383 protein-coding genes, 5 tRNA genes, 4 rRNA genes and 2 pseudogenes (2 of these 394 running past the window's edge) are annotated in these 461,373 nt (G+C 60.2%); 226 read left to right on the top strand and 168 right to left on the bottom strand.

Going from position 1 to position 461,373, the window contains the following annotated elements:
* The 4 genes in view from yidC to rpmH are tightly spaced (at most 13 nt apart) and all read right to left on the bottom strand, a layout consistent with a single transcriptional unit that may run on beyond the window.
* A protein-coding gene (gene yidC, locus MJP36_RS02210) for a membrane protein insertase YidC (RefSeq protein ID WP_060756565.1) crosses the window boundary here: on the bottom strand, nt 1-1,481 show its 5' portion. 202 nt of this gene lie to the left of the window's left edge; 1,481 of the gene's 1,683 nt are visible here — the first part of the coding sequence; the start codon lies at nt 1,479-1,481; the stop codon falls past the left edge of the window.
* 2 nt (nt 1,482-1,483) lie between these two features.
* Nucleotides 1,484-1,729 (bottom strand): membrane protein insertion efficiency factor YidD, encoded by a 246-nt coding sequence (yidD, locus tag MJP36_RS02205; RefSeq protein WP_003213574.1) that lies wholly within the window; start codon nt 1,727-1,729, stop codon nt 1,484-1,486.
* Complete coding sequence (gene rnpA, locus MJP36_RS02200; protein WP_020302575.1) at nt 1,722-2,129, bottom strand: ribonuclease P protein component; 408 nt, start codon at nt 2,127-2,129, stop codon at nt 1,722-1,724. Before rnpA ends, yidD begins: the two co-directional genes overlap by 8 nt.
* 13 nt (nt 2,130-2,142) lie before the next feature.
* The gene (gene rpmH / locus MJP36_RS02195) at nt 2,143-2,277 is read right to left on the bottom strand and encodes a 50S ribosomal protein L34 (protein WP_003213577.1); all 135 of its coding nucleotides are present in this window, start codon (nt 2,275-2,277) and stop codon (nt 2,143-2,145) included.
* 586 nt (nt 2,278-2,863) lie between these two features.
* Between rpmH and dnaA the strand changes: the two genes are divergently transcribed.
* Genes dnaA through gyrB form a run of 4 tightly spaced genes read left to right on the top strand, consistent with a single transcriptional unit; the run spans nt 2,864 to nt 9,063 of the window.
* Nucleotides 2,864-4,375 carry a chromosomal replication initiator protein DnaA gene (gene dnaA, locus MJP36_RS02190; RefSeq protein WP_060756563.1) on the top strand — a complete coding sequence of 504 codons (1,512 nt, stop codon included), beginning with the start codon at nt 2,864-2,866 and terminating at the stop codon, nt 4,373-4,375.
* Nucleotides 4,376-4,413: 38 nt separating this feature from the next.
* Nucleotides 4,414-5,517, top strand: a complete 1,104-nt coding sequence (gene dnaN / locus MJP36_RS02185) for a DNA polymerase III subunit beta (RefSeq protein WP_060756562.1) — start codon at nt 4,414-4,416, stop codon at nt 5,515-5,517.
* 20 nt (nt 5,518-5,537) lie between these two features.
* Nucleotides 5,538-6,641, top strand: coding sequence for a DNA replication/repair protein RecF (recF, locus tag MJP36_RS02180; RefSeq protein ID WP_060756561.1), 1,104 nt, complete (start codon nt 5,538-5,540; stop codon nt 6,639-6,641).
* A gap of 4 nt (nt 6,642-6,645) precedes the next feature.
* Nucleotides 6,646-9,063, top strand: coding sequence for a DNA topoisomerase (ATP-hydrolyzing) subunit B (gyrB, locus tag MJP36_RS02175; protein ID WP_060756560.1), 2,418 nt, complete (start codon nt 6,646-6,648; stop codon nt 9,061-9,063).
* A gap of 102 nt (nt 9,064-9,165) precedes the next feature.
* Here the strand turns inward: gyrB and MJP36_RS02170 are convergent, their stop codons facing one another.
* Entirely contained in the window at nt 9,166-9,888 is a 723-nt protein-coding gene (locus tag MJP36_RS02170) for a response regulator transcription factor (RefSeq protein ID WP_060756559.1), read from the bottom strand.
* A gap of 281 nt (nt 9,889-10,169) precedes the next feature.
* On the opposite strand from MJP36_RS02170, the gene MJP36_RS02165 reads away from it, so the two are divergent.
* The gene (locus tag MJP36_RS02165) at nt 10,170-11,132 is read left to right on the top strand and encodes a FecR family protein (protein ID WP_161548525.1); all 963 of its coding nucleotides are present in this window, start codon (nt 10,170-10,172) and stop codon (nt 11,130-11,132) included.
* Nucleotides 11,133-11,135: 3 nt separating this feature from the next.
* Nucleotides 11,136-13,415 carry a CHASE2 domain-containing protein gene (locus MJP36_RS02160; RefSeq protein WP_244384766.1) on the top strand — a complete coding sequence of 760 codons (2,280 nt, stop codon included), beginning with the start codon at nt 11,136-11,138 and terminating at the stop codon, nt 13,413-13,415.
* A 179-nt stretch (nt 13,416-13,594) separates the two neighbouring features.
* Here MJP36_RS02160 and MJP36_RS02155 read toward each other — a convergent pair whose 3' ends face one another.
* The 4 genes from MJP36_RS02155 to glyQ form a co-directional block, all read right to left on the bottom strand.
* Complete coding sequence (locus MJP36_RS02155) at nt 13,595-14,365, bottom strand: lysophospholipid acyltransferase family protein (protein WP_060756556.1); 771 nt, start codon at nt 14,363-14,365, stop codon at nt 13,595-13,597.
* A gap of 82 nt (nt 14,366-14,447) precedes the next feature.
* Nucleotides 14,448-14,984, bottom strand: coding sequence for a D-glycero-beta-D-manno-heptose 1,7-bisphosphate 7-phosphatase (gene gmhB, locus MJP36_RS02150; RefSeq protein ID WP_161548523.1), 537 nt, complete (start codon nt 14,982-14,984; stop codon nt 14,448-14,450).
* Between the two features lie 2 nt (nt 14,985-14,986).
* Nucleotides 14,987-17,041, bottom strand: a complete 2,055-nt coding sequence (gene glyS / locus MJP36_RS02145; RefSeq protein ID WP_104995083.1) for a glycine--tRNA ligase subunit beta — start codon at nt 17,039-17,041, stop codon at nt 14,987-14,989.
* On the bottom strand, nt 17,038-17,991 hold the full coding sequence (glyQ, locus tag MJP36_RS02140) for a glycine--tRNA ligase subunit alpha (RefSeq protein WP_003187265.1): 954 nt from the start codon (nt 17,989-17,991) through the stop codon (nt 17,038-17,040). The genes glyS and glyQ overlap by 4 nt, the downstream gene beginning before the upstream one ends.
* An 81-nt stretch (nt 17,992-18,072) precedes the next feature.
* On the opposite strand from glyQ, the gene MJP36_RS02135 reads away from it, so the two are divergent.
* Entirely contained in the window at nt 18,073-18,630 is a 558-nt protein-coding gene (locus MJP36_RS02135; RefSeq protein ID WP_161548522.1) for a DNA-3-methyladenine glycosylase I, read from the top strand.
* 40 nt (nt 18,631-18,670) lie between these two features.
* Nucleotides 18,671-19,558 (top strand): lysophospholipid acyltransferase, encoded by an 888-nt coding sequence (locus MJP36_RS02130; protein WP_060756553.1) that lies wholly within the window; start codon nt 18,671-18,673, stop codon nt 19,556-19,558.
* Nucleotides 19,559-19,691: 133 nt separating this feature from the next.
* Here the strand turns inward: MJP36_RS02130 and MJP36_RS02125 are convergent, their stop codons facing one another.
* The 5 genes from MJP36_RS02125 to def form a co-directional block, all read right to left on the bottom strand.
* Entirely contained in the window at nt 19,692-20,003 is a 312-nt protein-coding gene (locus MJP36_RS02125; RefSeq protein ID WP_104995085.1) for a hypothetical protein, read from the bottom strand.
* Between the two features lie 20 nt (nt 20,004-20,023).
* Nucleotides 20,024-21,397: a Trk system potassium transporter TrkA gene (gene trkA, locus MJP36_RS02120; RefSeq protein ID WP_060756551.1), complete on the bottom strand. Its 1,374-nt coding sequence runs from the start codon at nt 21,395-21,397 to the stop codon at nt 20,024-20,026.
* 22 nt (nt 21,398-21,419) lie between these two features.
* Complete coding sequence (gene rsmB, locus MJP36_RS02115) at nt 21,420-22,730, bottom strand: 16S rRNA (cytosine(967)-C(5))-methyltransferase RsmB (RefSeq protein WP_244384764.1); 1,311 nt, start codon at nt 22,728-22,730, stop codon at nt 21,420-21,422.
* Entirely contained in the window at nt 22,727-23,680 is a 954-nt protein-coding gene (gene fmt, locus MJP36_RS02110) for a methionyl-tRNA formyltransferase (RefSeq protein ID WP_244384763.1), read from the bottom strand. The genes rsmB and fmt overlap by 4 nt, the downstream gene beginning before the upstream one ends.
* A gap of 69 nt (nt 23,681-23,749) precedes the next feature.
* Nucleotides 23,750-24,256, bottom strand: a complete 507-nt coding sequence (def, locus tag MJP36_RS02105) for a peptide deformylase (protein WP_016970668.1) — start codon at nt 24,254-24,256, stop codon at nt 23,750-23,752.
* A 135-nt stretch (nt 24,257-24,391) separates the two neighbouring features.
* On the opposite strand from def, the gene MJP36_RS02100 reads away from it, so the two are divergent.
* The 3 genes from MJP36_RS02100 to tsaC all read left to right on the top strand — a co-directional run bounded on the left by MJP36_RS02100 (nt 24,392) and on the right by tsaC (nt 26,938).
* Nucleotides 24,392-25,168 (top strand): peptidoglycan-binding protein, encoded by a 777-nt coding sequence (locus MJP36_RS02100; protein ID WP_244384762.1) that lies wholly within the window; start codon nt 24,392-24,394, stop codon nt 25,166-25,168.
* A 63-nt stretch (nt 25,169-25,231) separates the two neighbouring features.
* Nucleotides 25,232-26,326 (top strand): DNA-processing protein DprA, encoded by a 1,095-nt coding sequence (gene dprA / locus MJP36_RS02095; RefSeq protein ID WP_104995089.1) that lies wholly within the window; start codon nt 25,232-25,234, stop codon nt 26,324-26,326.
* Nucleotides 26,327-26,380: 54 nt separating this feature from the next.
* Nucleotides 26,381-26,938, top strand: a complete 558-nt coding sequence (gene tsaC, locus MJP36_RS02090) for an L-threonylcarbamoyladenylate synthase type 1 TsaC (protein WP_060756546.1) — start codon at nt 26,381-26,383, stop codon at nt 26,936-26,938.
* Nucleotides 26,939-27,069: 131 nt separating this feature from the next.
* Here tsaC and MJP36_RS02085 read toward each other — a convergent pair whose 3' ends face one another.
* Nucleotides 27,070-28,047 carry a quinone oxidoreductase family protein gene (locus MJP36_RS02085; RefSeq protein WP_060756545.1) on the bottom strand — a complete coding sequence of 326 codons (978 nt, stop codon included), beginning with the start codon at nt 28,045-28,047 and terminating at the stop codon, nt 27,070-27,072.
* Nucleotides 28,048-28,207: 160 nt separating this feature from the next.
* On the opposite strand from MJP36_RS02085, the gene hemF reads away from it, so the two are divergent.
* Both hemF and aroE read left to right on the top strand, forming a co-directional pair.
* Nucleotides 28,208-29,140, top strand: a complete 933-nt coding sequence (hemF, locus tag MJP36_RS02080) for an oxygen-dependent coproporphyrinogen oxidase (protein ID WP_060756544.1) — start codon at nt 28,208-28,210, stop codon at nt 29,138-29,140.
* The gene (gene aroE, locus MJP36_RS02075) at nt 29,140-29,958 is read left to right on the top strand and encodes a shikimate dehydrogenase (RefSeq protein WP_104995090.1); all 819 of its coding nucleotides are present in this window, start codon (nt 29,140-29,142) and stop codon (nt 29,956-29,958) included. Before hemF ends, aroE begins: the two co-directional genes overlap by 1 nt.
* A 128-nt stretch (nt 29,959-30,086) precedes the next feature.
* Here the strand turns inward: aroE and MJP36_RS02070 are convergent, their stop codons facing one another.
* From MJP36_RS02070 to betC, 3 genes are all read right to left on the bottom strand, one after another.
* Nucleotides 30,087-31,655: a SulP family inorganic anion transporter gene (locus MJP36_RS02070; protein ID WP_104995091.1), complete on the bottom strand. Its 1,569-nt coding sequence runs from the start codon at nt 31,653-31,655 to the stop codon at nt 30,087-30,089.
* Between the two features lie 112 nt (nt 31,656-31,767).
* Nucleotides 31,768-32,682, bottom strand: coding sequence for a choline ABC transporter substrate-binding protein (gene choX, locus MJP36_RS02065; RefSeq protein WP_060756541.1), 915 nt, complete (start codon nt 32,680-32,682; stop codon nt 31,768-31,770).
* 18 nt (nt 32,683-32,700) lie between these two features.
* Complete coding sequence (gene betC / locus MJP36_RS02060) at nt 32,701-34,215, bottom strand: choline-sulfatase (protein ID WP_244384761.1); 1,515 nt, start codon at nt 34,213-34,215, stop codon at nt 32,701-32,703.
* A 103-nt stretch (nt 34,216-34,318) separates the two neighbouring features.
* Here betC and MJP36_RS02055 point away from each other — a divergent pair, with 103 nt between their 5' ends.
* The 6 genes from MJP36_RS02055 to MJP36_RS02030 all read left to right on the top strand — a co-directional run bounded on the left by MJP36_RS02055 (nt 34,319) and on the right by MJP36_RS02030 (nt 40,046).
* Entirely contained in the window at nt 34,319-35,269 is a 951-nt protein-coding gene (locus MJP36_RS02055) for a choline sulfate utilization transcriptional regulator (RefSeq protein ID WP_060756539.1), read from the top strand.
* Between the two features lie 30 nt (nt 35,270-35,299).
* Nucleotides 35,300-35,626 (top strand): DOPA 4,5-dioxygenase family protein, encoded by a 327-nt coding sequence (locus MJP36_RS02050; protein ID WP_060756682.1) that lies wholly within the window; start codon nt 35,300-35,302, stop codon nt 35,624-35,626.
* A 174-nt stretch (nt 35,627-35,800) separates the two neighbouring features.
* Nucleotides 35,801-36,760 (top strand): 2-dehydro-3-deoxygalactonokinase, encoded by a 960-nt coding sequence (locus MJP36_RS02045; protein WP_244384757.1) that lies wholly within the window; start codon nt 35,801-35,803, stop codon nt 36,758-36,760.
* Nucleotide 36,761: 1 nt separating this feature from the next.
* Complete coding sequence (locus MJP36_RS02040; protein WP_060756537.1) at nt 36,762-37,382, top strand: 2-dehydro-3-deoxy-6-phosphogalactonate aldolase; 621 nt, start codon at nt 36,762-36,764, stop codon at nt 37,380-37,382.
* 48 nt (nt 37,383-37,430) lie between these two features.
* Nucleotides 37,431-38,579 (top strand): galactonate dehydratase, encoded by a 1,149-nt coding sequence (gene dgoD, locus MJP36_RS02035; RefSeq protein ID WP_244384754.1) that lies wholly within the window; start codon nt 37,431-37,433, stop codon nt 38,577-38,579.
* A 162-nt stretch (nt 38,580-38,741) separates the two neighbouring features.
* Nucleotides 38,742-40,046: an MFS transporter gene (locus tag MJP36_RS02030; RefSeq protein WP_161548512.1), complete on the top strand. Its 1,305-nt coding sequence runs from the start codon at nt 38,742-38,744 to the stop codon at nt 40,044-40,046.
* Between the two features lie 40 nt (nt 40,047-40,086).
* Here MJP36_RS02030 and MJP36_RS02025 read toward each other — a convergent pair whose 3' ends face one another.
* The 3 genes from MJP36_RS02025 to trpB form a co-directional block, all read right to left on the bottom strand.
* On the bottom strand, nt 40,087-41,745 hold the full coding sequence (locus MJP36_RS02025; RefSeq protein WP_161548511.1) for a BBE domain-containing protein: 1,659 nt from the start codon (nt 41,743-41,745) through the stop codon (nt 40,087-40,089).
* 339 nt (nt 41,746-42,084) lie between these two features.
* Nucleotides 42,085-42,894 carry a tryptophan synthase subunit alpha gene (trpA, locus tag MJP36_RS02020; protein ID WP_244384751.1) on the bottom strand — a complete coding sequence of 270 codons (810 nt, stop codon included), beginning with the start codon at nt 42,892-42,894 and terminating at the stop codon, nt 42,085-42,087.
* Nucleotides 42,894-44,135, bottom strand: a complete 1,242-nt coding sequence (trpB, locus tag MJP36_RS02015; protein ID WP_060756532.1) for a tryptophan synthase subunit beta — start codon at nt 44,133-44,135, stop codon at nt 42,894-42,896. The genes trpA and trpB overlap by 1 nt, the downstream gene beginning before the upstream one ends.
* Before the next feature lie 109 nt (nt 44,136-44,244).
* On the opposite strand from trpB, the gene MJP36_RS02010 reads away from it, so the two are divergent.
* Entirely contained in the window at nt 44,245-45,141 is an 897-nt protein-coding gene (locus MJP36_RS02010; protein ID WP_205344262.1) for a LysR family transcriptional regulator, read from the top strand.
* 8 nt (nt 45,142-45,149) lie between these two features.
* Here MJP36_RS02010 and MJP36_RS02005 read toward each other — a convergent pair whose 3' ends face one another.
* Nucleotides 45,150-45,476, bottom strand: coding sequence for an ElaB/YgaM/YqjD family protein (locus MJP36_RS02005; RefSeq protein WP_003233664.1), 327 nt, complete (start codon nt 45,474-45,476; stop codon nt 45,150-45,152).
* A gap of 154 nt (nt 45,477-45,630) precedes the next feature.
* Between MJP36_RS02005 and MJP36_RS02000 the strand changes: the two genes are divergently transcribed.
* Entirely contained in the window at nt 45,631-45,846 is a 216-nt protein-coding gene (locus MJP36_RS02000; protein ID WP_005783406.1) for a dodecin, read from the top strand.
* Between the two features lie 115 nt (nt 45,847-45,961).
* A complete protein-coding gene (locus MJP36_RS01995; protein WP_060756530.1) occupies nt 45,962-46,186 on the top strand; it encodes a DUF1161 domain-containing protein in 225 nt (74 codons plus the stop codon).
* Nucleotides 46,187-46,245: 59 nt separating this feature from the next.
* Here the strand turns inward: MJP36_RS01995 and MJP36_RS01990 are convergent, their stop codons facing one another.
* Nucleotides 46,246-47,247, bottom strand: coding sequence for an LLM class flavin-dependent oxidoreductase (locus MJP36_RS01990; protein ID WP_021491416.1), 1,002 nt, complete (start codon nt 47,245-47,247; stop codon nt 46,246-46,248).
* A 215-nt stretch (nt 47,248-47,462) separates the two neighbouring features.
* Between MJP36_RS01990 and MJP36_RS01985 the strand changes: the two genes are divergently transcribed.
* Nucleotides 47,463-47,894 (top strand): OsmC family protein, encoded by a 432-nt coding sequence (locus tag MJP36_RS01985; protein ID WP_060756528.1) that lies wholly within the window; start codon nt 47,463-47,465, stop codon nt 47,892-47,894.
* Between the two features lie 153 nt (nt 47,895-48,047).
* A complete protein-coding gene (locus MJP36_RS01980; protein WP_090367751.1) occupies nt 48,048-48,287 on the top strand; it encodes a DUF1161 domain-containing protein in 240 nt (79 codons plus the stop codon).
* Here MJP36_RS01980 and MJP36_RS01975 read toward each other — a convergent pair whose 3' ends face one another.
* Nucleotides 48,288-48,710 (bottom strand): PA0061/PA0062 family lipoprotein, encoded by a 423-nt coding sequence (locus MJP36_RS01975; protein WP_060756526.1) that lies wholly within the window; start codon nt 48,708-48,710, stop codon nt 48,288-48,290.
* Nucleotides 48,711-48,836: 126 nt separating this feature from the next.
* Between MJP36_RS01975 and MJP36_RS01970 the strand changes: the two genes are divergently transcribed.
* Entirely contained in the window at nt 48,837-49,880 is a 1,044-nt protein-coding gene (locus MJP36_RS01970) for an aminopeptidase (protein WP_244384746.1), read from the top strand.
* 100 nt (nt 49,881-49,980) lie between these two features.
* Here MJP36_RS01970 and MJP36_RS01965 read toward each other — a convergent pair whose 3' ends face one another.
* Together MJP36_RS01965 and MJP36_RS01960 are read right to left on the bottom strand one after the other, a co-directional pair.
* The gene (locus MJP36_RS01965) at nt 49,981-50,640 is read right to left on the bottom strand and encodes an HAD family hydrolase (protein WP_104995100.1); all 660 of its coding nucleotides are present in this window, start codon (nt 50,638-50,640) and stop codon (nt 49,981-49,983) included.
* A complete protein-coding gene (locus tag MJP36_RS01960) occupies nt 50,637-51,179 on the bottom strand; it encodes a gamma carbonic anhydrase family protein (protein WP_060756523.1) in 543 nt (180 codons plus the stop codon). The genes MJP36_RS01965 and MJP36_RS01960 overlap by 4 nt, the downstream gene beginning before the upstream one ends.
* A 101-nt stretch (nt 51,180-51,280) precedes the next feature.
* On the opposite strand from MJP36_RS01960, the gene prlC reads away from it, so the two are divergent.
* Together prlC and MJP36_RS01950 are read left to right on the top strand one after the other, a co-directional pair.
* Nucleotides 51,281-53,332 (top strand): oligopeptidase A, encoded by a 2,052-nt coding sequence (gene prlC, locus MJP36_RS01955; RefSeq protein WP_090367743.1) that lies wholly within the window; start codon nt 51,281-51,283, stop codon nt 53,330-53,332.
* Nucleotides 53,329-53,601: a YheV family putative zinc ribbon protein gene (locus tag MJP36_RS01950; protein WP_060756521.1), complete on the top strand. Its 273-nt coding sequence runs from the start codon at nt 53,329-53,331 to the stop codon at nt 53,599-53,601. The genes prlC and MJP36_RS01950 overlap by 4 nt, the downstream gene beginning before the upstream one ends.
* Nucleotides 53,602-53,832: 231 nt before the next feature.
* On the opposite strand, the gene MJP36_RS01945 is transcribed toward MJP36_RS01950, so the two are convergent.
* A complete protein-coding gene (locus MJP36_RS01945; RefSeq protein WP_198761112.1) occupies nt 53,833-54,489 on the bottom strand; it encodes a dual specificity protein phosphatase family protein in 657 nt (218 codons plus the stop codon).
* A gap of 266 nt (nt 54,490-54,755) precedes the next feature.
* Here MJP36_RS01945 and MJP36_RS01940 point away from each other — a divergent pair, with 266 nt between their 5' ends.
* From MJP36_RS01940 to MJP36_RS01915, 6 genes are all read left to right on the top strand, one after another.
* Nucleotides 54,756-55,508 (top strand): gluconate 2-dehydrogenase subunit 3 family protein, encoded by a 753-nt coding sequence (locus MJP36_RS01940; protein ID WP_198761113.1) that lies wholly within the window; start codon nt 54,756-54,758, stop codon nt 55,506-55,508.
* A 2-nt stretch (nt 55,509-55,510) separates the two neighbouring features.
* Nucleotides 55,511-57,295: a GMC family oxidoreductase gene (locus MJP36_RS01935; RefSeq protein ID WP_060756518.1), complete on the top strand. Its 1,785-nt coding sequence runs from the start codon at nt 55,511-55,513 to the stop codon at nt 57,293-57,295.
* A gap of 12 nt (nt 57,296-57,307) precedes the next feature.
* Nucleotides 57,308-58,618: a cytochrome c gene (locus MJP36_RS01930; protein ID WP_244384745.1), complete on the top strand. Its 1,311-nt coding sequence runs from the start codon at nt 57,308-57,310 to the stop codon at nt 58,616-58,618.
* 80 nt (nt 58,619-58,698) lie between these two features.
* Nucleotides 58,699-59,757, top strand: a complete 1,059-nt coding sequence (locus MJP36_RS01925; RefSeq protein ID WP_244384744.1) for a PA0069 family radical SAM protein — start codon at nt 58,699-58,701, stop codon at nt 59,755-59,757.
* 216 nt (nt 59,758-59,973) lie between these two features.
* Nucleotides 59,974-60,705 carry a carbonic anhydrase gene (locus MJP36_RS01920; RefSeq protein ID WP_060756515.1) on the top strand — a complete coding sequence of 244 codons (732 nt, stop codon included), beginning with the start codon at nt 59,974-59,976 and terminating at the stop codon, nt 60,703-60,705.
* Between the two features lie 85 nt (nt 60,706-60,790).
* Nucleotides 60,791-62,338 (top strand): SulP family inorganic anion transporter, encoded by a 1,548-nt coding sequence (locus tag MJP36_RS01915; protein WP_104995105.1) that lies wholly within the window; start codon nt 60,791-60,793, stop codon nt 62,336-62,338.
* 65 nt (nt 62,339-62,403) lie between these two features.
* Here the strand turns inward: MJP36_RS01915 and MJP36_RS01910 are convergent, their stop codons facing one another.
* A complete protein-coding gene (locus tag MJP36_RS01910) occupies nt 62,404-63,051 on the bottom strand; it encodes a hypothetical protein (RefSeq protein ID WP_205344253.1) in 648 nt (215 codons plus the stop codon).
* 369 nt (nt 63,052-63,420) lie between these two features.
* On the opposite strand from MJP36_RS01910, the gene coxB reads away from it, so the two are divergent.
* The 4 genes from coxB to MJP36_RS01890 all read left to right on the top strand — a co-directional run bounded on the left by coxB (nt 63,421) and on the right by MJP36_RS01890 (nt 67,731).
* The gene (coxB, locus tag MJP36_RS01905; RefSeq protein WP_060756512.1) at nt 63,421-64,548 is read left to right on the top strand and encodes a cytochrome c oxidase subunit II; all 1,128 of its coding nucleotides are present in this window, start codon (nt 63,421-63,423) and stop codon (nt 64,546-64,548) included.
* Nucleotides 64,549-64,606: 58 nt separating this feature from the next.
* The gene (ctaD, locus tag MJP36_RS01900) at nt 64,607-66,190 is read left to right on the top strand and encodes a cytochrome c oxidase subunit I (protein ID WP_060756511.1); all 1,584 of its coding nucleotides are present in this window, start codon (nt 64,607-64,609) and stop codon (nt 66,188-66,190) included.
* A gap of 66 nt (nt 66,191-66,256) precedes the next feature.
* Nucleotides 66,257-66,808, top strand: a complete 552-nt coding sequence (locus MJP36_RS01895) for a cytochrome c oxidase assembly protein (RefSeq protein ID WP_090367731.1) — start codon at nt 66,257-66,259, stop codon at nt 66,806-66,808.
* A gap of 35 nt (nt 66,809-66,843) precedes the next feature.
* Nucleotides 66,844-67,731 carry a cytochrome c oxidase subunit 3 gene (locus MJP36_RS01890; protein WP_060756509.1) on the top strand — a complete coding sequence of 296 codons (888 nt, stop codon included), beginning with the start codon at nt 66,844-66,846 and terminating at the stop codon, nt 67,729-67,731.
* A gap of 6 nt (nt 67,732-67,737) precedes the next feature.
* On the opposite strand, the gene MJP36_RS01885 is transcribed toward MJP36_RS01890, so the two are convergent.
* Nucleotides 67,738-67,941 (bottom strand): twin transmembrane helix small protein, encoded by a 204-nt coding sequence (locus MJP36_RS01885; RefSeq protein ID WP_060756508.1) that lies wholly within the window; start codon nt 67,939-67,941, stop codon nt 67,738-67,740.
* A 33-nt stretch (nt 67,942-67,974) separates the two neighbouring features.
* Between MJP36_RS01885 and MJP36_RS01880 the strand changes: the two genes are divergently transcribed.
* The 5 genes from MJP36_RS01880 to MJP36_RS01860 are packed head-to-tail and all read left to right on the top strand — an operon-like array spanning nt 67,975 to nt 71,898.
* A complete protein-coding gene (locus tag MJP36_RS01880) occupies nt 67,975-68,739 on the top strand; it encodes an SURF1 family protein (RefSeq protein WP_244384743.1) in 765 nt (254 codons plus the stop codon).
* The gene (locus tag MJP36_RS01875; protein WP_060756506.1) at nt 68,705-69,289 is read left to right on the top strand and encodes a hypothetical protein; all 585 of its coding nucleotides are present in this window, start codon (nt 68,705-68,707) and stop codon (nt 69,287-69,289) included. Before MJP36_RS01880 ends, MJP36_RS01875 begins: the two co-directional genes overlap by 35 nt.
* Nucleotides 69,290-69,299: 10 nt before the next feature.
* Nucleotides 69,300-70,379, top strand: coding sequence for a COX15/CtaA family protein (locus MJP36_RS01870; RefSeq protein WP_198761118.1), 1,080 nt, complete (start codon nt 69,300-69,302; stop codon nt 70,377-70,379).
* The gene (cyoE, locus tag MJP36_RS01865) at nt 70,367-71,266 is read left to right on the top strand and encodes a heme o synthase (RefSeq protein ID WP_090367725.1); all 900 of its coding nucleotides are present in this window, start codon (nt 70,367-70,369) and stop codon (nt 71,264-71,266) included. The genes MJP36_RS01870 and cyoE overlap by 13 nt, the downstream gene beginning before the upstream one ends.
* On the top strand, nt 71,263-71,898 hold the full coding sequence (locus MJP36_RS01860; protein WP_090367723.1) for an SCO family protein: 636 nt from the start codon (nt 71,263-71,265) through the stop codon (nt 71,896-71,898). The genes cyoE and MJP36_RS01860 overlap by 4 nt, the downstream gene beginning before the upstream one ends.
* Before the next feature lie 65 nt (nt 71,899-71,963).
* Here the strand turns inward: MJP36_RS01860 and MJP36_RS01855 are convergent, their stop codons facing one another.
* The 3 genes from MJP36_RS01855 to MJP36_RS01845 are packed head-to-tail and all read right to left on the bottom strand — an operon-like array spanning nt 71,964 to nt 74,468.
* Nucleotides 71,964-72,737 (bottom strand): MetQ/NlpA family ABC transporter substrate-binding protein, encoded by a 774-nt coding sequence (locus MJP36_RS01855; RefSeq protein ID WP_090367721.1) that lies wholly within the window; start codon nt 72,735-72,737, stop codon nt 71,964-71,966.
* 49 nt (nt 72,738-72,786) lie between these two features.
* Nucleotides 72,787-73,461, bottom strand: a complete 675-nt coding sequence (locus MJP36_RS01850; protein WP_060756501.1) for a methionine ABC transporter permease — start codon at nt 73,459-73,461, stop codon at nt 72,787-72,789.
* Entirely contained in the window at nt 73,461-74,468 is a 1,008-nt protein-coding gene (locus tag MJP36_RS01845) for a methionine ABC transporter ATP-binding protein (RefSeq protein ID WP_161548500.1), read from the bottom strand. The genes MJP36_RS01850 and MJP36_RS01845 overlap by 1 nt, the downstream gene beginning before the upstream one ends.
* A 265-nt stretch (nt 74,469-74,733) precedes the next feature.
* Between MJP36_RS01845 and katE the strand changes: the two genes are divergently transcribed.
* Complete coding sequence (katE, locus tag MJP36_RS01840; RefSeq protein WP_104995109.1) at nt 74,734-76,875, top strand: catalase HPII; 2,142 nt, start codon at nt 74,734-74,736, stop codon at nt 76,873-76,875.
* Between the two features lie 90 nt (nt 76,876-76,965).
* Here the strand turns inward: katE and MJP36_RS01835 are convergent, their stop codons facing one another.
* From MJP36_RS01835 to MJP36_RS01820, 4 genes are read right to left on the bottom strand one after another with little or no spacing between them, the layout of a single operon-like run.
* On the bottom strand, nt 76,966-77,685 hold the full coding sequence (locus MJP36_RS01835) for a PA5502 family lipoprotein (RefSeq protein WP_161548499.1): 720 nt from the start codon (nt 77,683-77,685) through the stop codon (nt 76,966-76,968).
* Between the two features lie 37 nt (nt 77,686-77,722).
* The gene (gene znuB, locus MJP36_RS01830; protein ID WP_060756497.1) at nt 77,723-78,511 is read right to left on the bottom strand and encodes a zinc ABC transporter permease subunit ZnuB; all 789 of its coding nucleotides are present in this window, start codon (nt 78,509-78,511) and stop codon (nt 77,723-77,725) included.
* A complete protein-coding gene (znuC, locus tag MJP36_RS01825) occupies nt 78,504-79,289 on the bottom strand; it encodes a zinc ABC transporter ATP-binding protein ZnuC (protein ID WP_104995110.1) in 786 nt (261 codons plus the stop codon). Before znuC ends, znuB begins: the two co-directional genes overlap by 8 nt.
* Complete coding sequence (locus tag MJP36_RS01820) at nt 79,289-79,771, bottom strand: Fur family transcriptional regulator (protein ID WP_060756495.1); 483 nt, start codon at nt 79,769-79,771, stop codon at nt 79,289-79,291. The genes znuC and MJP36_RS01820 overlap by 1 nt, the downstream gene beginning before the upstream one ends.
* 58 nt (nt 79,772-79,829) lie before the next feature.
* On the opposite strand from MJP36_RS01820, the gene MJP36_RS01815 reads away from it, so the two are divergent.
* Entirely contained in the window at nt 79,830-80,759 is a 930-nt protein-coding gene (locus MJP36_RS01815; RefSeq protein ID WP_104995111.1) for a zinc ABC transporter substrate-binding protein ZnuA, read from the top strand.
* A gap of 55 nt (nt 80,760-80,814) precedes the next feature.
* Here the strand turns inward: MJP36_RS01815 and MJP36_RS01810 are convergent, their stop codons facing one another.
* Nucleotides 80,815-81,768 (bottom strand): homoserine kinase, encoded by a 954-nt coding sequence (locus MJP36_RS01810; RefSeq protein WP_104995112.1) that lies wholly within the window; start codon nt 81,766-81,768, stop codon nt 80,815-80,817.
* Between the two features lie 56 nt (nt 81,769-81,824).
* Nucleotides 81,825-82,115, bottom strand: coding sequence for a DUF2782 domain-containing protein (locus MJP36_RS01805; RefSeq protein ID WP_060756492.1), 291 nt, complete (start codon nt 82,113-82,115; stop codon nt 81,825-81,827).
* A 74-nt stretch (nt 82,116-82,189) separates the two neighbouring features.
* Between MJP36_RS01805 and polA the strand changes: the two genes are divergently transcribed.
* Nucleotides 82,190-84,973 carry a DNA polymerase I gene (polA, locus tag MJP36_RS01800; protein WP_104995113.1) on the top strand — a complete coding sequence of 928 codons (2,784 nt, stop codon included), beginning with the start codon at nt 82,190-82,192 and terminating at the stop codon, nt 84,971-84,973.
* 269 nt (nt 84,974-85,242) lie between these two features.
* On the opposite strand, the gene yihA is transcribed toward polA, so the two are convergent.
* A complete protein-coding gene (gene yihA / locus MJP36_RS01795) occupies nt 85,243-85,884 on the bottom strand; it encodes a ribosome biogenesis GTP-binding protein YihA/YsxC (RefSeq protein ID WP_104995114.1) in 642 nt (213 codons plus the stop codon).
* Between the two features lie 192 nt (nt 85,885-86,076).
* Between yihA and MJP36_RS01790 the strand changes: the two genes are divergently transcribed.
* The 6 genes from MJP36_RS01790 to MJP36_RS01765 all read left to right on the top strand — a co-directional run bounded on the left by MJP36_RS01790 (nt 86,077) and on the right by MJP36_RS01765 (nt 91,644).
* Nucleotides 86,077-86,379: a c-type cytochrome gene (locus MJP36_RS01790; RefSeq protein WP_104995115.1), complete on the top strand. Its 303-nt coding sequence runs from the start codon at nt 86,077-86,079 to the stop codon at nt 86,377-86,379.
* 33 nt (nt 86,380-86,412) lie between these two features.
* Nucleotides 86,413-87,039, top strand: a complete 627-nt coding sequence (locus MJP36_RS01785) for a c-type cytochrome (protein WP_104995116.1) — start codon at nt 86,413-86,415, stop codon at nt 87,037-87,039.
* Between the two features lie 169 nt (nt 87,040-87,208).
* A complete protein-coding gene (dsbA, locus tag MJP36_RS01780; RefSeq protein WP_060756488.1) occupies nt 87,209-87,844 on the top strand; it encodes a thiol:disulfide interchange protein DsbA in 636 nt (211 codons plus the stop codon).
* A gap of 11 nt (nt 87,845-87,855) precedes the next feature.
* Nucleotides 87,856-88,734, top strand: a complete 879-nt coding sequence (locus MJP36_RS01775; RefSeq protein ID WP_090367703.1) for an endonuclease/exonuclease/phosphatase family protein — start codon at nt 87,856-87,858, stop codon at nt 88,732-88,734.
* On the top strand, nt 88,731-90,779 hold the full coding sequence (locus MJP36_RS01770) for a GGDEF domain-containing protein (RefSeq protein ID WP_161548495.1): 2,049 nt from the start codon (nt 88,731-88,733) through the stop codon (nt 90,777-90,779). Before MJP36_RS01775 ends, MJP36_RS01770 begins: the two co-directional genes overlap by 4 nt.
* 88 nt (nt 90,780-90,867) lie before the next feature.
* Nucleotides 90,868-91,644 (top strand): N-acetylmuramoyl-L-alanine amidase, encoded by a 777-nt coding sequence (locus MJP36_RS01765; protein ID WP_161548494.1) that lies wholly within the window; start codon nt 90,868-90,870, stop codon nt 91,642-91,644.
* A gap of 23 nt (nt 91,645-91,667) precedes the next feature.
* Here MJP36_RS01765 and MJP36_RS01760 read toward each other — a convergent pair whose 3' ends face one another.
* Both MJP36_RS01760 and algB read right to left on the bottom strand, forming a co-directional pair.
* Entirely contained in the window at nt 91,668-93,455 is a 1,788-nt protein-coding gene (locus tag MJP36_RS01760; protein WP_060756484.1) for an ATP-binding protein, read from the bottom strand.
* Between the two features lie 10 nt (nt 93,456-93,465).
* The gene (gene algB, locus MJP36_RS01755; RefSeq protein WP_060756483.1) at nt 93,466-94,812 is read right to left on the bottom strand and encodes a sigma-54-dependent response regulator transcription factor AlgB; all 1,347 of its coding nucleotides are present in this window, start codon (nt 94,810-94,812) and stop codon (nt 93,466-93,468) included.
* 390 nt (nt 94,813-95,202) lie between these two features.
* Between algB and MJP36_RS01750 the strand changes: the two genes are divergently transcribed.
* The 5 genes from MJP36_RS01750 (at nt 95,203) to MJP36_RS01730 (ending at nt 99,609) form a co-directional block, all read left to right on the top strand.
* The gene (locus MJP36_RS01750; protein WP_060756482.1) at nt 95,203-95,493 is read left to right on the top strand and encodes a hypothetical protein; all 291 of its coding nucleotides are present in this window, start codon (nt 95,203-95,205) and stop codon (nt 95,491-95,493) included.
* 78 nt (nt 95,494-95,571) lie between these two features.
* Nucleotides 95,572-95,736 carry a DUF1328 domain-containing protein gene (locus MJP36_RS01745; RefSeq protein WP_003170804.1) on the top strand — a complete coding sequence of 55 codons (165 nt, stop codon included), beginning with the start codon at nt 95,572-95,574 and terminating at the stop codon, nt 95,734-95,736.
* Between the two features lie 2 nt (nt 95,737-95,738).
* On the top strand, nt 95,739-96,206 hold the full coding sequence (locus MJP36_RS01740) for an inhibitor of vertebrate lysozyme family protein (protein ID WP_244384741.1): 468 nt from the start codon (nt 95,739-95,741) through the stop codon (nt 96,204-96,206).
* 746 nt (nt 96,207-96,952) lie between these two features.
* The gene (gene gltP, locus MJP36_RS01735; protein ID WP_161548492.1) at nt 96,953-98,284 is read left to right on the top strand and encodes a glutamate/aspartate:proton symporter GltP; all 1,332 of its coding nucleotides are present in this window, start codon (nt 96,953-96,955) and stop codon (nt 98,282-98,284) included.
* A gap of 95 nt (nt 98,285-98,379) precedes the next feature.
* A complete protein-coding gene (locus MJP36_RS01730) occupies nt 98,380-99,609 on the top strand; it encodes a nucleoside recognition domain-containing protein (RefSeq protein ID WP_244384740.1) in 1,230 nt (409 codons plus the stop codon).
* A 93-nt stretch (nt 99,610-99,702) separates the two neighbouring features.
* Here the strand turns inward: MJP36_RS01730 and MJP36_RS01725 are convergent, their stop codons facing one another.
* From MJP36_RS01725 to MJP36_RS01635, 19 genes are all read right to left on the bottom strand, one after another.
* Entirely contained in the window at nt 99,703-100,314 is a 612-nt protein-coding gene (locus MJP36_RS01725) for an ABC-type transport auxiliary lipoprotein family protein (protein ID WP_244384739.1), read from the bottom strand.
* Nucleotides 100,311-101,249 carry an MlaD family protein gene (locus MJP36_RS01720; RefSeq protein WP_060756477.1) on the bottom strand — a complete coding sequence of 313 codons (939 nt, stop codon included), beginning with the start codon at nt 101,247-101,249 and terminating at the stop codon, nt 100,311-100,313. Before MJP36_RS01720 ends, MJP36_RS01725 begins: the two co-directional genes overlap by 4 nt.
* 1 nt (nt 101,250) lies before the next feature.
* A complete protein-coding gene (locus MJP36_RS01715; protein ID WP_060756476.1) occupies nt 101,251-102,054 on the bottom strand; it encodes an ABC transporter ATP-binding protein in 804 nt (267 codons plus the stop codon).
* Nucleotides 102,051-103,199 carry an MlaE family ABC transporter permease gene (locus tag MJP36_RS01710; RefSeq protein ID WP_060756475.1) on the bottom strand — a complete coding sequence of 383 codons (1,149 nt, stop codon included), beginning with the start codon at nt 103,197-103,199 and terminating at the stop codon, nt 102,051-102,053. Before MJP36_RS01710 ends, MJP36_RS01715 begins: the two co-directional genes overlap by 4 nt.
* 54 nt (nt 103,200-103,253) lie before the next feature.
* Nucleotides 103,254-104,285 carry a DUF5924 family protein gene (locus MJP36_RS01705; RefSeq protein ID WP_060756474.1) on the bottom strand — a complete coding sequence of 344 codons (1,032 nt, stop codon included), beginning with the start codon at nt 104,283-104,285 and terminating at the stop codon, nt 103,254-103,256.
* 68 nt (nt 104,286-104,353) lie between these two features.
* A complete protein-coding gene (locus MJP36_RS01700) occupies nt 104,354-105,739 on the bottom strand; it encodes a M16 family metallopeptidase (protein ID WP_244384738.1) in 1,386 nt (461 codons plus the stop codon).
* Between the two features lie 58 nt (nt 105,740-105,797).
* Nucleotides 105,798-107,456, bottom strand: coding sequence for a Na/Pi cotransporter family protein (locus tag MJP36_RS01695; RefSeq protein ID WP_060756472.1), 1,659 nt, complete (start codon nt 107,454-107,456; stop codon nt 105,798-105,800).
* A gap of 211 nt (nt 107,457-107,667) precedes the next feature.
* A complete protein-coding gene (locus tag MJP36_RS01690; RefSeq protein ID WP_060756471.1) occupies nt 107,668-108,435 on the bottom strand; it encodes a TerC family protein in 768 nt (255 codons plus the stop codon).
* A gap of 64 nt (nt 108,436-108,499) precedes the next feature.
* A complete protein-coding gene (locus tag MJP36_RS01685; protein WP_060756470.1) occupies nt 108,500-109,807 on the bottom strand; it encodes a CitMHS family transporter in 1,308 nt (435 codons plus the stop codon).
* Between the two features lie 289 nt (nt 109,808-110,096).
* Nucleotides 110,097-112,058, bottom strand: coding sequence for a DUF7844 domain-containing protein (locus MJP36_RS01680; protein WP_060756469.1), 1,962 nt, complete (start codon nt 112,056-112,058; stop codon nt 110,097-110,099).
* The gene (locus MJP36_RS01675) at nt 112,055-112,375 is read right to left on the bottom strand and encodes a DUF2388 domain-containing protein (protein WP_060756468.1); all 321 of its coding nucleotides are present in this window, start codon (nt 112,373-112,375) and stop codon (nt 112,055-112,057) included. Before MJP36_RS01675 ends, MJP36_RS01680 begins: the two co-directional genes overlap by 4 nt.
* Nucleotides 112,376-112,401: 26 nt before the next feature.
* The gene (locus MJP36_RS01670; protein ID WP_081087082.1) at nt 112,402-112,710 is read right to left on the bottom strand and encodes a DUF2388 domain-containing protein; all 309 of its coding nucleotides are present in this window, start codon (nt 112,708-112,710) and stop codon (nt 112,402-112,404) included.
* Nucleotides 112,711-112,815: 105 nt separating this feature from the next.
* Complete coding sequence (locus MJP36_RS01665) at nt 112,816-113,136, bottom strand: DUF2388 domain-containing protein (protein WP_060756467.1); 321 nt, start codon at nt 113,134-113,136, stop codon at nt 112,816-112,818.
* Between the two features lie 329 nt (nt 113,137-113,465).
* Nucleotides 113,466-113,681, bottom strand: a complete 216-nt coding sequence (locus MJP36_RS01660) for a DUF1127 domain-containing protein (RefSeq protein ID WP_003170833.1) — start codon at nt 113,679-113,681, stop codon at nt 113,466-113,468.
* Between the two features lie 318 nt (nt 113,682-113,999).
* The gene (locus tag MJP36_RS01655; protein WP_060756466.1) at nt 114,000-115,493 is read right to left on the bottom strand and encodes an acetyl-CoA hydrolase/transferase family protein; all 1,494 of its coding nucleotides are present in this window, start codon (nt 115,491-115,493) and stop codon (nt 114,000-114,002) included.
* 180 nt (nt 115,494-115,673) lie between these two features.
* Complete coding sequence (locus MJP36_RS01650; RefSeq protein WP_060756465.1) at nt 115,674-117,110, bottom strand: NAD(P)(+) transhydrogenase (Re/Si-specific) subunit beta; 1,437 nt, start codon at nt 117,108-117,110, stop codon at nt 115,674-115,676.
* Nucleotides 117,110-117,430, bottom strand: a complete 321-nt coding sequence (locus MJP36_RS01645; protein ID WP_025854291.1) for an NAD(P) transhydrogenase subunit alpha part 2 — start codon at nt 117,428-117,430, stop codon at nt 117,110-117,112. Before MJP36_RS01645 ends, MJP36_RS01650 begins: the two co-directional genes overlap by 1 nt.
* 15 nt (nt 117,431-117,445) lie before the next feature.
* Nucleotides 117,446-118,567: a Re/Si-specific NAD(P)(+) transhydrogenase subunit alpha gene (locus MJP36_RS01640; protein WP_244384737.1), complete on the bottom strand. Its 1,122-nt coding sequence runs from the start codon at nt 118,565-118,567 to the stop codon at nt 117,446-117,448.
* A 453-nt stretch (nt 118,568-119,020) separates the two neighbouring features.
* Nucleotides 119,021-119,920, bottom strand: coding sequence for a LysR family transcriptional regulator (locus tag MJP36_RS01635; protein ID WP_244384732.1), 900 nt, complete (start codon nt 119,918-119,920; stop codon nt 119,021-119,023).
* 157 nt (nt 119,921-120,077) lie between these two features.
* Between MJP36_RS01635 and MJP36_RS01630 the strand changes: the two genes are divergently transcribed.
* From MJP36_RS01630 to MJP36_RS01590, 9 genes are all read left to right on the top strand, one after another.
* Complete coding sequence (locus MJP36_RS01630) at nt 120,078-121,259, top strand: acyl-CoA dehydrogenase (protein ID WP_090367687.1); 1,182 nt, start codon at nt 120,078-120,080, stop codon at nt 121,257-121,259.
* A 12-nt stretch (nt 121,260-121,271) separates the two neighbouring features.
* Nucleotides 121,272-122,492 (top strand): CaiB/BaiF CoA transferase family protein, encoded by a 1,221-nt coding sequence (locus MJP36_RS01625; protein ID WP_090367684.1) that lies wholly within the window; start codon nt 121,272-121,274, stop codon nt 122,490-122,492.
* A 624-nt stretch (nt 122,493-123,116) separates the two neighbouring features.
* Nucleotides 123,117-124,653: ribosomal RNA gene (locus tag MJP36_RS01620) — 16S ribosomal RNA — on the top strand.
* Nucleotides 124,654-124,735: 82 nt separating this feature from the next.
* Nucleotides 124,736-124,812 (top strand) — tRNA-Ile (locus MJP36_RS01615).
* 30 nt (nt 124,813-124,842) lie between these two features.
* A tRNA-Ala gene (locus tag MJP36_RS01610) sits at nt 124,843-124,918 on the top strand.
* Between the two features lie 246 nt (nt 124,919-125,164).
* Nucleotides 125,165-128,056: ribosomal RNA gene (locus MJP36_RS01605) — 23S ribosomal RNA — on the top strand.
* A 151-nt stretch (nt 128,057-128,207) separates the two neighbouring features.
* Nucleotides 128,208-128,323, top strand: a 5S ribosomal RNA gene (gene rrf, locus MJP36_RS01600).
* A gap of 108 nt (nt 128,324-128,431) precedes the next feature.
* Nucleotides 128,432-128,547: ribosomal RNA gene (rrf, locus tag MJP36_RS01595) — 5S ribosomal RNA — on the top strand.
* The 16S, 23S and 5S rRNA genes sit together here with 2 tRNA genes alongside, the layout of an rRNA operon.
* A 328-nt stretch (nt 128,548-128,875) precedes the next feature.
* On the top strand, nt 128,876-130,756 hold the full coding sequence (locus tag MJP36_RS01590; RefSeq protein WP_060756948.1) for a methyl-accepting chemotaxis protein: 1,881 nt from the start codon (nt 128,876-128,878) through the stop codon (nt 130,754-130,756).
* A 38-nt stretch (nt 130,757-130,794) separates the two neighbouring features.
* Here MJP36_RS01590 and MJP36_RS01585 read toward each other — a convergent pair whose 3' ends face one another.
* From MJP36_RS01585 to MJP36_RS01565, 5 genes are all read right to left on the bottom strand, one after another.
* Entirely contained in the window at nt 130,795-131,253 is a 459-nt protein-coding gene (locus MJP36_RS01585; RefSeq protein WP_161550380.1) for an SRPBCC family protein, read from the bottom strand.
* Between the two features lie 19 nt (nt 131,254-131,272).
* Nucleotides 131,273-134,653 carry an amino acid adenylation domain-containing protein gene (locus tag MJP36_RS01580; RefSeq protein ID WP_244384731.1) on the bottom strand — a complete coding sequence of 1,127 codons (3,381 nt, stop codon included), beginning with the start codon at nt 134,651-134,653 and terminating at the stop codon, nt 131,273-131,275.
* A complete protein-coding gene (locus MJP36_RS01575) occupies nt 134,650-135,597 on the bottom strand; it encodes a diiron oxygenase (RefSeq protein WP_244384730.1) in 948 nt (315 codons plus the stop codon). The genes MJP36_RS01580 and MJP36_RS01575 overlap by 4 nt, the downstream gene beginning before the upstream one ends.
* Nucleotides 135,594-136,352, bottom strand: coding sequence for a DUF3050 domain-containing protein (locus MJP36_RS01570; RefSeq protein ID WP_090367678.1), 759 nt, complete (start codon nt 136,350-136,352; stop codon nt 135,594-135,596). The genes MJP36_RS01575 and MJP36_RS01570 overlap by 4 nt, the downstream gene beginning before the upstream one ends.
* A gap of 373 nt (nt 136,353-136,725) precedes the next feature.
* The gene (locus MJP36_RS01565) at nt 136,726-137,436 is read right to left on the bottom strand and encodes a GntR family transcriptional regulator (protein ID WP_060756943.1); all 711 of its coding nucleotides are present in this window, start codon (nt 137,434-137,436) and stop codon (nt 136,726-136,728) included.
* 319 nt (nt 137,437-137,755) lie between these two features.
* Between MJP36_RS01565 and lapG the strand changes: the two genes are divergently transcribed.
* Together lapG and lapD are read left to right on the top strand one after the other, a co-directional pair.
* Entirely contained in the window at nt 137,756-138,379 is a 624-nt protein-coding gene (gene lapG / locus MJP36_RS01560) for a cysteine protease LapG (protein WP_425226357.1), read from the top strand.
* A gap of 13 nt (nt 138,380-138,392) precedes the next feature.
* On the top strand, nt 138,393-140,339 hold the full coding sequence (gene lapD, locus MJP36_RS01555; RefSeq protein ID WP_244384728.1) for a cyclic di-GMP receptor LapD: 1,947 nt from the start codon (nt 138,393-138,395) through the stop codon (nt 140,337-140,339).
* Between the two features lie 167 nt (nt 140,340-140,506).
* Here lapD and MJP36_RS01550 read toward each other — a convergent pair whose 3' ends face one another.
* Together MJP36_RS01550 and MJP36_RS01545 are read right to left on the bottom strand one after the other, a co-directional pair.
* Nucleotides 140,507-140,845: a hypothetical protein gene (locus MJP36_RS01550; RefSeq protein WP_060756940.1), complete on the bottom strand. Its 339-nt coding sequence runs from the start codon at nt 140,843-140,845 to the stop codon at nt 140,507-140,509.
* Nucleotides 140,846-140,984: 139 nt separating this feature from the next.
* The gene (locus MJP36_RS01545; protein WP_244384726.1) at nt 140,985-158,018 is read right to left on the bottom strand and encodes a LapA family giant adhesin; all 17,034 of its coding nucleotides are present in this window, start codon (nt 158,016-158,018) and stop codon (nt 140,985-140,987) included.
* A gap of 338 nt (nt 158,019-158,356) precedes the next feature.
* Here MJP36_RS01545 and MJP36_RS01540 point away from each other — a divergent pair, with 338 nt between their 5' ends.
* From MJP36_RS01540 to MJP36_RS01480, 13 genes are all read left to right on the top strand, one after another.
* Nucleotides 158,357-159,715 (top strand): TolC family outer membrane protein, encoded by a 1,359-nt coding sequence (locus tag MJP36_RS01540; RefSeq protein ID WP_060755470.1) that lies wholly within the window; start codon nt 158,357-158,359, stop codon nt 159,713-159,715.
* A gap of 41 nt (nt 159,716-159,756) precedes the next feature.
* Nucleotides 159,757-161,913 carry a type I secretion system permease/ATPase gene (locus MJP36_RS01535; protein WP_244384722.1) on the top strand — a complete coding sequence of 719 codons (2,157 nt, stop codon included), beginning with the start codon at nt 159,757-159,759 and terminating at the stop codon, nt 161,911-161,913.
* Entirely contained in the window at nt 161,903-163,267 is a 1,365-nt protein-coding gene (locus MJP36_RS01530; protein WP_060755471.1) for an HlyD family type I secretion periplasmic adaptor subunit, read from the top strand. The genes MJP36_RS01535 and MJP36_RS01530 overlap by 11 nt, the downstream gene beginning before the upstream one ends.
* Nucleotides 163,268-163,492: 225 nt before the next feature.
* Nucleotides 163,493-164,386: a TauD/TfdA dioxygenase family protein gene (locus tag MJP36_RS01525; RefSeq protein ID WP_060755472.1), complete on the top strand. Its 894-nt coding sequence runs from the start codon at nt 163,493-163,495 to the stop codon at nt 164,384-164,386.
* 26 nt (nt 164,387-164,412) lie between these two features.
* Nucleotides 164,413-165,264, top strand: coding sequence for an ABC transporter ATP-binding protein (locus tag MJP36_RS01520; RefSeq protein ID WP_104995133.1), 852 nt, complete (start codon nt 164,413-164,415; stop codon nt 165,262-165,264).
* Nucleotides 165,265-165,276: 12 nt separating this feature from the next.
* A complete protein-coding gene (locus tag MJP36_RS01515) occupies nt 165,277-166,128 on the top strand; it encodes an ABC transporter permease (protein ID WP_104995134.1) in 852 nt (283 codons plus the stop codon).
* 51 nt (nt 166,129-166,179) lie between these two features.
* On the top strand, nt 166,180-167,100 hold the full coding sequence (locus MJP36_RS01510; protein ID WP_060755475.1) for a LysR family transcriptional regulator: 921 nt from the start codon (nt 166,180-166,182) through the stop codon (nt 167,098-167,100).
* Nucleotides 167,101-167,332: 232 nt separating this feature from the next.
* Nucleotides 167,333-168,868, top strand: a complete 1,536-nt coding sequence (locus tag MJP36_RS01505) for an MFS transporter (protein WP_244384720.1) — start codon at nt 167,333-167,335, stop codon at nt 168,866-168,868.
* Nucleotides 168,869-168,883: 15 nt separating this feature from the next.
* Nucleotides 168,884-169,942: an HlyD family secretion protein gene (locus tag MJP36_RS01500; RefSeq protein WP_161547545.1), complete on the top strand. Its 1,059-nt coding sequence runs from the start codon at nt 168,884-168,886 to the stop codon at nt 169,940-169,942.
* Nucleotides 169,939-171,384, top strand: a complete 1,446-nt coding sequence (locus MJP36_RS01495) for an efflux transporter outer membrane subunit (RefSeq protein ID WP_104995136.1) — start codon at nt 169,939-169,941, stop codon at nt 171,382-171,384. The genes MJP36_RS01500 and MJP36_RS01495 overlap by 4 nt, the downstream gene beginning before the upstream one ends.
* A gap of 73 nt (nt 171,385-171,457) precedes the next feature.
* On the top strand, nt 171,458-171,967 hold the full coding sequence (locus tag MJP36_RS01490; protein ID WP_161547548.1) for a sigma-70 family RNA polymerase sigma factor: 510 nt from the start codon (nt 171,458-171,460) through the stop codon (nt 171,965-171,967).
* Nucleotides 171,964-172,914, top strand: coding sequence for a FecR domain-containing protein (locus tag MJP36_RS01485; RefSeq protein ID WP_244384718.1), 951 nt, complete (start codon nt 171,964-171,966; stop codon nt 172,912-172,914). The genes MJP36_RS01490 and MJP36_RS01485 overlap by 4 nt, the downstream gene beginning before the upstream one ends.
* A 92-nt stretch (nt 172,915-173,006) precedes the next feature.
* Nucleotides 173,007-175,457 carry a TonB-dependent siderophore receptor gene (locus MJP36_RS01480; protein ID WP_244384717.1) on the top strand — a complete coding sequence of 817 codons (2,451 nt, stop codon included), beginning with the start codon at nt 173,007-173,009 and terminating at the stop codon, nt 175,455-175,457.
* A 7-nt stretch (nt 175,458-175,464) separates the two neighbouring features.
* On the opposite strand, the gene MJP36_RS01475 is transcribed toward MJP36_RS01480, so the two are convergent.
* From MJP36_RS01475 to MJP36_RS01455, 5 genes are all read right to left on the bottom strand, one after another.
* Entirely contained in the window at nt 175,465-176,124 is a 660-nt protein-coding gene (locus tag MJP36_RS01475; protein ID WP_244384715.1) for a protein phosphatase 2C domain-containing protein, read from the bottom strand.
* An 8-nt stretch (nt 176,125-176,132) separates the two neighbouring features.
* Complete coding sequence (locus tag MJP36_RS01470; protein ID WP_425226330.1) at nt 176,133-176,807, bottom strand: hypothetical protein; 675 nt, start codon at nt 176,805-176,807, stop codon at nt 176,133-176,135.
* Nucleotides 176,808-176,833: 26 nt separating this feature from the next.
* Nucleotides 176,834-177,559: a hypothetical protein gene (locus MJP36_RS01465; RefSeq protein ID WP_090367663.1), complete on the bottom strand. Its 726-nt coding sequence runs from the start codon at nt 177,557-177,559 to the stop codon at nt 176,834-176,836.
* 82 nt (nt 177,560-177,641) lie between these two features.
* The gene (locus tag MJP36_RS01460; RefSeq protein ID WP_244384714.1) at nt 177,642-178,343 is read right to left on the bottom strand and encodes a DUF3142 domain-containing protein; all 702 of its coding nucleotides are present in this window, start codon (nt 178,341-178,343) and stop codon (nt 177,642-177,644) included.
* The gene (locus MJP36_RS01455) at nt 178,340-180,496 is read right to left on the bottom strand and encodes a PA5441 family protein (RefSeq protein WP_244384713.1); all 2,157 of its coding nucleotides are present in this window, start codon (nt 180,494-180,496) and stop codon (nt 178,340-178,342) included. Before MJP36_RS01455 ends, MJP36_RS01460 begins: the two co-directional genes overlap by 4 nt.
* A gap of 163 nt (nt 180,497-180,659) precedes the next feature.
* Between MJP36_RS01455 and MJP36_RS01450 the strand changes: the two genes are divergently transcribed.
* The 4 genes and pseudogenes from MJP36_RS01450 (at nt 180,660) to MJP36_RS01435 (ending at nt 185,372) form a co-directional block, all read left to right on the top strand.
* On the top strand, nt 180,660-181,430 hold the full coding sequence (locus tag MJP36_RS01450; RefSeq protein WP_104995139.1) for an efflux RND transporter periplasmic adaptor subunit: 771 nt from the start codon (nt 180,660-180,662) through the stop codon (nt 181,428-181,430).
* Nucleotides 181,427-182,746 (top strand): efflux RND transporter periplasmic adaptor subunit, encoded by a 1,320-nt coding sequence (locus tag MJP36_RS01445; RefSeq protein WP_244384711.1) that lies wholly within the window; start codon nt 181,427-181,429, stop codon nt 182,744-182,746. The genes MJP36_RS01450 and MJP36_RS01445 overlap by 4 nt, the downstream gene beginning before the upstream one ends.
* Nucleotides 182,746-184,843, top strand: a pseudogene (locus tag MJP36_RS01440) (site-2 protease family protein). Before MJP36_RS01445 ends, MJP36_RS01440 begins: the two are co-directional and overlap by 1 nt.
* A 13-nt stretch (nt 184,844-184,856) precedes the next feature.
* Nucleotides 184,857-185,372, top strand: coding sequence for a GNAT family N-acetyltransferase (locus MJP36_RS01435; RefSeq protein WP_060755487.1), 516 nt, complete (start codon nt 184,857-184,859; stop codon nt 185,370-185,372).
* Here MJP36_RS01435 and MJP36_RS01430 read toward each other — a convergent pair.
* Together MJP36_RS01430 and MJP36_RS01425 are read right to left on the bottom strand one after the other, a co-directional pair.
* A complete protein-coding gene (locus tag MJP36_RS01430; RefSeq protein ID WP_244384709.1) occupies nt 185,348-185,656 on the bottom strand; it encodes a hypothetical protein in 309 nt (102 codons plus the stop codon). The two genes, MJP36_RS01435 and MJP36_RS01430, sit on opposite strands and share 25 nt — an antisense overlap.
* 51 nt (nt 185,657-185,707) lie before the next feature.
* The gene (locus MJP36_RS01425; protein ID WP_161547572.1) at nt 185,708-186,295 is read right to left on the bottom strand and encodes a phage tail protein; all 588 of its coding nucleotides are present in this window, start codon (nt 186,293-186,295) and stop codon (nt 185,708-185,710) included.
* Nucleotides 186,296-186,496: 201 nt separating this feature from the next.
* Here MJP36_RS01425 and MJP36_RS01420 point away from each other — a divergent pair, with 201 nt between their 5' ends.
* The 30 genes from MJP36_RS01420 to MJP36_RS01280 all read left to right on the top strand — a co-directional run bounded on the left by MJP36_RS01420 (nt 186,497) and on the right by MJP36_RS01280 (nt 233,380).
* Nucleotides 186,497-188,110: a glycosyltransferase family 39 protein gene (locus MJP36_RS01420; RefSeq protein WP_244384708.1), complete on the top strand. Its 1,614-nt coding sequence runs from the start codon at nt 186,497-186,499 to the stop codon at nt 188,108-188,110.
* 86 nt (nt 188,111-188,196) lie between these two features.
* Nucleotides 188,197-189,060 (top strand): sulfotransferase family protein, encoded by an 864-nt coding sequence (locus MJP36_RS01415; protein WP_104995143.1) that lies wholly within the window; start codon nt 188,197-188,199, stop codon nt 189,058-189,060.
* 50 nt (nt 189,061-189,110) lie between these two features.
* On the top strand, nt 189,111-197,000 hold the full coding sequence (locus MJP36_RS01410; RefSeq protein WP_425226329.1) for an Ig-like domain-containing protein: 7,890 nt from the start codon (nt 189,111-189,113) through the stop codon (nt 196,998-197,000).
* A gap of 41 nt (nt 197,001-197,041) precedes the next feature.
* Nucleotides 197,042-198,556, top strand: a complete 1,515-nt coding sequence (locus tag MJP36_RS01405) for a TolC family protein (protein WP_244384707.1) — start codon at nt 197,042-197,044, stop codon at nt 198,554-198,556.
* Nucleotides 198,540-199,151 carry an adenylyl-sulfate kinase gene (cysC, locus tag MJP36_RS01400; RefSeq protein ID WP_161547579.1) on the top strand — a complete coding sequence of 204 codons (612 nt, stop codon included), beginning with the start codon at nt 198,540-198,542 and terminating at the stop codon, nt 199,149-199,151. Before MJP36_RS01405 ends, cysC begins: the two co-directional genes overlap by 17 nt.
* Nucleotides 199,152-199,160: 9 nt before the next feature.
* Nucleotides 199,161-199,415, top strand: a complete 255-nt coding sequence (locus tag MJP36_RS01395; RefSeq protein ID WP_161547582.1) for a DUF2789 domain-containing protein — start codon at nt 199,161-199,163, stop codon at nt 199,413-199,415.
* A gap of 256 nt (nt 199,416-199,671) precedes the next feature.
* Complete coding sequence (locus MJP36_RS01390) at nt 199,672-200,082, top strand: MarR family winged helix-turn-helix transcriptional regulator (RefSeq protein WP_060755495.1); 411 nt, start codon at nt 199,672-199,674, stop codon at nt 200,080-200,082.
* Nucleotides 200,079-202,157 carry an FUSC family protein gene (locus MJP36_RS01385; protein ID WP_090367637.1) on the top strand — a complete coding sequence of 693 codons (2,079 nt, stop codon included), beginning with the start codon at nt 200,079-200,081 and terminating at the stop codon, nt 202,155-202,157. The genes MJP36_RS01390 and MJP36_RS01385 overlap by 4 nt, the downstream gene beginning before the upstream one ends.
* The gene (locus MJP36_RS01380) at nt 202,154-202,363 is read left to right on the top strand and encodes a DUF1656 domain-containing protein (RefSeq protein WP_060755497.1); all 210 of its coding nucleotides are present in this window, start codon (nt 202,154-202,156) and stop codon (nt 202,361-202,363) included. Before MJP36_RS01385 ends, MJP36_RS01380 begins: the two co-directional genes overlap by 4 nt.
* Entirely contained in the window at nt 202,360-203,250 is an 891-nt protein-coding gene (locus MJP36_RS01375) for an efflux RND transporter periplasmic adaptor subunit (RefSeq protein WP_060755498.1), read from the top strand. The genes MJP36_RS01380 and MJP36_RS01375 overlap by 4 nt, the downstream gene beginning before the upstream one ends.
* Nucleotides 203,247-204,689, top strand: a complete 1,443-nt coding sequence (locus tag MJP36_RS01370; protein WP_244384704.1) for an efflux transporter outer membrane subunit — start codon at nt 203,247-203,249, stop codon at nt 204,687-204,689. Before MJP36_RS01375 ends, MJP36_RS01370 begins: the two co-directional genes overlap by 4 nt.
* Nucleotides 204,690-204,784: 95 nt before the next feature.
* Nucleotides 204,785-205,417 (top strand): hypothetical protein, encoded by a 633-nt coding sequence (locus MJP36_RS01365; RefSeq protein WP_060755500.1) that lies wholly within the window; start codon nt 204,785-204,787, stop codon nt 205,415-205,417.
* 148 nt (nt 205,418-205,565) lie between these two features.
* Nucleotides 205,566-207,062 carry a YdgA family protein gene (locus MJP36_RS01360; RefSeq protein ID WP_161547590.1) on the top strand — a complete coding sequence of 499 codons (1,497 nt, stop codon included), beginning with the start codon at nt 205,566-205,568 and terminating at the stop codon, nt 207,060-207,062.
* Between the two features lie 286 nt (nt 207,063-207,348).
* Nucleotides 207,349-209,829 carry a poly-beta-1,6 N-acetyl-D-glucosamine export porin PgaA gene (gene pgaA, locus MJP36_RS01355; RefSeq protein WP_244384702.1) on the top strand — a complete coding sequence of 827 codons (2,481 nt, stop codon included), beginning with the start codon at nt 207,349-207,351 and terminating at the stop codon, nt 209,827-209,829.
* A gap of 12 nt (nt 209,830-209,841) precedes the next feature.
* On the top strand, nt 209,842-211,839 hold the full coding sequence (gene pgaB / locus MJP36_RS01350) for a poly-beta-1,6-N-acetyl-D-glucosamine N-deacetylase PgaB (RefSeq protein WP_244384701.1): 1,998 nt from the start codon (nt 209,842-209,844) through the stop codon (nt 211,837-211,839).
* 2 nt (nt 211,840-211,841) lie between these two features.
* On the top strand, nt 211,842-213,182 hold the full coding sequence (gene pgaC / locus MJP36_RS01345) for a poly-beta-1,6-N-acetyl-D-glucosamine synthase (protein ID WP_104995151.1): 1,341 nt from the start codon (nt 211,842-211,844) through the stop codon (nt 213,180-213,182).
* A gap of 2 nt (nt 213,183-213,184) precedes the next feature.
* Nucleotides 213,185-213,673 (top strand): poly-beta-1,6-N-acetyl-D-glucosamine biosynthesis protein PgaD, encoded by a 489-nt coding sequence (gene pgaD, locus MJP36_RS01340; RefSeq protein WP_244384700.1) that lies wholly within the window; start codon nt 213,185-213,187, stop codon nt 213,671-213,673.
* Between the two features lie 440 nt (nt 213,674-214,113).
* A complete protein-coding gene (locus MJP36_RS01335; protein ID WP_244384699.1) occupies nt 214,114-215,835 on the top strand; it encodes a ShlB/FhaC/HecB family hemolysin secretion/activation protein in 1,722 nt (573 codons plus the stop codon).
* A gap of 30 nt (nt 215,836-215,865) precedes the next feature.
* Nucleotides 215,866-226,758, top strand: coding sequence for a two-partner secretion domain-containing protein (locus tag MJP36_RS01330; protein ID WP_244384698.1), 10,893 nt, complete (start codon nt 215,866-215,868; stop codon nt 226,756-226,758).
* On the top strand, nt 226,758-227,111 hold the full coding sequence (gene imm2 / locus MJP36_RS01325) for an Imm2 family immunity protein (protein WP_244384697.1): 354 nt from the start codon (nt 226,758-226,760) through the stop codon (nt 227,109-227,111). Before MJP36_RS01330 ends, imm2 begins: the two co-directional genes overlap by 1 nt.
* A gap of 237 nt (nt 227,112-227,348) precedes the next feature.
* Nucleotides 227,349-227,438: a hypothetical protein gene (locus MJP36_RS28005; RefSeq protein ID WP_425226356.1), complete on the top strand. Its 90-nt coding sequence runs from the start codon at nt 227,349-227,351 to the stop codon at nt 227,436-227,438.
* 2 nt (nt 227,439-227,440) lie between these two features.
* Nucleotides 227,441-227,815: a hypothetical protein gene (locus tag MJP36_RS01320; protein WP_244384695.1), complete on the top strand. Its 375-nt coding sequence runs from the start codon at nt 227,441-227,443 to the stop codon at nt 227,813-227,815.
* 396 nt (nt 227,816-228,211) lie between these two features.
* Complete coding sequence (locus tag MJP36_RS01315; RefSeq protein WP_244385670.1) at nt 228,212-228,505, top strand: transposase; 294 nt, start codon at nt 228,212-228,214, stop codon at nt 228,503-228,505.
* 314 nt (nt 228,506-228,819) lie between these two features.
* Nucleotides 228,820-229,431: a hypothetical protein gene (locus tag MJP36_RS01310; protein ID WP_060755511.1), complete on the top strand. Its 612-nt coding sequence runs from the start codon at nt 228,820-228,822 to the stop codon at nt 229,429-229,431.
* A 203-nt stretch (nt 229,432-229,634) separates the two neighbouring features.
* Nucleotides 229,635-230,333 carry a transposase gene (locus MJP36_RS01305; protein WP_244384693.1) on the top strand — a complete coding sequence of 233 codons (699 nt, stop codon included), beginning with the start codon at nt 229,635-229,637 and terminating at the stop codon, nt 230,331-230,333.
* A gap of 26 nt (nt 230,334-230,359) precedes the next feature.
* Complete coding sequence (locus MJP36_RS01300) at nt 230,360-230,854, top strand: hypothetical protein (RefSeq protein WP_244384691.1); 495 nt, start codon at nt 230,360-230,362, stop codon at nt 230,852-230,854.
* A gap of 317 nt (nt 230,855-231,171) precedes the next feature.
* Nucleotides 231,172-231,642, top strand: coding sequence for a transposase (locus MJP36_RS01295; protein WP_244385669.1), 471 nt, complete (start codon nt 231,172-231,174; stop codon nt 231,640-231,642).
* 132 nt (nt 231,643-231,774) lie between these two features.
* Nucleotides 231,775-232,137 carry a hypothetical protein gene (locus MJP36_RS01290; protein ID WP_244384689.1) on the top strand — a complete coding sequence of 121 codons (363 nt, stop codon included), beginning with the start codon at nt 231,775-231,777 and terminating at the stop codon, nt 232,135-232,137.
* Nucleotides 232,138-232,355: 218 nt separating this feature from the next.
* Nucleotides 232,356-232,799, top strand: a complete 444-nt coding sequence (locus tag MJP36_RS01285) for a hypothetical protein (RefSeq protein WP_244384687.1) — start codon at nt 232,356-232,358, stop codon at nt 232,797-232,799.
* Nucleotides 232,796-233,380, top strand: a complete 585-nt coding sequence (locus MJP36_RS01280; protein WP_161547602.1) for a hypothetical protein — start codon at nt 232,796-232,798, stop codon at nt 233,378-233,380. Before MJP36_RS01285 ends, MJP36_RS01280 begins: the two co-directional genes overlap by 4 nt.
* Before the next feature lie 57 nt (nt 233,381-233,437).
* On the opposite strand, the gene MJP36_RS01275 is transcribed toward MJP36_RS01280, so the two are convergent.
* The gene (locus tag MJP36_RS01275; protein ID WP_244385668.1) at nt 233,438-234,631 is read right to left on the bottom strand and encodes an IS4 family transposase; all 1,194 of its coding nucleotides are present in this window, start codon (nt 234,629-234,631) and stop codon (nt 233,438-233,440) included.
* Nucleotides 234,632-234,959: 328 nt separating this feature from the next.
* Here MJP36_RS01275 and MJP36_RS01270 point away from each other — a divergent pair, with 328 nt between their 5' ends.
* Entirely contained in the window at nt 234,960-235,358 is a 399-nt protein-coding gene (locus tag MJP36_RS01270) for a hypothetical protein (RefSeq protein ID WP_244384685.1), read from the top strand.
* A gap of 119 nt (nt 235,359-235,477) precedes the next feature.
* On the top strand, nt 235,478-236,044 hold the full coding sequence (locus MJP36_RS01265; protein ID WP_244384683.1) for a hypothetical protein: 567 nt from the start codon (nt 235,478-235,480) through the stop codon (nt 236,042-236,044).
* Between the two features lie 369 nt (nt 236,045-236,413).
* Here MJP36_RS01265 and MJP36_RS01260 read toward each other — a convergent pair whose 3' ends face one another.
* Nucleotides 236,414-236,668 carry a hypothetical protein gene (locus MJP36_RS01260; protein ID WP_244385667.1) on the bottom strand — a complete coding sequence of 85 codons (255 nt, stop codon included), beginning with the start codon at nt 236,666-236,668 and terminating at the stop codon, nt 236,414-236,416.
* A 669-nt stretch (nt 236,669-237,337) separates the two neighbouring features.
* On the opposite strand from MJP36_RS01260, the gene MJP36_RS01255 reads away from it, so the two are divergent.
* Nucleotides 237,338-239,908: an autotransporter family protein gene (locus tag MJP36_RS01255; protein WP_244384681.1), complete on the top strand. Its 2,571-nt coding sequence runs from the start codon at nt 237,338-237,340 to the stop codon at nt 239,906-239,908.
* A 136-nt stretch (nt 239,909-240,044) separates the two neighbouring features.
* Here MJP36_RS01255 and MJP36_RS01250 read toward each other — a convergent pair whose 3' ends face one another.
* Nucleotides 240,045-240,632, bottom strand: coding sequence for a hypothetical protein (locus tag MJP36_RS01250; RefSeq protein ID WP_104995159.1), 588 nt, complete (start codon nt 240,630-240,632; stop codon nt 240,045-240,047).
* 15 nt (nt 240,633-240,647) lie between these two features.
* Nucleotides 240,648-241,259 carry a hypothetical protein gene (locus tag MJP36_RS01245; protein WP_060755517.1) on the bottom strand — a complete coding sequence of 204 codons (612 nt, stop codon included), beginning with the start codon at nt 241,257-241,259 and terminating at the stop codon, nt 240,648-240,650.
* A gap of 296 nt (nt 241,260-241,555) precedes the next feature.
* Between MJP36_RS01245 and MJP36_RS01240 the strand changes: the two genes are divergently transcribed.
* The 8 genes from MJP36_RS01240 to MJP36_RS01205 all read left to right on the top strand — a co-directional run bounded on the left by MJP36_RS01240 (nt 241,556) and on the right by MJP36_RS01205 (nt 248,927).
* Nucleotides 241,556-243,196: a vWA domain-containing protein gene (locus MJP36_RS01240; RefSeq protein ID WP_244384680.1), complete on the top strand. Its 1,641-nt coding sequence runs from the start codon at nt 241,556-241,558 to the stop codon at nt 243,194-243,196.
* 241 nt (nt 243,197-243,437) lie between these two features.
* Entirely contained in the window at nt 243,438-244,010 is a 573-nt protein-coding gene (locus MJP36_RS01235) for an RNA polymerase sigma factor (protein ID WP_244384678.1), read from the top strand.
* Entirely contained in the window at nt 244,007-244,573 is a 567-nt protein-coding gene (locus MJP36_RS01230; protein WP_161547622.1) for a hypothetical protein, read from the top strand. Before MJP36_RS01235 ends, MJP36_RS01230 begins: the two co-directional genes overlap by 4 nt.
* Nucleotides 244,574-244,917: 344 nt before the next feature.
* Nucleotides 244,918-246,171, top strand: coding sequence for a diaminobutyrate--2-oxoglutarate transaminase (gene ectB / locus MJP36_RS01225; protein WP_205344226.1), 1,254 nt, complete (start codon nt 244,918-244,920; stop codon nt 246,169-246,171).
* Complete coding sequence (locus tag MJP36_RS01220) at nt 246,168-246,635, top strand: GNAT family N-acetyltransferase (protein WP_104995163.1); 468 nt, start codon at nt 246,168-246,170, stop codon at nt 246,633-246,635. Before ectB ends, MJP36_RS01220 begins: the two co-directional genes overlap by 4 nt.
* 9 nt (nt 246,636-246,644) lie before the next feature.
* Entirely contained in the window at nt 246,645-247,949 is a 1,305-nt protein-coding gene (locus MJP36_RS01215; protein WP_244384677.1) for a SidA/IucD/PvdA family monooxygenase, read from the top strand.
* Nucleotides 247,950-248,000: 51 nt separating this feature from the next.
* Nucleotides 248,001-248,624 carry a LysE family translocator gene (locus tag MJP36_RS01210; protein ID WP_060755521.1) on the top strand — a complete coding sequence of 208 codons (624 nt, stop codon included), beginning with the start codon at nt 248,001-248,003 and terminating at the stop codon, nt 248,622-248,624.
* Nucleotides 248,625-248,633: 9 nt separating this feature from the next.
* Nucleotides 248,634-248,927, top strand: coding sequence for a hypothetical protein (locus MJP36_RS01205; protein WP_244384675.1), 294 nt, complete (start codon nt 248,634-248,636; stop codon nt 248,925-248,927).
* 53 nt (nt 248,928-248,980) lie between these two features.
* On the opposite strand, the gene MJP36_RS01200 is transcribed toward MJP36_RS01205, so the two are convergent.
* Nucleotides 248,981-249,057, bottom strand: a tRNA-Arg gene (locus MJP36_RS01200).
* 208 nt (nt 249,058-249,265) lie between these two features.
* Here MJP36_RS01200 and MJP36_RS01195 point away from each other — a divergent pair.
* The 10 genes from MJP36_RS01195 (at nt 249,266) to gabT (ending at nt 256,566) form a co-directional block, all read left to right on the top strand.
* Nucleotides 249,266-249,982, top strand: coding sequence for a Crp/Fnr family transcriptional regulator (locus MJP36_RS01195; RefSeq protein WP_244384674.1), 717 nt, complete (start codon nt 249,266-249,268; stop codon nt 249,980-249,982).
* Between the two features lie 87 nt (nt 249,983-250,069).
* The gene (locus MJP36_RS01190; RefSeq protein ID WP_060755523.1) at nt 250,070-250,612 is read left to right on the top strand and encodes an RNA polymerase sigma factor; all 543 of its coding nucleotides are present in this window, start codon (nt 250,070-250,072) and stop codon (nt 250,610-250,612) included.
* A gap of 95 nt (nt 250,613-250,707) precedes the next feature.
* Complete coding sequence (locus MJP36_RS01185; RefSeq protein ID WP_003187543.1) at nt 250,708-250,935, top strand: RebB family R body protein; 228 nt, start codon at nt 250,708-250,710, stop codon at nt 250,933-250,935.
* Between the two features lie 18 nt (nt 250,936-250,953).
* Complete coding sequence (locus tag MJP36_RS01180; protein ID WP_244384672.1) at nt 250,954-251,526, top strand: hypothetical protein; 573 nt, start codon at nt 250,954-250,956, stop codon at nt 251,524-251,526.
* An 82-nt stretch (nt 251,527-251,608) separates the two neighbouring features.
* Entirely contained in the window at nt 251,609-252,235 is a 627-nt protein-coding gene (locus MJP36_RS01175) for a hypothetical protein (protein WP_244384671.1), read from the top strand.
* A 40-nt stretch (nt 252,236-252,275) separates the two neighbouring features.
* Complete coding sequence (locus MJP36_RS01170; protein ID WP_090367598.1) at nt 252,276-252,608, top strand: hypothetical protein; 333 nt, start codon at nt 252,276-252,278, stop codon at nt 252,606-252,608.
* An 82-nt stretch (nt 252,609-252,690) separates the two neighbouring features.
* Nucleotides 252,691-253,005 (top strand): RebB family R body protein, encoded by a 315-nt coding sequence (locus MJP36_RS01165; RefSeq protein ID WP_060755527.1) that lies wholly within the window; start codon nt 252,691-252,693, stop codon nt 253,003-253,005.
* A gap of 50 nt (nt 253,006-253,055) precedes the next feature.
* Nucleotides 253,056-253,370, top strand: a complete 315-nt coding sequence (locus tag MJP36_RS01160; RefSeq protein ID WP_090367596.1) for a RebB family R body protein — start codon at nt 253,056-253,058, stop codon at nt 253,368-253,370.
* Between the two features lie 296 nt (nt 253,371-253,666).
* Nucleotides 253,667-255,109: an NADP-dependent succinate-semialdehyde dehydrogenase gene (gabD, locus tag MJP36_RS01155; protein WP_244384669.1), complete on the top strand. Its 1,443-nt coding sequence runs from the start codon at nt 253,667-253,669 to the stop codon at nt 255,107-255,109.
* Nucleotides 255,110-255,288: 179 nt separating this feature from the next.
* Nucleotides 255,289-256,566 carry a 4-aminobutyrate--2-oxoglutarate transaminase gene (gene gabT, locus MJP36_RS01150; RefSeq protein WP_090367592.1) on the top strand — a complete coding sequence of 426 codons (1,278 nt, stop codon included), beginning with the start codon at nt 255,289-255,291 and terminating at the stop codon, nt 256,564-256,566.
* A gap of 333 nt (nt 256,567-256,899) precedes the next feature.
* On the opposite strand, the gene MJP36_RS01145 is transcribed toward gabT, so the two are convergent.
* Nucleotides 256,900-257,901 (bottom strand): sensor domain-containing diguanylate cyclase, encoded by a 1,002-nt coding sequence (locus MJP36_RS01145; RefSeq protein ID WP_090367590.1) that lies wholly within the window; start codon nt 257,899-257,901, stop codon nt 256,900-256,902.
* Between the two features lie 313 nt (nt 257,902-258,214).
* Nucleotides 258,215-259,399, bottom strand: a complete 1,185-nt coding sequence (gene desA, locus MJP36_RS01140; RefSeq protein WP_060755532.1) for a delta-9 fatty acid desaturase DesA — start codon at nt 259,397-259,399, stop codon at nt 258,215-258,217.
* Nucleotides 259,400-259,565: 166 nt separating this feature from the next.
* On the opposite strand from desA, the gene dibA reads away from it, so the two are divergent.
* The 6 genes from dibA (at nt 259,566) to MJP36_RS01110 (ending at nt 265,915) form a co-directional block, all read left to right on the top strand.
* Entirely contained in the window at nt 259,566-261,479 is a 1,914-nt protein-coding gene (dibA, locus tag MJP36_RS01135) for a phosphodiesterase DibA (protein ID WP_244384667.1), read from the top strand.
* A 299-nt stretch (nt 261,480-261,778) separates the two neighbouring features.
* Entirely contained in the window at nt 261,779-261,961 is a 183-nt protein-coding gene (oscA, locus tag MJP36_RS01130; protein WP_060755534.1) for a sulfur starvation response protein OscA, read from the top strand.
* Between the two features lie 66 nt (nt 261,962-262,027).
* The gene (locus MJP36_RS01125; protein ID WP_060755535.1) at nt 262,028-263,038 is read left to right on the top strand and encodes a sulfate ABC transporter substrate-binding protein; all 1,011 of its coding nucleotides are present in this window, start codon (nt 262,028-262,030) and stop codon (nt 263,036-263,038) included.
* 188 nt (nt 263,039-263,226) lie between these two features.
* Nucleotides 263,227-264,045 (top strand): sulfate ABC transporter permease subunit CysT, encoded by an 819-nt coding sequence (gene cysT, locus MJP36_RS01120; RefSeq protein ID WP_104995186.1) that lies wholly within the window; start codon nt 263,227-263,229, stop codon nt 264,043-264,045.
* A 13-nt stretch (nt 264,046-264,058) separates the two neighbouring features.
* Entirely contained in the window at nt 264,059-264,931 is an 873-nt protein-coding gene (cysW, locus tag MJP36_RS01115) for a sulfate ABC transporter permease subunit CysW (protein ID WP_060755537.1), read from the top strand.
* Nucleotides 264,932-264,934: 3 nt separating this feature from the next.
* The gene (locus MJP36_RS01110; protein WP_244384666.1) at nt 264,935-265,915 is read left to right on the top strand and encodes a sulfate/molybdate ABC transporter ATP-binding protein; all 981 of its coding nucleotides are present in this window, start codon (nt 264,935-264,937) and stop codon (nt 265,913-265,915) included.
* A 153-nt stretch (nt 265,916-266,068) separates the two neighbouring features.
* On the opposite strand, the gene MJP36_RS01105 is transcribed toward MJP36_RS01110, so the two are convergent.
* Nucleotides 266,069-266,596, bottom strand: coding sequence for an Mpo1 family 2-hydroxy fatty acid dioxygenase (locus tag MJP36_RS01105; RefSeq protein WP_244384664.1), 528 nt, complete (start codon nt 266,594-266,596; stop codon nt 266,069-266,071).
* 83 nt (nt 266,597-266,679) lie between these two features.
* Here MJP36_RS01105 and MJP36_RS01100 point away from each other — a divergent pair, with 83 nt between their 5' ends.
* Nucleotides 266,680-267,366 carry a Crp/Fnr family transcriptional regulator gene (locus MJP36_RS01100; protein ID WP_244384663.1) on the top strand — a complete coding sequence of 229 codons (687 nt, stop codon included), beginning with the start codon at nt 266,680-266,682 and terminating at the stop codon, nt 267,364-267,366.
* A gap of 8 nt (nt 267,367-267,374) precedes the next feature.
* Here MJP36_RS01100 and uraH read toward each other — a convergent pair whose 3' ends face one another.
* The 3 genes from uraH to MJP36_RS01085 all read right to left on the bottom strand — a co-directional run bounded on the left by uraH (nt 267,375) and on the right by MJP36_RS01085 (nt 269,401).
* On the bottom strand, nt 267,375-267,785 hold the full coding sequence (uraH, locus tag MJP36_RS01095; protein ID WP_090367577.1) for a hydroxyisourate hydrolase: 411 nt from the start codon (nt 267,783-267,785) through the stop codon (nt 267,375-267,377).
* Nucleotides 267,786-267,810: 25 nt separating this feature from the next.
* Complete coding sequence (locus tag MJP36_RS01090; protein ID WP_104995189.1) at nt 267,811-268,284, bottom strand: GlcG/HbpS family heme-binding protein; 474 nt, start codon at nt 268,282-268,284, stop codon at nt 267,811-267,813.
* A gap of 112 nt (nt 268,285-268,396) precedes the next feature.
* Nucleotides 268,397-269,401 carry an AraC family transcriptional regulator gene (locus MJP36_RS01085; protein ID WP_104995190.1) on the bottom strand — a complete coding sequence of 335 codons (1,005 nt, stop codon included), beginning with the start codon at nt 269,399-269,401 and terminating at the stop codon, nt 268,397-268,399.
* Nucleotides 269,402-269,502: 101 nt separating this feature from the next.
* Here MJP36_RS01085 and MJP36_RS01080 point away from each other — a divergent pair, with 101 nt between their 5' ends.
* Complete coding sequence (locus tag MJP36_RS01080) at nt 269,503-270,573, top strand: fatty acid desaturase (RefSeq protein WP_104995191.1); 1,071 nt, start codon at nt 269,503-269,505, stop codon at nt 270,571-270,573.
* On the opposite strand, the gene MJP36_RS01075 is transcribed toward MJP36_RS01080, so the two are convergent.
* Both MJP36_RS01075 and MJP36_RS01070 read right to left on the bottom strand, forming a co-directional pair.
* Nucleotides 270,560-271,375, bottom strand: coding sequence for an ABC transporter ATP-binding protein (locus MJP36_RS01075; protein ID WP_104995192.1), 816 nt, complete (start codon nt 271,373-271,375; stop codon nt 270,560-270,562). The two genes, MJP36_RS01080 and MJP36_RS01075, sit on opposite strands and share 14 nt — an antisense overlap.
* Nucleotides 271,372-272,982, bottom strand: coding sequence for an ABC transporter permease (locus MJP36_RS01070; protein ID WP_104995193.1), 1,611 nt, complete (start codon nt 272,980-272,982; stop codon nt 271,372-271,374). Before MJP36_RS01070 ends, MJP36_RS01075 begins: the two co-directional genes overlap by 4 nt.
* Nucleotides 272,983-273,269: 287 nt before the next feature.
* On the opposite strand from MJP36_RS01070, the gene MJP36_RS01065 reads away from it, so the two are divergent.
* Nucleotides 273,270-274,271, top strand: a complete 1,002-nt coding sequence (locus MJP36_RS01065) for an ABC transporter substrate-binding protein (RefSeq protein ID WP_060755547.1) — start codon at nt 273,270-273,272, stop codon at nt 274,269-274,271.
* A 103-nt stretch (nt 274,272-274,374) separates the two neighbouring features.
* Here the strand turns inward: MJP36_RS01065 and MJP36_RS01060 are convergent, their stop codons facing one another.
* Nucleotides 274,375-275,295 (bottom strand): LysR family transcriptional regulator, encoded by a 921-nt coding sequence (locus tag MJP36_RS01060; protein ID WP_244384662.1) that lies wholly within the window; start codon nt 275,293-275,295, stop codon nt 274,375-274,377.
* A gap of 152 nt (nt 275,296-275,447) precedes the next feature.
* On the opposite strand from MJP36_RS01060, the gene MJP36_RS01055 reads away from it, so the two are divergent.
* Nucleotides 275,448-276,353, top strand: a complete 906-nt coding sequence (locus MJP36_RS01055) for a TauD/TfdA dioxygenase family protein (RefSeq protein WP_161547644.1) — start codon at nt 275,448-275,450, stop codon at nt 276,351-276,353.
* Nucleotides 276,354-276,423: 70 nt separating this feature from the next.
* Here the strand turns inward: MJP36_RS01055 and MJP36_RS01050 are convergent, their stop codons facing one another.
* The 14 genes from MJP36_RS01050 to MJP36_RS00985 form a co-directional block, all read right to left on the bottom strand.
* Complete coding sequence (locus MJP36_RS01050; protein WP_161547646.1) at nt 276,424-278,031, bottom strand: alkaline phosphatase family protein; 1,608 nt, start codon at nt 278,029-278,031, stop codon at nt 276,424-276,426.
* A 271-nt stretch (nt 278,032-278,302) separates the two neighbouring features.
* On the bottom strand, nt 278,303-279,574 hold the full coding sequence (locus MJP36_RS01045; RefSeq protein WP_244384661.1) for a condensation domain-containing protein: 1,272 nt from the start codon (nt 279,572-279,574) through the stop codon (nt 278,303-278,305).
* Nucleotides 279,575-279,583: 9 nt separating this feature from the next.
* Complete coding sequence (locus MJP36_RS01040; RefSeq protein WP_244384660.1) at nt 279,584-281,017, bottom strand: MFS transporter; 1,434 nt, start codon at nt 281,015-281,017, stop codon at nt 279,584-279,586.
* A 74-nt stretch (nt 281,018-281,091) separates the two neighbouring features.
* Nucleotides 281,092-281,676: an aminodeoxychorismate/anthranilate synthase component II gene (locus tag MJP36_RS01035; RefSeq protein WP_104995198.1), complete on the bottom strand. Its 585-nt coding sequence runs from the start codon at nt 281,674-281,676 to the stop codon at nt 281,092-281,094.
* Entirely contained in the window at nt 281,673-283,076 is a 1,404-nt protein-coding gene (locus tag MJP36_RS01030; RefSeq protein ID WP_161547648.1) for an anthranilate synthase component I family protein, read from the bottom strand. Before MJP36_RS01030 ends, MJP36_RS01035 begins: the two co-directional genes overlap by 4 nt.
* The gene (locus tag MJP36_RS01025) at nt 283,073-284,398 is read right to left on the bottom strand and encodes a phenylacetate--CoA ligase family protein (protein WP_161547649.1); all 1,326 of its coding nucleotides are present in this window, start codon (nt 284,396-284,398) and stop codon (nt 283,073-283,075) included. The genes MJP36_RS01030 and MJP36_RS01025 overlap by 4 nt, the downstream gene beginning before the upstream one ends.
* Nucleotides 284,395-289,893, bottom strand: a complete 5,499-nt coding sequence (locus tag MJP36_RS01020; protein ID WP_244384659.1) for a non-ribosomal peptide synthetase — start codon at nt 289,891-289,893, stop codon at nt 284,395-284,397. Before MJP36_RS01020 ends, MJP36_RS01025 begins: the two co-directional genes overlap by 4 nt.
* A gap of 33 nt (nt 289,894-289,926) precedes the next feature.
* On the bottom strand, nt 289,927-291,045 hold the full coding sequence (locus tag MJP36_RS01015) for a DNA glycosylase AlkZ-like family protein (RefSeq protein WP_244384658.1): 1,119 nt from the start codon (nt 291,043-291,045) through the stop codon (nt 289,927-289,929).
* Nucleotides 291,046-291,077: 32 nt separating this feature from the next.
* On the bottom strand, nt 291,078-291,812 hold the full coding sequence (locus tag MJP36_RS01010) for a flavodoxin family protein (RefSeq protein ID WP_104995203.1): 735 nt from the start codon (nt 291,810-291,812) through the stop codon (nt 291,078-291,080).
* Nucleotides 291,813-291,903: 91 nt separating this feature from the next.
* The gene (locus MJP36_RS01005) at nt 291,904-293,259 is read right to left on the bottom strand and encodes a serine hydroxymethyltransferase (RefSeq protein WP_244384656.1); all 1,356 of its coding nucleotides are present in this window, start codon (nt 293,257-293,259) and stop codon (nt 291,904-291,906) included.
* Entirely contained in the window at nt 293,256-294,257 is a 1,002-nt protein-coding gene (locus MJP36_RS01000; RefSeq protein ID WP_161547651.1) for a phosphopantetheine-binding protein, read from the bottom strand. The genes MJP36_RS01005 and MJP36_RS01000 overlap by 4 nt, the downstream gene beginning before the upstream one ends.
* On the bottom strand, nt 294,250-295,371 hold the full coding sequence (locus MJP36_RS00995; protein ID WP_244384655.1) for a hypothetical protein: 1,122 nt from the start codon (nt 295,369-295,371) through the stop codon (nt 294,250-294,252). Before MJP36_RS00995 ends, MJP36_RS01000 begins: the two co-directional genes overlap by 8 nt.
* Before the next feature lie 686 nt (nt 295,372-296,057).
* Entirely contained in the window at nt 296,058-296,627 is a 570-nt protein-coding gene (locus MJP36_RS00990) for a DJ-1/PfpI family protein (RefSeq protein WP_104995207.1), read from the bottom strand.
* A 416-nt stretch (nt 296,628-297,043) separates the two neighbouring features.
* Nucleotides 297,044-297,988: a LysR family transcriptional regulator gene (locus MJP36_RS00985; protein WP_244384654.1), complete on the bottom strand. Its 945-nt coding sequence runs from the start codon at nt 297,986-297,988 to the stop codon at nt 297,044-297,046.
* Between the two features lie 154 nt (nt 297,989-298,142).
* Between MJP36_RS00985 and MJP36_RS00980 the strand changes: the two genes are divergently transcribed.
* Entirely contained in the window at nt 298,143-300,458 is a 2,316-nt protein-coding gene (locus MJP36_RS00980) for a TonB-dependent receptor (protein WP_244384653.1), read from the top strand.
* Here the strand turns inward: MJP36_RS00980 and MJP36_RS00975 are convergent.
* Entirely contained in the window at nt 300,429-301,616 is a 1,188-nt protein-coding gene (locus tag MJP36_RS00975; protein ID WP_161547655.1) for a CynX/NimT family MFS transporter, read from the bottom strand. The two genes, MJP36_RS00980 and MJP36_RS00975, sit on opposite strands and share 30 nt — an antisense overlap.
* 108 nt (nt 301,617-301,724) lie before the next feature.
* On the opposite strand from MJP36_RS00975, the gene MJP36_RS00970 reads away from it, so the two are divergent.
* From MJP36_RS00970 to MJP36_RS00920, 11 genes are all read left to right on the top strand, one after another.
* A complete protein-coding gene (locus MJP36_RS00970) occupies nt 301,725-302,576 on the top strand; it encodes a LysR family transcriptional regulator (RefSeq protein ID WP_090367555.1) in 852 nt (283 codons plus the stop codon).
* Between the two features lie 240 nt (nt 302,577-302,816).
* Nucleotides 302,817-303,638 (top strand): energy transducer TonB, encoded by an 822-nt coding sequence (locus MJP36_RS00965; RefSeq protein WP_198760754.1) that lies wholly within the window; start codon nt 302,817-302,819, stop codon nt 303,636-303,638.
* Nucleotides 303,639-303,689: 51 nt separating this feature from the next.
* Nucleotides 303,690-304,412, top strand: coding sequence for a MotA/TolQ/ExbB proton channel family protein (locus tag MJP36_RS00960; RefSeq protein ID WP_090372279.1), 723 nt, complete (start codon nt 303,690-303,692; stop codon nt 304,410-304,412).
* Between the two features lies 1 nt (nt 304,413).
* Nucleotides 304,414-304,815, top strand: a complete 402-nt coding sequence (locus MJP36_RS00955) for an ExbD/TolR family protein (RefSeq protein WP_060755558.1) — start codon at nt 304,414-304,416, stop codon at nt 304,813-304,815.
* Nucleotides 304,816-305,128: 313 nt separating this feature from the next.
* Nucleotides 305,129-305,710, top strand: a complete 582-nt coding sequence (locus MJP36_RS00950; protein ID WP_060755559.1) for an alpha/beta hydrolase — start codon at nt 305,129-305,131, stop codon at nt 305,708-305,710.
* 50 nt (nt 305,711-305,760) lie between these two features.
* Nucleotides 305,761-306,684: a sigma 54-interacting transcriptional regulator gene (locus MJP36_RS00945; protein WP_060755560.1), complete on the top strand. Its 924-nt coding sequence runs from the start codon at nt 305,761-305,763 to the stop codon at nt 306,682-306,684.
* Between the two features lie 126 nt (nt 306,685-306,810).
* A complete protein-coding gene (locus tag MJP36_RS00940) occupies nt 306,811-307,593 on the top strand; it encodes a MetQ/NlpA family ABC transporter substrate-binding protein (RefSeq protein ID WP_060755561.1) in 783 nt (260 codons plus the stop codon).
* A gap of 519 nt (nt 307,594-308,112) precedes the next feature.
* Complete coding sequence (locus MJP36_RS00935; protein ID WP_161547657.1) at nt 308,113-308,778, top strand: amino acid ABC transporter permease; 666 nt, start codon at nt 308,113-308,115, stop codon at nt 308,776-308,778.
* Nucleotides 308,759-309,418 (top strand): amino acid ABC transporter permease, encoded by a 660-nt coding sequence (locus tag MJP36_RS00930; protein ID WP_060755563.1) that lies wholly within the window; start codon nt 308,759-308,761, stop codon nt 309,416-309,418. The genes MJP36_RS00935 and MJP36_RS00930 overlap by 20 nt, the downstream gene beginning before the upstream one ends.
* Entirely contained in the window at nt 309,415-310,191 is a 777-nt protein-coding gene (locus tag MJP36_RS00925) for an amino acid ABC transporter ATP-binding protein (protein ID WP_060755564.1), read from the top strand. Before MJP36_RS00930 ends, MJP36_RS00925 begins: the two co-directional genes overlap by 4 nt.
* Nucleotides 310,188-311,042: a transporter substrate-binding domain-containing protein gene (locus tag MJP36_RS00920; protein ID WP_244384652.1), complete on the top strand. Its 855-nt coding sequence runs from the start codon at nt 310,188-310,190 to the stop codon at nt 311,040-311,042. The genes MJP36_RS00925 and MJP36_RS00920 overlap by 4 nt, the downstream gene beginning before the upstream one ends.
* Before the next feature lie 187 nt (nt 311,043-311,229).
* Here the strand turns inward: MJP36_RS00920 and MJP36_RS00915 are convergent, their stop codons facing one another.
* Nucleotides 311,230-312,390 (bottom strand): AAA family ATPase, encoded by a 1,161-nt coding sequence (locus MJP36_RS00915; protein WP_244384651.1) that lies wholly within the window; start codon nt 312,388-312,390, stop codon nt 311,230-311,232.
* Between the two features lie 121 nt (nt 312,391-312,511).
* On the opposite strand from MJP36_RS00915, the gene MJP36_RS00910 reads away from it, so the two are divergent.
* The 4 genes from MJP36_RS00910 to MJP36_RS00895 are packed head-to-tail and all read left to right on the top strand — an operon-like array spanning nt 312,512 to nt 319,909.
* Complete coding sequence (locus MJP36_RS00910) at nt 312,512-313,594, top strand: efflux RND transporter periplasmic adaptor subunit (RefSeq protein ID WP_244384650.1); 1,083 nt, start codon at nt 312,512-312,514, stop codon at nt 313,592-313,594.
* The gene (locus tag MJP36_RS00905) at nt 313,591-314,661 is read left to right on the top strand and encodes an efflux RND transporter periplasmic adaptor subunit (protein ID WP_244384649.1); all 1,071 of its coding nucleotides are present in this window, start codon (nt 313,591-313,593) and stop codon (nt 314,659-314,661) included. The genes MJP36_RS00910 and MJP36_RS00905 overlap by 4 nt, the downstream gene beginning before the upstream one ends.
* Nucleotides 314,658-317,711, top strand: a complete 3,054-nt coding sequence (locus tag MJP36_RS00900) for an efflux RND transporter permease subunit (protein WP_244384647.1) — start codon at nt 314,658-314,660, stop codon at nt 317,709-317,711. Before MJP36_RS00905 ends, MJP36_RS00900 begins: the two co-directional genes overlap by 4 nt.
* Before the next feature lie 2 nt (nt 317,712-317,713).
* Complete coding sequence (locus MJP36_RS00895; RefSeq protein WP_244384646.1) at nt 317,714-319,909, top strand: glycoside hydrolase; 2,196 nt, start codon at nt 317,714-317,716, stop codon at nt 319,907-319,909.
* A gap of 100 nt (nt 319,910-320,009) precedes the next feature.
* Here MJP36_RS00895 and MJP36_RS00890 read toward each other — a convergent pair whose 3' ends face one another.
* The 12 genes from MJP36_RS00890 to MJP36_RS00835 all read right to left on the bottom strand — a co-directional run bounded on the left by MJP36_RS00890 (nt 320,010) and on the right by MJP36_RS00835 (nt 332,081).
* Nucleotides 320,010-320,636: a class I SAM-dependent methyltransferase gene (locus MJP36_RS00890; protein WP_244384645.1), complete on the bottom strand. Its 627-nt coding sequence runs from the start codon at nt 320,634-320,636 to the stop codon at nt 320,010-320,012.
* 39 nt (nt 320,637-320,675) lie between these two features.
* Nucleotides 320,676-321,320, bottom strand: a complete 645-nt coding sequence (locus MJP36_RS00885; RefSeq protein ID WP_056858169.1) for a methionine ABC transporter permease — start codon at nt 321,318-321,320, stop codon at nt 320,676-320,678.
* A complete protein-coding gene (locus MJP36_RS00880; protein WP_244384644.1) occupies nt 321,310-322,425 on the bottom strand; it encodes a methionine ABC transporter ATP-binding protein in 1,116 nt (371 codons plus the stop codon). Before MJP36_RS00880 ends, MJP36_RS00885 begins: the two co-directional genes overlap by 11 nt.
* Before the next feature lie 2 nt (nt 322,426-322,427).
* The gene (locus MJP36_RS00875; protein ID WP_090367531.1) at nt 322,428-323,237 is read right to left on the bottom strand and encodes a MetQ/NlpA family ABC transporter substrate-binding protein; all 810 of its coding nucleotides are present in this window, start codon (nt 323,235-323,237) and stop codon (nt 322,428-322,430) included.
* Nucleotides 323,238-323,381: 144 nt separating this feature from the next.
* Nucleotides 323,382-324,749 carry an LLM class flavin-dependent oxidoreductase gene (locus MJP36_RS00870; RefSeq protein ID WP_244384643.1) on the bottom strand — a complete coding sequence of 456 codons (1,368 nt, stop codon included), beginning with the start codon at nt 324,747-324,749 and terminating at the stop codon, nt 323,382-323,384.
* Entirely contained in the window at nt 324,749-325,942 is a 1,194-nt protein-coding gene (locus MJP36_RS00865; protein WP_244384642.1) for an SfnB family sulfur acquisition oxidoreductase, read from the bottom strand. The genes MJP36_RS00870 and MJP36_RS00865 overlap by 1 nt, the downstream gene beginning before the upstream one ends.
* 41 nt (nt 325,943-325,983) lie before the next feature.
* On the bottom strand, nt 325,984-327,225 hold the full coding sequence (locus MJP36_RS00860; RefSeq protein WP_090367525.1) for an SfnB family sulfur acquisition oxidoreductase: 1,242 nt from the start codon (nt 327,223-327,225) through the stop codon (nt 325,984-325,986).
* A gap of 187 nt (nt 327,226-327,412) precedes the next feature.
* The gene (locus MJP36_RS00855; protein WP_244384641.1) at nt 327,413-328,198 is read right to left on the bottom strand and encodes a hypothetical protein; all 786 of its coding nucleotides are present in this window, start codon (nt 328,196-328,198) and stop codon (nt 327,413-327,415) included.
* A 386-nt stretch (nt 328,199-328,584) separates the two neighbouring features.
* On the bottom strand, nt 328,585-329,331 hold the full coding sequence (tcyN, locus tag MJP36_RS00850) for an L-cystine ABC transporter ATP-binding protein TcyN (protein WP_244384640.1): 747 nt from the start codon (nt 329,329-329,331) through the stop codon (nt 328,585-328,587).
* 3 nt (nt 329,332-329,334) lie between these two features.
* Complete coding sequence (tcyL, locus tag MJP36_RS00845) at nt 329,335-330,000, bottom strand: cystine ABC transporter permease (protein WP_060754680.1); 666 nt, start codon at nt 329,998-330,000, stop codon at nt 329,335-329,337.
* Nucleotides 330,000-330,794 carry a cystine ABC transporter substrate-binding protein gene (gene tcyJ, locus MJP36_RS00840; RefSeq protein ID WP_104995227.1) on the bottom strand — a complete coding sequence of 265 codons (795 nt, stop codon included), beginning with the start codon at nt 330,792-330,794 and terminating at the stop codon, nt 330,000-330,002. Before tcyJ ends, tcyL begins: the two co-directional genes overlap by 1 nt.
* Before the next feature lie 291 nt (nt 330,795-331,085).
* Entirely contained in the window at nt 331,086-332,081 is a 996-nt protein-coding gene (locus MJP36_RS00835; RefSeq protein ID WP_090367515.1) for a D-cysteine desulfhydrase, read from the bottom strand.
* Nucleotides 332,082-332,247: 166 nt separating this feature from the next.
* On the opposite strand from MJP36_RS00835, the gene epsC reads away from it, so the two are divergent.
* The 4 genes from epsC to mgrA all read left to right on the top strand — a co-directional run bounded on the left by epsC (nt 332,248) and on the right by mgrA (nt 338,215).
* Nucleotides 332,248-333,174 (top strand): serine O-acetyltransferase EpsC, encoded by a 927-nt coding sequence (gene epsC / locus MJP36_RS00830; RefSeq protein WP_060754677.1) that lies wholly within the window; start codon nt 332,248-332,250, stop codon nt 333,172-333,174.
* Between the two features lie 415 nt (nt 333,175-333,589).
* Nucleotides 333,590-335,551, top strand: a complete 1,962-nt coding sequence (gene betT, locus MJP36_RS00825; protein WP_162843546.1) for a choline transporter BetT — start codon at nt 333,590-333,592, stop codon at nt 335,549-335,551.
* Nucleotides 335,552-335,740: 189 nt separating this feature from the next.
* Nucleotides 335,741-337,069 carry an OprD family outer membrane porin gene (locus MJP36_RS00820; RefSeq protein WP_081087016.1) on the top strand — a complete coding sequence of 443 codons (1,329 nt, stop codon included), beginning with the start codon at nt 335,741-335,743 and terminating at the stop codon, nt 337,067-337,069.
* Between the two features lie 108 nt (nt 337,070-337,177).
* Nucleotides 337,178-338,215, top strand: a complete 1,038-nt coding sequence (gene mgrA / locus MJP36_RS00815) for an L-glyceraldehyde 3-phosphate reductase (protein ID WP_090367510.1) — start codon at nt 337,178-337,180, stop codon at nt 338,213-338,215.
* Nucleotides 338,216-338,342: 127 nt separating this feature from the next.
* Here the strand turns inward: mgrA and tauD are convergent, their stop codons facing one another.
* The 7 genes from tauD to MJP36_RS00780 all read right to left on the bottom strand — a co-directional run bounded on the left by tauD (nt 338,343) and on the right by MJP36_RS00780 (nt 346,567).
* The gene (gene tauD, locus MJP36_RS00810) at nt 338,343-339,191 is read right to left on the bottom strand and encodes a taurine dioxygenase (protein ID WP_090367509.1); all 849 of its coding nucleotides are present in this window, start codon (nt 339,189-339,191) and stop codon (nt 338,343-338,345) included.
* Between the two features lie 3 nt (nt 339,192-339,194).
* Nucleotides 339,195-340,034 carry a taurine ABC transporter permease TauC gene (gene tauC, locus MJP36_RS00805; protein WP_244384639.1) on the bottom strand — a complete coding sequence of 280 codons (840 nt, stop codon included), beginning with the start codon at nt 340,032-340,034 and terminating at the stop codon, nt 339,195-339,197.
* Complete coding sequence (gene tauB, locus MJP36_RS00800) at nt 340,031-340,810, bottom strand: taurine ABC transporter ATP-binding subunit (RefSeq protein WP_060754671.1); 780 nt, start codon at nt 340,808-340,810, stop codon at nt 340,031-340,033. Before tauB ends, tauC begins: the two co-directional genes overlap by 4 nt.
* Nucleotides 340,811-340,826: 16 nt before the next feature.
* A complete protein-coding gene (gene tauA, locus MJP36_RS00795; RefSeq protein ID WP_090367505.1) occupies nt 340,827-341,804 on the bottom strand; it encodes a taurine ABC transporter substrate-binding protein in 978 nt (325 codons plus the stop codon).
* Between the two features lie 257 nt (nt 341,805-342,061).
* Complete coding sequence (gene gshA / locus MJP36_RS00790; protein ID WP_090367503.1) at nt 342,062-343,645, bottom strand: glutamate--cysteine ligase; 1,584 nt, start codon at nt 343,643-343,645, stop codon at nt 342,062-342,064.
* A 214-nt stretch (nt 343,646-343,859) separates the two neighbouring features.
* On the bottom strand, nt 343,860-344,243 hold the full coding sequence (locus MJP36_RS00785) for a PaaI family thioesterase (protein WP_060754668.1): 384 nt from the start codon (nt 344,241-344,243) through the stop codon (nt 343,860-343,862).
* Entirely contained in the window at nt 344,243-346,567 is a 2,325-nt protein-coding gene (locus tag MJP36_RS00780) for a Tex family protein (RefSeq protein WP_244384638.1), read from the bottom strand. Before MJP36_RS00780 ends, MJP36_RS00785 begins: the two co-directional genes overlap by 1 nt.
* A 356-nt stretch (nt 346,568-346,923) precedes the next feature.
* Here MJP36_RS00780 and ompR point away from each other — a divergent pair, with 356 nt between their 5' ends.
* Nucleotides 346,924-347,664: an osmolarity response regulator transcription factor OmpR gene (ompR, locus tag MJP36_RS00775; RefSeq protein WP_090367501.1), complete on the top strand. Its 741-nt coding sequence runs from the start codon at nt 346,924-346,926 to the stop codon at nt 347,662-347,664.
* A gap of 117 nt (nt 347,665-347,781) precedes the next feature.
* Nucleotides 347,782-349,095, top strand: a complete 1,314-nt coding sequence (locus MJP36_RS00770) for an ATP-binding protein (RefSeq protein WP_060754665.1) — start codon at nt 347,782-347,784, stop codon at nt 349,093-349,095.
* Between the two features lie 81 nt (nt 349,096-349,176).
* Here the strand turns inward: MJP36_RS00770 and rimK are convergent, their stop codons facing one another.
* The 3 genes from rimK to rimA are packed head-to-tail and all read right to left on the bottom strand — an operon-like array spanning nt 349,177 to nt 351,354.
* Nucleotides 349,177-350,082, bottom strand: a complete 906-nt coding sequence (gene rimK, locus MJP36_RS00765; protein ID WP_010214091.1) for a 30S ribosomal protein S6--L-glutamate ligase — start codon at nt 350,080-350,082, stop codon at nt 349,177-349,179.
* Complete coding sequence (rimB, locus tag MJP36_RS00760) at nt 350,079-350,561, bottom strand: retropepsin-like aspartic endopeptidase RimB (RefSeq protein ID WP_005783815.1); 483 nt, start codon at nt 350,559-350,561, stop codon at nt 350,079-350,081. The genes rimK and rimB overlap by 4 nt, the downstream gene beginning before the upstream one ends.
* Before the next feature lie 13 nt (nt 350,562-350,574).
* Nucleotides 350,575-351,354, bottom strand: coding sequence for a S6 modification regulatory phosphodiesterase RimA (rimA, locus tag MJP36_RS00755; protein ID WP_161547667.1), 780 nt, complete (start codon nt 351,352-351,354; stop codon nt 350,575-350,577).
* 116 nt (nt 351,355-351,470) lie between these two features.
* Between rimA and MJP36_RS00750 the strand changes: the two genes are divergently transcribed.
* The 3 genes from MJP36_RS00750 to MJP36_RS00740 all read left to right on the top strand — a co-directional run bounded on the left by MJP36_RS00750 (nt 351,471) and on the right by MJP36_RS00740 (nt 354,609).
* Entirely contained in the window at nt 351,471-351,878 is a 408-nt protein-coding gene (locus MJP36_RS00750) for an RNA-binding S4 domain-containing protein (RefSeq protein ID WP_244384636.1), read from the top strand.
* Nucleotides 351,879-351,985: 107 nt separating this feature from the next.
* Nucleotides 351,986-352,888, top strand: coding sequence for an Hsp33 family molecular chaperone HslO (gene hslO / locus MJP36_RS00745; protein ID WP_060754662.1), 903 nt, complete (start codon nt 351,986-351,988; stop codon nt 352,886-352,888).
* Nucleotides 352,889-353,067: 179 nt separating this feature from the next.
* Nucleotides 353,068-354,609, top strand: a complete 1,542-nt coding sequence (locus tag MJP36_RS00740; protein ID WP_060754661.1) for a phosphoenolpyruvate carboxykinase — start codon at nt 353,068-353,070, stop codon at nt 354,607-354,609.
* A gap of 103 nt (nt 354,610-354,712) precedes the next feature.
* Here the strand turns inward: MJP36_RS00740 and MJP36_RS00735 are convergent, their stop codons facing one another.
* Entirely contained in the window at nt 354,713-355,570 is an 858-nt protein-coding gene (locus tag MJP36_RS00735) for a DMT family transporter (protein WP_244384634.1), read from the bottom strand.
* Between the two features lie 16 nt (nt 355,571-355,586).
* Nucleotides 355,587-355,943 carry a DUF1493 family protein gene (locus MJP36_RS00730; RefSeq protein WP_104995235.1) on the bottom strand — a complete coding sequence of 119 codons (357 nt, stop codon included), beginning with the start codon at nt 355,941-355,943 and terminating at the stop codon, nt 355,587-355,589.
* 579 nt (nt 355,944-356,522) lie between these two features.
* Between MJP36_RS00730 and MJP36_RS00725 the strand changes: the two genes are divergently transcribed.
* The 3 genes from MJP36_RS00725 (at nt 356,523) to MJP36_RS00715 (ending at nt 360,315) form a co-directional block, all read left to right on the top strand.
* On the top strand, nt 356,523-357,698 hold the full coding sequence (locus MJP36_RS00725; RefSeq protein WP_060754658.1) for a tetratricopeptide repeat protein: 1,176 nt from the start codon (nt 356,523-356,525) through the stop codon (nt 357,696-357,698).
* A gap of 225 nt (nt 357,699-357,923) precedes the next feature.
* Nucleotides 357,924-359,861: a RecQ family ATP-dependent DNA helicase gene (locus MJP36_RS00720; protein WP_244384632.1), complete on the top strand. Its 1,938-nt coding sequence runs from the start codon at nt 357,924-357,926 to the stop codon at nt 359,859-359,861.
* Nucleotides 359,862-359,883: 22 nt separating this feature from the next.
* Entirely contained in the window at nt 359,884-360,315 is a 432-nt protein-coding gene (locus MJP36_RS00715; RefSeq protein WP_104995237.1) for an acyl-CoA thioesterase, read from the top strand.
* A 40-nt stretch (nt 360,316-360,355) separates the two neighbouring features.
* Here the strand turns inward: MJP36_RS00715 and MJP36_RS00710 are convergent, their stop codons facing one another.
* Nucleotides 360,356-360,838, bottom strand: coding sequence for a glycine zipper domain-containing protein (locus MJP36_RS00710; protein ID WP_060754655.1), 483 nt, complete (start codon nt 360,836-360,838; stop codon nt 360,356-360,358).
* A gap of 200 nt (nt 360,839-361,038) precedes the next feature.
* Nucleotides 361,039-363,387: an FdhF/YdeP family oxidoreductase gene (locus MJP36_RS00705; RefSeq protein WP_244384631.1), complete on the bottom strand. Its 2,349-nt coding sequence runs from the start codon at nt 363,385-363,387 to the stop codon at nt 361,039-361,041.
* A gap of 230 nt (nt 363,388-363,617) precedes the next feature.
* Here MJP36_RS00705 and lysM point away from each other — a divergent pair, with 230 nt between their 5' ends.
* Nucleotides 363,618-364,058: a peptidoglycan-binding protein LysM gene (gene lysM, locus MJP36_RS00700; protein ID WP_060754653.1), complete on the top strand. Its 441-nt coding sequence runs from the start codon at nt 363,618-363,620 to the stop codon at nt 364,056-364,058.
* Nucleotides 364,059-364,105: 47 nt separating this feature from the next.
* Here lysM and yrfG read toward each other — a convergent pair whose 3' ends face one another.
* Complete coding sequence (gene yrfG, locus MJP36_RS00695; protein ID WP_060754652.1) at nt 364,106-364,768, bottom strand: GMP/IMP nucleotidase; 663 nt, start codon at nt 364,766-364,768, stop codon at nt 364,106-364,108.
* 87 nt (nt 364,769-364,855) lie between these two features.
* Between yrfG and nudE the strand changes: the two genes are divergently transcribed.
* Nucleotides 364,856-365,422, top strand: coding sequence for an ADP compounds hydrolase NudE (nudE, locus tag MJP36_RS00690; RefSeq protein WP_060754651.1), 567 nt, complete (start codon nt 364,856-364,858; stop codon nt 365,420-365,422).
* Entirely contained in the window at nt 365,419-366,255 is an 837-nt protein-coding gene (gene cysQ, locus MJP36_RS00685) for a 3'(2'),5'-bisphosphate nucleotidase CysQ (RefSeq protein WP_060754650.1), read from the top strand. Before nudE ends, cysQ begins: the two co-directional genes overlap by 4 nt.
* Before the next feature lie 124 nt (nt 366,256-366,379).
* On the opposite strand, the gene MJP36_RS00680 is transcribed toward cysQ, so the two are convergent.
* Genes MJP36_RS00680 through rfbB form a run of 7 tightly spaced genes read right to left on the bottom strand, consistent with a single transcriptional unit; the run spans nt 366,380 to nt 373,454 of the window.
* The gene (locus MJP36_RS00680; RefSeq protein ID WP_244384629.1) at nt 366,380-366,835 is read right to left on the bottom strand and encodes a YiiD C-terminal domain-containing protein; all 456 of its coding nucleotides are present in this window, start codon (nt 366,833-366,835) and stop codon (nt 366,380-366,382) included.
* Nucleotides 366,836-366,858: 23 nt separating this feature from the next.
* A complete protein-coding gene (locus MJP36_RS00675) occupies nt 366,859-368,235 on the bottom strand; it encodes a sigma-54-dependent transcriptional regulator (RefSeq protein WP_090367471.1) in 1,377 nt (458 codons plus the stop codon).
* A complete protein-coding gene (locus MJP36_RS00670; protein ID WP_104995242.1) occupies nt 368,232-370,040 on the bottom strand; it encodes a sensor histidine kinase in 1,809 nt (602 codons plus the stop codon). The genes MJP36_RS00675 and MJP36_RS00670 overlap by 4 nt, the downstream gene beginning before the upstream one ends.
* 36 nt (nt 370,041-370,076) lie before the next feature.
* Nucleotides 370,077-370,958, bottom strand: coding sequence for a dTDP-4-dehydrorhamnose reductase (gene rfbD, locus MJP36_RS00665; protein WP_244384627.1), 882 nt, complete (start codon nt 370,956-370,958; stop codon nt 370,077-370,079).
* Complete coding sequence (gene rfbC / locus MJP36_RS00660) at nt 370,955-371,500, bottom strand: dTDP-4-dehydrorhamnose 3,5-epimerase (protein ID WP_090367467.1); 546 nt, start codon at nt 371,498-371,500, stop codon at nt 370,955-370,957. The genes rfbD and rfbC overlap by 4 nt, the downstream gene beginning before the upstream one ends.
* Nucleotides 371,497-372,375, bottom strand: coding sequence for a glucose-1-phosphate thymidylyltransferase RfbA (gene rfbA / locus MJP36_RS00655; RefSeq protein WP_161547672.1), 879 nt, complete (start codon nt 372,373-372,375; stop codon nt 371,497-371,499). Before rfbA ends, rfbC begins: the two co-directional genes overlap by 4 nt.
* Nucleotides 372,372-373,454: a dTDP-glucose 4,6-dehydratase gene (gene rfbB / locus MJP36_RS00650; protein WP_090367463.1), complete on the bottom strand. Its 1,083-nt coding sequence runs from the start codon at nt 373,452-373,454 to the stop codon at nt 372,372-372,374. The genes rfbA and rfbB overlap by 4 nt, the downstream gene beginning before the upstream one ends.
* 151 nt (nt 373,455-373,605) lie before the next feature.
* Between rfbB and MJP36_RS00645 the strand changes: the two genes are divergently transcribed.
* From MJP36_RS00645 to MJP36_RS00630, 4 genes are all read left to right on the top strand, one after another.
* Nucleotides 373,606-376,515 carry an aminotransferase gene (locus MJP36_RS00645; protein WP_244384626.1) on the top strand — a complete coding sequence of 970 codons (2,910 nt, stop codon included), beginning with the start codon at nt 373,606-373,608 and terminating at the stop codon, nt 376,513-376,515.
* A 121-nt stretch (nt 376,516-376,636) separates the two neighbouring features.
* Nucleotides 376,637-377,743 (top strand): agmatine deiminase, encoded by a 1,107-nt coding sequence (gene aguA, locus MJP36_RS00640; RefSeq protein WP_161547674.1) that lies wholly within the window; start codon nt 376,637-376,639, stop codon nt 377,741-377,743.
* A 235-nt stretch (nt 377,744-377,978) separates the two neighbouring features.
* Nucleotides 377,979-378,191, top strand: a complete 213-nt coding sequence (locus MJP36_RS00635; RefSeq protein WP_244384624.1) for a hypothetical protein — start codon at nt 377,979-377,981, stop codon at nt 378,189-378,191.
* Nucleotides 378,192-378,493: 302 nt separating this feature from the next.
* Nucleotides 378,494-379,780: an OprD family porin gene (locus tag MJP36_RS00630; protein WP_104995247.1), complete on the top strand. Its 1,287-nt coding sequence runs from the start codon at nt 378,494-378,496 to the stop codon at nt 379,778-379,780.
* A gap of 73 nt (nt 379,781-379,853) precedes the next feature.
* On the opposite strand, the gene MJP36_RS00625 is transcribed toward MJP36_RS00630, so the two are convergent.
* Nucleotides 379,854-380,750, bottom strand: coding sequence for an AraC family transcriptional regulator (locus MJP36_RS00625; protein ID WP_060754638.1), 897 nt, complete (start codon nt 380,748-380,750; stop codon nt 379,854-379,856).
* A gap of 121 nt (nt 380,751-380,871) precedes the next feature.
* On the opposite strand from MJP36_RS00625, the gene MJP36_RS00620 reads away from it, so the two are divergent.
* Nucleotides 380,872-381,357, top strand: coding sequence for a hypothetical protein (locus MJP36_RS00620; protein WP_205344100.1), 486 nt, complete (start codon nt 380,872-380,874; stop codon nt 381,355-381,357).
* 164 nt (nt 381,358-381,521) lie between these two features.
* Nucleotides 381,522-382,490 (top strand): LysR family transcriptional regulator, encoded by a 969-nt coding sequence (locus tag MJP36_RS00615; RefSeq protein ID WP_244384623.1) that lies wholly within the window; start codon nt 381,522-381,524, stop codon nt 382,488-382,490.
* Between the two features lie 20 nt (nt 382,491-382,510).
* On the opposite strand, the gene MJP36_RS00610 is transcribed toward MJP36_RS00615, so the two are convergent.
* A complete protein-coding gene (locus MJP36_RS00610) occupies nt 382,511-382,972 on the bottom strand; it encodes a RidA family protein (protein WP_104995250.1) in 462 nt (153 codons plus the stop codon).
* 262 nt (nt 382,973-383,234) lie between these two features.
* On the opposite strand from MJP36_RS00610, the gene MJP36_RS00605 reads away from it, so the two are divergent.
* The 3 genes from MJP36_RS00605 (at nt 383,235) to MJP36_RS00595 (ending at nt 384,949) form a co-directional block, all read left to right on the top strand.
* Complete coding sequence (locus MJP36_RS00605) at nt 383,235-383,921, top strand: hydrolase (RefSeq protein WP_090367446.1); 687 nt, start codon at nt 383,235-383,237, stop codon at nt 383,919-383,921.
* Between the two features lie 165 nt (nt 383,922-384,086).
* A complete protein-coding gene (locus MJP36_RS00600) occupies nt 384,087-384,488 on the top strand; it encodes a helix-turn-helix domain-containing protein (protein ID WP_104996195.1) in 402 nt (133 codons plus the stop codon).
* A gap of 41 nt (nt 384,489-384,529) precedes the next feature.
* Complete coding sequence (locus tag MJP36_RS00595; protein ID WP_104995251.1) at nt 384,530-384,949, top strand: organic hydroperoxide resistance protein; 420 nt, start codon at nt 384,530-384,532, stop codon at nt 384,947-384,949.
* A gap of 77 nt (nt 384,950-385,026) precedes the next feature.
* On the opposite strand, the gene MJP36_RS00590 is transcribed toward MJP36_RS00595, so the two are convergent.
* The 4 genes from MJP36_RS00590 to MJP36_RS00575 form a co-directional block, all read right to left on the bottom strand.
* The gene (locus tag MJP36_RS00590; protein ID WP_161547680.1) at nt 385,027-385,935 is read right to left on the bottom strand and encodes a LysR family transcriptional regulator; all 909 of its coding nucleotides are present in this window, start codon (nt 385,933-385,935) and stop codon (nt 385,027-385,029) included.
* A gap of 152 nt (nt 385,936-386,087) precedes the next feature.
* Nucleotides 386,088-386,861, bottom strand: coding sequence for an SDR family oxidoreductase (locus MJP36_RS00585; RefSeq protein WP_244384621.1), 774 nt, complete (start codon nt 386,859-386,861; stop codon nt 386,088-386,090).
* Nucleotides 386,862-387,087: 226 nt separating this feature from the next.
* Nucleotides 387,088-387,163, bottom strand: a tRNA-Thr gene (locus MJP36_RS00580).
* A 138-nt stretch (nt 387,164-387,301) separates the two neighbouring features.
* Nucleotides 387,302-387,535, bottom strand: coding sequence for a DUF2790 domain-containing protein (locus tag MJP36_RS00575; protein WP_104995262.1), 234 nt, complete (start codon nt 387,533-387,535; stop codon nt 387,302-387,304).
* Nucleotides 387,536-387,881: 346 nt separating this feature from the next.
* Here MJP36_RS00575 and bcsQ point away from each other — a divergent pair, with 346 nt between their 5' ends.
* Entirely contained in the window at nt 387,882-388,787 is a 906-nt protein-coding gene (gene bcsQ / locus MJP36_RS00570; RefSeq protein ID WP_244384619.1) for a cellulose biosynthesis protein BcsQ, read from the top strand.
* Between the two features lie 240 nt (nt 388,788-389,027).
* Here the strand turns inward: bcsQ and MJP36_RS00565 are convergent, their stop codons facing one another.
* The 5 genes from MJP36_RS00565 to MJP36_RS00545 form a co-directional block, all read right to left on the bottom strand.
* On the bottom strand, nt 389,028-390,215 hold the full coding sequence (locus MJP36_RS00565; RefSeq protein ID WP_244384618.1) for a methyltransferase: 1,188 nt from the start codon (nt 390,213-390,215) through the stop codon (nt 389,028-389,030).
* Nucleotides 390,196-390,885 carry an ABC transporter permease gene (locus MJP36_RS00560; RefSeq protein ID WP_060754698.1) on the bottom strand — a complete coding sequence of 230 codons (690 nt, stop codon included), beginning with the start codon at nt 390,883-390,885 and terminating at the stop codon, nt 390,196-390,198. The genes MJP36_RS00565 and MJP36_RS00560 overlap by 20 nt, the downstream gene beginning before the upstream one ends.
* A 38-nt stretch (nt 390,886-390,923) precedes the next feature.
* On the bottom strand, nt 390,924-391,619 hold the full coding sequence (locus tag MJP36_RS00555; RefSeq protein ID WP_053253867.1) for an ABC transporter permease: 696 nt from the start codon (nt 391,617-391,619) through the stop codon (nt 390,924-390,926).
* Nucleotides 391,620-391,691: 72 nt separating this feature from the next.
* A complete protein-coding gene (locus tag MJP36_RS00550; RefSeq protein WP_060754625.1) occupies nt 391,692-392,444 on the bottom strand; it encodes an ABC transporter substrate-binding protein in 753 nt (250 codons plus the stop codon).
* 13 nt (nt 392,445-392,457) lie between these two features.
* Nucleotides 392,458-393,231, bottom strand: coding sequence for an ABC transporter ATP-binding protein (locus tag MJP36_RS00545; RefSeq protein WP_010213906.1), 774 nt, complete (start codon nt 393,229-393,231; stop codon nt 392,458-392,460).
* Between the two features lie 556 nt (nt 393,232-393,787).
* Here MJP36_RS00545 and gabP point away from each other — a divergent pair.
* On the top strand, nt 393,788-395,179 hold the full coding sequence (gabP, locus tag MJP36_RS00540) for a GABA permease (protein WP_060754624.1): 1,392 nt from the start codon (nt 393,788-393,790) through the stop codon (nt 395,177-395,179).
* Between the two features lie 119 nt (nt 395,180-395,298).
* On the opposite strand, the gene MJP36_RS00535 is transcribed toward gabP, so the two are convergent.
* Both MJP36_RS00535 and MJP36_RS00530 read right to left on the bottom strand, forming a co-directional pair.
* Nucleotides 395,299-395,712: a hypothetical protein gene (locus tag MJP36_RS00535; protein WP_090367384.1), complete on the bottom strand. Its 414-nt coding sequence runs from the start codon at nt 395,710-395,712 to the stop codon at nt 395,299-395,301.
* A gap of 70 nt (nt 395,713-395,782) precedes the next feature.
* The gene (locus tag MJP36_RS00530) at nt 395,783-396,703 is read right to left on the bottom strand and encodes an alpha/beta hydrolase family protein (protein WP_425226328.1); all 921 of its coding nucleotides are present in this window, start codon (nt 396,701-396,703) and stop codon (nt 395,783-395,785) included.
* Between the two features lie 173 nt (nt 396,704-396,876).
* Between MJP36_RS00530 and MJP36_RS00525 the strand changes: the two genes are divergently transcribed.
* On the top strand, nt 396,877-397,842 hold the full coding sequence (locus MJP36_RS00525) for an arsenic resistance protein (RefSeq protein WP_244384616.1): 966 nt from the start codon (nt 396,877-396,879) through the stop codon (nt 397,840-397,842).
* 86 nt (nt 397,843-397,928) lie between these two features.
* Entirely contained in the window at nt 397,929-399,536 is a 1,608-nt protein-coding gene (locus tag MJP36_RS00520) for an ArnT family glycosyltransferase (protein ID WP_244384614.1), read from the top strand.
* 19 nt (nt 399,537-399,555) lie between these two features.
* On the opposite strand, the gene MJP36_RS00515 is transcribed toward MJP36_RS00520, so the two are convergent.
* The 5 genes from MJP36_RS00515 to MJP36_RS00495 all read right to left on the bottom strand — a co-directional run bounded on the left by MJP36_RS00515 (nt 399,556) and on the right by MJP36_RS00495 (nt 404,131).
* Nucleotides 399,556-400,230, bottom strand: coding sequence for a hypothetical protein (locus MJP36_RS00515; protein WP_244384612.1), 675 nt, complete (start codon nt 400,228-400,230; stop codon nt 399,556-399,558).
* A 172-nt stretch (nt 400,231-400,402) separates the two neighbouring features.
* Nucleotides 400,403-400,478, bottom strand: a tRNA-Phe gene (locus MJP36_RS00510).
* A 103-nt stretch (nt 400,479-400,581) separates the two neighbouring features.
* On the bottom strand, nt 400,582-400,854 hold the full coding sequence (locus tag MJP36_RS00505; protein WP_060754618.1) for an oxidative damage protection protein: 273 nt from the start codon (nt 400,852-400,854) through the stop codon (nt 400,582-400,584).
* Nucleotides 400,851-401,918: an A/G-specific adenine glycosylase gene (gene mutY / locus MJP36_RS00500; protein WP_060754617.1), complete on the bottom strand. Its 1,068-nt coding sequence runs from the start codon at nt 401,916-401,918 to the stop codon at nt 400,851-400,853. The genes MJP36_RS00505 and mutY overlap by 4 nt, the downstream gene beginning before the upstream one ends.
* The gene (locus MJP36_RS00495) at nt 401,915-404,131 is read right to left on the bottom strand and encodes an AsmA family protein (protein WP_244384610.1); all 2,217 of its coding nucleotides are present in this window, start codon (nt 404,129-404,131) and stop codon (nt 401,915-401,917) included. Before MJP36_RS00495 ends, mutY begins: the two co-directional genes overlap by 4 nt.
* 327 nt (nt 404,132-404,458) lie before the next feature.
* On the opposite strand from MJP36_RS00495, the gene MJP36_RS00490 reads away from it, so the two are divergent.
* The 7 genes from MJP36_RS00490 to MJP36_RS00460 all read left to right on the top strand — a co-directional run bounded on the left by MJP36_RS00490 (nt 404,459) and on the right by MJP36_RS00460 (nt 410,263).
* On the top strand, nt 404,459-406,120 hold the full coding sequence (locus MJP36_RS00490) for an OFA family MFS transporter (protein WP_060754615.1): 1,662 nt from the start codon (nt 404,459-404,461) through the stop codon (nt 406,118-406,120).
* Between the two features lie 274 nt (nt 406,121-406,394).
* Complete coding sequence (hisB, locus tag MJP36_RS00485; RefSeq protein ID WP_017849940.1) at nt 406,395-406,988, top strand: imidazoleglycerol-phosphate dehydratase HisB; 594 nt, start codon at nt 406,395-406,397, stop codon at nt 406,986-406,988.
* Nucleotides 406,988-407,626, top strand: coding sequence for an imidazole glycerol phosphate synthase subunit HisH (gene hisH, locus MJP36_RS00480; protein WP_244384608.1), 639 nt, complete (start codon nt 406,988-406,990; stop codon nt 407,624-407,626). The genes hisB and hisH overlap by 1 nt, the downstream gene beginning before the upstream one ends.
* A complete protein-coding gene (locus tag MJP36_RS00475) occupies nt 407,627-407,884 on the top strand; it encodes a DUF2164 domain-containing protein (RefSeq protein ID WP_060754613.1) in 258 nt (85 codons plus the stop codon).
* Nucleotides 407,885-407,923: 39 nt separating this feature from the next.
* Nucleotides 407,924-408,661, top strand: coding sequence for a 1-(5-phosphoribosyl)-5-[(5-phosphoribosylamino)methylideneamino]imidazole-4-carboxamide isomerase (gene hisA / locus MJP36_RS00470; RefSeq protein WP_008435688.1), 738 nt, complete (start codon nt 407,924-407,926; stop codon nt 408,659-408,661).
* 9 nt (nt 408,662-408,670) lie between these two features.
* Complete coding sequence (hisF, locus tag MJP36_RS00465; protein WP_244384606.1) at nt 408,671-409,441, top strand: imidazole glycerol phosphate synthase subunit HisF; 771 nt, start codon at nt 408,671-408,673, stop codon at nt 409,439-409,441.
* 66 nt (nt 409,442-409,507) lie between these two features.
* Nucleotides 409,508-410,263: a substrate-binding periplasmic protein gene (locus MJP36_RS00460; protein WP_104995272.1), complete on the top strand. Its 756-nt coding sequence runs from the start codon at nt 409,508-409,510 to the stop codon at nt 410,261-410,263.
* On the opposite strand, the gene MJP36_RS00455 is transcribed toward MJP36_RS00460, so the two are convergent.
* From MJP36_RS00455 to gpmI, 5 genes are all read right to left on the bottom strand, one after another.
* A complete protein-coding gene (locus tag MJP36_RS00455; RefSeq protein ID WP_244384605.1) occupies nt 410,216-411,547 on the bottom strand; it encodes a Vps62-related protein in 1,332 nt (443 codons plus the stop codon). The genes MJP36_RS00460 and MJP36_RS00455 overlap by 48 nt on opposite strands.
* Nucleotides 411,548-411,611: 64 nt before the next feature.
* On the bottom strand, nt 411,612-412,397 hold the full coding sequence (locus MJP36_RS00450) for a divergent polysaccharide deacetylase family protein (protein ID WP_244384603.1): 786 nt from the start codon (nt 412,395-412,397) through the stop codon (nt 411,612-411,614).
* A gap of 1 nt (nt 412,398) precedes the next feature.
* Nucleotides 412,399-413,718 carry a S41 family peptidase gene (locus MJP36_RS00445; protein ID WP_244384602.1) on the bottom strand — a complete coding sequence of 440 codons (1,320 nt, stop codon included), beginning with the start codon at nt 413,716-413,718 and terminating at the stop codon, nt 412,399-412,401.
* 31 nt (nt 413,719-413,749) lie between these two features.
* Nucleotides 413,750-415,045, bottom strand: a complete 1,296-nt coding sequence (locus MJP36_RS00440; protein WP_090367365.1) for a murein hydrolase activator EnvC family protein — start codon at nt 415,043-415,045, stop codon at nt 413,750-413,752.
* 442 nt (nt 415,046-415,487) lie between these two features.
* On the bottom strand, nt 415,488-417,014 hold the full coding sequence (gpmI, locus tag MJP36_RS00435) for a 2,3-bisphosphoglycerate-independent phosphoglycerate mutase (protein WP_060754606.1): 1,527 nt from the start codon (nt 417,012-417,014) through the stop codon (nt 415,488-415,490).
* A 150-nt stretch (nt 417,015-417,164) separates the two neighbouring features.
* On the opposite strand from gpmI, the gene MJP36_RS00430 reads away from it, so the two are divergent.
* Genes MJP36_RS00430 through secB form a run of 3 tightly spaced genes read left to right on the top strand, consistent with a single transcriptional unit; the run spans nt 417,165 to nt 418,355 of the window.
* Complete coding sequence (locus tag MJP36_RS00430) at nt 417,165-417,578, top strand: rhodanese-like domain-containing protein (protein WP_060754605.1); 414 nt, start codon at nt 417,165-417,167, stop codon at nt 417,576-417,578.
* A 1-nt stretch (nt 417,579) separates the two neighbouring features.
* Nucleotides 417,580-417,834, top strand: coding sequence for a glutaredoxin 3 (grxC, locus tag MJP36_RS00425; protein ID WP_060754604.1), 255 nt, complete (start codon nt 417,580-417,582; stop codon nt 417,832-417,834).
* Nucleotides 417,835-417,875: 41 nt separating this feature from the next.
* Nucleotides 417,876-418,355 (top strand): protein-export chaperone SecB, encoded by a 480-nt coding sequence (gene secB / locus MJP36_RS00420; RefSeq protein ID WP_090367361.1) that lies wholly within the window; start codon nt 417,876-417,878, stop codon nt 418,353-418,355.
* Between the two features lie 127 nt (nt 418,356-418,482).
* Here the strand turns inward: secB and MJP36_RS00415 are convergent, their stop codons facing one another.
* Nucleotides 418,483-418,938, bottom strand: coding sequence for a tRNA (cytidine(34)-2'-O)-methyltransferase (locus MJP36_RS00415; protein WP_003171120.1), 456 nt, complete (start codon nt 418,936-418,938; stop codon nt 418,483-418,485).
* On the opposite strand from MJP36_RS00415, the gene MJP36_RS00410 reads away from it, so the two are divergent.
* Nucleotides 418,937-419,377, top strand: coding sequence for a hypothetical protein (locus tag MJP36_RS00410; protein WP_090367358.1), 441 nt, complete (start codon nt 418,937-418,939; stop codon nt 419,375-419,377). The genes MJP36_RS00415 and MJP36_RS00410 overlap by 2 nt on opposite strands.
* A 460-nt stretch (nt 419,378-419,837) precedes the next feature.
* On the opposite strand, the gene ntrC is transcribed toward MJP36_RS00410, so the two are convergent.
* From ntrC to glnA, 4 genes are all read right to left on the bottom strand, one after another.
* Entirely contained in the window at nt 419,838-421,274 is a 1,437-nt protein-coding gene (ntrC, locus tag MJP36_RS00405) for a nitrogen regulation protein NR(I) (RefSeq protein ID WP_060754601.1), read from the bottom strand.
* A complete protein-coding gene (gene glnL / locus MJP36_RS00400) occupies nt 421,271-422,356 on the bottom strand; it encodes a nitrogen regulation protein NR(II) (protein ID WP_060754600.1) in 1,086 nt (361 codons plus the stop codon). The genes ntrC and glnL overlap by 4 nt, the downstream gene beginning before the upstream one ends.
* 261 nt (nt 422,357-422,617) lie before the next feature.
* Complete coding sequence (locus MJP36_RS00395; protein WP_244384600.1) at nt 422,618-423,154, bottom strand: chorismate mutase; 537 nt, start codon at nt 423,152-423,154, stop codon at nt 422,618-422,620.
* 179 nt (nt 423,155-423,333) lie between these two features.
* Nucleotides 423,334-424,740, bottom strand: a complete 1,407-nt coding sequence (gene glnA / locus MJP36_RS00390) for a glutamate--ammonia ligase (protein ID WP_060754598.1) — start codon at nt 424,738-424,740, stop codon at nt 423,334-423,336.
* A 333-nt stretch (nt 424,741-425,073) separates the two neighbouring features.
* Here glnA and thiI point away from each other — a divergent pair, with 333 nt between their 5' ends.
* Together thiI and typA are read left to right on the top strand one after the other, a co-directional pair.
* Complete coding sequence (gene thiI / locus MJP36_RS00385; protein WP_060754597.1) at nt 425,074-426,528, top strand: tRNA uracil 4-sulfurtransferase ThiI; 1,455 nt, start codon at nt 425,074-425,076, stop codon at nt 426,526-426,528.
* A 139-nt stretch (nt 426,529-426,667) separates the two neighbouring features.
* Nucleotides 426,668-428,488 carry a translational GTPase TypA gene (gene typA / locus MJP36_RS00380; RefSeq protein ID WP_060754596.1) on the top strand — a complete coding sequence of 607 codons (1,821 nt, stop codon included), beginning with the start codon at nt 426,668-426,670 and terminating at the stop codon, nt 428,486-428,488.
* 181 nt (nt 428,489-428,669) lie between these two features.
* Here typA and MJP36_RS00375 read toward each other — a convergent pair whose 3' ends face one another.
* Entirely contained in the window at nt 428,670-429,104 is a 435-nt protein-coding gene (locus MJP36_RS00375; RefSeq protein WP_003237464.1) for a YkgJ family cysteine cluster protein, read from the bottom strand.
* Nucleotides 429,105-429,330: 226 nt separating this feature from the next.
* Here MJP36_RS00375 and MJP36_RS00370 point away from each other — a divergent pair, with 226 nt between their 5' ends.
* The 6 genes from MJP36_RS00370 to MJP36_RS00345 all read left to right on the top strand — a co-directional run bounded on the left by MJP36_RS00370 (nt 429,331) and on the right by MJP36_RS00345 (nt 438,953).
* On the top strand, nt 429,331-431,781 hold the full coding sequence (locus tag MJP36_RS00370) for a glycogen/starch/alpha-glucan phosphorylase (RefSeq protein WP_244384599.1): 2,451 nt from the start codon (nt 429,331-429,333) through the stop codon (nt 431,779-431,781).
* A gap of 166 nt (nt 431,782-431,947) precedes the next feature.
* The gene (locus tag MJP36_RS00365) at nt 431,948-435,466 is read left to right on the top strand and encodes a DUF2339 domain-containing protein (RefSeq protein ID WP_244384596.1); all 3,519 of its coding nucleotides are present in this window, start codon (nt 431,948-431,950) and stop codon (nt 435,464-435,466) included.
* Nucleotides 435,466-436,815 (top strand): DUF3999 domain-containing protein, encoded by a 1,350-nt coding sequence (locus MJP36_RS00360; RefSeq protein ID WP_060754593.1) that lies wholly within the window; start codon nt 435,466-435,468, stop codon nt 436,813-436,815. Before MJP36_RS00365 ends, MJP36_RS00360 begins: the two co-directional genes overlap by 1 nt.
* 96 nt (nt 436,816-436,911) lie before the next feature.
* The gene (locus MJP36_RS00355; RefSeq protein WP_060754592.1) at nt 436,912-437,922 is read left to right on the top strand and encodes a class 1 fructose-bisphosphatase; all 1,011 of its coding nucleotides are present in this window, start codon (nt 436,912-436,914) and stop codon (nt 437,920-437,922) included.
* Nucleotides 437,923-438,098: 176 nt separating this feature from the next.
* On the top strand, nt 438,099-438,353 hold the full coding sequence (locus MJP36_RS00350; protein ID WP_060754591.1) for a hypothetical protein: 255 nt from the start codon (nt 438,099-438,101) through the stop codon (nt 438,351-438,353).
* A 30-nt stretch (nt 438,354-438,383) separates the two neighbouring features.
* The gene (locus MJP36_RS00345) at nt 438,384-438,953 is read left to right on the top strand and encodes a lipocalin family protein (protein WP_060754590.1); all 570 of its coding nucleotides are present in this window, start codon (nt 438,384-438,386) and stop codon (nt 438,951-438,953) included.
* Between the two features lie 131 nt (nt 438,954-439,084).
* Here MJP36_RS00345 and MJP36_RS00340 read toward each other — a convergent pair whose 3' ends face one another.
* The gene (locus tag MJP36_RS00340) at nt 439,085-440,449 is read right to left on the bottom strand and encodes a formimidoylglutamate deiminase (protein WP_244384594.1); all 1,365 of its coding nucleotides are present in this window, start codon (nt 440,447-440,449) and stop codon (nt 439,085-439,087) included.
* A gap of 147 nt (nt 440,450-440,596) precedes the next feature.
* Between MJP36_RS00340 and hutC the strand changes: the two genes are divergently transcribed.
* From hutC to mdoH, 18 genes and pseudogenes are all read left to right on the top strand, one after another.
* The gene (gene hutC / locus MJP36_RS00335) at nt 440,597-441,307 is read left to right on the top strand and encodes a histidine utilization repressor (protein WP_235594029.1); all 711 of its coding nucleotides are present in this window, start codon (nt 440,597-440,599) and stop codon (nt 441,305-441,307) included.
* Nucleotides 441,304-441,864 carry a HutD/Ves family protein gene (locus MJP36_RS00330; RefSeq protein ID WP_244384591.1) on the top strand — a complete coding sequence of 187 codons (561 nt, stop codon included), beginning with the start codon at nt 441,304-441,306 and terminating at the stop codon, nt 441,862-441,864. The genes hutC and MJP36_RS00330 overlap by 4 nt, the downstream gene beginning before the upstream one ends.
* A gap of 400 nt (nt 441,865-442,264) precedes the next feature.
* The gene (gene hutU / locus MJP36_RS00325) at nt 442,265-443,950 is read left to right on the top strand and encodes a urocanate hydratase (protein WP_235594026.1); all 1,686 of its coding nucleotides are present in this window, start codon (nt 442,265-442,267) and stop codon (nt 443,948-443,950) included.
* A 53-nt stretch (nt 443,951-444,003) separates the two neighbouring features.
* Nucleotides 444,004-445,464 carry a purine-cytosine permease family protein gene (locus tag MJP36_RS00320; RefSeq protein WP_161547699.1) on the top strand — a complete coding sequence of 487 codons (1,461 nt, stop codon included), beginning with the start codon at nt 444,004-444,006 and terminating at the stop codon, nt 445,462-445,464.
* A gap of 69 nt (nt 445,465-445,533) precedes the next feature.
* Entirely contained in the window at nt 445,534-446,499 is a 966-nt protein-coding gene (locus MJP36_RS00315) for an ABC transporter substrate-binding protein (RefSeq protein WP_244384589.1), read from the top strand.
* A gap of 72 nt (nt 446,500-446,571) precedes the next feature.
* The gene (locus MJP36_RS00310) at nt 446,572-447,423 is read left to right on the top strand and encodes an ABC transporter permease (RefSeq protein WP_060754583.1); all 852 of its coding nucleotides are present in this window, start codon (nt 446,572-446,574) and stop codon (nt 447,421-447,423) included.
* On the top strand, nt 447,420-448,244 hold the full coding sequence (locus MJP36_RS00305) for a quaternary amine ABC transporter ATP-binding protein (RefSeq protein ID WP_244384587.1): 825 nt from the start codon (nt 447,420-447,422) through the stop codon (nt 448,242-448,244). Before MJP36_RS00310 ends, MJP36_RS00305 begins: the two co-directional genes overlap by 4 nt.
* A 130-nt stretch (nt 448,245-448,374) precedes the next feature.
* Nucleotides 448,375-449,883, top strand: coding sequence for an HAL/PAL/TAL family ammonia-lyase (locus MJP36_RS00300; protein WP_244384586.1), 1,509 nt, complete (start codon nt 448,375-448,377; stop codon nt 449,881-449,883).
* Between the two features lie 39 nt (nt 449,884-449,922).
* Nucleotides 449,923-451,461: a histidine ammonia-lyase gene (gene hutH / locus MJP36_RS00295; protein ID WP_244384585.1), complete on the top strand. Its 1,539-nt coding sequence runs from the start codon at nt 449,923-449,925 to the stop codon at nt 451,459-451,461.
* A 184-nt stretch (nt 451,462-451,645) separates the two neighbouring features.
* Entirely contained in the window at nt 451,646-453,055 is a 1,410-nt protein-coding gene (locus tag MJP36_RS00290) for an amino acid permease (RefSeq protein WP_244384580.1), read from the top strand.
* 15 nt (nt 453,056-453,070) lie between these two features.
* A complete protein-coding gene (gene hutI / locus MJP36_RS00285) occupies nt 453,071-454,276 on the top strand; it encodes an imidazolonepropionase (protein WP_244384578.1) in 1,206 nt (401 codons plus the stop codon).
* Nucleotides 454,277-454,287: 11 nt separating this feature from the next.
* Complete coding sequence (hutG, locus tag MJP36_RS00280) at nt 454,288-455,088, top strand: N-formylglutamate deformylase (protein WP_104995288.1); 801 nt, start codon at nt 454,288-454,290, stop codon at nt 455,086-455,088.
* A gap of 178 nt (nt 455,089-455,266) precedes the next feature.
* Nucleotides 455,267-456,202 carry a choline ABC transporter substrate-binding protein gene (locus tag MJP36_RS00275; RefSeq protein ID WP_090367333.1) on the top strand — a complete coding sequence of 312 codons (936 nt, stop codon included), beginning with the start codon at nt 455,267-455,269 and terminating at the stop codon, nt 456,200-456,202.
* Nucleotides 456,203-456,275: 73 nt separating this feature from the next.
* Entirely contained in the window at nt 456,276-457,205 is a 930-nt protein-coding gene (locus tag MJP36_RS00270; RefSeq protein ID WP_244384577.1) for an alpha/beta hydrolase, read from the top strand.
* Between the two features lie 103 nt (nt 457,206-457,308).
* Nucleotides 457,309-458,280 carry a prolyl aminopeptidase gene (gene pip / locus MJP36_RS00265; RefSeq protein WP_090367329.1) on the top strand — a complete coding sequence of 324 codons (972 nt, stop codon included), beginning with the start codon at nt 457,309-457,311 and terminating at the stop codon, nt 458,278-458,280.
* Complete coding sequence (dtd, locus tag MJP36_RS00260; RefSeq protein ID WP_060754575.1) at nt 458,277-458,714, top strand: D-aminoacyl-tRNA deacylase; 438 nt, start codon at nt 458,277-458,279, stop codon at nt 458,712-458,714. The genes pip and dtd overlap by 4 nt, the downstream gene beginning before the upstream one ends.
* Before the next feature lie 267 nt (nt 458,715-458,981).
* Nucleotides 458,982-460,727 (top strand): glucan biosynthesis protein G, encoded by a 1,746-nt coding sequence (locus MJP36_RS00255; protein WP_090372265.1) that lies wholly within the window; start codon nt 458,982-458,984, stop codon nt 460,725-460,727.
* Nucleotides 460,720-461,373, top strand: a pseudogene (mdoH, locus tag MJP36_RS00250) (glucans biosynthesis glucosyltransferase MdoH); it runs 1,955 nt beyond the window's last position. Before MJP36_RS00255 ends, mdoH begins: the two are co-directional and overlap by 8 nt.

Raw genomic sequence — 461,373 nt, 5'->3', positions numbered from 1 at the left:
ATGAACATGGTCGCGCCCATGATGATCGGCAGGATAAAGAACGGGTCTTTGATCGACAGGTCAGTTATCCACAGCATGAACGGAGCCTGGCGCATTTCCACGCTTTCCAGGAGAACCCAGTACAGCGACAGGAACACCGGCATCTGTACCAGAATCGGCAAGCATCCACCCAACGGGTTGATCTTCTCTTTCTTGTACAGCTCCATCATGGCCTGCGACATTTTCTGCCGGTCATCACCATGCTGTTCTTTCAACGCGGCCAGTTTCGGCGCCACGGCACGCATGCGCGCCATCGACTTGTAGCTGGCGGCCGACAGAGGGAAGAAAAGCCCTTTGATCAGCATGGTCAGGAAGATGATCGACCAGCCCCAGTTACCGACGATGCTGTGGATATGTTGCAGCAGCCAGAAGATCGGCTGGGCAATGAACCACAGGAAGCCGTAATCCACAGTCAGTTCCAGACCTGGGGACAACTCTTTCAACACTGCCTGGCTTTTTGGGCCGGCATACAGAGTAGCGCTGGTTTCAGCCTTGGCACCTGGCGCGACGGTCAACGACGGGCCAGTGAAACCGATGATGTAGTTGCCTTGGCTGTCTTTGCGGGTTTGAACCAGGTTGGCTTCACCCTTGTTCGGGATCCATGCGGTCACGAAGTAGTGTTGCAACCACGCAACCCAACCGCCTTGGACGGTTTCTTTCAGAGCGCCCTTGTCGATATCTTTCATCGACACTTTTTTGTACGGCTCGCTACTTGTCCACAGGGCGGCGCCCAGGTAAGTCGCGGTGCCGGTGGCGGTGCTGGAAGAAGGATCGGCGCTGTTGTCACGCTTGAGCTGGGCAAACAGGTTGCCGTTCCAGGGTTTGTCGCTTTCGTTGTCGATCAGGTAAGTGACCTTCAAGTCGTACAAACCGCGGGTGAAGCTGAAACGCTTGATGTAATTGACGCCGTCGAGGCTGAACTTCAGGTCGACGTTCAACTGGTTCTGGCCATCAGCCAGTTGATAATTCTTTTGTTCGGTCGAATAAACCGGACGACCGGTAGCACGTGCATCCGGGCCGTTGGGGCCAGTCAGGCCACTTTGTGCCAGATAAATACGCTCGCCACCGTTATCGAACAGTTGGAACGGAACATCCGGGTGGTCTTGACGACGTGGATACAGCGGCAGTTTCAACTGCGCGATGTCACCGCCTTGTGGATCGATAGCCAGGTCGAGCACATCCGTTTTTACGTGGATGAGGTCTTTATTGGTGACCACCGGCGTTTCTACAGGGGTGCTGGTATCGGCATTCGCGCTGGGTACATCGGCACTGGCGGAAGCATTGTTACCCAGCGGGGTGTCCGGAATAGCCGGCGCAGCCTGATTGGTAGCAACATTCTGAGTCGGCAGGGCAGCTTGACCATAGTCCTGGTTCCACTTAAGAACCATAACGTAGGACACGATTGCCAGGGCGACGATCAGGATCGTGCGTTTAATATCCATGATTACTCGGCCATCGAAGAAGAACGGGAGGTAGGGATAGGCGGAACCGGGTCATAACCACCGGGATTCCACGGATGACAGCGACCTAAACGACGAAAGGTCAGCCAGCCACCGCGCAGAAGACCATGATTTTCTATGGCCTCTAACGCGTAGCAGGAACAACTGGGGTAGAAACGACAGTGGTTGGCCATCAGAGGACTAATGGCATAGCGATAAAACTGGATCGGAACGAGGGCCAGTTTACGCATCAAGGCTGTCTACCCCTACAGTTTCGGTGCTGACTGCTGGTGCTGGCTTGTGGGTACGCGCCAAACGTTTCCAGAGCTTGCCGAAATGCTGAATCAATTCGGGGTTTTCTACGTCCCCCAAGCCTTTACGCGCGACGATAACAATATCCCAACCAACCAGAGTGTCCTGGTGGAGGCGAAACGATTCGCGCATCAGACGCTTGAGGCGATTGCGCTCAACGGAGAGCTTTACGCTCTTCTTGCCGATCACCAACCCGAGACGGGGGTGATCCAGATCGTTGTTACGCGCAAGGAGCAGGAGATTTTTCCCCGGAACCTTGCCGGTGGGGGAGTCAAAGACTGCCTTGAAATGCCGGGGAGTTAGCAGACGCTTTTCCCGACTGAAGTCCTGACTCACCACCAGTGCCGGATTATCAAACTGCCAGACGCGCGCGACCTTTGGCGCGACGACGCGACAGGACGGCACGACCGTTCTTGGTGGCCATGCGGGCACGGAAGCCGTGGGTACGGGCGCGTTTGATGGTGCTGGGTTGGAAAGTACGTTTCATGGCGTTGTTACCTGGTTCGTCCACAACGGGCCGGAATGGCCCCCGTTTTAAGAGACCGGCGATTCTAGAGAAAGCAAGCCTCTAGGTCAATTTCCAACCAGCTTTTCCTTTAATTAGATCTCTATAAAGGCAAAGCGCCCTTTTCTGCCTTCTCGCTTTCATGTCGAGTGTCATAGATATAAAAATAGAGAAGGAAGTTATTTAAAGCTTTTCTGTAAAGCTTATAAAAGCTAGGCAGCCCTTCATCTGTGGATAACTACCTTTAGGCCTTATTTCACGGGCTGTACAGAGAATGACAACACGGGGGAGAAACGGTGCTCTGCCTGTGCTGCGCTATCGGATAAGCTGTGGGTGGAACAGCTAGTTATCCACAGGCCAGTTACCCACAGACTTTCACCCCCACTTTTGCAACGAGCTCAGGCAGGTTTATCCACAGAGCTTATGCACAGACCATTGGTCGCCTTTTTTGCGGTTAACGCATTGATTTTGGGTGCCCTGTGGGCAACCTACATGTGGATAAGTGAGCGGCCGACCGCTACAATGGCGGCTGTTTTTGCCTCACCGGCTTTCAACTTAGGGGATATCCGTGTCAGTGGAACTTTGGCAGCAGTGCGTGGAGCTATTGCGCGATGAGCTGCCTGCCCAGCAATTCAACACCTGGATCCGTCCGCTACAGGTCGAAGCCGAAGGCGACGAGTTGCGTGTCTACGCGCCGAATCGTTTTGTTCTCGACTGGGTCAATGAGAAGTACCTGAGCCGCGTTCTCGAATTGCTCGACGAACATGGCAACGGCCTTGCACCTGCGCTTTCCTTATTAATAGGCAGCAAACGCAGCTCGGCACCGCGCGCGGCGCCGAACGCACCGTTGGCCGCTGCCGCGTCGCAGGCCCAGGTTGCACCGGTTGTTGCTACGCCAAGCCCGACGCCGGCGCCGGCCAAATCGTCCGCGCAAAAAGATGTTTCGGAAAATGAAGAGCCGTCTCGCGACAGCTTCGACCCAATGGCCGGTGCGAGTTCGCAGCAGGCCCCGGTCCGCGCCGAACAGCGCACCGTGCAGGTCGAAGGTGCGCTCAAGCACACCAGTTACCTGAACCGTACCTTTACCTTTGAGAATTTCGTCGAAGGTAAATCCAACCAACTGGCTCGTGCAGCGGCCTGGCAGGTCGCCGATAACCCCAAGCATGGTTACAACCCACTCTTCCTTTATGGTGGCGTTGGTTTGGGTAAGACTCACTTGATGCACGCTGTGGGTAACCACCTATTAAAGAAGAACCCGAACGCCAAGGTCGTGTACCTGCATTCGGAGCGTTTCGTGGCTGACATGGTCAAGGCCCTGCAGCTCAATGCAATCAACGAGTTCAAGCGTTTCTACCGTTCGGTGGATGCCTTGCTGATCGATGACATTCAATTCTTCGCGCGCAAAGAACGTTCTCAGGAAGAGTTTTTCCATACCTTCAATGCCCTGCTCGAAGGCGGCCAGCAGGTCATCTTGACCAGTGACCGTTATCCGAAGGAAATCGAGGGCCTCGAAGAACGCCTGAAGTCCCGCTTCGGCTGGGGCCTGACCGTTGCGGTCGAGCCGCCGGAGCTGGAAACCCGGGTAGCGATCCTGATGAAAAAGGCCGACCAGGCCAAGGTCGAACTGCCGCACGATGCTGCATTCTTCATTGCACAGCGCATCCGCTCCAACGTGCGTGAGCTGGAAGGTGCGCTCAAGCGGGTTATCGCACACTCGCATTTCATGGGGCGCGATATCACCATCGAGCTGATTCGCGAATCCCTCAAAGACTTGTTGGCACTGCAAGACAAGCTGGTGAGTGTGGATAACATCCAGCGCACTGTTGCCGAGTACTACAAGATCAAGATTTCCGACCTGCTGTCCAAGCGCCGCTCGCGCTCGGTGGCTCGTCCCCGTCAGGTTGCCATGGCCCTCTCCAAGGAGCTGACCAACCACAGCCTGCCGGAAATCGGTGATGTATTTGGCGGTCGTGACCACACCACGGTCTTGCACGCGTGCCGCAAAATCAACGAACTTAAGGAATCCGACGCGGATATTCGCGAGGACTACAAGAACCTGCTGCGTACACTGACAACGTGATGACACCAGCGCAGCTTATTAAGGCAAGGGACTAGACCATGCATTTCACCATTCAACGCGAAGCCCTGTTGAAACCCCTGCAACTGGTCGCGGGCGTCGTCGAGCGCCGACAGACCTTGCCGGTGCTTTCCAACGTATTGCTGGTAGTCGAAGGCCAGCAATTGTCCCTGACCGGTACCGACCTTGAAGTCGAGCTGGTCGGTCGTGTGCAGTTGGAAGAGCCCGCCGAGCCTGGCGAGATCACGGTGCCGGCGCGCAAGCTGATGGATATCTGCAAGAGCCTGCCGAACGACGCCCTGATCGACATCAAGGTGGATGAGGGCAAGTTGGTCGTCAAGGCCGGCCGCAGCCGCTTCACCCTGTCTACTTTGCCGGCCAATGATTTCCCGACTGTAGAAGAGGGTCCTGGCTCGCTGACGTGCAGCCTGGAACAGAGCAAGCTGCGTCGGTTGATCGAGCGTACCAGCTTCGCCATGGCGCAGCAGGACGTGCGTTACTACCTCAACGGCATGTTGTTGGAAGTGTCGGAAGGCATCATCCGTGCTGTCGCCACGGACGGGCACCGCTTGGCAATGTGCTCGATGAAGGCCGACATCGGCCAGCCGGATCGTCACCAGGTGATCGTCCCGCGTAAAGGTATCCTTGAACTGGCACGCCTGCTGACTGAGCCCGATGGTAACGTCAGCATTGTCCTGGGTCAGCACCACATTCGCGCAACCACCGGCGAGTTCACCTTCACTTCCAAGCTGGTTGACGGCAAATTCCCGGATTACGAGCGCGTACTGCCCAAAGGTGGTGACAAGCTGGTACTCGGCGATCGTCAGGCGTTGCGTGAAGCCTTCAGCCGTACTGCGATCCTGTCCAACGAAAAGTACCGTGGTATCCGTCTGCAACTGGCTAACGGTCAGCTGAAGATCCAGGCCAACAACCCGGAGCAGGAAGAAGCGGAAGAAGAAGTGGGCGTCGACTACAACGGCGGCTCGCTGGAGATCGGCTTCAACGTGAGCTACCTGCTGGACGTATTGGGTGTAATGACTACCGAACAGGTTCGCCTGATTCTGTCGGACTCCAACAGCAGCGCCCTGGTGCAAGAATCCGATAACGACGACTCGGCTTACGTTGTCATGCCGATGCGTCTGTAATTATGCTCAGCAGAAGCTAGATGTCCCTCAGTCGCGTCTCGGTCACCGCGGTGCGCAATCTGCACCCGGTGACCTTCTCCCCTTCCCCCCGCATCAACATCCTCCACGGCGCCAATGGCAGTGGCAAAACCAGCGTGCTGGAAGCCATTCATTTGCTGGGGCTCGCCCGTTCGTTTCGCAGTGCTCGGCTGTTACCCGTCATCCAGTACGAACAGTTGGCGTGCACGGTATTTGGTCAGGTTGAGCTGGCTGAAGGTGGACATAGCAGTCTGGGGATATCTCGGGATCGCAGTGGGGAGTTTCAAATTCGCATTGATGGGCAAAACGCTCGTAGTGCGGCGCAACTTGCAGAAATTCTGCCGTTGCAGTTGATCAACCCTGATAGCTTTCGCTTGCTGGAAGGCGCACCCAAAATACGCAGGCAATTCCTCGATTGGGGTGTGTTCCACGTGGAACCACGATTCATGGCCACTTGGCAGCGCCTGCAGAAGGCCCTGCGGCAGCGGAACTCGTGGCTGCGGCATGGTACACTTGACGCCGCTTCACAAGCGGCCTGGGACCGGGAACTGTGCCTGGCCAGCGACGAAATAGATGAATACCGCCGTGCTTATATCAAAGCCTTGAAACCAGTCTTTGAGCAGACCTTAAGAGAACTGTTGGATCTCGAAGGGCTGACGCTGAGCTACTACCGTGGCTGGGACAAAGAGCGTGAACTGAGTGCAGTGCTCGCCACGTCCCTGCAACGGGATCAGCAAATTGGCCATACACAGGCTGGCCCGCAACGTGCTGATTTGCGTCTCAGATTGGGCGCACACAACGCTGCGGATATCTTGTCGCGCGGCCAGCAGAAGTTGGTGGTGTGTGCTTTACGTATCGCCCAGGGTCACTTGGTTAGCCAGGCCCGGCGCGGTCAGTGTATTTATCTGGTGGATGACCTGCCGTCTGAACTCGATGAGCAGCACCGCCGTTCGCTATGCCGCTTGTTGGAAGACTTACGCTGCCAGGTGTTCATCACCTGTGTAGACCATGAATTATTGAGGGAAGGCTGGCAGACGGAAACGCCAGTCGCTTTGTTCCACGTGGAACAGGGCCGTATCACCCAGACCCACGACCATCGGGAGTGAAGGCATGAGCGAAGAAAACACGTACGACTCGACCAGCATCAAAGTGCTGAAAGGTTTGGATGCCGTACGCAAACGTCCCGGTATGTACATCGGCGACACCGATGATGGTAGCGGTCTGCACCACATGGTGTTCGAGGTGGTCGACAACTCCATCGACGAAGCGCTGGCCGGTCACTGCGACGACATCAGCATCATCATCCACCCGGATGAATCCATCACTGTGCGCGACAATGGTCGCGGCATTCCGGTTGATGTGCATAAAGAAGAGGGCGTTTCGGCGGCCGAGGTCATCATGACCGTGCTCCACGCTGGCGGTAAGTTCGACGATAACTCCTATAAAGTGTCTGGCGGCTTGCACGGCGTAGGTGTTTCGGTAGTAAACGCCCTCTCGGAAGAGCTGGTGTTGACCGTTCGCCGCAGCGGCAAAATCTGGGAGCAAACCTACGTGCATGGCGTGCCTCAGGCACCCATGGCGATCGTGGGTGACAGTGAAACCACCGGTACCCAGATTCACTTCAAGGCTTCCAGCGAGACGTTCAAGAATATCCACTTCAGCTGGGATATCCTCGCCAAGCGTATTCGTGAGCTGTCCTTCCTTAACTCCGGTGTGGGTATCGTCCTCAAGGACGAGCGCAGCGGCAAGGAAGAACTGTTCAAGTACGAAGGTGGCCTGCGTGCGTTCGTTGAATACCTGAACACCAACAAGACTGCGGTCAACCAGGTGTTCCACTTCAATATCCAGCGTGAAGACGGCATCGGCGTGGAAATCGCCCTGCAGTGGAACGACAGCTTCAACGAGAACCTGTTGTGCTTCACCAACAACATTCCACAGCGCGATGGCGGTACTCACCTGGTGGGTTTCCGTTCCGCACTGACGCGTAACCTGAACACCTATATCGAAGCCGAGGGCCTGGCGAAGAAGCACAAAGTCGCCACCACCGGTGACGATGCGCGTGAAGGCTTGACCGCGATCATCTCGGTAAAAGTACCGGACCCCAAGTTCAGCTCCCAGACCAAAGACAAGCTGGTGTCTTCCGAAGTGAAGACCGCAGTGGAACAGGAGATGGGCAAGTACTTCTCCGACTTCCTGCTGGAAAACCCGAACGAAGCCAAGCTGGTAGTCGGCAAGATGATCGACGCCGCACGTGCCCGTGAAGCAGCACGTAAAGCCCGTGAGATGACCCGCCGCAAAGGCGCGCTGGATATTGCCGGCTTGCCAGGCAAGCTCGCGGACTGCCAGGAGAAGGACCCTGCCCTCTCCGAACTGTACCTGGTGGAAGGTGACTCTGCTGGCGGCTCCGCCAAGCAGGGTCGTAACCGTCGTACCCAGGCCATCCTGCCGCTGAAGGGCAAGATCCTCAACGTCGAGAAAGCCCGTTTCGACAAGATGATTTCCTCCCAGGAAGTCGGCACCTTGATCACGGCACTGGGCTGCGGCATCGGTCGTGACGAGTACAACATCGACAAGCTGCGCTACCACAACATCATCATCATGACCGATGCTGACGTCGACGGTTCGCACATCCGTACCCTGCTGCTGACCTTCTTCTTCCGTCAGTTGCCGGAGCTGATCGAGCGTGGCTACATCTACATCGCCCAGCCGCCGTTGTACAAAGTGAAAAAGGGCAAGCAAGAGCAATACATCAAAGACGACGACGCCATGGAAGAGTACATGACGCAGTCGGCCCTGGAAGATGCAAGCCTGCACTTGAACGACGAGGCGCCGGGTATCTCCGGTGAGGCACTGGAGCGTCTGGTTAACGACTTCCGCATGGTGATGAAGACCCTCAAGCGTCTGTCGCGCCTGTACCCTCAGGAACTGACCGAGCACTTCATCTACCTGCCGGCGGTCAGCCTGGAGCAGTTGGGTGATCACGCGGCCATGCAGGAATGGTTGGCTCAATACGAAGTGCGCTTGCGTACCGTCGAGAAATCCGGCCTGGTCTACAAAGCCAGCCTGCGTGAAGATCGTGAACGTGGCGTGTGGTTGCCCGAGGTCGAACTGATCTCCCACGGCCTATCCAACTACGTCACCTTCAACCGCGACTTCTTCGGCAGCAATGACTACAAGACCGTGGTTACCCTCGGCGCTCAACTGAGCACTCTGTTGGACGAAGGCGCTTACATCCAGCGTGGCGAACGCAAGAAGCCCGTCAAGGAATTCAAGGAAGCCCTCGACTGGCTGATGGCTGAAAGCACCAAGCGTCATACCATCCAGCGATACAAAGGTCTGGGTGAGATGAACCCGGATCAGCTGTGGGAAACCACCATGGACCCAAGCCAGCGTCGCATGCTGCGCGTGACCATCGAAGACGCCATTGGCGCAGACCAGATCTTCAACACCCTCATGGGTGATGCGGTCGAGCCTCGCCGTGACTTCATCGAGAGCAATGCCTTGGCGGTGTCCAACTTGGACTTCTGATCAAGCCTACGCGCTAAAGCAAAAGGCCAACGCTATGCGTTGGCCTTTTTTATTGCTGCGGGGATGTATTTTTAAAATGCTCCACGTGGAACATAGCCGGTCTTAGTCCGACGTGGTCGTCGCCACACTTTCCAACCGATACCCATACCCATAGATTGTCAGCAACTGCCAGCCTCGATCCGCCGTCAGCCCCAGCTTGTTACGCAAACGATAGATATGCGTATCCAGCGGGCGGGAGGACACCATTTCCTCATGGGTCCAGAACCGTTCATACAGGTACTCGCGAGACAGCGGCCGCGCCAGGTTGGCGAACAAGCAACTGGCCAATCGATACTCCCTCTCGGTCAGATTGATCGGTTTACCCGCACGGGTAACGGTCAACTCGGCATCGTCAAAGGTCAGGTCATTGAAACTTTGCAGCTCGCTGGTGGCGGGCTTTTGCAAACCATGACGGCGTAGCACCGCACTGACCCGTGCTTTGAGCTCATTGGGGCGGAAGGGTTTGCTGACGTAGTCATCGGCCCCGCTGTTGAGTGCCGTGACGATGTCGCTCTCTGCGTCCCGGCTGGTCAGCATGATGACCGCAGGGGGGACCTCCATGTGTTCTCGGGTCCAGCGCAACAGGGCGATGCCGCTGATATCAGGCAGTTGCCAATCGAGTATCAGCAGATCGAAGGTTTCCCGGCGTAACTGGCGCAAAAGGTCTTCACCGCGCTCAAAGAAATGCAGGGACCACGGCTGTTCCGCAGTGCTGGGGATCTGTCGCAGTGTCTGTTCAACCCGGCGTAGTTCGGCAGGCTCGTCATCCAGTATTGCGACACGCATGGGTGGGTCCTTTCAACTAAAATAGCGGCCGTCGATGGCCTGTTCGACAGCGATTTCGTACAGAGCAAATACCTGGTGTTGAATCTGAATAATTTTGGCCAGACGCAACACCCTGTGGATCAATCGGTACGCTGATAGCAAAGAGCCGTTAACTCATTGAAAATTTTCAGTACCAATGTGGGAAAGATACCGGCTCCTGCTCCTGAGGAAAAGGATCAGCCGACGCATGTGTAACGTGCGTAAAACCTGCGCGTTTTTGTGAGACGCACTATGGAAGCCCCATGTCGATAAGCACCCTGAGTTTTTCTCCCCGCAGCGGGTACGGGACACTCCCCTCGTTCCTGGTCATGGCCATGGTCGCCCTGCCTGTTTGTGCGTCGCCTCGTGCCGCCTACATCGATGATCATTTTGTCTGTCGTGCCCAGCCGCTGCCGGCGGTTGTCCTGCATTTGACAGGGGACGCCTGGAAGCTGGACAGCCAGGGCAAGGCGCACCCTCTGCAAGAAGGCATGACCATCGATGAGCAAGAAGGCGTCAGAACCTCGGAATCGGCGTTCACCAGCCTGTTGTTCGGCGACGGTTCGAGAGTGGTGCTGCCTTCCCATTCGCAGGTGCATTTGCGCTCGGTGCAACCGCTGTCGATTCCCCAAGTCGTTCTTGAACAAGGCCAGGCTGAAGCCTATGTGATCAAGCGGGACAGCGCCTCTGATCGGTTCCAGATCGTGACTCCCGTGGGAGTGCTGGGGGTACGCGGTACGCACTTTCGAGTACGCGATGAAGGTGAGCAATCGGTATTGGAGGTGCTCAACGGTCAGGTCGCGGTCAACCGTGATGTGAAAACAAAGCGGGTCACCGGTCCTGTCGACGGCGAAGTGAAGGTGGATGCGCGTCAGGGACTGTTGTTCACCAGACAGGGTGAACTCAAGCCGGTGGAGCTTCTGCCGGCGCCGGTGTTGGTTGGCCAGGACGGCCAGAAAGGCGACGCGCCGGTGTGGCATTTGTACCTGCGACCATTACCGGGGGCGCAGCGTTATCGCGCGCAAGTTGCCACGGATAGCGCCTTCCTGAACATCAAGCAGCAAAACTTTTCCAGCGAGCCGAAAATGAGCTTCACTGGGCTCAAAGCGTCGTTCTATCACGTGCGTTTGTCGGCCTACGATGAGCACGGCCTGGAGGGAGAAACCGGGGTTTATGACATCTTCTACTACCCACCCGCCACCCAGGCGCAGGCATCCGGTGGCTGACCGATGATGCTCTGGCGCAAGGCCGAGAAACGCCAGCCTACCCATGCCCAGCGTTTATTCCACGGCCTGGTTCGGGAATGGTTGTGGATAGGTCTGCTGCTATTGCCGATCACCGCCTACCTGTCCCTCAGCCCGGGGCTGGCGCTGAACAACCCGCTGTACGACAGCCTTCGCCGCCTGGCCCCTCTGCCGGTGGACCCGCGCATCTTGTTGGTGACGATTGATGATCAGAGCGTCAAAGCGCTGGGCCGATGGCCCTGGCCGCGCAGCCTGCACGCCGACCTGATCGACCGCCTGAGTGACGCACAACCGGCGGCGATCCTGTTCGATGTGATCTTCAGCGAGCCAGGTGTACCCGCCAATGATCGACGCCTGGCGGATGCGATTTGCAACGCAGGTAACGTGGTATTGCCGTTATTGCGTGAAGGCGCCGCCACCTATAGCGAGCCGGACCCGCAACTCTTGCCCCTGCTCAAATGCGCCAAGGGGCTTGGGCATATCAACGTTGAAGCGGATAGCGATGGCGTGGTTCGTAGCCTCTACCTGCGCGAAGGCCCGCCCGGTGCTACCACACCGCAATTGGCGTGGCTGGCCTACACATTAAGCGGCCAACCGTCTGAGATGCCTGGCGAGCCGATGGCGCAAACCAGCGCGCAGTGGCATCGGGACTACGCTATACGCATCCCGTTCATCGCGGCCCATACCCATTTTCCGAGTGTCTCCTACGCCAGCCTGTTACGCGGTGAAGTCGCCCCTGAGCGGCTGCGCAATCGCCTGATCCTGGTGGGGGCCACCGCCTCTGGAATGGGCGATCGTTTTGTCACCCCGCTGTCGTCGATTGCGGGCACCACGGCAGGTGTGGAGATCCAGGCCAACGTTCTCAACGGCTTGCTGCAAGAGCGCAGCATTGTCGAGCTGCCTGGTTGGCTCGCCGCGTTGATCGCGACGTCGCTGGTGGCCGTGTTACTGGGCCTGCTGCTGTATCGGCCCCGGTACGCCTTGTGGATGACGCTGGGGTGCATGGCTGGCGCTCTGCTGGGGGCTTGGCTGCTGCTGCGCATGGGGCACTGGTGGCCGCCGGCGGCGTGTTTGATCGGTTTGCTGCTCAGCTACCTGATCTGGAACTGGCGTCGTCTGAGCGTGATCCTCGCTTATTTCGGCTGGGAACTGGCGCGCCTGGATCACGAACCCAAGGTTCTCCCCGAACGTCGTCGCGCCCCTGCAAGCAAAGGGGATATGTTACAGGCGCGGATCTTTGCCTTGGAACAGGCGGTCAGCCGCACACGTGATACGCGCCGTTTCATGGCCGATGGTCTGGAGTGCCTGCCGGTGGCAACGCTGATTACCGATCCACAAGGCACCATACTGCTGGCCAATCGCATCGCCCGTGAGGTGTTCGGTAGCGATCTGGTCAGCGCCAATCTGATCGAACAGCTCGCTGATTTGGGTTATCCACCGCTGCACAACGGCGTTCGCCCTGCCCTCTCGGCGTTGGAGCTTGTTGAATTCCGTGACATCCACCAACGCAGCTTGCGCATGGAACTCGCACCCTTGCTGCCGGCTGAAGGCGATATCGCCCTCGGCTGGCTGCTGAGCCTGACCGACCTGAGCAAGGAGCGCGAGGCCCAGCAACACCGCGAGACGATGTTGCGCTTTTTGTCCCACGACCTGCGTGCGCCGCATTCGGCAATATTGGCCCTGCTGGATGTGCACAACAGCGAGTCACCGGTGTTTGCTCAAATCGAACAACAAGTGAAGCGGGCTTTGAGCCTCACGGAATCCTTTGTGCAATTGGCCAAGGCCGAAGCCGACGGCTATCAGTTCCAGCCCACGCTGTTCGCCATGCTGGTGATGGACGCCTTTGACCAGGTGGCGTTGCTCGCCCAGCTCAAGGGCATCCACCTCGTCCACGACCTGGATGAAGCCGATGAGGCCATGGTGTCGGCAGATCAATCACTGCTCACTCGAGCGCTGTTTAATGTGCTGGAGAACGCCATCAAGTACTCGCCGTCCGGCACCACCGTCAGGTTGAGCCACAGCAGTGGGCAAGGTGTTCTGGAGTGCCGCATCAGCGATCAGGGGCCGGGTATTGCGCCTGAAGACTTACCCGAGCTGTTCAACCAGTACCGGCGCTTTGATTCGGCCCAGGGCAGCGAAGGGTTGGGGTTGGGCCTGACCATGGTCAAAGCCGTGATCGAGCGTCATGGTGGTCGTATCCGGTGTGAGAGCGAGTTGGAAAAAGGCTCTACCTTCATCCTTTCTCTGCCACTCTTGGATGAATAAAAACGTACTTTTACGTTGTGCATAAAAAACCGGTCACAAGGACCGGTTTTTTTGGCTGAAAAAACTTATGCACGTTTTTCGAGATTTTATAAGATCAAGAAATATGTAATAAAATCAGTTCGTTAGGTTTGAAAATCACCAATTCGCCAACAAACCGTACACAGGTTATCCACAGAAGCTCACACCGCCGGTGTTTCGACCACAACCGGCTCCGGAGGCAGCGAACCCATGGCTCGCTGTTGTGCCTCGTTCCACGCGGCAGCGCGATCATTCAGCGCAGCAATGGCACGCGGTCCTTCACCTTCGGCGTACATCGGCTCACCAATCACCACGGTGATGGTGCCCTCGCGTTTTGCCCAACCCGTCTTTGGCCAGAACTTGCCGGCGTTGTGGGCGATTGGCAAAACCGGCAGGTTCGCGTTGACCGCCAGCGCGGTACCACCTCGTGAGAATTTGCCTACGGTGCCGTAGGGCACCCGAGTGCCTTCTGGGAAGATCAACACCCAGACGCCGTCCTTGAGCAATTCGTCGCCTTTTTTGGCCACGTGCTTGAGCGCCGCCTTGGGGTTGTCACGGTCAATGGCGATGGGCCGCAGCATGGCCATGGCCCAGCCGAAGAACGGCACGTACAGTAACTCACGCTTGAGCACCTGGCTCAATGGCGAGAAGTAGGCCGACAGGAAGAACGTCTCCCACGTGCTCTGGTGGTTCGACAGAATCACGCAGGGCTGGTCCGGGACGTTTTCAGCGCCCTTGACCTCGAAACGGATGTTGAGGAATACCCGGGTCAGCCACAACGCGCAGCGGCACCAATAGACGTTGATAAAGCGATAACGCGCCTTGAACGGCAAAAAAGGCGCAATAAAAAAGCTCAGGGTGCACCAGAGAAACGAACTGGTGCCCAGCAGCAGGTAAAAGAAAAAGGTTCTGATGGCCTGCAAGATCGACATGGCGGCATTTACCGTTGCGGGACACGGCCCGCCTGTTAAAAGCGCACTCCCGAACAGTCCTTGGCCAGGAAGTCGAGGGCGGCTAGTTGTTGATAAGTTCTGCGGCAACCGCCGCCAGATCGTCAAAAATCAAAGTGCCTACCGGCAGGTTTTTCGCCTGGGTCTTTTCGCCTTTCCCGGTCTTAACCAAAACTGGCTGAGAGTCGACGGCTTTGGCCGCCTCCAGGTCACCGAGGCTGTCCCCGACGAACCATAGCCCAGCCAAGGGCACCTTGTAATGTTCTGCAATGGTTTTCAACATGCCAGGCTTGGGTTTGCGGCAATCGCAGCCCTCGTCCGGCCCGTGGGGGCAGTACACCACCAGCCCCACCTCACCCCCCTGTTCGGCGACCAACGTGCGCAAGCGCGCATGCATGGCGTCCAGGGTCGCGATGTCGTAGTAGCCACGGGCAATGCCGGACTGGTTGGTGGCGATGGCCACCGTCCAGCCGGCTTTGCTCAACTGCGCGATGGCCTCGATCGAGCCGGGCAGTGGAACCCACTCCTCCACCGACTTGATGTAAGCGTCGGAGTCGTAGTTGATCACCCCGTCCCGATCGAGAATCAGCAGTTTCAACATAGTCAGCTCAGTGTGGAAATATCAGCGATGCCGATGAACAAGCCGCGCAGGCGCGCCAGCATGGCGTAGCGGTTTTTCCGCACGCCGGCCTCTTCGGCATTGACCATCACCGCTTCGAAGAACGCATCCACCGGCTCACGCAAGCTCGCCAGGCGCGCCAACGCTTCGGCGTAGTTACGCTCGGCGATCAGCGGCTTCACCGCGTTCTCCGCCTTGGCGATGGCCGAGTTCAGCGAGAACTCCTTGGCATCGGCAAACAGGCCCGGGTCGACTTCGGCGTTGCCCAAGCCTTCGGCCTTGCTCAGCAGGTTCGATACGCGCTTGTTCACGGCGGCCAGGGCATCGGCCTCCGGCAGCTTGCGGAACGCCTGTACGGCTTGCACGCGTTGGTCGAAGTCCAGCGCCGAACCCGGTTGCAGGGCACGTACCGACAGGTAGACGGAAACATCCACGCCTTCGTCTTCGTAACGCGCACGCAGGCGGTCGAACACAAACTCCAGCACTTGCTCGGCCAGGCCGGCTTGCTTGACCTTGGCACCGAACTGGCCGACCGCGAACACCACGGCCTGGGTCAGGTCGAGGTCCAGCTTCTTGTCGATCAGGATACGCAGCACGCCCAGGGCCGCACGGCGCAGGGCATACGGGTCTTTGCTGCCGGTGGGCAACATGCCGATACCGAAGATACCGACGAGGGTGTCCAGCTTGTCGGCGATGGCCACAGCTGCACCGGTCAGGGTGCTTGGCAGCTCGGCACCGGCACCGCGCGGCATGTACTGCTCGTTCAGTGCCAGGGCCACATCCTCCGGCTCGCCGTCGTTGAGGGCGTAGTAGTAACCGGCGACGCCTTGCATCTCGGGGAACTCGCCAACCATCTCGGTGGCCAGGTCGCACTTGGACAGCAGGCCCGCACGCGCAGCCCGTGCAGCATCACCGCCGATGCGTGGCGCAATGTAGGCGGCCAGCTTGGAAACGCGTACGGCCTTGTCGTAGACACTGCCGAGTTTTTCCTGGAACACCACGTTCTGCAGGCGCAGGTTGAAGTCTTCGAGCTTCTGCTTCTTGTCTTGCTTGAAGAAGAACTCGGCGTCGGTCAGGCGCGGGCGAACGACTTTTTCGTTACCGGCGATGATCTGCTGCGGGTCCTTGCTCTCGATGTTGGCCACGGTGATGAAGCGCGGCAGCAACTTGCCGTCCACGTCCAGCAGGCAGAAGTACTTCTGGTTGTCCTGCATGGTGGTGATCAGCGCTTCTTGCGGCACCTCGAGGAAACGTTCCTCGAACGAGCACACCAGCGGCACCGGCCATTCAACCAGGGCGGTCACTTCATCGAGCAGGCTTGGCGGCACGATGGCGGTGCCTTCCTGCAGGCGAGCCAGCTCTTCGGTGCGTTTGCTGATCAGCTCGCGACGCTCGTTGGCATCGGCCAGCACGTAGGCGGCACGCAGGTCGTTGAGGTAGTTGGCCGGCGACGTAATGCGCACGGCTTCTGGATGGTGGAAGCGGTGACCACGGGAGTCGCGGCCCGCTTTCTGGGCGAGGATGGTGCAGTCGATGACCTGGTCACCGAGCAGCATGACCAGCCACTGGGTCGGGCGTACGAATTCTTCTTTGCGCGCACCCCAGCGCATGCGCTTGGGGATCGGCAGGTCGTTCAGCGAATCTTCGACGATGGTCGGCAGCAGGCTTGCGGTCGGCTTGCCGGTGATGACTTGGCTGAAGCGCAGTTTCGGGCCGCTCTGGTCGATATCGCTCAGCTCCACGCCACACTTCTTGGCAAAACCAAGGGCGGCCTGGGTCGGGTTGCCTTCGGCGTCGAAAGCGGCCTGGCGCGGTGGGCCGTCAAGGTTGATGCTGCGGTCCGGCTGCTGGGTTTCCAGGGCGGTCAGCAACACGGCCAGGCGGCGTGGCGCGGCGTAGACTTTCTTCGCTTCGAACTTCAGGCCGGCGGTTTGCAGGCCTTTTTCGATACCGGCCAGGAAGGCGTCGGCCAGGGTATTGAGTGCCTTGGGTGGCAGCTCTTCGGTGCCCAGTTCAACCAGGAAATCTTGAGCACTCATTGTGCAGCCTCCAGCTTAGCCAACACTTCATCACGCAAATCCGGGGTTGCCATCGGGAAGCCCAGCTTGGCGCGTGCCAGCAGGTAGGCTTGGGCGACGGAACGCGCCAGGGTGCGGACACGCAGGATGTATTGCTGACGCGCGGTTACCGAGATGGCACGGCGGGCGTCGAGCAGGTTGAAGGTATGGGAGGCCTTCAACACCATTTCATAGCTTGGCAACGGCAGCGGCTGGTCGAGTTCGATCAGGCGCTTGGCTTCGCTTTCATAGAAGTCGAACAGTTCGAACAGCTTGTCGACGTTGGCGTGTTCGAAGTTGTAGGTGGACTGCTCCACCTCGTTCTGATGGAACACATCGCCGTAGGTCACTTTGCCGAACGGGCCGTCTGCCCACACCAGGTCGTAGACCGAGTCCACGCCCTGCAGGTACATGGCCAGGCGCTCAAGGCCGTAGGTGATTTCGCCGGTCACCGGGTAGCACTCGATGCCGCCCGCTTGCTGGAAGTAGGTGAACTGCGTCACTTCCATGCCGTTGAGCCACACTTCCCAGCCCAGGCCCCAGGCGCCCAGGGTCGGCGACTCCCAGTTGTCTTCGACGAAACGGATATCGTGGACCAGAGGGTCCAGGCCGACATGTTTCAACGAGCCCAGGTACAGCTCCTGGAAATTGTCCGGGTTCGGCTTCAAGACCACCTGGAACTGGTAGTAGTGCTGCAGGCGGTTGGGGTTTTCGCCGTAGCGGCCGTCAGTCGGGCGACGACTGGGCTGCACATAAGCGGCGTTCCAGGTTTCCGGGCCGATGGCCCGCAGGAATGTGGCGGTGTGGAAAGTGCCGGCGCCTACTTCCATATCGTAGGGCTGAAGTACCACACAACCTTGCTCGGCCCAGTATTGCTGGAGGGCGAGGATCAAGTCTTGGAAGGTACGCACGGCTGGCGTAGGCTGGCTCACGAAATTCACCTGTTACTTGGGCTGCGATTTAAAGAGCGGGAGTATACCCGATTCGGCCCTGCTACCACCCCCTGGAGCCTTATGCCACGCTGCTTTTGGTGTTCTGAAGATCCGCTGTACATGGCATATCACGATCAGGAGTGGGGAACGCCGCTGCGCGATGCGCAGGGTTTGTTCGAGTTGCTTTTGCTCGAAGGGTTCCAGGCGGGCCTGTCCTGGATCACTGTTTTACGCAAACGCGAGCATTATCGGAAGGTGTTGTTCGGTTTCGATGCGCAACGATTGGCGAAACTGACCGATGCTGAAATAGAAGCCTTGATGCTCGATCCGGGTATCGTGCGCAATCGCTTGAAGCTCAACGCCACCCGGCGCAATGCCGCTGCCTGGCTGGCCCTGGAAGACCCGGTGGGGTGGCTCTGGTCCTTCGTTGGCGGCGTGCCCAAGGTCAATCACTTCAAGGACCGCAGCGAAGTCCCGGCAATTACCCCCGAGGCCGAAGCCATGAGCAAGGCCCTGAAAAAGGCCGGGTTCACCTTCGTCGGGCCGACCATCTGCTATGCGTTCATGCAGGCCAGCGGCATGGTCATGGACCATACCCAGGACTGTGACCGTTACGCGCAGTTGGCCAACGCCGGTTAGAATGCCCGCTTTGCGCACCACACACGATCAGGAGTGACCTGTGGAAAAGTTTAAAGGCGCCTTGCTGGTAGGCGCTCTCCGGTTGTTTGCCCTGCTGCCTTGGCGCGCCGTTCAAGCCGTCGGCACGGCGATTGGCTGGATCATGTGGAAAACCCCCAACCGCTCTCGCGACACGGTGCGGATCAACCTCTCCAAGTGCTTCCCGGACATGGACCCGGCCGCTCGCGAGCGGCTGGTCGGCCAGAGCCTGATGGATATCGGCAAGTCCCTGACCGAAAGCGCCTGTGCCTGGATCTGGCCGGCCCAGCGCTCCATCGACCTGGTGCGCGAAGTCGAAGGCCTGGAAGTGCTGCACCAAGCCCTGGCGTCGGGCAAAGGCGTGGTGGGCATCACCAGCCACCTGGGCAACTGGGAAGTGCTCAATCACTTCTATTGCAACCAATGCAAACCGATCATTTTCTACCGCCCGCCGAAGCTCAAGGCGGTGGATGAACTCCTGCAAAAACAGCGGGTGCAACTGGGTAACCGTGTGGCGGCGTCGACCAAGGAAGGCATTCTCAGCGTGATCAAGGAAGTGCGCAAAGGCGGTCAGGTCGGCATCCCCGCCGACCCGGAGCCGGCCGAATCGGCAGGGATCTTCGTGCCGTTCTTCGCCACCCAGGCGCTGACCAGCAAGTTTGTGCCGAACATGCTCGCAGGCCACAAAGCCGTAGGTGTCTTCCTGCATGCGCTGCGGCTGCCGGATGGTTCAGGCTACAAAGTGATCCTGGAAGCGGCGCCGGAAGACATGTACAGCACCGACACCGCCACGTCCTGCGCGGCCATGAGCAAGGTGGTGGAGCGTTACGTCGGCGCGTACCCGAGCCAGTACATGTGGAGCATGAAGCGCTTCAAGAAGCGCCCGCCGGGCGAGGCGCGGTGGTACTAGGCCCCACTGGCTCAATACTCAGACAAAACCCAATGTGGGAGAGGGCTTGCTCCCGATAGCGGTGGTTCAGCTAAGGAATTCTTGGCTGACACACTGCTATCGGGAGCAAGCCCCCTCCCACATTTCATTCCGGTCAGGGCTGACGGTCGAGTTTCTTCAGGAACACCGTCATCTCTTTCTCGGCCTGCTTGTCGCCATGGGTCTGGGCCGCTTCGATCCCTTTCTCCCACGCCAGCCGCGCCGCAGCGATATCACCCAATCCCGCCTGCGCCTTGCCCAGCAACTTCCACGCCGCCGAATACTTCGGGTCAAACTCGACGCACTTGCGTAAATGTTCGGCTGCCTTGGCGTTGTCCTTCAGGTCCAGGTAACCCTTGCCCAAGCCAAAGCGCAGCAGGGAATTATCGACACCCTTGGCGAGCATTTTCTCCAGGGATTCGAGCATGCCGGTGTACTCCTTTTGCGTCAGAAGAAGCTCAGCCCCACGTGGAACAACTTCTCCACATCGCGGATATGCTTTTTATCCACCAGGAACAAAATCACATGGTCGCCCGTGGCGATCACCGTGTCGTCATGGGCGATGATCACTTCTTCATCACGAATGATCGCGCCGATGGTGGTGCCCGGCGGCAGGCCGATATCGCGGATGGCCTTGCCGATCACCTTGCTCGATTTCGCATCACCGTGGGCGATCGCCTCGATGGCCTCTGCCGCGCCCCGGCGCAGGGAGTGCACGCTGACGATATCGCCACGGCGCACGTGGGCGAGCAAGGTGCCAATGGTGGCCAGCTGCGGGCTGATGGCGATGTCTATATCGCCCCCTTGAATCAGGTCGACATAGGCCGGGTTGTTGATGATGGTCATCACCTTCTTCGCGCCCAGTCGCTTGGCCAGCAGGGAAGACATGATGTTGGCTTCGTCATCGTTGGTCAGGGCCAGGAAGATATCCGCGTCGGCAATGTTTTCTTCCATCAGCAGGTCGCGGTCCGAGGCACTGCCTTGCAGCACCACGGTACTGTCGAGCGTGTCGGACAAATACCGGCAACGTGTCGGGCTCATCTCGATGATCTTCACTTGGTAGCGGCTTTCAATCGCCTCCGCCAAGCGTTCGCCAATCTGCCCACCCCCTGCGATCACGATGCGTTTGTAGCTCTCGTCGAGCCGGCGCATTTCGCTCATCACTGCGCGAATATTCGCCTTGGCTGCGATGAAAAATACCTCGTCGTCAGCCTCGATCACCGTATCGCCCTGGGGCAGGATCGGCCGGTCGCGTCGGAAAATAGCCGCTACGCGGGTTTCCACATTCGGCATGTGTTCGCGCAACTGGCGCAGTTGCTGGCCGACCAGCGGGCCACCGTAGTAAGCCTTCACCGCCACCAATTGTGCCTTGCCTTCGGCGAAGTCGATCACCTGCAAGGCGCCGGGTATCTCGATCAGGCGCTTGATGTAGTGGGTGACCACCTGTTCCGGGCTGATCAGCACGTCCACCGGAATCGCGTCGTTGTCGAACAGCCCCGCACGGGTCAGGTAGGCCGCTTCACGCACGCGGGCGATCTTGGTCGGGGTGTGGAACAGGGTGTGGGCGACTTGGCAGGCAACCATGTTGGTTTCGTCACTGTTGGTCACGGCCACCAGCATATCGGCATCGTCGGCGCCGGCCTGGCGCAGTACCGTCGGGAATGACGCGCGGCCTTGCACAGTGCGGATGTCCAGGCGGTCGCCGAGGTTGCGCAGGCGTTCGCTGTCGGTGTCGACCACCGTGATGTCGTTGGCTTCGCTGGCCAAATGTTCGGCCAGCGTACCGCCAACCTGCCCTGCCCCAAGGATGATGATTTTCATCCGGTCACTCCCTTAAAACCATTCAGCCGCGTGCGGCGGCGATTTTGATCAGTTTGGCGTAGTAGAAGCCATCGTGGCCGCCTTCCTGTGCGAGCAGTTGGCGGCCGTGGGGCTGCTTGATCCCGGCGGCCGTGGCGAGGTCCAGTTCGCGCGCGCCGCTGGTGCGGGCGAGGAAGGCCTGGATCACCTCGGTGTTCTCGGTGGGCAAGGTAGAGCAGGTGGCGTAGAGCAGGATGCCGCCGACTTCCAGGGTCGGCCACAAGGCGTCGAGCAGTTCGCCTTGCAGCACAGCCAGGGCCTCGATGTCGTCGGGCTGGCGGGTCAGCTTGATGTCCGGATGACGGCGGATGACGCCGGTGGCAGAACACGGCGCGTCCAGCAGGATACGTTGGAAAGGTTTGCCGTCCCACCAACTGGCGGTGTCGCGGCCGTCGGCAGCGATCAGGTCGGCGTTGAGGCCCAGGCGTGCGAGGTTTTCACGCACACGTACCAGGCGCTTGGCTTCCAGGTCGACCGCGATCACACCCGCCAGGTCCTTTTCGACTTCCAGGATGTGGCAGGTCTTGCCGCCCGGTGCGCAGCAAGCGTCGAGCACGCGTTGGCCGGGGGCCAGGTCGAGCAGGTCGGCGGCCAGTTGTGCGGCTTCGTCCTGCACGCTGATCCAGCCTTCGGCAAAGCCCGGCAGGCTGCGTACGTCGGTGGCGGCTTCCAGCACGATACCGTCGACGCTGTACACGCACGGTGTGGCGTTGATGCCGGCCGTGGTCAGCAATTGCAGGTAGGCATCACGGCTGTAATGACGGCGGTTGACCCGCAGGATCATCGGCGGGTGCGCATTGTTGGCGGCGCAAATGGCTTCCCATTGCTGCGGCCAGAAGGCTTTCAGGGCTTTTTGCAGCCAGCGGGGGTGAGCGGTGCGCACCACCGGGTCGTGCTCCAGCTCGGCCAGCAGCGCTTCGCTCTCGCGCTGGGCGCGGCGCAGCACGGCGTTGAGCAGGGCCTTGGCCCAGGGCTTTTTCAGCTTGTCGGCGCAACCGACGGTTTCACCGATGGCGGCATGGGCCGGCACGCGGGTGTAGAGCAACTGATAGAGGCCGACCAGCAGCAGCGCTTCCACATCCGCATCGGCGGCCTTGAACGGCTTTTGAAGCAGCTTGGCCGCCAGTGCCGACAAGCGCGGCTGCCAGCGGGCGGTGCCAAATGCCAGGTCTTGGGTGAAACCGCGATCGCGGTCCTCAACCTTGTCCAGCTGAGTGGGCAGCGAACTGTTCAACGAAGCCTTGCCGTTGAGAACGGCGGCGAGGGCCTTGGCGGCGGCCAGACGCGGGTTCATTGGGCGACCGTCCCGAGAACCGTGCCGAGGGCAAATTTCTCACGACGGCTGTTGAACAAGTCGCTGAAATTCAGTGCTTTGCCGCCAGGCAATTGCAGACGGGTCAGGCACAGCGCCTGTTCACCGCAGGCCACCACCAGGCCGTCTTTGCTGGCCCCGATGATTTCGCCGGGAGCGCCTTTGCCATCGGCCAAGGTCGCGGCCAGTACTTTCAAGGCCTCGCCGTTGAGCGTGCTGTGGCAGATCGGCCACGGGTTGAAGGCGCGCACCAGGCGCTCCAGTTCCACGGCCGGGCGGCTCCAGTCGATACGCGCTTCGTCTTTATTCAGTTTGTGGGCGTAGGTGGCCAGGCTGTCATCCTGTACGTCGCCTGGCAGTGTGCCAGTTGCGAGGCCGGCGATAGCCTGGATCACCGCCGGCGGGCCCAGCTCGGCGAGCCGGTCGTGCAGGCTGCCGCCAGTGTCTTCGCCCGTGATCGGGGTGGTGACCTTGAGCAGCATCGGGCCGGTATCCAGGCCCGCCTCCATGCGCATCACGGTCACCCCGCTTTCGCGATCACCCGCCTCAACCGCCCGCTGGATGGGGGCTGCGCCGCGCCAGCGTGGCAGCAACGAGGCGTGACTGTTGATGCAACCCAGGCGGGGGATGTCCAGCACCACTTGTGGAAGGATCAAGCCATAGGCCACGACCACCAACAGGTCCGGCTGCAGTGCGGCCAGCTCGGCCTGAGCCTCGGCATTACGCAGGCTGGGTGGTTGCAGCACAGGGATGTTGTGTTCCAGCGCCAACTGCTTGACCGGGCTTGGCATCAGTTTTTGCCCGCGCCCGGCCGGACGATCCGGCTGGGTATACACCGCGACGATGTCATAAGGGCTGGCAAGCAGCGCCTTGAGGTGTTCGGCTGCGAATTCGGGAGTGCCGGCAAAAACAATGCGCAGTGGCTCGGTCATGGGAGTTCTCGGTTAAAAGCAGTCACAAAAGAAAAAGGCTTGCCGCAGCAAGCCTTTGGAAGACGGGCATCAAGCTTGCTGGCGATGCTTTTTTTCCAGCTTCTTCTTGATTCGGTCGCGCTTGAGCGTGGACAGGTAATCGACAAACAGCTTGCCGTTGAGGTGGTCGCACTCATGCTGGATGCATACCGCCAGCAGGCCATCGGCGATCAACTCGTAGGGCTTGCCATCACGGTCCAGGGCCTTGATCTTCACGCGTAGCGGGCGTTCGACGTTTTCGTAGAACTCCGGTACCGACAGGCAACCTTCCTGGTATTCGCCCATCTCTTCGGTCAGCGGTTCGAACTCGGGGTTGATGAACACCCGGGGTTCGCTGCGATCTTCCGACAGGTCCATGACCACGACGCGCTGATGCACGTTGACCTGGGTGGCGGCGAGGCCGATGCCCGGGGCTTCATACATTGTTTCAAACATGTCATCGACCAACTGACGAACCTTGTCGTCCACTACGGCCACCGGTTTGGCGATCGTGCGCAGGCGCGAGTCGGGGAATTCGAGGATGTTCAAAATAGCCATAAGCGTAATTGCTGCACATGTGAGGTAGAGGCAAATCGGCGTTGGGATGGACCCAGACAGCCGGTGTGAAACGCTCAAAAGCCGCACAGGCCATGGCATTTCACGCGAACGCACATAATAAAGGAGATTGACCCCATGAGGAAATCGCTACTCGTCTTGCTGCTGTGGGCCCCGTTCGCCACGGCCCTGCTGCCCCAGCCTGTACAGCGCCTGGATCAACCGACGCAACAGGCTATCCAGCGCTTCTTATTGCATCACCGCATTCTCGATACGCCCCAGGATCTGGACCGGGCGCCCTACATTGTTGCGGCTGAGGCGGGGCGGGTGTTGGGCGCCCATGGCGAGCGGGTGCATGCCCGCGGTGCTCTCGACCCGTCCCAGGCCAGCTATGGGATTTTCCGGCGCGGCAAAACCTACACCGACCCGCTCACTCAGGAACTGCTGGGCATCAATGCCGACGACATCGGCACCGCACGTTTTGTGACGGCCGGTGATCTCACTACCCTGGCCGTGCAGCGCGTGACCCAGGAAGTCCGCCCAGGCGACCGTCTGCTACGCGCTGAGCACCCCGTCGCGCCGGCAAGGCTGGAAGCTGGGGTATCCGCGCCTTTTATCGAAGGGCAAATCATTGATATCCCCAAGGGCGTCACTCAGATTGGCGTGCTGGACGCCGTCACCCTGAATAAAGGCCGGCGCGACGGCATGGTCGAAGGCCAATTGCTCACGGTGATCAAGAGCGGTTCCACTGTCCGCGACATCCTCACCGGCGCCCCGACGCCACTTCCTGACGAGCGTGCTGGCACCCTGCTGGTGTTTCGTACCTTTGAAAAACTCAGTTACGGCCTGGTACTGAGTGCCTCGCGCTCACTGGCGGTGATGGACCGTTTCGTGACGGCCAATTCAACGCAATAAATAGCCTGCTAAATAAGTTACCAACAGAGTTATCCACAGCTTGTTCCGGTCAAGGATGATCAGATGTATCCGATAAACAGTGATGAAATTTCGCCTGCCGAACTGGAAGCCCGACTACGCTTGCACAGGCTGCCGGAACTGGGCCCCAAGCGTTTTCGCATTTTGATCGAAGCGTTCGGCGGCGCTTCAAAGGCCATCAGCGCCCCCGCCAGTGCCTGGCGTTCCCTCGGGTTGCCGGCCATCAGTGCCGAGGCTCGACGCAGCCCTGAAATCCGTGATGGCGCGAGTGCTGCCTTGGCCTGGCTAGCCCGCCCGGCCCAGCATTTACTGATGTGGGACCAGCCTGAGTATCCCGCGCTACTCGCCCAGATCGACGATGCCCCCCCGTTGCTGTTCGTTGCCGGTGACCCTGCAATCCTGGAAAAACCCCAGTTGGCGATGGTCGGCAGCCGTCGCGCTTCCCGTCCCGGCATGGACACGGCCGCCGCGTTTTCGCGCAGCCTGGCGAGTGCGGGCTTTGTTATCACCAGCGGCTTGGCGCTGGGCATAGACGGCGCGGCGCATCAGGCGGCATTGGAGGTGGGTGGCCAGACCATCGGCGTGCTGGGCACGGGCCTGGAAAATTTTTATCCACAGCGCCATCGAAAGCTCGCGGCGGCAATGATTGACCAAGGCAGTGCCGTAATTTCCGAGTTTCCGCTGGATGCGGCGCCGCAAGCGGGTAATTTTCCCCGGCGCAACCGGATCATCAGCGGCTTGTCGCTGGGCGTGTTGGTGGTTGAAGCCAGCATGGCCAGCGGCTCGCTCATTACCGCACGGCTGGCGGCCGAGCAAGGACGCGAGGTGTATGCGATCCCCGGCTCGATTCATCATCCGGGTGCCAAGGGGTGTCACCAGTTGATCCGCGATGGTGCGGTGTTGGTCGAAACCATCGAGCACATTCTGGAAGGTTTGCGCGGTTGGCAGGCCCTGTCCCGTCCTGCCCCCATGCCGGTCACCCATCCGCTGGTGGCGTTGCTGCATGCCGCGCCTCATACCAGCGAAGGCTTGGCGATTGCCAGCGGGCGGCCGTTATCCCAAGTGCTGGCGACGCTGACGGAGTTGGAGCTCGAAGGCCAAGTGATCTGCGAGAGTGGCCGCTGGCTCGCGCGCCCCTAGGTTTTGTAACGAAGATCGGTAAACTGCGCAGAGCTTTAGTCCGGAGAGTGAACAATGGTCAACAGGTGGCGTGTGCTGGAAGCCGCACGAGAAATTCGTGCAGGCGCGGTGATTGCCTATCCGACCGAGGCGGTCTGGGGCCTGGGCTGCGACCCGTGGAATGAAGAAGCGGTGGACCGGCTGCTGGCGATCAAGAACCGCTCGGTGGATAAGGGCTTGATCCTGGTGGCGGACAATATTCGCCAGTTCGATTTTCTCTTTGAAGATTTCCCGGATACCTGGATCGAACGCATGGCCAGTACCTGGCCGGGGCCGAATACCTGGCTGGTGCCCCACCAGGGCTTGCTGCCTGAATGGGTGACCGGTGTGCATGACACGGTGGCGGTACGGGTGAGTGACCATCCGCTGGTGCGGGATTTGTGCTCGCTGGTGGGGCCGTTGATTTCCACATCGGCCAACCCTCAGGGGCGCCCGGCGGCGCGCACGCGGCTGCGTGTAGAGCAATATTTCCGTGGCCAACTGGACGTGGTGCTGGGTGGCGCCCTGGGTGGGCGCAAGAACCCGAGCCTGATTCGTGATTTGGCGACGGGTGAGGTGGTGCGGCCGTCCTGAGGCCGAGGTGTGACCATCGCGAGCAAGCCCGCTCCCACATTTTGATCGGATTCCAACTGAAGGAACGCGGTCAAGTGTGGGAGCGGGCTTGCTCGCGATAAGGCCCTCACAACCTCTACAGCTCTATCGTCTTACGGCAACAGAATGGTCGACCCCGTCGTGCGCCGTCCCGACAACTCCGTTTGCGCTTTCGCCGCCTCAGCCAGCGAATAGCGCTGGTTGATATCAATGCGGACCTTGCCGCTCTTGATCATCGAGAACAAATCATCGGCCATTGCCTGCAGGTTCTCCGGGTTGTTGGCATAGGTCGCCAGTGTCGGACGGGTCACATACAGCGAACCCTTGGCCGCCAGGATCCCCAGGTTCACCCCATCGACCGCGCCCGACGCGTTACCGAAGCTCACCACCAACCCACGCGGTGCCACGCTGTCCAGTGAGGTCAGCCAGGTATCCTTGCCCACACCGTCGTATACCACCGGTACTTTCTTGCCGTCGGTCAATTCCAATACGCGCTGTGCGACGTTTTCCTTGCTGTAGTCGATGGTTTCCCAGGCGCCGAGGGATTTGGCCAGGGCGGCTTTTTCCGGCGAGCTCACGGTACCGATCAGCTTGACGCCCAGGGCTTTGGCCCATTGGCAGGCCAGGGAGCCCACGCCCCCGGCCGCGGCGTGGAACAGAATGGTTTCGCCGCCTTTGAGTTCATAGGTCTGGCGCAGCAGGTATTGCACGGTCAGGCCCTTGAGCATGGCACCGGCAGCCTGTTCAAAGCTGATCTCGTCCGGCAGGTGCACCAGGTTGGCCGCGGGCAACACATGCAGTTGGCTGTAGGCGCCCAATGGGCCGCTGCCATACGCCACACGGTCGCCGACCTTGAATTGAGAGACTTCACTGCCGACCGCGTCGACCACCCCGGCACCCTCGGCGCCCAGCCCCGACGGCAAGGCTGGCGGCGCATACAGGCCGCTGCGGAAATAGGTGTCGATGAAGTTCAGGCCGATGGCCTCATTACGCACGCGAACCTGTTGCGGGCCCGGCTCTGCGGGCGTGTAGTCGACATATTCAAGTACTTCGGGACCGCCATGGGCGCTGAACTGGATACGTTTGGCCATCTGCACTTCTCCTTGAGATCGAATCGCGTGGCCTGCTATCGGACTCCTAAGCTTGATCTTCGTCAACTGCGACGCGCGTGGGTGCGGTGTTATCCTGTGCGCCCATTTGCCGCCGACGCCCGATGGCCTCGCGTAGCTTTGCCCGATTCAAGGTGATGCCATGACTACTCGCACTGAGGCTGTTAAAGCCTACCTGCTCGACCTGCAAGACCGCATTTGCAGCGCCCTGGAAACCTTCGAGACGGACACTCGCTTTATCGAAGACGCCTGGACCCGGCCTGCCGGCGGTGGCGGTCGCACCCGTGTGATTGCAGACGGTTCGGTCATTGAAAAAGGCGGCGTTAACTTTTCCCACGTGTTTGGCAGCGGCCTCCCACCCTCTGCCAGTGCCCATCGCCCTGAGTTGGCCGGGCGCGGCTTTGAGGCGTTGGGGGTGTCGCTGGTGATCCATCCGCACAACCCGCATGTGCCGACGTCCCACGCCAATGTGCGCTTTTTCATTGCCGAAAAAGACGGTGAAGAGCCGGTATGGTGGTTCGGTGGCGGCTTCGACCTGACGCCCTACTATGGCAACGAAGAAGACTGCATCCACTGGCATCGTGTGGCCGAGCAGGCCTGTGCGCCGTTCGGCCCGCAGGTGTACTCGCGCTACAAAGCCTGGTGCGACACCTATTTTCATATCAAGCATCGCAACGAACCGCGCGGTATCGGCGGGCTGTTCTTCGATGACTTGAACGAATGGGACTTCGACACCTGCTTCGCCTTCATCCGCGCTATCGGCGATGCCTACATCGATGCCTACCTGCCGATCGTACAGCGCCGCAAAGCCATGCCCTACACCGAGCAACAGCGCGAATTCCAGGAGTTCCGTCGCGGCCGCTACGTGGAATTCAACCTCGTCTACGACCGTGGCACCTTGTTCGGCCTGCAGTCGGGTGGGCGTACCGAGTCGATCCTGATGTCGCTGCCGCCGCAAGTGCGCTGGAGCTATGACTGGAAAGCCGAAGCCGGCAGCGAAGAAGCGCGACTCACCGACTACTTCCTGCAAGACCGCGACTGGCTTGGCCTGATTGCGCCCAAGGCGGCTGTCTGATGGATCGGTATGTCGTATTCGGTAACCCCATCGGCCACAGTAAATCGCCGTTGATCCACCGTATGTTTGCCGAGCAGACCGGCGAGCAACTGGATTACAACACCTTGCTCGCACCGCTGGAGGATTTCTCCGGCTGTGCCCGTGAGTTCTTTGTGCAAGGACGGGGTGCCAACGTCACTGTGCCGTTCAAGGAAGAAGCCTACCGTCTGGCCGATACCTTGACCGAGCGCGCCCAACGCGCCGGTGCTGTGAACACCTTGAGCAAGTTGGCCGACGGCACCCTGCTGGGCGACAACACCGACGGCGCGGGTTTGGTGCGCGACCTGACGGTAAACGCCGGGTTGATGCTCAAAGGCGCGCGCATCCTGCTGCTGGGCGCCGGCGGTGCAGTCCGCGGGGCATTGGAACCGTTGCTGGCGGAACAACCGGCCTCGTTGATCATCGCCAACCGTACGGTCGAAAAGGCCGAATTGCTCGCGGAGCTGTTCGACGATCTCGGCCCGGTATCCGCCAGCGGTTTCGACTGGCTGCGTGAGCCGGTAGACCTGATCATCAATGCCACGTCCGCCAGCCTGTCAGGCGATGTACCGCCGATTGCCGGCAGCCTGATCGAACCCGGCAAGACCTTTTGCTACGACATGATGTACGCCAAGGAGCCGACCGCGTTCTGTCGCTGGGCCGCTGAACAAGGTGCAGCCGTGGCGATGGATGGCCTGGGCATGCTGGTGGAGCAGGCGGCGGAAGCGTTCTTCCTGTGGCGCGGTGTGCGCCCGGCTTCGGCACCGGTGCTGGCTGAACTACGCCGCCAACTCATCTAGCTCCAATCTGATGTGGGCATCGCTACTGTGGGAGGGGGCTTGCTCCCGATTGCAGTGTGTCAGCCAAGAATTACTTAGCTGAATCACCGCTATCGGGAGCAAGCCCCCTCCCACATGTTTGACTGCGTTCAGTCTTCGAACTGGAGGGGGCAGTTGTCGGCTCCTTCCAGTTTCTTCAACTCCTCCACCACCTGCGGCCGGGCCCGGCGCAAGGTCAAGCTGCGTCCCAAGCCCCGCAATCGCCGTGCCTCCTGGTGCAGCATCTCCACGCCGGAATAGTCGATAAAGTTGATCTGCTGCGCCTCGATGACCACCCGCTGGCCATGCAGACTTTGCAGACGTACTTGCAGGTAATGGCTGGCGCCGAAGAAGATCGAGCCGCCTACCCGCAGCACATCTTCGTCGCCGTCACGCCACTGCTGGACGCGCGGTTGCGAGGTGCGCTTGAGGTAGAAAAACAGCGAGGCCAGCACCCCGGCATAAATCGCCGTTTGCAGCTCCAGCAGCAAGGTGGCGACGCAGGTCAGGCTCATCACCACAAACTCGGCCCGGCTCACCCGGAACAACGCACGAATGCCGCGATGGTCCACCAGGCCCCAGCAAATCAACAGAATGCTCGCGGCCATGCTCGGAATGGGGATGTGGGCGATCAATGCGGCGCCGAACAACGCGAACAGCGCCACCCACAGCGCGGAAAACACCCCCGCCAACGGCGAGCACGCGCCGGCTTCATAGCTGAGCCCGGAGCGGGTAAAGGAACCGGCTGACAAGTAGCCCGAGAAAAATCCGCCGACAATGTTGGATAAACCCTGCGCGCGGACTTCCTGGTTGGCGTCGAGCAATTGCTGTGAACGAGCCGACAAAGAGCGGGCTATCGACAGGCTGGTCACCAGCCCCAGCATCCCCACCGCCACTGCACTGGGCAGCAGGCGCAGCAGCAGATCGAGGTCCATCGGTAGCGGGCTGAATGGCGGCAGCTTACCGACAAACGAACTGACCCGCGCGACATGCCCGAACATCGCCGGCCACAGCCAGGCGACCAGGCTGCCGAGGGCCAGGGCGATCAACAGCGTTGGCCAGCGTGGCACCCAGTATTTGAGCAACGCGCCCACCAACAAGGTGCCCAGCCCGAGGGCCAGTGACGCCTGGTCCCACTCGCCGCCATGGTCGATCAGCGCCAGCAGGCTATTGATTGCCGTGGCCTGGCTCGGCAAATCCAGGCCCAGCAGATTGGGCAACTGGCCCAGGGCAATCACCACGGCGGCACCCAGGGTGAAACCCAGTACCACCGAGTGAGAGACGAAATTCACCAGCGCGCCGAAGCGCAGCATGCCCAGCAGCCACTGGAAAACGCCGGCCAGGAATGTCAGCAGGAGGATCAAGGTGATGTAGTCCTGCGATCCGGGTATCGCCAAGGGGCTGATGCTGGCGTACAGCACGATGGAAATCGCCGCCGTAGGGCCGCAGATCAGGTGCCAGGAGGAGCCCCAGAGACAGGCGATCAGTACCGGGATGATTGCCGCGTACAGGCCGTATTCGGGCGGGAGACCGGCGATCAGTGCGTAGGCAATCGACTGTGGCAGGGCGAGGATTGCGCCGCTGAGGCCAACGACTGCATCTCGACCCATGCTGGCGCGGGTTTGGCGCGGGAGCCAGGCGAGAAAGGGAAAAAGTGTGTGGCGATTGGGCCGGGGCATGAAAGGCTCGGTCTGTAGGTTTGGCGCAGAATATCAGCAGACATCGATCCCGGTGGGAGGGAGCAAGTCGAATCGTCGCACCGCCCCTCCCACACTTGGATCGTGTTGGATGTCAGAGCCTGGCTTTGACAGCCGGCAGGGCCTCCTGGCCATCCGTGGTCTTCACCCCGTCGAGCCACTTGTCCAACACCGCGGGATTCGCCTTGATCCACGCCTTCGCCGCATCGGCATTGCTGACCTTGTTGTTGGCGACCTCGGCCATGATGCTGTTCTCCATCTCCTGGGTGAAACTCAGGTTGGTCAGCAGCTTCCCGACATTCGGGCAGGCCTGTGCGTAACCCTTGCGGGTCAAGGTATACACGCTGCCGGTGTCACCAAAATACTTCTCGCCGCCCTTGAGGTAGTGCATTTTCAATTGCACATTCATCGGGTGCGGCGTCCAGCCAAGGAAGGTGACGAATTTCTGTTTTTTGACCGAGCGTGACACCTCGGCGAGCATCGCCTGTTCGCTGGACTCGATCAGCTTCCATTGGCCCAGATCAAAGTCGTTCTTCTTGATGATCTCCTGCAACGAGATATTCGCCGGCGCGCCGGAGCCGATGCCGTAGATCTTCTTGTCGAACTTGTCGGCAAACTTGTTCAGGTCGTTGAAGTCATGCACGCCGGCGTCCCACACGTAGTCCGGTACCGCGAGGGTGAACTCGGTGCCGTCGAGGTTTTTCGCCAGTTGCACCACATCGCCATTGGCCACGAACTTGTCATAGAAGCCCTGTTGTGCCGGCATCCAGTTGCCCAGGAACACATCCACCTGGCCATCCTTGAGCCCGCCAAACGTGATCGGCACCGCCAGGGTGTCGACCTTGGGTTTGTAGCCCATGCCTGTCAGTAGAAAACCGGTGATGGCATTGGTGGCGGCGATATCGCTCCAGCCGGGATCAGCCATTTTCACCGTTTCACAACTGGCGTCTGCGTACACATTGGCGCTGGCGAGCGCCAGGATACCCAGTACTACCGTTAGCTTTTGCATGGCCTTCCCTCTGTGTCTTTATTGGTTTTGGCAGGGTTGTGGATAACGTGCCTTGCGCTCCAGGTCGTCGAGGTCGATATGGTTGCGCATGTATTGCTGACTGGCGTCTACCAGTGGCTGGTGATCCCAGCTCTTCAGCTTGCCCTGGGTCAGGGCTTCAAACACCAGGCGACGGCGGCGTTGGCTGGCGAGCACCTGTTGGTGGATCGCCGGGATGTCCCATTTGGCTCGCGCCTCGCTCAAGAACGCCTCGAACCGTGAGCGGTGCTCCGGCGACTGGCTGAGGTTCTCCCGCTCGTGCGGGTCGTTGTGCACATCGAACAGTAGACAAGGGTCGTCTTCGCTGTAGATGAATTTGTAGGCGCCACGGCGGATCATCATCAGCGGGCTGATGGTGCCTTCGGCCATGTACTCGCCGAACACTTCGTCGTGCCCGCCCTGCCCTTGCAAATGCGGCACCAGCGAGCGGCCGTCCAGCGGCAGGCGTGGGTCCAGCTCGCCGCCGGCCAGCGCCACCAGGGTCGGCAGCAGGTCGGCGGTGGACACGGCGTGGGCCACGCGGCCGGCGGCGAATTGCCCCGGTGCCCAGACCAGCAGCGGTACGCGGGCGGCCATTTCAAACCAATGCATTTTGTACCAGAGGCCGCGCTCGCCGAGCATGTCGCCGTGGTCGCCGGAGAAGATGATGATCGTATCCTCGGCCAGGCCGGTGTCTTCCAGGGTCTGCAAGAGCTTGCCGACATTGCTGTCGATATAGCTGCAAGCACCGAAATAAGCACGCCGCGCATCGCGGATCTTATCCACAGGCAGCGGCTTGTCCCACAGGTCATAGACCTTGAGCAGGCGCTGGGAGTGCGGGTCGAGATCGGCCTGGGGCGGGGTCGTCGGCAAAGGGATCTGGCTATCGTCGTACAGCTCCCAGAACGGCTTGGGAATGGTGTACGGGTCGTGCGGGTGAGTCATCGAAACCGTCAGGCAGAACGGCTGATCGCCGTCCTCACGGATATGGTCGTACAGATATTGCTGGGCTTTGAACACCACCTCTTCGTCGAAGTCGAGCTGGTTGGTGCGCACACACGGACCGGCTTGCAGTACCGAGGACATGTTGTGGTACCAGCTGGGGCGCACGTCCGGCTCATCCCAGTTCACCGCCCAGCCGTAGTCGGCGGGGTAGATGTCGCTGGTCAGGCGCTCTTCGTAGCCATGCAATTGGTCGGGGCCACAGAAATGCATCTTGCCCGACAGCGCGGTGCGGTAGCCGAGGCGGCGCAGGTAGTGGGCATACGTCGGTACATCGGCGGGGAAATCCGCAGCGTTATCGTAGGCGCCGATCTTGCTCGGCAGTTGGCCGCTGACCAAGGTGAAGCGCGACGGTGCACACAGCGGGCTGTTGCAATAGGCGGCGTCGAACACCACGCCCTGTGCGGCAAGGCGGCTCAGGTTCGGCAGCTTGATCGGGGACGGTGCGTAGAACGGCAACAGTGGCGCGGCCATTTGATCGGCCATGATGAAAAGAATGTTCTTGCGCTTCATGGGGCTTCGGCATTCCATAGGCGGTGTTTATGCGAATGAGCATGCAGCCCATGAAAAATTGGGTAAAGCCCATGAAATACAATGTCTAGGATAAGTACAGCTAATGTATGAAGCCCTCGGTGATCTATCCCTCGACCTGTTGCGCGTGTTCGAAGCGGCGGCGCGACATCGCAGCTTCACGGCGGCCGCCATGGAGTTGGGCACCACTCAACCGGCCATCAGCCAGCAGATCAAGCGGCTCGAAGAACAGCTGTCGATTCGCCTGTTTGATCGCATCTACCGTGGCATCGAATTGACCGACGCGGGTGCCCTGCTGTTCGAGCATGCCCAGGGTGGCTTGCAGGCCATCAACCAAGGCCTGAGCGCGATCACCCAGCAGGGCCAGCATGAAGTGCTGCAAGTGGCCACCGACTTCGCTTTCGCCGCTTACTGGTTGATGCCGCGCCTGCACCGTTTCCACCAGGCCAACCCGCAGGTCGATGTCAGCCTGGTCACCAGCGAACGTAACCACGCCACCTTGCGCAGTGATATCGATGTGGCGGTGTTGTTCGGCGACGGGCGTTTCAAGCAGGGCGACAGCTTGTGGCTGTTCAACGAAGAAGTGTTCCCGGTGTGTAGCCCGCAGTGGCTCAAGGAGCAGACCACAGCGCTGACCCTGGCGAATTTGCAGGATTTTCCCCTGCTGCACCTGCGTCAGGAGAACAACAGCCAGTGGTTCGACTGGAGCGGTGTGTTTCGCGAGTTAGGGATCACCACGGCACCCACGCCCGGCCAGTTGCGTTTCGACAACTACACACTGCTGATCCAGGCGGCGATTGCCGGTCAGGGTGTAGCCATCGGCTGGCGCCACCTGGTGGATAACCTGTTGCAGCAGAACTGGCTGTGCCGGCCGATCAGCGACACGGTGATCTCGCGTTTCGGTTATTACGTCGTGCAGCCCCAGCGCAAACGCCGGGGACAGTTGATCGAGCGCTTTGTCGATTGGCTGCTGGCGGAGCAGGCCAGCAGCGCGCAGTCCCTGACCGGGCTGGCCCTGCCGTCGATTGCGGTCTAGGATCGGCGCACAGTGGACGCGGATTTCATCATGCAACGTATCAAGGGCTATCACGCCCATATTTACTTCGACGCCAGTACGATCGAGCAGGCGCGCACCCTGTGCGAAGACGCGGCCAAGCTGTTCCCGTTACGCATGGGTCGAGTGCACGAACGGCCGGTGGGCCCGCACCCGGACTGGAGCTGCCAATTGGCTTTCGAGCCGGAGTACATCGGTGTGGTGCTGCCGTGGTTGGCCCTGCACCGCGAGGGTCTGGTGGTGTTCCTGCACCCCGAAACCGGCGATGACCTGAAGGATCACACCGACTATGCGATCTGGATGGGGGCGATGCGCGAACTGGACTTGTCGGCTTTTTAACTTCCCCTATCAGATAACGTCTTGTTCCACTCCCCGCAAAAAGGGCAAACGGAGTAGGATTTATCTCGTCTCGTCTCACTATATGGGATTGATATTTATATATTGAGATATGCGCAAGCATAGGTTTATATTCGCCCATCAGCTTTTTTCATCACCACTCATTCAGGTGAAGCGATGCAGGCGCAATTGATCGCGCTCGATTGGGGCACCAGTTCCCTTCGTGCTTATAAACTCGGCCCCGCAGGCGTGGTGCTGGAGCAGCGCTCGCTGGCGTGGGGCATCATGCATTTGCCCAGCGAGCCCCGGGATATCGCGGGTGTGTACTGCCGTGATGGTTTTGAATTGGCATTCGATGCGGCGTGTGGTGACTGGCTCGATGCCCGGCCCGACCTGCCCGTGATCGCTTGCGGCATGGTCGGCAGCGCCCAGGGCTGGAGCGAGGCGGCCTATCGCAATACGCCAGTGGACGTCGCCAGCCTCGGCAATGCTCTGCATCGGGTACGCAGCTTGCGTGGAATCGACGTGCATATCGTCCCCGGCGTGATTGAGCAGGTCGGTCTGCCCAATGTGATGCGTGGCGAAGAAACCCAGGTACTGGGCGTGCTGCAGGGTCTAGGCGCCGACGTATTGATCGGCTTGCCCGGTAGCCATTCCAAATGGGTCGAGGTGGTCGAGGGGCGTATCACCCACTTCGACACCTTCATGACCGGCGAGCTGTTCGCGGTGTTGAGCAAACACAGCCTGCTTGGGCGTACCCAGCAAATATCCGAATACTTCCAGGCCGACGCTTTTGATCGGGGCGTGCAGGTGGCGCTCTCCAAAGATGGCCAACGCGGTGTGCTGTCGACGTTGTTCAGTGCGCGCACGCTCGGGCTGACCGGCGAATTGTCGCCTGAACAACAGCCTGACTACCTGTCCGGCTTGCTCATCGGTCATGAACTGGCCGGCCTGCCGGTCGGCGCGAAACACCAACCCATCATCCTGGTCGGCGCCGCCGCCCTCTGCGCCCGCTACCAACGCGCCCTCGCCCTGTGCGGCTTCGACCACGTCAGCCTGGCGCAGGAAGCCACCGAGCGTGGCCTGTGGCAACTGGCGGTGGCCGCCGGGCTCACTCAACCTGCATTGGAGACCTGACATGCTCAAGCAAGCGCTCGCCCGCAACGGTTTGATCGCAATCCTGCGTGGCGTACGACCGGACGAAGCCCTGGCGATGGGCCAGGTGCTGTACCAGGCGGGGTTTCGTGTCATCGAAGTGCCGCTGAATTCGCCCGACCCCTACACCAGCATCCGCACGCTGCGCGATGGCCTGCCTGCCGATTGCCTGATCGGCGCGGGCACGGTGTTGACCCCGGAGCAGGTCGAGCAAGTGAAAGCCGCCGGTGGCCAGGTCATCGTGATGCCCCACAGCGATGCCAAGGTCTTGCGCGCAGCGAAAGCGGCGGGCCTGTTCCTGTCGCCCGGTGTGGCCACGCCGACCGAAGCATTTGCCGCCCTGGCCGAAGGCGCCGACGTGTTGAAGCTGTTCCCGGCCGAGCAAATGGGCCCGTCGGTGATCAAGGCGTGGCTGGCGGTCTTGCCGGCGGGCACGTTGCTGCTGCCGGTGGGCGGCATTACCCCGGACAACATGCAGGTGTTCATCGATGCCGGCGCCAAAGGGTTCGGCCTGGGTTCCGGGTTGTTCAAGCCAGGTATGACGGTGGATCAGGTCGCGAGCCGCGCCCAGGCGTATGTCGCCGCCTGGAACAGCCTGAGCTGACTTCAAGTTCCGCGCCCACGGGCGCTGCATCTATAAGAGAGATAACAGATGAAAATCACCAAACTGACGACCTTCATCGTTCCGCCGCGCTGGTGCTTCCTCAAGATCGAAACCGACCAGGGCGTGACCGGCTGGGGCGAGCCTGTGGTTGAAGGCCGCGCCCATACCGTGGCGGCGGCCGTCGAAGAACTGTCCGACTACCTGATCGGCAAAGACCCGCGCAATATCGAAGACATCTGGACCGTGCTCTATCGCGGCGGTTTCTACCGTGGCGGCGCGGTGCACATGAGTGCCCTGGCCGGTATCGACCAGGCGTTGTGGGACATCAAGGGCAAGGCCCTCGGCGTGTCCGTCAGCGACCTGCTTGGTGGCCAGGTGCGCGACAAGATCCGCGTGTATTCATGGATCGGCGGCGACCGCCCGGCCGATACCGCCCGTGCCGCCAAAGAGGCGGTTGCGCGTGGCTTTACCGCAGTAAAAATGAACGGCACCGAGGAGTTGCAGTTCGTCGACAGCTTCGAAAAAGTCGACCTGGCCTTGGCCAACGTTGCCGCTGTGCGGGATGCGGTCGGCCCTAACGTGGGCATTGGCGTCGACTTCCATGGCCGCGTGCACAAGCCCATGGCCAAGGTGCTGATGAAGGAACTCGACCCGTACAAACTGATGTTTATCGAAGAGCCGGTGCTCAGTGAAAACTACGAAGCGCTCAAGGAACTGGCACCGCTGACCAGCACCCCGATCGCGCTGGGCGAGCGCCTGTTCTCGCGCTGGGACTTCAAGCGTGTGCTCAGCGAAGGCTATGTCGACATCATCCAGCCGGATGCGTCCCACGCCGGAGGCATCACCGAAACCCGCAAGATCGCCAACATGGCCGAAGCCTACGACGTGGCCCTTGCCCTGCACTGCCCGCTGGGCCCGATTGCCCTGGCGGCGTGCCTGCAACTGGACGCTGCGTGCTACAACGCGTTTATCCAGGAGCAAAGCCTGGGCATTCACTACAACGAGAGCAATGACCTGCTCGACTACGTGCGCGACCCGGGCGTGTTCGACTATGACCAGGGCTTCGTGAAGATCCCCAACGGGCCAGGCCTGGGTATCGAGATCAACGAGGAATATGTGGTCGAACGCGCGGCTATCGGCCATCGCTGGCGCAATCCGATCTGGCGCCATGCCGACGGCAGCTTTGCCGAGTGGTGACTTCCAGCTAAATGTGGGTGGGGGCTTGCTCCCGATGGCGGTGAGTCAGTCAGCACATCTGAATCTGATGCGCCGCCATCGGGAGCAAGCCCCCTCCCACAGTTGATTCGGTTTCTTCAGGCCGTCAGGCCAGACCTCAACAAACATAAAAAGAGGCACCCCATGCACCCTGAATCCTTTACTGGACAGGCTTCTTTAGTCACGCCCAGCAGAAAGCGTTTCTTCATCATGCTGTTGTTGTTCATCACCGTGGTGATCAACTACCTCGACCGCAGCAACCTGTCGATTGCCGCCCCGGCGCTGACCAGTGAGCTGGGTATCGACCCGGTGCATGTCGGGCTGATCTTCTCCGCCTTCGGCTGGACCTACGCCGCCATGCAGATTCCCGGCGGTTGGCTGGTGGACCGGGTGCCGCCGCGAATTCTGTATACGGCTGCGTTGCTGTTGTGGTCCATCGCCACTGTCATGCTGGGCTTTGCCGCAAGCTTCATCGCGCTGTTCGTGCTGCGCATGGCGGTGGGTGCGCTGGAAGCGCCGGCTTATCCGATCAACAGCCGTGTGGTCACGACCTGGTTTCCCGAGCGTGAGCGGGCGACCGCCATTGGCGTCTACACCTCCGGGCAATTTGTCGGGCTGGCGTTTCTCACGCCGATACTGGCCTGGCTGCAACACGCCTTCGGCTGGCACATGGTGTTTGTCGTCACGGGGGGCGTGGGCATTCTCTGGGCGGTGATCTGGTATGCGGTGTACCGCGAGCCGAAGGATTTCAAAGGCGCCAATGCGGCTGAAATCGCGTTGATCCGTGAGGGCGGCGGCCTGGTGGACATGCAGGCGAAAACCGTCAAGGCGCCGTTCAGTTGGGCCGACCTGGGCATCGTGCTGAGCAAGCGCAAACTCTGGGGGATCTACCTGGGGCAGTTCTGCCTGAACTCGACGCTGTGGTTCTTCCTGACCTGGTTCCCGACCTACCTGGTGAAATATCGCGGCATGGACTTCATCAAGTCCGGTCTGCTGGCGTCGTTGCCCTTCCTCGCGGCCTTCGTCGGCGTACTGTGCTCCGGGATTTTTTCCGACTGGCTGATTCGCCGGGGCGCGTCAGTGGGTTTTGCGCGCAAGTTGCCGATCATTGGCGGGCTGTTGATTTCCACGGCGATCATCGGGGCCAACTATGTCGACTCCACCGCGTGGGTCATCGCCTTCCTGGCGGTGGCGTTCTTCGGCAATGGCCTGGCGTCGATCACCTGGTCGCTGGTCTCGACCCTGGCACCGGCGCGCCTGCTGGGCTTGACCGGCGGGGTGTTCAACTTCATCGGCAACCTGTCGGCGATCGCCACGCCGATCGTGATTGGCTTCCTGGCCAGTGGTGACTCATTTGCGCCGGCGATTACCTACATTGCGGTGCTGGCATTGCTTGGGGCGCTTTCTTATGTGTTGCTGGTGGGTAAGGTTGAGCGGATCGAGTTGTAGGACAGGGCGACCTTGAGGTCGCCCTTTGCGGTGGAATGAGTTACGGCACCGACATCTCGTTACGAAATACATTCAGCGGGTCCCAGCGCTGTTTGGTGCGTCGCAGGCGGCTTTCAATAATGAGGTCGGGAAAGAAAATCTTGTACCACTGGGGGTTCCTGGCATGGGTCGGATCACCGCCAAGGTGCGTCATGTCGAGGTCGGGGTAGTTGATGTAGCAACCTTCGAACTCGGCATTCACCGGCACCCCCTGATCATTGGCGAAAGCCTTGAAAAACAGCCCCTGGATCCAGCGTGCGTGTGCCTGGTCCGAAGCCTGGCCGGCATCGCGCCAATAACATTGCGGTTGCCACTTCAAGTAGGAAGAGCGCTGTGCTGCTGAGGTTTCCCGGCGTACTGCCGGGTCCGGTTGATTGATGCGACCACCAAAGGACTGGATCTGGATCAGGCTTTGGGTCAAGTGGTTATCGGGGTCATCCAGCGTCAGCGTGTCCCAGATAGCCTGCAGTACCTGAGGGGTGAATACGCCCTTTTGGTAGGCTGACTTGTAGCGCCCCCGCTGGTTATCCCCCGAACCATTCAAGGTTTGCTGGCATGCCAGCCAATCCAGGCGCTGCGCGACTGCCCGGGCGGCTGCCAGTGAGTTGATGACACGCCCGGTAGCGCCGCCCCGAGGCAGATGGGTCACATGAAAGGGAACCAGGGATTCGGTTGCAGGCAAGCCAATGGCAGCCAGCATTTTGCTGACAAAATCGTCGAAGGGAGCGCGGTCGTTCAGCTCCCCATTTTTGTCCACATAGTGAATGCCCAAGGTCACATTGCCGGTGTGCCGGTGGCGCATCTCGAGTTTGGTCGCCAGGCCCCAGGTGTCGGTGTTGCCTTGATTGTTGGTGAACCAGGATTGGTAGGCCGTCAACAGGCTGTCGAGTGCGGCTTTGGTCAGCACCGACCAATCCCATTCCAGTACCAGCCACAGCACCTCTTTGGGGGCGTCCGGCAATGCCTTGAAGTAATAGCTGGTGATGATGCCGAATTGCCCGCCCCCCGCCCCACAGCAGGCGGCGAACAGGCTGAGCTCGTCGGGGTCGGTGCTGTCGCGGGATACATGCACCGGCACCAGCCCGCTGCCGAGGGAATTGGCGACCAGCATGTCGACGCCGTGCAGCCAGTCGCACACCAGGCCATTCTTGCGCGACAACAAGCCGTAACCGCCTCCGCAAATATGCCCGCCCAGCCCGACCGAGTAACACGAGCCGCCAGGCAAGGTCTTGTTGGCCAGCTTGTAGAGCGCGACGTAGACGTCCCAGTTCTGGCTACCGGCGTCCAGGCGAACGCTGTAGCGCTCAGGCTGGGTCGGTATTAACGCGGAACCGATTTGGCCGTTGGCATCGTAGATCACTTGGTTCATCGGGCTGATGTCCAGAATAGACAGCATTTCATCGGGGCTGTCAGGCATCTTGTTGGCGACGAAACCTTCGTAGCAATGGCCGCCGCTGCGCACGGTGATGCGCCCGTTGGGTTGGGCCAGGGCTTGAGCAGCGGCGTCGATGATGCCTTGCGGGCTATGGCAGATGTAGATGCGGTCGGCCCCATTGGGCGAGGACTGGCCCTGAACGTTGCCCAACGGCCAGCGCAGGTTGAAACCTTTCTGCAGCGTGGAATGGCGGCGGTCTGAAGCGGTGATGAGATCAAATGCCATGATGTACTCCTGGGAGCCAAGACTGACTTCTGATGCGGCTAACTTAACGACCAGGAGGGCAAGTAATACATGGCTTGCGAGGCGGTTAGACGGCAATAGGCATGAAGTGCGTTGAGGGGGTAACGGAATGTCACCCTCTCAAGCCTAGCTGAAGAACTCAGGCCAGCGGGTCGTCGACGATGCCCGTGCCCCATCGCGATCAGCACCCCCTCGGCTGCGAAACTGAGTCCTGCACGAATAAAAAAGGGATTTCGAACGCGGTTCGAAATCCCTTGGTCTTGTCACCTGAGGTACTGATCCGCTGGTTTGATCCATGCGTATCCTACCGCCACAGAGTCTTTACTGACGGGCGTTACGCACACCTTCCGACAGCGCCGCGCACAGGCTCAAAACGCCATCGATTGCTTGCTGATCATTCTTGGCCGTGGCGATGTGATCGATCAGGGCCGAACCCACTACCACACCGTCCGCCAGGCGTGCGATGGCCGCTGCCTGCTCCGGCGTGCGGATACCGAAGCCGATGCTGATCGGCAGTTCGGTATGCCGACGCAGGCGGGTCACGGCCTCTTCGACGTGCTCCAGGGTGGCGGCACCGGCACCGGTCACGCCGGCCACCGATACGTAATAAACGAAACCGGAGCTGCCATTAAGTACGGTTGGCAGGCGCGCATCATCGGTGGTGGGTGTGGTCAGGCGGATAAAGTCGATACCGGCCGACTGGGCCGGGTCGCACAGCTCAGCGTTATGCTCAGGCGGCATGTCGACCACGATCAGGCCATCAACCCCGGCTGCCTTGGCGTCGGCGATGAACTGCGGCACACCGTACTTGTGGATCGGGTTGAAGTAGCCCATCAACACCAGCGGCGTATCGTGATTGTCTTTGCGGAATTCACGAACCATCTGCAGGGTTTTCGCCAGGTTCTGCTTGGCGGTCAGGGCGCGGATGTTGGCCAGTTGAATAGCCGGGCCGTCGGCCATCGGGTCGGTGAAGGGCATGCCCAGCTCGATCACGTCGGCACCGGCGGCAGGCAAGCCTTTGAGGATCGCCAGCGAAGTGTCATAGCCCGGGTCACCGGCGGTGACGAAAGTGACCAGGGCGGCGCGGTTCTGTTCTTTCAGTTGCGCGAAGCGGCTTTGCAGGCGGCTCATCAGTGTTTCTCCTGCTTGGACTGCTCTTGTTGAGAGTGTTCCATGTGGAACATCACGGTTTGCATGTCTTTATCGCCACGGCCTGAAAGGTTGACCACCATCAAGTGATCCTTCGGCAGGGTCGGCGCGCGTTTGAACACTTCAGCCAAGGCGTGGGCGCTTTCCAGGGCAGGAATAATCCCTTCCAGGCGGCAGCACTTGTGGAACGCATCCAAGGCTTCATCGTCGGTGACCGAGGTGTATTGCACGCGGCCGATATCGTGCAACCACGCGTGTTCAGGGCCGATACCGGGGTAGTCGAGGCCGGCGGAAATCGAGTGGGCGTCGATGATCTGACCGTCGTCGTCCTGCAGCAGGAAGGTACGGTTGCCGTGCAGCACGCCCGGTACGCCGCCGTTGAGGCTGGCGGCATGCTTGCCGGTTTCGATGCCGTGCCCGGCCGCTTCAACGCCGATGATTTGCACGCTCTTGTCGTCCAGGAACGGATGGAACAGGCCCATGGCATTGGAGCCACCGCCGATGCACGCCACCAGGCTGTCCGGCAGACGGCCTTCCTGGGCTTGCAACTGGTCGCGGGTTTCCTTGCCGATCACGGCCTGGAAATCGCGCACCATCGCGGGGTAAGGGTGTGGGCCGGCCACGGTGCCGATCAGGTAGAAGGTGCTGTCGACGTTGGTCACCCAGTCACGCAGGGCTTCGTTCATCGCGTCCTTGAGGGTGCCGGTGCCGGCGACCACCGGGATCACTTCGGCACCCAATAGCTTCATGCGGAACACGTTGGCCTGCTGGCGCTCGATGTCGGTGGTGCCCATGTAGATCACGCATTGCAGGCCGAAACGCGCGGCCACGGTGGCAGTGGCCACGCCGTGCATGCCTGCGCCGGTCTCGGCAATGATGCGTTTTTTGCCCATGCGTCGTGCCAGCAGGATCTGGCCGATGCAGTTGTTGATCTTGTGTGCGCCGGTGTGGTTCAGCTCTTCGCGCTTGAGGTAGATCTTGGCGCCGCCGCAGAACTCGGTCAGGCGCTCGGCGAAATACAGCGGGCTTGGACGCCCGACGTAGTCGCGTTGGAAGTAGGCCAGTTCTTCATTGAACGCCGGATCGATCTTGGCCGCTTCGTATTCACGGGCCAGGTCGAGGATCAACGGCATCAGGGTTTCAGCGACATAACGGCCGCCGAACGCGCCGAACAGGCCGTTGGCGTCTGGGCCGTTGCGTAGATCGGTCTGGGACTGAGTCATGGGACGCTCCAGGAAAAAATGGGTGTAGAAACAATGAGGGCCACTCTACCCCTCACACGCTACGCTGAAAACCGATAAGATCGCCGCAACCTGTCAGGAAAACTCACAGATGAGCCGAGACCTCCCGCCCCTTAACGCCCTGCGTGCTTTTGAAGCCACAGCCCGCCTCAATAGCGTCAGCTTGGCTGCCGAGCAGCTGCACGTCACGCATGGCGCGGTCAGCCGACAGCTTAAAGTGCTGGAGGAACACTTGGGTGTCAGTCTTTTCAGCAAAGAAGGCCGAGGCCTTAAACTCACAGATGCGGGCATCCGGCTGCGAGATGCCAGTGCCGAGGCCTTCGAGCGCTTGCGGGATGTGTGCGCGGAACTCACCCAAAGCGGCGCGGATGCACCCTTTGTGCTCGGTTTGTCGGGGAGTTTGCTGGCGCGCTGGTTTATCCCGCGTCTGGGCCGTTTGAATGCCGACCTGCCGGATTTGCGTCTGCACCTGTCGGCGGGTGAAGGCGACCTTGACCCGCGCCGGCCAGGCTTGGATGCGCTGCTGGTCTTCGCCGAACCGCCGTGGCCGGCGGATATGCAAGTGTACGAGTTGGCCAGCGAGCGTATCGGGCCGGTCATGAGCCCGCGTTTCGCCGGTTTCGAACAATTGCGGGAGGCTGCGCCGCAAGCCTTGTGCGGCCAGGCGCTGTTGCACACCACTTCACGCCCGCAAGCCTGGCCCAGTTGGGCGCGGCACCACGGCATCGATCCCGGCGCTTTGAAACACGGCCAGGGTTTCGAGCATTTGTATTATTTGCTGGAGGCGGCGGTAGCCGGGCTTGGGGTAGCGATTGCGCCACAGCCGTTGGTGGCAGAGGACCTGCGTGCGGGGCGCCTGGTGGCGCCGTGGGGTTTCAGTGAAACCCCGGCGCACCTGGCGTTGTGGCTACCCAAGCGCGCCGCGGACGGGCGCGCTCGGCAGCTGGCGCAGTGGCTCAAGGCTGAGCTGTTGCGCGAGCCGGTATAGCCATTTAATCAGTCACCGCGTTTGCACAGCAGGTAAGCGGCCAGCAGGCCCAGTGCGCCAACGGCGACACCGGCGGTGGTCCAGGGGTGCTCTTGTGCGTAGTCCCGGGTAGCAACACCGGTTTCACGCAGTTTTACTTTGCTTTCTTCGTAGGCGTCGCTGATCAGGTGACGAGAGTGCTTGAGGGCATTCTCGGCATTGCTTTTCAGGGCCTTCAGGGTTTTGCGTGACTCATCGGATGCATCATCCTTGAGGCTCTCAAGGGATTTGAGCAGGCTGGAAATCTCCGCTTCCATGCTTTCCAGCGAGGCTTTGCGTAGAGAAGTGTTGGCCATTTGGACTCTCCTGAAGTGATTGAGTGACGTGTGTAGATACCGACTGCGGCGGTTTGAGAAAGTGCAGTAAATCTGAACTTTTACCTACGAGCAGTCGCCAGAAGCATTACCAACATTGACTGCTACGCTGACTAAAGCCCTCAGGAGAAACGCCATGTCTGATCATCACACCTACAAGAAAGTCGAACTGGTCGGCTCCTCGACCACCAGCATCGAAGACGCCATCAACAACGCCCTGGCCGAGGCCAACAAGAGCATCAAGCATCTGGAATGGTTTGAAGTGACTGAAACCCGTGGTCACATCAAGGACGGCAAGGCCGCGCACTTCCAGGTCACGCTCAAGGTGGGGTTCCGAATTGCCAGTAGTTGATCTCGCCGGTTGAACTTGCTGACTGGCCGATTGCCATAACCTGCGCTACAACCTTAGGGTGCCGATGCAACGTGCGTCGGCACGCTCTTTTCGATCAGCGCAAGGAAAGTAACGGATGAAGAAGTTTCTGTTAGCGGTAAGTTTGTTGAGCATTGCCGGCACAGCAATGGCAGCTGGCAAGCCTTGTGAAGAGCTGAAAAGCGAACTCGCGGCCAAGCTCGATGCGAAAGGCGTTCAGCATTACTCGCTGGATGTGGTCGCTAAAGGCGCTGCCGCCGATGGCAAAGTGATCGGCAGCTGCGAAGCCGGCACCAAGGAAATTGTCTACAAGCGCGGTTGATTCCGTGTTCCAGACATAAAAAACCGACGCGAGTGCGTCGGTTTTTTTTCGCCTGGGCTTCAGCCTTTCATCAACTGCGCCAATAGCTCGTAGGAATGAATGCGATCAGCGTGTTCGTACAGGTCGCACGTAAAGATCAGCTCATCGGCGCCGGTCTGCTCGATCAACACTTCCAGTTTGGCGCGGATTTTCGCCGGGCTGCCCACCATCGCCAGGCCGAGGAAGCTGCCAACCGCGTCCTTCTCATGCGGCAGCCACAGGCCATCCATGGTTTTCACCGGTGGGCGCTGCACCAGGCTCTGCCCGCGCATCAGTGCGAGGATGCGCTGGTACACCGAGGTGGCCAGGTAATCGGCCTGTTCGTCGGTATCGGCCGCTACCAGCGGAATGCCGAGCATCACGTAGGGCTTATCCAACACGGCTGAAGGCTTGAAGTGATTGCGGTAGACGCGAATAGCCTCATGCATCAGGCGCGGAGCGAAGTGCGAGGCGAAGGCGTAGGGCAACCCCCGCTCTCCCGCCAGCTGCGCGCTGAACAGGCTCGAGCCGAGCAGCCACACCGGTACGTTGGTGCCCGTGCCCGGCACAGCGATTACCCGTTGGTCAGGCGTGCGTGGGCCGAGGTAGGCCATCAGTTCGGCCACGTCTTCCGGGAAATCGTCGGCGCTGCCGGAACGCTCCCGACGCAGGGCGCGGGCGGTCATCTGGTCGGAACCGGGGGCGCGGCCCAGGCCCAGGTCGATACGGCCGGGGTAGAGGCTTTCCAGGGTGCCGAACTGTTCGGCAATCACCAGCGGTGCGTGGTTGGGCAGCATCACGCCGCCGGAACCGACACGGATGGTAGAGGTGCCACCGGCCAGGTAGCCCAACAGGACTGAGGTGGCCGAGCTGGCGATGCCATCCATGTTGTGGTGCTCAGCCACCCAGAAACGGTTGTAGCCGAATTTTTCTACGTGCTGGGCCAGGTCCAGGGAATTGCGCAATGACTGGGCCGGACTGCCATTGGCCCGTACAGGTACGAGGTCGAGGGTCGAGAACTTCACGTCGGACAGCGATTTCATAAGCCAGCTTCTCCATTGGGTGCGCAGGCTTAAATAGACGAACCAAAACCTGCCGCTTCTGTGCATGTTCATGCAATGAGGGCATATACCCGAGATTCAATAGGTGATCATAAATTTCCTACTGGCGCACTAGGTTTTTCCGACAAAGTGAACTTTGCAAAAGCTTCTATCCTCAGAACCCTACTGACGCAAAACCACCGTTCGAGGAGATAGCTATGAGTATCAAGAAAAAAGCATCGGCTCATTGGGAAGGCGATCTGAAGACAGGCCTGGGGTCCATCTCGACCGAAACCGGCGTGTTGCGCGAAGCGCCCTACGGCTTCAAGGCACGTTTCGAGGGCGGCAAAGGCACCAACCCTGAAGAGTTGATTGGCGCTGCCCACGCCGGCTGTTTCTCCATGGCGTTCTCCATGATTCTTGGTGATGCAGGTCTCAAGGCTGACAGCATCGACACCCAGGCGGAGGTCACCCTGGACCAAGTGGACGGTGGTTTTGCGATTACCGCCGTGCATTTGATTTTGAAAGCCAAGATCCCGGGCGCGAGCCAGGCGCAGTTCGATGAGCTGAGCAAAAAGGCCAAGGAAGGCTGCCCGGTATCCAAGGTGCTGAATGCGAAAATCAGCCTGGATGCCACGCTCGTCAACTGACTCAGCCCATCCAATGTGGAAGGGGCCAAGCCGCACCGCCCCTTCCACACTTTGTTCTGCGTTAAATCAGAACTCGTGTTTCCCGGATGCGGTCGTATAGGCTATGCAGCCTCGAGCGCACACCCGTGCGCAGGCATTCAGGGAGCTTCACACATGAAACGTTTTGCCTTGGCGATCATTTGCGGTGCGTTGGCTACTTCGGTTGTGGCCGCGCCAAAAGATTGTGAAGAGCTCAGGAAAGAGATCGAGGTGAAGATCCAGGCCAAGGCGATTCCGTCCTACACCTTGGAAATCATCACCGCCGAAGAAGCCGAGAAGCATGACATCGCCATGATTGTCGGTTCCTGTGAAAACGGCACCAAGCGCATCATCTACCAAAAGAACAACGACTGATCACAGGCAGTTGACGCTGCGCTCTTCAGCCAGCAATTGGCGGGCGGCGTTATACAAACGGATATTCGGCGTGTAGGCCAATGAGCGCCCCTCCAGGCGATAGCGTTGGCCAGCCTCGAAATGATCGTACTGCAGGGTAATGAAGCAGGTACGGTCAGTCATCTGCCCCAGGCCACCGAAGCTGCCGCCCGTGGGCACCTCAAAATCAAATCGCACCATCAGCTCATGGCTGCCGGGTGGCACCTGGAAGAAGCGTCCGTCGTTGAGGTTCTTGCCGTCCAGGCGCTGGGCCATGACCAGTTTGGCGCCCGGCGTCGGCGTGGCGAAATCAATCCAGGCCTGATGCGGGTCGACCGGGGGAATCGGGGTTGAGGCGCAAGCGCTGAGAAACAAGGCAGTGGTGCAAAACAAAAGCTGGCGCATGGCGGGCACTCAGGCGGTGGGAAAGATACAAGCAGGCTCGCCACCAGTATAAACATGCCACGCCATGGAAAAATGCCGCGCAGGCAGGCTAGTCTGGCGGGCAATTTACCCAGGAGTCATTGGGGCATGGTCAGGCGTTTTCTTCCAGGGTTGCTGGTGGTGCTGCTCAGCGGCTGCTCCAGTGTGAGCTATTACAGCCAATTGGCCAGCGGCCAGTGGCAACTATTGCGGGCCAGGGAGCCGGTTTCCGAGGTCATCGCAGATCCGTCTCGCCCACAGGTATTGCGCGATCACCTCAAGCAAGCGCAGAAGGCGCGGGCCTTTGCCAGCGAACACTTGCACCTGCCTGACAACCGGAGTTACCGGCTGTATGCCGACATTGGTCGGCCTTATGTAGTCTGGAACGTCTTCGCCACGCCGGAATTTTCTCTCTCGCCCGAGACCCACTGCTTTCCCATCGCCGGCTGCGTGGCTTATCGCGGTTACTACAACCAAAGCGCGGCGCGAGGTGAAGCGGCGTTGTTGCGCCAGCGTGGCATGGATGTGTCGATTGGCGGCGTAGAAGCCTATTCGACCCTGGGTTGGTTCGATGACCCGATCATGAGCTCCATGATGAACTGGGGTGATGAGCGCCTGGCGACGCTGATCTTCCATGAGCTGGCGCACCAGCGCTTTTATGTGAAGGACGACACTGAGTTCAATGAGTCCTACGCCAACTTCGTGGAGCAGGAAGGCACCCGTCAATGGCGTGCGGCACGCGGTCTGGCGCCGGTGGGTGATGCGGCGTTGTTGCAACGCGATCAATTTATCCGGCTGATCCTCGACACCCGCAAACGCCTGGAAAAACTCTACTCCCAGCCATTGGCCGCGGACGTGATGCGCCAGGCCAAGGCCGCGGAATTCGAGCGCTTGCGCAGTGAGTACCGGTGGATGCGCGACAGCCAGTGGGGGGGCGATAAGCGGTATGACGGGTGGATCAACCAGCCGATGAACAACGCGCGGCTATTGCCGTTCGGGCTGTATGACCAGTGGGTGCCTGCGTTTGCCGCGTTGTTCAGGCAGCAAGGTGGGGATTGGGTGAAGTTCTTTGCGGAGGTGGAAAAGCTGGGCGGGCTGCCAATGGCGCAGCGCAAGGCTGCGTTGAAGCAGTTGGAAGGTGCTGGCCTCTAGGGTCCTATCGGGAGCAAGTCCCCTCCCACATTTTGACCGTGGACGCCGGGCAATTGTGGGAGGGGCGGTGCGACGATTCGACTTGCTCCCGATAGCGCCCTCAAGGGCGCTGCATGAACGCCTGATGCATCTGATCCAGGGTTTCAAAATGCCAAGTCGGCTTCTCGGCATTCAGCTCTTCAAAACTGCCAAACCCATACCCTACCGCCGCCGAATCCAACCCATTGCTTCGTGCTCCGATCAGGTCATGTTTGCGATCCCCAATCATCAAGGTGGTGGCCGGGTCCAGCTGCTCTTCGTGCATCAAGTGCGCGATCAGCTCGACCTTGTTGGTGCGCGTACCATCCAGCTCGCTGCCGTAGATCACCTTGAAGTGCCTGGCAAAGTCGAAATGCCGCGCGATCTCGCGGGCAAATACCCACGGCTTGGAGGTCGCCACATATAGCTGGCGGCCTTGGTCGTTCAGCGCTTCAAGCAAGGGCATCACGCCGTCGAACACGCGGTTCTCATAGAGCCCGGTGACCTTGAAGCGCTCGCGGTAGAAGTTCACCGCTTCCCACGCCTTGGCTTCATCGAAACCGTAGTACTGCATGAACGCTTGCAGCAGCGGCGGGCCGATGAAGTGTTCCAGCTTGGTCAGGTCCGGCTCATCAATGCCGAGCTTGCCGAGGGCGTACTGGATCGAGCGGGTGATGCCCTCGCGCGGGTCGGTGAGGGTGCCATCCAGGTCGAACAGTACGGTGGGGTAATGCAAGGTCATTGATCGAATCCTTCGGCCAGGTGCAGGTCTTTGAGCTTCACGTAGTTCGCGGCGCTGTAGGTGAAAAAGGCGCGCTCCTTGTCAGTCAGTGCGCGAACCTGTTTAACCGGGCTGCCCACGTACAGAAAGCCGCTGTCGAGTTTCTTGCCCGGCGGCACCAGGCTGCCGGCACCAATGATCACGTCATCTTCGACCACGGCACCGTCCATGACGATGCTGCCCATGCCGATCAACACCCGGCTGCCTACGCTGCAGCCGTGCAGCATGACTTTATGGGCGACCGTCACGTCATCGCCGATCAGCAGTGGAAAACCGTCCGGGTTGAAGGGGCCGGCATGGGTGATGTGCAACACGCAGCCGTCCTGCACGCTGGTGCGCGCACCGATGCGGATACGGTGCATGTCGCCGCGAATCACGGTCAATGGCCATACCGAGCTGTCGGCGCCAATTTCGACATCGCCGATCACCACCGCCGAAACATCGACAAACGCCCCGGCGCCCAGGGTTGGCGTGTGGTTCTGATAGCTGCGAAGGGTCACGATAGCCTCTCTCTCTTTTGCTGATAGCTGCGGTGGGCATTGATTGTAATTAAGATGGCCCCATCTTTGTCTTATCCGTTTCCTCAGCCAAGGTGCCAACCGTGAGCGCGAACAACCCACTTCTGCAGTCCTACGACCTGCCGCCGTTCTCGGCGATCCGTGCCGAGCACGTCCAGCCGGCCATCGAACAGATCCTCGCCGACAACCGTGTCGCCATCGAAGGCATCCTGCAAAGCCAGGGTAAAAATCCGACATGGGCCGGGCTGGTCCTGGCGATGGACGAACTGAACGACCGCCTGGGCGCTGCCTGGAGCCCGGTCAGCCACCTCAACGCCGTGTGCAACAGCGCCGAACTGCGCGAAGCCTATGAGGCATGTCTGCCCGCGTTGAGCGCCTACTCCACTGAAATGGGCCAGAACCGCGCACTGTTCCAGGCTTTCGAAGCCTTGGCCAACAGCCCGGAAGCGGCCGGCTTCGATGTGGCGCAAAAAACTATCCTGGAACATGCCCTGCGTGACTTCCGCCTGTCGGGTATCGATTTGCCGCCTGAGCAGCAAAAACGTTACGCCGAAGTGCAGAGCAAGCTGTCGGAGCTGGGCAGCAAATTTTCCAACCAGTTGCTGGACGCCACCCAGGCCTGGACCAAGCATGTGACCGATGAGGCCCGCCTGGCTGGCCTGACCGACTCGGCCAAGGCGCAAATGGCCGCTGCCGCCCAGGCCAAGGGGCTCGACGGTTGGCTGATCACCCTGGAGTTCCCGAGTTACTACGCGGTGATGACCTACGCCCAGGACCGCGCCCTGCGCGAAGAAGTCTACGCGGCCTATTGCACCCGTGCGTCGGACCAAGGCCCGAATGCCGGTCAGAACGATAACGGGCCGGTGATGGAACAGATCCTCGACCTGCGTCAGGAGCTTGCTCAACTGCTGGGCTACGCCTCTTTCTCGGAACTGAGCCTGGCCACCAAGATGGCCGAGTCCAGTGACCAGGTGCTGAGTTTCTTGCGTGACCTGGCCAAGCGCAGCAAGCCGTTTGCCGCCCAGGACCTGCAACAGCTCAAGGCTTACGCTGCCGAACAAGGCTGCGCCGACCTGCAAAGCTGGGACAGCGGTTTCTACGGTGAAAAACTTCGTGAGCAGCGCTACAGCGTGTCCCAGGAGGCCCTGCGCGCCTACTTCCCGATCGACAAAGTGTTGAGCGGGTTGTTCGCCATTGTGCAGCGTCTGTACGGCATCGAGATCGCCGAGCAAAAAGGTTTCGATACTTGGCATCCGGACGTGCGTCTGTTTGAAATCAAGGAAAACGGCCAGCATGTCGGCCGTTTCTTCTTCGACCTGTACGCCCGCGCCAACAAGCGTGGCGGTGCCTGGATGGACGGCGCCCGCGACCGCCGCCGCACGATCGATGGCGTGCTGCAAAGCCCGGTGGCTAACCTGGTGTGCAACTTCACCCCGGCCGACAGCGGCAAGCCTGCGCTGCTGACCCACGACGAAGTGACCACCTTGTTCCACGAGTTCGGCCACGGCCTGCACCACCTGCTGACCCGCGTTGAACACGCCGGCGTGTCCGGCATCAACGGCGTGGCTTGGGACGCGGTGGAGTTGCCGAGCCAGTTCATGGAGAACTGGTGCTGGGAGCCGGAAGGCCTGGCGTTGATCTCCGGTCACTATGAAACCGGTGAGCCGCTGCCGCAGGACTTGCTGGAGAAAATGCTCGCGGCGAAGAACTTCCAGTCGGGCCTGATGATGGTGCGCCAGTTGGAATTCTCGCTGTTTGACTTCGAACTGCACGCCACCCACGGCGATGGCCGCACGGTCGCGCAGGTGCTCGAGGGCGTGCGTGATGAGGTTTCGGTGATGCGCCCGCCGGCCTACAACCGCTTCCCCAACAGCTTCGCGCATATCTTCGCGGGCGGTTACGCGGCGGGTTATTACAGCTACAAGTGGGCCGAAGTGCTGTCGGCGGATGCCTTCTCCAAATTTGAAGAAGACGGCGTGCTCAATCCCGAGACTGGCCGTGCCTTCCGTGAGGCGATCCTGGCCCGTGGCGGTTCCCAGGAACCGATGGTGCTGTTCGTCGATTTCCGCGGACGCGTGCCGTCGATTGACGCACTCTTGCGCCACAGCGGCCTGAGTGAGGACGCGGCAGCATGAGTGAAGGGCCTGTGATTACCAAAAAGCAATTTATCGCCGGGGCGGTCTGCCCGGCGTGCAGCGAGCCGGACAAGTTGAAAATGTGGACCGAGGACAGCGTGCCACATCGTGAATGCGTGGCCTGCGGCTATACCGATACGCTCAATGATCAAGGGCTGTCGGTGCCCAGGGAGTTGGGCACGCGGGTCAATACATCGGCGTTGAAAGCGCCTGACCCGAAGGTGCAGGCGGTGCAGTTTTTTCCTAATCCGAAGCTGAAAAAAGACTAAAAAAAGCGGGGCACCCAGTGCCTGATGCCTCTCAGTTAAGGATTAACGCGGTCCCTGTGGGAGGGGGCTTGCTCCCGATAGGCCGCGCAGCGGTCTCAAAAATGGGCCTGCTACGCAGTCCATCGGGAGCAAGCCCCCTCCCACAATTTATCCATCGCCCGCTTTATCGCTTAACTGAGAGGCATCAGGCACTGGATGCCCCGCTTTTTGTTGCGACTCAATGGCGTGTAGTCAGAGCTTTTTCTCGTCGCTTTGCGAAGTGGTAATCCAGCTTTTCATCGAGCACAGGGCGAAGGCGCTGGTGCTGCAATCACCATTGGCCAAGGCGGTGCGCAACTTGTCGATATCGGCTTTCATCATGTAGCGAACGCCGTCCTTGAAGCCATTGCTGGTGCCGAAGCCGCCCAGGGTCATTTCGTTCAGCGCATCTTCCTTGCTCCACCCCTGCACGACCACGCGATACATCGCTGCCATCAGGCCGGTGCGGTCAGAGCCGTGTTTGCAGTGCATCAACACCGGGCCGTTGGCTTGGGCCTGCTGAATGGCGCGCAGCGCCGCGAGCACGTCGGTGTCGTCGACATGGTTGGTGCGATAGGTCAGTTGAACCTGTTTGATATCCGTCGATTTCAGCCAGCTGGCGTCCGATTCCGGCAGGAAGTTGATGACCGTGCCAATCTTGAGTTTTTCCAGCACAGGCACTGCACTGCTGTCCGGCAACGCGCTGCGATAGAGCGTGGGCGTCATCTGGTGCAGGTTGAATTGGTCGCCCACGGGCTGGGCCCATTCCGGCGAGCGCGTCGACGGGGCGTCCTCGGCTTGAGCGTGAACGCTTGCGAACAGTGCCATGAACACCAGGCCGAAGGCGGGCAGCAATCGAATCTTGAACATGCGCTTTGTAACCGAATAGGGAAATGGCTAATGGGCCATAGATTCGCCTACAGGCGGTCAACAGGGCGTGAGGTCCTCGTCAAAGAATTGTGAACAGTCGGTACTGATCTGTTGTTTTTTTGCAGCTCAGTTGACTATTCCAAATCCTTAGGCTGCTATCATTTGTAACTATTGGTTGCCAGGATGTGTCATGCCTGGGAATCCATGCCTTCACGCTGCTCCCAGAAGTGGCGGACAAACCCGTGACCCCATGATGAGGTGCCCCCATGTCTGATCAAGATCAAGACAACCCGCGGCGCGACTTTTTGCGCAAATCCTTGACCTTGATCCCGGTGGTCACGGTTGCCAGCACTAGCCTTGGCGGTTCAATGCTGATGGCCACGCCGGAGCCTGCCCAGGCCGCACCGGCCAAGGCGCCTGCGAGCGATAAAGCCTACGAGCCGAGTTATTTCACCGCTGAAGAATGGGCGTTTATCAACGCTGCCGTCGCCCGACTGATTCCCGCCGATGCCCAGGGCCCTGGCGCATTGGAAGCGGGAGCCCCGGAATATATCGACCGTCAGATGAACACGCCTTACGCCAGTGGCGCGCTGTGGTTCATGCAAGGCCCGTTCAATGCCGATGCAGCTCCCGAGATGGGCTGGCAGAGCAAATTGGTGCCCAAGGAGATCTATCGCCTGGGTATCGCCGCGACGGATGCATGGTCGAAAGCGTTCAACGGTAAAGTTTTTGCTGCGCAAGACAGCGCTACCCAGGATGACATGTTGCGTCGTCTTGAGGCGGGCGGCAGTGAAGTGAGTGCACATTTTGAAGCGGTGCCGGCGAAGATGTTCTTCAACCTGCTGCTGCAAAACACCAAGGAAGGCTTCTTTTGCGACCCGATCCACGGGGGCAACAAAGGCATGGTCGGCTGGACCATGATCGGCTTCCCCGGCGCCCGCGCCGATTTCATGGATTGGGTGGAACGCAACGAGCAATACCCCTTCCCGGCTGTTTCCATCCGCGGCGAGAGGGCATAAACGTGGCGACCATCATGAAGAAAGTGGATGCGGTGATCGTAGGCTTTGGCTGGACCGGCGCGATCATGGCCAAGGAGCTGACGGAGGCCGGCCTCAACGTGGTAGCGCTGGAGCGCGGCCCGATGCAGGACACTTACCCGGATGGCAACTATCCCCAGGTCATCGACGAACTGACCTACAGCGTGCGTAAAAAACTCTTTCAGGACATCTCCAAGGAGACGGTGACCATTCGCCACAGTGTGAATGATGTAGCCCTGCCTAACCGTCAGCTGGGTGCGTTCCTGCCGGGTAATGGCGTAGGTGGCGCGGGTTTGCACTGGTCGGGGGTGCATTTTCGCGTCGACCCGATCGAGCTGCGCATGCGCAGCCACTATGAAGAGCGCTACGGTAAGAACTTCATTCCCAAAGACATGACCATCCAGGACTTCGGCGTCAGCTATGAAGAACTGGAGCCGTTTTTCGACTACGCGGAAAAAGTCTTCGGCACCTCCGGCCAGGCCTGGACCGTCAAAGGCCAGTTGGTGGGTGAAGGCCGTGGCGGCAACCCGTATGCGCCGGACCGCTCCAACCCGTTCCCGTTGGAGGCGCAAAAAAATACCGTTTCCGCTCAGCTGTTTCAGAAAGCCGCTACCGAGGTCGGTTACAAGCCTTACAACCTGCCATCGGCCAATACGTCGGGGCCGTACACCAACCCCTACGGCGCGCAGATGGGGCCGTGCAACTTCTGCGGTTTCTGCAGCGGTTACGTGTGCTACATGTACTCCAAGGCCTCGCCGAACGTAAACATTCTGCCGGCTCTGCGCCAAGTGCCGAATTTCGAGCTGCGGCCCAATTCCCACGTGCTCAAGGTCAACCTCGACAGCACCGGGAAAAAAGCCACCGGCGTGAGCTACATCGACGCTCAAGGCCGGGAGTGCGAGCAGCCGGCGGATCTGGTGATCCTCGGTGCCTTCCAGTTCCATAACGTGCGCTTGATGCTGCTGTCGGGCATCGGCAAACCCTACGACCCGATTACCAATGAGGGCGTGGTGGGCAGGAACTTCGCCTACCAGAACATGGGCACCATCAAAGCCTTCTTCGACAAGGACACTCATACAAACAACTTCATCGGTGCGGGCGGCAATGGCGTGGCCATCGATGACTTCAACGCGGACAACTTCGACCATGGGCCACACGGCTTTGTGGGCGGCTCGCCGATGTGGGTCAACCAGGCGGGTAGCCGGCCGATTGCCGGTACCTCCAACCCACCGGGCACCCCGGCCTGGGGCAGTGCCTGGAAACGCGCCACTGCGGATTACTACACCCACCAGGTATCGATGGATGCCCACGGCGCTCATCAATCCTACCGGGGCAACTACCTGGACCTGGACCCGGTGTACCGCGATGCGTACGGCCAACCGCTGCTGCGGATGACGTTCGACTGGCAGGAAAACGACATCAAGATGAACCGATTCATGATCGAGAAGATGGGCAAGGTCGCCGAAGCGATGAACCCCAAAGCCATTGCCGTACTCGGTAAAAAGGTCGGGGAGCACTTCAACACGGCGTCCTACCAGACCACCCACCTCAACGGCGGCGCGATCATGGGCACCAACCCGAAGACCAGTGCGTTGAATCGCTATCTGCAGAGTTGGGATGTACACAACGTGTTTGTCCCGGGCGCTTCCGCATTCCCACAAGGCTTGGGCTACAACCCTACCGGCCTGGTGGCGGCGTTGACCTATTGGTCGGCGCGGGCGATCCGCGAGCAGTACCTGAAAAACCCCGGCCCGCTGGTACAGGCATAAGGAGCGATGAGCATGAAAGCATTCGTTATCGCCTCTCTGGCGGCCTCACTGGGTTTATTCAGCAGTTGCTCGGTCAGTGCGGCTGAAACCGATTTGATCAAACAGGGCGAATACCTGGCCCGCGCCGGCGACTGCGTGGCCTGTCACACCGCCAAGGGGGGCAAGCCCTTTGCCGGTGGCCTACCGATGGAAACCCCGATCGGCGTGATCTATTCCACCAACATCACGCCGGACAAGACGGGCCTGGGCGACTACAGCTTCGACGACTTCGACAAGGCCGTGCGCCATGGCGTCGCCAAGAACGGTAGTACGCTTTACCCGGCGATGCCCTACCCGTCTTATGCACGTGTCAGCGACAGCGACATGCATGCGTTGTACGCGTATTTCATGAAGGGTGTCGAGCCGGTCGCCCAAGTGAACAAGGACAGCGAGATTCCCTGGCCCTTGAGCATGCGCTGGCCCTTGGCGGCGTGGCGCTGGATGTTTGCCCCGGCTGTACAGGCGCAACCGGCCCAGGCTGCGGCCGACCCGGTGATCAGCCGTGGCGCTTACCTGGTAGAAGGCCTTGGCCATTGCGGCGCTTGCCATACAGCGCGTGCCTTGACCATGCAGGAAAAAGCCCTGAGTGCCACTGAAGGCAACGCGTTCCTGTCCGGCAGTGCGCCACTGGAAGGCTGGATCGCGAAAAGCCTGCGTGGCGACCACAAGGACGGCCTTGGCAGTTGGAGCGAAGCGCAGCTGGTGCAATTCCTCAAGACCGGCCGCAGTGATCGCAGTGCCGTGTTTGGTGGCATGAGCGACGTTGTAGTCCACAGCATGCAGTACATGTCGGAAGATGACCTGACGGCGATGGCCCGTTACCTCAAGAGCCTGCCGGCGGTCGATCCGCAGGATCTGCCGCACCAGTACGACAAACAGGTGGCTGAGGCATTGTGGAAAGGTGATGACAGCAAGCCGGGCGCGTCGGTCTACATCGACAATTGCGCGGCCTGCCATCGCACGGACGGCCATGGTTATACGCGGGTGTTCCCGGCGTTGGCGGGTAACCCGGTACTGCAGACGACGGATGCCACGTCGTTGATCAACATCGTGTTGAATGGCGGTACCTTGCCGGCGACCCACACCGCACCGTCGACCTTCACCATGCCCGCTTTCGCCTGGCGTCTGTCGGACCAGGAAGTGGCGGATGTGGTCAGTTTCGTTCGCGGCAGCTGGGGTAACAAGGGGGCCCCCGTGAAGGCCAGCGATGTGGCCGACCTGCGCAAGAGTGATATGCGCACGACCTCCGGCGATGACCTTGGGCAAGTGACGAACAAGCACTGATCCGCACTGGCCGCCAAACGGGACTGGTCAGAAACCTTGCGCCTCGATACTGTATATAAAAACAGTATCGAGGCGTTTTCATGTCTACTGCGCTGCCGCCCCGTGGCCGGGGCACGGCCACCAACCTGCACAACCGCTTTGCGCCTACCGTCAGCGTGGCCGAGGACGACGGCTGGTTTCAGGAGGTCCCGCCGACCCAAGGCACCGAAGTGCGTATCGAAACGGCCAAGTCCATCATCACCCGCAACAACTCGCCGGATTTGCCGTTTGATCGTTCGATCAACCCCTATCGCGGCTGCGAGCATGGCTGTATCTACTGCTATGCACGGCCCAGTCATGCCTATTGGGACATGTCGCCAGGGCTGGATTTCGAAACCCGGCTGATCGCCAAGACCAATGCCGCCGATGTGCTGGAGCAACAGTTGTCCAAGCCCGGCTATGTCTGCGCGCCGATCAACCTTGGGTCCAACACCGACCCGTACCAGCCTGTCGAACGTGAGTACAAGATCACCCGGCAAACTCTCGAAGTACTCCTGCGCTACCGGCACCCGGTGACGATCATCACCAAAGGCTCGCTGATATTGCGCGACCTTGACCTGCTGGCCGAGCTGGCCCGCCAGCGCCTGGTGGCGGTGATGATCAGCCTCACCAGCCTGGACGACGAACTCAAGCGCATCCTGGAGCCGCGTACGGCGGCGCCCAAGGCGCGGTTGCGGGCGATTCGGGTGATGCGTGAGGCGGGCATCCCGGTTGGGGTGCTGTGTTCGCCGATGATTCCCATGATCAACGACAGCGAACTCGAAAGCCTGCTCACTGAAGCTCACGCGGCCGGCGCGCAAAGCGCGGCGTACATGATGCTGCGCCTGCCGCTGGAAGTGGCGCCGCTGTTCGAAGAGTGGCTGGCGTCGCATTACCCGCAGCGTGCGGCCCATGTGATGAGCCTGGTGCGCCAGGTGCGGGGTGGCGAGGTGTACGACAGCCGTTTCGGCGTGCGCATGCGCGGCGAAGGCCCGTTTGCCGATTTGCTGGCGCAGCGCTTCAGCAAGGCGATCAAGCGGCTGGGGCTGAACCGTCGGGAAGGCTTCAACCTGGACTGCACAGCGTTCTGCCCACCGGGCAGACAAATGGCATTGCTGTAAACTGCCTAGGAATGTCGCACTGTTTATGTAGGAATAATCGCGTTTTGATATCACTGAAACCCGCGATCTAGAGCGGTTCATTCAGTTTGAGTTAAGTTTCGATGGTTACCTTGTTCCGCGAGTGACTGATAAGTCTGCGTCGCCGCTGTAGGAATTTTACTGGCTGGCGTCGATCTGACCTGAATACTCCCCCTGCATTAATCAAGAGGATGAATCATGAGTGACAAGGATAAACAGCCGTTGGCTGCGTCGGCTTCAGCCCCTCAGGTGGCGGAATCCGCCGATGCAGCGCTAAAGCATATCGTTGACGGCTTTTTGCATTTCCATCACGACGTCTTCCCGCAGCAGGAAGAGCTTTTCAAGAAACTCGCCACGGCCCAGAGCCCACGAGCGATGTTCATTACCTGCGCCGACTCGCGCATCGTGCCCGAACTGATCACCCAGAGCTCCCCTGGCGACCTGTTCGTGACCCGTAACGTCGGCAACGTAGTGCCGCCCTACGGCCAGATGAACGGGGGTGTTTCCACCGCGATCGAGTACGCGGTACTCGCCCTGGGTGTGCAGCACATCATCGTGTGTGGGCATTCCGATTGCGGCGCCATGCGTGCGGTACTCAACCCGCACACGCTGGAAAAGATGCCGACGGTCAAAGCCTGGTTGCGTCATGCCGAGGTCGCCAAGACCATGGTCCATGACAACTGCGACTGCGCCACTGAAGGCGAGAGCATGAAGTTGGTGACCGAAGAAAACGTCATCGCCCAACTGCAACATTTGCGCACCCACCCGTCCGTGGCTTCGCGCATGGCCAATGGTCACTTGTTCATCCATGGCTGGATCTACAACATCGAGACCAGCGAAATCCGGGCCTACGATGCGGAAACAGCGGCATTTCGACCGTTGAACGGCACCGAGCCGATTCCTTCCGCGACGCCTAAAGCGCGCTTCTAAAACACTTCCCTGCCGGGTAGAGCGGTGGCTGCCATGGATGCAGCCAGGCTTTGCCGCGCCCGGCGAATGCCTCGGGAGAGTCATCATGCGTGCTGCTCAATTGAAAGCTGTACTGCCACGGGAGCTGCTGGCTTCCGTGGTTGTGTTTCTGGTTGCCCTGCCCCTGTGCATGGGCATTGCGATCGCTTCCGGCATGCCGCCGGCCAAGGGTCTGATCACCGGGATCATCGGTGGCCTGGTGGTGGGTTGGTTGGCGGGATCGCCATTGCAGGTCAGTGGCCCGGCGGCGGGGTTGGCGGTGTTGGTGTTTGAACTGGTACGCCAGCACGGCATGTTGATGTTGGGGCCGATCTTGCTGCTGGCGGGGTTTCTGCAACTGGTGGCGGGTCGCTTGCGCCTGGGTTGCTGGTTCCGCGTGACGGCGCCGGCAGTGGTGTACGGCATGTTGGCGGGGATCGGCGTACTGATCGTGCTGTCGCAGATTCACGTGATGCTCGACGGCGCGCCCCAGCCCTCGGGGCTGGCGAACCTGGCGGGCTTTCCGGCTGCGCTGGGCGAGGCGATGCCGACCCTTGGCGGTGGCCTTGGTTGGCAGGCCGGCCTGCTCGGCTTGTCGACGATGTTGGTGATGTATGGGTGGGATAAATTGCGCCCGCAAAGCCTGCGTTTCGTTCCCGGCGCCCTATTGGGTGTGGGGCTGACGACCGTTGTCAGCCTGGTGCTGGCCTTGCAGGTCAAGCGCGTGCAAGTGCCGGAAAACCTTGCCGATGCCATCGACTGGCTGCGTCCCAGCGATCTGCTGAACCTGGCCGATCCACAGTTGTTGATCGCCGCGTTTGCTGTGGCGTTTATTGCCAGCGCAGAGACCTTGCTCTCTGCAGCGGCGGTCGATCGGATGCACAGCGGCCAGCGCTCCGATTTCGATAAGGAGTTGTCGGCTCAAGGCGTGGGCAACATGCTGTGTGGCCTGGTCGGCGCGTTGCCGATGACGGGTGTGATCGTACGCAGTTCGGCCAACGTGCAAGCCGGCGCCACCACCCGCATGTCGGCCATGTTCCACGGTTTGTGGCTGTTGGCTTTCGTCTTGCTGCTGTCGAGCGTACTGCAAAGTATTCCGGTGGCGAGTCTGGCGGGTGTGTTGGTGTATACCGGGATCAAACTGGTGGACATCAAGGCGTTCAAGGCGCTGGGACGCTATGGGCGCATGCCGATGTTCACCTATGCCGCGACGGCGTTGGCGATCATCTTCACCGATCTGCTGACGGGCGTGCTGGTGGGCTTCGGGCTCACGTTGGTGAAGCTGGCGTTCAAGGCGTCACGCTTGAAGGTGAGCCTGATCGACCTGCCGCAAGAGGGCGAGATGGAGTTGCGCCTGACGGGTGCGGCGACCTTCTTGAAGGTGCCGGTACTGACCCAGGTGCTGTCGACAGTGCCGGCGGGGACTACCGTGCATGTGCCGCTGAACAACCTGAGTTATATCGACCATTCCTGCCTGGAGTTGCTGGAGGAATGGGGCCGGGCGAATGCGGCCAAGGGGTCGACGCTGGTGATCGAGGCGCGTGGGTTGAAACGACGTTTGGAAGGTAGGGTGCGTACCACCGTGGGGATCGGGTCGGCGCCTTCTACTACCTGATTCAGCCGGAAACTGTGCGAGGGGGCCAGCCCCCTCCCACACTTGATCTTTGCAGGCCGGAAAATTCAGGCAGGCTGATCCAGCGACAACTCCACCCCCAGCTGCCGCGACAGGCACGGCCAGCGTTTCCACGCCGCTTCCGTATCCGGGCTTTTGAGTGTCTCGCGATAGGCCTCTACCGACTCCAGCGCAAAGTTCTCTTCGTTGAGCATTTCATCCACCGCCAGATGCACCGCCTCATCCAGCTGATTGGCGAATTGCTCGCCGATCAATTGGTGAGCAATCAAATTGGCCACGGTGGTATCGGTTGGAATCAGCGGTTGGCCGAAGTGCTTGATATACAGATCGTTGACCTCTTCCACCAGGCGATGGGCCAGGTAGGCTTCGTCCAGCAGGCCGTCGAGGCCCTCGTGCCCTGCCAGTATTGCAGGGGGCTGCAGGAAGAAGTGCTCGGCGATCTTCAGCACCGGCTTGATCTGGCTTTCAATGCCGGCTTCGCGGGCCACGTCATTGGCGGCTTCCAGCAAATCGGGAACGAGGTCGATGTAGGCGGTCACGAAGCGAGTCATGACAATGTTGCGATCACCGTCAGCCAGGGCGATGGCCGAATGCAGGTGCGGCAATTGTTTTTCCAGCTGCTGGGCAAGCTGGCCCGTAGTGGCTTCGTGTTGATGGGCACGGGAAATCTGCTCGCGCAATGCGGCGGTGTTCATGAAAACTCCAGTGAAACAGGCGTAGGAAAAGGGAGAGGATAAGGTAGCTCGTTTATACGAGCACCTAAGATGCATTTGTCATAATTATTTCATGGTTATGCACAGCGGTTATATCGAATTGCCATCTCGCGTCGGATAAACGTTTGCGCCCCCTGTTTTATTAGCTCCGCCCGTCGATTTTTGTTGATTTGCCCCTACACATTGCGGGGTTGCAGGTGCTGTCTATACTCGGGTTTGTACGCAATTAGCTGATGACGCCCAACTGCATGAAGCAGGCAAGGCTTGGCGGTTGTAAGCAGTATGGAAGCCGCTCCCTTCGCCGCAGGTGCAAACCGGCGGGATAACAAGAAACATAAAGGGGAACCCGCAATGACGCGACATCCACATGTTTGGATGGGCCTCCTGTTGTGGTCGGTATTCGGCCAGGCGCACGCCGCCTGGACAACGAATATGGCGCCAGGGGCGACTGAAGTCAGTCACGCTGTGTTCGACCTGCACATGACCATTTTCTGGATCTGTGTGGTGATCGGCATCGTTGTGTTTGGCGCGATGTTCTGGTCGATGATCCTGCACCGTCGCTCTACCGGCCAGGTGGCGGCGAAGTTCCACGAGAGTACGACCGTGGAGATTCTCTGGACCGTGGTGCCCTTTCTGATCCTGGTGGCCATGGCCATTCCGGCGACCAAGACCCTGATCAACATCTATGACAGCAGTGAGTCGGATATCGATATCCAGGTCACCGGCTATCAGTGGAAGTGGCACTACAAATACCTGGGCCAGGATGTGGAGTTCTTCAGCAACCTGGCCACGCCCGCCGAGCAGATTCATAACCAGGCCACCAAGGGCGAGCATTACCTGTTGGAAGTCGATCAACCGCTGGTGCTGCCAGTGGGGGCCAAGGTGCGCTTTCTGGTGACGGCTGCCGACGTGATCCACTCCTGGTGGGTGCCGGCCTTTGCGGTCAAGCGCGATGCCATCCCCGGCTTCGTCAACGAGGCCTGGACCCGTATCGAGAAGCCCGGCATCTACCGTGGCCAGTGCGCCGAGCTGTGCGGTAAGGACCACGGTTTCATGCCGATCGTGGTCGATGTCAAATCCAAGGCCGACTACGACACCTGGCTTGGCGAACGCAAAGCAGAAGCGGCCAAACTGCAGGAGCTGACCTCCAAAGAGTGGACGCTCGACGAACTGGTGGCCCGTGGCGACAAGATCTACCACACCACCTGCGTAGCCTGTCACCAGGCCGAAGGCCAGGGCTTGCCGCCGATGTTCCCGGCACTCAAAGGCTCGCCGATCGCCACCGGGCCGAAGGAAGACCACCTGCACCGCGTCTACTTCGGCAAGCCCGGTACCGCCATGGCTGCGTTTGGCAAGCAGCTGTCGGAAGTGGATATCGCCGCCGTGGTGACCTACGAACGCAACGCCTGGGGCAATAACAAAGGCGACATGGTCACGCCCAAAGATGTGCTGGCTCTGAAACAGGCGCAAAGCCAATGACTGCCCTCACTGCGTATGCCTTGAACCCATCCGCCCACTCGCGTGCAGGAGAACGGCCATGAGCACTGTGATCGACCATGGTCATACCGACCATGCCCACGGCCCCGCCAAGGGTCTGATGCGCTGGGTGCTGACCACCAACCACAAAGACATCGGCACCCTGTACCTGTGGTTCGCCTTCACCATGTTCCTGCTTGGCGGCTCGTTCGCCATGGTGATCCGTGCCGAGTTATTCCAGCCGGGCCTGCAGATTGTGCAGCCGGCGTTCTTCAATCAAATGACCACCATGCATGGCTTGATCATGGTGTTCGGCGCGGTGATGCCGGCCTTCGTCGGCCTGGCCAACTGGATGATCCCGCTGATGATCGGCGCGCCGGACATGGCCTTGCCGCGCATGAACAACTTCAGCTTCTGGTTGCTGCCGGCGGCGTTCCTGCTGCTGGTCTCGACCCTGTTCACCCCGGGCGGCGGGCCGAACTTCGGCTGGACCTTCTACGCCCCGCTCTCCACCACCTACGCGCCGGAAAGCGTGACGTTCTTTATTTTCGCCATCCACCTGATGGGCGTCAGTTCGATCATGGGCGCGATCAACGTGGTCGCCACCATCCTCAACCTGCGCGCGCCGGGCATGACGCTGATGAAGATGCCGCTGTTCGTGTGGACCTGGCTGATCACCGCGTTCCTGTTGATCGCGGTGATGCCGGTACTGGCCGGTTGCGTGACCATGATGCTGATGGACATCCACTTCGGTACCAGCTTCTTCAGCGCGGCCGGTGGTGGTGACCCGGTGTTGTTCCAGCATGTGTTCTGGTTCTTCGGCCACCCCGAGGTGTACATCATGATCCTGCCGGCCTTTGGCGCCGTCAGCTCGATCATCCCGACCTTCTCGCGCAAGCCGCTGTTCGGCTACACCTCGATGGTGTACGCCACGGCGAGCATTGCGTTCCTGTCATTCATCGTGTGGGCACACCACATGTTCGTGGTCGGCATTCCGTTGGTGGGCGAGTTGTTCTTCATGTACGCCACGCTGCTGATCGCCGTGCCGACGGGGGTGAAGGTGTTCAACTGGGTCAGCACCATGTGGCAAGGCTCGCTGACCTTCGAGACGCCGATGCTGTTCGCCGTGGCCTTCGTGATTCTATTCACCATCGGCGGTTTCTCCGGGCTGATGCTGGCAATCGCTCCGGCGGATTTCCAGTACCACGACACCTACTTTGTGGTGGCCCACTTCCATTACGTACTGGTGCCTGGGGCGATCTTCGGCATCTTCGCCTCGGCCTACTACTGGCTGCCGAAATGGACCGGCCACATGTATGACGAAACCCTGGGCAAGCTGCACTTCTGGCTGTCCTTCGTGGGCATGAACATGGCGTTTTTCCCGATGCACTTCGTCGGGCTGGCCGGCATGCCGCGCCGGGTGCCGGACTACAACCTGCAGTTCGCCGATTTCAACATGGTGTCGTCCATCGGTGCATTCATGTTCGGCGCCACGCAGATCTTCTTCCTGTTCATCGTGATCAAGTGCATCCGCGGCGGCCCCCCTGCGCCGGCCAAGCCGTGGGAAGGCGCCGAGGGCCTGGAGTGGAGTATCCCCTCACCCGCGCCGTACCACACCTTCACCACGCCGCCGGAGGTCAAATGAACCCCCTTCTGTATGGCGAACCGGCTCCCTGTGGGAGCAAGCCCCCTGCCACATTGGGTGTGCACCATGCTTGAGTCCATACCAATCAAGCGCCTCGTCACGCGACTGCTGATCCTGGTGGTGGCGATGTTCGCTTTCGGCTTCGCCCTGGTGCCGATTTACGACGTGATGTGCAAGGCGTTCGGCATCAACGGCAAGACCGCCGGGCAGTACGAGGGCGAGCAGGTGGTCGATCCGACGCGCCAAGTGCGCGTGCAGTTCTTGTCCACCAACGCGATCGATATGGTCTGGGAGTTTCACTCCAAGGCTGACGAGGTGGTGGTCAACCCTGGAGCGGTCACCGAGATGCTGTTCGTGGCCTACAACCCCACCGACAAAGCCATGACGGCCCAGGCGGTGCCGAGCATTTCGCCGGCCGAAGCGGCGATGTATTTCCATAAGACCGAATGCTTTTGCTTTACCCAGCAGGTGCTCCAGCCAGGTGAGCGTATCGAGATGCCGGTGCGCTTCATCGTCGACCGGGCGATGCCCAAGGATGTAAAGCATCTGACCCTGGCGTACACGCTGTTTGACATCACTGCGCGCCAGCCGCCGGTGGCCGTCCGCAGCGGCGGCTAGCTACTGTTTGCCCCCTCAATCAGGAGAGCGAATACATGTCGTCTCATGATACGTACTACGTACCAGCGCAAAGCAAATGGCCCATAATTGCCACGTTTGGCATGTTGACCACGGTGTACGGCCTGGGCGTGTGGTTCAACGACCTGAAGGCGGCGCGCCCGGAATCCCACGGGCCGTGGATCTTTTTCGTCGGTGGCCTGCTGCTGGCCTACATGCTGTTCGGCTGGTTCGGCGCGGTGATCAAGGAAAGTCGCGCCGGTTTGTACAGCCCGCAGATGGACCGTTCGTTTCGCTGGGGTATGACCTGGTTCATCTTCTCCGAGGTGATGTTCTTCATCGCGTTCTTCGGTGCGCTGTTTTATGTACGGCACATGTCCGGGCCATGGCTGGGCGGTGAAGGTCATAAAGGCATCGCGCACATGCTGTGGCCGAATTTCGAATTCACCTGGCCGCTGCTCAACAACCCGGACCCGAAACTCTTCCCGCCGCCGGAAGGCACCATCAGTCCGTGGGGCTTGCCGCTGGTGAACACGATCTTGCTGGTCAGCTCCAGCGTGACCATCACCATTGCCCATCACGCGTTGCGTAAAGGTCATCGTGGTGCGCTGAAATTGTGGCTGGCGCTCACCGTGCTACTGGGTTGGGCGTTCCTGGGCTTCCAGGCCGAGGAGTACATGCATGCCTATAAGGAGCTGGGCCTGACCCTGGGTTCGGGGGTGTATGGAGCAACTTTCTTCATGCTCACAGGCTTTCATGGCGCTCACGTGACCATCGGCACGCTGATTCTGTTTGTGATGCTGATGCGCATCTTGCGTGGGCATTTCAATGCCGAGCATCAGTTCGGCTTCGAGGCGGCCAGTTGGTATTGGCATTTCGTGGATGTGGTGTGGATCGGCCTGTTTTTCTTCGTTTATGTGCTGTGAGGCGCCTTACCACGGCGCATGAGAAACCAGCTGGCCGCTGAAAAAGCCCCAGGCGATCAAGCCCACGGTGATTGCGGCCAAGACGACACGCACGGTCAGGGCGGTGACGAGGCGGTTGGAGTGGCCTTCGTCCTTGACCAGAAAGAACAAGCCACTAAATAGGCTCACGACAGTCGCTATCAGCATCAGGGCAATGGCGGCTTTGAGCATGGTCTGGCTCCAGGGCGTTTATAGGGAGGGGCGATGAAAACCAGTATAGCCAGTGCCATCGCGCGCTTTCGCCCCGGTATCGCTCCCACGTTGGTGGTGCTGGTGTTGCTGCCGTTGATGGTGGGCCTGGGGTTCTGGCAGTTGGCTCGCGGCCATGAAAAACAGCTGCTGGTGGACCGGTATGCCGAGCGGCGTGTGGCCGACCCGATCAGCGGCGCGCAACTCGGTGACATGGCCGATCCCGCCTTCCACCGCGTGCGCTTGCGTGGTCAGTTCGACGGCGAACATAGCGTGCTGCTCGACAACCGCATGCGTGACGGCCGTGCGGGGGTGGAACTGCTGCAGCCGTTTCACGACCAGGCCAGCGGCCTGTGGTTGCTGCTCAATCGTGGTTGGCTGCCCTGGCCGGACCGACGCACGCCGCCGGTCTTCACCACACCTGAACCCCCTGTGAATCTGGACGCCTGGGTGTACGTCGCCCCTGGCGAAACCTTCCAGTTGCAGGCCGACCCGGCAACCCGGCGATGGCCGCGCCTGCTCACCGCCCTGCACCCCGCCGCGTTGTGGGCCGAGTTGGGCCGTAGCGGGTTCGCCTACGAGCTGCGCGCCGAGCCCGGCCCTGGTACGTACGACACCACCTGGGCGGTGGTCGCCATGGGCCCGGAAAAACACTTGGGATACGCCGTGCAGTGGTTCGCCATGGCACTGGCGTTGCTGGCGCTTTACCTCTACCTCGGATGGCACAACAAGAAGGAGAAGTCCCATGGGAGCGGCCATGAATCCACCCAGCATGTCTGAGGCCCCTGCCCGGCGCAAAGGCCGCTGGCAGCTGATGTTGATCCTGATGATGGTCATCGGGCCAATGGTGCTGGCCACCTTCATGTACAAGTTGCAGTTCTGGGTGCCGGACAGTCGCAGCTACCACGGTGAAATGATCGGCAACGGCCAGACCCGCGCCGACATCGGCGTGCAGGCGGATGAAGAGCGCTGGCAACTGCTGGTCACCGCGCCCGCCCCCTGCGCCGACGATTGCCGGCAACTGGTGTACCTGGCACGCCAGCTGCAAATCAGCCTGGGCCGCGATGCTTCCCGGGCCAGTCACGCACTGGCCAGTGCCCAGCCGGTGAGCGCTGAGTACGAGGCCAGGCTCAAGGCCGAGTACCCGCAACTGCAGCGCTATGCGCTGGACCTGTCGACCTTCACCAAAGACGCTGCCGCACCGGGTGAGGCGCAACTGTGGATCGTCGATCCTCACGGCAACCTGGTGTTGCGCTACGACGCCAAGGTCAAGGGCAAGGACCTGCTCAACGACCTGCGCCTGCTGCTGAAACTGTCGAACATCGGATAAGGGCATCGTCATGGCCAAACCTGGATTTCGCCTCGCGTTGTTTGCCACCTTGCTGGCGCTGCTGGTCGTGCTGTTGGGTGCCTACACCCGCCTGACCCACGCCGGCCTGGGTTGCCCGGACTGGCCCGGTTGCTACGGCTTTATCAGCGTGCCCAAGACCGAAGCCCAGTTGGCCCATGCCGAGCTGCATTTTCCCGACACGCCGGTGGAGGCGGACAAAGGCTGGGCCGAAATGACTCATCGCTACTTTGCCGGCACCTTGGGCGTGCTGATCGTGCTGCTGGCGGCGCGTTCGTGGAGCCATCGGCGTGACCCCGGCCAGCCGGTAAAATTGCCGCTGTTCTTGCTGACGGTGGTGTTCGCCCAAGCGGCATTCGGTATGTGGACAGTGACATTGAAGCTGTGGCCGCAGGTGGTCACCGGCCATCTGCTGGGCGGCTTTGCGACCCTGAGCCTGCTGTTCCTGCTGACTCTGCGCTTGTCCGGCGTGTTGCCCGCGTTGATCGTGCCCAAGCGCCTGCAATATTGGGCAACGGCAGGGTTGGTGCTGGTGATAGGGCAGATCGCGCTGGGCGGCTGGGTCAGTTCCAACTATGCGGCGGTGGCCTGTATCGACCTGCCGACGTGCCACGGCCAGTGGTGGCCGGCGGCGGACTTTGCCAATGGTTTTCACCTGACCCAGCACATCGGCCCCAACTACCTGGGCGGGCAGCTCGATAGCGATGCGCGCACGGCCATCCACCTGACCCACCGTATCGGCGCGGTTATCGTCGCGGTGGTGTTATTCGGCCTGGCCTGGCAGTTGCGCGCCGTGGGTATGACCCGGCTGGCGGGCTTGCTGCTGATCGCCCTGGCGGCGCAAATCGGCCTGGGCCTGAGCAATGTGTATTTCCATCTGCCGTTGCCGGTGGCCGTCGCGCATAACGCAGGGGGCGCGGCGTTGTTGCTGACGCTGGTGCTGGTCAATTACCACGCGCGTACCAGCCTGGTCCAGGTGCGCAATCAGTTGCCGTTCGGTTGGCGCTTCATTGCGCGCAAACAGGTGTCGGGCCTCATTACGCTCAAGGGAGAAATGCCATGGCGGCCTTGATCGGCGCACGTCACGATCAGGCGATCTGGCGTGATTACCTGGAACTGACCAAGCCTAAGGTAGTGGTGCTGATGCTCATCACGTCTCTGGTGGGCATGTTCCTCGCCACCCGGGCGGGCGTGCCATGGACGGTGCTGGTGTTCGGTAACCTGGGCATTGCCCTGTGTGCCGGTGGCGCGGCGGCGGTCAACCATGTGGTGGATCGACGGATCGATGCGGTGATGGCGCGCACCCACAAAAGGCCATTAGCCGAGGGGCGGGTCTCTCCAGTGGCCGCGTTGGCCTTTGCATTGTTTCTGGCGGTTGCGGGCCTGGTTCTGTTGCTGGTGTTTACCAACCCACTGGCGGCGTGGCTGACATTGGCCTCGTTGCTCGGTTACGCGGTGATCTACACCGGTTTTCTCAAGCGTGCGACCCCGCAAAACATTGTTATCGGCGGCCTGGCCGGTGCAGCTCCGCCGCTGCTGGGCTGGGTTGCCGTCACCGGGCACGTCAGCGCCGAACCGCTGTTGCTGGTGTTGATTATCTTCGCCTGGACCCCGCCACACTTCTGGGCCCTGGCCATTCACCGCAAGGAGGAATACGCCAAGGCCGATATCCCGATGCTGCCGGTTACCCACGGCGAGCATTACACCAAGGTGCATATCTTGCTCTATACCTTTGCCTTGCTGGCGGTGAGCTTGATGCCGTATGTGATTCACATGAGCGGCCTGCTGTACCTGGCCTGTGCGCTGGTATTGGGTGGGCGCTTTCTGCAATGGGCCTGGGTGCTGTACCGTGGCAGCAAGCCGCACGCGGCGATCAGCACCTTCAAGTACTCTATCGGGTACCTGTTTTTGCTGTTTATCGCCCTGCTCGTAGACCACTACTTACTGTTGAACCTATGACCCGAACTCAAAAAACCGTGTTTATCCTGGTGGCCATCGTCGCGTTGATCATGGGCCTGACCGTCAATAAAGTGCTTTCGGGCAAGGGTCAGGGTGATCCTACCGCGCTGATCGACGCCGGCATCATCTTGCTGCCCCAGAGTCGCCAGTTGCCGCCGGTGACCATGACCAATCAGGACGGCCAGCCCGTGCTGGTCAACGAATTGAAAGGCAAGTGGAGCCTGCTGTTCTTCGGCTACACCTTCTGCCCGGACATCTGCCCGACGACGCTTGCGCAGCTGCGTCAGATCAAGAGCGAACTGCCCAAGGAGGCGCTGGACAAGCTGCAGGTGATCCTGGTCAGTGTCGACCCGAACCGCGATACGCCGACCCAGCTCAAACAGTACCTGGGCTATTTCGACCCGCAGTTCCAAGGCCTGACCGGCGCGAATGTCGAGGAGGTGCAGAAGGTCTCGAATGCCGTGAGCATTCCGTTCATTCCGGCTGATACCAGCAAGCCGAACTACACCGTCGACCACAGCGGCAACCTGGCGCTGATCGGGCCGGATGGAACGCAGCGTGGGTTTATTCGCGCGCCGTTGAACAACCAGAAGCTGGTGGCGCAGTTGCCGGTTTTGCTACAGCGCAAATGAAGCGGGACGCAGAGCGTCCCGGGCTGCTTTCCCACGCGGAGCGTGGGAACGATCACTAGGTTGGATCAGAACGCCGGCAGAATCGCGCCCTTGTACTTCTCCAGAATGAACGCTTTCACTTCAGGCGTGTGCAGGGCTGCCACCAGCTTCTTCACCGCATCCGAGTCCTTGTTGTCTTCACGGGTCACCAGGATGTTCACGTAAGGCGAGTCGTTGCCTTCGATCACCAGCGCATCCTTGGAAGGGTCCAGCTTGGCTTCCAGGGCGTAGTTGGTGTTGATCAGCGCCAGGTCGACCTGGGTCAGCACGCGCGGCAAGGTGGCGGCTTCCAGTTCGCGGAATTTCAGGTGCTTGGGGTTGGCGGTGATGTCCTTGATGGTCGACAGGATGTTGGCCGGGTCCTTCAGGGTGATCAGGTTGTGCTTGGCCAGCAGCAACAGTGCGCGGCCGCCGTTGGTGGCGTCGTTCGGGATTACCACGTTGGCACCGTCCGGCAGGTCTTCCAGCTTTTTGTACTTGCTGGAGTACGCGCCCAGGGGTTCCAGGTGCACCGCGCCGACGCTCACCAGGTGAGTGCCCTTGGCCTTGTTGAACTCGTCCAGGTACGGCTGGTGCTGGAAGAAGTTGGCATCCAGGCGCTTTTCAGCCACTTGTACGTTCGGCTGTACATAGTCGGTGAAGACCTTGACGTTCAGGTCCACGCCTTCCTTGGCCAGGGCCGGCTTCACGAATTCGAGGATCTCTGCGTGTGGCACCGGCGATGCGGCGACCGTGAGGGTCTCGGCAGCATGGGCGGAAAACGCGGCAACGGCGGCGAAAGCAACCAGTAGTTTTTTCATCCAGCAAGCTCCTTGTTCGGGCATGTGCCGGCAGGGCCGGCAATGGCCGTTATTTTCGAGAAAAGTGCACCACCAGCTTGTCGCCGACGGTTTGCAGAATTTGCACCAGGATCAACAGCAGCACCACGGTGACCACCATCACATCGGTCTGGAAACGCTGGTAGCCGAAGCGGATCGCCAGGTCACCCAAACCACCGGCGCCGACCACACCGGCCATGGCGGTGTAGGAAACCAGTGTAATTGCTGTCACCGTAATCGCCGCGAAAATGCCGGGGCGTGCTTCGGGCAGCAACGCGTTGGTGATGATCTGGCGTGTGCTGGCGCCCATGGATTGGGTGGCTTCGATGATGCCGCGGTCCACTTCACGCAAGGCGGTTTCCACCAGGCGTGCGAAGAACGGCGTAGCACCTACCACCAGTGGCGGAATCGCGCCGGCCACACCCAGCGAAGTGCCGGTGATCAGGACCGTGAACGGGATCATCACGATCAGCAGGATGATGAACGGCAACGAGCGTAGGATGTTCACGATCAGCGACAGCAACGCGTACAGGCCCTTCTGTTCAAACAGTTGGCGCGGGCTGCACAGGAACAGCAGCACGCCCAGCGGCAGGCCGAGCAGTACGGTGAAGAACAGCGAGCCGAAGAGCATGGTCATGGTGTCGCCGGTGGCGAGCCAGATTTCGGACCAGTCGATATTGGCGAAGAAACTCAACAGGACTTCCATTAGCGCAGAACCTCCATGTGGACGTCTGCCGCAGTAAAGCGGGCGAAAGCGGCTTCCATGTCCCCGCCGGTAACGGCGAGGGTCAGTTGGCCATAGGGAATATCTTTGATGCGGTCGATACGACCGGCCAGGATGCTGTAGTCCACACCGGTTTCACGAGCGACGGTGCCCAGCAGCGGCGCGTAGGTCGCTTCGCCCTGGAACGTCAGGCGAATGATTCGACCCGGTACATGGGCAAAGTCATCCCGTTGCTCGCTTTCATCGATCTGATCGGCTTCCTGCACGAAACGCTTGGTGGTCGGGTGCTGAGGGTGCAGGAACACTTCGGCGACCGAGCCTTGCTCGACGATCACACCGGCGTCCATCACGGCTACTTGGTCGCAAACGCGGCGGATCACGTCCATTTCATGGGTGATCAGCACGATGGTCAGCTTCAGCTCGCGGTTGATCTCGGCCAGCAGTTGCAGCACCGAAGCGGTGGTCTGTGGGTCGAGGGCACTGGTGGCTTCGTCGCACAGCAGGATTTTCGGTTTGGTCGCCAAGGCACGGGCGATGCCGACGCGTTGCTTCTGGCCGCCGGACAACTGCGCCGGGTACTTCCTGGCGTGGTCCGACAGGCCGACGCGGGCGAGCAGTTCGGCCACGCGCAGGTCGATGTCCTTGCGTGACAATTCGCCGGCCAGGGTCAGCGGCAGCGCCACGTTGTCGGCGACGGTCTTGGAGGCCAGCAGGTTGAAGTGTTGGAAGATCATCCCGACTTGCTGGCGGAAACGACGCAGGCCGTTGGCATCCAGGGCGGTGACTTCTTCACCGTCGACAGTAATTTGGCCGCCGCTGGGTTGCTCCAGGCGGTTGATCAGGCGCAGCAGTGTGCTTTTACCCGCCCCGGAGTGGCCAATCAGGCCGAATACCTGGCCGTTTTCGACGCGCAGGCTGGTGGGGTGCAGGGCGGGGATTTCCTTACCGGCGACGCGGTAGGTTTTATGGACGTTATGAAACTCGATCACGTAGCGAACCTTGTGGGGCGCATGGAAAAGGGAGCAGCGGTTAGCCGGGCGCGCATTTTAGCCTGTCCGTATAGCGTTTCTTAGCATTTATTTCGCATTCAACCAGCGATTTGGCAATAACGCGATCAAAGGTCATAAAAAAGGAACGGTGCATAAAGGGATCAGTCACTACTTAGGCAATTCGAAATCCCCAGGTGCCGTGCCTGGGGGTTGTTCTAGAAGAGCCGGGGATCGCTCTGGCCACTTAAGAAGGAGTTTTTGCCCGATGAGTACTAAAAAGCCAGTCACCCCGCCAAAGAGTGAGCTTGCGGGGACCGACACCCTGGACCGTGGCAATACCAACGCCAAGCTGCAAGCGCTGGAGGAGTTTCGCTCCGATGCTACCGGCCAGGCCCTGCGCACCAACCAGGGTGTGAAGATTGCCGACAACCAGAACACCCTGAAAGTTGGCGCCCGTGGCCCCTCGTTGCTGGAAGACTTCATCATGCGTGAAAAGATCACGCATTTTGACCATGAACGCATCCCGGAGCGCATCGTGCATGCCCGGGGTACCGCGGCCCATGGTTATTTCCAGACTTATGAGAACCACTCGGCGCTGAGCAAGGCCGGGTTTTTGCGCAATCCTGAGCATAAAACCCCGGTATTTGTGCGCTTCTCCACTGTGCAAGGCCCTCGGGGTTCGGGCGACACCGTGCGCGATGTGCGCGGCTTCGCCGTGAAGTTCTTTACCGACGAAGGCAACTTCGATTTGGTTGGCAACAACATGCCGGTATTTTTCATACAGGACGCCATCAAGTTTCCTGACTTCGTACACGCGGTGAAGCCTGAGCCGCACAACGAGATTCCTACCGGTGGCTCGGCTCACGATACATTCTGGGATTTCGTTTCGCTGCAGCCGGAGTCGGCGCACATGGTGCTGTGGGCCATGTCCGACCGCGCCATCCCGAAAAGCCTACGCGCCATGCAGGGGTTTGGCGTTCATACTTTCCGCATGATCAACACCGAAGGTCAATCGAGCTTTGTGAAGTTCCACTGGCACCCGAAAGTCGGCACCTGCTCGCTGGTGTGGGACGAGGCGCAAAAGCTTGCCGGTAAAGATACCGATTACCACCGTCGCGACCTGTGGGAAGCGATTGAGAGTGGCGACTACCCGGAATGGGAATTGGGCGTGCAGATCGTAGCCGAAGAGGACGAGCACAAGTTTGACTTCGACCTGCTCGACCCGACCAAGATCATCCCCGAAGAACTGGTGCCGGTGACACCGCTGGGCAAGATGGTGCTCAACCGCAACCCGGACAACTTCTTTGCCGAAGTCGAGCAGGTCGCCTTTTGCCCAGGCCATATCGTGCCGGGTATCGACTTCACCAATGATCCGTTGCTGCAAGGCCGTCTGTTTTCTTACACGGATACTCAGATCAGCCGACTCGGTGGCCCGAACTTTCACGAATTGCCGATCAATCGTCCGGTCGTGCCTTTCCATAACGGCCAGCGCGATGCCCAACACCGTACGGTGATCGACAAGGGGCGTGCCGCATACGAACCGAATTCGATTGACGGAGGTTGGCCGAAAGAAACGCCTCCGGCTGCCGAGAATGGTGGTTTCGAAAGCTATTACGAGCGCGTCGACGCCAACAAGGTACGTGAGCGCAGCGAGTCGTTTGGTGACCACTTCTCGCAAGCCACGCTGTTTTTCAACAGCATGAGCCATCACGAGAAAGAGCACATCATCGCGGCCTACAGCTTCGAGTTGGGCAAGGTGGAGCGCGAGTTTATCCGCGCTCGCCAGGTGAATGAGATCCTGGCCAATATCGACCTGGAACTGGCCAAGCGCGTTGCACAGAACCTGGGCTTGCCGGCGCCGACCAAAGGTACGGTGCCGCCACGTAAGGCGTCGTTGAAAGTGTCGCCGGCCTTGAGCCAGGTGAACCTGCTGTCGGGCGATATCAAGACGCGCAAAGTCGCGATTCTGGCGGCTAACGGTGTGGATGGTGCGGCGATTGCGGCGTTGAAGGCAGCGCTGGAAGCCGAAGGTGCGCACGCCAAGTTGCTGGGGCCGACTTCAGCACCGGTGAAGACCGCTGATGGTAAGAGCCTGGCGGTAGACGCGTCGATGGAAGGCATGCCGTCCATTGCGTTTGATGCGGTGTTTGTACCGGGCGGTAAGGAGTCGATCAAGGCGCTGAGCGGGGATGGCGTGGCGTTGCACTACCTGTTGGAAGCGTACAAGCACCTGAAGGCGATTGCCGTTGCCGGTGATGCCAAGCCCTTGCTGGAGCTGCTCAAGCTTGAGGTGGATGCGGGGTTGATCGTGGGAGCGGATGCAAAAGCATTCAAGGCGTTTTTTGCCGCGATTGCCCAGCATCGGGTGTGGGAGCGTGAACCGAAGGCCAAGGCTATTCCGGCTTAAGTGATCGCAGAACGCTATCGGGAGCAAGCCCCCTCCCACACTTGAATGATGAAGTTTTCAAGTGTGGGAGGGGGCTTGCTCCCGATGCTTTTACTGGGTTTTGCGCGGAATCAGCACAACCTGCGCCGGGATCCTTTTCAGAATCTGCCGGTGGATCTTCAGGTCATATCCCGAATCAATTCGCTTCACCCGTTTGCTCAGCAAGGTGGACAGCCATGGGTAGTCCTGGGTGCGCGGCACTTGAATGCTCACGTCGCACTGGTAATTCACCACGTCGGTGGCAATCGCATCCAGTTGATGGCGAAGTTCTTCTATGTCGGTGAGGTTCAGCGCCACGGTCGTGCTTTCGGCTGCCGGGTCGATGACTTTGGCGACAGGCTTGGTTTCGGCGGCTTTCAACGCCGCTTCGGCTTTATCCAGCTCGGCTTTGCGGGCGTGGCTGATGGCGTTGTTGACGCCGCCGGTCAGCGCGGGCGCCTTGGGCATCAATGCGCGTGCACGGCTCAGCGCCGTGGCGGCGGCGTTGACGTCACCCTTTTGCAAGACGATCTGGCTGCGTTGCAGGTAGGCTTCGGCCAGCTGGCGTTGGTAAGTTTCCAGGGCCGGATCGTCAGGCGACTGGGCCTGCAATGCGGCGAGTTGATCTTCAGCGGTGGCCAGCTCGCTGCTGGCCAGGTTTTGCTCCAGTTGCGCGATGGCCACGGCACGCGCATCCGGGGCTGCGGGAGCGGCCGGCGGTGTGCTTTGGCAGGCGCCCAGCAGCAGGGAAAATGCGGCAAGGAGCAGATAACGGGCGTTGAACGGCTTCATTCCTGCGACTCTCTAATTGCGCAAAAAGCGAGCAAGTCTACACCCCTCGACGGGGCAGGACAAAACTCAGCAGAAACAGGGCGGCCGCCGTTACCACAATCGACGGTCCTGCGGGCGTGTCCTTGAACCAGGACAGCGCCAGGCCCCCGCACACTGCCAGCATCCCCAGCAGGCTGGCGCCGATGGCCATCTGCTCGGGGGAGCGGGCATGGCGCTGGGCGGCTGCGGCGGGAATGATCAGCAGCGACGTGATCAACAATACGCCGACTATCTTCATCGCAACAGCAATCACCACCGCGATCAACAGCATCAGGGCCATGCGCAGGGCCGGCACCGGCAAACCTTCCACCGTGGCCAGTTCTTCATGCACTGTGATCGCCAGCAACGGGCGCCACAGGGTTACCAGCAAAACCAGTACGACGGCGCTGCCGCCGAGTATCCAGGCAAGGTCGCCGGGGCTGATCGCCAGCAGATCGCCAAACAGGTAGGCCATCAGGTCGATGCGTACTTCGTGCATGAAGCTCAGTACCACCAGGCCCAGGGATAGGGTGCTTGGAGCCAGGATGCCCAGTAGCGTGTCGGAGGCCAGTGGCTGGCGTTGTTGCAGCGTCACCAGCAGGACCGCCAGCAGCAGGCAGCCCACGGTGACGGCGAGGGTCGGACTCACATCCAGCAAAAAGCCCAAGGCGACGCCCAGCAGGGCGGCGTGGGACAAGGTGTCGCCGAAATAGGCCATGCGCCGCCAGACCACGAACGAGCCCAATGGGCCCGCCACCAATGCCAAAGCCAAGCCTGCCAGCAGGGCGTAGAGCAGAAAATCAGCCATGCTTGCAGCTATCTCCATGAACGTGGGTATGAGGTTTGGCCGGATCAGTCACGACGGCGCCATGCAAATCATGGGCATGATCGTGATGGTGGTGGTAGATCGCCAGGCTCTGCGCGTTCTTGCCGAACAACTCGACGAAGGCCGGGTCGCCGCTGACCTGCTCCGGGTGGCCGGAGCAGCACACATGGCGGTTGAGGCACACCACTTGGTCGGTGGTGCTCATCACCAGGTGCAGGTCGTGGGAGACCATCAGCACGCCGCAGCCATGGCGGTCGCGCAGGCGGGTGATCAGGCTGTACAGCTCGGCCTGGCCTGCGACGTCGACGCCTTGTACAGGTTCGTCCAGTACCAGCAGTTCGGGCTCGCGCAACAGGGCGCGGGCCAGCAAGACGCGCTGCATTTCGCCGCCGGAGATGCTTTGCACCGGGCTGTCGATGACCTGCTCGGCGCCGACCTCCTTGAGCGCGGCCAGCGCGCGGGTACGGTCGACACCGGGCACCAGGCGCAGAAAGCGCAGTACCGACAGGGGCAGCGTCGGATCGACGTGCAGCTTCTGCGGCATGTAGCCGACACGCAGCTTGGGTTTGCGCCATACACGGCCGCTGTCGGGCTTGAGCAAACCGAGCACGGCACGCACCAGGGTGGTCTTGCCCGCGCCATTGGGGCCGATCAGCGTGACGATCTGCCCGGGCTCGACGCTCAGCGCGATGTTATCCAGTACGTTTTGCCCGGCGAACGTGACCGCGACCTGTTCCAGGCGGATTAACGCGTTGCTCATCAAGCCCCCTGGCAACCCGAGCAGAGCCCGACCACTTCGACCGTTTGCCCTTCAACCTTGAAGCCGACGTCGGCGGAGCTCTGGATGATGGCGTCGCTGATGCTTTTCTGTTCAAGCTCGATGGCGGCGTGGCACTCCCGGCAGATCAGGAACTGGCCTTGATGCGCGTGCTCCGGATGGCTGCAGCCGACAAAGGCGTTGAGGGAGGCGATGCGATGCACCAAGCCGTTTTCCAGCAGGAAGTCCAGCGCGCGGTATACGGTCGGCGGCGCGGCGCGGCGGCCGTCCTGCTCGCTGAGCACGCCAAGAATGTCGTAGGCGCCCAGCGGCTTGTGGCTTTGCCACACCAGTTCCAGCACCCGACGGCGCAATGCGGTCAGGCGCAGGCCCTTCTGCGTACACAGGGTGTCGGCTTCCGACAGCGCGGTATGCACGCAGTGGGAGTGGTCGTGGGGACGGCTGGCAAGCGGTGTTTTAGGCATGAGCGGCGACAGACATTTGATAGAGACGTTATTATGTTACCCGTTCCTACGCCATCGAGTGGTCATCGTGTTCCGACTTTTTCCCGTTTTTGTCGTATTTGTCACCAGTTTGTTCGTTACCGCAGCCGCTCAGGCTGAGGTCAAGGTGTTGACCAGCATCAAGCCGTTGCAGTTGATTGCCGCCGCCGTGCAGGATGGCGTGGCGATCCCGGAGGTCTTGTTGCCGCCTGGCGCGTCGCCGCATAACTATGCCTTGCGCCCATCCGACGTACGGCGCGTGCAGTCGGTGGACCTGCTGTATTGGATCGGCCCGGACATGGAGAGCTTCCTGCCGCGTGTGCTCAAGGGGCGTAGCCTGCCGACCGTCGCGGTACAGGATCTTCCAGGCATGAAGCTGCGTCGTTTCGCCGAAGATAGCCACTCCCACGCTGACGAAGCCGACGAACATGACCACGATCATCGCCCGGGCAGCCTGGATGCGCACCTGTGGCTATCGACGGTCAACGCGCGCGTGATCGCGGCACGCATGGCTGCTGATCTCAGCGCTGCCGACCCGGTCAATGCCGCGCGTTATCAGAGTAACGTTAAGGCTTTCGATGAGCGTCTGGATGCGTTGGACGCACGGTTGAAGGCTCGCCTGGCGACCATCGGCGACAAACCCTACTTCGTGTTCCATGAAGCTTTTGATTACTTCGAAGACGCCTATGGGCTCAAGCACACCGGTGTGTTCAGCGTGGCTGCCGAAGTACAGCCGGGTGCCCAGCACGTCGCGGCGATGCGCACGCGCCTGCAGGAAGTGGGCAAGACATGTGTGTTCAGTGAACCGCCATTGCGTCCGCGTTTGGCTGAGACGCTGGTGGCCGGCCTGCCGGTGAAGTTGGCGGAGTTGGATGCATTGGGCGGCTACACACCGGCCACGGCTCAAGGGTACGAGCAGGTGCTGGAGAAGCTGGGCAACGATTTGGCCGGGTGCCTGGAGTCGCTCTGACGGTTAACGCATGTGGGAGCTGGCTTGCTCCCACATTTTTGACCGAGTGGGTCCTTTAAAGGGCGAACGGCAGTTGGATCGTGACCTGCTGGCGCTGCGCCAAACGGTGCTCGAACTCGGCGGGGTCGTGAATCAGCACATCCTGCCCGGCAAACGACTCAGCGGCGATCAGCCGTGACAGCCAGAACCGCACACAAGCCACCCGTAACATCGTCGGCCACAATTCGGCCTCCTTCGCAGTGAACGGCCGCAGGCTCGCGTAGGCGCCCAGCAGTGCGCGGGCACGCGGCCCATCAATCACGCCTTGCGCATCCGAGCACCAGTCATTCAGGGCGATCGCCACGTCGTACAGCATCGGGCCGGAGCAGGCGTTGTAGAAGTCGATCAATCCTGTGAGATGCGTGCCTTCAAACATCGCATTGTCGCGGAACAGGTCGGCATGCACGTTGGCGCGTGGCAAGGCCAGGATCTCGGCCTTGTGGGCGTCGATCTCGGTCAATGCCGCTTGCAATAAACGTTGCTGCGCTTCGTTCAAGTGCGAAATCAGCTGTGCCCCTTCACTGAGCATCCACTCCAGCCCGCGATCGGTCTTGCGTTCCAGCACCTTCTCGCCTTGGGTGGCCAGGTGCAGGTGGCCCAGCAAGTCACCGACCTGGGCGCAATGCTGGGCGTTGGCGTCCTTGATGTGCTTGCCGGCCAGGCGCGGTTGCAGCAGCGCCGGTTTGCCGGCCAGCGTGCGCAGGGCGACGCCGTCGGTGGTGCGCAGCGCATAGGGCACTGGCAGGTCAGCGTCGTGGAGCACGTCGAGCAACTCGATGAAGAACGGCATCTCCGCGACGGGGCCGCGCTCAACCAGGGTCAGGACGAATTCGCCCTGTTCCAGGCTGATAAAGAAATTGGTGTTTTCGCTGCCAGCGGCAATCCCCTGGAAATCAAGCAGGCGGCCGAGCCCATAAGGGGCGAGAAAGGTTTCCAGCTCGGGCCGAGCCAGGGGGGTAAACACAGACATGGTTAAAACTGCCAGTACGGGCGCCGCGATGTGCGGCGCCAATTGAAGTTAAGAAATCATTTCCATTCGAAGATCTTCCATGACGGGATCAGCATATCCGGCTGGTCAGAGCGGATGAAGTTCGCGTCGGTTCCGTCCGCGCGCACCAGGAAATACGGTGGGGCACCCTTTACAGTGACCTTGATTGCGTACAGGAAACCGTTTTGGCGGTACTCCTGGATGGTTCTGTCGCCTTCCGTGCGAATGGTAACTTCCGGATCGCCCGAAGGGGCGCTGTCTGCCGCCATGGCAGCCATCGGAGCGAGTGCAATCAAGCCAGTGAGGAGCAGGCGATTGAATGTACGCATGATAACCTTGTCCCTTTGTCGTCATTGGTCCGGCTATTCTAGCGCCTGACCCGCCGAAAAGGTTGATCCTGCTCATGAGCCAAGCCCCCCTCGTCCTGGTGGACGGTTCTTCTTATCTGTATCGCGCGTTCCACGCGCTGCCACCGCTCACCACTTCCAAAGGCCTGCCGACCGGTGCGGTCAAGGGCGTGTTGAACATGCTCAAAAGCCTGCGCAAGCAGTACCCGGACAGCCCTTTCGCCGTGGTGTTTGACGCCAAGGGTGGGACTTTTCGCGATGACATGTACGCCGAATACAAGGCCAATCGCCCGAGCATGCCCGATGACATGCGCCTGCAGATCGAGCCGCTGCACCAGAGCGTGATTGCCCTGGGCTTCCCGCTGTTGTGCGTCGAAGGCGTCGAGGCCGATGACGTGATCGGCACCCTGGCCCGCAGCAGCGCAGCGGCCAACCGACCGGTGGTGATTTCCACCGGTGACAAAGACATGGCGCAGTTGGTCGATGGGCACATTACCTTGGTCAATACCATGACCGGTAGTTCGATGGACATCGAAGGCGTAAAGGAGAAATTTGGCGTCGCTCCGGAGCAGATCATCGACTATCTGGCTTTGATGGGGGATTCGTCTGACAACATTCCGGGCGTTCCGGGTATTGGTCCGAAGACCGCTTCAGGCTTGCTGGTGGGCGTGAATGGCGGGATCAAAGAGCTGTATGAGCAGTTGGATATCGTGCCGACCCTGCCGATCCGTGGGGCCAAGACCCTGCCGGCCAAGTTGGAAGAGCATAAGGAGATGGCGTTCCTTTCTTACCAACTGGCGACGATCAAGTGTGATGTGCCGCTGCACGTCGGCCTGGAAGACCTGCACCTGATCGAACCCGATCGTGAAAAGCTGCTGGAGCTGTACACGCTGCTGGAGTTCAAGAGCTGGTTCGACGAGATCCAGCGTGATGCCAAGCGCGTGGAACTCAACACGGCGCCCGTTGCTGAAGCCGTTGTGGAGGCGGTGGTGGTTGCGCCTGTCGAGGCGCGTTACACCACAATCCTTGACCAGGCGACCTTCGATGTCTGGCTGAAGAAGCTCAATGACGCGAAGTTGTTCGCGTTCGATACCGAAACCACTGGCATCGACGCCCAGCAGGCGCAGCTGGTCGGGGTTTCATTCGCGGTGCAGCCCCATGAAGCCGCGTACATTCCGTTGACGCATTCCTACATCGGCGCGCCGCCGCAGCTGGATCGCGACAGCGTGTTGCTCGCGTTGAAACCATTGCTGGAGGATCCGACCAAGCTCAAGGTCGGCCAGCACGCCAAGTTCGACATGAACATCCTGGCCAACTGCGCCATCGGTGGCGACCCGGCGCAGGGCATTACTGTGCGTGGTATCGCCTTCGACACCATGCTCGAATCCTATGTGCTCAACTCCACGGCAACCCGGCACGACATGGACAGCCTGGCCAAGAAGTACCTGGACTACGACACCGTCAGTTTCCAGGACATCGCCGGCAAGGGCGCCAAACAGCTGACATTCGACCAGATCCCGCTTGAGCAAGCCGGTCCCTACGCGGCGGAAGATGCCGATGTGACCTTGCGTCTGCATCAGGCGCTGCATGCGAAACTGGCGGCCATTCCAAGCCTGGCCGGCGTACTGACCGACATCGAGATTCCACTGGTGCCGGTGTTGGCGCGGATCGAGCGTCAGGGAGCCTTGGTGGATAAGGATCTGCTGGGCGTTCAGAGCATCGAGCTGGGCAACAAGATGGTCGAGCTGGAGCGTCAGGCGTTCGAGATCGCCGGTGAGGCGTTCAACCTGGGCTCGCCCAAGCAGCTAGGGGCGATTCTCTACGAGAAACTGGGCCTGCCGGTATTGAAGAAGACCGGCAAAGGCCAGGCGTCGACGGCTGAAGAAGTACTGGCCAAGCTGGCCGAAGATGACTTCCTGTTGCCCAAGGTGCTGATGCAGTACCGCAGCATGAGCAAGCTCAAAAGCACCTATACCGACCGGCTGCCGGAGCAGATCAACCCACGCACCGGGCGCATTCACACGTCTTATCACCAGGCGGTGGCGGCAACCGGGCGTTTGTCTTCCAGCGATCCGAACCTGCAGAACATACCGGTGCGCACCGCCGAAGGGCGGCGGATTCGCCAGGCATTTGTCGCGCCCAAGGGCTACAAACTGCTTGCGGCGGATTATTCCCAGATCGAATTGCGGATCATGGCGCACCTGTCCAGGGACGAGGGCCTGATGAACGCCTTCCGTAACAACCTGGACGTGCATACGGCGACGGCCGCCGAGGTGTTCAAGGTCGAGTTGGCCGAGGTCACGTCCGACCAGCGTCGCAGTGCCAAGGCGATCAACTTTGGCCTGATCTACGGGATGGGGGCGCAGAAGCTCGGCAAGGATATCGGGGTCGATACCAAGACCGCCAAGGCCTATATCGATGTGTACTTCGCACGTTACCCGGGCGTTCGCGAATATATGGAGCGCACCCGCGCCCAGGCTGCCGACCAGGGCTATGTAGAAACCTTCTTCGGGCGTCGGCTGTATTTGCCCGACATCAACTCCAATAAACCCCAGGACCGCGCAGCCGCCGAGCGCACGGCGATCAACGCGCCGATGCAAGGCACCGCGGCGGACATCATCAAGAAAGCCATGGTACGGGTGGATGACTGGCTGACGGAGTCGGGTCTGGATGCCAAGGTTATCCTCCAGGTGCACGACGAACTGGTGCTTGAGGTGCGTGAAGACCTGGTGGCGCAAGTCAGCGAAAAGATCCGCGAACACATGAGTGCGGCGGCGCAATTGGATGTGCCGTTGGTGGTGGATGTGGGAGTGGGCGATAACTGGGACGAGGCGCACTGATTTGGCGGCTCTGCCATCACCAACCGTGATGGCAGGGCGCTTTAGATCAGAAATCGATACGGGTTATTTCCAATAGTTTTTTGAATCTGCCGGAACTTAACCCGTGAACTGCCACTCAGAGTTACTGAATGGGTGGTGAAGCCCTTCAATGCTCCTATGTTGTGTTAAGTGTTGGCAGATATCTGGACCCCGCCCTAGCGGTCCGGAACTTGAACCCCGAACTTCCCCTCCCCATACGAAGTCCGGGGTTTTTTTTGCCCGCAGAAAAGCTATTCCGCGATTTCAGTGCCCTTGTCCGCCAATTCCATCCAGCCGGCCAGCACGGTGTAAGCCTCTTCCAGGCCCATGCGCTTGGGTGCCGAGAACAGTTGGATGGTGATCGCATCACCCCAACCTTTGCGGATTTCCGATTGGACCTTGAGCAGCGTGTTCTTGGCTGCGCCGTAGGTCAGCTTGTCGGCCTTGGTCAGCAGGATATGCATCGGCATGCCGCTGGCGACGGCCCAGTCGAGCATCAACAAGTCGAAGTCGGTCATTGGATGACGGATGTCCATCATCAGGATCAGGCCCTTCAAACTCTCGCGGCCACCCAGGTAAGCCTCCAGGTGACGCTGCCAGTGCAGCTTCAACGGGATAGGTACTTTTGCGTAACCGTAGCCCGGCAGGTCGACCAGACGCCGATCATCGTCTAGCTTGAAGAAATTGAGCAGCTGCGTGCGGCCCGGGGTTTTCGAGGTGCGCGCCAGGCTGGCATGGGTCAGGGTGTTCAGTGCGCTGGATTTACCGGCGTTGGAGCGACCGGCAAAGGCGACTTCAAAACCTTCGTCATCGGGGCATTGGTCAACTTTGGCGGCGCTGAGCATGAACGTGGACTGTTGGCACAGACCGAGGATGGGATTCTTGAGTTGCATGAGATTTCCGATGTGGGCGGTGCCGAGAAAGGGTGCGGCAAGCGGTGTCGTTTCCGTTTCAGTAGCGCCAGTATATAATGCCGCAGATTTTGTGTGTGCTTTGTCCCAGCGAAGGATGAAGTTCACGGGAGCGAAAGACCTTCATTGCGCATTAGAACGCAAAACGCTCTCAAACCCTGAAAAGGTCGATGTATGACCCTCAGGTTGCTCGCTTTTGGTGTCCTGATTCCGCTTTATGGCGCTCAGGCTACACAGGAACCGGAAGCGGTGTACAACCGAGTTTGCGTGGCTTGCCATGCCGGCCAACTGCCCAACGCCCCTGAACGGGGTGATCAGGCAGCGTGGGCGCCCAGACTGGCGCAGGGCATGGATACGCTGGTGCAACACGTAACCCAGGGTTTCAAGGCAATGCCGCCGCGTGGTTTGTGCATGGACTGCAGTACTGAGGATTACCAGGCCGTCATTGAATTGATGGCGAGTAAACCCGGTAGATAACTCTTAAACCCTTAGCCGTAGTTGGATTAGCTGATGAACAAACTGATCGTGAGTCTGCTGTTGACCTTGGGCATCACCGGTGTTGCCCATGCTGCAGGCGACGCTACAGCGGGCCAGGCGAAAGCCGCCGTGTGTGGTGCTTGCCATGGACCGGATGGCAACAGCCCGGCGCCGAACTTCCCCAAACTGGCCGGCCAGGGTGAGCGTTACCTGACCAAGCAGATGCACGACATCAAGGATGGCAAGCGCACGGTGCTGGAAATGACCGGCTTGCTGACCAACCTCAGTGATCAGGACCTGGCAGATATCGCGGCGTATTTTGCCAGCCAGAAAGGCAGTGTGGGAGCTGCCGATCCGAAATTGGTCGAAAAAGGCCAGGCATTGTTCCAAGGTGGCAAGCTCGCTGAAGACCAGCCTATTGGTGGCATGCCCGCCTGCAAGGCGTGCCACATCCCGGACGGCGGTGGTCTCGCCGCTGCAGGCTTCCCTCATCTGAGTGGCCAGCACGCCCAATACACCGCCAAGCAATTGAAGGACTTCCGCGAGAAAGTTCGTTATATCGATGGCGATGCGGGTAACAAAATGATGGGCGACATTGCTGCCAAGCTTTCGGATAAAGATATCGAAGCAGTATCCAGCTACATCCAAGGGCTGCACTGACAGGGCGGGCGACGTTAACGCTCGATTAATCCATCGATGCAAGCATAAAAAGGGTGGCTTAGGCCGCCCTTTTTTGTGGCCGCTGCCGTTACACTAACGAAATCATGTCCGCGTAGACCTGTCATAACAAAGGTCGCGTGAGGCGACTTTATTTGTCCAGGAGTAAAGCATGCGTAATCTGATCCTCAGCGCCGCTCTCGTTACCGCCAGCCTCTTCGGCATGACGGCACAAGCTGCCGATGTGCCGCTTGAAGCCGGTAAAACCTATGTTGAATTGCCTAACCCTGTACCGGTTTCGGTGCCTGGCAAGATCGAGGTCGTGGAGCTGTTCTGGTACGGCTGCCCGCATTGCTATGCTTTTGAGCCAACCATCAATCCATGGGTTGAAAAACTCCCGTCCGACGTGAACTTCAAGCGCATCCCGGCCATGTTCGGCGGCCCATGGGATGCCCACGGCCAATTGTTCCTGACCCTGGAAGCCATGGGTGTTGAGCACAAGGTCCATAACGCCGTATTCGACGCGATCCAGAAACAAGGCAAGCGCCTGACCAAGCCGGAAGAAATGGCCGACTTCGTCGCCACCCAGGGTGTCGACAAGGACAAGTTCCTCGCCACCTTCAACTCTTTCGCTATCCAGGGCCAGATCAAGCAGGCCAAGGAACTCGCGCAGAAGTATGGCGTGCAAGGCGTACCGACCATGATCGTCAACGGTAAGTACCGTTTCGACCTCGGCACTGCCGGTGGTCCGGAAGCTGTTCTCAACGTTGCAGACCAATTGATCGCCAAAGAGCGCGCCGCCAAGTAAGGGGGCTCACCATGCGCCGCCGGGGTACCGAACGTGTCGTAGGCCTGCATGAGCCGCGGGTCAACGAGCATCATCTGGAGTCCACAGGCTTGCCGGCTGACAGTCGCTTGCGCCTGCTCAGCTTCAATATTCAGGTGGGCATCAGTACCGAGAAGTACCGCCACTACCTTACCCGTGGCTGGCAGCATCTGCTGCCGCATAACGGGCGGGCCGGCAACCTGCAAAAAATCGGCAACCTGCTCAACGACTTCGATCTGGTCGCGTTGCAGGAAGTCGATGGCGGCAGCATTCGCTCCGGCTACATCAATCAGGTGGAGCACCTGGCTCAGTTGGGGGCCTTCCCCTACTGGTATCAGCAACTCAATCGCAACCTCGGGCGCCTGGCACAGCACAGTAATGGTGTGCTCAGCCGCCTGAAGCCAACTGCCATCGAAGACCATCCATTGCCAGGCCCCAAAGGGCGTGGGGCGATTCTGGTGCGCTTCGGCGAAGGCCCCGAAGCCCTGGTGGTGGTGATGATGCACCTGGCGCTCGGAGGGCGTACGCGCAACCTCCAGCTTGCCTACGTGCGTGAGCTGATTGGCAACTACAAGCATCAGGTGCTGATGGGTGACATGAACACCCATGCCAATGACCTGTTGCAGAATTCCCCGTTGCGTGACCTTGGGTTACTGGCGCCGCAAGTCGAAGCCACGTTCCCCAGTTGGCGCCCGCAACGCTGTCTGGATCATATCCTGCTGAGCCCGACCCTCACGCTCGAAAGTGTGCAGGTTTTGGCGCAGCCCATTTCCGACCACCTGCCGGTCGCGGTCGAGATTCGTCTGCCGGGTTCGCTCACGGCAGATGCATTGCCCGCGTTGAGCCCAGGCACCAGCGGACCCCTTGCATGAGCGACGACGCCCAGCGCTGGAAAGAGAAATACCTCAAGAGCATCGAGCAACAAGACAAGCTCGAACGCCGCTGGGCTGCCCGCCTCGACCTGCTGCGCCGGGGGCTGGTACGCAGCACGCTGGCCGCTGAAGGAACGGACCGCGCAGTCGATCAATGCATGAAGGAAATGCGCGACATCGTGCGCAGCGACGACATGGATGCCGCCCTCGCCGCCTTGCTGCCGCGTCTGGAAAAAGCCGTGCTGGATTCGGAACAGCGCCGCGAAACCCGGGTTGACCAGATCAGCACTGCGCTCACGGCACTGGTCGCGCAGTTGCAGAAGTTACCGCTGCCCCGTGAAGTGGCCCGCCCGCTGAAAGCCTTCGCCAAGCAACTCGATGGTCGTGTCGGGCAGGCGCGGGAGATACCGTTGCTCCTGAGTGAGCTCAGTAGCCTGCAAGGGCAGGCACTGGACAACCTGGAGCCGGACAGCGAAAGCCCCCGTTCAGGGCCGGGTCTGCTGCAGCGCCTGTTCGGCAGTAAAGATGCTGCAACCGAAGCCGGCGAACCGGTTCCTACAGCTACGCCGCAGCCGGTGGCGCCAAAGTCTGCGCCCGAGCCTCAGGAGCCGGCGCAGTCCGAGGTGCTGGCCGAAGCGTTGCGGGCATTCGAGCCAGCGCCATCAGCGCCGACGGCGTCGCCGCCTGAACCCGTTGTGCCCGTTGCGCAGGCCCAGGTCGCCAGCGAAACGTTTGTCTTCGAAGCCCCTGCGCAGTCGGTGGCCGCTGCCCCACCTGTCGAAGCCCCTGACGTTGAGGAGCCGGAGCCAACTCTTGAGGCGCCGGCATCCGAGAGTGCGCTCGCCGCTTTTATCGAAGCGCCCGAGGTGCAGGTCGACAGAGTGGAGGCGACGACCATCGGCAGCCTGTCGCTCCCGCCTGTGCTGGACAGCGCCGAACCCGACCCTGATGCGTTGCAAGCGGACGGCGTCTACGCCCTGCCCGACTCGCCCGAGCCGTCCTACAGCTCGGTCGCCAAACATATCGAAAGCACTTTGCTCGGCTTGCTGGAAGACCTCGACCTGCCCGAACGCCACCGGCCCCAGGCCGAGGCCATGCGCGAGCGTCTGGCCAATGGTTTGAACTGGTACGAGCTGCTGCCGATCCTGGATGACCTGGCGGTGTTGATGCTGGCGATCACCGACAGCGGCCAGCATGAGTTCGAGGCTTATCTCAAGCAGCTCAACGAGCGTCTCGAAGCGTTTCAAGGCCATTTGCAGGTTGCCAGTGACGGCCACGCCGATAGCCGTTCGGCCGCGCGCGAATTGGATACGCAGATTCGTGAACAGGTCGATGGCTTGCAAAGCAGCGTACAGGAAGCGTCCGACCTGAACAGTCTCAAGCAGGTGCTGGAAAGCCATCTTGAAGGTTTGCTCGGCACCATGGATGAGCATCAGCAGCAGCGCGACCAGCGTGAACAGGAAGTGGCGGCGCGTTTGAAGGGCTTGGCTGAGCGGGTTGCGAGCATGGAGCAGGAAGCTCAAGGCTATCGCGAACACCTGGAGGTGCAGCGTCAGAAAGCCTTGATTGACCCGCTCACCGGCCTGCCTAACCGCGCTGCCTGGAGTGAGCGCCTGGACCAGGAGGTCAATGCCTGGCACCAGCGCGGCAACAGCTTGTCGCTGGCGATACTGGACCTGGACCATTTCAAGCGCATCAACGACGGTTATGGGCACTTGGCCGGCGACAAAGTCTTGAAGATCATCGCCAACGTGCTGAGCAAGCGCCTGCGGCCAAGCGATTTTATTGCGCGTTTTGGTGGCGAGGAGTTTGTGTTGCTGATGCCCGACTCATTGCTGGCCGATGCCTTGGCCGTGGGTGAGGTGCTGCGTGCGGCGATTGAAGCGTGTCCGTTCCACTTCAAAGGCGAGCCGGTGACGATCACGGTGTCCATGGGCGTGGCGCAGTTTCTGCCGGGTGAGCGTAGTGATCTGGCGCTCAAGCGTGCCGACGAGGCGTTGTACCGAGCCAAGGCGGCAGGACGTAACAAGGTGCTGGCAGCTTAAAAGATGTTCCATTTTGTGATTTGACCGCCGCGCTACCCTTCATACGTTACACTGTTGCATTATCGTCTTCAGTGTAACGTGATCTGCCATGAAATCCCTGTACATCGCTTTTGTGTTTCTTCTACTCGCCGGCTGTGCAAGCGGCCCCCGTCTCGATACCAGCCACCCTTCGGCGAACCACGACAACCGCATACAGTTCGTCATCGTCCATTACACCTCCGCCAACCTTGAGCGTTCCTTGGCCCTGTTGACCCACGGCCAGGTCAGCAGCCATTACCTGATTGGTAACGATGCCTCGGGCACTATCTACAAGTTGGTGGATGAGAGCCAGCGGGCCTGGCATGCAGGCGAGAGCGAGTGGTTGGGGCGCACCTGGCTCAACTCCAGTTCCATCGGTATCGAAATCGTCAACCCGGGGTATCGCGATACCCCGACGGGCCGCGTCTGGTACCCGTACTCCGAGGCGCAGGTACAGTCACTCATCGTGCTGTTGAAAGACATCAGCAAGCGCAACGGAATTGACCCTAAGCACATCATCGGTCACAGCGATATCGCGCCGCTGCGCAAGCTTGATCCAGGCCCACTGTTTCCGTGGAAGCGGTTGGCGGCTGAAGGGTTGGGAGCCTGGCCGGACGCGCAGGCAGTGGCTCGTTTCCAGGCGCAGTATGTAGCGCAGTTGCCGAGCGTGGCCTGGTTCCAGGAAGAGCTGGCGCGCCTGGGCTACCAGACGCCTCAAACCGGCGAGCTGGATGTCGCCACGCGTCATGTAATAGCGGCTTTCCAGATGCATTTCAGGCCATCGCTGTTTGACGGCACGCCGGATGCCGAAAGTGCTGCGATCCTGAGCGCGTTGAACCATCGCTAATCGCCAGGCGGGTAAATGCTCGCTTACAAGGGCAGTGCCATGTAGAACTGCGTGCCCTGCCCTGGCCGTGAGTACACACCCATTCGGCCCCCGTGCAATTGCACGATCTCCTTGCACAGCGCCAGCCCGAGGCCGGCGCCGCCTTTCTTGCGGCCCACTTGTACGAAAGGTTCGAAGATGCGTCCCTGTTGGCCGTACGCAATACCTTCGCCGTTATCCTCCACGCTGATAATCACTCGTTCGCCATGGCGACGGGCCTGCAGGCGAATCTGCCCGCCTTCGGCGGTATGACGCAGGGCATTGGCCAGCAAATTGTCGAGCACGCGCTCCAGTTGGGCCTGGTCAGCGTGCAGTCGCGGCAAATCGGCTTGGGCTTCCACCAGCAACTCGATGTGTTGTGCATTCGCCGGTTCCGCAAACCGCGCTTGGGCGTGCTCCAGCAAGTCTGTGATATCGCACGGCGCCAGAGTGAGTTTCTGCAGGCCATTCTGGTAACGCGAAAAATTCAGCAAGTCGTTGATCAACTGCATCAGGCGCTGCATTTCTTCGTTGACCGTATCCAGCAAGTCCGCTTCCCGGGACTCTGCGGGAAACTTTGCCCGCTCACGAAACAAGCCGAAGGCCATATGCATGCCGGTCACCGGCGTGCGTAACTCATGGGAGGCGCGCAGGACAAACTCGCTGCGCACCCGCTCAAAGGCGCGCTGCTCCGTAACGTCGTGCAGCACCATCACCGCTCCGAGAATATGCCCCTGGGTATGGCTCACCGGGGTCAGGCTGTAGGTCAGCAGGCGCAACTCGCCTTCGACTTCCACCTCCAGATCTTCCGGTGCTCGCTCCAGATTGCCGCCGCGCAACACCAGTTGCAGTTGTTCATCCATTTCCGGGCGTGCGAGAGCCTCGCCCAGGCCCTGGCCGAGGCGTTCCTCGTCCCATCCCAGCTGGCGCTGTGCCACGGGGTTGAGGTGTTCCAGGCAGCCTTGGCGGTCAATCATCAGCAGGCCGTCATCAATACTGTCGAGCACCGCTTGCAGGCGTTGCTGGCCGGCCAGCAGCTCGTCGACATTGGTCGCCTGATGCTGGCGCAATGCTTCGGCCATGATGCCGAAGCGGCGCGTCAGCTGGTTCATCTCTGCTGCCGAGGAGATGGGCAGGGTGACTTCAAAGTCGCCCTGCCCGATCCTGTCGGCGGCTTTAGCCAGCGCTTCGATGGGCCCGCCGAAGCGTCGAGCGATGCCATGTGCCGTGATGAAACCGATGATCAACACCGCAAGCCCGACCAGTCCGAGCAGGCCGGAGATCACCAGCGCGCGTTCGCGGGACTCGTGTTCACTGTTGCTGATGTTTTCCAGAGCCTGCTTATGATCGACAATCAGGCCGTTGCGCAACACGTTGAAGGCTTCGGTGAGTTGTTCTCTGCTGCCGGGCGGCGGCGATGGCTGCTGGGATTTGTCAAACGCTTCCAGCAGGTTCTGGTAGTCGATGCGCGCCTGGCTGAAGCCATTGCCGCGACCGTTTTGCTGTTCATGGGCGATGCCCTGGTCCAGCAGTTCGAAATAGTGTTGCTTGGAGGCTTGCAACGCCTGCGTGTCAGGCGGCTTTTCCAGCATCATGATCAACTGGTCGCCCAGGCTCTGGCGCAGCTTGAGCCCCAGTTCCAGGTTGATGAAGCTGCTGCGGATCAATGACTCCTGGGTCTTGGCCATTTGCATAACGCTGACCAGGCCCAGGATCAACCCCAGCAGGGCGACGCTGATCAGCGCTGAGATACTCAGGAACAACCGAGTACGCAGTTTCATCGCAAGCTTCATAGGGTGTGGTTCACAGGTTGTACTGTTTGCGTTTGCGGTACAGGGTCGACGCGTCGATGCCCAGCGTGCGTGCCGCCTGGTCCAGGGTGTCGCTGGTGGCGAGCACAGCGCCGATATGCGCTTTCTCCAGCTCGTCCAGGCTCAGCGCCGCGCCGATGCGTGGCGCATTGTTGGTCGGCTGTTCAGCCATGCCGAGATGGCTGATCTCGACCTTCTCTTGAGGGCAGATGATGCTGGCCCGCTCCACCACGTTGCGCAGCTCACGGATATTGCCCGGCCAGCGATAGTTGAGCAGCGCTTCGCGTGCCTGATCACTGAACCCTCGGGCGGGCCGTGCGTACTCCTTCACGAACCGCGCCAGGAAACGGTCGGCCAGGGTCAGGATGTCTTCACTGCGTTCGCGCAGCGGCGGCAGGTGCAGGGTGATGACGTTGAGGCGGTAGAGCAAGTCTTCCCGGAAGCGGCCGTCGCGCACCATGTCTTCCAGGTTCAAGTTGGTGGCTGCGAGGATGCGCACATCGGCCCGTCGGGTCACCGGGTCGCCGACACGCTCGTACTCTTTGTCCTGGATAAAGCGCAGTAACTTGGGTTGCAACGTGAGTGGAAAGTCGCCGATCTCGTCGAGAAAAAGCGTACCGCCATCGGCCTGGTTGACCCGGCCCAATGTGCTCTCGCTGGCGCCGGTAAACGCACCGCGGCTGTGGCCGAACAGCTCGCTCTCCATCAACTCCGCTGTCAACGAAGGGCAATTGATGGTGACGCAGGATTTTTTCGCGCGCTTGCTCCAACCATGAATGGCGCGGGCCAATTCACCTTTACCGGTACCGGACTCGCCCAGGATCAGGATATTGGCGTCGGTACCCGCCACTTGGCGTGCGGTTTCCAGCACCACCATCATGGACGGGCTGTGGGAGTCGAGGCCGTCCTTGGGTTGGCGCACTTCGCCTTCCAGCGCCTCCAGGCGTGCCGACAATTGGCGCACTTCCAACTGCTTGGCCGTGGCCAAGCGCAATTGGTCAGGACTGCATGGCTTGACCAGATAATCGGCGGCACCGGCCTGGATGGCGTCCACGGCGGTATCCACGGCCGAATGCGCGGTGACGATCACCACACGCATCCACGGTGCCTGGATGCGCATCTGGGCCAGTACATCCAGACCGTTGTCTTCGCCCAGACGCAGGTCGAGGAAACACAGGTCGAACACTTGGCGTTGCATCAAGGCATCGGCTTGGGCGGCGCTGTTGGCTGTGGCTACGGTGTAGCCCTCGTCTTCCAGGCAGTATCTGAACGTGCGCAGGATTGCGGATTCGTCATCCACTAAAAGAATGCGGCCTTGAAGTTCCTTGGCTGATTCCATCTGTCCCGCGCTCCTTAACTATGAATGATGGTGGTTAGTCCCGGAATAATCGGGCAAGTTGCATGGTTCATTCTGATTCATAAAAAGCATCTTCGTGCAGCTATCTGCGCGCCTTCCTACAAACCCGCTGATTAGTGGCGTATTCATGCCTTCGTGCCACTTCGGCAACTCGATGAAGGCTTTCGATCCCTTTACCCGACCATTGGCTATCGTGCAATTCGCACGGCCCTGGGCAGGGCATCGTGCAGGATGCTGGGCGGCGCCTTCAAAGCAAAGTCGTAACATTCTGATTTTATTGAGTTTTTTTGTTTAAAAAAACTGGCATGCACTCTGCAATAACTCTCCCAACAGTGTCATGAACGAATAATCAGAATGCGGGAGAAATACAGCATGACTCGTCAACACCTCAGCCAACTGCGTATTTCGTCCCTGCGTTTGCAGCAAGGTCTTTTTGCCAGCCTGGCGCTGATGGTCACGTTGATTGTCGGGCAGCAAATGCAGGCTTGGCAGCAGAGTCATCAGCAGCAAGTCCCTCAGTTTGAACGTCCGATCATGACCCAGACCCATTTCTCTTCTCTTGAGAGCCGTTCTCTTGGCAACGTGACGGCTCCGCAATTGAGAGTGGTCGATCAGGATTCCACCCTGGGCGAACTGCCCGTCCAAGAACGTTGGGTGTTCTAGGCAAGAAAAGGTCGTTCTGGTTGAGCGGCTGCACGGTAATACCCCTGTTACCCCTATAGAAGCGTAAGGAGAATCACCATGTTGAGTTGGGCTATCACATTTCTGATCATCGCCATTGTGGCTGCCGTCTTGGGCTTCGGTGGTATCGCGGGCACCGCTACGGGTATCGCCAAGATCCTGTTCGTGGTTTTCCTGGTGATGTTCATCGCTTCGTTCTTCTTTGGTCGTCGCGGCCGAGGCTGACTATGACCACTTCGTCCTTTAAAACCTTGGCTGCCGTCCTGCTTCTGGGCGGCAGTAGCTGGGCAATGGCCGCCAATGACGGCCAATCCCGGGCCAACGAGTTGCTGAGTTCCGGTTCGCAGTTTCGTGAGACCTGGCAAGGCGTGGTGAAGAAAGAAGAGCGCCTGCCGGAATGGGTCATGAACCTGTCGGGCTCGGCCGAGCAGATGAATGCCGTCGAAGAGGATGGCGACAAGTACTTGGTGGGGCCGCTCTGCGAGACGGCAGACACCTGTCGCAGCAAACGTCTGATCGTCGCGTTCAGTTATGACAAGAAGCACGCCTACGCCATGTTGGTACAGGTACCGGCCGGGTTGCCGGCGGACAAGTCGCCGACACGCCACGCGGACTACCGTTTCCTTGGCAAGCCGGACGAAGGCATGCAAAAGCTGCTGATGGAGCAGCTCAAGAAAGATCCGAATTGGTACTAGGTTGCGTCTGACGTTTGCAGCGTCTACGAAACCTTCATCCATAGAAAGAAGCCACTGCGCTTCTTTCTGTCTGCATCGCTCGCCAAGGGCGATGCATGACCAGGGGGCCGGGTTGCTCTGATCGATCGAGATCGGCGTGACCTACGGGCACAGGGAGTGCCTGCGCGAGGGCCGGGTCAGGCGAAAAGCTGCGACGCAAGTTCACAAGTGTTTTTTTGCTTGCTGAACTTGCGGCGAGCTTATGACTCTCATCATCCGCCTCGCATGCCGCTCTTCGCATACCGCGCATAGCAACTATTTTCTCTTTCGCTGCTGACTAACCATTACTGGGTATGTCGGCGTGACCATCTATCGAGAAATTTTTTGCCGCACCATAGGACACTTCTGGCGCCAGGTCATGGATTTTCCGGGCAATTGCGCCACCGCCTGAAAGTCGTCCAGCATCTCTGAGCGAGCCGGGTTTGGCAGGTTCACGGCATATTTGCCAGACAATATGTCGCATTTGAACTGACCATTCGGACAGTTATTATCAAAAAAACTCATGCCGATTCGGCATAGGGTAGGCGTTTACGGCATTAGACGTCGCTCCCTTGCATCGGAATAGTTGCGCCTTTTTTCGCCTGCCAGTAAGCCATTTCGGCCACGCTGCGGTGACCTTCCATGGAGGCCGATGCTCACACTTTTTCGCTTTCGAGCGTTCCAGCTGGCGCATTCGCCTTAAGTCCACTTGAAGTAAGGGTAATGACATGAAGAAGGCAAAGCTAAGCCTCGCCTGGCAGATCCTCATCGGTTTGGTGCTGGGGATCGCAATCGGTGCAGTGCTCAACCATTTCAGTGCTGAAAAAGCCTGGTGGATCAGCAATGTGTTGCAGCCAGCGGGCGATATCTTTATCCGCCTGATCAAGATGATCGTGATCCCGATTGTGATTTCCTCTCTGATCGTCGGCATTGCCGGGGTCGGTGACGCGAAAAAGCTCGGCCGGATTGGTGTCAAAACCATCCTTTACTTCGAAATCGTCACCACCATTGCCATCGTGGTCGGCCTGCTGTTGGCCAACCTGTTCCACCCGGGCGCGGGTATCGACATGAGCACCCTGGGCACTGTCGATATCTCCAAGTACACCGCCACGGCTGCTGAAGTGCAGCATGAGCATGCGTTCATCGAGACCATTCTCAACCTGATTCCATCGAACATCTTTGCCGCCGTAGCCCGTGGCGAAATGCTGCCGATCATTTTCTTCTCGGTGCTGTTCGGCCTGGGCTTGTCGAGCCTCAAGCCTGAGCTGCGCGAGCCGCTGGTGACAATGTTCCAGGGCGTGTCCGAGAGCATGTTCAAAGTCACCCACATGATCATGAAGTACGCCCCGATCGGCGTCTTTGCACTGATCGCGGTGACGGTCGCCAACTTCGGCTTCGCTTCCTTGCTGCCGCTGGCCAAGCTGGTGATTCTGGTCTACGTCGCCATCCTGTTCTTCGCCTTTGCGGTGCTGGGCCTGATCGCTCGTCTGTTTGGCTTCTCGATCCTCAAGCTGATCCGCATCTTCAAGGATGAGCTGGTACTGGCCTACTCCACTGCCAGTTCCGAGACCGTGCTGCCACGCGTGATCGAAAAGATGGAAGCCTACGGCGCGCCGAAAGCGATCTGCAGCTTTGTGGTGCCGACCGGCTACTCGTTCAACCTCGACGGTTCGACGCTGTACCAGAGCATCGCGGCGATCTTTATCGCCCAGCTGTACGGCATCGACCTGTCGGTCGGCCAGCAACTGATGCTGGTGCTGACCCTGATGGTCACCTCCAAAGGTATCGCCGGCGTGCCGGGTGTGTCCTTCGTCGTGCTGTTGGCCACCCTGGGCAGTGTGGGTATTCCGCTGGAAGGCCTGGCGTTCATCGCCGGTGTCGACCGCATCATGGACATGGCGCGTACCGCACTCAACGTCATTGGCAACGCCTTGGCCGTATTGGTCATCTCCCGTTGGGAAGGCATGTACGACGACGCCAAGGGTGAGCGCTACTGGAACTCCCTGCCGCACTGGCGCAGCAAGACAGCCTCGGTGGTCGGCGAGACCAGCCGTAGCTGATAGCAATGTGATCTGAACCAACCCCGGGAAATCCGGGGTTTGTCGTTTCTGTCAGCCCCGCTATCATTCGCCCCATCTTTCGGGGGATTCATCTGATGCTCAATGGCCTGTGGCTTGGCTTCTTTGTCGTGGCAATGGTGTCGGCACTGGCGCAATGGCTGGTCGGCGGTAACGCCGGGATTTTCGCGGCGATGGTGGAAAGCATTTTCGCCATGGCCAAACTGTCGGTGGAAGTGATGGTGCTGTTGTTCGGCACCTTGACGCTGTGGCTGGGTTTTTTGCGCATCGCTGAAAAAGCCGGCATCGTCGACTGGCTGGCCAAGGCCCTCGGCCCGCTGTTTCGGCGCCTGATGCCCGAGGTGCCCGCCGGCCATCCGGCCATTGGCTTGATCACCCTGAACTTCGCCGCCAACGGCCTGGGCCTGGACAACGCCGCCACGCCGATTGGCCTCAAGGCGATGAAGGCACTGCAGGAACTCAACCCCCTCCCCAACACCGCAAGTAACGCGCAGATCCTGTTCCTGGTGCTCAACGCTTCGTCGCTGACGCTGCTGCCGGTGACCATCTTCATGTACCGCGCCCAGCAAGGCGCCGCCGACCCGACGCTGGTGTTCCTGCCGATCCTGCTGGCCACCAGCGCCTCGACCCTCGTCGGCCTGCTGTCGGTGGCGATCATGCAGCGCTTGCGCCTGTGGGACCCGGTGGTGCTGGCTTACCTGATTCCCGGCGCCTTGGTGTTGGGTGGTTTCATGGCGTTGCTGGCGACCTTGTCTGCCACGGCGTTGGCAAGCTTGTCTTCGATCCTCGGCAACCTGACGCTGTTTGGCCTGATCATGCTGTTCCTGGTAATCGGTGCGTTGCGCAAGGTCAAGGTGTACGAAGCGTTTGTCGAGGGCGCCAAGGAAGGCTTCGACGTGGCCAAGAACCTGCTGCCGTACCTGGTGGCGATGCTTTGCGCCGTGGGTGTGCTGCGCGCCTCCGGAGCGTTGGACTTCGGCCTGGAAGGCATTCGTCATGTGGTGGCCTGGACGGGCATGGACACGCGCTTTGTCGACGCGTTGCCGACCGCAATGGTCAAGCCGTTTTCCGGCAGCGCGGCGCGGGCGCTGTTGATCGAGACCATGCAGACCAAGGGTGTGGACAGCTTCCCGGCGCTGGTGGCGGCGACGATCCAGGGCAGTACGGAAACCACCTTTTATGTGTTGGCGGTGTACTTCGGCTCGGTGGGCATCCAGCGAGCCAGGCATGCGGTGGGGTGTGCGTTGCTGGCGGAGTTTGCCGGTGTGGCGGCGGCTATTGCGGTGTGCTACTGGTTCTTTGGCTGAGGCTGAGATAGCTATCGGGAGCAAGCCCCCTCCCACAGTTTGAATGTATTCACAGATCAAAATGTGGGAGGGGGCTTGCTCCCGATGAGGCCCTCAGCGTTTCGCCGCAGCGTTGCCCTGCGCAACCACCCAATCCACCACCTGCCTGTTCAACTGGTCTCCCGCCAGCCCGAATGCGGCAACCACCGCAGGCACCTTGGTATCACTTACCGGCTGGTGCACCTCAAATCGCCGGCTGGCGATGATCCGCTGATCACTGCCGCGCACCAGCCGCGCATCCAGGCGGATCACCACTTCCACCGCCCCGCCCCGGTATTCGCTCTGAAACGCCTGCAACTGCCCGCCCAGCTCATAGTCGGCTTGCAAGTTGGTCTCATCGGTACTCAGCAGCGTCACCCGTCCATCACGTTGGAAGCCGTCCATGAACCGATTGCGCAGCAAGACGGGCGATGGGTCGCTCCAGCGTGAGTTGGCATAGCTGCTGATCAGGTTGCCATCAGGCACCACGGCAATGCGTGGGCTGTCGAGAAATTCGCTGGTTTGCGGCTTGGCGATACGCAGCGACCAACTGACCGGTGCGCCTTGGGTCGCTGTCTGGGTCGAGGCCAGACGGTACACGTCCGAAGGGTCGGCCTTGGGCAGGATCGAGCACGCGCCGACCAGCACCAGTGCCAGAGGGGCGATCATTTGGTAAGCACGCTTCATGGCGTGAACTCCTTGTTCTTGTCGCTGCCCAGCAAGTAGCCACTGGGGTTGGCTTCCAGGCGACGGGAGATGGCGCGCAGCGAACCCAGGGTTTCGCGCAGTTCACGCACCGCCGGTGCCAGTTCGTTGAGGCCCTGCATGCCGCTGTTCACCGAGTCCTTGTTGTCGGTCAGCAAGGTGTTGAGGGTCGCGGTGCTTTGTTCGAGGGATTTCATCGCCTGCTCAGCGCTGCCGAAAGCTTGCTTGCCTTGCTCATTGAGCAGCCCGTTGGCGCTACGCATCAGCGTGGTGGTTTGCTCCAGCGCGGCGCCGGCCTGCTTGCTCACCTGCAGCAACTGCTGCATCACCACTTTGATATCGCCGCGCTGGTCGGCGATGGCACCGGTGGTTTGCTGCAAGTTGTCCAGGGTTTTGCTCAAACGCTCGACGTTCTCGCCGGAGAAGACGCGATTAGCGTTGTGCAGCAACAGGTTGACGCTGGTCATCAGGTCGTTGCTGTTGTTCAGCAGGCGCGCGATGGGCGACGGTGAGGCGATGATTTCCGGCAGGTTACCGTCCTTGCCCTTGAGTACCGGGCTTTGCGGTGTACCGCCGCTGAGCTGGATGATCGAGGTGCCGGTGATACCGGTCAGGGCCAGTTTGGCCTGGGTGTCTTCCTTGATCGGCGTCTGCCCGGCCAGGCGGATGCGGGCGAGGACGCGGCGGGGGTCTTTGGGGTCCAGGCGCAGGCTGGTGACATCCCCTACCTTGATCCCGCTGTACTGCACCGAGCTGCCTTGGGACAGGCCGCTGACCGCCTCGTTGAACACGACCTCGTAATCCTGGAAGGCGCTGTCGACGCTGGACTTGGCCAGCCACAGGCCAAATAGCATCGCGCCGACCACCACGATTACGCTGAACAGACCGATCATCACATGATGGGCTCGGGTTTCCATGTCATACCTCGTTGAGCGATTGAGCGGCATCCAACGCCGCGCGGCCACGGGGGCCGTGGAAATATTCGTGAATCCAGGCGTCGTCCGTTTCCGAGACGATATCGATGGCGTCCGCCACCAGCACTTTTTTCTGAGCCAGCACCGCGACGCGGTCGGTGATGGTGTATAGCGTGTCGAGGTCGTGGGTGACCAGGAACACGCTCAAGCCCAGGGCATCGCGCAGGGTCAGGATCAACTGGTCGAATTGCGCCGCGCCGATCGGATCGAGGCCGGCGGTGGGTTCATCGAGAAACAGGATGTCCGGGTCCAGCGCCAGCGCTCGGGCCAGGGCTGCGCGCTTGATCATGCCGCCGGACAGCGACGCCGGGTACTTGTCGGCCGCCGACAGCGGCAGCCCGGCCAGCGCCAGTTTGACCGCCGCCAGATGCTCGGCGTCGGCGCGGCTGAGGCCGGCGTGTTCGATCAATGGCAGGGCGACATTTTCGGTGACGGTCAGCGAAGAAAACAGCGCGCCCTTCTGGAACAGCACGCCAAAGCGCCGTTCCACCAGCGAGCGTTCATGTTCCGACAGGTTCGGCAGGTTCTTGCCGAACACGCGCACCTCGCCTTCGTTGGGCCGGCGCAGGCCGACGATGCTGCGCAACAGCACCGACTTACCGCTGCCGGAGCCACCGACCACCGCAAGGATCTCGCCTTTATACAGATCCAGGTCGAGGTTCTCGTGCACGCTCTGGCTGCCGAAGCGGTTGCACAGCCCGCGTACTTCAATGACCGCCTCAGTGGGCGCACGGTGTAGACGACTCACCAGCCCATCTCCATGAAGAACATCGCCGCGACCGCATCCAGCACGATCACTACAAAAATCGATTGCACCACGCTGGAGGTGGTGTGGGCGCCGACCGACTCGGCGCTGCCACTGACCTTGAAGCCTTCCAGGCAACCGATGGCGGCGATCAGGAAGGCGAAGATCGGTGCCTTCACCATGCCCACCAGAAAGTGCTGCACACCGATGTCCGATTGCAGCAGCGAGAGAAACATCGCCGGCGAGATATCCAGCGCCACCGCACACACGACGCCGCCACCGATGATCCCCGAGAGCATCGCCAGAAAGGTCAGCATCGGCAGCGCCACCAAGAGCGCCAACACACGAGGCAGGACCAGCAGTTCCATCGGGTCCAGGCCCAGGGTGCGGATGGCGTCGATTTCTTCGTTGGCCTTCATCGAGCCGATTTGCGCGGTGAAGGCGCTGGCGGTGCGGCCGGCGATCAGGATCGCGGTGAGCAGTACGCCGAATTCGCGCAGAAATGAGAAGGCTACCAGGTCCACGGTAAATATCGTCGCGCCGAAACTTTTGAGCACCGTGGCCCCAAGGAACGCCACCACGGCACCCACCAGAAACGTCAGCAGGGCCACAATGGGCGCGGCGTCGAGGCCGGTTTGTTCGATATGCGCCACCATGGGCGTCAGGCGCCAGCGTTTGGGGCGCAAAATGCCACGGGCGAAGGTTTCGAGGATCAGGCCGATAAAACCCAGCAGTTTCATCGCGTCCTGCCACACCGTGTCTACCGCTCGGCCGATGCGGGCCAGCAGTTGAATGCCGGTGGCTTCTTCGGGTTCCTTGAGCGGCACGCAGAAATCATTCAACGAGTGGTAGACGGTCTTGAGCAAGGCGCGGTCGGCGGCGGACAGGCTGCAATCGGCTCGCTCGGCGGAGTGCTCGATACGGTCCGGGCCCAGCAGTTCCACCAGCAGCGATGCGCCGGCGGTATCCAAAGTGCCGAGGCCATTGAGGTCGATGTGGGCACCGGCGTCGTATTGGCCGTCGAGCGTGTTCGACAGCTTTTTCAGGTGGGCGTAGTGGGCAAGCGTCCAGTCCCCCGTAATCCTGAGTAACGGCGGAGTGGTGGACGTATCGAGGTGGGCTGCGCCGGCCGTCGTACTGGTGGTCATAAGCTCCGAGCTTGTCTGGTTATCCACAATTGCTACGTAATAGCACGATCCGCCCTACTTCGGGTTGTCCGTTTGTGCGGTGTCAGTGACTTTGAAGCGCAACACGCCGATGACTTGCCCGTCTTCGGTCAGCACGCGCACTTGCCAGCGGCCCACCGAATCCGCCGGGAAGTTCTGCTTATGGGTCCAGGCGCGATAGCCTTCCTTGCGCCCGCCGTGGATATCCAGGGCAATGCGATCAACCTCTTTGCCATTGAATTTCCACACATGATAGATCCGCTCATCCAAGCCGCGCGGCGCGTTGATCGCGGTATAGGCGTATAGCCCGTCGCTGCGCAGTTGGGCGGCGTTGACCTCCTTGAGGTCATCGCCGGGCGTGCGATCTTGCAGTTGGGTGCTGATAGCCACCTCGGTCATCCACAACGTGGCCGGCGGCACCCAGGTGCGCAGGAACCAGCCGGCGCAACCAATGGCCGCCGTCACCCCCAGCAGCATCGCCCAGCCTTTGACGCTGCGCAGCGGCAGGCTTGCGGCCAGGCTTGGGATCGACAGTGCCATGGCCACGCCCAGGGCCAATTTGTAACTTTCGGCGGTGGTCAGGTGCAGGATGATTGGCAGCGCAGTGAGCAGCGCGGCGAACAGGGTCAAGGTGTGCAGTGCGAGGAACAGCGAGCGCTTGGGCGCCAGCCACTTGTAGTACAGCGGGTCGGTGATCGACACCAGTGCCGCTGCGCCGAGTAAACCGGTGAAGATCGATTGGCCGCTGTTCCATGTGGTGGTGACAAAGAAAAACGGCAACACAAAAAACAGACTCTCCTGATGGATCATCTGGGTGGCGTAGCGCAACAGGGGCTCGGGGATTTCCCGGTTGAAGACTTTGGCAAACAGTTGGGTAAAGCTGTTCTCCAGCATCAGCCACAGCCAGCTCACTAGCATGATCACCGCGATCCAACTGGCCATGCCTTGCTGGCGATCCACCAGAATGAAGCTGCACACGCCCGAGATAAAACCGCCGAGTGCGATCACCCCGGGGTAGCGCTTGATCAGCTCCAGGATTCGCTGGATAAGGGGCGGCAGGTTTGGCATGGGCGGTTCACAGTCGGAGTAGGAAAAATCGCCGGACAGAATAACGTCTTAGCCTGGTGTGCGGTGCTTCATTGCGTGATCCGTTTGCGATAAAGCCTGAGGCCAATCAATAGCATGGCGATCAGTCCCAGCACGCCGGCACCGATCCACGTCAGGGCGTCATAGCTCAATAGCGGCTTTTCGATGCGCCAATAGCCCGGCTGGTTGAAGACTTGGCGCATGGCCTGGTTGGTTTGCTCAAGGTTAACCGCCTTGATGCGTTTGACCGGGTCGCTGAAGTGTCCGTCGGCGTAGTCGCCCGATGCGCGCCAGTAATAGTCGGCCAACTCGCTGTTGCCCTGCACGGCCCAGGCTTGGCGCGCGATGGCGGCTTGTTGCAGGCGGCTGAAAGTGGCCGGGTCGAGGCCGTCCTTGAGCAATTGCGTCTTGAGGTCTTGCAGTACCTGTTCCGCTTCGCCGAGGTCGCCCCGTTCAAGGTCGGCATTCAGGCTCAGGAAACCTACGCCGCCGAGCACTTCGCGCTCACTCCAGGGGCCGTAGGACAAACCGTGCTTGAGGCGCAGTTGGCGGTACAACGCCCAGTCGAGGTAGTCCTTGAGCAGGTCGTAGGTTTCATCGTGCTGGTCGTCCAGCACCGGTTCCGGGAACAGCCAGTGCAACTTGGCGCCGTTACCGAGCCAGCCGTGGATCAAGTCACGGTGGCTGGCGGCGGCGTGCTGGATCTCCGGCAGCGGCCGATGCTCGCTCGGCTCCACCGGCTCAAGTTGACCATAGGTGCGTTCCAGATAAGCCGGCAGTACCTTGTCGAGCTCGCCGACGACGATCAGTGTCATGTTGTTGGGGGCATACCAATTTTTGCGCAGCGCCTCCAACTGATTGCGGGTCAGGTGGTTGACCTGAGCCCGTTCGGCGCATTTGAGTCCCAGTTCGACAGCCAGTTGATTGCTGGCGCTGTGGCCCAGGTCCTGGCGGTCGAGCAAGCGTTGCAGGTGCGAGTAATGGCCTCCGTCTTCGCGTTCGACCACTTGCTTGGCCGCATTGATGTGCGCGTCGGTGAGTTCGGTGCGGGTAATGATGGCCAGCAGCAGGTCCAGCACCTTGCGCTGGTTTTGTGCCGGCGCCTCGATCACAAAGGTGGTGTCGGCGTTGCTGGTATAGGCATTCCATTCGCCGCCCAAGGCTTGCATACGGTCTTCGAGGTCACCCTCGCCTGCGCCGTCGATGCCGCTGAAGAGCACATGTTCGAGCAGGTGCGGCAGTTCTTTGTCCTCACAACCGAAGTCATCCAGGCCGACACCGACCACCAGGCGGATGGCCACGTGCCCGCGCTCGGTGCCCGGCTTGAGCAGCAGTTGCAGGCCGTTGGGCAAGGTGTAGCCCTCGACGTGCAGGCGGTCAAAGGCAAAGGTATATGCCGAACCCATGAGCAGGCAGGCGAATAACAGGCGACGCATAACAAACTTCCCGGCGGGTGAGGTCCACTGTTAACTGACTTCACGCGCCATCGTACGTTCAGGGCGAATGGGTGATGTCGGCAATATCTTCAGTGGAGAGCGCACCGGTGTCAGAGGTTTCCAGCACCACATAAGCGCTGCTGCAAAACAGCGAGTTAAGGCGCTTCATGTCGGCAATCAGTTCCAGGTGCAGGGAACTGGTCTCCAGGCTTTGTACGATCTTGCGTTGCAGGCGGCTGACATGGGCGTGAGCCAAGCGCCGTTCCTGGGCACGAAAGCGGCGCTTCTCGCGCAGCAATTGCCGGGCACTTTCCGGGTCGGCGCTGAGGAATACCGACAGCCCCAGGCGCAGGTTGGCGATCAACTGGCCGTGCAGGCCAGTGAGTTCTTCCAGGCCCACTTCGGAAAACTGCCGGCGCTGGGAGGTTTTCTGCTGCTGGACTTTGCGCAGCATGCGTTCGATCAGGTCGCCGGCCAGTTTCAAGTTGATCGACAACTCGATGATCTCGGCCCAGCGGCGGCTGTCGTGTTCACTGAGGTCTTCGCGGGGCATTTGCGCGAGGTACAGCTTGATTGCGCTGTAGAGCGCCTCGACGTCATCGCTGAGGCTGCGCATTTCCTGGGTGATGGCGGTCTGTTTGCCGCGCAGCACTTCTTGCATGGCGGTGAGCATGTTGTCGATCAGGTCGCCCAGGCGCAGGGTTTCGCGGGCGGCGTTGGCCAGGGCCAGGCTGGGTGTATCCAGGGCGGCCGGGTCCAGATGGCGCGGCTTGGCTTTGCCATTGGTCTCCGGTTGTTCCGGCAGCAGCCAGGCGCAGAGACGGGCCATCGGGCCGATGCTGGGCAGCAGGATCAAGCAGCGGCTGACGTTGTAGAGCAGATGGAAGGTGATGACCATGCCCTGGGTGCTGAAGTCCAAACCGTCCATCCAGCGTACGAGGGGGTCGAGTATCGGAATGATCAGCAACAAGCCGATCAGTTTGTACAACAGGCTGCCCAGGGCCACCTGGCGTCCGGCGGCGTTCTGCATGTTGGTGCTGAGGAAGGCCAGCACGCCGCTGCCGATGTTGGCACCGATCACCAGGCCGATGGCCACGTGCAGGCCGATCACCCCGGCACCGGCCAGGGTCGCGGTCAGCAGCACAGCGGCCAGGCTGGAGTAGGAAATCATCGCGAACAGGGCGCCGACCAGGGCATCGAGCAAGATATCGCCGGTCAGCGAGGCAAAGATGACTTTGACGCCCTGGGCATGGGTAATCGGCCCGGCGGCTTCGACAATCAATTGCAGCGCCAGAATGATCAGGCCCAGGCCGATGCCGACACGGCCCATCTGCCCTGCCCGCGTCTGTTTGCGCGACAGGAAGAAAATCACCCCGAGAAAAATCAACAGCGGCGAAAGCCAGGACAAATCGAACGTCAGCACCCGCGCCATCAACGCTGTACCGACGTCGGCGCCGAGCATGGTTGCCAGGGCGGGCATCAACCCCATCAAGCCCTGGCCGACAAACGAAGTCACCAGCATGGCCGTGGCGTTACTGCTCTGCACCATGGCCGTCACCAGGATCCCGGCGACAAACGCCAACCAGCGTTTGGACATGTTCTGCCCGATGACTTGGCGCAAGTTGGAACCGTAGACCCGCAAGATGCCGGTACGGACGATGTGCGTGCCCCAGATCAGCAGGGTCACGGCGGAAAGCAGATTGAGCAAGGTCAGCATGCTCGGCCCCCCGTATAGGTGCGCTCCAAAAAGAGCGAAGGAAAGTTGCCGCGTGCCGTTCTACGTCTTGTAGTTAAGCTGTAGTTGGCGAATGGGCTCTGCGCCAGCATCGCATAGCTAAAGTGAGGTTTGAAATAAAACTGTCATGAAATCGACTTTTCGTGGATGAAAAAAAGAGGCTTAAAAAGCCTCTTTTTTTGTCTGGCTCGGGTTATTGACCCGGAATGTCCTTGCGCAGTTTCACCGGCTCCTGCTGTTTCTTCTTTTTCGCAATGGCGGTGCGCATCTTGATGTTGATCGCTTCCACCGCGAGCGAGAACGCCATGGCGAAGTAGACGTAGCCTTTTGGCACGTGCACGTCGAAGGATTCGGCGATCAGCACCGTACCCACCACCAGCAGGAACGACAGCGCCAGCATTTTCAGCGACGGGTGCTTGTCGATGAATTCGCTGATGGTGCCGGCGGCCATCATCATCACCAGTACGGCGACGATGATCGCGGCCACCATGACCGGCACATGGGACACCATGCCGACGGCGGTGATCACCGAGTCCAGGGAGAACACGATGTCGATGATCGCGATCTGGATAATGGTGTAGATGAACTTGCCACCGGCACCCTTGGGCTCGTCGTGAGTTTCGTCTTCGCCTTCGAGCGCGTGGTACATCTCCTGGGAGCTTTTCCACAACAGGAACAAGCCACCGAAGAACAGGATCAGGTCGCGCCCGGAAATGCCTTGGCCAAACACCACGAACAGATCGGCGGTGAGTTGCATCACCCAGGTGATCGACAGCAGCAACAGAATTCGCGTGACCATGGCCAGGGCCAGGCCGAAGATCCGGGTGCGGGCCTGCATATGCTTGGGCATGCGGCTGACCAGGATCGAAATCATGATGATGTTATCGATACCCAGGACGATCTCGAGGGCCGTCAGGGTGAAGAAGGCAATCCAGATTTCCGGATTGGTCAGCCATTCCATGTGTATTCCTTTGAGCGAGTGTTAAACCGCGCGGCTGTCGCGCCGCGCGGTGGGGTTGTTACGGTTATAGAGTGCTGAACAGCGGAAAAATCCCCATCAGCAACGCGGCGAACATTATGCACAGGCACACCAGCACTGCCCACTTGAGGGTGAAGCGCTGGTGATCGCCAAACTCGATGCCGGCCAGGGCCACCAGCAGGTAGGTCGAGGGTACCAACGGGCTCAGCAAGTGCACGGGCTGGCCAACGATGGAGGCGCGGGCCATTTCCACGGCGGTGATGCCGTAGTGGCTGGCGGCTTCGGCGAGTACTGGCAGTACGCCGTAGTAGAACGCATCGTTGGACATGAAGAAGGTGAACGGCATGCTCACCAAAGCGGTGATCACCGCCAGGTAAGGGCCCAGCGCATCCGGGATGACCGCCAGCAGGCTCTTGGACATGGCGTCGACCATGCCGGTGCCTGACAGGATGCCGGTGAAGATACCGGCGGCGAAGATCAGCCCGACGACCGCCAGCACACTCCCTGCGTGGGCCGCGACGCGGTCCTTCTGCTGTTGCAGGCACGGGTAGTTGACGATCATGGCGATACTGAACGCCACCATGAACAGCACCGGCAGCGGCAGCAGGCCTGCAATCAGGGTGCACATCAGGGCGAAGGTCAGCGCGCCGTTGAACCAGATCAACTTTGGACGGCGGGCGTCCGGGTATTGCGAGACGCTGATCTCGCTGTGGTCGATCTCGTCGCCCTGCAGGTGCAGCTCACCCAAGCGGGCACGCTCACGCTTGCCGTACAGGTAGGCAATCACCAGGATGGCAACCACACCAGCGGCCATGGCCGGGATCATCGGCACGAAGATGTCCGAGGGGTCCACATGCAGTGCACTGGCGGCGCGTGCGGTCGGGCCGCCCCAAGGCGTCATGTTCATCACGCCACCGGCGAGGATGATCAAGCCGGCCATGATTCGCGGGCTCATGCCGATGCGCTGGTACAACGGCAGCATGGCGGCCACGCAAATCATGTAAGTGGTGGCGCCGTCACCATCGAGGGACACCACCAGGGCCAGGACGGCGGTGCCGACCGAGACTTTCAGTGGGTCGCCCTTGACCATCTTGAGGATCTTGCGCACGGCCGGGTCGAACAGGCCGGAGTCGATCATCAGGGCAAAATAGAGAATGGCGAACATCAGCATCACGCCGGTCGGCGCAAGCTTGGTGATGCCCGCGAGCATCATCGGGCCTATCTCCGGTGCAAAGCCACCAAACAAGGCGAACAGGATCGGTACGATGATCAAGGCGATCAGCGCGGACAGGCGCTTGGTCATGATCAGGAACATGAACGTAATGACCATGGCAAAGCCAAGGAAAGTCAGCATAGGGAAACTCCAGGCGTAGCGCGTCTAGGGAATGGCGAACCGGGTGGGGTCAGCGCAGAACGAAAAGCACGAGGCGTACGGGGGGAGTAGGGCTGAACAGGCGGGTACGGACGGACATCGGGAATCACCATTGTTGTTGTTAACAGTCGGTCTGTTGCCGACAGTGGGGCGATCCTAGACTTGAAACCTTTCAACCAGCTTTCGCTGAGTAAACAGGTGGTGGTGGACAGATGCGCGGTCTATGAATTTATGTAGATCCCACATTTGGACGGTGTTTGGCAGTGATTTTTCAGGGCAGTTCGAGACCGCCGGCGGCCTTGTGCAGTTGGCGCAGATGCTCGCCCATTTGCTTGAGGTTGGCTTCGCAGGCGGCAATCTCGTCGGCACGGGAAGGGTCCAGCAGCGCCCTGACCTCTTTATCCAGATCGCCGGTCAACGACTGCAATTGCTTCTGGCGCTCGGCGCTTTCCGATTCCAGGCGTTTGGACTCCGACGGTTGCGGCAGGCCGTAGCCACCGCTGCCCAGCAGTTCAGCCGGACGGCTGAGGAAGCCACTGTTGGCGAGGATTTGCTGCAGGGTGTTGTTGGCTTGTTCCATGCCACCGTTTTTCAGCTCGCGGGCGTTGAGGTAGCGTTGCTTGACTTCGTCCTGGGCCAGCATCAGTTGTCTGCGATAGCTGGCTTGTTCCAGCAGTAGCAGGGCGGCGCTGGTGCGTAAGTCGGCCTGGCTGAACCACTGTCGTCGCTCGGCCGCACTCAGGGACAGCCAATCTTCAACCTGGGTCTGCTGGATTGGCAGGCGTTTGCGCAGCACATCAAACATTGCCTGATAGCGTTCGCGGAACGAGTCGAAGTGATAGCCCAGGCGCAATGCCTCGCGTTTGTCGTCAAGTACGCTGGTATCGGCCAGGCCGCGGGCGCTGAGTACTTCCAGCAAGCCGTTGGGGGTGATGTTATCCAGGCCGGTCAGTTGTGGATTGGCGCTGCCGCTGCGCAACAGTTTCAGACTTTCCACCGCGCAGTTGTTGGAGATGAAGAAGTAGTTGCCGTCGTAGCTCCAGTGCATTTCGGCGGCGTGCTCGACGGTGTCGGTGATCTCCTGGCGGTTGAGCTTCAGTGGCACCGAGGCCAGGCCGCGCAGTTCCGTCTTGGTGTACTCATCGATCACCTGGGCCAGCGGCAGTACGAACAATCGCGACGGGTATTTGCCGACCAGGCCATCCCAGCTCGACAGTTGCACGTCACCCACGAAAGCGCGGTACGACAGCACCAGGTGCTGGTCGAGGTCCAGGCGACAGTCCGGGCCGCGCGGGCGGCCCGGTGCGCAGATTACCAGGCGCAACATGCTGTGGCCCCAGCGGCTCACTAGGTTCTGGTTGGCTTCGGCCAGCAGGTAGTCGATTTCGTAGACGCGCTCGGGGTCGACCTGACCCAGCGGCGTCTTGGCAAAGTCGTTGCCGGCATTCAGGAACGCGTAGGTCTTGGCGCAGGTGTCCTGCTCAGGTGGTGCCCAGCCGAAGTGTTCCTTGTAGTAGCGAAACAGCGCAGGGCGGCGGCAGGCGTAGCTGGGGTCGAGGAGAAAATACTCCATGTTGACCGCTACGAACTCCAGTGGGCTGGTGGTTTCGTAGAGATCCGGGCTGCGCGCAACTTGATGGTTGTGTTGCTCGCGCTCACCGCGACGGCCGACGTATTGCGGCCAGCCGGCTAGGTCGAGCAGGCGGGGGTCGTCGCTGAGGGTAAAGCGGCGGTCATTCTGACCCCGGCATTGATCGGGCAGGCCGATCAGGCCGGTGATGTTGTTCTGGCGGCTGCAGCGATTGATCAGAGCGCGGTCGTCTTTGGACCATAGGCGTGCACGATCGTAGATATGGGTCAGTTCATGCAGCACAGTGGCGAGCATTTCCCGGCGCACGGTGCCGTGGGGGCGATTGGTTTTCTGGGTGGCGGCGCTGCCATCGGTCAGGCTGGCGAGCAGGTTCCGGTTGAGGTCCAACTCGGACACCAGAGAAGCCTGGCCGTAGGCGTTTTCCGGCATCTTGTCGGTCCAGCCGACATCGATGCGCCGGTCCAACTGCTCGATAAAGCGCGGCGGCAAGGAGCGCATCGCTTCATCGAGCAATGCCTGGCTGGCCTGCTGTTCGGCCGGGCTCAAACCCTCGGTTATGAGCCTCAGTTGCAGGCTGGCCTGGGCGGTACCTGCACACAGCAGCACAGCCCAGGCCAGTAGCCAGGCGGCGACGCGCCTCACAGTGCGAGGATGGCTTCAGCGAGAGTCTGGTCACTGGCATCGCGGGCTTCAGGTACGCGAGTTCGCAAGGTGTCGAAAGCAGCTTCCAGTTGGGCGCCGCGGATCTCGCCATTGGAGGCGACGAAACTGGCTGCGTCATCGTGGGCTTCACGCACGATTTTGGAATCGCGGATGGAGGTGGTGGTGTCCGAAGTGAAATCAATCGTGCGGGCCGAAGCACGTACGATGATGTTACTGGTGGCTTTCAGGGTTTGCGCGTGGGCGACATCGGCCAACAACAGCAGGCCGAGAGCGGCGGCGATCAGCGGGCTACGCATGGACTAACTCCAGAATACAAAGATGACTATTGGACGAGAATTGCTTGCGCCAGTTCAAGGTCGCTGGCGTTAAGTTTTGGCTGGGTACGGCGCAGGTAATCCAGTGCGGATTCCAGTCGGGCGCCCCGCCATTGGCCGTCTGTGGCTATATACGCGGCAGCGTCATCCCGGGCGGCCAGTATTCTTTTTCTGTCAAAGGGCGCTGATGTCACCTTGCTGGTGGCATAGGCACTGATGACGGTGCTCTGGGTGGACACATCAAAGGCTGATGCCAGTGGTGACCAGCAGGCGCAAATCAATACAGGAACAAACAACAGGCGGTATGAAAATGCCATGGGTCTCGACAACTGAAAGCGAGCGCCAAGGCTAGCGCAATGCCCGGGCGAGAGCCAGCGGCGATGCGTCCGGGAGCGGCGGCGCTCCCGGAATTTCATCTGCGATCAGATTGCCAGGATTGCCTGGGCCAACTGCGCATCAGTCGCGGTATTCAACTGTGGCGCTTGTTGGCGGATGTGAGCCAGGGCGCTTTCCAGTTTCACGCCACGGATGGCGCCTTCGCTGGCGACGAAGCTGGCGGCGTCGTCACGGGCGGCTTGTACCACCTTGTGGTCACGCAAGGAGGAGGTTGCATCGGAGCTGGCATCGGAAGTGGCTTTGAGCGCACCGACGATCGAGTCAGTGGTCACGATGAGGCTGCTCGCGTTGGCGTTGGCAGTGATGGCCAACAGGGCAGCAGCACTCAGCAGGCGGAGACGGGACATGGGTTAACTCCTGTAGATAGACAAATAATGCGGCGCAGAGCGGCCACTGTGAAACGGACATGGGTGCTATTGGGCATCAGACGTCTGTTCTACAAAGTTCGCCACGTGGTGGTGGATATTAAGCCGTCATCTGTCCGTTCGGAAGCCTGCAATTTAATTGTACTGGTGTTTTTTGGAATTTATAAAACTGTACTAGTCCACGTAAACCAGGCCGCTGATTCGGCGCCCATAAACAGCAAAGCCCGCCTCCGGTTTCCCGGGGCGGGCTTTGCTTTGACAAATCAGGGTGCTGGCGGTGGACCCGGCGGGTCAGGGCCAGCGGGCGCCAATTAGCGCCAGAACGGCTTGCTCAGCTCTTCGTAGCGTTGAGCTTCGCTGATACCGGCGTCAGCCAGCAGACGCGAATCCAGACGAGCCAGTTGGTGGCGGCTGGAGATGCGGCGCTGCCACAACATCAGGTTGGCGAGAACGCGCAAAGGCAGGGAAGCCTGGGAGTTTACAGCTTTTTCTTCGAAGAACAGTTCGGAACTGAGTGTACGTTCCATGATGACATCCTTCCGCTTGTGGCGGGATTAGGTAGTGGTTTAACTGATGCCAATGATCCTCCTCTCGCGCAAGACTCTCTAGATACAGTTCACCTGTATTGTGAGAGGCCAGTTAACTGTTTATAGGTGCTGTACTGTACGGAAATAGGGCAACTGTACCTGTCTGCACTGAAACAGTGCGAAATAGGCATTTTCGGTGAGGGGAGTAGGATAATTTGGTAGGAAAAGACCGGTACAGCAGTACAGTTTTTTACGGATGTGTGGTTTGACCTGCCGAGCTGATGAAACTGTGTTTGCATCAGCCCGGATCTGTACCAATCAAGCCTTGAGCATATGCCCGGTTTCTTCCAGGTTGATGTGCCAACTCAGTGCTTCGCGCAGGATGTGTGGAGTATGCCCACCGATTGCACAGGCCGCGTCGAAGTAGCGGTTGAGCGCATCGCGGTAGGCCGGGTGCACGCAGTTGTCGATGATCACGCGGGCCCGTTCCCGCGGCGCGAGGCCGCGCAGGTCGGCCAGGCCGACTTCGGTTACCAGGATGTCGACATCATGTTCGGTGTGGTCCACATGGCTGACCATCGGTACCACGCTGGAAATCGCGCCGCCCTTGGCTATCGACTTGGTCACAAAGATCGCCAGGTGTGCGTTGCGGGCGAAATCCCCGGAGCCGCCGATGCCGTTCATCATCCGCGTACCGCAGACGTGGGTGGAGTTGACGTTGCCGTAGATGTCGAACTCCAGCGCGGTATTGATACCGATAATGCCCAGGCGGCGCACCACTTCCGGATGGTTGGAGATCTCCTGCGGGCGCAGTACCAGCTTGTCTTTATAGTGTTCCAGGTTGCCGAATACATCGGCATTGCGCCGTTCCGACAGCGTGATCGAGCTGCCGGATGCAAAACTCAGCTTGCCGGCGTCGATCAGGTCGAACGTCGAATCCTGCAACACTTCCGAGTACATGGTCAGTTCTTCGAACGGCGATTCGATCAGGCCGCACATCACTGCGTTGGCGATATTGCCGATACCGGCCTGCAGCGGACCCAGTTTGTTGGTCATGCGCCCAGCGTCCACTTCTTGCTTGAGGAAGTTGATCAGGTGATTGGCGATGCCCTGCGTGTCGCTGTCGGGCGGCGTCACGGTTGAGGCTGAGTCGGCCTGGTTGGTGATCACAATGGCGACGATTTTTTCCGGTGGGATCGGAATTGCAGTGCTGCCGATGCGGTCGTCGACTTTGACCAGCGGAATCGGTGTGCGCGTCGGCCGGTAAGTCGGGATATAGATGTCGTGCAGCCCTTCCAGATTCGGGTTGTGCGCCAGGTTGATCTCGACGATGACCTGCTTGGCGAATATCGCAAAGCTGGCCGAGTTGCCCACGGAGGTGGTCGGTACGATGTGCCCTTGTTCGGTAATCGCCACGGCTTCGATCACCGCGATGTCCGGCAACTTGAGTTGGTTGTTGCGCAGTTGCTCGACCGTTTCCGACAAATGCTGGTCGATAAACATCACTTCGCCGGCGTTAATCGCCTTGCGTAGGGTGCTGTCGACCTGGAATGGCATGCGACGGGACAGCACGCCGGCTTCGGTCAGCTGTTTGTCCAGGTCGTTGCCCAGGCTGGCGCCGGTCATCAGGGTGATTTTCAGTGGAGAGGTCTTGGCGCGTTCCGCCAGTGCATGCGGAACGGCCTTGGCTTCACCGGCACGGGTGAAGCCGCTCATGCCGACGGTCATGCCGTCCTCGATCAGTGCGGCGGCGTCGGCCGGGCTCATGACCTTATTCAACAGCGAAGGCAAGCGGATACGATCACGGTACATGAATGGTTATCTCAGGCTACGGAAGCAAGGTGCGCAGTTTAGTGATTTCAAAAAAATTCGGCCCGCTACCATGGTCGAATGCCGGGCAGCGATTTAGAGCCTTTGGTCGGGTTTCATCAGGTCAATAAAAAACCCCAGCCTACCGGAGGCCAGGGTTTTGGGTATTGCGCTGGCGCAGTGTTATTCGACGGCCTTGACCATATCTTCGATGACCTTCTTGGCGTCGCCGAAGACCATCATGGTCTTGTCCAGGTAGAACAACTCGTTATCCAGGCCGGCGTAACCGCTGGCCATCGAACGTTTGTTGACGATGATCGTCTTGGCCTTGAACGCTTCGAGGATCGGCATGCCGGCGATCGGTGAGTTCGGGTCGTTCTTGGCGGCTGGGTTGACCACGTCGTTGGCGCCCAACACCAGCACCACATCGGCCTGGCCGAATTCAGAGTTGATGTCTTCCATCTCGAACACTTGGTCGTAAGGCACTTCGGCCTCGGCGAGCAGCACGTTCATGTGCCCTGGCATCCGACCGGCCACCGGGTGGATCGCGTACTTCACGGTGACACCGTGGTGGGTCAGCTTCTCGGTCAGCTCCTTGAGCGCGTGTTGCGCCCGAGCCACCGCGAGGCCATAGCCCGGCACGATGATCACGGTGTCGGCGTTGGTCAGCAGGAACGTCGCGTCGTCGGCCGAGCCCGACTTCACTGGGCGCGCTTCCTTGGAACCGGTCGCCGCGCCGGCGTCCGAGGTATTGCCGAAACCACCCAGCAATACATTAAAGAAGGAGCGGTTCATTGCCTTGCACATGATGTACGACAGGATCGCGCCGCTGGAGCCTACCAGGGAGCCGGCGATGATCAGCATCGAGTTGTTCAGCGAGAAGCCGATACCCGCCGCTGCCCAGCCGGAGTAGCTGTTGAGCATCGATACGACGACGGGCATGTCGGCGCCGCCAATCGGGATGATGATCAGCACGCCGAGCACGAAGGCCAGGGCCAGCATCAGCGCGAACGCTGTGAGGTTGCCCGTGAACATGAACGCCAGGCCCAGGCCCAATGTTGCGAGGCCGAGCACCAGGTTCAGCTTGTGCTGGCCGCCGAACTGTACGGGTGCGCCCTGGAACAGGCGGAACTTGTACTTGCCCGACAGTTTGCCGAACGCGATCACTGAGCCTGAGAAGGTAATCGCACCGATGGCGGCACCGAGGAACAGCTCCAGGCGGTTGCCGGCAGGGATCGAGTCGCCCAGGTGTTTGACGATACCCAGGGATTGCGGCTCGACCACGGCGGCAATCGCGATGAACACGGCTGCCAGGCCGATCATGCTGTGCATGAAGGCTACCAGCTCCGGCATCTTGGTCATTTCTACGCGCTTGGCCATGATCGAGCCGGCCGTGCCGCCGATCAGCAGGCCGACAATCACGTAGCCGATACCGGCGGTGGCCAGCTCCGCGCCGAGCTTATAGATGAGGCCTACGGTGGTGAGTACAGCCAGCGCCATGCCGAGCATGCCGAACAGGTTGCCACGTCGCGAGGTGGTGGGGTGCGACAGGCCTTTGAGGGCCTGGATGAAGCAGATCGACGCGATCAGGTAGAGCGTCGTTACCAGGTTCATACTCATTACTTCTGCACCTCTTCTTTAACTTTGGGCGCTTTCTTCTTGAACATCTCCAGCATCCTGCGAGTGACCAGGAAGCCGCCGAATACGTTGACCGCCGCCAGGGCGACAGCCAGGGTGCCCATGGTCTTGCCCAGTGGCGTCACGGTGAGTGCCGCGGCCAGCATGGCGCCGACGATGACAATTGCGGAAATAGCGTTGGTCACGGCCATCAATGGCGTGTGCAGTGCGGGGGTAACGTTCCAGACCACGTGATAACCGACATAAATGGCCAGCACAAAGATGATCAGGTTGTAGATACCGGGGGAGATAAGCTCTTCCATCGTCTGAATCCCTGCTTAGGCGTTTTTGCGGATGACTTGGCCGTCGCGGCACATCAGGCACGCGGCGACGATGTCGTCTTCGAGGTTGATTTCAAACTGCCCTTCCTTGGTGAAGACCAGCTTCAGGAAGTCCAGCAGGTTGCGCGCATACAAGGCAGACGCGTCCGCGGCGACGGCACCGGCCAGGTTGGTTGGGCCGCAAATGATGACGCCGTTTTCCACCACTACCTGGTCAGCCACGGTCAGCGGGCAGTTGCCGCCTTGGGCGGCCGCGAGGTCGATGACCACTGACCCCGGCTTCATTTGTGCAACCGTTTCCGCGCTCAGCAGAGTCGGTGCCTTACGGCCTGGAATCAACGCGGTGGTGATGATGATGTCAGCCTGCTTGGCGCGTTCGCGCACCGCCAGGGCCTGGCGCTGCATCCAGCTGCTCGGCATCGGGCGTGCGTAACCACCGACACCGACGGCGCATTCGCGCTCTTCATCGGTTTCGTACGGAACGTCGACGAACTTGGCGCCGAGGGATTCGATCTGCTCTTTGACGGCCGGGCGCACGTCGGAAGCTTCGATCACTGCACCCAGACGTTTCGCTGTCGCGATAGCCTGGAGACCGGCAACCCCGGCACCCAGGATCAGTACACGGGCAGCCTTAACGGTGCCTGCGGCGGTCATCAGCATCGGCATGAAGCGTGGGTAGTGGTGAGCGGCGAGCAACACGGCTTTATAGCCGGCAATGTTGGCCTGGGAGGACAGCACATCCAGGCTCTGGGCCCGCGACGTGCGTGGAGCGGCTTCGAGTGCGAATGCAGTGATGCCGTGCTCGGCCAGCTTGGCGATGGTTTCGTTGCTGAACGGATTGAGCATGCCCACCAATACGGTACCGCTTTTGATCAGCGCCAGTTCGCTGTCGCTGGGGGCAACCACCTTGAGAATCAGCTCGGCACCCAATGCATCGTTGGCACTGCCAATGGTTGCGCCTGCCGTTTCATAGGCACTGTCGACGATGCTGGCTTTGACGCCCGCTCCGCTTTGCACAGTGACCTTATGGCCCTGGCCGATCAGCTTCTTGATGGTTTCCGGGGTGGCAGCCACCCGCGTTTCACCGGTCTGGGTTTCGAGAGGAACACCAATGTGCACGTCAAATCTCCTGCATGATCTTTTTGCTTTTGATCTTTTTGTAAAAAGGCCAGTGCACCGCGAGTGGCGCATCTGGGGCGGCCGATCAGCACGATCCCGCTGAAATGACAGCGGGGCGCGGCATTTTGCAGGCGAACTTTACGGCCTTCAAGAGATTATGACGGGTGACGAAAAATTAACTACAAGTCACCCTGTGACTGATTGTCGCAATGCACTGGAATAACCTCTTTAAATACAGGTGTTTAAAGGTATTAAGATGTTTTTTTGGTTTTTTTGCATCGTTGCTGTGAATGGTCGCGTATTGGCCGTTTTAAGTCGCTACAGGCCATGTAGATTGTGGCTTTTGGCCTCATTTTTTATCAATCAGTACAGTCTGCTTAAATGCGACATATACGTATATCTGTAGGATTAAAATTTATTTGACTACACGGTCAATAATCCGGGATTTCCCCTTTAAATGCTTGGGATGTAGCGTTGTGATTGATCGATCAGCCAATCCCTGAATGCGTGCAATGACGCTGATTCGACTTTTCGCTCGGGAATCATCAGGTGGTAAGCCTTCGAGCTGCTCAGTGCCTTGGCGTTGGCAATCACCAACTGCCTCTCATCCAGCTCGCGTTGGATGAGAAAGGGTGGAATCAGGGCGATGCCCATGTCATGCATGGCTGCCTGGGACAACATCGAGAATAGCTCGTAACGGGGGCCTGTCATGTCGCGGGGTATGTTCAAGTGTTGCGCGTTGAACCATTGGCGCCAGGCATAGGGTCGAGTGGTTTGCTGCAGCAGCGGCAGTTCTGCGATCTGCTGGGGGCTGAAGTGAGTGTGGGTACCCAGTAAGCGCGGGCTGCACACGGGAACCGGGTTTTCACCCATCAGTCGATGGGATTCGGTGCCGGACCAGTCGGCATCGCCAAAGTAGATTGCGGCATCGAACTCGGTGTCGGCAAACAGAAAGGGGCGCGTGCGATTGGTCAGGTTGACCGTGACTTCCGGGTGCTGGCGTTGAAAATCCTTGAGCCGTGGGATCAGCCATTGAGTGCCGAAAGTAGGGACTACGGCCAGTTCGATGACATTAGTGCCCTGCTGCCCCATGACCGACAAGGTGTCGCGTTCCACGGCATCCAATTGCATGGCGACGCGACGGCTATAGGACAGCCCTGCTTCCGTCAGCTTTACCCCGCGCCGCGAGCGCCGAAACAGCTCGACACTTAAAAACTCTTCAAGACTGGCGATCTGTCGACAGATGGCGCCCTGGGTAATGGAAAGCTCATGCGCCGCCTTGGTAAAGCTCTCGTGGCGGGCCGCCGCTTCGAAACTGACGAGGGCGGTGGTACTGGGGATTTTTCTGCGCATGTACGGTGTACTCACTTATAAAACGCGTGTGTGTGGTTCTTGGCGTTTTCGAAGTGAGAAATTAGCACAACCCTATGAGGAAACCTCGTTTGCCCTCTGCGTTTGCTCGGCCTAGGCTCCATCCACGACTTCTGATTCTTTGCGCGAGGACTTATTCATGGCTGGCAAGGCAAGCTTCAACTGGATCGATCCGCTGTTGTTGGATCAACAGCTCACCGAAGAAGAGCGCATGGTGCGTGACAGCGCTGAGCAATTTGCCCAGGACAAGCTGGCGCCGCGTGTCCTCGAAGCTTTCCGCCATGAAAAAACCGACCCTGCGATCTTCCGTGAAATGGGGGAAACCGGCCTGCTGGGGGCGATGATTCCCGAGCAGTACGGTGGCAGTGGTTTGAACTACGTCAGCTATGGGCTGATTGCGCGTGAAGTAGAGCGCGTAGATTCCGGCTATCGTTCGATGATGAGTGTGCAGTCATCACTGGTCATGGTGCCGATCAATGAATTTGGTACTGAGGCGCAGAAGCAGAAGTACCTGCCGAAATTGGCCTCTGGCGAATGGATTGGCTGTTTTGGCCTGACCGAACCCAATCATGGGTCTGACCCGGGCGCAATGATTACCCGCGCGCGCAAGGTGGAGGGTGGCTACAGTCTGACGGGCGCCAAAATGTGGATCACCAATAGCCCCATCGCCGATGTGTTTGTGGTGTGGGGCAAGGACGATGCCGGTGATATCCGTGGTTTTGTCTTGGAGAAAGGCTGGAAAGGTCTGAGCGCTCCGGCGATTCATGGCAAGGTTGGGTTGCGTGCTTCCATCACTGGCGAGATCGTCATGGATAACGTGTTTGTGCCGCAAGAGAATATCTTCCCGGATGTGCGAGGTTTGAAAGGGCCGTTCACCTGCCTCAACTCTGCGCGTTACGGTATTTCCTGGGGGGCGTTGGGTGCAGCTGAATTTTGCTGGCATACCGCCCGTCAATACACCCTCGATCGTCAGCAGTTCGGCCGTCCTTTGGCGGCGACCCAACTGATCCAGAAGAAGCTGGCCGACATGCAAACCGAGATCACTCTCGCCCTGCAAGGCTGCCTGCGTCTGGGGCGCATGAAGGATGAGGGTACGGCCGCGGTTGAGATTACCTCGATCATGAAGCGCAACTCGTGTGGCAAGTCCCTGGATATCGCGCGTATGGCGCGGGACATGCTGGGGGGTAACGGTATCTCCGATGAGTTCGGCGTCGCGCGTCACTTGGTCAACCTGGAGGTGGTGAATACCTACGAAGGTACTCATGACGTGCATGCCCTGATCCTGGGGCGTGCACAAACCGGTCTTCAGGCCTTCTATTAATAGGAGCACGGCATGGGCGCGCTTTCGCACCTGAGGGTGCTGGATTTATCGCGAGTATTGGCGGGGCCATGGTCCGGGCAGATTCTCGCGGACCTTGGGGCGGAAGTCATCAAGGTCGAGCGGCCAGGTGTGGGCGACGATACGCGAGCATGGGGTCCGCCGTTCCTCAAGGACGCTGATGGCGAGAGCACCAGCGAGGCGGCGTATTATCTGTCGGCGAATCGTAACAAGGAGTCGGTGACCATCGATTTCACGCGGCCAGAGGGGCAGAAACTGGTACGCGACCTGGCGGCCAAGTCCGACATCCTGATCGAGAACTTCAAGGTGGGTGGGCTGGCAGCCTATGGGCTGGATTATGAGTCGCTCAAGGAGCTCAATCCGGAGCTGATCTATTGCTCGATAACGGGCTTCGGCCAGACGGGGCCTTATGCGACGCGTCCCGGTTACGACTTTATGATTCAGGGGCTGGGCGGACTCATGAGTCTGACCGGTCGACCCGAGGGTGATGATGGGGCTGGGCCGGTGAAGGTTGGCGTGGCGTTGACCGACATCCTGACGGGGCTTTACTCGACCGTGGCGATCCTCGCCGCGCTGGCTCATCGGGATCATGATGGTGGTGGCCAGCATATCGATATGGCTCTGTTGGATGTGCAGGTGGCATGTCTGGCTAACCAAGCCATGAATTACCTGACGACGGGAGTGCCGCCAAAGCGTCTTGGTAATGCGCATCCGAATATCGTGCCCTATCAGGATTTCCCCACGGCTGATGGTGACTTCATATTGACGGTGGGTAACGACGGTCAATTTCGTAAGTTCGCTGAAGTGGCCGGCCGGCCGATGTGGGCAGATGACCCGCGCTTTGCAACCAATAAGGCGCGAGTGGCCAACCGTGCAGAGCTGATTCCGTTGATTCGCCAGGCTACGGTCTTCAAGACGACGGCTGAGTGGGTGTCACAGTTGGAGCAAGTGGGCGTGCCGTGTGGGCCGATCAATGATTTGGCGCAGGTGTTCGCCGACCCTCAGGTCAGGGCGCGTGGCTTGGCGATGACGCTACCCCATGGCTTGGCGGGGGTGGTACCTCAGGTTGCCAGCCCGATCAGGTTGTCCAAGACTCCAGTGGAGTATCGGAGTGCGCCTCCTCTATTAGGTGAGCATACCGTCAAGGTGCTGCAAGACGTTCTGGGATTGATGCCGGCCAGTGTCGCTGCTTTAAGAGAGGCAGGAGTAATCTGAAAGCGGTCTTCTATATAGAAGGCGCTGGAGCGGCCTGGTTGTTTTTTGAACAAAGGCAACTGTTTGATAGGAAAGAAGAATTAATGGTTGACGGCGAATTATATCTGTCTATAATTCGCCCCACTTCCGGCGCAGTCGAAACTGAAAACTCCTTGGTAAACAAGAAGTTACGAAGATTCAGGCAGCGAATAGCTTCAGTTCATCGAAGCCCAGAAGGAGTTGATAGGGCGGTGTTGTTTGGCTCTATCAACGGTTCGATCTTCTCGGTCGAAAGCGGAGAAAAAGAGGTGTTGACAGCAGCGTGTAACGCTGTAGAATTCGCCTCCCGCTAACGAGAGATCGGAAGCGCAAGTGGTTGAAGTTGTTGAAGAAATCTTCGAAAGCTTCTGAAAATAATCACTTGACAGCAAATGAGGCTGCTGTAGAATGCGCGCCTCGGTTGAGACGAAAGACTTAACCAACCGCTCTTTAACAACTGAATCAAGCAATTCGTGTGGGTGCTTGTGGAGTCAGACTGATAGTCAACAAGATTATCAGCATCACAAGTTACTCCGCGAGAAATCAAAGATGTAACCAACGATTGCTGAGCCAAGTTTAGGGTTTCTTAAAAACCCAAAGATGTTTGAACTGAAGAGTTTGATCATGGCTCAGATTGAACGCTGGCGGCAGGCCTAACACATGCAAGTCGAGCGGTAGAGAGAAGCTTGCTTCTCTTGAGAGCGGCGGACGGGTGAGTAATGCCTAGGAATCTGCCTGGTAGTGGGGGATAACGTTCGGAAACGGACGCTAATACCGCATACGTCCTACGGGAGAAAGCAGGGGACCTTCGGGCCTTGCGCTATCAGATGAGCCTAGGTCGGATTAGCTAGTTGGTGAGGTAATGGCTCACCAAGGCGACGATCCGTAACTGGTCTGAGAGGATGATCAGTCACACTGGAACTGAGACACGGTCCAGACTCCTACGGGAGGCAGCAGTGGGGAATATTGGACAATGGGCGAAAGCCTGATCCAGCCATGCCGCGTGTGTGAAGAAGGTCTTCGGATTGTAAAGCACTTTAAGTTGGGAGGAAGGGCAGTTGCCTAATACGTAACTGTTTTGACGTTACCGACAGAATAAGCACCGGCTAACTCTGTGCCAGCAGCCGCGGTAATACAGAGGGTGCAAGCGTTAATCGGAATTACTGGGCGTAAAGCGCGCGTAGGTGGTTTGTTAAGTTGGATGTGAAATCCCCGGGCTCAACCTGGGAACTGCATTCAAAACTGACTGACTAGAGTATGGTAGAGGGTGGTGGAATTTCCTGTGTAGCGGTGAAATGCGTAGATATAGGAAGGAACACCAGTGGCGAAGGCGACCACCTGGACTGATACTGACACTGAGGTGCGAAAGCGTGGGGAGCAAACAGGATTAGATACCCTGGTAGTCCACGCCGTAAACGATGTCAACTAGCCGTTGGAAGCCTTGAGCTTTTAGTGGCGCAGCTAACGCATTAAGTTGACCGCCTGGGGAGTACGGCCGCAAGGTTAAAACTCAAATGAATTGACGGGGGCCCGCACAAGCGGTGGAGCATGTGGTTTAATTCGAAGCAACGCGAAGAACCTTACCAGGCCTTGACATCCAATGAACTTTCCAGAGATGGATTGGTGCCTTCGGGAACATTGAGACAGGTGCTGCATGGCTGTCGTCAGCTCGTGTCGTGAGATGTTGGGTTAAGTCCCGTAACGAGCGCAACCCTTGTCCTTAGTTACCAGCACGTTATGGTGGGCACTCTAAGGAGACTGCCGGTGACAAACCGGAGGAAGGTGGGGATGACGTCAAGTCATCATGGCCCTTACGGCCTGGGCTACACACGTGCTACAATGGTCGGTACAAAGGGTTGCCAAGCCGCGAGGTGGAGCTAATCCCATAAAACCGATCGTAGTCCGGATCGCAGTCTGCAACTCGACTGCGTGAAGTCGGAATCGCTAGTAATCGCGAATCAGAATGTCGCGGTGAATACGTTCCCGGGCCTTGTACACACCGCCCGTCACACCATGGGAGTGGGTTGCACCAGAAGTAGCTAGTCTAACCTTCGGGAGGACGGTTACCACGGTGTGATTCATGACTGGGGTGAAGTCGTAACAAGGTAGCCGTAGGGGAACCTGCGGCTGGATCACCTCCTTAATCGACGACATCAGCTGCTTCATAAGCTCCCACACGAATTGCTTGATTCATTGAAGAAGACGATAAGAAGCAGCCCGAAATTGGGTCTGTAGCTCAGTTGGTTAGAGCGCACCCCTGATAAGGGTGAGGTCGGCAGTTCGAATCTGCCCAGACCCACCAATTTTGTGTGGGAAACGCCTGTAGAAATACGGGGCCATAGCTCAGCTGGGAGAGCGCCTGCCTTGCACGCAGGAGGTCAACGGTTCGATCCCGTTTGGCTCCACCACTACTGCTTCTGACGTTTAAAGCTTAGAAATGAGCATTCCATCGACGTGATGGTGAATGTTGATTTCTAGTCTTTGATTAGATCGTTCTTTAAAAATTTGGGTATGTGATAGAAAGATAGACTGAACGTTACTTTCACTGGTAACGGATCAGGCTAAGGTAAAATTTGTGAGTTCTCTTAGTTGAGAAATTCGAATTTTCGGCGAATGTCGTCTTCACAGTATAACCAGATTGCTTGGGGTTATATGGTCAAGTGAAGAAGCGCATACGGTGGATGCCTTGGCAGTCAGAGGCGATGAAAGACGTGGTAGCCTGCGAAAAGCTTCGGGGAGTCGGCAAACAGACTTTGATCCGGAGATGTCTGAATGGGGGAACCCAGCCATCATAAGATGGTTATCTTGTACTGAATACATAGGTGCAAGAAGCGAACCAGGGGAACTGAAACATCTAAGTACCCTGAGGAAAAGAAATCAACCGAGATTCCCTTAGTAGTGGCGAGCGAACGGGGACTAGCCCTTAAGTGGCTTTGAGATTAGCGGAACGCTCTGGAAAGTGCGGCCATAGTGGGTGATAGCCCTGTACGCGAAAATCTCTTAGTCATGAAATCGAGTAGGACGGAGCACGAGAAACTTTGTCTGAATATGGGGGGACCATCCTCCAAGGCTAAATACTACTGACTGACCGATAGTGAACTAGTACCGTGAGGGAAAGGCGAAAAGAACCCCGGAGAGGGGAGTGAAATAGATCCTGAAACCGTATGCGTACAAGCAGTGGGAGCAGACTTTGTTCTGTGACTGCGTACCTTTTGTATAATGGGTCAGCGACTTATTTTCAGTGGCGAGCTTAACCGAATAGGGGAGGCGTAGCGAAAGCGAGTCTTAATAGGGCGTCTAGTCGCTGGGAATAGACCCGAAACCGGGCGATCTATCCATGGGCAGGTTGAAGGTTGGGTAACACTAACTGGAGGACCGAACCGACTACCGTTGAAAAGTTAGCGGATGACCTGTGGATCGGAGTGAAAGGCTAATCAAGCTCGGAGATAGCTGGTTCTCCTCGAAAGCTATTTAGGTAGCGCCTCATGTATCACTGTAGGGGGTAGAGCACTGTTTCGGCTAGGGGGTCATCCCGACTTACCAAACCGATGCAAACTCCGAATACCTACAAGTGCCGAGCATGGGAGACACACGGCGGGTGCTAACGTCCGTCGTGAAAAGGGAAACAACCCAGACCGTCAGCTAAGGTCCCAAAGTTATGGTTAAGTGGGAAACGATGTGGGAAGGCTTAGACAGCTAGGAGGTTGGCTTAGAAGCAGCCACCCTTTAAAGAAAGCGTAATAGCTCACTAGTCGAGTCGGCCTGCGCGGAAGATGTAACGGGGCTCAAACCATACACCGAAGCTACGGGTATCACGTAAGTGATGCGGTAGAGGAGCGTTCTGTAAGCCTGTGAAGGTGAGTTGAGAAGCTTGCTGGAGGTATCAGAAGTGCGAATGCTGACATGAGTAACGACAATGGGTGTGAAAAACACCCACGCCGAAAGACCAAGGTTTCCTGCGCAACGTTAATCGACGCAGGGTTAGTCGGTCCCTAAGGCGAGGCTGAAAAGCGTAGTCGATGGAAAACAGGTTAATATTCCTGTACTTCTGGTTATTGCGATGGAGGGACGGAGAAGGCTAGGCCAGCTTGGCGTTGGTTGTCCAAGTTTAAGGTGGTAGGCTGGAATCTTAGGTAAATCCGGGATTCTAAGGCCGAGAGCTGATGACGAGTCATCTTTTAGATGACGAAGTGGTTGATGCCATGCTTCCAAGAAAAGCTTCTAAGCTTCAGGTAACCAGGAACCGTACCCCAAACCGACACAGGTGGTTGGGTAGAGAATACCAAGGCGCTTGAGAGAACTCGGGTGAAGGAACTAGGCAAAATGGCACCGTAACTTCGGGAGAAGGTGCGCCGGTGAGGGTGAAGGACTTGCTCCGTAAGCCCATGCCGGTCGAAGATACCAGGCCGCTGCGACTGTTTATTAAAAACACAGCACTCTGCAAACACGAAAGTGGACGTATAGGGTGTGACGCCTGCCCGGTGCCGGAAGGTTAATTGATGGGGTTAGCTAACGCGAAGCTCTTGATCGAAGCCCCGGTAAACGGCGGCCGTAACTATAACGGTCCTAAGGTAGCGAAATTCCTTGTCGGGTAAGTTCCGACCTGCACGAATGGCGTAACGATGGCGGCGCTGTCTCCACCCGAGACTCAGTGAAATTGAAATCGCTGTGAAGATGCAGTGTATCCGCGGCTAGACGGAAAGACCCCGTGAACCTTTACTATAGCTTTGCACTGGACTTTGAATTTGCTTGTGTAGGATAGGTGGGAGGCTTTGAAGCGTGGACGCCAGTCTGCGTGGAGCCATCCTTGAAATACCACCCTGGCAACTTTGAGGTTCTAACTCAGGTCCGTTATCCGGATCGAGGACAGTGTATGGTGGGTAGTTTGACTGGGGCGGTCTCCTCCTAAAGAGTAACGGAGGAGTACGAAGGTGCGCTCAGACCGGTCGGAAATCGGTCGTAGAGTATAAAGGCAAAAGCGCGCTTGACTGCGAGACAGACACGTCGAGCAGGTACGAAAGTAGGTCTTAGTGATCCGGTGGTTCTGTATGGAAGGGCCATCGCTCAACGGATAAAAGGTACTCCGGGGATAACAGGCTGATACCGCCCAAGAGTTCATATCGACGGCGGTGTTTGGCACCTCGATGTCGGCTCATCACATCCTGGGGCTGAAGCCGGTCCCAAGGGTATGGCTGTTCGCCATTTAAAGTGGTACGCGAGCTGGGTTTAGAACGTCGTGAGACAGTTCGGTCCCTATCTGCCGTGGACGTTTGAGATTTGAGAGGGGCTGCTCCTAGTACGAGAGGACCGGAGTGGACGAACCTCTGGTGTTCCGGTTGTCACGCCAGTGGCATTGCCGGGTAGCTATGTTCGGAATAGATAACCGCTGAAAGCATCTAAGCGGGAAACTAGCCTCAAGATGAGATCTCACTGGAACCTTGAGTTCCCTGAAGGGCCGTCGAAGACTACGACGTTGATAGGTTGGGTGTGTAAGCGCTGTGAGGCGTTGAGCTAACCAATACTAATTGCCCGTGAGGCTTGACCATATAACACCCAAGCAATTTGAGTCGAAAGGCCAGATTGCGGTGTGTGAAGACGCTATGAACCGAAAGTTCGACGCTCACAAGACACCGACTTCTATTACATACCCAATTTGCTGAAGCGAAGCCGACTGGCTGCGACTCAGTACCCGAATTTCTTGACGACCATAGAGCATTGGAACCACCTGATCCCATCCCGAACTCAGCAGTGAAACGATGCATCGCCGATGGTAGTGTGGGGTTTCCCCATGTGAGAGTAGGTCATCGTCAAGATTAAATTCCGAAACCCCATTTGCGAAAGCAGATGGGGTTTTGTTTTATGTAGAAGCACATGAAATTCACCGGCACGTTGCAAATGCAACGGACTGGTATACAGAATTTCTTGACGACCATAGAGCATTGGAACCACCTGATCCCATCCCGAACTCAGCAGTGAAACGATGCATCGCCGATGGTAGTGTGGGGTTTCCCCATGTGAGAGTAGGTCATCGTCAAGATTAAATTCCGAAACCCCTGTCTGCCAATGCAGACAGGGGTTTTGTCGTTTAAGGGGGTATGCTGCCCCAGCATCAAACCCAGCCCTGGGCCCCTACGCGCGTTGCCAGCACTTGCGCTGCGGCAATGGACGACAGAACTACCGCCTGTCTCTTTCCTACGCTCAAACAGGACACCTCTCACAATATTTCTAAGATTTATCGATTCTTGGCCGAAAGCCTGATGAGCCATGCGTGCACTGAAATAGAGCGGCCCAAGAGTCCGCCTATCCCTTACATGGAATGTTCCACTCGGCACGCTCATCCCCCTTTGGCAAAAGAAGTCGATGAAATGAATCTTAAGTTCAGTCATAAAATTCTGTTGGCCGCGTCAGGCGTCGTGGTTTTGGCCTTCGCATTATTCACGCTCTACAACGACTACCTGCAGCGCAGTACCATCAAGCAAAATTTGGCATCGTCCATTCAGCAGTCCGGTGAACTCACCGCCAGCAGCGTGCAGAACTGGCTCAGTGGGCGCATTTTGGTACTCGAAAACCTGACGCAAAACATTGCCCATCAAGGCAGCGGTGCCGACCTTCCTGGGTTGGTCGATCAGCCAGCGTTCACATCGAATTTCCAGTTCACTTATGTGGGTCAAACCAACGGCGTGTTCACCCAGCGCCCCGACGCGAAGATGCCTGACGGCTATGACCCGCGTCAGCGCCCTTGGTACAAGCAAGCAGTAGTGGCCGACAAACCCATGCTTACTCCTCCTTATATGGCGGCTGTGGGTGGGCAGATCGTGACGATCGCCATGCCAGTGAAAAAGAACGGCGAGTTGCTCGGCGTTGTTGGCGGTGACTTGAGCCTGCAAACCCTGGTGAAGATCATCAACTCGGTCGACTTCGGCGGTATCGGTCATGCGTTCCTGGTGAGTGGCGACGGCCAGGTCATCGTCAGCCCTGACCAGGACCAGGTGATGAAAAACCTGAAGGATATCTACCCTGGCACCAACCTGCGTATCGAGAAAGCCAACCAGGACGTAGTCCTCAATGGTCAGGATCGCATCCTCTCGTTCACCCCCATCAGCGGTTTGCCAGGCGCAGACTGGTACATTGGTCTGTCGATCGACAAAGACAAAGCCTACGCGCCACTAGGCAAGTTCCGCACCTCGGCATTGATTGCGATGTTGGTCGCTGTGATAGCTATCGCAGTGCTTCTGAGTCTGTTGATTCAGGTATTGCTGCGTCCGTTGACGACCATGGGCGTTGCTATGCAAGACATTGCTCAGGGGGAAGGCGACTTGACCCGCCGTCTCGACGTGACCAGCAAAGACGAATTCGGTGAAGTGGGTAGCGCGTTCAACCAGTTCGTTGAGCGTATCCACGCTTCCATTTCCGAAGTGTCGTCGGCAACGCGTCAGGTGCATGATCTGTCCCAACGCGTGATGGCCTCATCCAATGCGTCGATCATCGGTTCCGATGAGCAGAGTGCACGTACCAATAGCGTGGCTGCGGCGATCAACGAACTGGGCGCCGCCACCCAGGAAATCGCACGTAACGCTGCTGATGCTTCGCAGCACGCCAGTGGCGCCAGCGAACAGGCTGACGATGGTCGCAAGGTCGTTGAGCAAACTATCCAGGCAATGTCGGAGTTGTCGCAGAAGATCAGTTTGTCCTGCACTCAGATCGAAACCCTGAACGCCAGCACCGACAACATCGGTCACATTCTTGATGTGATCAAAGGCATTTCCCAGCAAACCAACTTGTTGGCCCTTAACGCAGCGATCGAAGCCGCTCGTGCGGGTGAAGCCGGGCGTGGGTTTGCCGTGGTGGCGGATGAGGTGCGTAACCTGGCGCATCGTACGCAAGAGTCGGCGGAAGAGATCCACAAAATGATCACTTCCCTGCAAGTGGGCTCGCGTGAAGCCGTGACCACTATGAATGCCAGCCAGGCCTCCAGCGAGGAGAGCGTTGAAGTCGCCAATCAGGCGGGTGAACGGTTGGTCAGCGTGACCCAGCGGATCGTAGAAATCGACGGTATGAACCAATCGGTGGCTGCCGCCACCGAGGAGCAAACCGCTGTGGTTGAAACCCTCAATGTCGACATCAACCAGATCAATCTGCTTAACCAGCAGGGTGTGGCCAACCTCAACGAAACGCTGAGGGACTGCGATGCCCTGTCCCAACAGGCAAGCCGATTGAAGCAATTGGTCGATAGCTTCAAGATCTAACCGTGCTGCACCGGAGCGAGACCACTCGCTCCGAGTGCTCAGCTAAGCATTCGGCGCACATTACGCAGTGCGCTGTCCGCGAACGCCTGCACAAACGCTTCGAACTCTACTTGCGTTGAAGCCAATGGCTCACCCACAAGCGTCCAGGTGGCCCTGGAGCTGCTTGCGCCAAGTGCTTGCACACTCATCGCCGCCCAGAATTGGGCCAAGCCCAAGGTGTTGTAGAGGGTGGTCCACGTCATCGACATGGCGGCTTCGTCTCGACTGTTGAGTTGCTCCACGACGCAATGCCCATTGTCGAAAAATTTCGTGCGCAATGCACCCACGCCTGCGCCGGTCATCTCAATGCGCGACAGGCCTGGAACGAAGGCATCAAAGCCTGCGAAGTTGCCCACCAACGCCCACAGGCGAGTTGCCTCGCAAGGGACAACGATGGAGGCCAGGATCGGTGTGCCGTTAGGGTTACGGATTAACGTATCGGGTTGTAGCGGTTTCATGAAGATGTCCTGAAGCAATTCAGAGAAAGCCGGTGGTCCTGAGGTAGTCGCAACCCTTACGTAGCAATGCCGGGTCTTTTGGCGGGTAATGTGTACCCATCTTCTCCACCCCCCAGCGTGCGTTGTCATAACAGATCATCGACGTGTCACCGATATCCTCACCCAGCACGCCCAGATAGAAACCCAACACACCAAACAACGCATTATCACGGCTTACTGCGCGCAGTGACCGTTGCCACTGTTCAATGCTTACCCGTTGGAAAATGTGCCCAGCCTGGCTGAACGCATCGAGATACTGATCCCAGCTCAAGGGTTGTGGGTTGTGCAGGTTGAAAACATTTCGCCCAGCGCAAAAACATGAACCGTGGAACGCTATGAAGCGGGCCAGGAAATCTACGGGCATCAGATCGAAATTCACATCCAGCTGTGGCGCCAGCCCCAATTGCAGGGACCCCTTGAGCATCAACATCAACCGATTTTTCTGCGGCTGGCAAACGCCACTTTGACTGTTGAAACTGATGTTCCCCGGTCGCAGGATATTCACCCAGGCGCCTTGCGCGACGGCACGTCCCAGCAAGCGTTCAGCGACCCACTTGGACAGGTTGTAGCCATTTTTCATATAGAGCGGCAACGTACTCGCGGCACCGGTTTCTAGAACGTGCCTATGGGCGTCGATACTGCTGCAGGCGGACAGTGTCGAAATGAAATTGAATACCTTCTTGCAATAGGTTTCGCAAAGGCGCAGGCACTCAAAGATCGGCTCGACGTTGTCCTTGGCGAGTAAGGCGTAATCCATTACGTGATTGACCTGGGCGGCGTTGTGCACCAACACACCGTAACTGCGCGCGAGGTGCTCATACACGTCGCAGGCAAGGCCCAGGCGAGGCAAGCGCATGTCAGCGGGGTACACCCGCACGCGGCTCAGGTCCAGATGTTGTTCCAGGCGATAGGCTCGTAACGCCTCGCTGAACCGAGCCGCCGCGCAATCGCCAGGCAGCTCCCGGATCAGGCACGCCACTTCCTGTGCTCCGCCATCCAGCAGCGCTTGGACAATATGGACCCCGACAAAGCTGTTGGCCCCTGTGACAATGACCTTGCGCGGGTCACCTGCACAGTTTCCATGCAGCATCTCGACCCCCAGCCCCCTTGTCGCATCTTTCTCCATCAGGCTTGAGGGTGTCTGGGGCAGTGCGCAGCCCTCCATCAGCGCTGCAAGCGTACGGATCGTGGGTGTTTCGAAGAAACGGCTCAAGGAAGGGCAGCGGCCAAACCGTTCGCGCAGACGCAACAAGAGGTTCGACAGCAGAATGGAGTGACCGCCCCGGTTGAAAAAGCTGTCGTCGATAGACAACTCGTGCACAGCCAACCCGAGTAACTCCGCCCACAGTTCCATCAACTGCGCTTGAAGAGGGGTTTGTGCCGTGTAATGAGTCACCTCACGAGCGGCAGGAGGCGACAGTGCTCGTAACGCCTGGCGATCAATCTTGCCATTGCTTGAGCGGGGCATGCTTGGCAACTCGCTCCAGCTCACGGGTTGCATGTATTCAGGCAGCCACTGTCGCGCGTGTTCCTTGAGGCTTGCCAGTGTGGCGCCGGGCTCCGGCTGAGCGGCAAAACCGATGATCCTTTGCATTGGAGTGGTCACCACGGCCACCTGGCGGAACAGGCGACTGTTGCGCAGGCACTGCTCGATCTCCTGGGGTTCGACTCGAAAGCCACGGATCTTGATCTGGTCATCCCGGCGACCGCACAGCTCGATTCCGGTTTGCGTCCACTTGGCCAGATCGCCGCTGCGGTAAGTCGCCAGCAACTGTCCGTCCGGCAAGGTCAGCGTAACAAAAGGGCTGTCGGCCTGCGATGCTGCGTTCACGTAGCCCAGGCTCACGCCGGGGCCGGCGATATACAGTTCGCCGACCACCTGATCCTCCACCGGACGCAGGTGCTCGTCGAGGATCATCACTTGGCTGTTGGCAATGGGACGGCCGATGTTGCGATGGCTGTCACCCAGCTGGAATGTCCGGTGGGTCGTCAGTACCGTGGCTTCAGTGGGGCCGTAGAGGTTGTGCAACTGGCACTGGCCCGCCAGTCGCTCGATCACGTAAGGCTCGCAGAAGTCGCCACCGGTGAGCACATGGGTAAGGCCCAATGGTTGGTCCAGCGGTAGGATGCTAAGCAATGCTGGCGGTAGAAACCCATGGGTGACGCGCTGCTGACGAATCAACTCGACCAGTTGCAGAGGATCCAGCCGTTGTTCTGCGGCAGGCACAATCAACTCGGCGCCAGCCATCAGGGCCGGGAATATGTCGATCAGCGACGAATCGAAACTCAACGGCGAAAACTGCAGCACACGACTCTGCTGATCCATCATCACGCAGGCACCGAGCCAGGCGGTGAAGTGCGCCAGGTTGTGTTGGCTGAGCAATACGCCCTTGGGTTGACCCGTGCTGCCCGAGGTAAACAACGCCATGCAAGGCGCGTCTACACAAGGCCGATAATGCATCAGCGGCTGCGTGCAATCGCTGTGGCGCGGGTCGATCCTGCTGACATCCAGTGTATCGAAATGCTCCCTTAGAGGGTGCCGGCCGTCTTCCAACAGCATGCAGGCTCCGATGCTTTCCAGCATGCTGTGTTGGCGCTGCACCGGGTGATCGGGTGACAGGGGTAAATACACTGCGCCGCACCCCAGCACCGCGAGAACGCTGGCGTAGAGTTCGACGGACTTTTCCAGGCACACGCCGATTACCTGGGGTGTCTCACGGCTTCCCAGCAGGGGTACCAATTGCTGCTGTATCGCCAAGGCGTATGCGTGAAGTTGGTGATAAGTCAGCACCTGCCCCGCGATATTCAGCGCAGGCCGATGGGCGTAGGCCTGAAGGCTCGCCTGCAACCGTTCGATCATGGGGACTTGGGCTGCCTGTAACAGTGCCGGTTGCGCGCTACGATTGAAACGGTGCAAAAACGCCAATGCTTCCAGCCCTTGCAAACCGTGTTCGGGCCATTCGTTAACCGTGACCGGTGCGCAGAAATAATCGGGGTCTCTCGAGAAATCGCTGACCAGCACGGCGACCCATTCCACCAGTGCGTTCGTTGCCTCTTGGCGCAGCCTCTGGCCGTTACCGCTTGGCTGCGCGCAAACGTCATGCACGGCCAGCAGGCACCGCTCACGGTTGTAACAGCGAAACTGGAGTGCAGGCAGCCCGTGTGCACCGATCGGGCCGATGCCCACGCGCAGGCTCAGCCGGGGTGTGTCGGCAAATACACTCGGCAGCGGTTGGCTACCGTCCTCGATCACCAGATCGACCGCCTCCACCCCGGCTGCGTGCCCGTACTGTTCCATCATCTGCCTGATGGCCCCGAGGGCCTCGCTTGTGGCGCCCCATCCAATCGTCAAGCACCTCATGCCAACCTCCCCGGCTGGGCCAGGTAGTCATTTAAAGCCTGGGCGACACTGGGGGTTTGCAGCACACCGCTGTGATGTAGAAAACTCATGATGTTGCCCACCAGCGGATGCCGGCGAGTAATAGGAAAGTCCATCGCGCCGATCTCATGGCGCAGTGTCACGCGGATGTCGAGATCGATATCCAAATGCTCGATCAGGTGCAGATCGAAGTCCTTCTGCAGCTCATTGGTCAGGTAATGCGCCAGGAAAACCGGCAGGATTTCAGCAATGCTGTCACGGTCCTCCGGGCTTGCCCCCTGCCAGTAGAGACGTACCAACTGCGTCCAGAATTGCGCGTGGCGCCCCTCGTCAGCCAAGTGATCAGCCATCAAGCCACGGATGGACCGCTTGACGCTGTCGTCCTTGGAGAACGCCGCTACGTCCTGCGTCACCGTATTTTCGGCAATGGCCACGGCAATCAACTCCACGGCATCGTGCAAGTGCGCCGGAGCGCCCGCCTGCGCTGCCGGCAGGGCGCGGCTCAGCTCGATTTGCCGGGGGAGTTCGAGAGGCTCAATACCCGTCATGTGCACGGCTTGCTGCAGGAAGTCCAGTGCGACCAGTGCGTGGTAATCCTCATCGATCACGACGGTCATCGCGTCGATGCGACAGGCCGCCGGGAAAGGCAGCGAGAAGCCGTTTTTGGCAATGCTGCGGGCGGTCTTGTCGACGATCTCGGTTTCGAAGATCACCACATTATTGACGAATTGGTAAAAGCTTTGCGCCAGTACGAAGTCGCGCCATTGCGGGCAATGGTCAAGAAAGGTCTCGCTGAGTACCAGCGGTTGGCGGCATAGGGGGTAGATTAATTTTTCGTCTTTCTCCAGCAGGCGTCGGGGGCGAATGCGGATGGTTGCACGACGTTCCCAGTCTTCGGCAAACGAGCGGTAGCCAATGGTATTCATGGGTGCGCCTCTCGCATCGAGGCCTGCACGTCGTTCCAAAACAGGATGCGGCTTTCCATGGCGCTGATTGCAGTGCTGTCGGCCTGTTTCTGGCGCGTCGGGTCTGCGCCGATCAGGCGCTGGAGCAACTGATGGGCTGCCGGGCCATGCGCGTGGCTGTCCATCTCGATATGGCGGTTGAGGTAGTGATGGAAGGTAGGTGCCTCACGCTCAATGAATCCGTGGCTGCGCGAGATGCGTTCGAACATCGACGGAATGACGCTTTCGCGGCCGTGCAGGAAGGCTGCCGCCACACAATGGCTGGGTGCGTTCCAGGCGATCTGCAACGTGCAGTCAACGAAGCGAGCAACGCCAAGGGGCGCGCTGACGGCTTGCAAGGCTGCGTTTGCCTCCACTTCCTGAAGCTGCAGGTCAATGAAGCGTGTGATCGCAAGTGTGCTGGCGCCCACTTCTGCCATTGCATCCAGGTACAGCTCGAAGTGACTGCTGTAGCCGCGAGTTGGATGCTCGTCCGACTCCTCGGCCAACACGATTTCATTGATCAGGCGGGCCGCGTGTGGGTCGGAGGGTGGGAACCAGGGGATCCCGGTGCAGGTCAGGTCCTGCTGCAAGCGTTTGGTCAGTGTCATGAAGTCCCAAACGGCAAATACGTGGTGCTCCATAAAGATTTGTAACTTACGGAGTGAAGTTATTTCTATAAATAGCGGGTGGCTGCACAACTGCAGTCTTTTTTGTTCAAGTAGATGTTGGTGCATGGTTGACGCCTGTATTGCGAATGCTCTGAGCAGTGATAAGGATTTTTTAATTATTAAATAGGCGGGTGACGCCAAGTCGGGGCCGCGGGCGCAGCTCCACCGTGATAACGGTGTGGGTGGCCAATTGAGAGGCTGGGGCTGTTGGGCGAAGATAATAAGCTGAATAAACGTTTGGGTGAGCTTATAAATGTATTAGATGTTTTTTCGAAAAATAACAGTGGGCGGAAATTGTCTTTTTAAAAGTGGGAAGTTTCTTTGTTGACGGTCGGTTTAATTGAGCGTGTTCAATTTTTTATAACTGATTAGCGCGGGACACTTCCAGATAGAAGTTGCCCCGCTTAATAAACAGTCAGGGAGGGGGAGCGGGAAGGGCTTACAGGGACCTTTTATTGTCGCTGGTGTCGAGACCATTGAGGTAATTGGCGATCACTTCCATCCCGCGCATCAGGTGATTGCGTAGCGTAAGGATGCTCTCGTCGATTTTTTTCTGTGCCACCAGGCTCAGCAGTTCCCGGTGATCTTCCTGGGACGTCGGGCCCAGGCCCATCGCCTCGAGGTTGAAGCGCAGGAACCGCTCCTCCTCGTTCAGCCCATGTTCGACCAACTTGAGTAGCCGCTGGTTAGGTGCCTTGCCATACAAGGCCATGTGGAACAGGCGATTGAGGCGTCCGATCTCGGTGTAGTCTTTTTCGCGCTCCAGAGCATTGATGCAAGATTCGGCCTCTTCAATGTCGGCGTCGGTGAGCAAGGGGATCGACAAGCGCAACGCTTCGGACTCCAGCAACATGCGCAAGCCATAGGTCTCAGCCGAATTGTCCTCGATCAAGGGGGCTACCACGGCGCCTTTGTGGGTCACCACATGCAGCAAGGACTGTGCCTCCAGTTGGCGCAGGGCTTCTCGCACGGGCATGCGGCTGACACCGAACAGGCTGGCCAGTTCTTGCTGGCGCATAGCCGTGCCACAGGGCAGACGCCCATCGAGAATGGCGTTTCGTAATGTTTCTTCAATAACGGAGCGGGCAAGATGGGCGGGAATAGGCTCGCTGATTTTGATGCTGCTTAAAGGGTTCGGCTTCTGCGTCACGGTTACGCTATCCTCCTTTCTTGAATAGAGTGTGTTTAATTGGATCCAATGCACACTAAAGATGGGTTGCACGCTTGTCAAACAACCAAAGTTTCCGTTTGTAAGGGCTTACAGGAAGTACTTTGTGCATCCCACAAATTGCGGTTATAAATTTGGCCGGCTCATGAATGATTGCACTGTGCCATTGTTTTTTCCGGGTCAAAGCTTCACCATCCCTTGAAATTCCGTCTTTCTTCACGGACTGAACGCCTTGGCGGTAAGTTTTATTTCTTCTCGAATCCTCAGCTGGCTGTTTTCAGCGTTATTGTTGGCCGGCTTGATGCTCGGCGGGCTGCATGCCGATTGGGATTTCTCCCAGATCAGTCGCAAAGCCACCGCCTTGTACGGACCGTTGGGGAAGGGGCAGCAACGTATCGACGAGTGGCAGCGGCTGCTCGCGACGCAGAAACAAGTCAGTGAACAAGAGCAGCTCAAGGTCGTCAACCTGTTCTTCAACCAGCACATGACCTACACGGAAGACATCGATCTGTGGCATGTGGAAGACTATTGGGAGACGCCTGTCGAAGCCTTGTGGAAGGGTGCCGGTGATTGCGAAGACTACGCTATCGCCAAGTATTTCAGCCTGCGCCACCTGGGGGTTTCCAGCGACAAATTGCGCATTACTTACGTCAAGGCCTTGCGTCAGAATCGCGCTCACATGGTCCTGACCTACTATCCGACCCCCGACGCTATCCCGTTGGTGCTCGACAGCCTGATGGACGAGATCCTCCCGGCCACCCGCCGTACCGACCTGCTTCCGGTGTACTCATTCAACGCCGAGGGGCTGTACTTGCCGGGTGCCAAGGGCAACAAGAAAGTCGGCGATACCAAACGCTTGTCGCGCTGGCAGGATGTGTTGAGAAAAATGCGTGCGGAAGGCTTCCCAGCCGAGCCTGCCAACTAGGAGTAACTGATCGGTGTCTTTGTTCAAACAACTGTTGATCGCAATCTGTCTGTTCCTCGTAGTCGCCTTCAGCGGCAGCTTCATGGTCAGCCTGGAGAGCTCGCGCACGCAATACGTCAACCAGTTGCGCTCCCACGCACAGGATGCGGCGACGGCATTGGCGCTGTCGCTGACGCCCAATATCGACGATCCGGCGATGGTGGAGCTGCTGGTCAGTTCGATCTTCGACAGCGGTTATTACGCGAGCATCCGCGTGGTGGACCTGGCAACCGACAAGACTATCGTCGAGCGTAGCGGCATTCCCGACAACAATGGCGTGCCCGACTGGTTCGTCAAGTTGATCGGCCTGGAACCGGCCGGGGGGGATGCGTTGGTCAATCGTGGTTGGGAGCAGGCGGCGCGGGTGGAGGTGATCAGCCACCCGATGTTCGCTCTGGCCAAACTCTGGCAGAGCGCCCTGGGCAGTCTCGGTTGGCTGCTGCTGTGCGGCGCGGTCAGTGCGGTGCTCGGCGCACTGTTGCTACGGCGACAATTGAAACCTTTGGACTACATGGTCAAGCAGTCCCATGCCATCGCCCGCCGCGAATTCCTCAGCCTGCCTGAGCTGCCCCGCACGCCGGAACTGCGGCGCGTGGTACAGGCCATGAACCAGATGGTAGAAAAGCTCAAGGCGCTGTTCCAGGAGCAGGCCGAACGCAGCGAAAAATTGCGCACCGAATCCTATCAGGACAACCTCACCGGCCTGGCCAATCGTCGCTACTTCGAGATGCAGCTCAACGCTCGTGTCAGCAACCCGGAAGACACCAGCACCGGCTATCTGCTGCTGTTGCGGGTCAAGGACCTGGCCGGTCTCAACCAGCGTCTGGGTGGCCAGCGCACTGACCAGTTGCTGCAAGCGGTCGGTCAGCAACTGCTGCGCCAGTGCGAGCCGTACCCGGAAACCCACAACCTCGTCACGCGTATTCGCGGTGGTGAGTTCGCCGTGCTGGCGCCGGGGCTGATGCGTGAAGAGGCGCTGCAGTTGGCGCAGAACCTCGAAAGCACCTTACACAGCCTGCAGGCCACCGGCGCCAGCGATGTGACGCCGGTCGCTTATATGGGCCTGGCACCGTTCAACCATGGCGACGCCCCCCAGGCGCTGCTGACCTTGGCTGACCAGGCCCTGGCGCAAGCTGAGGGGCAGGGCGATAGCAGTTGGGTATGCCTTGACCATAGCGCCGCCGCCAGTGTCGGTGACGATCACCATGCCTGGCACAGGTTGCTGGACCAGGCACTGACGCAGCAGCGCTTCGAGTTGTATTTCCAGCCGGTGGTGGCCAGCCAGGACCCGCAATTGGTGCTGCACTATAAAGTCCTGTCACGCCTGCAGGATGAAGACGGCCATACGATACCCGCCGGGCGTTTCCTGCCGTGGCTTGAACGCTTCGGCTGGACGTCCCGCCTGGACCGCCTGATGCTCGAACAAGTGCTCAAACAGATGGCCGGCCACACCCATAGCCTGGCGCTGAACCTCTCGGCCGCGACCTTGCAGGACGCCCAGGCGCTGAATCGGATTGTTGAATTGCTACGCCAGCACAGCAACCTGGGCCCGCGCCTGACCCTGGAGATCGGCGAGGAACAACTGCCGGAGCAGGCCCTGCTCGAGCAATTGACCCATCGCCTGCGCGAGGTGGGCTTTTCCCTGAGCCTGCAGCGTTTTGGCGGGCGCTTCAGCATGATCGGCAACTTGGCGCGCCTGGGCCTGGCGTACCTGAAGATCGACGGCAGCTACATCCGTGCCATCGACCAGGAGAGCGACAAGCGCCTGTTTATCGAGGCGATCCAGCGTGCGGCCCACAGCATCGACTTGCCGTTGATTGCCGAGCGCGTCGAGACCGAGGGCGAGCTGAAGGTGATTCGCGAGATGGGGATCTTCGGCGTGCAGGGGCAGTTATTTGGCGAGCCTGCGCCCTGGAAATAATCACAACGCGACTGTGGAGGCGGCTTTCTGTGGCGAGGGAGCTTGCTCCCGCCGGGCTGCGAAGCGGCCCCCAAAAAGCCGGGAGCGCTACGCACTCCAGCGGGAGCAAGCTCCCTCGCCACTGCAAGCCCACGCTCACATTTTCGATCGGGTTCGACTTTGAGAAGTCAGATCAGCCCAGTCTCTTCATCATTGATCAAGTGGCTGAGCCCACCCAATGATTCCCGCGCGTGGGTACGGTCGATCAGTTTTGCCTGGGCAGCGGGTGGCAGGTCCGTCACGCTGATAATGCCTTTGCTGGTCAGCACCTGGATCAAGTCGTCGAGCACCCGGATCATCTCCAGGTCACTCTGCTTGAGTTGCGCCAGGCTGGTTTCCACCACTTCGTTGGCGTACCAGGCCTGGATCTCATGGTGATCGGCCGGCAGGGTTTCGGTCGACTCGGCAAAGGCGGCGGCCTCCACGCGGCTTAGCGCGCCCTGGGCATCACGTTGCACATAAAACATAAGAACCCCTCGAAAATGAGCCACACGCCGTCGCCAGCATCGGCCAACAGTGTGTTGATAGGCACAAGTATGCGATGCAATCGCCCGGCAGGGCCAGCAACGAAATCGGCCGCCGGTGAGGGCGGCCGATATCCGAGGCTTAGGCGGTGTGGTCGATCTTGATGGTCGGGTCGGCACCACTGATCAGCGAGTTGATGCTGGTGTGGGACCAATCGTTGCCTTCCAGCTTGATCGTCACATCGGCATTGGCCAGGCCGCCGGCGGCGTTGAGCTTGCCTTCACTGCTCACTTGCAGCGTCGACACACCGTCCACCGTGGTGATCTTCAAGTAGTTGTCGATGGTGCTGTCCGTTTCACCCTTCAACAGGTCCCGCAGATCAATGCGGTCGCCTTCCGACGCCTTGAAGTCCTTGATCACATCGTTACCGACGTCACCGGCTTTCCACACGAAGGTGTCGGCACCTGAGCCACCGATCAGGATGTCATTGCCCGGCCCGCCGATCAGCGTGTCGTTACCGGTGCCGCCCAACAGGATGTCATTGCCTTTGCCGCCGTCCAGGTAGTCATTACCGCCCTGGCCGAACAGGATGTCATCGCCTGCGCCGCCCAGCAGCGTGTCGTTGCCGTCTTTGGCGCCGGACACATCGAAGTCGGCGTAGTGTTCGGTCACGTACTGGTGCACGTTCGAAGGGGTCACGGCCGTTACGGCTACACCGGTTTTCTGCGCCACAAAGGCTTGCAGCGCGTTGTAGCCCTCACCGGTAACGCCGCTGAAGCTCACCAGGTCGCCGAAGATAATATCGTTGCCGTCGCCGCCGTTCACGGTGTCGTTGCCAGGCAGCGTGGCCTCGGTGTGACCGAGGATGGCATTGGCCAGGTCCTTCGGATCGATGTTGCTTTGCGGCTTGCCATCGCTGTCGTACGGCTTGAGGTCATTGAGGCTGACATCGCCGTTGATACCGATCGCTTCCACCTGCGACAGCCCACCCAGCAGCGCAAACGCGCTCTTGGCGTTGCTCAACGTCGCCGAATCGGTGCTGTTGCCTGTACCGTTCAGGTTGGACAACTCGTAGGTGCCGTCACCTTGGGCGTGAAGGGTGCCCAGATTGTTGGCGACCCACCAGAAGCCGTTCCAGGTTTGCAATTGAGCCGTACCCGAGGTGTCGATGCTGAAGTAGTGGGTGTTATCCAAGTACTTGCTGAACGTTGTCCCCAGTGTGTAGTTGGACGTCGTCACCAGATCGTCGAGTTTGGTGTTGTAAATCGTCGGGTTGGTCTGCTCGCCGCTCTGGTAGTACGTCGGCTGGCCATCGGTGATGAAGTAGGTCAGGTTGGTGGCGCCGGTGTTGCTGGTCGCCAGGCCGCTCTGGAAGAAGTTCGCCGTGGTCTTGAACACGTCCTCATAGTTGGTACCGCCACCCGACGTCATCGAGTCCAGTACTCCCTTGAGCACGTTCAGCGCGTTCGGATCGTTGAGGTTGATCGCGACCGACTTGTTCACTTGGGTATCGAAGTCTGCCAGGAAGATATTCACCGTGCCCGAGGTGTTGGCGCCCAGGCTGTTTTTGAGCGAGTTGAACACCGAGGTCAGCGAGTCTTTCGCCGCGCTGATCGAAGCCGGGGTCATGCTGCCTGAACTGTCCACCATGAACGCGATGTTGTAGTTCTTGCCCTGCACCACGTTCAGGCCGCCGATGTCGGAAACCATAATATCGTTGCCATCGGTGCCGGTGAGCGAGTCGCTGCCCGAGGTGCCGGTGGCGGCGCTATAGGTCGCCGGGTACACGGTGACCGGCAATTGCGCGGTGGTGGTCGCAGAACCGCCGAGGCTTTCGGTGGAGGTCGAGGTAACCGCCAGGTTGAACTGGCCGCTGTAGTAGGTCGGTGGCTTAATCGACAGGGAGCTCAGGTCCCAACCGGTCACGTTGACTTCGCCCACAGCCTTGGTCGCGGTGAAAGTATGCCCGGATGCATCGGTGAGCACGGAGCCGGCCGGTATGCCACTGATCTTCACGCTGAGGGTTTCCGAGCCGTCGGTGTCGGTCAGTGCGGTGGTGACCTTGGACAGCTTGACGGTACCGTTTTCCAGACCTTCGTTGAGCTTGTAGCCCACGTAGTAACCGTCGCCGTTGCTGCCATGCAGGTCGGAGACGGTCACGCCGGCGTTGGTCAGGTCGGTGATGCCGGTGTACAGCGGCACGCCGCTGGTGCTCAGGTCTTGAACCGGGCCGCCATTGACCGACAGGTTGACGTCGTAGCTGCCAGGGCCGGACTGGTTGGCGTGATAGATCTCGAGGCTGTAATAACCACTCACTGTCGGTGTGATCGAGCCGCTGAACTTGCCGCTGTTGTTGCCCCACTGAGCGCTGGCCACGTCTTTGCCGCCGACGTTGATCACCAGGCTGTCATCGCCGGTACCGCTGAAGGTGTAGGTCTTGCCGGCTTCCATGTACATCAGGCCGGAGATCTTCGAGCCGCTGCCTGCTGTGACATTGGTGGTGGATTCGACGTTGGTCACCAACCCGCTGCTGTTTGGCGTGCCGGCGTTATCAATGGCGTTTTTCAGGTCGGCCGGTGCTGCGCCGTTCCCGTTGGTGCCGAGACCCGAAACGCTGTTCCAGCTTTGCTTGAGCAAGCCGATCGAATTGACGTTGTTGTCGGCCACATTCAGGGTCGGAGCATCGGCCACCGGGGTGATGTCGACTTTCATCGTGGCGCTGTTGCCCAGGTCCTTGCCGTCGGTAGGCTGGAACTTGAACTGCGCGTAATCCGCCTGCCTGTTACCAACGCCGGTGCCACCATAACCGTCGGCGCCGGACTCGTTGGCGTTCGGCATAAAGCGCAACTGGCCGCCGTCGATCTGGGCTTTGGTGAAGGTCTGGCCTGCGGTCACGCTAGTCCAGGTCGTGCCATCCGCCGCCAGGTATTGCAGCTTGCCGGCCACCGGCAGGTCGGTGATTTTCACGCCGAGGCTGCTTTGTGGCGAGTCCACATCGGTCACGCCGAAGTTGGCCCAGGTCAGCGCCAGTGGCGTGTCTTCGGTGCCGGTCACGGCACTGCCGGTCGCCACCGGTGGATCGTTGACCGCCACCACGTTGACGGTGGTGGTCGCCACGTTGGAGTAGTTGCCGCCATCGGTCACGGTCACGGTAATGGTCCGTGGCGTGGTGCTCGGGTCGTGGCTGCTGTTGGTGAACGTAATGTTCTGGATACGCTGCATGTAGTCAGCCAGCGTGGCGCTGCCCGACAACGTCAGGGTGATGGTGCCCGTCTGGTTGTTGGTGCTGACGGTAATGCCATTCACGCTGTTGCCCAGGTTCAGTGCATCACCGGCCTGTGCGTTGGTCAAGGTGACGGTCGCGCCGGTCAGCAGGGTGCTGTCCGGGTCGGTGATCTTGATATCCGTGTCGGCAATCGACACACCCGGCCCGGCGGTACCTTCGGTGAAGGTCGTCTTGTAGTCGGCACCGGTTGCGCCGCTGGAGTTGTTGGCATCCAGGTCGATGACCGGCGGCGCATCGTTGTCGATGATGTTGGTGCTGACGCTGCCTTTGTCGACCACCAGGTTCTCGAAGTTGCCACCCGTGGTTTTGTCGATGGTGATGACGATCTGCTCGGTCGGCTCGGTGATCTTGTCATCGATGGTACGGATATCAAACGGCACGCTGCTGGAGCCGGCAGGGATCTTCACGGTGTACACGCCGTTGAAGTCCGAGCCGTCGGTGGCGGTGCCGCTGTATTTGAGCGTCACGGTCACATCGGTTTGCGCCGGGTTGCTCAGGGTCAGGGTGTAGTGCGCGGTTGCGCCTTCGGTCACCGATGTGTCGCCAGTGATGCTGATGGTGGTGTTGTTGACCACGTCGGTGACTTTGGTGACTACGGTGCTGCCGTCGACGATCAGGTGCTCGTACTTGTCACCGCCGCTGACCACGCCGGTGATCTTGTTGCTGACATCGTTGGCGCCCACGTACGCATCGTTAGGCGCGGTGGCGGTAGTGACGCCGCTGGACTTGCCGTTACCGATAGTGATGGTCGAACCGTTATCCAGCTTCACCACCAGGTCGGAACCGACGTTGTTGACTGCCACACCGTTCTTGTCGACCAGCGACGCGGTGTAGATGATCTGTCCGCCTTCGCTGGTAGACCCCGTGGCCTTGAGCGACACGGTCACATCATCGATCGTGTCGTTGATGGTAGTGGTTGCGCCGCCCGGTGTGATGCTCACACCTTCGAAGTTACCGCCAGTGGTGCCAGTGATCTTGACGGTCTGGGTGCTTTTGTCGATGAACACGTCATCGCTTGGCGCCGGGACGGTCACCGTACCGACAGTTGCACCTTGCTTGATGCTGATGCTCGAACCGTTATCGAGCTGGATCACCATGTCGCTGCCGGCCTTGTTGCTCAAGGTGGCGGTGTAGGTGATCTGGCCGCCTTCGTTGACTGCGCTTGGCGCGGTCAGCGTGACGGTGGTGAGATCGGTTGTACCGGGAGTGTCGGTAACGGTGGTATTTACCGGCGTAGTGCCCGGTACCAGGTTCTCGAAGTGCTCGCCGCCGGTGACGCCTTTGATGGCGGTGGTGACGGTCTGGTCGCCTTTGTAGACGTCGTTCGGCGCCACGGTGGTGACGGTGCCGCTGGATTGGTTCACACCGATGGTGATGGTTTTACCGTTATCCAGGGTGACGGTCAGTGGGTTGGTGATGTTAGTTACCGGCGCGCCGTTTTTATCCACAAGACTGGCGGTGTAGACGATGTTGCCGCCTTCACCGATGGTGTTGGTGGCGGTCAGGACCACATCGACTTTGTCGATGGTGTCGTTGATGGTCGTTGTCGCGCCGTTACCTGCAACTTCCAGTTTCTCGAAGTTGCCGCCGGTGGCGTCGGTGATCTTGACGGTCTGGGTGCTCTTATCGATGAACACGTCATCGCTAGGTGCAGGAACGGTCACGGTGCCGACGGTATCGCCAGCCTTGATGGTAATGGTGGAACCGTTGTCGAGTTTCAGGGTGACGTCAGTACCTGCTTTGTTAGAAAGCGTGGCGGTGTACGTAATCTGACCACCTTCATTAACTGCGCTTGGCGCGGTCAGGGTCACGGTGGTGGTGTCAGCAGTGCCCGGAGTATCGGTAACGGTGGTATTTACCGGCGTAGTGCCCGGTACCAGGTTCTCGAAGTGCTCGCCGCCGGTCACCGTTTTGATCGCGGTGGTGACGGTCTGGTCGCCTTTGTAGACGTCGTTTGGAGCGACTACCGAAACAGAACCGCTCGACTGGTTCACACCGATGGTGATGGTTTTACCGTTATCCAGAGTGACCGTCAGGGGGCTAGCGATGTTGGTTACTGCTGCGCCGTTTTTATCCACAAGGCTGGCGGTGTAAACGATGTTGCCGCCTTCGCCCACAGTGTTGGTCGCGGTCAGGACCACATCGACCTTGTCGATGGTGTCGTTGATGGTGGTAGTTGCACCGTTACCTGCAACTTCCAGCTTCTCGAAGTTGCCGCCGGTAGCGTCGGTGATCTTGACGGTCTGGGTGCTCTTATCAATGAACACGTCATCGCTCGGCGCCGGGACGGTCACAGTACCGACGGTGTCACCGGCCTTGATGGTGATGGTCGACCCGTTATCCAGCTTCAGCGTGACATCGGTGCCGGCCTTGTTGCTCAAGGTCGCGGTGTACGTAATCTGACCGCCTTCATTAACTGCGCTTGGCGCGGTCAGGGTCACGGTGGTGGTGTCAGCAGTGCCCGGAGTATCGGTAACGGTGGTATTTACCGGCGTAGTGCCCGGTACCAGGTTCTCGAAATGCTCGCCGCCGGTGACGCCTTTGATGGCGGTGGTGACGGTCTGGTCGCCTTTGTAGACGTCGTTCGGCGCCACGGTGGTGACGGTGCCGCTGGATTGGTTCACACCGATGGTGATGGTTTTACCGTTATCCAGGGTGACGGTCAGCGGGTTGGTGATGTTGGTTACCGGCGCGCCGTTTTTATCCACAAGGCTGGCGGTGTAGACGATGTTGCCGCCTTCACCGACGGTGTTGGTGGCCGTCAGTACCACATCGACTTTGTCGATGGTGTCGTTGATCGTGGTGGTCGCGCCGTTGCCTGCAACTTCCAGTTTCTCGAAGTTGCCGCCGGTAGCGTCGGTGATCTTGACGGTCTGCGTGCTCTTGTCGATGAACACGTCATCGCTCGGCGCTGGAACGGTCACAGTGCCGACGGTATCGCCAGCCTTGATGGTGATGGTGGAACCGTTGTCGAGTTTCAGCGTGACGTCAGTACCCGCTTTGTTAGAAAGCGTGGCGGTGTACGTAATCTGACCACCTTCATTAACTGCGCTTGGCGCGGTCAGGGTCACGGTGGTGGTGTCCGCAGTGCCCGGAGTATCGGTAACGGTGGTGTTCACCGGCGTAGTGCCCGGTACCAGGTTCTCGAAGTGCTCGCCGCCGGTGACGCCTTTGATGGCGGTGGTGACGGTCTGGTCGCCTTTGTAAACGTCGTTCGGAGCGACTACCGAGACGGAACCGCTGGATTGGTTCACACCAATGGTGATGGTCTGGCCGTTATCCAACGTCACGGTCAGTGGGTTGGTGATGTTGGTCACCGCATTACCCGACTTGTCGACCAGCGAAGCGGTGTAAACGATATTGCCGCCTTCACCGACGGTGTTGGTGGCCGTCAGGACCACATCGACCTTGTCGATGGTGTCATTGATGGTCGTTGTCGCACCGTTACCTGCAACCTCCAGCTTCTCGAAGTTGCCGCCGGTAGCGTCGGTGATCTTGACGGTCTGCGTGCTCTTGTCGATGAACACGTCATCGCTTGGTGCAGGAACGGTCACAGTACCGACGGTGTCACCAGCCTTGATGGTAATGCTCGAGCCGTTGTCGAGTTTCAGGGTGACGTCGGTGCCGGCCTTATTGCTCAAGGTCGCGGTGTAAGTGATCTGACCACCTTCGTTAACTGCGCTTGGCGCGGTCAGGGTCACGGTGGTGGTGTCAGCAGTGCCCGGAGTATCGGTAACGGTGGTGTTCACCGGCGTAGTGCCCGGTACCAGGTTCTCGAAGTGTTCGCCGCCGGTGACGCCTTTGATGGCGGTGGTGACGGTTTGATCGCCTTTATAGACGTCGTTTGGAGCGACTACAGAAACAGACCCGCTCGACTGGTTCACACCGATGGTGATGGTTTTACCGTTATCCAAAGTGACCGTCAGGGGGCTAGTGATGTTGGTTACTGCTGCGCCGTTTTTATCCACAAGGCTGGCGGTGTAAACAATGTTGCCGCCTTCGCCAACGGTGTTGGTGGCCGTCAGTACAACATCGACCTTGTCGATGGTGTCGTTGATGGTAGTAGTTGCCCCGTTACCGGCAACTTCCAGCTTCTCGAAGTTGCCGCCCGTGGCGTCAGTGATCTTGACGGTCTGGGTGCTCTTGTCGATGAACACGTCATCGCTCGGCGCTGGGACGGTCACAGTACCGACGGTATCGCCAGCCTTGATGGTAATGGTGGAACCGTTGTCGAGTTTCAGTGTGACGTCGGTGCCGGCCTTGTTGCTCAAGGTCGCGGTGTACGTAATCTGACCACCTTCGTTGACCGCGCTTGGCGCGGTCAGCGTCACGGTAGTGGTGTCCGCAGTGCTCGGAGTATCGGTAACGGTGGTATTTACCGGCGTAGTGCCCGGTACCAGGTTCTCGAAGTGTTCGCCGCCGGTGACGCCTTTGATGGCGGTGGTGACGGTTTGATCGCCTTTATAGACGTCGTTTGGAGCGACTACAGAAACAGACCCGCTCGACTGGTTCACACCGATGGTGATGGTTTTACCGTTATCCAAAGTGACCGTCAGGGGGCTAGTGATGTTGGTTACTGCTGCGCCGTTTTTATCCACAAGGCTGGCGGTGTAAACAATGTTGCCGCCTTCGCCAACGGTGTTGGTGGCCGTCAGTACAACATCGACCTTGTCGATGGTGTCGTTGATGGTAGTAGTTGCCCCGTTACCGGCAACTTCCAGCTTCTCGAAGTTGCCGCCCGTGGCGTCAGTGATCTTGACGGTCTGGGTGCTCTTGTCGATGAACACGTCATCGCTCGGCGCTGGGACGGTCACAGTACCGACGGTATCGCCAGCCTTGATGGTAATGGTGGAACCGTTGTCGAGTTTCAGTGTGACGTCGGTGCCGGCCTTGTTGCTCAAGGTCGCGGTGTACGTAATCTGACCACCTTCGTTGACCGCGCTTGGCGCGGTCAGCGTCACGGTAGTGGTGTCCGCAGTGCTCGGAGTATCGGTAACGGTGGTATTTACCGGCGTAGTGCCCGGTACCAGGTTCTCGAAGTGTTCGCCGCCGGTGACGCCTTTGATGGCGGTGGTGACGGTTTGATCGCCTTTATAGACGTCGTTTGGAGCGACTACAGAAACAGACCCGCTCGACTGGTTTACACCGATGGTGATGGTTTGGCCGTTATCCAGGGTGACCGTTAACGGGTTGGTGATGTTAGTCACCGCATTACCCGACTTATCGACCAGCGAAGCGGTGTAAACGATGTTGCCGCCCTCACCAACAGTGTTGGTCGCGGTCAGGACCACATCGACCTTGTCGATGGTGTCGTTGATGATCGTTGTCGCGCCGTTGCCTGCAACTTCCAGCTTCTCGAAGTTGCCGCCGGTAGCGTCGGTGATCTTGACGGTCTGGGTGCTCTTATCAATGAACACGTCATCGCTCGGCGCCGGGACGGTCACAGTACCGACGGTATCGCCAGCCTTGATGGTAATAGTCGAACCGTTATCCAATTTCAGCGTGACGTCGGTGCCGGCCTTATTGCTCAAGGTCGCGGTGTAAGTGATCTGACCGCCTTCGTTAACTGCGCTTGGCGCAGTCAGGGTCACGGTGGTGGTATCTGCAGTGCCCGGTGTGTCCGTTACGGTCGTAGTGACTTTATCGGTACCTGGCACCAGATTTTCGAAATGCTCGCCTCCGCTCACAGTTTTGATCGCGGTAGTGATGGTCTGGTCGCCGTTGTAAACATCGTTCGGCGCCACGGTGGTGACGGTGCCGCTGGACTGGTTCACACCAATGGTGATGGTCTGGCCGTTATCCAACGTCACGGTCAGTGGATTGGTGATGTTGGTCACCGCATTACCCGACTTGTCGACCAGCGAAGCGGTGTAAACGATGTTGCCGCCTTCGCCCACAGTGTTAGTAGCGGTCAGTACGACATCGACTTTGTCGATGGTGTCGTTGATGGTGGTGGTCGCGCCGTTGCCTGCAACTTCCAGCTTCTCGAAGTTACCGCCGGTAGCGTCGGTAATCTTGACGGTCTGCGTGCTCTTGTCGATGAACACGTCATCGCTTGGTGCTGGGACGGTCACAGTGCCGACGGTATCGCCAGCCTTGATAGTGATGGTGGAACCGTTGTCGAGTTTCAGGGTGACGTCAGTACCCGCTTTGTTAGAAAGCGTGGCGGTGTACGTAATCTGACCACCTTCGTTAACTGCGCTTGGCGCAGTCAGGGTCACGGTGGTGGTGTCAGCAGTGCCCGGAGTATCGGTAACGGTGGTGTTCACCGGCGTAGTGCCCGGCACCAAGTTCTCGAAGTGCTCGCCGCCGGTCACCGTTTTGATCGCGGCAGTGACAGTCTGGTCGCCGTTGTAAACGTCGTTCGGCGCTACAGTGGTGACGGTGCCGCTGGACTGGTTCACACCGATGGTGATGGTCTGGCCATTGTCCAAAGTCACGGTCAGTGGATTGGTGATGTTGGTTACCGGCGCGCCGTTTTTATCCACAAGACTGGCGGTGTAGACGATGTTGCCGCCTTCACCAACGGTGTTGGTCGCGGTCAGGACCACATCGACCTTGTCGATGGTGTCGTTGATGATCGTTGTCGCGCCGTTGCCTGCAACTTCCAATTTCTCGAAGTTGCCGCCGGTAGCGTCGGTGATCTTGACGGTCTGCGTGCTCTTGTCGATGAACACGTCATCGCTAGGTGCAGGAACGGTCACGGTGCCGACGGTATCGCCAGCCTTGATGGTGATGGTGGAACCGTTGTCGAGTTTCAGGGTGACGTCAGTGCCCGCTTTATTGGAAAGCGTGGCGGTGTAGGTGATCTGACCACCTTCGTTAACTGCGCTTGGCGCGGTCAGGGTCACGGTGGTGGTGTCAGCAGTGCCCGGAGTATCGGTAACGGTGGTGTTTACCGGCGTAGTGCCTGGTACCAGGTTCTCGAAGTGCTCGCCGCCGGTAACGTCTTTGATGGCGGTGGTGACGGTTTGATCGCCTTTATAGACGTCGTTTGGAGCGACTACAGAAACAGACCCGCTCGACTGGTTTACACCAATGGTGATGGTTTGGCCGTTATCCAAGGTGACTGTCAGCGGGTTGGTGATGTTGGTTACTGCTGCGCCGTTTTTATCCACAAGGCTGGCGGTGTAAACGATGTTGCCGCCCTCACCAACAGTGTTGGTCGCGGTCAGGACCACATCGACCTTGTCGATGGTGTCGTTGATGATCGTTGTCGCGCCGTTGCCTGCAACTTCCAATTTCTCGAAGTTGCCGCCGGTAGCGTCGGTGATCTTGACGGTCTGCGTGCTCTTGTCGATGAACACGTCATCGCTAGGTGCAGGAACGGTCACGGTACCGACGGTATCGCCAGCCTTGATAGTGATGGTGGAACCGTTGTCGAGTTTCAGTGTGACGTCGGTGCCGGCCTTATTGCTCAAGGTCGCGGTGTAAGTGATCTGACCGCCTTCGTTAACTGCGCTTGGCGCAGTCAGGGTCACGGTGGTGGTATCTGCAGTGCCCGGTGTGTCCGTTACGGTCGTAGTGACTTTATCGGTACCTGGCACCAGATTTTCGAAATGCTCGCCTCCGCTCACAGTTTTGATCGCGGTAGTGATGGTCTGGTCGCCGTTGTAAACATCGTTCGGCGCCACGGTGGTGACGCTGCCGCTCGACTGATTCACACCGATGGTGATGGTCTGGCCGTTATCCAGGGTGACGGTCAGCGGGTTGGTGATGTTGATCACCGCATTACCCGACTTGTCGACCAGCGAAGCGGTGTAAACGATATTGCCGCCTTCACCCACAGTGTTGGTCGCGGTCAGGACCACATCGACTTTGTCGATGGTGTCGTTGATGGTGGTAGTTGCACCGTTACCTGCAACTTCCAGCTTTTCAAAGTTGCCGCCCGTGGCGTCAGTGATCTTGACGGTCTGGGTGCTCTTATCGATGAACACGTCATCGCTTGGCGCAGGGACGGTCACGGTGCCGACGGTGTCGCCGGCCTTGATGGTAATGGTCGAACCGTTATCCAACTTCAGGGTGACGTCAGTACCCGCTTTGTTAGAAAGCGTGGCGGTATATGTAATCTGACCACCTTCGTTAACTGCGCTTGGCGCGGTCAGGGTCACGGTGGTGGTGTCAGCAGTGCCCGGAGTATCGGTAACGGTGGTGTTCACTGGCGTAGTGCCCGGCACCAAGTTCTCGAAGTGCTCGCCGCCGGTCACCGTTTTGATCGCGGCAGTGACAGTCTGGTCGCCGTTGTAAACGTCGTTCGGCGCTACAGTGGTGACGGTGCCGCTGGACTGGTTCACACCGATGGTGATGGTCTGGCCATTGTCCAAAGTCACGGTCAGTGGATTGGTGATGTTGGTTACCGGCGCGCCGTTTTTATCCACAAGACTGGCGGTGTAGACGATGTTGCCGCCTTCACCAACGGTGTTGGTGGCCGTCAGGACCACATCGACCTTGTCGATGGTGTCGTTGATCGTGGTAGTTGCACCGTTACCTGCAACTTCCAGCTTCTCGAAGTTGCCGCCGGTAGCGTCGGTGATCTTGACGGTCTGCGTGCTCTTGTCGATGAACACGTCATCGCTTGGTGCTGGGACGGTCACCGTACCGACAGTTGCACCTTGCTTGATGCTGATGCTCGAACCGTTATCGAGCTGGATCACCATGTCGCTGCCGGCCTTGTTGCTCAAGGTGGCGGTGTAGGTGATCTGGCCGCCTTCGTTGACTGCGCTTGGCGCGGTCAGCGTGACGGTGGTGAGATCGGTTGTACCGGGAGTGTCGGTAACGGTGGTATTTACCGGCGTAGTGCCCGGTACCAGGTTCTCGAAGTGCTCGCCGCCGGTGACGCCTTTGATGGCGGTGGTGACGGTCTGGTCGCCTTTGTAGACGTCGTTCGGCGCCACGGTGGTGACGGTGCCGCTGGACTGGTTCACACCGATGGTGATGGTTTTACCGTTATCCAGGGTGACGGTCAGTGGGTTGGTGATGTTAGTTACCGGCGCGCCGTTTTTATCCACAAGACTGGCGGTGTAGACGATGTTGCCGCCTTCACCGATGGTGTTGGTGGCCGTCAGGACCACATCGACTTTGTCGATGGTGTCGTTGATGGTCGTTGTCGCGCCGTTACCTGCGACTTCCAGCTTCTCGAAGTTGCCGCCGGTAGCGTCGGTGATCTTGACGGTCTGCGTGCTCTTGTCGATGAACACGTCATCGCTCGGTGCCGGGACGGTCACGGTGCCGACGGTGTCACCGGCCTTGATGGTGATGGTGGAACCGTTGTCGAGTTTCAGGGTGACGTCAGTACCTGCTTTGTTAGAAAGCGTGGCGGTGTACGTAATCTGACCACCTTCATTAACTGCGCTTGGCGCGGTCAGGGTCACGGTGGTGGTGTCAGCAGTGCCCGGAGTATCGGTAACGGTGGTATTTACCGGCGTAGTGCCCGGTACCAAGTTCTCGAAGTGCTCGCCGCCGGTCACCGTTTTGATCGCGGTGGTGACGGTCTGGTCGCCTTTGTAGACGTCGTTTGGAGCGACTACCGAAACAGAACCGCTCGACTGGTTCACACCGATGGTGATGGTTTTACCGTTATCCAGAGTGACCGTCAGGGGGCTAGCGATGTTGGTTACTGCTGCGCCGTTTTTATCCACAAGGCTGGCGGTGTAAACGATGTTGCCGCCTTCGCCCACAGTGTTGGTCGCGGTCAGGACCACATCGACCTTGTCGATGGTGTCGTTGATGATCGTTGTCGCGCCGTTGCCTGCAACTTCCAGCTTCTCGAAGTTGCCGCCGGTAGCGTCGGTGATCTTGACGGTCTGGGTGCTCTTATCAATGAACACGTCATCGCTCGGCGCCGGGACGGTCACAGTACCGACGGTGTCACCGGCCTTGATGGTGATGGTCGACCCGTTATCCAGCTTCAGCGTGACATCGGTGCCGGCCTTGTTGCTCAAGGTCGCGGTGTACGTAATCTGACCGCCTTCATTAACTGCGCTTGGCGCGGTCAGGGTCACGGTGGTGGTGTCCGCAGTGCTCGGAGTATCGGTAACGGTGGTATTTACCGGCGTGGTGCCCGGCACCAGGTTCTCGAAGTGCTCGCCGCCGGTTACCGTTTTGATCGCGGTGGTAACGGTTTGGTCGCCGTTGTAAACATCATTAGGCGCCACGGTAGTGACGCTACCGCTCGACTGATTCACACCGATGGTGATGGTCTGGCCATTGTCCAAAGTCACGGTCAGTGGATTGGTGATGTTGGTCACCGCATTACCCGACTTGTCGACCAGCGAAGCGGTGTAAACGATGTTGCCGCCTTCGCCCACAGTGTTGGTGGCGGTCAGGACCACATCGACCTTGTCGATGGTGTCGTTGATCGTGGTGGTTGCACCGTTACCTGCAACCTCCAGCTTCTCGAAGTTGCCGCCGGTAGCGTCGGTGATCTTGACGGTCTGCGTGCTCTTGTCGATGAACACGTCATCGCTTGGCGCAGGAACGGTCACAGTACCGACGGTGTCACCAGCCTTGATGGTAATGCTCGAGCCGTTGTCGAGTTTCAGGGTGACGTCGGTGCCGGCCTTATTGCTCAAGGTCGCGGTGTAAGTGATCTGACCACCTTCGTTAACTGCGCTTGGCGCAGTCAGCGTGACGGTGGTGGTGTCCGCAGTGCTCGGAGTATCGGTAACGGTGGTATTTACCGGCGTGGTGCCCGGCACCAGGTTCTCGAAGTGCTCGCCGCCGGTTACCGTTTTGATCGCGGTGGTAACGGTTTGGTCGCCGTTGTAAACATCATTAGGCGCCACGGTAGTGACGCTACCGCTCGACTGATTCACACCGATGGTGATGGTCTGGCCATTGTCCAAAGTCACGGTCAGTGGATTGGTGATGTTGGTCACCGCATTACCCGACTTGTCGACCAGCGAAGCGGTGTAAACGATGTTGCCGCCTTCGCCCACAGTGTTGGTGGCGGTCAGGACCACATCGACCTTGTCGATGGTGTCGTTGATCGTGGTGGTTGCACCGTTACCTGCAACCTCCAGCTTCTCGAAGTTGCCGCCGGTAGCGTCGGTGATCTTGACGGTCTGGGTGCTCTTATCAATGAACACGTCATCGCTAGGCGCAGGAACGGTCACAGTGCCGACGGTATCGCCAGCCTTGATGGTAATGGTCGAACCGTTATCCAACTTCAGCGTGACATCAGTGCCCGCTTTATTTGAAAGCGTCGCGGTGTAGGTAATCTGTCCGCCTTCGTTTGCCTCAGTCGGCGCGGTCAGCGTCACGGTCGTAGTGTCGATCGAGTCCGTAATCGTGGTGACCGCCGGGGCCGTATTCGGCACCAGGCTCTCGAAATTGCCGCCGGTCGCCCCGGTAATGGTGGTGCTGACGGTGCTGCCATTGACGTAGACATCATTCGGCGGGGTGTCGACAACTACGCTGCCAACGGACTCGCCCGCCTTGATGGTAATCACCGAGCCATTGCTCAAAGTGACAGTCACCGGCGTCTGCGCCGGGTTGGTCAAGGTGGCGGTGTAGGTGATCTGGCCGCCTTCGACAACCGTTCCGGTAGCGGTCAGTGAAACGTTGGTGGTGTCGACCGAATCAACAATCGTGGTAACGGCCGGAGTCGTGCTCGGTACCAGGTTTTCAAAGTTGCCGCCGGTGGCGCCGGTAATAGTAGTGCTGACGGTAGAGCCGTTGTTGTAGACGTCGTTGGCCGGGGTATCGACAACCACAGTGCCAGTGGACTCGCCCGCTTTGATAGTAATCACCGAGCCATTGCTCAGAGTGACAGTCACTGGCGTTTGTGCTGGGTTGGTCAGCGTAGCGGTGTAGGTAATCTGACCGCCTTCGGTTACGGTTTGGGCCGCTGTCAGCGAAACAGTGGTGGTGTCGACCGAATCAACAATCGTGGTAACGGCCGGAGTCGTGCTCGGTACCAGGTTTTCAAAGTTGCCGCCGGTGGCGCCGGTAATAGTAGTGCTGACGGTAGAGCCGTTGTTGTAGACGTCGTTGGCCGGGGTATCGACAACCACAGTGCCAGTGGACTCGCCCGCTTTGATAGTAATCACCGAGCCATTGCTCAGAGTGACAGTCACTGGCGTTTGTGCTGGGTTGGTCAGCGTAGCGGTGTAGGTAATCTGACCGCCTTCGGTTACGGTTTGGGCCGCTGTCAGCGAAACAGTGGTGGTGTCGACCGAATCAACAATCGTGGTAACGGCCGGAGTCGTGCTCGGCACCAGGTTTTCGAAGTTGCCGCCGGTCGCGCCAGTAATGGTAGTGCTGACGGTAGAACCGTTGTTGTAGACGTCGTTAGCCGGGGTATCGACAACCACAGTGCCAGTGGACTCGCCCGCTTTGATAGTAATCACCGAGCCATTGCTCAAAGTGACAGTCACTGGTGTTTGTGCCGGATTGGTCAACGTGGCGGTGTAAGTGATCTGGCCGCCTTCGGTCACGGTCGAGCCAGCCGTCAGGGCAACGGTGGTGGTGTCGACGGAGTCAGTAATCGTGGTAATGGCCGGAGTCGTGCTCGGCACCAGATTCTCAAAGTTGCCGCCAGTCGCGCCGGTAATAGTAGTGCTGACGGTAGAACCGTTGTTGTAGACGTCGTTAGCCGGGGTATCGACAACCACAGTGCCAGTAGACTCGCCCGCCTTGATGGTAATCACCGAGCCATTGCTCAAAGTGACAGTCACTGGTGTTTGTGCCGGATTGGTCAACGTGGCGGTGTAAGTGATCTGGCCGCCTTCGGTCACGGTCGAGCCGGCCGTCAGGGCGACGGTGGTGGTGTCAACGGAGTCAACAATCGTGGTGACGGCCGGAGTCGTGCTCGGCACCAGGTTTTCAAAGTTGCCGCCGGTCGCGCCAGTAATAGTAGTGCTGACGGTAGAACCGTTGTTGTAGACGTCGTTAGCCGGGGTATCCACGACCACAGTGCCAGTGGACTCGCCCGCCTTGATGGTAATCACCGAGCCGTTGCTCAAAGTGACAGTCACTGGCGTCTGTGCTGGGTTGGTCAACGTGGCGGTGTAGGTGATCTGGCCGCCTTCAGTGACCGTCGAGCCTGCCGTCAGGGCGATGGTGGTGGTGTCGATGGTGTCGGTGACCTGGGTCACTGCCGGCGTGGTATCGATGTTCAGCACCAGGTTGTTGCCGCCGGTGGTACCGGTGACGTTGACGCTGATTTGGCTTGGGTCGATGTACGGGCTGTCGTTCGGGGCCAGGGGCACGTTGACGGTGCCGGTCAGTTGGCCCGACGGGATGGTGATCACTGCACCGTTGGACAACGTGATGTTGAGGTTGCCGATCGGTGCCTGGGTCACGGTGGCGGTGTAGGTCAGTACGCCACCGGCTTCGGTAATGGTCGACGTGGCGCCCAATGTCAGCGTGGCGGTTTGCAGAGTCAGGCCACCGTTATTACCGCCAGGCTGGGCGCCGACGTTCTGGGTCAGTGCCGCGTTGGCCTGGCCCAGGCCCGCGGTCGGGAAGCCGATAGTCGGGTCAACGCGGCCGGCGGTCGCGTCCAGCACGACGAAGCTGTGGCCACCGCCTGCGGCGCCATTACCGGCAGCGGCTGGGCCTGCGGCAGCGGCTTCCAGGTCGGTGGTCGGGTCCGCGCCCGCGACAATGGCTTGTTGCAGCTCGGCAACCGACGGCGCCGCGTTCTCGGCGGCAGCTGCCAGATCGACGGTGGAGTCCGGCAGGTCGGCGCTCCATTGGGTTTCCCGGCCCAGGTCCAGCGTGCGGCCGTCGGCCAGTTCCAGGCTCACAGCGCCCGACATGCCGGTGTCGACCTGGTCGCCCGCAAACAGGCGGTCACCTTCTACTAATACACGCCGCGTTCCTTCCGGAGAAATAACGAAAACTTGACCAACAATGCTTTTGACGATGGCAACAACACTGCTCATTAAAATTTTCTCCGGCGATCCGTTTCTGATGATTTCCATGTGGCCGCTCGAGGGGGAGGGCCAAACAGGAGGGGCGTAGTCTGTAAAGATGGTTTCGTCAAATATTTGGCTAGATTTATTCGCGATCTAGTTTATGCCAAACTATTGACCTTATGACCGCCATCCTAAACAATTGGCCCCGTAATGTCACATTGATATTTATGCGGCGAACCGTCCTACATGTGTGAAGCAGTTCCGCTTTTTGAACTTTCCGACGTACGGTCATTACGGTAGCCATTATCCGACGCAGCGGCCTGAATCGCTGTGATTTGAGACAAGAAGTCCTGGGGAATTTTTTAATGCGTCTGCACCTGTTCAAGGCAATACCGTTCGTTCTCGCCGCCAGTTTCGTACAAGCCCAGACACTGCCCCAAGCCATGCAGCAGGCCTTGGACGTGCACCCGGAAATTCAAGCCGGTGTGAACAGCCGTATCGCCGCTGATTACCAGCTGCGTGCAGCCCAAGGTGGATATCTGCCTCGGGTCGACCTGAACGCCGGTTACGGCCGCGAAGGCACCGATAACTCCACTACTCGCGCCGCCAATGGCCCCAACGGCAACCACTGGGACACCCTCAACCGCGGCGAGTCCAGCCTGCGCCTGCAACAGATGATCTTTGACGGCTTCGCCACTTCCAGCGAAGTCGGTCGCCAGCAAGCCAACGTCAACTCCCGCGCCTACTCCTTGCTCGGTACCTCCGAGCGCACCGGCCTGACCGTTGCCCAGGTGTACCTGGATGTACTGACCCGTCGTGAGTTCGTGCGCCTGGCCGAAGAAAACCTGCGCAACCACGAACGCATCTACGATCAGATCAAACTGCGTACCCAGCGCGGCGTCGGCAACGGCGCCGACCAGGACCAGGCCGAAGCGCGTCTGGCCCAGGCCCGCAACAACCTGATCACCGAGCAGACCAACCTGGCCGACTCCGAGGTCAACTACCTCAGTGCCGTTGGCCAGATGCCCGACCAACTGGAGCGTCCGGCACCGTTCATGGCCATGCTGCCGGCAGACCTGAATGAGGCACGCCGCCAGATGCTCGACAACAGCCCGGTGCTGCGTTCGGCCGAGTCGGATATCTCCGCCGCCGAGAAGCAGTACGAAGCCGCCAAGTCCACCTTCTACCCGCGCTTTGACGCCGAACTTGGCACCAACGCCGACAACAACGTCTCGGGTGACGCCAGCCACAACAACGGTTGGGAAGCCATGGTGCGCATGCGCTTCAACCTGTTTGCCGGCGGCAGCAACAAGGCTGACCTGCAATCCAAGTCGTACCAGGCCAACCAGGCCCTGGATATCCGCAACAACGCCCTGCGCCAGCTCAACGAAGAACTGGGCCTGGCCTGGAACGCCCTGAACAACGCCAACGCGCAGCTGCCCGTGGCCCAGCAGTACGTTGACCACAGCACCCGGGTGCGTACCTCTTATCAGCAGCAGTTTAGCCTCGGCCAACGAACCCTGCTCGATTTGCTCGACAGTGAGAACGAATTATTCACCGCTTCCCGTCGTCTGGAAGAGATCAAGAACATTCAGTTATTTACTCAGTATCGAATCAAGGCGACCATGGGCGAATTGCTCAAGAGCCAGGGAGTGGTCCCACCGATGGCCTCCGTCGTGCAGACCGACGTGAAGCCTAACGTCCAACTGCCTGGGATGAATTGAGCCGTCCCCATAGCCCCATCTGTTAGTCGAGAGTGCACCGCGTGGAATCCGAAGTCAGTCGAGTTCATCTCAACCATGATCCACGCACGCTGCACGACGACCCGTTACTCGACGGGTTGCTTGCGCTCTGCGCCCTGCACCAGAAACCGGCCAGCGCGGCCATGCTCACCACCGGCCTGCCGCTGCCTTCGCAGCGGTTGAGTGCCGAGTTGCTGCCCCGTGCAGCCGCGCGGGCGGGCCTGCAGGGGCGGTTGCTGCAACGCAAGCTGGAACAGATCCCAACGATTGCCCTGCCGGCGTTGCTGCTGCTCAAAGAGGGGCGCAGTGCCGTGCTGGTGGGCTGGCAAGGCGAAGACGAAGCCCGCATCCTGCTCAGCGAAAGCGACGGCGGTGAAGTCATCATCAAGCGCGAGTTACTGGCCGGCGACTATGCCGGCAAGGTTTTCTTCGCCCAACCGCAGCACAAATTCGACGTCAACCACGGCACCCTGATTCCTCGGGCGCGTTCGTGGTTCCGTGACACGCTGATGCGTTCGCGCTGGCTCTACACCGACGCCATTGCCGCCAGCTTCCTGATCAACATCATCGCGATGGCCGCGCCGCTGTTCGTGATGAACGTGTACGACCGTGTGGTGCCGAACCAGGCCACGGCCACTCTTTGGGTGCTGGCAGTGGGCATCTGCGGTGCCTATCTGTTCGACCTGATCCTCAAAAGCCTGCGCAGCCTGTGCCTGGACCTGGCCGGCAAAAAGACCGACCTGATTATCTCGGCCACGCTGTTCGAGCGCATTGTCGGCATGTCCATGAAGTACCGCCCGGCACGGGTCGGCAGCTTCGCGCAGAACATCCACGAGTTTCAGAGCCTGCGCGATTTCCTCGCTTCGCTGACCCTCACCAGCCTGATCGACCTGCCCTTCACCCTGCTGATTTTTCTGGTCATCGCGATTCTCGGCGGGCACCTGGTGTGGATTCCGGTGCTGGCGTTCCCGATTGCCCTGGGCATCGGCTATGCCCTGCAGAAACCACTCGTTGCGACCATGGAGCGCACTATGGCCCTGGCCGCCGAGCGTCAGTCGAGCCTGATCGAAACCCTCGCCGGGCTGGACGCAGTCAAGGTCAATAACGCCGAGAGCGAGCGCCAGTACGGTTGGGAACAGACCATCGGCACCTTGAGCCGCCTTGAACTGCGGGTGAAGTTGCTGTCGGGCCTGTCGATGAACATGACCCTGCTGATCCAGCAACTGGCCGGCGTGATCATGATCGTGTTCGGTGTGTACCAGATCATCGAAGGTAACCTGAGCATGGGTGGCCTGATCGCCTGCTACATGCTCAGCGGCCGCGCCTTGAGCCCGTTGGCTTCGCTGTCGGGCCTGCTGACCCGTTACCAGCAAGCCAAGGTCACCATGATGTCCACCGACCAGATGATGGAGCTGCCCCAGGAGCGCAATTTCGAAGAGCGCCCCATGAGCCGCCGCACCCTGCAAGGCGCCATCGAATGCCGGGGACTTAATTTCACTTACCCGAATCAACAGAACGCCGCGCTGAAAAACATCAACCTGGTGATCAAGCCCGGCGAGAAAATCGGCATCATCGGCCGCAGCGGCTCGGGCAAAAGCTCCCTGGCCAAACTGATCGTCGGCCTTTATCAGCCGGACTCCGGTGCCTTGCTGGTGGATGGCGTGGATGTGCGCCAGATCGACGTCAGCGAACTGCGCCACAACATCGGCTACGTGGCCCAGGACATCCAACTGCTCGCCGGTACGCTGCGCGACAACCTGGTGTGCGGTGCACGCTATGTCGAAGACGAAATGGTCCTGCAGGCCGCCGAACTGGCCGGCGTGCATGAGTTCGCCCGCCTGCATCCGCAGGGTTATGAGCTGCAAGTCGGCGAGCGCGGGCAAAACCTTTCCGGCGGCCAGCGCCAGAACGTTGCCCTGGCCCGTGCACTGTTGCTCAATCCGCCCATCCTGCTGCTGGACGAACCCACCAGCGCCATGGACAACACCGGTGAAGAGCGCCTGAAACAGCGCCTGCAAGCCGTGGTGCAAAACAAGACCATCGTGCTGGTCACTCACCGTGCCTCACTGCTCTCGCTGGTGGACCGCCTGCTGGTGGTCGACCGTGGGCAGATCCTCGCAGACGGCCCGAAAGCCGTGGTCATGGAAGCGTTGAAAAAGGGGCAGATCAGTGTTGCTTAACTCCATCAAAAGCGCGGTTGGCCGCTATTTCAAAGGTTCCGATTCGCTGCAGGGTCAGCCCCTGCCCGAAGTCAACAAAGCACTGGTCGAAGATGCGCCGCGGGTTATCCGCCTGACCATCTGGGCGATCATCGCGTTCTTCATCTTTCTGGTGACGTGGGCAGGCTTCTCCAGCATCGACGAAGTCACCCGTGGCGACGGCAAGGCAATCCCCTCGTCCAAGTTGCAGAAAATCCAGAACCTGGAAGGCGGTATCGTCTCCGAGTTGTACGTCAAGGAAGGCCAGGTGGTGGAAGCCGGCGCGCCGTTGATTCGCCTCGATGACACGCGTTTTGTTTCCAATGCCGGTGAAACCGAAGCCCTGCGCCTGGCCATGCAACTGCGCGTCGAGCGCCTGAGTGCCCAGGTGGATGACCGCCCGCTGAACATCCCCGACGATGTGCTCAAGGCCGCGCCCAACCAGGCTGCCAGTGAGCGCTCGTTGTATGACAGCCGCCGCCAGCAGTTGAAGGACGAAGTCGGCGGCTTGCAGGAACAACTGGTGCAACGCCAGCAGGAACTGCGTGAATTCACCTCCAAACAAAGCCAGTACCGCAGCCAGTTGTCCCTGCAACGCCAGGAAATCAACATGTCCGAACCGCTGGTGGCCCAGGGTGCGGTGTCGCCGGTGGAAGTGCTGCGCCTCAAGCGTGCCGAGATGGAAACCCGCGGCCAGTTGGACGCCACTACCCTGGCGATCCCCCGGGCCGAGTCGGCGATCAAGGAAGTACAACGCAAGATCGACGAAACCCGTGGCAAGTTCCGCAGCGAAGCGCTGACCCAACTCAACGAAGCCCGCACCGAACTGAACAAGGCCGAGTCCACCGGCCGCGCCCTGGAAGACCGGGTCAGCCGCACCCTGGTCACCTCGCCCGTGCGCGGGATCGTCAAGCAATTGCTGGTCAACACCGTCGGCGGCGTGATCCAGCCGGGCAGCGACATGGTAGAGATCGTGCCGCTGAACGACACGCTGCTGGTGGAAGCCAAGATCCGCCCGCAAGACATCGCCTTCCTGCACCCGGGGCAGGAAGCGATCGTCAAATTCACCGCCTATGACTACACCATCTACGGTGGCCTGAAAGCCAAGCTTGAGCGAATCGGTGCCGACACCATCACCGATGAAGACAAGAAAACCACCTACTACATGATCACCCTGCGCACCGACCGCAGCCACTTGGGAACCGATGAGAAGCCGTTGCTGATCATCCCGGGCATGGTCGCGTCGGTGGACATCATCACCGGCAAGAAGAGCATCCTGAGCTACCTGCTCAAGCCGATCATCAAGGCGCGGGCCGAGGCGTTGCACGAGCGTTGACTTGTAGCGCCTGAAGGAGCCTCATCGGGAGCAAGCCCCCTCCCACACTCAACCGCATTCCTATGCTGGAACTCGGTCAAGTGTGGGAGGGGGCTTGCTCCCGATAGGGCCATTAGCCTCCCCACACAACCCCGCACCTAATGCATATAGATATTCTTTAATGGTATTTAATCGCCAGTTCTTATATCTATAAAGTCACTCCCCAGTCCGACCGGGAGTGCCCACATGTCCGCCACCTCTACTGTTCCAACAGCGACCTCAACCGCCCAGCTCTTCGAGATCCGCCCACTCCCTGGCAGCGTCGGCGCCGAGATCATCGGCCTGGACTTGTCGCGCCCGGTCAACGACCAGGACTTCGCCCGCATCCACCGCGCACACCTAGACCACCATGTCGTCGTGTTCCGTGACCAACGCATCACCCCCGAACAACAGATCGCCTTCAGCCGCCGTTTCGGTGTGCTGCAGATCCATGTGCTCAAACAGTTCCTGCTGGCCAATCACCCGGAAATCCTGATCGTCTCCAACATCATCGAAAACGGCCAGTCCATCGGCCTGGGCGATGCGGGTAAGTTCTGGCATTCGGATCTGTCGTACAAGGAACTGCCTAGCCTGGGTTCGATGCTGCACGCCCAGGAGTTGCCGTCCGAAGGCGGCGACACGCTGTTTGCCGACATGCACAAAGCCTGGGACCAACTGCCTGAACATTTGCGCAAAGCGGTGGAGGGCCGCAGCGCCGCTCACTCATACACGGCGCGTTACAGCGAGACCAAATTCGAGGGCAACTGGCGCCCGACCCTGACCCCCGAGCAACTCGCTCAGGTCGCCGAAGTAGTGCACCCCATTGTGCGCACCCACCCGGAAACCGGGCGCAAGGCGTTATTTGTCAGCGAAGGCTTCACCACGCGCATTGTCGACCTGCCGGAAGACGAAAGCCGCGATCTGCTGGCCCAGTTGTACGCCCACAGCGTGCTGCCGCAAAACATCTACCGTCACCAGTGGCAGCCCCACGACATGGTGTTCTGGGACAACCGCTCGTTGATTCACCTCGCCGCCGGCTGCCCGAGCCACCTGCGGCGCAAGCTGTTTCGCACCACTATCCAGGGCGATGCGCCGTTCTGAATCCCATTCCCGGCAAGAGAGATGAAATGAACGCGCCCCTGCAAGGCCACGCGGCCAGCACTCTGAATACGGCTCAACCGTTGTTGGCGGTGGACAACGTCAGCCTCGAATACCGCACGCCCGAGCGTGTGGTGCGTGCCACTCACCAAGTCAGTTTCGAGATTGATCCGGCCGACCGCTACGTGTTGCTCGGCCCATCGGGCTGCGGCAAATCCACGTTGCTCAAGTCCATCGCCGGGTTTATCAAACCTTGTGAAGGCGAGATCCGCCTGCTGGGGCAAAAAGTCGAACAACCAGGCCCGGACCGTATCGTGGTGTTCCAGGAGTTCGACCAACTGCCGCCCTGGAAAACCGTCAAGCAGAACGTGATGTTCCCCTTGCTGGCGTCTAAAACCCTGAAGCGTCGCGACGCCGAAGAACGGGCGCTGCACTACCTCGACAAAGTCGGCCTCAGTGCGTTCGCCGAGGCTTATCCGCACACCCTGTCCGGTGGTATGAAAGCCCGCGTGGCCATTGCTCGCGCCTTGGCCATGCAGCCGAAAATCCTGCTGATGGACGAACCCTTTGCCGCCCTCGATGCCCTGACCCGCCGCAAGATGCAGGAAGAGCTGCTGCGGCTGTGGGAAGAAGTGCGCTTCACCCTGCTGTTCGTAACGCACTCCATCGAAGAAGCCTTGGTGGTGGGCAATCGCATTCTGTTGCTGTCGCCCCACCCCGGGCGGGTGCGTGCTGAAGTCCACAGCCATCAATACGACCTGCACAGCCTTGGCGGTGTGGAATTCCAGGCATCGGCGCAGCGCATCCATCGCCTGCTGTTCGACGAAGCGCCTGAAGCCGAGCGCGAGTTGGGTTTCGCCGATATCCGCATCGCTTACTGAAAGGGGCTGCCCATGCGTCAGGAATTTGAAATCAACCTCGAACCGCTGCTCAGCGTTCCCGTGGAGCGCGAGCTGCCGTTGCGTCAACGCCTGTGGCAACAAGGCTGGCTGCGCAAAGGCTTGATCCTGGTCGTGCTGGCGATCCTCTGGGAAGCTGTCGCGCGTTATCAAAACAACGACCTGTTACTGCCCAGCGTTCTGCAAACGACTCAGGCGCTGTTCGATGGCCTGCTCAGCGGCGAACTGCTGACTAAGGTCAGCATCTCGCTGGCGGTGTTGATCAAGGGATACCTGATCGGCATCGTACTGGCGTTTGCCCTGACCACGCTGGCGGTGTCGACCCAGCTGGGTCGCGACCTGCTGAGCACGCTGACCTCGATGTTCAACCCGCTGCCGGCGATTGCGTTGTTGCCGTTGGCGCTGCTGTGGTTCGGCCTGGGGCAGAACAGCTTGATTTTCGTGCTGGTGCATTCGGTGTTGTGGGCCTTGGCGCTGAACACCTACTCCGGTTTTCTCGGTGTTTCCGAAACCCTGCGCATGGCTGGACGCAACTATGGGCTCAAGGGCATGCGCTTCGTGCTGTTCATCCTGATCCCGGCGGCGCTGCCTTCGATCCTGGCCGGCCTGAAGATTGGCTGGGCATTTGCCTGGCGCACCCTGATCGCCGCCGAGCTGGTGTTCGGCGCCACCAGCGGAAAGGGCGGGTTGGGGTGGTACATCTTCCAGAACCGCAATGAGCTGTACACCGACAAGGTGTTTGCAGGGTTGGCCGTGGTGATCTTGATCGGCCTGTTGGTGGAAAACCTGGTGTTCAACACCTTCGAGCGGCTTACGGTGAAGCGTTGGGGCATGCAGCGCTCCTGACCCTGCTAGGATTGCACCCCATTCACTCCCCACTGATCACGAGTGCTTGGCATGCAACTACCGGATATGAACCTGCTGGTCGCCCTCGACGCCTTGCTCGACGAGGGCAGCGTAGTGGGTGCCGCTCGCAGGATGAACCTCAGCCCCGCGGCCATGAGCCGTACCCTGACACGTATTCGCGAGGCCGTGGGCGACCCGATTCTGGTGCGCGCCGGACGTGGCCTGGTGCCGACGCCCAAGGCTATTGAGCTGCAAGGCCAGGTGCGCAACGTGGTGGAGCAGGCGGCGCTGCTATTCCGCTCGGCGGATCAAGTGGATTTGAGCACCTTGCGCCGCCGTTTCAGCGTGCGTGCCAATGACTTCTTTATCGGCGTGTATGGCGGTCGGCTGTTCGACACCATGGAACGCATGGCGCCGTTGTGCGAGCTGTGCTTTGTGCCCGAGGGCGACACCGACGACGAAGCGCTACGCGAGGGGCGGCTGGATCTGCGCGTGAGCAACACCATGCCCGCCAGTCCTGAGGTGAAAGTGCAGAACCTGTTCTCCACCACCTTCATCGGCCTGGCGCGGGAAGGTCACCCGCTGTTTGACGAAGAGATCACCGCTGCGCGCTTTGCCAGCTATTCCCACATCAGTATTTCGCGGCGCGGCATCTCCCGTGGCCCGATTGATACGGCGCTGAATGCGCAGGGCCTGGAACGCCGCGTATCGATGATCGCCCCAGGTTTTCATGGGGCCATGTTCATGTTGCCCGATTCTGACCTGATCCTGCCGGTGCCGAAGGAAGCGCTCTACAGCGCCAATCGCTTGAACCTGCCGTTGCGGGCTTTCCCGCTGCCGATCTCCCTGCCGACCTTGGTCTTGGCTCAATCCTGGCACCCTCGCTTCGACAAAGACCCGGCCCACAAATGGCTGCGCGAGACCATGCGCGCGAGTTGCCATGCCACGTGGCTGGAGGCCCAGCCGACCTGATTCCTGAGGCGGGAGGGATAAAACAGTGGCAGGGGGCTCCTGTGGGAGGGGGCTTGCTCCCGATAGGCCGCGCAGCGGCCTCAAAATGGGACTGCTACGCAGTCCATCGGGAGCAAGCCCCCTCTCACATGGATTGCGTCTGACGCACTTATAACCTTCCAACAAGTAACTTTTTGTCATGGATTTGCCTGATTAGACTGCTCCGGTATTTCTAATGCCGAGCTGCCTGTTCATGACTTCCCTCGCTGCCCCCGCTCTCCAGGCCGCAGCCAAACCGACCGCGCTTACGCCACCGGCGTTCGGCCCGCGCATCATCATCGGCCTGGTCGGCGTGCTGCTGGCGGTACTCGTATCTGGTCTCAACGAGATGGTCACCAAGGTTGCCCTCGCCGACATCCGGGGTGCGCTGTACCTCGGCTTTGACGAAGGCACCTGGCTGGTCGCCGCCTACACCGCGACCTCTGTGGCGGCGATGGCCTTTGCGCCTTGGTGCTCGGTGACGTTTTCCCTGCGCCGCTTCACGCTGTGTGCGATCGGTTTGTTTACGGTGCTTGGCATCCTGTGCCCGTTCGCGCCGAACTACGAAAGCCTGCTGGTGCTGCGCACGGTTCAAGGCCTGGCGGGTGGCGCGCTGCCGCCGATGTTGATGACCGTGGCGCTGCGCTTCCTGCCGGCCAACGTCAAGCTGTACGGCTTGGCCGGGTATGCGCTTACCGCTACCTTCGGCCCGAGCCTGGGTACGCCACTGGCGGCGTTGTGGACCGAATACGTCGGCTGGCAATGGGCGTTCTGGCAGATAGTCGCACCGTGCCTGTTGGCCATGGCCGCGGTGGCCTACGGCTTGCCGCAAGATCCGCTACGTCTGGAGCGCTTCAAACAGTTCAACTGGCGCGGCTTGCTGCTGGGGTTCCCGGCGATCTGCATGCTGGTGATCGGCCTGTTGCAGGGCAATCGCCTGGACTGGTTCGAGTCGGGCCTGATCACCTTCCTGTTGAGTGGCGGCAGTCTGTTGCTGGTGCTGTTCATGCTCAATGAATGGTCGCACCCGGTACCGTTTTTCAAGTTGCAGATGCTCGGCCTGCGCAACTTGGCGTTTGCCCTGATCGTGTTGGCTGGCGTGCTGGTGGTGCTGACGTCGGTGATCATTATCCCGTCGAGTTTTCTCGCCCAGGTCCAGGGTTATCGCCCACTGCAAACCGCGCCGGTGATGCTGCTGATGGCACTGCCGCAGTTGATCGCGCTGCCGTTGGTGGCGGCGCTGTGCAACCTGCGCGGGGTCGATTGCCGGTGGGTGCTGGGGATCGGTTTGAGCCTGTTGGTGCTGTGTTGCGTCGGCAGTTCGCACCTGACCTCGGCCTGGGTTCGTGACGATTTCTATGGCTGGTACCTGTTGCAAATCTTCGGTCAGCCGATGGCGGTGCTGCCGCTATTGATGCTTTCCACCGGCAGCATCCAGCCGATGGACGGGCCGTACGCTTCGGCCTGGTTCAACACCATCAAGGGGCTCGCCGCCGTGGTCGCCACCGCCGTGCTGGATACCTTGACCACACAGCGCCTGCATTTTCACTCGACCCTGTTGGTGGACCGCCTGGGCAACTCGCCCCTGGCCGACGGCGACTCACCGGGCCTGGCCCGGCGCCTGCACGAACAGGCCGTGGTGCTCACGTCTTCAGATCTCTACTACGTCATGGCCGCGGTCGCGGTGGCGTTGATCCTGCTGATTTTCTGGATGCCCACGCGGATCTTTCCGCCTCGCGCACCGACCTAGCCCAAAGGACTTCTCATGAAACGCAAAGACAAAATAGCCGTCTCCGTTATTGCGGTGTTCGCCGTGGGTGTGCTGGTTTACCTGGCCGTGCCGCAGCTTCTGGCCAACAAGCGCCAGACCACCAACGACGCTTTCGTCGCCGCCGACTTCACTTTGGTTGCGCCGCGCGTGGCGGGCTTCATCAAGGAAGTGCTGGTGGAAGACAACCAGCGCGTCAAAGCCGGCCAACTGTTGGCGCTGATCGACGACCGCGATTTTCGCGCCGCCGCCCAAGCGGCTGATGCGGATACCTTGGTGGCCCAGGCCCAATTGAAAAATGCCAACGCGACCCTGGAGCGCCAAAGCTCGGTGATCGCCCAGGCCCAGGCTACGGTGGCGGCTGATCGCGCCGAAATGGCCTTCGCCGAACACGAGTTGAATCGCTACAACCACCTTGCTGGTGTCGGCGCAGGCACGGTGCAGAACGCCCAGCAAGCCAAGACCCGCATCGATCAAGCCACCGCGCGTCTGGCCAAAGCCACGGCGGTGTTGGCGGCCGAGCGCAAGCAGGTGGAGATTCTCACCGCTCAGCGTGATGCCGCCGAAGGTGGACTCAAGCGTGCCCAGGCCGCGCTGGAAATGGCCAGTTACCAGCTGTCCTACACCCGCATCGTTGCGCCGGTGGATGGCATGGTCGGCGAGCGTGCGGTACGGGTGGGCGCTTATGTGACGCCGGGCAGCAAGATCCTGGCGGTGGTGCCGTTGGCCGAGGCCTATGTAGTGGCCAATTTCCAGGAGACGCAACTGTCGCATATGCAGGCTGGCCAGGCGGTGCAGGTCAGCGTCGACAGCCTCGACGGCGAGTTGCTCAAGGGGCATCTGGAAAGCCTTGCGCCCGCCACCGGAGTGACCTTTGCCTCGATCAAACCGGATAACGCCACGGGTAATTTCACCAAGGTGGTACAGCGGATTCCGGTAAAGATTGTCCTCGAACCCAACCAGCCGCTGACCGAGCGCCTGCGCGTCGGTATGTCGGTGGAAGCCAGCGTCGACACGCACGCAGTCGCGCAGCCGCGTGAGGTGGCCCAGCAATGAGACAGATGGCCTGGCTTACCTTGAGCCTTATCAGCCTGAGCGCGTGTACCGTTGGCCCGGATTTCCAACGGCCCCAAGGTCCACACGTCACGCAATGGAGCCAACCCCAGGGGCGTCAGGCCGCCAGCCGTGCAGTGACCGACCCGTTGCAGGAGCGCTGGTGGGACGTATTCCACGACGCACAACTGTCGGCGCTGACCCGGCGTGCGCTCACCGACAATCTTGACCTGAAACTGGCCAGCAGCCGTCTGCAACAAAGCCGCGCCGTGCGCCAGGTGACCACCGCTGAGCGTTATCCCAACCTCGTTGCAGCGGGCGGCTATCAGCGCAAACGCAACAGCGGCAAAGGCTTGAGTGACCCGTCCGGCGAGAACGGTCGCGCAGCGTTCAACCAGTGGGATGCGGGCTTCTCCGCCGCTTGGGAGCTGGACTTCTGGGGCCGGGTCAAACGCGAAACCGAAGCTGCCGACGCTACGCTGCAAGTCGCTGAAGACGACCGCCGCGCTGTGCTGCTTTCGGTGCTTGCCGAGACCGCTCAGGACTACATCCAACTGCGTGGCGTACAGAACACCCGCGCCGTCACCGAGCAAAACCTCGACGTCGCTCGCCACAGCCTCAAGCTCTCGCAATTGCGCCTGGCCGATGGTGTGGCCACGGATCTGGATGTCGCCGAAGCCGCTGCCCAGGTAGCGGCCATCGAAGCGCGCCTGCCGGAGTTGCAGCAACGCCAGGACCAGCTGATCAACGCCCTGAGCCTGCTGATGGGCGAGCCGCCACAGGCGCTGCATGCGCAATTGTCAAAGGACGCCGCTGTGCCACAAACCCAGCGGCAGGTCGCTATAGGCCTGCCGTCGGAACTCGCGGAGCGTCGCCCCGATATTCGTCAGGCCGAGGCCCGTTTGCATGCAGCCACCGCCAACATCGGTGTGGCCAAGGGCGACTTCTATCCGCGTATCACCCTGTCCGGCAGTCTCGGTTCGCAGGCCATGCAACTCGCCGATTTCGGCTCCTGGGGCTCTCGCGCGTTTGCCTTCGGTCCGCAGTTGAGCTTGCCGCTGTTCAATGGCGGGCGCCTGCAAGGCATGTTGAATTTGCGCGAAGCCCAGCAGCAGGAAGCGGCGCTGGCGTATCAGCAAACCGTGCTGCGGGCCTGGCACGAAATCGACGACCAGTTGACTCGCTACAACGCCAGCCAACTGCGGCGCGACAGCCTTGCCGAAGCCGTGCGCCAGAACCAGATCGCACTGACCACGGCACAGCAGCAGTACGTTGAAGGCGTGGTGGATTTCGTCAACGTGCTCACCGTGCAAAGCGCTTTGTTGGCGACGCAGGAGCAATGGGTGGAAAGCTCCACCGGCGTGTCGCTGGCGATGGTTGGCTTGTACAAAGCCTTGGGCGGTGGTTGGGAATCGGTGTACCCGCTGCAAACCGCGAAGCGCTGAATCACAAAGAGTTTTGTCAGTCGCGAAATAAGGTGTAATGATAATTGCTCTCAATAGTGTATCTGAGCTTTTCATGGACACCGCGACTGACGGCCAGCACCCGCTTCACCTCCTGTACCGCGATCATCATGGTTGGTTGCAAGGCTGGCTGCGCAAGCGCCTGGGCGACCGCGAGCACGCCGCCGACGTGGCCCAGGACACCTTCCTGCGCCTGCTGGTGTCCGGACGTTTCCCCGGTGACAAGGAGAGCCGCAGTTACCTGGCGCAGATTGCGCGCAACCTGGTGATCGATCAATGGCGGCGCCTGCGCATCGAGCGTGCCTACCTGGAAAGCATTGCGCACCTGCCTGAACCGGAGTCGCCGTCGCTGGAAACTCGCGCGCTGATCCTCGAAACCCTGCTGCAGATCGACGCCATGCTCGACCGCATGCCCGACAATGTGCGCCGGGCGTTCTTGCTGTCGCAATTCGAAGGCTTGAGCTACGCCCAGATTGCTGAGCGCCTGGGGGTTACCGTCAGCTCGGTGCAGAAGTACATGACCCGTGCCATCGTCGCCTGTTACCACGTGGCCTACGCCGAATGAAGCGCGACGCGCCCATCGCCCCAGCCATTGTCGAGCAAGCCAGCGAGTGGCTGATGTTGCAATGGGGCGGTGACCTGCAGGGTGAACGGCGCGAGGCGTTTGCCCGATGGCAGGCGGCTGACCCGGAACATCGCCGCGCCTGGCAACGTTTGCAGCAACTGCAGCACACCCTTGGCGCAGTGCCGGCCGAGAGCGCCCGCGCCGTACTGCGCGACACCCCGGACACCCAGCGCCGTGCGGCCCTCAAGCTGCTCGGCCTGCTGCTGGTCGCCGGCGGCAGCGGCTATCTGGTGCAGCGCAGCGAACCCTGGCAAGCGGCTTTCGCCGAGCACCGCACCACCACGGGCGAGATCCGCCGCGTGATCCTCAGCGACGGCACGCGGGTCGACCTCAACAGCGACAGTGCGTTTGACCTGCGCTTCAGCGACAGCGAGCGGCGCCTGCGTCTGATTCGTGGCGAGGTCCTGCTGACCAGCGGTCACGACCCGCTGCGCCCGCTGATCGTGCAAACCCCGGCCGGTGATGTGCAAGCGTTGGGCACGCGTTTTTCCGTGCGCGAATTGCCCGATGGCAGCCGTGTCGATCTCTATGAAGGCCGCGTGCGCGTCAGCCCTTGGAAGGGTGCGGCGGTGCAGATGAATGCCGGTGACAGCCTGTGGTTCAACGAGCGCGAAAGCTCGGCCTTGCCTGCGGTGAATGCTAACGCCAGCAGTTGGACCGAGCATCGTCTGATCGCCGAACGCCAGCCGCTGGGTGAGTTTGTCGCGCAGTTGAGTCGCTATCGGCCGGGCGTGTTGCGTTGTGATCCGAACGTTGCCGATTTGCGGCTGACCGGTGTGTTTCCGCTGCGTAATACCAACGCAATCCTGGCAGCCTTGGAGCGTTCGTTGCCGGTGCGAGTGCAGACGGTGACGCGCTTCTGGGTGACCATCAAGGCCAGGGTCTGAAAATATTCTGGTCAGCGCTTGTCGGTTTGCGCGCCTCGCTCGGGATAGCTCTTGAAAGCCAATCAAGAAGCGTTCTCACGGGGAGTCCAGCCATGCCGCACCACCCAATCCAACCCTTGGCCCGCGCCCTGCGCCGCAGCCTGTTCGTCAGCCTGCTGGCCACGGTGCCCCTGGCGCCAACCCTGGTTCAGGCCCAAGAGGGCAGCGAAGCCCGGCATGCCTATAACATTCCGGCGGGGAGTCTTGATCAGGCGCTTAATCGCTTCGCCAGCGTTTCGGGGATCTTGCTGTCGGTGGACGCTTCGCTCACTCAAGGCAGGCGTAGCGCGGGCCTGCAAGGCCAGTACGCGGTTGCGGATGGGTTGGGGCAATTGTTGGCGGGCAGTGGGTTGGTCGCGGTGCAGTCCCAAGGCAGTTGGTCATTGCAGGCGATTGCCGAAGGCGGCGCGGTGCAGTTGGGCGCTACGCAAATCAGCGGCGAAGCGCAGGAAAGCGCGTGGGGGCGGGTGGACGGCATCGTGGCCACGCGCAGCGCCTCCGGCAGCAAGACGGATTCGGCGCTGGTGGAAATTCCTCAGACCATCAACGTGATCAGCGCCGCCGAAATCAAGGCGCGTGGCTCACAGAGCGTCACCCAGGCATTGCTCTACACCCCGGGCATGAGTGCCGGCGGCTTTGCAGACCGGGTCAAGTTATTCGACGAACCCACTTCCCGCGGTTTTGCTCCCGTGCCGTTGTACCTGGATGGGTTGCACTTGCCCTACGGTGGCGGCAGTACCGGTGGCGCGTTGCAGATCGAGCCCTATGGGTTGGAGCGTATCGAAGTGCTCAAAGGCCCGGCCTCGGTGCTGTATGGGCAGAGCCAGCCCGGTGGCATCGTCAACATGGTCAGCAAGCGGCCCAGCGAAACGCCGATTCATCAGGTCGTGCTGGAGGCCGGCACGTACGCGCATAAAAGCGCCGCCATCGACCTGAGTGGCCCGCTGGATGAGCAAGGGCAATTCCTCTACCGCCTGACCGGGCTGGCCAATGACGGGCAGGACGAAATCAACTACGTCAAGAACAGACGCCAGTTCATCGCGCCCAGCTTCACCTGGCGCCCCAACGACGACACCCACTTGACCCTGTTTGCTCAATACCAGAAAGACAAAGGTGTGCCCGAAGCCCAAGGCTTGCCCGCGTCCGGCACGTTGTGGGCCAACCCCAACGGCAAGATCAAGCGCGACCTGTTTCTTGGCGAACCCGGCGTGAACCAATACAACCGCGAGCAGTACGTGCTGGGTTACGAGATCTCCCATCGTCTCAACGACACCTGGACCCTCAAGCAAAATGCACGTTATGCCGAGGTGGACGACCGCTATACCGCGCCACTGCACGGCTACGCCTTCGTTCCTAACCCGGTGACCGGTGTGCAGGACCAACGCTATCTGCAACGTTTTGGCGTGGACTGGGCGCAAAACAACAAAGTGTATGGCGTGGACAGCATCGCCCAGGCTGAATTCGACACCGGTGTGTTGGCTCACACCGCTATCGTTGGCCTGGATTACTACCATTCCAACTCGCTATTCCACGGCCTGTATGACCGCAACCCACCGGTCATCGATTTGTTCAAGCCGGTCTATGGCCAGCGCCTGAATTTCGGCCAGCCTTACCGCTGGGATCGCTCCATCACCCAGACCGGCCTGTACGCGCAGGACCAGATCAAGCTGGATAAATGGACGCTGGTGCTGGGCGGGCGCTATGACTGGGCCAATGTGGTGAACAAGGAACCGCTGGCCGATACCCGCTTCGCCAGCAAGGACCAGGCGTTCACTGGTCGTGCCGGGTTGGTGTACCTGTTCGATAACGGCCTGGCGCCCTTCATCAGCTACTCGCAATCCTTCCTGCCACTGGCCGGCACCGACGCCACCGGCAAGCCGTTCGAGCCCTCGACGGGCAACCAATATGAAGTCGGCATGAAATACCAGCCGCCAGGGCAGAAGAGTTTTGTGCAGGTTTCGGTATATCAACTGGATCAGAAAAACGTACTGACCACCAACCCTGTGGACACCACCTTTAGCACCCAAAGCGGTGCCATGCGCTCACGGGGTGTGGAGCTGGAAGCCAAGGCCGCCCTCAGCGACGCCTGGGAAGTCATTGCGTCGGCTGCGCGCAACGACATCAAGTACACCAAGGACAACGACGGCCGCCAAGGTCGCCATCCTGCCGGCATCTCGCCGCTCACTGCGTCGATGTGGGTCAACTACAGCGTACTGGGCAACACACCCTTGGCCGGCCTCGGCGCGGGCTTGGGCGTACGTTATGCGCGCCAGAGCCTGGGCGATTACTACGAAGGTGCCTTCAGCGTACCCTCATACAGTGTCTACGACGCCAGCCTGAGCTACGACTTGGGTCAGTCACCGCTGCAACTCAAAGGCGTGAAACTGGCGATGAACGTGCAGAACCTCACCAACAAGACCTACGTGTCGCAGTGCACCGGTGACCTGGATTGCTATTACGGTGAAGGGCGCACGGTGGTGTCGAGCCTGACCTACGACTGGTAGACGTGTGCTAGGTCCGCAATAACATAAAGGTGGCGTCATCTTCGGTTGAGTGCCCATCAAGGGTCTGCTCAGCTATAGCCTTGATCTGGTTTTCGACTGACAGCTCTGCCCAGAACCCATCGGTTGCCAGTATCCATGTTGTGTCTTTGATGATTTGCAGGATTTGAATGTGAGGCTCATGCGCACGACGGTGGCTCATGCAGTTGAGCAGGGTTTTGCGCGCGGGGTTGCTGGCGATGGCTGAGTGGCTCAAATCACCTCTCCAGTTGGGACCACAGTGGGGAGCATTGAGCCAGTTCACCCGCTGATCGTCGTCCAAGTAGCCTATGCAGCAGTCCCCTGCGTGAATGGAAACGGCCGTTTGCCCCACTACCAGTAGCGTCAGGTAACTGGTGGAGGCAAATGGAAAGTCTGCGGAAAGGTTTGAATGCACGTCGTCGAGTAAGGTAAGTGCCAACCGCATTGCCTTGTCAGGACATGATGCGATGGAGGGCGCTGCACGGGTAAAGGACTCAAGAAGGTAGCGGGTCAGTGTTCTCGCCAATTCGCCACTGTTCGGCTTAGAGGAGCCATCGGCGATCACGTAGAGATAAGCGTCCGAGTTCTGTGCTGAGCCGCTGACATCGCAGTTTTCGGCTCTGTCAGCACCTTGACGGCTGAGGCTCAAGTACCGGATCAAGTAGGCACTCCGAATCCAACCAGGGTCGTTAATCGTTCGAGAAGCAACGCCTCTCGATCAGAGTCCTGAGCGGTGCTTTGGATCACGTCCTGAAATGCGGGTAACTTCAGAAACGCCTCAAACTGCTCGCTTACAAAACGGCGCAGTTCGATCGGTGCTTGCGCCACTTCTTGAATGAGTTCTTCCCGACCGTCCAGTAACGCGACGATGTCTTCAATATCATTGGACATCAGCATGTCACCCCGACCTCGTCCTTGATATGCCTGTAGTTTTGCGGCGAGAAACCACGGAGCGGCAAATGTCTTGATGAGTGTTCCGCTGGGGAGTTTGTAGTCGACGGCATTTTCTAATCCGCCGACAAACCAGCTATTGGAAAAGCCCAGTACCTTTTCATCCGTTGGCATGAAGTCGACCTTCAGATGACCTAGTCTCAGGCGGCAGGTGACGGAGTCCTGGCCGGTATTTTTGAAGCCTCGGGGTTTCAAATTTCCTTCCAGGCGATACCAGTCGGCGGTGCCAGTCAGATGAATGACTAGGTCAACATCATCCGTGCCGCGAATCGACTCTAAGGTGTATTCGTCAGTGATAAGCAAGATGGTTGTACATCCACCGACAAACGCTACATGCTCGCGTAGGTCACTGCCCAGCGCATCGGCGACTTCTTCAAGCATTTGCAACATCATTTCCCGGTTCGATGTCACAAGATCCACTCCCGTAGCATGGCGTCAGCGATTTTGGTTTCACGAGGACCACCGATGCGAATGGCGTCCACTAGTGCAAGGAAGTGATAGAGCAATTCATCTTTTTTGACTGCTACCGGTACGGTTTTGAATAAAGGCAGCACTTGCTGCCCTTTCCTCTTCCCGTTGGCGTCGGGCCAGACGGGGATGAGATCACCACCACTCATGACCTTGCCTGCCATTATTGGGGCGGCAAATGCGGTTGGAATGCCGCGTACGATAGGACCTGGCTTGGCGGGAAATACGTAGCGAATTGCATATTTTACGAAGTCCAGTAGAGCGGTGTTTCTGACGGTTGGTTTTCCACTCGATAAGTCGGTGAAGATAAGACCAATCTCCCGGCAGCGATTAAGCGAGTTGGATACTTCGCTCTTGCTCAGTGCGAGGGAAGCCGACAAGGCCCTGACGGAATAGCTTTCAAGGTTGGGTGGAGTGGTGGCGTCTTCGCTGTCCTCCCATCCTTCCCATTTCTCTACAGGTGAAAGTTCGATTTTCTCACTATTTCCTGTAAGGCGCAGATTGAGAACGTGATCCAAGTAGTCTGGGGATGCCTCCGGTGCAAGCAGCATCGCTTCCTCAAAGTCGCGTTTGAGCGTGAACTCTCGCTTCTTGACTCTCTCGCCTCTGGCCTGCAGGTCCAGACTGATCAGCTTGAAGAGTATTACAATGTCTTGACTTTTCATTCATGCTCGCATTCCAGTGTCCACCGTCCATGGACTGTGGACAAAAACTTTCATGTCTACGGCACCCATGTCAAGAAATTTGTCAATTCTGCAAAAACACCACATACCCTCGAAACCACTCATTCCCTTGCAAATACCCCGGTGCTTCCCATTCCCCGCCTTGAATCAGCCCCACCTTGAACGGCAATCCCAATCGATTCATCCGGGGTAAGTACGCCGCGTAATCCGGGATGCTATGGCGGCCCTGATAGGTCTGCACCACCACCTCATCCACCACGCCCTTGAGCTGGGCGATGGCCGCCGGGTCGGCGTTGCTGCTCCAGTCCATCAGGCCGGTGATGCTCAGGCGCAGGTCGGCGGGCAGGCGTTGGCGCAGATTGCGCAGGAAGGCTGCGTATTCATGCAGGTATTGGGTGCGGGCGTCGAAGTCGATCTGGATCCCGACCACCGGGTTGCCGGCGTCGCGCCAGCGTTGCACCTGGCCGAACACTTGGGTGTAGATCTGCTCCGGCCAATGCAAGGTGTGGGCACGGTACACCACCCAGACCTCGCCTTGGGTGAGGCGCGGTACGCTGATGCCCTGGGCGATCAATTGCACGCCGCGCCGTGGCGCGCGGCGGGTGGAGTTGATCTGGCCCTGCAGGATGTACAGGGTTTTGGCCTGCTTGAGCACCGGCTGCGGCGTGACGCCGCTCCATAGCCAGAAGGCGTCGTAGTCGCCGGCGTCAACAGCGCCAAAGGCCGGGCTTGCCAACAGCAGCAAGCCGAGCCACAGGTGCTTCACCAGTAGTACTGCAGAGACTTGCCCCACTCGGTGTCGGCAAAGCTGGTTTTGAGCTGGCGGAACCACGCCTTGCGCACGGCCGGTTCAACTTCATTGCCACCGCAGCTGTTATAGCCTGACGGCGCATAGCAGTTGATGGCGCGGAACAGGGCATAGGCCTTGTCGTTCTTCGGAGCCTTGGCGTTGGCGATGACGAGTTTGTAGCCGTCGAGCCGCGAGAAGGTTTCACCCTTGAAGTCCGACGCCGTACTGCCCAGGCTGCCGGCGGCACGGGCTTGTTCCAGCGGCATGCCGTCCAGGCCGTTACGCAGGATGAACTCGCCGAAGCAATTCAGGCCCTGCGGGTTTTTCGCGTCGTTTTGCAAGGTTGCTGCGGTTTGCGCGATGCTCGGGCACGCATAGCCGGATTCGGCTTTGTCCCCGTTCCACTGGAACATTTTCAGGCTCTGGCCTGAGGTATAGACGTAGCCCAGGCTGGTGCCCAGCTTGTCTTCGGGCGCCGGGGCCGGCAGTTGTTTGAAGTCGGCGGCGAAGTCGGCGAACTGGCTGTGCAACAGGTCTTTATAAAGCAGCACGAATTGCGCGGTGTTGCGCTCCACGGGGTCACTGGCCTTGGCCAGTTGTTGGCGCAGCAGGTCCGGCCCGGCCACGTTGCGCAGCAGGATGTAACGCACTTGCTGGGCGCTGATCGGCGAGTCGGCGGCAAACACCTTGGCCAATTGGCCGCTGCGTTCGTAGTTCATGGCCAGGGCCAATTCCAGCTGGTCACGTTGCAGTGGCAGCTTGGCCAGCGGGAGCAATTGCAGCCACAGCGACTCGGCGGCTTTCCAGTCTTTTTTCTCCTCCAGGGCCAATGCGCGCAAGGTCTGTTGGCTGAAGGCGAAATAATCCAGGCTCGACGGCACTTCCTTGGGTAACAGCTTCAAGGCGTTGTCGGGCTGATGCTCGACGTACAGCGCGTAGGCCGCCTGTACGTAGTCGAACTGAGCCGGCTCATTGGCAAACACGCCTTTCTGCCCGTCGAGCTCTTCGCGAGTCAGTTCCGGCGGGGTATGGGCGCGCATCGCCATCAGGTCGGTGACCAACTGAATCATGGGGTTTTGCACGGTGCTGCGATTGACCATCAACAGTTTGAGGTCGGCTTCTTCCACCAGTTCTTCCAGCGACGCGTTGCGCTGTGTATCCGTCGCCTGGGTCAGTTGCCACGCATAGGCCTCGGCCAGTTTGTCGGTATCATCCGCCAGCCAGTACACCCGGCGCAGCAGGCCACGGGCCGAGGTGGCGTAAGCGCCCTGTGGATAAATTTTCAGGTAACCGAGGAAGCCCTCTTCGGCGTTGCTCAGGGCCGACTTGTCCACACGTTCGAGCTTCGGCATGCCGTATTCGTCGAAGGCCTCGGCCTGTGCCTGGTTCAGCGAGGTGCGGGCGGTCATGTACAGCGCGGTTTCTTTCAGCCAGGGCAAGGTGCTGCTGCTGGCAGCGGCAAAACCGCGTTCGGCGTCGCTGAAGCGCCCGCTGTAGAAGTCGGCGGCTGCTTGCAGATAGGTACGCAGCAGTTGGCCTTCGGGCGACTGAATCTGTTGCGGCTCCACGACCTGGCCATTCCAATCGCAGGTGGCGAGCAACTGCACACGGGCTTTGACCAGCACGTCGCGCTCGGCCGCCGGCATGTCGGCCTTGACGACTTGGCCGATAAACGCCGCGGCGCTGTCGTCATCATTGCTGCGGCAACGGCTGCCTTCACCGCTGAGGAAGGCTTGGCCGGCGGCCTTGCTATCGCCGCGCTGGATGCCCAATGGCGCGAGCAGTTCGTCAAGCCCGGGGGCCGAGGAGTCGTCTGCTTCTGCGGGCGGGGTGTCATTGGACGTCAGGCGATACACCGGGAACGGCACCGGACCGAAGCCTTGCTCCAGGTCGGTGTCATTCAGTGCGTTGGGTGTCAGGGGCATCGCCTGTTTATCTGCCAGTAACAGGCGCAGGTTGACCCGGCTGTCATTGCCCGGGCTCAGGAAGGGCAGGTTGCTGCAGCCTTCAAGGCTGTCGCGTGATACCCGCCAGTCGGGGTAGCACGAATCATCGCCGCTGGCCTGGGCTTGGAAGGAAAGGCCGGCGAGCAACGCCAGACCCAGAGGAGGCAGAAAACCGATGCGCATGACGTGTCCTTTGATCCTGAGTCCTTGGAGGGTCGCAATCATAACGTACGCCTGCGAAGACGTCGGTAGCGCCCTACAATAAATTCAGATTTATCCGTTTTCGGTAGTGGCAATTTGATTTGCCTGCCCTAGACTGCCGACATCATCAGGGAGTAGTTACCGCATGGAGCCGTTACGTAGTTGGGTGTTTGGAGTTTCATGTCTGATGGGCCTGACGCAACTGGCCATGGCGGACGACCCGTTGTTGGATCACCCCCCTGCGGCGGCGACCGGCGCCGACGAGGCGCGTGGCGTGTTGCGTGCCCGCGACCAGGCGATGCTGGCCAGCGAGCTGTCGGGGCGGATCGTCGAGTTGCCCTTCAGCGAGGGCGAATCGTTCAAGAAGGGCGACACTCTGGCACGCTTCGACTGCTCGGCCTACCAGGCCCAGCTCAATGCCGCCCAGGCCGCCAGCCGTGGCGCCGGTGAGGAGCTTGCCCACAACAAACAACTGGCGGCACTCAACTCCGTCGGGCGTTTTGAAGTGGCCCGCGCCGAAGCCAAACTCACCGAGACCCAGGCTCAAACCCAGGTTTATCAAGTACAGGTCAAACGCTGCAGCGTGCTGGCGCCGTATGACGGCCAAGTGGTGCAGCGCAAGGTCCAGCGTTACGAAAGCGTATCGGCCGGGGCGCCGTTGCTGGAGATCGTCGATAACCACAGCCTGGAAATCCACCTGCGGGTGCCGTCGCGCTGGATGGGCAAACTCAAGCCCGGGCAAACCTTCAATTTCACTCCCGACGAAACCGGTCAGGCATTCACGGCCACGGTCAAGCGCCTGGGTGCTCGTATTGATGAAGGCAGCCAGACACTGCTGCTGGTCGCCACCTTGCCGAACGCTTCCGGGCTGCTGGCAGGCATGAGCGGTACTGCCCGCTTTGCGCAATTGCAATGAACGCACCGCTGGCGGGCCACGCCGAGCGCGTGTTTGCGCAGTTTCTCGATCTTGAGCGTCAGATTCGTGCGGCGCGTACCACCGAGCAACTGGCCTACAGCCTGGCCAACGATGGCCAACCACTGTTTGGCTATCGCCATGCCGCCCTGTTGATCGCCGGTAAGGTGCGGGCGGTGACGGCGGTGAGCAGCGTCGATCCCAACGCGCCGTTCGTGGCTTTTGTCGAACAAGCGGTGGCGCAGTTGCACAAGCTGGCGATGAGCCAAACCGCACGGGTGGTGCCGGCTGAGCAATTGAGTGGTGCGGTGCAAGCCGATTGGCAGAGCCTGTCGGCCGGGCATGTGTTCTGGTTGCCGTTGATTGACCCCCAGGGCCGAGTGTTCGGCGGCCTGTGGCTGGCGCGGGACACGCCGTGGAGCCCGGCCGAGCAAGTACTGCTGGCGCAACTGGGCGACACTTGCAGCCATGCCTGGCATGCGTTGCAACCGCGCCAGCCGTGGCGCTTGCGCCTGACCCGCAAACGCCAGATAGCGGCGGTGGTGGCGTTGCTGCTGACGCTGCTGATCCCGGTACATCAGTCGGTGCTGGCGCCCGCCGAAGTGGTGCCGCTGGCCGGGCAAGTCGTCGCGGCGCCGCTGGATGGGGTGATCGCGGAGTTCCTGGTCAAACCTAACCAGACGGTGAAAACCGGCGACCTGTTGCTGCGCTTTGAAAGCACCACGCTGACGGCCCAGGCCGATGTGGCCGCGCGTGCGCTGGGCGTGGCCGAGGCGGAGCTCAAGGCCAATTCCCAGCGTGCCTTTGCCGATGCCGAGTCCAGCTCGAAGATTGACCTGCTGGCCGCCCGCGTCGAGCAAAAACGTGCTGAACGTGACTATGCACGTGAGCTGCTCAAACGTAGCGAAGTGCGCGCCGAACGCGACGGGATCGCCGTATTCGCAGATGCCGATCGCTGGACCGGTAAACCGGTGCAAACCGGCGAGCGGCTGTTGCAGATCGCCGATCCGGCCCAGGCGGAGTTGCGCATTGAATTGGCGGTGGGTGATGCGATTGCCTTGGCGCCCAATGCCCAGGTCGCGTTGTTTCTCGACAGCGACCCGCTGCAACGTCACCTCGCGACCCTGCAACGGGTCGCCTATGAAGCGCAGCCCACACCGGGTGGGCAGTTGGCCTATCGCCTCGATGCGCAATTCGATGATGCGCCGCCCCGTATCGGCCTGCGCGGTACCGCGAAACTCTATGGAGAGCGGGCGCCGCTGGCCCTGTACCTGCTGCGCCGGCCGCTGGCAGGCTTACGCCAGAGCGTGGGTCTCTGATGAGCCTGCCCAGGCTGCGCGAAGACCTGCAATTGTCCGCCGCCGGCGCCGCGTTGGACGGCTCGCCGCGCTGGACCCTGGCCGACCCGGTACGTGGGCGTTATTTCAAACTTGACGCCAGCGCGATTCGTTTGTTGCGTCACTGGTCGCTGGGCGATCCGGAAAAAGTCCTGCAGGCCGCCAACCGCGAACCGGGTTTGCCCCTGGAGGGTCGCGAAGTGGAGGAGCTGCTGAACTTTTTGCGTGCCCATGACCTGATCGCCGCCTTCGACCCGCAGCAGCGGGCGAGTTACCCCTATAAAGCGGCCGCGCAAAAGCGCAGCCTGTGGCAGGTGTTGCTGCATCAGTACCTGTTTTTCCGCATTCCGTTGTGGCGCCCGGATGCGTTTCTCAACCGTGTATGGCCTTGGCTGGCACGCTTTGGCCCGGGATTGTTGCGTTACGGCTTGCCGATCATCCTGGGCTTGGGCGTGTTTCTGGTCGCACGCGACTGGCAGCGTTTCCTGGCGACCTTCCCGCACCTGTTCAGCCTCGGCGGCGCCCTGGCATTCGGTGTGGCGTTGTTTTTCGCCAAGCTGTGCCATGAATTCGGCCATGCCTTCATGGCCAAGCGCGCCGGGTGCCGGGTGCAGAGCATGGGCGTGGCGTTCATGGTGTTGCTGCCGATGTTCTACACCGATGTGAGCGACGCGTGGCGGGTCAATGATCGCCGTGCGCGGTTGATGATCGGAGCCGGCGGGGTGATGGCCGAGTTGTTGCTGGCGTGCATTGCCCTGCTCGCATGGTCGTTGTTGCCCGACGGTCCGGCGCGCACGGCGGCGTTCATGTTGGCCAGCGCGACTTGGCTGACCACGTTGGCGATCAACCTCAACCCGTTCATGCGCTTTGATGGTTATTTTCTGATCAGTGACTGGTGGGGCGTGGATAACTTGCAAGGCCGCGCTTTTGCACTGTGCCGTTGGCGCCTGCGCGAACTGTTGTTCGGTTATGGCGAGCCGGCGCCGGAGCCGTGGTCGCCGACGATGCAACGACGCTTGCTGGGGTGGGGTTACCTGGCGTGGCTGTGGCGGGCGGCGCTGTTCCTGGGGATTGCGCTGGCGGTGTATCACCTGTTTTTCAAGCTGCTCGGGATCTTCCTGATGCTGGTGGAACTGGTGTGGTTCATCTGCTTGCCGGTCTTCAAGGAGTGGCGCGAATGGTGGAGTCGTCGCACCCAGGCCCATGCCCCCCGGGTGTTGCTCAGCAGCCTGGGCCTGCTGTTGCTGCTGCTGGCGCTGGTGGTGCCGTGGCGCAGCGCCGTGGAGTTGCCGGCCATGCTCGAAGCCGGACGTGCCAGCGCATTGCATGCGCCCGTGGCGGCGCGGGTCAAGCAGGTACGGGTGGCCGATGGCGAGGCCGTCACCCAAGGCCAGGTATTGTTCGAGTTGGAGTCGCCGGATCTGGAAGCGCGACAAAGCATCGTGCGCCGTGAAGTGGAGATTCTGCAGTTGCAGATGCGTCGCCAGGCCGGGCGCACTGAAACGGCGGCGGATGCCGGGATCAACGATCAGCGTCTGTCCCAGGCCCTGGCCGAATACCGAGGCCTGGCTGCCCAGCGCGAGCGGTTGCTGTTGCGCGCACCCCATGCAGGCACGGTGCGCGATGTGTTGCCGCAATTGAGCGTGGGCCGTTGGCTGTCGCCCAAGGATTCGCTCGCGCAAGTGGTGGAAGAGGGGGGCACGCCTGCGGGGTTACCTGGCCGAGGCAGAGTTGTGGCGGGTAGCCCCGGGCGCCACCGGGCGCTTTATCGCCGATGACCCGATGCATGCCGCTATCCCTGTCGAATTGACCGATATCGACACCAATGGCGTGGCCTACCTGGACCAGGAGGCACTCACCTCCGACCACCATGGGCCAATCGCCGTACGCCGTGATGAAAACCAGCGCCCGGAGCCGGTGCAGGCCCAGTACGGCGCGCGGTTGAAAAGCGTGCAACCGATCCAAACACCCCGCCAGCCCCTGCGCGGTGTGGTGGTGTTGCAAGGGCGCAGTGAGTCGGTGCTGGGCGTCGCCTGGCGTCGGGCGGCAGCGTTGGGGGTGCGAGAAAGCGGGTTCTGACAGGAGTTGAACGATGTTGAACAAGGATGGCGCCCTGGCGCAGGGCTTGGTGGTCCGCCCGTCACGCAGCAGCGATGGGCCGTTTTTGCAGAGCCTCTACCGTTCGGCGCGTGCGGATCTGCAATGGATCGATGGCGAGCAGGCGTTGGTGGAGGCGGTGATTGCCCAGCAGTTCCAGGTGCAGGAACGAGGGATGGACGAGCATTTTCCCGGCGCCCTGCATTATGTGATCGAGAAACTGGCCACGCCCATCGGTGCGTTGAGCGCCGACTTCGGGCCTGCTGAAATCCGTGTGTTGTACCTGGCTTTCGTCCCTACCGCCCGTGGGCAAGGCTTTGGTCGTGCGGTGTTGCAAGGGGTGCAGCAGGCCGCTGCCCAAGTGTGTTGCCCGGTGGCGACGGTGGTGTGGGCGAGTAACCCCCATGCGCGCCAGCATTATCTGGCGCTGGGGTTTGAGGTGGAAGAACAGACACCCGCCGCGCAGCGCCTGGTGTGGTACCCGTCTCAGTTGAAAACGATGCAGAAATAACCGCGCTGGGTGTCGCGGCCCATCGCGGGTTCGCGGGATACGAACACGTTTTCCAGGCAACTGTCCCCCAGAAGCAGGCGGCAGAGGCCGTCGACGAAATCGGTCGGTACGAGGCTTTCGAGCAACACGCTGAACGCCGTGCGTGAGCCGCCAGGCAGGCTGGCCTTGGGGGCGGGGGTGAGGCGTTGGATCTGGATGGGCAATGCAGAACCATCGGGCAGGTAAAGCACGCTGGTCTGGTTCAACAAAGGCTGGAAATGATTGAGGGTCATCAGGTTCAGCATAAGGCGGCTCCACTTGGGAAATGCCGAGGCCCGTGGGCCTCGGCCAGGGGCTTAGCTGCGGGACGGAAAGATGCCGTTCAGCGCAATGCTGAAGTTGATCACCAGGAACGGGTTCATCGTGGCCATGGCCTGGCCTTGGCCGGCGGGGTCGATGGTGCCGGTCAAGGTGGTACTGACGCCTTTGAGCGTCACCGGGTTGGCGCCCTGTTGGTCCGAGTAGATCGTCGCGCTGCCCGGGCCGGGGCCGGAAGCGCCGATAAACGCGTTGGCGGCAGTGGGGACCGTGACCGGGTTGCTGGTGACACTGGTCAGTTGCACGGTGGTGGTGGAAGTGAAGGCCGCGGTGCCATGTGTGTGGGTCGGCAGGTTGGCCAGGGTGGCGGTGACGTTCTCGACCCCGGCGAACGCGCCGATGACTCGCGGCGACAGGTTCGCGCCGTTGCCTTGGCCGATGGGCAAGCGCCCCTGCAAATCCGGCAGCTTGAAGGACTGCACACCGTCGCCGCCGTACGTGGTGCTGATCAGGGCGAACAGCGCCTGGTACTGGCTGATGGACAAGGTTTGACCGGCGCACAAGGCCCAGTCTCTAGGGGCGAAATTAAACGCGAACGGTTGAATAGTGCCGATGAATACTTCCATGGATCGTTCATCCTTGCTTATGGCTCTATGGGTGTGTGACGCCAATTGATCTGGCGTCATCGCAGAGCGTAGACGCCGCTGATGCGCGGCGCCCGGCGGTCGCGAAACCGCGAGCGAAACCGGGGCTTTTGGCCTAGAGTGGCGCATGTTGACGCAACGGCGGGGTTTGCCCGGGAATCGGGCAGTGTCAGGGGAATTGAGGTGCGACGGTCTGTGGTAGAACAAGACAACAAAGTGGGGGTTTTTCCCGCAGTCAATCGCCTGTCGGCGGCTTGGGAAGGTGCCGGTTGGCTCAGCCGTTTATGGTGGGTGCCGATTCTGGCGCTGGCCATGGCCGTGCGTTTCTATGGCCTCACGGCCTCGGCGATCTGGGGCGACGAAGGCTCGAGCCTGTTGCTGAGCGAATACGCCATCGATGACCTGTGGTTTCACGCGGCCCATGATGTGCACCCGCCCTTGTACTTTTTCATGTTGCGCGGCTGGATCGGGCTGTTTGGCGATGGCATCTGGTCGATTCGCGGTATGAGTGCAATCCCCGGTGTGGTCGCGGTGGGCCTGGGGATCTGGCTGACGCGGCAACTGTCCACCCGGCGCGCGGCGATACTGGCGGGGGTGCTGCTGGCGCTGTTCCCCACGGCCGTGCGCTACAGCCAGGAAGTGCGCATGTACTCGCTGCTGGCCGTGTGGCTGCTGGCCGCCACGCTGGCGCTGGTGTACTGGGTACGCCGGCCCGAGCGCACGCGCTACCTGGCGGCCTACGTGCTGCTGATGGTGGCCGGGTTCTATACCCATTACTTCACAGCCTTGTGTGTGCTGGTGCATTGGTCCTACCTGGGGCTGTTGTGCGCGTCCCAGGCGCCGGGCCAGCGTCTGATCCTGCGCCCTTCGTGGTGGTGCGCCAATACGCTGATCGTGGCGCTGTACCTGCCCTGGTTGCCGAACCTGCTGGACCTGACCCAACACGTTGAACAGCTCAAGGTCGGCGGCGATATCGGTTGGGAAGACCCGGTCACGCTGATCTCCATGCCGTCGATGGTCTGGCAGTTCATGCTCCAGGATGAGGGCATCGATTTCTGGAAACCGTTGTTCTGGCTGTTTCCGCTGTTGCTGATTGGCGTCGTGGTTGCGACCGCCTGGCGTGATCGTGAGGCCCATCGGCCGGCGGGCCTGCTGGCGATGTTTTTCCTGCTGCCGCTGTTGCTGGTGTACGCGGTGTCGTTTATTTCCCCGGTCTTTATCGAGCGCTACCTCACGGTGTATGCCCTCGGCTTGCCGATCATGGTGGCCTTGGCCATCGACCGTTTGCCCAAGCGGCTGTCACGTTGGGGCGTCGCGTTCCTGGTGCTGTTTGTCAGCGTGGAACTGCTGGGGGTGAAGAACAACGCCACCGTGGACGAGCATGACCAATTCAACGTGCCGGTGGAGTTCGTCAACCGTAACTATCAGGAAGACGACCGCATCGTTCTCAGTGACATGCTGTGGTACCTCAGCTACGTGTATTACGACCAGACCGACGCCCAACTACAGCTCTACACGCCACCCAAAGCCGACGGTACGCCGACTCGGCCGACCGCCTACGGCTTTGGCACCCTGGTGGACCAGGACGGTGGGCGCATTTATCTCGACCGCCTGTCGGCATTGCCGGCGGATACCCGCCGCGTGTGGCTGATCAGCAGTGCCGAGCCGCCGGATGATTTCGCCCCGATACCCGCCGATTGGCGCGAACTCATGCGCCAGGATGGCGGCGGCGCAAGAGCGCGCCTGTTTGTCCTGTGTCGCGGGCCAGAGCCTTCGCAGCCTGAGGGCTGCCGCTAATTGCGAATTGGCATTAAGAAAATGTCTAAATAGTGGCAAATAACCACTAGTGAGCACCGCAATCCTCAGCTACGCTTCGGGCATAAATGGATTTGTCCTACAAAGTGGTGAAAGGATTGCGCTATCACTTTATCTCCGGTCTGCCGCGTTCCGGCTCGACCTTACTTTCTGCGATCCTGCTGCAGAACCCCCGTTTTCGCGCGGGCATGAGCAGCCCCGTAGGGACGCTGTTCAATGGCGTGCTGGCGCAGTGCAGCGCCGGCAGCGAGTTTGGCTCGGTCATTGATCCGGACACCCGCCGTCGCCTGTTGCGCGGCCTGTTTGATGCTTACTACGGCGACAAACCCTCCACCCCCGTGGTGTTCGACACCAACCGCCAGTGGTGCGCGCGCATGCCTGCCTTGCACGACCTGTTCCCCCAGGCCAAGGTCATCGCCTGCGTGCGCAATGTCGCGTGGATCATGGACAGCCTGGAACGCCTTTACCGCGCCAATCCGTTTGAGAACACCAAACTGTTCAACGACGATATCGAGCGCAACACCGTGTACAGCCGCGTCGAAACCCTCGGCCAGCGCAATCGCCTGGTGGGTTATGCCTGGTCGGCCCTCAAAGAGGCTTACTACGGCGAAAACGCCGGTTCGATGCTGATCGTCGACTACGACCTGCTGTCCCAGGCGCCGGAGCGCGTGATGCGGTTGGTCTACGCATTCATCGGCGAGCCGTGGTTCGAGCATGACTTCGATAACCTCAGCTACGACGCACCGGACTTCGACGAGGCGCTGGGCGTCAGAGGGTTGCACCGGGTCAAACCCAAGGTCGCGCTGCAACCTCGGCGTACGATCCTGCCGCCCGACCTCTTCGAGCAGTTCGCGCATATGGATTTCTGGCGGGATGGGAGCCTGAGCGCCGCCAATGTGATTCGCACTAAAGCCGATGCCGTGATCAATTGATCGCGGTTTTTTCATAGCGGGTATCTGCATTCGACAAGCGGGTGAGCAACATGTGGTGGAGCAAAGGTAAGGCACGGCAGGCAACGACAGGCGCCAACACCCTGGCGACGCCGATGATCATGTTCCTGGAGCCGCGCATGTTGTTTGACGGTGCGGTCGCGGCCACCGTAGCCGATGCCGCCCAGGCTGACAGCCACGCCACCGCCGATGCGGCGGCCAAGGCACCGACGGCCGAACATGCCTCCGTCAGTAAAGACACCCATGGCCAAACCGATGCGCCGGCGACACCGGCACCCGTGGCGGTACCGGGGCAGACCGTGGTGTTCGTCGACGCCCGGGTCAAGGACTCCGCCGACCTGCTCAAGGGGGCTGCTCCCGGCACTCAGGTCGTGCAACTGGATGCGAGCAAGGACGGCCTGCAGCAGATGGCCGATTACCTGGGCAGCCATCAGGGCGTGAGTTCGGTGCAGATTATCGCTCACGGCAACACCGGTGATCTGTGGCTGGGCAGTACCTATCTGTCGGCCGACAACGTTGCGGCTCGCAGCGAAGTGTTGGCGCAGATCGGCCAGGACATGAATGTGGGTGGCGACATCCTGATCTATGCCTGCAACACGGCGCAGGGCACCCAGGGGCTGAACTTTGTCGACTCACTCGCGCAATTGACGGGCCGGGATATTGCCGCATCCACCAACCGCACCGGCGGGGGCGGCGACTGGACGCTGGAAATTGCCACCGGCTCCATCGAGAGCCACACCGCGTTGTCGTACCAGGCGATGTCGGCGTACCAGTACGGCTTGGCCACGATTACGGTGACCAACAACGGCGACAGTGGCGCCGGTTCATTGCGCCAAGCCCTGAGCGATTCGGTGACGGGCGATACCGTGACGTTCAACTCAAGCATGACGGTTAACCTGAACTCTCAACTGGTGATCACGAAGAATGTCACGGTTGCAGGTGATTTGAACCACGACGGCGTGGCGGACGTTACCCTCAGCGGGCAGTACAAGACCCAGGTGCTGAGAGTTAATAATGGGGTGACCGCGACACTCGATGGCCTGGTCATCACCCAAGGGCTGGCGGTCGGGAATGGCGCGCAGGCAGGTGTCGACGGCACAGCTGCGATGGGCGGCGGTATCGTCAACTTCGGTAACCTGACCTTGAATAATGTCACGGTGACCAGCAATGCCGCCTCGGGTGGCGGTGGCGGTGGCGGGGTGACCGCGCCTTATGCCGGTGGCCCGGTCGGTGGCGGTGGCGGTGGCGGCGGTGCGCTTGGCGGACAAGTCGGAGGCCACGGCGGTATCGCCGGCACTGGTACGGGGGTATACGCCGGGACCTCCGGTAGCGCCAACACCGGTGGCACGGGCGGCTCCTATAGCCCTACCTACATGGGCGGCAGGGGTGGCAGCAGCGTGGGTGGCGCAGGCGGTGTGGGCGCCGGTGGCTACAGTAACGGTGGCAGCGGCGGCACGGCGAACAACGGCACTATCAGTATCGGCGGCGGTGGTGGCGGTTCCGGATGGGATAGGCCGGGTCGTGCCGGCGCCTCGGCCAGTGGCGGTATCTACAACGCCACCAGCGGTACCCTGACCGTTGTCGGCACCTCGGTGATTTCCAATAACATCGCGGCCGGTGGTGGCGGCGGCGGCGGCGGTGGGAGTGGTGGCAGCGCTGACCCGGGCGGTGCGGGCGGCAAAGGCGTCGGCGCGATCTGGAACAAAGGCACGCTGTTGATGACCGCCGCCAACTTCGCGGCCCTGAGCGGTAACGTTGGTGGCAGCGGCTCCGGCGGCCAGGCGGCGGGCGGAGGCGGCACGGGCGCTACCGTGGCGGCCACGAACAATATCTTCAATGATGGCGGCACCCTGAACACCGCCTACGCACCAACGCCATCAGCAACCATCGTCGTCACCACCACGGCCCAGCACATTGGCAGCACTTCGTTGGTGACCATTACCTTCAGCCAGGCCGTCACCGGTTTCACCAACGCTGACCTGACCGTGTCGAACGGCACCTTGAGCGCTGTCAGTTCCAGTGATGGCGGCGTCACCTGGACGGCGACGTTCACCCCAAGTTCGAGCGTGACCAGCGCGACCAACCATATCGTCCTGGATAATACCGGTGTCACCGGCGTGTCGAATGGCCTGGCGGGCAGCGGGACTTCTACCTCCAATAACTACACCGTCGATACGGTACGGCCGACCGCCACGGTTGCGGTGGCCAGCACGGGGTTGAATATCGGCGGCACCTCCGTGGTGAACGTCACCTTCAGCGAAGCGGTATCCGGCTTCAGCCTGGCCGACATGACGGCGTCCAACGGCACCCTGAGCAACCTGTCCACCAGCGATAACATCCACTGGACAGCGACCCTGACACCGACGGGCGGGATCACCAGTGGTATCAACGTCATTACCCTGGACAACACGCTTTACACCGACGCCTCGACCAATACCGGCACCGGCGTCACCACGTCCAATAACTACAGCGTCGACACCGTGCGCCCCACCGCTAGCATTGTGGTGTCTAACCCAGCGCTGAACATCGGTGGCACTTCTCTTGTGACCATCACTTTCAGCGAAGCCGTCTCCGGCTTTACCAACGCCGACCTGGTCGTCGCCGACGGCACGCTGAGCGCGGTGAGCAGCAGCGATGGCGGCATCACTTGGACCGCCACCCTGACGCCAAGCGCTGGGGTTAGCCATAGCGGTGACGTGATTACCTTGAGTAATACCGGGGTCGCCGACCTGGCAGGCAACGCCGGCAGTGGCACCACCAGTTCCAACGCGTATGCCGTCGACACGCTGCGGCCGAATGCGACCATTGTGTTTTCCAACACTACCCTGGCTATCGGTCAGACCTCCCTGGTGACGATTACCTTCAGTGAGGCGGTGAGCGGTTTCACCAACGCCGACCTGACGATCACCAATGGCACCTTGAGCGCTGTCTCCAGCAGTGACGGCGGTGTGACCTGGACCGCCACTTTCACCCCGACAGCCAGTATCACCAGCCCGACCAACCACATCACGCTGGACAAGACGGGCGTGCAGGATCTGGCAGGCAACGCCGGCAGCGGCACGACCAACTCCAATAACGTGGCGATCGACACCCAGCGCCCGACGGCCACGATAGTGGTCGCCAACCCGATATTGGCGATTGGCCAGACTTCGCTGGTTACAGTGACCTTCAGCGAAGCCGTCACGGGTTTCACCAATGCCGACCTGACTATCGCCAACGGCACGCTGAGTGCGGTGAGCAGCAGTGACGGTGGGATCACCTGGACCGCAACGTTCACCCCGTCGGCGAGTACCACCAACGCCGCCAACCACATCACCCTGGACAATACCGGCTACAGCGACCAGAGCGGCAACACCGGCACCGGCACGACAGACTCCAATAACTTCGCCATCGACACCCAGCGGCCGACGGCGACTATTGTCATCGCCGACCCGGTGCTGAGCGCCGGTGAAACCACATTGGTGACCATCACATTCAGTGAGGCCGTGAGCGGTTTTACCAACGCTGACCTGACCATCGCCAACGGCACCTTGACGGCGGTGAGCAGCAGCGACGGCGGTATCACCTGGACCGCTACCCTCACGCCGACGGTCGGTGTCAGCGATGCCACCAACGTCATTACCCTGGCCAACGCCGGTGTCGCCGACCTGGCCGGCAACGCGGGCTCGGGCACCACCAGTTCGGCCAACTACACGGTCGACACCGTGCTGCCCACGGCGACCATCGTTGTTGCGGACAGCGCTTTGAAAATTGGCGAAACCTCTGCGGTGACGATCACGTTCAGCGAGGCGGTGACAGGTTTCACCAATGCCGACCTGACGATTGCCAACGGCACCTTGACGGCGGTGAGCAGCAGCGATGGGGGGATCACCTGGACGGCGACCTTCACGCCGAGCAGCGCCATAACCGACGCGACCAACCTGATCTCCCTCGACAACAGCGGCGTACGCAACCTTTCGGGCAATGCCGGCAGTGGTACCACCAGCTCCAACAACTACGCCATCGATACCCAGCGCCCAACCGCAACTATCGTGGTGACGGACACCGCCCTGGGTATCGGCCAGACCTCGTTGGTGACGGTGACATTCTCCGAGGCGGTCACCGGCTTTACCAATGCCGACCTGACGATTGCCAATGGCACATTGAGCGCGGTGAGCAGCAGTGATGGTGGCATCACCTGGACCGCGACGCTCACCCCGGCGGCCGGTATCACCGATACCAGCAATGTGATCACCCTGGATAACACCGGCGTTGCCGATTTGGCCGGCAACGCCGGCGGCGGCACGACCGACTCCAACAACTACGCCGTCGACAGCCAACGGCCGACCGCGACCATTGTGGTTGCTGATTCGGCGCTGACAGCCGGTGAAACATCACTGGTGACGATCACCTTCAGTGAGGCGGTGACCGGCTTCACCAACAGCGACCTGAGTGTGCCCAATGGCACGCTCAGTGCCGTGAGCAGTGCCGATGGCGGCGTGACCTGGACGGCTACCTTCAGCCCGAACGTCGGCACCCGGGACGCCACTAACCTGATCATCCTGGACAATACCGGCATCACCGACCTGGCCGGCAACGCGGGCTCAGGCACTACCAGCTCGGCCAACTTCACCCTCGACACCGTACGGCCGACCGCGACCATCGTGGTGGCGGACAACGCGGTGAAAATCGGTGATACCTCGCTGGTGACCATCACCTTCAGCGAGGCGGTGAGCGGTTTCACCAACGCCGACCTGACCGTTGCCAACGGCACCTTGACGGCGGTGAGCAGCAGCGACGGAGGGATTACCTGGACGGCGACCTTCACGCCTACCAACAACATCACCGACGCCACCAACCTGATCACGCTGGACAACAGCGGCGTGCAGAATGCCTCGGGCAACGTCGGCAGCGGCACCACCGACTCCAACAATTACGCTATCGACACCCAGCGGCCAACGGCGACCATCGTGTTGGCCAACAACAGCTTGAACATCGGCGCCACGTCGTTGGTGACCATCACGTTCAGCGAGGCGGTCAGCGGTTTCAGCAACGCCGACCTGACCGTCGCCGGCGGTACCTTGAGCAACGTGAGCAGTGCCGACGGAGGTATCACCTGGACCGCCAACTTGACGCCCACCCAGGGTGTAAGCCACACGGGTGACGTCATTACGCTGAACAACGCGGGCGTCAACGACCTGGCCGGGAACAGCGGTGCGGGCAGCACGCTGTCGAATGCCTACAACATCGACACCCAGGCGCCCACCGCCACGATCGTGGTCGCCAACCCGACTTTGGCCATTGGCCAGACTTCTGGGGTGACGATAACCTTCAGCGAGGCCGTCAGCGGCTTCGACAACAGCGACTTGAGCGTGCCCAATGGCACTCTGAGTACCGTGAGCAGCGCCGATGGTGGTGTGACTTGGACGGCGACCTTTACCCCTACCAGCAACATCCGCGACACCACTAACCTGATCACCCTGAATAATGCGGGCGTCAGCGACCTGGCCGGCAACGCGGGCTCAGGCATCACCAACTCGGCCAACTTCACCATTGACACCGTACGGCCGACCGCGAGCATCGTGGTGGCGGACAACGCGGTGAAAGTCGGCGATACCTCGTTGGTGACCATCACCTTCAGCGAGGCGGTGAGCGGTTTCACCAACGCCGACCTGACCGTTGCCAACGGCACCTTGACGGCGGTGAGCAGCAGCGACGGAGGGATTACCTGGACGGCGACCTTCACGCCGACCAACAACATCACCGACACCAGCAACCTGATCACGCTGGACAACAGCAGCGTGCAGAATGCCTCGGGCAACGTCGGCAGCGGCACCACCGACTCCAACAATTACGCTATCGACACCCAGCGGCCAACGGCGACCATCGTCGTTGCCAATAACGGCTTGAACATCGGCGCCACGTCGTTGGTGACCATCACGTTCAGCGAGGCGGTCAGCGGTTTCAGCAACGCCGACCTGACCGTCGCCGATGGCACGCTGAGCAACGTGAGCAGTGCCGACGGGGGTATCACCTGGACCGCCATCCTGACACCTGTCGCTGGTGTGACGCATGCTGCAGCCGTCATCACGCTGAACAACACCGGAGTCGATGACCTTGCGGGTAACAGTGGCGCGGGTATTACCCAGTCGAATGCCTATAGCGTCGATACCCAGGCGCCGACCGCCAGCATTGTGCTTGCCAACCCGACGTTGGCCATTGGCCAAACCTCGTTGGTGACCATTACGTTCAGTGAGGCGGTCAGCGGTTTTGACAACAACGACTTGAGCGTCCCTAACGGCACACTGTCGGCGGTGAGCAGTGTGGACGGCGGTATCACCTGGACCGCGACCTTCACCCCGACCAGCAACATTCATGACACCACCAACCTGATCACCCTGAACAACACGGGCGTTACCGACCTGGCCAACAACGCCGGCACAGGTGTCACCCTTTCGGGCAATTTCAGCATTGATACAGTGCGGCCGACGGCGAACATCGTGGTCGACCACAGCGCACTCAAGCAGGGTGAAACGGCTCGAGTCACCATCACCTTCTCCGAGGCGGTCAACGGTTTCACCACTGCCGATCTGAGCGTGGCCAATGGCACCCTGAGCAACCTGGCATCCAGTGATGGCGGTATGACCTGGACGGCGACGTTGACGCCAACGGCCAACATCACCGACACCAGCAACCTGATCACCCTCGACAACAGTGGCGTGCAGAACGCTTCAGGCAACGCGGGCAGCGGCACCACCGATTCCAACAACTACGCCATCGACACCCAGCGTCCCACCGCGACTATTTCCGTGGCCGACAGCGCCCTGAACATCGGGCAAACCACCACGGTGACCATCGCCTTCAGTGAAGCCGTGACGGGCTTCGACCTCTCGCAACTGAGTGTGGCCAATGGCGTGCTGTCCAACCTGGCGAGCCAGGACGGCGGCAAAACCTGGACCGCCACCCTGACGCCGACGGCCGCTATCACCGACGCAACCAACCTGATCGTGCTGGATGCCAGCCAGGTCAACGACGCCGCCGGTAACGCCGGCAGCGGCATTGCGATCTCCAATAACTACGCGATCGATGGCGAACGCCCCACTGCGACCATCAGTATTGCCAACCCAAGCCTGACCGTCGGCCAGACCACTGTCGTGACGTTCACCTTCAGCGAGAAAGTCAGTGGCTTCAGCCTGGATGACCTGAGTGTGGCCAACGGCGCCTTGTCCAACCTGGCGACCAGCGACGGCGGCAAGACCTGGACGGCGACACTGACGCCAACGGCCAATCTCAACGATCCGAGCAACTTCATTACCCTCGATAACCGCCTGGTGAGTGACCTTTCGGGCAACGTGGGCAGTGGTTTTGCCAACTCCAATAACTACGCGATCAATACCGTGGCATTGACTGGCGACCCACTGTTCCGCGTCACCAACCCGGCACCGCCTCAAGGCGCACCGAACGCTCCGTTGCAGCCGAGCGTGTTTGGCGCGCCGCTGGGCAACCTCGGCTCACCTATCGGCTTCCCGCCGTTGTTCGAGCAACGTCAGCTGGGTGCAGGCTTGCCACCGGTCGGCAGCATCTTTATCCACAACGGCGCGCTGGCACCCAGCTATATCGCCCAGGTGTTCGGCACCGATGGTGCCGGTGACGGCAGTGCCAACGGTTTCCTGGGTTTTGGTGGCGGCGATGGTGGGGTATTCGGCTCAAGCACCTTGTCGAGCCTGTTCAGCCATGAAACCCACGGCGATGACAGCACCCTCAAAGCGTTCGACAGCAAACCGATCAACGGCCAGGGCGACCCGGCCCAGGGGCTGCGCGGCGTGTTTGGCGCGCCGAGCCTCGGCCAGCAATTGCAGCAGCTCAAAGACACAGAACAGCGCCAGGTGATGGACCTGGCGCACGCACTGCAACAAGTCGGCATCAGCGAAATGCAGGCTTGAACATACTTAACTCCAGGCGCAGTAACAGGGGCAGTCCAAGGATGAAATCAAGTCATAAGTTGTTCGGCGCCAGCCTGCTGGCGCTGGCGATCAGCGGTTGTGCAGTCACCAGTGAACCGATTGAACGCAGTGTCAGTGAGCAGCGAGCCCGTAGCGATCTGCAAGGTATGTACAAAGGCCAGGAGCCGCTGAATGGCCCGCTTACCCTGCACCAGGCCATGGCCCGTGCGGTTAAGTACAACCTCGAAGGCCGCTTGAAGGTGATGGAAGAGGCGCTGGCCAAACGCCAATCCGACCTCTCCAGCTTCGACATGCTGCCACGCATGGCCTTGTCCGCAGGCTATGCCGGGCGCAACAACACCAACGCCTCCAGCAGCCAGAGTGTGCGCACTGGCACCCAATCCCTGGAGCCGTCGACTTCCCAAGACCGCGACCGCCGCGTAGCCGACCTGACCATGGTGTGGAACGTGCTCGACTTTGGCGTCAGCTATATCAGCGCCAAGCAGCAGGGCGACCAGCGCCTGATCATCCAGGAGCGTCGGCGCAAGGTGATCAACACCATCGTGCAGGATGTGCGCTCGGCCTATTGGCGCGCGGTAGCGGCCGAACGCTTGCTGACCCAGATCGACAGCCTGATGGCACGGGTCGACCAGGCCCAGACCAACAGCCAGAGCATGAGCGAACAGCGTATCGGCGACCCGGTGCAGGCGCTGGGTTACCAGCGCTCGCTGATCGAAGCCACGCGCCAGTTGCAGGAGCAGCGCCGCGCGTTGTCGCTGGCCAAGACCGAACTGGCCACGCTGATCAACCTGCCCATGGGCAGCGAGCTCAAGCTGGCCACACCGGATGACTACAGCGTGCCGCAGTTGAAGGTCAACCTGGCCAGCCTGGAACAGGAAGCCCTGGCCAACCGCCCGGAACTGCGTGAGCAGGACTACCAGACCCGTATCAGCGCCGCCGAAACCCGCAAAGCCATGCTGCGCCTGCTGCCGGGCCTGGAGTTTTCAGCCGGGGGGCATTACGACAGCAACTCGTTCCTGACCGACAACCGCTGGGCTGACTACGGCGCCAAGGTCACCTGGAATCTGTTCAACGTGATCTCCGCACCTGCCGCCATCGATGTGGCCAAGGCCGGTGAGGAAGTCGCCACTGCACGACGCCAGGCCATGTCCATCGCGGTGCTGGCGCAGATCTACGTGGCCAACGCCAACTATCAGGACGCGGTACGCCAGTTCAAGACCAACGAACAGTTGGCCAACATTGATGGGCAAATCCTCACCCAGCTGCGCAACCGACATGAGGCCGCAGGGCTCGGCGAACTTGACCTGATCCAGGGCGAACTCAACACCTTGCAGGCGGACCTGCGTCGCGACCTGGCCTACGCTGACCTGCGCAACGCCTACGGCCAGATCTTCGCCAGCGCCGGGCTTGACCCGCTGCCTGAACAGCTGGACTCCGACCGCGTGCAAACCATCGCTACGGCACTGGCCAGCCGTGAGTCAGCCTGGGCTGCGGGCAACATCACGACGCCGGTGCCGCGTGCCGTCGCCCAGTAACCTGGTGGCGCCGACGGCGAGCATCACGCGCCGTCAACGCGAGGCGCGCAATGGGCATCGCGGTGTGGCGATCTTGCTCACCGGCCTGCCGGCGTCGGGTAAATCCACCCTGGCCCAGGGCCTGCAAGCGGCGCTGTTCGAGCAAGGCAAACAAAGCCTGGTGCTCGACGGCGACGCCTTGCGCGGTGGCCTCAACCAAGACCTGGGCTTTGCCGACAGCGACCGTCTGGAAAACATCCGCCGCGCCAGCGAACTCGCGGCGCTGCTGGTGGACAACGGGCAAATCGTGATCCTTGCGATGATCGCGCCTCTGGCCGAACTGCGTGCGGTGTTTGCCGAACGCCTGGCTGCCGATTATCGGGAAGTCTGGTGCAGCGCCTCGCTGGCGGTGTGCGAAGGGCGTGACCCCAAAGGGCATTACGCCCGTGCACGGCGTGGGGAGTTGCCAGGGTTTACCGGGGTTGGCTCGCCTTACGAACAACCGTTGCACGCCTCGTTGGTATTGGATACCGGCGTGCTGTCGGCGCAACAGTGCGTCGAGCGGCTGTTGGCGTGGCTTGCGCCTGAACTAGACTCTGGGGAATCGTCTTTTTAGGAGGCTCCCATGGAATCGCCAGTGCATAGCTTGCCGTCATTGTTCAAGCAACTTGGGCTGCCGGATGACCCGGTGAGTATCGAGAAATTCGTGGCGGTGCATTCGCCACTCAAGCGTGACCAGAGACTGGAAGATGCGTTTTTCTGGACCGACAACCAGAAGCAATTTCTGCGCAGCGAAATTCTGGATGACGCGGATTGGGCTGAGGTGGTGGATGAATTGAATCTTCTGCTGCACGGCGGAAGAGGGGTGCAAAAAACTTAGCAAAAACGTGAAAAGTTGAAAAAATCTGATGTGGGTTGAAAAAAACTGGCCTGTAATCGTGTAAGTGAACTTTTCCTGAGGTTGATAGCTGTCTTTGCTGCGTTATGTCTATTTCGGCGCAGCGATAATCCAGGCCGCCACCCATCCGCAAATTTGTATCAAAACTTGACGACATTCGAATGATCCACCATATTGATAGTTAGCAAACTAACAGTATGCGAACTATCCAGTGTCCCAAGCCCTCGAACAACTCCAGATGAACCTCAGCAGCAGCATGGTGGTGGGCGCCCGTAATTGGCGCAAAATCTGCCAGACCACGCTGGTGAGCTATGGCATCTCCGAAGCCTGCGCCGTGCCGCTGTTGATGATCGGCCGCCTGGGTGACGGTGTGCATCAAGTCAAAGTCGCCCAGGCCTCCGGTATGGAAAGCCCGTCGTTGGTGCGCCTGCTCGACCAGCTGTGCAGCGGCGGCTATGTGTGCCGCACCGAGGACATTCACGACCGTCGCGCCAAGGCGTTGAGCCTCACCGAGCGTGGCCGTGAGTTGGTGGAAGCCGTGGAAGCGCAACTGGTCCGCCTGCGCCATGACGTACTGGCCGATATTCCCCACAGTGACTTGGAAGCCGCGCTGCGAGTGCTGCGCGCCTTTGAGGCGGCGTCGCTTTGAACGGATTTTTTACCGGCATGCCGCCGGCCCGCGATTGGTTCTACGGGGTACGTACGTTCGCGGCATCGATGATCGCGCTGTATATCGCCATGCTCATGCAAATGCCGCGTCCGTATTGGGCGATGGCCACGGTGTATATCGTCTCCAGCCCGTTTGTCGGCCCCACCAGCTCCAAAGCCTTGTACCGCGCCATCGGCACCTTGATGGGGGCCGCGGCGGCCGTGTTTTTTGTGCCGATGTTCGTGCAGTCGCCCTATGTGCTGGTGGTGGTGATTGCGCTCTGGACGGGCATTTTGCTGTTCCTGTCCATGCACCTGCGTACCGCGAATAACTATGCGTTGATGCTCGCCGGCTACACCTTGCCGCTGATCGCCTTGCCGGTCGTGGATAACCCGCTGGCGGTGTGGGACGTGGCTGAGGCGCGTACCGAAGAAATCTTCCTCGGTATCGCCGTGGCGGCGGTGGTGGGCGCGATGTTCTGGCCGCGGCGCCTGATGCCGGTGTTCGATGGTTCGGTGGCCAAGTGGTTTGCCGACGCCCAGGTCTATAGCCAGCGTTTTCTGACACGCAACGTGGATCCCGAACAGATCAGTACTTTGCGCAGCGGTATGGTTGCCACCTTCAACACCCTTGAATTGATGATCGGCCAGTTGCCCCACGAAGGCGCGCGGCCGCAGACGGTGCGCAACACCAAGGAGCTGCGTGGGCGCATGATCCACCTGCTGCCGGTGGTGGATGCCCTGGACGACGCGTTGTATGCCATCGAACATCGCGCCCCGGAGTTTCTCGAGCGCCTTACGCCTGTGCTTGAAGCGGCCCGCCAATGGCTGGAAACCACCCAGCAAAGCGCGCCCATGGAAAGCTGGCGCGCCCTGCGTGATCAGATCGACGCTCAGCAACCCCAAGGCGACGCGCTGGATGACCGGCACTCGTTGTTGTTCTCCAACGCCCTGTATCGCTTGGCCGAGTGGGTCGACCTGTGGCAGGACTGCCGCAGCCTGCAAGCCGCTATCCAGTGCGAAAGCCAGGAGCCCTGGCGCGCCGTGTACCGCCACTGGCGCCTGGGCCGGCTCACGCCGTTTCTGGACCGTGGCCTGATGTTTTACTCGGCGTTTTCCACTGTCACCGCGATCATCGTCGCTTCTGTGCTGTGGATTTTGCTGGGCTGGACCGACGGCGGCAGCGCGGTGATTCTGGCCGCCGTGGCGTGCAGCTTTTTCGCCTCGATGGACGACCCGGCGCCGCAGATCTACCGGTTCTTTTTCTGGACCGCGATGTCGGTGCTGTTCGCCAGCCTCTATCTGTTTCTGGTACTGCCCAACCTGCACGATTTCCCGATGCTGGTGCTGGCGTTTGCCGTGCCATTCATCTGCATCGGCACGCTGACGGTGCAACCGCGTTTCTACCTGGGCATGTTGTTGACGCTGGTGAACACCTCGTCGTTCATCAGCATCCAGGGCGCCTATGATGCGGACTTCCTCAACTTCGCCAACGTCAACCTGGCCGGGCCCGTGGGCCTGCTGTTCGCCTTTGTGTGGACGCTGATCGCACGGCCCTTCGGCGCCGAACTGGCGGCCAAGCGCTTGACCCGTTTCAGCTGGCGCGACATCGTCAGCCTGACCGAGCCTGCGACCCTGGCCGAACACCGGCATATGGCCGTGCAAATGCTCGACCGCCTGATGCAGCACTTGCCGCGCCTGGCCCTGATCAACCAGGACACCGGCACCGCCCTGCGCGATTTGCGCGTGGCCCTCAACCTGCTCGACCTGTTGGCCTACGCGCCGCGTGTCTATGGCGTACCCCGGGTGTTGCTCAACCAGGTGGTGGAAGGCGTGGGCGGTTACTTCAAGGCATGCCTGAAGGCCGGTGAACGCTTGCCCGCGCCCAGCGGTCTGCTGATGACCCTGGACCGCACGCGCCGCGCCCTCAACGGCCAGGGCCTGCAAGACGAAGACGACACCCGCTTGCATCTGCTGCATGCACTGGCCGGCTTGCGCCTGTCGTTGCTGCCCGGCGTGGAATTTATTGGGGGCAGCGAAATGCAAGCGCCGTTGCCTGATGGAGCGCCTTTATGATCGGTGATCTGGATATCAGCGGGGTGTTCCTGCCCACGCTACTGGTGCTGATGGGCATTACCTATGGGTTGTTCCTGGTGGTGCACGGGCTGTTGAACCGTGTCCACTTTTATCGCCTGGTCTGGCACCGGGCATTGTTCAATGTGGGGCTCTACGCGCTGTTGCTGGGCGCCGTGGACTCACTCAGTCGATACCTGATGACATGAAAAAACCTTTTTTAACCATCGGCCGTGTAGTCCTGACGCTGTTGATCGTATCGTTTGCGGTCGTCGTTGTGTGGCGCATGGTCATGTACTACATGTTTGCACCCTGGACGCGTGACGGGCATATCCGTGCCGACATCGTGCAGATCGCTCCGGACGTGTCCGGGCTGATCCAGCAAGTCGACGTGCGCGACAACCAACTGGTGACCAAGGGCCAAGTGCTGTTCGCTGTCGACCAGGACCGTTTCAAGCTGGCTCTGCGCCAGGCCCAGGCGGCCGTGGCCGACCGCCAGGAAACCCTGGCCCAGGCCCAGCGCGAGTACAAACGTAACCGCGGCCTGGGCAACCTGGTGCCGAGCGAGCAACTGGAGGAAAGCCAGTCCCGCGTCGCCCGCGCCCAATCGGCCCTGGCCGAAGCTCAAGTGACCGTGGACGCGGCCCAGCTCAACCTCGACCGCTCGGTGATCCGCAGCCCGGTCGACGGCTACGTCAACGACCGGGCACCACGTACCCAGGAGTTCGTGACCGCCGGGCGCCCGGTGCTGTCGGTGGTGGACAGCAATTCGTTCCACATCGATGGCTATTTCGAAGAGACCAAGCTCGACGGCATCCACGTCGGCATGGGCGTGGATATCCGCGTGATTGGCGACAACGCCCGTCTGCGCGGGCATGTGCAGAGCATTGTCGCCGGGATCGAGGACCGCGACCGCAGCAGCGGCTCCAACCTGTTGCCCAACGTCAACCCGGCGTTCAGCTGGGTACGCCTGGCCCAGCGAATTCCGGTGCGGATTGCCTTTGATGACGTACCGGCGGATTTCCGCATGATCGCCGGGCGTACGGCCACGGTGTCGATCATCGGTGACAAACCTCAAGACGGAGCCAAGCCATGAAGCAGCTTCTGGCAACCGCTGCGTTGGGGGTGCTGCTGTCGGCCTGCCAAGCGGTAGGCCCGGATTACCAGCTGCCGGAACAATCGGCCGTCAACCGTAGCGACCTGCAAGGACCGCTCGCGGGAGACGGGCACAACGTGGTGTCGGCGCCGGTGCCGGCCGACTGGTGGAAACTCTACAAAGACCCGCGCCTGGATGAGCTGGTGCGTCAGGCCATGGCCTCCAACACCGACTTGCGGGTGGCTGCCGCCAACCTGCAGCGTGCTCGCTACCAGACCCAGGAGGCTGAATCCGCCGGTGGCTGGAGTGCCGGGGTCAAGGCCGAGGCACAGCGCTTGCAGGAGTCCGGCGAGGCGTTTCTGCTCCCGGAAAAAGTCCCGGTGTCGAACATCGGCAGCGTCGGTATCACCACCTCGTATCAGTTTGATCTGTTCGGCACTCTGCAACGCGGCATCGAAAGCGCCCAAGCCAGCGCCGACGCGGCCCAAGCCGCCGCCGATATCGCACGCATTACCCTGGTGGCCGACGTGGTGCGTTCCTACACCCAGGTCTGTGCCGCCAACGAAGAGCTGGCGATTGCCAACGAATCTCTCGACCTGCAGGGCCAAAGTACCCAGCTGACCCAGCGCCTGCGCGACGCCGGGCGTGGCGATGAAACCCAGGTGACCCGTTCGCAGACCCAATACAAATCCCTGCGCGCCGACATGCCGCGCTATACCGCGGCGCGGCAGGCGGGCTTGTTCCGCTTGTCGATGTTGCTGGCCAAGCCGGTGGACCAATTGCCGGCCGGCACCGCCACGTGCGCCGAGCTGCCGCACATCGCCCAGTTGCTCCCGGTGGGCGACGGCGCCGCGCTGCTCAAGCGTCGCCCGGATGTCCGCCAGGCCGAACGCCAATTGGCCGCCGCCACCGCACGGATCGGCGTGGCCACCGGCGCGCTGTACCCGGACATCAGTATCGGTGCCACCGTGGGCACCGTGGGTATTCTGGATGACCTGGGCACGGCGCCCACCAACCGCTGGGGCTTTGGCCCGCTGATCAGTTGGACGGTACCGACCAACGGCGCGCGGGCGCGCATTCACGAGGCCGAAGCCGCCACCCAGGGCGCTCTTGCGCACTTTGACGGTGTGGTGCTTAACGCCATCCGCGAAACCCAGACCGGCCTGGCGCAATATACGGCGCAGTTGCAACGCCGCGACGCCTTGGCCGATGCCGGCGCGTCGGCCAAGGTGGCTTCGGAGCAGACACACCGCTTCTTCCAGGCCGGTCGTGCATCGTTCCTCGCGGACCTGCAAGCCACCCGTACCTACACCGACGTGCGGGCGCAACTGGCGGCGGCGAACACTCAGGTTGCCATGAGCCAGATCGACCTGTTCCTGGCCTTGGGCGGTGGTTGGGAAAGCGGACGAACGCAAGCGGCGCCAGCCAGCAAACCCTGAGCAAATAGCTATGCTTTGACAGGCGGGCCCCCGTGGTTTTCCAACCAGGGGCGTCCGCGGCTCACTGCTCGCGTTTGCTCATGGGGATTCCAATAATGAAAAACCCTTATGCTCCCGCTTTCTGGTGCGTGCTCTTCGCGCTGGTGCTGTTATCGGCTGCCTATTTCTACGGTGTCATGCTCGCGCATCAACTCGACAAGGCCATGGTGTTCCTCGACAGCGCCTGCCTGGTGATCGGCACGTTGTCCATCGGCGTGGTGGCCTGGGCGTCGTACCAAGGCCAACGGGTGAAGCGAAAACTGCTCGAACAGGGTAAGACCCGCGTGGCGATCTGGGACACCAAAGTCGCCCTGCGCCGCGTCGAAACCGTGTTCGACCGCTATTTCTGGGGCAGCTACTGGCAGCCTGGGCGCACCTTCCAGGAAGTCATGGGCGAACTCACCGGCACGCCCCTGGAAAAAAGCCTCGAAGCCCTGAAAAAACAGTGCGTGGTCCTCGACCGGCAGGTCGCCGACGGCAGGCATTGGCTGAAGAACGCCCGGGAACTATCGGACGTGGCCAACCAGATGGCCCGCGAGCGCTACCAGTTGGACTTCTGTGATCCCAAGGTCGACACCCCGGGCAATGCTGTGATCCATCGTGAGTTCGAGGTGCTGGTCTACACCTGGACGGCGCGCCTGAAGAGCTTTGATCACCAACTCGATGAGATCGATATGGAGTACTCCTGAACCAAGTGCGGACTTGATCGCTCTGAGAAAACTGGGCCGTGCGCGGCCGCCAGTGCTAATCTTCCCCCGTTTTCGGCGGGCTTGAGCCAACCCCTGCGGGGTTCAAGGAAGACAGCCCACTTCTCACAGGATTTGATCAGGTCACTTCATGAATAAGCCAGCCGTTGTTTTCTTGGGTCTTGTTGTCGCGATCGGTGCCGTCAGTGCAGGCGGTGCCTGGTACACCGGTAAGCAATTGGAGCCGGTGCTGCAAACCGCGATCCAGAACGCCAACAAGGAACTGCAGACCGCCATGGCCGGCGTCGACGGCAACGTGAGCCTGGAGCTGGTGTCGCTGGAGCGCGGCGTGTTCAGCAGCACCGCGCACTACCGCCTCAAGGGGCAGGGCACGGTATTCGGCCAGGACAACCCGAACCCCGAGTTGCTGTTCGTTGACCATATCGAACACGGCCCCCTGCCGTTCTCGCGCCTGGTCACGCTGAAGTGGCTGCCGGTCATGGCGACCAGTCACTACGCTCTGGAAAAGAACGCCACCACTGAAAAATGGTTCGCTGCCAGCAAAGACGTGTCGCCGCTCAAAGGCGTGGCCAATATCGGCTACAGCCGTTCGGTCAGCGGTAACCTCGAGTTGCTGCCACTGGAGATCAAGGACGACAAGTCCTCGGTGAGTTTCTCCGGCGCCAACCTGGACTTCGACAGCACCGCCGAAGGCCAGAAGGTCAAGGCCAACGGCTACATGAACAGCCTCAAGGTCAGCGCCATCGACGGCAATGGCGAGCCGTTCGAAGCCGAGCTGGCCGGCCTGACCGTGGCCAGCAACCTGCAAAAGTCCACCTTCGGCTTCTACACCGGGCAAAACACGGTTGAGTTGACCGACACCAAAGTCACCTTCGGCCCGCAGAAAGCCGTGCTGACCCTCAAGGGCTTCGAGCAGAAAGACACCAGCGAAACCAAGGACAACAACCTGGCCGGCCGTGTCGACTACAAAATCGACGAGATCGGTTACCAGGGCAAACCTGTTGGTTCGGCAGCCATGGCCCTGAGTATGAAGAACGTCGATATCCCGGCGATGCTGGTGCTGACCAAGCTCTACCAGGACAAGATGCAGCCGGTGCAAGCCGCCGCCGCTGCCGGCCAGCCAGTGCCTGAACTGCAATTGACCGAAGCCGAACAGACCCTGGCTGAAACCAACGTCAACCAGGTGCTGGCCGCCAAGCCACAACTGGCGGTGGAAAACCTGTCACTGAAAACCACCCACGGCGAAAGCAAATTCAACCTGGTCGTGGACCTGGCCAAACCGGCCTCCATGGAGCTGCCGCCGGTTGAACTGGGCAAGCAGATGGTGGCCTTGCTGGATGCCAACCTGACCCTCTCCAAGCCGATGGTGGCGGACGTGGCGGCGTTGCAGGCCCAGGTGGGCGGTGTCACTGACCCGCAAACCATCGAACAGCAATCGCAGATGACGGCCGAAACGGTCAGTGGCGTGGCCGTTGGGTCTCAGTTGGCGACCCTGGTCGGTAGCGACGTAGTCTCCAAGCTGCATTACGCCAACAATGAAGTGACCTTCAACGGCCAGAAGATGACCGTCGAGCAATTCATCGGCTTTGTCATGGCTAAATTCGGCACCGTCAACCGCGCTCAATAACCTTACAGGTTGCGAGCACGGTCAAAAAAATGTGGGAGGGGGCTTGCTCCCGATAGCGGTAGCTCAGCCAGTGCATTGGTGACTGGAGGACCGCTATCGGGAGCAAGCCCCCTACCACCTGCACGGCTAATTCTGAACAATTGTTCCTGCCAGGTCTTTTCCTTACATTTCTGATGGATAGTTCCTACAGGAAAGCTAGGTCGGGTCACTAGACGCCGACACCCTGATGCAAACCGCTCAGGACCACCTATCGTTGTAGCTTTCCGTGTGTAAGGAAGCTCACGACATGCTGCGAAACCTCCCTCTCAGTGCGCCAGGCCGTCTGCGTCTGCTTATCGGCGCCGCTTTGTGCAGCCAGTTGCTCATCCCCGCCTGCGCATTGGCCGATCCGGCCTACGATGCGCTGATCATCCAAGCGCGTAACGGCAACTTCACGCCCGCCCTGACCCAACTGCGCCAACTGCCCGTCGAGCGACAGACGCCGGGGCAGATCAGCGATCACCTGGTCATCGCCGGCTGGGCCGGGCAAGACGCCGAAGTGCTGAAGGTGTACGAAGCCCAAGGCAAACATCGCAACCTGACGACCCAGGCACTGGCCACGGTGGCCCGTACTTATCGCAACCAGAAGCAGTGGCCGCAGGCCCTGGCGGTCTACCAGCAGGCGCTGCTGCGCGAGCCGAATAATGTCGACCTGAAACTGGGCCAGGCCCTGACCCAGGCCGACGCCGGCCAAACCAACGAAGCGCTGTTGCGCACCCGTGCGCTGGTGGCCGCCAAGCCGGATGACGCCAACCGGCGCATGGCCTTGGGCTACGCGCTGACCCGCGCCGGCCTGAACTACGATGCCCTGAATGAGTTCGACAAGGCATTCGTGCTCGCCGGCGACAAGCCTGAGGTGATCCGCGAATACATGGTTGCCCTGCAAAGGGCCCGCTTGCCGGAGCCGGCGTTGCGCCTGTCGGCCAAGCATCCGGGGGTGCTGGACGCGGTGACCCAGCGCCGCCTGGAAGGTGATCTCGCCGCCGAGCGCGTGCGGATGGCCGAGTTCGCCACGCGCAGCGAGAAAGAGCGTTATGTGATCGCTGACCGTGCCCTCAACGATTACGACCAACTGCTGGCCCGTTGGACGCCGGACGCCAGTGCCCATGACGATGTGGTGGGCTGGCGCATCGACCGCCTGGGAGCCCTCAAGGCGCGGGCACGCACCGCCGAGGTGATCCGCGAGTACCAAACCCTGCAAGGCGAGGGCGTGCAATTGCCGACGTACGCCATCCGTTGGGTCGCCGCCGCTTACCTCGACCAGCGCCAGCCGGAAAAAGCCGAGCCGCTGTACCGCCAGGCACTGGCTGCGCCGGATGCCGACCCGGCCGACCGTGTCGAAGACAGCACCGCGCTGTTCTACGCCCTGGTGGAAAGTGACAAAGCCCTGGAGGCCCGCGACGTCGCCAACAACCTGGCCAAGAGCCAGAACCCCCGCCAGGAACTCAAAGGCTTGCCCATCGGCAACCCCAACGACAACTGGATGGACGCGCAACAACTGGCCGCCCAGGCGAGCACCTTCGCCGGGAACCTGCCGGACAGTGAAGCCGGCCTTGAAGCACTGGTGCAAAAAGCCCCCGGTAACGTCAGCCTGCAACTGGCCCAAGCCAATATGTACCGTGCCCGCGATTGGCCGCGCCGCGCCGAGGCGGCGCTCAAGGAAACCGAAGCCCAGGCGCCGCGAGATATCGGCCTGGAAGTGTCCCAGGCCTATACCGCCATGGACCTGCAAGAGTGGCGGCAAATGGATGCGCTGACCGACGACGTGCTGGCGCGCAACCCGGACAACCGCCAGGTACAACGCCTTGACCGTCTGCGTAATGTGCACCACATGGCCGAGCTGCGCGTGGAAGCCTACACCGGCAAAAGCTACGGCGGCGGCAATAATGGCGACGTTGGCGCCGTGACCGGTAGCCGCGACTGGGGTATCGAAAGCGTGATCTACACGCCGCCCATCGATGAAGATTGGCGCCTGTTCGCAGGGGCCGGCTACGCCACCGCCGACTTCAGCGAAGGCACCGGCCAACACCGTTGGCAACGTGTCGGCGTGGAGCGGCGTACCCGCGACATGACCCTGCAAGCCGAGGTGTCCAACCACTCCTACGGCTTTGGTTCCAAACAAGGCGCGAGCGTGTCGATTGCTCGCGACATCAACGACAACTGGCAATACGGCGGCAGCCTCGGCTACCTCCTGGCCACGACGCCGCTGCGGGCGTTGAATGCCGACATCACCGCCAATGGCGGCAGCGGTTTCATCCGCTGGCGTGCCAACGAAAGCCGTGAGTGGAAGCTGGCCGTGAGCCCGTCCCATTTCAGTGACGGCAACGACCGTCTCGAAGCCTTGCTCACGGGCCGCGAGGGCCTCTACAGCTCGCCCCATGTGCAAGTCGACCTGGGCCTGGAAGTCGGCGCCAGCCATAACACCAAGAGCGACACGGTGTACTTCAACCCCAAGTCGGACTTCACCGTGTTGCCCACGGTCACGGTCAATCATGTGCTCTACCACCGCTATGAAACCCAGTGGAGCCAGCAATTCCAGGTCGGTGTCGGTACCTACAGCCAGCGCGATTATTCCACCGGCGGTATCGGTTTGATCGGCTACGGCCAGCGCCTGCTCTGGAACGATGTGCTGGAGGTCGGTGCCAACCTGAGCCTGATCAGCCGCCCTTACGACGGCGACCGAGAACGCGATCTGCGTCTGCTCGTCGACCTCACTTACCGATTCTAGAAAGAGCCGACCATGACCGTCCTCCGCCATTGCTTGTTGATCCTGGGTGTAATGCTGGCCGGCGCCTGCGCCCAGCAACCCGCGCCTTACACCCCGCCCGCCGAACGGCCGATAGCGCCCAACGAAGCGCCGTGGCCGAAAAACCACTTCCTGGGTATTGCCTACCACGACGTTAACGACCGCGACCCCGACCAGGCCGTGGTGGCGGTGCGTACCGAACGTCTGATCGAACAATTGGCGTGGTTGCGCGAGAACGGCTATCAGGCGGTTTCCGTCGACCAGATCCTGGCGGCGCGCCGGGGCGGCCCCGAATTGCCGCCCAAGGCCGTCATGCTCAGTTTCGATGATGGTTATTCCAGCTTTTACACGCGGGTCATGCCGATCCTGCGCGCCTACCACTGGCCGGCGTTGCTGGCGCCGGTAGGCTACTGGATTGATACGCCGATGAATCAGCCGGTGGATTTCGCCGGGATGCCACGGCCGCGCGGAGAATTCCTCACCTGGCAGCAAATCCGGGAAGTGTCCCAGTCCGGGCTGGTGGAGATTGCCGCACACACTGACGCCAGCCACACAGGCATATTGGCCAACCCTCAGGGCAACCTGGAGCCGGCCGCGACCAGCTTGCGCTTTGACCCGGCCACGGGCCGCTATGAAACCCAGGCGCAGTTCGATGCGCGGATGCGTGCCGATATCGCCGCCATCTCGAAAAAAATCCAGACCGTCACCGGCAAGGCGCCACGGGTCTGGGTGTGGCCGTACGGTGCGGCCAAGGGCACTACATTGGCGCTCGTCGCAGAGCAGGGTTACCAGATGGCGCTGACCCTGGACGACGGCATCGATGACCTCGGCAAGCTGATGAACAGCCCGCGCTTCCTCGTCGCCTCCGACCCGGATGGCGAACACTTCGCCAACAGCATCGTCGCGGTACAGACCCCGGCGCCGTTGCGCGTGCTGCACGTGGACCTGGATAACGTGTATGACCCGGACCCGGCCCAACAAGCGCGCAACCTCGACCAGTTGGTGCAGCGCGTGGTGGACATGGGTGCGGGCACCGTCTTCCTGCAAGCCTTCGCCGACCCCAAGGGTGACGGCCTGGTGCGTTCGCTGTACTTCCCCAACCGTCACCTGCCGGTGCGCGCCGACTTGTTCAACCGCGTGGCCTGGCAGTTGCATACCCGCGCCCATGCCAGCGTCTATGCGTGGATGCCGGTGCTGAGCTTCGCCCTCGACCCCAAGTTGCCCCGCGTAACGCGTTGGGATCCGCAGACCGGCAAGGTCGGTCTCGACCCGGATCAATACAAGCGCCTGTCGCCGTTTGATCCCCAGGTGCGCAAGGTCATCGGTGAGCTCTATGAGGACCTGGCGCGCAACAGTGCCATCGACGGCGTGCTGTACCACGATGATGCGGTGCTGTCGGATTTCGAAGACGCCAGCCCCGCTGCGCTCAAGACCTATGCCGCCAACGGCCTGCCCGGCAGCATCGCGGCCCTGCGCGCCGACCCTGCGGTGATGCAACGCTGGACCCGCTTCAAGAGCCGCTACCTGATCGACTTCACCAATGAACTGACGGCCAAGGTCCGCGCCATTGGCGGGCCGCAGGTGCTGACCGCGCGCAATATCTTCGCCGAGCCGATGCTTAACCCGCCAAGCGAAGCCTGGTTTGCGCAGAACCTCGACGACTTCCTCCAGACCTATGACTGGACCGCGCCGATGGCCATGCCATTGATGGAAGGCCAAACGCAGAAAAACTCCAATGCCTGGCTGGAGAAACTGGTTGCCACGGTCAAAGCCCGCCCCGGCGCGCTTGAACGCACGGTGTTCGAGCTGCAAGCCAAAGACTGGCGTACTCAAGAGGCGACCGACATCGACGGTGCGCAAATGGCTGAATGGATGGGGGTACTCAAACGCCAGGGGGTCAAGAGCTTCGGCTATTACCCGGACAACTTCCTGGAAAACTCACCGGACCTGAAAACCGTGCGTCCGGCCCTTTCCAACCAGTGGAATCCTTGATCATGTTCGACAGAATCCTGGCTTTATTCGTCCTGGCGCTGGTATTGGGCGTGCCCCTGGGCTTGATCTTCCTGGTCACCGGGCAGTTCCTGATGGACTTCGTGTTTTTCTACCCGTTGTTCATGTCGGGGCTGTGGATTGCCGGCGGCTTGTACTTCTGGCTGCATTGGGAGCGCCACTGGGCCTGGGAGGAAGACACCCCGGCGCCGACCCTGGCCGGCAACCCGATGATTTCGATCATCGTCCCTTGCTACAACGAGGGCGATAACGCTGCCGAGACCATTTACGCGGCGCTGGACCAGCTGTACCCGAATATCGAAGTGATCGCGGTCAACGACGGCTCTAGCGACAACACCGCCGCCGTGCTTGACGCCCTCGCTCTGGAAAACCCGCGCCTGCGCGTGCTGCACCTGGCGCAGAACCAAGGCAAGGCCGTTGCTCTGCGCATGGGCGCCGTGGCCGCCCGCAGTGAATACCTGGTGTGCATCGACGGCGATGCGTTGCTCGACAAAAACGCTGCCGCCTACATGGTTGCGCCAATGCTCGACAACCCGCGCCTGGGCGCCGTGACCGGCAACCCGCGCATCCGCACACGCTCCACCTTGATTGGTCGGGTGCAGGTGGGCGAGTTCTCTTCGATCATCGGTTTGATCAAGCGCACCCAGCGCGTGTTCGGGCGGATCTTCACCGTGTCGGGGGTGGTGGTGGCGTTCCGTAAAAAGGCGCTGGACCGCATCGACTACTGGAGCACCGACATGATCACCGAGGACATCGATGTCAGTTGGAAGCTGCAGCTCGACCACTGGGCCATCTTCTACGAGCCTCGTGCCCTGTGCTGGATCCTGATGCCTGAAACCGTCGGCGGCCTGTGGAAGCAGCGCCTGCGTTGGGCCCAGGGCGGCGCCGAAGTGCTGTTCAAGAACATCCGTGGCATCTGGCAATGGCGCCATCGTTACCTGTGGCCGCTGCTGTTCGAATACTGCCTGTCCACCGGTTGGGCCTTCACCTTCCTGCTCTCGGTGATTTTCTGGGCCGTGGGTAAATTCATCGTGCTGCCACCGGCGATTGCCGTGGACTCGCTGGTGCCCCCGGCGTTTACCGGCCTGGTGCTGGCGATGGTGTGCCTGATGCAGTTTGCGGTGAGCATCCTGATCGACCGGCGTTATGAAAAAGACCTGTGGAAGACCCTGTTCTGGACCGTGTGGTACCCGATGGTGTTCTGGCTGGTCAGCTTGTTGACCACGCTGGTCAGCTTTCCCAAGGTGTTGTTCAAGCAACACCAGAAACGCGCACGCTGGGTCAGCCCGGATCGCGGTATCAAACCCAGCCCAGAGGAGGCGTGAGCATGAAACTGGTCAGAACCCGGCAAAACGCCGTGATGTGGTTCATCGATGTGCTGCTGACCCTGGCGGCTTGGGCCGGTCTGATCTGGCTGCTGGCGCGCGGCATGAGCGCCATGCTGGAAACCCATGGCGGCCCACGCCTGGAAGCGCCGATCTTCGCCGCACTCAATACCTTGCAGGTGTACCTGTGGATCGCCGTGTTCAACGCGCTGATCCTGATCAGTTGGGCGCGTTACCAACAACGCAAGGGCCGCAAGTTCGCCCAGCGCCGCGCCGAGGCGAATGCCCTGAGCGACAAGCTTCTGATTGAGAGTTTCAAGTTGGGCGAAGGCGACCTGGAACAATTGCGCAAGCCGGGTGTGCTGGTGATCCACAACGACGAAGAGGGTGGCGTGGGGGAAGTGAAGCCCCACGTGTCCCGTGACGTGGAACGCCCGCCATTGACCCTAGTGCCCGGCCAGCCAAAAGACCAAGGCGCCTGTAACATGTAGGAGCGAGCTTGCTCGCGAAAAATATCAACGATAACGTGGGTTGCCTGAATGAGCGCGGCGCCCGCGAGTTTTTCGCGAGCAAGCTCGCTCCTACAAAAAAGCGGTGGGGGCAGTCGGTGGATGAATCCGATAAATGGGATCCAATTCACACTATACCCGCGAACTTTTCCCCAAACCCTCGCACTAACCTAACGCGCCAAGAGCTTAGTGGCCTAATAATGGCAACTAATCGGTTCTTCGCCTTATCGCCATCAAAAAATCAGCCACCTGTCGGAATAATCCTTCACGGTATCGGCATGTTTGTTTTTTGATAGGTTTTAATTGTTATTAATCAATTGGTTGTGGGTTTAACGCGGGCGAATGTGCAACTGGCCCAGTGTCTTTGAACGCTGGAAGTTCGATGTTAATTTGCCGCCCCTTGATTTTTCGATGGATCGAACATGTCTTTGTTACCACGGACTCGGTATTTACTGTGCACTGTCTTGCTCGCCTACTTGAGCCTGAACAGCGCCACCGCCGCCCCCACGCCGGGCGATCAAGACTTGATCCGCGACCGGCAGAATCGCCTGCTCGAAGAGCAGCAGCGACGCCTTGAAGAACTCAAGGACCTGCCCGGCAAAGAGACCAAGCCCCAGGCCCCGGCCACGCCTGCGGACACCCGCTGCTTCCCGATCAAAGACATCGAACTCAAGGGCGCCGACAGCCTGTCTGCCAGCGACCGCACGCTGCTGCTCAAACCCTATGTCGGCCAATGCCTGGGCGTCTCGCAACTCAATGAACTGCTCAAGGTCATCACTGACTATTACATCGCCAAAGGCCGCGTCACCAGTCGCGCCTACCTGCCGCAGCAGGACCTCTCCAGCGGCCACCTCCAGGTGTTGGTGGTGGAAGGCAAACTCGAAGCGGTGCGAAGCGCAGCCGGCAGCAACGTCACCGAACGCGAACTGGCCATGGCGTTTCCCGGCAAGGTCGGTCAAGCGCTGAACCTGCGCGAAGTCGAGCAATTGGTGGACCAGCTCAACCGTCTGCCGTCGAAACAGGCGCAAATGGAACTGACCCCCGGCCAGCAGATCGGTGGCAGCGACGTGGTGGTCAAAAACACCCCACAAAAGCCCTGGCGCGCCAGCCTGTCGCGCAATAACGACGGGCAACGCAGCACCGGTGAACAGCAATGGGGCGCGGGCCTGGAGTGGGACAGCCCGCTGGGCCTGGCCGACCAACTGGTGCTGCGCGGCGGCCACGACGCCATCAGCGACCACCAGAAGACCTCGAAAAACAGCATGCTTTATTACAACGTGCCGTGGGGTTGGTGGAACTTCAGTTACACCTACAGCGAGAGCGATTACCGCGCCATTGGCTACTCCGACACCTTCAAGTTCAAGCAGTCGGGCGACAGCCAAAACCATCAATTGCGTGCCGAACGGGTGATCCACCGCGATGACGTCAGCAAGACCTCGCTCAACGTCGGCCTGGCTCACCTGCGCACCAACAACTACATCCTCGATAGCCGTGTCGACGTGAGCAGCAACCGCCTCAGTGAGTTGCAGTTTGGCATCAACCACGGCCGACGCATCGGCAACGCCTTCGTCAACGTCGACCTGGGCGTGCAGAACGGCATCGGCGCCTTTGATGCTCAGCGCGACGACCAGCATCGCGATCAGTTCGGCAACCTCACGCCTACCCCGGATTACCGCAAATACACGGCCACCGTCAGCTACTTGCAGCCGTTCAGCCTGTGGGGCGAGTCGTTCAGTTTCACCAGCCTGGCCACCGGGCAGCGCAGTGAAGACGTGCTGTTCTCGCCGCAACGCATCAGCCTCGGCGGCTCGTCGTCGGTGCGCGGTTTCAAGGACCAGCAACTGTCCGGCGACAGCGGCGGCTACTGGCGCAATGAAGTGCGCTGGGCGCGCCCGGTCACCCTTGAATGGTTGCGCCCGGCCTTCGCCGAATACGGCACCAGCCTCGGTTACGACCAAGGCGTGATTCGCAACGACCGATACAACGGCGACAACCACGGCCGCGTCTCAAGCAACTCCGTGGAGCTGTTCGCCCGCGGCAAATACGTCAGCACCAGCGTGACGTTTGCCCACTCGTTGGAAAGACCGGGAGTAGTAACCGAGCGCGAAGCGCCGATCTACTTCCGCATGGACTTCTTCCTGTAATTCAACGCCCGTTACATCGAGAATTTGACAATGGATGTTCGCCACTTTGCCTTTCTGGCCCGCCAACCTTCCGCTGCGCTGAAACCGCGCGATTCGTTCCTTGGCTTGCCCAAGCGCGGCCTGGTGCTGATCCTGGCCAACGCGCTGTTCTGGCAGCCCTTGCTGGCCCAGGCCGAAGGCATTGTGGTCAGCAACCCGGCCACCAGCGTCGGCCAGGCCGGCAATGGCGTGCCCGTGGTGAACATCGCCACGCCCAATGGCGCAGGCTTGTCCCATAACCAGTTCAAGGACTACAACGTCGGCGCCAACGGCGTCATCCTCAACAACGCCACCGGCGCGGTGCAAAACACCCAGCTGGGCGGCTACATCGTCGGTAACCCGAACCTCAAGGGCGGCGCGGCGAACGTCATCCTCAACGAAGTCAACGGCGGCAGCCCGAGCCAGTTGCGCGGCTACACCGAAGTGGCGGGGCAGTCGGCCAAAGTCATCGTCGCCAACCCCTATGGCGTCACCTGCAGCGGCTGCGGTTTTATCAACACCCCGAATGTCACGCTGACCACCGGTAAACCGGTGATCGACGCAAACGGCCAACTGCAGCGTTACCAAGTCGACGGCGGCGCCGTGACTATCGATGGCCAAGGCTTGAACGCCAGCAACGTCGACCGCTTCGAGGTCATCACCCGTTCGGCCAAGATCAACGCACAGATCAACGCCCGCGAGCTGGCCGTGGTTGCCGGGCGCAACGACGTCGACGCCCAAAGCCTGAAAGCCACCGCACGTGCCGACGACGGCAGCGCCAAACCCGAGCTGGCGATTGACTCCTCGGCCCTGGGCGGCATGTATGCCGGCGCGATCAAACTGGTGGGCACCGAAGCCGGTGTGGGCGTGAAGCTCGACGGCACCCTGGCGGCCAGTGGCGGCGATATCCAGCTCGATGCCAATGGGCATTTGAGCCTGGCGCAGGCCGCCGCCAGCGGCGCCGTCAACGTCAGAGCCGCAAGCCTCGACGCCAAGGGGCCGGTGTATGCCGGCACCACCCTGGACGTACAAACCCAAGGCGATCTCACTAACCGTCAAAGCCTGGCCGCCCGCGACCGCATCGCGCTGTCCAGCGGTGGCACCTTGACCAATGGCGACATCATCGAAGCGGGCGTCAACGCCGATAACACCCGCAACACAACGGGCGATGTGAGCCTGAGCGGCAAGACCGTCAACAACACCGGCACCAGTGTCATCGCCAGCCGCACCTTGAACGTGAATGCCCAAACCCTGAACAACCAGGGCGGCACCCTGAGTGCCAAACAGCACACCCAGATCACCGCCGCCACGCTCGACAACCAGAACAAAGGCCGCATTCTCAGCAATGCCGGGTTGACCCTCACGGCTGATCACCTGCAGAACAGCCAAGGTGGGCTGGTCACCAGCAATGGCGCGCTGACTGCATCCGTCGGTGATGTGCAAAACCAGGGCGGTGAAGTCTCCAGCCTGGACACCGCAACGCTGACGGTCGCGACCCTCGATAACGTTGCGGGGCTGGTCACGGCCGGCAAGACGCTGAGCCTGAATATCGGTGCACTCAACAACCAGAACGGGCTGATCACCAGCCAAGGCAACGTCGCCCTCAGCGGGAACAGCCTGGATAACCGCCAGAAAGGTCTGGTCGCGGGTATCGGTGGTGTGCGGTTGAATGTCGTCAACATCGACAACCGCAACGGCGAACTGTCCAGCCGCGCAGGTGTGCAGGTCACCGGCACGCAACTGGATAACAGCGATGGCGGGCTGGTCATTACCGGCGGTGGCGATGCCGGCCTGAATGTCGATCAGTTGCTCAACGGCAACCAGGGCCTGATCAGCAGCGAAGGGCCGCTGAGCGTCACGGCGCGCACCCTGGCCAACAACGGCGGCACGCTGTCCAGCGCTGGCCCGCTGACCCTCAACGCGCTTGGCACGGTAAGCAACCAGGGCGGGCGCCTGGTGACCGACGCCAGCCTGATCCTCAACAGCGCGAGTCTCGACAACAGCCAAAAAGGCACTCTGAGCGCTCGCCAGGCCGCGCAGATCGGCACCGCCGACCTGAACAACCAGCAAGGCGGCCAGATCACCAGCGCCCAAGCGCTGACCCTGGACCTCAACCGTGGCCAGTTCAACAACCAGGGCGGGCTGATCAACGCGCCGCTGTTGATGCTCAACAACCTCAAGGATGTGCAGAACCAAGGCGGCGAGCTCTCCAGCAGCCAAGCGTTCACACTTACCGCCGACAACCTGGACAACAGCGGCGGCAAGCTGCTGAGCAACACTGCGCTGACCTTGCGCATCGGCCAGGCCCTGGCGAACGTCAAAGGCATGATTGCCGCAGCGTCGGTCGACGCTCACGCCGCCAGCCTCGACAACAGTGGCGGCACGCTCACCAGCCGTGGTGACACCCTGCTCAACATTGATGGCCGCCTGACCAATCGCGACCAGGGCCTGCTCAATGCGGGCACTACTCTGACGCTGAACAGCGCCGCGCTGGACAACCAGGCCGGCTCACTGCTGGGCAGTGCGATTGCCTTGGACTTCGGCAGCGCCACCGGCGACCTGAACAACACCGGCGGCCTGATCACCACCGCCGGCAACCTGAGCATCAATCATCTGCGCGACCTGACCAACCAGGGCGGCGAACTCTCCAGCGCGCAAACCCTGAACCTCAGCGGCCGCACGTTGAACAACAGCAACGGCAAGCTGATCAGCAATAACCTGCTGGTGCTCAATGCCGACAACCTGATCAACCAGAATGGCCTGATGTCCGGCTGGCAGGGCCTGACCGTCAGTGGCGCGAACCTCGACAACCGCAACAGCGGCACCTTGTCGAGCCGTTACGGCGACCTGAATGCCACCTTGACCGCCGGCCTGCTAAATAGCGGGGCCGGTGCGCTGGTCAGCCAGAAAACACTGACCGTGAGCGTCGGCGAACTGGACAACAGCAATAAGGGCGTACTCTCCAGCGCTGCCGGCCAGAACCTCACCGTAGGTGGGTTGTTGAACAACACCCAGGGCGGCGTGATCGACAGCGGCGCAGCCCTGAACCTGAATGCGCAAAACCTGGATAACAGTGCCGGCAGCATCACTGGCGGCACCGCCACCACCCTCGACTTGCTGGCGACCCTGACCAACATCAATGGCAAGTTGGCCAGCGGCGGCCCGCTGTTGATCCGCCGTGCCGCGCAGGTCAACAACCAGGGCGGCCAGATCGCCAGCCAAGGTCTGTTGACCCTGTTGACCGGCGGCCTGGATAACCGTAACCGTGGCACGCTGGCCGCTAACGACCGCTTGAGCGTCACCGCCAGCGGCTTGGTGCAGAACGGCAACGACGGTTTGATCTACAGTCAGAACGCTGACCTCAAGCTCAGCGCCAACCGGCTGGACAACGGCCAAGGCGCCGTGCAGAGCCAGACCGGCCTGACCCTCGACGTGGCCGACGCCATCGACAATCAGAGCGGCAAGCTGATCGCCCAGACCGGCGACCTGAATGTCAACGCCGCTAGCCTCGACAGCCGTGGCGGCACCCTCGCCAGCCTCAAGGCCTTGCTCCAGACCCGCATCGTTGGCGTGCTGCGCAACGGCTATGACCTCAACAACAATCGCCAGGGTGGCGTGATGCAGGGGCAAACCTTGGACCTGCAAGCCGGCGCTGTGGACAACTATGGCGGGCGCATTTCTGCTCAGGGCGGCAACGGCCTGGTCACCACCGGTAATTTCGACAACCGCAACGGCGGGCTCTACGCCAAGGGCCTGATGCGCGTGGTCGGGCATGACTTCGATAACAGCGGCGACAACGACGGCCAGATTGCCGGCCAACAGATCGACCTGGATCTGAGTGGCGCACTCAACAACCGCCTGGGCATCATCGAAAGCGAATCCACCCTCAAGGTGCGCGCCGCCAGCCTCGACAACCAGACCGGGCGCCTGCGTGCACTGGGCACAACGGGCACTACCGAATTCGCCATCGGTGGGCTGTTCGACAACCGCAACGGTGTGCTTGAAACCGCCAACACCAACCTGACCCTCACCGCCGGCAGCTTCCAGAACCTGGGCGGCAACGTACTGCACGTGGGCACCGGCAACTTCGGCATTGCCCCCGCCAACCTCAACGACGTGGGCGGCAGCCTGGTCACGCGGGGTGACCTGACCATCAGCCAAGGCAAATGGACCAACAGCAGCGTGATCCAGGCCGGGCAACTGACGGTCAACGTTGACACCCTCGACCAGACCGCCACCGGCCAACTGCTCGGCGCCCGACGCTTCATCGGCAGCGGCGCCAACTGGAATACTCAGGGCCTGATCGCCAGCGACGGCACGATCGACCTGACCTTGAGCGGCGCGCTTAACAGCACCGGCCGCATCAGCAGCCTGGGCAACCTGCACCTGAGCGCGGCACAGGCGACCCTGAGTGACACCGCAAGCATTGCCGGCGGCGGCATCACCACCGCCGACATCACTGGGACGCTCAACAACCGCGGGCGCATGACCGCCGCCACCGACCTGGTGCTCAACGCCGGCACGCTCAACAACTACGCGACCCTCGGCAGTGGCCAGCGACTGGTCGCCACCACCGGCGCCTTGCTCAACGACCACGGCCTGATCTTCAGCGGCGGCGACATGAGCCTGCGTGTGGACGCGTTGAACAACAGCTATGCAGACGTCTACAGCCTGGGCAACCTGAGCGTCGATCGCGACGGTAAGGGCGGCCTGGCCAGCAGCATCCTCAACAGTTCATCGACGATCCAGAGTGACGGCAACCTCAGCCTGTCCGCCAACTCGATCAAAAACCAACGGGCGGTACTGACCGTCAACGACGCGGGTGTCTACACCGCCTCGGCCACCGAAGGCACATGCATCGAGTACGTCAACGCCGGTGACTGCCATGGCGGCGATACCCCGCGCAATTACGTTTGGGAACTGGTGACCCGCGACAAACTGGAAGTCACCGCCGCCAGTGCCGGTTCAAGCATCACCTCGGGCGGCAACATGACCCTGGCCGGCGGCGACCTGCTCAACAGCAGCAGCTCGATTGCGGCCGGCGGCAACTTCACCGCGCGCTTGAACAACCTGGTCAACACCGGCATCGAAACCGGCGAGACCGAGACCTATCGCCTCTTCACGTCAAAGCGCACCAAACACCCGGGCGGCTGGTTCAGTGCTGCCGCCGCACTCACCAACAAATACTGGTACCAAAGCGCCGGCTACAACCCCAATGACCTCGGCGGCCTTGAAGCCACCGTGGCCAACTTCATTGGCATGATGGAGATCGAGCGCACCCAGTTCGGCAAAGTCACCAAAATCGCCAGCGATGATCAACGTTACGCCGCGGTGATTCAGGCCGCCGGCGCGGTCGACGTCAAGGCGCAAGCCGGTATCGACAACAGCGTGGTGCGCCTGGGCTACAACTACATCGGTGCGGGCGCGAAAACCACCACCGGTGCTACCGGTGCCAGTGGCGCCGCGGGTTATTCCACCCGCGTCACCCTCAACCAGCAATTGCCGCCTGACCTGGCCCAGCAGCAGATCAACCCGCTGAGCCTGCCCGGCTTCACCTTGCCCACAGGCCAGGGCGGGCTGTTCCGCCTCAGTGGCGAAAGCGCCAGCGCGCCGGCCAGTACCGGCCCGCAAGGTTGGACCCTGGGTGGCGGCAGCGTAGACCGAGCAGCGGTTTCCGGCCCGGTCGTACCTGGCAGCGGCACCTCGGCCGACGGCGTGGTGATCAACCGCGTGCAAGGCCTGCCCGACAGCCAGTTTGTCTCCAACCCACAGAAATACCTGATCGAAACCAACCCACTGCTGACCAACCTCAGCCAGTTTTTAAGCTCCGATTACATGCTGTCCAAACTGGGCTTCGACCCGGACCAGACGCAGAAACGCCTGGGCGACGGGCTGTATGAACAACGGTTGATCCAGCAAGCGGTAATCGCCCGCACCGGCCAGCGCTTCATCGATGGCCAGACCAGCGACGCCTCGATGTTCAAGTACCTGATGGACAACGCCATCGGCAGCAAGCAGGCGCTCAACCTGGCGGTAGGCGTGAGCCTCACCGCCGAGCAAGTCGCGGCCCTGACCCACGACATCGTGTGGATGGAAAACGCCACCGTCGCCGGCCAGCAAGTGCTGGTGCCCGTGCTCTACCTGGCCCAGGCCAACAACCGCCTGGCGCCCAACGGTGCACTGATCTCCGGTAGCGACCTGAGCCTGGTCAGCGGCGCCGACCTCAACAACGTCGGCACCCTGCGCGCCACCAACAACCTGGCTGCCAGCGCCGGGCGCAACATGGTCAACAGCGGCCTGGTGCAAGCCGGCAATCGCCTCGACCTGCTGGCCGGCAACAACCTCACCAACCGCGCCGGCGGCCTCATCGCCGGGCGCGACGTCAGCGTCAGCGCGGTAAATGGCGATGTACTCAACGAACGCACCGTCACCAGCCACCAGAGCAGCAGCGGCTACCGCACCGAGCGCACCGACTTCGTCGACAACGCCGCCCGCATCGAAGCCGCTAATAGCCTGACCCTGCAAGCCGGGCGTGACGTCAACAGCACCGGCGGCACGCTCAAAAGCGGCGCCGATACGCGGATCCAGGCCGGGCGTGACGTTAACCTAGCCACTGCCGAACAACGTAAAGCCAACATCGTCAGCACCTACTCGCGCAGCAGCGACGTGGCCCAGTACGCCACCGTGGTAGAGGCGGGGCGCGACTTCCAGATCGTAGCGGCACGGGACATCAGCGCCATTGGCAGCCAGGCGAACGCCACGCGTGATCTGGCGCTGGTGGCCAAGGGCAATGTGAACCTGGCGTCGGCGGCGACTGAACAGCATTCGGCGTTTAATTCGAAGAAGGTCACCAGTGTTGAAGACCATGTTCAGCAGGTATCGACCGTGCTCAAGGCTGGCGGTGACGCCACCCTGAGCGCCGGGCAGAACCTGCAACTGGTGGCCAGCCAAGTGAATGCGGGCAAAGAAGCCTACCTGGTTGCGGGTAACGACCTTGCGCTGAAGGCGGCTGAAAATCAGGACTACAGCTTCTACAGCAAGACCAAGAAGACTTCGTCCGGGAAGAAATTCCGCCTGGATGAGACATCCGCCGTCAACAATGTTGGCAGCCTGGTCAGCGCGGGCACCAACAGCAACATTGTGGCAGGTGCAAACCTGTTGCTGGCTGGCAGTGCCGTCACTGCCGATAAAGGCGCAGCGCAACTGGTCGCGGGCCAGGACGTAAGCATTCTCGCGGTCACCAACTCCGACAGCGCCCGTCATGAACGCAAAGAAAGCAAGAGCAGTTGGGGCGGGTTCAAGTCGAGTAAGGTCGAGGACAAGGTCGACGAGAAACGCACTACGGCCGTGGGCAGTATGGTGTCTGGCGATACTGTCACTGTCGCCAGCGGGCAAGACGTCAAGGTTACCGGTTCATCCTTGGTGAGCACGGGGGATCTGGCTGTGCAGGCCGGGCGTGATTTGACTATTGATGCAGCGCAAAACACGTTCTCACGCACCGACATGCACAAGGAAAAAAACCGCGACCTTACCGGCGTTTTGACGGGCAACAAGCTGGGGCTGGATGACGCCACCGGCAATCAGCATTTGTACATCAATAGCCAGAAACATAATGGCACAGCCAACGAAACGACGCTGACGGGCAGCACCGTCGGGTCCAGCGCCGGCAATGTAAATCTGGTCGCCGGGCGTGAACTGAACGTGATCGCCAGTGATCTGGTGAGCACCAAGGACATGTCGCTCAATGGTTCTAATGTCAGCATTGCGGCCGGAACAGAAACGGCCAATCAAACCAGTAAGGACAGCTCCAAGAGCCTGGCAGTAGGGCGGGTGATCGGTGGTGTGGTGGTCGACACCTACAAGAGTATTCGCAACGATGTGCAGGCCGTGCAAAAGGCCGATGACAGCCGTCTGAAGGCCGTCAAAGGGGCTCAGGCGGCGCTCTCGGTCTACGATGCTTTGGGTGGCAGCAATGAAGCGGCCAACGATTCAGACGGCAAGCCCGCCAATAGCAAAGGGTCGGTGTTCAAGATTGGTACTGAACTCGCGAATACCCGCAAGAAAAGCACCAGCGAGTACAACGCCGAGACGGTGAAGCAATCGACCCTCAACAGTGGCGGTGGCCTGGCGATCGTGGCAACCGGCAACGCCCCGGGCACCACAGGTGACCTGCATGTGATCGGTAGCAGCATTAAAGCCAAAGACACGCTGTTGCAGGCCAAGAACGACGTCATCCTGGAAAGCGCTCAGGACCGTAAGAACTGGGACAACCAGAATAAAAATAACAAGACCAGCATCGGTGTAAGCCTCAGTTTCGGTGAACAGAGCGGCTTCGTGTTGGACCTGGGTGCGCAGATGGCCAAGGGTATGGGAACCGGCCATGAAGTCACCCAGGTCAACAGTACAGTGGAGACGGGCCTTCTCGTTCTCAAGAGTGGCCAGGACACCACCCTGGCAGGCGCGCAGGTGCATGCCGACGCCATTAAGGCGCAGGTGGGCGGTAACCTGAACATCGCCTCCCGCCAGGACGAAGCGAGCCAGAAGAACAAGCAAACCAGCGGCGGTGTTGGCGTGAGCATTTGCGTGCCACCTTTCTGCCTGGGCTCCATGGTTTCAGGCTCCGCGAATATCGCCGGCAACAAAATGAACAGCGATTACAACGCGGTGACCCAGCAAACCGGCCTTTATGCCGGCAAGGGTGGCTATGACATCAATGTGGGTAAAAACACTACGCTTCAGGGCGCGGTAATCGCCAGCGAAGCCGGCAACGACAAGAACTACCTGAGTACTGATCGCCTGCTCGTCAGCGATATCAAAAACAACAGCGACATCAAAAGCCAGGCCGCGAGCTTGAGCTATTCCGGCGCGACAGCAGGGTTCACCGATGCGCGCTCGGGCGTGGGCGGCACGATTCCGTTGTTGCTCAAGGAGTCCGACAGCAACAAAACCCGCAGCGCTGTCAGCCCTGGAACAATCGAGGTAAGGAACGCGGCCGGGGTCAATGACCTGGTCGGCTTGAACCGTGACACTGCCAACGCCAACAAGCCGCTCGACCGGCCCGACGAAAAGGCCATGCAAGAGCGGATCGACTTGATCCAAAGCTCGGCGCAACTGTCGAGCAGCGTGATCAACAAAGTGGCCGAAGCCAAGGCGAGCAAAGCCGCTGCATTGAGCAAGCAGGCAGATGATCAGGCCAAAGCGGGCTCACCCGATGCTGAGCAAACCGCACTGGCGGCAAACGCGGCATATCTGGATGCCAAGGGCTGGCAGGTGGGTGGTGACAAACGTGTGATGGCCGATATCGCCACTGGTTTGATCGCTGCGGGGTTAGGCGGAGCGACAGGAAGTACAGCCGTCGGGATTGTTGCCAATACGTCCTCCAGTGACATCTTTAAAAAGATAGGCGACTACGCTCAGGCCAGATCCATAGATCCGAAATCTGATGCGGCCACGCGTGCCGCGTGGGCCGAGGGTGGCGCGGCGCGTGTGATGTTGCATGCGTTGGCTGGCGCGGCAATTGGGTTGTCCAGCGGTAGCCCTCAAAGCGGTGCACTCGGTGCAGGTGCATCAGCCGCGTTGATACCGGCGATCACAGATGCTTTGGAAAAAAACCAAATCAAGGGTACGGATCAAGATGCGCTGGCGTCTTTGATTGCGGCGGGTGTGGGCACCGTTGTAGGTGCTGGTAATGGCGTAAACGGTTCGATAGTGGCTGGCGGAACGGCTAATAGTGTTGAAGTATTTAACCGCCGCCTGCACAAGACCCAGGAAGTGCCAATTCTGGAGAAGAAGGCCGAGGAGCTGGAAAAACGGGGCAAAGCTGAGTCCAGTACACGTTGGATTGATTTGCTGATGATTGCCGCAGGCGGTGCGGTCGATAAAGCTGACGAAGCACGCTTGAATGCACTGGTGCAGCAATCCAAGGGCAATGACACCGAGTCCGAGCGATTCATGGAGGATTTGAACACTGCCAAGGGAATTGTTGCCCAGTTAGCCGCACAGGAAATTCCGCTGACCTGGAAAGATGGCACGCCCATTGTGGTCAAGGGCGAGAAGGTCTACGCCTTCAGTGCCACAGAGAGTCAGAAAAACGACCCCACACTTTTTAATGCGGCAAATGTCTACGGCCCCGGAGCGGTCTACGATCAATGGCGGCAGTACGGTCAGGAGCAGACGGCTCAGCACCAAAACGAGCTATCGGGGTTGTCGACGTATGAGTCGAGTGTTGCGGATGCATCGCAGCGGTTGGCGGACATTGCGATCAAGGGGACTAAAGACTTCACGCCTGAACTCGACATTGTGACGGCTGCGGTACCGGCGGCACGGGGTGCCAAGACTGTTATAGAGCTGATTTTGGAGAGGATTGCGGCCAGGAGATTGGTTGCGGGTGCTGAGCAGGAAGTGGGGAGGGCTGTTGCTGCGGGTGGGGGTAGCGGTGCAATAGCTACTACGACCGTGATTGACACTGCTCCGATGGCCCAACGGGTCATGGACGTTCGAGCTGGATTGCCATCTGGTTTACGGAGAAGTGGTAACGTAGCTGTCGCGGAAATAGATATACCCGGAATACCTAGACAGATGGCCGCACACAGCCAAGTTTCTGATGCTGGTAAGGGGCTTGTCGGCTCCGGAAATGGGAATTTTGTCGCTCAATCTGTACCCAATAAGGCAGGAGACTTGGTTTATCGGGGAATAGATACGGAGTACAAAATTCTAGATAATATCGCTGACCAGTTGGGGGGAAATACCTCCGCCAGAGGAACAGTAAATATCCTTACGGAGAAAGCGGCTTGTGCCAGCTGTCTGAATGTGGCTGAGCAGTTCAAGGCGAAGTACCCCAATATTACCGTTAATATTCTTGATAATCAGGGGGTTATGTTACGCCCTCCGAGGAAGACGCCGTAATGGAAGACAGAGTGACTTATGGTGAAATCCGGGCTTGGTTTCTGGGTAGCTATTATAGCTATTGCAAGGTCAAGCTCAGCCACCAAAGCTCATGGGCTGAAGGTGAAAGTGAAGTGGGTTATGCCTATGGCGAGCTTGAAAATTCATTTGAATTGCCTATTGAAAAGTTAATGCTAGAGGTTATAGCCCTTATTCTTTCGGCAGGGCGATCTCCGGCAAAGGTCAAAAAATATCATCTGGATACCATCTCTAAATTGTTAGAGAAAATTGAACTCTCCTCTATCTTGGAAGAACTGCCTTCTGATGAAATGGCAGAGCTTAAAGATGACCTTAGGTTATTAGGTATATGTTAATAGGCTAAGGTAGTTATAGTCCGAAATATTTTTTTGTCCAAAAGAAATCGTGTCGTTTGACACGCAAGCAGCGCTGACGCAGCAGGTTGCTGACTTGCGTGCTACGTTAACAGGCAGCGCTAAGACCAGTAGTAACATGGGTGTTGAAGAAATAGGGGGAAGACCACGGTTAATTCAAGTGTTAATAGTGGTCTGACCCCTATTTTTACTGGGCGTATAAATTTGATTTCAGAGAAAATGGTTTGCCCAAGTTGTACTAATATTGTTACTCAGTTTCGCGAGCGATATCCTAATATCCAATTAAATATATTTACTGTGGAGAAGTGATTGTGGCGTTCGATTTGGCTGTGGAAGAAATTTATCCGATAGTATCTAGGCTTTATGAAAAGGCTATATCACAGATTCGTCTTCGGCCAGAGCAGGCCTTCGCTTATGTTCAAGATGAAGCGGGCTCTATTTGCACGTCTGCTGATATAGGCTTGTTTGCAGTATTGCAAACTGCAATATTTGGTGAGGGTATGAAGTATGGATTAGAGCTATCTAGAGAAAGCCCTTATGCGGAGGATATGTTAGAGGGTTTGGCTAGGGCTTATGAAAAATGCTGCGTCGATGATTTGGCACAAGTGGGGCTCAAAGGCGAGCAACTGGCAGAGATGATCGATTGTATGGCACAGGTTAGGAAGAAATATCTTCTGCCTGGATAAGTTGGTGCACAGTGCGAGCCATCAAGATTTTTTAAGCCCATATGCGGTCTATCGAAAGTTAAGAAGTAGGGGTCGTAAGAAATAGGGGTCAGTCCACGGTTTATGTTTTTTTGAGGTCAACAGAGTTGCTCTTTTAAAATGTGATTTATTTTTTTGTAATTATTCGATTTTGTTGGCCTAGTGATGGGCGGCTAAGCTGTAAGCTCTTATGCAGTTAGGGGTTTATATGGCTCGCCGTCCTAGGGTTTTAATGCCGGATATCCCGTTGCATATTATTCAGCGGCGGGGAAACAATCGGTCTGCGTGTTTTTATTCAGATGAAGACTATTTTTTTACATTGATACATTAGCCGTGCTCGCTGAATTGTATAGCTGTAAAATTCACGCATTGTGCTTGATGACAAATCACGTTCATTTGTTGTTGACTCCCACCTGCTGCGCAGGGGCGGGCTTACTTATGAAGGGGTTGGGGCAGCGCTACGTTCAATATGTCAATCGAACATATCAACGAACGGGCACGTTGTGGGAAGGACGTTTCCGCTCCTGTCTGGTTCAACAAGACAATTATGTTTTAGCTTGCTATCGATATATCGAAATGAACCCGGTTAGAGCAGGCATGGTTGCTCATCCGGGCGACTATCGCTGGACCAGCACAGGGCGAATGCACAGTGCGAGCCATCAAGTTTTTTAAGCCCACATGCGGTCTATAGGGAGTTAGGTAGCAGCGCCGTGCAACGAGCCGAATCCTACCGGTATTTATTCAAGGATAGGCTTTCAGCTGGGTCGATAGAGCAAATTCGATCTGCTACAAACGGTAATTACGTTTTGGGCGATCAGAAGTTTGCGGCCGAGATTGAGCAGGCATTAGGTAAAAGAGTTTCGAAGGGTGTGTCAGGACGTCCAAAAAGTGTGAGCTAAAGAATAGAGGAATAGTGGTCTGACCCCCATTTTCACTTGAGAAACACTCATCAAATGCACGAGTATTGACGCAGGAGGAGTTCTTTCATGAGTTTGGACGCTAAGCTTAGCGCATTAGAAAGTGAGCTGTTTGAAGGGCGCAAATCAATTGCCCTGTTTGTTTTGAAAGAGCAGCATTATTATGTTGTGGATGATAAGTCCAATTACTGTATCGATGTCCGGCCGGATTATTTTTCGTATATTGAAGCAGGCCGGCTAAAGCAGGAAGATTATGAAAAAGCTCTTGGTCTCTTTCGCGGTGGAATTTCAGTTTTAGGAGCTGATAATTTTTTTCAGTACATCGATAGTACCGAAGCAGAAGTGATAAGTTTTACGATGATGCGAGATTTTTTTTTCAAAGGCTTAACTTTGGAGAGTGCTAAGAGTTTTTATAAGGATGTAGAGAGGTTCTTGTCTTATGGAGGAGAAGTGGATTTGCGAAAATGGAATTTTTTGCGTATGAAATTGCCGAGCTTTTACATAAATTTCGACCGAGGGATTTATCGACATACCGACTATGGTCGGTTGCATGAGGAATTGGCGTTGCCAAAAACACAGTGGGATGCTCGTTGTAGTAGCGATTTTGGATTGCTCATGCCTGACGATGTTCAATACTGGATCGTAGATAGAATGAATTTTTTTAAGCTCTATGGCGGTTGAAATATTCAAGTGGAAAGGGTTCGGTTTTATTTAATTAAAGTTTTTGCGTTCTAAATAAAATAGGGGTCAGGCCACGGTTTTTGCTTTTTATAGTTCGGTGGAGTTGCTCTTTAAGAACATGATTTATTTTTTGTAATTATTTCACTCTGTTGGCCTGTGGAAGAGCGGCTAAGCTGTAAGCTCCTATCCAGTTAGGGGGTTATATGGCTCGCCGTGCTAGGGTTTTACTGCCGGATATCCCGTTGCATATTATTCAGCGGGGAAACAATCGGTCTGCGTGTTTTTATTCAGATGAAGACTATATTTTTTACATTGATACGTTAGCGGTGCTTGCTGAATTGTATGGGTGTAAAGTTCACGCATTGTGCTTGATGACAAATCATGTTCATTTGCTGTTGACTCCCAGCTGCTGCGCAGGGGCCGGCCTGCTTATGAAGGGGCTGGGGCAGCGCTACGCTCAATATGTCAATCGAACATATCAACGAACGGGCACGTTGTGGGAAGGCCGTTTCCGCTCCTGTTTGGTTCAAGAAGACAACTATGTTTTAGCTTGCTATCGATATATCGAAATGAACCCGGTCAGAGCGGATATGGTTGCTCATCCGGGCGACTATCGCTGGACCAGCTACAGGACAAACGCACAGTGCGAGCTATCAGGCTTTATAAGCCCGCATGCGGTTTATAACGAATTAGGTAGCGGCACCGCGCAACGAACCGAAGCTTACCGGTCTATATTCAATGAACGACTTTCACCTGGGCTGATAGAACAAATTCGATCTTCTACAAACGGTAATTATGTTTTGGGCGATCAGAAGTTTGCGTCCGAGATCGCACAGGCTTTAGGTAAAAGAGTTTCGAAGGGTCTGTCGGGACGCCCAAAAAGTAGAAGAATAGTGGTCTGACCCCTATTTCCCACTAAAGGAGGTCAATGATGTTGTTGTGCTTAGAAAAGGCGAGCGTGCCGATGAGGTTGGTATATGAGCACTCCGAAAAGCTAAAGGCTGACCCGGACCGGGTTGCAGCGGCACAAGCGCTTACAGTCAATCAATCTAAACCCGCACTAGGACTTAAAGGCACATATGGGCTTTATGGGTCGCCAGAGTGGTGGGTAAATATCCAGCAACGAAAAATGCCCTTATTGTTCGTTTCTGGTATCGTTCACCGTGCGTATGTCGCAGGCCAGGACGGCGGCAACGAAAACAATGGTATCGATTTACTTTTGGATGATGGCTCAGTTCGTGCTGAAGGTATTTATGTCAACGATAAGGCGGATATTTCACTCTTCCGAGTTGGATGCCGAGTGCAGCTTGTTTTTGCTCTAGATGAGTTAAAAAAACAGCCTGCACCGGACGGCGGCATAAACTATTTGGAAGTTCCGTTAGAAATGGCGGTTTCATTGGAGCCTGTCACCAAATCTGTCTAGAGAAGAAATAGGGGTAGACCACGGTTTTATATTTTTTTAGGTCAACAGAGTTGCTCTTTTAAAATGTGATTTATTCTTTGTAATTTTTCGATTTTGTTGGCGTAGTGATGGGCGGCTAAGCTGTAAGCTCTTATACAGTTAGGGGTTTATATGGCTCGCCGTCCTAGGGTTTTAATGCCGGATATCCCGTTGCATATTATTCGGCGGGGAAACAATCAGTCTGCGTGTTTTTATTCAGATGAAGACTATTTTTTTACATTGATACATTAGCCGTGCTCGCTGAATTGTATAGCTGTAAAATTCACGCATTGTGCTTGATGACAAATCACGTTCATTTGTTGTTGACTCCCACATGCTGCGCAGGGGCGGGCTTACTTATGAAGGGGTTGGGGCAGCGCTACGTTCAATATGTCAATCGAACATATCAACGAACGGGCACGTTGTGGGAAGTACGTTTCCGCTCCTGTCTGGTTCAACAAGACAACTATGTTTTAGCTTGCTATCGATATATCGAAATGAACCCGGTTAGAGCAGGCATGGTTGCTCATCCGGGCGACTATCGCTGGACCAGCTACAGGGCGAATGCACAGTGCGAGCCATCAAGTTTTTTAAGCCCACATGCGGCCTATAGGGAGTTAGGTAGCACGCCGTGCAACGAGCCGAATCCTACCGGTATTTATTCAAGGATCGGCTTTCAGCTGGGTCGATGGAACAAATTCGATCTGCTACAAACGGTAATTACGTTTTGGGCGATCAGAAGTTTGCGGCCGAGATTGAGCAGGCTTTAGGTAAAAGAGTTTCGAAGGGTGTGTCAGGACGTCCAAAAAGCGTGAGCTAAGAGAATAGAGGAATAGTGGTCTGACCCCTATTTTCCCCTATTTTCCCTCTGGCAATTCCAGAAAAGGTGCTTGGGTGCCGAAATGAATGACGTAATTAAACAGTTTGACATACTTTGCGATGTGGCTGTGGCCGCTTTTAGCGAGAAACTAGAGATTTCCTATGAGATGACTTTGTTAAATATTTTGGAGTTTGTAAAAAAAAATCCTGGCTATAGAGAGGATTTTATAGACAGATTTAAAATGATGTTAACGTCTGGAAACTCACCATTTGAAGCTGTAGCGTTTTGCATGCGTGAACTTCAGTGGCCTGAAATTAAGGAATTTGTAATTTTAAATATGAATCCTTCGGAGAATCCTCGTAGTGAGGCTCTGCGAAGCACATTAACCGCATATGACGAACTCTGGCCTGATGCGGATCTTTATAGTTACTACCGCATGGATTAGTTGGCGCAAAAGGGATACCTACGACACCAACTTGGGATAATGCTGTATCCAGAGCCGATGGCGGCTTTGGCTACCTCCCCCCTCCGGCAAAATTACGTACGAGGGAAACAGGGGGCAGGCCACGGTTAATTCAAGTGTTAATAGTGGTCTGACCCCTATTTTTCTATCCGGTTGGAAAAGTAGGGGAGATTGCTAAAGGGGCTGAAGGCGCTGCGGAGGTGGGTGCAAAAGGCGGGTCTTCAGAAACTGTCACTTATTTCAGAGTTGAGGGCGGGGGATCTGGCACTAAGACCAGCCAAAATCGTATTACTGCCAATGAAGATGGGACTATTACCATTAACCCAGGTTGCACAGGGCAACTTTGCGTAAGTGTTGGCAATGCTGATCATTCCACGTACTACTTGACGAACAAACGACCTGATGGTTCCGTAGTGGTTTTTGACATTGATGCTAGCCTTCATAAAGAAATTATGGAAAAAGTAATCCCTCAGCGGCCTGTCGCTGGAATGACGAAGGATCCTAATGCGCCGAAAAGAGTAGACAAAGATCAGCCCGGTTACTCTCTTGAGTTACCTAAAGTTTGGGAGTCGCTTCTCGAAAAGAGCTCGAGTAACGCCCGTGTTTATACGCAAGATGAGTTTTTAAAGGAATTCAAGAAATGACGGTGAGTCAGACAGTTTTTGATGATCTTTGGGATGGGGAAAAAAGTGTATGTTTTTTTGTGCATTCTGGAAAATGTTACTGGGTTGTAGATGAGAAATATAATTTTTCTCTTGATGCGGAAAAAGACTACCGTACCTATCTTGAAGATGGTGATATAACCCAAGAGCAATACGAGCAGTCATGTAAGATTTTTAGAGGTGGTATCCTAAAAATGACGGCGGAAAATTTTCCGCAGTACCTGGATATATCGAGTGAAAAAATACTATCTCCAAACGATTTAGATAACTTTATAGGGGCAGATCCTGAGGTTTTTGAAAAAATTGAATATTATTTTTTAACCGGTGAGGGTTTGACCCCTGCTCTGTATAAACAGGCCAATATCATTCATTCCAGATTTCCTAGGTTCTACATAAACTTTGACAGGAAAATTTTTATGCACATGGATGATGTGCGCGCTCATGAAAGTCTTGCTTATCCAGATTGGACTGCTGAATGCTTTGATTTTAGCTTTCTGATTCCTGCGAGCGAGCGGTATTGGATAGTGGCGGGTAATGACTATTGGAAACTTCGATTTATATGAATGGGGATAGAGAAAAGAAGCGAAACAGGGGTCAGACCCTGAGGGATCGCCACAAATCTACTCCAAGCTCTGCGCTTGATGGTGCACTTGATCACGCAGGGCTTTTTCCAACATTTCCAAGTCTTCTCGCCCACCAAAATCGGTACAACTGCGCCAATATTCCATGCCTAGCCGCCAAAATGACAGTACACGTTTCACCTTGAGGCTGTTGCTTTGATAGCGCCGTTCCAAATCACGTTCTCGCGCCTTAAGCCCGGTTAAAAAGAGGAGATAGTTGGCGAGGGCAGCAATCAACAGCAGCGCCTCTATTCGCTTTGGGCACCTGCTTCGATGCAGATTCAAACCCAACCCCAAGTGTTCACTTTTCACATCTCGGAAGCCTTCTTCAGTCTGCATACGCCGCTTATAAATTGCCACGATTTTTGCTGAATTCCACTCGCTTTGCTTCAGATTGCTTGCAAGCAACCACGGCTCTCGCTCTCGACTGGCGGACTGCCGGCTAAGCTTGCTTTTGGCAATTGACCCAGTGACTCGTTGATGTTTACGGCCCTTGGCAGAGTGGCGAACGCAGTACAAATCAATGAAGTGAGGCGCGCTGCGGGTCATCTCGACTCGACCCAGCGACTTGGGCGATGAGGTGGCCAGAGCATACAAATTCTTCACGGGTAACCATTCACTTTCTTCGCGACGATAAAGCTCACGATTACGTATGCGAGCCACGTAATACCAGCCTTGCGCGGCTACAACCTTCATCCATGGTCGCCGGAAGCCTGCATCAGTTACCAAGATTGGGATACAGCCATCAGGCAGCAATTCAGCCAGCGTTTTAATCAGGCGGCTTTGATACTTGTGGCAGCCTTCTCGCTCATGAACACTTTCATAAATAGGAAATGAACGACCTGCCAGCGGGATTGCGGCTCTCAACAAAAAAGCGCAACCAGGGGCATCAATTCGAGACCAATCGACCAAGATCAGCGGATGCTTCAATGAGCCCAGCAACGCTCGTAGCATCACCCAGTAGTACAACGGGCGCTCTGATCTCAGATGCTGATTTCCCAGCAATCGGTCGACGCGCTTGATGGCATGTTTGGGATAGGCCTGACCCGGCATGGAGCGCCCGAGGCCAGTCAGTGTTAGGCGACGGCCCTGCAGTAACGAACTGACACAACTCATCAGCGTTGTCAGGCGGCGAGAATGGATTGAGGGGAGTGCTTGAGCGAGTGCTCTGTGTAAAAATCGGATGGCCTGCATGGTTCGGGATCTTAGTTTTGTGTGGTGCAAACCAAGTTGCCGATCCATGCAGGTCTCTTCAATATTCCAACTTCTTGATTTTCGGTAAGAAAAATCGGGGATCCCTCAGGGTCTGACCCCTATTATCCCCGAAGCCTGGAAAAATCGAGCAGTTACAGAAACTGCAAAATAACACTATGCTCAACCCGGATCGTAAAGAAGTCATACTTTTTGCTCCGAACGTGGTTAAACCGCAGCAGATCAAAGCTTATGAAAATATAGGGGTTAAAGTTATTAATAGCGTCGACGAACTGCTTGAGTATGGTGCTAGAAAAGGAGGGTTGTAGTTGTGAGTGACTCAGCATTAATTATATCGGGTGTGGAAGTTGATGAAGGCGCGTTTGCTGATTTTCTCCACTCTATAGGTGGAGTAGTTAGCGCCGGGAAACGTAATCGCGGAATGTTGAGCAGGGGTGACGCAGCTTTGTATGTTTCATTGCTCGCCACCGAAAAATTCATAGAGTTTTATGAATTGCAAGATATTCTCGATTGGGAGAGTTTGTTAGGTGCCACTCCGAGGGCAATGGTTGAAATACAGTTGGGGCACTCGAAAGGTTCGATGGAAATGTACTTATGGCTGGCGTACGAGTTTGGTAAGAAATGGAATTGTGTTGTTGATGATGTTAGTTCGGTGACTATTAAGTATTCTGAGGTTTGTGAAAGATATAGAAGTTCGATTGTGGAATAGCAAGCGTGGAATAGTGGCCTGCCCGGCTTTTCCCTGTTTTCATATGGGGTCGTGTTTTTTTGAGTTTTTGATCCCAGCAGGGCCACCCCAGTCCCGCTGTCGCCAAGGAAAAATCCTTTATGAAGAAAGTTGCTTTCATCCTCGCAGCCCTGGCTCTTGCGGGCTGCCACTCCACTGCCCGCGACTCGTCGCCTAGCCTGTTGAAAGATGGCGTGCAGTTGCAGCAGAACAAAGTCGTGGCCGATGCCGAGCACGCGAAGGTGATCATGCGCGCCACCGGTTTTACCTACCCCGTGCAGTTTTCTGTGCGCCGTGGCGGCGATGTCGATCAGCGGCCGGAGATCCTAGGCACGGTGGTGGATTCCGGTCGGGGCAAGGTGTTCGGCTGGATTGCCAAGATGAGTGAGGTGGCCAACAGTGCCGCGGTCAAGCGCTTCCCGCAGTTGGAAGTACTGGCTGATCCGGGGCAGACAATCGAGGTGCTGGGCGAGTCGCGGGTGTATGACTCGAATTACTACCGATACGCCGAAAAGATTGTCTACGCCTGCGGCCCGATGAGCTCGGCGTTCAAGCCGCAGAAGCAGAAGGTTTACTTGGTGGAGTTCGTGATCGTCGGCTCGGGCTGTGAGCAGCATGTGTATGACATCACCGACCCCGCACAGCGTATTCCCGTCCCCGCGCCCTAAACGCAAACCGTGTAGAACGAAATAGGGGTCAGACCCTGAGGGATGGAGGACAGGCCACCTTGGCAATGAAATTTAGGTATTCAATAAATAGAGGAATAGTGGTCTGCCCCCTATTTTTCCGCAGAGGCAAGACTGGCAGTGCCGTGCCGTGATTCGACTGCTCTCTGGTCTGGAGACGCCTGGTGCTATCGCACACGTTCCGTCGAATAGTTGTGGGAGAAAATAAAGGTAATTGGCGGTTTGGGCCGGCAGCTGCAACGCAGCGCCAAGGTTGCATAGGCGACAGGCCACTTTTACTGCCCAAGCGTGGCCCGCACCTACTTACTGCCTCACCGTTAAAAGGGCAACTCGTCAGCCACCCTGTCACGGTCAGTTGGCGCTGTTGAGCCTGCGGCTGATGACATCCAGCAAATCACACCCATCGCGCAGCGTAATGGCTAACAATTGGGCGAAGTCTTGAAGCACCACGGCATCGCTGCTGAGCTGTTCGCGGAAGGCCAGGTTTTCCAGCAGTTGGGTGACGGCTCGAATCCGGTACGCGGCGGCGTCGTGGAGGACGTCGAGGGGCGCACTGGTGTCGATAAGCAGAGCGGGGACGGTGCTGTCGTGGCCCGTGAGGGGCATGTATTGGTTCATTTGAAGCCTCGTTTTGATGATATGAGAGCCATCACCTGTTCGTCGCCAAACGAATTGGGTGGCAGCTGTACGCAGGTTGGCGAACCGGAAACGAGAAACCGGCAGACCCGAAGGTCTCCCGCGCACAGCCGCCATAAACGCGACTCTGCGGGTGCAAAAGAGTCTGCAAAAAAACGCAGACCGTTTTTGCACTCGTTATCGGGTCGCCAAACCCGATCGCCCTGTTTGGGCGACGGCCGGACTATAAGCCCCTCACCCAACCCACGCAAGGCATCAGAGCCCCGACTCAAGTCCGTCCAGCCCCACTGACTTCAGCGCCTCCCGACCTCTGCACACGGGTACAACGCAAATCCCCAGTAGTTTAGGGAATCTTCCTACCGCACAAGGAACCATTTCCTTCAAAACCGGGTCTTTACCCCGCCCACCCGCAACCGGTCGGGCTGCATGGACTGCAGCGTTTTAAATACATTAAGGATTAATGTGAACCTCGCTCCCCCATTCCCTCTTCTGCCACCACCGGCTGCGGTGCGTTTGCTCGCGCCTGCGTTTCAGGAAGGCGCCTGGGGGGCATGCATACGGATCAAGTGATCCTTCGCTTGGCACACCTACGGCCGCCGGGCGTATTGGCGGCTTTGACTGTAGTTCATGGAGTTTGAAATGAAGCGTAAGCCGTTCCAGAAAACCCTGTTGGCCCTGATGGTCAGCGCCGGTGCCGCGCATGTTGCTGCGGTGGAGTTCGATGTCAGCACCGGCCAGAACAAATGGAAAGGGCAGGTGTTCAACGAAGCGGTCACTTTGGTCGGTTCACGTAACGTGGTGGCTACGCAGCGTTACGTCGATGGGGCCAGTGTTGCCGAGACGGATATTCAGGGCTCGCTGACCAATCGCGCCGATTACACAATCGATGGCAGCGGCCTGAACATCCGCGGGTTTGTGGTGGATGGCGCGCTGGACTCTGACCTCCGGGCCCGAGGCGGTAATATCACGGGCGATGTGCTACAGGCCGGTACGATCCGGTTGACCAACCAGACCTGGGCCGAAGGGTTTGAGGTGGGGCCCGCAAACATCGGCGGCAGTGTGATCAACTCGGGCAATATCATCACCGTCGACGTACCGGGTTCCGGTCCGAATAGCGACGGTGAAGGCATTTACCTCAACGGCACCACCGTAGGCGGCGATGTCGTCAACTCCGGTCTGGTAGACGTGACGTCCTACTACGGCTACGGCCTGATCCTGGACACCCATAACAATATGCCGGTGACCATCGGCGGCAAGATTCTCAACTCGGGGACTATTCGCGTCACGGGTGAGGAGGCGTTGGGCATTGAGGTGGAAACCGATACCAGTGACCTGCGCATAGAAAACAGCGGATTGGTGACGGTCAATGGCGGCCTTGCCCGAGCGGTGCGATTCGACTCCGGTACTTATGATTATCTGCTCAACAGCGGCACGATCGAAGCCAATGGCGCCAGCGCGGTCGCTGTCAATCTGCGCGGTGCCACCTTCACCCAGAACCCACAGGCGGGCGCACGAGGCATTATCAACCGTGGCCTGATCAAGGCTGACAGCACAGCGATCCTGGTCGACGCGCCGTACCAAACCTCGCCGTTCGAAATCAACCAGCAAGCGGGCGAAATTCGCAGCAACTCCGGCACCGCCATCGATGCCGCCAACCTCGCCACGCTGAACTGGACCGGTGGCCAAATCACCGGCGACCTGCTTAACCTGAATGCGGTGAATATCGCAGGCCAGGCTGATTTCGTCGGCAAGCGCATCATCGCGCCGGTCTCGATCAACTCCGGTTCGCTGAACCTTTCGGCGCCCGGTACCACGCTCACCGGTAACCTCAACGTCGCCAGTGGTGCGGGTATCGACATGCGCCTGGCCGACAGCGTAGTGCCGACCACGCCGTACCTGACCGTGAACGGTGCAGCGAATTTCGCCCAGGCTTCGAAGCTGACCGTGAGCGCCAAACCGGGCGACTTCGCCAGCACCAACAGCGGCACGCAGTACACCCTGTTGCAAGCCACCAACCTGCAAAACAACGGCCTGTCTGTGGCCAGTTCGTCATCGCTGCTGAACGTCCTGAGCTACTCGGCCGACGCGCAAACGGTCAAGGCCGTGGTGGCGGTCAAAGACAACCAGCAAGTGCAGCAGGAACTCGCGGCGGTGGGCGCAGGCGCCGCGTCAGCGACGGCGGTGAACACCTTCAAGAACGACGTGCTGAGCGGTCTCAATCAGAACGACGCGGTGTTCCAGGCCCTGGCTAACGCCGGCACGGCGCAGCAGCTTGCTCAGGTGAGTGAACAGCTCAAGCCAGACGTCAACCGTGGTGCCCTGGATGTGGCGTTGTCGGGCCAGACTGTCGTCAACAGCGCGATCTTCAACCGCCTCACTGGCCAGCGCGACAGCCATCAAACCGGCGGCGTGTGGGTGCAGGGCCTGAGCAGCAACATGGATCAGGATGGGCGCGGCGGCAACAACGACTATTCGGCCAACAGCAGCGGCTTGGCCGTGGGCGTGGACGGTCGTGTGAATGAAACGACCACCTTGGGCGTGGCCTACAGCTACCTCAATTCCAACATCCATTCGGACCTTGGCAACAAGACCGACGTCGAAGGCCATGCGCTGTCGCTGTATGGCAACTGGGCGCTGCAGAACTGGTTCGTCGACGGCAGCCTCAGCTACGGCCATAACGACAACGACAGTAAACGCCATATCGCCGGCACCACGGCCAAGGGCAGCTACGGCAGCAATGTGTTGTCGGCCAGCGTGATCAGCGGCTACAGCTTCAAACCGTCCCAGGCCGTGGTGATCGAGCCACGGGTGGCCGCGCGTTACTCCAACGTGCGCATGGATGGCTATACCGAGAAAGGTTCCTCGGCGGCCCTGAGCACTTCGTCGCAGCGTTATGAAGTGGGCGAGTTGGGTGCGGGCGTGCGCCTGGCCGGCAACTTGCCGATGGGCGCGGGCAACCTGCAGCCGGAAGCAACCTTGATGGCCTACCACGACCTGATGGGCGACCGCGTGGCGCAGACCTCCAGCTTCGTGACCGGCGGTTCGGCGTTTACCGTGACCGGCGCGTCGGTGGCGCGTGACAGCTATGAAGCCAGTGTGGGCGTGAACTACCAGGTGTCGGACTTCACGCTCGGCGCCAGCTACACCCGCCAGGCACGCAGTGGTTTCGATGCCGACGGCGTGATGCTCAAGGCGCGCTACGCGTTCTAAGGCATACGGCAAAAAAGTGTGGGAGGGGGCTTGCTCCCGATAGCAGTGAACGAGTCAATGATGTGTGGACTGACTCACCGCTATCGGGGGCAAGCCCCCTCCCACAGTTGGTTTGTGCGAAGCCGGAACGTTTGGGTCAGAACAACTTGCGCTGCACGGCCTCATCCAGCGTGCTGCGCGTCAACGCGTCCACCACATCGCGGGTGTTCGCCTGGAACGGAATACCCACGATCAGCACCAAGTGCATCCAGGTGCGTACCGACTCGCTCTTCTTGACCCGGCCCAATTCCTTGCCGTCTTTGTCCTTGAACACCGTTTCCAGGGTGAAGGTGTTCTTCGCTGTGGACGGAATGATGAAGAAGGTCGCACCGGTAATGATCGCCGAGGCCATGCTGAACTGTTCGTTGTTGTACAAAGTGGCGTCGGCGTAGATGTCCGAATCGACCTTATCGGTGCTCACCCGTGCAAAGCGGTTGGACTGGCGAAAGCCATCGGCCACTGCCTTTTCCCACAGGGCTGCGGGAGCGCCGGCAGCCGCGTTGGCGGGGCCGCCGTTAGTCTGGAAGAGTGCCGTGGTGCGCAGGTAGGCGCTGGGTTTCTGCGCAGGCGCGTTGGCGGTCGGCGGCCAGGTTTGTACCGGCGGCAGTTCATGTTGCGAGTAAGACACGCAGCCCGTCAGCAAGACTGCCGCGAGTACCAGGCCGAGCTTGATCAATCCTTTCATGGGGGCTTCCTGCAGTTATGGTTTGGCCAGTTTTGCGGTGGCGGTGTCGAGCAGTTGCGCGACCAGTTCGTTCAGTTGCTTGGCGCCCATGGTCGGGGCCCAGTATTCGCGACCGTAAAGGCCCACGTTGCGCTCGAACTTGACCTCTTGTTTGCTGCTGGCCAGCTCCTTGCCGTCACGGTCGACGATCGTCAAGTCGCCGGCCAGGTCGAAGGTGTCGACGTAGATCGGGCCGTTGACCCAGATCCAGATGGTCAGCGTCAGCAATGCGCCGGGCACATACCCTGGGTGCACGCCGCGATGGCCTTTGAGGGAGGTCATGTTGAATTTGAGCGATACATCCTGCTCACCCAGGCGCACCGGGTATTCGGTGACCTGCTTGAAATAACCGGCCGTGCGCACATACTCGTTGAGCTGTAGCGTCAAGGAGTGGCTGATAGCGGTTTTGTTGGCATCGTTGACACCGACGGCATTGACCGTCACATCAGCGATTTGCGCACTGCGCGGGCTGCTGACGGAAGCCGGGTGCAGCGGGGCGCCAATCGGGCCGGTGACGGTGTAGGACACACAGCCAGTCATCGACAGAACGGCGATCAGGGCCGCAGCCCGCATGAGGATTTTCAACACGCAATATCCCTATAAATGAATAAACCAGGCCAGTGTCTCGACCGATTGGGCGTGAACTTGAGGGGCTTGGATGATTGAGGCGTCAGGTGCCGTACCGTTTTTCGTACGTCAGATTCATGCGTCTGCAGCGATTGCTGGCAGGATGATGGCTTGATGATATCATGCGCATGGCGTGTCTTTAAGCCCTGCCGTTTCAAACACTGCACATTTATGACTGGTGCATGCGGATTAACCCGAACCCTTATTAACTTGCGTCTGACCTTGTGAACGGATCATTCACTCACGAGGTTCAGCCCATGTCCCATCCTCTGCTCTTGTTGCGTCCTGCCGCCCAAGGTTTTGCCGTTACCGTGCTGGTGGCGCTGGCCGGCTGTGGGGGCCCGTCGTCCACGCAAGTGGCCACGCCGGATGAGTCGGCGCCCATTTCCGAGTTGCAAAGCGTGGCGCCCCAAGGGGCTTTGGCGAAAGCCGCGATAACGCCCGCACCGATGACTGCGCGCTTGCAGATGCCGGAATCAGCGGCGATGGATTATCGCAGCGAACCCCGCGAGCAATACGAAAACCTGCCGCAGAACCCGGTGCATCGCGTCGCCGAAACCCCGGTCTCCACCTTCAGTGTGGATGTCGATACCGGCAGCTACGCCAACGTACGACGCTTCCTCAACCAAGGCCGCCTGCCGCCCGAAGGCGCCGTGCGATTGGAGGAAATGCTCAATTACTTCCCCTACAGCTACGCACTGCCCACCGACGGCTCGCCCTTTGGTGTGACCACCGAAGTCGCTGCCACGCCGTGGAACCCGCATACCCAGCTGCTGCGCATTGGCATCAAGGCGTCCGATAAAGCCGTGGCGGAACTGGCGCCCGCCAACTTGGTGTTCCTGGTGGATGTGTCCGGCTCCATGGACCGCCGCGAAGGTTTGCCACTGGTGAAAAGCACGCTGAAATTGCTGGTGGATCAGTTGCGCGGGCAAGACCGCGTATCGCTGGTGGTCTACGCCGGTGAATCCCGCGTGGTGCTCCAACCGACGTCGGGCCGTGACAAGGTGAAGATCCGCAACGCCATCGACCAGCTCACCGCCGGCGGCTCCACGGCCGGTGCTTCCGGTATTGAAATGGCCTACCAGATGGCCCGCGAAGGCTTTATCGACAAGGGCATCAACCGCATCCTGCTGGCCACCGACGGCGACTTCAACGTGGGCGTCAGCGACTTCGACAGCCTCAAGCAGATGGCGGTCGAGCAGCGCAAAAGCGGCGTATCCCTCACTACCCTCGGCTTCGGTGTAGACAACTACAACGAACACCTGATGGAGCAACTGGCCGACGCGGGCGACGGTAACTACGCCTACATCGACAACCTGCGCGAAGCGCGCAAAGTGTTGGTCGAGCAACTCAGCTCGACCCTGGCCGTGGTAGCACGGGATGTGAAATTGCAGGTGGAATTCAACCCTGCCCAGGTCAGCGAATACCGCCTGTTGGGCTATGAAAACCGCACCCTCAAGCGTGAGGATTTCAACAACGACAAGGTCGATGCCGGTGAAATTGGTGCAGGGCACACGGTGACCGCGCTGTACGAAATTGTCCCCAAGGGCGAGAAGGGCTGGCTGGAGCCGTTGCGATACGCCGCTGCGCCTGCGGCCGACGGTCAGTCCGCCGAGCTGGCGATGTTACGGGTGCGCTACAAGCCCGCTGCGGGCGGCAACAGCCAGTTGATCGAACGCCCTATCGCCAACCAGCCCACCCCGGCCAGCGACGACCTGCGCTTCTCGGCTGCCGTGGCCGCTTTCGCCCAACAGCTCAAGGGCGATGGCCGCTACACTGGCAGCATGAGTTTGCAGGACACCGCCAAACTGGCCCGCTCGGCTCGCGGCGATGACCCGTTCGGCCTACGCAATGAGTTCGTGCAACTGGTGGAGTTGGCCCAGAACCTCAAACCCTGATCTCGACCCCGTCCAAATCTGGAAGGCTTGCCCCAACCTGTAGTGAGCGGGCTTGCCCCGCGCCGGGTGGCGCAGCCGCCCCAACAGGGACGCCGCGGTATTTCAGAAGGACCGAGGTGCCTGGGTTTGGGGCGGCTGCGCCACCCGGCGCGGGGCAAGCCCGCTCACTACAGGTGATGTGTTCTGCAACTGGCCTACCGCTAGACCCGCTTCGACCGACAGAAAGGAGTTCGCCCACCCCATGGCCGTTCCACACGATTCACCCAGCGACGAATCGCTGCTGGCCCGTTACCGCGCCGGTGATGCCGCCGCCTTTGAAGGGCTCTATGCGCGGCACCGCCAGGGCCTGTACCGCTTTCTCCTATCCCTGAGCAACAAGGCTGAACTGGCTGAAGAAATCTATCAGGACACCTGGCTCAGCCTGATCCGCAGCACCACCCAACCCCAGGGCCGGGCAAGTTTTCGTACGTGGTTGTTTCAGATCGCCCGTAACCGCCTGATCGACCATTGGCGCAAGCACGGCATCCACAACCCGTTGCACGACAGTTACGATGAACAACTGCACGCCCAGGCCGACGACAGCGCCGGCCCCGAGCAGCAACTAAGCCTGAGCCGCGACCAGGCGCGGCTCGACGCCGCGTTGCAAGACCTGCCCGAAGACCAGCGCGAAGTCTTCCTGCTGCGCCTGCACGGCGACCTTGAAGTGCCGCAAATTGCCGCCCTCACCGGCGCCCCGCTGGAAACCGTAAAAAGCCGCCTGCGTTACGCCCAGCAGAAACTGCGCCGCCTGCTGGCCGAGGAGATACCTGTATGACCGACTCCCGACAGACCCCGGATTCCGACGACCTGCTGATCCAGCATGTGCGTCAACACAGCATTGGCGAGCCGCCTGCGTCGCTGGATGCCTTCATCCTGGCCACCGCGCGCCGCGAGGTGCCTGCGCCCAAGCTCAGCCTGTGGCAGCGCTGGAGCCGTGCCTGCCGTCAGCCGCGTTGGCAAATGGCGTTCGCCACGGTTGCCGGCGTGGCATTGATGCTCGGCGTGGTGATGCGTACCACCGAGCTCGACCTCGATACACAGGGGCCACAGGGCCCACAGGGGCGCCTGGCGGCGCCGGCGGCGCTGTCTGCGCCTGCGCCTATGAGTGCACCGCCCCAGGCCGAGTCTTACAGTGCCCCGCAGCGAAGTGAGGCGTTGCCCCAAGGCAAACTGGCCAAACGAACCGCGCCGCAGCCGCTGGAGCAGGGGCTGCTGGAAGTATTGCGCTTGCGTGCGGCAGGGGACGAAGCGGCTGCGACGGCAAAACTGGCCGAGTTGAAGCAACGCTTTCCCTCGCAAAATATCGAGGAGCAGCTAAAGGCATTGCAGTCTCGATGAGCCTGTGGCGATGGCATCTTCCGCGGCCATCGCCAGCCTCTGGGCAACGGGTCATAAGCATATGAATTTATAATTAGTCGCGGCGCTTACAATTGCTGCTAGTTTAATCAGCGAAAGACGTCATTGTTCCTGCTGGCCAACAGAGCGGGTCATGTTTCATAGGATGAAAAGTTGCATGCGGACTTCAAGGGATTAAAGTCTTCTCAGCATTCGCTACATGGCCACTGGGAAATCGCTCTACCTGTTGAAAGTCCATTCAATTGGATTGATAAACGGTGCCTTACATGACGGCTACGCTAAATGACTCGCTGGCAAACACGGTGGTCTCTGAGATTCAACAACCCCTGGATATTTTCGAGCGTAAAGAATCCAACGTACGCTCTTATTGCCGGGACTTTACCGACACTTTCCATACCGCTGAAGGCTCGACCCTGACCAGTGAACAGGGTCAGGTATTCATCGATTTTTTCAGTGGAGCCGGTGCCCTGAACTACGGGCATAACAACAAGGTGTTAAAGGCTGCGCTGCTGGAGTACATCGCCGACAATGGCATCACCCATGGCCTGGACTTCAAGACCACGGCCAAAAAGGCCTTCCTGACCGCGTTCGAGGAGCACATCCTGGCGCCGCGCAACCTGCGTTACAAGGTGCAGTTTCCTGGGCCAACCGGCACCAACGCGGTGGAGGCGGCCATCAAGCTGGCGCGCAAGTACACCGGGCGCCAGAACGTCGTGGCGTTCACCAACGCGTTCCATGGCATGTCCCTGGGCAGCCTCGCCTTGACCAGCAACCCACGCAAGCGCGCCGGGGCCGGGGTCACCCTGAACAACGTGACGTTCATGCCGTACGACCAGTATTTCGGCGACAACGTGGACACTTCGCACTACCTGGCCAACATGTTGCGCAGCGGCAGTGGTATCGACAAGCCGGCGGCGATCGTGCTGGAAACCGTGCAGGGCGAGGGCGGAGTGAACAGTGCCTCGGCCGCATGGGTGCAGGCTGTACAGCGCATCGCGCAGGCCCACGACATCCTGCTGATCATCGATGACATCCAGGCCGGTTGCGGCCGTACCGGTGACTTTTTCAGCTTTGAAGCCCTGGGGGTCACGCCGGATATCGTGACCTTGTCGAAATCCATCAGTGGCTACGGCTTGCCCATGGCCCTGGTGTTGCTCGCGCCGCATCTGGACGTGTGGGAGCCGGGCGAGCACAACGGTACGTTCCGGGGCAACAACCTGGCCTTCGTCACGGGCAAAGCGGTGATCGAGCACTACTGGCGCGACACCGGTTTTACCCAAGCGTTGAAAGCCAAGGCCGACTTCCTGCAAGCGTCGCTGGCGGCGCTTTCCCAACACTTCGCCGCCAAGGCGCCCAACCGTCTCAAGGGGCGTGGTTTCTTCAGGGGGCTCGAGTTTGAAGACAAGAGCCTGGCGCAACGAATCGCGGCCAAGGCCTACCTGCGAGGGTTGATCATTGAGACGTCGGGCATTGACGATCAGGTGCTCAAATTCCTCCCAGCGCTGACTATCACGCCGGCGCAGATTACCCAGGGCCTGCAGATACTGGAGCAAGCTTTCGCCGAGGTAACCGCGCCATGAGCCAAGCGATTGTTACCCGACATGCGTCCCTAGATGACGCGCAGGCCATCGCGCCGCTGCTGGACAAATACCGTGAGTTCTATGGTGAGGCCCCCGACTTGTCGCGGTCACTGGCCTTTATCCAGCAACGGTTCTTTTTGGGCGAGTCGATCATTATCGTGGCCGAGATAAATAACGAAGTGATCGGTTTTACCCAACTCTTCCCGAGTTTTTCCAGTGTCACGCTGGAGCGTCTCTGGATATTGAATGACTTATATGTAGAAGCTTCCAAGCGCAGTGCGGGAGTTGGGTTGGCCTTGTTGACGGCGGCGCGCAACTTTGCGCTGAGCACTCATGCCAAACAGTTGTTTATTGAAGGCGCCGAAGATAATCCACGGGCCAGAAACTTATATACGCGCTTTGGCTTTATCGAGAACACGGCCTACCACTATTACCATCTTCCACTCGCCCGCGCCCAAGGATAGGAGCTTTCCATGTCAGAGACTATTTACGATATCGTCGGGATCGGCTTCGGCCCCTCCAACCTGGCGCTGGCCATCGCGCTCGAAGAAGCCACCTCACCCTTGACCTACCGCTTCCTGGACGCCAAGCAGGCTCCGGACTGGCAGGATGAGATGTTGCTCAGCGGCTCGGATATCCAGAACAACCCCCTGCGGGATCTGGTGACACCCCGCAACCCACGCAGCCGCTATGGCTTCGTCAATTACCTGAAAGAAACCGGCCGCCTGTTCGACTACCTCAACTTGCCGCTGACCTATCCGCTGCGGCGCGAGTACGCCGAATACATCAAGTGGGTGGCCGGGCATTTTCTGGGCAGTGTCGAATCATCGGCGTTCGCCCGGCGCGTCGAGCCGCTGAACGTCAAAGGCGAGCCCGTGTGGAAGGTCACCTACAATGATCAGCGGGTCATCTACGGGCGTAGCCTGGTGCTGGGCACTGGGCGCACGGCGAACATTCCGGCGGTGTTCGATGGCCTGCCTGGCCCGCAGGTGTTCCACCTCAACCATTACCTGGAACGTATTCATGCCTTGCCGCCGACTGCGCAACGCATCGGCGTGGTGGGCTCCAGCCAGAGCGCGGTGGAAATTGTGCTCGACCTGACCGCCAGGTTTCCGGACAAGGACATCTATTCGTTGCACCGCAGCTTCAGCTTCCGCCTCAAGGACACCAGCCCGTTCAGCGACAAGGTGTATTTTCCGGAGTTCATCGACTACTACTTCAACCTGCCGCCCGAGGCCAAGGCACGGGTGGACAAGCAGCTGCGCGGGACGAACTACAGCTCGGCCGATGAGGACGTGATCAATGCGCTGTATGTGCGCATCCATGAAGAAAAACTGCAGGGCAAACAGCGCATCCACATTCTCAACAATGTTGCCATCGAGCAGGCGTCCATAAGCGCCTCCGGGCAGGTGGAACTGGCGCTCAAGGAGGTCAACCAGCTCACGCACTCGACCCTGGCACTGGACGCCGTGGTGCTCGCCACCGGCTTCAAGGACATCGCCGCCAAGGAAAACGGCGAGCTCTACCCACCGCTGCTGGCGCCTTATCACCGACGGTTTCGCACCGACGCCCAGGGTGCGCTGGTGGTCAACCGCGATTACAGCCTGACCGCACTGGACGACTTGCCCGCCGTGTATCTCAACGGGCTCTGCGAAAGCTCCCACGGCCTGGGGGATGCCGGTTCGTTCAGCCTGATCTCCCTGCGGGTCGAGCACATCCTGGCGGCCCTGGAGGAGACGCTGGCGTTGACCGAGGCACCGGCACAAGCGTTGGCTTGATCCAACCCGGCAGCAGCCGTTGCCGGCTGCTGCTTCTTACAAGGAGTTCTCATGTTTACAGCGGCATTGATCTACATCCTGGCGGTGATCAGCCCCGGGCCCAACTTCATCATCGTCAGCCGGTTTTCGTCGCTGGGGTCCGTCTCCACCGGCATCGGCGCAACCTTGGGCATCTGTACCGTCGGCGTGTTCTTCTCGACCATTTCCCTGCTCGGCCTGGCGGCGTTGCTGCATCAGTATCCGGCGTTTTCCAAAGTCGCCACGCTGTGCGGTTCGGCGTACCTGCTGTACATCGCCTACAGCATCATCAAAAGTGTGCTGGCGAAAAACACCGGCACCGCCGAAAGCCCGGCGCCTGGGGTGACCAGTTTTGCCAAGGCTTATCGCGTGGGGGTCATCACCAACATCAGCAATATGAAAACCATCGCCTTCATGATCAGTATCTATGCAGGCTTTCTCTCTTCACCGCGTTCGGACCTGGATAAAGTCCTGGTCGTCATGCTGTGTTCGAGCCTGGAAATCATCTGGTACTCACTGGTGGCGCTGTTGTTCGGCCAAGGCCCGATCAAGGCACTGTTCCTCAAGTACACGCGGCAGATCGACGTCGGGCTGGCGGTCTTCCTTGTCGCGTTCTCACTGAACAACGCCATCCCTGTACTGATTGCCAGTCGATGAGGCTTTGTCATGGAATGGAACGAAGTACTCAGGGATGTAGGTGTGCGCTTCAAATACCGCAGCTGGTTGCTGATCGACCTGTCGCCGGATGAACTGGCCTTGCGCGAACCGCTGGCCACACCGGGCCAGGAGTACTCGGGCATGGCCCTGATCCTGGATTGCAGCCTGGAGAGCATGTTCCAGATCGTCGATGGCCTGGGGCCGGGCATCAGCTATGCCGCCTCGCTGCAGGCCAGCAAGCGGCCGGTGGTGGCGGTGCCTGCGAGGAGGGCGCACTTCCAGGATTTTCGATGGGCGTGCTGAGCACCCACAAAAAAGCCCCAGGTTTTTCGACCTGGGGCTTTTTCATGCATATCTGGTGCACCCGGCGGGATTCGAACCCACGACCCCTGCCTTCGGAGGGCAGTACTCTATCCAGCTGAGCTACGGATGCTTGTGCGGGCGACATCATACCCATGTCGGCCAGATGCGTCCATGCCGGTGTTTTCACTGGCGATCGTAGGCAGGGTCAGGGCCAAAAGCGGCTATTTGCCATTATCTTTCACAACTCCTCCTACCGTACGTCCCTTTGTTTGCTTTGCTCTTGTGGCTCCAGCACCGCTGTGACGCCGCAATTCCCTCCCCCCTGGCCAGGTGAACGCATGCATTCCAAAGGAACCGTGATGCTCGATCTCCCGCTGAGACTGACCTTGCTCGCCCGCTCCGATTTATTCCGAGGGCTGCCGGAGCCGCTCTTGTGCTACGTCGCCACCCATATGGTGGAGCGCACGCTGGTTGATCGTGAGCTGCTTTATTTCAAGGATGACGCTCTCGAATTTATTGCGTTGGTGGTGGAGGGCCGGATCTATTCGGTGGTTCACGGGCCGGATGGGCGCGAGCAGATCATCGGCAGCATGGGCGCTGGACAGGTTGTGGGCGAGACGGCGTTGATCAATGACCATGGTCGTGAGTCTTCGACCTTTGCCGGCAGCCCGACGCGCTTGCTGCAACTGGGGCGTCGACATTTTGCTCCGCTGTTTGAGGAGCCGGTGTTTCTGCGGCGCTTGTTGATGCTGATGATGGTGCGCCTGCTGCATGCCATCGAACTGCTCGAATTGGTCTGCCTGCATCGGCTGGAGTCGCGGCTGGCGCGGTTCCTTTTGGCCAATATGGATGAGATCGACCTGGCCCTCGCCATGCCCAGCGTGTCATTGCCCGCCAACCAAGGGGTGTTGGCGGCCATGCTCAATACCAGTCGCCCCAAACTCAATGTGCAACTGCAGTTGTGGCGCCGCAGTGGCCTGATCAGCGGCAGCCTGGAGCGGATGGTGATCAACGACCTGGAGCATTTGCGGCGCAAGGCATTTGCCTTGAATTAGCCCTCGCGGTGTTCCCCAGGTAACAGCGCGCGCCTGTTTGTGCCTCGCACACTGGCCCTTCATCAAGGATGCACAGGAGTGCTTGCGATGGGGATGACTGTTCCGTTCAAGGATCAATGGGTGGCGGATGACCGCTTGTTTGAAGCGAGTTGGCGCGCCGTCCAGGGCGAGTTGAAGCGGCGTGCGCTGCGGCGTGCCAAGGGTAACCGGGATCAGGGCCAGGAGTGGTTGTCGGCAACGGCGATCAAGGCCCTGCTTTTTTTTCGGCGCTCGCCCGAGCGTATTCGCGACCCTCAGGGGTTTCTGTTCCTCGTGCTCGACCATGTGTTTCTCGACAGCCTGCGGCGTGGCAAGCGTGAGGGGCAGCTGTTCGATGACTCGGTCGATCTTGAGCACGATCACCTGGCCGCGCTCGCCGCCCCCTGCGCCTCAGTGTTGGAGTGGGTGGAGCGTTATGAGCGCCTGGAGCAAGTGACGGCGCATGTGGCGCGCTTGCCTGTCGCACAGCAGCGGTTGTTCGAGATGCGCTTTGTCGATGACCTGCCTTACCCCCAGATCGCCGCTGAACTGCAGGTCAAGCTGCCGTTGGTGCGCAAGCGGGTGCAATTGCTGCGCAGCGCCTTGCGCTGAATACCGTTCACAGACGTCGGCGTGAGGCGTTCTAGTTTAGGAGCGCGTCACGCCACCCCCACCCCGATCGGGTGAATTCCATCAAGGAGAGATGTATGACAGAGGTCAACAGCCAGATCACCGACGCGGTGACCCAAACCAACGTCAAGGTGGTCGCGGAGGCGCCGGCGCAGGCCATTGCGTCGTTGTATCAGGTGGCTAGCAGTGCGGCAGGCTTGTCGTTGCAGAACGCCGTCAACAGCCAGCAGGCGATGAACCAGATTTCCAACGCGGTGATCTCCAAGGCCGTTGCGTTGATCATGCAGATTGGCGAGAAGGGTTAAACCCTGGGGAGACTTGCCATGTCATGGTTCAGCAAAAAGAAGCCCAGCCCGGCGCCTGAAACATCCGCCGCGCAACCTCCGGCGTCCGCCCCGGCAGCGTCACCCACTCGCTCGATCATGGCGCGCATGAACGAGCATTTGCTCAACCAGGCGAGCACGCCCTCGTCTGACAGCACCGCCGCGCTCAACAGCCAGATCGTCCAGGCGGTGCAGTTCACCAATGCGCAGAATTTCGCTTACGCACCGGCGCAGATCGCCGTGCCGGCCGACATGATGATCAGCCAGGCGGCGGGGTTGGTCGCGCAATCGGCGGCGGGTTATTTCGATGGGGTCAGCAAGATCGCCTTGGCGGCTCAGGCTGTGCTGTTGCAGCAAATGACCGAGAACATCGTCAAGGACAACCTGCCGGCCGCCGCCGAAGACGCCCTGGGCGCATTGGCCACCGACCTGCTGGTGGGCGCGGCGGCCGCCGTGGCTGCCGCAGCCGGTGCGATGGAGGCCGAGGCCGCCAGCGTGGCCATCGACAAGATCGACCAGAGCATCGCCAAGTACGCCGACACCTTGGCCAACCGGGCAGCGCCAGCGGCCTGAACCGAGCACAGCGTTCCGGCGTTCTGCTGGAACGGTGCAACAGCAACTTGAAAGTAACTTTTCTTGAGTGAGGAGCGACATCATGGACGTTGGAGATCTTATTTTTTCGGTGAAGCAAGAAGACGACAGTACGACGCGGGCATTTATCAAGGCCGGTCAGTTGGTTAAAGCCAAAGTGTTCTCCCAGGACACGACGTATCTGAATGTGGTTCACCCGGCGATTGCGGTGAGCAAGACGATGGTGATCGAAAGCGTTGGCAGTGGCTTGGCCTTGACTGACGTGAGCCTGGAAAAACCACCTCGCACCGCCATGGTGTTTTCCTGCCGTGACACTGAACTGGGGTTTGCGGCGGCGGTAGCGGCCAAACAGTTCTATTTCGACAAGCTCGGTGGCGAAATTGACGGTCGCTACAGCATGTGGAACGCGATGCTTTCGGCGTTCAAGGCTTGGGAGTCCGACACTTCCCTGCAGGATCGAATCAATGAATCGGTAGCCATTGGCAGCAGTTCCTTTTGCTCACAATTCGCGGCCAACGCTTATGAGATGGGCAACCTCTACAACGCGGCTAACCTGGTGCCACCACCGCCTGCCATTTTCAATCGGCGGCCTTCGTCGATTACGCCCGCAGAACTTGCGACGTTCTGTGACTCGTCGCCGCGGTTCTACTTTGCGGGCTTCTGGGAGGACGGTCAGGAGGTGCGGCTTTAGCGGGCCTGTCGCCAGCCCTACATTGCCCAAGGAGATCGACATGGCCCACCCATCCATCCCCTCAGTGCTATCGAGCGATGACCGTCAACGGCTGGAAGCGATGCTGCGCAACCCGCAGATGTTCGCCGGAACGCCCCAAGCCATCGTCGACGAAACCCTCAAGCGCGCTACCCAAGTACTTGAGCAATCGAGAGTCAACGAACAGGCGATCCGCAAGGCCGCCGAGCAGAGTGAAGAGGCGGTACGCCAAGCGCTGAACAGCACGCCTGAGGACAGCGCCGGTCGGGCGCAGCTCAAGCGTGAAGTGAACGCCGAGATCCAGAAGTTGATTGCGCAGATCGAGGCCGCCCTGGCCAAGGCTGCCGGCTCCTGAAACCGCACACTTCACAGCGCCTGTTTCGCAACGTTCATTCATGAACACGGAATGCACCGTGTACTCAATAAGGAAGTTAATCATGGCATTTGTTAACGAACAAATTACCGACGCGGTCACCCAGACCAACGTCAAGGTAGTGGCCGAGTCGCCGGCGATGGCGATGAGCACCATCTATCAATCGATGGCGCAGGCCACGGCGATTCTGTTCCAGAACGCCGTGTCCGCGCAGCAGCAGCAAAACACCCTGGCCCAGGCCGCCACCAACCAGGGCGTGATGCAGATCTACAGCGTCGACACCACGGCGGGTGCGGCGGCTACCGAGAAAGTCGCCCAGGGCGGCGTGTCGGATAACCTCACCAGCCTGTTGACCGTGCTCAAGTCTTTCCAGTCTTAAGCACTGAGCGATAACGGATGTTGTTCTTTCTTAACAAAGGAGTTTCACCCATGAGTACTGTCAGCCCGCAAATCACCGATGCCGTTACCCAGACCAACGTCAAGGTCGTTGCCGAGGCACCGGCGATGGCCATGAGCACGATCTACCAATCGATGGGCCAGGCCACGGCGATCCTGTTCCAGAACTCGGTCTCGGCCCAGCAGCAGCAAAACACCCTGGCCCAGGCCGCCACCAACCAGGGCGTGATGCAGATCTACAGCGTCGACACCACCGCAGGTGCTGCCGCCACCGAGAAAGTCGCCCAGGGCGGCGTGGCCGACAACCTGACCAGCCTGTTGACCATCCTCAAATCGTTCCAGCCTTAAACCGCAACCGCTCCAGGCACCCCCGTCGCCCAACAGGCGCCGGGGGTGTTGTCGTTTGCACGCTTGATCCGAAAGGTGCGGCAAATGCGCGGTTTTCGTTCTTTTTTTCGAACAGACTCTTGCCCTGCCCCCCCATTGATCCTAGGATTCGTTTGAGATTTCAAACGCTCTGTCTCCCGTGCGCTTTCTGATCATCGTGCGCGCTGGGGCTGATTTCCCTGACGGCAGCCCACAAGGCGCCTTTCAACAACTCTAATTCGCTCCGCGTGCGCGCGGTGCTGTTAAGGAAAGCCGACATGCAGCTCAAAGATACCCAGTTGTTCCGCCAGCAAGCCTTTATCGATGGCGCTTGGGTCGATGCGGACAACGGTCAAACCATCAAGGTCAACAACCCGGCCACGGGCGAAATCCTCGGCACCGTGCCGAAGATGGGCGCCGCGGAAACCCGCCGCGCCATCGAAGCCGCCGACAAGGCCCTGCCGGCCTGGCGTGCGCTGACGGCCAAGGAGCGCGCCAACAAGCTGCGCCGTTGGTTCGAACTGCTGATCGAAAACCAGGACGACCTCGGCCGCCTGATGACCCTCGAACAAGGCAAGCCGCTGGCCGAAGCCAAGGGCGAAATCGCCTACGCCGCATCCTTTATCGAGTGGTTCGCCGAAGAAGCCAAGCGCATCTACGGTGACGTGATTCCCGGCCACCAGCCCGACAAGCGCCTGATCGTGATCAAGCAGCCGATCGGCGTGACCGCTGCGATCACCCCGTGGAACTTCCCGGCCGCCATGATCACCCGTAAAGCCGGCCCGGCCCTGGCCGCCGGCTGCACCATGGTGATCAAGCCCGCTTCGCAAACCCCGTTCTCGGCCCTGGCCCTGGTTGAGCTGGCGCACCGTGCCGGTATCCCCAAAGGCGTGCTGAGCGTGGTGACCGGCAGCGCCGGCGATATTGGCGGCGAGCTGACCAGCAACCCGATCGTGCGTAAATTGTCCTTCACCGGCTCCACCGAAATCGGTCGCCAGTTGATGGCCGAATGCGCCAAGGACATCAAGAAAGTCTCCCTGGAGTTGGGCGGCAACGCACCGTTCATCGTGTTCGACGACGCCGACCTGGATAAGGCCGTCGAAGGCGCGATCATCTCCAAGTATCGCAACAACGGCCAGACCTGCGTCTGCGCCAACCGCCTGTACATCCAGGATTCGGTGTACGACGCGTTTGCGGAAAAACTCCAGGTAGCGGTGACCAAGCTCAAGATCGGTAACGGTCTCGAAGAGGGCACCACCACCGGTCCGCTGATTGACGAAAAAGCCGTGGCCAAGGTCCAGGAGCACATTGCCGATGCCCTCGGCAAAGGCGCCAAGCTGCTGGCCGGTGGCAAGGTGATGGAAGGCAACTTCTTCGAGCCGACCATCCTGGTCGATGTGCCGAAAGACGCCGCCGTCGCCAAGGAAGAGACCTTCGGCCCGCTGGCGCCGCTGTTCCGCTTCAAGGACGAAGCTGAAGTGATCGCCATGTCCAACGACACCGAGTTCGGCCTGGCGTCCTACTTCTATGCCCGCGACCTGGGCCGTGTGTTCCGTGTGGCCGAGGCCCTGGAATACGGCATGGTGGGCGTCAACACCGGGTTGATCTCCAATGAAGTGGCACCGTTCGGCGGCATCAAGGCTTCGGGCCTGGGCCGTGAAGGTTCCAAGTACGGGATCGAGGATTACTTGGAAATCAAATACCTCTGCCTGGGCATCTGACCGGCAGGAGCATGCGGTAAACGCAGAGGGCACGAGAGCGCTGACCCTTTGCGTGTTTCACCCCGTTATTCGTAGTGGCCGGGAAAGCTGTGGCAGTCGATCATCGCATGCTGCCGTAGTTGCCTCCCGCCACGTATGCCTTGGACCACGCCACCCGATGAGTGGCGAATGAGGACTTTATGAGCAAGACCAACGCATCCCTGATGAAACGCCGCGAAGCCGCTGTACCCCGCGGTGTCGGCCAGATTCACCCGATCTTCGCCGAATCCGCGAAGAACGCCAGCGTCACCGACGTTGAAGGTCGCGAGTTCATCGACTTCGCCGGCGGTATCGCCGTGCTGAACACCGGCCACGTGCACCCGAAAATCATCGCGGCCGTGACCGAGCAACTGAACAAGCTGACCCACACCTGCTTCCAGGTTCTGGCCTACGAGCCTTACGTGGAACTGTGCGAGAAAGTGAACGCCAAGGTGCCAGGTGATTTCGCCAAGAAAACCCTGCTGGTCACCACCGGTTCCGAAGCCGTCGAGAACGCCGTGAAAATCGCCCGTGCCGCCACCGGCCGTGCCGGCGTGATCGCGTTCACCGGCGCTTACCACGGCCGCACCATGATGACCCTGGGCCTGACCGGCAAAGTGGTGCCTTACTCGGCCGGTATGGGCCTGATGCCAGGCGGCATCTTCCGTGCGCTGTACCCCAATGAGCTGCACGGTGTGAGCATCGATGATTCGATCGCCAGCATCGAACGCATCTTCAAGAACGACGCCGAGCCTCGTGATATCGCGGCCATCATCATTGAGCCGGTGCAGGGCGAGGGCGGCTTCTATGTCGCGCCGAAAGCCTTCATGAAACGCCTGCGCGAACTGTGCGACAAGCACGGCATCCTGCTGATCGCCGATGAAGTGCAAACCGGTGCCGGGCGTACGGGTACTTTCTTCGCCATGGAACAGATGGGCGTCGCTGCCGACCTGACCACCTTCGCCAAATCCATCGCCGGCGGCTTCCCGTTGGCCGGTGTGTGCGGCAAGGCCGAATACATGGACGCCATCGCTCCGGGTGGCCTGGGCGGCACCTATGCCGGTAGCCCGATCGCTTGCGCCGCGGCCCTGGCCGTGATGGATGTGTTCGAAGAAGAGCACCTGCTGGACCGCTGCAAGGCCGTGGGCGAGCGCCTGGTGACTGGCCTGAAGGCGATTCAAGCCAAGTACCCGGTGATTGGCGACGTGCGTGCCCTGGGCGCGATGATTGCGGTCGAGCTGTTCGAAGATGGCGACAGCCACAAGCCGAACGCCGCCGCTGTGGCTTCGGTGGTGGCCAAGGCGCGTGACAAGGGCTTGATCCTGTTGTCTTGCGGTACCTACGGCAACGTGTTGCGCGTACTGGTCCCGCTGACCTCGCCGGACGAGCAGTTGGACAAAGGCTTGGCAATCATCGAAGAGTGCTTCTCCGAGCTGTAAGCGGACGCTGAACGGTTTGACGGAAAAAACCCGCTTCGGCGGGTTTTTTTACGCCGGTTACCTAACAGACGCCCGAGTTGAAATGTGGGAGGGGGGGCTTGCCCTAATATCAGTCAGTTAAGGATTAACGCGGTCACTGTGGGAGGGGGCTTGATCCCGATGGCGGTGTGTCAGTCACGGTTTCTGAACCTGACACACCGCCATCGGGAGCAAGCCCCCCTCCCACAATTTATTCATCGTCCGCTTTATCGCTTAACTGACTGGCATTAGGGTTTGCCCCGATAGCGTCGTGTTAGCCAATCGTCTGGTGCCTGGCACGCCCTCCGCCGAGCTTCAGCCCGCTACCACGCGGTTCTTGCCCTGGCGTTTGGCTTCGTACATCGCGGCGTCGGCCCGGGCAAACAGGCTGTCCAGGGTCGAGTCGTCTTCGCGCAGGCCGGCCAGGCCCTGGCTGATGGTCACGGTGAACTCACGGCCCTCATAGCTGAAACCCAACGCCTGGATTTCCTTGCCCAGCCGCTCGGCGACCTGCAACGCCATCTCGGGCGCACAACCGGGCAACACTGCGGCGAACTCTTCGCCGCCAATGCGTCCGAACAGATCGCCACGGCGCAATACCCCTCGACCGCTTTCGGCGATGCGCCGCAGTACCTGATCGCCCTCCAGATGGCCGTAGGAGTCGTTGATGTCCTTGAAATCATCAATGTCCAGCAACAGGAAAGCCAGCGGGGTGCCTTGGGCACAGGCGCTGTCGAACGCCTGGTTGGCGCACTCGAAGAAGTGCCGGCGATTGCTGCTCTGGGTCAGCACGTCGGTGGTGGCCAAGCGATGCAGCTCAAGCTCCAGCTGCTTTTTTTCGGTGATGTCCTCGGCTATGCCGACCACGATCACCGGCTTGCCCGGCTCGACCTGTTGGTTGATATAGCACTTGTCGCTCAGCCAGCGGATGTGACCGTCGGCGGTGATGATGCGGTACTCGCGGTCTTCCACGGCGCCTTGTTCGAGCACGCGGGCCAGGCTTTGTTCGGCGTAGTCGAGGTCTTCGGGGTGGACGCTGTTGCGCCATTCACGGTGGTCGGCCAGCAGCAGGCTGGCGGAGCGACCAAATATCCGTTCATAGGCCGGGCTCACGTAAAGCACGCGGCGGGTTTCCCAATCGATGGACCACAGCACGGCATTCACGCTGACCAGCAGCGAGCTGAGCAGCTGTTCGCGCTCACTCAGCCGCTCGACCTCTCCTTGGGCATGCATCAACGCCAACAGGGTTGATGCCGCAGCCGGGCGGGGGTGTTCGGCCGTCGGGGTATTGGGTGCAAAGGGCTTTTCGTGAACCATCGGCACAACTCTCTCTGGGCACGCTGCCGGCATCGGGCAGCGGTCACTACAAGGGCCACCATGATGGCGAAGTGTTGATTGAGAGAGGGGATTTGCGGTGAAGTTCCATGATCCGGTTGACTAAGAAATGACGTCAGAAACCGGTGGCAAGCCAAACTCGGCGTGCTGTCAAGTCAAGGCGAGCGCTCTACCTTGGGCGATCGAGCTTGCTCGGGTTGGACTGCGCAGCAGTCCCAGCCAAACCAAAGGCTGGGGCCGCTTTGCGGCCCAGCGGGAGCAAGCGCCCTCACCACAGGAGGGCTTTGAGAACTGGTCAGGCCGCTGCAGGGCGCAGCGAATAGGTCTTGAGCTGGTGAGCAAAATCGCGCAGGGATTGGATGCCGCTGGCCTCGGCCTCGTGCACCCATTCCTTGATCGCCGCCAGCATGTCGTGGCCATTGGAACTGGTCTTCACCCAGATCTGCTGCAACGCCAGGCGCTTCTCGTAGATCACGGTCAGCGCATGGCTGTGCTCCAGCATGTTCTGGATGCGCAGGTGGTGACGGTCATCCAGCAGGCTGGTTTCCCGCGAGAGCAGGCGCTTGGCACGGTGGAACTGGTGACGCACCGAGTGATCGACTTTCTCCAGCTCCTGCTTGACCAGCGGCCCGATCACCAGCTTGCGGTACTGCGCCATGATCTGGAAGCGGTTGTTGAGGATCGCCATGGCGGTGTCCATGTCCAGGTGGCCCTTGCCCTCGACGCGGTGCGCGATAGGCGCAACGCGCTGCACCTTGGCCAAGCGCAGGAAGCTGAATACCTTGATCCACGCCCAGCCCAGGTCGAACTCCCACTTCTTGACCGACAGCTTGGCCGAGTTGGGGTAGGTATGGTGGTTGTTGTGCAGCTCTTCGCCGCCGACGATGATGCCCCAGGGCACCAGGTTGGTGGCCGCGTCACGGCATTCGAAATTGCGGTAGCCCACGGCATGCCCCAGGCCGTTGATCACACCGGCGGCCCAGAACGGAATCCACATCATCTGGATCGCCCAGATGGTGATGCCGATAGTGCCGAACAGCAGCAGGTCGATCACGCCCATGATCGCCACGCCCAGCAACGGGTAGGGCGTGTAGATTTTGCGTTCGATCCAGTCGTCCGGGCAGTTCTTGCCGTAGATGCGCAGGGTCTCGGGGTTTTCAGCCTCGGCCCGATACAGCTCGGCACCTTTGCGCAGCACTGTGGACAAACCTTTGATGACCGGGCTGTGCGGGTCGTCGACGGTTTCGCATTTGGCGTGGTGTTTGCGGTGGATGGCCGTCCACTCGCGGGTGTTCTGCGCCGTGGTCAGCCACAGCCAGAAGCGGAAGAAGTGTTTCAGGCCGGCATTGAGCTCCAGGGAGCGATGGGCCGAATAACGGTGCAGATAGACGGTGACCCCGACAATGGTCACGTGGGTCATCAACAGCGTGACTGCCACCAGTTGCCAGGCTGACAGGTCAAGAAAACCGTTGTACCACATAGGCTGTATGGCCCTCAGATAAAGAAAAAGACAGCTCACGCATTATCACTAAGCCAACAGAGAAAACCAGCCACCGTTTCAGATAGGAGTGACTGGATGTTTCTTATTCTATAATCCTCAGCCTTTGTAGGGCGATTCTGTTTTTTTGGTAAGGATTACTGAAGATATGCTGTATTCATACCGAGGAGCCCTACGCGTAGGGCTGGTGTACCTGCTGGTTTCCGTTGTGTGGCTCCAGCTCAGCAACCACCTATTGATCAACTTTCTCGATAACCCGTGGGAGTTGGGACGCTGGCTGCAGGCGCGCGGCTACGTGTGGGTGGGCCTCAGTGCGCTGGTGATCTACCTGATCTGTGCGCGCTTTGCGCGTACACACCAGGTGCAGCAGCCCTTGAAGGAGAATCGCGAGCGCCTGCAACAGGCTGCCGCAGTGTTCGATTGCACCCGCGAAGGGGTGCTGGTCACCGACGCTCGGGGATTGATCGTGCACGTCAACCGCGCCTTCATGGCGATCACCGGCTACAGCGGCGAAGACGTCATGGGCAAGCGGCCGAGCCTGTTCAAATCGGGGCGCCATTCGTCGAATTTCTACCAGCAGATGTTCCAGACCCTGGAGCGCACCGACGAATGGAGCGGTGAAATCTGGAACCGGCGCAAAAGCGGCGAGATTTATCCACAGTGGCAAACCATCCGCGTGATCCGCGATGACCAAGGCAAGGCCACTCACTACGTGGCGGTCTTTTCCGATATCAGCGCCATCAAGGATTCCGAGCACGAACTGGCCCGCCTGGCCCATCATGACCCACTGACCGACCTGCCCAACCGCCTGCTCTTCAGCGACCGTGCCCACCAGGCACTGGCCTCGGCTCAAGTGCATAAACGTGGCTGTGCGCTGCTGTTGATGGACCTGGACCACTTCAAGATCATCAACGACAGCCTCGGCCACACCACCGGCGACCAATTGCTCAAGGCGGTGGGGGAGCGCTTGAAAGGCCTGTTCGGCCCCGGCGTCACGCTGGCGCGCCTGGGTGGGGATGAGTTCGCCGTGTTGGTGGAAAGTTGTCCACAGGTGGTTCAGGCGGCCGCATTGGCCCAGAGAATCCTCGATGCGATGAAAGAGCCGTTCGTGTTTGACGGCAACCAGCTGTTTATCAGTGCCAGCATTGGCATCAGCCTGTTTCCCAGCGACGCCCTCAGCGCCGAACAGCTGCTGCGCAATGCCGACTCGGCCTTGTTCAAGGCCAAGAGCGCCGGGCGCGAAGGTTACGCGCTGTACACCGAAGAACTCACCGCCCATGCCCAGCATCGGGTGGAAATCGCCGGTGAATTGCGCCGCGCCCTTGAGCAGCAAGAGCTGCGTGTCTACTACCAACCCGTGCATGACCTGCAAGACAGCCGCCTGGTCGGCGTCGAAGCCTTGGTGCGCTGGCAGCATCCGGAGCGTGGCCTGGTGCCGCCGGGTGAATTTATCCCGATCGCCGAGCGCACCGGGCTGATTGCCGACATTGATGCCTGGGTGATGCACGAAGCCTGTCGCCAGATGTGCCAATGGCTGGCTGAAGGCGCGCCGCTGAGTTTTATCGCGGTCAACGTGTCCAGCCGTTTGTTTGCCCGACGCGAACTGTACGAACAAGTTGCCCAGGTCTTGCACAGCACTGGCCTGGCGCCGGCGTTCCTGGAGCTGGAAGTCACGGAAAGTGCGGTGATGGACGACCCTGAAGTCGCCCTGGAGCAATTGCACCGCCTGCGTGAACTGGGCTTGCGCCTGGCCATCGATGATTTTGGCACCGGCTATTCCTCGCTGCTGCGCCTCAAGCGCCTGCCGGTGCAGAAGCTCAAGATCGACCAGGGCTTTGTCGCCGGGTTGCCGTGGGATGAAGACGATGCGGCCATTGTGCGCGTGGTGATCGCCCTGGCGAAAAGCATGGGCATGCAAGTGCATGCCGAAGGGATTGAGCAGGTGGAGCAGGCAAGGTTTCTGTTGGAGCAGGAATGCGATATGGGCCAGGGGTATTGGTTTGGGCGGCCCATGCCGGCGGCGGAAATCGACTGGTCCCGGGCGCCTGCGATCCGCCCTTGAAGATGGCCAAGTGTGGGAGGGGGCTTGCTCCCGATAGCGGTGGTTCAGCCAAGAGTTTCCAACCTGACGCACCGCTATCGGGAGCAAGCCCCCTCCCCCATGTGGAACGTCACTAGGCTTGATTTCAGCGATTGAAGATAAAAAACCTTTGCAACTCCAAGTCTTGCCAGAAAATTCTTTCTGGTTATATAAACATTCTTAAATAGTATTTTTAAGAATATCCGCGCTTATCTACTATCGCTCTCACGCCGCAAGCAGTGCCGCCACTGCGAGGCACTATTCATTTCAGGAGCGAGACCATGAGCGCATCTCTACGTAGCGTCGACGGCCAGGACGAAGCAGCCATTTTGCGTGAGATCCAGAGCGCCTTGCGCGATCTGCGGTTTGGCGCGGTGGAAATCACTGTGCACAACGCTCAAGTGGTACAGATCGAACGCAAGGAAAAATTCCGTTTGCAGAACCCGGGTAACAAACCGAACTAAGCAACTACGGCGATAGACCCCGCAACTATAAGAAAAAGCCAACACCCCGAATTTCAGGAGCCTTCTATGTCGTCGATTCGCCGTTATGCCCTGGCCGCCCTGGCCAGTGCCGTGTTTGCCGGTTCCGCCGTTGCCAAGGACTACGAGTTGCTCAACGTCTCGTACGACCCGACTCGTGAGCTGTACCAGGACTACAACGCTGAGTTCACCCAATTCTGGAAACAGTCCCACCCGGATGACAACGTCAAGATCCAGCAATCCCATGGCGGTTCGGGCAAGCAGGGCCGGGCGGTGATCGACGGCCTGCGCGCTGACGTTGTGACGCTGGCGCTGGCCGGCGACATCGACGAAATCGCCAAGCTGGGCAAGACCCTGCCGGAAAACTGGCAAACCCGCCTGCCGGACGCCAGCACCCCGTACACCTCGACCATCGTGTTCCTGGTGCGCAAGGGCAACCCCAAGGGCATCAAGGACTGGGGCGACCTGATCAAGAAAGACGTTTCGGTGATTACCCCGAACCCGAAAACCTCCGGCGGTGCTCGCTGGAACTTCCTCGCCGCCTGGGCCTACGGCCTGAAGGCTGGTGGTAGCGAAGCCAAGGCCCAGGAATACGTGAAAGAGCTATTCAAGCACGTCCCTGTGCTGGACACCGGCGCCCGCGGCTCGACCATCACCTTCGTCAACAACGGTCAGGGTGACGTGTTGCTGGCCTGGGAAAACGAGGCGTTCCTGGCGTTGAAAGAAGACGGCGGCGCCGATAAGTTCGATATCGTCGTGCCGTCCCTGTCGATCCTCGCGGAGCCGCCGGTGGCCGTGGTCGACAAGAACGCCGAGAAAAAGGGCAACACCGAGATCGCTACCGAGTACCTGAAACACCTGTACAGCCCGGCTGGCCAGGAGATTGCCGCGAAGAACTTCTACCGCCCACGCGATGAGAAAGTCGCTGCAAAATACGCCCAGCAGTTCCCGAAACTGGACCTGGTGACTATCGACAAAGACTTCGGCGGCTGGAAAACTGCCCAACCGAAATTCTTCAATGACGGTGGTGTGTTCGACCAGATCTACACGGCGCAATAAGCCAAATTATCTGTTGGAGCCCGCTTTCCGTGGCGAGGGAGCTTGCTCCCGCTGGAGCGCGAAGCGCTCCCAAACCGGCAACTCAGTCGCCTGGTTTTGGGGCCGCTGCGCAGCCCAGCGGGAGCAAGCTCCCTCGCCACGATAGGTTCGCTACCGCAGTGGTATGTCACCGCTAACCAAGGACTCTTATGTCGCGTCGTATTTCCCCCGTCATACCCGGCTTCGGGCTGACGCTGGGCTACACCGTGGTGTACCTCAGCCTGATCGTACTCATCCCCCTGGCGGCGATGTTTGTACACGCCGCTCAACTCACCTGGGATCAGTTCTGGAACATCATCAGCGCACCACGGGTGCTGGCGGCGTTGAAACTCAGCTTCAGCACCGCGCTGTATGCCGCCCTGATCAACGGCGTGATCGGCACGCTGCTGGCCTGGGTGCTGGTGCGCTACACCTTCCCCGGACGCAAGATCATCGATGCGATGATCGACCTGCCGTTCGCCCTGCCCACCGCCGTGGCCGGTATCGCGCTGACTGCGCTGTACACGCCTAATGGCCTGGTTGGCCAGTTCGCCGCAGACCTGGGCTTCAAGATCGCCTACACACCGTTGGGTATCACCCTGGCGCTGACCTTCGTCACGCTGCCATTCGTGGTGCGTACGGTGCAGCCGGTGCTCGCCGATATCCCCCGGGAAGTTGAAGAGGCCGCCGCCTGCCTGGGCGCCAAGCCGCTGCAGGTTTTCCGCTACATCCTGGTGCCTGCGTTGTTGCCTGCCTGGCTGACCGGCTTCGCCCTGGCATTTGCCCGAGGCGTGGGTGAATACGGTTCGGTGATTTTCATCGCCGGCAACATGCCGATGAAAACCGAGATCCTGCCGTTGCTGATCATGGTCAAGCTCGATCAGTACGACTACCGCGGCGCCACTTCCATCGGCGTGTTGATGCTGGTGGTTTCCTTTGTCTTGCTGCTGCTGATCAACTTGTTGCAGCGGCGCATCGAACGTCCATAAGGAGGCGCGGAACATGTCCCAATCGTCTATTTCCGCCGCGTCCTCGGCCAACGCTGCCCGGCGTGGCAGTGCCGTATCGCGACGTATCCTGATCAGCCTCGGCTGGCTGGTGTTTGCACTGTTCCTGCTGTTGCCACTGTTTATCGTGGTGTCCCAGGGCTTGAAGAATGGTCTCGGTGCTTTCTTCACCGCGATCCTCGAACCCGACGCGCTGTCGGCGCTGAAGCTCACGGTGATCGCGGTAGTGATTTCGGTGCCGCTCAACCTGGTGTTCGGCGTCAGCGCGGCATGGTGCGTAAGCAAATATTCGTTCCGTGGCAAAAGCATCCTGGTGACGCTGATCGACCTGCCGTTTTCGGTTTCACCGGTGATCGCGGGCCTGGTCTATGTACTGATGTTTGGTGCCCAGGGGTTTTTTGGCCCATGGCTGCAAGCGCATGACATCCAGATCGTATTCGCCTTGCCCGGCATTGTGCTTGCCACCATCTTCGTCACCGTGCCTTTCGTGGCGCGTGAGTTGATCCCGCTGATGCAGGAGCAGGGCACCCAGGAAGAAGAGGCTGCGCGCCTGCTCGGCGCCAATGGCTGGCAGATGTTCTGGCATGTGACCGTGCCGAACATCAAATGGGGCCTGATCTACGGTGTGGTGCTGTGCACCGCCCGGGCGATGGGCGAGTTCGGCGCGGTGTCGGTCGTGTCCGGCCACATTCGTGGCGTGACCAACACCCTGCCGCTGCATGTCGAGATTCTCTACAACGAATACAACCACGTTGCCGCGTTTGCGGTGGCCAGCCTGTTGCTGATCCTGGCGCTCTTCATCCTGCTGCTCAAGCAGTGGAGCGAGAACCGTATCAACCGCCTGCGCAAAAGCGCCGGTGAGGAATAAGTCATGTCGATCGAAGTCCGTAATGTCAGCAAGAACTTCAACGCCTTCAAGGCCCTGAACAGCATCAATCTGGACATCCAGAGTGGCGAGCTGGTGGCGTTGCTCGGCCCGTCCGGCTGCGGCAAGACCACCTTGTTGCGCATCATCGCGGGCCTCGAGACCCCGGACGCCGGCAATATCGTGTTCCACGGTGAAGACGTGTCCGGCCACGACGTGCGTGATCGCAACGTCGGCTTTGTGTTCCAGCACTATGCGTTGTTTCGCCATATGACGGTGTTCGATAACGTCGCCTTCGGCCTGCGCATGAAGCCGAAAAACCAACGCCCGAGCGAAAGCCAGATCGCGGGCAAGGTGCACGAGCTGCTGAACATGGTGCAGCTCGATTGGCTGTCCGATCGCTACCCGGAACAACTCTCCGGTGGCCAGCGCCAGCGTATCGCCCTGGCCCGTGCCCTGGCGGTGGAGCCCAAGGTGCTGCTGCTGGATGAGCCGTTCGGTGCCCTTGACGCCAAGGTGCGCAAGGAGCTGCGCCGCTGGCTGGCGCGCCTGCACGAAGACATCAACCTGACCTCGGTGTTCGTGACCCACGACCAGGAAGAGGCCATGGAAGTCGCCGACCGTATCGTGGTGATGAACAAAGGCGTGATCGAGCAGATCGGCTCACCGGGCGACGTCTATGAAAACCCGGCCAGCGACTTTGTGTACCACTTCCTCGGCGACTCCAACCGTCTGCATCTGGGTGAGGACCAGCACGTACTGTTCCGGCCGCACGAAGTGTCGCTGTCGCGGCATGAGCTGGAAGACCACCACGCGGCTGAGGTACGCGATATCCGCCCGCTCGGCGCAACGACGCGGGTAACGCTGAAAGTGGAAGGCCAGAGCGAACTGATCGAGGCCGAAGTGGTGAAGGATCACGATAGCCTGACCGGCTTGGCGCGGGGCGAAACCCTGTTCTTCAAACCCAAGGTCTGGCAGAAAGCCTGACAGGCTCGCAAACCCAATCTGAATGTGGCCAATCTGAGATAGGACCAATCTGAAATGGGGCCACTGTGGGAGGGGGCTTGCTCCCGATAGCGGTGGGGCAGCGGCAGATAAGCTGGCTGATCCACCGCCATCGGGAGCAAGCCCCTCCCACTTTTAGACTTCTCTCGGTTTCAGATCGCGGCGTGCCACAGGGCCTGAGCGCTGTTCGATCTGCTCTTTCAGGCCATGGCGCAACCCCAGCAAAAACGCCAACTCCGCCACCACAAACAACGGCCCGACGATCAGCCCCGACACATCATCCACAAACGCAGGCTTGCGGCCTTCGTAGTAATGCCCGACAAACTGAATCAGCCAGCCCACCACAAACAGACCGATGCCACTGCTCAGCCACACCGTCGTGCTCTGCGCTGCGAGTGCGTGCCCGGCCCACACCGACAAGCCCATCAATACCGTCATCAACACGCCCAGCGCCAGCTCCAGGCGCAGGTAAAACCACGCCGAAAACAACGCCAGCAACACCGCAGGTGATAACCACAGCCCGCCTACCGCCCACGCGGGACGTGACAGCAGCACGGCAACCGCCACCACGATGAGTGGGATACCGATAAAGTGGCTGGCGATATTGCGCGGGTCGCGATGGTAGGCGGCGTATTGACTGAGGTGGTCGACGAGGCTTTTCATTGTTGTTCCTCCTGTAGGATGTTTGATCATGCCCTGTCAGCCAGCGACTGACTGTCAGCTGGCCGACAATCTTCGGAGTTCTCATGGACACAGAGCAATGGCACTCACGGCTGGCCGCCGGGCATTGGTTCAGCCATTTGCCTGGGCCTTTTCAGCATAGCCTGCTGGCCCATGCCCGGTTGCGGCAGCTGGAGGCCGGGCAATACCTGTTCAAGCGTGGCGACCCGCCTTGCGGCCTGTATGCGGTGCTGGACGGCGCGGTACGCATCAGCGCGGTGAATGCCCAAGGCAAGGAAGCGGTATTGAGCCTGGTTGAAACGCCTTACTGGTTCGGCGAAATCTGCCTGTTCGATAACCTGCCGCGCACCCATGATGCCCTGGCCATGGGCGCCTGCACGCTGTTGCAGGTGCCACAGGTGGCGCTGCTTGGCGTCCTCGAACATCATCCGGCGTATTGGCGCGACCTGGCCTTGTTGATGAGCCACAAGCTGCGCCTGTCGTTGATCAATATCGAACAGATGAGCCTGATGCCCGCGTCCGCGCGCCTGGCCCATCGGCTGCTGATGATCGCCGAGGGCTACGGCGAAACAGACCAGGTGCGGCGCACCCTGCAACTGCCCCAGGAGGATCTTGCGGCGATGCTGGGCCTGTCTCGCCAGACCACCAACAGTCTGCTCAAGGCCCTGGAACTGCAGGGCACCATCGGCCTGAGTTACGGCGCGATTGAAGTCCTGGATTTACAGGGCCTGCGGCGTGCCGCAGGCACCTGAGCGAGGAACTACGAGCCGCGATAGGTGGAGAACCCGTAAGGGCTGAGCAGCAGCGGGATGTGGTAATGCTGGTCGGCCTGCTTGACCTGGAAAATCACCGGTACCTCGGGGAAGAATGTCTCGCGGTTGGCCTTCTTGTAATAGTCGCCGGTCTTGAACACCACGCGATACTCACCCGGCGTCATGCTGCGGTTGGCGGGGAACAGTTCGGCGATACGGCCCTGCTGGTTGGTGACACCTTCGGACAGTGGCTGCCATTGATTGCCGACCTGCTGCTCCAGGGTCACGCTGACGCCGGCGGATGGCAGCCCATTCTCCAGGTTGAGTACATGCACGCTCAACGGGTTGCCATCGGCCAGGGCCAGGTTGCACAAGCCACTGAGGCTGAGGGCGGCGAGGGTGATGCTGAGGGTTTTCATCGAGAACTCCTTGTCAGGGGAAAAATCAGAGGGAAATGCTCAAGCCCAATTGTTGGGCGGCCTGCACGGCACAGGTTTCGTCCTGCGCCGCGCCACCGGCCCCGGCAACGCCCAGCGCACCGACCAGTTGTGCATCGGCAAACAGCGGCACGCCACCACCGAGCAACAGTAGCTCGGGCAAGCTATTGAGGTTGGCGGCCTCGGGGTTGTTGCGCGCCCGTTCGGCGAACAGCCGGGTCGGGGTTTTGGTCGAGAGCGCTGTGTACGCTTTGCGCTGGCTGGCGAGGCTATTATGCGGGCCGACGCCGTCGGCGCGCAGGCTCAGCAGCAGGTTGCCGCCGCGGTCCACGACGGTCAGCGCGGCGTTGCAGTGCTCAAGGCCGGCGTCGGCCAGTTGGCGTGCAGTATGCAGATCAAGGTCGGCATGGTGGGGCAACGGCGGGGCGGCCAACGCCCCGGTGCAGACGGCAAGGCTCAAGAACAAGGCATGGCGAGGCATAAGGACGACTCCGGAAAACAGGTCGCCACTCTAGGCGGTGAACAGGGTCAGAAACCGCACAATTTAATGACAGGTTTGTAATCAAACCCAGCCGCAACCGGCACGGCATCCTCTAGCGCAAGCCCTCGCGAAACTGCCCCGGTGTCATCCCCGTCCAGCGCTTGAACGCCCGGTTGAAACTGCTGGTATCGGCAAACCCCAGCAGGTGGCTGATTTCAGCCAGTGAACAGTGCGGGTCGCGCAGGTGCAACAACGCCAGGTTCTCCCGGCAGTCGTTGAGCAAGGTATCGAAGCGGCAGCCTTCATCCGCCAGATGGCGTTGCAAGCTGCGCAGGCTCAAGTGCAGTGCCTGGGCGATCCGTTCGGCACTCGGCTCACCGTCGGGCAACTGTGCCTCGATAGAGGCCCGCACCTTGCGCTCCCAGGTCAGCGGTTGCAATTGGGCGAGGGTGCGTTTGAGCACGGTTTCGTTGTGTTCGGCCAATTCGGGGTTGGCATCGTCCAAGTGGCTATCGAAATCGTGGGCGGCGAATTCCAGGCGGTCTTCTGCGGCGCCGAAAAACAGCGGCGCGCGAAACACCGTGTGCCACGGCTTGGGGTCGGCCGGTTCGGGCCGCCGCAAGTACACCGCCAAGGGAGCGTAGTCACGGCCCAGGCGATTGCGGCAGGTGCGCACATAAATCGCCGCAAACGCGTCAATGGCTTCAAACGCCGGTGCCGGGCTGCCTGGCGGCTGCAACAGACGGAAGCGGTAGCGCTCGCCATCGCCGCTCAACTCCAGGGTCAAGGCATCGCTGACCACCTGGTGATAACGCACGATGCGCTCGAATACCTCGCGCAAGCTGCCGCTGGCCACCAAGGCATAGCCCAGTGCATGAAAGGTGGTGGGGCTGACGAACCGCGACACCCGCAGGCCAATCGCCGGATCACCGCTGGCCTGCACCGCCAGTTGCCACAGGCGCGTGGTCGCCGACAGTGGATAGCGCGCATTCGGGTCGTCCATCTGCTGCGGGTCGAGGCCGGCCTCCGCGCACAACGCGGCACTGTCGAGGTCCAGGGCGTCGAGCTGTTTGCGCAAGGCGCGGGTCCAGCTGGCGAGGGAGGTGGGTTCAGTCATGGCGATTGGCGCTTGCGGTCAACAGGTTGGCGTGTGGGGCTGATGCCCTGGCGCACCGCTTGGGCCAGGATGCACCTATCCATAGACAAGAGGATGGAAGCATGGACGGTACTTCTGCAAGTCCCCAACAGATGAACGCACAACAACGCTCGGCGCACATCCGTGACGTGGTGCTGGCCGAAGGGCTGCGGCTGCGCCGGCGCCACCCCTGGTTGCTGCATCAGGATGCACTGGGCGCGGGCATCCTGGCGTTTGCGCTGGTCGGCATGCTGGGTTCGGCGGCGCTCTACATCAACGGGCACATAGCCTGGTGGGTGTGCCTGCTGCTCAATGCTTTTCTGGCCTCATTGACCCATGAGTTGGAGCACGACCTGATCCACAGCATGTACTTTCGCAAGCAGCGCCTGCCCCACAACCTGATGATGGGCCTGGTGTGGCTGGCGCGGCCGAGCACGATCAACCCCTGGATACGCCGGCACCTGCACCTCAATCACCACAAGGTCTCCGGTACCGAAAGCGATATGGAAGAGCGCGCCATCACCAATGGTGAACCCTGGGGGTTTGCGCGATTGCTGATGGTGGGCGACAACGTGATGTCGGCGTTTATCCGCATGCTGCGCGCCAAGACCTGGAACCACAAATTGAAGATTCTGAAACGTTCGCTGCTGGTCTACGCACCGCTGGCGCTACTGCATTGGGGGGCGTGGTATGTGTTTCTGGGCTTCCATGCCGCCAACGGCATTGCCGGCCTGATGGGCACGCCGATTGGCTGGTCCGACGGTACTTTGCAGATGATGCAGGTGATCGACATCGCCGCCGTGGTGATCATCGGCCCCAACGTGCTGCGCACCTTCTGCCTGCACTTCGTCAGCTCCAACATGCATTACTACGGTGATGTGGAGCTGGGCAATGTGATCCAGCAGACCCAGGTGTTGAACCCCTGGTGGTTGTGGCCGTTGCAGGCGTTCTGCTTCAACTTCGGCAGCACCCATGGCATCCACCATTTTGTGGTGAAGGAGCCGTTTTACATTCGCCAGATGACGGCCAAGGTGGCCCACAAGGTCATGGCCGAGATGGGCGTGCGCTTCAATGACTTCGGCACGTTTGCCCGTGCCAATCGCTTTGAGCGCCAGGAGCGCCCCGACGCCGCGCTGTCTTTCAGCAAGCAATAAAGGCCAGGGGCAGATCGCGGATCTGCTCGCGCACGGGCGGCTGGTAATGGCCATCACTGGTCAGTTCGTGCAACAGCTCTTCGCGCAACTGGTGGAACTCGAAGCTGCTGCGCTGGCGCGGATGCGGCAAGGCGATGTCCACCACCTGCTTGATCCGCCCTGGCCGGGGCTCCATCACCACTACGCGGTCGGCGAGGAAAATCGCTTCTTCCACATCGTGGGTCACCAGCACCGTGGTGATCCTGGCGCGGGTGCGGATAGCCAATAACTCGTCCTGCATCTGCTGGCGGGTCAGTGCATCCAGGGCGCCGAACGGTTCGTCCAGCAACAGGATGCGCGGGCTGGCCACCAGGCCACGGGCGATGGCGACCCGTTGCGCCATGCCGCCGGACAATTGGTGAGGATAGGCGCGGGTAAAGTCAGTCAGGCCGACCAGCGCGATAAAGTCGCTGATGCGCCGGTCGCGTTCGGCTTCGCTCAGCGCTTCGTTGACCAGGCCCAGGCCGATGTTTTGCGCCACCGTCAGCCAGGGGAACAAGCGGTGCTCCTGGAACACGATGCCGCGCTCCCCGCCGATGCCGCGCACGGCTTTGCCGTCGACCTGGATCTCACCGCGAAACTGCGTGTCGAGCCCCACCAGCAGGCGCAGCAGGGTGGATTTGCCACAGCCGCTGGAACCCACAATCGCCACAAACTCGCCTTCGGCGATGTCCAGGTTGAATTCGCGGATGGCTTCCAGCGGGAAGCCGTCCACATCAAAGGTTTTGCCCACATGGTTGAAGCTGACGATAGCTGTGTTCATACGTGTCTCCAGCGGGTGGCGCGGGTTTCGATGCGTTGGCCGATCAGGTTGAGAGTGGCGCCCGTGAGGCCGACCAACAGCATGCCGCTCATGATCAGGTCCATGCGCAACAGCTGCTGGGCGCCGATCATCAGGCTGCCGATACCGCCGTTGGAAGGCATGAAGTATTCCGCGCCGATGGTGCCCAGCCAGGCGTAAATCAGGCTCAGGCGCAGGCCGGCGAAAATGCCCGCCGCCGCCCCCGGCAGTACCAGGTGGCGCAGGCGTTGGAACAGGTTCAGGCGCAGCACCTGCGTGGCTTCGCGCAGCTGCGGTGACAGGTTCAAGACGCTGCGTTGGGTGGCAATAAACAGCGGGAAAAATGCCGCCAGCGCGATAAACACCGACTTGGCCCCTTCACCCAGGCCGAACCAGGCGGTCAACAGCGGCACCCAGGCGAAAATCGCGATCTGGCGCAACGCGGCCAACGATGGGCCGAGCACTCGCTCACTACGTCGCGACAAGCCCAGCCACAGGCCCACGGCAAAACCCAGGCCGCCGCCCAGCAGCAGGCCGGCGAGCGTGCGCCCCAGGCTTTTGCCCAACGCACTGCTCAAGCTGCCATCCAGCACGCCGGCGATCGCGCTGTGCAGCACGGTCCACGGGCTGACCAGAATGTTCGGGTCTACCCACGCCTGTTGCGTCGCGACTTGCCACAACGCCAATAACAGGAGCGGCAACAGCCACGGTTGCAGGCGCTGCCAGCCGGTATAGCGTGGCCCGCGCCGGATCTGCGCGGTGGCCGGGTGGGGCCAGTGCACCCAGAGGCGATCCAGCCAGCCGACGCCACGATCCATCACCACACCCAGCACGCCGATGACCACGATGCATACGAAGACGATATCGAGCATGAACAACTGGCGCGCCCAGACCATCAGGTAGCCGATGCCTTCGCTGGAGGCCAGCAGTTCCACCGCCAGCAACGATGTCCAGCCGGCTGCCAGCGCCAGGCGCACCCCAGCCATGAACGCCGGCAGCGCGGCGGGCAGGATCAGTCGGCGGATCAGCAGGTGAGCGGGCAGGCGCAGCACGCGGGCCGCTTCGCGCAACGTGGGCTGGGCGTCGCGTACGCCGACCAGGGTGTGCAGGGTGACGGGCACCACGATCGCCTTTACCAGCACCACCAGTTTCAGGGTTTCGCCGATGCCGAAAAACACCATGAACAACGGAATCCAGGCCAGGGTCGGCACTTGTGACAGCGCACTGAAGGTGGGGAATACCAGGCGCTCGGCGCGGGCACTGAACCCCAGCAACGCGCCCAGTAAAGCCCCGGTGCCGATACCGGCCAGCAACCCCCAGAACAGGCGTTGCAAACTGATCGCCAGGTGGCTCCACAGCTCGCCTCCAGCCAGTTCCACTGCGCTGCTCCACACCAGCGCAGGCGGCGGCAGGATCTGCTCGCTCATCCAGTGATTGCGGCTGGCTAACCACCACAGTGCGAATAACGTCAGGGGCAGCAGCCAAGGCAACAGGCGTTCGCCAAGGTTCGGCCAGCGCCGCGCCGCACCTTTGGCCGCATCGGTGGAGGGGGCCGCGAGCGGTAGGCTCAAAAGTGAAATCCGGGCCATGGAGGACCTCCGTTGTTGCCGAGGGCTTTATGTGATTTTGATCTTACAAAAACTCAATCAAGATGATTGGGGGATAAGAAAATCATTTAAAGCTTCCGCCCGACACGCATCCAATGCATTCGAAGAATATTTTCGATGCTGTTGATGCATAGCCCTCTGGAGCCGGCGGTTTAGCTTGCATAGTGCTAAAAGCTATTAAATTGTGAATTTATAGTATTTAAAGTTTTGATCGGCCTATGCCTACTTTCTGCTCCCCAGGCGACCTACGCCCACCAGGAGCTGAGCTTATGAAACTGCCTTTCAAACGACTGATCACGCTGTTCGCGGGCACCGCGTTGGCCGGCCTGGTGCACGCCGCCGACCTCAAGGAAATCCGCATCGCCGTGCCTGACCTGAGTGCCGGCAGCCAGCACAGTGGCGGTGGCATTACCGACGTACTGCACAGCCAGCAGATTTTTGAAAAGGCGTTTGCCGACCAAGGCATCACGATCCAGTGGAATTACTTCAAGGGCGCCGGCCCCGTGATCAATGAAGCGTTTGCCAATGGCCAGGTGGACCTGGCTTACCTGGGCGACCTGGCGGCGATCATCGGACGTTCCAATGGCCTGGATACCCGCCTGCTCAGTGCCTCGGCGCGGGGTGTGAAGCACTACCTCGGCGTGGTGCCGGGTTCGGGCATCAAGACCCTGCAAGACCTCAAGGGCAAGCGCGTTGCAGTGTTCCGGGGCACAGCCAGCCAGTTGTCGTTCGACGCTGCCTTGGCCAGCCAAGGCTTGAGCGAGAAAGACCTGAAGGTCATCAACCTGGACTTCAATGCCGCCGTGGCGGCGCTGGCGGCCAAGCAGATCGACGCCACCTGGGGCAGCTCGGGCCTGAGCGCGCTGCAGGCCAAGGGCCTGGCTGAGATCCCCTTGACCACCAAGGACCTGGGCGGCGCGGGCAGTGTCCAGGCGGTGCTGGTGGGCAGCGGCAAGTTTGTCGACGAGCACCCGCAGGTCGTGGCGAAGTTGCTCAAGGCCCAGCAGCAGGCCGTGCAGTGGTTGACCGATGACAACCACAAGCAGGCTTACATCGAGCTGGTGTCGGAACGCGCCAGTTACCCCGCCGTGATCCTGACCAACGATTTGAAGGACCAGAAACTCAGCGAGATTTTCCCTTCGACCCTGGACCCGGTGTTCCTTGGCAAATTACAGAACGCAGTGGACTTGGCGTCGAAGGAGCGGCTGATTCGCAAGCCATTCCAGGTTAGTGATTGGGTGGTGCCGAATCTGGCGGCGGCGGGGCTTTGAGGTTTTGGGGGGCTGGGCTATCGCCATCGGGAGCAAGCCCCCTCCCACAGTTGAAGGTATTCACAGATCAACTGTTGGAGGGGGCTTGCTCCCGATGAGGCCCTCAAACCGCTAAACGAACGGCCTGACTGTCCACTTCCACCAATGTCTCGATCATTGCCTTCGCCGCCGGTGATAACCGCGAGCCGGTGCGGCTGACCACGCCGCATCGCGCACTCATGGTTTCCATGTTCTGCGGCAGATTGCGCCAGTGCAGCAGCACCAGGGTGCCCCGGGCGATGTCTTCGGCAAACGCTTCCTCGGTGCCCACCCCTATGGCATTGGACTGCAGCACGATCTTCACCAGCGCCGGGAAATGCTCGGTCTGGATACTCGGTGAAAAGTCCATGCGCCCACTGAGGTTCGCCAGCAGCTTGCGGATGCCTTGGGAGATCAGTGGGGAGGCGAGCGGGTAGTCGAACATGTCGTTGGTCGACAGGCTGTCCTTGGCCAGCAGCGGGTGGCCCGGACGGCAGAAAAATACGCCGCGCTTGGGCGTCAGTGCGCGGGTCTGGAAGTTCGGGTCGGCTTCGAACTGACGAATGTCGGCAATGAAGAATTCGATCTCTTCACGGCTCAGGGCGCGGCTGAGTTTTTCCCAGTTATCCACCTGGAAATGCGTGCGGATTTTCGGGTGGTCGGTGATAAAGCGCGCCACCGCATCGGGTACCAGTCTCACGGCCGGGGCCGGGCCGCAACCGAAGCGCAGGTCGCCGGCGTCAAGCTTGGTCATGCGCGTCACTTCACTGCTCAACAAGGCGGCGCCATGCACCAGGCTCAGGGCATGTTGCAGCACCACCTGGCCTTCCGGTGTGGGGCGCAAGTCTTTGTGGCCACGGTCTACCAGCACACAGCCGAACTCTTGTTCCAGCCCCTGGATGCTGCGGCTGAACGCCGGTTGGGTGATACCCATGGCGTCTGCTGCGCGCACGAAACTGCGGTGTTCGTTGAGGGCGATGAAGTACCGAAGTTGGCGAAGATCCATATGCTTTCCCGGCATCTGAAAAATAGGTCGAAGGCATTTGCGACCCTGGGAGCTGAGGTTTTAAATGCAAGCTCTTATTCCGTCAACGAAGCATCTGTTGATTTGCTAGATCTAAATTGCATATCAATAGAGCGCACAAGAGGGTCGTCACCATGAGCAACGCCGCATTCGCTGTTCAACCCGTTTCCCAGGCACTGGACATCCACCCGGTCGCCGGGCGTATAGGGGCCGAGATCCGTGGCATCAAACTGTCTGGGGAGCTGGACGCCGCGACGGTCGAGGCCATCCAGCAGGCCCTGGTGCAGTACAAGGTGATCTTCTTCCGCGAGCAGACCCACCTGGATGACCAGAGCCAGGAAGCCTTCGCCCACTTGCTCGGCGAACCGATCGCGCACCCGACGGTGCCGGTCCGTGACGGCACGCGCTTTCTGTTGGAGCTGGACGGCACGCGCGGCCAGCGCGCCAACTCCTGGCACACCGATGTGACCTTTGTTGACGCCTACCCCAAAGCCTCGATCCTGCGTTCGGTGCTGGCCCCCAAGGCGGGTGGCGATACGGTCTGGGCCAATACGGCCAGCGCCTACAACGACCTCAGCGTCGAACTGCGGGCCCTGGCCGACAACCTGTGGGCGGTGCACAGCAACGAATACGACTACGCCGGGCGCAAGCCGGATGTGTCGGTGGAAAAGCTTGAGGAATACCGCAAGGTGTTCACCTCCACGGTGTACGAAACCGAACACCCGGTGGTACGTGTGCATCCGGTCAGTGGTGAGAAAACCCTGCTGTTGGGGCACTTCGTCAAACGCCTGAAGGGGTATTCCCAGGCCGACTCGACACAGCTGTTCAACCTGCTGCAAAGCCATGTCACCCGCCTGGAGAACACCGTGCGCTGGCGTTGGAACACCGGCGACGTGGCGATCTGGGACAACCGCGCCACCCAGCATTACGCGGTGGATGACTACGGTACCCAGGAGCGCATCGTGCGTCGGGTGACGCTCAAGGGCGACGTGCCGGTGAGTGTGCAGGGGCAGCGCAGTCAGACGACAAAGGGACTTTGAGCGGCAAGTTTTCAGCGACAAGCTACAAGTAAAAGCCACCTGGCTCTTACTTGTAGCTGCTCCCGAAGGCCTACCAAACCCCGATTTGAACCACTTTTTCCGCCTCCGGCTCACCGTATCTGAACTGCCGGCCACGCACGTCGATCTCCGTGTGGCTGATGGTGGTGCGCCGCTTCAAGCCGCGCAGCCACTCGAACAGATAACCCCGGTGCGTTTCGCGCACCGCCGCATAGGCGGGGTCGGCACCCAGGTCGTGCACTTCCTGCGGGTCGTTTTCCAGGTCGAACAGTTGTGCGCGAAAGCCGTCATACGCCAGGTATTTCCAGCGTTCGCTGCGCACCATGGTCATGCGGCAGCGGTCGATAGGCTGCGCCAGGCGTTCGCGGGCGGGGGCCTGGAACGCGTAGTCGTATTCGGCGATGGCGTAGTTGCGCCAGCTCACGGGGGCGCCGTGCAACAGCGGGATCAGCGAGCGGCCTTCGAGGCGATGGTCGGCCGCAGGCAAGCCCAGGGCGTCGAGGAAAGTCGGTAGCGCGTCGATGGTCTCCACCAGGCGTTCGTCCACTGAACCACGGGTGATATCGGCGCTTGCGCGTGGGTCGCGCACGATCAAGGGCACGCCCACCGCCGGCTCCAGCAGGAACTCTTTTTCCCCGAGGAAGTGATCGCCCAGAAAATCGCCATGGTCACTGGTGAAGAGGATCAAGGTGTCGTCCCAGCGGCCATTGCTTTGCAAATAATCGAACAGCCGGCCGAGTTGATCGTCGATCTGTTTGATCAGGCCCATGTAGGTTGGAATGACCGTGAGCCGCACTTCGTCACGGGAAAAATTCACGCTCTCCTGGTGCTGACGGAACGCCTGGTATACCGGGTGATCGCTGGTGTGCTCCGGCTGGATCGGCGCCTGGATATGCTCGGCGCCGTACAACGCGTGATAGGGTGCCGGGGCGATATAGGGCCAGTGCGGCTTGATGTAGGACAGGTGCAGGCACCACGGCTGCTCGGCTTGCTCGCGAATGAAGTCGATGGCGCGGTCGGTGGTGTAGACCGTTTCCGAATGTGCTTCGGCGACGCGCGCAGGTAGCCCGGCGTTGCGCATCTTCCAGCCGCTGAGCACCTCACCGTTTTCACCGGCGGCGGCATTAGCCCATTCATGCCAAGGGTTGGTGCCGTCGTAGCCTTTTTCGCGCAGGTAGTGGGTGTAAGGCGCTGACTCGCGCTTGTCTTCGAACAACGGGCTGTCGGGGTAGATGCCGTCGTGCCGGAAGTAGGCGTCGAAGCCGACCTCATTCAGCGGCTCGGCCTGTGCGCTGTCGGGGTCGATATGCAGGCGCTGCAAGGCTTCCAGGTTTGGCGTGGCGTGGGTCTTGCCGACCAGCGCGGTGCGGATGCCGTGGGGGCGCAGGTAATCGCCGATGGTCAGTTCTTCCAGGGGCAGCGGCACGGCGTTCCACGCCACTTGATGACTGCTGACATAGCGCCCGGTGTACGCCGACATCCGCGACGGCCCACAGATGGTGCCCTGGGTATAGGCCCGGCTGAAACGCACGCCGGCTGCGGCCAGACGGTCGATATTCGGCGTGTGCAGGTGGGCATGGCCGTAGCACGACAGGTAATCGCGACGTAGTTGGTCGCACATGATGTACAGCACGTTGCGCAGGGGTTTTGGCTGAGGCATGGCAAGGGCACCAAACGGAGGAAAGGCTTACGTTTTCGCCGTTCGGCTGGGTGATCGGCAAGTGCATTTGGCGAATGGTTTTTATGCAGCGCACGCATCGTGGTTACTGGGGGGCCGCCGACGCTTCGGATGACAGCGAATCGGGATTGATGCTGTCAACAGCTCGGACTTATTTGCTGTCGGCAACTGTGGATTTCTGAGCAAGCAAGTTACATCGGCAATTGAATCAGGGCGGTGTGACACCGCCCCGATTGCTTTACACGGTTACCGATCAAGCGTTGGGGATGCTTTGCAGGTCGCGGATCATCTGCTCGATGACCTGTTCTGCGTGTTCGCCATAGCTATCGGCGTCCATGTCGATCCGCCCTGAAATAAGCTCGTTATGCTCATCCAGAGTGATCTCGAAAGCGACCCGGCAGGTATCGTTCGGCAATAGCTGCAGGCTCATCCACTGGTTGTCACCCAGATCGATGCGTCTGCCTTCGCTGCGTGAGTTCCAGGCGTTGAACAATTGGGGAAACGGCAGTTCAAAGCCGGCGGTACGTGTAGACATACCTTCGGGATACAACGCTGCCGGTTCGATGTGCTGCCGCGTCGCGGCATTGATCACCGCCCGCTGCACCCGCTTGACCACTGTTGCCAGCGGTTCGTCGGGTTCATGCCGGGTACTGACCGGGACGGTATTGGACAACGGCCCCACCACAGTCTGAGCCGTAGCATCCGGGCGATTGGCGAAGGGCACTCCCGTCACCACAGTCGAGACTCCACTGACGGCACTGATTGCCCGTTGATAGATGGCCAGCAGCAGCGCAAACGGCGTCACGCGCAAGGTTTTGGCATAGTCCGATACCAGGCTGCGGGCAACGGGGGCCGTGAACTTCAGACTCTGCATGCGCCCCTTGCCGATTGTGTTTTTGCTGCGTACTGCATCAAGTCCGTAGGGGCCTGTTCCCGGGTAGATCTCCAGCTGCTGCGCTGTGCTCACGGGCTGTTCCGGCAGGTGCAGCGCCTGGCAATAGTCGTTCCATTCCGTGCAGGAAACCGGGGGCAGGCCCCGGTAACACCGGGTGATGTCGTCGATCAACAGATCAATCGACGCACCATCGCAGGTATAGATCCAGAAGCCGATCCAGACATGCAGGCCAGCCGCGTCGACCGCCGAGGCGATGCGCAGCCCGGGTTCGCCGGCGTGCCGGGCGCGATAGGCGAGAAAGTCCTGATCGCTGAGCGTGGCCTGCACCTGGCCCAATTGCTCACGTAACGCCTGACGCAATGCCTGCTCAGTGGGGGCGCGGCCGATCAGGTGTTCCTGTTCCAGCTCGAACCGTGCCGCGAGGATTGGATGTCGCGCCAGGGTATGGGCCACGGCATCGAATACTTGTGGCTGGTCACACTCTGCGCTGAAGTCCAGACGCAGGGCGCCGCAATAGGCGCGCCCTGTCTGGTCAAGCATCGCCCCGGTCCATTTTTCCCGCAGTCCCGCGACGCTGGACAGCGTCGTGAGGGGGCCCTTGAAGGGCGGGATCAGGTAGTTCTGACGCATGACGGTTTCCTAAGGCTGGGGGCTCGACGGGGTTGGCTCGAGCGCCAGGGCATTGCGTCCGGCCCAGATCAGCAAGGCACCTCCGAACATGACCAGCGCCGACACGGCGAAGGCGGCCACGAAACCGTTCGCGTCGATGGTCGGCACGCCACTGTTGTCGGAGACCGCCAGTGCCAAGGCTGCCAGCAGGGTGACTCCGAACACCTGGAACAGTTGTTGAAGGGTGGTGGTGATGCCCGACCCTGCACCGGCGTCGGCCTCGCTAAGGTCGCTGGTGGCCAACGACTGGGCGACCGGGGCGACACAGCCGAAGCCGATGGAGGTCACCAGCATCGCCGGAAGCATTCCCAGCCAGTAGCTGTGCAGGGGTACGCCGAAGGCAAACAAGGCGAACCCCAGAGCCGAAACTGCCAGGCCGACCACGGCGGCGGCCTGCGAATTCCAGCGCTGCATGACGAACTGCGAAAGGAAGATCCCAGGGAAGAAACCCAGGCAGAAGGGCAGCCACGCCAGGCCCGTCTGCATCGGCGTCAGGCCGAGATAGTCTTGCAGCAACAGCACGCCCAGATAAAACAGAGCGCCGGAGGTCGCAGCGAGAATAGCGACGATGGCGTAACCAGCCATGCGCGGAGAGCGCGTCATCAGGCGTGCCGGAATAATGCCGTTTTCCGAACGCTTGCAACGAAGCAGTACGACCGCGATCCCCGACATGCCAAGCAGCAGAAGCGCCATGCGCTGGCCAGAAAGATGCTCAATGCCAGAACCCATGACGGCCATGACGGCCATGACGGTCGCGGCCACGGCCACGACCAGGATCAGCGCGTTGCCCAGATCCAGAGAGGTGGAGCTGCGGTGGCTGAACTTGGGAATCATGACGGCGGCAGCTACGATCAGGAGCATGACAATCGGTACGTTGATCCCGAAGACCCAGCGCCACGACAGATAGTGCGTCAATACACCGGAGAGCAATACGCCGATGATCGAGCCCAGGCCGCCCAGCGCTGCCCAGATGCCAAACGCCTTGCCGCGTTCGGGGCCGGAAGGAAACAGCAGTGACACCATTGCCAGTCCGGTGGCTGACGCCAGAGCCTCACCGAGCCCCTGACCGGCACGGCTGATGATCAGCACGGTGGCATCTTGGGCGAAGGTTGCCAGTAAGGAAAATCCGCCAAAAATCACTACGCCGACCTGAAAGGTGCGGCGCACCCCGAAGGCATCGCCGATCCGTCCGCCCAGCAGCAACAGCGAACCTGCGGTAATGAGGTAGGCATTGACAATCCAGGTCAGGGATCCGTCCGTGAGTCCCAGGTCGTGTTTGATCCGTGGCAGGGCGACGTTCACCACGGTGGCATCCAGCAGCAGAATCAACTGGATGATCGAGATGACAGCCAGTGCCTGCCATCGTTTTTCGTGCAGCGTTGTGTTGGTTGGTGTGTGCATCATGTTTATCCAATCCTTAGATTTAAAGAGGTGTCGACCAGCATCCGGTCGGCACCCAGGGCTTTCTTCTTGAGCGATCAGCCCATGGCGTGGACGTTGGCCAATGCCAATGAGTTACGGATCATTTTGATCCCGTGGGCGGTGCCGACGCTCTCGGGGTGAAACTGCACGCTTTCGATCGGCCGGGTACGGTGCCGTGCCGCCATGTTGACGCCATCGTCCGAGTACGCTGTGGCCACCAATGGGCTTGATGCTTGCGGCTCGGTGATGGCCAGCGAGTGGTAACGCACCACAGTGACGGCCGACGGTACATCCTGGAACACGCCACGACCGTCATGATGCACCTGGGCGTATTTGCCATGCTGGGTGGTCGGTGCACGGCTGAGCTTCCAGCCGAAATGTTCGCCCAGTGCCTGATGCCCCAGGCAGACACCGAAAATGGCCTGCTGCTCATCCATCGCGCGAATGATCTGCGGGTAGCCATGATCTTCGGGAGTGCCCGGCCCCGGACCCAGAACCAACAACTGCGGTTGCCACTGTCGGTATTGGGCGATCGGATCATCGTTGACGCGAACGACCCGGGTTTCTGCACCCACGGCCGAGTAATACTGCTCGATGACATACACAAAGCTGTCGAAGGCGTCGATCAACATCACTTTCATGCGCAGGCTCCCATCGCTCGGGAAAACGACTTGATCTTCGCTCCCGCTTCATTCCATTCATCCTCGGCCTCGGAGTCAGCGACGACTCCCGCCGCCGACTGCAACACATAGCGTCCGGCGTTGCCGACAATCGTGCGGATCGTCAGTGCCAGCACCGCGCTGTTGGCTCCGGTGATATAGCCGACACAACCGGTGTACAGCCCGCGTGCGGTGCCTTCCAGCTCGGCGATTATTTCCATTGCGCGGACCTTGGGTGCGCCGGTCATGGTTCCCGCCGGGAAATTGGCCACGATCAGATCCCATACGTCGCATTGCTCGCGTACTTTGGTTTCCACAGTGGACACAAGGTGCAGCAAGGACCCGTAAGTGTCCTGCTGCATGAACGAGCTCACCTGGACGCCCCCGGGAACCGCGCACCGAGCCAGGTCGTTGCGCGCCAGATCGACGAGCATCAGGTGCTCGGCTGCTTCCTTGGGAATCTTGTCCAGCGGACTGCCGCGCTGATCCTCCCGGCTCATGGTGCCGGCGATGGGCCGGACCTGGGCCACGCCGTCCTGCAGGCGGATCATCAGTTCAGGACTGGATGACACGACATGCAGGTCGGCAAGGTCGAGGTAGTACATGTAGGGCGCCGGATTGACCGTTGCCAGACGCTCGTAAAGATCGACCGGAGCAATCGTCGCGCTGCACACGGCACGCCGGCACAACTGCACCTGATAGATGTCACCGGCTCGGATGTACTCCTTGGCCCGTAAAACGGCGGCACAGAAGTCCTCGCGATCAGTGACGTCTTCGATCACCGCGACTTCAGTGCCGAATCTTGCAACAGGTGCCGTCACCGGAGGATTGCGCAGCACGGCGAACAGGGCATCCAGTTGCGCTGCCGCGTTGTCGCGGGTATTGAGTACGTCGATCCGCGCCGGACCTTCGGGAGCTTCGTAGCGGACGACATGCCGATAGACCCGCACCACTACCTCAGGGACATCTGGCTCGATGGCAATCTCCGGCAGGTTTTCGACAAACCGCGCGGCGCTGTAGCCCAGCGCCAGCACCAGCGGAAAGCCCTCCGGCAGGGCCAGGGTCTGGGTGACGCGTCGCAGGCGTTCGCACAGGCTCGCTTGCGAATTGTTCAGCAGCTGCTCGCACGCGGCCTGGGCCCACTGGAACGGGGCACCGGTCGAGATGTGCCAGGTGTCGTTGATCAGTTTCAACTCCAACAACAGGTCGATCATGAAGGTGGTCTGGTTGCCGTCGACCGGCAGAAAACCCGCACCGGTCTCGAACAATGCCGGGCACGGATACAGCCCCAGCAGGCCTCGCCGCACCTGGGCAAGCGGCGCGGCATCGCTGATTTCGTGGTGCTCCACGCTCCACAGCGGGATGGGTTGTAATGAGCTCACAGGACGGGCTCCCGTTGATCGCGGATACGTGCATGCTTCCAGGAAATGTAGGCACCGGTCTCGGTCCTCGGGTCCAGGCTCTGCGCCAGTTGCAATTGGACCGAGGTGCCGAAATGGCCGGCCATCTGCTCCTGTACCTCGGCCAGCGAACGCTCACCGATCCCTGCCACCATCGACACCTCGACCTGGTCGCTGCCGTCGCTGGCGGAACAGATCCTGACCTCGTAGCCGGAGACCCACTCGGCCGCCGTCAGCACCGCCGACTCGATCAGAGCCGGGAGTACCTGGCGACCGGCCAGGGTCATCACATCACTCACCCGGCCAAAGACCCGCAGGCAACGCGAACGATTGCCGCACCCGCATTCTTCGGCAGAATGCAGGCGCGCCAGGTCTCCGGTGCGGTAGCGGATCAGCGGTTTGGCGCCGGGTACGAGCATCGTCAGGCACAGCTCGCCGATATCGCCGTCCATCCCGGGCACCGGAAGAATCTCCGCCAGATAGTTGGTCTCGGAAAAGTGCAGGTTGCCGTTCGGGCAACCGGTGGCCACTGCGTGGGCTTCCTGAGAGCCATACAGGCCGTGGGTGCAATGCGCATCCCAGACCCGGGTAATATTGCTCAGCATCTGCGGCGTGCACAGTTCGCCCAACACCATGATCTGCCCGACTGCTGTGGCGCGCGGATCAATCCCCTGACTCACATAGAGGCGGGCCAGGGCCAGCGCGACGGCGGGTGAACAGATCAGCGAGCGGACACCGAGGTCGTTGATCAACTGGGCGGCTTTGACCAGGCCGACCCGAGGGCTTTCCGGCCATAGCCGTACGTAAGGAATGCCCAGATTGCGGCAGACCTCGCCATAGGTATCACCGAACGCGTAGAGCTCCGATGGCCCCATGATCGCGGTGAGGGCATCAGTGGTGCCGAAGGTCGACTGATACAGGTCGGCAACAGCTTTCTGCACATAGGCGCCGCTGGTTTCGACATCGATCGCCGCGCGCGGGCAGGGGGTTGGCAGCCCGGTGGTCCCAGTGGTCTCGTAGTACACCGCGATCTGATCGAACGGTAGGCTGCAGACTGAGCGGCCCACGGCGCGCAGGTCGTCCTTGGTGGTGAACGGTACGCCGTCCAGCGCCGGCAAGGCGCTTGGACTGCCTGCTTGCGAGCGCAGGTGATCGGCATAGAACGCCGAGCGTTGCGCGACATAGCGCAAGACTTCCCCGGCCCGTTGCTGCCCGTTGGCCTGCAGCGCCTGCGGCGTCGTGCGTCCATCCAGGTAAGCGTCCACATCATCCAGCCATTGCTGGTGCAGGTTGTCTCTGATCATGACTCGGTCTCCGAGCTCAGGCACTTGGCGAACTCACCGATGGTCTCGGTGAGCATGAGGTCCTCCAGCTCAATGGGCTGTGACAACTTGGAGCCAAGTTCGACCTTGATCTTCATTGCCGACAGCGAGTCGCCGCCCATGTCGAAGAAGTTGTCGTCGGGCAGTACTGGCTGTCCGAGATGCTGGCTGATCACACCAATCACGATGCGCAGGGTGGATTGCGAAGCCTTGCCATTGGGTTCTTTCATGTCATTTCTCATGGTTTCTCTCAGGGCCAGCACATCCACCTTGCCGTTCTTCGACAGGGGCAAGCGGGGCAACGACTGGACAGTTTTCGGCACCATGTACGCGGGCAGCCGTTGGCTCAAGGTCAACGTGATTGCAGGCGCCAGTCCGGGCTCGCCGACATACACCAGGGCAATTTGTTTGGGATGCCCGTCAGGCCCCGGCAGTGCTATCGCACAGGCCCGCGAGACGCCGGCGCAGGACTCTGCGACGCTCTCGATTTCTCCAAGCTCGATGCGCAGACCATTGAGCTTGATCTGGTTGTCAATACGTCCGAGGATCTCGATTTCGCCGTTAGGCAGGTAACGCCCAAGGTCGCCGGTGCGGTACATGCGCCGTCCGCTGCGCGGGTGCTGGACAAAGGCCTTGCTGGTCAGTTCCGGCTGGCCGATGTAGCCACGGGCCAGGGAAACATCGCTCTCTACCAGCATTTCCCCGGGCACCCAATCCGGGCAATCGGTCCAGTCGTCGGCCACGATGTGGTAGGCAGAGTTACGCATGGGCGCGCCGTAGATCACCGAACGCACTCGCTGGCCTTCTTGTTCGTCGATCTCGTGCAACACCGACCAGTTGGTGGTCTCGGTGGGACCTCCGCAGGAATACAATCGCGCGTTCGGATACAGCGCCCTGGCGCGTGGCAACAGTGGCAGTGGAATCCAGTCGCCTGCCATTACGATGTTGGCCAGCGAATCCACCGCGCAGAAACTCCGTGCAGTTTCGGCAACACTGCACAGCAGGTCCATGATCGCCGGAACACAGGCCCAGAAGGTCACGCCGTTACGCCGCTGGAGTCGTAGCCAAGCATCGGGGTCCGGGCCCGCCGCCTGAGCCGGCACCACCACCGAGCCGCCGTGCAGCAGGGGGCCGAAGATATCGAAGACCGACATGTCGAAATGCAGGGCTGCAGTGGCCAGATGGCGAGTGGAGGCATTCAGGCCAAAGCGCTCGACGACGTCATAAACGTGGTTGACGACTGCGGCCTCCGGGATCTCGACACCCTTGGGGTTACCGGTAGAGCCGGAGGTGAAGATCACATACGGCGAGTAGTCCGCAGCCAAAGGTGGGAGAGTCAGCTCCGTGTTCTCGGCAGTCCAGTAATGCAGGTCCTCATCGGTCAGTACCAGCCGCTTGACCTGCTCCGGCAACGGAGTATCAATATCGGCGATAACCGTGTGCACTCCGGCCTGCGACAGCACAGAACGAATACGCTCGGACGGCAGATCGATATCCACCGGCACATAACCGACCCCGGCCAGCAGGCAGCCATAGACAGCCGCGTAGTGGCCGCTACCCTTGGGCAGGACGATGCCGACAAAACGTTCATCAGGGTTACGTGTGTGTTGGATCATCTTACTGATCCTTGCCGCGGCCCGGCCGATTTCACCCCAGCTGTAGCTCCTCCGGGTATCGATCACTGCGGTTTCCCCGGCGCGCTCGGCAATCCGTGCCAATAGCAGGTCACGCAAGTGAACCTGCGGCACGGGGGCCTGAGTCGCGTTTACGGTGCGACGTATGTCAATCTGCGCGGCGGGGCGCAGGTCAAGCCAGGTGCGTTGCCAGATCTCACTGTCGTCGGCCAGTTGCTGCAGCAATGTGCTGAATGCGCCGAACATCGACTCCACGACTTCGGGGCGAATGACCCCGGTGAGGTAATCCCATTTGAAGTACAACGTGCCTTTGGATTCGCGCAGTTGCACATCGAGGGTGACTTGCGGTGTCTGCGAGACGCCGTAAACCTCTGGCCCAAGCAGCGCCACATCATGGCGTCCTGGGTGCCCGAGCAGGCTGGTGAGTACGATCGGCATCAGTGGTGCGCCGCCACTGCGTCGGACCCGGGCCAGCTCGCGCAGCACCTCTACACCGTTGAACAGGCGATGATCCAGCGCCTGCCAGATGGCGCCCTGCAGTTGCTGGCCACGAACCTCGAGGGTGTCGGCGGCCGCGGTTTCATAGGGCACCAGCAAGGTGTTGGTGAAGTCACCGACAACCTGGTCGATATCGGTAGTGACGGGCATCCGGTCGGAGACCGGGAAGTTCAGGGTGAAACGGTCTTCTTCGCTCCAGCAGCGCAACACTTCGCACAAGGCCAGCGCGACCACGCCGGACGGCGATATGTTGCGCGCCTGCGCCCGGGCCTGCAGTCGCTCCCAGGCATCCACGGCGAGGGTGCCTTCGTGTCGCTCGAAGTGCGACGTGCCGCTGAACTCTCCAGGCTCCAGTTGAGGCAGTCGCGGGGCTGCCGGCAAGTGATTGATCTTCTCCAGCCAGTATTCGCGGTCGGCCTGGTACTGGGCGCTCTTGAGCACTTTTTGCCGGTAGGCGACGTAGTCATGGAAGCTGGTCTGCAGCGCCGGAAGTTGTGGATCATCTTCCAGATACAGATCAATCAGGTCGGGAATGATCACCTGGAAAATCGACCAGGCGTCGGCGATCAACATGTCGATGCACAGATGCACTCGGCTGGCGCTGGCACTGATGCGGCTGATGCGGAACTGGAACAGCGGCCATTGCGTGGTGCCGATTTCTTCGTTGGCCATGCGGTCGCGAACCGCATCGATCTCGCGCTCGATCTGCGCGCCGTCCAGAGCACTGAGATCGACGTATTTCACCGCTTGCGTGCCGTCGACGTCGCCGATGCTCTGGCGGCCGCTGGCATCGATGGTCATGCGCAGCATTGGATGTCGCTGCACCAGCAACCCCACGGCACGGGTGAAACGCTCGCTATCGAGGGCTTGCACTTCCCACTCGAAATACCCCTGGCAGCCGACGCCGCCGTAGTCGTAGAACGAACCACGACCGATCCACAGCGCCTGCTGGCTTTCGTTCAGCTCGAACGGCAGCTGTTGCTGCTCTGCCGGTAAGTGCTCGAACGTCGGCAACTGAGTGTTGTGCGAGGCATTGGCCAGGCGCACCAGATTCGCCAGGACCGGCTCCTCCAGGAATGCCCCCATTTGCACATGAATGCCATGCTTGCAGGCCAGTTCGCCGACCATGCGCAAGGCGCGCAGGGAGTCGCCACCGGCGTCGAAAAAGCTCGCCTCCAGCATGGCTTCGTCACAGAGCGTCCAGGCCAGCCAGCAGTCACGTACCGCGTGGTCTGCCGGGCTCTGCGGGACAAAAACGGTCTGGTCCGCATCGCGCTCGATCGGGCTGACCTGCAACGCGCTGTAGTCCACCTTGCCATTGCGCCCGAGGGGCAGGGCGCCGGTCACGATCTGGCTGGGTTGGGCTGCCGGATGCAAGCGCGCGGCCAAGTGCTGGCGAACCCGGGCGACCACTTCGTTGGCATCGGGAGCCAGCTCCAGGAACAATGCCAGCGTCGCGCCGAGGTCATTGCTCAAGCAATTGGCCGCGGCCTTCACCACGCCCGGAACTTGCAGCGCGGTGATCTCCAGTTCAGTCAGGTCGACCCGGTGGCCGCGGATCTTGACCACCGAGTCGGTACGGCCAAAGATTTCCACAGTGCCATCGGCCGCCATGCGCGCCCGGTCGCCGGTGCTGTATTGCAAGGCCGACGTGGCGTCCAGAGTGTTGCCACGAAAGGCTTTCCTGGTGTCCTCGGGATTGACATAGCCCACCGACAGCGTTTCGCCGGTGATGATCAACTCACCGACACAACGGGCCGGCAGTTGTTGGCCATTGCGGTCGACCACGTACATCCGGGCGCCAGGAATCGCGCGGCCTACCGAGGGTAGCAAGGTGCGGCGCGGGGCGCTCAGGTCTTCGATGGAGACTACGGCGGCTTCTGCGGAGCCGTAGACATTGATCACCCGGTAGCCGAGGTCGCTCGGCGGCCATTGCTTGCAGCGTTCACCGGCGATCAGCATGGTGCGCAGACCGGTGCGGGTGTTCGTTGCCCACAATGCTTCGGCAATGGAAGTCATGGCCAGTGTGTGGTTCATGTCGCCTTCAAGTAGCCAGCGTGCCAGCAGGTTGACGTCCTGCAGCACCTGGGGCGCTGGGATGCATACCGTGCCGCCGGCACACAGAACCGGCAGGGGGTCGACTTCGACCATCCCGTAGCCGGGCGACGACAGCCATGAGCCGCGGCTATGCTCGCCAAGTCCGGCCTGCTCGATGACAGCGTCGAGGGTTGCGGCCATCCCTCGATAGGACAGGCAAACGGCTTTGGGCCGTCCGGTACTGCCGGAAGTCCCGGCGATAAAACAGGCTTCATTGGTGCTGTCGACCCACTTGCCGTGCTCCCAATCGACGAGGGTAGGACGGACCTGCATCTTATCGATATCCAGCAGCGGAAAGGTCAGCAGATCGCACGCGCGTTCGGTGGTGCTGCCAGCGGTCAACACCGCATGCGGGCTGCACTCTTCGATGAAGGCACGGATGCGTTCATCGGGATGCGCCGGGTCGATCAGTACGCAGGTACCGCCCATGCGTTGCACGGCGACGATCGCGACCAGATGCTGCCAGCCGCGTTCCAGGAATAATGCCAGGCGCGGGCTCGAACGGCGGGAGGTGACGCGTTCGCGTATGTGCTGGACCAATGCCTCGGAGGCGTTCCAGAGTTCGGCGTAAGTCAGGGTGCGATCGCTGTTGTCGTCGACGATTGCCGCAGCCGAGGGTTTGCTCTGCACATGCCGGTAAATGCGTTCCACGAGAAACTGGCGCTCGACAGCCTCGGCCGGGGCCGGGCAGCCCGGTTGGAGCGCGGGCGCCGGCAGGGCCTTGGAATCAAGCACACGGGCGCAGGCGAAGGCCACCAACTCCAGTAATTCCAGGCTTACCGCTGGGGTCATGTAATCGCTGCGTACCGACAGTTGGCAGCGACCCTCGTGCACCAACAGCCAGACCGGTGTTTGCGCCGCTGGCAGGTGCTTGCCATCGCTGATCTCGATATCGGCTCGCAATTGCGGCTCGCCATGGGACGCTTCGGCACTGTTGCGCAATTGTGAGATGTAGTCGCGAGCGTCTTCTGCAAGGTTCAATGTCATGCAATCGACGCTGAGCAGTGACGGCTTGGCTTCATCATGTATTGCCAACGTCAGCCGGCCTTCCGGACTGAGCAGGGAGCCCAGAACCGCAGCGACCGTGACCAGGTCATCCATGGTGGCCGTCAGGCCAGCGGGCAAGACGATCTCTTGCTGTTCTCGGGTGTTGTCCGCTGATTGCCCGGCCTGTGGTTGCGCAAAGGCGTCCCACAGGCTGCGCTCACTCCCTGACAGCGATTGTGGCGCTTGGGGTACTGATGTCATGTCGTCCCTCATCTTGTTCATGCTTCCCTGTTTTCACGCTGTGAGTTCGTTTTCGATCTGGTGAATAGCCCCGATCTGCTCCGCCAGAACCGTGGCAGCCTCAAGCACGGCTGCACGTTCCTGGTCAGTCAGTGTCGAGGCATCGACTGCGATGACGCGTTTGCTGCCCTTGGCCGCCGTGTGCCAGGTCGCGGCAGCCCGGCCACCGATGAGCACCACCGGCCGGCCGTTGCCGGCCGTGTCGTAGCCGCCGATGCGTTCCAGTTCAAGGCAGTCGCGCTGCCTGGAACCGGGCGCATAGCCCATGACCAACGGGTCCCAGGCCGGCAGAAAGCGGATCTGCTTGCTCGCGGGTTTCTGCTCGCGTTGCAGGAACTGCTCAAGACGCGCTTTCCCGGCCTCGCTATGCCACATCTGATCGGCGACCCGGCAGGCTGCACAGCCTTGAAGCAGCGCGCGTGCGGTCTCCTTTGAAACACCGAGCCACCAGGCAAGGTCATCGACCGTGACCGGTCCATAGTGCTCGACGTAACGCCCAGCGATGTCACGCAGCAACGAGTCGCGGTCCAGTGGCGCACCGTCACCCGGCAACAGCCCTTCAGGTGCAGCTGAATACAGCCAGCGGTTCGACCAATGATTGGCCGCTGGTATGCGAACCAACGCGCCGTCATAGGTCGCCACTGACGTCAACGCCCGCGCCTGGGGCGCCGGCAGTTCGAGTGCACTGGCAATGTCTTGCAGACGCACGGCGGCACCTGTGCTCAAAGTGATCAGCGCCGGCAGCAGGCGTCGGTAATCGTCCAGGCCAAGCCCGACGTCCCGTAGCCGCCACTCGTGGCCTGCCAACGGCAGGCGAGTGGCCGCAAAGACGTTGCCTGCCAGCTCGCCGGGCAGCAGGAACTTGGAGCGCCGCATACCCGGGATACGCAACAACTCGCTGTCGTTTTCTTTCGCCAGTACGCTCTTGCGATCGAGGTTTTGATTGCGTGCCATGACCGCCAGCCAACTGGTGGGTCGCGCCGAATAAACGCCGACATAGGCCTGTGCTATCTGTGTCACCGTTGCTTGTGCCAGGCGCTTGAAATGTTCCGACACCATCCATTCCCGCAGGAGAATGTCAGTGAGGCCATTGCAGGCAGTTCTAATGCTCATATGATTCTCGATTGGCTCTGTGGCTGCGCTGTTCAGTCGCCGACGACATCGAAGTTGCAACTGCGAGTGGCCTCGACCTGGTACATGTCGGACTTGGTCGGTACGAAGAACTTGCCGTCGTTACCCTCGCGATGGCGTTCCCCAGGCACCGAGACCGGCAGCGCCGGCTGCCCGGTGAGCTGCTCGTAGTCGCGGATCAGACGCGTCATGGACACCATGCGATCAAGCATCCGACGCAGCATCTCCATGCCTTCCTTGTCACCCAGCACTTCGCCTTTCTTGTCGCCTACGAGCATCGCCGGGAAGCCGTAGCCGACCATGATCATGCGGTTGAGCAAGGCGCACTGGAGCATCTGGTTGTAGACCTCGACATGGCCCATGCGCCGACCAGTGACCATGACCCCGGCCACTTTGTTGGTGAGGGTGCGGTCGTGGCGCAGGAACCCGGTGCCGACCCGTTCCAGGAACGCCGACATCAGAGGGGTTGCGCCAAAGCCATGCACGGCACAGGCGAAGATCACGCCATCGCTGGCTTCCATGAGGCGCACGGCGCGCGCGGCGTCATCTTTCTGGGCGCAGGGTTCGTTGCGAAAATTGCAATCACCGCAGGCCCCGCAAGGGTCGATTTTGGCGTTGGCCAATGAGAAAACTTCGAGAATGACATCCTGTTTTTCCAGGTACTCGGCCGCCCACTCCAGCGCCCTGGCATTGTTGCCATCCACCCGTTCCGAGCCATTGATGGCGACATACTTGATCTTGTCCGTCATGATGCTTCTCTCTCCTTAGAGTTTTGCCTGTTCCCAGGCACGACGATCGGCGGACCGTCGTGCCATGCCTCCAGCGCTGCCGGAGACTGTTTTAGCGTGCGAGGTAATCGGCGATCGGATACTTCGCGCAAAGCGCCTCGGCCTCTGCGCAGAATTGCTGGCGCAGGAGTGGATCGAGGGTGAACTCGCTGTCACCGAGCGGCGTTACCTCGTCCAGGATCCGGCAGAGCAGGTCGACGATCTCCCGGCAACCTTGCGGGTCGACATGACGCTGGGCGAGGGCGCCGGTACCTATGCGCAGGCCGCTGGTGACGAAAGACGAGCGGGTTTCGCCGGGCACACGGTTCTTGTTGACGACGATTCCACAGTGCTCCAGCGCGGTCTCGGCGATAGCGCCGGTCATCGCAGCACGCAGGCGGATCAGAATGGTGTGGTTCTCGCTGCGACCACCCACCACTTCATAGTCCCTGGCCTGGAATTCGCTGGCCATTACGTCCGCTGCAGTGCGGATGCGCTGCATCTCGGCATCGAACTCAGGGGTCATGGCGTACCCCAGTGCCGCGGCCTTGGCAGCCATCATGTTGACGGCCGGTGCGCCTTGCATCCGCGGGAACACCGCCAGTTCGAGCACGCGGCTGAACGTCGCTTCACGGCCAGGGACTTTTTCGTGGGCGTCACGGCCGGAGAGAATCAGCCCACCACGCGGGCCGGCGAGCTGCTTGTGGGTACAGGTGGTGGTGACGTGCGCAGCGTTAATCGGGCTTGGATGCCGCCCGGTTGCCACCAGACCGGCAATGTGCGAGATGTCGGCCATCAGGATGGCACCGGCTTCGTCGGCGATCCGGCGGAAGCGCTCGAAATCCACGACTCTGGAGTAGGCCGTGGCACCGCAGATGATCAGTCGCGGGCGATGTTCCAAAGCCAGCCTGCGGACTTCGTCGTAGTCGATCAGGCCTTCCTTGGTGGTGCCATAGCCAATGGCGTTGTAGTAAGTGCCCGAGAACGTCACGGGACTGCCATGGGTCAGGTGGCCGCCGTTATCCAGAGCCATGCCCAGCAGCGTGTCGCCAGGTTCGAGCAAAGCCGCGAGTACTGAATAGTTGGCGCTGGAAGCCGAGTGCGACTGCACACCGGCGTACTGCGCAGAGAACAGCTCGCGGGCGCGTTGGATTGCCAGAGACTCGACCAGGTCGACGTTCTCGCAACCGGCGTGATAACGGCGTCCGGGCACACCTTCGGCAGTCACGTTGACCAGTACGGAGGACGACGCGGCCAGGGTGCGCGGCTTGACCGCGCAGCAAGAGGCCACCAGCGAGAGCGTGCGTTGCTGGCGAGCGACCTCGGCGTCGAGAATCCGCGCCAGTGCGGCATCATGTTCCTGCATATCGGCCAGGCCCCGCTTGAGCAGATCAGCCTGGGTCAGAAGTGGTTGATGATTGACTGTCATGACTTGCTATCCCTTCCTTTGGTGTTGTGTGCTGTAAAAGCCAGTACGGTTTCCTCGACCTCGTGCGCATGGGTACGCACAAAGTAGTGCCCGCCACCGGCGAGGGTGGCGGCTTGGGTGACGTTGATGAACTTGCCCCATTGCGCCAATACGACTTCAGGCTCGGCGGTGGCCGGGTCCTCGTCACCCAGCAGCACCAGTGCAGATACGCCGTTGGCCGGGTACTGTGTCAGGTAGCGATAGGCTTCGCAGGCGATCAGGTGGTCTCTTCGACCGCGAGCCAGCATGCTCTCGACCTGAGTGTCGAGCAGCCCGGTGAAGGCCCCCAGCGATCGCAAGTAGTCGGTCCAGATCTGGTCCGAAGTGGTTTCAGCAGCACGAATCGCGGCGTCTGCATCCAGCACCGGGCGTGAGGCGGCCACCACCAGAGCGAGATGGTTGTGGTGGGCGGCCATGCTTGATGCGATGCACGCAGCGGTCGCCGCGCCTGCGCAGTGGCCATAGATCACCAGATGGGCAGCGCCGATTTCTTCGATGTCGCTGGTAAGGCCGTCGAGCAGACTTTGAAAATCCTCGGCGTTCTCCACCTCGGTATCACCGAAGTCCACGCCGAACACCTGCACATCCGGATTACCTTGAAACAGATTTCGGTAGGCCGTGGCGTCTCCGCCGCCGAAAGGCACCGCAATCACCGCAGTCGAACCCGCGGCTGCTTGGACGTCGCCAAAACAGACCAGACGTGCGGCTTGTCGGGCGGCGGCGCGGACAATGCGTTGAGCAAGGCCCGCTGCCGTCGGGTGCTCGAAAAGAGTCACTATGGGCAAATTGCAAGACAGCCGCGACATTACGCGAATCGCTTCAAAGGAGTCGCCGCCAAGGTTGAAGAAGTTGTCCTCGTGGCCGACACTCGGCAGGCCGAGCACCTCGGCAAAAGTGGCGCAGACGCGAGCCACTTCATCAGCCAGAGCGTGTTCATCAAGCTGGATGTTTTCAGTCATTCCATTCACTCCTATCCATAAATACATCAGCGAGTTCATTGAGCAGATTGGTGGCTGCGCTGGCGTCGCAAAACGGTCCCTCGAGTTCCAGGAGCAGTTGCGAAGCGCCGGTACGCCGTATGTCGATGCCGACCGGAAAAGTTGCACTCATCACGTGTGAAGCCGGTATGCCGCGTCGACCGGCACCATTGATGAACAGCTCGGACGCGCGGCAGCAGGCCAGCGCCTGGCGCGCCGCCTGCGAGCGACGGGCGCATGCTTCAAGGCTGATTTGCCCGGGAAGCACAAGCGCTCCAGGGGTCGCCACAGAGCGTGGAACAAGACCCGTCATCATGCCGATGGCATCCTGCTGGTGAGCCTCGCGCCAGTTGTGCGACGAACACAGGATGTCGCCTTCGGCGATGACAGCGGCCCGCTGCAGGCAGTCCAGGAGTTTCGCTACGGGCGGCTTGTCGGTATTGATTGATGCGATGTCCAGGGTGCGTTGCAGGCTGATGCGCTGGCGTTGGATGTCGAAGGCCAAGCGCCCGGTTTGCAGCAAACGCACGGGGGTCATGGCGTGCGCCGCAGCGGTCAGATGCGCGCCATCAACTTGCGCGAGCTGTGTTTGCGCCCGGACGTATTCGCCATGGCGTTCGCGCCCTCGACGCATGCACATCAGGGCCGAGTCGATATCTTCTGTTTGTAGCTGTCGTGCCAGCACCTCAAGGCTATGTTCGTCGGCCAACCCATGATGGATCGAGACCAGGCAGTGCACTCCAGCGCGGGTGGTCAGGCTGCCGACGGCAAATAGCGCAGTGCCGGATCTGACAGCCAACTGAACCTTGCGCAAGGCTTCTGGAACGCCGTCTTCCCCCAGATCAAGCACTGCAAGATACTGGCCGAGCGCTTCGCCCCATCCAGCGATCACCAACTGACGCAAAAGTCCAAAATCCGGATGGGTCGCGGTTTTGAAAGGTATGACGATGGAAACTTCCTGAGCGACCCCGGCATAGATGCCTTGGGCGACCAGGGCCTTGGCCTCGACACTCAGACTGGCATCGGCAAGTGCTTGCGTCATGCTCATCTGCTCGGTCGATTCTTTGTTCGAGCGTTCAACTGTTATTTTTGACACGTCAGGTCCTCGACGCATAGGCAGCAGCCAGCGGCGATCTCAATCCATTGAGGAGTACATTCCCGGGCACTCGCATCTCTCCCGTTCAGCGGGAAAGACATAGAACGCGCACAGGTTTTTGTACGACAGACTCAGTCAGTCATGTCGTAAAAATGTGTCGGTTATTTGCTGACTATGAGCGGGCCAATCAATTTCTAAGGCGCACGCTAAGGAGAGAGCCTGACGTCATCTCGGGCAGGGCTCTGAGGGTATGGGAAATATTACTTACAGCATTTCGCTCATGGGATGAGGTGCTGAAAGCTGGAGACACAGGCGAGTGCGGCAGGCATCGAGCCACAGTCATGTCGGCAGAGAAAAACATTTAGCCATTCCTTAGCTTTGGTCGAAAAGTGTCGCCTCTTGGCGAACTCAACAATGCATCCTTTGACGCGGCTCCAAACTCGTCCTGATGGAGCCAAGGAAACCCCCTACGCGTCATGTGGGTAACTTAAGTCGGAAATGTCGTAATCGCAAGTAAGATTTCTCCGATTTTAAAAAATTGTCGGACGATCTGAAACTGCAGTTCGGCAGTGAAGAACAAAAAGGGGCTTTTGTCAGCGCAGTATTGGAGGAGTGGTTCAACGGTGAAGTGCGCTGCGGTAACAGGCCGCAGCGCCGAGGTGAGAGGAGAGATAGAGGGAAAGGGTTCAGCCGTGAATATGTTCAGCCGCATGCATGGCCAGGTAGGCATCCAGCTTCTTGTCGTTCAAACCCAAGGTGTCGAGAATTTGCGCCATGAAACTGACCGGCGCGCTGCCGGGAGCCGTGACCACACCCTGGTCGGCAACAGCGTACGGTACGTCCTGGTAATAATCTGCTCCGCGATAATGCACCTGCTTCAGGTTGTCAACGCAATTAGAGGTGTGCTGCAAGTGATCCAGCACTCCAGCCTTGGCCAGTACGCGGGTACCGTCACAGATTCCCGCCACGACAATGTTTCTGTCGTGGGCCTCACGGACCAACGCCTCGATGGCGGGCGCCTTGTCTGTTTTCCAGATCGGGCCTCCCGTCACAATCAGCAAGTCGACATCGTCCAGCCGAATGACCTCGATGGCCAGGTTGGGGATGATGGTCATGCCTCCGGATGATGTCACTTGCTTGCCACCGGGAGCGGCAAAACAAGTCTCGAAGCCATAGTAGGCTCGGCCCGTGGAGTTGATCAGCGCGGGCTCCCAGTCAGAAAAATTTTCGGTGAGAATAGTAACGGCGCGTACCATTTGAGTGTCCTTCTCAAGTTTCCATGATAATCAGCAGCAACCTGCCCAGCAGGGTTTTCCAGGTGGGCATGGCCGTCGAGTGTAGATGCAAGCGGGGCTGATGAAATGATGTGGCTGAGTTTTGGCAGTGTGTATTTCAACTGACAATGACAGTGATCAACGCGGCGGCATATTCAGCCGCTGGAGAGAAACTCCGTCCCTTCATCTGATGCCGACTGCGAATTGGCAACAGCAACGGATGACCCTGACTCCTTACTAGGCAAGTGCTCGATATCGAGGTAGCGCAATAGAAATCAGAGCCACCAGCAGTACAAAACGCTGGAACAGGCTGGCGGTGGGGGGATGCCCCACAGCAAGCGATCTGGTATTGCTGCGTTGCGAGGGGGGGGCCTGAAGCATCAACGCATTACGACCTATCAAACAGCTAAATTTTCCAATGAACATACGTCCTTATCCTGTTCATCCACTTCTTTGATCTGTTCGATCATCGCCTCCGCCAGCGGCGACAGCCGATAGCCCGCCCGGCTGACAATGCCGTAGCGGGTGTAACGCTCCTCCAGGTCCTCCGCCAGCCCATCGATTGTCAGGCACACCAATTCGCCCCGGGCCATGTGCAGCACGTCGCTGTTGGCACTGACGATACCGATGGCGTCCGAGCGCAGTACCACACCCATCAGGCTGTAGCCGTTTTCACATTCCACGTTGGGCAGGTAATCCGGGCGGCCGCTGAGGTCGACGATGACTTTGCGCAGGTTCGGCGGGCGGATGGTCACGGCCAGGGGGTAACTCATCAGCTCGGTGGCGCTCACGCTCTCGCGCTGGGCCAGCGGGTGCCCGGCGCGGCAGCAGAAGTACCAGCGGCGTGGGCGCAAGCGGTGGGTGTGGTAGTCCGGGTTGGCTTCGAAGTGGCGGGTGTCGGCGACGAAGAATTCGAACTCTTCGCTGAGCAGGCGTTTGCTCAGGCTTTGCCAGTCATCCACCTGGAATTGCACGCGGGCCTTGGGGTAGCGCCCGATAAAACTGCCGATGGCGCGGGGGACCAACCCGCCGGCCGGTGCCGGCCCGCAACCGAAGCGCAGTTCACCGGCCTCCAGGCCATTGAATTGGCTGATCTCGTTGGCCAATTGCTGTGCGCCGCTGACCAGGCGGCGTGCATGTTCCAGCAGGACCTGGCCCTGTTTGGTGGGCGCCAGGTCCTTGCGCCCACGATCGACCAGTTGGCACCCGGCGCTGTGTTCCAGCGCCTGGATGCTACGGCTGAACGCTGACTGCGACAGGCTCACGGCCAACGCCGCGGCGACAAAACTGCGGTGTTCGGCAAGGGCGATGAAGTGGCGAAGCTGGCGCAGGTCGATATGCATTTTTCACATCAAAAATATCCGGGAAATGCATTGGCTATGCATCAGGTCGACTCCTTATAAAGGCAATCTCTTATGCAGTAAATGTCCGTTAAACCATAAATAAATAACCTTAGGGAATATGCGTTTTTGGCTATTTCCGCTTGGGGAGCCGCTTATGAGTCTGTTGAAGTCCTTGCCCATGGCCGTGTTAGTGGCCGGTAGCAGCAGTTGGTCGCCGAGCCAGGCCGCCGAAGTACCCGCGCCGGCAAGCAAGGGCGAGAACGCCAGCGGCCAACTGGAGACCGTCACGGTCACCGCCAGGCGGCGTACCGAAAGCGCCCAGGACGTGCCGACGCCGATGAGCGTGATCGGTGGCCAGGCCTTGGAAAGTCAGCGGGTGTATCGGATTCAGGATCTGCAGCAACTGGTGCCCAGCGTCAATGTCGCCTATATGCATGCACGCCAGTCCAGCGTGTCGATCCGCGGGCTGGGCAACAACCCGGCCAGCGACGGCCTGGAAGGCAGCGTGGGGCTGTATATCGACAACGTGTACCTTGGGCGGCCGGGCATGGCGGTGTTCGACTTGATGGACATCGAGCAGCTTGAAGTCTTACGCGGCCCGCAAGGCACACTGTTCGGCAAGAACACCACGGCGGGGGTGATCAACATCAGCACCCGCGCACCGAGTTTCACCCCCGAGCGCAGTATCGAGACGTCGTTGGGCGAGGACGGTTACTTCCAGACCAAGGGCACGATCTCCGGCCCGCTCAGCGATGACTTGGCGGGGCGTTTCTCGGCCTATCGCACGCGCAGCGACGGCGACATCAAGAACCAATACGACGGCCACGACCTCAATGGCGGTTCACGCCAGGGCTTTCGCGGGCAACTGCTGTACAAGCCCAGCGAGACATTCAACCTGCGTTGGATCGGCGATTACAACGAGGAAGATTCCAGCGCCGGCACCCGAGTGTTGTACAGCACCGGGCCGACCATCAATGGCACCAACCTGTATGCGTCGCGGGCCGCTGCTGCGGGGGCAACGCTGGTGGACGGCACGCATCGCAAGGTCAACCTGGACAGCGACCAGCACGTCACGGTGTTCCAGGGCGGTACATCGCTGGAGGCCAACTGGACGTTGCCGAGTGACTTCACGCTGACGTCGGTCAGTGCCTATCGCTGGTGGAATTTCACCCCGCGCAACGATGACGGACTCAACGTGCCCGCGTCGTATAACGCCGGCGTGTCGGTGGAAGATAAACAATGGTCCCAGGAGTTCCGGCTGGCCTCGCCCACGGGTGGCTTCTTCGACTACGTGCTGGGCGCGTATTACTTCGGCTCCGACCTGGATAACAAGTCCTTCGCCTACTACGGGCCCAAGGCCGATATCTGGAACGGCACACCTGCCGGTGCGTTGAACAATGTCAGCAGTGTCGGCAACGGGCATATCCGCACCGACAGTTTTGCGTTGTTCGCCCAAGGCACCTGGCACCTGACGGAGCGTCTGGATTTCACCGCCGGCCTACGCGGCACCTATGAAGAGAAAAGCGCCTGGGTCACGCGTAATGCGCCGCTGGGTGGTGCTGCGGTGGCCGGCGCCGCTGCTACGGCGCGACGCGGGCGCACGGGAGTGTATGACTCGGGCGACCTTAATCAGTACAGCGCCACGCCCTCGGGGCTGCTCAACCTCACCTATCACTTCAATGAAAACCTGTTGGGTTACGCGACCCTGTCCCATGGCGAAAAATCCGGTGGGGTCAATTTGGCCGTGGGCTCCGCGCCAACCGCCGGGGCCGACTCCTTGCTGATCGGCACCGAGCGTGCCAACAACGCCGAATTGGGCTTCAAGAGCACGCTGTGGGATCGCCGCCTGCAGCTTAACGCCAACCTGTTCTGGACCCAGGTCAACGGCTACCAGACCAACGCCTATGACCAGGACAACCGCGTGCAGTACCTGACCAATGCCGGGTCCGTACGCTCGCGTGGTGTGGAAGTGGAAAGCACCCTGGTGCCGGTCAAGGGCCTGACGCTGAACCTCAACGGCTCGTTCAATGATGTGAGCTACCTGTCTTACAAGGATGCGCCATGCCCGCCGGAAGTCAGCTTGCGCCCCGGTGCGCCGGCGTCGTGCGACCTCACGGGGCATCAAGTGGTCGGCGCGTCCAAGTGGATCGCCAACGCCAATGGCGAATACAAATGGAACCTGGATAACGGCTTCGAGCCCTACGTGACCGCCAGCTATGCGTTCCGCTCCAAAGCGGTGGGCACCGTGGAAGACTCCGATTACGGACAGATTCCCGCCTATGCCGTGGTCAACCTGTCTACCGGCCTGCGCGGCAACTACCAGCAGGGGCAGTGGGATGTGTCGTTGTGGCTGAAAAATGCCTTCGACAAAACCTACTACACCACGTTGTGGACAGGCGGTAACGGCGGCTATGAAGGCTTGTTGGGGACGCCCCGCACCCTAGGCGTGACTGGCCGCTACGACTTCTGAGCCGCTGCGATAGGTGGCCGGGCTGAATACTCGTGTCACCACCAGCATCGCCACCACGGTAACGGCCAGTACCCACCAGGCGCTGACAAAAGTGCCGGTGAGTTCACGTAGCCAGCCCGTCAGCCATGGCGAAATGGCGTTGATCAAAAAGCCCACGCCTTGCACGAAGGCCGCCAGTTGCCCGGCCTGGCGCGGGTCGCGGTGGTGGTCGAGGGTCAGCAGCAAACTCAAGGCGAAGCAGGCGCCCAGGCCGAAGCCGATCAGCGCCACCCACACATGGGGGAACTGCTGCGGTGCCATCAACAGGCCGAGGTAGCCCACGGTCTGCGCCAGCAGACTGATGCCGAGCAGGGGGCGTCGGTCGATGCCGCGCTGGGCCAGCACCGGCATCAGCAGCGCGGCGCTCACTTGGAAGAGGGTCATGAAGGCCAGCAGCGAACCGCTGGGCAGTACGCCCCAGCCCAGTTGCTGATAGTACGCAGGCAGCCACGCCACCATGCTCATGTAACCGCAATTGACCAGGCCGAAATACACGGCCAGCAGCCACGCCCGACGATTGCGCAGGCCCTTGAAGGTGGGGATCACGGTTGCGCTTCTGGCCGCACCCAGCGGTACAAACCCCCACAACAACAGTGCAGCGATTGCGGGCAGCAGCCAGACCCCAAGGCCCGCCTGCCATTGCTGAAAATGCGTGGCGACTACCGGGCTCAGCAGGGCCGCCAGCCCGCCACCGGCCATCAATGACGCCGAATACACGCCCATCGCCACCGGCACGCGGTGGTGGAATTCGCGCTTGATCATCGCCGGCACCAATGCCTGGATCAGCGCCACGCCGGCACCACCCAGCAACGCCGTGGCCAGCAGTGCCGAAGCCTGGCCCATCAACCAGCGTGCCAGGCAGGCCAGCAGGATCATTATCAAGCCCAGGGCGATGCCGCGTCGTTCACCCAGGCGGGCCTCCAGACGCACACCCACCAGTGCCACCAGGCCCATGCAAATCACCGGCAGGCTGGTGAGCAGGGCGCTGCTCTGGAAGCTCAAGCCGGTAGCCTGGCGAATGTCCGCGAGCAACGGGCTGATGGAGCTGAGGATCGGCCGCAGGTTCAGGCCCAGCACGACCAGCAGGCCCCAGCCGGCGAGGGATGTTTGGCGGGTCATGCAGTGCCCTTACGCTCAATCGACGAGGCGTGAGTATGGCGAGCGTCGCAGGTATTCTGAAATTAAATATAACCATGCCAACCAGTGGCAAATGCAATGGTGACGCCTATGTTCGATCCCGTGTTATTGCGCAGCTTTGTGACCGTGGTGGATTGCGCCAATTTCACTCGCGCCGCCGAGCGCCTGCACCTGACCCAATCCACCGTGAGCCAGCAGATCCGGCGCCTGGAAGACGCGGTAGCGTGCCAGTTGCTCGACCGCGACCAGCGCCGGGTGGTCGCTACCGCCGAAGGTGAACGGTTGCTGGCCTATGCACGGCGCATCCTCGCGCTGCATGAAGAAGCCGCCGATGTGTTGGTCAACCAGCAAAACGACGGTGTGCTGCGCCTTGGGGTGCCGGAGGATTTTGCCGCCGAGCGCCTGATGCCATTGCTCTCGGCCTTTGTGGTGAGCCATCCCCGAGTGAGGCTGGAGGTCACCAGCGGCCTCGGTCCCGAATTGCAGCGCCAGTACCGCAGCGGTGAATTTGACGTGCTGCTGGTCAAGCAGATGGGCCACAGCGATGACTGCCTGGCTTCCTGGCCAGAACCGTTGTGCTGGGTCGACAGCCGCAGCACCCCGTGCCTGGGGCGCGACCCGCTGCCGCTGGTGGCGTTTCCGGTGGGTGGGTTATACCGCAACGAAATGTTGCATCACCTGGAAGTGGGGGGCTGGCGCTGGCGTATCGGCTATTCCAGCGCGAGTTTGGCCAGCGTGTGTTCGGCAGTGTCGGCGGGGTTGGGGATCAGCCTGTTGCCGCGACGGGTGCTGCAACCAGGGCATGTGGTACTCGGCGAGGAGAGTGGTTTGCCGACGGTGCAGGGCGTGCGGCTGGCGGTATATGGCCGCAGCGGCTTGGGGGCGCCAGGGCAGACTTTGCAGCGCCAATTGCTCGATTTGTGTGCAAACAGCCCAGGCTGAGCCATACCTTTTCTGAATATTTTGTATGCCTGAAAAGCATTGAAAAACAAAGCCTTCGGTCCAGGCCACGGCGGGCGCGGCCTGGGCGGAAGATAAGATATCTGTTATGCCTTTTTAATCTATCTATAACTTTAAAGATTACTTTAAGGGATAAGCGTCCAGCCCCGATGATTCAGCCCTCGACGGCCGCTTCGGCAGGCCTGTCGGTTTTTTTGTGTGAAAACCGTAGGGAGTGAATCCATGGGCAATGTCCAGACCGCCGCCAGTGCACACGAGGCGCAATGGCGCCAGGCACCGGGTGGTGAGTTGGTCGACCTTGGCCGGCCGCACCGCGCGCCATTGGGGCAACTGCGGCTGCAGAAGGCTCCCAAGCGTTTTTCGAGTCGCCGCGAAGGGGTTCTGCTGGGGCTGCTGGTGTTGGCCTTGCACGGTGCGGTGGTTTATTGGGTGAGCCAGAAACCCACGCCGGTGCTGCCGATTGTGCCGCCGGAAATACCACCGATGACCATCGAGTTTTCCCAGCCGGCACCGCCGGTGGTCGAGCCGCCACCGCCTGTGCCGCCGCCTCCACCGCCGCCCGTGGTTGAGCCGCCGCCACCGGTGGTGGATGAGTTGGCAGCCAAGCCTGCGCCGCCAAAGCCAATCCCGAAACCTGTGCCCAAGCCGCAGCCCAAGCCCAAGCCGAAACCTGAGCCGGCCCCGAAGGCGGTCGAGCAGCCGCCCGCGCCACCTGTGCCTGCGCCGCCCGCTCCGGCAGCGCCCGTCGCAGCGCCTGCACCGGTTACACCGGCTTCGGCCAACGCCGCTTACTTGAAGAACCCGGCGCCCGAATACCCGTCATTGGCCCAGCGTCGTGGTTGGGAAGGCACGGTACTGCTGCGGGTACACGTCTTGGCCAGCGGCAAGCCGGGGGAGATCCAGGTGCAGAAAAGCAGCGGTCGCCAGCAACTCGATGATGCCGCGCTGGCTGCTGTAAAGCGCTGGAGTTTTGTACCGGCCAAGCAGGGCGATGTCGCCCAGGACGGCTGGGTCAGCGTACCGATCGATTTCAAGATTCACTAACTATCGCGCTGCGGTGTGTTTTGCACGCCGCGACCTGTAAAGAGGGAAAACATCATGGCATTGGCATCTCCACTTGAATCCATCGAAAGCGCGGTGATCTGGCTGTTGGTGGCCTTTTCGGTCGCCACCTGGGGGCTGGCGTTGTTGAAGGGCGTGCAATTCGGTCGCCTCAAGGCTCAGGACCGCAAGTTCCATCAGCGGTTCTGGGCGGCCTCCAGTCTCGATTCCGCCGCGGAGCTGGCTGAAACCCAGCCGGGCGCGGCGGCCCGGGTAGCCCAGGCCGGTTATGCGGCGATCCAGGTGGGTGATTCTGCCCATGCAGCGGATTTGAGCCAGGCCATCAACCATCAGGACCGCCTCGAACGTGCCCTGCGCCAGCAGATCGTGCGTGAGCGTCGCTCACTGGAAACCGGCCTGGCCGTGGTCGCCAGCATCGGCAGCACCTCGCCGTTCATCGGTCTGTTCGGCACTGTGTGGGGGATCATGGAGGCGCTCAAGGGCATCAGCGCTGCCGGCTCCGCCAGCCTGGAAACCGTGGCTGGCCCGATTGGTGCGGCGCTGGTCGCTACGGGTGTGGGGATTGCCGTGGCCGTGCCGGCGGTGTTGGTCTACAACTATTTCCTGCGCCGCCTGAAGCTGACGGCGGCCGATCTGGATGATTTTGCCCACGACTTCTACAGCCTGGCGCAGAAGCATTCCTTCCGCGTGCTGCTCCACCCCTCGCTGACCAAGAGCGCGGCCGGCAACCCGCAGAAAGTGAAGGAGGCGTCCTGAGATGGCCTTCTCCACGCAAGACAGCGATGAGGTGCTGAGCGAGATCAACGTCACACCGTTGGTGGACGTGATGCTGGTGCTGCTGGTGGTGTTTATCGTCACTGCGCCGCTGTTGACCAACGCGATTCCGATCAACCTGCCCAAGACCCAGGCCGTGGCGCCGGTGGAGCAAAAAGATCCGCTGGTGGTGAGCATCGACGGTGCCGGCAAACTGTTTATCAACAAGGACGAAATCCAGCCGGACCTGCTGGAGTTCAACTTGCAGGCGGCCAAGGCCAAGGACCCCGATGTGCGGGTGCAACTGCAGGCTGATGATGGTGTGAACTACGGCGAAGTGGCGCGAGCCATGGCGTCTATCGAGCGCGCGGGGATTACCAAGCTGTCGGTGATAACCGCGCGTTAGCTGCAAAAGCCTCGACGATTTTTTGGCCGTTTCCTTGGCAGGGTGCGGCCTTTTTTTTGCCTGAAATTCACACATCACCAAAATCTCAGTTTGGAAAACGGTCAGGGTGGGAGGGGGCTTGCTCCCGATGGCAGTGGTTCAGCCAATAAATTGGTGGCTGACAGATCGCTATCGGGAGCAAGCCCCCTCCCACTTTTGATATTGAGTGGTTATGTGATTTTGGTTATTAATAAATAGCTTCTTATTCCTTAACGAATATAAACCCTGTCCTTATACTGCTCAGCAACGTTAGACGCTGCAGGAGGGCACACCCATGCACAGCGAGTTGATTCGTTACCTGATCGTGCCGGGCTGGCAAGGATCGCCAGAAGATCATTGGCAGAGCCATTGGCAGAACAGCCTGCCCAACAGTACGCGCGTGGAGCAGGCCGATTGGCTGACTCCCCGTCGCGAAGACTGGGTGGCTGCGCTGGCCGAGGCGATTGCCGCCGACAGTACGCCGGTGATTCTCATCGCCCACAGCCTGGGCTGCATCACGGTCGCGCATTGGGCGGCCACAGCACCGCTGGCGTTTTTGCGTCAGGTGCGCGGCGCCTTGCTGGTGGCTCCGGCTGATGTCGAGCGCCCGGCCTGTGCCCCCGCCCTACGCAACTTTGCACCCATCCCCACCGACTTGCTGCCGTTTCCCAGCCAAGTGGTCAGCTCCGACAACGACAGCGCCGTCAGCGCTGCGAGAGCCTTGGAGCTTGCGCGCCATTGGGGCGCCGAAGCCGGCATTTTGTCAGGGGCCGGTCATATCAATGTGAAGTCCGGCCACCAGCGATGGGAGCAGGGTTTCGCCTACCTTTATCGCTTGCAAAGCCGTCTCGAACATCACGCCCGGCGCACTGCCTGATATTTTTTCAACGCCCCGTCCCTTGAGCGGATTGGGGGCGGGAGCCTGCCATGAGTCATGAAACCTACGGCCAGCCACTGCTGACCTTCCCCGATTCTGAAAAAAGCCCGCTGAGCATCCGTGCCAAGGCGTTGGTGTTTGTCGACCCGCGTTCGCGGCAACTGCGCGAAGACCTGGAAAACCTCGCCCCGCTGGCCCTGCCCGTGTTGATTCGCGGCGAGACCGGTACAGGTAAAGAGCTGCTGGCGCGGCAGATTCACCGTGGCAGTGACCGCACCGGGCTGTTCGTGTCAGTCAATTGCGGTGCGATCAGCCCCACCTATGCCGATGCCGAGTTGTTCGGATACGCCGCCGGCAGCCACAGTGGCGCGGCCAGTAGCCGTGCTGGGTGGTTTGGCTCGGCCAATGGCGGCACGTTGTACCTGGACGAGATCGGTGACTTGCCCCTGCCGATCCAGGTGAAACTGCTCGCCGCCCTGGAAAACCATGAGGTCACCCGCGTCGGCGCCCATCAGCCAAGCCCGGTGGATGTGCGCCTGGTGGCCGCGACGAGCATCGACCTGGCCCAGGCGGTGGCGGCCGGCAAGTTCCATGAGCGCCTGTTCCATTACCTGAGCGAGGGCCAACTCGAGCTGCCGGCCTTGCGCGAACGCGTCGGCGATATCCTGTCCCTGGCCGAATATTTCCTCGGCATCTACAGTCAGCGCCTGGACCTGCCGGTGCCGCTGATCAGCGACGCCGCCCAGCGTGTGCTGGAGCGCCACAGTTGGCCGGGCAATACCCGTGAACTGGAAAACGTGATCCATTTTGCGCTGCTGGTCAGCAGTGGCGATGAGATTTTGCCCGAGCATTTGAACCTGCCGGTGGCCGGCTCACCGCTGGAACAGGTGCAGCGCCTGTTCAGCACTGCCACGCCAGCGGAACAGGAAACCTTGCGCAAATGGCTACATGAACAAAATGGAATATCAACGTGAATAAAAGATATTGTTCGGGAATAAAAAATCTAGGTATTGTCCCTTCCACGCCGCGATAGCACTTCGCTGGCACACCACATAAAAACGGTCGTCAGAGACGCCCCGGAATTTCGATAAGGACACTGCATGAAAAAGGTTCTGTTGTTTACCGCACTGGCGGCTGCCCTGACTGCAAGCCTGGCCCAGGCCAACGAGAAGCTGGTGGTCGCCGCGACCCCGATCCCGCACGCCGAGATCCTTGAGCTGGTCAAGCCGACCCTGGCCAAGGAAGGTGTGGATCTGGACATCAAAGTCTTCACCGATTACGTGCAGCCAAACGTGCAGGTGGCCGAGAAGCGTCTGGACGCCAACTACTTCCAGACGCTGCCGTACCTGGAAAACTTCAACAAAGGCAAGGGCACCAACCTGGTCACCGTGGTCGGTGTGCACGTCGAACCTTTCGGCGGCTACTCGAAGAAGATCAAGAACATTTCCGAGCTCAAAGATGGCGCCACCGTTGCCATTCCCAACGAAGGCTCCAACAGCGGCCGTGCCCTGTTGCTGCTGCAGAAGGCCGGTGTGATCACCCTGAAAGACCCAAGCAACGCCCTGGCCACGCCGAAAGACATCGCCAGCAACCCCAAGCACCTGAAATTCAAAGAGCTGGAATCGGCGCTGTTGCCACGCGTGCTGGACCAGGTTGACCTGGACCTGATCAACACCAACTACGCCCTGGAGGCTGGCCTGAACCCAGCCAAGGACGCGCTGATCATCGAGGACGCCAAGTCGCCGTATGTGAACTTCCTGGTGGCTCGCCCGGACAACAAGGACAGCGATGCTATCCAGAAACTGTCCAAGGCCCTGACCAGCCCTGAAGTCAAAGCCTTCATCGAGAAGAAGTACAACGGCGCGGTCGTGCCTGCGTTCTGATCTAAGCCAGACCCCCTTCAAGGTTTGAATTGTGGGAGGGGGCAAGCCTTAATGCCAGTCAGTTAAGGCTTAACGCGGTCACTGTGGGAGGGGGCTTGCTCCCGATAGCAGGGTGTCAGTCACCAGATTTATTGGCTGATTCACCGCTATCGGGAGCAAGTCGAATCGTCGCACCGCCCCTCCCACACTTTGATTTCCTTCTCAAAGTGATTCTTCAGTGTTTTAGAGCGCGCGGCTGTTGATCGCCCGGCGCAACGCCACCAACCACTTCACCAGCTCCTGCGGATCCATCGGTTTCGCTTCGTTCATTGTTCGATCCCTCGAATCTTTCGACCCCAAAACCATAGTTGCCACTGGCCAAACCCGCGAGTTCGAGGGTTATCTTTTTGGGTGATATCAATATGCTATTTTGGTATTTAAATTTTATTTTTTATACCTTTAAAGTTCGTGCTTGCCGACGTTACCCACGTCGATATGGATTGCACTCGCCGCCTTACCCTGCGGCGTCACGGACTCACGATGACCTTCGATTTCGCATTTATCCTCAGCACCTTGCCGGCGTTTCTCCGCGCCGTTGGGGTGACGCTGCAAGTGGGCCTGATCGCCATCGCCACCTCACTGCTGGTGGCGCTGGTCAACGCAGCGCTGCTGGTGTTTCGCACGCCGTATTTGTCGCGCCTGGTGGCGCTCTATGTGGAGCTGGCGCGTAACACGCCGCTGCTGATCCAACTGTTCTTCGTGTACTTCGCCTTGCCGGCCCTGGGTTTCAATATCTCCGGGTTCTGGGCAGCGATCATCACCATGACGTTCCTCGGCGGCGCCTACCTCACTGAAGTGCTGCGCGCCGGTGTAGAAGCGGTGCCACTGACGCAGATCGAGTCGGGCAAGTCCATCGGCCTGTCCGACTGGCAACTGTTGCGCTATGTGATCCTGCCTCAGGCCGGCATTCTCAGCCTGCCGGCGTTGTTCGCCAATTTCATTTTCCTGCTCAAGGAGACCACGGTGGTGTCAGCCGTGGCGGTGCCGGAGATTCTCTACACGACCAAGAGCTACATCGCGCTCTACTACAAGACCTACGAAATGCTTGCCGTGCTGACGCTGATTTGTGTGTTGCTGTTCTTGCCGCTGTCGTTGCTGCTCAGCCGCCTGGAAAGGAGGCTCCAGCATGGCCAGTTCGGGTCTTGAGTTGTTGTGGGTGTCGTTGCCGCAACTGGGCAAGGGCGCTGCGCAAACCCTGTCGATATCTTTGTTGAGCATCGCCTTCAGCACCGTCGGCGGCGTGGTGTATGGCGTGTTGCGCATGCTGAACAACCGGGCGCTCAACCGGGTGCTGCGGGTTTACCTGGAGCTGTTCCGGGCGATTCCGGTGCTGGTGTGGCTGTACCTGCTGTTTTTCGGCCTGCCGATTTTCTTTGGCCTGAGCATTCCGAGCTTCTGGTGTGCGGTGTTGGTGCTGTCGCTGTGGGGCGCCAGTGAAGTGGGCGAAGTGGTGCGCGGCGCGTTGCATTCGTTGCCCCGGGGCCAGCGCGAAGCGGGCTTGTCGATTGGCCTGTCCACGCCCCAACTGTACGGCTACGTGCTGCTGCCCCAGGCCCTCAAGCGCATGACGCCGCCGACCATCAACGTCTACACGCGGATCATCAAGACCAGCTCCCTGGCCGTGCTGATCGGTGTCGTGGATGTGATCAAGGTCGGCCAGCAAATCATTGAACGCACCTATGAGTCGGTATTGATCTACGGCGTACTGTTCCTGTTTTTCTTCTTTATCTGCTACCCGTTGTCGGCCGCCTCCAAGCGGCTGGAACGGCGCTGGGCCCAAGCATGAGCGCATTGATCGAGTTCCAGGGTTTCAACAAATACTTTGGCGAGGCGCAGGTGCTCAAGGGCATCGACCTCTGCGTGCAAAGCAGCGAAGTGGTGGTGATCCTCGGCCCCAGCGGCTGCGGCAAGAGCACCTTGCTGCGCTGCCTCAACGGGCTGGAAGTTGCGCATAGCGGCAGCCTGCGTTTTGCCGGCAGGGAGCTGTTGGATAAATCCACGGACTGGCGCCAGGTACGCCAGGACATCGGCATGGTGTTCCAGAGCTACCACCTGTTCCCGCACATGAGCGTGCTCGACAACATCCTACTCGGCCCATTGAAAGTGCAAAAACGCGACCCCCGCGAAGCTCGCGAGCAGGCGGAAAAACTACTGCAACGCGTGGGCCTTGCCGACAAGCGGGATGCCTTCCCGCGCCAGCTCTCCGGCGGCCAGCAGCAACGCATCGCCATCGTGCGTTCGTTGTGCATGAACCCTCAGGTCATGCTCTTTGATGAGGTCACCGCAGCCCTCGACCCGGAAATGGTCAAGGAGGTGCTGGAGGTGATCCAGGACCTGGCCCGCGATGGCATGACCTTGCTGATCGTCACCCACGAAATGGCCTTCGCCCGCGCCGTCGCCGACCGCGTGGTGTTCATGGAGGCCGGTCGCATCCTCGAACACAACACCCCCGAAGAATTCTTTACGAACCCGCAAACCGCACGCGCGCAGCAGTTCCTGGAGAAGTTCTCCTTTGTTTCAACACTGCCCAAAAAGACCAAGGAACTGGAGCTGATATGAAAAAGTTACTGCTGCCACTGTTTGCCGTCGCGTTGCTGGCCGGCTGCGATAAAAAGGCCGAAGAGCCTGCCAAACCTGCGGCCGCCGCCGCGAGCTACATCGACAAAATCAAAGCGCGCGACAAGCTGATTGTTGGCGTATTTACCGACAAGCCGCCGTTCGGCTTTGTGAATGAGGCGGGTCGCTACGTCGGCTTCGATACCGACATCGGCCGTCAATTTGCCAAGGACCTGCTGGGCGATGAGAACAAGGTCGAGTTCGTTGCCGTCGAGCCGGCCAGCCGTATTCCGTTCCTGCAAAGCGACAAGGTCGACCTGATCCTCGCCAACATGACCGTCACCCCGGAACGCAAGGAAGCCGTGGATTTCACCAACCCCAACCTCAAAGTCGCGGTACAGGCCCTGGTGCCCAACGACAGCGCGGTGAAGAGCCTGGATGACCTGGCGACCCGCACCACCATCGTGACCACCGGCACGACCGCCGATATCTGGCTGACCAAGAACCATCCGGATTGGAAACTGCTCAAGTTCGAGAAAAACTCCGAGTCCCTGCAAGCGCTGTCGGCCGGCCGGGGCGATGCGTATGCCCAGGACAATCTGGTGTTGTTCAGCTGGGCCAAGCAGAACCCTGGCTATCGTGTGCTGCAAGAAAAACTCGGTGACGAAGCGCCGATTGCACCGGCGGTGAAGAAGGGCAATACCGAACTGCGCGATTGGGTGAATGCCGAGTTGGCAAAGCTGGGCGAAGAGAAGTTTTTGCTCAAGCTGTATGACCAGTATGTGCGTAAGGAACTGAGCGATGACACCCCGCCTGAGAGCGTGATTGTCGAAGGCGGGAAGTGGCAGGGCTGATAGCCTTACCCCTGTAGGAGCGAGCTTGTGTGGCGAGGGAGCTTGCTCCCGCTGGAGTGCGAAGCACTCCCAGACCGGTTGACGAAGTGTATCTGACACATATCGATCGCACGGTTTGGGGCCGCTTCGCAGCCCAGCGGGAGCAAGCTCCCTCGCCACGACAAGCTCGCTCCTACGGGGGATATACCTACTCCGGCCAATGCCAGGCCGGGGCATCCAGAATCCCCTGCCCGACGATCTGGGTCTCCCCCAACACCTTCTCCAGCACAATCGAGTTGCACCCCTCATCCTGCTGCAACGCTGCAATCAAGCGGCTGGCATGGGACACCACCCACACCTGACACTGCCGGGACGCCTGGATGATCAAGCGGGCCAACGCCGGCAACAAATCCGGGTGCAGGCTGGTTTCCGGTTCGTTGAGCACCATCATGGTCGGCGGCCGTGGCGTCAGCAGCGCCGCGATCAGCAGCAGGTAACGCAAGGTCCCGTCCGACAGCTCCGCCGCCGACAACGGCCGCAGCAACCCTTCCTGATAAAACTCGATGGCAAAGCGCCCGCCCTGCAACGGCTGGATATTCAAGCGTGCACCGGGGAAGGCATCGCTGACCGCGCGCTGCAACGCCTCGGGATCGCCAATTTCGCGGATGGTCTGCAAGGCCGCCGCCAAGTCCCGACCATCGTGGTGCAGCACGGGCGTGCGGGTGCCTAATTGCGGTTGGCGCACGGGGGCGTCCACGTCGCTGCGAAAGTGATCATAGAAGCGCCAGCCACGAATGCTCTCGCGCAGCAACAGCACCTCCGGCGAGCCACGCAGGCTGCCGACCTGATCGAACAGGCTGTGGTAGTTGGGTGTATGTTGGGCCAGTACGTCCCAGGAGCGGCCGTCACGCGCCCGCACCATGGGGCCGGAACGCTGCACCAGCAGGCTGGCCGGGCGATAGAGAGGGCCGGCCCAGATGCATTCCTTCTTGACCTGCGGGTCGAGGGAAAATAACGACGTTGTCGGCTCAGGCAGCCCCAGTGAGATGGCGTAACTGAAGTCCTCCCCGGCAAAGCCCAGGCGCAAGCGTTTCACGCCTTGGCGCACGGTGGATTCAATCGGTACCTCGCCGTTGCGCATGCGCCGGCTGATGTTTTCCGGCCCGGCCCAGAACGTCGAGTCCAACCCGCCCTCGCGGGCCAGTGCGTTGATCACCCCGCCCTGGGCGGTTTCCGCCAGCAGGCGCAGGGCGCGGTACAGGTTGGACTTGCCGCTGCCATTGGGGCCGGTGACCAGGTTGAGCCGGTCCAGGGGCACCACCAATTTATTGATCGAACGGTAATTGGCGACGGCGAGGGTTTTCAGCATGGGTCAGTAACCGGTAGGGGAACCATTGGAGTATGGGAGCCTCCATGCAGATAAGGAACCCTCAACTAAGCTCACAGTCGCATACACACTGGCAAGTCGGCATCACGCAAAAGGAGCCTGCATGGGCGGTCGTATTTCCACCTGTATCATCGGCTTGGGCCTACTGACGCTATTAAGCGGCTGCGGCGAGGAAAAGGCCGAACCCAAGCAACATTCCAGGGTCTTCGTGCAGACCGTGCAGCCGGCGGATTTTGCCGCAGCCGTCACGCTCACCGGCGATATCCAGGCCCGGGTGCAAACCGACCTGTCCTTTCGCGTGGGGGGCAAGATCATCCAGCGGATGGTGGATGTGGGTGACCGCGTGAGCGCCAGGCAAGTGCTGGCCAAGCTCGACCCCAAGGACTTGCAGACCAACGTCGACTCCGCCCAGGCCCAGGTCGTGGCGGAGCAGGCCCGGGTCAAGCAGACGGCCGCCGCCTTTGTGCGTCAGGAAAAGCTGCTGCCCAAGGGCTATACCAGCCGCAGTGAATACGACGCCGCCCAGGCCGCGCTGCGCAGCAGCCAAAGCGCGCTGACCGCGGCCCAGGCTCAATTGGCCAATGCCCGCGACCAACTCGGCTACACCGCGTTGGTCGCCGACGCCCCTGGCGTGATCACCGCGCGCCAGGCCGAAGTCGGCCAAGTGGTACAGGCCACCGTACCGATCTTCAGCCTGGCCCGGGACGGCGAGCGCGACGCGGTGTTCAACGTTTACGAATCCCTGCTGGTGGAACCGCCGCCGGAGGCTCCGATCACCGTCAGCCTGTTGGATAACCCCAGCATCAAGGCCGTGGGCAAGGTGCGTGAAGTGACCCCGGCCGTGGCCGCGAATACCGGCACCGTGCAGGTCAAGATTGCCCTGCAGAACCTGCCCAAGGGCATGGAGTTGGGTTCGGTGGTGAGCGCCACCGCCAATGGCCCGGCCAAGGCCAGCATCGAATTGCCGTGGTCGGCGTTGACCAAAGACCTCAACGAGCCTGCTGTTTGGCTGATCGACGCTGACGGCAAGGCGCAACTGCACAAAGTCAGCGTGGCGCGTTACCTCACCGGCAAAGTGATCATCGGCGACGGCCTCAAAGGCGGCGAAAAAGTCGTGGTAGCCGGTGGGCAATTGCTGCATCCCGGCATGCTGGTCGAGATCGCCCAGCAAGGAGCCCAGCCATGAAGCGCCTGACGGCATTACTCGCCGCCAGCCTGTTGCTGGCGGCTTGCTCCAAGGAAGAGGCGCCGCCCGAGCCTGTTCGCCCGGTGTTGTCCATGCAGGTGAAGGCCGAGGACCAGGAAAACCTCGGCCGCTTTGCCGGCACCATCCAGGCTCGCTATGAGAGCAACCTGGGGTTCCGTGTGCCCGGGCGTATCGCACGGCGCGCGGTGGATGTGGGCGCCGAGGTGGAGCAGGGCGCTCTGCTTGCCGTGCTCGACCCCACCGATCAACAAAACCAACTGCGTGCGGCCCAGGGTGACCTGGCTCGGGTGCAGGCGCAGTTCATCAACGCCCAGGCCAACGCACGTCGCCAGCAAGAGTTGTTCAACCGTGGGGTGGGCGCCCAGGCCCAGCTCGATGCGGCCCAGACCGACCTGAAAACCACCCAGGCGTCCCTCGACCAGGCGCGGGCGTCGGTCAACCAGGCCAAGGATCAGCTCAACTACGCTGAGCTGCGCACCGACCATGCCGGTATTGTCACTGCCTGGAATGCCGAAGCCGGCCAGGTGGTGAGTGCCGGCCAGCAAGTGGTGACCCTGGCCCGTCCGGATATCAAGGAAGCGGTGATCGATCTGCCTGCCGGCCTTGCCGAGCGGCTGCCCGCCGATGGGGTGTTTGTGGTTGCCGGGCAGCTTGACCCCAGCGTACAGACCATCGCCACTGTGCGTGAGATCGAACCTCAGGCCCAAAGCGCCACGCGCACCCGGCGTGCGCGCCTGACATTGGCCGAGACCCCGCCCGCGTTTCGCCTCGGTACGGCAATCAGCGTGACCCTGAGCACCGCCATTGCGCCGCGTATCGAAGTGCCGCTGAGTGCCTTGCAGGAGGTCGACGGCAAGACCCGCCTCTGGCTGCTCGACACCCAGAGCCAGACGGTGCAGCCGCGTGACGTCACGGTGCTCAGCCGTGACGCCGACAACGCCTTGCTCAATGGCGGGGTCAAACCCGGCGAACGCATTGTCACCGCTGGCGTGAACAGCCTGAAACCCGGGCAGAAAGTCAAAATCGATGAGGACAGCCCGCGATGAAAGGGAGCTTCAACTTATCCGACTGGGCCCTCAAGCATCAGTCCTTCGTCTGGTACCTGATGTTCGTCGCACTGCTGATGGGCGTGTTCTCGTACATGAACCTGGGCCGCGAGGAAGACCCCTCGTTCACCATCAAAACCATGGTGATCCAGACCCGTTGGCCGGGGGCGACCCAGGAAGAAACGCTCAAGCAGGTCACCGACCGCATTGAGAAGAAGCTCGAAGAACTCGACTCCCTCGACTACGTGAAAAGCTACACGCGCCCGGGTGAATCCACGGTGTTCGTGTTCCTCAAGGACACCACCAGCGCCAATGCCATCCCCGATATCTGGTATCAGGTGCGCAAGAAGATCGACGACATTCGCGGCACCTTCCCCCAGGGGTTGCAAGGCCCATCGTTCAACGATGAGTTCGGCGATGTATTCGGTTCGGTGTATGCCTTTACCGGCGACGGCCTGTCGATGCGCCAGTTGCGCGACTACGTCGAACAGGTGCGTGCCGAGATTCGTTCGGTGCCGGGCCTGGGCAAGGTCGAGATGATCGGCCAGCAGGACGAAGTGATTTACCTGAACTTCTCCACGCGCAAACTCGCGGCGCTGGGTATCGACCAACGCCAAGTGGTACAAAGCCTGCAATCACAGAACGCGGTGACGCCAGCCGGGGTGATCGAAGCCGGGCCGGAGCGGATTTCCGTGCGCACCTCGGGGCAGTTCGCCTCGGAAAAGGATCTGGCCAACGTCAACCTGCGGCTCAATGATCGCTTCTATCGCCTGGCGGACATCGCCGACATCAGCCGTGGCTACGTCGACCCGGCGCGGCCGATGTTCCGGTTCAATGGCAAGCCGGCCATCGGCTTGGCGATTGCCATGCAGAAGGGCGGCAATATTCAGTCCTTCGGCAAGGCGCTGCATGAGCGCATGGATGAGCTGACTGCCGACCTGCCGGTGGGCGTCGGCGTACACAAGGTCTCCGATCAGGCCGAAGTGGTGGAGGAGGCCGTGGGCGGTTTCACCAGTGCGCTGTTCGAGGCGGTGGTCATCGTCCTGGTGGTGAGCTTTATCAGCCTCGGCATGCGCGCCGGGCTGGTGGTGGCGTGCTCGATCCCGTTGGTGCTGGCGCTGGTGTTCGTGTTCATGGAATACAGCGGTATCACCATGCAACGGGTGTCGTTGGGTGCCTTGATCATCGCGCTCGGGCTGTTGGTGGACGATGCGATGATCACCGTGGAAATGATGATCACGCGTCTGGAAAAAGGTGAAACCAAGGAGCAGGCGGCCACCTACGCCTACACCTCCACCGCGTTCCCGATGCTCACGGGCACGCTGGTGACCGTCGCAGGCTTTGTACCGATTGGCCTCAACGCCAGTTCGGCGGGCGAGTACACCTTTACCCTGTTCGCGGTAATTGCCGTGGCGATGCTGGTGTCGTGGGTGGTGGCGGTGCTGTTTGCACCGGTGATCGGCGTGCATATCCTCAGCGCCAACGTGAAGCCGCACAACGCCGAGCCAGGACGGATCGGCCGCGCTTTCAATGGCGGCATGTTGTGGGCCATGCGCAACCGCTGGTGGGCGATCGGTATCACGGTGGGGCTGTTCGTGGCGTCGGTGTTCTCGATGCAGTTTGTGCAGAACCAGTTCTTTCCGTCGTCGGACCGCCCGGAAATTCTCGTCGACCTCAATCTGCCGCAGAACGCCTCGATCAATGAGACCCGCAAGGCCGTCGACCGCCTTGAAGCGATCATCAAGGATGACCCGGACATCCAACGCTGGAGCACCTATATCGGCCAGGGCGCGATTCGTTTCTACCTGCCCCTCGACCAGCAACTGGAAAACCCCTACTACGCGCAGCTGGTGATCGTGAGCAAAGGCCTGGAAGAGCGCGGCGCCTTGATTGCGCGCCTGCAAAAGCGTCTGCGCGATGACTTCGTCGGCATCGGCAGCTATGTGCAGCCGCTGGAAATGGGCCCGCCGGTAGGGCGGCCGATTCAGTATCGCGTATCCGGCAAAGACACCGACCAGGTGCGCAAGCACGCTATCGAACTGGCCACTTTGCTCGACCAGAACAGCCACCTGGGCGAGATCATCTACGACTGGAACGAGCCGGGCAAAGTGTTGCGCGTGGACATCGCCCAGGATAAGGCACGGCAACTCGGGCTGTCGTCGGAAGACGTGGCGCAGTTGATGAACAGCGTGGTCAGCGGTGCCTCGGTGACCCAGGTGCACGATGATATCTACCTGATCAACGTGGTCGGCCGCGCCGAAGATGCCGAGCGTGGCACGCCGGAAACCCTGCAGAACCTGCAGATCGTCACACCCAACGGCACCTCGATTCCGCTGCTGGCGTTCGCCACCGTGCGCTATGAGCTGGAGCAGCCGTTGGTATGGCGCCGCGACCGCAAACCGACCATTACCGTCAAGGCTTCGGTGCGCGATGAGATACAACCCACCGACCTGGTCAAACAGCTGGCGCCGACCATCGAGAAATTCAGCGCCGGGTTGACGGTGGGCTACAAGGTCGCCACCGGCGGCACCGTGGAAGAAAGCGGCAAGGCCCAAGGCCCGATCGCCAAGGTGGTGCCGCTGATGCTGTTCCTGATGGCGACCTTCCTGATGATCCAGTTGCACAGCGTGCAGAAGATGTTCCTGGTGGCCAGTGTCGCGCCGCTGGGGTTGATCGGCGTGGTGCTGGCGTTGATTCCTACGGGTACGCCCATGGGGTTCGTGGCGATCCTGGGGATCCTGGCGCTGATCGGCATCATCATCCGCAACTCGGTGATTCTGGTGACCCAGATCGACGAGTATGAACTGGCGGGCTATACGCCCTGGGATGCGGTGGTGGAAGCCACCGAACATCGGCGCCGGCCTATCTTGCTCACGGCAGCAGCGGCGAGCCTGGGCATGATCCCGATTGCGCGTGAAGTGTTCTGGGGGCCGATGGCCTACGCGATGATCGGCGGGATCATCATCGCAACATTGTTAACACTTTTGTTTTTGCCTGCGCTGTATGTGGCTTGGTACAAGATCCGGGAGCCCAAACCAGAACAGAACTGAACATGAGTCATGCCCTGCGCCACGTGTTGTTGATGTGCACCCTGTTGTTGGCCCCCGTCGCCTTTGCCGGCACGGTATTGGAAAATTCCCTGTGGCGGGTCGAACTCGACCCGGCCACCCTGGCCATCCGCGTCACACCCAGCGGTCAGCCGCCGGTGCAGGCCTCCAGCGGCGTGGCCGCCCATGCCGTCAGTCAACTTTCACACAATGGCCAGCAAGCCAGTTGGCAGTGGGATGCGGGCGCCTTTCAGGTGAGCGCCACGCTCGAGCAACGCGACCTGACGCTGACCATCCGGGCACTTGACGCCGGTACCTTGCCGATCCTTCAACAACCGGCCAGTGCCCTCGGCAAGGGCTTGATGTGGCCATTGGCTGAAGGGCACTACGTACCCGCCGCTGATCGCGTATGGAGCGCTTTCCTGCTGCAACAGGGTGAGATCAATACCACCCAGGACTTGAGCTTGCCGCTGTGGGGCACGGATCACGGCGGCTTCACCTTGAACTGGCTGCTGACCAACCCCTATAACAACCGCCTGCAATGGCAGCAGGGCATGACATTGTCCCTGGCCCATGAATTCACTGCGCTCGAGCCCTCGGCACCGATGACCCTGTTATTGCACCTGGGCGACGCCGACCCCCTGGCCGGTGCCAAGCGCTACCGCCAATGGCTGGTGGAGCAGGGGCGCTATGAGCCGTTGGCGGACAAACTGCGGCACACGCCCGAGGCGCAAAAGCTGCTGGGTGCCAGCCATGTCTACCTGTGGGGCAACGACCTGTTGGCCGCGCAGGATGTGCGCGACTGGCCGCTGTTGCTCAAGCGCCTGCGCGCTCATGAACTCAAGGGTTTGTTGGACAAGGAATCCACCCAGGTGCTGGCGCGACCCACGGCATTGAATCGCTATGAGCAAACCGTGCTGTTGCGCGGCCTCAATGCGGCAATCAACAGAAAAGCCCGGCAGAGCTGGCAGGTGGATGCACCCGATATGACCCGACTCGCCGCCCGCTATGGTGAGCTGCGCAACGAGCTGGCCGTGGCGTTTGCCGGCGCCTTGCGCGACCACCCCGAAACCTGGGGCAACCAGACGGTCCGGACGCTGCGCGACGCCGGGCTGCAACGCGTGTTGCTGACCCTCGGCGAAGGTTGGGAAGGCGGGCTCTGGCATCCTGAAACGATGCGTGCCGGCGTCGACGCCGGTTACCTGATGGCGCCGTACGACTCCTATGAAACCGCCTTGTCAGCCACGGAAAACCCGGACTGGACCACCGCCCATTTGGGCAACAAGGCCTACCGCGACTGCGCGATTGTGTTGAAAAGCGGCAAACTGAAAACCGGCTTCCAGCAATCCGGCCATTACACCGACCCGCGCTGCGTACGGCCTTTGCTGGAAGCCCGAGTGAAGGCCATCCAGGCCAAGGCCGGGTTCAATGCCTGGTTCCTCGACGCCTATGCCACCAGCATGGTCTTCGACAGCTACCGCGATGGCGCCACGATGACCCAGGCGCAAAATGCCGAAGGCAATATCGACGCCTCGCGCTGGCTCAACACGGTGCTCAAACTGCCTGCCGGCTCCGAAGACGGCAATGCCATTACCGCACAGGGGATCCTGTTCGCCCACGGCATGCAGACGCCGGTGATCGGTTGGGGGGACCGCCAGATGACCCAGGACAAACAGTCGCCCTATTACGTGGGCAACTGGTATCCGCCGGAAGAACCGACCGTGTTCTTCAAGCCGGTGCCGCTCAACGAGCCGTTGCGCACCGTATATTTCGCGCCGAGCATGCGCCTGCCGTTGTATCAGGCGGTATTCCACGGCTCGGTGATCACCACCCATCACTGGCTGTTCGACAGCCTGAAACTGAGCAATGTCAGGGCTGAGAACGAGCTCACCCAACTGCTCTACAACGTGCCGCCGCTGTATCACCTGAGCGCCTCGACGGTTAAACAGCGGTTGCCGGTGATGGTGCGTCAGGATCGGTTTTTTCGGCCATTGCATCAGCGCCTGGCGACTCAGGCCCTGACGGATTTCCGTTGGCTGACGGCGGACCGGCAGGTGCAGCAGACCACCTTTGCGGATGGGACACGGTTGGTGGCCAACTTTGCCGCCGAGGAAAAGGACGGGTATGCGGGGCGCAGTGTGACGGCGCTGGTGGCGGGCGAAAAACCGGTGGTGTATCAGGTGGATCAGGGCCGCCTGTGAGGCCATCGGGAGCAAGCCCCCTCCCACACTTGGCTGTGTTCACAAATCTAAATGTGGGAGGGGGCTTGCTCCCGATAGCGTCAGATCCGGCAACAAAAATCTATCGCTTGCGCCACACACTCGCCAACCAAGGCTGCTGCTCCCGAGGCAACCCCGTCGGCCGGTAGTAATGCTCCAGCTCCACAAAGCCCGCCGCCGTCAGCAACGCTCGCCATGCCTCCAGGTCGTGATAAGACCCATACCGTGGCCCATTCCAGCCCTCCTGGTTTTCACCCCGAGGGTTGGAGCTGAACAGCACGCCCGCTGGCTTCAGCGCGGCATGCAGTTGCTTGAGCACACGGGGTAGTTCCTGCTTGGGAATATGGAACAGCACGGCATTGGCAAAGATCCCATCGAAGCGTTCGGCGGGCAGATCCAGCTTGAGGAAGTCCTGCTGCAATACCTCACAGCCGCTGTCTTGCCGCGCCATCTGCGCAAACCGCTTGGAGCCATCGAGCCCCACGGCGATATGGCCCAAGCGCGTGAAGGTCTGCAGATCCCGCCCCGGCCCGCAGCCGAAATCCAGCACGGTAAACGGCGCTGTGCCCTGGAGATGCCGCAGCAAGGCATCGATGTTCTGGCTGACATCGTGATCGCGGGTGCCTTCGCGGAAGTCTTCGGCCACCTTGTTGTAGTGGCCGAGTGTGGTGGAGGTGATCTGGTCGAGGTCGTCGGGCTTGAGGATCATGACAGGCAATACCGAATGCTGGGATACGCCGACTATACCTCACCGTTTGTTGAGTACCCGCGCCAAGCGATCTCCACCCAATTGAATCACTGCCACCAGCACCACCAGCAACACGATCACCGTCAGCATGATCTGCGTGTCAAAACGCTGATAGCCATAGCGGTACGCAATATCCCCCAAGCCTCCCGCGCCAATTGCCCCGGCCATGGCCGACGAGTTGATCATGGTCACCAGGGTGATGGTAAACCCGCCGACAATCCCTGGCAGTGCCTCGGGCAACAGCACGTGCCAGATGATGTGCCAGCGCCGGCAGCCCATGGCCTGGGCGGCCTCGATCAAGCCGTGGTCGACCTCGCGCAGGCTCACCTCGGCGATGCGCGCAAAGAACGGCGTGGCGGCGATGGTCAGTGGCACCACGGCCGCCCACACGCCATAGGTGGTGCCGACAATCAGCCGGGTGAACGGGATCAACGCCACCATCAGAATCAAGAACGGAATAGAGCGGAACAGATTGACGAACGCGCCCAGCACGCGGTTCAACGCCGGTGCCTGATAGATTCCGCCCTTGTCGCTGGTGACCAGGAATACCGCCAGCGGAATCCCCACCAGCAAGGCGATCAACGATGACACTCCCACCATCAACAAGGTGTCGATGGCGCCCTGCAACAAACGATCAAACCACATAACCCAGCACCTCCACCTGTTGCGCCCAATTCCCGGCACGCTGGCGCAGCTCCGCAGCGTTGTGGGGCGAGCCACTCACCGCCAGCAGCAGTTGCCCCAGGGCATGCCCTTGAATACGTTCCACGCCGCCTTGCAGCAAGCGCACACGCCCGCCGAGAGCGCCAAACAGCGCGGCCAGGTCGGGTTCATCGTGGGCGCTGCCGGTGAACTGCAAGCGCAACACCAGTGCAGCATCAGCCGAGGTCTGGGTGGCCTGCAAACGATCCTGCAGTTCTTGCGGCAGCCCGTGTTGCAGCGGCGCCAACAGGGTTTTGCTGACCTCGTGCTGCGGGTTGCCGAACACTTGCCACACCGGGCCTTGTTCGACGATGCGCCCGTGTTCCAGCACGACCACGCGGTCGCAGATCTCGCGGATCACCGCCATCTCATGGGTGATCAACACAATGGTCAGGCCCAGGCGCTGGTTGATCTCGCGCAGCAGGCCGAGAATCGATTGGGTGGTCTCCGGGTCGAGGGCCGAGGTGGCTTCGTCGCACAGCAGAATCTCGGGGTCGTGCACCAATGAACGGGCGATGCCCACGCGCTGTTTTTGCCCTCCGGACAGTTGCGCCGGGTAGCTGTGGTGTTTGTCCTTGAGGCCCACCAGTTCCAGCAGCTCGCGGACCTTTTGCTCACGCTGCGGCTTGGGGATGCCGGCCACCTTGAGCGGCAACTCGACGTTCTGCCAGACGGTCTTGGCCGACATCAAATTGAAGTGCTGGAAGATCATGCCGATGCGCCGACGCAGCGCCACCAGGTGGTCCTCGTCGTACCCGCCGATGTCCACCTGATCGATCAGCACGCGCCCGCTGCTGGGTTGCTCCAGGCGGTTGATGGTGCGGATCAACGAAGATTTACCGGCGCCGCTGCGGCCGATGATGCCGAACACTTCGCCGCGCTGTATGGCCAGGTCGATACCTTGCAGGGCATGCACGCTGCCGTCATAGGTTTTGCCCAAGTTGATAAAACGCACATGGGCGCGGTTCAGGTCGGGGTGCAGTATGGTCTGGCTGGCATCCCTGGGCGGTGTGCCCAGGTCGCGCAGCTGGCGGTAGGCGGCGGTCATCTTCAGCCTTCCCAGCCGACTTGGTAGAGCTTGCCGAGGGATTTATCCAGGGCGGCGCGCACGACCGGCGAATGTTGGTAGATATCGACGAATTTGATCACCCGCGGATCGGTTTTGCTTTTCGGCTGGATCACAAACTGGATCACGTATTCCGGGTGGTCGAGGCCGTCGAACAGCAAGGCCGATTCGGCATCGAAGGTCTTGGACAGGCGGATATACGCCGGGTAACCCTGCACCAGATCGGCGTCGTCATAGGCGCGCACCAGTTGCACGGCTTCCACTTGCAGGATCTTGATCTTTTTCGGGTTGGCGATGATGTCTTCTTCGGTGGCCTTGTAGCCCACGCCCGGCTTGAGGGTGATCAACCCGGCCTTGGCCAGCAGCTGCAGGCCCCGCCCGCTGTTGATCGGGTCGTTGGCGATGGCCACGCTGGCACCCTGGGGCAGGTCATCGAAGCGTTTGTACTTTTTCGAGTACAGGCCGACGTTGTTGATGATGCCCGGCGCATAGGGCACCAGGTCAAATCCGGCGGCGGCCTTGGCATTTTCCAGGAACGGGATGTGCTGGAAGTAATTCACGTCGATATCACCGGCAGCCAGGCTGACGTTGGGCGCGATCCAATCGGTGAATTCGACCAGTTCGACTTTCAGCCCCTGCTTGCCGGCTTCGGCCACGGCGGCCTCCAGGGGAATCGCGAAGGCGGCGGTGGTGCCGATTTTCAGCGGTGCATCGGCGGCGAACACCGTCGCGCTGAACAGGCCGAAGGCCAGGGCCAGTGCTTTGACTGGGTGGGTGAGCAGTGTTTTTTTCATAAGATGTTTCCAGTCATAAGGTATGGGTGCAAACCATGGAGACTCAGTGTGGGAGTGGGCTTGCTCCCGATTGCGGTCGCTCGGTTGATAAATCTGGTGGCTGACACACCGCTATCGGGGGCAAGCCCCCTCCCACATTTCTGATCAACGTCGGTAGGTGGATCCTGTGTGTTGTTCGGGTAAGCGTGGCGTGCCGTGGAAGACCTTTTCTCTTAGCGTTCCAGCCTCGTACGCGGTTTTGTAGGACCCACGCCTTTGCAACTCCGGCACCACCAGATCAATGAAATCCACATAGCTTTCCGGCGTCACAATCCGCGTCAGGTTGAAGCCATCCAGCCCGGTTTCGCTGATCCAGGATTCCAGCTCATCAGCGACCTGTTCCGGCGAGCCGACCAGGGTGATGTAGCGGCCACCCAGGGCGTGTTGCTCCAGTAATCTGCGCCGGGTCCAATCGTTGTTCTGCAGGTTCTTGGTCGCCGACTGGATGGCGTTGCTCTTCACGTACTGGATCGGTTCGTCCAGTTCGTATTGGGCAAAATCAATCGCGGTGGACGCCGAGAAATGCGCCACGCCGGCTTCCGCGCTGGCGTAGCTCAGGTATTCGGCGTGCTTGGCCCAGGCCTGCGCTTCGGTGGCGCCAACGATCACGTTGAGGCCCATGAAAACCTTGATGTCATCCGCGTTGCGCCCGGCCTCGACCGCGCTGGCGCGCACCTTGTCCACCTGGGCCTTGGTCGCCGGCTTGTTCTGCCCGCTGATGAACACACACTCGGCGTGCCGCCCGGCGAACAGCAAACCACGTTCGGAGCTGCCGGCCTGGAACAGCACCGGCGTGCGCTGCGGCGAGGGTTCGCACAAGTGATAACCCTCGACCTGATAAAACTCGCCGTGGTGCTCGACCTTGTGCACCTTGCCCGGCTGCGCATACACCCGCGCCTGCGGATCGTTAAGCACGGCGTCATCTTCCCAACTGCCTTCCCAGAGCTTGTAGAGCACCTCCAGGTATTCGTCGGCCTGGTCGTAGCGCCGGTCATGCTCGGCCTGCTCGGTGAGGCCCATGGCCTTGGCGGCACTGTCGAGGTAGCCGGTGACGATGTTCCAGCCCACCCGGCCCCGGCTCAGGTGGTCGAGGGTGGACATGCGTCGGGCGAACAGGTACGGCGGTTCGTAGGTCAGGTTAGCCGTCAGGCCGAAGCCGAGATGGTTCGTCACGGCGGCCATGGCCGACACCAGCAACAAAGGGTCGTTGACCGGTAGCTGAATCGACTCTTTGAGCGGCACATCGATGGAGTTCTGGTAGACGTCGTACACGCCGACGATGTCGGCGATGAACAAACCGTCGAACAGGCCGCGTTCCAGGGTCTTGGCCAGTTCGGTCCAGTACTCGAGGGTTTTGTACTGCGTCGAGGTGTCCCGTGGATGCGTCCACAGGCCGTGGTTGATATGCCCGATGCAGTTCATGTTGAAGGCATTGAGCAGGATTTTCTTTTTCACTGTTTCAGGCGCGGGCATCAGATCGTCCCCCGCAATGGCGGGTTTTCATCATTGAGGTAGTAATTGCCCACCGCGTGATACTTCCAGCGCACCGGGTCGTGCAGGGTGTGCACGCGGGCGTTGCGCCAGTGCCGGTCGAGGCCATGCTCGGCCAGTGTGGCCTGGCTGCCGGCCAGTTCGAACAGCGTGCTGCCGGCGGCCAGGGAAATCTCGGTGCTCAAGGCCCGCACTTCGGCGACGGCGATGGAGGCGGCGGCAACGCTCTGGGCATTGCTGTCGGCCTGGGCGCGGTCGAGAAATTCGCCCGAGCGCTCCAGCAGTGCCTCGGCGGCGTGCAGGCGGGTGCTCAGGTGGCCGAAGCTTTTCAGGGTCAGCGGGTCTTCGCTGGCCTTGTCGTTGCCGGAGTCGATCCACGGCCGGGTCTTGGTGCGCACAAAGTGCAATGCATCTTCGAAGGCGGCGCGGGCGATGCCGGTGTCGATGGCCGCATGCAGGATCTGCGCGAGCGGGCCGACGGTGGTCGGGCGTTCGAAGGCGCTCTGGAACGCGACCACATCTTGCGCCGCGACCCACACGTTATCGAATACCACCGAACCGCTGCCGGTGGTGCGCTGGCCGAAGCCGCTCCAGTCATCAATTACACTCAGGCCTTCGCTGTCGCGGGGGACAAATGCCAGTTGCTGGACGCCGTGTTCATCCACTACCGAGGTGGGAATGCGCTGGGCGTAGATCGCGCCGGTCGAGTAGAACTTGCGTCCGTTGATGCGAAAGCCTTCACCGTCGCGGGTAAGGCTCGTTACGCGGTCATGCGCGGTCTTGGTGCCCAATTCCGCCAAGGCGTTGCCAAACCGCTGGCCGGCCAGCACCTCGGCGTACAGGCGTTTTTGCTGGGCCGGGCTGCCGTTCACCCGCAGCACTTCCAGCGCATAGAAATGGTTCTGCGGAATCTGGCCCAGTGACGCGTCCGCCTGGGCTATCAGCGCGATGACCTTGGCCAGGGTGACGTTGGACACGCCTGCGCCGCCGTAGGCCTTGGGTACGCTGATGCCCCACAGGCCGGAGCGGGAAAACACGTCCAGTTCGGGCAAGGGCAGGCGGCGTTCACGGTCGCGCTGAGCGCTGTCGCGGCGAAAGTCGTCGGCCAGGTCGCTGGCGACAATAAGGGCTTGTTCATCGCTGGTGATAACCGCGACGTTTGTAGAGACAGTCATGTGTGTTCTCCAGAAGCTCGTGGAAAAAGTGTTCTGGTCGGTCAAATCCAGGAGTGACGAGCAGGCAAGGTGCCGTTCAATCGATAGGCGCCGATCGCGTGATATTTCCAGCGCACCGGGTCATGCAGGGTGTGCACCCGGGCATTGCGCCAGTGGCGATCGAGGTTGAATTCGGCGAGGGTGGCGCGGCTGCCGGCCAGTTCGAAGAGTTTTTCGCTGACCAGCAGCGACACTTCGGTGGTCAGCACTTTCGCCTCGGCCACGGCAATCGAAGCCCGGGCGGCCGATTGCGCGGTGATCGGCGCGGCACTCACTTCATCCAGCACCTTGCCGGCCTTGCGCAGCAGCGCTTCGGCGGCGTGCAGTTCGATTTTCAGCTTGCCGATATCGGCAATCACGTACAGGTCATCGCTGGCACGCTCGACCTTGGCATCGATCCACGGGCGTGAGCGTTCGCGCACAAAAGCCAGGGTGTCGTCGAGTGCACCCCGGGCAATGCCGGCGTCGATGGCGGCCTGGATCAACTGTGAAACCGCACCCTGGATATTCGGCTTCTCGCCGATGCGCCAGTTGTCGACCACCAGCTCTGCGTCCACCGGCACCCGGTCCAGCAGCACCGTGCCGCTGGCGGTGGTGCGTTGGCCGAAGCCCGACCAATCATCAACGATACGCAGCCCTTCGGTGCCACGGCGCACGAATGCCATGACCTGTTTGCCGTCTTCGTTCAGGGCTTTGATCGCGACCCAATGGGCAAACAATGCGCCGGTGGAATAGAACTTTTGGCCGCTGATGACGTAACCCTCGCCCTCGGCGGTGATGCGCGCCTTGAGTTCCAGGGTGTTTCGGGTGCCACGTTCCGGGCCGCCATTACCGATGCGCCAGCCGTCGAGCACGCTTTGGAACAGCTGCTTCTTCTGGCGCTCGGTGGCGGTGCCCTGCAACAGATACAGGATGCCGAAGTGGTTTTGCGGGATCTGCCCGAGGGCCGGGTCCGCCGCGCTGATGATCGCGAACACCTCGGCCAGGGTCACGAATGACACCTGCGGGCCGCCGTATTCGCGGGGAATGGAAATACTGCCCAGCCCACTGCGGGTGAACTGTTCGATCTGCGCCCATGGCAACTGGCGCTGCCGGTCGCGCTTGGCGGCCTGCAGGCGTGCGGCCTCGGCCAACTCGTGGGCTGCCTCCAGCGCCTGGGCGTCGCTGCGCAGCACGGTGGCCGGCAACAACAGTGGGGCTACGTCCAGATCACTCTGGAGGGGTGTTAGAGCCAAATTAGACATCAGCGCCGCTCCTTGGCTGCACGTAATGCCCTGGCGTTATGCACCGGGGTAATTCTGACCATACCGACCTCGCATTCAATGAAATAAAAACAGAAAAATCAGAGATGTCCGGTGGTCCGGTGCATATACCCTAAGCGCCTTTATTTTTTAAATAAACTAACTTTTAGGAATATGCATAGAAGGGCTGTCACCCAGGCTCGCAGGGTGAGCCGGGGTGACGCGGTTGATAGATCGTCGCAGCCCTGGCCGGGCGGGCCGGCGCCGGTGCGGCACAGGCGGCAATGTTCAAGGTGCGGCTCGGGGCCCAGCGTGAATTATTGCCGACGCGATCGAGAATGCAGTAGGTCACCTCCAGTCGGCTGTCATCACCCGCTTCGACAATCACGGTTGAAGGCACCCAGACTTGCACCGCCAGGCCAATGCCTTTGGCCTGGATTTTCGGCAGGTCCATCCGTACGTCGCCCCAGCGCAGGGTAATGGCGTCGCCGCAGGCCATGTTCAGGTAAGGCTCGATGGTCAGTGGGATGCCACGCCGGACCTGGCTTGGGTTGACGCCGTAGCGGCGGATGGTATCGGGCAGCCCGACGGGGGCGAGGTTTTGGTTCTCGTCGCTGAACAGCGCCGAAGGCAGGCCGCCCGGGTAGTTGGTCTTGACCCGTACATGGGTGATCGCAGAGCGTGCCGGGCCGTAGCCGACTTGCATGACTTGGTAATGAACCTGGGCCTGGCCATCCAGCACAAAGCTTTCCGGAACACGCAGGTGGGTTGGCGTACCCACCTTGCAGGCGGTGATGCGCCGTGAGGTGGTAAAGCAGTTGTTCCAGAACAATTCGATCAGGTCGCCTTCCTCCATCCCGGGGTAGGGCGCGATGTCCACCTGCAATTGGGCGGCGGCGAGGGCGTTGATGCCATGCCGTTGCGCCTGGGGCAGGGTCGGAGCGGTGAGCATGGCCGGGGTTGCAGTGCGCGTCATAAGTAATCTCCTTGATGCAGCCAGCAGCAATCGTTCCAGCACCGATCGCGCGGTTGCGCGCAGGGTGCCGAAAGGAACGATTCAGTGAATAGCCGGGATAGGATCCAATCCTCTGGGCGCTAGATAAGAGGGTTGGCCAGGAGGCGTCAATGGCGGCACAGGGCTAAACGGCGGGTTGGAGCAGATTCAGAAAGGGCTGACCGGGGGAGGGATTTTAAGAGGCGGACGGCGGGGTGTTTTGCCGTTGTATGCGAGCCGCCTTTGTAGGCTCCGCTGACCTGTAGTGAGCGGGCTTGCCCCGCGCTGGAGTGCGTAGCGGCCCCAAATTTTTGGGAGCGCTGCGCACTCCAGCGGGGGGCAAGCCCCCTCACTACAGGTGTGCAGTGTCAGTGGGCGAGAAACTTGCTCAGGAACTGTTTGGTGCGTTCTTCCTTGGGGTTGGCAAACAGCGCTTTGGCCTCACCTTGTTCCACGATCACGCCCTTGTCGAAGAAGATCACTCGATTGGCCACGTCCCGGGCAAAACTCATTTCGTGGGTGACGATCACCATGGTGCGGTTTTCTTCGGCGAGGCTGCGGATAGTCGCCAGTACTTCGCCCACCAGTTCCGGGTCGAGGGCCGAGGTGGGTTCATCGAACAGGATCACCTCCGGCTCCATGGCCAGCGCACGGGCAATCGCCACGCGCTGTTGCTGGCCACCGGACAAACGCCTGGGGTACGACGCTTCCTTGCCCGCCAGGCCAACCCTGGCCAATAGCTTGCGACCCAACTCGATCGCCGCTTCGCGTGGCATCTTCTTGACCACAATCGGTCCTTCGATGACGTTTTCCAGCGCCGTGCGGTGGGGGAACAGGTTGAAGTTCTGGAACACAAAACCTACGTGCTGGCGCAAACGTCGCACCAGGCCCTGTTGCTGGTTGAGCGGCTTGCTGCCGTCGATCTCGATATCACCGACCTTGATGCGGCCGCTGGTGGGTTCTTCGAGGAAGTTCAGGCAGCGCAGGAGGGTGGTCTTGCCGGAACCGCTGGGGCCGATGATGGCGACGACTTCGCCTTCCTTGACCTCAAGGTCGATGCCGTTGAGCACCACCTGACCGTTGAATTGTTTGGTCAGTTTTTCAACCACGATCATGCTTCAAGACTCCAGGTCATGCCGGTTGACCCGGTCTTCCAGGCGATTTTGAAAATGCGCCAGGATGCTTGCCAGTATCCAGTAGATCAGGGCTGCGGACAGGTACATGGTGAAAATTTCGAAGGTGCGCGCCGACACCAGTTGTGCCTGGCGAAACAGCTCGGGCACCTGGATGGTGGCGGCCAGCGCCGTGTCCTTGACCAGCGAAATAAAACTGTTGCCCAACGGCGGCAGCGCCGTGCGCATGGCCTGCGGCAGGATGGCCCGGCGCAGGGTCTGTGCACGTGTCATGCCGATACTGGCGGCCGCTTCCCATTGGCCGCGCTCGATGGAGGCGATGGCGGCACGCAGGATTTCACAGGCATACGCGGCCATGTTCAGCGAAAAGCCGATCAGTGCCGCCGGGATCGGGTCCAGTTCGATGCCCACTTGCGGCAAGCCGTAGTAGATCAGGAACAGTTGCACCAGCAAGGGCGTGCCGCGAAAGAACGAGACATAGACCCGGGCGGTCCAGCTCAACAGCTTGAAGCGCGACAGGCGCATCAAGGCCAGGCCGAAGCCCAGCAGCAAGCCGAAAAACATCCCGCCGAGGCTGAGAATCACCGTGTAGTACGCGCCCTTGAGCAGAAAGGGCGCGGAGTCCAGCGCGAGTTGGAAACCTGCTTCCATTATTCGGTGACGTCAGCGTTGAAGTACTTCTCGGACAGCTTCTTCAAGGTGCCGTCAGCGCGCAGCTTGTCGAGGGCCTTGTTCACGGCGTCGAGCAATTCAGGCTCACCTTTGCGCAGGGCGATACCGGCTTCCTGGCGGGAGAAAGCAGGACCGGCAGCGGCGGTGTCCGTGGCTTTCTTGGCGTATTCCAGGGCGGCCAGACGGTCGATCAGGATGGCATCGGTACGGCCGATGCGCAGGTCCTGGAACTTGGTCGGATCATCGTTGTAGGTCTTGATGATGGCTTTGGGTTGGTTGTCCTTGAGCCATTGCTCGTAGTTGGTGCCCAGGCCCACACCGACTTTCTTGCCGGCCAGGTCGTCGGCGCTCTTGATGGTGTCGACATTTTTCTTCAGGGTCAGCGCCTGGATACCGGAGACGGTGTAGGGCTTGGAGAAGTCGTACTTCTTCTTGCGCTCTTCGGAGATGGTCACTTGGTTGACCACAGCGTCAAGGCGCTTGGATTCCAGGGCGGCGAGGATACCGTCCCATGGGGTGGCTTGCAGCTTGACCTTGACGCCCAGCTCCTTGGCCAGCGCTTCGGACAGCTCGACTTCGAAGCCGCTGAGCTTGCCGCTTTCATCGACAAAGCTGAACGGCGGGTAGGTGCCTTCCAGGCCGATCTTGATCTCGCCCGCTTTCTTGATGGTGTTCAACTGCTCGCCGGCAACCGCCTGGCCCATCCAACCGGCGCCCAGCGCCAGACCCAAAGTGCCAACCAGCAACGTGCGACGCAATACGGAAATAGTCATGAAGAGCCCCTGTGTTTTTATGTTGAGCGAAGCAGGTGACGCAGTAGGCGTATCGTGCCTTAAAGCGCAGTGCGCGTCTTCGCCTGCGGCGCGACTATAAAGTCTGTTTTTAAGACTTGAAAATAATATAAATTTAATTTGATATTCTTTTTTTGAATATGAGGCTGTTTTAAAATGTGGGAGGGGGCTTGCTCCCGATACCAGTGTGTCAGTCAGCACATATCTGTCTGACAGATTGCTATCGGGAGCAAGCCCCCTCCCACATTTACCCCACATTCGGTCCGCGTTTATTCAGTTGAACACCGCGTCGTAGGCGAACAACGCCGGCGCCCCACCGGTATGCAGGAAAATGATCGGCCCGTCCTCGAAGCGCTGACGCCCGATGCCGTCCAGCAAACCTGCCATGGCCTTGCCAGTGTAGACCGGGTCCAGCAGCAAGCCTTCCTGGCTCGCCAATAGCTTGACCGCTGAAAGGGTGCCGGCGTTCGGTTCGCCATAACGGGGGCCGAAGTATTCGTCCCACAAAATGACCTTGAACGCTTCGGGAAGGCTCACACCGAGCAACTCGGCAGTGCGTTCGGCCAGGCCCTGAACTTTGGGGCGCTGGGCTTCGTCGGTGCGCGATACGGTGACGCCGACTACCGGCAAATCCGGCAGGGCTTCACTCAGCGCCAAGGCCAGGCCGCTGTGGGTGCCTGCGCTGCCGGAGGCCAGCACCACGGCGGCGAACTGGAGGCCGCTGTCTTCAATCTGCGCGGCCAGTTCCAGCCCGGCGCGTACATAGCCCAGGGCGCCGAGGGCATTGGAGCCGCCAATGGGCACCAGGTACGGCTTCTTGCCGTTGCTGCGCAAGCGCTCGGCGAGGGCGTCGAGCTGTTCGTCGGCGTGGTCGAGGTTCTCCACCAATTCGACTTTGGCGTCGAACAGGTCCAGCAATAGCCGGTTGCCGTTGCCCAGGTAGTTGGGGTCTTCGGTACCGGTCGGGTTTTCCAGCAAGGCCACGCAACCCAGGCCCAGTTTGGCGGCGAGAGCGGCGGTCTGGCGTACGTGGTTGGACTGGATGGCGCCGGCGGTCACCAGGGTGTCGGCGCCTTGGGCGATGGCATCGGCGGCCAGGTATTCAAGCTTGCGCAGCTTGTTGCCGCCCATGGCCAGGGGTGTCGTGTCGTCGCGTTTGACGTAGATATCCCTGCCCAGCCAGGCCGACAGCCGCTCGAGTTTTTCCAGGGCAGTGGCGCCGCCCAGCAGTTCCAGACGGTTAAAGCGGTCGAGCTGTTGTTTGATCATGGCTACGCACGGTGGCTAAGTAATGAGGCGACTATAGGCAGGCACTTTTCAACGGGCAACCGTCAATCGCTTATGCCGTATGGTTCTTAGTATCGCACCATTGGTTCTTAAGGGCGGCCAGGGTGCATACCGTAAAGTGAGCGCCATTACGTCAGGAGTGAATACCGTGAGTGAGCGTTCCAGTCATTGGCAATTGCAGACCATCGTCAGCCAGCTGCGCAGCGCCCGGGACCAGTGGCGCACCCGCAATGGCCGGCTGAGCGGCGAGCATGGCGGCCGCGAATTACCTTCCCGCGACGCCGTGGCGCAGATCCTCGAAGCGCTGTGCGGTGCGCTGTTTCCCATGCGCCTGGGGCCGGTGGATCTGCGTGAGGAAAGTGAAGACTTTTACGTCGGCCATACCCTGGACGTCGCGCTCAACGCGTTGCTCGCCCAGGCCCGCCTGGAGCTGCGCTATGCCGCGCGCCAAGGCGGCCAGGATGACAGCCAGGTCGACGCCCTGGCCATCCGCTTGATCCAGGATTTCGCGCTGGCCTTGCCGTCCCTGCGCAGCCTGTTGGACACCGATGTGCTGGCCGCTTACCACGGCGATCCCGCCGCACGCAGTGTGGACGAAGTGCTGCTGTGCTACCCCGGCATCCTGGCGGTGATTCACCACCGCCTGGCGCACCATCTGTACCGCGCCGGCCTGCCGCTGTTGGCGCGCATCAGCGCCGAGATTGCCCACTCGGCCACCGGCATCGATATCCACCCCGGCGCGCAGATCGGCCCGAGTTTCTTTATCGACCATGGGACCGGGGTGGTGATCGGCGAGACCGCGATCATCGGCGAGCGTGTGCGCATCTACCAGGCGGTGACGCTGGGAGCCAAGCGCTTCCCGGCGGATGAGGATGGGCAATTGCAGAAGGGCCATCCGCGTCATCCGATCGTCGAGGACGATGTGGTGATCTATGCCGGGGCGACGATCCTTGGGCGTATCACCATCGGCAAGGGCTCGACCATTGGCGGCAATGTGTGGCTGACCCGCAACGTGCCGGCCGGGGCGAACATCACCCAGGCCAATCTGCAACATGATGACGGCTCGCAGAAATAAGCCGCACTTGGACTGAATGTGGGAGGGGCGGTGCGACGATTCGACTTGCTCCCGATAGCGGTCTGTAGTCAGTGCATGTGTTGGCTGACCCAGCGCTATCGGGAGCAAGCCCCCTCCCACATGGGTAATAACATTCCAATTCACTCTGCAGTCGCTGAACGAATTGTCTCGCCTGAGCGTCATACCGATCCCTGAGATAGTGTAGGAATTACCTACCACTCAGCCCTGCGATTAGTCCCGGACCGCCGATTCATGTTTAACTTGAACGTTCGTTCAAGTTAAAACCGGTGGTTCGCTGCCCGCTCACAACAGGAGGCTTACCTTTGCTGAGTCCGTTATTTCCAGCCACAACCCGTGTCGCCGGGGTGCATCGTTCATGAGTGCATCGTCCACCCCATCCAGTGGCCTGGTGCGCATGAATGCGCCCGTTTTCTACTTTGCCGCAACCGCCATTCTCTTGTTTGGCGTCACTGTCATCGCTATCCCGCAACAGGCCGGTGCCTGGCTCCTGGCGGCGCAAAACTGGGCGGCCAACACGGTCGGCTGGTACTACATGCTGGCGATGACGCTGTATCTGGTCTTCGTGGTGGTCACCGCGCTATCGGGCTACGGCAAGATAAAACTCGGTGCCGACCACGACGAGCCCGAGTTCAGCTACCTGTCCTGGGCCGGCATGCTGTTCGCCGCCGGCATCAGCATCACGTTGTTCTTCTTCTGTGTGTCGGAACCCTTGACGCACCTGGTGCAACCGCCGCAAGGCGCGCCGATGAACGCCGATGCCGCGCGCCAGGCCATGCAGATCCTGTTTCTGCACTGGGGCCTGCATGGCTGGGGCGTGTTCGCCTTTGTCGGCATGGCCCTGGCGTATTTCGCCTACCGGCATAACCTGCCGCTGGCGTTGCGTTCGGCGCTGTATCCGCTGATCGGCAAACGCATCAACGGCCCCATCGGCTACGCGGTGGATGGCTTCGGCATCATCGCAACGGTGTTCGGCCTGGGGGCCGACATGGGCTTCGGAGTGCTGCACCTCAACTCGGGCCTGGACTACCTGTTCGGTATCGCTCACACCCAGTGGATTCAGGTCGGCCTGATCACGCTGATGATGGGCGCGGCGATCATCGTGGCCGTGGCCGGTGTGGACAAGGGCGTGCGCGTGATGTCCGACATCAACATGCTGCTGGCCTGTGCGCTGCTGCTGTTCGTGTTGTTCGCCGGGCCTACCCAGCACCTGCTCAATACGCTGATCCAGAACGTCGGTGACTACCTCGGCGCGTTGCCGACCAAGAGTTTCGACGTGTATGCCTACGACAAGCCCAGCGACTGGCTGGGCGGTTGGACGGTGTTCTACTGGGCCTGGTGGATTGCATGGTCGCCCTTCGTGGGCCTGTTTATCGCACGGATTTCCCGTGGCCGGACCATTCGTGAGTTTGTGTTCGGTGTGCTGCTGATCCCGTTGGGTTTCACCCTGGCGTGGATGTCGATTTTCGGCAACAGCGCCATCGATCAAGTGCTCAACCACGGTATGGCGGCGCTCGGTCAGTCGGCCATTGATGAGCCCTCGATGAGCCTCTACCTGCTGCTGGAAACCTACCCGTGGAGCAAAACCGTCATCGCCGTCACGGTGTTTATCAGCTTCGTGTTCTTCGTGACCTCGGCCGACTCCGGCACCGTGGTGCTGTCGACCTTGTCGTCCAAGGGCGGCAGCGCCGATGAAGACGGGCCGAAATGGCTGCGGGTGTTCTGGGGCGCGATGACCGCGCTGGTCACCAGTGCCTTGCTGTTTGCCGGCAGTATCGACTCGCTCAAATCGGCAGTGGTGCTGACCTCGTTGCCGTTCTCGTTGATCCTGCTGCTGATGATGTGGGGGCTGCACAAGGCCTTTTACCTGGAGTCGCAGAAGCAGATCGCCCAGTTGCATTCGCTGGCGCCGGTGTCGGCGGCGCGTAAAGGCCGGGGTGGTTGGCGCCAGCGCTTGAGCCAGGCGGTGCACTTCCCATCACGAGATGAGGTATACCGCTTCCTCGACACCACCGTGCGCCCGGCCATTGAAGAAGTGACGGCGGTATTTGTCGAGAAGGGCTTGAACGTGGTCACGCAGCCGGACCCGGCCAATGACAGCGTCAGCCTGGAGATCGGTCATGGCGAGGAGCGCCCGTTTGTTTACCAGGTGCAGATGCGCGGCTACTTCACGCCGTCGTTTGCCCGCGGTGGCATGGGCAAGAAAGAGATCAACAACCGCCGCTATTACCGCGCCGAAGTGCACTTGAGCGAAGGCAGCCAGGACTACGACCTGGTGGGCTATACCAAGGAGCAGATCATCAACGACATCCTCGACCAGTACGAGCGACACCTGCAGTTCTTGCATCTGGTGCGTTAGCCTGAAAGTCCAGAGGAACCCCCGCAAAGCCCCGTTCTACGGGGCTTTCTTAAACTTAATTTCATCCGTCAAAGCCGCATTTTGACTCCGAACTGTCATCTCGCCACTGCGTAATTGTGTGAAGCGTTTGACGCTTTCATTTCAGAACAGTGACGGAGACAGGTACCGATGAAGACGTTATTAAGCCCCATGGTGGGTGTCGCCGTGGCGAGCTTTATGCTGTCCGCCCATGCCGATTTTGTCGATGACAGCCACGCCGATGTGACCCTGCTCAACCGCTATCTCAACCAGCAGGGGCGTGATGTGGTGAACAGCAATGCCAAGGCCCACAGCATTCGCGATTGGGGCCAGGGGTTCGAGTTCAACTTCAAGTCCGGCTACACCGAAGGCCCGGTGGGTTTTGGCCTGGACCTGCAGGCGTTCTACGGCTTGAAGCTGGACTCCGGTGGCGACCTCAATGACAAGGATCACCAGGGACGCTACCCCGGCAGCATGTTCCCGCTGGACAACGGCAAGTCCGCCGACCAGTTCGGCGTGTTGAGCCCGACGTTCAAGATGCGTTTCGCCAAGGATGAACTGCGCGTCGGCACGCTCTACGGCAACAACCCGATACTGGCCAACACCGACGGGCGCCTGTACCAGCAGACCAATACCGGCGTGCAACTGGTGTCCAAGGACCTCAGCGACTTTACCTTCACCGGCGGCGATATCTTCAAGACCAAGATCCGCAATGAAACCGGCGACCAGGGCATGATCACCGCCGGCGGTACCAAAGAGAGCGATCGCTTCCTGTTTGGCGGTGCGGACTACACCGGCATCCAGAACACCACGGTCAGCCTGTGGTACTCCAACCTGGAGGATTACTACCAGCAGTTCTTCCTCGGTGCCAAGCGCCATGACGCGTTGTCGGTGGGCGCCATCGATACCGATGTGCGCGTGTTCCGCAGCCTGGGTGTGGGCGGCAATGCCGATGGCGACAACGACTACGCCGCGAGCGGTCTCTATGGCGATGGCGTGAACAAAGGGCGCATCAACCAGACCACCGCCAGCTTGCTTGAGAGCTACAGCCTTGACGGGCATACCGTCGGCTTGGGTATCCAGAAGAACAGCGGCGACAGCGACTTCCCGTACCTGGATTCCGGCCTGAATAGCGGTGACAACCGCCAGGGCCCAGGCTCAGGCGCCGACACCCCGGCACTCACCAACATGCAGTTGAACAAATTCCAGCACGCCGGCGAGCGCACTTGGCTGGCGCAGTACAAATATGACTTCGGCAAACTCGGTCTCACCGGCCTGACGTTCTCCGCCGCCTACGCCCACGGTGATGACATCCGCACGGCGCAAGGCACGACCAGCGAATGGGAACGTAACGTCGCCGTGGCGTATCAAGTCCCCACCGGTACCCTGAAGGGCCTCGGCGTGACCTGGAAAAACGCCCACGCCAGCCCGGACATCAGCGGTGCGACCGTGCAAGATGAAAACCGTTTCTATGTCAGCTATGTCGTTCCCCTCTGGTAGGAAATTGCTGTAAAACGGACAGGCAGACTTAAGCGATTCAGCTGGTTAAAAGGCCTGGGAATAAGCTTATTTCCGGGCCTTATTTGCCTACGTCCAAGAGAGGATTCGATGACTTACATTGCTGCCGAAAACCGCTATGAATCTATCCCGTACCGCCGCGTAGGCCGCAGTGGGCTGGTGCTACCGGCACTGTCCCTGGGCCTGTGGCACAACTTTGGCGACAGCACCCCGATCGACACCCAGCGCGCCCTGCTGCGCACCGCGTTCGACCTGGGCATCAATCACTTCGACCTGGCCAACAACTACGGCCCGCCCTATGGCAGCGCCGAGATCAATTTCGGCCGTCTGCTGCGTGAAGATTTCAAGCACTACCGCGACGAGCTGATCATCTCCAGCAAGGCCGGCTGGGACATGTGGCCCGGCCCTTATGGCCAGGGTGGCGGTTCGCGCAAATACGTCCTGGCGAGCCTGGACCAGAGCCTGCAACGCCTGGGCGTCGACTACGTGGATATCTTCTATTCCCACCGTTTTGATGCCGACACACCACTTGAAGAAACCGCCGGCGCCCTCGCCACTGCCGTGCAACAAGGCAAGGCGTTGTACATCGGTATCTCGTCGTATTCCGGCGTGAAAACCCGCGAAATGGCCGCACTGCTCAAAGAGTGGAAAGTGCCGTTGCTGATTCACCAGCCGGCGTACAACCTGCTCAACCGCTGGGTGGAAAAAGACCTGTTGGAGACCACCGAAGAACTCGGCGCCGGTGTGATTGCCTTCACGCCGCTGGCCCAGGGGCTGCTCACCGACAAGTACCTCAACGGCGTGCCGGCGGATGCGCGGGTCAACCGCCCGGGGGGTGGTTCGTTGCAAGCCAAACACTTGTCGGAAACCAACATTGCCCATGTGCGTGCACTGAACGAAATCGCCCAGCGCCGCGGCCAGAGCCTGGCGCAATTGGCGCTGGCCTGGACCTTGCGCGACCCTCGAGTGACCAGTGCGCTGATCGGCGCCAGCCGGCCGGAGCAGATCATCGAAAACGTCGGGGCGTTGAAGAACTTGAGCTTCAGCGCGCAGGAGTTGGCGGAGATCGATCGGTTTGCGCAGGAAGGCGGGATCAACCTGTGGGAAAAGCCGTCCACTGCTGAATAACCTGGCAGCACAGGGTCAATGTGGGAGGGGGCTTGCTCCCGATGGCGGTGGATCAGCCAATGCATAAGTTGACTGATTCACCGCTATCGGGAGCAAGCCCCCTCCCACATATGTTCTTTGTCAGGCTTTAGAAAGGAACGTCGCCCAGGATTGTCGCCCGGTGCATCACCCGCCGCTGCGGCCGGTAATCGTCTACCGCGTAATGCTGCGTCACACGGTTGTCCCAGAACGCCACGTCATTCTCCTGCCAGCGCCAGCGAATGGTGAATTCCGGGCGTGTGGCGTGGGCAAACAGCAGCTTGAGAATCGCCTCGCTTTCCGCCGGTTCCAGTTCATTGATTCGGGTGGTGAACCCTTCGCTGACAAACAGTGATTTGCGCCCGCTCACCGGGTGCGTACGCACGACTGGGTGCGACAGTGGCGGGTTTTTCTTGCGGGTTTCTTCCCAGCGCAGCAGGTCTTCGGCGCTGTTGCCAAAGCGCTCCAGCGGGAAAGACTTGGTGAAGTCGTGGGTGGCGGTCAGGCCGTTGAGTAAGCGCTTCAGCGGCTCGGAGAGCGCCTCATAGGCGGCAATGCCACTGGCCCACAACGTATCGCCGCCAAACGCCGGCAGCTGTTTGGCGCTGAGTACCGCACCGAGTGCCGGGGTGGGCAGGAATGTCACGTCGGTATGCCAGACGGCGTTGTCGCGCACATCGGTGACGGCGGTATCGAGGATCAGCACTTCGGGCTGTTCCGGCACGTTGGGGTAGATCGGGTGAATGTGCAGGTCGCCAAAGTTCGCCGCGAACCGTGCTTGTTGCTGTGGGGTGATCGGCTGGCCACGGAAGAACAGCACCGAGTGGCTGAGTAACGCCTGCTCGATGGCATCGCGGTGTTCGGTGCTCAGCGGCTGGGTAATATCCACGCCGCTGATCTGTGCGCCCAGGGCAGTGCTTAGTGGGGTAACGGTCAGGCTGCTCAATTCAGTTCTCATCACTCAGTGTGCCTGGCCATGCCAAGGCACTAATTTACGCTGCAGGGCACGCAGGCCCATTTCCATGGCGAAGGCGATCAGGGCAATCACCAGAATCCCCAGCACCACCACATCGGTGACCAGGAACTGCGCCGCCGACTGCACCATGAAACCCAGGCCGCTGGTGGCGGCGATCAGCTCGGCGGCGACCAGGGTCGACCAGCCCACGCCCAGGCCGATGCGCACACCGGTAAGGATGTCGGGCAGTGCGCTCGGCAGGATCACGTGGCGAATCAACTGGGCGCGGCTGGCGCCCAGCGATTGCGCGGCGCGTAGTTTGGCCGGGTCGACGGTGCGCACGCCGGTCGCCGTGGCGATGGCGATCGGCGCAAAGATCGCCAGGTAAATCAGCAGCACCTTGGACAACTCGCCGATGCCGCACCAGATCACGATCAACGGCAGGTAGGCCAAAGGTGGGATAGGCCGGTAGAACTCGATCAGCGGGTCGAGAATGCCGCGAGCGATACGGTTGGCACCGATGGCGATGCCCACCGGCACGGCGGTCAGCACCGCAAAGCCCAGGCCCAGGCCGATACGGCTCAAGCTCGCTGCCAAGTGCTGCCACAAGGTGGAATCCATGTAGCCCGTGGTCGCCAGCAGCCAGCCTTTTTGCAGCACCGCAGAAGGTGGCGGCAGGAACAGCGGTTCGATCAAGCCAGTGGCGGTGACGGCCCACCAGAGCGTCAGCAGCGCTACCACGGTCAGCACACTGATCCAGCGCGTGCTCAGGCTGCGACGCACCGCGATAACCGCATGCGCCGGACGCTTGGCGGTGGTGTTGGAGGAAAGTTCGTAACTGCTCATGCGCGCACCTGCCGTTGCGAGAACACTTTGCCCAGCACGTGCTCACGGGTTTCGATAAAGCGTGGGTCGGACTTGATGGCTCGCGCCGATTCGCCGGCGGCGTAACGCTGGCCAAAGTCCAGGTGCAGGCGTTCGACGATCTGGCCAGGGTTGGGGGCCAGCAGGATCAAATCAGTGGCGAGGAACACCGCTTCTTCGATGTCGTGGGTAATCAGGAACACCGGCTTGGCCGTGCGCCGCCAGACCTGCAGCAGCAGTTCCTGCATCTGTTCGCGGGTGAAGGCATCGAGGGCGCCGAAGGGCTCGTCCATCAGCAACACACGAGGGTCGGCCGCCAGGGCACGGGCCAGGCCCACGCGTTGTTTCTGGCCGCCGGAAAGTTGCCAGATACGGCGCTTGTCGAAACCCGCCAGGTCCACCAGGGCCAGCATTTCCCGGGCGCGCACTTCACGTTGTGCCTTGGGCACACCGGCCAGTTCGAGACCGAAGCCGACATTGGCCAGCACGTCCTGCCAGGGCAGCAGGGCGTCATCCTGGAACACCACGCCACGTTCGGCGCTGGGGCCTTTGACCGGCACGCCGTCCAGGGTGATGCGCCCGGCGCTGGGTTCGACGAAACCGGCTATCAGGTTCAACAGCGAGGTCTTGCCACTGCCGGACGGGCCGAGAGCGACCAGCAACTGCTGGGGCCCCAGGTCCAGTGAAATGTCAGCCAGTACCGGTGATGTGGCGCCTGGGTACTGTGCGCTGATGCGCTCCAGTTGTAGCAAGGCCATCGCTATGGACTCCCGATCAGTGGGTGATGAATTTGGCGCTGACGTAAGGTGCATAGTCCGGCAGTACGGCGTCGACTTTGCCTTGTTCCTTGAGGAACGCTGCCGTGTCGGTCACGGCCTGGGTGGTCGGTGCGCCCAGCAGGGTCACTTGGTCAGCGGCCAGCGGGTAGACATTGCCTTGCAGCAGCAGGGGGATATCACTGGCCTTGGCGCCGGAGAGCTTCACCAGCTTGTCGACGTTGCCTTTATCGGCCAGCCAGGCTTGTGGGTCTTTGCGGTAGGCGGCATAGGCATCCAGGGTGACTTTGGCGAACGCACTGACGATTTCCGGGTGCTTTTCGGCGAAGTCTTTGCGCACGATCCACGCATCGAAGGTCGGTGCGCCGAGCTTGGCCAGTTCGCCGGAGGTGATCAGCACCTTGCCGTTTTCCTTGGCTACGCCCAGGGCTGGGTCCCAGACATAGGTCGCGTCGATGTCGCCACGCTTCCAGGCGGCGATGATTGCCGGTGGCGCGAGGTTGAGGATGGTCACTTTGGACGGGTCGATATTCCAGTGTTTCAGCGCCGCCAGCAGGCTGTAGTGTCCAGTGGAGACAAACGGCACGGCGACCTTTTTACCGATCAGGTCCTGCGGGCTGTTGATCCCCGAACCATCGCGCGCCACCAGGGCTTCGGCGCCGCCGATCTGGGTGGCGACGAGGAAGGTTTGCACCGGCACTTTGCGGGTAATGGCTGCGGTCAGCGGGCTCGAACCGAGGTAGCCGATCTGCACGTCACCGGAGGCAATGGCGGCGATGATGTCGGCGCCGTTGTCGAATTTGCGCCAGTTGATCTTGGCCTGGGTGGCTTTCTCATAAGCACCGTCGGCCTGGGCGACTTTGGCCGGGTCTACGGTGGTCTGGTAAGCGATCGTCACATCCGCCGCCTGGGCAAACAGGCTGGCACCGGCCAGGGACAACGCCGCCAGAAGGCGCAGTGGGATTAAACGTTTCAAAGGGGATGCTCCTCAATCAGGCGGCCGAGGGTCGGCGTGTGAGGAGACTAAATGATCTAAGAACTCTAAAATAAATAACTTATTAGAATTAGCTTATGAGAAGAACGCTGACCTGTAGTGAGCGGGCTTGCCCCGCGCTGGGTGGCGCAGCCGCCCAAAATACGGACGCCGCGGTGTGTCAGTGGGACCGAGGTGCCTGGGTTTGGGGCGGCTTCGCCACCCAGCGCGGGGCAAGCCCGCTCACTACTGAAGTCTCTTTAGTTGCTGATGGCCAGGATGCTGGCTTGGTACGAGCCAACAAACACATCGAAGTCGCCCACTTCGTTCTGTTCCAGCTCCGCTTGCTGTGCCAGCGACGTGCGTGCCAGCTCCTCAAAGCGCGCCTGTTCTTGCGCCGGCAGCGGTTCTTTGCGGAAGTGTTCAGCGTGCAGTTGGCTCTGGTGCAGGGAGAACTGCGCAAAACTCTCTTTACGTTCGGCCATTGCCGCCAACACTTGGGCCGACGGCGTCAGGGACGAATCCTTGACCTTCGCCAACTGGGCGTCCAGCGCCTGGCTGTGCTCGGTGATGCCGTGGCTCTCATCCAGCAGCGCGGCCAACGGTGCGATCTTTTCCAGCAATTCGGTGGCCCATTGCTTCATGTCCACCGCCGCCCCGTCGCGTTGCAACTGCAGGCCAGGGCGGCGACCTTCCTTGACCACACTGAGGAAGTTGGACGTGGCGTTGCCGCAGGCGTTGTTAGCGAACAGCGGGCTGTCGTTCAGGGCGCAGTACAGCAGGAAGGCGTCGAGGAAACGCGACTCCGGCAGGTCGATACCCATCGGCAGGAACGGGTTGATGTCCAGGCAGCGCACTTCGATGTACTGGATGCCACGGGCCATCAGCGCCTGGATCGGCCGCTCACCGGTGTAGGTCACCCGCTTGGGGCGAATGTTGGAGTAGTACTCGTTTTCGATCTGCAGGATGTTGGTGTTGAGCTGAACCCACTCACCGTCCTTATGCGTGCCGACTTCGACATACGGCGGGTAGGGCGTCGCCACCGCCGTGCGCAGGCTATCGGTGTAGCTGGCCAGGTCGTTGTAGCACGGCGTGAGGCCGGCCTGGGCGTTGCTCTGGTAACCCAGGTCGCTCATGCGCAGGCTGGTGGCGTAAGGCAGGTACAGGGTGTCGGCGTCCAGCACTTCCAACTGGTGCGAGCGACCGCGCAGGAAACCGGCGTCGAGGGCCGGCGAGGCACCGAACAGGTACATCAGCAGCCAACTGTAGCGGCGGAAGTTGCGGATCAGCGCGATGTAGGCATCGGACTGGTAGTCACGGTCGGTGCCGACGAAACCTTCGGTCTCCTTGAGCAACGGCCACAACGCTTCCGGCAGGGAAAAGTTGTAGTGGATGCCGGCAATGCATTGCATGGTCTTGCCGTAACGCAGGGCCAGGCCCTTGCGGTACACGTACTTGAGCTGTCCGATATTGGAGGTGCCGTAGTAGGCAATCGGAATGTCTTCCTCGGCCGGCAACGGGCACGGCATCGAGGGGCTCCACAGGTATTCGCTGCCGAGCTTGGTGTAGGCAAACCTGTGGATCTTGTCGAGGCTGCTCAGGGTGTCGGCCGGGTCGGGCAGGGCGGGAGTAATGAACTCCAGCAGCGACTCCGAGTAGTCGGTGGTGATCTGTTCGTGGGTCAACGCGGCGCCCAGGGCTTCAGGGTGCGGTGTTTGCGCCAGGCGACCTTCAGCTGTGACACGTAGGCATTCGCGCTCGATGCCGTGCAAGCACTGCTCTAGCAGGGAGAGGTGTTCGCGCTTGCCGAGCAAGGCCAGGCGGCGGTTGAGAAGTTCGCTCAAGTTGGATTCCTTCACGCGTCAGTCGCCCCAATATGGGGGTAGGCAGGACGGTCTACAAGGGTGAAGTTAAAACTGGCGTGATCGCCTGGTTTAGAGTCGATATGACCCGATCAGTAAAAGCCGACTTCACTCCATGAATTGGGCTATAGCGCAGCAAGAAAATTCCGACGCTGTTATCGCAGCGCCGAAATTAACTCAAATCGAGGGTGGGGAGCTATAGGGCAGCGAACGTGCCTTGTGCTTTTGCGACTAATCGTTCGTCCTGATACACATCGGCTTCGACCACCAATGTGCGTCGACCCGCGTGGAGCACCCGGGCGGTACACAGCACGTCACCGTCAGACACGGCACGGATGTAGTTGATCTTGCACTCGATGGTCGCGCTCTGCTGGTCAAACCCATGGGAGCTGGAGCAGGCCAGCCCCATCGTAATGTCCACCAGGCTGAAAATCGCCCCGCCATGGAGCTTGCCCGCGCGGTTGCGCAGTTGCGGCTCCAGGGTCAGGGCCACCTCGGCAACGCCCTCGTCCAGGCGTTGCAGGCGGCAGCCGATCAGCTCGCTGAACGCGCTTTGGGTCAAGCCGGCCGGGATTTCCATCAGCGTTTCTTCAACTGTTTGGCATTGGCGAACAGTGAGGCCATGGCATTGTTGCTCGGTGCGGCATTCGCGGTTTCCTTGCGTGGCGCGTTGTTTTGCGACTGGCGCGGTGCCGAGCCCGGGCGGGCACCACGGGCGCCGTCGATTTTCTCGCCTGGGGTGTCGCTCATGCGCATCGACAGGCCGACGCGCTTGCGTGGGATGTCGACCTCCATGACCTTGACCTTGACCACGTCACCGGCTTTAACCGCTTCGCGTGGGTCTTTGATGAACTTCTCCGAAAGCGCGGAAATATGCACCAAACCGTCCTGATGCACGCCGATATCCACAAAGGCACCGAAATTGGTCACGTTGGTGACTACGCCTTCGAGGATCATGCCCGGCTGCAGGTCCTTGAGGTCTTCGACGCCCTCCTGGAATTCAGCGGTCTTGAACTCGGGGCGTGGGTCGCGGCCAGGTTTTTCCAGTTCTTGCAGGATGTCGGTGATGGTAGGCACGCCGAAGGTTTCATCGGTGTACTTCTTCGGGTCCAGGCGCTTGAGGAAAGCGGCGTCGCCGATCAGCGAGCGGATGTCGCGGTCGGTCTCGGCGGCGATGCGCTGTACCAGCGGGTAGGCTTCCGGGTGGACTGCGGACGCGTCCAGCGGGTTATCACCGTTCATCACGCGCAGGAAGCCGGCGGCCTGTTCGAAAGTTTTTTCACCCAGGCGTGCGACTTTTTTCAACGCGGCGCGGGTTTTGAAGGCACCGTTTTCATCGCGGTGGGTGACGATGTTCTGGGCCAGGGTGGCGTTGAGGCCGGAAATACGCGCCAGCAACGCTACGGATGCGGTGTTTACGTCCACGCCCACGGCGTTCACACAGTCTTCTACCACCGCGTCCAGGCCACGTGCCAGTTTCAGCTGCGACACGTCGTGCTGGTACTGGCCGACGCCAATGGATTTAGGGTCGATCTTCACCAGTTCGGCCAGCGGGTCCTGCAAGCGACGGGCGATGGACACCGCGCCACGGATCGACACGTCGAGGTCCGGGAATTCCTTGGATGCCAATTCCGACGCCGAGTACACCGAAGCACCGGCCTCGGAGACCATGACTTTGGTCATCTTCATGGCTGGGTATTTTTTGATCAGTTCGGCAGCCAGCTTGTCGGTTTCGCGGCTGGCGGTGCCGTTGCCGATGGCGATCAGGTCCACTGAGTGCTTGGCGCACAGGGCGGCCAGGATCGCCAGGGTCTGGTCCCACTTGTTGTGCGGTACGTGGGGGTACACGGTGGCGTGGTCGAGCAGCTTGCCGGTAGCATCGACCACGGCGACCTTGCAACCGGTGCGCAGGCCCGGGTCCAGGCCCAGGGTCGCGCGCGGGCCTGCCGGGGCGGCCAGCAACAGGTCGTGCAGGTTGTGGGCGAACACGTTGATCGCCTCGGTTTCAGCGCCGTCGCGCAGCTCGCCCAGCAGATCGGTTTCCAGGTGGGTGTAGAGCTTGACCTTCCAGGTCCAGCGCACGACTTCACCGAGCCATTTGTCCGCAGGACGATTCTGATTCTGGATGCCGAATTGCTGGCCGATCATGCCTTCGCACGGGTGCATGGTGCCCGGCAGTTCGTCACCGACTTTCAGTGAGGAGCTGAGAATGCCTTCGTTGCGGCCACGGAAAATGGCGAGCGCACGGTGGGACGGCATGCTTTTGAGCGGTTCGTCGTGTTCGAAGTAGTCGCGGAACTTGGCGCCTTCTTCCTCTTTGCCGGCGATGACGCGGGCGCTGAGCGTGGCTTCCTGCTTGAGGAAGGTGCGCAGTTTTTCCAGCAGGCTGGCGTCTTCGGCGAAGCGCTCCATCAGGATGTATTTGGCGCCTTCGAGGGCGGCCTTGACGTCAGCGACGCCTTTGTCGGCATTGACGAAGCGGGCCGCTTCGGTGTCCGGGGTCAGCGATGGGTCGTTGAACAGGCTGTCGGCCAACTCACCCAGGCCGGCTTCCAGGGCGATCTGGCCCTTGGTACGGCGCTTTTGCTTGTATGGCAGGTAGAGGTCTTCGAGGCGGGTCTTGGTGTCGGCGAGCTTGATGTCGCGTTCCAGTTGTGGGGTCAGCTTGCCCTGTTCCTCGATGCTGGCGAGGATGCTGATGCGCCGTTCGTCGAGTTCTCGCAGGTAGCGCAAGCGCTCTTCCAGGTGGCGTAGTTGGGTGTCGTCGAGGCTGCCGGTCACTTCTTTTCGGTAACGGGCGATGAAGGGCACCGTGGAGCCTTCATCCAGTAGAGCGACGGCCGCTTCGACCTGCTGTGGGCGTACACCGAGTTCCTCGGCGATGCGGCTGTTGATGCTGTCCATAAAACCACCTGAAATTCTTGAAAGCAGCTTGCAGGCCCGGAAAACAAGGCTTGCAAGGCTGGTTGAGCGGCCCGTCTGGCGCCGCTGCCTGGGTCAAGAGGCAGCCTATTGACCCTCGAAATTGAAAAAATCACGACAAGCGGGTGAAAAAAAGCCCGGCAGTAAACGGTAACGATCTGACGTTGCCCTGCACGAAGGCGCCGCATTATAACCAGCGTTCCGACCTTGGGTGGTACTGCGCCGCTGGTCGCCGCACGCGGGTTCGCTGGCGGCAGAGGAAAAATCTGCTAACAATGCACACGGTGCGTATAACGGCACCTAAGCCATAATGCGCGCCGAGATAAGAGGAGCATCCAATGAGCAGCACTGTACAAACTGCTGAAGGCGAAAAAATTCTCATCGTTGACGACGATCCAGGGCTGAGCAGCCTGCTGGAGCGCTTCTTCAACTCCAAGGGCTACCGTGCCCGCGCGGTGCCGAACACCGAGCAGATGGATCGCCTGTTGGGGCGCGAAGTGTTCAACCTGGTCGTACTCGACCTGATGCTGCCCGGCGAAGACGGCCTGACCGCGTGCAAGCGCCTGCGCGGTGCGAACAACCAGATTCCAATCATCATGCTGACCGCCAAGGGCGATGAGCTGAGCCGCATCAAGGGCCTTGAGCTTGGCGCTGATGATTACCTGGCCAAGCCATTCAACCCGGACGAATTGATGGCCCGGGTCAAGGCGGTATTGCGTCGCCAGGCTCCGCCGGTACCGGGCGCGCCAGGCAGCGAAGACGAAAGCGTCACTTTTGGCGACTACGAATTGTCGCTGGCCACCCGTGAACTCAAGCGTGGCGATGAAGTGCACATGCTGACCACCGGCGAATTCGCGGTCCTCAAGGCGTTGGTGATGAACGCGCGCCAGCCATTGACCCGCGACAAGCTGATGAACCTGGCCCGTGGCCGGGAGTGGGATGCCCTGGAGCGTTCCATCGACGTGCAGATTTCCCGTCTGCGCCGGATGATCGAGCCTGATCCTTCCAAGCCGCGGTATATCCAGACGGTGTGGGGCGTGGGTTATGTATTCGTGCCGGATGGCAATAAAACCAGTTGATCCATGATTTGCAGGGGCGGGTATTTCGGTGTTTGGCTCCATGAGAGTCAACGGGATGCCCGGCGTCTGCAATTCTGCGAGCGCCCCTCGTTCCTGCAAGGTATCTAGCTGTCCTCTATGAAAACCCCGCTGTGGTTCCCGCAAAGTTTCTTTTCCCGCACGCTCTGGCTGGTGCTGATCGTCGTTCTGTTTTCCAAGGCCCTCACGCTGGTTTATCTGCTGATGAACGAAGACGTGCTGGTTGATCGGCAATACAGTCACGGCGTCGCCCTGACCCTGCGCGCCTATTGGGCTGCCGACCCGGAGAACCGCGAGAAGATCGCCAAGGCCGCGACGCTGGTTCGCGTGGCGGGTGCGGGTGTGCCGGAGGGCGAACAGCATTGGCCCTACAGCGAGATCTACCAGCGACAGATGCAGGCCGAGCTGGGGGACGACACCGAGGTGCGGCTGCGCATGCATGTGTCGCCTGCGCTATGGGTGAGGGCGCCCAGCCTGGGCCAGGATTGGCTGAAAGTACCGCTGTACCCGCATCCGCTGCGGGGGCAGAAGATCTGGAACGTGTTGGGATGGTTCCTGGCCATTGGTTTGCTTTCTACCGCATCCGCCTGGATTTTCGTGCGCCAGCTCAACCAGCCCCTGAAACGCCTGGTGTTCGCAGCCCGCCAACTGGGGCAGGGGCGTAGCGTGCGCCTGCCGGTCAGTGATACGCCCAGTGAGATGACTGAGGTGTACAGCGCGTTCAACCAGATGGCGGAGGATGTCGAGCAGGCGGGTCGCGAGCGCGAGCTGATGCTGGCGGGCGTATCCCATGACTTGCGCACGCCATTGACGCGCTTGCGGTTGTCCCTGGAATTGATGGGCAGTCACAACGATCTGACGGATGACATGGTCCGCGACATCGAGGACATGGACGCGATTCTCGATCAGTTCCTGGCGTTTATCCGTGATGGCCGCGATGAAGTGGTTGAAGAAGTCGACCTCACGGACCTGGTGCGTGAAGTCGTGGCCCCCTATAACCAGAACGGTGAGCAGGTGCGCATGCGTCTGGAGCCGATCCAACCGTTTGCGCTGCGTCGGGTGTCGATGAAGCGTCTGCTGAACAACCTCATCGGTAACGCCTTGCATCATGCCGGTTCAGATGTGGAAGTGGCGGCCTACGTGTCCGGCGACAGCGCCGCACCCTATGTCGTGCTGAGTGTGATGGACCGAGGTACGGGGATCGACCCGGCGGAACTGGAAGGTATCTTCAACCCCTTCACCCGTGGCGATCGTGCCCGTGGGGGCAAAGGCACAGGCCTGGGGTTGGCGATTGTGCGGCGGATTGCCTCGATGCACGGAGGCAATGTTGAGCTGCGTAATCGTGAGGAAGGTGGCCTGGAGGCTCGTGTGCGCCTGCCGCTTGGCTTGATGCTGCCTAGAGATGCGGTATAGGTATAGGAGCAGCTGCAAGCTATTAGCTACAAGCCACAAGAAGAAGCAGCCTGCCTTCTCTTGCAGCTTGCAGCTGCTTCATTAGCCCTTGCCTTTGGTTCGGGTCATATTCGGGCCGCCATTCTTCTCTAGATGCTGAATGATGATCCCCGCCACATCCTTGCCCGTGGTGGTCTCGATGCCTTCCAGGCCCGGTGACGAGTTCACCTCCATCACCAGGGGGCCATGGTTGGAGCGCAGGATATCCACACCCGCCACGCTCAACCCCATCACTTTGGCGGCGCGCAGCGCGGTCATGCGTTCTTCCGGGGTGATCTTGATCAGGCTGGCGCTGCCGCCACGGTGCAGGTTGGAGCGGAACTCCCCTGGTTTGGCCTGGCGCTTCATCGCCGCAATCACTTTGTCGCCCACTACGAAGCAGCGGATATCCGCGCCACCGGCTTCCTTGATGTATTCCTGCACCATGATGTTCTGTTTGAGGCCCATGAATGCCTCGATCACCGATTCAGCGGCCGTTGCCGTTTCACACAGCACCACGCCAATGCCCTGGGTGCCTTCCAGCACCTTGATCACCAGCGGCGCGCCGTTGACCATGTCGATAAGGTCAGGGATGTCATCCGGTGAGTGGGCAAAGCCGGTAACCGGCAGGCCGATCCCGCGACGCGAGAGCAGTTGCAGCGAGCGCAGCTTGTCCCGCGAGCGTGCGATGGCTACCGATTCATTGAGGGGGAATACCCCCATCATTTCGAACTGACGCAACACCGCGCAGCCGTAGAAAGTGACCGAGGCACCGATGCGCGGGATCACCGCATCAAAACCCTCCAGTGGCTTGCCCCGGTAATGGATCTGGGGCTTGTGGCTGGCAATGTTCATGTAGGCCCGCAACGTGTCGATCACCACCATTTCGTGGCCACGTTCGGTACCGGCCTCAACCAGGCGGCGGGTGGAATACAGACGCGGGTTTCGCGACAGCACAGCGATCTTCATGCAGCACCTGGGGCAGAAATAGTTGAGACCGGGAACACCGGCTTGTCTTGAACGTACTTGACGCCGGGATTGACCACCAACTGGCCGTCAATCAACGCCTTGGAACCGAGCAACAGGCGATAACGCATGGCCTTGCGGCAGGCCAGGGTGAACTCCACCCGCCATACCCGGTCACCCAGCGCCAACGTAGTGCTGATCACGTATCGCACCTGCGCATGCCCGTTGGAGCTCTTGATGGTTTTCATCGTCACCAGGGGCGCTTCACAACGGCGGTGACGCAGTTGGACAACGCTGCCCAGGTGCGCGGTAAAGCGAACCCACTTTTCACCGTCACGCTCAAAGGGCTCTATATCGGTGGCATGCAGGCTTGAGGTGCTGGCGCCGGTGTCGATCTTCGCGCGCAGGCCCGCCACCCCCAAATCAGGGAGGGCCACCCACTCGCGCAGACCCACAACGGTCAAATGGTCAAATGTCTTCAATATAGGTAACCGGTCAATTCGCCCAGGCGTGAGGGGAAACCTCGGCCAGGGCTTTGAATGCAGGCTTGGCGAACCAGAAGCCTTGCATCAGAAATATTCCGCAGTCGGACAGGAAGTCGCGCTCGCCGGCACTTTCAATGCCTTCGGCGATGACGGTAACGCCCAACTGCTCACAAATTGTGACAATCCCCTGGACGATCACCTGACGGACACGATCCTGATCGACATCGCGGATCAGCGCCATGTCGAGTTTGATCAAGTCAGGTTGGAAATCGGCCAGCAGATTCAGCCCCGAATAGCCCGCGCCGAAATCGTCGATGGCGGTCTTGAAACCGAATTCGCGATATTCACGCAGAATATTCGTCAAATGGCGATAGTTATCTACATGCTCGTTTTCAAGTGTCTCGAAAATCAGCTGGTCGAGCGGGAAGTTATGTGCCCGAGCCGCCTCTAGAGTGCTGCGGATACACAGCTCTGGCCGATAGACGGCATTGGGCATGAAGTTGATGGACAGGTGGGTTTGCATCCCCAATGCCGCTGCGCCGGCGATCGCCTGGGTGCGGCAACGCTGGTCGAAGCGGTAACGGTTGCTCTCGTTGACTTGCGCCAGTATCGATAGCGCCCCTTCGCCATTGACCCCCCGTACCAGGGCCTCGTTGGCGAAAATGGAATGATCGCGAAGGTCTACGATAGGCTGGTAGGCGAAAGCGAAGTCGAAACCCAGCGGCTCGCTTTGCTGGCAGCCCACGCAGCGTTGGCCAGGCGAGGTGAGTGAAACGGGGAAGTCGGTCACGGCGTATCCTCGCGAAAACAGGGTGCTACCTGGCGTATCTTAGGTGAGCCTTGGGGTTTATGCGTCGAAGGGGTTCAACGGTTAAGTTGCGACATTTTTCAGCGAGAGGAATTCAAGTGGCTCAGAAGCAGGAAGAGGACGAAAAAGTCCGTTTGGACAAGTGGCTATGGGCCGCACGTTTTTACAAGACCCGTGCCTTGGCCAAGGCAGCCATCGAGAGTGGCAAGGTGCATCACCGGGGCGAGCGCTGCAAACCGGGCAAGGAACCGCGCGTAGGGGATGAGTTCCAGATTCGTACCGGCTTTGATGAAAAGGCCATTGTGGTTCAGGCTCTGTCGATTGTACGACGTGGCGCGCCCGAGGCTCAGACGCTGTATGCCGAGACTGATGCGAGTATCGCCAAGCGTGAGCATGCAGCAGCCATGCGCAAGGCGGGGGCTCTGGGGGTCAGTACCGATGGGAAACCGAGCAAGAAGCAACGCCGCGATCTGTTCAAGTTCCGTGGCAGTGGCGGTGACGAATAAAGTCGCCGGTAATCGCTTGGGGCTTCACTTGGCTTGGAACAAACCCGGATTGTTCATAAACTGCGTCATCTTCGCGTCAATATTATTCAACTCAGATACCCAGACCTATGACTGATCTACCGGATACCGACTTCACCCAACGCTTTATCTTCGACGAGACCGACGCCCGCGGCGAACTGGTCTCGTTGGAGCGCAGCTATGCCGAAGTCCTCGCCAAGCACCCCTATCCGGAGCCGGTCGCGCAACTGCTCGGCGAGCTGATGGCGGCGGCGGCGCTGCTGGTGGGTACGATGAAATTCGACGGTTTGCTGATCCTGCAAGCGCGTTCCGAAGGGCCGATTCCGCTGCTGATGATCGAGTGCTCCAGCGAGCGCGACATCCGTGGCCTGGCCCGCTACGACGCTGACCGGATTGCCGCGGACGCGTGCCTGGCCGACCTGATGCCCAATGGTGTACTGGCGCTCACCGTTGACCCGACCGAGGGCCAGCGCTATCAGGGGATTGTCGACCTCGATGGCGAAACCCTGTCGGACTGCTTCACCAACTACTTCGTGATGTCCCAGCAAGTCGGTACGCGTTTCTGGCTTAAAGCCGACGGCAAGCGTGCCCGTGGCCTGTTGCTGCAACAACTGCCGGCCGATCGCATCAAGGACGACGACGAGCGTGCCGAAAGCTGGCGCAACCTCACCGCACTGGCCGGCACCCTGACCACCGAGGAGTTGCTGGCGCTGGACAATGAAACCATCTTGCACCGCCTTTATCACGAAGAAGCTGTGCGGCTGTTCGATGCCCAAAGCCTGCGCTTCCATTGCAGTTGCTCGCGCGAGCGCTCGGCCAATGCTCTGGTCAGCCTGGGCCTTGAAGATGCACAGAATCTGGTGGTGGAACACGGCGGCCATATTGAAATCGACTGCCAGTTCTGCAACCAGCGCTACCTGTTCGATGCCGCTGATGTAGTCCAGTTATTCGCCGGCGCAGGCATCGACACCCCTTCCGACACCCGCCACTAAAACGTTTAAGCACAGGTAAATCACCTGACAAACGCCGGATTAGCGCAGTTCTGACGGGAGGGCCCTACTCTTTTTGGGCTTTTCTGGCATAATCCGGCCCACTTTTTTCGCGGTAGTAGTGCGCAACTTTCTACTACAAAACGTTTGGAGCACTCGGCTACAGGCCGACGGGGAACCTCATGACGCAAGCCAATAACGCTGTATACACCGATCTGAGTGTTGATGATCTGGTCAAAGAAGCCCTGCAGCGCGGTGAAGGCGTGCTTGCCGATACTGGCGCGCTGGTCGTAGAAACCGGTCACCGTACCGGCCGTTCGCCAGTCGATCGTTTCATCGTTGAAGAGCCTTCCACCCAGGACGCCATCGCCTGGGGCCCGATCAACCGCAAGTTCCCGGCCGACAAGTTCGACGCCCTGTGGGCGCGTGTCGAAGCCTTCAACAATGCGCAAGAGCATTTCGTTTCCCACGTTCACGTCGGTGCTGCGCACGATCACTACCTGCCCGTGAAAATGACCACCCAGACTGCCTGGCAGAACCTGTTCGGTCGTTGCCTGTTCATCAACCCGGCCCAGTACAACCCGGCCGGTCGTGAAGAGTGGCAGGTGCTTAACGTAGCCAACTTCGAGTGCGTGCCAGAGCGTGACGGCACCAACTCCGACGGTTGCGTGATCCTTAACTTCGCACAGAAAAAAGTGCTGATCGCCGGCATGCGTTACGCCGGTGAAATGAAGAAAGCCATGTTCTCGGTGCAGAACTTCCTGCTGCCGGCCGCCGACGTACTGCCGATGCACTGCGCCGCCAACATCGGCGAAGCCGGTGACGTGACCCTGTTCTTCGGTCTGTCGGGCACCGGTAAAACCACCCTGTCCGCCGACGAAAGCCGTTACCTGATCGGTGACGACGAACACGGTTGGGGCGAAGGCGTGGTGTTCAACATCGAAGGCGGTTGCTACGCCAAGTGCATCGACTTGTCCGAGAAGAACGAGCCGGTAATCTGGAAAGCCATCAAGCACGGTGCCGTGCTCGAAAACGTCGTGATCGACGACGCCAAGCACGCCGACTATGCCGATGTCAGCCTGACCCAGAACAGCCGCGCCGCCTACCCGCTGGAGCACGTGGCCAAGCGTTCCGAGAAGAACCTGGGCGGCGAGCCAAACGCTGTGATCTTCCTGACCTGCGACCTGACCGGCGTGTTGCCGCCAGTGTCTATCCTCAGCGAAGAGCAAGCGGCCTACCACTTCCTGTCCGGCTACACCGCTCTGGTGGGCTCGACCGAAATGGGTTCCGGCAGCGGCATCAAGTCGACCTTCTCCACCTGCTTCGGCGCGCCGTTCTTCCCACGCCCGGCCGGTGAATACGCAGAACTGCTGATCAAGCGCATCCGTGGCTTCGGCTCCAAGGTCTACCTGGTCAACACCGGCTGGACTGGTGGTGGTTATGGCGTCGGCAAGCGCTTCAACATCCCAACCACTCGCGGTGTGATTGCAGCGATCCAGAGCGGCGCGTTGATTGGTGCGCAAACCGAGCACCTCGACACCATCAACCTCGACGTGCCATTGGCCGTACCGGGCGTTGAAACCGGCCTGTTGAACCCACGTAACACCTGGGCCGACAAAGCTGCATACGACGAAGCGGCGAAGGCACTGGCCGGCCTGTTCATCGAGAACTTCAAGAAGTTTGAAGTGAGCGATGCGATCAAGGCCGCGGGTCCCAAGTTGTAAGGTTCGAACGTTGTAAAAAAGCCGCCCCTAGTGGGCGGCTTTTTTATTTTTGAAGTTTTGGGGCTTCTTCGATCAGAGACCTTCAATCTCTTGCTGCCTGGATCTATAGGTGCAAGATAATCGCCCCGACCAGCACTAACGCAACCCCTGACACCTGCACCGCCGACAGCCGTTCCTTGAAGAACACAAACCCCAGAATCGCTGCAATCCCGCCCGACAAAGTACTGATCACCGTCACTACTGACACCGACCCCGCCATCGCTCCCCACGAAAACGCCGAGAAACCGCCCAGGTTCATCAAACTCGCCCCGGTCAATGCCGCGCAGTTTTTTAGCGGCGGGATTTTCAAACCGTCCTTGATGTTAAGCACCATAACCACCAGCACGCACAGACCCACCAGGTAGCCGAGCCACAGCATAATGATTGGCCCCAGCACCGGCAGTGTGTAGCGGCCTTGCAGCCAGAAACTGGTGCCATACAGCAACGCGGCGAGCATGGCGTAGGCGATGGAAAGGCGTGGGTTGTTGTGGGGGAGGTCGTTGTCCTTGTGGATGCTGGAGAGCATCACGCCGACCACGCACAAGGCGATGCAGCTCAGTTGCGTCAGGCTGATGTGCTCACCGCTGGCCCAAGACAGCAAGGTGGTCACCACGCCGTAGGACGTCACCAGCGGCGCGACGATGGCCGCTTTGCCGAGGGCGAAGGCCTTGGACAGCGCAAGGGCCCCGGAGACAGTGAGCAGGGCGGCGGCGATGCCCAGGAGCCAGACGCTCAGCGGGGCATCCAGGGATTTGAACAAGAGGCTGGGGAGAATGACCAAAAACAGCGTCATGATCAGGAAACCCAGTGCTTGGCCGAAATAGACGGCGCGTTTAACGCCCACGGCTCGGGCGTTGAGACCCACGAGAAAATCCGTGCCGCCCCAGAGCAGAGCTGCCAGCAGGCCCATTATTACGTCCATGTAAGGTCCTTGTGTTTCAGCTCAGGTTTTCCAGCGTCTGCGTGTCCCAGCTTTGGGTCTTGATAGCCAGGTACAGCATACCGATCGTCAGCGGCACTTTGTCACCTCGTCCCTTGGCTCGACGTTTGAGAAACACATCAAACACCGGTGGGTTGAAGTAACGATAAGTGTCGAAGTCGCCCAGGTCGAGCGCGAATTCCTGTTCCAGTGCTTCCATCAGTAGTTTGGCTTCTCCACCGTCGCAACCCAGGTCGAGGTTGATCGAGGTTTCCAGGCGAAGGGTCTTGTGTTCCGGCAGGCCGATTTCTTCGTGCAGCAGTTGCAGGAGATGCTGCATAACGACGTCTTCGGGGAAGTTGGGGGCGAGGTTCATTGGTAGGGGCACGCAGAAGTGGGTGAGGACAGGCTCTATGAGCCTGGCAAGAATAGAAACAGAGGAAATCGCTGAAGACAATGGCAACCTCGGGAAGACGAAATATCCAGGGCATTGCACATCGCATGAAGGCTTGGCAGTGCTTCAACAGGCAACACTGGTCTTTGTGGAGCGAGCTTGCCCGCGAAAAACCAAAGGAGGCCGCGCGCCTTCTGGTTTACCGCGTCATCGTTGACGATTTTCGCGATCGAGCTCGCTCCTACACAGGGTGTCGCTTAGATTTGCGGTTGTGCGGGTTGCAGTTGAACGTGTTGCGCAGCTTCCAGCAGATCCGTGGCTGCGCAAATGCGTTGATGGGCGGCGGACTGTGAGCGGGTTGGCCAGCCGGAAACAGCACTCCGACACGTCCGAAGACGTCCCCTACACAGCCGCCATAGCACTGCGATACATCAGCGAGCAGGCGGGATAAAAACCACGTCACATTCTGTATAAAAAAAACGCAAGCAGTCTGAATTCAGCGTATGTTTCACCGCAAAATCTCGTAGGGCGATTCCGCCCACCACTTAAAGGGAGTTAAGCATGGGTTTGCTTCGTGTCGCCTCGGCGATGTCATTGTGTGCGGTGGCGTTTTCAATTCAAGCCGAGCAATTGCCGATTGAGGTGCTGAGTGCGGTGGTCAAGGACCAGAAGATTGCCGATGCCGAAGTGCTGTTGCAGCGTAATGGTGCGCAAAACGTCGTGGGTCGTACCAACGCCCAGGGCCAGGTGACACTGACCAGCGAAGCGGCCGACGATGCGTCCAACCTGCTGATCATCAAAAAAGCCGGCTACTCGAATCTGGTGGTGAAGTGTCCTTGCGCAGGGATGACCTACGCCATCAGCCCGGTCATGGAAAACCTCGACGGCCTGCGGGTCGTGCTGACCTGGGGCAAAACCCCGGAAGACCTCGACTCTCACATGATCTTCCCTGGTAACAATATCTTCTTCGGCAACCAGAAAGGCACCGACGCCGAACTGGATGTGGATGACACCGACAGCTACGGCCCGGAAACCATCACCCTGCAGAAAAAGCACTACGGCGAAAGTTATGTCTACGCTGTGCATGACTTCACCAATAGCGGCAATCCAGGCTCTCGCCAGCTGTCCAACAGTGAGGCCAAGGTGTTCGTATACATGGGCCAATCCCTGGTACGCACCTACTACGTGCCGAAGAACCGTAGCGGTAACTTGTGGACGGTGTTCCGCATGACCGGTAGCGGTGATTTCCAGGACATCAACAATTTCAGTGGTGTGCAAGTCGATGCTCCGAACGTCCTCAACGAAGTCAAAGCGTTGCTGGATGACAGCGTTGCAGTGACCGCGGTGGCCGTCAGCTCTTCCGCACAAACCGATGCGAAGCGTCTGAACGTGCAGGGTGAAGCAGCCTACCAGGCAGGTAATCTGGACCAGGCCATCGAGCTGTTCCGTCAAGCCATCGAGTTGGATAACGGCTTCGGTAAAGCCTATGGCAACCTGGGCCTGGCGTATCAGAAGGCCGGTAACACCGCCGAGTCGATCTGGGCCAACCGCAAGGCTATCGCCCTGGCTACCGGTGCGAATGCTGCAACCGTGCGTGCAGGGGCCTACTACAACATTGCGCGCATCTACGAAGCTGCGGGGCAGTTCCCGGACGCCTTGCGTCACTACCAGTTAGCCAAGGAGCAGAAGGCCAACCCGGTGTATGACACGGCGATCGAGCGGGTACAGAACCGCTGATTCAGCCCCTGCTGTAGAACTAAGAATGTGGGGTGGGGTTTGCTCCCTCCCACATTTGGATCTGTATCTTTCCTGCCGGCACCTCGGATTATTCCCCCTTCGGCCCTGGGCCATCCCTGACCCCATGTATCATCCTGTCTCTTTTTACTTGCGACCTTTCTCGATTCGCTGAGATTCACAGGCTATGTTTTCCAGCCATCTCAGCAGTCAATGGAGTGACAGCCTATGCACGACACCCTCCAACAGGTCTTCGGTTATCCACAGTTCCGCCCGGGCCAGGAACAAACGGTCAGGGCCGTGCTGGCCGCCCGTTCGGCAGCCGCGATCTTCCCTACAGGGTCGGGCAAGTCCTTGTGTTACCAGCTATCGGCCGTGCTGCTTCCGCATCTGACGTTGGTGGTGTCGCCGTTGTTGGCGTTGATGCAGGATCAATTGGGCTTTCTGCAGCGTCACGGGATTTCAGCCGGCAGTATCGACTCGGCCCAGAGCCGCGATGAGGCCAATGAGGTAATGGCCCGTGCTCGCTCGGGCGAGCTGAAAATCCTGATGATTTCCGTGGAGCGCTTGAAGAACGAGCGTTTTCGTAATTTCCTGCAAAGCGTGCAGATCTCTCTGCTGGTGGTGGACGAGGCGCACTGTATTTCGGAGTGGGGCCATAACTTCCGCCCGGACTATTTGAAGCTTCCAGACTACCAACGGCAGTTCAATATCCCACAGGCGCTGCTGCTGACGGCCACGGCCACGCCCAAGGTGATTGCCGACATGCAGGCCAAGTTCAGCATTGCACCGCAGGATGTGGTGACCACTGGTTTCTACCGGCCCAACCTCAATTTGCTGGTGGAGCCGGTAAGCGGCCCCGACAAGCGTCGGCGTTTGGTCGAGTGGATGAGCGAGCGCGCCAACCAGCCGAGCATCGTCTATGTCACCCTGCAGAAGACCGCCGAGCAGATTGCCGAGCACCTGAATCGCAATGGCATCCAGGCTCAGGCCTACCATGCCGGTTTGCCCCACGATAAACGTGAGGGCATCCAGCAACGCTTCATGGGTGGACGCTCCAATTGCATCGTCGCCACCATCGCGTTTGGCATGGGCATCGACAAAAGTGATATCCGCAATGTGGTGCACTTCGACTTGCCCAAGTCCATTGAGAACTACAGTCAGGAAATCGGCCGTGCCGGGCGCGACGCTCAAGCCTCCGACTGCCTGGTACTGGCTAATCGCGACAGCCTCAACGTGCTGGAGAATTTCGTTTATGGTGATACACCCGAGCAAGAGGGCATTCTGCGTGTGCTGGAGGCATTGCAGGCGGCGCGGCCAGAGGGGCAATGGGAGTTTTTGCTGAGGTCATTGTCTGAGCACAGCAATATCCGCGAGTTGCCGCTCAAGACGTTGCTGGTGCAGTTGGAACTCAAGGGCGTGATTGCGCCGCGCTACGCGTTCTATGCTGAATACCGTTTCAAATACCTGGTCGAACCTGAGGCGTTGCTGGCAAGGTTTTCGGGGGAGCGACAACAGTTCGTCGCAGCGATCATCGAGGTGTGCAAGCGTGCGCGAACCTGGGCGACGGTGGATTTTGACGCGCTGTATCAGCAGCACAACGCCGAACGCAATCGAGTGGTGAAAGCCCTGGATTACTTTCAGGAGCAAGGCTTGATCGAACTCGAAAGCAAGCAGATGACCGAGGTCTACAGCCTGCTCGATACCGACTTTGATCCACAGGCCTTGAGCGCCGAGTTATACACAGGCTTCAAGCAGCACGAGGTTACCGAGGTGGCGCGGATTCACGCCATGCTGGATCTGTTCGCCACCGAACGCTGCCTGGGGCAGCGCCTGGCCGAATATTTTGGCGACGAAAACGCACCTCAACGTTGCGGGCACTGTTCGGTATGCCACGGCCGTGTGGCGCACCTTCCGCCACCGCCAAGCTTACCGCCCCTTGTGGATAAAAATTTCATGGAGCTGTGCGGGGATTTTATCCACAGGCATCATGCATTGACGGGCCAATTGCCCGGCTCCGAGCGGTTGACGCGGTTTCTCGGTGGTATCAGCGTGCCCTTGTTCAATTCATTGAAGGCGCGGGGTATCCCGGGGTTTGCTGCGCTGGAGGATTACCCTTACGCCGAAGTGCGCGAATGGGCCGAAGCCCATCTGAAACACCTGTAAATTCACTTCACGAGACCCGCCCATGCCTGATTCAGTGCCAACACGTGCCGACTACCCCCACTTGCAACCGATTATCACGCGTTGGCACGACAACGATGTGTACGGCCATGTGAACAACGTCACCTACTACAGCTTCTTCGACACCACGGTGAATACCTACCTGATCGAACAGGGAGGGTTGGATATTCATGACGGTGAAGTGGTGGGATTTGTGGTGAGTTCTGCGTGCGACTATTTCGCGTCGGTTGCCTTTCCCGAACGCATTGACGTCGGCTTGCGGGTGGGCAAGTTGGGCAATAGCTCAGTGCAGTATGAATTGGCGGTGTTCAAGGCGGGCGAGGAGGACGCCTGCGCGGCGGGGCGTTTTGTACATGTGTTCGTGGATCGAGGGTCGAACCAGCCGGTCACTATTCCGGCGATGTTGCGCGAGGCGTTGCAGCGTTTGGTGGTGTAGGCGCGCACGCCTACACCCAGGACGAAGGCTTCAGGCCTTATCAATCATCATAACGGTGGTGATGCTTGTTCTTGCGATGCCCATAAGCGTGACCGCGCCCGCGATGGTCATCACGGTCGTAGCGACGGTTGTCACGGCCACGGTAATGGCGGTCTTCGTCATCGCTCTTGTTGCCCATGTAGTTGCCCAGTGCGCCACCTGCGCCGCCACCGGCTGCTGCGCCGATCAGGCTACCGGTGCTGCCGCCGACACTGCGGCCAACCACGTTGCCGCCTGCTGCGCCCAGTGCGCCGCCAATGGCGGCTTCGCCACGGCTGCGTTTGTCGGCGCCGACCGCACTGCCACCCGCGCCGCCCAATGCCGCACCGATGGTCGAACCGGTGTTGCCGCCTAGCTGCTGGCCAACAACTGAACCTAGAACCCCGCCCAATGCGCCGCCCACGCCTGCTTCGGCGGTGCCACCGGCCATGGCTGCGCCACTGACCAGGCCAAGGGACAACAAGAGAATCGAGGAGAACTTCATTAGGGAGACCTCAAGAGGATGACGGCGCGATCTTGGGGCTGTATCGATACTGTGACAATAGAAATCCGACCAGTAGCACGAGTTGTACACAATTCTATAACTTACTGTTTTTACTGGGGAACTTAAGTCTTTTTTATGAGTCTTTAGCTACTTGGGAAAGGCCGCTTTTATGCAAAAGCGGCCTTTTTTGTGCCTGGAATTTACGCCGAGCGCGCCATGATCAGGCCGTCGTCACTCGCCGCCTCCAGGCAAATAGCCACGAACTTCGATGTCGGTGTATGGCTGCCATCCCCGGTGCTTTCCAGTGGCACCAGCGGGTTCACTTCCGGGTAGTAAGCGGCTGCCTGCCCTGCCGGAATATCAAATGCGAGCAAGGTGAAGCCCTTCACACGGCGCTCACGCCCGTCTTCCCACAGCGACACGATGTCGGCTTTCTGCCCGGGCTTGAAGCCCAGGCGGATGATGTCGGCTTCGTTGACAAAGAGCACGTCACGCTGGCCTTTCACCCCACGGTAGCGGTCATCCAGGCCGTAAATAGTGGTGTTGTACTGATCATGGGAACGCATTGACTGCATGATCAGGTCCGGCACGCGGCCGGTCGCATGGGTGCGCTCGTGAATCAGGTCTTCAGGCAGGATATTCGGACGGAAGTTGGCGCGCCCCGAAGGGGTGTTCCAGCGACGCGCGCCGGCAGCGTTGCCCAGGTAGAAACCGCCCGGATGCTTGATGTTTTCGTTGAAGTCCTTGAAGCCCGGGATGGTGTCGGCGATCAGGTCGCGAATGCGTCCGTAGTCAGCCACCAGCCAGTTCCAATCCACCGGCTTGCTGCCCAGGGTAGCGGCGGCGATACCGGCCAGGATCGCAGGTTCGGATTTCATCAACTTCGACAACGGTTGCAGCTGGCCATTGGAGCCGTGAACCATGCTGAACGAGTCTTCCACGGTGACCGCTTGCGGGCCGTTGGCCTGGATGTCGATATCGGTACGGCCCAGGCATGGCAGGATCAGCGCATCCTTGCCATGCATCAGGTGGCTGCGGTTGAGCTTGGTGCTGATCTGCACCGTCAGGTCGCAGTTGCGCAGGGCCTGGAAGGTACGCAGGCTGTCTGGCGTGGCTTGTGCGAAGTTGCCGCCCAGGCCGATAAACACTTTGGAACGGCCTTCGAGCATGGCGTGGATCGCTTCGACCACGTTGTGACCGTTCGTGCGTGGCACCTGGAACTGGAAGCGGCGCTCCAGCGCATCAAGGAAGGCCACCGGCGGGCGTTCGTTGATGCCCATGGTGCGGTCACCCTGCACGTTACTGTGGCCACGCACCGGGCACAGGCCGGCGCCTGGACGACCGATGTTGCCGCGCAGCAGCATCAGGTTGGCAATTTCCTGGATGGTGGGTACCGAGTGGCGGTGTTGGGTGATGCCCATCGCCCAGCACATGATCACGTTCTTGCCTGTGGCGTACATTCGCGCCGCTTGCTCGATTTCCACCAGGGTCAGGCCGGACTGCTTGACGATTTCATCCCAGGAGGTGTCGTCGATCTGGCCCAGGTAATCGAGCACGTTGGCGGTGTGGGCGTTGAGGAAATCGTGATCGAACACGGCTTCCTTACCTTCAGCCTGGGCCTGGCGCTCCCACAGCAGCAGGAACTTGGCCATGCCGCGAAGGATGGCCATGTCGCCGCCCAGTGCGGGGCGGAAATAGGCGGTGTTGGTCGGCTTATCGCCGTTGGTCAGCATTTCCAGCGGATGTTGCGGATGCTGGAAGCGCTCCAGGCCGCGCTCCTTGAGCGGGTTGATGCACACCACCTGAGCGCCACGCTTGACGGCTTCGCGCAGCGGTTCAAGCATGCGCGGGTGGTTGGTGCCGGGGTTCTGGCCCCAGACGAAAATCGCGTCGGCATGTTCGAAGTCATCGAAGGTCACGGTGCCTTTGCCCACGCCGACGCTCTGCGCCAAAGCCACGCCGCTGGCCTCGTGACACATGTTCGAACAATCCGGGAAGTTGTTGGTGCCGTAGGCGCGCACGAACAGCTGATACAGGTAGGCCGCTTCGTTGCTGGCACGGCCCGAGGTGTAGAACTCGGCCATGTCCGGGCTGGGCAGTGCGTTAAGGTGTTTGCCGATCAGCTCGAAGGCGGCTTCCCAACTAATGGGCTTGTAGCGGTCCGTCTCGGCGTCATAGCGCATCGGCTCGGTCAGGCGGCCTTGATACTCCAGCCAATAGTCACTCTGTTCCAGCAACGCGCTGACACTGTGCTTGGCAAAGAAAGCCGCGTCGACACGGCGTTTGGTGGCTTCCCAGTTAACCGCCTTGGCGCCGTTCTCGCAGAACTTGACCATGCCGCTTTCCGGCGAGTCGCCCCAGGCGCAGCCTGGGCAGTCAAAGCCGCCGTTCTGGTTGGTCTTGAGCATCATGCGCAGGTTTTTCAGCGCGTTGTCGCTGGTCAGCCAGGCTTGCGCCACGCTGATCAGTGCGCCCCAGCCACCGGCCGGGCCTTTATAGGGCTTGTAGCGCGGGGTAGGGGTTTGGTCGGCTTGGTGATGATTGCTCATGGCGGGTCTCCATCGCAGGGCTGTAAACCCGCGCGTACTACTCTGCGGCAGTGCTACCAGCGGATTGATCTAGGCTTAGACTAGGCGCGACAAAGGGTCGCGTCTAATTGCCAGTATTGATCTATTGATAGATGGCGTCGATCACGGGTCTTTGGTCGGCGTGGAACCCAAGTCTGTAGGACTGGTCTAGTCTTGGGCATCTGGAAACCAAATCCCAAGGAGAGCGCACTATGAGTATTCTCAGTTTTGTTAAGGAAGCAGGCGAAAAGCTGATCAATCTGCTGACGCCCGGTAATGCCAGCGCCAGTGACGAGCTGAAAAAGCATATCCAGGATGTCGGGCTGGGTAATCCGAACGTGCATGCCACCGTTGACGGTGACAAGGTCACGATTACCGGTGAAGTGGCCAGCCAGGAAGAGAAAGAAAAAATCATCCTGGCGGCAGGCAATATTGCCGGCGTAGCCAGTGTGGATGATCAAATCACTGTATCCGGGCCAGCTGTTGCGGCTGCCCGTTTCGTCGTAGTGAAAAAAGGTGACACCCTCAGCGCGATCTCGCTGGCGGTGTACGGTAATGCCAACCTGTACAACAAGATCTTTGAGGCCAACAAGCCATTGTTGTCACATCCTGACAAGATCTACCCAGGGCAGACGCTGCGTATTCCTGAGTAACAGGCTGGGCCTGATGAGGGAGGGGGGCAACCCCCTCCCTCATTGCGTTAAAGGCCGGCAATCAGATCACGGTAGTCTCCGACGGCGGCAAACTCTGCGGTGTCCTTGGGGCCTTTTCGGCTATCCGGTTCCTTCACTGCCAGCAAATGGCTCACGCCGAAATCCCGGGCGCTGCGCAGGATCGGCAAGGTGTCGTCGATGAACAGGCTGCGTGCCGGGTCGAAGCCGATGTCGGCGTGCAGGGCGTGCCAGAACTGCGGGTTTTCCTTGGCGAAGCCATAGTCGTGGGAACTGATCAAACGCTCGAAATACGGCGCCAGTTCAATGCGTTCCAACTTCAATGACAACGAATCACGATGAGCATTGGTGATCAGGATCACGCGCTTGCCGGCCTGCTTGATCGCCGCCAGAAAAGTGTCCGCATCCGGGCGCAAGGCGATCAGGTGGGCGGTTTCCAGCTTGAGCTCACGCACCGGAATGTTCAGCTCCGTGCTCCAGAAATCCAGGCAATACCATTGCAACTGTCCGGCGTTACGCTCGAACAGAGGCTGCAACTCCATTTCGGCCATGGCGCGGCTCACCCCATGCAGCTCGGCATAGCGCTGGGGCAGGTGCTCCATCCAGAAGTGGTTGTCGTAATGCAGGTCGAGCAAGGTGCCGTCCATGTCCAGCAAGACGGTGTCGATGGCGTGCCAGGGCAAAGAGGGCATGGGGTGGTCTCATGTAAGTAAAGATATCCGACACAGACAATCGGAAAAGCCACGGTATAGTAACCCGATCACGCCAAGGAGCCGCTTATGCGCCAGAAACCCACCGTTCTCGCCCGAGAAATAGTCGCCAGTAGCCGTTTGTTCCGCGTGGAGGAAGTGCAATTGCGCTTTTCCAATGGCGTTGAGCGCACCTACGAACGCCTGGTGGGGCGTGGTACCGGTTATGGGGCGGTGATGATTGTGGCGATGATCGATGCCGATCATGCGTTGTTGGTGGAAGAGTACTGCGGCGGTACCGATGAATATGAGTTGTCCCTTCCCAAGGGCTTGATCGAGCCCGGAGAAGACGTGCTGGCGGCGGCAAACCGCGAACTCAAGGAGGAAGCCGGCTATGGCGCGCGTCAACTGGAACACCTCACCGAACTCTCGCTGTCGCCTGGTTACATGAGCCAGAAAATCCAGGTGGTATTGGCCACCGATCTCTACGAAGAACGCCTGGAAGGCGATGAGCCAGAGCCGATGCGGGTGGACCGGGTCAACCTGCGCGAGCTGTCGCAGTTGGCGCAGAACGAGCAGTTCAGCGAAGGCCGCGCCCTGGCCGCGTTGTATCTGGTGCGAGACCTGTTGACCCAGCGTGGAGCGTTTATCGTATGAGCGAACTGTTTCTGGGCCATCCGTTTATCGCTCCAGTGATCGAGCTGGCACGCCAGGCCGGTGAGGTCATCCTGCCTTACTGGCGGGCCGATGTTGCCGTCACCTCCAAGGCTGACGACTCCCCCGTGACGGCGGCGGACCTGGCCGCTCACCATCTGATTCTGGCCGGCCTGACCGCGCTGGACCCGAGTATTCCGGTGCTGTCCGAAGAGGACGCGAATATAGACCAGAGCGTACGTGCCGGCTGGCAGCGGTGGTGGCTGGTGGACCCGTTGGATGGCACCAAGGAATTTATCGGCGGCAGTGAAGAGTTCACCGTCAACATCGCGCTGGTTGAGCAGGGCCGCGTGGTATTTGGCGTGGTCTCCATGCCGACCAGTGGTCGCTGTTATTTCGGTGGCGCGGGCCTTGGCGCCTGGCGTTCCGATGTAAATGAAGCGCCCAGGCAGATTCAGGTGCGCGAGGCACCGGCAGTGGGCGAACCCTTTACGGTGGTTGCCAGTCGTCGCCATACCAGCCCTGAGCAGGAGCGCCTGCTGGACGGTTTGAGTGCCGGGTTGGGCGAGCTGAAGCTGGCCAATATCGGCAGTTCGTTGAAGTTTTGCCTGTTGGCCGAGGGCAGTGCCGATTGCTACCCGCGGCTGGCGCCGACGTCGCAATGGGACACCGCCGCTGCTCAAGGTGTGCTCGAAGGCGCAGGCGGTGAAGTGTTGGAGTTGAGTGGCGAGCCGTTCAGTTACCCGGCCCGGGAATCATTGCTGAATCCGTTCTTCCTGGCTCTGCCGGCCAAGGCGGCCTGGCGCGAGCGATTGCTGGCCCTGGCCCGCCGTTAAGATCCCACACGCCAAAATGTGGGAGGGGGCTTGCTCCCGATAGCGGTGGGCCAGTCGACATATTCGTTAACTGACACAGCGCTATCGGGAGCAAGCCCACACATTCAGTTTTGCGTCGTAGCATCTAGCGGTGCAGGACGTACTGCCCAGTGAAGGCCACAGCGCGATCTGCACTGCCCTCGTTCACAATCCACGTCTCCAGCATCAGGCGTGCACGGCCATAGCGCTTGTACGTCGCCACGAAGCGCTTCCACACCTTTTCTTCGGGGGCAGGGCACACTACGGTGGCATCCCGTGTGACCGGCAGCGGATAACTGATCTGTCCTTCCTGGATGACGATGTGCCCATCCTCAACCCCTTCTTCACGCAGCTTCAAGTGCAACCAGCCCCAGCCGGCCAATACCGCGCCGCAGTAGAGACTGCCGCCAAACATGGGGCTCTTGTGGTTGATGTTGGCCTGCAACGGCAGATGCAGCGCCAATTTGCCCTGTTGCCAGTCGAGTACCTTGAGACCCATTTCCCGGGTGAGGGGGATGTCATGGTGCAGCACGGATTCCAGGTAACGGCTGTCGCGGTTCATGTGGGCCTCTTGGTGTGTGTGGGTCATTCTTCGTCGGTACTCTGGTTGGCGAAGATCAAGCCGTGCTTGCGCAATTTGTCGTGCAGGGTTTTGCGCGGGATGCCGAGCGCCTCGGCGAGGCTGCGCACGGAGCTGTGGGGGCGCGTCAGTTCGGCGGCGATCAGGCTTTTTTCGAACTGTTCGACTTGTTCGCTCAAGCCGCCCGGTGTGGAGGTGAGCACGGCCGTGGAAGGGCTGTCCTGGGTGTTGTCCAAGGCCAGTTCCAGGCCCAAGGCGAAGCGCTCGGCTGCATTCTGCAGTTCGCGCACATTGCCCGGCCAGCTGTGGCGCAACAGCAGCGCACGCTGGCCCGGTTGCAACTCCTGCAATGGCAGGCCGTGGCGGCTGCCGGCTTCGTCCGCGAAGTGTTGGAACAGCATCAACGCATCTTCCCCTCGTTCACGCAGCGGCGGAATGCGCAACGGAGCGACGTTTAGCCGGTAATACAGGTCGGCACGGAAGCGCCCTTGGTCGGCGGCCTGGCGCAGATCTTCCTTGGTGGCGGCAATGATGCGGATATCGAGCGGGATCAGTTGGTTACCACCCAGACGCTCGACCACGCGCTCCTGCAGCAGGCGAAGCAGCTTGACCTGGACATCCAGGCTCATGCTTTCGATTTCATCGAGGAACAGTGTGCCGCCGTTGGCAAATTCGAACTTGCCGATACGGCGCTTCTGCGCGCCGGTAAAAGCACCGGGCTCGTGGCCGAACAGTTCGCTTTCCACCACCGATTCGGCCAGGGCGCCGGCGTTGATCGCGACGAACGGCCCGCTGCGCCGGCTCGACAAGTCATGCAGCGCACGCGCCACGACTTCCTTGCCGGCGCCGGTTTCACCGAGGATCAGCACGTCGGCCTTGGTCGCCGCCAGGGCACCGATCTGCTCGCGCAGGCGCAGCATTTGTGGCGAGTGCCCCACCAGGCGTGTGCTCAGTTGCTGGCGGTCGCTGAGGGCCAGGCGCAGGCTGCGGTTGTCCAGCACCAGGCGGCGCAGCGCCAGGGCGCGGCGCACGCTATCGAGCAGGGCGTCGCTGGCGAAGGGTTTTTCCAGAAAGTCGTAGGCCCCGGCACGCATGGCTTGCACCGCCAACGGCACGTCGCCGTGGCCGGTGATCAACAGCACCGGCAGGTCCGGGTCCTGGCCGTGCAGTTCGGCGAGCAGCTCCAGGCCGTCCATGCCGGGCATGCGAATGTCGCTGACCACTACCCCTGGCCAGTCCCGCGTCAAGCGCGCAGTGAGGCCGGTCGCTTCACCCAGCGTCAGGACAGCCAGCCCGGCCAGGTCCAGGGTCTGGCACAGGGCCTGACGCAGGTGTGGATCGTCGTCGATCAACACCACCTGAATCTGGTTATCGATACTCATACACTGCGGTCCTCGGACGGTTGCAGACTGACGCCCGGCGAACCGGCACGCAATTTCAAGGTTAACAACGCGCCGCCTTCCTTGTGGTTGGCAAATAGCAGTTCGCCGCCAAAGGCACGCATCAGGGTTTCGCAGATCGCCAGGCCCAACCCCAAGCCCTGGGTGCGGGTCTTGGTGGTGTAGAACGGTTCGCTGGCGCGGCCCAGGGCTTCCATGCAAAACCCGGGGCCGTTGTCGCGAATGTACAGGTTGACGCCCTGTTCAGTGGTTTGGGCACTCAACCAGAGTTTTCGCGGCGGGCCTTTTTCGGTGAGGGCGTCCAGGGCGTTGGCCAGCAGGTTGCCAAGCACTTGGCGCAAGCGGGTTTCCCCGGCTTGCACCCATAAGGTCGCCTCCGGCAGATCGCGGATCAGTTCGACTTCCATCGACCGCCGCCGCTTGGCCAGCAACGCCAGTGCATCATCCAGCGCCGGCTGCAGGGCCACGCTTTCCGGTGCATGGCGGTCGCGCCGGGCGAACGCACGCAGGTGCGCGATGATCGAGGCCATGCGCCCGGTCAGTTCGCTGATCAGCTTGAGGTTGCCCCGGGCGTCGTTGGTACGTTCATGGTCGAGCAGGATCTCGGCGTTTTCTGCATAACTGCGGATCGCTGCCAGGGGCTGATTCAGTTCGTGGCTGATGCTCGCCGACATGGTGCCCAGGGCTGACAGCTTGCCGGCTTGCACCAGGTCATCCTGGGCGCGCACCAGTTCCTGCTGAGCGTGCTCGCGTTCCAGTACTTCCTGTTTCAAACGCCGGTTAAGGCCCTCCAGATCGCTGGTACGCTCGGCCACGCGCGCTTCCAGCTCGCGGCGCGCCTTGGCTTCGAAGGCAATGCGCTCCAGGTAATGCCGCCGACGTTGCATCATCAGCCCCAGCAACAGCATCAACACCAACAGCGTCGCGCCACCGACGGCGACCACCGTGCGCACCGGGCGATTGATCAGCGAGCGTGGCGCGAGGATCTCCACATTCCAGCCGGTTTCGGCGATGGCCGTGGATTGACGCAGCCATGCCGTGGCACTCAGCGCCAGCGGCTGTGGGTCGCGGGTGGGGTAGGGTTGGATCGCGATAATCGCCTCACGCTCTGCGGCGCTCAGTGGCCGGGTGGCGCGAAACCGCCATTGCGGGCGCGAGGTCAGGATTACCACGCCATTGTGGTCGGTCACCAACAGCTGTTCCGGTGTATTGCCCCACAGGCTTTCGGTATGGTCCAGGTCGACCTTGACCACCAGTACGCCGATGATCTTTTCGCCATCGCGCACGGCGGCGGCAAAGAAGTAGCCGCGCTTGGCCGAAGTGGTACCCAGGCCGAAAAAACGCCCCAGACGCCCAGCCATGGCCTCGCTGAAATACGGTCGGAACGAGAAGTTACGGCCGACGAAACTGTCTTGCTTGTCCCAGTTGGAAGCCGCCAGGGTTTTGCCGGAGGTATCCATCAGGTACATCACTTCTGCCCCGGCCTGGGCGGCGACGTCCTGGAGCAACTGGTTGGCGTTGGCCAGGTTGGTGCTCACCTGAGGCGCGTCCAGGGCCGTGCGCAGGGCGGGCAGGTCCCCCAGGATCTGCGGCAAGACTTCGTAGCGGTGCAGGGTGCCCAACAGGTTGGCCACGTACAGGTCGAGGGTTTGCCGGTTCTGACCCGCCAACTCGCTGCCGTAATAGCGCTCGGCCAAGTGTTCCAGCGGCCACAGCAGCGGGGCCAGGCATAACGCCAACAGGGCGAGGCTGCGCCAGCGAGGTCTTCGTGGAAGGGGTGGAGTCATGGAAGTCATGCGCCTGTGGGTACAGGCGCATTATGCCTAGTGCTGCCCTGCAAGACACTCGCGTAATGCGTCTTGCCAACGCGGCTGGCTGACCTGCCATTGTTGCTGCAGGCGGCTGCAATCCAGACGCGAGTTCAGCGGGCGCTGGGCGGGCGTCGGGTAAGCGCTGGACGGGATCGCTTCCAGCTCGGCGCAAGGCTTGCCTTGCGCACGCAGGTGTTCGCCAATCGCCTGGGCAAAGCCGAACCATGAGGTCTCGCCCTGGGCGGTCAGGTGATACACCCCCCATTCACCCGCTTCGCCAGCCAACCAGCGCTCGATCAGGGCGCGGGTACTCTCGGCGATGCTGCCGGCCCAGGTCGGCGCGCCGATCTGGTCAGCGACGATGCGCATGTGCGGTTTTTCTTGCAGCAGACGCTGCATGGTCAGCAGGAAATTCTTGCCGTGGCTCGAATACACCCAGCTGGTACGTAAAATCAGGTACTCCCCGCCCACCGCTGCAATCGCCTGCTCGCCCGAAAGCTTGCTCTGGCCATAGACGCCCAGCGGGTTTGGCGCGTCGTTTTCGGTATACGGCGCCGGCTTGGTGCCATCGAACACGTAGTCGGTCGAGTAGTGAATCAGTGGGATGCCCAGGGCCTTGGCTTCTTCGGCAAGGATGCCGGGCGCGGTTGCGTTGATGGCAAACGCTGCATCCGGTTCGCTTTCGGCCTGATCGACAGCGGTGTGAGCCGCAGCATTGATGATCAGGCCGGGGCGATGGGTGCGAACCTGTTGGCGGATCTGCTCGACGTTGGCCAGGTCGAGTTGGTCGCGGCCCAGTACGATGAGTTCGCCCAGGCCCAGGAGCCGCTGTTGCAGCTCCTGGGAGACTTGGCCGTGTTGGCCGGTGATCAAGATTTTCAGACGGGAGGTCACGAGAACACGTCCGCGTCTTTGAAACTCTTGCCGTTCTGGTCTTTGGCGGACAGGATCGGCGGGCCATCGAGTTGCCAGTCAATGTTGAGCGTGGGGTCGTTCCAACTGATGCAACGTTCGGCTGCCGGCGTGTAATAGTCGGTGGTTTTGTAGAGGAACTCGGCGTAATCACTGAGTACCACAAAACCATGGGCGAACCCCGGTGGAATCCACAGTTGGCGACTATTGCCGGCAGACAGGCGCACGCTGGCCCATTTGCCGAAGTTGGGCGAACTGCGGCGGATATCCACCGCCACGTCCAGAACCTCACCGGCTGTCACACGCACCAGTTTGCCCTGGGCGTGCTCGACCTGATAGTGCAGGCCCCGCAACACGCCCTTTTGCGAGCGTGAGTGGTTGTCCTGCACAAACTGCTGTTGCAACCCGGTGGCTTGTTCAAAGTGCCGGGCGTTGAAACTTTCATAGAAAAAACCGCGATCATCGCCAAAAACCTTCGGTTCGATGATCAATACACCGGGCAATTCAGTCGCGGTTACATTCATTTAGTGTCCTCGTCGGCCAGTGAGTACAGGTATTGACCATAGCCGGTTTTTCCAAAGTATTTGGCGCGCTCCAGCAGATAGTCGCGGTCGATCCAGCCGTTCTGATAGGCGATCTCTTCCAGGCAAGCAACTTTCAGGCCCTGGCGATGCTCGATGGTCTGCACGTAGGTTGAAGCTTCCAGCAGGCTGTCATGGGTGCCAGTGTCGAGCCAGGCGAAGCCGCGGCCGAAACGTTCAACGTGGAGGTCACCTCGCTTGAGGTAGGCGTTGTTGACATCGGTGATTTCCAATTCGCCACGCGGCGAAGGCTTGACCGCCTTGGCAATCTGGATCACGTCGTTGTCGTAGAAATACAGCCCGGTCACGGCATAGCTCGACTTGGGCTTCGCCGGTTTCTCTTCGATGGACAGGGCACGGCCGTCCTTGTCGAAGTCGATCACGCCGAAACGCTCAGGATCCTTGACCCAATAGCCAAACACGGTGGCGCCGGACGGGCGTTGGGCCGCGGTGCGCAACTGCTCGCCGAAGTGCTGGCCGTGGAAAATGTTGTCGCCCAGGATCAGGCACACCGGGTCTTCACCGATGAATTCTTCACCAATGATGAAGGCTTGAGCCAGCCCGTCCGGAGACGGCTGTTCGGCATAGCTGAAGCGCACGCCGAACTGGCTGCCGTCACCCAGCAGGTTACGATACTGCGGCAAGTCCGTTGGTGTAGAAATCACCAGGATGTCCTTGATCCCCGCCAGCATCAGCACCGAGATCGGGTAGTAGATCATCGGCTTGTCGTAAACCGGCAACAGTTGCTTGGACACGCCCAGGGTGATGGGGTGCAAACGGGTGCCGGAACCGCCGGCCAATACAATACCCTTCATCATGCGATCAGATCCTTTGCGTCAGTGTTGCCGAGTCGTTCACCTTGATAACTGCCATCCTGGACCCTGCGGCACCATTCCAGGTTGTCGAGGTACCACTGCACGGTCTTGCGCAGACCGGTTTCGAAGGTTTCTTGCGGAACCCAGCCCAGCTCGCGTTCGATCTTGCTGGCATCGATCGCGTAGCGTTGATCGTGGCCTGGGCGATCCTTGACGAAGGTGATCAGGTCGGTGAATTTTTCCACGCCGGCCGGGCGTTGCGGCGCCAGTTCTTCGAGCAGGGCGCAGATGCCGCGCACCACATCGATGTTCTTCTGCTCATTGTGACCACCAATGTTGTAGGTCTCGCCGACTACGCCGGTGGTTACCACCTTGAGCAGGGCACGGGCGTGGTCTTCGACGAACAGCCAGTCGCGCACTTGCAAACCATCGCCATAGACCGGCAGTGGCTTGCCCGCGAGGGCGTTGAGGATGACCAGCGGGATCAGCTTCTCGGGGAAGTGGAACGGCCCGTAGTTGTTCGAGCAGTTGGTCAGCAACACCGGCAGGCCATAAGTGCGCTGCCAGGCGCGTACCAGGTGGTCGGAGGCTGCCTTGCTCGCGGAATAAGGTGAGCTGGGTGCGTAAGGCGTGGTTTCAGTGAAGAGATCGTCTACACCGTGCAGGTCGCCGTATACCTCATCCGTGGAGATGTGGTGAAAGCGGAACGCGCTTTTGGCCGGTTCTGCCAGCTTCTGCCAATAAGCCCGTGTGGCTTCCAGCAGGCTGTAGGTACCGACGATGTTGGTCTGGATAAAATCCGACGGACCGTCAATGGAGCGGTCGACATGGGACTCGGCCGCCAGGTGCATGATCGCCTGCGGCTCGAAGCGCGCCAGTACGGCACTGACGGTGGCCTGGTCGACGATGTCGGCCTGGACGAACTCATAGCGGCTGTTGGACGCGATGCTGGTCAGCGACTCAAGGTTGCCGGCGTAGGTGAGTTTGTCCAGGTTAAGCACTTCGTGCTCAGTGTGTTCTATCAGGTGGCGAATCAGGGCGGAGCCAATAAATCCGGCACCGCCGGTGATGAGAATGCGCATGTCGAGGGCCTTTTCCTTAGACGGACACTGGGCGAAAGAAGCATAGCTTGAGTTGTGAGGCGGGCTGGTGCAAGCACGGCGAGCATGAGGGGTTGATTAACTGCCCATAACAATGGCGATATAGACGCCTGAAAAAACAGAGGGCGTCACAATGTTGCTTGCCACATTGATCCATCGTGCCAGTTTGCCTTGCCCACAAGTGAGCCCTGACCAAGCGGCGCAATTACTCAAGCAGCATTATGGCCTTGATGGTTCCTTGCAGTCATTGGGTAGCCAACAAGACGTCAACTACAAGATCGACAGCGAGCGTGGCCGGTTTGTTCTGAAAATCAGCCGGGGCGATTACGCCGCCATTGAATTACAGGCCCAGCATGCCGCCCTCAAGGACCTGCAGGGACGCGAGCACCTACGTGTGCCGAAGGTCATCCAGAGCCTCAAGGGCGACGAACTGCTGACGGTAAGCCTCGATGACCAAACCCTGCATCTGCGGCTGTTGGAGTATATCGACGGCCGGCCCCTGACCGATTTGCCGCACCTGAGCCGCGAAGTGATCCAAGGCTTCGGAGCGCTGTGCGGGCGGATGAGCCAGGCCCTGGCGGGCTTCGAACACCCGGGCCTGGAGCGTACCCTGCAGTGGGACCCGCGCCATGCACAGGAACTGATCACCCATTTGTTGACGACTCTGCAGGATCTGCCTCAGCGCGCCGCCCTGGCACAGGTGGCCCGGCAGGTCGAAGCGTACGTGAAGCCTCTGGCGCAACGGTTGCCATGGCAGGCGGTGCATATGGACATCACTGACGACAATGTCGTGTGGCAGCGCGACGCCCAGCGGCATTGGCAATGCCAGGGCGTGATTGATTTCGGTGATCTGGTGCACACCTGGCGCATTGCCGACCTGTCAGTCACCTGCGCGGCGCTGCTGCACCATGCCGAAGGGGATCCGTTTGCCATTTTGCCGGCGATCCAGGCGTGCCACGCAGTCACGCCGTTGCAACGCGAAGAGCTGCAAGTGCTATGGCCGTTGATCGTCGCCCGTGCGGCGGTGCTGGTGCTGAGCAGCGAACAGCAGCAACGCCTGGACCCGGACAATGCTTACCTGTTGAAAAACGCCGAGCACGAGTGGGAAATCTTCCATGTGGCGACATCGGTACCGTTCGAGTTGATGGAGGCCGCGATCTTCAGTTGCCTCGGTGACACGTTGCCGACGATTGCCGAGCAGGACTTTGCCCCTTTGCTGCCTGGCCTGGTAGGACGTGAGTTTGCGTTGATCGACCTGGGCGTACTCAGCCCGCATTTCGAGGCCGGCAACTGGGAAGTGCCGGGTATCGACCACCGGCTGCTGGATGAGGCGGCGGCGGTGCATGGGCTGGCGGCCAGCCGATATGGGCAGTATCGGTTGTCGCGCACGCGCCCCGACAGCGCCGCCGAGCCGGAAACCTTTGCCCTGCATGTGGAGCTGCATCTTCCCCATGGCAGTATCGTACAAGCGCCTTTTGCCGGGACATTGCACGCGGGCGCCGACGGTTTAGTGTGTTTGCAGGGTACGCCATTGAGCCTGCGCTTATGGGGCGTGAAGACGCAGTTGACGCCTGGCTCGGCACTGGTCAAAGGGCAGGTCCTGGGGCAAGTGCAGGCGCCACTCACGGTCCAGTTGTGCCGGGCGGAGCTTGAGCCGCCGTTGTTTTGCACGCCCTCCAGGGCGCCGGCCTGGCAGGCGCTTTGCCCCTCACCCGCAACACTGTTGGGCCTGGCCTGTGATGCCGAGCCGGAACTGGACCCCGAAGCCCTGCTGGCGCGACGTGACGCCAGTTTCGCGCGTTCGCAGAAGCACTATTACGTCGATCCGCCGCGTATCGAGCGGGGTTGGCGCAACCACCTGATCGATATGCAGGGCCGTTCCTACCTGGACATGCTCAACAACGTGGCGGTGCTGGGCCATGGTCACCCGCGTATGGCCGCAGTGGCGGCGCGGCAATGGTCGTTGCTCAATACCAACTCGCGCTTTCACTACGCGGCGATTGCCGAGTTCTCCGAACGTTTGCTGGCGCTGGCGCCGGATGGCATGGACCGGGTATTCCTGGTCAATAGCGGCACCGAGGCCAACGATCTGGCGATCCGCCTGGCATGGGCCTACAGCGGCGGGCGCGACATGCTCAGCGTGCTGGAGGCGTACCACGGTTGGTCGGTGGCGGCGGATGCGGTGTCCACTTCGATTGCCGACAACCCCCAGGCATTGAGCAGCCGCCCGGATTGGGTGCACCCGGTGACCGCACCGAATACCTATCGAGGTGAGTTCCGCGGGCCGGACAGCGCGCCGGATTACGTACGAAGCGTGGAGCATAACCTGGCGAAAATCGCCGCGAGCAAACGCCAGTTGGCGGGCTTCATCTGCGAGCCGGTGTACGGCAATGCCGGTGGAATTTCCCTGCCGCCGGGCTATTTGCAGCAGGTATATAGCCTGGTACGTGCCCAGGGCGGTGTGTGTATCGCCGATGAGGTGCAAGTGGGCTACGGCCGCATGGGGCATTTTTTCTGGGGCTTTGAGGAGCAGGGCGTGGTGCCGGACATCATCACTATGGCCAAAGGCATGGGCAACGGCCAGCCGCTGGGTGCGGTAATCACCCGACGGGAGATCGCCGAGGCGCTGGAGGCCGAGGGCTATTTCTTCTCGTCGGCAGGGGGGAGCCCGGTCAGTTGCCGTATCGGCATGGCGGTACTGGATGTGATGGAGGAAGAAAAGCTGTGGGAAAACGCCCAGGTAGTGGGAGGGCATTTCAAGGCTCGCCTGGAGGCACTGATCGACCGTCACCCATTGGTAGGGGCTGTTCACGGCTCTGGGTTCTATCTGGGATTGGAGCTGGTTCGTGATCGGCATACCTTGGAGCCCGCCACTTTCGAGACCGCGCTGTTGTGCGATCGTCTGCGCGAGCTGGGCATCTTCATGCAGCCGACCGGCGACTATCTCAACATCTTGAAGATCAAGCCGCCGATGGTCACGTCCAGGCGCAGCGTGGATTTCTTCGTCGACATGCTGTCGAAGGTGCTGGATGAGCAATTGTAAGTAGCCGATTTTTATCGGCCAATTTATGTAATATCTTCCTTGTATGATCTTTTATTGCTTTTAAAGTCGATTTTTATCCGCTATAAAGTCGGCCATTCCCCCATTCGGAGTCCTGAACGCCATGACCACCCTGCACAGCACACCTCGCGCCGATGGCTTCTATATGCCCGCCGAATGGGCGCCACAGACCCAAACCTGGATGATCTGGCCCGAGCGCCCGGACAACTGGCGCCTGGGCGGCAAACCGGCGCAGGCGGCTCATGTGGCGGTGGCCAAGGCGATTGCGCGTTTTGAGCCGGTGACGGTTGTTGTTTCCGCCGGCCAGTACGAAAACGCCCGCGCACGTTTGGATGTGCCCAATATCCGTGTCGTGGAAATGTCCAGCGACGACGCCTGGGTGCGAGACACCGGCCCGACTTTTGTCATCAACAACAGCGGTGAGGTGCGTGGGGTTAACTGGGACTTCAACGCCTGGGGCGGTTTTGACGGGGGGTTGTATGCGCCGTGGAACCGTGACTCGCAGGTGGGCGGCAAGATCCTGGAGATCGAGCGCGCACCGCGTTACCGCACCGAAGGGTTCGTGCTGGAAGGCGGTTCCATCCATGTCGACGGCGAAGGCACGCTGATCACCACCGAAGAATGCCTGCTGAACCGTAATCGCAACCCGCATCTGGACCGCGCGGCCATCGAGTCCGTGCTGAGCGTCAATCTGGCTGTGGATAAGATTATCTGGCTGCCGGACGGTCTGTTCAACGACGAAACCGACGGCCATGTGGATAACTTCTGCTGCTACGTACGCCCAGGCGAAGTGCTGCTGGCCTGGACCGACGACCCGCAAGACCCGAACTATGCGCGCTGCCACGCGGCCATGGATGTGCTGCAAAGTAGCACTGACGCACAGGGACGCTCGTTCATCGTGCACAAAATGCCGATCCCGGGGCCGCTGTTCGCCACCGAGGAAGAGTGCGCAGGCGTGGACCCGGTGGATGGCAGCCAGGAGCGTAACCCGAGCGTTCGGTTGGCCGGTTCCTATGTCAACTTCCTGATCGTCAACGGCGGCATCATCGCGCCGAGCTTTGACGATCCGATGGACGGCCAGGCCAGGACCATCCTGCAGCACCTGTTCCCGCAGCACGAAGTGGTGATGGTGCCGGGCCGTGAACTGTTACTGGGTGGCGGTAATATCCATTGCCTGACCCAACAACAGCCCGCCCCGCACAAAAACTGAGTGCAGTTGTAACAGCGCTGGCATCAGCGCTGCGCGCTACCTCTTTAGAGCGCCCATAGCAAGCCCGCGGCCCAGCAATGTCGCGGGCTTTTTTATGCTCTAAAGCCTGCAAATACGGGACATTGGCATAGCTCTTGTATCGGTGTTGTCACCATGATCAAGGTTTGATGACCGCGCAGTTCTGTCACAAACCTTGAGTAAGTTAGCCGCTCACGCAGTAGGAGAGAGCGCTGAAATGAATGCCGATATCAACCTGATCTACACGCGCCCGTTCCACCCGACGCGGGTCAACGGTGATGCGATCCACGCATTGGCGCTGTGGTTGAAGGCAAATGGTCCGCGACCAGTCAGGCGGGCAGACCTGCGCAGCGTGGTGATGCAGCGCTATCCGGTGGGGTTGTTCAGTGACGATGAAGTGCAAGCATTGTGTGAGTTATTGAAGAACTGAAGAGCGCCACGCGCAACTGCCGGTTTGCGCATACCCATCCATAGTGGGCGCAGTAGGACGCTGCTTAGAATTATTTCGCCTAAATACAGACGATTCACGAAATTGACACATAGTTCAACGGGCGCATAGGATTGCGCCCAACGCCTGTGGCTAACCGCCATGACTTACTCCAATAAAAAAAGGCCCGCGGCAGTTCAGTCGTCCGCGGGCCTTCTTTTTTCCGGAAAAAGCCGACACCAGAAAAGCGACACGGAGCCTGGTGTCACAGCGCGTACTCAACCAGTAATAAGGAATATAAGAATATGTTGAAGCAACGGATGAGTTTGATCGCTCTGGGGATTTTGAGCGCATCGACAGCCATGGCAAACGACCAGGAGCAATCCAAGGGTTTTGTTGACGACAGCCACCTGAACATTGCTGCCCGTAACGCCTACATCAGCCGCGACTACAAAAACGGCAAGCAAGACAAAGCCGAATGGGGCCAAGGCTTCATCGGCAAGTTCGAGTCCGGTTTCACCCAAGGCACCGTCGGTGTGGGTGTGGACGTGATCGGCCAGTACGCCATTCGCCTGGACGGTGGCAAAGGCCGTAGCGGCGCTGGCGGTATCGACTTCTTCAAACAAGGCGACAGCGGCGAAGCCGCCAACGACCTGGCCAAGGGTGGCGCAGCCGTCAAGGCGCGCATCTCCAATACCGTGATCAAATACGGTCAGCAGATGCCAGCCGTACCGGTCCTGCAGTACGACAACTCCCGCCTGTTGTCGGAAACCTATGAAGGCACCTCGATCGTCTCCAAAGAGATCGCCGGTCTGCAACTGGACGCCGGTCACTTCACCAAGGAAGCCCGCAAGAGCGCCGAAGGCAGCGACAGCGGCCGCCTGAAAAGCATCGACTACATCGGTGGTAGCTACAAATTCACCGAAAGCCTGTCGGCTGCACTGTATGCCTCCAACATGCAGGACGTGCTGAAGAAGCAATACGTCAACGTCAACTACGTGCTGGCCCTGCCAGAGAAACAGTCCCTGACGTTTGACTTCAACGGCTACAAAACCAAGCTGGACCGCAGCTTCGCCCTGGAAAACCAAGGTGATGCGGACGCTCGCGACAACAAGATCTGGAGCCTGGGCGCTACCTGGGCGGTCGGCCCGCACAGCTTCACCGTCGCTCACCAGCGCAGCACCGGCGACACCGGCTACCTGTACGGCGGCTACCGCAACGCCGGCGGCATCGGCGACGGTGGCAACACCATCCTGCTGGCCAACTCCTACTGGTCTGACTTCAACGGCAAGGACGAGCGTTCCTGGCAGGTTGGCTACGGCATCGACTTCGCCACCTTCGGCGTACCGGGCCTGACCTACAACGTTGCCTACGTACGCGGTACCAACATCGACGACGGTAGCAACCGTGGCGATGGCACCGAGCGTGAGATCTGGAACCAGTTCAAGTACGTCGTCCAGAGCGGCCCAGCCAAAGACCTGAGCCTGCGTGCGCGTGCGTCCTGGTTGCGCGTCTCCAACAACGCCAGCAACTACAACGTAGGCGGTAACGAAATCCGTCTGTTCGCCGACTACCCGATCAACGTTTTCTGATTGATCGCAAGTCGCGCCTGATCCCAGGCGATAAAAACCCCGACTGGTTCGGGGTTTTTTTATGTGCAGGCGATCACTTATCGGGTGCGTGTCGGGCGTGGTCATCCCGAGGCGAACGCCCGAAAAAAGCCTTATAGGCCCGGCTGAACGCTGCCTCGGACTCATAGCCCACCGCAAACCCAACCTCGCCGATGCGACCTCCCTGCCGGGAAAGCATGGTTTTTGCCAAGGTCAGCCGCCACTCATTCTGATAGCGCAACGGTGAGCGCCCGACCAACGTACTGAACCGCTCGCAGAAATTGGAACGCGACATGCCGGCAACTTCCGCCAGCGCATCAATGCGCCACTGCTGGCCGGGCGTTGCGTGGATAGCCCGCAGCGCCCGGGCGATACGCGCATCCGATAACCCGCCGAGCCATCCCGACGCACCACCCTGTTGAACCCAGGTGCGCAGGATGCGAATCACCACCAGATCGATCAGGCGCGAAATCATCAACGCACCGCCGGGCTGCGTGTCATGGGCTTCGAGCAACATGAAATGCAGAATACCTTCGGCCCAGGCCGCCGCTTCGGTCTGTCGGATGTGGATCAACTGCGGCAGGGCAAACAGCATCGCCTGGAAACTGCTCGCATCGAACCAGAATCGGCAGACCACCACCGTGGCCGGCCCACTGCATGCCGTAATCCTGATACCTGTGGGGTCGTGAGGGAGTAGCAGCACATCGCCCTGTTCCAGCATCACCGGTGGTTGACCACCACTCTCCAGTTGCAACCCGCCTTGCTGGACTACGCAGATATGCGCGCTCTTTTCATCAAGTTTGAGCGGCTGCCCGATGGTCAGCTCAGAGGCATAAACGCGGTCGCCCGTCAGACGAATCTGCGCCAGTACCTGAGACAAAAGGTCGCCCTTGGCCAGGCCTTCCAACTTCATTTCCGGATGAATGATCAAATGTTCGAGGGGATTGGTCATGTCTGCACGGCCATGCCTTTAATAAGCTGATTACCGGATCATAACGCGCTGAGGCGATCTGGATGAGCGTTTCCAGCGCAGGTCGTTTATGCACATCTTCCAATCACACGGGAAACGCAAAATGTTCGGAATCTCCACCCTCGGCTGGATCCACACCCTCGGCAGCCTGCCCGCCATTCCACTGGCGGCCTACATGTTCATCCGCTGCGGGCGCATCGTTCCCCGCTCAACACCGGGCAGGTTCTATCTGGCATCGATGTTGATCGGTGCCTTCAGCGTGTTCCTGGTCGCCAAACAACCGGTCAGCAACCTCATTGGCGTCATCACGATTGCCTTGCTCGTGGCCGGTTATGGCGTTGCGCACCTGGCCTGGCTGGGCCGTGCGCGGATTTATCTGGAAACCATCTTCCTGAGCCTGACGGCGTTTTTCCTGATGGTGCCGACGGTGTCCGAGACATTGCGCCGGGTGCCTGATGGTCATCCTTTTGTTACCGATTTGAAATCGCCGGTGCTGATCGGTGCGCAGGCGGGGATAGCGCTGGTGCTTGTTATTGGCGTTACTGTGCAGATGATCTACTTGCGTAGGAGAGGGGGGCGGGTTGCTTGATTGTCTGTCGAGTATGAGTCGTGTGTGGGTGTTTGGGGGCTTGCGCGGAAAATAGGCAGGAATCCACCGGAAGCAGCCGTTTTCAACCAGTCGCAGGAACAATATGGCTGCTTCACTCAACCCCTTCTCGTATCATCAGCGCCTTCGCATCTGGAACGAACTGTGTGAAATCGCTAACTGAAAAAACTCCGGCTGCCCCTGATGGGACGAAGTGGGACGTAGGCGAGGCTGTCAATCAGCTCTCGTGGGACGACTTGCGCATCATCAAGACGCTCAGTGATTGCGGCAATCGTTCGGCTACAGCCAAGAAGCTTGGCATCAATGTATCCACCGTTTCGCGCCGAGTTGCTCAAGTTGAGAGAACGCTCGGCATCGCGCTGTTCGACCACCGCAAATCCGGGTATCTGCTCACCGCCGAGGGCGCTGAATTGCGAGCACTTGCCGAGCGAGTGGAGTTGGATATCGTCAGCGTCACGCGGCGTGTTTCACGTTCAGGCCAAGGCCCTCTGGGCAAACTTCGAATTACCACCAGCGACTCGCTGCTGCTGTACTTCTTCACCCCCATCATCGCGGATTTCAAAGCCCTGAACGAGGGCATCACCATCGAGGTGCTGGTGGGCAATGAAACCCTCAGCCTCGCCCGGGATGAATCGGATATCGCGATTCGAGCGACCAGAAAACCTGCGGAAAGCCTGGTGGGACGCAAGCTGGCGAATATTGCCTGGGCACCTTACTGCTGCGCCAAACAGGTGACTGCCGCGCCCCTTTTCGAAGAGGGCCAGGCATGGGTGTCATACTCAGCAGCGCTCTTCGGTTTGAAGGCGACAAGCTATGTCGAAAACCGAGTCGCTGCTGAGCGCATCGCGTACCGCACCGATTCAGTTGCAGCAGCAAGCGCTGCAATTGCGGCGGGTCTGGGATTTGGATTCCTTCCCTGCATGTTGGGCGACATAACCCCAGGGTTGGTACGCGCCGGCCCGGTGGTGCCAGAGCTTCAGGATGAGTTGTGGTTGCTGACTCACCAGGACATTCGAAAATCGTGGCGAGTCAAAGCATTCATGACCTTCTGCGCCGCTGCCGTGGCCAGTCAAAAACCCTTGGTCGAGGGGCAGTTGATACTCCCGGTCGTCTAGATCGAAACCGGGAGTGCAGCTCAGATGTCTCGGGCGCCAATCACGGCCTTGCACACGATCTCAATCAACTGCTGGCGCTGGGCAAGTCTCGACACCCCAATGATATTGCTCGCGCACTGCGGCCGCTCAGTGCCATAGGCCGCCTTGCGCACTTTGCCGACCACGGCAAACGCAGCGTCCATATCCAGCACATAAAGGGTTTCCTCGACAACATCTTGCAGAGTGGCGCCATACAAGGCGAGCAGCTTCGAAATGTTGTCATAAGAGACCCGCATCTGCTCTCCCATCGAAGAGAAATCACTGGGCTTGCCGTCGGCGTTCAGCGGTGCAGGGGCTACCAGATTACCTTCCTCATCATGGTTGAATTGACCTGATACGTAGATCTCGTTTCCTACCCGCCGTGCCTGCGGATAGCCATATGCCTCCTCCCAGGAAACGCCCCAGTAGGCGGTCTGCTTGTTGAACGGTTGTGACGCTGCCATTGCATTCTCCTGCACATGACGGATCGGTTTGATCCGAATGGGTGGGCGAATGCTAACAGCGCGATCGCGTAGATGATGGCGCATAAATGAGCCAATACAGGCGCAAAAGTGCGCCACCAAGAAGTGTCTTGATTGGTTATCTTTTGCTCGTCCTCAAGCCATGACGCTGAGGAGTGCGCTCATGGCTACGGTGATGCCTGCAAGGTGCGGGACCCGAGACGTGTGCGATAGAACTTCATCCAAGCCGAAAGGAAAACAAAAAATGAGCAATCCTAAAACTGAAGTCCTGACTCCGCTGAACAGCCAACTGATCTTCATCGATCAGCAGCCCCAGATGGCCTTCGGCGTTCAGAGCATTGACCGGCAAACGCTGAAAAACAATAGCGTTGCCTTGGCCAAGGCCGCGAAGATTTTTAATGTCCCCACCACCTTCACCACGGTTGAGACAGAAAGCTTCTCAGGTCACACCTACCCTGAGCTACTCGCTGTATTCCCGGACGCCCCGTTGTTGGAGCGCACCTCCATGAACTCCTGGGACGATCAGAAGGTACGCGACGCCCTCAAGAGAAATGGTCGCAACAAGATCATCGTCTCCGGCTTGTGGACCGAGGTATGCAACACCACCTTCGCCCTGTCGGCAATGAACGATGCCGGCTATGAAATCTATATGGTTGCAGACGCCTCCGGCGGCACCACCAAAGAAGCCCACGATTACGCCATGCAGCGCATGATCCAGGCCGGCGTGGTACCGGTAACCTGGCAGCAGGTGCTGCTGGAATGGCAGCGGGACTGGAAGAACCGCGACACCTACGACGCCGTAATGGAACTGGTCAAGGAACATTCTGGCGCCTATGGCATGGGCGTCGACTACGCCTACACCATGGTGCACAAGGCGCCTGAGCGCGTTCAGCACGGCCCTACTTTGGCGCCTGTCGCTGCATCTGTCTGAGCCATCGCCAGCCCCTGCCCTGGGGGCTGTTCACAGACTTGCGAAGGGTGCGCAGTCGACTGAACCGAGTCAAACGAGCCTGGCCTGGAACCTCTGGGGGGGGCCAGTGCCCAGTGCTGTTCGAGTCAGGCGCTTGCACCCGGTTACCCGGATTAATAGATGTGTATGAACATGGACAAATCTACCGTGCTTGCGACCCTCACACTGGCTTCGACAGAACCGCTCAAATCCTGGCAGATCAGCACTGCCAAACAACTGATGCTGGGCAGACTGGATACCGGTATTTCAGTGACTGAACTCGCTGAAGCCTGCGCATTGTCGCGCAGTCACTTCACCCGCATGTTCAAGGAAAGCACCCGGATGCCCCCGCAGCGATGGCTGCGTGAACAGCGGGTCATGAAGAGCAGAGAGTTATTGAAGACTTCCACGATGTTGCTCACAGAGATCGCGCTGGAATGCGGCTTCAGCGATCAATCTCACTTCTGCCGTACCTTCGTGAAAACTGTAGGCATGACACCGACGGCTTGGCAGCGACAGGCAGTCTGCCCGACTCCGGTCGTGGCTTGAGACGGTAAGGCACCCGAAGACATTCAAAAGTGAGGAAAACCATGAAAATTCTCTACACCGCAGTCGCCACCGCAACCGGTGGTCGTGATGGCCGGGCCATCTCCAGCGACAACAACCTTGACGTGAAACTGGCCACTCCGAAGGAGTTGGGTGGCGCCGGTGGTGAGGCCACCAACCCTGAGCAACTGTTCGCCGCCGGTTACTCGGCCTGCTTCATCAGTGCACTGAAATTCGTCGCCGGCCAGAGCAAACGCAGCATTCCGGTCGACGCCACGATCACGGCGCAGGTAGGCATTGGCCAGATCCCAGGCGGCTTTGGCCTGGATATCGACCTGAACATCAACCTGCCGGGCCTGGAGCAAGCCGATGCACACGCGTTGGTGGAGGAGGCCCATCAAGTGTGCCCGTATTCCAACGCCACCCGTGGCAACGTCGATGTGCGTTTGCACGTCACCGTCTAACTTTCCGAGATCTACGCCTCGCCGCTGCGCGCTACCACTGAGCAGTTGAAAGGCCGCCAGCTGGCTTTCAAATAGCGTTACCTACTTTGCAGATACGGCGCCATCAAGCTGGCAAACCACTCGATGAAGGCACTGAGGCGGCGAGAGCGTTGGCGACGATCCGGATACAGTACAGACACGGTCATCGACGGCGGCCGGTAAGCTGCCAGCACTTCCACCAACTCGCCGCTATCGAGTAGATGCTGCACATCGAACAACGGCACCTGAATCAAACCGAGGCCTGTGCGGCATGCGGTGATATAGCTTTCCGCACTATTGACCACCAAGCGACAGGGCAGTGGCAACGAATGCCGGACGCCGTCGAGACAGTATTCCCACTGAACCTCCTGCCCGCTCGATCCCGCCACATAGCCGACGCATACGTGCCGCTCCTGCAACTCGGCAAGGTCGGTGGGTACGCCAAACTCGCTCAGGTAAGCGGGACTGGCACAGTTGATCGTCAACACCTGCCCTAACGGTTTCACTACCAGGCTGCTGATCTGCGGCGTGCCGAAACGAATCACACAATCGACGCCCTCCTGCACCAGGTCTATCGAGCGGTCGGTGGAACCCAGGCCCAGTTCCAGGTGCGGGTAACGCTGGAGAAAATCGGGCAGCGCAGGAATGAGCAGGCGCCGGGCGATACGACTGGGCACATCGACCTCCAGACGCCCCATCACCTGCTCTTGATGGGTGTGGAACAGTTGGTCGATCTCATCGATCTCGACTAATACCTGGCGTGCGCGCTGCAGTAACTGGCTGCCATCGGTGGTCAACGACACCTTACGCGTGGTGCGGTGCAGCAAGCGCGTTCCGGTATTGGCTTCCAATTGTTGAATCGCCGCCGATACTGTGGCACGCGGCAGTTTCAGCAGGCGTGCGGCCTGGATGAAGCTGCCGAGCTCAGCCACCTGAACGAAAATTTGGTACTGGTCGATGCGGTCCATGGGTTATCAGTGCTCGACGACGGCGTTAGCCTGTTTCACTCGAAACCGGCGGGTGATGTGCAGACTGATCGACGCTCATAGCAACCCCACGGCCTGGTTTGTCGGGAAAAGTGTCAACGCCGCATTACGGGGTTGCAATCGCTTTTCGCCCGTTACTTGGTGGTATACCCGCCGTTGATCAAAATCGTCTGGCCCGTCACCCACCAGCCATCACTCACCAGGTTGCGAATGAACGGGACCACATCCTCGATATCAGTCAGGCCCGTGCGCGAGAACGGCGAAAGCGCCGCGGCGGTCTTATGATAGTTCACCGCATCCTGACCTTCGGCCGGATAAAAAAACGGTGTATCCATCGGGCCCGGGCCCACTGCCGTCACCGAAATACCTCGCGCGCCGGGTTCTTTTGCAGCCGCTCGGGTGAACTGCTCCACCGGCGCTTTACTGCCGGCATACGCCGCGTAGAACGGCGTGAACGCGCCGAGCAGCGAGGTGACGATGGTGCAGATCTTGCCGTTGTCGTTGAGGTGCTTGCCGGCTTCCTTGAGAAAGAAAAACGCGGTTTTAGAGTTAACCGCCATCATCTCGTCGTACTCAGCTTCAGTGATCTCAGCTATGGGTTTCTTCAACACCTTGCCCACGGTGTTGATCGCAATATCCGGACGCCCGACTGCAGCCACGGCATCGCTGAACAGCTTTTCCACGGCCCCGGCTGTGGTCAGGTCTGCCTGCAACACCACCGCCTGGGTTCCCAGCGCCTCGAGAGCCGCCGCAGTGGCGTTGGCATCGCCCTGGCTGGAGGCGCTGTTGTAATGCACCACTACCGCCTTGGCACCCTGCAGGGCGAGATCGCGGGCGAGCAAACCGCCGAGATTTTTCACACCGCCGGCGATCAGTACGACCTTGCCATTGATTGAATGTTTGGACATGACAATGCTCCTTGGGCTGGGAAAGGTACGACCCAGTCTAGAGAGGCAGGGGGCAAAGATAAGCACGCTGATGCTGGATGCACTGTTCAGCGTTTTCGGCCAATAGGTGTGAAGTTACTTACGTTGTGTTGGTGTATTGGCTGGAAGATTGTCAGTGGGTTGACGGAAAAATGGACGTTCCAGAAACGACAAAGCCCTCGCATTTCTGCGAGGGCTTCGTTTTGTATGGTGCCGGCACCAGGAGTCGAACCCGGGACCTACTGATTACAAGTCAGTTGCTCTACCAACTGAGCTATACCGGCGTGTTAGGGCGACGATTATAGCGATTGGCAGGCATCTGTAAACCCCTGAATTCTGACTATTTTTGCAAATACAGAGGTTTTCTTGAGCAGGCCGTATTTTCATGGCGGCGAGTCGTGCTCCGGGGCCGTCTAATCAGCTCAGTTGCCATCGCCGCAGTTGTCCGTGAATTTCATGTAATCCAACACCTGCGTCTGGCCCTTTGAGTCGAGATAGGTCATTCGCGCGTTCACTATGCCGCATCCCGAGCGGGAGTCTTCGCTGGTGGAGAGTACGCGCTGGATGTCTGGCTTGGGGGTTACGCCGGCGTGTGCGGTGGCGGTCAGTGCAAGCAGGGCGGCGGCGATCAGGGGTTTCCAGTTGTTGGGGTTCATCGTAGTGTCCTCAGGGTCAGTGATGGGGTGAGGTCATTGAGCGCCTGGGAGGTATCTGGTCTGTGTCGTCGATCTCGGGTTTTGTCTCGTTGTGTATTGGCTGAATATTTATGTACTTGCCGATACGAAGGAGGGCTGAAGGGGAAGGGGGCATTAAGTGGCTAGAAAGCCATTTAATTGACTTTAAGCCGTTCGTCCGAAAAATAAACTGCGAAAACATCAAAATAATGACACTTTTCTGTGCCTGACCCAGAATGCATTCACCGGGACGCCTATAAAAAAGACCTGCGGCTAGTGCCTGCTTGCCGAACTTCACGTCTTTAAGTTGCGTCGTGAGGAGAAGGCTATGAGCCTCAGCGAAGAACTTTTGGCGTTATTTGGCAAAGATGTCAGCCACGATGCCCAAGGCATTAATGCGCGGATGCACTTTTTTGGCAGTGTGCCTGGCGACGAAAACACCCACTCACATTCCCCGCCCGCCGATATCGCGGTTGTGCGCGCCAAGGTCGTGGCGCTGGTGTCTATCAATGGCGGCGTTGGGCGCAGCACGTTGGCCACGGCCTTGAGCAGTGGCTTGCAGCGTCATGGTGAGTCAGTGGTGGCGCTGGATCTGGACCCGCAAAATGCCTTGCACCATCACTTTGGCGTCAGTGCGGCGTTGCCCGGTATTGGTCGCACCAGTCTGGAGCATGGGCAGTGGGGGGCTTTGCAACAGGTCAGCTTCGCCGGTTGCCAGGTGATTACCTTTGGCGATATCGATATCCAGCAGCAGGAAAACCTGGAGCGTTGGCTCAAGCATGAGCCCAACTGGTTGGCGCAGCGTCTCGCGTCCCTGGGCCTGAGCGAGCGGCAAACGCTGATCATCGATACGCCTGCCGGTAATAACGTCTACTTCCATCAAGCGCTGAGCGTTGCCGACGTGGTGCTGCTGGTGGTTCATCCCGATGCTGCGTGTCTTGCCACTCTGGAGCATTTTGACCAACTGCTGGCGCCCCATCTTGAGGGCTCTCGCCCACCCTCTGTGCATGTAGTGGTCAATCAGGTGGACGAGAGTGATGCCTTCGGCCTGGACATGGTCGAGGCCTTCAAGCAGCGCCTGGAGTCCCCACCATTTGAAGTACATCGTGACGTGGCAATCAACGAGGCGCTGGCCTTTGCGGCAGACCCGTTGGACAGCGCAGCCAAGCGGCTGGCCGGAGACGATATCAATGAGATTTGCCTGGCATTGAAGGCACCGAAAAAGAAACCATAAAGCGCGCTTTATAGGCTTAATGCCAGATGCTTATGCACAATCGGTTGGTTGCGGCTGTCAGGCGACGGCCATTTTGTGGAGCGGTTCTCAACACGCTGCAACTGCCTGTTTTGTGTGCATTTTATTTTGTGAACAAAAAATGACCAGCGTGCCTTTTGGCCTGCAGCGCTGATGGGAACAGCCTCTGTAAAGAATCCATCAACAGAGTTATCCACAGGGGCATGTAGGAAATTTTGCCCCTTAATCGCGCTCGGCCAGCACCATCAAGTTGCGTGGGGTCAGGGCCGGCTCACAGAAGCTGCCTATCTCGACCTTGTAGCCCTGTTCCGACAGATAGAGCGCCCGGTCCAACACTAGCCACATCTCCAGCGGGCGTCGAAACAAGCCTCGGACCAATTCCAGGTTGCGTACCTGTGCAAGGCGGCGCCAACCCTCGGCCTCCAGTGCAGCCCAATCCTGTTCACCTGTGGATAAGCCCTTGAGATTCGCCAGTTCCCGGCAGTAGTCGGCGAAGGATTTGCCCAGCCAACTGGCGGGCAGCGAGGGGGTGGGTAAGTAGTCGTCGTGGCCGCGTAACTGGCGTTGCAAGTGATCAAAGCCCAGGCGTCGAGCCATGGAGGTGTCACGTTGTTGGCGCACGCGATTGCCGGCGGTGACGGTTTCGCTCAATGGCAGGCCCAAGTCATCTTTTGACAGGCGCAGGCCTGACGTACGGCCGGCGCTCGATAGCGGTTGGTAGTGCTCGCCATTGATGCGGTTATAGCAGCAGGGCGCCAGCGCCAGTTTTTTGCAGCCGGCAGCACTGGCCAGTTGCAACAGGCGCACGTGCAAGTCGCCGCAGGCGTGCAAGGCGACGGGCGTGTGGGCGGGGCTGAGTGTCACATCCGCCATCACGTCTTGCAGGCGATGCGTGACCGGCAATCGGTGGTGCTCGCTCAGCGCCTGGCCTGAGGCGATCAGGGCCGGGTCGTATTCCAGGCAAGTCAGTTGCTGGCCGGGTTGCAGCAGGCGACGGCCGAGATGACCTTTGCCGGCACACCAGTCCAGCCAGTGGCCAGGTGTTTCGGTGAATTGCAATGCGGCGCCGAAGGCTTCGATCTGCTGCCATTTGCGGCCGGGCACGTCGACGTTCAGGCGGTGGCGGGCCGGCTCCAGTGTGCGTTTCGGTAACTCGTCCACTGCACTGAGGCGCAATGCCCGCTCCGCCAACTGTGGAAAAGGCGCAGGCGCCGCTAACGCGTGGGCGTGGTTGTGGCTGGATTCGGCATCCGCCAACGAGCGTTGGCGAAGCCAGTGGGCCAACTCGGGATGCGCGGCTTCCCAGGGTAATTGCAGGTGCGTAAAGGGCCGTGGTCGCCACAGCCCTTGATGCTCGATCAGAAACGCATCCAGCGCTTTGAAACGGGCCTCAGCGTCCCTGGCAGGCATCGACGCGCAACCAGCGTTCGAGCAGTTTGAAGCCGCGCACCAGGATGTAAGCCATCAGCAGGTAGAACAACCCGGCGGCGAAGAAAATCTCCACCGGCAAGTAGGTGCGGGCGATGATCGTACGCGCCATGCCCGTCAGCTCCAACAAGGTCACGGTGCTGGCCAGGGCGCTGGCCTTGAGCATCAGGATCACTTCGTTGCTGTAGGCCGGCAGGCCGATGCGCGAGGCGCGGGGCAGGATGATGTAGAACAACGTCTTGGGCTTGGACATGCCCAGGGCGCGTGCCGCTTCGATCTCACCCGGCGGGATGGCCTGGATCGCGCCGCGCAGGATCTCGGCGATATAAGCGGCGGTGTGCAGGGTCATCGTCGCCGTGGCGCACCAGAACGGATCGCGCAGGTAGGGCCACAGCACGCTCTCACGGACCGTATCGAACTGTGCCAGGCCGTAATAGACCAGGAACAACTGCACCAGCAGTGGCGTGCCCCGGAAGAAGAAAATGTAGGCGTAGGGCAGGGCGCTCACGTACCAGCGGCGCGAGGAACGGGCGATGCCCAGCGGGATCGCCAGCAGCAGGCCGGCAATCACCGCGATGGCGACCAGTTCCAGCGTAAGGGTGGCGCCCTGGGCGAGTTTGGGCAGCCACTTGATGATCACGGCCCAGTTCAGGCCCAGGTCGAAATGCGCCAGCCAGCTGTAGTCGCCGCTCATTGGGTGCTCCTTGCAAAGCCGCGGGCGGCGCGTTTTTCCAGGAAGTGCATGCCGGTCATGGCCAGCACGGTGAGGCCCAGGTACATGAATGCCGCGACCATGAAGAAGGTGAAGGGCTGCTTGGTCACGGTCACGCCGATCTGGGCGTGGCGCATGATTTCTTCCAGGCCGATCACCGAAACCAGTGCAGTGTCTTTCATCAGAATCATGAACAGGTTGCCCAGGCCGGGCAGGGCGATGCGCCACATCTGCGGCATGATCAGGCGGGTGAAAATCCTGAACTTCGACAGCCCCAACGCCACACCCGCTTCGCGGTGGCCCTTGGGAATGGCGAGGATCGCGCCACGGAACACTTCCGTGGCGTAGGCGCCAAAGCACAGGCCGAGGGCGATCACCCCGGCGGCAAAGGCACTGAGAGAAAGGTCGGGGTTACCGAAGAACTCACCGAGGGCACGCATCAGGTTGACCGTGCCGAAATAAATCAGCAGCACCCAGAGCAATTCGGGAATACCGCGGACGATGGTCGAGTAAGCGCCGCCAAGCCATTGCAGCGGCTTGTACGGGGACGTCTTGGCCAAGGCGCCGGCAAGGCCCAGCACCAGCCCCAGGCACAGGGCCGTGAGTGCCAGTTTGACGGTCATCAGCGCGCCGGCGGCAAGTGCCGGGCCGAATCCGTAGAGATCGAAATTCATGGTGTTTTCATATCGCAAGGCAGAGCTTAAAGCCGGCGTGCTCCGCTGAGCACGCCGGGCAAGTCGTTCAGATCATTCGATGCTGAACGGGAAGTACTTGTCGTTGATCTTCTTGTAGGTGCCGTCTGCCTTGATCTCCGCCAGGGCTTTGTTCAGGCGCTCGCGCAGTGGGTCGCCCTTGCGTACGGCGATACCGATCTTGTCGCTTTCTACCACCGGGTCGCCCTTGAACTCGTAGGCCGAACCGTCTTTGCTCTTGAGCCATTCGTACTGCACGTACTTGTCGGCGAGGATGCCGTCCAGGCGCCCGGACGTCAGGTCGAGGTAGGCGTTTTCCTGGGTGTCATACAGCTTGGCGGTGGTGTCCGGCAGCTTGTCTTCCAGGTAAGTACCGGCCAGGGTCGCTCGCTGTGCGCCGATGGTTTTGCCCTTCAGGTATGCCGCGTCGGTCTTGAAGTCCGCAGTGGCTTTCGGCGCGATGAATTGCAGCTTGTTGGAGTAGTACGGGTCGGTGAAGTCGACGGCCTGCTTGCGTTCATCGGTGATCGACAGCGAAGACACCAGGAAGTCGAATTTCTTGGCGTTCAGGGCCGGGATGATGCCGTCCCAGTCGGAGACATACACTTCACATTTCTCGACTTTCATCTTGGCGCACAGGGCGTCGCCGATGTCTTTGTCGAAGCCCACGACGTTGCCGCTGGCGTCTTTATTGTTGAAGGGCGGGTAGGCCGCTTCGATCCCCATCTTCAGGGTTTCCGCCATGGCTGTGGCGCTGAACGCCATCGAGACGGCCGCGGCCAGAAGGAATTTTTTATAGTTCTGCATGCATGTTGCTCCGTTAGCGGTTGCTGGACATGAATTGTTTGCAGCGTGCCGAAAGCGGGTTTTCAAACACCTGCTGTGGCGATCCTTGCTCTTCGACCAGGCCCTGGTGCAAAAACACCACTTCGCTGGACACCTGGCGGGCAAAGCCCATTTCATGGGTGACCAGCAGCATGGTGCGGCCTTCTTCGGCCAGTGCGCGGATCACATTAAGTACTTCCTGAACCATTTCCGGGTCAAGGGCCGAGGTCGGTTCGTCGAACAGGATGACCTTGGGCTGCATCGCCAAGGTGCGCGCAATGGCCGCCCGTTGCTGCTGGCCGCCGGACAGTTGCGCAGGGTAGGCGTGGCGCTTGTCGGCGATGCCGACCTTGGCCAGCAGGGCTTCGGCCACTTCAATGGCTTCGGCCTTGCTCTGGCCGAGCACGCGGCGGGGCGCCTCGATGATGTTGTCGAGGATGCTCATGTGCGGCCACAGGTTAAAGTTTTGAAACACAAAACCAATTTCGCTGCGCAGGCGGTTGATCTGTTTGCCGTCGGCAGCCATCAGCTCGCCGTTTTTCGCGGCCTTGAGCTTGAGTTCTTCACCGGCGACCAGGATCTGGCCCTGATGGGGGTTTTCCAGCAGGTTGATGCAGCGCAAGAAGGTGGACTTGCCGGAACCGGAGGAACCCAGGATCGAGATCACGTCGCCGTCGCGGGCGGTCAGCGAGATACCTTTAAGTACCTCCAGCTCACCATAGCGTTTATGCAAGTTGCGGATTTCAAGCGCGGGCGTGGCCTCGGCCATGTGCGGTCCTCATTGTGTTCGTTGCGTTCGACGCTGTTGGGCCGCCTTCCTGGCGAGGCGCCAAGCTAGCATAGCGTTCGGATGGCAGCCAACAGCGCTGCGGGCGGTTAACGGGTGGTCTGCGGCAGGGTGTCGCATCGGCACAGCAGCGTGTCGCGCCATCTACAACCTGACAGACGTTTGAACCCGGTAAATCCACAGGCTTCGCGTAAAAAAGGGCGCGATGGTGCCAGCTTTGGGCGGGTGTTGGAAGGGTTAACCGGGCAAACGGTGCTTATCAGCCCTTTTATGAGGCGTCACGTACTTTTTGTGTGTGCTTTTGGTGCGTTTGTTCGTCTTGAAAGTGGGTCGCACGGTAACGCTATAGCGGAATGCCATTGTTCTCAATGACTTGCGTCGGTTGTTGAATCGTCCTACAGCCCGCGTCAATCGCGGCTTTGTAACATTTTGGCGCAAATCTTGCGTAAAAAATAAAGAACGCCCCGTTGGTTTCTTTTCACGAGAAAGACTGCAGGCGGGACGGACCGTTTTCGCAATTCCTCGCAAAGGTGTGTCAATGAGTAGTACGCAAAGCTCCAATGACCTCGAACAGGGGCTCAAACCGCGTCATGTCACCATGCTGTCGATTGCCGGCGTTATTGGTGCCGGTTTGTTTGTCGGCTCCGGCCATGCGATCGCAGCAGCCGGCCCGGCCGTGTTATTGGCCTACGCGGCGGCCGGTACGCTGGTGGTATTAGTGATGCGCATGTTGGCCGAAATGGCCGTTGCGTCGCCGGACACCGGTTCGTTTTCCACTTATGCCGACCGTGCGATCGGCCATTGGGCCGGTTTCACCATCGGCTGGTTGTACTGGTGGTTCTGGGTGCTGGTGATTCCGCTGGAGGCCAACGCCGCTGCGACCATCCTTCATGCCTGGTTCCCCGGCGTGGCAATCTGGGCGTTTACCCTGATCATCACCTTGCTGCTGACGGCGACCAACCTGTTCAGCGTGAAGAACTACGGTGAGTTCGAGTTCTGGTTTGCACTGATCAAAGTGGTGGCGATCGTCGGCTTCGTGATCCTCGGGTTGGCGGCGGTTTTCGGTTTCCTGCCAACCAGCCAGGTCAGTGGCGTCTCGCACCTGTTCGACACCCAGGGCTTCATGCCTAATGGCATCGGCGCAGTCTTGGCGGCCATCCTGACGACGATGTTCTCGTTCATGGGCACTGAGATCGTCACCATCGCGGCGGCTGAATCGAAGAACCCCGGCCAACAAATCACCAAGGCCACCAACTCGGTGATCTGGCGGATTGGTTTGTTCTATCTGTTGTCGATTTTTATCGTCGTATCCCTGGTGCCATGGAACGATCCGACTCTAGCGGCGGTAGGTTCCTACCAGACGGTGCTGGAGCGCATGGGCATCCCGAATGCCAAGCTGATCGTCGACCTGGTGGTCTTGGTTGCCGTGACCAGCTGCCTGAACTCGGCGCTGTACACCGCCTCGCGCATGCTGTTCTCCCTGGGGCGTCGCGGTGATGCGCCGGCTGTGTCCAAGCGCACCAACAAGAGCGGCACGCCTTATTGGGCGGTGTTGCTGTCCACTGGCGCGGCGTTCCTGGCGGTGTTTGCCAACTACGTGGCGCCGGCGGCAGTGTTCGAGTTCCTGCTGGCCAGTTCCGGTGCCATTGCGTTGCTGGTGTACCTGGTGATTGCGGTGTCGCAACTGCGCATGCGCCAGAAGCGCACGGCGGCGGGCGAGAAGATCGCGTTCAAAATGTGGCTCTTCCCGGGCCTGACCTACGCGGTGATGGTGTTCATCGTCGGTACGTTGACCGTCATGCTGTTCCAGGAAGCGCATCGGGTCGAGATTATCGCGACCGGCATCTTGAGCTTGTTGGTGGTGTTGGCGGGGTTGGTTGTGGCAAGCCGTCGCAAGGCTCAAAGAGTGGGTGCTGCAGTACTGAACTGACACGCCGCAGAACAAAAATGTGGGAGGGGGCTTGCTCCTGATAGCGGTGTGTCAGTACCAGATGCTCTGACAGACCTGATGCTATCGGGAGCAAGCCCCCTCCCACATTTCGTTCTGCGTCAGCCTTCCGAGTTCGCGAGCGCTTGGGAGGCTGCCACGTAATCGGCCTGGAACTCTGACGATTCGATCCACGCCAGCGCCGCCGCTTCGTCATCGCTGTCCGTGGCCCACTGCCGATACTCGATCAGCGCCGCCAGGATAAAATCGGTGGCTTCCTCTTCGCCTTCCTGCTCCAGCACCAGTGCCAGCAAAGGGTGCGACAGGAATGCCGCACACAGCGCCTGCTGGCTGATTTCACCGGCTGTGCGCATTTCAACAAACAGCTCGGTCAAATCCACCGATTCAAGGTCGATACGGCTGTCATCGCCGGCGAACGCATCCGGCTTCGCCGCGACGGCGCGTTGGGTGCGGTTTTGCTTGGCCTTGGCCTTTGCCCGGTGGGCGCGTTTTTGCTGTTTGTTTGGCGAAGCCATGGGCTTGCGTCCTTGGTTCAGGATCGGGGTCGGGTATTGAAGCGCAGGTTGGGTGAAATCCCAAGGGAATCTACGTGCGTTCCGTCACTCGGTGCCCGGGCGTACCGTCTGCCATCTTGCCTTTTTGTAGCCACGCCAGTGCTATGGGCCATAGTCGGTTCTGGTACTCGCTACGGAAGAACGCGAAATGTCCGACGTTTTTCTCGCCGATATTTTCGGGGGCAATCCGCCAGTGAGTGCATTCGCTGTTGTTGAAATAGCCCAGTAACCGTTCGATGGCCGCCACGGTGCCAAACGGGTCGTCGGTCATGCTGATGGCCAGTATCCGCGCCTTCACGCGGCTAAATGGCAGCTCACCCAGGATGCGACCGCTGGGGCGTCTTTCGTAACTCGAGGTCGGTGTGGCCCAATCCTTCACCACGCCCGTCGGCGTGTCCTCCAACCAGCCCAGGCGCTTGCCTGGGAAGTAACCGCACAGTGCCGTCAGCAAGGGCATCGCCACATGCCATTTGGCAAGCATGCGCCAGCGTTCGCTTGCGTGATAATCGCGCCAGTAGGCGAACTGCGCGCCTACCGTGACAACCCGCCGAATCACCGCTCCCGATGCCCCCAGCCCGGCAGCGCAACCGCCGAAACTGTGGGCGACCACATCAATCGGTTGCCCGGGAAATTCTCGCTGAGCCCGTTGCAGCATTGCCTCGAAATCCAGCACGCCCCAATCTGACCAAGAGGCCTTGAAGCCGCGCAGGGAGCCGTCCCTGGATTCGCCGATGCCGCGATAGTCGTAAGTGATGACGTCCAAGCCATTGGCAAACAGATAGTCGGCAAAGCGTGAATAATGGCGGCAGCGCACGGACGTGGCGGCGTTGATGATGACCACCGGGCGTGTTGGGTCGGTACGGATGTGCCGCCAGGTGAAGCCGCCGATAGGGTAGCCGTCGGCGGCAGCTTGTCGAAAGGTTTCCGGGGCAGGTCGGGTCGGCAGGTTCATCGGTTGCCTCAATCCATGCGCTTGTAGGGTAAGCCTGGAGACTCATGCGCTTTTTTATAAGAAGCCGAAATTACCAAATTTAACCTGCCATGCGTGCAGAAAGTGCCGGTATGCTCGGTGTATCGCGTCGGCCGCCCAGGCTTGCGATCGTGTTGATTGAACAGAGTTGGCCCATGACCCGCGACACCCTCGAACACCATCAAATCCCTGTCTACTTTGCGGCGGTCCTGCTGGCTGCCTGCTTCGGCTTGCTCGCGCCCGTGGCGGCCCAGGGGCTTGGCATGCTGGTCATGCCCGCCATTGCGGTGCTGATGTACGCGATGTTCCTGCAAATTCCGTTTCTGGACCTGCGCCAGGGCTTGATCAACAAACGCTTCATCTGGGCATTGTTGCTGGCCAATTTTGTCCTGGTGCCATTGCTCGTATGGGCGTTGACACTTGGACTGGTGGAGCACCCGGGGTTGCTGGTGGGGGCGCTGTTGGTGCTGCTCACGCCGTGCATCGACTACGTGGTGGTGTTTACCCATATCGGCAAGGGCGATTCGCGGTCAATGCTGGCGGCGACGCCGCTGCTGTTGTTGCTGCAATTGGTGTTGCTGCCGGTTTACCTGAGTTTCCTGTTGGGCGCGCAGTTCGAGGGGGTGGTGGCGGTGGGGCCGTTTGTCGAGGCATTCCTGGGGTTGATCGTGGCGCCGATGATCCTTGCGGTGCTGACCACGGCTCTGGCGCGCCGCTCCAAGATTGTCGGCGCGTGGAGCAATGCCTGGGCCTGGCTGCCGGTGCCGGCGATGGCGCTGGTGCTGTTTGTGGTGATCGGCGGGCAGATCAGCGCAGTGGTGCGCGATATCGGCCTGTTGTTGCCGGTGGTTCCGGTCTACCTGGGCTTCCTGTTGTTGGCGCCGCTGACGGGCGCATTTGCATCGAAGTTGTTTGCTTTGCCCGCGGTGACGGCTCGGGCGGTGACCTTCAGTGCATCGACCCGCAATTCGCTGGTGGTGCTGCCCCTGGCGTTGGCTCTGCCCGAAGAGGTGCGAGGTATTGCCGCAACGGCAGTCATCCTGCAAACACTGGTCGAGTTGGTGGGGGAGCTGATCTACATTCGGCTGGTGCCTCGGTGGGTGTGGCCCGCCAATCGGTAAAGCGTGAATGTTGGGTTTTGTTCAGGCGTCATTCAGGACGGGCTGCGGCACCATAAGTCGGCGCACCCTACCTGAAAGGACAATCGATGGATCACCGCAGTCGTTTTCGCCTGGAGTCCCTGGGCATTTTTCTGATCGCCTTACTGCTATTCACCCTAGGGATCTGGGATCAGCAGCCCCAGGGTTTTGATGGGCGTTGGGCGCTGTTTATGCAGGAAATGTTTCGCCATGGTGCGAGCCTTTTCCCTACTACCTATGGTCAGCCGTATGCGGATTACCCCGGCACGGCGACTTTCTTCAGTTTTGTGTTTGCCCGGTTGTTTGGTGCGCCGAATCACTTGGCGAATGTGCTGCCTACGGCGCTCGCCTCGGCAGGTGTGGTCGCCCTGATCTACCGCTTGCTGGCGCCTGCCGGCCGTCCTTGGGCGCTGCTCACGGTGTTGCTGACGCTGCTCACGACCCAGTTATTGGAAAAATCCCGCTCGGTATGCCTGGACCAGATGGTCGCGTTGTTGTGCATCGGCAGTTTCTATCTGCTGCACAGCGGCGAGCGTCTGGGTTCGCGGATACGGCAGTTGGCGGTGTTCCCGCTGTTCGTCCTGGGCTTCGCGATTCGCGGGCCGCTGGGGTTGATCGAGGTGTGCGGGGTGGTGTGCGTGTATTGGGCGCTGGCTCGGCCAGGCGAGAGGGTCAAGCAGGTGCTGGTCCACGGCGTTGTCGGGTTGGTGCTGCTTGCGGCGTGCTGGTGGCTGCTGATGAAGCTGGCACGTATCAGTGGCGGCGATGCCTTTGCCGATGAAGTGTTCAAGATGCAGGTGGGTGGCCGTCTTGATGAGTCGGGCGAGCCATTTTATTTCTACTTCAAGCTGAGTCTGTATCGCTACTTCCCTGTGGTGCCGTTGGCGCTGGCGACCTTGATTGCGCTGCGTCATCGTTGGTCTGAGCGTTGGGCGAATGAGGACATGCAGCTATTTTGGCGTTTGGGTGCGTGTGGCTTGATGATTTTGCTCGGCCTGTCGGTGCCACACTTCAAGCGTGCTTACTACATCCTGCCGATGGTGCCGATGTTTGCCGCTGTCGCCGCCTATGGGCTGCTTTACGCGCAAAATTGGTTGGTGGGTGTACGTCGCGGTTATGAATGGCTTGTCGCAGCGCTACCGGCCTTGGGCGTGGTTGTGCTCTTCGTCTGTCGACAGGCGTGGCAAAAGCACGGTTACTGGCCTGATGTTTCGCTGCCGCTGCTGATCGGTGTGCTGGTCATTCTTCAAGTGGCGGCCCTGGTGGCCTGGCGGCGGGAGCTGAGGTTGGTGTCGCTCAGTGTGGTCGCGCTGGCGGCGCAATGGCTGCTGCTGGTGGCGGTGATCGAGCCGGCCAAGGACCTGCAATTCGATACGCAGCGGTTCGTCAGCCGGGTAGAAACACTTCGGGTATCGCAGCCCGGCCCGTTGGTGTTTGTCGATCTGGCGCGGGACACCTGGGCCATACGCTACATGATGAACCTGGACCACGATGAGCAGCCGCTGTTCGTGGGGCGTAACGAGCTTGAGAAGTTGAACGCGTTGCCGCGTCCATCCTGGGTGATTGTCTCGCGTAAAGAGACTGCGCTATTGAAGGGCACGCCGGTGGAGCAACTGGCGCCCAGCTTCGAAGGGCGCTTGAATGACAATCCGTTGATGGTGTTTTTGCTCAATTAAACTGCGGGTCCAGTGCAGGCTACTTGCACTGGTAGCCCTCCGGCATCTTCACGGTGTAGTTGCGTTGCACGCGATCCTGAAAATTCAGGTTCTGCAAACCCTGTTCAACCAGGAACGCCTCGACTTTGGCCGCCTGGCAATCCTCGTTGTAGGACGTTGCCCGAAGCACATACACCGCGCGCCGGCTCGCTTCGTCCCGAGCCGTGGCGGTGAGCGTGGTGAGCGTGGTGTAGCCGGTTCGCTCCGAGGTGCCCACTGGGCCATAGGTGGTATTGGGTTTGCTGGTGCAGGTCAGTTGATCGTCTTTTTTCTTGCTCTTCTTGCACTCAGTGGTAGTGCTGGTCGGCACCTGGCCGTACTCGGTGGCGGTGTAGCGGTAAGTGACCTGGCGGCTGTCGACATCGAGCGTGACGGTCATTCTGATCGGCGCGGGGTTCTGAGGCAGGGTGGTGTCAGTGAACACGTTGCGAAAGCCCTGCTCCTTCATGGCCCTGACCATGTCTCGAAGGTAGTAGCGCGCATTGAGCGTGTTCTGCGCATTGCCGCCAACGGAGGTCGTCACCAGTACGGTTGCCTCTCGATCAAAGTGATAGTCCGGATCAGGCGTTGCGTTGATCGAAACATCCATTTGCGTGGCGCATCCGCTGAGCAGTGCAGCCAGCAGTAACAGCGCGCAGGACAAATACCGGGTCATGAAATCACTACCTTGCAGCCAGAAATGTAAAAACTAGACGATTGAGCCGCACGATAAACAAGCTTCAATTTGGGGCAGTCCGGCGTGGCCCTGAGTTCGTCCAGCCGGCGTTAAATCGTGGGCAATAAAAAACCCCAAGGAATCATCTTCGCTTGGGGTTTTTCGGTATTAGTGGTGCCCAGAGACGGAATCGAACCGCCGACACGGGGATTTTCAATCCCCTGCTCTACCGACTGAGCTATCTGGGCAACGGGGCGCATTAAACGGGTTTTTCAGGGGGTCGTCAAGCAAGTTTTCAAAAAATATTTAATTATTACCGTCGCTTACGTTCCGACCCCGGTTTTTGATCAGTTATTGAGCAGGTGGCACGTAGCCGTCGGCCTTGGCGTAATCTTCGCCGGAAAAGAACTTGTCCATTTCGCCCTGCAAGTATTTGCGGTCTTCGGCGTTCATCATGTTCAGGCGTTTTTCGTTGATCAGCAGGGTCTGGTGTTTCTGCCAGTCGGCCCATGCCTGGGCAGACACGTGATCGAACACATCCTGGCCCTTGGCGCCCGGATACGGTGGGCGTTCCAGGCCCGGCAGTTGTTCTTTGTACTTGCGGCACATTACGGTGCGGGTCATGACGACTCTCCTGCGTTCAATACATCGGCCGCGCGCTTCAGCAATTTTTTGACCGGGGCGGCGAGGCCCAGGCGCGGCGGGGTGGCGAGGTTATACCAGAGCCAGTCGGCCTCGGCCACGTGATGGACGGTTTCCTCAACCTGCACCAGCCAGGGCTCGATGGCCAGCTGGAAGTGGCTGAAGGTGTGGATCAGCCCGGGCAGTGGCTGCTGCTTGCCCAACGCCAGCGCGTGCTGGTTGGCGAGGTGGTCCAGGTCTTCCAGGTCATCGAGCTCCGGCAGGCTCCACAAACCGCCCCACAGGCCCGTGGACGGGCGTCGGTAAAGCAGGATCGCGCCTTCGGTGTTGGCCAGCAGCGGCATCAGTGTGCGCTTTTGCGGGATGGTCTTGCGCGGCTTGGGGACCGGGTAGCGCGTCTCCAGGCCGAGCATGTGGGCTTCGCAGCCTTTTTCCAGCGGGCACAGCAGGCAGCTTGGCTTGCTGCGCGTGCAGAGCGTGGCGCCCATATCCATCATCGCCTGGGTATAGGCGTTGACCCGGTCATGCGGTGTAAAGCGCTCTGCGGTAGCCCACAGCTGCTTGGCGACCTTGGGTTCGCCGGGGTAGCCCTCTTGCGCGGTAAAGCGCGCGAGCACGCGTTTGACGTTGCCGTCGAGGATCGGGGCGCGCAGGCCCATGCTCAGGCTGGCGATCGCGCCGGCGGTGGACAGGCCGATACCGGGCAGCTCGGTGAGTTTTTCGACATCGCGGGGAAATTCGCCGCCGTATTCGGCGACGACGATCTTGGCGGTCTTCTGCAGGTTGCGGGCACGGGTGTAGTAACCCAGGCCCGTCCACAGGTGCAGCACCTCGTCTTCCGGCGCGGCGGCCAGGGCCTCGACCGTCGGCAGCGAGGCCATGAAGCGATCGAAGTAGTTCAACACCGTGCTGACCTGGGTCTGCTGCAGCATGATCTCCGAGACCCACACCCGGTAAGGCGTGATGCCCTGTTGCCAGGGCAGGTCATGGCGCCCGTGGCGGTCGTACCAGTCGAGCACCGCCTGTGAAAATTGCTCGTTTCTCATCGCTTGAACAGGCCTTTCAGGGCGTCTTTCAACTGTGGGTTGACCTTGTCGAGCTTCTCTTCAAGCTTGTCGCTGAGCTTGTTGCCGGCCGCCTTGAGCGCCACCTGGGTCAAGCCATCCTTGTCCAGGCGGCAGGCCTTGGCGCCCAACTCCAGCGGGCCACGGCAGCGTAGCGGTACTTCGATACCCTGGAAGTTGCTGCCGACCTGGCAGGCCGGGTCCGGAACGTCGCGCTTGTCGCCTTCGACGATGATGCCGACGCGGTAGTCCATGCCCAGTACGCGCAGGTCGACGTCACCGTTGCCGTTGACCGTCAAGCCCGGGATGCGCACTTTCAGGTCTGGATTGCTGGCCACGCCGTTACGCAAAGTCAGGTTGCCGCGCAGTTCCTGGAAGGGCGTGTCCTTGCCCTGTGGGGTGCTGCTCAGGGTCTTGCGGTTGAGCAGGGCGATGCCGGTGCACAGTTGCTGTTCAAGGTTGGCATTGAGCAGCATGCCGTTGTTGATCACAAAGCTGGCGGTGCCGTTGAGGCTGTCGACCAAGGCTTTCTGGCTGTTGCCACGGCCTGTGAGGTTGCTGTCCAGGGTGACCTGGCCTTTCACCGGCGGGTTTTGCCCCTGGGCCTGCAGGATGCGTTCGACCGGCACTTGCTTGATATGGGTTTGCAGTGCCACGACCGGGATGTCTTGGCGCACATCCAGCGTACCGTTGGCTTGGAACGTACCGTTGTAGAGACCGCCACTCAGGTTGTCGAGCTTGAGTTGGCCGTCGATGCCGGAGGCTTGGAGTGCAGCATTCTGGATCGGCAGCTTGCTCAGGGTCAGTTGGCCGAAGGCCAGGTCGGCGTTCACATCCAGGGTGCGCAGGCGGGTCAGCGGCAGCAGCCTGTCGGTGCTCCAGGCGCCTTTGGTCGGGGCGTCCGGCAGTGGTGTGGTGCCACCGGCGGCCATGGCGCCCATTTCGCTGTTCTGGACTTCAGCCTGGCGTGCGGCGGCGGCGCCTTTGGCGGACTCGGATTTAGGCGGCAAGTAGTTGTCGGCATTGAAGGTATCGCCCTTGAGCTGCACGCGCAGGGACTGCTTGGCGAAGTCATCCACGGCAACGCGACCGGTGAAGGTGCTGCCATCCAGCTTGAGGTTCAGGTCTTCCAGGGCCACGCTGGTAGGCGTGCCCTTGAGGCGGCTGACCAGTTCGACCTTGCTCAGGCTGCCCTCGGCCATCGCCGGCAATGGGTGGCCGACGCTTTCGAGAAACTTGGCCAGGTCAAATTGGGCAATGGACAGGGCACCGTTGAGCTGCGGGGTTTTGTTCAGGTCGTTGACCTTGAGTTCACCCAGCGCGCGTAACTGGTTGGCGGACAGTTTCAGGTTGGTCCATTCGGCGATATTGGCCGCCAGGTCTACCAGCACCTGACCCTGGGTGGAATAGGTCATGGTCTTGCCCTGCAACGGCTCGCCGGTGGCCTCGCCGCTCAATCGCATGTCTTCGAGCTGATAGCGTTTGAGGGCGTTCTGGATGCGCAGGTTGCCGGTGAGCTCGGTCTTGACGCGCATCAGCGGTTGGCTGGTGCCCAGGAATGCGGTGAGTTTCAGCGGGATGCTGGCGCCTTCGTGGACGGCGCCGGCACTCAGTTGGATGCTTTCGGCGCTGAACTGCTTGCCGGTCTGCTCGTCGTTGTATTCAACGCGGGCGTTGTTGATGGTCAGGCTGTCGATGTCCAGGCGGATCGGCTTCGGCGGTTTTTCAGGCTCCGGCTCGGCAGGTGCTTGCACGGGAGCGGGAACCGGGGCGTCGGCGCTCGCCACAGGCACGTTCTTGCCGATGTCTTCCCAGTCACCGTGGCCTTGCTTGTCGCGGTTCAGGCGCAGGTTGAGGCCCTCGACGCGCACGTCGCTCATCTGCACTTCACGACGCAGCAGCGGCAACACGCGCACCGACAGGCCGAGCATCTGCAGGTCGGCGAATGGCTTGGTCGGGTTGGTCAGGGTGGCGACGCTGGCTTCGTGCAGCTCCAGGCCCAGCCAGGGGAACAGGCTCCAGCCGATGTCGCCATTGAGCGTCAGCTCGATGTGGGCCTTGTCGCGGGCAATCTGGCGAATCTCGTCTTTGTAGTCGTTGGGATCGAAGAGGTGGGTCAGGGCGAAGCCCAGGGCCACAATGATCAGCAACAGCCCGAGAAGTACCAGACCCAGGATTTTGCCGAACGCTTTCATGGGCGAGTCCTTGTATGTCGAATTCAAAATTTAGCCGAAGAGTATAACGCCCGCAGGCTCTCGTCAGTTCACGGATCGTTACATTGTATCTAGACCCTGTGAAACGGGATTTTGGCGCCAAAAAATACAGTTATTGCGAAAAAGGTGATATCAGTTTGGTTTTTCTGTCATCCGCAGGTGCTAATCTGCGCGGGTTCGTCTGCCTTCTGCGACACTGCGTCGCGCCCTTAAGGAGCTTCTCCTCAACAAAAACGGCCATCGCTTTGCGTGTAAGGCCGAGTGAGAGAGCGCCCGACGAACAACAATCAATAACTGGGGGAAACACCAATGAGCACTAGCACTGCGACGAGTAGTACTGTCGCGCAGCCTGCGTTCCTGTCCAAGGAACGCATCATCGCCAAGCCCGGGTTCAACCGCTGGCTGGTTCCGCCGGCCGCCCTGGCCATTCACTTGTGCATCGGCATGGCCTACGGTTTCTCGGTGTTCTGGCTGCCGCTGTCCAAGGCGCTGGGCATCACCGCGCCGGTCGCCTGCGCGCCGGACATGAGCTTTATTGCCCAAGTTTTCTCATCCCAATGTGACTGGCCCATCTCCATGCTGGGCTGGATCTACACACTGTTCTTCATCTTCCTGGGTTGCTCGGCAGCGATCTGGGGTGGCTGGCTGGAACACGCCGGGCCACGCAAGGCGGGCGTTGTATCGGCTCTGTGCTGGTGCGGCGGCCTGTTGATCTCGGCGTTGGGTATCTATACCCACCAGATCTGGCTGATGTGGATCGGCTCCGGGGTCATTGGCGGCATTGGCCTGGGCCTGGGCTACATCTCGCCGGTATCGACCCTGATCAAGTGGTTCCCGGACAAACGCGGCATGGCGACCGGCATGGCAATCATGGGCTTCGGCGGCGGCGCGATGGTCGGTGCACCGCTGGCCGCGGCGCTGATGGGCCACTTTGCGTCGCCAACCAGCGTAGGCGTCTGGCAGAGCTTCCTGGTGATGGCGGCGATTTACTTCGTGTTCATGATTGGTGGCGCCTTGTCGTACCGCGTCCCGCCGACCGGCTGGAAGCCTGAGGGCTGGACCGCTCCGGCGAAAAAAGCCAGCAATGCGATGATCACTCACCGTCATGTCCATGTGAACGTGGCCTGGAAAACCCCGCAGTTCCGCCTGGTATGGCTGGTGCTGTGCCTGAACGTTTCCGCCGGTATCGGCATCCTCGGCATGGCTTCGCCGCTGTTGCAGGAAGTGTTTGGCGGCAAGTTGCTGGGTGTCGATGTGCCGTTCGGTCAGTTGGATGCGGGGCAGTTGGCTTCCATTGCGGCGATCGCGGCCGGTTTCACGGGGCTGTTGAGCTTGTTCAACATTGGTGGCCGGTTCTTCTGGGCGTCGTTCTCCGACTACCTGGGCCGCAAGAACACCTACTTTGTGTTCTTCGCCCTGGGCTTTGCCCTGTATGCGCTGATTCCGAACCTGGGGCACCTGGGTAACGTGGCGCTGTTCGTGGCGGCGTTCTGCATCATCCTGTCGATGTACGGCGGTGGTTTCGCGACGGTTCCGGCTTACCTGGCCGACCTGTTCGGCACCCAGATGGTCGGCGCGATCCACGGTCGCCTGCTGACCGCCTGGGCCGCGGCGGGCGTGTTGGGTCCGGTGCTGGTGAACTACCTGCGTGAGTATCAGTTGAGCATCGGTGTTGAGCGAGCTGCGGCCTACGACATCACCCTGTACATCCTCGCCGGGCTATTGGTGCTGGGCTTTATCTGCAACATGCTGGTACGTCCGGTGGCCGACAAGTACTTCATGACCGACGCCGAATTGGCCGCCGAACAGGCGCTGGGCCATGACAAGGGCGCGGATGCCACCACTTCCCTGGAGTGGAAGGCAGCGTCCGGTAGCGTGCCGTTGGCCATCGCCGCATGGCTGGTAGTGGGCATTCCGTTGGCGTGGGGTGTGTGGGTGACCCTGCAGAAAACCGCAGTCCTGTTCCACTGATACAGCCTTGTAGTGAGCGGGCTTGCCCCGCGCTGGGTGGCGTAGCCGCCCCAACGAGAACGCGCCGCGGTGTTTCAGGAAAACCGCGGTGCCCGCATTTGGGGCGGCTGCGCCACCCAGCGCGGGGCGAGCCCGCTCACTACAGGCTTTCACATGTATGCACATGTCTATCCTCGCTTCAACTCGTCAGTCTTGTCCCCTTCGATGTTTCTGTTTAGCGCCCGCACCCCTATAATGGCTGCCTTTTTCGCCCAATGATTTTGCGGAGTTGGTGATGGCCGAACGTAAGGCGTCCGTCGAGCGCGATACTCTGGAAACCCAGATCAAAGCCTCGATCAACCTGGATGGCACCGGAAAGGCCCGATTTGATATCGGCGTCCCTTTTCTTGAGCACATGCTGGACCAGATCGCCCGTCATGGGTTGATCGACCTGGATATCGTCAGCAAGGGCGACCTGCATATCGACGACCACCACACAGTGGAAGACGTGGGCATCACGCTGGGCCAGGCTTTTGCCAAAGCCATCGGCGACAAAAAAGGCATCCGTCGCTACGGTCACGCCTATGTGCCGCTGGATGAAGCGCTGTCGCGCGTGGTCATCGACTTCTCCGGTCGCCCAGGCCTGCAGATGCACGTGCCCTACACCCGCGCCACCGTGGGCGGCTTCGATGTCGACCTGTTCCAGGAATTCTTCCAGGGCTTCGTCAACCACGCATTGGTCAGCCTGCACATCGACAACCTGCGCGGCACCAACACCCACCACCAGATCGAAACCGTGTTCAAGGCTTTCGGCCGCGCCCTGCGCATGGCCGTGGAGCTGGATGAGCGCATGGCCGGGCAAATGCCCTCGACCAAGGGCGTCCTGTAATGCAGACGGTCGCGGTTATCGATTACGGCATGGGTAACCTGCACTCGGTGGCCAAGGCCCTCGAACATGTAGGTGCCGGCAAGGTACTGATCACCAGCGATGCCGACGTGATTCGCGAAGCTGACCGGGTGGTGTTCCCTGGTGTGGGCGCGATCCGCGATTGCATGGCTGAGATCCGCCGCTTGGGCTTTGACAGCCTGGTGCGTGAAGTCAGCCAGGATCGCCCGTTCCTCGGCATCTGCGTGGGCATGCAAGCCTTGCTCGATCGCAGTGAAGAGAACGATGGCGTTGACTGCATCGGCTTGTTCCCCGGCCAGGTAAAGTTCTTCGGCAAGGACCTGCACGAAGACGGCGCCCACCTGAAAGTCCCGCACATGGGCTGGAATGAAGTCAGCCAGACAGTGGAACACCCGCTGTGGCACAACATTCCGGATCTGGCGCGCTTCTACTTTGTGCACAGCTACTACATTGCCGCCGGTGACCCGCGCCAGGTGGTGGGTGGCGGGCATTACGGCGTCGACTTCGCCGCAGCGCTGGCCGAAGGTTCGCGCTTTGCCGTGCAGTTCCACCCGGAGAAGAGCCACACCCATGGCCTGCAATTGCTGCAGAACTTCGCCGCGTGGGATGGTCGCTGGTAAATGGCCAAGAAGCCCAGGCCGCCGATCCTGAACCTCACGCCCGAACAGGAGCGTGAGGCTACCCACAAGATCAAGGTCTTCATGGAGGACCGCTTCGAGCTCACGCTGGGCTCGTTCGAGGTGGCCGAGATTCTTGAGCTGTTCACCACCGAAGTAGCGCCGCACTATTACAACCGGGCGATTTTCGACACGCAGACGCTCCTTAAAGAAAGGTTCGAAAGCATCGAAAGCGACCTGTGGTCGCTTGAGAAGCCCTGACTTCCCAAGCATTGCTGAATATCGAATAAGGTTTGCCAGATGCTGATTATCCCCGCTATCGATCTCAAGGACGGCGCCTGCGTACGTCTGCGCCAAGGCCGCATGGAAGACTCCACCGTGTTCTCCGATGACCCGGTGAGCATGGCCGCCAAATGGGTGGAAGGGGGTTGCCGTCGCCTGCATCTGGTGGACCTGAACGGCGCCTTCGAAGGCCAGCCGGTCAACGGCGAGGTGGTGACCGCCATTGCCAAGCGCTACCCGAACCTGCCGATCCAGATCGGCGGCGGCATCCGCTCCCTGGAAACCATCGAGCACTACGTCAAGGCTGGCGTGAGCTACGTGATCATCGGCACCAAGGCCGTGAAAGACCCGGCGTTCGTGGCTGAAGCCTGCCGTGCATTTCCAGGCAAAGTGATCGTGGGCCTGGACGCCAAGGACGGTTTCGTCGCCACCGACGGTTGGGCTGAGATCAGCACCGTGCAGGTGATCGACCTGGCCAAGCAGTTCGAAGCCGACGGCGTGTCTGCCATCGTTTATACCGACATCGCCAAAGACGGCATGATGCAGGGCTGCAACGTACCGTTTACCGCAGCGCTGGCGGCGGCAACCCGAATTCCGGTGATCGCATCCGGCGGCATTCACAACCTGGGTGACATCAAGTCGCTGCTGGACGCCAAGGCGCCTGGCATCATCGGCGCCATTACCGGCCGCGCGATCTACGAAGGTACCCTGGACGTCGCCGAAGCCCAGGCTTACTGCGATGCCTACAACGGCTGAGGACTGACCATGGCGCTGGCCAAACGCATCATCCCTTGCCTGGACGTCGACAATGGTCGCGTGGTCAAGGGCGTCAAGTTCGAGAACATCCGTGACGCCGGTGACCCGGTGGAAATCGCCCGTCGCTACGATGAGCAAGGTGCCGACGAGATTACCTTTCTCGACATCACCGCCAGCGTCGACGGCCGCGACACCACGTTGCATACCGTGGAGCGCATGGCCAGCCAGGTATTTATCCCGCTGACCGTGGGCGGTGGCGTGCGCACCGTGCAAGACATCCGCAACCTGCTCAACGCGGGGGCGGACAAGGTCTCGATCAATACCGCTGCCGTGTTCAACCCGGAGTTCGTCGGTGAAGCGGCGCAACACTTCGGTTCGCAGTGCATCGTCGTCGCCATCGACGCCAAGAAGGTTTCCGGCCCGGGTGAGACCCCGCGTTGGGAGATCTTCACCCACGGTGGTCGCAAGCCCACCGGCCTGGACGCAGTAGAGTGGGCGATGAAGATGGAGGGCCTGGGGGCTGGTGAAATCCTGCTGACCAGCATGGACCAGGACGGCATGAAAAACGGCTTCGACCTGGGCGTTACCCGTGCCATCAGTGATGCGTTGGGCATTCCGGTGATCGCCTCCGGTGGTGTCGGCAACCTGCAGCACCTGGCCGACGGCGTGATCGAAGGCCACGCCAGCGCCGTGCTGGCGGCGAGTATTTTCCACTTCGGCGAATACACCGTTCCCGAAGCCAAGGCGTACATGGCGGCGCGCGGTATCATCGTTCGCTAAACGCTGCTGGACACCCTGGCAGGCGCGGGGCACTCTCTGCGCTTGCCATGGATTCCGGTAACCTTCATGTTCAGACACCTGCTGCTCGCCCTCGCCAGTTCTTACGCCGTGCTGGCCGGCTCGGCGAATGCCGAAGCGCCGTCCGACGCCTCCCTGGTGTTGCTGACGGAAAACTTCCCGCCCTACAACATGGCGAAAAACGGCAAGAACTTCGCCAAGGACGAGAACATCGAAGGCATCGCCGTGGACATCGTGCGTGAAACCTTCAAGCGTGCCGGCATTTCCTACAACCTAACCCTGCGTTTCCCCTGGGAACGAATCTACAAACTCGCCCTGGAGAAACCCGGCTACGGCGTGTTCGTGATGGCGCGCCTGCCGGACCGTGAAGGCTTGTTCAAATGGGTCGGCCCCATCGGCCCGGACGACTGGGTGATGCTGGCCAAGGCTGACAGCACTATCCAGCTGCCGGACCTGGAGCACGCCCGGCATTACAAGGTAGGCGCCTACAAGGGCGACGCGATTGCCGAGACCCTGGAAAAACAGGGTCTCAAGCCGTTAGTCGTACTGCGCGACCAGGACAATGCGCAGAAGCTGCTGGATGGCCAGATCGACCTGTGGGCCACCGGTGATCCCGCCGGGCGTTACCTGGCGCGCCAGGTCGGTGTGACCGGGCTCAAGACGGTACTGCGCTTTAACAGTGCCCAACTGTACCTGGCGCTGAACAAGGATGTGCCCGACGACGTGGTAGCCAAGCTCCAGGCCGCGCTCGATCAGTTACGGGGCGATGGTTTCATTGACGAGATCATGGCCCGCTATCTCTAGCGCCGGTTCTGTCTGTGCAGCGGCGTGCTCCAGCGCCACCTCGGTTGTGGGTAGGGGCTCGGGCAACTCAGTCTTGCTGACGTCGGGTGCCGGCTGATCCTTGGGATACTCACTCATGTAAATGTGATCGCCGTTGATGTAAGTGACGGTCGCCGCCACCTGGCTGCCGTCCTGGCGCAGCAAGCGGTATTCGCTTTGGATCAGGTAAGCCGCCACGGCTTTTTGGGCCGGAATGTAGGTGATGATTTCCAGGGGCGAGGCATAGTTCCAACCTTTGGCGGACCGCTGGGTATGAGTGAAGGCCGGCTCCAGGTTCGCCGAGAAGCTCAACTGGAACGGGCGCAGGCTCGCCGACCATTTGCGCCACATCGAAACGCGAGAGATGGCTGACAGAGCGAGCGAGTAATCGCCGATCTCGCCTTTGGTCGCTGTCCACATGAACGGTTGGCTGGTGACGCTGGTGTTGTGCCCGAAACCGGCAAACTGATGGCGGTCTGTGCGCTCCAGTCGGTAGGTCGGCGACGATAGCAACTGCTCGTTTGTGCTCAGTTCCGGGTCCTTCACGCAGAACCAGGGCAGTTCACAGACCAGCGGCGGAGCAGGAGTTTCTTCTGTTGCAGGTGGTTCATAACCCGTCAGTGCCGGTGGGGATAATGGTTCGCCCGGTTGCGCGGTCAGGTCCAGGCGCAATGCGTAGGTCGGCAGATCAGGCTTGGCGTAGCGTGCATTGCCGATAAAGGTGCCAGGTGCCAGGTAGATCTCTCCAGGCTCTGCGTCCGGAGGCGTGATCGACCAGGCGCTGAAGTCCTTGGAGGCGCCACTGCCGTAATCATTCCAGATCAAGTCACCGGGTTTTGCATTGACGACCAAGTCGGCGCGGACACAGCGTACGGCGTTGCGCGAAGGCTTTTCATAGCCCACGCCGCACACCAGGCCCATGGCGACATAGCCTTCGGGCGCCAGCGGCCGCCATATGGAAAAGTCAGTGCGTGCGCCTGAATCCGTGTCTTTCCAGACCAGTTGGTAGTCTTCCGGCGAACGCAGGGCGGTGCCGTCGACTTTATTCGCGTCACTGACCACCGCGACGATCTTGCGCTGGTTGATATTGCGATAGCTGTCGGTGGCGATATCGCCCACGGGGAAAAACTGGCCCAGGGCGTCGGCGGAGGTGCTGGGGCGCCACAGGCTGACCGCTTTGTGAGCGCCGGACCCGAGGTCATTCCAGAGCGGCAGGAATTCGCTGGTGAAGCTGATGAGCAGGTCTTTGAACTGTAGATGGGGCATTCGAAAGCTCTCCGATGAATGGGAGGAGCGACTATCGAAGAATGCTGCAAGGGCGGGGCAGTACTTATCTACGCGCGGGTGAATAGGTGCCGTTTTTTCCGTGGCCGGCCATCGCTTGATTGCTGCGCACGCTGATCATCAACTTGATATCGATCCACTCCACACCCTGCGCCTTGAGCTTGGGCAACTCCCGCTCCAGCACCGCCAGGGTTTGCGGGTAGGGATGGCCGATCATCACCGCCGAGCCCTGCTTGTGGGCCAGCTTGATCGCGGTTTGCAGTTGCGTGGTGATTGCGCCTTCGGTGCGTTCGTCATCGAGAAACACGTCCCGCGAGACGCTGGCCAGGCCGATCTTCTGCGCTTCGGCAGCGGCGACGGTCTGCGCGCTGGTGCGGCTGTCGACAAAGAACTTGTTGCGCCGTTGCAACTCAGCCATCAACCAGGCCATCGCGGCCGGTTGCGCGGTCATGCGGCTGCCCATGTGGTTGTTGATGCCGGCGGTGTAGGGCACCGCCTGGAAGGCGGCATCCAGGCGTTTGCCCAGTTCTTCGATCGGCAGGTCGGGGTGCCAGGCGAACGGGCCGGTGGCCGGGTCCATGGGCATGTGCAGGATCACGATCTTGCCGGCCTTGTGGGCCTCGCGGGCGAATTCGGCGGCGTGGGGCGTGTCGGGCATGATCGCCGTGGTCACCGGCCCAGGCAGGGCCAGCACGCGGCGATCCCTCGGCAGGTTTTGCCCAAGGTCGTCGATGATCAGGGTCAGGTAGGCTTTTTGTGGCTCGCCGCCAGGGGTCGCGTGGGCGACCCCTGCCAGGCTGCACAGTACAGCGATGATCAGGGCAAAACGCATATCAACGGCTGCGGGTGATGCTCAAGCCCTTGAGCAGGCTCAGCGCCTGGGCGAGTTGATAGTCGTCGTCCTGCGGCATCGGCTTGGCTTTCGCGCCACTGCCGGTAGGCTGGTCGGCACCGCCGTTGCCATTGCCCAGGTGACCCTGCAGGTCAGCTTCCTTGTAGAACTCGCTATCGGTCTCGTTGGTGATCTTGGCGCGGCGCACCTCGATGTCCGGGACGATGCCCTGGGCCTGGATCGAGCGGCCATTGGGCGTGTAATACAGCGCCGTAGTGATCTTCAGGGCCCGTTCGTTGTTCAGCGGCAACACGGTTTGCACCGAGCCTTTGCCGAAGCTGGTAGTGCCCATCAGCACGCCACGCTTCTGGTCCTGCAGGGCACCGGCGACGATTTCCGAGGCCGAGGCGCTACCGCCGTTGATCAATACCGCCAGCGGCACGCCTTCGCTCAGGTCATTGCCGGTTGCCGAGAAGCGCAACTCGGAGTTGGCGATCCGGCCTTTGGTGTAGACGATCAGGCCTTTGGTGATGAAGTGGTCGACCACCTCCACCGCCGCCTGCAGCACACCGCCCGGGTTGTTGCGCAGGTCGAGCACGATGCCGTTGAGCTTCTTGCCGTTGTCTTTGCGCAGCTTGGCCAGGGCCTTGGCCACTTCGTCGCCGGTCTTGACCTGGAACTGGGTGATACGGATGTAACCGTAGCCCGACTCCAGCAACTGGCTCTTCACGCTCTTGACCGTGATGGTCGCGCGGGCCAGGGTCACGTCAAACGGAGCACCGCCGTCGCGTACCAGGGTCAGGGTGATTTTCTGGCCGAGCTTGCCGCGCATCTTGTCGACGGCTTCGGTCATGGTCTGGCCGCGAGTGGGCTGGCCGTTGATCTTCACGATCAGGTCGCCGGCCTGGATACCGGCTTTGGACGCCGGGGTGTCGTCGATCGGCGACACCACTTTGATCTGGCCATCTTCGGAGCCCACTTCGATGCCCAGGCCACCGAATTCGCCGCTGGTGCTTTCCTGCAGCTCAGCGAAATCTTCCGGGCCGAGGTAGGCGGAGTGCGGGTCGAGGTTGCTGAGCATGCCCTTGATGGCATTTTCCAGCAGGGTCTTGTCGTCTACGGGTTCGACATAGGCCGCCTTGATCCGGTCCATCACCTCGGCAAAGGTACGCAGCTCTTCCAGCGGCAACGGCGCCTTGGTGGTCACTGCGGAGGTCGCGGCGGGTGCAGCCGGTGCGGCCTGGTCGGCAAAAGCCAGAGGCGCGCCGATCACCAGGGCGATCGTCAGGGCCAGCGAAGTGAGGCGGGACAAATGCAGCATGTCGAACGAACTCCTAATGTAGGCGCGACCCTTATCCTTGGGTTCTGCACCATTGTGCGGGATCGCTCGGGCGACCCTGCTGACGAATAGCGAAATACAGCGCCGGGGTGTCCTGGCCACCACTGTTACCGACAGTGGAGATGGATTCACCGGCTTTTACAACATCACCTGCCGACTTGAGTAAAGTCTGATTGTGGCCGTAAAGGCTCAAATAGCCATTACCGTGGTCAAGAATCACCAGCAAACCGGCACCGCGCAGCCAGTCGGCGAACACCACACGCCCGCCGTGGACGGCGTGGACCTGGCTGCCGGCAGCGGCGCTGATCATCACGCCATCCCACTTGGCGCGGGTGTCATCGCCACGGGTTTCCCCAAAACGAGCCAACAATCGACCATCAACAGGCCATGGAAGTTTTCCGCGAGCTGAAGCAAAAGGGCCGCCGAACGATTCTCCCGCACTGGAAACCAGCGGGCCAGGTGCGGAATGCGCGGGTTTGCGGGGCGCCGGGGCATCCGTCGTGGCAGCCAGTTCGGCCTCACGCTGGCGCTTTTTTTCCGCTTCCTGCTGGGCGATCAGCGCTTTTTGCCGCGCTTCTTCTGCCTCGCGAGCCTGGCGGGCCAGGGTTTCCTCGATGGTCTTGAGCACTTTGGCCAGGTCGGCCTGGTCTTGCTCACGGGCCTGGAGCTTGGCGTCGCGGGCTTTGACATCGTCGTTGAGCTTGGCCAGCGCCAGCTGGCGTTCCTTGCGGACCTTGTCCAACTGGTCACGCTGGGTGTCGAGGGCGCTTTTCTGGTCGAGCAACTGCGACTGTTGGTCGGCGATTTCCTGCTCCACGTTGGCCAATTGGCGCAAGGTTTCGTTGAAACCCTTCAATTGCTCCAGGCGGGCCTTGCTCAGGTAGTCGTAATAGGTGAGGGTGCGCGCGAATTTCTCCGGGTTCTGCTGGTTGAGCAGCAGCTTGAGATACTCCTGGCGGCCGCTCTGGTAGGCGGCGCGGGCCTGGATCGCGATCAGGCGTTGTTGCTCAACGCGGGCGCCCTGGAGTTTTTTTTTCTCAGCGTCGAGTCGCTCCAGTTCCGACTCGCTCTTCTTTAGTTCTTTTTGCAGCTCCTGGACCTGCTTCTCCAGCTTGCCCATCTCGGTTTCCGTGCTGCGCAGGTCTTTCTGCACGCCGGATTTTTCTTCCTGGAGCTTGCCGAGCAGTTTTTTCAACTCGGTAATGTCCTGACGCGTTGCGTCCAACTGTTGTTGGGTTTGTGCGCGCTCATCGGCAAAAGCCGGTTGGAGCAGGCAGACGAGAGCGAGGGTAATCAAGGCGCGAAGCATAGAGGCGGGCGACACCAGGGAAAGGGACGGCCTAGTATGCCCGCCAAGCGCTGCAAAAAAAACGCCCAATTGGGGCGGGATGCCAAGATAGGTGCCGAGTGGCAGCGGTATGGCATAAAGACATTACCTTCTTCCCACGCAGAGCGTCACCAATACGCAGAATAGCGGTGGGACGCGGAGCGTCCCTGGCGGCATTCCCACGCAGAGCGTGGGAACGATCGTGGTGAGTCAGGCCTGGATTGAGGTGGCTGTCATTTCCACTGGTTTCTCCAGGCCGGTCAGTTTCAACAGGCGAATACGCAGCCACACGTACTTCGATCGTTCCCACGCTCCGCGTGGGAATGCATCCCGTGACGCTCCGCGTCACCCAAACGCAGAATAGTGGGACGCGGAGCGTCCTCGGCGGCATTCCCACGCAGAGTGTGGGAACGATCAGGGTGAGTCAGACCAGAATCGAGGTGCCGGTCATCTCTTTCGGCTTCTCCAGGCCCATCAGCTTGAGCATGGTGGGCGCCACATCCGCCAATACGCCGCCTTCACGCACTTTCAGGTCGCGTTTGCCAACATAGATGAACGGCACTGGCTCGGTGGTGTGGGCAGTGTGGGCCTGGCCGGTCGATTCGTCGGACATCTGCTCGCAGTTGCCGTGGTCGGCGGTGATCAGTGCTTCGCCGCCGACTTTTTCCAGAGCGTCGACGATGCGGCCGACACAGGTGTCCAGGCATTCCACAGCCTTGATCGCCGCTTCCAGGTTGCCGCTGTGGCCAACCATGTCGCCATTGGCGTAGTTGACCACGATCACGTCGTAACGCTGGTGGTCGATGGCATCGACGATCTTGTCGGTCACTTCCGGTGCGCTCATTTCCGGCTGCAGGTCGTAGGTGGCGACTTTCGGCGACGGGATCAGGATGCGTTCTTCGCCCGGGAACGGCTCTTCGCGGCCACCGGAGAAGAAGAACGTCACGTGGGCGTATTTCTCGGTTTCGGCGATGCGCAGCTGGGTCTTGCCGTTTTTCGCCAGATAGTCGCCCAGCACGTTGTCCAGGCTGCCCGGGGCAAATGCCGAAGGGGCCGGGATGTTGGCGGCGTATTGGGTCAGCATCACGAACTCGACCTTCGGCTGGCGCGAGCGCTCGAAATCCTTGAAGCCGTCGTCGACGAACACGTGGCTCAGCTCGCGGGCGCGGTCGGCGCGGAAGTTCATGAACACCACGGCGTCGCCGTCTTCCACTTTCACCGGCTCACCGATGGTGGTGGCTTTGACGAACTCATCGCTCTCGCCACGCTCGTAGGCAGCTTGCAGGCCGTCCTGTGCGGTGGCGGCGTTGAAGTCGGCCTGGCCGTTGACGATCAGGTTGTAAGCCTGGGACACGCGGTCCCAACGGTTGTCGCGGTCCATGGCGAAGTAACGACCCACCAGGCTGGCGATGCGGCCCTTGCCGAGGGCGGCGAAGGTGGCGTCCAGCAGTTCGATGGACGATTGCGCGCTTTTCGGCGGAGTGTCGCGGCCGTCGAGGAAGGCGTGCAGGTAGATCTTGTCGGCGCCGCGCTTGAAGGCCAGTTCGGCCATGGCGACCAGGTGATCCTGGTGGCTGTGAACGCCACCGTCGGAGAGCAGGCCCATGAAGTGCACGGCCTTGCCGGCTGCGACTGCCTTATCTACCGCCGCGCAGATAGTCGGGTTCTCGAAGAACTCGCCGTCGCGGATCGCTTTGGTCACACGGGTGAAGTCTTGGTATACCACTCGTCCGGCGCCGAGGTTCATGTGGCCGACTTCCGAGTTGCCCATCTGGCCGTCCGGCAAACCCACGTCCATGCCGGAACCGGAGATCAGGCCATTGGGAACGGTAGCGGTCAGGCGGTCCAGCACGGGCTTGTTGGCCGAATACACGGCGTTGTCGTGGTGGCTTTCACTGTGTCCGAAGCCATCGAGAATTATCAGGACCAAAGGTTTAGGCGTGGTAGTCATAGATCCTCTCGCGGCGCTAATAAGGAAGAGAATTGAAAAGTGAGTGGCAGTTTAAAGCGAAGTTCCCACCACGTCACCGCTTTACGGGGGTTGGCCCCCCCGGACGGCTGTGTATACTTACCGCCATTTTAACGCCCTGGAACCTCCTTGATGGTTGATCACCTGATTGCATTTGCCACTGCCCACTACCTGCTCGCGGGTGCCTTTGTCATCCTGCTGGCGCTGCTGATCGCTCATGAAATGAGCCGCGGTGGCCGCAGCCTGAGCACGTCGGAGCTGACCGCGCTGGTCAACAAGGATGAAGCCGTTGTCGTGGATATTCGCCCGGCCAAGGAATTTGCCGGCGGCCACATTGTTGGCGCCCTGAACATTCCGCAGGACAAGCTGATCGCACGCCTGGCCGAGCTGGAAAAATACAAAGCCAAGACCATCATCCTGGTCGACGCCCAAGGCCAGCACGCCGGCACCCACGCCCGCGAAATGCTCAAGACCGGTTTCACCGCCGCCAAACTGTCCGGCGGTATCGGCAGCTGGAAGGCCGATAATCTGCCGCTGGTGAAGTGATATGAGCCAGGTTGTCGTGTATTCCAGCGATTGGTGCCCTTACTGCATGCGGGCCAAGGCCTTGCTGGAGAAAAAGGGCATTGCCTTCGAAGAGATCAAGGTCGACGGCAAACCCCAGGTGCGTGCCGAAATGGCTCAGAAAGCGGGGCGCACGTCCGTGCCGCAGATCTGGATCGGCACCCGGCACGTCGGTGGCTGCGATGACCTGTTCGCCCTGGAGCGCGCCGGTAAACTCGATGCGCTGCTGCTCGTCTGACTCCTAAACCCTAAAGACCCCAAGATTAAGAAGGATCTGTGATGACTGACCAACAGAATACCGAAGCAGCAGAAGCCCAAGGCCCACAATTTTCGCTGCAGCGCATCTACGTTCGCGACCTGTCGTTCGAAGCGCCGAAAAGCCCGGCCATCTTCCGCCAGGAGTGGACCCCAAGCGTTGCCCTGGACCTGAACACCCGCCAGAAATCCTTGGAAGGCGACTTCCACGAAGTGGTACTGACCCTGTCGGTAACCGTCAAGAATGGCGAGGAAGTGGCCTTCATCGCTGAAGTGCAACAGGCCGGTATTTTCCTGATCCAGGGCCTGGACGAAGCGTCCATGAGCCACACCCTGGGCGCGTTCTGCCCGAACATCCTGTTCCCGTATGCCCGCGAGACCCTGGACAGCCTGGTCACCCGCGGCTCGTTCCCGGCGCTGATGCTGGCTCCGGTGAACTTCGATGCCCTGTACGCTCAAGAGCTGCAGCGCATGCAACAGGAAGGTTCGTCGACGGTTCAGTAATCTCGAACCCCGACGCAGAACCCAATGTGGGAGGGGGCTTGCCCCCGATGGCGGTGTATCAGTCACATAGATGTCGACTGACACTCCGCCATCGGGAGCAAGCCTCCTCCCACATTTGTTATGGGGGTTACTTGAAGCCCAGCTGGCGCCAGCCTTCGTAGACGGCAACGGCTACGGTGTTGGACAGGTTCAGGCTGCGGCAGCCCTCACGCATCGGCAGGCGCAGGCGGTGGCCGTCGGGCAGGGCGTCGAGCACCTCGGCCGGCAGGCCGCGGCTTTCCGGGCCGAACAGGAAGGCGTCGCCTTCGGCAAAACTGGCATCATGAAACGGCCGCGAGCCTTTGGTGGTGAACGCGAACAGGCGCGGGTGGCCCAGGCTTTCCAGGCAGCTGGCAAGGTCGGCGTGGCGCTTGAGGGTGGCGTACTCGTGGTAGTCCAACCCGGCGCGACGCAGGCGCTTGTCGTCCATGTCGAAGCCCAGCGGCTCGATCAAATGCAGGTGGCAGCCACTATTGGCGCACAGCCTGATAACGTTGCCGGTATTCGGCGGAATTTCTGGTTGAAAAAGGATGACGTGAAACATGCACGGCTCCGAAGGCAAAGATGCGTTGCATTCTACCCCTGAAGACGACCCAAGGCCGAAGCTATTGCCACGGGTCATGGGCTCTTTGGCGATTGTCGGCCTGATGATCGGCTTGATGATCGGCCGCCTGACCACACCCGACCCGGTCGAGTTGCAGCAGGTCGAGACCCGCGCGGATGGCATGGTGGTGTGGTTCAACAGCGAACCCAAGCTGCACGGCGAGCATATCGACGGCGCGGTGGCGTTGCTGTTCGACGCCCAGGGCAAGGCTGGCGGTGGGCAACTCAAGGTCAACGACAAGGATGTGAACTGGCGCGTGCGCAAGACCGATCGCGGCTTGCTGCTCAACCTGGTGGCCGCGCGACCGTTGCGTGGAGAGTGGAACGGGGGAAAAACCGACGGCCGCTGGCGGCTGGAGATCCATCTCCGGGAGGAATAAAAGAGGGAGTTCCCGGCCTGCCTGTACCAGGGCTCCCAAAACGGGTGTGGGGCACGATGCTGTTAGCATCAAGCGCCCCGGTGTAAAGAGGGGATTCTCGGCCTGCCTGTACCAACGTCCCCGAAACTGGGTTGTACAAGGGGTAATGCAGGGCGCGTGCCAGAACTTGTAATTTGTACCGAAAAAAGTCTCCAGAAAGCGAAAAGCCCCGAAATACGGGGCTTTGGTGTTTTTGGTTTTCAGATTTTTCTCAGCTTGGCTGAGATTTTAAGCATTGCATCTGTGCGCGATGACGGTTCGTGGTGCATTGAAGCGGTGCACGAAGATCGGGTTTGATCGTTCCCACGCTCCGCGTGGGAATGCATCCTGTGACGCTCCGCGTCATGACTCTAAAAGCGGACGCAGAGCGTCCAGGGCGGCATTCCCAGGCAGAGCGTGGGAACGATCAGAGACCTGATACTCAGCCTTCATCACCCTCATCATCATCCCCGCCATCGACCTTCATCCCCAGTTCCTTGATCTTGCGAGTCAGGGTATTGCGGCCCCAGCCCAGTAGCACGGCGGCGTCGCGGCGGCGGCCGGCGGTGTGCTTCAGGGCGGTTTCGATCATGATTCGCTCGAAGGCCGGCACAGCGCTGTCCAGCAGGTTCGACTGGCCACGTGCCAGGGCCTGATCAGCCCATTGGCGCAGCGCCTGCTCCCAGTTGGTCACGGGGGCCGAATCTTGCGGCAGGCTCAACAGCTCCGGCGGCAGATCACTGATATGCACTTCGCGTCCGGACGCCATCACGGTGATCCAGCGGCAGGTGTTCTCCAGCTGGCGCACGTTGCCGGGCCACGGCAGGTTCTTCAGGTATTCCTCGGTCTCGCTCTTGAGCAGCTTCGGTTCGACGGCCAGTTCCTGGGCTGCACGGCTGAGGAAGTGGCGGGCAAGGGTCGGGATGTCTTCACGGCGATCCGACATGCGTGGGATGTGGATACGGATGACGTTCAAGCGGTGGAACAAGTCCTCACGGAATTTGCCCGCGTGCACCAGGGTTTCCAGGTTCTGGTGGGTCGCGGCGATGATGCGCACGTCCACTTTGACGGGGGTATGCCCGCCGACACGGTAGAACTCACCATCGGCCAGCACGCGCAGCAAGCGCGTCTGGGTGTCGGCCGGCATGTCGCCGATTTCGTCGAGGAACAACGTGCCGCCATCGGCTTGTTCAAAGCGGCCACGGCGCAGGTTGGCGGCACCGGTGAAGGCACCTTTTTCATGGCCGAACAACTCGGACTCCATCAAGTCCTTCGGGATCGCCGCCATGTTCAGGGCGATGAACGGCGAGGCTGCCCGTGGGCTGTGACGGTGCAGGGCATGGGCCACCAGTTCTTTACCGGTGCCCGATTCGCCGTTGATCAGCACGGTGATGTTGGAATGGCTCAAGCGCCCGATGGCACGAAAGACTTCCTGCATCGCCGGCGCTTCACCGATGATTTCCGGAGTGCGGGTCAGGGTCGGCGGGGCTTCCTGGTTTTGCTGTTCCTGGGCGTGTTGGTTGGCGCGCTTGACCAGCGCCACCGCTTCGTCCACGTCGAACGGCTTGGGCAGATATTCAAAGGCGCCGCCCTGATAGGACGCGACAGCGCTGTCCAGGTCGGAGTGCGCCGTCATGATGATCACCGGCAAGCGCGGGTGCTGCTCGCGGATGCGTGCCAGCAAGTCCAGGCCACTGGCGCCGGGCATGCGGATGTCGGAGATGATCACGTCCGGCTGTTGGCGGGCCAGGCGGCTCATCACGCCGTCGGCGCTGTCGAAGCTCTGGGTGGCCATGCCTTCCTGTTGCAAGGCTTTTTCGAGGACCCAGCGGATAGAACGGTCGTCATCGACGATCCACACAGTTTCACTACGGCTCATGTCGATGGGGCTCCTTGTTCCAGTGGTAGAAAGATCGAGAAGGTGGTGTGGCCAGGATGGCTCTCACATTCGATCAGACCCTGGTGCTGGCTGATGATGTTCTGGGTAATGGCCAGGCCCAGCCCGGTACCGTCCGGGCGGCCGCTGACCATGGGAAAGAAGATGGTTTCCTGAAGTTCCGCCGGAATTCCGGGGCCGTTGTCGATGATTTCGACTTTGGTCACCAGGCGATGGCGCACATGCCCGATGGTGAACTGGCGCAGGGCACGGGTGCGCAGGCTGATGCGGCCCAGGCGCAGTTCGTTCTGGCTGCTGATGGCCTGCATGGCGTTGCGCACGATATTGAGCACCGCCTGGATCATCTGTTCGCGGTCGATCAATACGTCGGGAATGCTCGGGTCGTAGTCGCGTACCAGGGTGATACAGCCTTGGCTTTCGGCTTCCACGAGCTGGCAGACGCGCTCCAGGACTTCATGCACGTTGGTCAGCGCCAGCGACGGCAGCTTGTTGGAGCCGAGCATGCGGTCCACAAGGTTACGCAGGCGGTCGGCTTCTTCGATGATGACGTTGGTGTAGTCCTTGAGATGCTCCTCCGGCAACTCGCGGGCCAGCAACTGCGCCGCGCCGCGAATGCCGCCCAGCGGGTTCTTGATCTCATGGGCGAGGCCGCGCACCAGCATTTTGCTGGTTTCCTGCTTGGACAGTTGGGCCTCTTCCTTGGTGATGCGCAGCAGGCGGTCGCGAGGGTGTACTTCCAGCAGCAGCAAGGTGGCGCCGTTGCTCAGGATCGGGGTCACGGCGTAGTCGACGGTCAGCGTCTGGCCGGTGAGGGCGGTCAGCATCGCCTCGCGCTTGGTGAACGGGTGTGCCTGCTCCACTGCCTGGCGCAACGAGCTCAGGGCCTCGGCCGACTCGGTGAACAATTCGCTGATGAACTGCCCATGGCTGCGCTGGCCACTGATAGCCAGGAGCATCTCCGCCGCCGGGTTCATGTACTCAAGGCGCAGGTCGTCATTGAGCAGAATGGTTGCGGTGGTCAGGTTGTCGAGTAACAAACGGTGCAGTGCATCGCTGATGGTCATCAGGACCTCTTTTGGAGCAAGGCGCGGGCTTGAGGCACACGCTGATACCAGGAAAATGCAAAAACCAAACCAAGGCTCCGAAAAGAAGCGCGAAACCTCTGGAATGGGGGGTTAAGGCGCGAAACTGTGGCGTTCTGCCAGCTTGATCGTGAAGTTTCGAACCAAAATGGGCTGGACAGAGGGGAAGAGTGCAACCTGACGCACCAATATAGTGCTGTTTTGAAAGGTCCGTTCAGGAAAGCCAGGCGGCTTTCCTGGCGGTCAGCCTTTGAAGATGCACAGCTCAGCCGTGGCGCGAATCATCGCCAGTTGCCGCATTGGGTCGTTCAGTGGTTCATGGACGGCCTGTGCCAGCCATTGCGGGCACTGCGGGTCGGTGCGTTGCGGAGTGAAATCCGCCAGTTGCTGGAGCATGCGCTTTTGCAGTTCGTCCAGTCGTGGGCGAATCTGCTTTACCAGATCCGGGCGTGGCTCGTCGGGCGCCTTGCCCTGGAACTGCCAGTCGGACAGCAGGGTGTATTGCACCAGTTTGTTGGCTTCGATCTGCGCCGAGAAGAATTGCTCCGCCGCGTCAGGTGCCAGTTTGTAGGTCGGTGCCTGGGCGGCGACGCTGGCGATCACCTCTTGTTCGCGCTTCTTGTCTTCCACTGGCTTGTGGCTGTCCCATTTGCTCAGGGCGACCTGGTCAGCGATCTCCAGGCGTTCGGCGATGCTGTTGAGCAGTGGTTCCAGGGTGGGCGGCGCGGCGCTCGCACTGACACTGACGAATAACAGGGCTGACAAAAGTCTATGTTTCAACGCAGATCTCCTTGTGGGGGGGGGCTTGCTCCCGATGGGGCCTGTGAATACAGGTGCTGGCTGACACTCTGCCATCGGGAGCAGGCCCCCTCCCACATTTTTAATAAAACCGAGGCAAAAAAAGACCTCCCGAAGGAGGTCTTTTTCGTCATCACGCTACGTCAAGCAGCGCTACTGGATCAGCAGCTGTAGTACAGCTCGTATTCCAGTGGGTGTACGAAGGTGCGTACTTTGATTTCTTCTTCGCTTTTCAGCTCGATGTAGGCATCGATGAAGTCGTCGCTGAATACGCCGCCTTTGGTCAGGAACGCACGACCTTTGTCCAGCTCTTCCAGGGCTTCTTTCAGGCTGCCGCACACTTGTGGGATCTCTTTGGCCTCTTCAGGCGGCAGGTCGTACAAGTTTTTGTCGGCGGCATCGCCAGGGTGGATCTTGTTCTGGATACCGTCCAGGCCAGCCATTACCAGGGCAGCGAAGGCCAGGTATGGGTTGGCTGCCGGATCCGGGAAGCGGGCTTCGATACGGCGAGCGCGAGGGCTGGACACGTAAGGAATACGGATCGAAGCGGAACGGTTACGCGCCGAGTAGGCCAGCATCACCGGAGCTTCGAAGCCTGGGACCAGACGCTTGTAGGAGTTGGTCGACGGGTTGGTGAAGCCGTTCAGGGCCTTACCGTGCTTGATGATACCGCCGATGAAGTACAGGGCAGTGTCGGACAGGCCGGCATAACCTTCGCCGGCGAAGGTGTTCTTGCCTTCTTTGGCGATGGACAGGTGAACGTGCATACCCGAACCGTTATCGCCGTACAGTGGCTTAGGCATGAAGGTTGCGGTACGGCCGTAGGCGTCAGCCACGTTGTGTACGCAGTACTTCAGGGTCTGAACTTCGTCAGCCTTGGCAACCAGGGTGTTGAACTTCACACCGATTTCGTTCTGGCCGGCAGTCGCCACTTCGTGGTGGTGAACTTCGATGACCAGGCCCATTTCTTCCATGGCGTTGCACATGGAGGTACGGATTTCGTGGTCGTGGTCGAACGGCGGAACTGGGAAGTAGCCACCTTTGATACCTGGACGGTGGCCTTTGTTGCCGCCTTCCACGTCCTGGTCGGACATCCACGAACCTTGCTCGGAGAAGATCTTGAACATGGAGCCGGAGATGTCGGACTTGAACTTGACCGAATCAAAGATGAAGAATTCTGGCTCAGGGCCTACGAATACGGTGTCGCCGATACCGGTCGACTTCAGGTATTCCTCGGCACGCTTGGCGATCGCACGTGGGTCGCGGTCGTAGCCTTGCATGGTCGAAGGCTCGATCACATCGCAAACGAGGATCAGGGTTGGGTCTTCGGTGAACGGGTCGAGAACGGCAGTGCTGTCGTCCGGCATCAGGATCATGTCGGAGGCTTCGATGCCTTTCCAGCCGGCGATGGAGGAACCGTCGAACATTTTGCCTTCTTCGAAGAAAGCATCATCCAGCGCATCACGCGCCGGCATGGTCACGTGGTGCTGAGTACCTTTGGTGTCCGTGAAGCGCAGATCAATCCATTTAACGTCATGATCTTTGATGAGTTGAACCGACTTCGACATAGTGTCCTCCGGGTGGCTTCGGGCTGGGTAGTGGAGTTAGCCCTTAGAATGTGGGTGATGCCGGCGCGGATAGTCCGCCAAGGCAACCTGCCTCACAAGAGAGCAAATTGCATGCCAGTGCGCCAACATGGGTTTTCCGCTCCAAAAACGCCCCTATAAAGGTGCATTGCGACAAAAGCCTAGAAATTGCGCACCTCAATGTAGCGCAGAGGAGCGAAAATGCACCTTATTAGTGCATTGTGTGTGCTGTGTATATTAACTGGTTAAACCTTGAGCGATTTCCGCTATAATCCGCGCCCCCCTTTTTCAGCAGGCCCGGCGCGCGCTGTTTCCATGAAATTAATCGTTAAAGTCTTCCCCGAGATCACCATTAAAAGCCGACCGGTACGGACGCGTTTCATCCGTCAGTTGGCCAAGAACATCCGTGCCGTGCTCCGTGACCTGGACCCGGCTGTGGTGGTGAATGGCGTGTGGGACAATCTCGAGCTGGAAACCCGTGTCACCGACGCCAAGGCCTTGAAGGACATGACCGAGCGCCTGAGCTGCATGCCGGGCATCGCGCATTTCCTGCAGGTGGATGAATACCCGCTGGGCGACTTCGACGACATCACCGAAAAGTGCAAGCAGCACTACGGCAGTTCGCTTGAAGGCAAGATCTTTTCTGTGCGTTGCAAGCGTGCCGGCAAGCATCCGTTCAGCTCCATGGATGTCGAGAAATATGTCGGCAGCAAGCTGCGTCGTGAGTGCGGCGCAGCGGGAATTTCGCTGAAAACGCCGGAAATCGAAGTCCGAATCGAAATTCGCGACCAACGGTTGTTTGTCATCCACAGCCAGCACAACAGCATCGGCGGCTACCCGCTGGGCGCCCTGGAACAGACCCTGGTATTGATGTCCGGCGGTTTCGATTCCACGGTGGCGGCCTACCAGATCATGCGCCGCGGCCTGATGAGCCACTTCTGCTTCTTTAACCTGGGCGGGCGTGCACACGAATTGGGCGTGATGGAAGTTGCGCACTTTATCTGGAAGAAATACGGCAGCTCCCAACGCGTGCTATTTGTGAGCGTACCGTTCGAGGAAGTGCTGGGCGAAATTCTCGGCAAAGTCGATAACAGTCATATGGGCGTGGTATTGAAGCGTATGATGTTGCGCGCCGCGTCGAGCATTGCCGACCGTCTGCATATCGACGCGCTGGTGACCGGCGAGGCGATCTCCCAGGTTTCGAGCCAGACGCTGCCGAACCTGTCGCTGATCGATTGCGTGACCGAAAAGCTGGTATTGCGCCCGCTGATCGCCAGCCACAAGCAGGACATCATCGACCTGGCGCAAGAAATCGGCACCGCCGACTTTGCCAGGCACATGCCCGAGTACTGCGGGGTCATCTCGGTGAACCCCAAGACCCATGCCAAGCGCCACCGCGTGGAGCATGAAGAGAAAGAATTCGATATGGCCGTTCTGGAGCGTGCGCTCGAGAACGCCAAACTGGTGCCGATTGATCGCGTAATCGATGAATTGGGCCAGGATGTACAGATCGAAGAAGTCAGCGAGGCTCTGGCCGGCCAGATCGTCATCGACATCCGTCACCCGGATGCCGCTGAAGATGAACCGCTGGAAATTGCTGGCATCGACGTGCAAACGCTGCCGTTCTACGCACTGAACGCGCGTTTCAAGGAACTGGATGACAGCCGTCAGTACCTGCTGTATTGCGACAAAGGCGTGATGAGTCGCCTGCATGCCCACCATTTGCTCAGTGAGGGGCATGCCAATGTGCGCGTTTATCGACCGAGCTAAGAGCCCGGGGCTGTTTGCCTGTGGCCTGCGTCACCGGCCCCCCGACTCTGCCGTCAAGCTGTAACGGCAAGGCCTGACTCTATTGTTAATCGCTGCCACGACCTGTCAGCACACCGAATCCTCTGATCGAGATACACAAGTGATCGAAAATCTACGTAACATCGCCATCATTGCTCACGTTGACCATGGTAAAACCACCCTGGTAGACAAACTCCTGCGTCAATCCGGCACCCTGGAGCGCAACGAGCTCAACGACGAGCGCGTGATGGACTCCAACGACCAGGAAAAAGAGCGCGGTATTACCATCCTGGCAAAAAACACCGCCATCAACTGGAACGGCTACCACATCAACATCGTGGACACCCCGGGCCACGCCGACTTCGGCGGCGAAGTAGAACGCGTAATGTCGATGGTCGACTCCGTTCTGCTGCTGGTTGACGCTCAAGACGGCCCTATGCCGCAAACCCGTTTCGTGACCAAGAAGGCGTTCGAAGCCGGCCTGCGTCCGATCGTGTGCATCAACAAGGTTGACCGTCCAGGCGCGCGTCCGGACTGGGTTCTGGACCAGATCTTCGACCTGTTCGACAACCTGGGTGCCACCGAAGAACAGCTGGACTTCAAAGTCGTCTACGCCTCGGCCCTGAACGGTATTGCCGGTCTGGACCACAACGACATGGCTGAAGACATGACCCCGCTGTACCAGTCGATCGTCGACAACGTACCAGCGCCGGCTGTTGACCGTGACGGTCCGTTCCAGATGCAGATCTCCGCACTGGACTACAACAGCTTCCTGGGTGTTATCGGCGTTGGCCGTATCGCTCGTGGTCGCGTCAAGCCGAACACCCCGGTTGTGGCTATCAGCGCCGACGGCAAGAAGCGCAACGGTCGTATCCTGAAGCTGATGGGTCACCACGGCCTGCACCGCATCGACGTTGAAGAAGCGGCAGCCGGTGACATCGTGTGCATCAGCGGTATGGACTCGCTGTTCATCTCTGACACCTTGTGCCACCCGGATACTCCGGAGGCGATGAAGCCTCTGACCGTTGACGAGCCAACCGTTTCCATGACCTTCCAGGTAAACGACTCGCCTTTCTGCGGTAAAGAAGGCAAGTTCGTGACCTCCCGTAACATCAAGGAGCGTCTGGACAAAGAGCTGCTGTACAACGTTGCACTGCGCGTTGAAGAAGGCGACTCGGCTGACAAGTTCAAGGTTTCCGGCCGTGGTGAGCTGCACCTCTCGGTACTGATCGAAACCATGCGTCGCGAAGGCTTCGAAATGGGTGTTGGTCGTCCTGAAGTGATCATCCGTCAGGTTGACGGCGTGAAGCAGGAACCGTTCGAAAACGTCACCATCGACACCCCTGAAGAATCCCAGGGCAAGGTCATGGAAGAGATGGGCCTGCGTAAGGGCGACCTGACCAACATGGTGCCGGATGGCAAAGGCCGTGTGCGTCTGGAATACAACATCCCTGCTCGTGGTCTGATCGGTTTCCGTAACCAGTTCCTGACCCTGACCAACGGTGCTGGCATCCTGACCTCGATCTTCGATCGCTACGACACCATGAAGTCCGGCGACATGTCCGGCCGTCAGAACGGTGTTCTGGTATCGGTAGAAACCGGCAAGGCGCTGACCTACTCCCTGGAAACCCTCCAGGCACGTGGCAAGCTGTTCGTTGAACACGGTCAAGAGATCTACAACGGCCAGATCGTTGGTCTGAACAGCCGTGACAACGACATGGGCGTCAACCCAACCAAAGGCAAGAAGCTCGACAACATGCGTGCTTCGGGTAAAGACGAAACCATCGCCCTGGTTCCACCTGTTCGCTTCACCCTGGAACAGGCTCTGGAATTCATCCAGGACGACGAGCTGTGCGAAGTTACACCTAAGTCGATCCGTCTGCGCAAGAAGATCCTGGACGAAGGCGAGCGTACCCGCGCTGCCAAGAAAGCCAAGAACTGAGTTAGCTCAGGCTGAATAAAAACGCCCCCGGTCGAAAGGCCGGGGGCGTTTTTTTATGCCTGATCGTTCCCACGCTCTGCGTGGGAATGCCTCTTGGGACGCTCTGCGTCCCATCAAGAGCGGACGCAGAGCGTCCAGGGATGCGTTCCCACGCAGAGCGTGGGAACGATCATCACGATCATCAGAACTTGTCGAGAGTCTTGAAGTTGGTCTCGCGCACCACTTCTTTCGGCTTGTATGCGCAATAACCCGGCCGCGGCCCGATCTTCGGGTGGTTGCGGCAGGTATCCGGGCGCTTGTCATAAATAGTGCAGAAGCGCGTCTTACGATCCAGGTACAGGCAGTCGTTGTTGCTCATACGCTGCAGGGTAAAAATTTCCGACTTGGAATTGAAGCGCTCGACAATGCCTTCCTTCTGCAACCGCTTGGCGATGTTCTTCGGCGGGTCGCCGCGCTCGAATTCATCGACGATACCAATGCGGATCAGGTCCTTGATCTTCACTTCGACCGGCAGCGTGCAGCAGCTGGACACGCAGCCGCCGCACATGTGGGCGGAATATTTCTGCCAGGTCTCAAGACGGTCGAGTTCCGCGGCGGCGATCAGTTGAGGCTTCATCAGGGTTCCAAAAGGTGGGGCTGTATCCGGGCGCGCGATCATACCGGGATTGGTGGTTTTTTGAACAATATTTTGCGGGTTTCAGCTCAAAGGCTGATCGGCACGACCCCTGCATTAAATTCGCGCATAGGTGAATGAGTAAAAAAACTGCCGAACCAGCACGTCTACCGTCTGTCAGACCGACTAGGCTCTAGCAACTCCTTCAATCTCGCCCGAGGTCGCACCGATGTCTCAGGAACCGCTTGCACGAGAAGCAGAGGTAGCCGCATTTCGCGATGCCGTCTTGACCAAACTCACCTACGCGGTGGGCAAGGACCCGGATCACGCCTTCGACCATGACTGGTTCGAAGCCATTGCCCTGGCCGCCCGCGACCAGATGGTCGATCATTGGATGGACCACACCCGGCGCATTTATCGCAAAGGTCAGAAGCGGGTGTATTACCTCTCTCTGGAATTTCTTATCGGGCGCTTGCTTTACGACAGCCTGAGCAATCTTGGCGTGCTGGAAATTGCCCGCGAAGCCCTGGCGGAGCTGGGCGTGGACCTGGAGCGCATCCGCCTGCTGGAGCCCGACGCGGCGCTGGGCAACGGGGGGCTGGGGCGCCTGGCGGCGTGCTTCATGGAAAGCATGTCGACCTTGGGCATTGCCGGCCACGGTTATGGCATTCGCTACGAGCACGGCTTGTTCCGCCAGGCGATTGTGGATGGCTGGCAGCAGGAACAGACCGAGCGCTGGCTGGATTTCGGTAACCCATGGGAATTCGAGCGGGCCGAAGTGATTTACCCGATTGGCTTTGGCGGCAGCGTCGAAACCCTGCCGGATGCTTCCGGCAAGATGATCCAGGTGTGGACGCCCAACGAAACCGTGCGCGCGGTGGCCTATGACACGCCGGTGGTCGGCTGGCGTGGCGCGAGCGTCAACACCTTGCGCCTGTGGCGTGCGCGTGCGGTGGAAGACCTGCACCTGGAGCGCTTCAACGCCGGCGACCACTTGGGCGCGGTGGCCGAAGTCGCCCGTGCGGAGAGCATCTCGCGCGTGCTTTACCCGGCCGATAGCACCGAAGCGGGGCAGGAACTGCGCCTGCGCCAGGAGTACTTCTTCGTCGCGGCTTCGTTGCAAGACCTGCTGCGCCGCCACAAGAATATGCATGGCTCGGTGCTGAGCCTGGGTGAGCACGCCGCCATCCAACTCAACGACACCCACCCGTCCATCGCCGTGGCCGAATTGATGCGCCAACTGGTCGACCTGCACGATCTTCCATGGGATGCGGCGTGGGACGTCACCGTGGAAACGCTTTCGTACACCAACCACACCCTGTTGCCCGAAGCCCTGGAAACCTGGCCGGTCGGCCTGATGGAGCGCATGTTGCCGCGGCACATGCAGATCATCTACCTGATCAACGCACAGCACATTGACTCGCTGCGTGCCAAAGGCATCCACGATTTCGACGTGCTGCGTTCGGTGTCGCTGATCGAAGAGGACAACGGCCGCCGCGTGCGCATGGGCAACCTGGCGTTCCTCGGCTCCCATAGCGTCAACGGCGTGTCCGGCCTGCACACTCAACTGATGCGCAGCACGGTGTTTTCCGAGCTGCACAAGCTGTACCCGGAGCGCATCAACAATAAAACCAACGGCATCACCTTCCGCCGCTGGCTGTACCAGGCCAACCCCAAGCTGACCGCGATGCTGGTAGAGGCGCTGGGGTCCGATATCCTCGACAAGCCTGAAGAGCGCCTGGTCGAGCTGGAACCGTTTGCCGAGAAGCAGACGTTCCGCAAAGCCTTCGCCGAACAACGCCTGCACAGCAAGCGCGCACTGGCCGAGATCATTCACGAGCGGCTGGGCATCGCCGTCAACCCGGCGGCGATGTTCGACGTGCAGGTCAAGCGCATCCACGAGTACAAGCGCCAACTGCTCAACCTGTTGCACACCGTCGCGCTGTACCAGGCGATCCGCGCCGAGCCGGAAACCGACTGGGTGCCCCGTGTGAAAATTTTCTCGGGCAAGGCGGCGGCCAGTTATCACCAGGCCAAGCTGATCATCAAACTGACCAACGACATCGCCCGCACCGTCAACAACGACCCGACCGTACGGGGCTTGCTCAAAGTGGTGTTCCTGCCCAACTACAACGTCAGTCTGGCGGAAAGCATCATTCCGGCGGCGGACTTGTCGGAGCAGATTTCCACCGCCGGCTTCGAAGCCTCAGGCACCAGCAACATGAAGTTCGGCCTCAACGGTGCGTTGACCATCGGCACCATGGACGGCGCCAACGTGGAGATGCACGAGCGCGTCGGTGCCGAGCACATGTTTATCTTCGGCCTCAGTGCGCAGCAGGTGGAGGCGCGCAAGCATGCCGGTGAGTTCCACGCAGGCCCCGATATTGCGGCGTCCCATCGCCTCAATGACGTGCTGCAGGCGATTCGCGGCGGGGTGTTCTCTCCGGATGACCCGGGGCGCTATGTGGGGTTGATCGACGGGTTGGTCAGTTACGACCGCTTCCTGGTGTGTGCCGACTTCGACTCCTACTGGTACGCCCAGGAGCGGGTCGAGGCGCATTGGCATGACTCCAAGGCATGGTGGCGTTCGGCGGTGCTGAATACGGCGCGGATGGGCTGGTTCTCCTCGGATCGCACCATCAGGGAGTACGCCACCGAGATCTGGAAAGCCCTCGACTAAACACAACTGTCCAAAATGTGGGGGGCTTGCTCCCGGTGACGGTATTCAGTTAGCAAATATGTGGACTGATACACCGCTATCGGGGGCAGGCCCCCTCCCACATTAAATCCTGGTCGATATACTGAGCGCCGGTTTGCCCGCCTCGGGCTAATTAGGGATATCGACCATGCAATGGATTTTCATGCTGATTGGCCTGGTGCTCGGCTGGACACTCGACGAGTCGTTCAGTGATGCCGGCATCGGTGCGCTGCTGGGCTTGGGCATTGGCCAGGCGATTCGCCTGGCGCAGCTGGCGGCCCAGGCGCAACAGCAGGCGGGTCAGTTGGAAACCACGCAGAAGGCGCTGATCGCACTGGGTGAGCGCCTGCGGCAACTGGAAGTCCCTGCGCCGACGAACAATGTGAGCGTCGAACCGCTTGCGCCTGAGCCGGCACCGGTTATAAAGGCGCCCGAGCTGGTCTGGGAACTGCCTGCCGAAATCGCCCCCATGGTCGTGGTCGCCGAAGCGAGCCAACCGCTGCCGGATGACGTCTGGGCACCAACGCCGGCGCCTCGCCCTGCGGAGCCTGCCATTCCCCGTGGCCCCAATCTGATCGAACGCGCCCTCAGCGGTGCGCGCAATTGGCTGTTCGGCGGTAATACCGTATTGCGCGTCGGCGTGGTGCTGCTGTTTCTCGGCCTGGCGTTCCTGCTGCGCTACGCCACAGAAGGCATGGTGGTGCCGATCGAGCTGCGTTACGCCGGTGTTGCCGCTGCCGCCGTCGGCCTGCTGGGCCTGGGCTGGTGGCTGCGGCTGCGCAATAGCAATTACGGTTTGATGCTGCAAGGCACCGGGATCGCGGTGCTGTACCTGACCGTCTTTGCGGCGATGCGTCTGCACCCGCTGATTGACCCGGGTGCGGCCTTGGGCCTGCTGGTGGCGGTCACCGTGTTCTCGGCGATCCTGGCGGTTACCCAGGACGCCCTCGGCTTGGCTTGCGCGGCGGCGTTGGGTGGTTTTGCCGCGCCGATCCTCACCTCTACCGGTGCCGGTAACCATGTGGCGCTGTTCAGCTATTTCGCCTTGCTGAATGCCGGCATCCTCGCCATCGCCTGGTTCAAGGCTTGGCGCTTGCTGGATCTGATCGGGTTTGTCGGCACCTTCGGTATCGGTTTTGCCTGGGGCATGCGCTCCTATACGCCGGAGCTGCTATGGAGCACCGAGCCGTTCCTGATTCTGTTCTTCCTGATGTACCTGGTGATCGGCCTGTTGTTCGCCCGCCGCAAATTGCTGGAGATGAGCGACTCCCCCGAGGACGACAGCCGGGGTGCCTTGTTGCGCTGGTCGGCGGCCAAGGGCAACTACGTTGATGGCAGCCTGTTGTTCGGCCCGCCGCTGGTGGGGTTTGGCTTGCAGTTCGCGCTGGTGCAGCATCTGGAGTTTGCCGCTGCTTTCAGCGCATTGGGCCTGGGCATCATCTACATGGGCCTGGCCCGGTGGCTCAGTGGCGGGCGTGCCTTGTTACTGTCGGAAACCTGCCTGGCGCTGGGGGTAATCTTCGCCAGCCTGGCGATACCCTTGGGCCTGGATGCGCGCTGGACGGCCGCAGCCTGGGCGGTGGAAGGCGCCGGGATCGTCTGGCTTGGCCTGCGTCAGCAGCGACCGTTGGCGCGGGCGTTTGGCCTGTTGCTGCAGTTGGGGTCGGCGCTGGCGTTCCTCAGTGAACTACGGGTGGGCGACCTGACCTTGCTTGAGGGCGCGCCGCTGGGGGCATTGCTGCTGGGCGCCGCGTTGCTGTTCAGCTTTGATCAATTGCGCAAGGCATCGACCGAGCAGACGGCGGTTTGGGAGCGCAAAGGCTTGCCGGTGCTGGCGAGCCTGGGCTTGAGTGCTTTGTACCTGCTTGCACCGTTGTTTTTGCTGACCCAAGGCACGGCCATCAGTTGGGCAATGGCCGGTCTGGTCACGTTGTGGATTGGGTTGCGCATCGGCTCGCGTACTTTCCTGTTCACCGCCTTCGCCGTGCAGTTGCTGGGCGGCGCGTTGTTCCTGTTGCGCCTGCAGGGGGGTGACGGGGCGGCGGTATTCAGTGCGGGCTGGAGCGGCCTGATGAGCGCGTCGCTGATCGGCCTGGCCTTGGTGGGCGGCATGTTGCTGGCTGCGCGCGATGACCAGGTGCGCAGCGATGTGCGGCTGCTGCGTGGATTGTCGGTGGTATTGCTGGCGGGGCTGGTGCTGATCAACCTGGCGGTGTTGTTCGTACTGCCCTGGGAAAGTGCCAGCGGTGTGTGGGCGGCCAGTGGTTTGTTGATCATCTGGTTGAGCCTGCACCTGCAACAGCGCGTCAGCTTCGTGTTTGGCTTGCTGTTGCAACTGGTCGGTGGCGCCTCTTTCCTGCTGGCGGTGCCGGAGCTGCTCGGGCCCATGACCGGCGACGGCTTGCGGCCGTTGGCCCACAGTGGGTTCTGGACACCGATGGTGCTGGGCCTTGCTGCTCTGGTCGGCGCCTGGCGCTTGCAGCGTGAACCCCAGGCGCCGGTATTTACCGTGTTGAAGCTGCAACGCCTGTCGGACCTGTTGCTGGTGTGGGGCGCTGCCTGGTGGGCACTGGCATTGATCGGTGAAGTGTTGCGGTTTATCCCCGAGGAACTGCAAGGCCCTTTCCTGCTGGCGATTGCCGCGGTGAGCGTGGCGATTTGGGCGCTGTTGGCCGAACGCCTGCGCTGGGCCTCGCTGGGCATGCTGTGCACCTTGCTGATGCCGGCGGCGGGCCTGGTATTGCTGGTGTCCGCCCATGCCTATTACCACCCGGCGGCCCACTACGGTTGGCTGGCCTGGCTGGCGGTGTTCGCGGTGCATTTCATTGCGCTGCGCCGCTTGGCTGCGGTGGTGCCAGGCAAGGTGTTGAGCATTGCTCATGTGCTTGGCTGCTGGATGTTTATCGGCGTGCTGGACCTGGAATTGCGCTACGGCTTGTTGTTGCTGTCGAGTGAGTACAACGCCTGGCGCTGGTTGGGTTGGGCCGTTCTGCCGAGCCTGTATCTGGTGCTGGCGGCCGCGCCACGCGGTTGGCCGTGGCCGGTGGCGGCTTATCCGCGTGAATATCGCGTGCTGGCGGCATTGCCGTTGGCGGTGTTGATGCTCGGCTGGTTCTGGCTGGCGAATATCTTCAGCGACGGCACGGCCAGGCCGCTGCCTTATGTGCCGCTGCTCAACCCGTTGGATCTGGGGCTGTTGTTCGCGCTGTTGGGGGTGTACCTGTGGTCGCGCAGCGTGGCGCCGCAACGCGGGCCGCAGGCTGAGCTGATCGCCCAGGGTGTCGCGGGTGTTTCGCTGTTTGCGTTCTTGACGGCATTGGTGATGCGCACCGCCCACCATTGGGGCGGCGTGCCGTTTCACTGGGATGCGCTGCTGGAGTCGATGCTGGTGCAGGCCGGACTGTCGATCGTCTGGACCCTGATCGCCCTCGGCCTGATGATCGGCGGTCACCTGCGCCATCGTCGCGAAGTGTGGCTGATCGGCGCGGCGCTGATTGCGGTGGTGGTGGCCAAGCTGTTCTTTGTCGAACTGAGTAACCGCGGCGGTCTGGCGCGGATCGTGTCGTTTATCGGCGTCGGCGGGCTGTTGCTGGTGGTGGGCTACTTTGCACCGCTGCCGCCCAAGCGCGCCGAACCTGTGATTCAAACCGAAGGAGCGTCTTCTTGATGGGCAAGCTGAGTCTGGCTGGGTGGATGGTAGGGCTGCTGTGTTCGGCGGTTTACGCGCAGGAAGGGCCGGCTGACTTCACCACGCAGGTGCCGCTGGCCGTGAGCGGCAATGGCCCCTGGTATCGCCTGGAGCTGCCGCTGGCGGTGCAGTTGAGTGCGCGGCAGGCTGATCTCAGTGATGTGCGGGTGTTCAACGCCGCAGGGGAGCCGCAGGCTTATGCGTTGTCGCGTCAATCGGCGCAGCGTACTGAAAGCCGCGACGTTGCCGATGTGAAGTGGTTTCCGCTGTACGCCGCTGACGCGCAGCAAGCGTTGCCCGGCGTGGTGATGAAATCCACCACCGAGGGCACCTTGCTGGAGGTGCGCCCTGCCATCAAGACGGACAAACAGGTGCTGCGCGGCTGGGTGCTGGACGCCAGTGCGATCAAGGCGCCGTTGCAGCAACTGAGCCTTGACTGGAGTCGCGAGCAGGATGGCTTCCAGCGTTTCAGCATTGAAGCCAGTGATGACCTGCAACACTGGCAAGCCTGGGGTGATGGCCAAGTGGCGCGCTTGTCGTTTGCCGACGAGCGGGTCGAGCAGCATGACGTGAGTCTGCCGGGGCAGTCGGCACGCTATCTGCGTCTGGTCTGGCAGGGCCAAGCCGCGCCGCAGTTGACCTCGGCCAAGCTGGTCAGCGCGACCAGCAGCAGCCTGCCGCTGCCGTTGGTGTGGTCGCAGCCGTTGTCGGGCACGCGGCTCAACGCCGGCGAATACAGCTGGCAGTTGCCGACGGGGCTGCATGTCGAGCGCTTGCGCGTCGAGTTGAAGCAACCCAACACGTTGGCCCCCGTGACCTTGGCCGGGCGCCTTGAGGCCAATCAAGCGTGGCAGCCGCTGAGTAACGGTTTGTTGTATCGCCTGACCCGTAATGGCCAGGACGTGGTGCAGGATGAGTTGCAATTGCCGGGCGTGGCCGTTGCGCAGCTCAAGTTGCAGGTGGATGAGCGGGGCGGCGGTCTGGGGGTCGAAGCACCGGCCCTGCGGTTTGCCGTGCGCTCCACGCAATTGGTGTTCCTGGCGCGGGGTGAGCCGCCGTTTACTCTTGCGCTCGGCAATGCTTCGGTGAAGGCGGCGAATTTGCCGTTATCCACGTTGATTCCCGACTACAGTGCCGAACGGCTCAAGGCATTGGGCCAGGCCAGCGTCACGGGAGAGGTTGTGGTCAAGCCCGCCGCCGTGGCCGTTTCGCCTGAGGTAGGTAGCGACTGGAAGAAGTTGGGCCTGTGGGCTGTGCTCCTGTTGGGCGTGGCGGCACTGGGCGCCATGGCCTACAGTTTGTTGCGCAAGCCTCAGGGTACCCCCTGAACTCTATTGGCTTTAAATCCTCTGATTAGAGGATTTAAGCCTCGACTCGCGTTAAACTGCGCGGGTTTTTAAGCCCCCCATTCTTCGGAGCCTTCCATGTCCCGCGTTACCTTGAGTCGCTATTTGATCGAGCAGACCCGCAGCAACAACACGCCTGCCGATCTGCGCTTCCTTATCGAAGTGGTGGCGCGTGCTTGCAAGGAGATCAGCCACGCCGTTTCCAAGGGCGCACTGGGTGGTGTTCTGGGCAGCATGGGCACTGAAAACGTCCAGGGCGAAGTGCAGAAGAAACTCGACGTACTGTCCAACGAGATCCTGCTCGAAGCCAACGAATGGGGCGGTCACCTGGCCGGCATGGCGTCCGAAGAAATGGACAATGCCTACCAGATCCCGGGCAAATACCCGAAAGGCGCGTACCTGTTGGTGTTCGACCCACTGGACGGTTCGTCCAACATCGACATCAACGCTCCGGTCGGCACCATCTTCTCGGTACTGCGTTGCCCGAATGAATACCTGAGCCAGAACGAAGCCCTGAACGAAAAGGCTTTCCTGCAGCCAGGCACCGAGCAGGTCGCTGCCGGCTACGCGATCTACGGCCCGCAGACCATGCTGGTGCTGACCCTGGGCGACGGCGTCAAAGGTTTCACCCTGGACCGCGAAATGGGCAGCTTCGTACTGACCCACGAAGACATCTCCATCCCGGCGTCCACCCAGGAATTCGCCATCAACATGTCCAACCAGCGCCACTGGGAAGCTCCCGTGCAGCGTTATGTGAACGAGTTGATGGAAGGCGAAGAAGGCCCGTTGAAGAAGAACTTCAACATGCGTTGGGTCGCTGCGATGGTGGCTGACGTGCACCGTATCCTGACCCGTGGTGGCCTGTTCATGTACCCACGTGACAGCCGCGAACCCTCCAAGCCGGGCAAACTGCGCCTGATGTACGAGGCCAACCCGATGTCCTTCCTGGTTGAACAGGCGGGCGGTGCGTCTACCGACGGCCACCAGCGTATCCTCGACATCCAGCCTGAAGGCCTGCATCAGCGCGTGGCGGTATTCCTGGGTTCGAAGGAAGAAGTTGAGCGTGTGACGGCTTACCACAAGCAGTAAGTTGCAGCGACCGGTTATCCGCGTTGTTGTGAGCCGGATCACCCTTGAAGAAGCCCCGAAACGTTTCAGCGTTTCGGGGCTTTTTTTGTTTTTGCCTATCGGGAACCAGACACCTGTTTTCCCTTCTAAGCTTCTGGCAGATACCCCAGCTGCTTTGTCTCTCCAGGAGCTTTTCCATGTCTCTACGCCGTCTCGCCTTGTTGGCTTTTTGCGTGCTCTTAGCCGCTTGCAGCAAGGTCACTCAAGAAAACTACGCGAAGCTGTCGGCCGGCATGGCCAAGGCCGAGGTTGAGTCGTTGCTGGGCAAGCCGACCGATTGCTCCGGTGCACTGGGTATGTCCAGTTGCACGTGGGGTGATAAAAACAGCTTTATCAGCGTGCAGTACGCCGGTGACAAAGTTTTGATGTTTTCCGGGCAAGGCCTGAAGTAAACCGGGGCGCGAGCCTGCGGGAGAAGAAGAATGATGCGTTTTGTTTTATGCCTTTGCGCCAGCCTGTTTTTGGCGGGCTGTGCCAGCCATTCTGGCGACGATCTGCAACCCAAGACCGCGAGCAACGTCAATCTCAAGCGTTACCAGGGCACCTGGTATGAGTTGGCCCGATTGCCGATGTACTTCCAGCGCAACTGCGCACAGTCCGAAGCCCGCTACACCCTGCTGCCGGATGGTGACATGTCGGTGTTCAACCGCTGCCTGACGAGCGAGTGGAAGTGGGAAGAAGCCAAGGGCACGGCCACGCCGCAAGTGCCGGGCAAGACCGACAAGCTCTGGGTCGAATTCAATAACTGGTTCACGTCGCTGCTGCCGGGCGTCGCCAAGGGCGACTACTGGGTGCTGTACGTCAGCGATGACTACAAGACGGCTATCGTCGGCAGCCCGAGCCGGCGTTACATGTGGATCTTGTCGCGCACGCCGACGGTGAGTGCCGACACCCGCGAAGACTTGCTGAGCAGGGCGCGCCAGCAGGGGTATGACACCACGCGGTTGATCTGGCGTACGTCAGACAAACAGATGGCCAAGACCTCGCAATAAAACTGAGAGTATCGCTAAACAAAATGTGGGAGCGGGCTTGCTCGCGAATACGGTGTATCAGTATCAGATGTTCTGACTGAACCACAGCATTCGCGAGCAAGCCCGCTCCCACATTTGTCATATGTCGCCAGTTAGCTCAGTAAATCCTTCAAGACTTGCGTGAACGCCCGGCTGCTTTCTTCCTCGCCGGCATGATGACCATCGCGCACCACCCACTTGCCGTTCACCAGCACATCCCGCACCTGTCGATCACCACCGGCAAACAGCCAGCGGTTGAGAATGCCGTCTTCTACCGCCGTCGCCAGATACGGATCACTGCCGTCCAGCACAATCCAATCCGCACGCTTGCCCACTTCCAGGCGGCCAATCGGCTGCCCCAGCGCCTGGGTGCCGCCATCCAGTGCCGCATCAAACAGCGTGCGGCCAACCATCGGCTGATCACTGCGATACAAACGATTACGCCGCTGGTCACGCAGGCGTTGACCATATTCCAGCCAACGCAACTCTTCCACCACGCTCAGCGAGACATGGCTGTCGGAACCGATGCCCATGCGCCCGCCCTGGGCGAGGAAATCTACGGCTGGGAAAATGCCGTCACCCAGGTTGGCTTCAGTCGTCAGGCACAAACCGGCAATCGCGCGGCTCTGTGCCATGCGTTTCACTTCGTCGGCATCCGCATGGGTGGCGTGCACCAGGCACCAGCGCTCATCGACCTCGACGTTGTCATACAGCCACTGGAGTGGGCGCTTGCCGCTCCAGGCCAGGCAGTCGTCGACTTCTTTCTGCTGTTCGGCGATATGGATATGCACCGGGCAGGCCTTGTCGCTGGCGGCCAGGACAGCACTGATCTGCTGTGGCGTGACGGCACGCAGGGAGTGAAAGCACAGGCCCAGCGCCTGCGCCGGTTGCGTTGCAAGAATCGGTTTGAGCCGCGCCTGCAGGTCGAGGTAATTTTCGGTGCTGTTGATAAAGCGTCGCTGGCCGTCATTCGGTGCCTGGCCGCCAAAGCCTGCGTGGGTGTACAGCACCGGCAGCAACGTCAGGCCGATGCCGCTGCTCGCTGCCGCCTGGCTGATCTGCCGCGAAAGCTCCGTGCGGTCGGCGTATGGCTGGCCGCTGGCGTCATGGTGCACATAATGAAACTCGGCCACCGAGGTGTAACCGGCCTTGAGCATTTCGATGTACAGCTGGCGGGCGATAACGTGCAGTTGGTCCGGGTTGATCTTGCCGACCATGCGGTACATCAAGTCACGCCAGGTCCAGAAACTGTCATTCGGGTTGCCTGCCACTTCCGCCAAGCCGGCCATCGCGCGCTGAAACGCATGGGAGTGCAGATTCGGCATACCGGCCAGCACCGGGCCTCTCAGCCGTTCGGCAGCATCCGCACTGGCATTGACCTCAACTTTCGTCAGCAGCCCATCGGCGCCGACTTCAAGACGTACATCATTGGCCCATCCATTAGGCAGCAGTGCGCGTTCGGCAAAGAAAGCGGACATGATCAAGGCACCCCGGTCGTGTGTTTATTTGTATATACATATACAGACGTTTGCCTGCTCGGTAAACTCCGGCAATCTATGCATCTTTTCCCCCTGCAAGGATTCCCTGTGCCGACTCCGCCCGCCAACTCTTCGCTGGCTGCCCACATGGACGAAAGTCCGGCGCCCTTGTATGCCCGCGTCAAACAGATGATCAGCCAGCAAATCCTCACCGGCAACTGGCCGCCGCATTACCGTGTGCCCTCGGAGAGTGAATTGGTCAGCGAGCTGGGCTTCAGCCGCATGACCATCAACCGCGCCCTGCGTGAACTGACCGCCGAAGGTTTGCTGGTACGCATGCAAGGCGTCGGCACTTTCGTTGCCGAGCCCAAGAGCCAATCGGCGCTGTTTGAAGTGCACAACATTGCCGATGAGATCGCCTCGCGTGGTCATCGGCATACGTGCAAGGTCATCCACCTGGGCGAAGAAGCGGCCGGCTCCGAACGCGCCGTTGCCCTGGAAATGCGCGAAGGCGGGCGGGTGTTCCACTCGCTGATCGTGCATTTCGAAAACGATATTCCCGTGCAAATCGAAGACCGTTTCGTCAACGCCCTGGTCGCACCGGAATACCTGCAACAGGATTTCACCCTGCAAACGCCCTACGCGTATTTGAACCAGGTCGCGCCGCTCACCGAGGGCGAGCACGTGGTCGAGGCGATCCTCGCTGACGCCGAGGAGTGCAAGCTGTTGCAGATCGAACCGAGCGAGCCGTGCCTGTTGATTCGCAGGCGTACCTGGTCGGGCCGTCAGCCGGTAACGGCGGCGCGGTTGATCCACCCCGGTTCCCGTCACAGCCTGGAAGGACGTTTCAGCAAATGAGTGCAGTGAAAGTCTGGCGCGCCACCGATTACGTGCGCATGCCGTGGAAAAACGGCGGTGGCAGCACCGAAGAAATCACCCGCGACTCAGGCACTGGCTTGGATGGTTTTGGCTGGCGCCTGTCGATTGCCGATATCGGCGAATCCGGTGGCTTCTCCACCTTCTCCGGCTACCAGCGCGTGATCACGGTGATCAAAGGTGCAGGCATGGTGCTGACGGTGGATGGTGAAGAGCAGCGCGGGTTGTTGCCGTTGCAGCCGTTCGCGTTCAAGGGTGAAAGCGAGGTGTCATGCCGCCTGATCACCGGGCCCATCCGTGACTTCAACCTGATCTATTCGCCGCAGCGTTACCACGCAAGGTTGCAGTGGGTGGATGGCGTGCAACGTTTTTTCAGTACGGCGCAGACGGTGTTGGTGTTCAGCGTCGCCGATGAGGTAAAGGTGCTGGACCAGACGCTGGGCCATCACGATTGCCTGCAAATCGACGGTAACACCGGCCTGCTGGATATGGCTGTAACAGGCCGCTGCTGTCTGATCGAACTGACGCCACTCGGTTAAAACTGTGGGAGGGGGCTTGCTCCCGATAGCGGTGGATCAGTCAGTTCATCTGTAGCTGACCCACTGCAATCGGGGGCAAGCCCCCTCCCACATTTGTTTCCCATTGCTCTCAAGATCTGTTTCCAACCCGCGCACCAGTTTGTTACCGAACGCCCCAGCGTGGCGCAAAGCCACGCCGTCGTGACAAAACCCCCTCCCTGTAAAACGTCGTCGTAAGAAATTTCACCATGTCTCGAAGCCTTGATTTTCAAGGCTTGCGCACGCCTTCAAAAAAACCTGCAGCGCATCTTCAAAAAGTTGGCCGCTTGATTGCATATGCTTGTATGTACAAGTAAAGATGTGTGCGTAAGACTCTCCTTCGCACCATCCCAGTTCGCGCATCATGCCGAGGAGTCCAGTCGTGACCGATTTTTCTAAAGCCAAGCCTACAAAATACCGTGACGTCGAAATCCGCGCGGCCCGCGGTAACACACTCACCGCCAAAAGCTGGCTGACAGAAGCGCCACTGCGCATGCTGATGAACAACCTCGACCCACAAGTGGCCGAAAACCCGAAAGAATTGGTGGTGTACGGCGGTATCGGTCGTGCGGCGCGCAACTGGGAATGCTACGACCAGATCGTCGAGAGCCTCACTCGACTCAATGACGATGAAACCCTGCTGGTGCAATCCGGCAAGCCGGTCGGCGTGTTCAAGACCCACAGCAATGCCCCGCGTGTGCTGATCGCCAACTCCAACCTGGTGCCGCACTGGGCCAGTTGGGAACACTTCAACGAACTGGATGCCAAGGGCCTGGCCATGTATGGCCAGATGACCGCCGGCAGCTGGATCTACATCGGCAGCCAGGGCATCGTCCAGGGCACCTACGAAACCTTCGTCGAAGCCGGTCGCCAGCACTACAACAGCGACCTTACCGGCCGCTGGGTTCTCACTGCCGGCCTCGGCGGCATGGGCGGCGCGCAACCCCTGGCTGCCACCTTGGCCGGCGCGTGCTCGCTGAACATTGAATGCCAGCAGGTCAGCATCGACTTCCGCCTCAACAGCCGTTATGTCGACGAGCAGGCCACCGACCTCGACGACGCCCTGGCCCGCATCGCCAAATACACCAAGGAAGGCAAAGCCATCTCTATCGCCTTGCTGGGTAACGCTGCGGAAATCCTGCCGGAGCTGGTCAAGCGTGGCGTGCGCCCGGATATGGTCACCGACCAGACCAGCGCCCACGACCCACTCAACGGCTACCTGCCGGCCGGCTGGACCTGGGACGAATACCGCGCCCGCGCCAAGACCGAACCGGCTGCCGTGATCAAGGCCGCCAAGCAGTCGATGGCCGTGCATGTCAAAGCCATGCTGGAATTCCAGAAGCAAGGCATCCCGACGTTCGACTACGGTAACAACATCCGCCAGATGGCCCAGGAAGAAGGCGTGGAAAACGCATTCGACTTCCCAGGTTTCGTACCGGCCTACATCCGCCCACTGTTCTGCCGTGGCATCGGCCCGTTCCGTTGGGCGGCGCTGTCCGGCGACCCGCAAGACATCTACAAGACCGACGCCAAAGTCAAAGAGCTGATCCCGGACGATGCCCACCTGCACAACTGGCTGGACATGGCCCGCGAGCGCATCAGCTTCCAGGGCTTGCCGGCCCGTATCTGCTGGGTTGGCCTGGGCCAGCGCGCCAAGCTGGGCCTGGCGTTCAACGAAATGGTGCGCAGCGGCGAGCTGTCGGCACCGGTGGTGATCGGCCGTGACCATCTGGACTCCGGCTCGGTATCCAGCCCGAACCGCGAGACCGAATCGATGCAGGATGGGTCCGACGCCGTTTCCGACTGGCCGCTGCTCAACGCCTTGCTCAACACCGCCAGCGGCGCGACGTGGGTTTCGCTGCACCACGGCGGCGGCGTGGGCATGGGCTTCTCCCAGCACTCCGGCATGGTGATCGTCTGCGACGGTACCGATGAAGCGGCCGAGCGCATTGCTCGCGTGCTGCACAACGACCCGGCAACCGGCGTGATGCGTCACGCGGATGCCGGTTACCAGATCGCGATCGACTGCGCCAAGGAACAGGGCCTCAATCTCCCGATGATCAAATAACCCCATTTGACGGGCAATCAACCAGAAAACAATCCATCAGAGGTTGAACACACATGGCTGCAAATGACGCACGTGCAAGCACCACCCCGTTGATCGAAAGGCGTTCGATCGACTACATCCCGGAAGCGGAAAGACACGGTCGTCTATTTAGCCAGTTCACCCTGTGGATGGGTGCCAACCTGCAAATCACCGCGATTGTCACCGGGGCCCTGGCCGTGGTGCTGGGCGGTGATGTGTTCTGGTCGTTGATCGGTCTGTTGATCGGCCAACTGATCGGCGGGGGCGTCATGGCGTTGCATGCGGCGCAGGGGCCCAAGCTTGGCCTGCCGCAGATGATCTCCAGCCGGGTGCAGTTCGGCGTGTATGGCGCAGCCATCCCGATCGTGCTGGTCTGTCTGATGTACCTCGGCTTCACCGCCACCGGGACGGTGTTGTCCGGTCAGGCGCTGGGCCAGTTGTTCGGGGTCAGCGACAGCGTCGGCATCCTGCTCTTTGCCAGTGTCATCGTGCTGGTCACGGTCCTGGGTTACCGCGTGATCCACTTCATCGGCCGTGTCGCCAGCGTGATTGGGGTGATCGCCTTTGTGTACCTGTTCAGTCGCCTGATGAGCCAGACCGACATTGGCGCTCTGCTGCAGATCCGCCACTTCAGCTGGAGCAGTTTTCTGCTGGCGGTGTCGCTCGCGGCCTCCTGGCAGATCGCCTTCGGCCCTTACGTGGCGGACTACTCGCGTTATCTGCCGAGCAAGACGTCATCGGTGAAAACCTTTTTCGCCGCCGGCGCAGGTTCGGTCGTCGGCGCACAGGTGGCGATGATCCTCGGCGTGTTCGCGGCAGCCATGTCCAACGGGCAGTTCGCCGGTCACGAAGTGGCCTACATCGTTGGCTTGAGCGGTACGGGGGCCACCGCTGCGTTGCTGTATTTCAGCATCGCGTTCGGCAAGGTCACCATTTCTACGCTGAACTCCTACGGCAGTTTCATGTGCATTGCGACCATCATCAGCGGCTTTCGCGGTCGCCTGGAGGTCACGCGCCTGCAGCGCCTGGTGTTCGTGCTGGTCATTGTCGGCACCGCAACCCTGATCGCGTTGCTCGGCCAGCATTCGTTCCTCGGGGCGTTCAAGTCTTTCATCCTGTTCCTGCTGGCGTTCTTTACGCCCTGGAGTGCGATCAACCTGGTGGACTACTACTGCATTACCCGCGAGCGCTATGACGTGCCGGCGCTGGCCGACCCGAACGGTCGTTACGGTCGCTGGAACCTGCTCGGTATCAGCGTCTATGTCTTCGGCGTGCTGGTGCAGTTGCCGTTTATCTCCACCAAGTTCTACACCGGTCCCCTGGTCGCCGCCCTGGGTGACGTGGACATTTCCTGGATCATCGGCTTGGTACTGCCGGCGGCCCTGTATTACGTGTGTGCGAAAAAATGGCACGGCACGGTACCCGACCACCTGATCCTGCCGGTAGAGCAGGGCGCTACACCAACAACGACAAACGGGCTGGCTGCACAAGCCTGATGGGACGTGGACAGGGCAGGATGCCTACTGACTGCCGTAATCCATTTCAAGTTTGGGAGCGTTACAACAATGAAAATGAATAAGACCCTGCTGGCCAGCGTGCTCTGTGCCGGTTTACTCGCCAGCGCTGGTGCCCAGGCAGCAGGTTGGTGCGAATCCGGTAAACCGGTGAAGTTTGCCGGCCTGAACTGGGAAAGCGGCATGTTGCTCACCGACATCCTGCAAACCGTGCTTGAAAAAGGCTACGGCTGCAAAACCGACAGCCTGCCGGGCAACTCCATCACCATGGAAAACGCCCTGAGCAGCAATGACATCCAAGTGTTTGCCGAAGAGTGGGTCGGCCGCAGCGAAGTCTGGAACAAAGCCGAGAAGGCCGGCAAAGTCGTCGGCGTCGGTGCGCCTGTGGTCGGCGCTATCGAAGGCTGGTATGTGCCGCGCTATGTGATCGAGGGCGACGCCAAGCGCAAGCTGGAACCCAAGGCACCGGGCCTGAAGAACATCGCCGACCTCGCCCAATACGCCGCGGTCTTCAAGGACCCGGAAGAGCCGTCCAAAGGCCGTTTCTATAACTGCCCGGCCGGTTGGACCTGTGAGCTGGACAACAGCGAAATGCTCAAAAGCTACGGCCTGGAAAGCACCTACACCAACTTCCGTCCGGGCACTGGCCCCGCGCTGGATGCGGCGGTGCTGTCGAGCTACAAGCGTGGCGAGCCGATCCTGTTCTACTACTGGTCGCCGACGCCGCTGATGGGCCAGGTCGACCTGGTCAAGCTGGAAGAAAAACCGGGTGTGGATAAAAGCGTGAGCATCAAGGTCGGCTTGTCCAAGACCTTCCACGAGCAGGCGCCGGAACTGGTGGCCGTGCTGGAGAAGGTCAACCTGCCGATCGACTTGCTGAACCAGAACCTGGGCCGCATGGCCAAAGAGCGAATTGAGTCGCCAAAACTGGCGAAACTGTTCCTCAAGGAACATCCTGAAGTCTGGCACGCATGGGTGAGCGACGACGCAGCCAAGAAAATCGACGCGGCCTTGTAGGTCAAGCGTACCCGGCTACCCTGAGGGGCGAGCCGGGTGCCTGCCCACAACCCACTGGATCGAGAGCACGCTATGTTTCCTGAGAGTTTTACGTTTTCCATTGCCGACTGGGTCAACGGTTGGGTGGACTCGCTCGTCACCAACTACGGCGATGTGTTCCGGCACATTTCCGACACCCTGCTATGGGCCATCGTCAACCTGGAAGGCTTGCTGCGCGCAGCCCCCTGGTGGCTGATGCTGGTCATCGTCGGTGGCGTCGCGTGGCACGCCACCCGCAAAGTGGTCACCACTGCCGTCATCGTTGGCCTGCTGTTCCTGGTGGGCGCGGTTGGCCTGTGGGACAAACTGATGCAAACCCTGGCGCTGATGATGGTCGCCACAGTGATTTCGGTGCTGATTGGCATTCCCTTGGGCATTCTGTCGGCGCGCAGCAACCGCTTGCGTTCGGTATTGATGCCGTTGCTGGACATCATGCAGACCATGCCCAGCTTCGTGTACCTGATCCCGGTGCTGATGTTGTTCGGCCTGGGCAAGGTGCCGGCGATCTTCGCCACGGTGATCTACGCCGCACCGCCGCTGATTCGTCTCACCGACCTGGGGATTCGCCAGGTCGACGGCGAAGTCATGGAGGCCATCAACGCGTTTGGCGCCAACCGCTGGCAACAACTGTTCGGTGTGCAACTGCCGCTGGCCCTGCCGAGCATCATGGCCGGGATCAATCAGACCACCATGATGGCGTTGTCCATGGTGGTGATCGCTTCGATGATCGGCGCCCGTGGCTTGGGTGAAGATGTGCTGGTCGGCATCCAGACTCTCAACGTCGGCCGTGGCCTTGAAGCGGGCCTCGCGATCGTGATTCTTGCAGTGGTCATTGACCGCATTACCCAGGCCTATGGGCGTCCACGGCATGAGGCGAGCAAATGACTACCGTCAGCAAAATCGAAGTTAAAAACGTCTTCAAGATTTTCGGCAACCGCGCCCAGGAAGCCCTGGCGCTGGTGGGCCAGGGCAAGACCAAGGACCAGGTGCTGGCCGAGACCGGTTGTGTGGTCGGCGTGAACGATTTGTCCCTGAGCATCGCCACCGGCGAGATCTTCGTGATCATGGGCCTGTCCGGCTCCGGCAAGTCCACGCTGGTACGCCACTTCAACCGCCTGATCGACCCTACCAGCGGCGCGATCCTGGTGGACGGCGAAGACATACTGCAACTGGACATGGAGGCCCTGCGCCAATTCCGTCGACACAAGATCAGCATGGTCTTCCAAAGCTTCGGCCTGCTGCCCCACAAGAGTGTGCTCGACAATGTCGCCTATGGCCTGAAAGTGCGCGGTGAAAGCAAGCAGGTCTGCGCCGAACGTGCCCAACACTGGGTCGAAACCGTGGGCCTCAAAGGCTACGAAAAAAAATATCCGCACCAGCTCTCCGGTGGCATGCGCCAGCGCGTGGGCCTGGCGCGTGCGTTGGCGGCCGACACCGACATCATCCTGATGGACGAAGCCTTCAGCGCCCTCGACCCGCTGATCCGCGCCGAGATGCAGGACCAATTGCTGGAGCTGCAGAAGACCCTGCACAAAACCATCGTGTTCATCACCCATGATCTCGATGAGGCCGTGCGCATCGGCAACCGCATTGCGATCCTCAAGGACGGCAAGCTGATCCAGGTCGGTACGCCGCGGGAGATCCTGCACTCACCTGCGGATGAGTATGTGGACCGGTTTGTTCAGCGGCGGGCGGCGGTGGTCTAGATGATGATTGTTCCCACGCTCTGCGTGGGAATGCATCCCGTGACGCTCTGCGTCACTCCCTACAGCGGGACGCGTAGCGTCCCAGGCGGCATTCCCACGCAGAGCGTGGGAGCGATCAAAAGGTATGAAGATGTCCCAGCCTGCAAAAATCATCATCGCCGACGCCCCGCTGCGTTGGCAGGACGTGGTCGCCGTGGCCCGTCACGGCGCGGTACTCGAGCTTTCGGGGCAGGCCTGGGCGCGGATCGACAATGCCCAGGCCATCGTGCAGCGCATCGTCGCCAGCGGTGAGCGCGCCTATGGCGTGAACACTGGCCTGGGCGCGCTGTGCAATGTGTCGCTCAAGGGTGAGCAGCTCAGCCAACTGTCGCGCAATACGCTGTTGAGCCATGCCTGTGGCGTCGGCCCGGTGCTGAGTGACGAACAGACCCGCGCAATCATTTGCGCGGCCGTGATCAATTACAGCCATGGCAAATCCGGCCTGCACCCGCAGGTGGTGCATTCGCTGCTGGCGCTGCTCAACCACGGCATCACGCCGCAAGTACCGTCCCAGGGTTCGGTGGGCTACCTGACCCACATGGCCCATGTCGGCGTGGCCTTGCTGGGGGTTGGCAACGTGAGCTATCGCGGTCGGATCGTCACGGCGCAACAGGCCCTGGATGCGGAAGGTCTGCAGCCGGTGGCGCTTGGCGCCAAGGACGGCCTGTGCCTGGTCAACGGCACGCCGTGCATGACCGGCCTGAGCTGCCTGGCCCTGGCCGATGCCCACCATCTGCTGCAATGGGCCGATGTGATCGGGGCCATGAGCTTCGAGGCGCAGCGCGGGCAAATGGATGCGTTCGACGAAGCAATCATCGCGCTTAAACCGCACCCCGGCATGCAACAGGTCGGCATCAACCTGCGCGCCTTGCTCGACGGCAGCGAGGTGATCGCCAGCAGCAAAGGCATCCGCACCCAGGACGCGCTGAGCATCCGTTCGATCCCCCAGATCCACGGCGCGGCGCGTGATCAAGTGGAACATGCTACCCGCCAGATCGAAACCGAACTCAACAGTGCCACTGACAACCCGTTGCTGCTCGGCACGCCGGACGACTACCGCGTTGTGTCCCAGGCCAATCCTCACGGCCAGTCCGTCGCCTTGGCGGCCGACCTGCTGGGGATTGCCATGGCCGAAATCGGCTCGGTGGCCGAACGTCGCCTGGACCGCCTGATCAACCCTCATGTCAGCGGGTTGCCGGCATTCCTGGTCAGCAACCCCGGCGTCAACTCCGGGATGATGATCGTGCAGTACGTGGCCGCTTCCCTGTGCGGGCAGAACCGTCAGTTGGCGCAACCGGCGGTGCTCGACAATTTCGTCACCTCGGGCCTGCAGGAAGACCACCTGAGCATGGGCACCAACGCTGCGCTCAAACTGCATCAGCTATTGGCCAACGTCACCCAGATCCTGGCCATCGAGTACCTGCTGGCGGCCCAGGCATTTGAATTCCTCAAAGATCAGCGCTTCGGCGCAGGCACCGACAAAGCCTGGCGTTTGCTGCGTGAAGTGGTCCCCGCGTACGAGCAGGATCGCTGGCTGGCGCCGGATATTGCAGCCGCCGCCCAGTTGCTCAAAGACACTGCACTACCGAATTTGCACTGAACCCCTATCCCGTATTCAAAAGAATAATTCACAAGGAGTATGAATGTGACTGCGCTAAATCTGATTCCAGGCCAACTGAGTCTTGCCCAACTGCGGGCCATCTACCAACAGCCGGTAACCCTCAGCCTGGATGACAGCGCCACGGCGCAGATCGATGCCAGCGTCGCCTGCGTGGAGCAGATTCTCGCCGAGAACCGCACCGCCTACGGCATCAACACCGGTTTCGGCTTGCTGGCCTCGACCCGTATCGCCAGCGAAGACCTGGAAAACCTGCAGCGTTCCCTGGTGCTGTCGCACGCCGCCGGCGTCGGCGAGCCGATCAGCGATGCGCTGGTGCGGCTGATCATGGTGCTCAAGGTCAACAGCCTGAGCCGTGGCTTCTCCGGGATTCGCCGCCAGGTCATCAACGCGCTCATCGCGCTGATCAACGCCGAGGTGTACCCGCACATTCCGCTTAAAGGCTCGGTGGGTGCCTCCGGTGACTTGGCGCCATTGGCCCATATGTCGCTGGTGCTGCTCGGCGAAGGCAAGGCGCGTTACAAGGGCCAATGGCTGGAAGCCACCGAAGCGCTGAAAATCGCCGGCCTGACGCCACTGACCCTGGCCGCCAAAGAAGGTCTGGCGCTACTCAACGGTACCCAGGTGTCCACGGCCTATGCCCTGCGTGGCCTGTTCGAAGGCGAAGACCTGTTCGCCGGCGCCCTGGCGTGCGGTGGCCTTACCGTGGAAGCCGTGCTCGGCTCGCGCTCGCCGTTCGATGCGCGCATTCACGCGGCACGCGGCCAGCGTGGGCAGATCGATTCGGCAGCGGCCTATCGTGACCTGCTGGGCGACAGCAGCGAAGTGTCCAAGTCGCACCAGAACTGCGACAAGGTGCAAGACCCGTACTCCCTGCGCTGCCAGCCGCAAGTCATGGGCGCCTGCCTGACCCAGTTCCGCCAGGCTGCCGAAGTGCTGGTGGTGGAAGCCAATGCCGTGTCGGACAACCCATTGGTATTTGCTGCCGAAGGCGACGTGATCTCCGGCGGTAACTTCCACGCCGAACCAGTGGCCATGGCTGCTGACAATATCGCCCTGGCCATCGCCGAAATCGGCTCCCTGAGCGAGCGTCGGATCTCGTTGATGATGGACAAGCACATGTCGCAACTGCCGCCGTTCCTGGTGGGCAATGGCGGGGTGAACTCCGGCTTCATGATCGCCCAGGTGACGGCGGCGGCGCTTGCCAGTGAGAACAAGGCGTTGGCCCATCCCCATAGTGTCGACAGCCTGCCGACGTCCGCCAACCAGGAAGACCATGTGTCGATGGCTCCAGCTGCCGGCAAGCGTTTGTGGGAAATGGCTGAAAACACTCGTGGCATCCTGGCAGTGGAATGGCTGGCTGCCTGCCAGGGCCTGGATCTGCGCGATGGCTTGAAAACCTCGACGAAACTGGAAAAAGCCCGCGGCCTGTTGCGCGCTAAAGTCGGTTTCTACGACAAGGACCGCTTCTTCGCCCCGGACATCAATGCCGCCAGCGAACTGCTCGCCAGCCGCTGCCTGAATGAACTGGTGCCGGCCAAGTTGTTGCCAAGCCTCTAACCGCAAACTTGTAGTGAGCGGGCTTGCCCCGCGCTGGGTGGCGAAGCCGCCCCGATACCAGGCACCTCGGTCTATCTGAAGAACCGCGGTGCCCTTGTTGGGGCGGCTTTGCCACCCAGCGCGGGGCAAGCCCGCTCACTACAGGCTCGGTTTTTCTCGGGATAAGAATAATTAGGGAAGAGAAATGCACCAGCAAGAAAAGGGTTTGAAACGCGGGCTTTCAGCTCGACATATTCGCTTCATGGCACTCGGCTCGGCCATCGGCACCGGGTTGTTCTACGGTTCCGCCTCCGCCATCCAGATGGCCGGTCCTGCCGTGCTCCTGGCCTACCTGATCGGCGGCGCCGCCGTGTTCATGGTAATGCGCGCCCTCGGCGAGATGGCGGTGCACAACCCGGTGGCCGGCTCTTTTGGCCAATACGCCAGTACTTACCTGGGGCCTATGGCCGGCTTCATCCTCGGTTGGACCTACGCGTTTGAAATGATCATCGTCTGCCTCGCCGACGTCACCGCCTTCGGCATCTATATGGGCTTCTGGTTTCCGGAAGTTGCGCGCTGGGTCTGGGTGCTGGGCATCGTGTTTCTGATCGGCGGCCTGAACCTGTGCAACGTCAAAGTCTTTGGCGAGATGGAGTTCTGGCTGTCGCTGCTCAAGGTCGGCGCCATTGTCGCGATGATCCTCGGCGGCTTGGGCATCATGTTCTTGGGCATTCACTCGGCCGGTGAAACCCAGGCCAGTGGCCTGAGCAACCTCTGGGCCCATGGCGGTTTTATGCCTAACGGCGTCGGTGGCTTGATCGCTTCGTTCGCGGTGGTGATGTTTGCCTTCGGCGGCATTGAAATCATCGGCATCACCGCCGGTGAAGCCAAAGACCCGCAACGCGTGATCCCCAAGGCGATCAACGCCGTGCCGTTGCGCATCCTGTTGTTCTACGTGCTGACGTTGTTTGTATTGATGGCGATCTACCCATGGCCGCAGATCGGCAGCCAGGGCAGTCCGTTTGTGCAGATATTCAGCAACCTCGGCATCGGCTCGGCAGCGACCCTGCTCAATATCGTGGTGATTTCGGCGGCGGTATCGGCCATCAACAGTGACATCTTCGGCGCCGGTCGCATGATGTACGGCCTGGCCCAGCAAGGGCAGGCGCCCAAGGGGTTTGCCCGGTTGTCCCGGCAGGGCGTGCCATGGATGACCGTGGTGGTGATGGGCGCGGCGTTGCTCGGCGGTGTGGTGCTCAACTACCTGATCCCGGAAAACGTGTTCCTGCTGATCGCCTCGATTGCCACGTTTGCCACCGTGTGGGTGTGGCTGATGATCCTGTTCACCCAGGTGGCCATGCGCCGTTCCATGACCCGGGAGCAAGTGGCCGAGTTGAAATTTCCGGTGCCGTTCTGGCCCTATGCGCCGGCTGCGGCCATCGTCTTCATGCTGTTCGTGTTTGGCGTGCTGGGGTACTTCCCGGACACCCAGGCCGCTTTGCTGGTCGGGGCTGTATGGATCGTGTTGTTGGTGGTGGCTTACCTGCTGTGGGTCAAGCCCGCTGCCGGACAAGCGGCCAAGGTCCATTACGAGTCGGTTCTGTCTCATCGTTAACTTAGGGAGGCGTTGATGAAAATGCTTTGGCAACACTGCCACGTCGCAACCATGGCTCATGGCAAGTACTCGATCATCGAGGATGCCGCCATGGTCACCGCAGGTTCGCTCATCGAGTGGATCGGCCCCCGCAGCCAGGCGCCGACGGCGGACTACGCCCAGGTGCATGACCTGCAAGGCGCGTGGGTTACCCCCGGGCTGATCGACTGCCACACCCACACGGTGTTCGGCGGCAATCGAAGCGGCGAATTCGAGCAGCGCCTGGAAGGCGTCAGCTATGCCGAAATCGCGGCCAAGGGTGGCGGTATTGCTAGCACCGTGCGCGCCACCCGTGCCGCCACCGAAGACGAACTGTTCGAAAGCAGCCGCAAGCGCCTGTGCAGTTTGTTGCGTGACGGCGTGACCACGGTAGAGATCAAGTCCGGTTACGGCCTGGACCTGATCAACGAACGCAAGATGCTGCGGGTTGCGCGGCGCCTCGGCGAAGCTCTCCCGGTCAGCGTGCGTGCGACATGCCTGGCTGCCCACGCATTGCCGCCGGAATACAAGGATCGTGCCGACGCTTACATCGAACACATCTGTACCGAGATGCTGCCCGCCCTGGCAGCCGAAGGACTGGTGGATGCGGTGGATGCCTTCTGCGAATACCTGGCGTTTTCCCCGGAGCAGGTGGAGCGTGTCTTCCAAGTCGCCCAGCAACTGGGCCTGCCGGTGAAGCTGCACGCCGAGCAACTGTCATCGTTGCATGGCTCCAGCCTGGCGGCGCGCTATCACGCGTTGTCGGCGGACCATCTGGAATTCATGACCGAAGCCGACGCCATCGCCATGGCCGCCTCCGGCACCGTCGCCGTCTTGCTGCCGGGCGCGTTCTACTTCCTGCGCGAAACCCAACTGCCGCCAATGGACGCCCTGCGCAAGCACGGGGTGAAGATCGCCATCGCCAGCGACCTCAACCCCGGCACTTCGCCGGCGCTGTCGGTGCGCCTGATGCTGAACATGGCCTGCACCCTGTTCCGCATGACCCCGGAAGAAGCCCTGGCCGGCGCCACCCAACATGCGGCCACCGCCCTGGGGATGGGGGACACCCATGGTTCGCTGGAAGTGGGCAAGGTTGCGGATTTTGTCGCATGGCAGATCGATCGTCCCGCCGATCTGGCCTACTGGCTGGGCGGGGAGTTGGATAAACGCGTTGTGCGCCATGGCGTCGACGTCACTGTTTGAGGAGTGTTGTTGTGGATAAGGTTCTGACATTCAAGCAAGGCCGCGTGCCCCTGTTGATCAGCATGCCCCACGCCGGTGTGCGCCTGACGCCGGCCGTCGAAGCCGGTTTGATCCCCGAGGCGCAAAGCCTGCCGGACACCGACTGGCACATCCCTACGTTGTATGACTTTGCCGAAGAACTGGGCGCCAGCACCCTGGCGGCCGAGTACTCGCGGTTTGTGATCGACCTTAACCGCCCGTCTGACGATAAGCCGTTGTATGTCGGTGCAACCACCGGCCTGTACCCGGCGACCTTGTTCGACGGCGTGCCGTTGTTCCGTGAAGGGCTGGAACCTGACGAGAGCGAGCGCGCCAGCTACCTGCAAAAGGTCTGGGGGCCGTATCACCGCACGCTGCAAGAGGAGCTGGCACGGCTCAAGGCCGAGTTCGGCTATGCCTTGCTGTTCGATGCGCACTCGATCCGTTCGGTCATCCCGCACCTGTTCGACGGGAAATTGCCGGACTTCAACCTCGGCACGTTCAACGGCGCCGCCTGCGACCCGGAGTTGGCCAGTCAGCTCGAGGCTATCTGCGCCAGCCATCCGCAGTACACCCATGTGCTGAACGGGCGCTTCAAGGGTGGGCATATCACCCGGCACTACGGTAACCCGGCCCAGGACATCCATGCCGTGCAACTGGAATTGGGGCAGTGCACTTATATGGAAGAGTTCGAACCGTTCCGTTATCGCGCGGACCTGGCCGAGCCGACACGCGTGGTGTTGAAGCAGTTGCTGGAGGCGTTTTTGGCCTGGGGGCAAAAGCGCTACGGCTGAACTGTCATCGGGAGCAATGCCCCTAGCTGTGTGAACCCGATCAAAGGTGGGAGGGGGCTTGCCCCCGATGACGCGTGTACAGTCGCCACAGTGCAACTGTCGGTCGCCACCGTTCGTGTTGGGCGCATCCCTGCTGGGTAAGGTTGTTGAATAAAAACAGCCGAGTGAGCCCGCATCCATGAAAAAACTGTTGTTGTCCCTCACGGGCGCCGTGCTGCTCAGCGCGAATGCCATGGCCGCCGAGCCAAGTTCCTGCAAAAACATCCGTATGGGCGTGGTCAGCTGGACCGATGTGATCGCCACCTCCGGCATGGCCGACGTATTGCTCAACGGCCTGGGCTACGACAGCAAGCAGACCAGCGCCGTGCAGCAGATCATCTTTGCCGGGATTCGCGACAAGCGCCTGGATATCTTCCTGGGTTACTGGAAGCCGGCGATGGACAACAACATCGCGCCGTTCCTGGCGGCCAAGCAGGTCAAGGTCTTCGACAAACCCAGCCTCGCCGACGCCCAGGCGACCCTGGCCGTGCCGCAATACGTTGCGGATGCGGGCCTGAAAACCTTCGCCGATATCACCCGCTTCAAGGACAAGCTGGGCGGCAAGATCTATGGCATCGAGCCCGGCAGCGGGGCCAACACCGATATCCAGAAAATGATCGACACCGACCACTTCGGCCTCGGCGGTTTCAAGCTGGTCGCTTCGGGGGAGGCCGGCATGCTGGCGGCGGTGCAGCGCGCAGTGAATCGCAAGGAGTTCGTGGTGTTTGTGGGTTGGACCCCGCACCCGATGAACATCAATATGAAGATGACCTACCTTACCGGCAGTGACGATGTGTTTGGCCCTGACGAAGGCCGCGCCACGGTCTCCACCGTCACCGCGCCGGACTTCGCCGAGCGCTGCCCCAATGCGAACCGGCTGCTGGAAAACCTGACTTTCACTGCCGCCCAGGAAAGCCAGTTGATGGTACCGATCATGGAACGCCAGTCGCCCCAGGATGTGGCCAGGCAGTGGCTGCGTGATCACCCCGAGGATTTGCAGCGCTGGCTGGCCGGGGTCCAAGCGTTTGATGGCAGTGATGGCACGGCAGCGGTTCAGGCCAGCCTCAAGCCCTGAGGCAATCACAAATCCAAATGTGGGAGCAAGGTTGCTCCCACAGTTTGATCTTCATTGCTAAGGATATGCGCGCATGTATCCAATTTCTCCGCAGCTTGCTGCTTTCATCGCCAAAACCGAATCTTTCACCAGTGACGACTCATCCCTGGCCAGTTTGCGCCAGAACTACGACCGCATGTGCCAGGCATTCACCCCGCCAAAACCAGCGGGCTTGCAGGTCGGTGACTTCACCCTGGCCGGCGTGCGCGTGCGCAGTTATCTGCCGACTGCGTCCACTCCACCTGATGGCTGGCCATGTCTTTTTTATATACATGGCGGTGGCTGGGTAGTCGGTGGGTTGGATTCCCATGATTTCATCTGCTTCGAACTGGCCAGCACGCTGCAAGTGCTGGTCATCGCCATCGACTACCGCTTGGCGCCGGAGCATCCGTTCCCGGCAGCTTATGACGATTGCCGCGACGTGTGGCAGGCGGTCCAGGCAGGGCAGGCGCCCCACGCTATCAACCTGCAACGTCTGGTGGTGATCGGCGACAGTGCCGGCGGCAACCTGGCAGCGGCGTTGTGCCAGGGTCTGCGGGATGCTGGCCAAGCGTTGCCCAAGGCTCAGGTGCTGATTTACCCAGGCTTGGGTGGCCCGGCCGATTTGCCGTCGCGTCGTGATTGCAGGGACGCGCCGCTGCTCAGTACCGACGACACCGATTATTACGCGCGGCTTTACCTGCAAGGTGCAGGCAAGCCATCGGCTTATGCCATGCCGCTGTTGGCCGAGGACTTGCGCCGTTTGCCCAGCGCCCTGGTCGTGGTGGCCCAATTCGACCCGCTACGCGACGACGGCATGTTGTATGCCGAGCGCTTGCAAGCGGCGGGTGTCAATGCCGTGCTGTACCCGGGCAAAGGTTTGATCCATGGCTGTTTGCGCGCACGCGGCCAAGTGCCGGAGGTGGATCGGCTGTATGACTATCTGCTGCAGTTCCTGAGGAGCGAAGTGCTGACACAGGTCTAATTGCTCAAGGACATGCTCATTGCACAATTCGGGTTTATGATGCCAGACGGCAAAATAATAGACGTCCCCCCAGGGATGAACCCGACACCCTACGGAGCGCGCAATGCAGACTTGGTACCCGCAGATCAAACCCTACGCCCGGCACGATCTGGCTGTCGATGACGTCCACACGCTGTATGTCGATGAAAGTGGCTCTCCCGAAGGCTTGCCGGTTATTTTCATCCATGGTGGCCCCGGTGCCGGTTGCGACGCCAACAGCCGCTGCTACTTTGATCCGAACCTGTACCGCATCGTCACCTTCGACCAGCGCGGCTGCGGGCGCTCCACTCCTCGCGCCAACCTGGAAAACAACACCACCTGGGATCTGGTCGCCGATATGGAGCGCATCCGCGAACACCTGGGCATCGATAAATGGGTGCTGTTCGGTGGCTCCTGGGGCTCGACCCTGGCCCTGGCCTACGCGCAAACCCACCCGGAGCGCGTGCATGGCCTGATCGTGCGCGGCATTTTCCTGGCTCGTCCCAAGGACATCCACTGGTTTTACCAGGAGGGCGCCAGCCGCATGTTCCCGGATTACTGGCAGGATTACCTCGCGCCTATCCCGCAGGATGAACGCCACGATCTGCTCGGCGCCTACCACAAGCGGCTGACCGGCAACGACCAGATCGCCCAGATGCACGCGGCCAAGGCGTGGTCGACCTGGGAAGGGCGCATGCTGGGCTTGTGCCCCAACCCTGCGCAGGTGGAGCGGTTTGCCGAGCCGCAGCGTGCGCTGTCCATCGCTCGCATCGAGTGCCATTACTTCACTAACAACTCATTCCTCGAGCCCGACCAGCTGATTCGCGACATGCACAAGATCGCCCATCTGCCTGGCGTAATCATCCATGGCCGCTACGATATGATCTGCCCACTGGATAACGCCTGGGAACTGCATCAGGCGTGGCCCAACAGTGAGCTGCAGGTTATTCGCGAGGCTGGCCATGCCGCATCCGAACCCGGCATCACCGATGCTTTGGTGCGTGCCACCGGGGAAATGGCCCGCAACCTGCTTGACTTGCCGCCTGAAGAAGCATGAAGGGCTTGTTGCAACGGGTGCGCGGCGCCCGGGTCGAGGTGGCGGGCGATGTCGTAGGGGCGATCGACCAGGGTTTACTGGTGCTGGTCGCCGTCGAGCCTTCAGATACGCCCGAGAGCGCCGACAAACTTTTGCACAAGCTGCTTAACTATCGAGTGTTCAGCGATGATGAGGGCAAGATGAACTTGTCTTTGAAGGACATCGACGGTGGTTTGCTGCTGGTGTCGCAATTCACCCTGGCAGCGGATACCAAGAGCGGGCTGCGGCCGAGCTTCTCCACGGCGGCCCCTCCGGCGCTGGGAGCGGCGCTTTTTGAACACTTGCTGTTACAAGCGCAACAATTGCATGGCAAGGTAGCGTCAGGGCGTTTTGGCGCTGATATGCAGGTGCATTTGGTCAATGATGGCCCTGTGACCTTCCTCTTACAGACATGAATGTATTAAAAACGACTTTAATGCCTAAAAACGCAGGGTTTCACTACAAATACTTCGTTGTCCCTGATGCGTTGTTTCGCGGGCTACTAGATAATCGCGCGCTACGGGGATCAGCGTTGTTTGGTCCATTTTTGACTTAGGTAGAGACTTGTCCGATAGCCTTTTGGGGAATCATTTTGACCCAGGGGAGTCGGAACAATGCTCGCCAACCTGGCATATAGATAGCTGGCCGTTGGTTTTTTGATCTGTTTTCGGCGAGGGTTGCTCGTGATTGTTAGTCCCTGTAATGCACCAAAATTGTCTGCCAAACGGTTACGAAACGCACTGGTGACGGGCTCTGCCCTGTTTTGCCTGTTCGGCGCGGGTCAACTGTGGGCATTCAGTCTGGATGATGTGTCGGCCAAGGCAAAAGAGCTGGCCGGGCAAAAATACGAAGCTCCGCGCAGCAATTTGCCAAACGAATTCCGCGAAATGAAATTCGCTGACTACCAGAAGATTCGTTTCCGCAACGAAAAAGCCGAGTGGGCTGATCAGAACACCCCGTTCAAACTGTCCTTCTATCACCAGGGTATGCATTTCGATACACCGGTGAAAATCAACGAAGTGACCGCCGACAGCGTCCAGGAAATCAAGTACGACCCGACTCGTTTCGATTTCGGCGACGTGAAGTTTGACCCTAAAGCCACCGAACAGCTGGGTTATGCCGGTTTCCGTGTGCTGTACCCGATCAACAAGGCCGACAAGCAAGACGAAATCATGACCATGCTGGGCGCGAGCTATTTCCGCGTTGTCGGCAAGGGTCAGACGTATGGCTTGTCCGCCCGTGGCATGGCGATCGACACTGCCTTGCCGTCCGGCGAGGAGTTCCCGCGTTTCACCGAGTTCTGGATCGAGCGTCCGAAACCGGGCGAGAAACAACTGGTGATCTTTGCCTTGCTCGACTCTCCACGGGCCACCGGCGCGTATCGCCTGACCCTGCGTCCGGGCGCCGACACCATTGTCGACGTCAAGTCCCAGATGTTCCTGCGCGACAAGGTCAGCAAGCTGGGCGTTGCCCCGCTGACCAGCATGTACCTGTTCGGCGCCAACCAGCCGTCCAAGGTGCTCAACTACCGTCGTGAGCTGCACGACTCCAGCGGCCTGTCGATCCATGCCGGTAACGGCGAGTGGATCTGGCGCCCGCTGAACAACCCTAAACACCTGTCGGTCAGCAGCTTCGCCGTGGAAAACCCGAAAGGTTTCGGCCTGCTGCAACGCGGTCGCGACTTCAGCCACTACGAAGACCTGGACGACAACTACGACAAGCGCCCAAGCGCCTGGATCGAGCCCGAGGGCGACTGGGGCAAAGGCACCGTCAGCCTGGTGGAAATTCCGACCGCCGATGAAACCAACGACAACATCGTTGCCTTCTGGAGCCCGGAAAACCTGCCTGAAGTCGGCCAGCCGCTGGACGTTTCCTACCGCTTGCACTGGACCATGGACGAGAAAGCCCTGCACCCTAGCGATAGCGCCTGGGTCAAGCAGACCCTGCGTTCCACCGGTGACGTGAAGCAGTCGAACCTGATTCGCCAGCCCGACGGCAGCGTGGCCTACCTGGTGGACTTCGAGGGCCCGTCCCTCAAGGCACTGCCTGCGGACGCCCCGGTGCGCAGCCAGGTGAGTGTCGGCGACAACGCCGAACTGGTTGAAAACAGCGTGCGTTACAACGAGCACACCAAAGGCTGGCGCCTGACCCTGCGAATGAAGATCAAGGACGCAGGCAAGCCGACCGAAATGCGTGCGGCGCTGGTGCAAGATGTTCCTCCTCCGGCGCCTGAGCAGGACTCGAGCCACGTGCTCAAGGCCGACAAGGTCCTGGCCAAGCAGCACGAGAAACAGGCCAAGAAAGACGCCAAGGATGCGAAAGACAAGGAAGCCAAACAGCCCGAAGCTGCCCCTGCCACCCCAGAGCCGGCCAAGACCGAACAAGTCCTGACCGAGACCTGGAGCTACCAGTTGCCTGCCGATGAGTAATTCACAAGCCAAACCAGAAACTCTGTCCGAGTACCTGGCGCATCTCCCGTTGACTGCCGAGCAGCGCGCCGAACTGGCGGGCTGCACCTCCTTCAGCGAATTGCACGAACGCCTGTCGTCGAAGACGTTCGACGCACCGACCGACGCCGCCCAGGCGTCGGTTGGCACGCGCTTGACCCTCAGTACCGCCGAGGAACTGCAAGACGCCGAAATGCTCGCGCTCGACGCCAGCGGCCGGGTCAGCCTGAAGGCCACGCCGCCGATCCGTCGGACCAAGGTGGTGCCTGAGCCATGGCGTACCAACATCCTGGTACGTGGCTGGCGCCGCTTGACCGGTCGCACCAACCCACCCAAGCCGCCGAAAGACGAGCGTGTATTGCCCGCTGCGCGCTGGCGTACCGTCGGTTCGATCCGCCGCTATATCCTGCTGATCTTGATGCTTGGCCAGACCATCGTGGCCGGCTGGTACATGAAGGGCATCATGCCGTACCAGGGCTGGTCGCTGGTCGACTTCGACGAGATCCGCAACCAGACCCTGCTGCAAACCGCCACGCAGGTACTGCCTTACGCTCTGCAAACCAGCATTCTGATCATGTTCGGGATCTTGTTCTGCTGGGTCTCGGCGGGTTTCTGGACTGCGCTGATG

This window comes from Pseudomonas palleroniana, assembly GCF_022836895.1.
GTDB lineage: Bacteria > Pseudomonadota > Gammaproteobacteria > Pseudomonadales > Pseudomonadaceae > Aquipseudomonas > Aquipseudomonas palleroniana.
Note: the sequence above shows the minus strand (reverse complement) of the source record. Positions and strands in the feature narration are given on the sequence as shown.

Excerpts from the sequence above, each read along its gene's own strand:
- yidD (WP_003213574.1), bottom strand. The coding sequence starts at position 1,729 with ATGCGTAAACTGGCCCTCGTTCCGATCCAGTTTTATCGCTATGCCATT.
- rpmH (WP_003213577.1), bottom strand. The coding sequence starts at position 2,277 with ATGAAACGTACTTTCCAACCCAGCACCATCAAACGCGCCCGTACCCAC.
- dnaN (WP_060756562.1), top strand. The coding sequence starts at position 4,414 with ATGCATTTCACCATTCAACGCGAAGCCCTGTTGAAACCCCTGCAACTG.
- recF (WP_060756561.1), top strand. The coding sequence starts at position 5,538 with ATGTCCCTCAGTCGCGTCTCGGTCACCGCGGTGCGCAATCTGCACCCG.
- gyrB (WP_060756560.1), top strand. The coding sequence starts at position 6,646 with ATGAGCGAAGAAAACACGTACGACTCGACCAGCATCAAAGTGCTGAAA.
- MJP36_RS02170 (WP_060756559.1), bottom strand. The coding sequence starts at position 9,888 with ATGCGTGTCGCAATACTGGATGACGAGCCTGCCGAACTACGCCGGGTT.
- MJP36_RS02165 (WP_161548525.1), top strand. The coding sequence starts at position 10,170 with ATGTCGATAAGCACCCTGAGTTTTTCTCCCCGCAGCGGGTACGGGACA.
- MJP36_RS02160 (WP_244384766.1), top strand. The coding sequence starts at position 11,136 with ATGATGCTCTGGCGCAAGGCCGAGAAACGCCAGCCTACCCATGCCCAG.
- MJP36_RS02155 (WP_060756556.1), bottom strand. The coding sequence starts at position 14,365 with ATGTCGATCTTGCAGGCCATCAGAACCTTTTTCTTTTACCTGCTGCTG.
- gmhB (WP_161548523.1), bottom strand. The coding sequence starts at position 14,984 with ATGTTGAAACTGCTGATTCTCGATCGGGACGGGGTGATCAACTACGAC.
- glyS (WP_104995083.1), bottom strand. The coding sequence starts at position 17,041 with ATGAGTGCTCAAGATTTCCTGGTTGAACTGGGCACCGAAGAGCTGCCA.
- MJP36_RS02135 (WP_161548522.1), top strand. The coding sequence starts at position 18,073 with ATGCCACGCTGCTTTTGGTGTTCTGAAGATCCGCTGTACATGGCATAT.
- MJP36_RS02125 (WP_104995085.1), bottom strand. The coding sequence starts at position 20,003 with ATGCTCGAATCCCTGGAGAAAATGCTCGCCAAGGGTGTCGATAATTCC.
- trkA (WP_060756551.1), bottom strand. The coding sequence starts at position 21,397 with ATGAAAATCATCATCCTTGGGGCAGGGCAGGTTGGCGGTACGCTGGCC.
- rsmB (WP_244384764.1), bottom strand. The coding sequence starts at position 22,730 with ATGAACCCGCGTCTGGCCGCCGCCAAGGCCCTCGCCGCCGTTCTCAAC.
- fmt (WP_244384763.1), bottom strand. The coding sequence starts at position 23,680 with ATGACCGAGCCACTGCGCATTGTTTTTGCCGGCACTCCCGAATTCGCA.
- def (WP_016970668.1), bottom strand. The coding sequence starts at position 24,256 with ATGGCTATTTTGAACATCCTCGAATTCCCCGACTCGCGCCTGCGCACG.
- MJP36_RS02100 (WP_244384762.1), top strand. The coding sequence starts at position 24,392 with ATGAGGAAATCGCTACTCGTCTTGCTGCTGTGGGCCCCGTTCGCCACG.
- dprA (WP_104995089.1), top strand. The coding sequence starts at position 25,232 with ATGTATCCGATAAACAGTGATGAAATTTCGCCTGCCGAACTGGAAGCC.
- tsaC (WP_060756546.1), top strand. The coding sequence starts at position 26,381 with ATGGTCAACAGGTGGCGTGTGCTGGAAGCCGCACGAGAAATTCGTGCA.
- MJP36_RS02085 (WP_060756545.1), bottom strand. The coding sequence starts at position 28,047 with ATGGCCAAACGTATCCAGTTCAGCGCCCATGGCGGTCCCGAAGTACTT.
- hemF (WP_060756544.1), top strand. The coding sequence starts at position 28,208 with ATGACTACTCGCACTGAGGCTGTTAAAGCCTACCTGCTCGACCTGCAA.
- aroE (WP_104995090.1), top strand. The coding sequence starts at position 29,140 with ATGGATCGGTATGTCGTATTCGGTAACCCCATCGGCCACAGTAAATCG.
- MJP36_RS02070 (WP_104995091.1), bottom strand. The coding sequence starts at position 31,655 with ATGCCCCGGCCCAATCGCCACACACTTTTTCCCTTTCTCGCCTGGCTC.
- choX (WP_060756541.1), bottom strand. The coding sequence starts at position 32,682 with ATGCAAAAGCTAACGGTAGTACTGGGTATCCTGGCGCTCGCCAGCGCC.
- betC (WP_244384761.1), bottom strand. The coding sequence starts at position 34,215 with ATGAAGCGCAAGAACATTCTTTTCATCATGGCCGATCAAATGGCCGCG.
- MJP36_RS02055 (WP_060756539.1), top strand. The coding sequence starts at position 34,319 with ATGTATGAAGCCCTCGGTGATCTATCCCTCGACCTGTTGCGCGTGTTC.
- MJP36_RS02050 (WP_060756682.1), top strand. The coding sequence starts at position 35,300 with ATGCAACGTATCAAGGGCTATCACGCCCATATTTACTTCGACGCCAGT.
- MJP36_RS02045 (WP_244384757.1), top strand. The coding sequence starts at position 35,801 with ATGCAGGCGCAATTGATCGCGCTCGATTGGGGCACCAGTTCCCTTCGT.
- MJP36_RS02040 (WP_060756537.1), top strand. The coding sequence starts at position 36,762 with ATGCTCAAGCAAGCGCTCGCCCGCAACGGTTTGATCGCAATCCTGCGT.
- dgoD (WP_244384754.1), top strand. The coding sequence starts at position 37,431 with ATGAAAATCACCAAACTGACGACCTTCATCGTTCCGCCGCGCTGGTGC.
- MJP36_RS02030 (WP_161548512.1), top strand. The coding sequence starts at position 38,742 with ATGCACCCTGAATCCTTTACTGGACAGGCTTCTTTAGTCACGCCCAGC.
- MJP36_RS02025 (WP_161548511.1), bottom strand. The coding sequence starts at position 41,745 with ATGGCATTTGATCTCATCACCGCTTCAGACCGCCGCCATTCCACGCTG.
- trpA (WP_244384751.1), bottom strand. The coding sequence starts at position 42,894 with ATGAGCCGCCTGCAAAGCCGCTTCGCGCAACTGAAAGAACAGAACCGC.
- trpB (WP_060756532.1), bottom strand. The coding sequence starts at position 44,135 with ATGACTCAGTCCCAGACCGATCTACGCAACGGCCCAGACGCCAACGGC.
- MJP36_RS02010 (WP_205344262.1), top strand. The coding sequence starts at position 44,245 with ATGAGCCGAGACCTCCCGCCCCTTAACGCCCTGCGTGCTTTTGAAGCC.
- MJP36_RS02005 (WP_003233664.1), bottom strand. The coding sequence starts at position 45,476 with ATGGCCAACACTTCTCTACGCAAAGCCTCGCTGGAAAGCATGGAAGCG.
- MJP36_RS02000 (WP_005783406.1), top strand. The coding sequence starts at position 45,631 with ATGTCTGATCATCACACCTACAAGAAAGTCGAACTGGTCGGCTCCTCG.
- MJP36_RS01995 (WP_060756530.1), top strand. The coding sequence starts at position 45,962 with ATGAAGAAGTTTCTGTTAGCGGTAAGTTTGTTGAGCATTGCCGGCACA.
- MJP36_RS01990 (WP_021491416.1), bottom strand. The coding sequence starts at position 47,247 with ATGAAATCGCTGTCCGACGTGAAGTTCTCGACCCTCGACCTCGTACCT.
- MJP36_RS01985 (WP_060756528.1), top strand. The coding sequence starts at position 47,463 with ATGAGTATCAAGAAAAAAGCATCGGCTCATTGGGAAGGCGATCTGAAG.
- MJP36_RS01980 (WP_090367751.1), top strand. The coding sequence starts at position 48,048 with ATGAAACGTTTTGCCTTGGCGATCATTTGCGGTGCGTTGGCTACTTCG.
- MJP36_RS01975 (WP_060756526.1), bottom strand. The coding sequence starts at position 48,710 with ATGCGCCAGCTTTTGTTTTGCACCACTGCCTTGTTTCTCAGCGCTTGC.
- MJP36_RS01970 (WP_244384746.1), top strand. The coding sequence starts at position 48,837 with ATGGTCAGGCGTTTTCTTCCAGGGTTGCTGGTGGTGCTGCTCAGCGGC.
- MJP36_RS01965 (WP_104995100.1), bottom strand. The coding sequence starts at position 50,640 with ATGACCTTGCATTACCCCACCGTACTGTTCGACCTGGATGGCACCCTC.
- MJP36_RS01950 (WP_060756521.1), top strand. The coding sequence starts at position 53,329 with ATGAGTGAAGGGCCTGTGATTACCAAAAAGCAATTTATCGCCGGGGCG.
- MJP36_RS01945 (WP_198761112.1), bottom strand. The coding sequence starts at position 54,489 with ATGTTCAAGATTCGATTGCTGCCCGCCTTCGGCCTGGTGTTCATGGCA.
- MJP36_RS01940 (WP_198761113.1), top strand. The coding sequence starts at position 54,756 with ATGTCTGATCAAGATCAAGACAACCCGCGGCGCGACTTTTTGCGCAAA.
- MJP36_RS01930 (WP_244384745.1), top strand. The coding sequence starts at position 57,308 with ATGAAAGCATTCGTTATCGCCTCTCTGGCGGCCTCACTGGGTTTATTC.
- MJP36_RS01925 (WP_244384744.1), top strand. The coding sequence starts at position 58,699 with ATGTCTACTGCGCTGCCGCCCCGTGGCCGGGGCACGGCCACCAACCTG.
- MJP36_RS01920 (WP_060756515.1), top strand. The coding sequence starts at position 59,974 with ATGAGTGACAAGGATAAACAGCCGTTGGCTGCGTCGGCTTCAGCCCCT.
- MJP36_RS01915 (WP_104995105.1), top strand. The coding sequence starts at position 60,791 with ATGCGTGCTGCTCAATTGAAAGCTGTACTGCCACGGGAGCTGCTGGCT.
- MJP36_RS01910 (WP_205344253.1), bottom strand. The coding sequence starts at position 63,051 with ATGAACACCGCCGCATTGCGCGAGCAGATTTCCCGTGCCCATCAACAC.
- coxB (WP_060756512.1), top strand. The coding sequence starts at position 63,421 with ATGACGCGACATCCACATGTTTGGATGGGCCTCCTGTTGTGGTCGGTA.
- ctaD (WP_060756511.1), top strand. The coding sequence starts at position 64,607 with ATGAGCACTGTGATCGACCATGGTCATACCGACCATGCCCACGGCCCC.
- MJP36_RS01895 (WP_090367731.1), top strand. The coding sequence starts at position 66,257 with ATGCTTGAGTCCATACCAATCAAGCGCCTCGTCACGCGACTGCTGATC.
- MJP36_RS01890 (WP_060756509.1), top strand. The coding sequence starts at position 66,844 with ATGTCGTCTCATGATACGTACTACGTACCAGCGCAAAGCAAATGGCCC.
- MJP36_RS01885 (WP_060756508.1), bottom strand. The coding sequence starts at position 67,941 with ATGCTCAAAGCCGCCATTGCCCTGATGCTGATAGCGACTGTCGTGAGC.
- MJP36_RS01880 (WP_244384743.1), top strand. The coding sequence starts at position 67,975 with ATGAAAACCAGTATAGCCAGTGCCATCGCGCGCTTTCGCCCCGGTATC.
- MJP36_RS01875 (WP_060756506.1), top strand. The coding sequence starts at position 68,705 with ATGGGAGCGGCCATGAATCCACCCAGCATGTCTGAGGCCCCTGCCCGG.
- MJP36_RS01870 (WP_198761118.1), top strand. The coding sequence starts at position 69,300 with ATGGCCAAACCTGGATTTCGCCTCGCGTTGTTTGCCACCTTGCTGGCG.
- cyoE (WP_090367725.1), top strand. The coding sequence starts at position 70,367 with ATGGCGGCCTTGATCGGCGCACGTCACGATCAGGCGATCTGGCGTGAT.
- MJP36_RS01860 (WP_090367723.1), top strand. The coding sequence starts at position 71,263 with ATGACCCGAACTCAAAAAACCGTGTTTATCCTGGTGGCCATCGTCGCG.
- MJP36_RS01855 (WP_090367721.1), bottom strand. The coding sequence starts at position 72,737 with ATGAAAAAACTACTGGTTGCTTTCGCCGCCGTTGCCGCGTTTTCCGCC.
- MJP36_RS01850 (WP_060756501.1), bottom strand. The coding sequence starts at position 73,461 with ATGGAAGTCCTGTTGAGTTTCTTCGCCAATATCGACTGGTCCGAAATC.
- katE (WP_104995109.1), top strand. The coding sequence starts at position 74,734 with ATGAGTACTAAAAAGCCAGTCACCCCGCCAAAGAGTGAGCTTGCGGGG.
- MJP36_RS01835 (WP_161548499.1), bottom strand. The coding sequence starts at position 77,685 with ATGAAGCCGTTCAACGCCCGTTATCTGCTCCTTGCCGCATTTTCCCTG.
- znuB (WP_060756497.1), bottom strand. The coding sequence starts at position 78,511 with ATGGCTGATTTTCTGCTCTACGCCCTGCTGGCAGGCTTGGCTTTGGCA.
- znuC (WP_104995110.1), bottom strand. The coding sequence starts at position 79,289 with ATGAGCAACGCGTTAATCCGCCTGGAACAGGTCGCGGTCACGTTCGCC.
- MJP36_RS01820 (WP_060756495.1), bottom strand. The coding sequence starts at position 79,771 with ATGCCTAAAACACCGCTTGCCAGCCGTCCCCACGACCACTCCCACTGC.
- MJP36_RS01810 (WP_104995112.1), bottom strand. The coding sequence starts at position 81,768 with ATGTCTGTGTTTACCCCCCTGGCTCGGCCCGAGCTGGAAACCTTTCTC.
- MJP36_RS01805 (WP_060756492.1), bottom strand. The coding sequence starts at position 82,115 with ATGCGTACATTCAATCGCCTGCTCCTCACTGGCTTGATTGCACTCGCT.
- polA (WP_104995113.1), top strand. The coding sequence starts at position 82,190 with ATGAGCCAAGCCCCCCTCGTCCTGGTGGACGGTTCTTCTTATCTGTAT.
- yihA (WP_104995114.1), bottom strand. The coding sequence starts at position 85,884 with ATGCAACTCAAGAATCCCATCCTCGGTCTGTGCCAACAGTCCACGTTC.
- MJP36_RS01790 (WP_104995115.1), top strand. The coding sequence starts at position 86,077 with ATGACCCTCAGGTTGCTCGCTTTTGGTGTCCTGATTCCGCTTTATGGC.
- MJP36_RS01785 (WP_104995116.1), top strand. The coding sequence starts at position 86,413 with ATGAACAAACTGATCGTGAGTCTGCTGTTGACCTTGGGCATCACCGGT.
- dsbA (WP_060756488.1), top strand. The coding sequence starts at position 87,209 with ATGCGTAATCTGATCCTCAGCGCCGCTCTCGTTACCGCCAGCCTCTTC.
- MJP36_RS01775 (WP_090367703.1), top strand. The coding sequence starts at position 87,856 with ATGCGCCGCCGGGGTACCGAACGTGTCGTAGGCCTGCATGAGCCGCGG.
- MJP36_RS01770 (WP_161548495.1), top strand. The coding sequence starts at position 88,731 with ATGAGCGACGACGCCCAGCGCTGGAAAGAGAAATACCTCAAGAGCATC.
- MJP36_RS01765 (WP_161548494.1), top strand. The coding sequence starts at position 90,868 with ATGAAATCCCTGTACATCGCTTTTGTGTTTCTTCTACTCGCCGGCTGT.
- MJP36_RS01760 (WP_060756484.1), bottom strand. The coding sequence starts at position 93,455 with ATGAAGCTTGCGATGAAACTGCGTACTCGGTTGTTCCTGAGTATCTCA.
- algB (WP_060756483.1), bottom strand. The coding sequence starts at position 94,812 with ATGGAATCAGCCAAGGAACTTCAAGGCCGCATTCTTTTAGTGGATGAC.
- MJP36_RS01750 (WP_060756482.1), top strand. The coding sequence starts at position 95,203 with ATGACTCGTCAACACCTCAGCCAACTGCGTATTTCGTCCCTGCGTTTG.
- MJP36_RS01745 (WP_003170804.1), top strand. The coding sequence starts at position 95,572 with ATGTTGAGTTGGGCTATCACATTTCTGATCATCGCCATTGTGGCTGCC.
- MJP36_RS01740 (WP_244384741.1), top strand. The coding sequence starts at position 95,739 with ATGACCACTTCGTCCTTTAAAACCTTGGCTGCCGTCCTGCTTCTGGGC.
- gltP (WP_161548492.1), top strand. The coding sequence starts at position 96,953 with ATGAAGAAGGCAAAGCTAAGCCTCGCCTGGCAGATCCTCATCGGTTTG.
- MJP36_RS01730 (WP_244384740.1), top strand. The coding sequence starts at position 98,380 with ATGCTCAATGGCCTGTGGCTTGGCTTCTTTGTCGTGGCAATGGTGTCG.
- MJP36_RS01725 (WP_244384739.1), bottom strand. The coding sequence starts at position 100,314 with ATGAAGCGTGCTTACCAAATGATCGCCCCTCTGGCACTGGTGCTGGTC.
- MJP36_RS01720 (WP_060756477.1), bottom strand. The coding sequence starts at position 101,249 with ATGGAAACCCGAGCCCATCATGTGATGATCGGTCTGTTCAGCGTAATC.
- MJP36_RS01710 (WP_060756475.1), bottom strand. The coding sequence starts at position 103,199 with ATGACCACCAGTACGACGGCCGGCGCAGCCCACCTCGATACGTCCACC.
- MJP36_RS01705 (WP_060756474.1), bottom strand. The coding sequence starts at position 104,285 with ATGCCAAACCTGCCGCCCCTTATCCAGCGAATCCTGGAGCTGATCAAG.
- MJP36_RS01700 (WP_244384738.1), bottom strand. The coding sequence starts at position 105,739 with ATGCGTCGCCTGTTATTCGCCTGCCTGCTCATGGGTTCGGCATATACC.
- MJP36_RS01695 (WP_060756472.1), bottom strand. The coding sequence starts at position 107,456 with ATGCTGACCTTGCTCAATCTGCTTTCCGCCGTGACCCTGCTGATCTGG.
- MJP36_RS01690 (WP_060756471.1), bottom strand. The coding sequence starts at position 108,435 with ATGGAATGGCTGACCAATCCGGAAATCTGGATTGCCTTCTTCACCCTG.
- MJP36_RS01685 (WP_060756470.1), bottom strand. The coding sequence starts at position 109,807 with ATGCTGACTTTCCTTGGCTTTGCCATGGTCATTACGTTCATGTTCCTG.
- MJP36_RS01675 (WP_060756468.1), bottom strand. The coding sequence starts at position 112,375 with ATGCGTAGCCCGCTGATCGCCGCCGCTCTCGGCCTGCTGTTGTTGGCC.
- MJP36_RS01670 (WP_081087082.1), bottom strand. The coding sequence starts at position 112,710 with ATGGCATTTTCATACCGCCTGTTGTTTGTTCCTGTATTGATTTGCGCC.
- MJP36_RS01665 (WP_060756467.1), bottom strand. The coding sequence starts at position 113,136 with ATGTCCCGTCTCCGCCTGCTGAGTGCTGCTGCCCTGTTGGCCATCACT.
- MJP36_RS01660 (WP_003170833.1), bottom strand. The coding sequence starts at position 113,681 with ATGGAACGTACACTCAGTTCCGAACTGTTCTTCGAAGAAAAAGCTGTA.
- MJP36_RS01655 (WP_060756466.1), bottom strand. The coding sequence starts at position 115,493 with ATGTACCGTGATCGTATCCGCTTGCCTTCGCTGTTGAATAAGGTCATG.
- MJP36_RS01650 (WP_060756465.1), bottom strand. The coding sequence starts at position 117,110 with ATGAGTATGAACCTGGTAACGACGCTCTACCTGATCGCGTCGATCTGC.
- MJP36_RS01645 (WP_025854291.1), bottom strand. The coding sequence starts at position 117,430 with ATGGAAGAGCTTATCTCCCCCGGTATCTACAACCTGATCATCTTTGTG.
- MJP36_RS01635 (WP_244384732.1), bottom strand. The coding sequence starts at position 119,920 with ATGCGCAGAAAAATCCCCAGTACCACCGCCCTCGTCAGTTTCGAAGCG.
- MJP36_RS01630 (WP_090367687.1), top strand. The coding sequence starts at position 120,078 with ATGGCTGGCAAGGCAAGCTTCAACTGGATCGATCCGCTGTTGTTGGAT.
- MJP36_RS01625 (WP_090367684.1), top strand. The coding sequence starts at position 121,272 with ATGGGCGCGCTTTCGCACCTGAGGGTGCTGGATTTATCGCGAGTATTG.
- MJP36_RS01590 (WP_060756948.1), top strand. The coding sequence starts at position 128,876 with ATGAATCTTAAGTTCAGTCATAAAATTCTGTTGGCCGCGTCAGGCGTC.
- MJP36_RS01585 (WP_161550380.1), bottom strand. The coding sequence starts at position 131,253 with ATGAAACCGCTACAACCCGATACGTTAATCCGTAACCCTAACGGCACA.
- MJP36_RS01580 (WP_244384731.1), bottom strand. The coding sequence starts at position 134,653 with ATGAGGTGCTTGACGATTGGATGGGGCGCCACAAGCGAGGCCCTCGGG.
- MJP36_RS01575 (WP_244384730.1), bottom strand. The coding sequence starts at position 135,597 with ATGAATACCATTGGCTACCGCTCGTTTGCCGAAGACTGGGAACGTCGT.
- MJP36_RS01570 (WP_090367678.1), bottom strand. The coding sequence starts at position 136,352 with ATGCACCAACATCTACTTGAACAAAAAAGACTGCAGTTGTGCAGCCAC.
- lapG (WP_425226357.1), top strand. The coding sequence starts at position 137,756 with ATGCTCGGCGGGCTGCATGCCGATTGGGATTTCTCCCAGATCAGTCGC.
- MJP36_RS01550 (WP_060756940.1), bottom strand. The coding sequence starts at position 140,845 with ATGTTTTATGTGCAACGTGATGCCCAGGGCGCGCTAAGCCGCGTGGAG.
- MJP36_RS01545 (WP_244384726.1), bottom strand. The coding sequence starts at position 158,018 with ATGAGCAGTGTTGTTGCCATCGTCAAAAGCATTGTTGGTCAAGTTTTC.
- MJP36_RS01540 (WP_060755470.1), top strand. The coding sequence starts at position 158,357 with ATGCGTCTGCACCTGTTCAAGGCAATACCGTTCGTTCTCGCCGCCAGT.
- MJP36_RS01525 (WP_060755472.1), top strand. The coding sequence starts at position 163,493 with ATGTCCGCCACCTCTACTGTTCCAACAGCGACCTCAACCGCCCAGCTC.
- MJP36_RS01520 (WP_104995133.1), top strand. The coding sequence starts at position 164,413 with ATGAACGCGCCCCTGCAAGGCCACGCGGCCAGCACTCTGAATACGGCT.
- MJP36_RS01515 (WP_104995134.1), top strand. The coding sequence starts at position 165,277 with ATGCGTCAGGAATTTGAAATCAACCTCGAACCGCTGCTCAGCGTTCCC.
- MJP36_RS01510 (WP_060755475.1), top strand. The coding sequence starts at position 166,180 with ATGCAACTACCGGATATGAACCTGCTGGTCGCCCTCGACGCCTTGCTC.
- MJP36_RS01505 (WP_244384720.1), top strand. The coding sequence starts at position 167,333 with ATGACTTCCCTCGCTGCCCCCGCTCTCCAGGCCGCAGCCAAACCGACC.
- MJP36_RS01500 (WP_161547545.1), top strand. The coding sequence starts at position 168,884 with ATGAAACGCAAAGACAAAATAGCCGTCTCCGTTATTGCGGTGTTCGCC.
- MJP36_RS01495 (WP_104995136.1), top strand. The coding sequence starts at position 169,939 with ATGAGACAGATGGCCTGGCTTACCTTGAGCCTTATCAGCCTGAGCGCG.
- MJP36_RS01490 (WP_161547548.1), top strand. The coding sequence starts at position 171,458 with ATGGACACCGCGACTGACGGCCAGCACCCGCTTCACCTCCTGTACCGC.
- MJP36_RS01485 (WP_244384718.1), top strand. The coding sequence starts at position 171,964 with ATGAAGCGCGACGCGCCCATCGCCCCAGCCATTGTCGAGCAAGCCAGC.
- MJP36_RS01480 (WP_244384717.1), top strand. The coding sequence starts at position 173,007 with ATGCCGCACCACCCAATCCAACCCTTGGCCCGCGCCCTGCGCCGCAGC.
- MJP36_RS01470 (WP_425226330.1), bottom strand. The coding sequence starts at position 176,807 with ATGCTTGAAGAAGTCGCCGATGCGCTGGGCAGTGACCTACGCGAGCAT.
- MJP36_RS01465 (WP_090367663.1), bottom strand. The coding sequence starts at position 177,559 with ATGAAAAGTCAAGACATTGTAATACTCTTCAAGCTGATCAGTCTGGAC.
- MJP36_RS01455 (WP_244384713.1), bottom strand. The coding sequence starts at position 180,496 with ATGCGCATCGGTTTTCTGCCTCCTCTGGGTCTGGCGTTGCTCGCCGGC.
- MJP36_RS01450 (WP_104995139.1), top strand. The coding sequence starts at position 180,660 with ATGGAGCCGTTACGTAGTTGGGTGTTTGGAGTTTCATGTCTGATGGGC.
- MJP36_RS01445 (WP_244384711.1), top strand. The coding sequence starts at position 181,427 with ATGAACGCACCGCTGGCGGGCCACGCCGAGCGCGTGTTTGCGCAGTTT.
- MJP36_RS01435 (WP_060755487.1), top strand. The coding sequence starts at position 184,857 with ATGTTGAACAAGGATGGCGCCCTGGCGCAGGGCTTGGTGGTCCGCCCG.
- MJP36_RS01430 (WP_244384709.1), bottom strand. The coding sequence starts at position 185,656 with ATGCTGAACCTGATGACCCTCAATCATTTCCAGCCTTTGTTGAACCAG.
- MJP36_RS01425 (WP_161547572.1), bottom strand. The coding sequence starts at position 186,295 with ATGGAAGTATTCATCGGCACTATTCAACCGTTCGCGTTTAATTTCGCC.
- MJP36_RS01415 (WP_104995143.1), top strand. The coding sequence starts at position 188,197 with ATGGATTTGTCCTACAAAGTGGTGAAAGGATTGCGCTATCACTTTATC.
- MJP36_RS01410 (WP_425226329.1), top strand. The coding sequence starts at position 189,111 with ATGTGGTGGAGCAAAGGTAAGGCACGGCAGGCAACGACAGGCGCCAAC.
- MJP36_RS01405 (WP_244384707.1), top strand. The coding sequence starts at position 197,042 with ATGAAATCAAGTCATAAGTTGTTCGGCGCCAGCCTGCTGGCGCTGGCG.
- MJP36_RS01395 (WP_161547582.1), top strand. The coding sequence starts at position 199,161 with ATGGAATCGCCAGTGCATAGCTTGCCGTCATTGTTCAAGCAACTTGGG.
- MJP36_RS01390 (WP_060755495.1), top strand. The coding sequence starts at position 199,672 with ATGAACCTCAGCAGCAGCATGGTGGTGGGCGCCCGTAATTGGCGCAAA.
- MJP36_RS01380 (WP_060755497.1), top strand. The coding sequence starts at position 202,154 with ATGATCGGTGATCTGGATATCAGCGGGGTGTTCCTGCCCACGCTACTG.
- MJP36_RS01375 (WP_060755498.1), top strand. The coding sequence starts at position 202,360 with ATGAAAAAACCTTTTTTAACCATCGGCCGTGTAGTCCTGACGCTGTTG.
- MJP36_RS01370 (WP_244384704.1), top strand. The coding sequence starts at position 203,247 with ATGAAGCAGCTTCTGGCAACCGCTGCGTTGGGGGTGCTGCTGTCGGCC.
- MJP36_RS01365 (WP_060755500.1), top strand. The coding sequence starts at position 204,785 with ATGAAAAACCCTTATGCTCCCGCTTTCTGGTGCGTGCTCTTCGCGCTG.
- MJP36_RS01360 (WP_161547590.1), top strand. The coding sequence starts at position 205,566 with ATGAATAAGCCAGCCGTTGTTTTCTTGGGTCTTGTTGTCGCGATCGGT.
- pgaA (WP_244384702.1), top strand. The coding sequence starts at position 207,349 with ATGCTGCGAAACCTCCCTCTCAGTGCGCCAGGCCGTCTGCGTCTGCTT.
- pgaB (WP_244384701.1), top strand. The coding sequence starts at position 209,842 with ATGACCGTCCTCCGCCATTGCTTGTTGATCCTGGGTGTAATGCTGGCC.
- pgaC (WP_104995151.1), top strand. The coding sequence starts at position 211,842 with ATGTTCGACAGAATCCTGGCTTTATTCGTCCTGGCGCTGGTATTGGGC.
- pgaD (WP_244384700.1), top strand. The coding sequence starts at position 213,185 with ATGAAACTGGTCAGAACCCGGCAAAACGCCGTGATGTGGTTCATCGAT.
- MJP36_RS01335 (WP_244384699.1), top strand. The coding sequence starts at position 214,114 with ATGTCTTTGTTACCACGGACTCGGTATTTACTGTGCACTGTCTTGCTC.
- MJP36_RS01330 (WP_244384698.1), top strand. The coding sequence starts at position 215,866 with ATGGATGTTCGCCACTTTGCCTTTCTGGCCCGCCAACCTTCCGCTGCG.
- imm2 (WP_244384697.1), top strand. The coding sequence starts at position 226,758 with ATGGAAGACAGAGTGACTTATGGTGAAATCCGGGCTTGGTTTCTGGGT.
- MJP36_RS28005 (WP_425226356.1), top strand. The coding sequence starts at position 227,349 with ATGGTTTGCCCAAGTTGTACTAATATTGTTACTCAGTTTCGCGAGCGA.
- MJP36_RS01315 (WP_244385670.1), top strand. The coding sequence starts at position 228,212 with ATGACAAATCACGTTCATTTGTTGTTGACTCCCACCTGCTGCGCAGGG.
- MJP36_RS01310 (WP_060755511.1), top strand. The coding sequence starts at position 228,820 with ATGAGTTTGGACGCTAAGCTTAGCGCATTAGAAAGTGAGCTGTTTGAA.
- MJP36_RS01305 (WP_244384693.1), top strand. The coding sequence starts at position 229,635 with ATGGCTCGCCGTGCTAGGGTTTTACTGCCGGATATCCCGTTGCATATT.
- MJP36_RS01300 (WP_244384691.1), top strand. The coding sequence starts at position 230,360 with ATGATGTTGTTGTGCTTAGAAAAGGCGAGCGTGCCGATGAGGTTGGTA.
- MJP36_RS01295 (WP_244385669.1), top strand. The coding sequence starts at position 231,172 with ATGACAAATCACGTTCATTTGTTGTTGACTCCCACATGCTGCGCAGGG.
- MJP36_RS01290 (WP_244384689.1), top strand. The coding sequence starts at position 231,775 with ATGAATGACGTAATTAAACAGTTTGACATACTTTGCGATGTGGCTGTG.
- MJP36_RS01280 (WP_161547602.1), top strand. The coding sequence starts at position 232,796 with ATGACGGTGAGTCAGACAGTTTTTGATGATCTTTGGGATGGGGAAAAA.
- MJP36_RS01275 (WP_244385668.1), bottom strand. The coding sequence starts at position 234,631 with ATGCAGGCCATCCGATTTTTACACAGAGCACTCGCTCAAGCACTCCCC.
- MJP36_RS01265 (WP_244384683.1), top strand. The coding sequence starts at position 235,478 with ATGAAGAAAGTTGCTTTCATCCTCGCAGCCCTGGCTCTTGCGGGCTGC.
- MJP36_RS01260 (WP_244385667.1), bottom strand. The coding sequence starts at position 236,668 with ATGCCCCTCACGGGCCACGACAGCACCGTCCCCGCTCTGCTTATCGAC.
- MJP36_RS01255 (WP_244384681.1), top strand. The coding sequence starts at position 237,338 with ATGAAGCGTAAGCCGTTCCAGAAAACCCTGTTGGCCCTGATGGTCAGC.
- MJP36_RS01250 (WP_104995159.1), bottom strand. The coding sequence starts at position 240,632 with ATGAAAGGATTGATCAAGCTCGGCCTGGTACTCGCGGCAGTCTTGCTG.
- MJP36_RS01240 (WP_244384680.1), top strand. The coding sequence starts at position 241,556 with ATGTCCCATCCTCTGCTCTTGTTGCGTCCTGCCGCCCAAGGTTTTGCC.
- MJP36_RS01235 (WP_244384678.1), top strand. The coding sequence starts at position 243,438 with ATGGCCGTTCCACACGATTCACCCAGCGACGAATCGCTGCTGGCCCGT.
- MJP36_RS01230 (WP_161547622.1), top strand. The coding sequence starts at position 244,007 with ATGACCGACTCCCGACAGACCCCGGATTCCGACGACCTGCTGATCCAG.
- MJP36_RS01220 (WP_104995163.1), top strand. The coding sequence starts at position 246,168 with ATGAGCCAAGCGATTGTTACCCGACATGCGTCCCTAGATGACGCGCAG.
- MJP36_RS01215 (WP_244384677.1), top strand. The coding sequence starts at position 246,645 with ATGTCAGAGACTATTTACGATATCGTCGGGATCGGCTTCGGCCCCTCC.
- MJP36_RS01210 (WP_060755521.1), top strand. The coding sequence starts at position 248,001 with ATGTTTACAGCGGCATTGATCTACATCCTGGCGGTGATCAGCCCCGGG.
- MJP36_RS01205 (WP_244384675.1), top strand. The coding sequence starts at position 248,634 with ATGGAATGGAACGAAGTACTCAGGGATGTAGGTGTGCGCTTCAAATAC.
- MJP36_RS01195 (WP_244384674.1), top strand. The coding sequence starts at position 249,266 with ATGCATTCCAAAGGAACCGTGATGCTCGATCTCCCGCTGAGACTGACC.
- MJP36_RS01190 (WP_060755523.1), top strand. The coding sequence starts at position 250,070 with ATGGGGATGACTGTTCCGTTCAAGGATCAATGGGTGGCGGATGACCGC.
- MJP36_RS01185 (WP_003187543.1), top strand. The coding sequence starts at position 250,708 with ATGACAGAGGTCAACAGCCAGATCACCGACGCGGTGACCCAAACCAAC.
- MJP36_RS01180 (WP_244384672.1), top strand. The coding sequence starts at position 250,954 with ATGTCATGGTTCAGCAAAAAGAAGCCCAGCCCGGCGCCTGAAACATCC.
- MJP36_RS01175 (WP_244384671.1), top strand. The coding sequence starts at position 251,609 with ATGGACGTTGGAGATCTTATTTTTTCGGTGAAGCAAGAAGACGACAGT.
- MJP36_RS01170 (WP_090367598.1), top strand. The coding sequence starts at position 252,276 with ATGGCCCACCCATCCATCCCCTCAGTGCTATCGAGCGATGACCGTCAA.
- MJP36_RS01165 (WP_060755527.1), top strand. The coding sequence starts at position 252,691 with ATGGCATTTGTTAACGAACAAATTACCGACGCGGTCACCCAGACCAAC.
- MJP36_RS01160 (WP_090367596.1), top strand. The coding sequence starts at position 253,056 with ATGAGTACTGTCAGCCCGCAAATCACCGATGCCGTTACCCAGACCAAC.
- gabD (WP_244384669.1), top strand. The coding sequence starts at position 253,667 with ATGCAGCTCAAAGATACCCAGTTGTTCCGCCAGCAAGCCTTTATCGAT.
- gabT (WP_090367592.1), top strand. The coding sequence starts at position 255,289 with ATGAGCAAGACCAACGCATCCCTGATGAAACGCCGCGAAGCCGCTGTA.
- MJP36_RS01145 (WP_090367590.1), bottom strand. The coding sequence starts at position 257,901 with ATGGTTCACGAAAAGCCCTTTGCACCCAATACCCCGACGGCCGAACAC.
- desA (WP_060755532.1), bottom strand. The coding sequence starts at position 259,399 with ATGTGGTACAACGGTTTTCTTGACCTGTCAGCCTGGCAACTGGTGGCA.
- dibA (WP_244384667.1), top strand. The coding sequence starts at position 259,566 with ATGCTGTATTCATACCGAGGAGCCCTACGCGTAGGGCTGGTGTACCTG.
- oscA (WP_060755534.1), top strand. The coding sequence starts at position 261,779 with ATGAGCGCATCTCTACGTAGCGTCGACGGCCAGGACGAAGCAGCCATT.
- MJP36_RS01125 (WP_060755535.1), top strand. The coding sequence starts at position 262,028 with ATGTCGTCGATTCGCCGTTATGCCCTGGCCGCCCTGGCCAGTGCCGTG.
- cysT (WP_104995186.1), top strand. The coding sequence starts at position 263,227 with ATGTCGCGTCGTATTTCCCCCGTCATACCCGGCTTCGGGCTGACGCTG.
- cysW (WP_060755537.1), top strand. The coding sequence starts at position 264,059 with ATGTCCCAATCGTCTATTTCCGCCGCGTCCTCGGCCAACGCTGCCCGG.
- MJP36_RS01110 (WP_244384666.1), top strand. The coding sequence starts at position 264,935 with ATGTCGATCGAAGTCCGTAATGTCAGCAAGAACTTCAACGCCTTCAAG.
- MJP36_RS01105 (WP_244384664.1), bottom strand. The coding sequence starts at position 266,596 with ATGAAAAGCCTCGTCGACCACCTCAGTCAATACGCCGCCTACCATCGC.
- MJP36_RS01100 (WP_244384663.1), top strand. The coding sequence starts at position 266,680 with ATGGACACAGAGCAATGGCACTCACGGCTGGCCGCCGGGCATTGGTTC.
- uraH (WP_090367577.1), bottom strand. The coding sequence starts at position 267,785 with ATGAAAACCCTCAGCATCACCCTCGCCGCCCTCAGCCTCAGTGGCTTG.
- MJP36_RS01090 (WP_104995189.1), bottom strand. The coding sequence starts at position 268,284 with ATGCCTCGCCATGCCTTGTTCTTGAGCCTTGCCGTCTGCACCGGGGCG.
- MJP36_RS01085 (WP_104995190.1), bottom strand. The coding sequence starts at position 269,401 with ATGACTGAACCCACCTCCCTCGCCAGCTGGACCCGCGCCTTGCGCAAA.
- MJP36_RS01080 (WP_104995191.1), top strand. The coding sequence starts at position 269,503 with ATGGACGGTACTTCTGCAAGTCCCCAACAGATGAACGCACAACAACGC.
- MJP36_RS01075 (WP_104995192.1), bottom strand. The coding sequence starts at position 271,375 with ATGAACACAGCTATCGTCAGCTTCAACCATGTGGGCAAAACCTTTGAT.
- MJP36_RS01070 (WP_104995193.1), bottom strand. The coding sequence starts at position 272,982 with ATGGCCCGGATTTCACTTTTGAGCCTACCGCTCGCGGCCCCCTCCACC.
- MJP36_RS01065 (WP_060755547.1), top strand. The coding sequence starts at position 273,270 with ATGAAACTGCCTTTCAAACGACTGATCACGCTGTTCGCGGGCACCGCG.
- MJP36_RS01060 (WP_244384662.1), bottom strand. The coding sequence starts at position 275,295 with ATGGATCTTCGCCAACTTCGGTACTTCATCGCCCTCAACGAACACCGC.
- MJP36_RS01055 (WP_161547644.1), top strand. The coding sequence starts at position 275,448 with ATGAGCAACGCCGCATTCGCTGTTCAACCCGTTTCCCAGGCACTGGAC.
- MJP36_RS01050 (WP_161547646.1), bottom strand. The coding sequence starts at position 278,031 with ATGCCTCAGCCAAAACCCCTGCGCAACGTGCTGTACATCATGTGCGAC.
- MJP36_RS01045 (WP_244384661.1), bottom strand. The coding sequence starts at position 279,574 with ATGCGTCAGAACTACCTGATCCCGCCCTTCAAGGGCCCCCTCACGACG.
- MJP36_RS01040 (WP_244384660.1), bottom strand. The coding sequence starts at position 281,017 with ATGATGCACACACCAACCAACACAACGCTGCACGAAAAACGATGGCAG.
- MJP36_RS01035 (WP_104995198.1), bottom strand. The coding sequence starts at position 281,676 with ATGAAAGTGATGTTGATCGACGCCTTCGACAGCTTTGTGTATGTCATC.
- MJP36_RS01025 (WP_161547649.1), bottom strand. The coding sequence starts at position 284,398 with ATGATCAGAGACAACCTGCACCAGCAATGGCTGGATGATGTGGACGCT.
- MJP36_RS01020 (WP_244384659.1), bottom strand. The coding sequence starts at position 289,893 with ATGACATCAGTACCCCAAGCGCCACAATCGCTGTCAGGGAGTGAGCGC.
- MJP36_RS01015 (WP_244384658.1), bottom strand. The coding sequence starts at position 291,045 with ATGAGCATTAGAACTGCCTGCAATGGCCTCACTGACATTCTCCTGCGG.
- MJP36_RS01010 (WP_104995203.1), bottom strand. The coding sequence starts at position 291,812 with ATGACGGACAAGATCAAGTATGTCGCCATCAATGGCTCGGAACGGGTG.
- MJP36_RS01005 (WP_244384656.1), bottom strand. The coding sequence starts at position 293,259 with ATGACAGTCAATCATCAACCACTTCTGACCCAGGCTGATCTGCTCAAG.
- MJP36_RS01000 (WP_161547651.1), bottom strand. The coding sequence starts at position 294,257 with ATGACTGAAAACATCCAGCTTGATGAACACGCTCTGGCTGATGAAGTG.
- MJP36_RS00990 (WP_104995207.1), bottom strand. The coding sequence starts at position 296,627 with ATGGTACGCGCCGTTACTATTCTCACCGAAAATTTTTCTGACTGGGAG.
- MJP36_RS00985 (WP_244384654.1), bottom strand. The coding sequence starts at position 297,988 with ATGCATATCGACCTGCGCCAGCTTCGCCACTTCATCGCCCTTGCCGAA.
- MJP36_RS00980 (WP_244384653.1), top strand. The coding sequence starts at position 298,143 with ATGAGTCTGTTGAAGTCCTTGCCCATGGCCGTGTTAGTGGCCGGTAGC.
- MJP36_RS00975 (WP_161547655.1), bottom strand. The coding sequence starts at position 301,616 with ATGACCCGCCAAACATCCCTCGCCGGCTGGGGCCTGCTGGTCGTGCTG.
- MJP36_RS00970 (WP_090367555.1), top strand. The coding sequence starts at position 301,725 with ATGTTCGATCCCGTGTTATTGCGCAGCTTTGTGACCGTGGTGGATTGC.
- MJP36_RS00965 (WP_198760754.1), top strand. The coding sequence starts at position 302,817 with ATGGGCAATGTCCAGACCGCCGCCAGTGCACACGAGGCGCAATGGCGC.
- MJP36_RS00955 (WP_060755558.1), top strand. The coding sequence starts at position 304,414 with ATGGCCTTCTCCACGCAAGACAGCGATGAGGTGCTGAGCGAGATCAAC.
- MJP36_RS00950 (WP_060755559.1), top strand. The coding sequence starts at position 305,129 with ATGCACAGCGAGTTGATTCGTTACCTGATCGTGCCGGGCTGGCAAGGA.
- MJP36_RS00945 (WP_060755560.1), top strand. The coding sequence starts at position 305,761 with ATGAGTCATGAAACCTACGGCCAGCCACTGCTGACCTTCCCCGATTCT.
- MJP36_RS00940 (WP_060755561.1), top strand. The coding sequence starts at position 306,811 with ATGAAAAAGGTTCTGTTGTTTACCGCACTGGCGGCTGCCCTGACTGCA.
- MJP36_RS00935 (WP_161547657.1), top strand. The coding sequence starts at position 308,113 with ATGACCTTCGATTTCGCATTTATCCTCAGCACCTTGCCGGCGTTTCTC.
- MJP36_RS00930 (WP_060755563.1), top strand. The coding sequence starts at position 308,759 with ATGGCCAGTTCGGGTCTTGAGTTGTTGTGGGTGTCGTTGCCGCAACTG.
- MJP36_RS00925 (WP_060755564.1), top strand. The coding sequence starts at position 309,415 with ATGAGCGCATTGATCGAGTTCCAGGGTTTCAACAAATACTTTGGCGAG.
- MJP36_RS00920 (WP_244384652.1), top strand. The coding sequence starts at position 310,188 with ATGAAAAAGTTACTGCTGCCACTGTTTGCCGTCGCGTTGCTGGCCGGC.
- MJP36_RS00915 (WP_244384651.1), bottom strand. The coding sequence starts at position 312,390 with ATGCTGAAAACCCTCGCCGTCGCCAATTACCGTTCGATCAATAAATTG.
- MJP36_RS00910 (WP_244384650.1), top strand. The coding sequence starts at position 312,512 with ATGGGCGGTCGTATTTCCACCTGTATCATCGGCTTGGGCCTACTGACG.
- MJP36_RS00905 (WP_244384649.1), top strand. The coding sequence starts at position 313,591 with ATGAAGCGCCTGACGGCATTACTCGCCGCCAGCCTGTTGCTGGCGGCT.
- MJP36_RS00900 (WP_244384647.1), top strand. The coding sequence starts at position 314,658 with ATGAAAGGGAGCTTCAACTTATCCGACTGGGCCCTCAAGCATCAGTCC.
- MJP36_RS00895 (WP_244384646.1), top strand. The coding sequence starts at position 317,714 with ATGAGTCATGCCCTGCGCCACGTGTTGTTGATGTGCACCCTGTTGTTG.
- MJP36_RS00890 (WP_244384645.1), bottom strand. The coding sequence starts at position 320,636 with ATGATCCTCAAGCCCGACGACCTCGACCAGATCACCTCCACCACACTC.
- MJP36_RS00885 (WP_056858169.1), bottom strand. The coding sequence starts at position 321,320 with ATGTGGTTTGATCGTTTGTTGCAGGGCGCCATCGACACCTTGTTGATG.
- MJP36_RS00880 (WP_244384644.1), bottom strand. The coding sequence starts at position 322,425 with ATGACCGCCGCCTACCGCCAGCTGCGCGACCTGGGCACACCGCCCAGG.
- MJP36_RS00875 (WP_090367531.1), bottom strand. The coding sequence starts at position 323,237 with ATGAAAAAAACACTGCTCACCCACCCAGTCAAAGCACTGGCCCTGGCC.
- MJP36_RS00870 (WP_244384643.1), bottom strand. The coding sequence starts at position 324,749 with ATGCCCGCGCCTGAAACAGTGAAAAAGAAAATCCTGCTCAATGCCTTC.
- MJP36_RS00865 (WP_244384642.1), bottom strand. The coding sequence starts at position 325,942 with ATGACTGTCTCTACAAACGTCGCGGTTATCACCAGCGATGAACAAGCC.
- MJP36_RS00860 (WP_090367525.1), bottom strand. The coding sequence starts at position 327,225 with ATGTCTAATTTGGCTCTAACACCCCTCCAGAGTGATCTGGACGTAGCC.
- MJP36_RS00855 (WP_244384641.1), bottom strand. The coding sequence starts at position 328,198 with ATGACGCGCACTGCAACCCCGGCCATGCTCACCGCTCCGACCCTGCCC.
- tcyN (WP_244384640.1), bottom strand. The coding sequence starts at position 329,331 with ATGATCGTGGTTGAAAAACTGACCAAACAATTCAACGGTCAGGTGGTG.
- tcyL (WP_060754680.1), bottom strand. The coding sequence starts at position 330,000 with ATGGAAGCAGGTTTCCAACTCGCGCTGGACTCCGCGCCCTTTCTGCTC.
- tcyJ (WP_104995227.1), bottom strand. The coding sequence starts at position 330,794 with ATGACTATTTCCGTATTGCGTCGCACGTTGCTGGTTGGCACTTTGGGT.
- MJP36_RS00835 (WP_090367515.1), bottom strand. The coding sequence starts at position 332,081 with ATGATCAAACAACAGCTCGACCGCTTTAACCGTCTGGAACTGCTGGGC.
- betT (WP_162843546.1), top strand. The coding sequence starts at position 333,590 with ATGAATGCGCCCGTTTTCTACTTTGCCGCAACCGCCATTCTCTTGTTT.
- MJP36_RS00820 (WP_081087016.1), top strand. The coding sequence starts at position 335,741 with ATGGTGGGTGTCGCCGTGGCGAGCTTTATGCTGTCCGCCCATGCCGAT.
- mgrA (WP_090367510.1), top strand. The coding sequence starts at position 337,178 with ATGACTTACATTGCTGCCGAAAACCGCTATGAATCTATCCCGTACCGC.
- tauD (WP_090367509.1), bottom strand. The coding sequence starts at position 339,191 with ATGAGAACTGAATTGAGCAGCCTGACCGTTACCCCACTAAGCACTGCC.
- tauC (WP_244384639.1), bottom strand. The coding sequence starts at position 340,034 with ATGAGCAGTTACGAACTTTCCTCCAACACCACCGCCAAGCGTCCGGCG.
- tauB (WP_060754671.1), bottom strand. The coding sequence starts at position 340,810 with ATGGCCTTGCTACAACTGGAGCGCATCAGCGCACAGTACCCAGGCGCC.
- MJP36_RS00785 (WP_060754668.1), bottom strand. The coding sequence starts at position 344,243 with ATGGAAATCCCGGCCGGCTTGACCCAAAGCGCGTTCAGCGAGCTGATC.
- MJP36_RS00780 (WP_244384638.1), bottom strand. The coding sequence starts at position 346,567 with ATGGACAGCATCAACAGCCGCATCGCCGAGGAACTCGGTGTACGCCCA.
- ompR (WP_090367501.1), top strand. The coding sequence starts at position 346,924 with ATGAGCAGCACTGTACAAACTGCTGAAGGCGAAAAAATTCTCATCGTT.
- MJP36_RS00770 (WP_060754665.1), top strand. The coding sequence starts at position 347,782 with ATGAAAACCCCGCTGTGGTTCCCGCAAAGTTTCTTTTCCCGCACGCTC.
- rimK (WP_010214091.1), bottom strand. The coding sequence starts at position 350,082 with ATGAAGATCGCTGTGCTGTCGCGAAACCCGCGTCTGTATTCCACCCGC.
- hslO (WP_060754662.1), top strand. The coding sequence starts at position 351,986 with ATGACTGATCTACCGGATACCGACTTCACCCAACGCTTTATCTTCGAC.
- MJP36_RS00740 (WP_060754661.1), top strand. The coding sequence starts at position 353,068 with ATGACGCAAGCCAATAACGCTGTATACACCGATCTGAGTGTTGATGAT.
- MJP36_RS00735 (WP_244384634.1), bottom strand. The coding sequence starts at position 355,570 with ATGGACGTAATAATGGGCCTGCTGGCAGCTCTGCTCTGGGGCGGCACG.
- MJP36_RS00730 (WP_104995235.1), bottom strand. The coding sequence starts at position 355,943 with ATGAACCTCGCCCCCAACTTCCCCGAAGACGTCGTTATGCAGCATCTC.
- MJP36_RS00725 (WP_060754658.1), top strand. The coding sequence starts at position 356,523 with ATGGGTTTGCTTCGTGTCGCCTCGGCGATGTCATTGTGTGCGGTGGCG.
- MJP36_RS00720 (WP_244384632.1), top strand. The coding sequence starts at position 357,924 with ATGCACGACACCCTCCAACAGGTCTTCGGTTATCCACAGTTCCGCCCG.
- MJP36_RS00715 (WP_104995237.1), top strand. The coding sequence starts at position 359,884 with ATGCCTGATTCAGTGCCAACACGTGCCGACTACCCCCACTTGCAACCG.
- MJP36_RS00710 (WP_060754655.1), bottom strand. The coding sequence starts at position 360,838 with ATGAAGTTCTCCTCGATTCTCTTGTTGTCCCTTGGCCTGGTCAGTGGC.
- MJP36_RS00705 (WP_244384631.1), bottom strand. The coding sequence starts at position 363,387 with ATGAGCAATCATCACCAAGCCGACCAAACCCCTACCCCGCGCTACAAG.
- lysM (WP_060754653.1), top strand. The coding sequence starts at position 363,618 with ATGAGTATTCTCAGTTTTGTTAAGGAAGCAGGCGAAAAGCTGATCAAT.
- yrfG (WP_060754652.1), bottom strand. The coding sequence starts at position 364,768 with ATGCCCTCTTTGCCCTGGCACGCCATCGACACCGTCTTGCTGGACATG.
- nudE (WP_060754651.1), top strand. The coding sequence starts at position 364,856 with ATGCGCCAGAAACCCACCGTTCTCGCCCGAGAAATAGTCGCCAGTAGC.
- cysQ (WP_060754650.1), top strand. The coding sequence starts at position 365,419 with ATGAGCGAACTGTTTCTGGGCCATCCGTTTATCGCTCCAGTGATCGAG.
- MJP36_RS00680 (WP_244384629.1), bottom strand. The coding sequence starts at position 366,835 with ATGAACCGCGACAGCCGTTACCTGGAATCCGTGCTGCACCATGACATC.
- MJP36_RS00675 (WP_090367471.1), bottom strand. The coding sequence starts at position 368,235 with ATGAGTATCGATAACCAGATTCAGGTGGTGTTGATCGACGACGATCCA.
- MJP36_RS00670 (WP_104995242.1), bottom strand. The coding sequence starts at position 370,040 with ATGACTCCACCCCTTCCACGAAGACCTCGCTGGCGCAGCCTCGCCCTG.
- rfbC (WP_090367467.1), bottom strand. The coding sequence starts at position 371,500 with ATGAATGTAACCGCGACTGAATTGCCCGGTGTATTGATCATCGAACCG.
- rfbA (WP_161547672.1), bottom strand. The coding sequence starts at position 372,375 with ATGATGAAGGGTATTGTATTGGCCGGCGGTTCCGGCACCCGTTTGCAC.
- rfbB (WP_090367463.1), bottom strand. The coding sequence starts at position 373,454 with ATGCGCATTCTCATCACCGGCGGTGCCGGATTTATTGGCTCCGCCCTG.
- MJP36_RS00645 (WP_244384626.1), top strand. The coding sequence starts at position 373,606 with ATGTTGCTTGCCACATTGATCCATCGTGCCAGTTTGCCTTGCCCACAA.
- aguA (WP_161547674.1), top strand. The coding sequence starts at position 376,637 with ATGACCACCCTGCACAGCACACCTCGCGCCGATGGCTTCTATATGCCC.
- MJP36_RS00635 (WP_244384624.1), top strand. The coding sequence starts at position 377,979 with ATGAATGCCGATATCAACCTGATCTACACGCGCCCGTTCCACCCGACG.
- MJP36_RS00630 (WP_104995247.1), top strand. The coding sequence starts at position 378,494 with ATGTTGAAGCAACGGATGAGTTTGATCGCTCTGGGGATTTTGAGCGCA.
- MJP36_RS00625 (WP_060754638.1), bottom strand. The coding sequence starts at position 380,750 with ATGACCAATCCCCTCGAACATTTGATCATTCATCCGGAAATGAAGTTG.
- MJP36_RS00620 (WP_205344100.1), top strand. The coding sequence starts at position 380,872 with ATGTTCGGAATCTCCACCCTCGGCTGGATCCACACCCTCGGCAGCCTG.
- MJP36_RS00610 (WP_104995250.1), bottom strand. The coding sequence starts at position 382,972 with ATGGCAGCGTCACAACCGTTCAACAAGCAGACCGCCTACTGGGGCGTT.
- MJP36_RS00605 (WP_090367446.1), top strand. The coding sequence starts at position 383,235 with ATGAGCAATCCTAAAACTGAAGTCCTGACTCCGCTGAACAGCCAACTG.
- MJP36_RS00600 (WP_104996195.1), top strand. The coding sequence starts at position 384,087 with ATGAACATGGACAAATCTACCGTGCTTGCGACCCTCACACTGGCTTCG.
- MJP36_RS00595 (WP_104995251.1), top strand. The coding sequence starts at position 384,530 with ATGAAAATTCTCTACACCGCAGTCGCCACCGCAACCGGTGGTCGTGAT.
- MJP36_RS00590 (WP_161547680.1), bottom strand. The coding sequence starts at position 385,935 with ATGGACCGCATCGACCAGTACCAAATTTTCGTTCAGGTGGCTGAGCTC.
- MJP36_RS00585 (WP_244384621.1), bottom strand. The coding sequence starts at position 386,861 with ATGTCCAAACATTCAATCAATGGCAAGGTCGTACTGATCGCCGGCGGT.
- MJP36_RS00575 (WP_104995262.1), bottom strand. The coding sequence starts at position 387,535 with ATGAACCCCAACAACTGGAAACCCCTGATCGCCGCCGCCCTGCTTGCA.
- bcsQ (WP_244384619.1), top strand. The coding sequence starts at position 387,882 with ATGAGCCTCAGCGAAGAACTTTTGGCGTTATTTGGCAAAGATGTCAGC.
- MJP36_RS00565 (WP_244384618.1), bottom strand. The coding sequence starts at position 390,215 with ATGCCTGCCAGGGACGCTGAGGCCCGTTTCAAAGCGCTGGATGCGTTT.
- MJP36_RS00555 (WP_053253867.1), bottom strand. The coding sequence starts at position 391,619 with ATGAATTTCGATCTCTACGGATTCGGCCCGGCACTTGCCGCCGGCGCG.
- MJP36_RS00550 (WP_060754625.1), bottom strand. The coding sequence starts at position 392,444 with ATGCAGAACTATAAAAAATTCCTTCTGGCCGCGGCCGTCTCGATGGCG.
- MJP36_RS00545 (WP_010213906.1), bottom strand. The coding sequence starts at position 393,231 with ATGGCCGAGGCCACGCCCGCGCTTGAAATCCGCAACTTGCATAAACGC.
- gabP (WP_060754624.1), top strand. The coding sequence starts at position 393,788 with ATGAGTAGTACGCAAAGCTCCAATGACCTCGAACAGGGGCTCAAACCG.
- MJP36_RS00535 (WP_090367384.1), bottom strand. The coding sequence starts at position 395,712 with ATGGCTTCGCCAAACAAACAGCAAAAACGCGCCCACCGGGCAAAGGCC.
- MJP36_RS00530 (WP_425226328.1), bottom strand. The coding sequence starts at position 396,703 with ATGAACCTGCCGACCCGACCTGCCCCGGAAACCTTTCGACAAGCTGCC.
- MJP36_RS00525 (WP_244384616.1), top strand. The coding sequence starts at position 396,877 with ATGACCCGCGACACCCTCGAACACCATCAAATCCCTGTCTACTTTGCG.
- MJP36_RS00520 (WP_244384614.1), top strand. The coding sequence starts at position 397,929 with ATGGATCACCGCAGTCGTTTTCGCCTGGAGTCCCTGGGCATTTTTCTG.
- MJP36_RS00515 (WP_244384612.1), bottom strand. The coding sequence starts at position 400,230 with ATGACCCGGTATTTGTCCTGCGCGCTGTTACTGCTGGCTGCACTGCTC.
- MJP36_RS00505 (WP_060754618.1), bottom strand. The coding sequence starts at position 400,854 with ATGACCCGCACCGTAATGTGCCGCAAGTACAAAGAACAACTGCCGGGC.
- mutY (WP_060754617.1), bottom strand. The coding sequence starts at position 401,918 with ATGAGAAACGAGCAATTTTCACAGGCGGTGCTCGACTGGTACGACCGC.
- MJP36_RS00495 (WP_244384610.1), bottom strand. The coding sequence starts at position 404,131 with ATGAAAGCGTTCGGCAAAATCCTGGGTCTGGTACTTCTCGGGCTGTTG.
- MJP36_RS00490 (WP_060754615.1), top strand. The coding sequence starts at position 404,459 with ATGAGCACTAGCACTGCGACGAGTAGTACTGTCGCGCAGCCTGCGTTC.
- hisB (WP_017849940.1), top strand. The coding sequence starts at position 406,395 with ATGGCCGAACGTAAGGCGTCCGTCGAGCGCGATACTCTGGAAACCCAG.
- hisH (WP_244384608.1), top strand. The coding sequence starts at position 406,988 with ATGCAGACGGTCGCGGTTATCGATTACGGCATGGGTAACCTGCACTCG.
- MJP36_RS00475 (WP_060754613.1), top strand. The coding sequence starts at position 407,627 with ATGGCCAAGAAGCCCAGGCCGCCGATCCTGAACCTCACGCCCGAACAG.
- hisA (WP_008435688.1), top strand. The coding sequence starts at position 407,924 with ATGCTGATTATCCCCGCTATCGATCTCAAGGACGGCGCCTGCGTACGT.
- hisF (WP_244384606.1), top strand. The coding sequence starts at position 408,671 with ATGGCGCTGGCCAAACGCATCATCCCTTGCCTGGACGTCGACAATGGT.
- MJP36_RS00460 (WP_104995272.1), top strand. The coding sequence starts at position 409,508 with ATGTTCAGACACCTGCTGCTCGCCCTCGCCAGTTCTTACGCCGTGCTG.
- MJP36_RS00455 (WP_244384605.1), bottom strand. The coding sequence starts at position 411,547 with ATGCCCCATCTACAGTTCAAAGACCTGCTCATCAGCTTCACCAGCGAA.
- MJP36_RS00450 (WP_244384603.1), bottom strand. The coding sequence starts at position 412,397 with ATGCGTTTTGCCCTGATCATCGCTGTACTGTGCAGCCTGGCAGGGGTC.
- MJP36_RS00445 (WP_244384602.1), bottom strand. The coding sequence starts at position 413,718 with ATGCTGCATTTGTCCCGCCTCACTTCGCTGGCCCTGACGATCGCCCTG.
- MJP36_RS00440 (WP_090367365.1), bottom strand. The coding sequence starts at position 415,045 with ATGCTTCGCGCCTTGATTACCCTCGCTCTCGTCTGCCTGCTCCAACCG.
- gpmI (WP_060754606.1), bottom strand. The coding sequence starts at position 417,014 with ATGACTACCACGCCTAAACCTTTGGTCCTGATAATTCTCGATGGCTTC.
- MJP36_RS00430 (WP_060754605.1), top strand. The coding sequence starts at position 417,165 with ATGGTTGATCACCTGATTGCATTTGCCACTGCCCACTACCTGCTCGCG.
- grxC (WP_060754604.1), top strand. The coding sequence starts at position 417,580 with ATGAGCCAGGTTGTCGTGTATTCCAGCGATTGGTGCCCTTACTGCATG.
- secB (WP_090367361.1), top strand. The coding sequence starts at position 417,876 with ATGACTGACCAACAGAATACCGAAGCAGCAGAAGCCCAAGGCCCACAA.
- MJP36_RS00410 (WP_090367358.1), top strand. The coding sequence starts at position 418,937 with ATGCACGGCTCCGAAGGCAAAGATGCGTTGCATTCTACCCCTGAAGAC.
- MJP36_RS00415 (WP_003171120.1), bottom strand. The coding sequence starts at position 418,938 with ATGTTTCACGTCATCCTTTTTCAACCAGAAATTCCGCCGAATACCGGC.
- ntrC (WP_060754601.1), bottom strand. The coding sequence starts at position 421,274 with ATGAGCCGTAGTGAAACTGTGTGGATCGTCGATGACGACCGTTCTATC.
- glnL (WP_060754600.1), bottom strand. The coding sequence starts at position 422,356 with ATGACCATCAGCGATGCACTGCACCGTTTGTTACTCGACAACCTGACC.
- glnA (WP_060754598.1), bottom strand. The coding sequence starts at position 424,740 with ATGTCGAAGTCGGTTCAACTCATCAAAGATCATGACGTTAAATGGATT.
- thiI (WP_060754597.1), top strand. The coding sequence starts at position 425,074 with ATGAAATTAATCGTTAAAGTCTTCCCCGAGATCACCATTAAAAGCCGA.
- MJP36_RS00375 (WP_003237464.1), bottom strand. The coding sequence starts at position 429,104 with ATGAAGCCTCAACTGATCGCCGCCGCGGAACTCGACCGTCTTGAGACC.
- MJP36_RS00370 (WP_244384599.1), top strand. The coding sequence starts at position 429,331 with ATGTCTCAGGAACCGCTTGCACGAGAAGCAGAGGTAGCCGCATTTCGC.
- MJP36_RS00365 (WP_244384596.1), top strand. The coding sequence starts at position 431,948 with ATGCAATGGATTTTCATGCTGATTGGCCTGGTGCTCGGCTGGACACTC.
- MJP36_RS00360 (WP_060754593.1), top strand. The coding sequence starts at position 435,466 with ATGGGCAAGCTGAGTCTGGCTGGGTGGATGGTAGGGCTGCTGTGTTCG.
- MJP36_RS00355 (WP_060754592.1), top strand. The coding sequence starts at position 436,912 with ATGTCCCGCGTTACCTTGAGTCGCTATTTGATCGAGCAGACCCGCAGC.
- MJP36_RS00350 (WP_060754591.1), top strand. The coding sequence starts at position 438,099 with ATGTCTCTACGCCGTCTCGCCTTGTTGGCTTTTTGCGTGCTCTTAGCC.
- MJP36_RS00345 (WP_060754590.1), top strand. The coding sequence starts at position 438,384 with ATGATGCGTTTTGTTTTATGCCTTTGCGCCAGCCTGTTTTTGGCGGGC.
- MJP36_RS00340 (WP_244384594.1), bottom strand. The coding sequence starts at position 440,449 with ATGTCCGCTTTCTTTGCCGAACGCGCACTGCTGCCTAATGGATGGGCC.
- hutC (WP_235594029.1), top strand. The coding sequence starts at position 440,597 with ATGGACGAAAGTCCGGCGCCCTTGTATGCCCGCGTCAAACAGATGATC.
- MJP36_RS00330 (WP_244384591.1), top strand. The coding sequence starts at position 441,304 with ATGAGTGCAGTGAAAGTCTGGCGCGCCACCGATTACGTGCGCATGCCG.
- MJP36_RS00320 (WP_161547699.1), top strand. The coding sequence starts at position 444,004 with ATGGCTGCAAATGACGCACGTGCAAGCACCACCCCGTTGATCGAAAGG.
- MJP36_RS00315 (WP_244384589.1), top strand. The coding sequence starts at position 445,534 with ATGAAAATGAATAAGACCCTGCTGGCCAGCGTGCTCTGTGCCGGTTTA.
- MJP36_RS00310 (WP_060754583.1), top strand. The coding sequence starts at position 446,572 with ATGTTTCCTGAGAGTTTTACGTTTTCCATTGCCGACTGGGTCAACGGT.
- MJP36_RS00305 (WP_244384587.1), top strand. The coding sequence starts at position 447,420 with ATGACTACCGTCAGCAAAATCGAAGTTAAAAACGTCTTCAAGATTTTC.
- MJP36_RS00300 (WP_244384586.1), top strand. The coding sequence starts at position 448,375 with ATGTCCCAGCCTGCAAAAATCATCATCGCCGACGCCCCGCTGCGTTGG.
- hutH (WP_244384585.1), top strand. The coding sequence starts at position 449,923 with ATGAATGTGACTGCGCTAAATCTGATTCCAGGCCAACTGAGTCTTGCC.
- MJP36_RS00290 (WP_244384580.1), top strand. The coding sequence starts at position 451,646 with ATGCACCAGCAAGAAAAGGGTTTGAAACGCGGGCTTTCAGCTCGACAT.
- hutI (WP_244384578.1), top strand. The coding sequence starts at position 453,071 with ATGAAAATGCTTTGGCAACACTGCCACGTCGCAACCATGGCTCATGGC.
- MJP36_RS00275 (WP_090367333.1), top strand. The coding sequence starts at position 455,267 with ATGAAAAAACTGTTGTTGTCCCTCACGGGCGCCGTGCTGCTCAGCGCG.
- MJP36_RS00270 (WP_244384577.1), top strand. The coding sequence starts at position 456,276 with ATGTATCCAATTTCTCCGCAGCTTGCTGCTTTCATCGCCAAAACCGAA.
- pip (WP_090367329.1), top strand. The coding sequence starts at position 457,309 with ATGCAGACTTGGTACCCGCAGATCAAACCCTACGCCCGGCACGATCTG.
- dtd (WP_060754575.1), top strand. The coding sequence starts at position 458,277 with ATGAAGGGCTTGTTGCAACGGGTGCGCGGCGCCCGGGTCGAGGTGGCG.